Annotated in this window: 320 protein-coding genes, 6 tRNA genes and 43 pseudogenes (1 of these 369 running past the window's edge); 201 read left to right on the forward strand and 168 right to left on the reverse strand. The window is 36.4% G+C overall.

From position 1 onward, the window contains the following. Positions 1-36: the 5' portion of a YggS family pyridoxal phosphate-dependent enzyme gene (locus tag CICURV3402_RS01380; RefSeq protein ID WP_158379541.1), read on the reverse strand. Its footprint begins 684 nt before the window's first position; only the first 36 of its 720 coding nucleotides appear in the window; the start codon lies at positions 34-36; its stop codon lies beyond the left edge, outside the window. Between the two features lie 1,212 nt (positions 37-1,248). Here CICURV3402_RS01380 and epmA point away from each other — a divergent pair. Then, on the forward strand, positions 1,249-2,229 hold the full coding sequence (epmA, locus tag CICURV3402_RS01385) for an elongation factor P--(R)-beta-lysine ligase (protein ID WP_158379797.1): 981 nt from the start codon (positions 1,249-1,251) through the stop codon (positions 2,227-2,229). A 57-nt stretch (positions 2,230-2,286) separates the two neighbouring features. Here epmA and mscM read toward each other — a convergent pair whose 3' ends face one another. The 3 genes from mscM to rsgA all read right to left on the reverse strand — a co-directional run bounded on the left by mscM (position 2,287) and on the right by rsgA (position 7,831). Then, a complete protein-coding gene (mscM, locus tag CICURV3402_RS01390) occupies positions 2,287-5,616 on the reverse strand; it encodes a miniconductance mechanosensitive channel MscM (RefSeq protein ID WP_407079058.1) in 3,330 nt (1,109 codons plus the stop codon). Positions 5,617-5,907: 291 nt separating this feature from the next. Continuing rightward, a complete protein-coding gene (gene asd, locus CICURV3402_RS01395; RefSeq protein ID WP_158379542.1) occupies positions 5,908-6,774 on the reverse strand; it encodes an archaetidylserine decarboxylase in 867 nt (288 codons plus the stop codon). Positions 6,775-6,799: 25 nt separating this feature from the next. Next, positions 6,800-7,831 (reverse strand): small ribosomal subunit biogenesis GTPase RsgA, encoded by a 1,032-nt coding sequence (gene rsgA, locus CICURV3402_RS01400; RefSeq protein WP_158379543.1) that lies wholly within the window; start codon positions 7,829-7,831, stop codon positions 6,800-6,802. Between the two features lie 109 nt (positions 7,832-7,940). On the opposite strand from rsgA, the gene orn reads away from it, so the two are divergent. The 3 genes and pseudogenes from orn to CICURV3402_RS06320 all read left to right on the forward strand — a co-directional run bounded on the left by orn (position 7,941) and on the right by CICURV3402_RS06320 (position 10,175). Then, positions 7,941-8,498 (forward strand): oligoribonuclease, encoded by a 558-nt coding sequence (orn, locus tag CICURV3402_RS01405; protein WP_158379544.1) that lies wholly within the window; start codon positions 7,941-7,943, stop codon positions 8,496-8,498. 334 nt (positions 8,499-8,832) lie between these two features. Continuing rightward, positions 8,833-9,648, forward strand: a complete 816-nt coding sequence (gene murI, locus CICURV3402_RS01410) for a glutamate racemase (protein ID WP_158379799.1) — start codon at positions 8,833-8,835, stop codon at positions 9,646-9,648. A 97-nt stretch (positions 9,649-9,745) separates the two neighbouring features. Next, positions 9,746-10,175 (forward strand): annotated as a pseudogene (locus CICURV3402_RS06320) (universal stress protein). 523 nt (positions 10,176-10,698) lie between these two features. On the opposite strand, the gene CICURV3402_RS06325 reads toward CICURV3402_RS06320, so the two are convergent. After that, a complete protein-coding gene (locus CICURV3402_RS06325) occupies positions 10,699-10,980 on the reverse strand; it encodes an MFS transporter (protein ID WP_235667575.1) in 282 nt (93 codons plus the stop codon). A gap of 485 nt (positions 10,981-11,465) precedes the next feature. Here CICURV3402_RS06325 and CICURV3402_RS01420 point away from each other — a divergent pair, with 485 nt between their 5' ends. Further along, complete coding sequence (locus tag CICURV3402_RS01420; protein ID WP_158379545.1) at positions 11,466-11,768, forward strand: hypothetical protein; 303 nt, start codon at positions 11,466-11,468, stop codon at positions 11,766-11,768. Positions 11,769-13,872: 2,104 nt separating this feature from the next. Continuing rightward, on the forward strand, positions 13,873-14,271 hold the full coding sequence (folB, locus tag CICURV3402_RS01425; protein WP_158379546.1) for a dihydroneopterin aldolase: 399 nt from the start codon (positions 13,873-13,875) through the stop codon (positions 14,269-14,271). Here folB and rplY read toward each other — a convergent pair. Next, the gene (gene rplY, locus CICURV3402_RS01430) at positions 14,233-14,532 is read right to left on the reverse strand and encodes a 50S ribosomal protein L25 (RefSeq protein WP_158379547.1); all 300 of its coding nucleotides are present in this window, start codon (positions 14,530-14,532) and stop codon (positions 14,233-14,235) included. The genes folB and rplY overlap by 39 nt on opposite strands. A 135-nt stretch (positions 14,533-14,667) precedes the next feature. Beyond that, positions 14,668-15,108, reverse strand: coding sequence for an SRPBCC family protein (locus CICURV3402_RS01435; RefSeq protein WP_158379548.1), 441 nt, complete (start codon positions 15,106-15,108; stop codon positions 14,668-14,670). Between the two features lie 306 nt (positions 15,109-15,414). Between CICURV3402_RS01435 and infA the strand changes: the two genes are divergently transcribed. Then, on the forward strand, positions 15,415-15,633 hold the full coding sequence (infA, locus tag CICURV3402_RS01440) for a translation initiation factor IF-1 (protein WP_100096116.1): 219 nt from the start codon (positions 15,415-15,417) through the stop codon (positions 15,631-15,633). A gap of 152 nt (positions 15,634-15,785) precedes the next feature. Here the strand turns inward: infA and CICURV3402_RS01445 are convergent. From CICURV3402_RS01445 to mdh, 3 genes and pseudogenes are all read right to left on the reverse strand, one after another. Beyond that, positions 15,786-17,987, reverse strand: a pseudogene (locus CICURV3402_RS01445) (AAA family ATPase); the annotation flags it as partial. Positions 17,988-18,041: 54 nt separating this feature from the next. Then, a pseudogene (locus tag CICURV3402_RS06330) lies at positions 18,042-18,322 on the reverse strand (ATP-dependent Clp protease adaptor ClpS). Positions 18,323-18,421: 99 nt separating this feature from the next. Then, positions 18,422-19,360: a malate dehydrogenase gene (mdh, locus tag CICURV3402_RS01450; protein ID WP_158379549.1), complete on the reverse strand. Its 939-nt coding sequence runs from the start codon at positions 19,358-19,360 to the stop codon at positions 18,422-18,424. Between the two features lie 293 nt (positions 19,361-19,653). Between mdh and aroC the strand changes: the two are divergent. Beyond that, a pseudogene (gene aroC, locus CICURV3402_RS01455) lies at positions 19,654-20,677 on the forward strand (chorismate synthase). Positions 20,678-20,753: 76 nt separating this feature from the next. On the opposite strand, the gene tsaD reads toward aroC, so the two are convergent. Next, entirely contained in the window at positions 20,754-21,755 is a 1,002-nt protein-coding gene (gene tsaD / locus CICURV3402_RS01460) for a tRNA (adenosine(37)-N6)-threonylcarbamoyltransferase complex transferase subunit TsaD (RefSeq protein WP_158379800.1), read from the reverse strand. Positions 21,756-21,978: 223 nt separating this feature from the next. Here tsaD and CICURV3402_RS01465 point away from each other — a divergent pair, with 223 nt between their 5' ends. The 3 genes from CICURV3402_RS01465 (at position 21,979) to ung (ending at position 24,994) form a co-directional block, all read left to right on the forward strand. Then, a complete protein-coding gene (locus CICURV3402_RS01465) occupies positions 21,979-22,689 on the forward strand; it encodes a Bax inhibitor-1/YccA family protein (protein ID WP_158379550.1) in 711 nt (236 codons plus the stop codon). A 309-nt stretch (positions 22,690-22,998) separates the two neighbouring features. Next, positions 22,999-24,351, forward strand: coding sequence for an ATP-dependent RNA helicase SrmB (gene srmB, locus CICURV3402_RS01470; RefSeq protein ID WP_158379551.1), 1,353 nt, complete (start codon positions 22,999-23,001; stop codon positions 24,349-24,351). Beyond that, entirely contained in the window at positions 24,323-24,994 is a 672-nt protein-coding gene (gene ung, locus CICURV3402_RS01475; protein WP_158379552.1) for a uracil-DNA glycosylase, read from the forward strand. The genes srmB and ung overlap by 29 nt, the downstream gene beginning before the upstream one ends. Positions 24,995-25,219: 225 nt before the next feature. Here ung and CICURV3402_RS07455 read toward each other — a convergent pair. The 13 genes and pseudogenes from CICURV3402_RS07455 to rluC all read right to left on the reverse strand — a co-directional run bounded on the left by CICURV3402_RS07455 (position 25,220) and on the right by rluC (position 37,006). Further along, positions 25,220-26,534: pseudogene (locus CICURV3402_RS07455) on the reverse strand (PTS transporter subunit EIIC). A gap of 263 nt (positions 26,535-26,797) precedes the next feature. Next, positions 26,798-27,595 (reverse strand): YchF/TatD family DNA exonuclease, encoded by a 798-nt coding sequence (locus tag CICURV3402_RS01485; protein ID WP_158379553.1) that lies wholly within the window; start codon positions 27,593-27,595, stop codon positions 26,798-26,800. A gap of 29 nt (positions 27,596-27,624) precedes the next feature. Then, positions 27,625-28,608 carry a DNA polymerase III subunit delta' gene (holB, locus tag CICURV3402_RS01490; RefSeq protein ID WP_158379554.1) on the reverse strand — a complete coding sequence of 328 codons (984 nt, stop codon included), beginning with the start codon at positions 28,606-28,608 and terminating at the stop codon, positions 27,625-27,627. A 4-nt stretch (positions 28,609-28,612) separates the two neighbouring features. Further along, positions 28,613-29,245 (reverse strand): dTMP kinase, encoded by a 633-nt coding sequence (tmk, locus tag CICURV3402_RS01495; RefSeq protein WP_158379555.1) that lies wholly within the window; start codon positions 29,243-29,245, stop codon positions 28,613-28,615. Next, complete coding sequence (mltG, locus tag CICURV3402_RS01500; protein ID WP_158379556.1) at positions 29,235-30,257, reverse strand: endolytic transglycosylase MltG; 1,023 nt, start codon at positions 30,255-30,257, stop codon at positions 29,235-29,237. The genes tmk and mltG overlap by 11 nt, the downstream gene beginning before the upstream one ends. A gap of 205 nt (positions 30,258-30,462) precedes the next feature. Beyond that, positions 30,463-31,704 carry a beta-ketoacyl-ACP synthase II gene (gene fabF / locus CICURV3402_RS01505; protein WP_158379557.1) on the reverse strand — a complete coding sequence of 414 codons (1,242 nt, stop codon included), beginning with the start codon at positions 31,702-31,704 and terminating at the stop codon, positions 30,463-30,465. A 68-nt stretch (positions 31,705-31,772) separates the two neighbouring features. Further along, on the reverse strand, positions 31,773-32,018 hold the full coding sequence (gene acpP / locus CICURV3402_RS01510; RefSeq protein ID WP_158379558.1) for an acyl carrier protein: 246 nt from the start codon (positions 32,016-32,018) through the stop codon (positions 31,773-31,775). 366 nt (positions 32,019-32,384) lie between these two features. After that, positions 32,385-33,122 (reverse strand): 3-oxoacyl-ACP reductase FabG, encoded by a 738-nt coding sequence (gene fabG, locus CICURV3402_RS01515; RefSeq protein ID WP_158379559.1) that lies wholly within the window; start codon positions 33,120-33,122, stop codon positions 32,385-32,387. Beyond that, positions 33,112-34,086, reverse strand: coding sequence for an ACP S-malonyltransferase (gene fabD, locus CICURV3402_RS01520; protein ID WP_158379560.1), 975 nt, complete (start codon positions 34,084-34,086; stop codon positions 33,112-33,114). The genes fabG and fabD overlap by 11 nt, the downstream gene beginning before the upstream one ends. Positions 34,087-34,105: 19 nt before the next feature. Beyond that, positions 34,106-35,050 carry a beta-ketoacyl-ACP synthase III gene (locus CICURV3402_RS01525; RefSeq protein ID WP_158366722.1) on the reverse strand — a complete coding sequence of 315 codons (945 nt, stop codon included), beginning with the start codon at positions 35,048-35,050 and terminating at the stop codon, positions 34,106-34,108. A gap of 220 nt (positions 35,051-35,270) precedes the next feature. Continuing rightward, complete coding sequence (gene rpmF, locus CICURV3402_RS01530; RefSeq protein WP_158379561.1) at positions 35,271-35,441, reverse strand: 50S ribosomal protein L32; 171 nt, start codon at positions 35,439-35,441, stop codon at positions 35,271-35,273. A 12-nt stretch (positions 35,442-35,453) separates the two neighbouring features. Next, complete coding sequence (locus CICURV3402_RS01535; RefSeq protein ID WP_158379562.1) at positions 35,454-35,987, reverse strand: YceD family protein; 534 nt, start codon at positions 35,985-35,987, stop codon at positions 35,454-35,456. 68 nt (positions 35,988-36,055) lie between these two features. Continuing rightward, positions 36,056-37,006, reverse strand: a complete 951-nt coding sequence (rluC, locus tag CICURV3402_RS01540; RefSeq protein WP_187306891.1) for a 23S rRNA pseudouridine(955/2504/2580) synthase RluC — start codon at positions 37,004-37,006, stop codon at positions 36,056-36,058. A gap of 414 nt (positions 37,007-37,420) precedes the next feature. Between rluC and rne the strand changes: the two are divergent. The 3 genes and pseudogenes from rne to erpA form a co-directional block, all read left to right on the forward strand. Beyond that, positions 37,421-40,276 (forward strand): annotated as a pseudogene (gene rne / locus CICURV3402_RS01545) (ribonuclease E); the annotation flags it as partial. A 40-nt stretch (positions 40,277-40,316) separates the two neighbouring features. Continuing rightward, complete coding sequence (gene pyrC / locus CICURV3402_RS01550; RefSeq protein WP_158379803.1) at positions 40,317-41,363, forward strand: dihydroorotase; 1,047 nt, start codon at positions 40,317-40,319, stop codon at positions 41,361-41,363. Positions 41,364-41,420: 57 nt separating this feature from the next. Next, complete coding sequence (gene erpA / locus CICURV3402_RS01555) at positions 41,421-41,765, forward strand: iron-sulfur cluster insertion protein ErpA (protein WP_158379563.1); 345 nt, start codon at positions 41,421-41,423, stop codon at positions 41,763-41,765. A 37-nt stretch (positions 41,766-41,802) separates the two neighbouring features. Here erpA and cgtA read toward each other — a convergent pair whose 3' ends face one another. From cgtA to mutY, 4 genes and pseudogenes are all read right to left on the reverse strand, one after another. Continuing rightward, positions 41,803-42,885 carry an Obg family GTPase CgtA gene (gene cgtA / locus CICURV3402_RS01560; RefSeq protein ID WP_158379564.1) on the reverse strand — a complete coding sequence of 361 codons (1,083 nt, stop codon included), beginning with the start codon at positions 42,883-42,885 and terminating at the stop codon, positions 41,803-41,805. Positions 42,886-42,888: 3 nt separating this feature from the next. Then, positions 42,889-43,968 carry a membrane-bound lytic murein transglycosylase MltC gene (gene mltC, locus CICURV3402_RS01565; protein WP_158379565.1) on the reverse strand — a complete coding sequence of 360 codons (1,080 nt, stop codon included), beginning with the start codon at positions 43,966-43,968 and terminating at the stop codon, positions 42,889-42,891. Between the two features lie 29 nt (positions 43,969-43,997). After that, positions 43,998-44,318 carry an oxidative damage protection protein gene (locus CICURV3402_RS06345; RefSeq protein ID WP_320410059.1) on the reverse strand — a complete coding sequence of 107 codons (321 nt, stop codon included), beginning with the start codon at positions 44,316-44,318 and terminating at the stop codon, positions 43,998-44,000. A gap of 3 nt (positions 44,319-44,321) precedes the next feature. Beyond that, positions 44,322-45,356, reverse strand: a pseudogene (gene mutY, locus CICURV3402_RS01570) (A/G-specific adenine glycosylase); the annotation flags it as partial. Positions 45,357-45,480: 124 nt separating this feature from the next. Between mutY and trmB the strand changes: the two are divergent. Beyond that, positions 45,481-46,206, forward strand: a complete 726-nt coding sequence (gene trmB, locus CICURV3402_RS01575; protein WP_158379567.1) for a tRNA (guanosine(46)-N7)-methyltransferase TrmB — start codon at positions 45,481-45,483, stop codon at positions 46,204-46,206. A 6-nt stretch (positions 46,207-46,212) separates the two neighbouring features. On the opposite strand, the gene CICURV3402_RS01580 is transcribed toward trmB, so the two are convergent. After that, a tRNA-Asn gene (locus CICURV3402_RS01580) sits at positions 46,213-46,288 on the reverse strand. Positions 46,289-46,414: 126 nt separating this feature from the next. After that, positions 46,415-47,287 carry a 16S rRNA (cytidine(1402)-2'-O)-methyltransferase gene (gene rsmI, locus CICURV3402_RS01585; protein ID WP_158379568.1) on the reverse strand — a complete coding sequence of 291 codons (873 nt, stop codon included), beginning with the start codon at positions 47,285-47,287 and terminating at the stop codon, positions 46,415-46,417. Between the two features lie 243 nt (positions 47,288-47,530). Here rsmI and envC point away from each other — a divergent pair, with 243 nt between their 5' ends. The 6 genes from envC (at position 47,531) to CICURV3402_RS01610 (ending at position 50,991) form a co-directional block, all read left to right on the forward strand. Beyond that, a complete protein-coding gene (envC, locus tag CICURV3402_RS01590; RefSeq protein WP_235667577.1) occupies positions 47,531-48,745 on the forward strand; it encodes a murein hydrolase activator EnvC in 1,215 nt (404 codons plus the stop codon). Between the two features lie 104 nt (positions 48,746-48,849). Further along, positions 48,850-49,302 (forward strand): DUF441 domain-containing protein, encoded by a 453-nt coding sequence (locus CICURV3402_RS01595; protein ID WP_158379570.1) that lies wholly within the window; start codon positions 48,850-48,852, stop codon positions 49,300-49,302. A 273-nt stretch (positions 49,303-49,575) separates the two neighbouring features. After that, on the forward strand, positions 49,576-49,761 hold the full coding sequence (locus CICURV3402_RS07820; RefSeq protein ID WP_487249577.1) for a tRNA(Met) cytidine acetyltransferase TmcA domain-containing protein: 186 nt from the start codon (positions 49,576-49,578) through the stop codon (positions 49,759-49,761). Positions 49,762-50,161: 400 nt separating this feature from the next. Next, on the forward strand, positions 50,162-50,302 hold the full coding sequence (locus CICURV3402_RS01600) for a tRNA(Met) cytidine acetyltransferase TmcA (protein ID WP_235667608.1): 141 nt from the start codon (positions 50,162-50,164) through the stop codon (positions 50,300-50,302). Between the two features lie 18 nt (positions 50,303-50,320). Beyond that, positions 50,321-50,551 carry a hypothetical protein gene (locus CICURV3402_RS01605; RefSeq protein WP_158379572.1) on the forward strand — a complete coding sequence of 77 codons (231 nt, stop codon included), beginning with the start codon at positions 50,321-50,323 and terminating at the stop codon, positions 50,549-50,551. Positions 50,552-50,745: 194 nt separating this feature from the next. Then, entirely contained in the window at positions 50,746-50,991 is a 246-nt protein-coding gene (locus CICURV3402_RS01610) for a GNAT family N-acetyltransferase (RefSeq protein ID WP_158379573.1), read from the forward strand. A gap of 493 nt (positions 50,992-51,484) precedes the next feature. On the opposite strand, the gene gltX is transcribed toward CICURV3402_RS01610, so the two are convergent. Together gltX and fis are read right to left on the reverse strand one after the other, a co-directional pair. Further along, positions 51,485-52,888, reverse strand: a complete 1,404-nt coding sequence (gene gltX, locus CICURV3402_RS01615; protein WP_158379574.1) for a glutamate--tRNA ligase — start codon at positions 52,886-52,888, stop codon at positions 51,485-51,487. Between the two features lie 80 nt (positions 52,889-52,968). Next, positions 52,969-53,268, reverse strand: a complete 300-nt coding sequence (gene fis, locus CICURV3402_RS01620) for a DNA-binding transcriptional regulator Fis (RefSeq protein WP_158379575.1) — start codon at positions 53,266-53,268, stop codon at positions 52,969-52,971. A 202-nt stretch (positions 53,269-53,470) separates the two neighbouring features. Here fis and rpsT point away from each other — a divergent pair, with 202 nt between their 5' ends. Further along, a complete protein-coding gene (gene rpsT / locus CICURV3402_RS01625) occupies positions 53,471-53,734 on the forward strand; it encodes a 30S ribosomal protein S20 (protein ID WP_158379576.1) in 264 nt (87 codons plus the stop codon). A 209-nt stretch (positions 53,735-53,943) separates the two neighbouring features. Here rpsT and CICURV3402_RS07460 read toward each other — a convergent pair. The 5 genes and pseudogenes from CICURV3402_RS07460 to CICURV3402_RS07465 all read right to left on the reverse strand — a co-directional run. Further along, positions 53,944-55,031, reverse strand: a pseudogene (locus CICURV3402_RS07460) (Na+/H+ antiporter NhaA). Between the two features lie 76 nt (positions 55,032-55,107). Further along, positions 55,108-56,223 (reverse strand): molecular chaperone DnaJ, encoded by a 1,116-nt coding sequence (gene dnaJ / locus CICURV3402_RS01640; RefSeq protein ID WP_158379577.1) that lies wholly within the window; start codon positions 56,221-56,223, stop codon positions 55,108-55,110. A 124-nt stretch (positions 56,224-56,347) separates the two neighbouring features. Then, complete coding sequence (gene dnaK, locus CICURV3402_RS01645; protein ID WP_158379578.1) at positions 56,348-58,255, reverse strand: molecular chaperone DnaK; 1,908 nt, start codon at positions 58,253-58,255, stop codon at positions 56,348-56,350. 77 nt (positions 58,256-58,332) lie between these two features. Next, positions 58,333-58,893, reverse strand: coding sequence for an inorganic diphosphatase (gene ppa, locus CICURV3402_RS01650; protein WP_158379579.1), 561 nt, complete (start codon positions 58,891-58,893; stop codon positions 58,333-58,335). A 219-nt stretch (positions 58,894-59,112) separates the two neighbouring features. Further along, positions 59,113-59,664: pseudogene (locus CICURV3402_RS07465) on the reverse strand (FAD-dependent oxidoreductase); the annotation flags it as partial. A 741-nt stretch (positions 59,665-60,405) separates the two neighbouring features. Here CICURV3402_RS07465 and fabR point away from each other — a divergent pair. From fabR to CICURV3402_RS01685, 5 genes and pseudogenes are all read left to right on the forward strand, one after another. After that, positions 60,406-61,017, forward strand: coding sequence for an HTH-type transcriptional repressor FabR (gene fabR, locus CICURV3402_RS01665; protein ID WP_187306914.1), 612 nt, complete (start codon positions 60,406-60,408; stop codon positions 61,015-61,017). 497 nt (positions 61,018-61,514) lie between these two features. Beyond that, positions 61,515-62,258 (forward strand): glutamine ABC transporter substrate-binding protein GlnH, encoded by a 744-nt coding sequence (gene glnH, locus CICURV3402_RS01670; protein WP_158379581.1) that lies wholly within the window; start codon positions 61,515-61,517, stop codon positions 62,256-62,258. Between the two features lie 33 nt (positions 62,259-62,291). Further along, positions 62,292-62,948 carry a glutamine ABC transporter permease GlnP gene (glnP, locus tag CICURV3402_RS01675; protein ID WP_158379582.1) on the forward strand — a complete coding sequence of 219 codons (657 nt, stop codon included), beginning with the start codon at positions 62,292-62,294 and terminating at the stop codon, positions 62,946-62,948. After that, positions 62,945-63,670 (forward strand): glutamine ABC transporter ATP-binding protein GlnQ, encoded by a 726-nt coding sequence (gene glnQ / locus CICURV3402_RS01680; RefSeq protein WP_158379583.1) that lies wholly within the window; start codon positions 62,945-62,947, stop codon positions 63,668-63,670. The genes glnP and glnQ overlap by 4 nt, the downstream gene beginning before the upstream one ends. Before the next feature lie 921 nt (positions 63,671-64,591). Beyond that, positions 64,592-66,204, forward strand: a pseudogene (locus CICURV3402_RS01685) (phosphoenolpyruvate carboxykinase (ATP)). Between the two features lie 281 nt (positions 66,205-66,485). Here CICURV3402_RS01685 and rpmE read toward each other — a convergent pair. Further along, positions 66,486-66,707 (reverse strand): 50S ribosomal protein L31, encoded by a 222-nt coding sequence (rpmE, locus tag CICURV3402_RS01690; protein ID WP_158379584.1) that lies wholly within the window; start codon positions 66,705-66,707, stop codon positions 66,486-66,488. A gap of 495 nt (positions 66,708-67,202) precedes the next feature. Between rpmE and sirB1 the strand changes: the two genes are divergently transcribed. From sirB1 to CICURV3402_RS01725, 7 genes are all read left to right on the forward strand, one after another. After that, positions 67,203-68,012 carry an invasion regulator SirB1 gene (sirB1, locus tag CICURV3402_RS01695; protein WP_158379585.1) on the forward strand — a complete coding sequence of 270 codons (810 nt, stop codon included), beginning with the start codon at positions 67,203-67,205 and terminating at the stop codon, positions 68,010-68,012. A gap of 8 nt (positions 68,013-68,020) precedes the next feature. Continuing rightward, complete coding sequence (gene kdsA, locus CICURV3402_RS01700; RefSeq protein ID WP_158379586.1) at positions 68,021-68,854, forward strand: 3-deoxy-8-phosphooctulonate synthase; 834 nt, start codon at positions 68,021-68,023, stop codon at positions 68,852-68,854. Between the two features lie 277 nt (positions 68,855-69,131). Further along, positions 69,132-70,166: a methionine ABC transporter ATP-binding protein MetN gene (gene metN / locus CICURV3402_RS01705; protein WP_158379587.1), complete on the forward strand. Its 1,035-nt coding sequence runs from the start codon at positions 69,132-69,134 to the stop codon at positions 70,164-70,166. After that, positions 70,159-70,812 (forward strand): methionine ABC transporter permease MetI, encoded by a 654-nt coding sequence (locus CICURV3402_RS01710; protein ID WP_158379588.1) that lies wholly within the window; start codon positions 70,159-70,161, stop codon positions 70,810-70,812. The genes metN and CICURV3402_RS01710 overlap by 8 nt, the downstream gene beginning before the upstream one ends. A gap of 69 nt (positions 70,813-70,881) precedes the next feature. Next, on the forward strand, positions 70,882-71,706 hold the full coding sequence (gene metQ / locus CICURV3402_RS01715; RefSeq protein ID WP_158379589.1) for a methionine ABC transporter substrate-binding lipoprotein MetQ: 825 nt from the start codon (positions 70,882-70,884) through the stop codon (positions 71,704-71,706). Positions 71,707-71,842: 136 nt separating this feature from the next. Then, positions 71,843-73,573, forward strand: coding sequence for a proline--tRNA ligase (locus tag CICURV3402_RS01720; protein WP_158379590.1), 1,731 nt, complete (start codon positions 71,843-71,845; stop codon positions 73,571-73,573). Positions 73,574-74,158: 585 nt separating this feature from the next. Continuing rightward, entirely contained in the window at positions 74,159-74,470 is a 312-nt protein-coding gene (locus CICURV3402_RS01725; protein ID WP_158379591.1) for a hypothetical protein, read from the forward strand. A gap of 148 nt (positions 74,471-74,618) precedes the next feature. Here CICURV3402_RS01725 and relA read toward each other — a convergent pair. From relA to CICURV3402_RS07470, 3 genes and pseudogenes are all read right to left on the reverse strand, one after another. Beyond that, positions 74,619-76,744 (reverse strand): annotated as a pseudogene (relA, locus tag CICURV3402_RS01730) (GTP diphosphokinase). Positions 76,745-77,044: 300 nt separating this feature from the next. Beyond that, the gene (tadA, locus tag CICURV3402_RS01735) at positions 77,045-77,542 is read right to left on the reverse strand and encodes a tRNA adenosine(34) deaminase TadA (RefSeq protein WP_158379592.1); all 498 of its coding nucleotides are present in this window, start codon (positions 77,540-77,542) and stop codon (positions 77,045-77,047) included. A 2,256-nt stretch (positions 77,543-79,798) separates the two neighbouring features. Next, positions 79,799-79,939 (reverse strand): lysozyme inhibitor LprI family protein, encoded by a 141-nt coding sequence (locus CICURV3402_RS07470; protein WP_158379804.1) that lies wholly within the window; start codon positions 79,937-79,939, stop codon positions 79,799-79,801. A gap of 1,163 nt (positions 79,940-81,102) precedes the next feature. Between CICURV3402_RS07470 and CICURV3402_RS06365 the strand changes: the two are divergent. The 4 genes and pseudogenes from CICURV3402_RS06365 to CICURV3402_RS07060 all read left to right on the forward strand — a co-directional run bounded on the left by CICURV3402_RS06365 (position 81,103) and on the right by CICURV3402_RS07060 (position 81,909). Next, a pseudogene (locus tag CICURV3402_RS06365) lies at positions 81,103-81,269 on the forward strand (M10 family metallopeptidase C-terminal domain-containing protein). Between the two features lie 162 nt (positions 81,270-81,431). Further along, a complete protein-coding gene (locus CICURV3402_RS06370) occupies positions 81,432-81,704 on the forward strand; it encodes a calcium-binding protein (RefSeq protein ID WP_235667611.1) in 273 nt (90 codons plus the stop codon). A gap of 17 nt (positions 81,705-81,721) precedes the next feature. Then, the gene (locus tag CICURV3402_RS07055; RefSeq protein WP_268904291.1) at positions 81,722-81,778 is read left to right on the forward strand and encodes a hypothetical protein; all 57 of its coding nucleotides are present in this window, start codon (positions 81,722-81,724) and stop codon (positions 81,776-81,778) included. Between the two features lie 50 nt (positions 81,779-81,828). After that, positions 81,829-81,909, forward strand: coding sequence for a hypothetical protein (locus CICURV3402_RS07060; RefSeq protein ID WP_268904292.1), 81 nt, complete (start codon positions 81,829-81,831; stop codon positions 81,907-81,909). 146 nt (positions 81,910-82,055) lie between these two features. Here the strand turns inward: CICURV3402_RS07060 and proY are convergent, their stop codons facing one another. The 12 genes from proY to lpxK form a co-directional block, all read right to left on the reverse strand. Next, positions 82,056-83,411 carry a proline-specific permease ProY gene (proY, locus tag CICURV3402_RS01750; RefSeq protein WP_158379593.1) on the reverse strand — a complete coding sequence of 452 codons (1,356 nt, stop codon included), beginning with the start codon at positions 83,409-83,411 and terminating at the stop codon, positions 82,056-82,058. Positions 83,412-83,417: 6 nt separating this feature from the next. Continuing rightward, a complete protein-coding gene (gene folE / locus CICURV3402_RS01755; RefSeq protein ID WP_158379594.1) occupies positions 83,418-84,080 on the reverse strand; it encodes a GTP cyclohydrolase I FolE in 663 nt (220 codons plus the stop codon). Positions 84,081-84,159: 79 nt separating this feature from the next. Next, positions 84,160-85,752: an ABC-F family ATPase gene (locus CICURV3402_RS01760; protein ID WP_158379595.1), complete on the reverse strand. Its 1,593-nt coding sequence runs from the start codon at positions 85,750-85,752 to the stop codon at positions 84,160-84,162. Positions 85,753-88,394: 2,642 nt separating this feature from the next. Then, positions 88,395-88,556 carry a hypothetical protein gene (locus tag CICURV3402_RS06380; RefSeq protein WP_235667578.1) on the reverse strand — a complete coding sequence of 54 codons (162 nt, stop codon included), beginning with the start codon at positions 88,554-88,556 and terminating at the stop codon, positions 88,395-88,397. Between the two features lie 1,018 nt (positions 88,557-89,574). Beyond that, positions 89,575-89,859, reverse strand: coding sequence for a glycoside hydrolase family protein (locus CICURV3402_RS07475; RefSeq protein ID WP_407079059.1), 285 nt, complete (start codon positions 89,857-89,859; stop codon positions 89,575-89,577). A 99-nt stretch (positions 89,860-89,958) separates the two neighbouring features. Further along, on the reverse strand, positions 89,959-90,216 hold the full coding sequence (locus CICURV3402_RS01770) for a phage holin family protein (RefSeq protein ID WP_407079060.1): 258 nt from the start codon (positions 90,214-90,216) through the stop codon (positions 89,959-89,961). Between the two features lie 1,032 nt (positions 90,217-91,248). Next, positions 91,249-91,359: a hypothetical protein gene (locus tag CICURV3402_RS06385; RefSeq protein WP_320410060.1), complete on the reverse strand. Its 111-nt coding sequence runs from the start codon at positions 91,357-91,359 to the stop codon at positions 91,249-91,251. A gap of 453 nt (positions 91,360-91,812) precedes the next feature. Then, positions 91,813-92,079, reverse strand: coding sequence for a hypothetical protein (locus CICURV3402_RS01780; RefSeq protein ID WP_158379596.1), 267 nt, complete (start codon positions 92,077-92,079; stop codon positions 91,813-91,815). Then, complete coding sequence (locus CICURV3402_RS07480) at positions 92,057-92,137, reverse strand: hypothetical protein (protein WP_407079061.1); 81 nt, start codon at positions 92,135-92,137, stop codon at positions 92,057-92,059. The genes CICURV3402_RS01780 and CICURV3402_RS07480 overlap by 23 nt, the downstream gene beginning before the upstream one ends. A gap of 521 nt (positions 92,138-92,658) precedes the next feature. Continuing rightward, complete coding sequence (gene kdsB / locus CICURV3402_RS01790; RefSeq protein ID WP_158379597.1) at positions 92,659-93,405, reverse strand: 3-deoxy-manno-octulosonate cytidylyltransferase; 747 nt, start codon at positions 93,403-93,405, stop codon at positions 92,659-92,661. Then, positions 93,405-93,584: a Trm112 family protein gene (locus CICURV3402_RS01795; protein WP_158379598.1), complete on the reverse strand. Its 180-nt coding sequence runs from the start codon at positions 93,582-93,584 to the stop codon at positions 93,405-93,407. The genes kdsB and CICURV3402_RS01795 overlap by 1 nt, the downstream gene beginning before the upstream one ends. 953 nt (positions 93,585-94,537) lie before the next feature. Next, a complete protein-coding gene (gene lpxK, locus CICURV3402_RS01800; RefSeq protein ID WP_158379599.1) occupies positions 94,538-95,524 on the reverse strand; it encodes a tetraacyldisaccharide 4'-kinase in 987 nt (328 codons plus the stop codon). 344 nt (positions 95,525-95,868) lie between these two features. Between lpxK and paeA the strand changes: the two are divergent. Then, positions 95,869-97,124 (forward strand): annotated as a pseudogene (paeA, locus tag CICURV3402_RS01805) (polyamine export protein PaeA). A 1,063-nt stretch (positions 97,125-98,187) separates the two neighbouring features. Here paeA and CICURV3402_RS07485 read toward each other — a convergent pair. Next, positions 98,188-98,460, reverse strand: a complete 273-nt coding sequence (locus CICURV3402_RS07485) for a diacylglycerol kinase (RefSeq protein WP_158379600.1) — start codon at positions 98,458-98,460, stop codon at positions 98,188-98,190. Positions 98,461-98,847: 387 nt separating this feature from the next. On the opposite strand from CICURV3402_RS07485, the gene glmU reads away from it, so the two are divergent. Together glmU and glmS are read left to right on the forward strand one after the other, a co-directional pair. Continuing rightward, on the forward strand, positions 98,848-100,218 hold the full coding sequence (glmU, locus tag CICURV3402_RS01815; RefSeq protein WP_158379601.1) for a bifunctional UDP-N-acetylglucosamine diphosphorylase/glucosamine-1-phosphate N-acetyltransferase GlmU: 1,371 nt from the start codon (positions 98,848-98,850) through the stop codon (positions 100,216-100,218). 10 nt (positions 100,219-100,228) lie between these two features. Then, positions 100,229-102,058, forward strand: a complete 1,830-nt coding sequence (gene glmS, locus CICURV3402_RS01820; RefSeq protein WP_158379602.1) for a glutamine--fructose-6-phosphate transaminase (isomerizing) — start codon at positions 100,229-100,231, stop codon at positions 102,056-102,058. Between the two features lie 169 nt (positions 102,059-102,227). Here glmS and ompA read toward each other — a convergent pair whose 3' ends face one another. The 3 genes from ompA to lptF form a co-directional block, all read right to left on the reverse strand. Beyond that, positions 102,228-103,325, reverse strand: a complete 1,098-nt coding sequence (gene ompA / locus CICURV3402_RS01825) for a porin OmpA (RefSeq protein ID WP_158379603.1) — start codon at positions 103,323-103,325, stop codon at positions 102,228-102,230. Between the two features lie 256 nt (positions 103,326-103,581). Further along, a complete protein-coding gene (gene lptG / locus CICURV3402_RS01830) occupies positions 103,582-104,679 on the reverse strand; it encodes an LPS export ABC transporter permease LptG (RefSeq protein ID WP_158379604.1) in 1,098 nt (365 codons plus the stop codon). Next, complete coding sequence (lptF, locus tag CICURV3402_RS01835) at positions 104,679-105,773, reverse strand: LPS export ABC transporter permease LptF (protein ID WP_158379605.1); 1,095 nt, start codon at positions 105,771-105,773, stop codon at positions 104,679-104,681. Before lptF ends, lptG begins: the two co-directional genes overlap by 1 nt. A 177-nt stretch (positions 105,774-105,950) precedes the next feature. Here lptF and CICURV3402_RS01840 point away from each other — a divergent pair, with 177 nt between their 5' ends. The 8 genes and pseudogenes from CICURV3402_RS01840 (at position 105,951) to CICURV3402_RS01870 (ending at position 117,714) form a co-directional block, all read left to right on the forward strand. Next, positions 105,951-107,441, forward strand: a complete 1,491-nt coding sequence (locus CICURV3402_RS01840; protein WP_158379606.1) for a leucyl aminopeptidase — start codon at positions 105,951-105,953, stop codon at positions 107,439-107,441. Positions 107,442-107,480: 39 nt separating this feature from the next. Beyond that, on the forward strand, positions 107,481-107,933 hold the full coding sequence (locus CICURV3402_RS01845) for a DNA polymerase III subunit chi (protein WP_158379607.1): 453 nt from the start codon (positions 107,481-107,483) through the stop codon (positions 107,931-107,933). 7 nt (positions 107,934-107,940) lie between these two features. Next, positions 107,941-110,859 (forward strand): valine--tRNA ligase, encoded by a 2,919-nt coding sequence (locus tag CICURV3402_RS01850; RefSeq protein WP_158379608.1) that lies wholly within the window; start codon positions 107,941-107,943, stop codon positions 110,857-110,859. A gap of 77 nt (positions 110,860-110,936) precedes the next feature. Further along, positions 110,937-111,860, forward strand: a complete 924-nt coding sequence (locus tag CICURV3402_RS01855; RefSeq protein ID WP_158379609.1) for an SPFH domain-containing protein — start codon at positions 110,937-110,939, stop codon at positions 111,858-111,860. Positions 111,861-113,717: 1,857 nt separating this feature from the next. Beyond that, entirely contained in the window at positions 113,718-113,843 is a 126-nt protein-coding gene (locus CICURV3402_RS07065; RefSeq protein ID WP_268904278.1) for a hypothetical protein, read from the forward strand. A 121-nt stretch (positions 113,844-113,964) separates the two neighbouring features. Then, positions 113,965-114,276 (forward strand): annotated as a pseudogene (locus CICURV3402_RS06390) (DUF481 domain-containing protein); the annotation flags it as partial. A gap of 356 nt (positions 114,277-114,632) precedes the next feature. Then, on the forward strand, positions 114,633-115,997 hold the full coding sequence (gene tilS / locus CICURV3402_RS01865) for a tRNA lysidine(34) synthetase TilS (protein ID WP_158379610.1): 1,365 nt from the start codon (positions 114,633-114,635) through the stop codon (positions 115,995-115,997). Positions 115,998-116,097: 100 nt separating this feature from the next. Then, positions 116,098-117,714: an NAD+ synthase gene (locus tag CICURV3402_RS01870; RefSeq protein WP_158379611.1), complete on the forward strand. Its 1,617-nt coding sequence runs from the start codon at positions 116,098-116,100 to the stop codon at positions 117,712-117,714. Between the two features lie 1,070 nt (positions 117,715-118,784). Here the strand turns inward: CICURV3402_RS01870 and CICURV3402_RS01875 are convergent. Beyond that, complete coding sequence (locus CICURV3402_RS01875) at positions 118,785-118,925, reverse strand: hypothetical protein (protein WP_187306893.1); 141 nt, start codon at positions 118,923-118,925, stop codon at positions 118,785-118,787. Positions 118,926-119,241: 316 nt separating this feature from the next. Here CICURV3402_RS01875 and queE point away from each other — a divergent pair. The 15 genes and pseudogenes from queE (at position 119,242) to CICURV3402_RS01960 (ending at position 136,316) form a co-directional block, all read left to right on the forward strand. Further along, positions 119,242-119,873: pseudogene (gene queE / locus CICURV3402_RS01880) on the forward strand (7-carboxy-7-deazaguanine synthase QueE). Between the two features lie 31 nt (positions 119,874-119,904). After that, on the forward strand, positions 119,905-123,387 hold the full coding sequence (dnaE, locus tag CICURV3402_RS01885; protein WP_158379612.1) for a DNA polymerase III subunit alpha: 3,483 nt from the start codon (positions 119,905-119,907) through the stop codon (positions 123,385-123,387). 12 nt (positions 123,388-123,399) lie between these two features. Next, a complete protein-coding gene (gene accA / locus CICURV3402_RS01890; RefSeq protein ID WP_158379613.1) occupies positions 123,400-124,365 on the forward strand; it encodes an acetyl-CoA carboxylase carboxyl transferase subunit alpha in 966 nt (321 codons plus the stop codon). 184 nt (positions 124,366-124,549) lie between these two features. Next, positions 124,550-125,034 (forward strand): annotated as a pseudogene (locus CICURV3402_RS07070) (ferrochelatase). Between the two features lie 50 nt (positions 125,035-125,084). After that, the gene (locus CICURV3402_RS07075; protein ID WP_268904279.1) at positions 125,085-125,333 is read left to right on the forward strand and encodes a ferrochelatase; all 249 of its coding nucleotides are present in this window, start codon (positions 125,085-125,087) and stop codon (positions 125,331-125,333) included. A gap of 862 nt (positions 125,334-126,195) precedes the next feature. After that, on the forward strand, positions 126,196-126,429 hold the full coding sequence (locus tag CICURV3402_RS01900) for a hypothetical protein (RefSeq protein WP_158379614.1): 234 nt from the start codon (positions 126,196-126,198) through the stop codon (positions 126,427-126,429). 352 nt (positions 126,430-126,781) lie between these two features. After that, positions 126,782-127,039: a type II toxin-antitoxin system PemK/MazF family toxin gene (locus CICURV3402_RS01905; protein WP_320410061.1), complete on the forward strand. Its 258-nt coding sequence runs from the start codon at positions 126,782-126,784 to the stop codon at positions 127,037-127,039. 44 nt (positions 127,040-127,083) lie between these two features. Then, positions 127,084-127,778 (forward strand): annotated as a pseudogene (locus CICURV3402_RS07490) (sugar phosphate nucleotidyltransferase). Next, a pseudogene (rfbG, locus tag CICURV3402_RS06395) lies at positions 127,768-128,811 on the forward strand (CDP-glucose 4,6-dehydratase); the annotation flags it as partial. The pseudogenes CICURV3402_RS07490 and rfbG, both read left to right, overlap by 11 nt. Positions 128,812-128,899: 88 nt before the next feature. Then, positions 128,900-129,331 carry a dTDP-4-dehydrorhamnose 3,5-epimerase family protein gene (locus tag CICURV3402_RS01930; protein WP_235667581.1) on the forward strand — a complete coding sequence of 144 codons (432 nt, stop codon included), beginning with the start codon at positions 128,900-128,902 and terminating at the stop codon, positions 129,329-129,331. Between the two features lie 573 nt (positions 129,332-129,904). Then, complete coding sequence (locus CICURV3402_RS01935; protein WP_158379616.1) at positions 129,905-130,105, forward strand: hypothetical protein; 201 nt, start codon at positions 129,905-129,907, stop codon at positions 130,103-130,105. A 22-nt stretch (positions 130,106-130,127) separates the two neighbouring features. Further along, positions 130,128-130,289 carry a hypothetical protein gene (locus tag CICURV3402_RS01940; protein ID WP_187306894.1) on the forward strand — a complete coding sequence of 54 codons (162 nt, stop codon included), beginning with the start codon at positions 130,128-130,130 and terminating at the stop codon, positions 130,287-130,289. Positions 130,290-130,365: 76 nt separating this feature from the next. Beyond that, entirely contained in the window at positions 130,366-130,635 is a 270-nt protein-coding gene (locus CICURV3402_RS01945) for a hypothetical protein (RefSeq protein WP_158379617.1), read from the forward strand. A 3,732-nt stretch (positions 130,636-134,367) separates the two neighbouring features. Then, positions 134,368-134,708, forward strand: a pseudogene (locus CICURV3402_RS07315) (cupin domain-containing protein). A gap of 735 nt (positions 134,709-135,443) precedes the next feature. Beyond that, positions 135,444-136,316: pseudogene (locus CICURV3402_RS01960) on the forward strand (glycosyltransferase family 2 protein). A gap of 2,458 nt (positions 136,317-138,774) precedes the next feature. Here CICURV3402_RS01960 and CICURV3402_RS01965 read toward each other — a convergent pair. Continuing rightward, positions 138,775-138,948 carry a hypothetical protein gene (locus tag CICURV3402_RS01965; protein WP_187306897.1) on the reverse strand — a complete coding sequence of 58 codons (174 nt, stop codon included), beginning with the start codon at positions 138,946-138,948 and terminating at the stop codon, positions 138,775-138,777. 204 nt (positions 138,949-139,152) lie between these two features. On the opposite strand from CICURV3402_RS01965, the gene CICURV3402_RS07085 reads away from it, so the two are divergent. The 4 genes from CICURV3402_RS07085 to CICURV3402_RS07495 all read left to right on the forward strand — a co-directional run bounded on the left by CICURV3402_RS07085 (position 139,153) and on the right by CICURV3402_RS07495 (position 142,013). Beyond that, positions 139,153-139,338, forward strand: coding sequence for a DUF29 family protein (locus tag CICURV3402_RS07085; RefSeq protein ID WP_268904280.1), 186 nt, complete (start codon positions 139,153-139,155; stop codon positions 139,336-139,338). Between the two features lie 76 nt (positions 139,339-139,414). After that, positions 139,415-139,585, forward strand: a complete 171-nt coding sequence (locus CICURV3402_RS07090; RefSeq protein WP_268904281.1) for a DUF29 family protein — start codon at positions 139,415-139,417, stop codon at positions 139,583-139,585. Positions 139,586-140,043: 458 nt separating this feature from the next. Further along, positions 140,044-141,420 carry a phosphohexomutase domain-containing protein gene (locus CICURV3402_RS01975; protein ID WP_158379619.1) on the forward strand — a complete coding sequence of 459 codons (1,377 nt, stop codon included), beginning with the start codon at positions 140,044-140,046 and terminating at the stop codon, positions 141,418-141,420. A gap of 458 nt (positions 141,421-141,878) precedes the next feature. After that, entirely contained in the window at positions 141,879-142,013 is a 135-nt protein-coding gene (locus CICURV3402_RS07495; protein WP_158379620.1) for an antA/AntB antirepressor family protein, read from the forward strand. 1,723 nt (positions 142,014-143,736) lie between these two features. Here the strand turns inward: CICURV3402_RS07495 and CICURV3402_RS06405 are convergent. From CICURV3402_RS06405 to tolQ, 11 genes and pseudogenes are all read right to left on the reverse strand, one after another. Next, positions 143,737-143,925, reverse strand: coding sequence for a hypothetical protein (locus CICURV3402_RS06405; RefSeq protein ID WP_235667582.1), 189 nt, complete (start codon positions 143,923-143,925; stop codon positions 143,737-143,739). A gap of 425 nt (positions 143,926-144,350) precedes the next feature. Beyond that, entirely contained in the window at positions 144,351-144,488 is a 138-nt protein-coding gene (locus CICURV3402_RS06410) for a hypothetical protein (protein ID WP_235667583.1), read from the reverse strand. A 1,131-nt stretch (positions 144,489-145,619) separates the two neighbouring features. Further along, complete coding sequence (locus CICURV3402_RS06415) at positions 145,620-145,946, reverse strand: S-methyl thiohydantoin desulfurase domain-containing protein (protein WP_235667584.1); 327 nt, start codon at positions 145,944-145,946, stop codon at positions 145,620-145,622. A gap of 269 nt (positions 145,947-146,215) precedes the next feature. Continuing rightward, positions 146,216-147,514, reverse strand: a complete 1,299-nt coding sequence (locus CICURV3402_RS01995) for a cytosine permease (RefSeq protein WP_407079046.1) — start codon at positions 147,512-147,514, stop codon at positions 146,216-146,218. A gap of 1,746 nt (positions 147,515-149,260) precedes the next feature. Beyond that, positions 149,261-149,743, reverse strand: coding sequence for a tol-pal system protein YbgF (gene ybgF / locus CICURV3402_RS06420; protein WP_235667613.1), 483 nt, complete (start codon positions 149,741-149,743; stop codon positions 149,261-149,263). 72 nt (positions 149,744-149,815) lie between these two features. Then, positions 149,816-150,034: pseudogene (locus CICURV3402_RS06425) on the reverse strand (tol-pal system protein YbgF); the annotation flags it as partial. A gap of 17 nt (positions 150,035-150,051) precedes the next feature. After that, positions 150,052-150,573, reverse strand: coding sequence for a peptidoglycan-associated lipoprotein Pal (pal, locus tag CICURV3402_RS02005; protein WP_158379623.1), 522 nt, complete (start codon positions 150,571-150,573; stop codon positions 150,052-150,054). A 41-nt stretch (positions 150,574-150,614) separates the two neighbouring features. Then, positions 150,615-151,904, reverse strand: a complete 1,290-nt coding sequence (gene tolB / locus CICURV3402_RS02010) for a Tol-Pal system beta propeller repeat protein TolB (protein ID WP_158379624.1) — start codon at positions 151,902-151,904, stop codon at positions 150,615-150,617. A 70-nt stretch (positions 151,905-151,974) separates the two neighbouring features. After that, positions 151,975-152,919 (reverse strand): cell envelope integrity protein TolA, encoded by a 945-nt coding sequence (tolA, locus tag CICURV3402_RS02015; RefSeq protein WP_158379625.1) that lies wholly within the window; start codon positions 152,917-152,919, stop codon positions 151,975-151,977. A gap of 43 nt (positions 152,920-152,962) precedes the next feature. Further along, positions 152,963-153,385 (reverse strand): colicin uptake protein TolR, encoded by a 423-nt coding sequence (gene tolR / locus CICURV3402_RS02020; protein WP_158379626.1) that lies wholly within the window; start codon positions 153,383-153,385, stop codon positions 152,963-152,965. Positions 153,386-153,420: 35 nt separating this feature from the next. Beyond that, positions 153,421-154,143 (reverse strand): Tol-Pal system protein TolQ, encoded by a 723-nt coding sequence (tolQ, locus tag CICURV3402_RS02025; protein ID WP_158379627.1) that lies wholly within the window; start codon positions 154,141-154,143, stop codon positions 153,421-153,423. 624 nt (positions 154,144-154,767) lie between these two features. Here tolQ and glyA point away from each other — a divergent pair. From glyA to CICURV3402_RS02050, 5 genes are all read left to right on the forward strand, one after another. Beyond that, a complete protein-coding gene (gene glyA / locus CICURV3402_RS02030; protein WP_158379628.1) occupies positions 154,768-156,009 on the forward strand; it encodes a serine hydroxymethyltransferase in 1,242 nt (413 codons plus the stop codon). 373 nt (positions 156,010-156,382) lie between these two features. Continuing rightward, the gene (gene manX, locus CICURV3402_RS02035; protein ID WP_158379629.1) at positions 156,383-157,372 is read left to right on the forward strand and encodes a PTS mannose transporter subunit IIAB; all 990 of its coding nucleotides are present in this window, start codon (positions 156,383-156,385) and stop codon (positions 157,370-157,372) included. 64 nt (positions 157,373-157,436) lie between these two features. After that, positions 157,437-158,240 (forward strand): PTS mannose/fructose/sorbose transporter subunit IIC, encoded by an 804-nt coding sequence (locus CICURV3402_RS02040; protein ID WP_158379630.1) that lies wholly within the window; start codon positions 157,437-157,439, stop codon positions 158,238-158,240. 14 nt (positions 158,241-158,254) lie between these two features. Beyond that, the gene (locus CICURV3402_RS02045) at positions 158,255-159,148 is read left to right on the forward strand and encodes a PTS mannose transporter subunit IID (RefSeq protein ID WP_158379631.1); all 894 of its coding nucleotides are present in this window, start codon (positions 158,255-158,257) and stop codon (positions 159,146-159,148) included. 85 nt (positions 159,149-159,233) lie between these two features. After that, the gene (locus tag CICURV3402_RS02050) at positions 159,234-159,698 is read left to right on the forward strand and encodes a DUF986 family protein (protein WP_158379632.1); all 465 of its coding nucleotides are present in this window, start codon (positions 159,234-159,236) and stop codon (positions 159,696-159,698) included. A 159-nt stretch (positions 159,699-159,857) separates the two neighbouring features. Here CICURV3402_RS02050 and recJ read toward each other — a convergent pair. After that, positions 159,858-161,466: pseudogene (gene recJ, locus CICURV3402_RS02055) on the reverse strand (single-stranded-DNA-specific exonuclease RecJ); the annotation flags it as partial. Positions 161,467-162,848: 1,382 nt separating this feature from the next. On the opposite strand from recJ, the gene CICURV3402_RS07500 reads away from it, so the two are divergent. Then, positions 162,849-163,040 (forward strand): hypothetical protein, encoded by a 192-nt coding sequence (locus CICURV3402_RS07500; RefSeq protein WP_235667586.1) that lies wholly within the window; start codon positions 162,849-162,851, stop codon positions 163,038-163,040. A gap of 304 nt (positions 163,041-163,344) precedes the next feature. Here CICURV3402_RS07500 and CICURV3402_RS07505 read toward each other — a convergent pair whose 3' ends face one another. The 9 genes and pseudogenes from CICURV3402_RS07505 to CICURV3402_RS06440 form a co-directional block, all read right to left on the reverse strand. Then, positions 163,345-163,626, reverse strand: coding sequence for a pyrimidine/purine nucleotide monophosphate nucleosidase domain-containing protein (locus tag CICURV3402_RS07505; protein WP_407079047.1), 282 nt, complete (start codon positions 163,624-163,626; stop codon positions 163,345-163,347). Positions 163,627-163,675: 49 nt separating this feature from the next. Beyond that, complete coding sequence (locus tag CICURV3402_RS07510) at positions 163,676-163,843, reverse strand: hypothetical protein (RefSeq protein WP_407079048.1); 168 nt, start codon at positions 163,841-163,843, stop codon at positions 163,676-163,678. A 157-nt stretch (positions 163,844-164,000) separates the two neighbouring features. After that, entirely contained in the window at positions 164,001-164,189 is a 189-nt protein-coding gene (locus CICURV3402_RS07515; protein ID WP_407079049.1) for a hypothetical protein, read from the reverse strand. Between the two features lie 321 nt (positions 164,190-164,510). Next, complete coding sequence (locus CICURV3402_RS07520) at positions 164,511-164,600, reverse strand: pyrimidine/purine nucleosidase domain-containing protein (protein WP_407079062.1); 90 nt, start codon at positions 164,598-164,600, stop codon at positions 164,511-164,513. Positions 164,601-164,721: 121 nt separating this feature from the next. After that, positions 164,722-165,552 (reverse strand): 2,3,4,5-tetrahydropyridine-2,6-dicarboxylate N-succinyltransferase, encoded by an 831-nt coding sequence (gene dapD / locus CICURV3402_RS02070; RefSeq protein WP_158379633.1) that lies wholly within the window; start codon positions 165,550-165,552, stop codon positions 164,722-164,724. Between the two features lie 50 nt (positions 165,553-165,602). Beyond that, complete coding sequence (map, locus tag CICURV3402_RS02075) at positions 165,603-166,412, reverse strand: type I methionyl aminopeptidase (RefSeq protein ID WP_158379634.1); 810 nt, start codon at positions 166,410-166,412, stop codon at positions 165,603-165,605. A 152-nt stretch (positions 166,413-166,564) separates the two neighbouring features. Next, positions 166,565-167,188, reverse strand: a pseudogene (locus CICURV3402_RS02080) (two component system response regulator). 68 nt (positions 167,189-167,256) lie between these two features. Beyond that, on the reverse strand, positions 167,257-167,499 hold the full coding sequence (locus CICURV3402_RS06435; protein ID WP_235667587.1) for an Hpt domain-containing protein: 243 nt from the start codon (positions 167,497-167,499) through the stop codon (positions 167,257-167,259). A 278-nt stretch (positions 167,500-167,777) separates the two neighbouring features. Further along, positions 167,778-167,918, reverse strand: coding sequence for a hypothetical protein (locus tag CICURV3402_RS06440; RefSeq protein ID WP_235667588.1), 141 nt, complete (start codon positions 167,916-167,918; stop codon positions 167,778-167,780). A gap of 236 nt (positions 167,919-168,154) precedes the next feature. Here CICURV3402_RS06440 and CICURV3402_RS02090 point away from each other — a divergent pair. The 8 genes and pseudogenes from CICURV3402_RS02090 to CICURV3402_RS02135 form a co-directional block, all read left to right on the forward strand. Continuing rightward, a pseudogene (locus CICURV3402_RS02090) lies at positions 168,155-168,460 on the forward strand (helix-turn-helix domain-containing protein); the annotation flags it as partial. 718 nt (positions 168,461-169,178) lie between these two features. Next, positions 169,179-169,247 (forward strand): type III secretion system inner rod subunit SctI, encoded by a 69-nt coding sequence (gene sctI, locus CICURV3402_RS06450; RefSeq protein WP_235667615.1) that lies wholly within the window; start codon positions 169,179-169,181, stop codon positions 169,245-169,247. Between the two features lie 281 nt (positions 169,248-169,528). Further along, on the forward strand, positions 169,529-169,855 hold the full coding sequence (locus CICURV3402_RS06455) for a hypothetical protein (protein ID WP_235667590.1): 327 nt from the start codon (positions 169,529-169,531) through the stop codon (positions 169,853-169,855). A 1,716-nt stretch (positions 169,856-171,571) separates the two neighbouring features. After that, positions 171,572-171,814 carry a hypothetical protein gene (locus CICURV3402_RS06460; RefSeq protein WP_235667591.1) on the forward strand — a complete coding sequence of 81 codons (243 nt, stop codon included), beginning with the start codon at positions 171,572-171,574 and terminating at the stop codon, positions 171,812-171,814. A 422-nt stretch (positions 171,815-172,236) separates the two neighbouring features. Next, a pseudogene (locus tag CICURV3402_RS07825) lies at positions 172,237-172,623 on the forward strand (type III secretion system protein). A gap of 49 nt (positions 172,624-172,672) precedes the next feature. Then, positions 172,673-173,831 (forward strand): annotated as a pseudogene (locus CICURV3402_RS07325) (FHIPEP family type III secretion protein); the annotation flags it as partial. 6 nt (positions 173,832-173,837) lie between these two features. After that, on the forward strand, positions 173,838-174,002 hold the full coding sequence (locus tag CICURV3402_RS06480) for a hypothetical protein (protein WP_187306899.1): 165 nt from the start codon (positions 173,838-173,840) through the stop codon (positions 174,000-174,002). Further along, positions 173,983-174,177 carry a FliM/FliN family flagellar motor switch protein gene (locus tag CICURV3402_RS02135; RefSeq protein WP_187306900.1) on the forward strand — a complete coding sequence of 65 codons (195 nt, stop codon included), beginning with the start codon at positions 173,983-173,985 and terminating at the stop codon, positions 174,175-174,177. The genes CICURV3402_RS06480 and CICURV3402_RS02135 overlap by 20 nt, the downstream gene beginning before the upstream one ends. 164 nt (positions 174,178-174,341) lie before the next feature. Here CICURV3402_RS02135 and lolE read toward each other — a convergent pair whose 3' ends face one another. From lolE to lolC, 3 genes are read right to left on the reverse strand one after another with little or no spacing between them, the layout of a single operon-like run. Beyond that, the gene (gene lolE, locus CICURV3402_RS02140; protein WP_158379635.1) at positions 174,342-175,595 is read right to left on the reverse strand and encodes a lipoprotein-releasing ABC transporter permease subunit LolE; all 1,254 of its coding nucleotides are present in this window, start codon (positions 175,593-175,595) and stop codon (positions 174,342-174,344) included. Positions 175,596-175,615: 20 nt separating this feature from the next. Next, on the reverse strand, positions 175,616-176,308 hold the full coding sequence (lolD, locus tag CICURV3402_RS02145) for a lipoprotein-releasing ABC transporter ATP-binding protein LolD (RefSeq protein ID WP_158379636.1): 693 nt from the start codon (positions 176,306-176,308) through the stop codon (positions 175,616-175,618). Then, entirely contained in the window at positions 176,301-177,503 is a 1,203-nt protein-coding gene (lolC, locus tag CICURV3402_RS02150; protein WP_158379637.1) for a lipoprotein-releasing ABC transporter permease subunit LolC, read from the reverse strand. Before lolC ends, lolD begins: the two co-directional genes overlap by 8 nt. Positions 177,504-177,666: 163 nt before the next feature. On the opposite strand from lolC, the gene mfd reads away from it, so the two are divergent. After that, complete coding sequence (mfd, locus tag CICURV3402_RS02155; protein ID WP_158379808.1) at positions 177,667-181,119, forward strand: transcription-repair coupling factor; 3,453 nt, start codon at positions 177,667-177,669, stop codon at positions 181,117-181,119. Positions 181,120-181,504: 385 nt separating this feature from the next. After that, positions 181,505-181,690, forward strand: coding sequence for a thioredoxin domain-containing protein (locus tag CICURV3402_RS06485; RefSeq protein WP_235667593.1), 186 nt, complete (start codon positions 181,505-181,507; stop codon positions 181,688-181,690). Between the two features lie 1,103 nt (positions 181,691-182,793). Here the strand turns inward: CICURV3402_RS06485 and CICURV3402_RS02165 are convergent. Next, on the reverse strand, positions 182,794-183,816 hold the full coding sequence (locus CICURV3402_RS02165) for a TerC/Alx family metal homeostasis membrane protein (protein ID WP_158379809.1): 1,023 nt from the start codon (positions 183,814-183,816) through the stop codon (positions 182,794-182,796). Between the two features lie 88 nt (positions 183,817-183,904). Beyond that, a complete protein-coding gene (ribA, locus tag CICURV3402_RS02170; protein ID WP_158379638.1) occupies positions 183,905-184,495 on the reverse strand; it encodes a GTP cyclohydrolase II in 591 nt (196 codons plus the stop codon). 165 nt (positions 184,496-184,660) lie between these two features. Here ribA and pgpB point away from each other — a divergent pair, with 165 nt between their 5' ends. From pgpB to CICURV3402_RS02195, 5 genes are all read left to right on the forward strand, one after another. Beyond that, complete coding sequence (gene pgpB / locus CICURV3402_RS02175; RefSeq protein WP_235667594.1) at positions 184,661-185,389, forward strand: phosphatidylglycerophosphatase B; 729 nt, start codon at positions 184,661-184,663, stop codon at positions 185,387-185,389. 48 nt (positions 185,390-185,437) lie between these two features. Continuing rightward, the gene (locus CICURV3402_RS02180; protein WP_158379640.1) at positions 185,438-185,755 is read left to right on the forward strand and encodes a LapA family protein; all 318 of its coding nucleotides are present in this window, start codon (positions 185,438-185,440) and stop codon (positions 185,753-185,755) included. After that, the gene (lapB, locus tag CICURV3402_RS02185) at positions 185,756-186,934 is read left to right on the forward strand and encodes a lipopolysaccharide assembly protein LapB (RefSeq protein ID WP_158379641.1); all 1,179 of its coding nucleotides are present in this window, start codon (positions 185,756-185,758) and stop codon (positions 186,932-186,934) included. Between the two features lie 76 nt (positions 186,935-187,010). Then, positions 187,011-187,745 (forward strand): orotidine-5'-phosphate decarboxylase, encoded by a 735-nt coding sequence (gene pyrF / locus CICURV3402_RS02190; RefSeq protein WP_158379642.1) that lies wholly within the window; start codon positions 187,011-187,013, stop codon positions 187,743-187,745. A gap of 4 nt (positions 187,746-187,749) precedes the next feature. Then, positions 187,750-188,082, forward strand: a complete 333-nt coding sequence (locus CICURV3402_RS02195) for an SUI1 family translation initiation factor (RefSeq protein ID WP_158379643.1) — start codon at positions 187,750-187,752, stop codon at positions 188,080-188,082. Between the two features lie 1,362 nt (positions 188,083-189,444). Here the strand turns inward: CICURV3402_RS02195 and CICURV3402_RS07110 are convergent. The 4 genes from CICURV3402_RS07110 to CICURV3402_RS02215 all read right to left on the reverse strand — a co-directional run bounded on the left by CICURV3402_RS07110 (position 189,445) and on the right by CICURV3402_RS02215 (position 196,194). Further along, complete coding sequence (locus CICURV3402_RS07110; RefSeq protein ID WP_268904295.1) at positions 189,445-189,522, reverse strand: type II toxin-antitoxin system RelE/ParE family toxin; 78 nt, start codon at positions 189,520-189,522, stop codon at positions 189,445-189,447. Between the two features lie 653 nt (positions 189,523-190,175). Beyond that, on the reverse strand, positions 190,176-193,400 hold the full coding sequence (gene carB, locus CICURV3402_RS02205) for a carbamoyl-phosphate synthase large subunit (RefSeq protein ID WP_158379644.1): 3,225 nt from the start codon (positions 193,398-193,400) through the stop codon (positions 190,176-190,178). 15 nt (positions 193,401-193,415) lie between these two features. Next, positions 193,416-194,576 carry a glutamine-hydrolyzing carbamoyl-phosphate synthase small subunit gene (carA, locus tag CICURV3402_RS02210; protein WP_235667595.1) on the reverse strand — a complete coding sequence of 387 codons (1,161 nt, stop codon included), beginning with the start codon at positions 194,574-194,576 and terminating at the stop codon, positions 193,416-193,418. A gap of 1,477 nt (positions 194,577-196,053) precedes the next feature. Then, positions 196,054-196,194 carry a hypothetical protein gene (locus tag CICURV3402_RS02215; protein ID WP_187306893.1) on the reverse strand — a complete coding sequence of 47 codons (141 nt, stop codon included), beginning with the start codon at positions 196,192-196,194 and terminating at the stop codon, positions 196,054-196,056. A 352-nt stretch (positions 196,195-196,546) separates the two neighbouring features. Between CICURV3402_RS02215 and ribB the strand changes: the two genes are divergently transcribed. From ribB to hrpA, 3 genes and pseudogenes are all read left to right on the forward strand, one after another. Continuing rightward, the gene (gene ribB / locus CICURV3402_RS02220) at positions 196,547-197,212 is read left to right on the forward strand and encodes a 3,4-dihydroxy-2-butanone-4-phosphate synthase (protein ID WP_158379646.1); all 666 of its coding nucleotides are present in this window, start codon (positions 196,547-196,549) and stop codon (positions 197,210-197,212) included. A 103-nt stretch (positions 197,213-197,315) separates the two neighbouring features. Further along, positions 197,316-197,734 (forward strand): annotated as a pseudogene (gene bcp / locus CICURV3402_RS02225) (thioredoxin-dependent thiol peroxidase). Next, positions 197,731-201,447 (forward strand): ATP-dependent RNA helicase HrpA, encoded by a 3,717-nt coding sequence (gene hrpA, locus CICURV3402_RS02230; RefSeq protein WP_158379647.1) that lies wholly within the window; start codon positions 197,731-197,733, stop codon positions 201,445-201,447. The pseudogene bcp and the gene hrpA overlap by 4 nt, the downstream one beginning before the upstream one ends. A 2-nt stretch (positions 201,448-201,449) precedes the next feature. Here hrpA and lpoB read toward each other — a convergent pair whose 3' ends face one another. Beyond that, positions 201,450-202,046, reverse strand: coding sequence for a penicillin-binding protein activator LpoB (gene lpoB, locus CICURV3402_RS02235; RefSeq protein ID WP_158379648.1), 597 nt, complete (start codon positions 202,044-202,046; stop codon positions 201,450-201,452). A gap of 2 nt (positions 202,047-202,048) precedes the next feature. Beyond that, positions 202,049-202,405, reverse strand: a complete 357-nt coding sequence (locus CICURV3402_RS02240) for an HIT domain-containing protein (protein WP_158379649.1) — start codon at positions 202,403-202,405, stop codon at positions 202,049-202,051. Positions 202,406-202,750: 345 nt separating this feature from the next. On the opposite strand from CICURV3402_RS02240, the gene CICURV3402_RS02245 reads away from it, so the two are divergent. The 6 genes and pseudogenes from CICURV3402_RS02245 to fabB all read left to right on the forward strand — a co-directional run bounded on the left by CICURV3402_RS02245 (position 202,751) and on the right by fabB (position 209,008). Next, positions 202,751-203,941: an amino acid aminotransferase gene (locus tag CICURV3402_RS02245; RefSeq protein WP_158379650.1), complete on the forward strand. Its 1,191-nt coding sequence runs from the start codon at positions 202,751-202,753 to the stop codon at positions 203,939-203,941. Between the two features lie 699 nt (positions 203,942-204,640). After that, a complete protein-coding gene (gene yihA / locus CICURV3402_RS02250; protein WP_407079051.1) occupies positions 204,641-205,270 on the forward strand; it encodes a ribosome biogenesis GTP-binding protein YihA/YsxC in 630 nt (209 codons plus the stop codon). A gap of 551 nt (positions 205,271-205,821) precedes the next feature. After that, positions 205,822-206,165 (forward strand): annotated as a pseudogene (locus CICURV3402_RS02255) (ArsC family reductase). A gap of 7 nt (positions 206,166-206,172) precedes the next feature. Then, positions 206,173-207,315 (forward strand): succinyl-diaminopimelate desuccinylase, encoded by a 1,143-nt coding sequence (gene dapE / locus CICURV3402_RS02260; RefSeq protein WP_158379651.1) that lies wholly within the window; start codon positions 206,173-206,175, stop codon positions 207,313-207,315. A gap of 58 nt (positions 207,316-207,373) precedes the next feature. Further along, positions 207,374-207,646, forward strand: coding sequence for a GrxA family glutaredoxin (locus CICURV3402_RS02265; RefSeq protein ID WP_158379652.1), 273 nt, complete (start codon positions 207,374-207,376; stop codon positions 207,644-207,646). A 144-nt stretch (positions 207,647-207,790) separates the two neighbouring features. Further along, on the forward strand, positions 207,791-209,008 hold the full coding sequence (gene fabB / locus CICURV3402_RS02270; RefSeq protein ID WP_158379653.1) for a beta-ketoacyl-ACP synthase I: 1,218 nt from the start codon (positions 207,791-207,793) through the stop codon (positions 209,006-209,008). 106 nt (positions 209,009-209,114) lie between these two features. Here fabB and trxA read toward each other — a convergent pair whose 3' ends face one another. After that, positions 209,115-209,456 (reverse strand): thioredoxin TrxA, encoded by a 342-nt coding sequence (gene trxA, locus CICURV3402_RS02275; RefSeq protein ID WP_158379654.1) that lies wholly within the window; start codon positions 209,454-209,456, stop codon positions 209,115-209,117. Positions 209,457-209,568: 112 nt separating this feature from the next. Here trxA and rhlB point away from each other — a divergent pair, with 112 nt between their 5' ends. Next, on the forward strand, positions 209,569-210,837 hold the full coding sequence (rhlB, locus tag CICURV3402_RS02280; protein WP_158379655.1) for an ATP-dependent RNA helicase RhlB: 1,269 nt from the start codon (positions 209,569-209,571) through the stop codon (positions 210,835-210,837). On the opposite strand, the gene plsB is transcribed toward rhlB, so the two are convergent. From plsB to CICURV3402_RS02295, 3 genes and pseudogenes are all read right to left on the reverse strand, one after another. Further along, positions 210,838-213,288 carry a glycerol-3-phosphate 1-O-acyltransferase PlsB gene (plsB, locus tag CICURV3402_RS02285; RefSeq protein ID WP_158379656.1) on the reverse strand — a complete coding sequence of 817 codons (2,451 nt, stop codon included), beginning with the start codon at positions 213,286-213,288 and terminating at the stop codon, positions 210,838-210,840. 166 nt (positions 213,289-213,454) lie between these two features. Continuing rightward, positions 213,455-214,205 (reverse strand): annotated as a pseudogene (locus CICURV3402_RS02290) (MlaA family lipoprotein). 100 nt (positions 214,206-214,305) lie between these two features. Beyond that, the gene (locus CICURV3402_RS02295) at positions 214,306-214,929 is read right to left on the reverse strand and encodes a peroxiredoxin C (RefSeq protein ID WP_158379657.1); all 624 of its coding nucleotides are present in this window, start codon (positions 214,927-214,929) and stop codon (positions 214,306-214,308) included. Between the two features lie 371 nt (positions 214,930-215,300). On the opposite strand from CICURV3402_RS02295, the pseudogene queA reads away from it, so the two are divergent. The 5 genes and pseudogenes from queA to secF form a co-directional block, all read left to right on the forward strand. Then, positions 215,301-216,373, forward strand: a pseudogene (gene queA / locus CICURV3402_RS07330) (tRNA preQ1(34) S-adenosylmethionine ribosyltransferase-isomerase QueA); the annotation flags it as partial. Between the two features lie 61 nt (positions 216,374-216,434). After that, positions 216,435-217,503: pseudogene (gene tgt, locus CICURV3402_RS02305) on the forward strand (tRNA guanosine(34) transglycosylase Tgt). Between the two features lie 147 nt (positions 217,504-217,650). Then, positions 217,651-217,992: a preprotein translocase subunit YajC gene (gene yajC, locus CICURV3402_RS02310; protein WP_158379658.1), complete on the forward strand. Its 342-nt coding sequence runs from the start codon at positions 217,651-217,653 to the stop codon at positions 217,990-217,992. 138 nt (positions 217,993-218,130) lie between these two features. Beyond that, a complete protein-coding gene (gene secD, locus CICURV3402_RS02315; protein ID WP_158379659.1) occupies positions 218,131-219,984 on the forward strand; it encodes a protein translocase subunit SecD in 1,854 nt (617 codons plus the stop codon). A gap of 24 nt (positions 219,985-220,008) precedes the next feature. Next, entirely contained in the window at positions 220,009-220,977 is a 969-nt protein-coding gene (secF, locus tag CICURV3402_RS02320) for a protein translocase subunit SecF (protein WP_158379660.1), read from the forward strand. Here secF and trhO read toward each other — a convergent pair. The 4 genes from trhO to CICURV3402_RS02340 form a co-directional block, all read right to left on the reverse strand. Continuing rightward, positions 220,956-222,023: an oxygen-dependent tRNA uridine(34) hydroxylase TrhO gene (gene trhO, locus CICURV3402_RS02325; protein WP_158379661.1), complete on the reverse strand. Its 1,068-nt coding sequence runs from the start codon at positions 222,021-222,023 to the stop codon at positions 220,956-220,958. The genes secF and trhO overlap by 22 nt on opposite strands. A gap of 252 nt (positions 222,024-222,275) precedes the next feature. Beyond that, positions 222,276-222,470 carry a hypothetical protein gene (locus CICURV3402_RS02330; RefSeq protein ID WP_158379662.1) on the reverse strand — a complete coding sequence of 65 codons (195 nt, stop codon included), beginning with the start codon at positions 222,468-222,470 and terminating at the stop codon, positions 222,276-222,278. Positions 222,471-222,578: 108 nt separating this feature from the next. Beyond that, complete coding sequence (locus CICURV3402_RS02335) at positions 222,579-222,815, reverse strand: type 2 periplasmic-binding domain-containing protein (protein ID WP_158379663.1); 237 nt, start codon at positions 222,813-222,815, stop codon at positions 222,579-222,581. A gap of 891 nt (positions 222,816-223,706) precedes the next feature. Then, positions 223,707-223,991, reverse strand: coding sequence for a hypothetical protein (locus CICURV3402_RS02340; RefSeq protein ID WP_158379664.1), 285 nt, complete (start codon positions 223,989-223,991; stop codon positions 223,707-223,709). Positions 223,992-224,184: 193 nt separating this feature from the next. Here CICURV3402_RS02340 and fkpA point away from each other — a divergent pair, with 193 nt between their 5' ends. The 14 genes and pseudogenes from fkpA to cyoE all read left to right on the forward strand — a co-directional run bounded on the left by fkpA (position 224,185) and on the right by cyoE (position 235,756). Then, positions 224,185-224,943 carry an FKBP-type peptidyl-prolyl cis-trans isomerase gene (gene fkpA, locus CICURV3402_RS02345; protein WP_158379665.1) on the forward strand — a complete coding sequence of 253 codons (759 nt, stop codon included), beginning with the start codon at positions 224,185-224,187 and terminating at the stop codon, positions 224,941-224,943. 57 nt (positions 224,944-225,000) lie between these two features. Continuing rightward, positions 225,001-225,399 (forward strand): sulfurtransferase complex subunit TusD, encoded by a 399-nt coding sequence (tusD, locus tag CICURV3402_RS02350; protein ID WP_158379666.1) that lies wholly within the window; start codon positions 225,001-225,003, stop codon positions 225,397-225,399. A 13-nt stretch (positions 225,400-225,412) separates the two neighbouring features. Then, positions 225,413-225,784, forward strand: coding sequence for a sulfurtransferase complex subunit TusC (tusC, locus tag CICURV3402_RS02355; protein WP_158379667.1), 372 nt, complete (start codon positions 225,413-225,415; stop codon positions 225,782-225,784). A 4-nt stretch (positions 225,785-225,788) separates the two neighbouring features. After that, positions 225,789-226,079 carry a sulfurtransferase complex subunit TusB gene (tusB, locus tag CICURV3402_RS02360; RefSeq protein WP_235667596.1) on the forward strand — a complete coding sequence of 97 codons (291 nt, stop codon included), beginning with the start codon at positions 225,789-225,791 and terminating at the stop codon, positions 226,077-226,079. 995 nt (positions 226,080-227,074) lie between these two features. Continuing rightward, a complete protein-coding gene (locus CICURV3402_RS07525) occupies positions 227,075-227,242 on the forward strand; it encodes a hypothetical protein (RefSeq protein WP_407079063.1) in 168 nt (55 codons plus the stop codon). Positions 227,243-227,459: 217 nt separating this feature from the next. After that, positions 227,460-227,937: pseudogene (locus CICURV3402_RS02370) on the forward strand (type II 3-dehydroquinate dehydratase). A gap of 10 nt (positions 227,938-227,947) precedes the next feature. Continuing rightward, entirely contained in the window at positions 227,948-228,385 is a 438-nt protein-coding gene (accB, locus tag CICURV3402_RS02375; protein ID WP_158379669.1) for an acetyl-CoA carboxylase biotin carboxyl carrier protein, read from the forward strand. Positions 228,386-228,396: 11 nt separating this feature from the next. Next, a complete protein-coding gene (gene accC, locus CICURV3402_RS02380) occupies positions 228,397-229,740 on the forward strand; it encodes an acetyl-CoA carboxylase biotin carboxylase subunit (protein ID WP_158379670.1) in 1,344 nt (447 codons plus the stop codon). Positions 229,741-229,762: 22 nt separating this feature from the next. Next, positions 229,763-230,944 carry a 3-demethoxyubiquinol 3-hydroxylase gene (gene ubiF / locus CICURV3402_RS02385; protein ID WP_158379671.1) on the forward strand — a complete coding sequence of 394 codons (1,182 nt, stop codon included), beginning with the start codon at positions 229,763-229,765 and terminating at the stop codon, positions 230,942-230,944. Between the two features lie 146 nt (positions 230,945-231,090). Then, positions 231,091-232,011, forward strand: a complete 921-nt coding sequence (cyoA, locus tag CICURV3402_RS02390) for a ubiquinol oxidase subunit II (RefSeq protein ID WP_158379672.1) — start codon at positions 231,091-231,093, stop codon at positions 232,009-232,011. 36 nt (positions 232,012-232,047) lie between these two features. Next, positions 232,048-233,867 (forward strand): annotated as a pseudogene (locus tag CICURV3402_RS02395) (cbb3-type cytochrome c oxidase subunit I); the annotation flags it as partial. Further along, positions 233,857-234,489, forward strand: a complete 633-nt coding sequence (locus CICURV3402_RS02400) for a cytochrome o ubiquinol oxidase subunit III (RefSeq protein WP_158379673.1) — start codon at positions 233,857-233,859, stop codon at positions 234,487-234,489. The pseudogene CICURV3402_RS02395 and the gene CICURV3402_RS02400, both read left to right, overlap by 11 nt. Positions 234,490-234,555: 66 nt before the next feature. Then, on the forward strand, positions 234,556-234,888 hold the full coding sequence (locus tag CICURV3402_RS02405; RefSeq protein WP_407079064.1) for a cytochrome o ubiquinol oxidase subunit IV: 333 nt from the start codon (positions 234,556-234,558) through the stop codon (positions 234,886-234,888). 13 nt (positions 234,889-234,901) lie between these two features. Beyond that, positions 234,902-235,756 carry a heme o synthase gene (gene cyoE, locus CICURV3402_RS02410; RefSeq protein ID WP_158379675.1) on the forward strand — a complete coding sequence of 285 codons (855 nt, stop codon included), beginning with the start codon at positions 234,902-234,904 and terminating at the stop codon, positions 235,754-235,756. 13 nt (positions 235,757-235,769) lie between these two features. Here the strand turns inward: cyoE and sufE are convergent, their stop codons facing one another. The 6 genes from sufE to sufA form a co-directional block, all read right to left on the reverse strand. Further along, the gene (sufE, locus tag CICURV3402_RS02415; protein WP_158379811.1) at positions 235,770-236,198 is read right to left on the reverse strand and encodes a cysteine desulfuration protein SufE; all 429 of its coding nucleotides are present in this window, start codon (positions 236,196-236,198) and stop codon (positions 235,770-235,772) included. Between the two features lie 34 nt (positions 236,199-236,232). Then, the gene (gene sufS / locus CICURV3402_RS02420; protein WP_158379676.1) at positions 236,233-237,492 is read right to left on the reverse strand and encodes a cysteine desulfurase SufS; all 1,260 of its coding nucleotides are present in this window, start codon (positions 237,490-237,492) and stop codon (positions 236,233-236,235) included. Next, entirely contained in the window at positions 237,489-238,787 is a 1,299-nt protein-coding gene (gene sufD, locus CICURV3402_RS02425; RefSeq protein WP_158379677.1) for a Fe-S cluster assembly protein SufD, read from the reverse strand. The genes sufS and sufD overlap by 4 nt, the downstream gene beginning before the upstream one ends. Next, a complete protein-coding gene (sufC, locus tag CICURV3402_RS02430; RefSeq protein WP_158379678.1) occupies positions 238,768-239,508 on the reverse strand; it encodes a Fe-S cluster assembly ATPase SufC in 741 nt (246 codons plus the stop codon). The genes sufD and sufC overlap by 20 nt, the downstream gene beginning before the upstream one ends. Positions 239,509-239,609: 101 nt before the next feature. Then, positions 239,610-241,112 (reverse strand): Fe-S cluster assembly protein SufB, encoded by a 1,503-nt coding sequence (gene sufB / locus CICURV3402_RS02435; protein WP_158379812.1) that lies wholly within the window; start codon positions 241,110-241,112, stop codon positions 239,610-239,612. 48 nt (positions 241,113-241,160) lie between these two features. Continuing rightward, positions 241,161-241,532 (reverse strand): Fe-S cluster assembly scaffold SufA, encoded by a 372-nt coding sequence (gene sufA / locus CICURV3402_RS02440; RefSeq protein WP_158379679.1) that lies wholly within the window; start codon positions 241,530-241,532, stop codon positions 241,161-241,163. A gap of 187 nt (positions 241,533-241,719) precedes the next feature. Here sufA and rdgC point away from each other — a divergent pair. From rdgC to typA, 3 genes and pseudogenes are all read left to right on the forward strand, one after another. Next, a pseudogene (rdgC, locus tag CICURV3402_RS02445) lies at positions 241,720-242,334 on the forward strand (recombination-associated protein RdgC). Positions 242,335-242,372: 38 nt separating this feature from the next. Beyond that, positions 242,373-242,687, forward strand: a complete 315-nt coding sequence (locus CICURV3402_RS02450; protein WP_158379680.1) for a BolA/IbaG family iron-sulfur metabolism protein — start codon at positions 242,373-242,375, stop codon at positions 242,685-242,687. Positions 242,688-243,045: 358 nt separating this feature from the next. Further along, on the forward strand, positions 243,046-244,869 hold the full coding sequence (gene typA / locus CICURV3402_RS02455) for a translational GTPase TypA (RefSeq protein WP_158379681.1): 1,824 nt from the start codon (positions 243,046-243,048) through the stop codon (positions 244,867-244,869). 8 nt (positions 244,870-244,877) lie between these two features. Here typA and CICURV3402_RS02460 read toward each other — a convergent pair whose 3' ends face one another. Further along, positions 244,878-245,093 carry a SlyX family protein gene (locus tag CICURV3402_RS02460; RefSeq protein ID WP_235667597.1) on the reverse strand — a complete coding sequence of 72 codons (216 nt, stop codon included), beginning with the start codon at positions 245,091-245,093 and terminating at the stop codon, positions 244,878-244,880. 53 nt (positions 245,094-245,146) lie between these two features. Here CICURV3402_RS02460 and fpr point away from each other — a divergent pair, with 53 nt between their 5' ends. Then, positions 245,147-245,893 (forward strand): ferredoxin--NADP(+) reductase, encoded by a 747-nt coding sequence (gene fpr / locus CICURV3402_RS02465; RefSeq protein WP_158379683.1) that lies wholly within the window; start codon positions 245,147-245,149, stop codon positions 245,891-245,893. 77 nt (positions 245,894-245,970) lie between these two features. Further along, positions 245,971-246,738: a triose-phosphate isomerase gene (gene tpiA / locus CICURV3402_RS02470; RefSeq protein WP_158379813.1), complete on the forward strand. Its 768-nt coding sequence runs from the start codon at positions 245,971-245,973 to the stop codon at positions 246,736-246,738. A 32-nt stretch (positions 246,739-246,770) separates the two neighbouring features. Here the strand turns inward: tpiA and sodA are convergent, their stop codons facing one another. The 4 genes from sodA to rfaD all read right to left on the reverse strand — a co-directional run bounded on the left by sodA (position 246,771) and on the right by rfaD (position 252,509). Beyond that, positions 246,771-247,400 (reverse strand): superoxide dismutase [Mn], encoded by a 630-nt coding sequence (sodA, locus tag CICURV3402_RS02475; protein ID WP_158379684.1) that lies wholly within the window; start codon positions 247,398-247,400, stop codon positions 246,771-246,773. Positions 247,401-248,521: 1,121 nt separating this feature from the next. After that, entirely contained in the window at positions 248,522-249,763 is a 1,242-nt protein-coding gene (locus CICURV3402_RS02480) for an MFS transporter (protein WP_158379685.1), read from the reverse strand. Positions 249,764-249,902: 139 nt separating this feature from the next. Further along, a complete protein-coding gene (gene pgi, locus CICURV3402_RS02485; protein WP_158379686.1) occupies positions 249,903-251,549 on the reverse strand; it encodes a glucose-6-phosphate isomerase in 1,647 nt (548 codons plus the stop codon). Between the two features lie 30 nt (positions 251,550-251,579). Continuing rightward, the gene (gene rfaD / locus CICURV3402_RS02490; RefSeq protein WP_158379687.1) at positions 251,580-252,509 is read right to left on the reverse strand and encodes an ADP-glyceromanno-heptose 6-epimerase; all 930 of its coding nucleotides are present in this window, start codon (positions 252,507-252,509) and stop codon (positions 251,580-251,582) included. Between the two features lie 227 nt (positions 252,510-252,736). On the opposite strand from rfaD, the gene ybeY reads away from it, so the two are divergent. The 13 genes from ybeY to ribD all read left to right on the forward strand — a co-directional run bounded on the left by ybeY (position 252,737) and on the right by ribD (position 273,604). Beyond that, on the forward strand, positions 252,737-253,192 hold the full coding sequence (gene ybeY, locus CICURV3402_RS02495) for an rRNA maturation RNase YbeY (RefSeq protein WP_158379688.1): 456 nt from the start codon (positions 252,737-252,739) through the stop codon (positions 253,190-253,192). 72 nt (positions 253,193-253,264) lie between these two features. Beyond that, a complete protein-coding gene (gene corC, locus CICURV3402_RS02500; protein ID WP_158379689.1) occupies positions 253,265-254,146 on the forward strand; it encodes a CNNM family magnesium/cobalt transport protein CorC in 882 nt (293 codons plus the stop codon). An 84-nt stretch (positions 254,147-254,230) separates the two neighbouring features. Further along, entirely contained in the window at positions 254,231-255,820 is a 1,590-nt protein-coding gene (gene lnt / locus CICURV3402_RS02505; RefSeq protein ID WP_158379690.1) for an apolipoprotein N-acyltransferase, read from the forward strand. Continuing rightward, entirely contained in the window at positions 255,817-256,398 is a 582-nt protein-coding gene (dcd, locus tag CICURV3402_RS02510; RefSeq protein ID WP_158379691.1) for a dCTP deaminase, read from the forward strand. Before lnt ends, dcd begins: the two co-directional genes overlap by 4 nt. Positions 256,399-256,477: 79 nt before the next feature. Then, positions 256,478-258,307 carry an outer membrane assembly protein AsmA gene (gene asmA / locus CICURV3402_RS02515; RefSeq protein ID WP_158379692.1) on the forward strand — a complete coding sequence of 610 codons (1,830 nt, stop codon included), beginning with the start codon at positions 256,478-256,480 and terminating at the stop codon, positions 258,305-258,307. Between the two features lie 235 nt (positions 258,308-258,542). Next, positions 258,543-259,436 carry a UTP--glucose-1-phosphate uridylyltransferase GalU gene (gene galU, locus CICURV3402_RS02520; RefSeq protein WP_158379693.1) on the forward strand — a complete coding sequence of 298 codons (894 nt, stop codon included), beginning with the start codon at positions 258,543-258,545 and terminating at the stop codon, positions 259,434-259,436. Positions 259,437-259,494: 58 nt separating this feature from the next. Next, positions 259,495-260,907 carry an NADP-dependent phosphogluconate dehydrogenase gene (gene gndA, locus CICURV3402_RS02525; protein WP_158379694.1) on the forward strand — a complete coding sequence of 471 codons (1,413 nt, stop codon included), beginning with the start codon at positions 259,495-259,497 and terminating at the stop codon, positions 260,905-260,907. Between the two features lie 851 nt (positions 260,908-261,758). Next, positions 261,759-261,920: a hypothetical protein gene (locus tag CICURV3402_RS06495; protein ID WP_235667598.1), complete on the forward strand. Its 162-nt coding sequence runs from the start codon at positions 261,759-261,761 to the stop codon at positions 261,918-261,920. Between the two features lie 1,136 nt (positions 261,921-263,056). Continuing rightward, the gene (gene recC / locus CICURV3402_RS02535) at positions 263,057-266,404 is read left to right on the forward strand and encodes an exodeoxyribonuclease V subunit gamma (protein ID WP_158379695.1); all 3,348 of its coding nucleotides are present in this window, start codon (positions 263,057-263,059) and stop codon (positions 266,402-266,404) included. Next, positions 266,394-270,005: an exodeoxyribonuclease V subunit beta gene (gene recB / locus CICURV3402_RS02540; RefSeq protein ID WP_158379696.1), complete on the forward strand. Its 3,612-nt coding sequence runs from the start codon at positions 266,394-266,396 to the stop codon at positions 270,003-270,005. The genes recC and recB overlap by 11 nt, the downstream gene beginning before the upstream one ends. Before the next feature lie 17 nt (positions 270,006-270,022). After that, the gene (gene recD, locus CICURV3402_RS02545; RefSeq protein ID WP_158379814.1) at positions 270,023-271,909 is read left to right on the forward strand and encodes an exodeoxyribonuclease V subunit alpha; all 1,887 of its coding nucleotides are present in this window, start codon (positions 270,023-270,025) and stop codon (positions 271,907-271,909) included. Between the two features lie 30 nt (positions 271,910-271,939). Beyond that, on the forward strand, positions 271,940-272,413 hold the full coding sequence (nrdR, locus tag CICURV3402_RS02550; protein ID WP_158379697.1) for a transcriptional regulator NrdR: 474 nt from the start codon (positions 271,940-271,942) through the stop codon (positions 272,411-272,413). A gap of 12 nt (positions 272,414-272,425) precedes the next feature. After that, positions 272,426-273,604 carry a bifunctional diaminohydroxyphosphoribosylaminopyrimidine deaminase/5-amino-6-(5-phosphoribosylamino)uracil reductase RibD gene (gene ribD, locus CICURV3402_RS02555; protein WP_158379698.1) on the forward strand — a complete coding sequence of 393 codons (1,179 nt, stop codon included), beginning with the start codon at positions 272,426-272,428 and terminating at the stop codon, positions 273,602-273,604. 6 nt (positions 273,605-273,610) lie between these two features. Here ribD and CICURV3402_RS02560 read toward each other — a convergent pair whose 3' ends face one another. After that, positions 273,611-275,542: an exoribonuclease II gene (locus CICURV3402_RS02560; RefSeq protein ID WP_158379699.1), complete on the reverse strand. Its 1,932-nt coding sequence runs from the start codon at positions 275,540-275,542 to the stop codon at positions 273,611-273,613. Positions 275,543-275,686: 144 nt separating this feature from the next. Here CICURV3402_RS02560 and CICURV3402_RS02565 point away from each other — a divergent pair. The 3 genes and pseudogenes from CICURV3402_RS02565 to ubiH form a co-directional block, all read left to right on the forward strand. After that, a pseudogene (locus CICURV3402_RS02565) lies at positions 275,687-275,764 on the forward strand (IS6 family transposase); the annotation flags it as partial. A gap of 41 nt (positions 275,765-275,805) precedes the next feature. Further along, the gene (gene pepP / locus CICURV3402_RS02570) at positions 275,806-277,125 is read left to right on the forward strand and encodes a Xaa-Pro aminopeptidase (protein WP_187306901.1); all 1,320 of its coding nucleotides are present in this window, start codon (positions 275,806-275,808) and stop codon (positions 277,123-277,125) included. Further along, entirely contained in the window at positions 277,125-278,309 is a 1,185-nt protein-coding gene (gene ubiH / locus CICURV3402_RS02575) for a 2-octaprenyl-6-methoxyphenyl hydroxylase (protein WP_158379816.1), read from the forward strand. Before pepP ends, ubiH begins: the two co-directional genes overlap by 1 nt. A 5-nt stretch (positions 278,310-278,314) precedes the next feature. Here ubiH and aat read toward each other — a convergent pair. Next, a pseudogene (aat, locus tag CICURV3402_RS02580) lies at positions 278,315-278,911 on the reverse strand (leucyl/phenylalanyl-tRNA--protein transferase); the annotation flags it as partial. Positions 278,912-279,066: 155 nt separating this feature from the next. On the opposite strand from aat, the gene recA reads away from it, so the two are divergent. From recA to gap, 3 genes are all read left to right on the forward strand, one after another. Then, positions 279,067-280,122, forward strand: coding sequence for a recombinase RecA (gene recA / locus CICURV3402_RS02585; RefSeq protein WP_158379700.1), 1,056 nt, complete (start codon positions 279,067-279,069; stop codon positions 280,120-280,122). 67 nt (positions 280,123-280,189) lie between these two features. Continuing rightward, positions 280,190-281,254, forward strand: a complete 1,065-nt coding sequence (locus CICURV3402_RS02590) for an AI-2E family transporter (protein ID WP_158379701.1) — start codon at positions 280,190-280,192, stop codon at positions 281,252-281,254. Between the two features lie 223 nt (positions 281,255-281,477). Further along, complete coding sequence (gene gap / locus CICURV3402_RS02595; protein WP_158379702.1) at positions 281,478-282,473, forward strand: type I glyceraldehyde-3-phosphate dehydrogenase; 996 nt, start codon at positions 281,478-281,480, stop codon at positions 282,471-282,473. 199 nt (positions 282,474-282,672) lie between these two features. Here gap and minE read toward each other — a convergent pair whose 3' ends face one another. From minE to trxB, 4 genes are all read right to left on the reverse strand, one after another. Then, complete coding sequence (gene minE, locus CICURV3402_RS02600) at positions 282,673-282,957, reverse strand: cell division topological specificity factor MinE (RefSeq protein ID WP_158379703.1); 285 nt, start codon at positions 282,955-282,957, stop codon at positions 282,673-282,675. A gap of 3 nt (positions 282,958-282,960) precedes the next feature. Continuing rightward, positions 282,961-283,773: a septum site-determining protein MinD gene (gene minD / locus CICURV3402_RS02605; RefSeq protein ID WP_158379704.1), complete on the reverse strand. Its 813-nt coding sequence runs from the start codon at positions 283,771-283,773 to the stop codon at positions 282,961-282,963. 16 nt (positions 283,774-283,789) lie between these two features. Then, positions 283,790-284,482, reverse strand: a complete 693-nt coding sequence (gene minC / locus CICURV3402_RS02610; RefSeq protein ID WP_407079065.1) for a septum site-determining protein MinC — start codon at positions 284,480-284,482, stop codon at positions 283,790-283,792. 206 nt (positions 284,483-284,688) lie between these two features. Further along, positions 284,689-285,630, reverse strand: a complete 942-nt coding sequence (gene trxB / locus CICURV3402_RS02615) for a thioredoxin-disulfide reductase (protein ID WP_407079066.1) — start codon at positions 285,628-285,630, stop codon at positions 284,689-284,691. 279 nt (positions 285,631-285,909) lie between these two features. Between trxB and CICURV3402_RS02620 the strand changes: the two genes are divergently transcribed. Together CICURV3402_RS02620 and CICURV3402_RS02625 are read left to right on the forward strand one after the other, a co-directional pair. Beyond that, complete coding sequence (locus CICURV3402_RS02620; protein WP_158379707.1) at positions 285,910-286,515, forward strand: DNA translocase FtsK 4TM domain-containing protein; 606 nt, start codon at positions 285,910-285,912, stop codon at positions 286,513-286,515. A gap of 204 nt (positions 286,516-286,719) precedes the next feature. Then, positions 286,720-288,450: a potassium/proton antiporter gene (locus CICURV3402_RS02625; protein WP_158379708.1), complete on the forward strand. Its 1,731-nt coding sequence runs from the start codon at positions 286,720-286,722 to the stop codon at positions 288,448-288,450. A 121-nt stretch (positions 288,451-288,571) separates the two neighbouring features. On the opposite strand, the gene CICURV3402_RS02630 is transcribed toward CICURV3402_RS02625, so the two are convergent. From CICURV3402_RS02630 to alaS, 4 genes are all read right to left on the reverse strand, one after another. After that, positions 288,572-288,648: transfer RNA gene (locus CICURV3402_RS02630), tRNA-Arg, on the reverse strand. Positions 288,649-288,657: 9 nt separating this feature from the next. After that, a tRNA-Ser gene (locus CICURV3402_RS02635) sits at positions 288,658-288,750 on the reverse strand. 239 nt (positions 288,751-288,989) lie between these two features. After that, on the reverse strand, positions 288,990-289,217 hold the full coding sequence (gene csrA, locus CICURV3402_RS02640; protein WP_158379709.1) for a carbon storage regulator CsrA: 228 nt from the start codon (positions 289,215-289,217) through the stop codon (positions 288,990-288,992). A 177-nt stretch (positions 289,218-289,394) separates the two neighbouring features. After that, entirely contained in the window at positions 289,395-292,022 is a 2,628-nt protein-coding gene (gene alaS / locus CICURV3402_RS02645) for an alanine--tRNA ligase (protein WP_158379817.1), read from the reverse strand. Between the two features lie 275 nt (positions 292,023-292,297). Between alaS and prfB the strand changes: the two genes are divergently transcribed. The 6 genes and pseudogenes from prfB (at position 292,298) to CICURV3402_RS07540 (ending at position 298,169) form a co-directional block, all read left to right on the forward strand. Then, a protein-coding gene (prfB, locus tag CICURV3402_RS02650) for a peptide chain release factor 2 (protein ID WP_158379710.1) occupies positions 292,298-293,396 on the forward strand; the annotation gives its coding sequence in 2 pieces (ribosomal slippage) (positions 292,298-292,372 and positions 292,374-293,396; 1,098 coding nt in all). A gap of 9 nt (positions 293,397-293,405) precedes the next feature. Next, entirely contained in the window at positions 293,406-294,920 is a 1,515-nt protein-coding gene (gene lysS / locus CICURV3402_RS02655; protein ID WP_158379711.1) for a lysine--tRNA ligase, read from the forward strand. Between the two features lie 415 nt (positions 294,921-295,335). After that, positions 295,336-295,724: pseudogene (locus CICURV3402_RS06500) on the forward strand (winged helix-turn-helix domain-containing protein). A gap of 1,366 nt (positions 295,725-297,090) precedes the next feature. Next, complete coding sequence (locus CICURV3402_RS07530) at positions 297,091-297,264, forward strand: hypothetical protein (RefSeq protein ID WP_407079052.1); 174 nt, start codon at positions 297,091-297,093, stop codon at positions 297,262-297,264. Between the two features lie 261 nt (positions 297,265-297,525). Then, on the forward strand, positions 297,526-297,762 hold the full coding sequence (locus CICURV3402_RS07535) for a hypothetical protein (protein ID WP_407079067.1): 237 nt from the start codon (positions 297,526-297,528) through the stop codon (positions 297,760-297,762). A 239-nt stretch (positions 297,763-298,001) separates the two neighbouring features. Further along, positions 298,002-298,169, forward strand: a complete 168-nt coding sequence (locus CICURV3402_RS07540; RefSeq protein WP_407079053.1) for a hypothetical protein — start codon at positions 298,002-298,004, stop codon at positions 298,167-298,169. A 27-nt stretch (positions 298,170-298,196) separates the two neighbouring features. On the opposite strand, the gene CICURV3402_RS02665 is transcribed toward CICURV3402_RS07540, so the two are convergent. The 3 genes from CICURV3402_RS02665 to CICURV3402_RS02675 form a co-directional block, all read right to left on the reverse strand. Continuing rightward, complete coding sequence (locus tag CICURV3402_RS02665) at positions 298,197-298,880, reverse strand: amino acid ABC transporter permease (RefSeq protein ID WP_158379818.1); 684 nt, start codon at positions 298,878-298,880, stop codon at positions 298,197-298,199. Between the two features lies 1 nt (position 298,881). Then, the gene (locus CICURV3402_RS02670; protein WP_158379712.1) at positions 298,882-299,625 is read right to left on the reverse strand and encodes an amino acid ABC transporter permease; all 744 of its coding nucleotides are present in this window, start codon (positions 299,623-299,625) and stop codon (positions 298,882-298,884) included. Between the two features lie 135 nt (positions 299,626-299,760). Then, on the reverse strand, positions 299,761-300,594 hold the full coding sequence (locus CICURV3402_RS02675; protein WP_158379713.1) for an ABC transporter substrate-binding protein: 834 nt from the start codon (positions 300,592-300,594) through the stop codon (positions 299,761-299,763). 341 nt (positions 300,595-300,935) lie between these two features. On the opposite strand from CICURV3402_RS02675, the gene mioC reads away from it, so the two are divergent. From mioC to gshA, 14 genes are all read left to right on the forward strand, one after another. Next, positions 300,936-301,400, forward strand: coding sequence for an FMN-binding protein MioC (mioC, locus tag CICURV3402_RS02680; protein ID WP_158379714.1), 465 nt, complete (start codon positions 300,936-300,938; stop codon positions 301,398-301,400). A gap of 336 nt (positions 301,401-301,736) precedes the next feature. Continuing rightward, positions 301,737-303,626 (forward strand): tRNA uridine-5-carboxymethylaminomethyl(34) synthesis enzyme MnmG, encoded by a 1,890-nt coding sequence (gene mnmG / locus CICURV3402_RS02685; protein ID WP_158379715.1) that lies wholly within the window; start codon positions 301,737-301,739, stop codon positions 303,624-303,626. Positions 303,627-303,641: 15 nt separating this feature from the next. After that, the gene (gene rsmG / locus CICURV3402_RS02690; RefSeq protein ID WP_158379716.1) at positions 303,642-304,277 is read left to right on the forward strand and encodes a 16S rRNA (guanine(527)-N(7))-methyltransferase RsmG; all 636 of its coding nucleotides are present in this window, start codon (positions 303,642-303,644) and stop codon (positions 304,275-304,277) included. 166 nt (positions 304,278-304,443) lie between these two features. Then, positions 304,444-305,268, forward strand: coding sequence for a F0F1 ATP synthase subunit A (gene atpB, locus CICURV3402_RS02695; RefSeq protein WP_158379717.1), 825 nt, complete (start codon positions 304,444-304,446; stop codon positions 305,266-305,268). Positions 305,269-305,353: 85 nt separating this feature from the next. Next, a complete protein-coding gene (atpE, locus tag CICURV3402_RS02700; RefSeq protein WP_158379819.1) occupies positions 305,354-305,593 on the forward strand; it encodes a F0F1 ATP synthase subunit C in 240 nt (79 codons plus the stop codon). Positions 305,594-305,655: 62 nt separating this feature from the next. Further along, positions 305,656-306,126, forward strand: a complete 471-nt coding sequence (atpF, locus tag CICURV3402_RS02705; RefSeq protein WP_158379718.1) for a F0F1 ATP synthase subunit B — start codon at positions 305,656-305,658, stop codon at positions 306,124-306,126. A 14-nt stretch (positions 306,127-306,140) separates the two neighbouring features. Beyond that, entirely contained in the window at positions 306,141-306,671 is a 531-nt protein-coding gene (gene atpH, locus CICURV3402_RS02710; RefSeq protein WP_158379719.1) for a F0F1 ATP synthase subunit delta, read from the forward strand. Positions 306,672-306,738: 67 nt separating this feature from the next. Next, positions 306,739-308,280 (forward strand): F0F1 ATP synthase subunit alpha, encoded by a 1,542-nt coding sequence (atpA, locus tag CICURV3402_RS02715; RefSeq protein WP_158379720.1) that lies wholly within the window; start codon positions 306,739-306,741, stop codon positions 308,278-308,280. Positions 308,281-308,320: 40 nt separating this feature from the next. Further along, positions 308,321-309,190 (forward strand): F0F1 ATP synthase subunit gamma, encoded by an 870-nt coding sequence (atpG, locus tag CICURV3402_RS02720; RefSeq protein ID WP_158379721.1) that lies wholly within the window; start codon positions 308,321-308,323, stop codon positions 309,188-309,190. Positions 309,191-309,222: 32 nt separating this feature from the next. After that, positions 309,223-310,605 (forward strand): F0F1 ATP synthase subunit beta, encoded by a 1,383-nt coding sequence (gene atpD, locus CICURV3402_RS02725; protein WP_158379722.1) that lies wholly within the window; start codon positions 309,223-309,225, stop codon positions 310,603-310,605. 24 nt (positions 310,606-310,629) lie between these two features. Further along, entirely contained in the window at positions 310,630-311,049 is a 420-nt protein-coding gene (locus tag CICURV3402_RS02730; protein ID WP_187306917.1) for a F0F1 ATP synthase subunit epsilon, read from the forward strand. Positions 311,050-311,367: 318 nt separating this feature from the next. After that, entirely contained in the window at positions 311,368-311,679 is a 312-nt protein-coding gene (rplU, locus tag CICURV3402_RS02735) for a 50S ribosomal protein L21 (protein ID WP_158379724.1), read from the forward strand. Positions 311,680-311,699: 20 nt separating this feature from the next. Beyond that, a complete protein-coding gene (gene rpmA, locus CICURV3402_RS02740) occupies positions 311,700-311,957 on the forward strand; it encodes a 50S ribosomal protein L27 (protein WP_158379725.1) in 258 nt (85 codons plus the stop codon). 109 nt (positions 311,958-312,066) lie between these two features. Next, positions 312,067-313,629 carry a glutamate--cysteine ligase gene (gene gshA, locus CICURV3402_RS02745; protein ID WP_158379726.1) on the forward strand — a complete coding sequence of 521 codons (1,563 nt, stop codon included), beginning with the start codon at positions 312,067-312,069 and terminating at the stop codon, positions 313,627-313,629. Positions 313,630-313,891: 262 nt separating this feature from the next. Here gshA and CICURV3402_RS02750 read toward each other — a convergent pair whose 3' ends face one another. Then, entirely contained in the window at positions 313,892-314,089 is a 198-nt protein-coding gene (locus CICURV3402_RS02750) for a hypothetical protein (RefSeq protein ID WP_158379727.1), read from the reverse strand. Positions 314,090-314,225: 136 nt separating this feature from the next. Then, positions 314,226-315,485, reverse strand: a complete 1,260-nt coding sequence (locus tag CICURV3402_RS02755; protein WP_187306902.1) for a CNNM domain-containing protein — start codon at positions 315,483-315,485, stop codon at positions 314,226-314,228. Between the two features lie 886 nt (positions 315,486-316,371). Here CICURV3402_RS02755 and ffh point away from each other — a divergent pair. The 5 genes from ffh to rplS all read left to right on the forward strand — a co-directional run bounded on the left by ffh (position 316,372) and on the right by rplS (position 319,898). Continuing rightward, entirely contained in the window at positions 316,372-317,733 is a 1,362-nt protein-coding gene (ffh, locus tag CICURV3402_RS02760; RefSeq protein WP_158379729.1) for a signal recognition particle protein, read from the forward strand. A 141-nt stretch (positions 317,734-317,874) separates the two neighbouring features. Continuing rightward, positions 317,875-318,135: a 30S ribosomal protein S16 gene (gene rpsP / locus CICURV3402_RS02765; RefSeq protein ID WP_158379730.1), complete on the forward strand. Its 261-nt coding sequence runs from the start codon at positions 317,875-317,877 to the stop codon at positions 318,133-318,135. A 27-nt stretch (positions 318,136-318,162) separates the two neighbouring features. Beyond that, on the forward strand, positions 318,163-318,687 hold the full coding sequence (gene rimM, locus CICURV3402_RS02770; protein WP_158379731.1) for a ribosome maturation factor RimM: 525 nt from the start codon (positions 318,163-318,165) through the stop codon (positions 318,685-318,687). Beyond that, the gene (trmD, locus tag CICURV3402_RS02775; protein ID WP_158379732.1) at positions 318,687-319,487 is read left to right on the forward strand and encodes a tRNA (guanosine(37)-N1)-methyltransferase TrmD; all 801 of its coding nucleotides are present in this window, start codon (positions 318,687-318,689) and stop codon (positions 319,485-319,487) included. Before rimM ends, trmD begins: the two co-directional genes overlap by 1 nt. Before the next feature lie 63 nt (positions 319,488-319,550). Then, on the forward strand, positions 319,551-319,898 hold the full coding sequence (rplS, locus tag CICURV3402_RS02780) for a 50S ribosomal protein L19 (protein ID WP_158379733.1): 348 nt from the start codon (positions 319,551-319,553) through the stop codon (positions 319,896-319,898). 2,981 nt (positions 319,899-322,879) lie between these two features. On the opposite strand, the gene dut is transcribed toward rplS, so the two are convergent. From dut to rapA, 4 genes are all read right to left on the reverse strand, one after another. Beyond that, entirely contained in the window at positions 322,880-323,338 is a 459-nt protein-coding gene (gene dut / locus CICURV3402_RS02785) for a dUTP diphosphatase (RefSeq protein ID WP_187306903.1), read from the reverse strand. Between the two features lie 165 nt (positions 323,339-323,503). After that, positions 323,504-323,626: a phosphopantothenoylcysteine decarboxylase domain-containing protein gene (locus CICURV3402_RS07545; protein ID WP_407079054.1), complete on the reverse strand. Its 123-nt coding sequence runs from the start codon at positions 323,624-323,626 to the stop codon at positions 323,504-323,506. Positions 323,627-324,091: 465 nt separating this feature from the next. Continuing rightward, positions 324,092-324,232, reverse strand: coding sequence for a hypothetical protein (locus CICURV3402_RS07550; protein WP_407079055.1), 141 nt, complete (start codon positions 324,230-324,232; stop codon positions 324,092-324,094). Between the two features lie 116 nt (positions 324,233-324,348). Continuing rightward, positions 324,349-327,276, reverse strand: coding sequence for an RNA polymerase-associated protein RapA (gene rapA, locus CICURV3402_RS02795; protein ID WP_158379734.1), 2,928 nt, complete (start codon positions 327,274-327,276; stop codon positions 324,349-324,351). 3,666 nt (positions 327,277-330,942) lie between these two features. Between rapA and yigL the strand changes: the two genes are divergently transcribed. Further along, positions 330,943-331,776 (forward strand): sugar/pyridoxal phosphate phosphatase YigL, encoded by an 834-nt coding sequence (gene yigL, locus CICURV3402_RS02800; protein WP_158379735.1) that lies wholly within the window; start codon positions 330,943-330,945, stop codon positions 331,774-331,776. Here yigL and rsmD read toward each other — a convergent pair. Then, on the reverse strand, positions 331,735-332,337 hold the full coding sequence (rsmD, locus tag CICURV3402_RS02805) for a 16S rRNA (guanine(966)-N(2))-methyltransferase (protein ID WP_158379821.1): 603 nt from the start codon (positions 332,335-332,337) through the stop codon (positions 331,735-331,737). The two genes, yigL and rsmD, sit on opposite strands and share 42 nt — an antisense overlap. Positions 332,338-332,449: 112 nt before the next feature. Here rsmD and ftsY point away from each other — a divergent pair, with 112 nt between their 5' ends. From ftsY to ftsX, 3 genes are read left to right on the forward strand one after another with little or no spacing between them, the layout of a single operon-like run. Then, positions 332,450-333,580 (forward strand): signal recognition particle-docking protein FtsY, encoded by a 1,131-nt coding sequence (ftsY, locus tag CICURV3402_RS02810; protein ID WP_158379736.1) that lies wholly within the window; start codon positions 332,450-332,452, stop codon positions 333,578-333,580. After that, entirely contained in the window at positions 333,577-334,263 is a 687-nt protein-coding gene (gene ftsE / locus CICURV3402_RS02815) for a cell division ATP-binding protein FtsE (protein WP_158379737.1), read from the forward strand. The genes ftsY and ftsE overlap by 4 nt, the downstream gene beginning before the upstream one ends. After that, positions 334,238-335,191, forward strand: coding sequence for a permease-like cell division protein FtsX (gene ftsX / locus CICURV3402_RS02820; RefSeq protein ID WP_187306904.1), 954 nt, complete (start codon positions 334,238-334,240; stop codon positions 335,189-335,191). The genes ftsE and ftsX overlap by 26 nt, the downstream gene beginning before the upstream one ends. A gap of 345 nt (positions 335,192-335,536) precedes the next feature. Here the strand turns inward: ftsX and icd are convergent, their stop codons facing one another. The 5 genes from icd to CICURV3402_RS07125 all read right to left on the reverse strand — a co-directional run bounded on the left by icd (position 335,537) and on the right by CICURV3402_RS07125 (position 341,091). Beyond that, entirely contained in the window at positions 335,537-336,790 is a 1,254-nt protein-coding gene (gene icd, locus CICURV3402_RS02825) for an NADP-dependent isocitrate dehydrogenase (RefSeq protein WP_158379739.1), read from the reverse strand. Positions 336,791-337,519: 729 nt separating this feature from the next. Next, the gene (gene rsmC, locus CICURV3402_RS02830; RefSeq protein ID WP_158379822.1) at positions 337,520-338,530 is read right to left on the reverse strand and encodes a 16S rRNA (guanine(1207)-N(2))-methyltransferase RsmC; all 1,011 of its coding nucleotides are present in this window, start codon (positions 338,528-338,530) and stop codon (positions 337,520-337,522) included. Between the two features lie 29 nt (positions 338,531-338,559). Further along, a complete protein-coding gene (gene fabA / locus CICURV3402_RS02835) occupies positions 338,560-339,075 on the reverse strand; it encodes a bifunctional 3-hydroxydecanoyl-ACP dehydratase/trans-2-decenoyl-ACP isomerase (RefSeq protein ID WP_158367085.1) in 516 nt (171 codons plus the stop codon). 68 nt (positions 339,076-339,143) lie between these two features. Further along, the gene (locus CICURV3402_RS02840; protein WP_187306918.1) at positions 339,144-340,880 is read right to left on the reverse strand and encodes an AAA family ATPase; all 1,737 of its coding nucleotides are present in this window, start codon (positions 340,878-340,880) and stop codon (positions 339,144-339,146) included. 88 nt (positions 340,881-340,968) lie between these two features. Continuing rightward, entirely contained in the window at positions 340,969-341,091 is a 123-nt protein-coding gene (locus CICURV3402_RS07125; protein ID WP_268904286.1) for a hypothetical protein, read from the reverse strand. A gap of 904 nt (positions 341,092-341,995) precedes the next feature. On the opposite strand from CICURV3402_RS07125, the gene CICURV3402_RS02845 reads away from it, so the two are divergent. From CICURV3402_RS02845 to CICURV3402_RS02865, 5 genes are all read left to right on the forward strand, one after another. Further along, a complete protein-coding gene (locus CICURV3402_RS02845) occupies positions 341,996-342,388 on the forward strand; it encodes a hypothetical protein (protein ID WP_158379741.1) in 393 nt (130 codons plus the stop codon). Positions 342,389-343,187: 799 nt separating this feature from the next. Next, complete coding sequence (locus tag CICURV3402_RS02850; RefSeq protein WP_187306905.1) at positions 343,188-343,352, forward strand: hypothetical protein; 165 nt, start codon at positions 343,188-343,190, stop codon at positions 343,350-343,352. Between the two features lie 3,080 nt (positions 343,353-346,432). Further along, the gene (gene pdxJ / locus CICURV3402_RS02855) at positions 346,433-347,161 is read left to right on the forward strand and encodes a pyridoxine 5'-phosphate synthase (RefSeq protein ID WP_158379742.1); all 729 of its coding nucleotides are present in this window, start codon (positions 346,433-346,435) and stop codon (positions 347,159-347,161) included. Further along, the gene (acpS, locus tag CICURV3402_RS02860) at positions 347,161-347,541 is read left to right on the forward strand and encodes a holo-ACP synthase (RefSeq protein ID WP_158379743.1); all 381 of its coding nucleotides are present in this window, start codon (positions 347,161-347,163) and stop codon (positions 347,539-347,541) included. The genes pdxJ and acpS overlap by 1 nt, the downstream gene beginning before the upstream one ends. A gap of 135 nt (positions 347,542-347,676) precedes the next feature. After that, positions 347,677-347,766, forward strand: a tRNA-Ser gene (locus tag CICURV3402_RS02865). 592 nt (positions 347,767-348,358) lie between these two features. On the opposite strand, the gene CICURV3402_RS02870 is transcribed toward CICURV3402_RS02865, so the two are convergent. The 5 genes from CICURV3402_RS02870 to CICURV3402_RS02890 form a co-directional block, all read right to left on the reverse strand. Beyond that, a complete protein-coding gene (locus CICURV3402_RS02870; RefSeq protein WP_158379744.1) occupies positions 348,359-348,640 on the reverse strand; it encodes a hypothetical protein in 282 nt (93 codons plus the stop codon). 721 nt (positions 348,641-349,361) lie between these two features. Further along, the gene (fur, locus tag CICURV3402_RS02875) at positions 349,362-349,820 is read right to left on the reverse strand and encodes a ferric iron uptake transcriptional regulator (RefSeq protein WP_158379745.1); all 459 of its coding nucleotides are present in this window, start codon (positions 349,818-349,820) and stop codon (positions 349,362-349,364) included. Between the two features lie 89 nt (positions 349,821-349,909). Beyond that, the gene (gene fldA / locus CICURV3402_RS02880; RefSeq protein WP_158379746.1) at positions 349,910-350,446 is read right to left on the reverse strand and encodes a flavodoxin FldA; all 537 of its coding nucleotides are present in this window, start codon (positions 350,444-350,446) and stop codon (positions 349,910-349,912) included. 959 nt (positions 350,447-351,405) lie between these two features. Beyond that, on the reverse strand, positions 351,406-351,810 hold the full coding sequence (locus CICURV3402_RS06510; protein ID WP_235667599.1) for a hypothetical protein: 405 nt from the start codon (positions 351,808-351,810) through the stop codon (positions 351,406-351,408). A gap of 591 nt (positions 351,811-352,401) precedes the next feature. Next, positions 352,402-352,752 carry a phage integrase Arm DNA-binding domain-containing protein gene (locus CICURV3402_RS02890; RefSeq protein WP_235667600.1) on the reverse strand — a complete coding sequence of 117 codons (351 nt, stop codon included), beginning with the start codon at positions 352,750-352,752 and terminating at the stop codon, positions 352,402-352,404. Positions 352,753-353,160: 408 nt separating this feature from the next. Between CICURV3402_RS02890 and CICURV3402_RS07130 the strand changes: the two genes are divergently transcribed. Then, a complete protein-coding gene (locus CICURV3402_RS07130) occupies positions 353,161-353,292 on the forward strand; it encodes a hypothetical protein (protein WP_268904287.1) in 132 nt (43 codons plus the stop codon). A gap of 2,199 nt (positions 353,293-355,491) precedes the next feature. Here the strand turns inward: CICURV3402_RS07130 and CICURV3402_RS02895 are convergent. After that, on the reverse strand, positions 355,492-355,677 hold the full coding sequence (locus CICURV3402_RS02895) for a hypothetical protein (RefSeq protein WP_158379748.1): 186 nt from the start codon (positions 355,675-355,677) through the stop codon (positions 355,492-355,494). A 2,749-nt stretch (positions 355,678-358,426) separates the two neighbouring features. Between CICURV3402_RS02895 and CICURV3402_RS07135 the strand changes: the two genes are divergently transcribed. From CICURV3402_RS07135 to CICURV3402_RS02905, 3 genes are all read left to right on the forward strand, one after another. Then, complete coding sequence (locus CICURV3402_RS07135) at positions 358,427-358,600, forward strand: anthrax toxin-like adenylyl cyclase domain-containing protein (RefSeq protein ID WP_268904288.1); 174 nt, start codon at positions 358,427-358,429, stop codon at positions 358,598-358,600. A 1-nt stretch (position 358,601) separates the two neighbouring features. Next, positions 358,602-359,057, forward strand: a complete 456-nt coding sequence (locus CICURV3402_RS06515) for an anthrax toxin-like adenylyl cyclase domain-containing protein (protein ID WP_268904296.1) — start codon at positions 358,602-358,604, stop codon at positions 359,055-359,057. 828 nt (positions 359,058-359,885) lie between these two features. Continuing rightward, on the forward strand, positions 359,886-360,377 hold the full coding sequence (locus tag CICURV3402_RS02905; protein ID WP_158379749.1) for a YajQ family cyclic di-GMP-binding protein: 492 nt from the start codon (positions 359,886-359,888) through the stop codon (positions 360,375-360,377). Between the two features lie 15 nt (positions 360,378-360,392). Here CICURV3402_RS02905 and djlA read toward each other — a convergent pair whose 3' ends face one another. Further along, entirely contained in the window at positions 360,393-361,223 is an 831-nt protein-coding gene (djlA, locus tag CICURV3402_RS02910) for a co-chaperone DjlA (RefSeq protein ID WP_158379750.1), read from the reverse strand. A 412-nt stretch (positions 361,224-361,635) separates the two neighbouring features. On the opposite strand from djlA, the gene greA reads away from it, so the two are divergent. From greA to glmM, 5 genes are all read left to right on the forward strand, one after another. Further along, positions 361,636-362,112 carry a transcription elongation factor GreA gene (greA, locus tag CICURV3402_RS02915; protein WP_158379751.1) on the forward strand — a complete coding sequence of 159 codons (477 nt, stop codon included), beginning with the start codon at positions 361,636-361,638 and terminating at the stop codon, positions 362,110-362,112. Positions 362,113-362,262: 150 nt separating this feature from the next. After that, positions 362,263-362,889 (forward strand): 23S rRNA (uridine(2552)-2'-O)-methyltransferase RlmE, encoded by a 627-nt coding sequence (rlmE, locus tag CICURV3402_RS02920; protein WP_158379823.1) that lies wholly within the window; start codon positions 362,263-362,265, stop codon positions 362,887-362,889. A 50-nt stretch (positions 362,890-362,939) separates the two neighbouring features. Beyond that, the gene (gene ftsH, locus CICURV3402_RS02925) at positions 362,940-364,874 is read left to right on the forward strand and encodes an ATP-dependent zinc metalloprotease FtsH (RefSeq protein WP_187306906.1); all 1,935 of its coding nucleotides are present in this window, start codon (positions 362,940-362,942) and stop codon (positions 364,872-364,874) included. A 234-nt stretch (positions 364,875-365,108) separates the two neighbouring features. Continuing rightward, complete coding sequence (gene folP / locus CICURV3402_RS02930) at positions 365,109-365,951, forward strand: dihydropteroate synthase (RefSeq protein ID WP_158379752.1); 843 nt, start codon at positions 365,109-365,111, stop codon at positions 365,949-365,951. A gap of 5 nt (positions 365,952-365,956) precedes the next feature. Beyond that, positions 365,957-367,333 carry a phosphoglucosamine mutase gene (glmM, locus tag CICURV3402_RS02935; RefSeq protein ID WP_158379753.1) on the forward strand — a complete coding sequence of 459 codons (1,377 nt, stop codon included), beginning with the start codon at positions 365,957-365,959 and terminating at the stop codon, positions 367,331-367,333. A 103-nt stretch (positions 367,334-367,436) separates the two neighbouring features. Here glmM and CICURV3402_RS07140 read toward each other — a convergent pair whose 3' ends face one another. From CICURV3402_RS07140 to CICURV3402_RS02980, 9 genes are all read right to left on the reverse strand, one after another. Further along, entirely contained in the window at positions 367,437-367,568 is a 132-nt protein-coding gene (locus tag CICURV3402_RS07140; protein WP_268904289.1) for a hypothetical protein, read from the reverse strand. Between the two features lie 1,031 nt (positions 367,569-368,599). Then, complete coding sequence (locus tag CICURV3402_RS02945) at positions 368,600-368,758, reverse strand: hypothetical protein (protein ID WP_187306907.1); 159 nt, start codon at positions 368,756-368,758, stop codon at positions 368,600-368,602. A gap of 212 nt (positions 368,759-368,970) precedes the next feature. Next, on the reverse strand, positions 368,971-369,150 hold the full coding sequence (locus CICURV3402_RS02950) for a hypothetical protein (protein WP_187306908.1): 180 nt from the start codon (positions 369,148-369,150) through the stop codon (positions 368,971-368,973). Between the two features lie 17 nt (positions 369,151-369,167). Beyond that, the gene (locus tag CICURV3402_RS02955; protein WP_187306909.1) at positions 369,168-369,425 is read right to left on the reverse strand and encodes a hypothetical protein; all 258 of its coding nucleotides are present in this window, start codon (positions 369,423-369,425) and stop codon (positions 369,168-369,170) included. Between the two features lie 742 nt (positions 369,426-370,167). Then, entirely contained in the window at positions 370,168-371,607 is a 1,440-nt protein-coding gene (locus CICURV3402_RS02960) for a protelomerase family protein (protein WP_158379754.1), read from the reverse strand. 438 nt (positions 371,608-372,045) lie between these two features. Then, positions 372,046-372,291, reverse strand: coding sequence for a YqjK-like family protein (locus tag CICURV3402_RS02965; RefSeq protein ID WP_158379755.1), 246 nt, complete (start codon positions 372,289-372,291; stop codon positions 372,046-372,048). Beyond that, positions 372,288-372,530: a phage holin family protein gene (locus CICURV3402_RS07335; protein ID WP_320410057.1), complete on the reverse strand. Its 243-nt coding sequence runs from the start codon at positions 372,528-372,530 to the stop codon at positions 372,288-372,290. The genes CICURV3402_RS02965 and CICURV3402_RS07335 overlap by 4 nt, the downstream gene beginning before the upstream one ends. A gap of 159 nt (positions 372,531-372,689) precedes the next feature. Beyond that, complete coding sequence (locus CICURV3402_RS02975) at positions 372,690-372,992, reverse strand: ElaB/YgaM/YqjD family protein (protein ID WP_158379756.1); 303 nt, start codon at positions 372,990-372,992, stop codon at positions 372,690-372,692. 145 nt (positions 372,993-373,137) lie between these two features. After that, positions 373,138-373,809, reverse strand: a complete 672-nt coding sequence (locus tag CICURV3402_RS02980) for a DedA family protein (protein ID WP_158379757.1) — start codon at positions 373,807-373,809, stop codon at positions 373,138-373,140. 308 nt (positions 373,810-374,117) lie between these two features. Here CICURV3402_RS02980 and arnC point away from each other — a divergent pair, with 308 nt between their 5' ends. The 6 genes from arnC to arnF are packed head-to-tail and all read left to right on the forward strand — an operon-like array spanning position 374,118 to position 380,402. After that, positions 374,118-375,104: an undecaprenyl-phosphate 4-deoxy-4-formamido-L-arabinose transferase gene (gene arnC, locus CICURV3402_RS02985; protein WP_158379758.1), complete on the forward strand. Its 987-nt coding sequence runs from the start codon at positions 374,118-374,120 to the stop codon at positions 375,102-375,104. Continuing rightward, the gene (gene arnA, locus CICURV3402_RS02990; protein WP_158379759.1) at positions 375,104-377,116 is read left to right on the forward strand and encodes a bifunctional UDP-4-amino-4-deoxy-L-arabinose formyltransferase/UDP-glucuronic acid oxidase ArnA; all 2,013 of its coding nucleotides are present in this window, start codon (positions 375,104-375,106) and stop codon (positions 377,114-377,116) included. The genes arnC and arnA overlap by 1 nt, the downstream gene beginning before the upstream one ends. Further along, positions 377,113-378,012, forward strand: coding sequence for a 4-deoxy-4-formamido-L-arabinose-phosphoundecaprenol deformylase (gene arnD / locus CICURV3402_RS02995; RefSeq protein ID WP_158379760.1), 900 nt, complete (start codon positions 377,113-377,115; stop codon positions 378,010-378,012). Before arnA ends, arnD begins: the two co-directional genes overlap by 4 nt. 7 nt (positions 378,013-378,019) lie before the next feature. Further along, positions 378,020-379,678 carry a lipid IV(A) 4-amino-4-deoxy-L-arabinosyltransferase gene (arnT, locus tag CICURV3402_RS03000; protein ID WP_407079068.1) on the forward strand — a complete coding sequence of 553 codons (1,659 nt, stop codon included), beginning with the start codon at positions 378,020-378,022 and terminating at the stop codon, positions 379,676-379,678. Further along, positions 379,675-380,010 (forward strand): 4-amino-4-deoxy-L-arabinose-phosphoundecaprenol flippase subunit ArnE, encoded by a 336-nt coding sequence (gene arnE / locus CICURV3402_RS03005; RefSeq protein ID WP_158379762.1) that lies wholly within the window; start codon positions 379,675-379,677, stop codon positions 380,008-380,010. The genes arnT and arnE overlap by 4 nt, the downstream gene beginning before the upstream one ends. Then, positions 380,007-380,402 carry a 4-amino-4-deoxy-L-arabinose-phosphoundecaprenol flippase subunit ArnF gene (gene arnF / locus CICURV3402_RS03010; RefSeq protein ID WP_158379763.1) on the forward strand — a complete coding sequence of 132 codons (396 nt, stop codon included), beginning with the start codon at positions 380,007-380,009 and terminating at the stop codon, positions 380,400-380,402. Before arnE ends, arnF begins: the two co-directional genes overlap by 4 nt. A gap of 33 nt (positions 380,403-380,435) precedes the next feature. Here arnF and mrcB read toward each other — a convergent pair. The 3 genes and pseudogenes from mrcB to pssA all read right to left on the reverse strand — a co-directional run bounded on the left by mrcB (position 380,436) and on the right by pssA (position 388,707). Further along, positions 380,436-382,816: pseudogene (gene mrcB, locus CICURV3402_RS03015) on the reverse strand (bifunctional glycosyl transferase/transpeptidase). Positions 382,817-382,870: 54 nt separating this feature from the next. Next, positions 382,871-385,765: a DNA polymerase I gene (polA, locus tag CICURV3402_RS03020; RefSeq protein ID WP_235667601.1), complete on the reverse strand. Its 2,895-nt coding sequence runs from the start codon at positions 385,763-385,765 to the stop codon at positions 382,871-382,873. A gap of 1,577 nt (positions 385,766-387,342) precedes the next feature. Next, a complete protein-coding gene (pssA, locus tag CICURV3402_RS03025) occupies positions 387,343-388,707 on the reverse strand; it encodes a CDP-diacylglycerol--serine O-phosphatidyltransferase (RefSeq protein WP_158379765.1) in 1,365 nt (454 codons plus the stop codon). A gap of 303 nt (positions 388,708-389,010) precedes the next feature. On the opposite strand from pssA, the gene aspS reads away from it, so the two are divergent. From aspS to ruvC, 3 genes are read left to right on the forward strand one after another with little or no spacing between them, the layout of a single operon-like run. Then, entirely contained in the window at positions 389,011-390,795 is a 1,785-nt protein-coding gene (gene aspS / locus CICURV3402_RS03030) for an aspartate--tRNA ligase (protein ID WP_158379766.1), read from the forward strand. Positions 390,796-390,828: 33 nt separating this feature from the next. Next, complete coding sequence (locus tag CICURV3402_RS03035; RefSeq protein ID WP_158379767.1) at positions 390,829-391,593, forward strand: YebC/PmpR family DNA-binding transcriptional regulator; 765 nt, start codon at positions 390,829-390,831, stop codon at positions 391,591-391,593. A 5-nt stretch (positions 391,594-391,598) separates the two neighbouring features. Continuing rightward, complete coding sequence (ruvC, locus tag CICURV3402_RS03040) at positions 391,599-392,078, forward strand: crossover junction endodeoxyribonuclease RuvC (RefSeq protein WP_158379768.1); 480 nt, start codon at positions 391,599-391,601, stop codon at positions 392,076-392,078. Positions 392,079-392,214: 136 nt separating this feature from the next. On the opposite strand, the gene CICURV3402_RS03045 is transcribed toward ruvC, so the two are convergent. After that, positions 392,215-392,290, reverse strand: a tRNA-Phe gene (locus CICURV3402_RS03045). 850 nt (positions 392,291-393,140) lie between these two features. On the opposite strand from CICURV3402_RS03045, the pseudogene CICURV3402_RS03050 reads away from it, so the two are divergent. Next, positions 393,141-393,386 (forward strand): annotated as a pseudogene (locus CICURV3402_RS03050) (acyl-homoserine-lactone synthase); the annotation flags it as partial. 136 nt (positions 393,387-393,522) lie between these two features. On the opposite strand, the gene CICURV3402_RS03055 reads toward CICURV3402_RS03050, so the two are convergent. From CICURV3402_RS03055 to pepN, 3 genes are all read right to left on the reverse strand, one after another. After that, positions 393,523-394,245 (reverse strand): LuxR family transcriptional regulator, encoded by a 723-nt coding sequence (locus tag CICURV3402_RS03055; protein WP_158379770.1) that lies wholly within the window; start codon positions 394,243-394,245, stop codon positions 393,523-393,525. 66 nt (positions 394,246-394,311) lie between these two features. Further along, positions 394,312-398,214 carry a phosphoribosylformylglycinamidine synthase gene (gene purL, locus CICURV3402_RS03060; RefSeq protein ID WP_158379826.1) on the reverse strand — a complete coding sequence of 1,301 codons (3,903 nt, stop codon included), beginning with the start codon at positions 398,212-398,214 and terminating at the stop codon, positions 394,312-394,314. 141 nt (positions 398,215-398,355) lie between these two features. Continuing rightward, positions 398,356-400,971, reverse strand: coding sequence for an aminopeptidase N (gene pepN / locus CICURV3402_RS03065; protein ID WP_158379771.1), 2,616 nt, complete (start codon positions 400,969-400,971; stop codon positions 398,356-398,358). A gap of 171 nt (positions 400,972-401,142) precedes the next feature. Between pepN and asnS the strand changes: the two genes are divergently transcribed. From asnS to hemE, 3 genes and pseudogenes are all read left to right on the forward strand, one after another. Further along, the gene (gene asnS, locus CICURV3402_RS03070) at positions 401,143-402,543 is read left to right on the forward strand and encodes an asparagine--tRNA ligase (protein WP_158379772.1); all 1,401 of its coding nucleotides are present in this window, start codon (positions 401,143-401,145) and stop codon (positions 402,541-402,543) included. A gap of 2,397 nt (positions 402,544-404,940) precedes the next feature. After that, positions 404,941-406,050, forward strand: a complete 1,110-nt coding sequence (locus CICURV3402_RS03075; protein WP_158379773.1) for a porin — start codon at positions 404,941-404,943, stop codon at positions 406,048-406,050. Positions 406,051-406,240: 190 nt separating this feature from the next. After that, a pseudogene (hemE, locus tag CICURV3402_RS03080) lies at positions 406,241-407,278 on the forward strand (uroporphyrinogen decarboxylase). Positions 407,279-407,411: 133 nt separating this feature from the next. Here hemE and CICURV3402_RS06520 read toward each other — a convergent pair. The 5 genes and pseudogenes from CICURV3402_RS06520 to rnm form a co-directional block, all read right to left on the reverse strand. After that, on the reverse strand, positions 407,412-407,564 hold the full coding sequence (locus CICURV3402_RS06520; protein ID WP_235667602.1) for a hypothetical protein: 153 nt from the start codon (positions 407,562-407,564) through the stop codon (positions 407,412-407,414). Positions 407,565-407,901: 337 nt separating this feature from the next. After that, a complete protein-coding gene (locus tag CICURV3402_RS07555; RefSeq protein ID WP_407079056.1) occupies positions 407,902-408,039 on the reverse strand; it encodes a hypothetical protein in 138 nt (45 codons plus the stop codon). A gap of 197 nt (positions 408,040-408,236) precedes the next feature. Next, positions 408,237-408,868, reverse strand: a pseudogene (locus CICURV3402_RS07560) (pseudouridine synthase); the annotation flags it as partial. A gap of 101 nt (positions 408,869-408,969) precedes the next feature. Next, positions 408,970-409,535, reverse strand: a pseudogene (locus CICURV3402_RS03095) (L-threonylcarbamoyladenylate synthase). A 46-nt stretch (positions 409,536-409,581) separates the two neighbouring features. Next, positions 409,582-410,463, reverse strand: coding sequence for an RNase RNM (gene rnm / locus CICURV3402_RS03100; protein WP_158379774.1), 882 nt, complete (start codon positions 410,461-410,463; stop codon positions 409,582-409,584). Positions 410,464-410,758: 295 nt separating this feature from the next. On the opposite strand from rnm, the gene CICURV3402_RS03105 reads away from it, so the two are divergent. After that, positions 410,759-411,073, forward strand: coding sequence for a BON domain-containing protein (locus CICURV3402_RS03105; RefSeq protein ID WP_158379775.1), 315 nt, complete (start codon positions 410,759-410,761; stop codon positions 411,071-411,073). A 1,863-nt stretch (positions 411,074-412,936) separates the two neighbouring features. Here CICURV3402_RS03105 and CICURV3402_RS03110 read toward each other — a convergent pair. From CICURV3402_RS03110 to CICURV3402_RS03130, 5 genes and pseudogenes are all read right to left on the reverse strand, one after another. Continuing rightward, positions 412,937-413,368 (reverse strand): hypothetical protein, encoded by a 432-nt coding sequence (locus CICURV3402_RS03110; RefSeq protein ID WP_158379776.1) that lies wholly within the window; start codon positions 413,366-413,368, stop codon positions 412,937-412,939. 561 nt (positions 413,369-413,929) lie between these two features. Further along, positions 413,930-414,944, reverse strand: a pseudogene (locus CICURV3402_RS07565) (UDP-N-acetylglucosamine--undecaprenyl-phosphate N-acetylglucosaminephosphotransferase). Positions 414,945-415,009: 65 nt separating this feature from the next. Beyond that, positions 415,010-416,269 carry a transcription termination factor Rho gene (gene rho / locus CICURV3402_RS03120; RefSeq protein ID WP_158379778.1) on the reverse strand — a complete coding sequence of 420 codons (1,260 nt, stop codon included), beginning with the start codon at positions 416,267-416,269 and terminating at the stop codon, positions 415,010-415,012. Between the two features lie 383 nt (positions 416,270-416,652). Further along, a complete protein-coding gene (locus CICURV3402_RS03125) occupies positions 416,653-416,865 on the reverse strand; it encodes a hypothetical protein (RefSeq protein WP_320410058.1) in 213 nt (70 codons plus the stop codon). 57 nt (positions 416,866-416,922) lie between these two features. Beyond that, a tRNA-Trp gene (locus tag CICURV3402_RS03130) sits at positions 416,923-416,995 on the reverse strand. Between the last annotated feature and the right edge of the window lie 103 nt (positions 416,996-417,098).

Below are 417,098 nucleotides of genomic sequence, written 5' to 3' on the forward strand. Positions count from 1 at the left end.
TTTGATATTTTGTATATTTTGTTTGATAGCATTCATTGAGATTTGAGGACTAAGTTATAGATTTCGCAAAATGGATTGAACTTTGTATAAAAAAGCGGGCTTCTGATCTACACCTTTGTAGTGCTCATTACCCTCGGTTACGTATTGATGGTGAGTTGCAGATTTTAGAAGGATATTCCAGACTAGATGAGAAAGAAATCAAAATGTTGTCTCGAACACTATTGACAGAACAAAAATATCTAAAATTAGAAAAAAGGACAACTAGATTTCACTTGCACCCAAAATAAACAGCGGCTTAGAGAGTATTTTTTAAGCAATCATAGGGAATATCAGCGGTTTTTCGTTTCATTACAGAATATTATATTGCCCTGATTTTGATGTTTTAAATATACTAGTGATCGCTCAACAATTAATGCGACAATAAAATGGCTTAATTTTAATGACGAGAGCAGCGGGTAGTGGCAAATCAACCACTCTGAACGCGGGGATTTCAGCTATGAATCAGCGTTATGCCATCATATCATCATATTAGAGGATCCTAGTGAATATCTTCACAAAGACGGCTTAGGGTTGATTCAAGGAAGAGATTTAAGTTTACATACCTGTTTGGCAAATGCCGCTTCAAGTGCTGCATTAAGGTAGGATCCTGATATTATTTGATTAAGCGAATTACGTGATTTATAAAGCATTCGTCTTGTATTGACAGCGGCTGAAACAGAGTATTTAGTATTTGCAACGCTGCATACGCGTACTGTAGTTTAAGTGATTGATAGACTGATCGACGTTTTTCTACAGAAGACAAGTCATGTGTCAGAGGTCAATTGGCTTCGAATTTGATCGTGGTGCATGCTCAAAAATTAGTGCTTAAAGAGGGGGGGAACGTATTCCTTTATTTGAAGTACTGGTGCGCACCCCTGCTGTATCTCATTTAGTTCGAGAAGGTAAAATCCATCAATTATAAGGTGTCACGCACAGAAGAAGCCAATGGGGAATGCAAACTTTTACACAACATAAAGAACAGCTGCAACAAGATGGATCCTTAGCAAGGCACACGTAATATGTCTGGATTCGAAGAGAAAGCGGTTCAAAATAAATTTTATTTGATCAAATAAAACATCAAAAAATTGTTTAATTTCTTGAATGCATAAGGTGCATACTTGATTTTAATCCGTTTATTTGGCGGTTATTCTACGAGTAGGTGTATTACCCCCTCTAAATTATCTGGAGTGAAGTCTTATTATGAGTGCTATAAGCGAAGCGGCTAACTGGCAGCCAAGTGCTCCTATTTCCAATTTATTAAAACGCGCCAATATGATCCGAAAAATTCGGCAATTTTTTACTGACCGGGGTGTGTTAGAGGTTGATACGCCATGTATGAGCCAAGCGACGGTCACGGATGTACATTTGTCTACTTTTGAAACACGCTTTTTAGCTCCAACAATGGCTAAAAGCTTGTCCTTATATATGACGACCAGTCCTGAATATCATATGAAACGCCTTCTTTCTGCAGGGAGCGGCCCAATTTATCAGATGGGGCGATGTTTTCGAAATGAAGAAATGGGGCGTTATCACAATCCTGAGTTTACTTTATTAGAATGGTACCGACCTCATTATGATATGTATCATCTAATGGATGAAGTAGATGATTTACTGCAGCAAATATTAACCTGTCATTCTGCGGAGACACTTTCTTATCAGCAGGCATTTTTACGGTATTTGAATATAGATCCCCTGTCTGCTGATGGAACTCAGCTTAAAGAGGCTGCTGTGAGGCTGAATCTTGCCTCCATGACTGAGAACGAAAAAGAAGATCGTGATATTTTTTTGCAATGGCTTTTTATAGCTGGAGTCGAGCCTTATATTGGACGTGATAAACCTGTCTTTATTTATCATTTTCCTGCTTCTCAAGCCGCCATGGCAAGTATCAGTACTGAAGATTATCGCGTTGCAGAGCGTTTTGAGGTGTATTTTAAAGGGATTGAATTAGCGAATGGTTTTTATGAATTAACAGATAGTGGCGAGCAACAACAGCGTTTTGAGCAGGATAATCGTCAGCGTGCTGCTTTAGGCTTGCCTAAACGTTCAATTGATGAGCGTTTTATCGCTGCTCTCAAGCACGGATTACCGCCTTGCTCAGGCGTTGCATTAGGGATCGACCGTCTTGTTATGTTGTCAGTGAACGCAGAAAATTTAAGCGAGGTCATGGCTTTTCCTGTTGAAAGAGCTTGATAATAAAACAGATTTTTTGTGTTTATCTGAATTATCTGCAACAACATTAGTGTATCGTTATAAACTCCCTGTTTTTCTTATATGGTTTTTATTCAAAAAAACAGCATGCTCATCGTGTTTAAAAGTATCGATTTTTGCCTGAAAAGGCGGAAAGGGTAGATCAATACCATGTTGATGGTAGCCCTCTAAAATCAACTGATGTATTGCATGACGCAATGGCATCCGTTCCGTGATATCTGAAGCAAAAACCCGTAATTCGAAAATCTGTATGCCCTGCTCAAGATTGATCAAATAGGCCTCCGGTTCTGGATGAGTTAATGATAAAGGACAAAATTTACAGGCATTTAATAATATGGCTTTGATGAGTTGGCTATTCACCTTTGCGGGAGCAGGAATATTTAATACCACACGAGTAATGGTATCCGACAGAGACCAATTAACAAATTGTTCAGTCACAAACGCTTTGTTCGGCACAATGACTTCTTTTTTATTCCAATCAAAAATCGTTGTAGCTCGCGTATTAATTTTTGTCACAGTGCCGGTAAAATTACGTATGGTGACTGTATCGCCAATACGAATGGGTTTTTCAAATAAAATAATCAGACCAGAAATAAAATTAGCAAATATTTCCTGTAAACCAAATCCTAATCCTACAGTTAAAGCGGCAGCCATCCACTGCAATTTTCCCCATTCAATTCCCAAGAAAGAAAAGCCAATCATCCCCCCAGACAGCATGATTAAATATTTAGTAATGGTAGAAATAGCGTAACCGGTGCCCGGCGTCAAATCTAAATGCTGTAGTAACACCAGCTCTAATAGAGCAGGGAGATTACGTACCAGCTGAGTGGTTACAATAATAAAAAAAATACAGACTAGCAGCGAGCCCATAGTAATATTTTGTATATTATCTACACCATTAATGGTTGAAGCTACCTTCCAAAGGTGAATGTTTTCTAAAAAACAAAAAGCAGAATGGATATCGGACCAAATTGTAATGACTGAAATTAACGCGATCATAGTGAGAATAAATCTCACCAAACGTAGAGATTGTGCACTGATTAGATCTAGATTGATCACGGGTTCCTCTATTTCTATGGCACTTTCGGAACTATTATAAAGATTTTCCTCTTCCCCTCGCGCCCGTTGCGCTAAAATATCAGCCCGCCGCTGTTTAGCACGTTCAAAAGCAATACGCCGTCTTTGAATCAACATCCAGCGACGAATGATGTGATAAACGATCAGTAAAAAAAACCATATGGTAACAGAGGTTTCTAAACGTGAGAGCAAAGCTTGCGCTGTTGCCAGATAACCTAATGTAGAAGCAAATGCCGCGATTAAAGGGGCAAAAAACAACAATCGCCATAATGTGTGATTCAGTACATTGTCACAATGACCATTTTTATCTAAATAAAGAGGCACACCTGCCCGTTTTAGACTGGTTGTCACCAGACTAAGTGCAATACATAGCAAAATAAAACAAAGGCGGCCCAAAGTACTTAAAAATTCTCTGTCATTATAATTTTGAAAAGTAATGATAGTCATCATAAGCGGCACGATCAGCCAAATGAGCATACGATAAAAACGCATGGCTCTTTTAACTTGGTCGGGGTGCCAACGAAAATGAGAGATAAAAAGTCCATAAGGGCTGGCGAAAGTGGCGCTGATCATAAAAACCCATAACACAGGCACAGTTTCAGTCACAGCAGTACCAATACTAATCGCGATGGGATAAGACCAAGCATTTTGTAAACCATAACCCATGATTTTCCATAATATAGGTAAAGGGGATGCAATAAATATGGACCAAAATACTGTGCGGAGCGTTAAAGAAAATTGATCTTGATTGACTTTTCCGACATGATTTTGGGTCCGTTCAAGAAAAGCATAATAGTGTCGACGCGAACCTATACTGAAAGCAACAAGGAGTAATGCACCAATAGTCTGGAGAACGATTTGTTGGTTGTTTAACATTGTCATTAAAGCACCTGAAATTTGCGAGGCGGTATTTAATGATAATAATTGTATTAAATCTTTAACGGTTTGAATGGGGTAAGAAAAGGAAACTCGATTAATGTCTGGTACCCAAAAAAGATAACGGTGAACAGCTTCTTGTACTTCATTCAGTGCGTCGACTAGTTGATTACTTGCTAATCTTATTTTAGTCAATTCTAATATTTGTGAGTCATAACCTGAAATCAATAAATTGAGTAATTCAGATTTATGACGCATCTGAGCATCAAAAATACAGCGTTGCTGAGATGCTAAAGAGGGGCTACCTTCCTGTATTGAGAACATTTTTTTTCGTTGTTGTTCCAATAACTCTTCATAGTTCAATCGTTTAAGCCGTAAGTCAGCCATATCCTGATCCAATTTTTGTAATTTTGGTTTCTCAGGTAATTTTTCTACTTGTGTGATTAAGGTTTCTCCTAATTCAGGTGAAACAGAAAGCCATTGTACCTGCTCACGGATCGAATTTAAGGTTTGCTTGACTTTTAAAATTTCAGAATCAATTTGACGTTTTTGGTAAGAAATTGTATTCATACGTTTTGCCTGCTCGTTTAATGTGTCAGTGAGCATGCGATTGGTTTCCATGTTTTTACTGATCGATACAGGTAAATCAGCACATTCTTTTGCCATTAATTCGGTCAGTTTTAAGGGTTGCTCTGAATTTTTATATCGCTGATCATTTAAATTTTTTTGCAGTATTTCTAGCAATTTATCTTTGTGTTCATGGCGTTTTTGATACAGTTCGATACGCATACGTGATAACTCTTGCCGATTATTGGACGCAATCTGTGCTAGTTCGAGTTGATTGAGCTTTGCTCTATATGCTAACGCTTCTGCTGTCAATAAAGTCAATTGCGCTTGTTCAAGCGGCGTGAGGGGATTACTTTTTAACTGTAACTGTTGAGTAATGTGGCTTAAAATACGTCGTATTTCAGATTGTTCCGCCGGTATTTTGAGAATTAAATCAAAAATTTGGTGGAATTCTTCTTGTGCGTGTTGTATCTGTCGAGTGAGCGCTATCAGTTGACTGTTTGTTTTTATCACCTCTTGTTCGAGTTCTTGAACTGTTAGGTTGTCTTCTATTGAAAGAGGCTTCTCATTTTCTTTTTCTATTTGTTTCTGTAAATTTTTTGTAAGACTTTTAAAATTATCAATCACTATCTGATATTTCTTTGCTTCTTTTGCAGATATATCAGTGGCATCTAGCCACTCTATACTGACCTCAAGCGCTTGAATGATTTCTTTTTGATGAGGTAATTTATGATTTGATTTGACTTTTTTTAAAAAGCTTTCGATCTGAATTTTATTTAATCGGGGTAAATCGGGGAGTACTGTTAGCGAATACAGTAAGCCTATCAGTAATAAAATAAACGGTAATATAATACTTTTTATATATCCTAGTATGAATTGTAATTTTTCTGTTACATGATATTTCTCCTCTTCATCTATTCTCATGTTTTCCAGTAGCTGCACCGAAAACGTTTTCAATTCACCACGCTCTATAGGTTTCTTTAAGAGGTCTATTGAAAAAAAGCAGTTTTTCAAAGGATGCACTTATCTTCATTCGCTCCAATAGATGATTTTCTAAAAAATACTCAAATCGTTTAGTATAAAACTGACTTGGTTCAAAACTGTAAAAATAGATCAGCATTTTTATACAACTTTTAAAAATTAATGAATGTCTTCTCCTAATATTTCTCCTAATCGGGAGATTGAACCGTTTTGTAAATGAGAGGCTAATTTTATTTTATTTGATACAAATAAATTAATCACAGTAGAGCCTAATTTAAAAAGTCCCATTTCTTCACCTTTTTTCAAAATAATCGGGGCTTCACTACCTTCATCACAATAAACCCAGCGTTGAATAATGCCCTTTCTCTGTGAATCAACAGGCCCTGACCACATGGTTTCAATACTCCCCACAATCATTGCACCTATTAAAATCTGTGCCATAGTGCCAAAGGCTGTATTAAAAATACAAATCACGCGCTCGTTGCGGGCAAACAAATAAGGGACATTCTCTGCAAAAAAAGCATTCACTGAAAACAAAGAGCCTGGAACATAAATCATTTCACGCAGAACGCCATCACAAGGCATATGCACTCGATGGTAATCACCCGGTGCAAGATAGGTTGTCACAAATTGCCCATTTTCAAATTCTTTTGCAAGCAAAGACTGGCCCGCCAGTAGGGCCTCCAAAGAATAGTCATGGTATTTCGCTTGTAGAATTTTGTCCTTATTAATTCGGCCTAATTCACTGATTGTGCCATCTACTGGTTGCACGAGAATGCTATCTCCTGCTGCGATAGGGCGGACATCAGAACGTAAAGAACGAATAAAAAATTCATTAAAAGAAGAATATGCAGACAATTCAGTATATTGTGCTTCTTTCATGTTAACGCGGTAATAAAAAACAAATATTTTCATCACTTGCTGAGTAAACCAACCTGCTTTTTTATTAGCCGCCCAACCGGTGAGACGAGTCAAAGCGTATTGAGGTAATAGATATTGTAATTTAATTTTTAATTTTTTTAGCATAAATTCCATGAATATTTAATCTTAATTAAAAAAGTTTTTTGCCTTTCAAAGAAGTGATTTCCGACAAAATTTGATGATAGTTATCAAAACGCTCTTTAGCGATCTGGCTTTTTTGAACGGCATCGCGTAGAGCACAACCGGGATCATCGATGTGTTCACAATCTCTAAATTTACAATGCCCAACATAATCGCGAAATTCAATAAAACCCTGAATAATTTGCTCTTGGGTTAAATGCCAAAGACCAAATTCTCTGATCCCGGGTGAATCAATTAAATCTCCCCCTTCTTGGAAATGATACAAACGACTTGTTGTCGTAGTATGTTGACCTAGGGCGGATTTTTCTGAAAGGGCTTCAACCAATATGTGTTGTTCAGTCTGTGGCAACAAAGTGTTCAATAAACTCGATTTTCCTACACCAGATTGACCAGAAAAAATACTGATACGGTCTAATAAATTTGCTTGTAAATCAGCGATCCCTTCGCCTGTTTGAGCCGACACTTCAAGAACAGTGTAATGAATATTTCGATAAATATTCAGCCTAAGATTGATTTTTTTTCGTTCATTTGGTGTTAATAAATCAATTTTATTTAAAATGAGAAGCGGCTTTATATTTAAACTTTCAGAGATCACCAAATAACGATCAATCATATTAAGTGATAAAGCAGGGATCACTGCTGAGACTATGATCATCTGATCGACGTTCGCTGCTATCAGTTTAATGCCGTCATAAAAATCGGGGCGTGTCAAGACAGATTTGCGTTCATGAACGGCTTCTACGATACCTTTTACGTTTCGGTTTGCTTGCCTTGGTATACCAGGTCTCCAGAGCACTCTGTCACCTGTCACTAAAGAACGCACGTTCCTTCTGATATGACAGCGTTGTTGTTGACCCTGATGACCTTCTACATCTGCGTGTTGACCAAAACGGCTAATGACGACCCCTTGTTGTGGTTCACTAAATTGAGCATCGTCTAAAAGAGATATTGGATGGCGTCGATATTGATGATGAGCCTGAATACGGCGGTGTTGATTTTTTGAGCGTTTATTTTTTTTCACAATATCTTTATTTTAAAATTGAAATCGCCATTTGATTATAGGTTAAACTGTATCAGTCATAATACATGATTATTTTTTTAATACTAAAAGTAAGGTAGTTAATATCAATATGGTTAAAAAATCTATCAATCATCATCAAAATTTAATTTGGATTGATTTGGAAATGACAGGGTTAGATCCGGAGCGAGATAGCATTATTGAAATTGCCACTTTGGTGACCGATGCCGATCTAAATATTCTCGCAGAGGGGCCTGTGATACAAATTTATCAATCCGATCAACAGATAGCGTTAATGAACGATTGGAACATGTGTGTTCATACAAAAACAGGGTTAATTGAGCGTGTCAAAAACAGTCTCTTTTTGACAGCGGATGCAGAATCCGCCACGCTTGATTTTTTAAGAAAATGGGTGCCTGAAGGCCAATCACCGATTTGTGGTAATAGTGTGGCGCAAGATAGACGTTTTCTTTATCGTTATATGCCAAAATTGGAGGCATATTTTCATTACCGCTATCTTGATGTGAGTACTTTAAAAGAATTAGCTTCCCGTTGGAAACCTAAAATCTTGCCTGGATTTAAAAAGAAAAATACACATCAGGCTTTACAAGATATAAGGGAGTCTGTTTCTGAATTAGCCTACTATCGCGAACATTTTATTCAGAGATAAACGCTCATCAATGAAAATAGGCTCAGTGAATTTGATGAAAAATTCATTAATAGACTGATCTACATTTTATTGTTTGATTCATTGTAGATAAATTATTTTTCGCATTGTTATTTTATTGATTTATTTTTGAAAAAAATTGATTTTTTATTTTACAAGAGGGGATGTCTCAAAATAGCTTTATATTATCCACAAAAAAGTAAAAGTTGATTTTTATATTATTTATTCTCTTTACGAAAAGAAAAATTAAGAGTAATCAATATTTTTAATAAATTGGAACTGTATCACTAAAAAATCTGCCTTCCTTTTGAAGGCCAATATTTTTGTATAGATTATGATGACTTCTCAAATGAATTTTTATGATCGTGTCAGTGTTTTAATTCTTGATTCTGGGATAGGTGGTTTATCTGTATATCAAGAAATGCAAAAATTATTGCCTCACATTTATTATATTTATTGTTTTGATAATGAAGGTTTTCCGTATGGCGAAAAATCTGAAATTTTCGTTTCAGAACAAATAGTTAAAATCATGACTGCTATACAAAAAAAGCATCTTTTAAATTGCGTTATTATTGCCTGTAATACAGCGAGTACTACCGCTTTGCCTATTTTGCGAGCACATTTTTCTTGTCCTATTATAGGTGCGGTTCCTGCGATCAAACCTGCTGCACGTATCACCCGTAATGGTGTTTTAGGTTTACTAGCAACGCCGGAAACGATAAAACGCCCTTATACTTTAGATTTAATCAAACGATTTGCCAAAAATTGCCAAGTGGAACTATTAGGAACATCTGAACTCGTTTATTTAGCAGAAAAAAAAGTGCGTGGAATAAAAATTCCTATCAATACATTTAAAAAAATTTTACAGCCATGGCTGAATCTACAAAAAGTGCCAGATACTATTGTACTTGGTTGTACCCATTTTCCCTTTATCATAAATGAATTACAGCAAGTTTTTTTTAACGCGAGCATGGTCCATTCAGGAACAGCAATAGCCAAACGTGCTTTTTCTCTCATTGGATCACAGCAAAACACCTCTGCTCATTCATTTAAAAATAAGGCTTATTGCGTTAAAAAAAATTGTGAGACGGAGAGTTTATACCCTGCTTTAGAAAAATATGGGTTTTCAATTTTAGAAGAGTTGTCACTCTAGCATTATGCTATAAATTTATTTATTAAAATATCAATAAATTACAATATAAAAATCACAATTTAATATAAAAGAGCTTTTCATCATGACCTATTAACATATTTTGATTGCAGTTGATCTATCTGAGGAAAGTCAAATTTTGTTAGAAAAGTAGTTTCCGTGGTAAGACCCTATCATGCCACAATTTCTCTCATACACGTAGATATGAATTACACCGATCTTGATACAAGTCTAATAGATCCACCTTTTAGGAAGGTTCAAAAACATATTACTGAGGAAACAAAAAAATTAACTTAGTCATCGCAAAGTACCGATTATTTTATTACTAAAACCTTAATCGGCAATAGGGCATTCTCGGAAGTTTTGCGGCATGCCGTCAAAAAATATGAAGTAGATTTAGTGGTATGCGGACATTATTATGATTTCTGGAGTAAGTTCATGTCCTACACTCGTCAGCTGCTGAGTGTTGCCATGGCGATATGCTGATCGTACCTCTAAGAAAAGCAGACATCACTGAGAATCAAAATTAAAACTTAATTTTTAGTAGAGATAATCATATCTATTTTTATTTTCAATTACTGAATGAAGATGGCCGGCATAACCAGCCTCTCATCGCACAGGCGGTAAGAACAAGGCCCAACTGCTTACCACACCAGCCAGCCATAGCATCAGAGCTAACAATAAATAGTAAATCAGCCCGAATAACGCTCGCGCAGCGCCTGTCTGCTGAGCTTATTGGGAATCGCGATTCCATAAGCAACGTACCACCCTGACTACAGACACCAAAATCCACAGAAAGCTCTGTAAACCTCATGCAGCAATGCCGAATAATAGTGCCAAACTGCAAGCATGACGTATCAGTTGTTCCTTGTGTGTGTTTGAAGCTAACTCCTTGCGGTTTAGCAGGAGACTAAAAAGAGATGAGAACATCAGTACCAAGCTAGTCCAACTAAAAGCTCCGGCATCTCAACCGAACTGTTCAAAAAGAAATGGGGTAAGAATGTAATAACTAAATATCATTGTATTGAGCAATAAAATCAGCATAGCGTTTTACTAAAATGAGCTGTCTCGCGCCATACGTACAGCTAGATTGAGTTTAATGTATCCGATCGTATTTTCGGGCCGCGTTTGCGGCAGCGCAATAGCCGTCAGCACGAGCAGCAATATCGAGAACGATGAAAGAGCAATAAACACCCCCATATGCCCGTAATAACTCACCAGATAGCCTCCGCTCAACAACCCAAACGCTGGGCTCAGTGCTATCGCTACACCTATGATCGAAAATACGCGAGCCAATGCGGTTAACTGACAACTGTCGCTCAATATGGTTTGCACGAGGACCGAACCTGCAGGCACCCGAGGCCTGCCACTATACAAGCCAGTAGCAAAATGTTGAAATTGATAGCCACTATCGCGAGTACTTCCCCGAAAGAATAGAAGGTCAGATTAATCATCATGACGGTACGTCTACCTATGCAATCGCGCAACCATCCACATAATACGACTTTAATAACAAAGGAGACAAAGTAGACTCACAGTGTTTGAGCCGCTTGCTCACTGCTGACTCTGAACACAAAAATAATATTTGGTCAGGCCGTGCTGTAAATGGTTTGCACTAATTCTGAAAATATAATCAACAATATTAACAGCTACAATAGCAGTAGATTAATATTTTGCATGAAAAATCATTAATCGTAGTGAAAAGATAATTTAAAAACTGAATTTTTAATACTAGTTTGGAAGAAAAAAGTTTTCATTGCTTATGCTGGCAGAAAAAGCAGCACACAAAACAACAGATGCAAAAACTAAAGTAATGGCACTTGTTAATTCAAAAAAATCGCAGAATGGATAAAATGCAAGAAGGCAAGGTCTCCACATTTTCCTTTATTGTGGCAGTTATCGATAACAGAAAAGCCAGAGAATTTCAGGAAAGTTTCCCCCCAGCTGTTATAGGAAATGATTCAAGTCTTGGGCATTGCCATCTCCGACGACCAGCTGGTCCTCAAGTACGGCCTATCGAGAAGGACGGTATTAATGTGATTCAGGTAGGGGGTCAAACATCCTCTGATGTAACTCAGGCACGCCACAACTCGATACAACAGATGAGGCGCGTCATAATCTGATGTCTGTTAAATTATATTTGAGCTTTCACTGTTCTCTTAATCTTAGACACAGCAAATCTTGCAGACGTCACAGGTTCAGAGTCGACATATTTAAAGAAAAAACATGTAATTATATAAACGGATGTCTAATGATTAGTTTGCAGTAGTAGCCTAAGCCTAGTTTTGTAGATAGAAAACGGTTAACTTTAAGTTTTCTGATTCATTTTAAGCCCAAAAATAATTCACTATGATATACTCTATTTTCTTTCTTTAAAGTATTGTTCTGTATCATCCTATGAATCTACCCTGTGTTGTAATTCATTTAACTCATGCACATATGGCAAATTAATTTTGCCTCTTCTCTGACCGTCTGAAGAATCCAGATAGAGCTTTTTTAGGAATCCCCCAACCATCTCGTCTGCTAAAATACTCAGAGAAATTATAGTCGAAATGCAAAAATAAAATCTATCACCAGGGAGATCTATAAAAACTACTTTGATTTGACTTAACGGCATTATTAACTCAACGACTAGAGCTGATTTAAACAAGCTGTTCTTTGGTGCTCTTAATTTTAAACGCAACGATTCAGAATTTGAAGAAAAACTTTTATTAACCTATCTTTGTACAATTTCACTGCGTTTCCAACAAGCCTCTTATTTCTGTTTAAAAATAGATGTCATCTTATCTCTGTATTGATCTGCTGTTACCGGTGTACCATCTAACTCAATGATAAAGAAATGAGTTCTACTTAAGAGGCGAAATATGCAAGCCGAATCTATTACATTGATACGAGTCCTAGTGATGTTAAGATGGGCTAATGTTGAAAACAGCGTATCTATATTGTGAGGTAACTGAGTTAGATTGAAATTGTCATTCAATTGTAATGAAGCTATGTACTTAAACTTTTTTCAGTAAGAATGTAGGCAAATGTGTTAAATGGCACTCAGATAAATCGAGTGTATGGATTGGGAGGTGCACCTTATAAATTTTTAACAAAGCTGAATTGATTAAACTTTCAGCCGTCATACCTTTATAGTCCAGTTTTCCTATTCTGGCTAACTCGTTGAACTTATCTTCTCAAAATTTATTTTTATCAATCTTAACATTCCTTTTATATCCGTAATTATTTGCTTCTTTACATTGAGTATTTTTGGGTGTTGACGGTAAATTTAAAAGTGCCGCTGTTTCGTGTTGTTATTTTAAGTTTTTATATTTTTCTTTTGCTTGTTCTGTTTTTCCGGTGCCGCTAGCCGCTGGTGGGCTCTTTCCCCAAGGTTTGTTAGGTTTTAGGGACGATTTTAGCTTTTCTGGCAGCTTCGCTTGAGTGATGTTTGTGACGAAATTTCGGCTTTTTTAAAATGCTTGGGCTAGTTTATTTTTGTTGCAAGTCATTTAAATATAGCCTTTATTCTAGAAAATTGCTACTATTAGGATTGACACTAGTTGGAACTATAATATCTTCTCTTATATTTCATCTAAGTTAAATGAATAAAACTTACTCAAAATTGAGGATTAATATTGTATAGAGTACTACATATAGTATATTATTTAGATAATTTTCTTCAGAAGATATGAGGTTTGCGTAAGTCATAATGAAAATAAATTTTATAGGGAATATAATTTTTTAAAAAAATTAACTTTCAAAACAAGCGATTTTTGTTTATTTAATCACTTTCTTTGACTTGCTCTCATAAAATGCATTTTTTCACCTGAACAAGCACTATGAAGTCAGTTTTCCTAAGGTTTTTAGTCCTTAGGAGTATTAATGTCTTTGCGCTCAGCGCCCTATCTCGCTCTAGCACTATTAACAAAGTTAATTTTAAGATAATCTCTGTTTTTTGAAAATCATAAAAAATAAGAAACAGGCGTTATCCATCAAAGATATGTGGTTTTACAAAAGTGAGCGGGATATGATTAAGAATCATAAGAGAACATGCCTTTCCGTACGATATTTAAGCACCAAATACTAAACTAAAACAATCTCATTCAGACAATTAAGGTAATAACAACACTGATGTCAGGTTTCAATCCAGGCAATAACCATCCATTAAAATAAGGAATGCCTTAGCGTAGCTATTAATTTATTTTTCAAACGCTGACAGTTTTAGAAAATTAACAGGGGAAAATGGACATTTTATTTATCGAAGCCTTGCGTATATTCACCCTGATAGGAGTGCATGATTGGGAAAAAACCCTACGACAAGAGCTAATATTTGATATCAAAATGGGGTATGAGAACAGAAAGCCTGCCGGCAGCGATCAGGTCGAAGATTGCTTAAATTACGTGGATGTTTGTAATGCGGTGCAGCAACACGTCATCAAACAGCGTTTTGAATTAATTGAACGGGTGGCAGAAGAGGTCGCCGATCTTTTATTGCAGAGTTTTTCTTCCAGTTGGGTGTGGATCAAAGTCAGCAAGCCCCGTGCAGTCTCCAGCGCGGGCAATGTAGGGGTTATTATTGAGCGATCAAAACTGGCTACGTCATCAAATTTTATTCGCCCGTATGAAATCCATATGCGCTAATTTAGGCTTAAACGGATGTCTCTGAATAGCTTGAATCCTTACTTTCATTTTTTCTTCTCCAACCTCAAGTATCAGTATTTCATTATAAAACGCGGGATTATCTTCAAGGTTTTTCACGACATCATGATCTAGGACAATAGATACAGGAGGAAGACTACCTCCATAAACAGTGGCGGGGAATAGACCGGCTTTACGGAACCGACGACTAGCCGCCGTGCCTTTGCCTTCTTTTTGACGTAATTTAGCATGAATGACGATCATTTTTTTTCTCTTTTTGAAGCGCGTATCAACTTTGATGATACTGCGGAAATTTTTATAAAAAAGTGTCACATTCTAACGAATGCTTTACCAGGCAGCAAACTTATTTAAAAAGATCTCTTTTAAAAGGCGATTACTTCATCTCAAACCCCCGTAAACTACTTTGGCACGCTTAATGAAGGCCTCCGGCATATTTTCACCCAAATCTTTAAATAGTTCACCAAATGCTAATGCAAGTAATTTGTTAGTGAATTCAAAATTAAGATGAAAGTCAATTTGACAGGCCTGAGAGCTTAATGCTGTTAATTTCCAACTGCCTGTTAGTGCTCGGAAAGGACCTTCAATCAATTCAATATTGATACTACGATTAGTCATTAAAGTATTACGGGTGATAAAAGTTTTATGTATACCCGCTTTAGCAATTTTTACTGCGGCTATCATTTCATTATCAGTGACATTGATGATTTTACTACCTACACAGGCTGGTAAAAATTCAGGATAAGCACACACATCATTAATTAGTTTATACATCTTATCGGCACTAAAAGGGATCAATGCAGAGCGATGAATTCCTAGCATTATAATTTCCTAAAAGATAACGTATAATAAATCAAAAACGAATCATACTATTTTTCCTATTTCAATAAAAATCAAGCACACTTGATGTTCGGTTTTTTAGAGGACCGCAATGTCGTAATAGGCATTTCCGAAAATATTCAAAAACAATTTATAAATAAAAATAAAATAAATCAATTTATTATGCGTATATCACGGTTTTTTAGATGCGATTGCCCTGGAATAATTCCACGATCCTTTACAAAATGGGCATTTTTCGGCATTATCTGCCCGCATTTTAAAATGAAGGAATGATATTAAGAGGAGCCTATGGCTAAAGAAGAGAATATTGAAATGCAAGGAACAGTGCGAGATGCTCTGCCGAATGCGATGTTTAGAGTTGAATTAGAAAACGGCCATCATGTCACGGCGCACATTTCAGGGAAGATGCGTAAAAACTATATCCGTATATTGACTGGTGATAAAGTCACTTTAGAACTCACACCTTATGACCTCAGCAAAGCCCGCATTACTTTCCGTAGCCGGTAAAAAGTGTTTCGTATTTCGCTTTTCGAAATAGTTAACCGAGTAGGCTCTGTCTTTTTTATCCCACTATTCGTAGGTGATCTTTGGCTAATGCAGAACATTTTTCTTTTTGGTTTTAAGTTCATCGGTATTACAAAAGTGATAAAGCAGCTAGTTTTTTCTTTATCTAATACTACAATGACCGTTCCCCCTTCTACCAAGGCCCTAAATAAAAGTTCAATTACAAGAGGTTTTTAATGTACTCCTGAATAAGTTCTCGATACCGGCCTGTCTCCCAAGGATTTATCGTAACCCTTTTTAGCCAGCTAATCATGAGCGTCGTCGCTAACTTTTAGTCAGACGCCTTTTGCATAAAGTTGTGCCTGCAATTCAAGAATAAATTTATCTACTACTTGTTAGATTATGTTTATAGAAATACCATTAAACCAGATGATATTATCAAGTCGATTACGAAATTCAGAGGGCAAAAATTTTTATTGCCAACATAGCATCTGGGATGTGATCTGTCATCCTGCTCAGTAAACCTAATCGATTTTCGCTCTGTTTCTCTTACACCTGCATTGGTTGTTATTACAAGAATGATATTGCGAAAAATCCGCTTTTCGCCTATTGTTATCAGTTAACTTACTGTTATCGATCACTTGTAAAGCAGGATAAAATATCTGGGTGCGCTTTTTCAATTTCATCTAATAATAATACGGCATACGGCTGCTTGATAACAGCATCATGCATTAAGGCACCTTGTTCGTAATTCAAATAGCCTGTAGTCGCTTCAATTAAACGACTTACTGTCTGATGCTCAATATATTTTGACATGTCAAAACGTAATAATTTAATATCCAGCGCTTTAGATAGTTGTAAAGTGACTTCTATTTTCCTACCCCTGTAAGGCCAGAACATAAAAAAGCATCCACTGGATTGTTCTCATTGCCTAACCTTACCCTGCTCATTTTCATGGATTCTGTCAACATAGAAATGGCGTCATCTTGACCAAAGACCAATATCTTGAAACGATCATTTAAATGTTTTAATACTTCTTTGTCATTGATCGAAACCGATTATTACGATAAGCGCGCGATACGAGCAACTATTTGATATATTGATCTTTTTTTCGCTTACTCAGTGAAAGTAATAGGCTAGCAACTCTGCATCTATGACATCAATAGTTTTATCCGGTAAATGACGATCATTGATATATTTCGTAGATAGAATGACGTCCGCTCGTACTGCTTTTGAGGTATAACGGACATAGTGATGTGCTTCATATTTTGTTTTTAATTTATTAATAATCTGAATTGTTGCTTCTATTATGGGTTCAACAATATTAATTGTTTGGAAACGACGCGCTAAAGCCCTGTCTTTTTCAAAAATTTTACTAAATTCTTGATAAGTCGTTGAACCCATAACACGAATTTTTCCGTTAGAAAGAAATGATTTTAATAAATTAACGACATCTATTTGCCCCCTAAAGTTACACCTGCTTCAATAATGGTATGAATTTAATCAGAAATAAAATACGTTCTTCATCCTCTTTCTGGGTTTTTAATAAGGCTTTGAAACGCTTTTTAAAATCTACCCTATATTTGTGCTAGCTAATAAAGAGCTAATATCTAAAGAGTAAAGAACGCATTTTTAATAATCTCAGGTACATTTTCTTGTACAATTTCAACGCTAAGCCTTCTACAATCGCAGTTTTACTTACCCCAGATTCCCTTACCAGAAAAGGATTATTTTTTCGACGACGATACAATATCTTTGAAATGTATTTTCATTCTTTAGCTCGCCCAATTAAATGATTAACATAACCAGATTAAGCTAGATAATTTAAATTAATGAGCGCGCTTTTAATATTCTCGGTGGATGAAGAAGCGCTAGGATATTTAATCACGGAACTTTCTGTGGTTTGTTTGTTTTCTGAAAAATTTTTACGTATACCATGAGCAATAAAATTGACGACATCCAAACGAGTGACATCATATTTACTCAGTAAATATAATACTTATGATTTCTTTTCGCTGAAAAGAGCGACTAAAAGATTAGCACCTGATACTTCTCTGTGCCAAGAGGGCTTAACATGAAAAACGGCACGTTGCAATACGCGTTGCAAGCCCAAGGTAGGCTGGGCCTCACATTCTATATCACTTAAAGGATAATACAGGTGTGGTTTTTTCAATAAAAATTTCGAGTTCTTTGTGTAAAACCAATAAATTAACATAACAGGCTTCTAAAGTTTCTTTTACTAATGTATTCGTTAAAAGATCCTGTAATAAATGTGCTAGGGATATGTATTCATGTCTATTCCTGCGTGCCGTAGTAAAAGCAATATTCAAAGTCAGTTCAAGTTCTTGATGAAGCATATTCATTCATCTTAATAGATACGTGAATCAGGCTTTTCCGAGGGTGCAAAGAAATTAATGTTTGTTTTCTCTGGTATATTGATTTACAGATGCTACCTTCGTTTACGCCACCTCTGTCGTAAAAGTACCGCAAATCACCTTATCCCTGATAATGAACTGTATGTTGCCTGTTTAAGATTATAAGAAAAGAAGTTTTGGAGCACATCAACCATAAATTACATCGGAGTATAATCGTCATTATTCGATATCACTTTATACATATCAAGTGACTTGACAGCACTTATTTCATGCTTATTTAATAGATATGCAAAATTCCACAGGCTGTTTTTATTCATTTTTTACTCTTTAAATATTTTTTGATATTTTAATAAAATGTTATTTTTTATCTCTTACAAAACACAAAAAATTATTTAAATCTCTTTTTTAAAAAATTTTTATGAATTAAATTGTTCAGCGAGCTCTATGTCTTTGTTTAATGTATCCAATATTTTTTCTAAATGCCTTTGTTCGAAAGCGCTTAATACCCCGATGTCTTTATATTCGGCAATACCATTTTCATTTAAAAGAACAGGTTGTGCAAAAAAACGCGGATACTGTTTACGATCGCTTTCGACATAAGCGTATTCTACAATCCCTTTTTCACCATTTAATGCCCGAACTAATGAAAAACAAAATGAGGCAGCTGCATAAGCCATGGACAAAGTAGCAGACCCTCCCCCTTCTTTTGCTTTGACGATCTCTGTACCTGCATTCTGTATACTCTGAGTCAGAGTCTTTATTTCGCTTTCAGTCAAACTGATATCAGGTATTTGGGATAATAAAGGTAAAATAGTGACACCTGAGTGCCCACCAATCACAGGCACTTTAATATTTTCTGATACCTTATTTTTTAGTTTAGCAACGAAACTCCTTGCTCTAATAATATCTAATGTCGTGATACCAAATAATTTATTTATGTTATAAATACCGGCTTTTTTAAAAATTTCGGCCGCAATAACAACTGTGCTGTTTACTGGATTGGTGATAATCCCGACCAATGCTTTTGGACACGTATGTACAATATCTTCTGTTAATTTTTGAACAATACCTACATTTGTCTGAAATAAATCCGAACGCGCCATTCCTGGCTTACGTGTTATACCCGCTGCAATTAAAACAATATCTGCACCTAAAAGTGCAAGCATCGGATCGTTACCACTCAAACCACTCACCGCCACATCTGTTGGGATGTGGCTAAGATCAAGTGCGACCCCAGGGGTAATCGAATTAACATCATAAAGCGCAAGCTCTGAACCTACAGGAAGCTGGGCTTTTAGTAAAAGAGCAAGCCCTTGACCAATCCCTCCTGCTGCACCAAGAATAACTATCTTCATTTTACTGATTCCTCATTATTTAAAATAACATTAGACCTGTTTCAAAACTTATTGTAAACGTGCAACTGACTATCGGAATTCCTATCTTATTTTTAAGTGAAAATTAAGTGGATTCATGGTAAATTAAAAATAATTTAAATGCCTTTTGAGCGAAAAGATCAGGTGATTTATCAGACACAATTCATCTTCATAAAAATAAAAATGCATATCTTCCAGATTAAGTCTGAGCCACTAAAAATCAGCTTTTGAAAGGGAGCTGAACTGGCAGGCAAATAGTATAGGATAATTTTTTTGTGACTATATTTTGTGAATCTCCTGGTGTCGCTTTAGGTCATATTGTTGATGGTGTTTATCCAGGATGACGGATTTGCGAAAATGATTTACAAATAGATTTCAATCGCTGACGCACACGCATGTCACCCTATAGCAGTTCGCGTCTTGAATTCAATCAGATTCGTATTTTCAGGCATTTTCGAGGGGAACCCCACAGTTTATAGCATTAAATTGCTGATCGAAAATAAAGACGCTCATCCACAAGATTATTAATCGATAAAGGATCTGTTTCGAGCGGGTCACGTAGATTACACCTACCAAAAAAATATGGCACACGGGATTATCGTGTGCGAAGGGTTGGCCCCTTCTGAAACAGACATTGCTGTTTCAGAAGGGGCGATTTCAAAAAATATCTTTTTGAATATTTTAGTATTGAAATATAGGGGTATTTATCTCAGATAAGTACGATTTTTTGTGAATTTAAAAAAATAATGCATGGAAGCTAATCCTGTTCTTTGCCCCGATCCTTATACCGTGGGAAAAAGTGCCGAATTAATATGTGCTCTAAAAGAAAGAGGGGATTCCATCGTGGCTAACATTACAATACTGACTAAGAATTTACCTGTCGGTTTAGGTGAATCTCTGTTCGATCGCCTTAATTCAGATTTATCTCATGCACTCATGAGCATTAATATAATTAAAGGGATAGAAGTAGGTGAGGGGTTTTCTTTTTGAACAAATTTAGGAGTCAAGTCGTGATGAAATGACGTCTTCTAATTTTTTAACGAATTATTCAATAAGACATTTTGGGTTGGATCAGCAGCTGGCAACCTTTGCTAGTTCATCTGGCACTAAAACCCAATTCCAGCATTGGAATACCCGCTACAACGATTAATCAACAAGACGAAAAAGTTGGCATGACTCACTTCTAGCCGCCACGATCCCGGTGTGGGTATTAGAGAAGTGCCTATCGCTGAATCAATGCTCGCCATCGTATTGATGGATCATTTGTTACGTCATAGAGCTCAGTATAGTCATTTTTAATGACCTAATGTATTTCTATTTGAGTCTGATATCAACTCTAAAATTAACAATAAAAAATTACGTCCTCTTTTAGCGGCTACTGTGAAAGCGCCCATTTTGGATGTACAGAAATACTCAAATCACTTCGGCTGCCTTCTTGAATACGCCGCCACCCTGCATAAGCTATCATGGCTCCATTGTCCGTACAAAATTGAGGCCTTGCATAAAACACCTGTCCTTGTCGTGCGTGCATAATGACACTAAGTGTGCTTCGTAGTTTTTCGTTTGCACTCACCCCTCCTGCTAAAACTAATCTGGTTAAACCCGTTTTCTCTAATGCGAGTTCAGATTTAATCGCCAAAGTATCGATAACGGCTTTTTCAAAAGCGTAAGCGATATCACAGCGAGTTTGCTCGTCTTCGTGGTTCGCACGAATAGCAAGAGCTGCCGCAGTTTTTAAACCTGAAAAACTAAAATCAAGCCCGGGTCTATTGATCATCGGGCGTGGAAATATAAAGCGATTAGGATGTCCCTGCTGGGCTAAATGTGCCAACATTGCGCCTCCTGGATATTCCAAGCCTAGCAATTTCGCTGTTTTATCAAAGGCTTCTCCGACTGCATCATCTAAAGATTCCCCTAAAAGGGCATATTTTCCTATCTCATTCACTTGGACCAACTGGGTATGACCTCCAGAAACGAGCAATGCAATAAAAGGAAAATCTGGCACCTGATCCTCGAGCATTGGCGCCAATAAATGTGCCTCCATATGATGTACCGGCACTGCTGGAACATTCCAAGCGAAAGCCAATGCACGTCCAACACTTGCACCGACTAATAACGCGCCCATTAAACCCGGCCCTGCCGTATAAGATACGGCATCGATTTCTTGAGGAGAGACGCAAGCTTCCTTTAGCGTGGTTTGAATGAGAGGGACGATTTTACGAATATGATCTCGTGATGCCAATTCAGGTACAACCCCGCCGTATTGCACATGTAATTTTACTTGACTGTACAATTGATCGGCCAATAAGCCAGATTCTGAATCATAAATCGCAACGCCTGTTTCATCACAGGATGTTTCTATACCTAAAACACGCATCATTTTCCTATCTTATTTATTGAAAAAGAGGTTTAACATCCACATTATTTCACTTGAATAGGCAGAATATGATCTTTATTCATAGAGACTCCCTGCCTTAAATAAAGAATTTTGCCTTAGCTGTGAAATTTCTATGGTATTCTTAGCATAAAGGTGAGTTTTAATTATAAAATTCTCCTCTTACTTCAAATCTTATTTATTCACATCATTAAAGGTAACCATCATGAATCGCTATGCAAAGTCTAATGGTTCTATTATCGAGGGTCGTAGCACAGGTATACAGGCGTATATGTCTCAAGTATACGGTTGGATGACCTGCGGTTTATTGTTGACCGCATTCGTTGCTTGGTATGCGGCTCAAAACACAGCCATCTTAAATTTAATCTTTTCGAGCCAAATTATTTTTTTTGGTCTTATTATTATGCAGCTAGGATTAGTTTTTGTTATTTCAGGTATGATCCACAAGCTCAGTGGGGCTATGGCCACCAGCCTTTTTATGTTGTATTCCGCATTAACAGGCTTGACGATATCCAATATCTTTGTTGTTTACACACAATCGTCTATCGCTAGCACTTTTGTGATCACAGCCGGCATGTTTGGTGCGATGAGTTTTTATGGTTATATCACAAAGAGGGATCTTACTGGTTTAGGTAATATGTTATTTATGGGTGTTGTTGGTATTTTACTGGCTTCTATCGTTAACATCTGGCTTAAAAGCAGTGCACTGATGTGGGCTGTAACCTATATCGGCGTTGTGCTATTTGTCGGTTTAACGGCTTACGATACCCAAAAGTTAAAAAATATGGGTGAACAATTAGACAATAACGATAACGAAGGGTTTCGTAAATATTCTATCCTAGGGGCTTTAACACTTTATATTGATTTTATTAATTTATTCTTAATGTTGATACGGATTGTAGGTAATCGACGTTAATTCTTAACCCATCGTCCTGGGCTGATCTACAGCCCTATCAAGAGGGCTCTTTCAAATCAGAAAGATGAATATTCCATATACCAATTTCTACTTACCTTACGGAGGTGGTCATGACACTTACATAAAAATATAAAAAATTTGGCTAAAATCACACAGACGAACGTTTATGTTGATTGCCACGGATCTAGAAATTTCTATATGGATTTTAACAGGCTGATAAACAACTTTATCCTAATCTCAAAGGATTATATTCAATTTTAGATGCCATCAACTCTTTAAAAACTTAAAAACACCACTAGGTAAAAATCGATGATAAGACCGCCTTTTTGTGAGTTTGATTTAGATCCCTGTTTAGTGCGCGCCTTAGAAAATAAAGGTTACATTTCTGCCACAGCGATTCAATCAACAGTGATTCCAAAAGCAATGGAAGGACGAGATCTATTAGGATCAGCTCCAACAGGCACCGGTAAAACGATCGCTTTTTTAATTCCAGCACTGCAACATCTTATTGATTTTCCTAAAAAAAAACAAGGCCCCCCTCGCATTTTGATACTCGCCCCTACACGTGAATTAGCCGTTCAAGTAGCAGATCAAGCGACTGAATTGGCAAAATACACCTCATTAAAGGTCGCCAAAATCATAGGAGGAGTGGCATATATGAACCATATGGAAATTTTCAATACAAATCAGGACATTCTAGTGGCCACTACAGGGCGATTGCTGCAATACATCAAAGAGGAAAATTTTGATTGTAGAGCAGTGGAAATATTAATACTCGATGAAGCGGATCGCATGCTGGACATGGGTTTTTCTCAGGATATTGAAATTATTGCTGCTAAAACTCGTTGGCGTAAACAAACTTTACTTTTTTCTGCCACACTAGAGAGTGCTATGATTCGTGAATTTTCTGAGCGCTTGCTCAACGAGCCCATCTACTTAGAAGCAGCTCATTCAGTAGGAGAACGAAAAAAAATCCTTCAGAGTTATTATCGTGCAGATAATCTACCGCATAAGATCGCTTTACTCTGTTACTTATTGAAAACCCATTCTGTACAAAAATCCATCATTTTTGTACGTACTCGTGAAAAAGTACATGAACTTTTTAATTACCTTCAATCAGCAGGCATTCATAGTGGATATTTGGAAGGAGATATGGTGCAAACCAAACGTACTGAAGCTCTAGCTCGTTTCAATAGTGGTCGCATTCAAGTTTTAGTGGCAACCGATGTTGCATCTCGTGGCTTAGATATTGCAGATATCAGTCATGTCTTTAATTTTGATATGCCCTATACCGGAGATGTTTACTTACATCGAATTGGCCGAACAGCTCGTGCAGGTCGTAAAGGGACGGCTATTTCACTGATTGAAGCACATGATCATTCATTATTAAAAAAAGTAGAGCGATATCTTAAAAAAAAGATAACACCAAGAATAGTGGATGAATTACGGCCCATAACGAAAGCACCAAATAAAAAAAAAACAGGGAAACCTTCTAAAAAAGTGTTAGCAAAACGTGAAGAGCAAAAAAAAGCCAAAAAAGAAAAAACGAAAGTTAAAATACGTCATCATGACAAGAAAAACCACGGTAAGCGTCGAAAGCCTAAAAATTTAAAGAAAAATAAGGAAAATGGTGATGCCAGCTTCTCTGATAACCTGGCGTGATGTGATAGGCGTAGAAAAAAAAGAATTTTATTTTAAGGATATTTTGGCATCTGTAGCTGCCAAACGTCGTGCAAACAAAATAATTTATCCCTCTCCAGAAAATGTATTTAATGCCTTTCGTTTAACGGAATTTGGAGAGGTAAAAGTCGTGATTATTGGGCAAGATCCATATCACGGTCCTAATCAGGCACATGGTTTATCTTTTTCTGTTTTACCAGGTATCGTGTTGCCGCCTTCATTAGTGAATATCTATAAAGAGCTGCTTAATGACATTGTAGGTTTTATATATCCTAATCACGGTTGTTTAGAAAACTGGGCAAAACAAGGGGTTTTATTGCTAAATACTGTGCTGACAGTCGAAGCGGGGCTCGCGCACTCTCATGCGCATCTTGGGTGGGGTGTCTTTACTGATCGTGTGATTGCTGCTCTGAATCAACATATTCATCGGATTATTTTTTTACTCTGGGGCTCTCATGCACACAAAAAAGGAAAAATTATTGATACTCAGCGTCATTTTATTTTAAAAGCACCGCATCCATCGCCTCTATCTGCTCATAGAGGATTTTTTGGATGCAAGCATTTTTCAAAAACGAATCAGCTGTTAGAACAGCAGGGACTGGTACCTATCAGATGGCAACTATAATAGAAAAAGAATCTGGATTTTTGTTCCGAATCGGTTAGAGTTTATAAAACCATGACAATTAAACTTATAATATAAATTATCAATCATTTTTTTAAATCACATACTTAAATACAATTGATGCCTTTATAATAACTTCTAAATCCAAAAATTTTTAAATAATATTTCAATAACTAAATATTATTTAAAGAATTCATCAAAAATTTGAAATTAATTTAATTTTTTAAATTAATTATTACGAATATATTCATCCATATCCGTTTTTAAATTATCAGATTGCGTGCTAAAGATAGCCTGCATCCATGAGCCGGCGATCACTGTTACTGCAGCGCACAACTACCGGCTTAATCTACTTTTGAAACATCGGGCACACTAACACGTAAACGTGTAATACGAGCATTTAAATTGGTGATGTTCTTTTTTTCCTCTAAAGTTTTCAACTAAGTCCTCAGATATTTTCTTACCATTTTGAACACTTATTATTGTTGAAGTCAGTTCTCTGCCTGTTTTTAAATTCCATATCGTGATCAAAAAACGGAAGCTAACATAATATACTAAGGCATAATAAGCACCAACCAGAGGAAATAATACAGTTCGATGAACATTACCACACAAAAGAATAAAATCAATTAAACCTTGAGAAAAACCAGTACCACTGGTCATACAGAAGGGAATAAAAATAGAAAAAGCCAATCCTGATAAAATCACATAAATAACATATAAGACAGGGGCTAAAAACATAAATACAAACTCTATTAATTCAGTGATACCTGTCAAAAATGCAGTCAATGCCGCAGATCATAATACCACTGATCTTTATGCGATTTTCTGGCATTGCTGAATGCCACATTGCAATCGCAGCAGCAGAGAGACTATACGTTTTAAAAAGAAAAGCGACTGTCAGGTTATCCGCTGCTGGATCACCAGCTATCTAAGGAGGAATATCGCCGTGAAAATTTGTCCAGCAGAGTTCGTGTATTCTCACACCTGCATCTGAAAGGTACATTCTAAACATGATGCAGACCAAGGGGAATGATAGCGCGCTCAACAAATCCATATATACCAACGGCAATACTCGGATTTTGATATGCTGCCCATTCTGAAAAATCTGTATTTTCCTTCCAATCAGAGGCCCAATAAAAGCCAACAATACCCCGAGAAGAATAGCAAAAAATCCAGAAATAATAGGCAAAAAACCCTTATCTGAAAAACCAAGATATTCAGGTAATTTAATACGATAAAAATGATTAAACATATAGGCGGCAAGCCCAACTGCAATAATATCCTCCAAGACACCAGTGTTATTTAAATGATGCTAGTATATCTGATGAGATAAAATATTTAATAACAGAGATTCGAACACAGCGATTTTTTACTCCATAATCGAGTAAGCAATAACAGAAGTTAATGCCGCAATACCATTGTTATTAGTAAACCCTACTGCGATCCTAAAGGCGAAAATTAATGGTATATTAGCAAAAATAGCACCGCCAGTTTCTGGCATAACATTAGAAGCTACATCATGTAGCAAGCTGAAATAAATCGAGCCTAAACCTAGTAAAACACTTGTTTAAACATAATTTAAAGGCCCATGGTAATAAAAAATAAAATCAATTTTTATATATAAAAAATCTTTTTTAATTATTTTCAAATGAATCAAAATAATATTTGAATATGTGATATAAATCATATTTATTTCATCAATAAAACATATCATATTAAAATAACTTAATTAAATATGTTATTTTTATATTAAATTAATTAAAAATTGATAATATTATTTTATTGCAGCTTATACTAAAATATTTACATTATATTTAAAAACGTTGATTCTCTTAAATGAAATAATTTAATAAAATTACTTGTTGTCGTATCAGCTAATGTTTCTAAATTTACATTTTTTAATGCTGCAATATACTCAGCAATTTCTCTCACATAAGCGGGCTGATTTTCTTTTCCGCGATAAGGCTCAGGGGATAAATAAGGTGAATCAGTTTCAATTAAAATTTTATCTAAAGGAATATAACGAACAACATCACGTAATAATGACGCATTGCGAAATGTCACAATACCTGAGAAAGAAATGTAAAATCCTAAATCTAATAGTTTCTGCGCAGCCATTTTATCTTCAGTAAAGCAATGCAAAACGCCACCACAATCCCGTGCGTTTTCTTCTATTAAGATGTTTATAGTATCTTTAAAAGCATCACGGGTGTGAACAATGACAGGCTTGTTTAATTGACGCCCAACTATAATGTGCTCTCGAAATACTTTTTTCTGTAGCGCGATTTGATCTGATGAATAATGATAATCTAAACCTGTCTCCCCAAGTGCTATCACTTTTTTTAATTGACATAATTGTTTCAATTTTTTCATATCATAACGTTGATCAAGATGCAGAGGATGTACTCCACAAGAGAATGCGACATCATTTCGTTCGCCGATCATAGAAAAAAAATTCTTAAAACCCTCCAAAGTGGTCGCTACACAGAGCACAAATTTGACGTTACGTCCTCTTGCTTTTAGTAGTACGTCAGCAACGCTTTGATGTAATGTGTTATAATCTAAACTATCCAAATGGCAGTGTGAGTCTACTAATAACATGATATGAATCCTAGATATTGACTGGTAGATCAGAGCTCATTCAAGGCATTTTCAAAATTTAAAAGTTGCTCTGTAAGCAATAATTCTTTATTTATCCCCACTATCGATAATAGTTGGTGACGGCAATAAATCGATTGGCGGAGTATTTTAAATAATCCGCTAATAGAAAATAAAGTTGCTAACTTTTTAACTAAAGATTGTTGATCTTCATTAATCATAAAGAGCATTATTCCGTAGTGATATTTTAAAGCATCCAACAATAATGAAATCAACCAATGAAGAGTATCTCTAATATTCTCATGGTTTAGTTGAGGTAACAATGCCAAAAAATTTTGGTGAGACAAGACATCACTTAATGCGAGACAAAAAAAAACTCTTTCATTCCAACGATCTTTTTGCAGAAGAGATAAAGCGGATAATGGAGCACCAGAACTTAATTTCAATGCTGTTGATATAAGGATTGGATCTGCGCCTGTTTTTTCTGCTAACCATGTTAGCGTTAAATTTGTTGGTGGATTAAACAAACGCCAAAAAAAACAACGGCTTTTTAACGTTGGCATTAAAACCGAAGGGGTATGACAACCTAAAAGGAAATAGGTATTTTTTGGAGGTTCTTCTAATGTTTTTAATAACGCGTTCACTGCAGCAACAGTGAGATCGTGGACATTAGGGATAGAAATGACCCTCGCTCCTCCCTGTTGTGGATGGTGTGATAGTTTTTCGATCACCTCTCTGATGGAATCAATACCTAAATTTTTTTGGTTTGCTTTTATTTTAAATACGTGACAGTCTGGATGATGTCCGGCCAACATTAAATGACAGCTATGGCACTGACCGCAACTTTTTTTGCCTTGTCTTTTCTGGCAAAGCAACCAACGGCTTAAACCGTAAATAAGAGCGTTTTTACCATTTCCTTGTAATGCATGAATCATTAATGCATGATGCCCACGTCCTAAAATATGCTGCTCTACTAATTGATGATAATGAGCATTGAGCCACGGATACCAATTCATTCAATTATTTTTCTAATAAAGATAGCAAAGCATTTTGAATATCCGCTGTGACTTTTTTTATGGGTTTTGAAGCATCTATCATTTTAATACGATGATCATCGTATATCAGTTCGAGATAACGTGCCCGAATTTGTTCGAAAAAAACCAACGATTGCTGTTCAATACGATCAAGATGGCCTCTTTTACGAGCGCGTTTTAACCCTAATTCAGGAGGTAAATCTAAGTATAAGGTTAAGTCAGGGCGAAAAGAAGAGCCTAAAGTAAAATTAGCTAAAGATTTAATAAATTCAGATTTTATCCCTCGTCCGCCTCCTTGATACGCTTGAGATGAAAGATCATGACGGTCGCCTATTACCCAAGTTCCAGAAGATAAAGCTGGTTTGATGATATTTTCTAGCGATTGCACTCGAGCAGCATAAAAAAGCAATAATTCTGCTTTATCGCTTAAAATCTCTTTATTTTGGCTATTTTTTTTAATTAAATGACGTATTTCTTCACTTAATACGGTCCCGCCTGGCTCACGAGTACAGATCACATCCTGAATTTTAAAATGCCTTAAGAACTGTTTGACAGTATTGACGGCAGTGCTTTTTCCTGCCCCCTCTATACCTTCAATAACAATAAATTTACCTTTCATTTTTTTTTAATACCTCGCGATAAGCTCGTACAGCTCGATTATGACCTATCAAATTCGTGCTAAATGTATGCCCGCCTTCACCATTTGCTACAAAATAGAGATAATATGTTTCTTCAGGATGAGCCGCCGCGTTAAGTGATGATAAACCTGGCATGGTAATCGGAGCAGGGGGCAAGCCAGGTATAATATAAGTGTTATAAGAGGTTACTGTCAGCAAGTCTTTATGCGTAATGGCCTCTGTATAATTTTTACCTAAACCATACAGCACTGTAGGATCTGATTGTAAAGGCATCCCTAACATTAGGCGATTAATAAATACTGATGCAATTATTTTTCTCTCTGCATTAATAGAGGTTTCTTTTTCAATGATCGAAGCCATAATCACTAACTCATCGGGGCTTTTATAAGGAAGTGATTGATTTCTTTTCTCCCAAATTTGATTTACTGTTTCGTTCATTTTTTGATGGGCGCGTTTGAGTATCAATAAATCTGAGTTTCCGAAGGAATAAAAGTAAGTATCTGGATAAAAAGCGCCTTCTATATGTCTTTCACTTTGTAACTTAAATAGCTGAGCAACCTCTGCATTCGTTTTATTTTGCAATAAGTGTTTGATGTTGTCTTTTTTATCCATCTCATTCTTCCAAAGATGCCAATGAGTTCCTTCGATAAAACGAATAGCAAATTGTGCTTCTTTACCACTGGCAAATAATTCCAGCATCTCTTTGACGCTCATGCCAGAAAGCAGGTAATAAGTGCCTGCTTTAAATTCAGCTAATTGAGGCTCAACAATCAGTAAAAAACGCAATAACCAAGTTTTAACTAAAAGATGATTTTTTAATAAGATGGTTTCTAATGCTATTCTTCCCGTTCCTGAAGGAACCGTTAAGATAGTATCTTTTGTGATAGGTAATGGTGAATGAGAAAAATGTTGAATTTCATAGTAGACATACAGGCTTATTAATAAACAGATTAATATAAAAAATGTACATGCTCTAAAATAGATTGTTTTCATTTACATTCATTAAGCTTTTTAAAATTTTTGGCAGAGTAAACATATATTCTATAAGAACGCAGCCAATATGGCATATTATTGATTAGAGTTTTTTCAAAACTGTATCGAGATTCAAGTGAAATCGAACGGAGCAATCGAACGGAGCATCCCTGATCTTACACAGTCTCAGCAAGATAAGTATTTAGAACGAGTTTTGACTATAAAATCATATTTTTTTAAACACTACAGAGCCATTTGTACCACCAAAACCAAAGGAATTACAAAGAGTATATTCCATATTTTTTAATGAACGAGTTTTATTGGGAACAAAATCCAAGTCAAAGCCTTCATCTGGATTATCTAAATTAATAGTAGGGGGGACGACCTGATCATGTAAGGCTAGAATTGAAAAAATAGATTCTATTGCACCGGCCGCACCTAATAAATGGCCCGTCATAGATTTGGTCGAACTTATCATCACGTTTTGTGCATCTTCAGAAAAAACGGTTTTGATAGCTTCAACTTCTGCCTTGTCTCCTGCAATAGTAGAGGTGGCATGCGCATTAATATAGTTAATTTTTGAAGCCGACACGCCCGCATCCTTTAATGCATTTTTCATCGCCAATGCTGCTCCATAACCATTTTCTAGTGGATTAGTAATATGATGAGCATCACTGCTCATACCAAAACCGACCAGTTCGGCGTAAATTTTAGCATTACGTTTTTTAGCATGTTCGTATTCTTCTAAAACAAGAACGCCGGCGCCATCACCCAAAACAAAACCATCACGATCTTTATCCCAAGGACGACTTGCTGCCTGAGGATCATGGTTTCGTTTTGATAAAGCTCGAGCAGCAGCAAAACCCGCTACGCCCAATGGCGTAGTGCTTTTTTCCGCGCCTCCTGCCAACATAACATCAGCATCACCATAAACAATGATTCTAGCGGCATGCCCAATATTATGAACACCAGATGTACAGGCTGTAGAAATTGCAATGTTAGGTCCTTGTAGGCCATAAATAATACTAAGATGACCGGATATCATATTTATAATAGTAGCAGGCACAAAAAACGGGCTTATCTTTTTGGTCTCTTTATCAACTAAAAGAGAATAATTATCTTCAATCAGGCCTAATCCACCAATACCAGATCCGATGGCCGCGCCGATACGGGATTGCTTTTCTTCAGTGACGTCAAGCCCGGAATCAAGCATTGCTTGAACGCCAGCAGCGACACCATATTGTATAAAAAGATCCATTCTTCGAATATTTTTCAGTGGAATGTAATTCTTAGCCTCGAAATTTTTAACTAAACCAGCAAAACGCGTTTCATAAAAGCTGGTATCAAAATGATTTATTAAAAAGATACCACTCTGACCTAAAAGGACTGCTTCCCATGTAGATTTTACTGTATTACCGACAGGAGACAACATACCAAGTCCAGTGATTACCACTCGGCGTTTAGTCAAATTTTTCTCCTAATATAGAAACGATAACGATGGTGAAAATAAGGCGATCCTCGATCGCCTTATTTTATTTATTTTTTGCATGTTGATGATATATAAGCAATAGTTGCTTGAACAGTCGTAATTTTTTCTGCATCTTCGTCCGGAATTTCAGTATCAAATTCTTCTTCTAATGCCATAAGCAGTTCCACAGTGTCAAGAGAATCAGCACCAAGATCGTCTACAAAAGAAGCACTATTAGTAACCTCTTCTCTTTTGACGCCTAGTTGATCAGCGATGATTTTTTTTACACGTTCTTCAATATCATTAGTGCTCATATTGTTAAATTTCCTATCAAAATTCGCTTACGCGAGAGTATCGGTAGTTTTGAAATTGCTTTAAAAACGAGGATTTTCCTGTTTGGATTAAACGTTTACTCGCTTCAGTGGGTATGCTGCTTCATCAAATAGCCTAACTGCAGCGCTCCTCCAGCAGCGCCATACAGCATTATCGTCATTGAAATCACGGAGAAAGTGCTACTGGCGCGTCATTTTAACAAAGATATTCTGCAAAATCACGTCTTATATCCCTCATACTCAAGGAAGAATTTCTGTTAAAACAAACAAAACTGATTTTATAAAATCAGTATTTTATTTAATTTTATAGTGGTGGGCACACAGAACAAGAAAATACTTTTTCTTTTATTAAATCATATACATGCCTCCATTAATATGTAAGGTTTCACCGGTAATATAACTGCTTTGATCAGAGGCTAAAAAAGCCACTGCATTCGCAATGTCTTTAACATCACCCAATCGATTCATTGGAATTTTTTTTAAAATTTCATTGCGCCGAGTTTCTGTTAAAGCCTGTCGAGACATATCTGTTTCAATAAATCCAGGTGCGACCACATTAACCGTGATGCCTCTTTGAGCAACTTCTTGAGCAAGAGATTTACTAAAACCAATTAGACCGGCTTTAGTAGCAGCGTAATTAGTTTGCCCTACATTTCCCGCACTGCCTACTACGGATCCTATATTGATAATACGACCAAAGCGCTTTTTCATCATTGGGCGTAAAGCGGCTCTTGAAAGATAAAATATAGATGTTAAATTTGTACACAAAACCTCATTCCAACTGTTTGTTTTCATACGCATCAGCAAACCATCACGTGTAATAGCTGCATTATTGACTAAGATATCAGGGCCACAAAATTCCTCTTCGATACTCTTTATTAAAGTTTCAATCGATTCCTTGTCAATCACGTTTAAGGTGACACCTTTACTATAGTCACCCAAATCATCTCTGATTTTTTTTGCACCCTCTTCAGTGGTCGCCGTACCTATTACAAAAGCACCCTCTTCTGTTAATGATTGGGCTACAGCGCGACCAATCCCACGAGTTGCGCCAGTAATCAATGCAATTTTTCCTTTAAATCTCATATATATCCTCTTTTAAAATCTTGTTTACATATTTTCCTGACACATAATTAAGAGCATCAGCCAATGAATGAGCATCATTGACTGAAAAAGCAGGTGCTTTATTCACAATGCGTTTGTTCAGACCGGATAAAATGTTTCCCGCCCCCATCTCTAAAAAAGATCCCACACCTTTTTTAATCATAAATTGGATACTTTTAACCCAAGGTATTGGAGAATATAATTGACGTACTAATGCCGCTCGGATCTGTTCAGGTGAATTTTCTACTTTGACATCTGCATTGTTGAGCACCGGAAATTTTGACGTTTTAAACACCATTTTATTCAGCTCAACCAACAACTTATCCGCCGCTGGCTTCATCAAGGCGCAATGAGAAGGCACACTCACCGATAAGGGGAAGACCTTTTTTGCTCCTGCTGCGATACAGGCAATATTAGCTCGCTCTACTGCTTCTTTATGACCAGAGATCACGACTTGCCCTTGAGAATTAAAATTCGCGGGTGAAACAACCTGATTTTGTGCTGTTTGTTTACAAATTTTTACTATAGTTTCATCATCGAGTCCAATGATAGCAGACATGGATCCCTCGCCTGCAGCGGCTTGCATTAATTTTCCTCTTAATTCAACCAGCTTTACTGTTTCTGTCAAATTTAAGACACCGGCACACACTAAGGCGGAATATTCTCCTAAACTATGGCCTGCTACTATAAATGGAGCGGGGCCGCCTTCTGCTTGCCAAACCTCCCAGATTGCCATAGAAGCCGTGAGTAAAGCGGGTTGTGTTTTCCAGGTTTTATTTAATTCTGATACGGGCCCCTTTTGTGTGAGCGCCCAAAGATCGTAACCAAGAGCATCACTGGCTTGAGAAAAAGTTTTTATTATCACAGGAAATTTTTTCGCCATACTCGACAGCATCCCCAATGATTGAGAACCCTGACCTGGAAAAAGGATTGCAAATGTTATCATGACTTTTTTCCTTTAAAAGCTAAAAACGAACTAACGCAGATCCCCAGACAAAGCCACCCCCAAAGGCTTCTAAAAGAAGTAGTTGCCCTCGTTGGATACGGCCATCTCGTACCGCTTCATCTAATGCCGATGGCACTGATGCAGCAGAAGTATTACCGTGCCGATCTAAAGTAATCACCACTTTTTCCATACCTATATTCAACTTTTTAGCTGTGGCGTTAATAATACGGATATTAGCTTGATGGGGTATCAACCAATCTAGTTCTGAAGCATCCAATTTATTGGATTTTAAGGCTTCATGAACAACGCTTGCTAATTCAAGGACGGCCACTTTAAATACTTCATTTCCAGCCATTCTGATAAAAGGCGGATTTTTTTCTCTGGGATAGAATAGGGTGAGTAGTTTTCCATAGTGCCCATTTGCATGTAAATGAGTTGAAATAATACCCGGTTGATCTGAGGCACCTAAAACGACTGCCCCTGCCGCATCCCCAAATAAAATAACAGTACTGCGATCCTTAAGATCAAGAGATTGTGTCAGCAAATCAGAACCGATCACTAATGCATAGGATATTGCGCCAGTTTTAATATATTGATCAGCAACACTGAGAGCGTAAATAAAACCCGCACAGGCGGCGGCCAAGTCAAAAGAAACGCTGTCTTTAATACCTAACATCTCTTGTATTTGACAGGCTGAACTTGGAAAAGCATGACTTGAAGAAGTGGTAGCCACAATAATTAAACCAATGTCATTTTGGTCAATTTGAGCCATTTTCAAAGCTTCTGTTGCAGCATAAAACCCCATGCTGGCGACTGTTTCAGAAGAAGCGGCGATCCGTCTTTCTCGCATGCCTGTTCTAGTGAAAATCCATTCATCTGAAGTGTCTATCATTTTTTCTAAATCTGAATTGGTACGCACTGTTTCAGGTAGATAACTCCCTGTACCGAGTATGTTAGTCTGCATAATTACCTTCGATAAGACACTTTACTCTTTAGCATTAGCACTTTTTTCATTAGACTTTGTTTAAAATTATCGTGAGTCCTCACCCTACGTTTGTGCGCTAACCGTTTTGTATCAATCATTAAATAATTTTCTCGCTTCCCGTGATTTAAAAAAAACTCAAGAAAAAACCGCGCATACGCGGCTTTAACAAGGGGTTTTAAAATTGACGGATAAGCTGAGATCAGCGGTTGATCACTTTACGTCCACGATAATAACCATCGTTAGTGATGTGATGGCGTAAATGAGTTTCACCGGAGGTTTTATCTGCAGATAATAAAGCAGTTGTCAATGCATCATGTGAGCGACGCATACCTCGCTTGGAGCGAGTGGGTTTATTTTTTTGTACGGCCATAAATTGGATTCCTTAATTACTTTTTTTTAAACGGGATAACACTGAAAATGGATGAGATTTTTTTGCCTGCTCTTGTATAATACTCTCTCTCATTTTTGAGAAAAATAAATGACAATCGTTATCTTCATGAACCGGAAAAGCAGGAATTGAAAGAATTAATTCATCTTCAATCATAGAGACCAAATTTAATTCACCTTCTTCGTTCATTTCTATATAGTCATACAATCCTCTGTAGGTTTCACTCAGATCGTCATAAGTACCACTGGTGACAGGGATAAAACAATATTCTGTCTTCAGATGATACAAAAAGGTGCTGCAGCAGCGCTGGCAGGTTAATTTCAAATCGACATGCGCATGACCTTTTATAAAAACTCGCTGTTTTTCATCAATTTCAAATAAGAGAAAAACATTAATATCGCTCTCTATAGAGTCTACAGATTCTGCAATTCGCACAAATTGATCAGATGCACAAAAACCCATGTACTCTAGCCCTTTATTAGCAGCAAAAATCGGATCAATGGTTAATGGTAATTTTATTTTTCGCATAAAGCCCGCATATTAGCTTTGTCATCAAAAAGAGTCAAAAAAGAAAAAAGTCTTCCTTAAAGAAGAGGTTATTTTTGATGACGTAAAAATTGGAGGCAATACCGTAATGAATTGTCTAAAGGTGCTTTTATTTGTATAGTTTCTCCAGAATAGGGATGTATAAATTCGATGGATAATGCATGTAAAAATAAGCGATTTAAATGACATCCCTTTAATTTTTTCTCAAATTCAGGATCGCCATAACGATTATCAAAAACAATCGGATGCCCCGCATGTAATGCATGGACACGAATTTGATGGGTTCTTCCTGTTAATGGCCTTACTTTCATTAAAGTCGTATTGGTAAAACGTTCTTCAATTTCAAAATGGGTGTGTGATTCTTTGCCTTGATGGCTCACTTTCACGATTCTCGCACCGTTTTGCAAAATATTTTTTTGTAGCGGAGCTTGTATTAGTTTGCAGGATAAAGGCCAGTCACCAGAAACCAAAGCCAAGTATTCTTTTTTCATTGTTTTAAGAGACAATTGTTCATTTAGAGAACGTAATGCAAATGGTTTTTTAGCAACCATTAAGATCCCTGAAGTCTCGCGATCCAATCGATGCACTAAATGTAAAAAACGTTGGTCTGGACGTAGCGCACGAAGTGCTTCTATCACACCAAAGCTCAGACCGCTTCCGCCATGAACAGCAGTACCGGAAGGCTTATTTAAAATCAATATATCAGGATCTTCAAATAAAATAGACTGAGCTAAAGCAACAACTGTCTTGCATTGTATTGAAATTAGCTTCTTTTGAATGATTGCGGTTTTGATAGGGGGAATTCGGAGCATATCGCCGGTAAGAAGCTTATAGCAAGGCTTGATGCGTTTTTTGTTCACTCGTACTTCACCTTTTCTTAAAATACGGTAAAGCATACTTTTCGGAACTCCTTTTAAAAATCGAATTAAAAAGTTGTCAATTCTCTGACCTGCATTATCGTCAGAAATAGTAATGGATTGCACTGATGATGAAAATTCCAAAAGGGGTCTCTCTTAATGTTAATAATATTCTTAATATTAACATCATCCCTTAAGAGATATTAGAGTTATCGTACAACAAAAATGTCCACATAAAGAGTGGCTCAGCCCATAGTGGGTTGAAGACGGGTTATTGAGAGCAAGAGTATCTTATAAGGCTAGTATTCAAAAAAGAGGAGAAAGGATACAATACGTCTTAATGTTGAAATGACTCATCTTGAGCTTTGCCAAAAGCTTTGAAGGGATCAATGTAAAAAGATAAGGTGTTTTTAGATAACGATTTGAAAAACAGTATTTTGGAAACTGTTTTGTAATATCTAGCATAAATGGAGTAACAAACGCTGCAATGGCATAAGACGTTTGTTTCTATAAAAATAGATCTACACTACTAATCAAAAAATAATGAGTAAATGTCAAATGAAAAGAATGTTAATTAATGCCACTCAGCATGAGGAATTGAGAGTTGCACTCGTAGATGGACAAAAATTGTATGATTTAGATATTGAAAACTTGGGTTATGAACAAAAAAAGGCCAATATTTACAAAGGTAAAATTACTCGAATTGAGCCTAGCCTAGAAGCCGCTTTTGTTGATTATGGTTCTGCAAGACAAGGTTTCCTTCCATTAAAAGAAATTTCACCTGAATATTTTTTACCGAGTTATTTCAATCATAGCACTCGCCCTAATATAAAGGATATGTTATCTGAATCTCAAGAAGTGATTGTTCAAATAGATAAAGAAGAGCGCGGCACAAAAGGAGCGGCATTAACGACTTTTATTAGCCTAGCGGGAAGTTATCTGGTCTTGATGCCGAATAATCCTGGAGCCGGAGGGATTTCTCGACGTATTGCAGGTGATGATCGAGCGGAGTTAAAAAAGGCAATAGCCTCTTTAGAACTACCAGAAAGTATGGGTTTAATCGTCCGTACTGCGGGTTTAGGTAAATCCTCTGAAGCATTACAATGGGATTTGTCATTACGACTTAAACATTGGGATGCAATAAAAAAAATAGCAGAAAATCGCCATGCCCCTTTTTTGATTCATCAGGAAAGTAACGTGGTTGTGCGTGCTTTTCGTGATTATTTACGCCCTGATATCAGTGAAATTTTGATTGATAACCCCAAAGTACTTGAACTCGCAAAAGATCACATCACAGCGCTTGGACGGCCTGATTTCAGTAATAAAATCAAACTGTATACAGGTGAAGTCTCGCTATTTAGCCATTATCAAATTGAATCACAAATTGAATCTGCTTTTAAACGAGAAGTACGTTTGCTATCTGGCGGCTCTATCGTGATCGATACCAGTGAAGCTCTGATTGCAATTGATATCAATTCGGCCCGGGCGACCAGCGGTGGGGACATCGAAGAAACCGCGTTGAACACAAATTTAGAGGCCGCTGATGAAATAGCGCGCCAACTTCGTTTAAGGGATTTAGGTGGGCTGATTGTCATCGACTTTATCGATATGGGCCCTATTCGACATCAACGTGAGGTAGAAAATCGCTTACGTGAAGCCTTGCGTCAAGATAGAGCCCGTATTCAGATTAGCCGTATATCTCGATTTGGTTTACTTGAAATGTCTCGTCAGCGGCTGAGTCCCTCTTTAGGCGAATCGAGTCATCATGTCTGCCCACGTTGTAGTGGTACAGGTACTGTCCGAGATAATGAATCTTTAGCACTGTCAATTTTAAGGCTCATTGAAGAAGAAGCACTCAAAGAAAATACGTATGAAGTACATGCGATTGTTCCAGTAGAAGTGGCTTCATATCTGCTGAACGAAAAACGAGATGCTGTGAATGCAATTGAAAAACGCCAAGAGGGTGTCCGTGCTGTGATTGTGCCTAATGCTCAAATGCAAACTCCTCATTACACAGTATTGCGGGTTCGTAAAGGTGAGGAATCCCTGACCTTAAGTTATATGTTACCTCAACGTTATGCAACAGAAATGCCTCAAACGCAAGATGACCCATCAAATGGACGTAAGCACTGCGAAGAGCCGGCGCTTTCTAGCTTATCATTCTCAATTAAAAGTACTGATATATCGAATAAAAATAGCGCTCATGGGCTCAGCAATGCACAGCCAGAAAGAAGTTTCTTGCAAACGTTAATAACTGTGATTCAATATTTGCTGGGATGGATTAAGAAAAAAGAAACTCACAGTCTTGAATCTAAAAATACAGCAGCTCAATCTCGAGAGAACACCTATATACATCGGAAAACTGATACACGTAAGGAACGATCTCCACGAGGAACTCGTGAAGATCTCGGGCGCAATAAGCTTTCTGGTTCGCAAACCTCGACTAGAGACAAAATTAAAAATAAAAATAATAGAATGCAATTAGAAGAAAATGAGAATGTACAAGCGAATACAGCCCAAGCTGATGAACGGCCAGCACGTCGTCGTCAACAGGATAGACGTAAGAATACGCCTCATCCTCAAATAATAGAACAAGAAGCAAAAATAATAGAGCAAGAAGCGAAAAGTCTGATCGAGCCTCTTTTAACTCAAAAGGAAGAAGTGCCACATAAAGAAATACCGAAAAAAATTCCGCCACGTCGTTCGAAACGCGAATTAACTCAAAAAATACGTTTAAACCAGACATCTCATCTGACAAACGCGGTCGATATCACCATTCGAGATCAAACGCTATATGAAATACCTGTGATCATTGAAGAAAAGGAAAATGCACCGTCGATACTAAAAGAAGCCACTGATGAGACCATGGCAGAAGAAGTAGAAAAACACATGGCCCCTACCTCGGTCAATGAAAATAGTACATTCCCCAGACGCTCACGCCGTTCACCTCGTCATCTTCGTGTCAGTGCTCAAAAGCGCCGGCGCTATCGTGATGATCCTGATACTCTTCAATGTATAATGCCTTTAAAAAGTGCAGTGGACTCACCAGAATTCGCTTTTGGTAAAATTTGTCTGCGTACCTTTGCTGAGCAGATGATAAACCGAGATATTCTTTTTAATGATGATGTTCATCTAAAGGAACAAAAACAAAAGAGCCAGGAAGACAAACAGGAAAAATCAGCATCTATTGCATATGTAAAAAATTCGAAAATTGAGCAAATTACAGACACAGAATCTGAAAAAAAACAGGTTTTCGCTCCTGTAACAAAAGTCTTTGCAATCGATAAAGCATTGTCTTTTCCGATAAATTGGAGGCGGCAGCCTTCTTCTATTTCTGAAGACAGTACACTGGCAGGAACACAGAATGCCATTCATCATGCTATTGTTCCTGCCAGTAGAACAGAAGAAGTCAAGTAGAAAGGATACTTGACCTGCTTCACATTTGAAAATTGAGATAACTATAGTGTCGCAAATACTTAAAATTCGTCGCCCAGATGATTGGCATGTTCACTTGAGGGATGATGACATGCTTCAAGCAGTCCTTCCTCATACCAGTGCGATCTTTCGTCGTGCAATCATCATGCCAAATTTAATATCCCCCATTAAAACCGTGAAAGAAGCGGTTGAGTATAAAAACCGCATTCTAAATGCGTTGCCTTCTGGGCACTCTTTTCTCCCTTTGATGACTTGTTATCTGATGGATGACTTTCCTGTGAAAGAATTGACATCTGGTTTTGAACAAGGAATATTCATTGCAGCTAAATTATATCCTGCTCACGCTACGACAAATTCCTCAAAAGGGGTTTCTAACATTCCGGCCCTCTATCCCTTATTTGAACACATGCAAAAGCTAGGGATGCCATTGTTGGTGCATGGCGAAGTGACTTCTCAACAGGTAGACATTTTTGATCGAGAAGCTATTTTTATAGAACAGGTATTAGAGCCCCTTCGAAAACATTTTACAGCGCTTAAAATCGTTTTTGAGCATATAACAACAAAAGAAGCGGTGAATTATGTTAAGGAAGGGGGGCGCTTTTTAGGAGCAACCATCACGCCTCAGCATTTATTATTTCATCGTAATGATATGCTGGTAGACAAGATCCGCCCGCATTTATTTTGTTTGCCCATCTTAAAAAGAAGTGAGCACCAAAAAGCATTACGTGACGCAGTTTCTAGTGGACATCCTCGTTTTTTTCTTGGCACGGATTCGGCACCGCACACTCAAAAAAATAAAGAGTCCGCCTGTGGTTGCGCTGGTGTTTTTAATGCGGTTTCCGCTGTGCCTATTTATGCCTCTATTTTTGAAGAGATGAACGCATTAGAATATTTAGAAGCTTTTTGTTCTATTAATGGTGCTCATTTTTATGGATTATCAAAAAATCAAGATTTCATTGAATTAATCAAGGTTCCTTTTATTCAGCCAAAAGAAATTTTGATTGGAAAAGAGTCTCTCATTCCTTTTTTAGCGGGTGAGCAAATAAATTGGTCTATCAAAAAGTAAAACTCGCCGTATGAATAAATTAACTGCAAAACAACCGATCAAATTTGAGTACACAAAATGAATCATTTAACCCGATTACCTTTAGATTTTACAGAATCTGCGGCTCTTAAATTTAAAGAGTTGATTGCCAATGAACATAATTCCAATAAAAAGCTGCGGGTTTACGTTGAGGGGGGTGGCTGTAATGGTTTTAAATATATGTTTACTTTAGACGATAAAGTAAACGAAGGAGATCTGGCGATTAATAAACAGGGTTTTTCTCTTATCGTTGACCCCTTGAGTTTGGGGTACTTAATAGGGGGTATCGTAGATTATATTGAAAGCATAGAATATTCACGTTTTATTGTAAAAAATCTCAATGCTAAAACCACCTGTGGTTGTGGCTCTTCTTTTAGCGTTTAGTCCCGCATTTTTGATGCCATAAAGCTTTCCATCACTTTTAATGAGTCTCATGCTGATTATCCCAGATAAATTCAGATTTATCAGGTGCATTTTTTGAGTCAACTAATATTCGAGGGTGAGATTTTAATAAATTCATAATATCCTGGCATAAAGGATCAAGACCTATACTCTTTATGGCAGAAATGATGTAGTATTTTTCGTTCCATCCTAACGCTTTGACGATATTTTTAGCTGTTTCTTCTATTGCTTTTGAACATAAAACATCGGCTTTGTTAAACACAAGCCAACGGGGTTTCTCAGCAAGATTGCTATTATATTGCTCTAATTCGTTGACGATCATTTTTGCATTCTCAGCAGGATCTGCGCCATCAATAGGCGCGATATCCACTAAGTGTAATAATACTTGGCAGCGTTCTAGATGTTTTAGAAAATGGATCCCTAAACCGGCTCCTTGTGCAGCACCCTTGATGAGTCCTGGGATATCAGCAACTACAAAGCTTTCTGCTTGATCCACCCGAACAACCCCCAAACTCGGAATTAAGGTAGTAAAAGGATAATCTGCGACCTTAGGTTTTGCAGACGAGATAGATCGAACGAAAGTGGATTTCCCTGCATTTGGCAAACCTAACAAACCGACATCTGCCAGCAAAAGTAATTCTAAAGTGAGATCTCTTTTTTCACCGAGGCTGCCTAATGTTCTTTGACGCGGTGCTCTATTAATAGAAGACTTAAAGCGGGTATTTCCCAATCCGTGAAAACCTCCCTTTGCAACCATGACCCTTTGTTCTCGACGGACCATATCAGCCAAAATTTCACCAGTAGTACAATCCAGTATCCTCGTCCCCACGGGCACTTTAAGGGTAATGTCTTGACCTCTTTTGCCTGTACAATCATAACTTTTCCCGTTATGACCGCTTTCAGCACGAAATATTCGAATAAAACGATAATCAAGCAGAGTATTAATATTCTCATCCGTAATAAGATAAACATGCCCACCGTCGCCTCCATCACCACCATTAGGGCCACCATAAGGGATATACTTTTCTCTTCTAAAGCTGACACAACCATTACCACCATCCCCTGCTTCAACCTGAATACTGACTTCATCAACAAATTTCATCTTTTATTCCTTATATCGATATTTTTTTTGAAGACAATTCACTTTCAGCAAATAACGACGTGCCTCGCTGACTGGATGCCGAGTGCTCAGTATATAAAACACATCATCTGATTGCATTCGGTTAATGACCTCGATGGCTTTATTTTTATCTGTAGAAAATGCGCGCAATACACTACCTGCCCCCCCGTTATAACCCGAGATAATCGCATAACGACGAGAGATTGGGTTTTTAATTTCTCTTAAATAACTTTTTTTTAAAATAGACAAATAGGCTGTACCAATATCAATGTTATTTTTAGGATTAAACAAATAGCTTCGGCTTGGTTGTCCGCTTTTTCCTTTCATCTGGAAAACATCTTTCCCTGCGGTATATCTCATCACTTGCATTAAACCTAATGCATCACAAGAGCTTACAGCATAAGGATTAAAGCTTGATTCTGTCTGCATAATCGCCAAAATTAAGGAGGTTTCAATACCATATTTCGCCGACGCATGCTTGATGAAAGACCAATATTTTTTAGCTCTTTGATCAATATGATTTGGCACCATCTTTAACGTGATTGACCATATCCAGTCTATCCCAGAGCGTCTTTTCTGTATTTTTGTCTTTAACAGATAATCAGCAAAATGCCGTGCAGCCCATTGGGAACGAATGGGTTGATGATGGTTATCTAATACTTGGCCATATAAAAATGGATGTTGACTGATGGTGATGTCGTTGAGGTCTGAATACAGATCAACAGAAGTGGGATCATCTCCCATAAGTAAAGTTGCAATCATAGCGTTACCTAAATGACTTTTAGGATCTATGGTAGCTATGGTCTCAACTGTAATACTGCCCACTTTAAAATTAATATGACTGCGAGTTTGATATTGATCTGTATATTTGACGTAATCTTGAGGACCTGCCATTAATATTTCATTAAATCCCCAAATGTTTTCAATATTGTGTGCAAATTGCCCCATTAAAATATCAAAGCTATCTGTGTCTTTGATGTAATCTACATGATTATCTTGATTTTTTTTCTTTGCACAAGAAATCAATAGGAAGATCAGCAGAAATAAAATCGCTATTTTCTTCATGTTATGAACCAGATTTAAACAAAAAAAGTCTAGTCTTTAGGTGGAATGTATCCCGAGATATGTACATCCTGTCCTTCAAACAAAAATTTAATCATTTCACGCTCTAGTAATGCCCTATCTTCTTGATGAATCATGCTCAGCTTTTTTTCATTAATCAGCATAGTCTGTTTATTTAGCCAAAGTAACCAAGCTTCTTGAGATATGTCATCATAAATACGTCGACCTATATCCCCTGGATAAATTTGCAAATCTTGTCCAAGTGCCTTTTTTTTTAAAAAAGTACAAAAAATCGTTCTACTCATATCTGTTTTTCCTTTTTTTATTTTTATGCGAGCATTTTTATTGTTCATATTCAGTTGTAATAGCAAACGTTTCACCGGAGCCGCCAATCCTATTGATGGAGGTTCAGATAAGTGGTACCACAAACCTTTTTCCTTCTCCATACATCTGTTGTTTAAGCCTTTCGTTTTAAGTAAAAAAGGCAAAATATCTAAATGAAAATGTGTGAAAGTGTGACGAAAGCGCGCCAGAGTAGATAAATCTACTTCTTTTAGCCCACGAATATTCAACCACAGAGCAAGCTCTGAAGCTTTCTTAAACTCTGGGAAACAAAATAAACCACCCCATAAGCCGATAGGTGGGCGTTGTTCAAGCCAAATCTGTTCTCCATTTTGTATCAAAAGAAAATACGCGGTTTTTTCAGGGGGTATTTTTTTAGGTTTTGTAGTAGGATAATCAGCCCATCTGTGATTCGCAAAGGCCAAGCAACCAATCTGTAGCGGGCAAATCGTGCATTCAGGCGTAGAGTGAGTACATATCATCGCGCCAAGATCCATTATGGCTTGATTAAATGCCGCAGCATCAGAAAGCAACATCCTTTCTTCGCTGAGGTTCCATAATTTTTGCTCCACTTCTTTTTTATTTGGCCAACCCTCTATTGCATAACAGCGGGCCAATACTCTTTTTACATTTCCATCCAGAATAGGAAAAGATTCCCCCATCGACAACGACAAAATAGCACCGGCGGTCGATCGGCCAATCCCTGGTAATGCAACGATATCTGAAAAAGCCAAAGGAAATTGCCCTTGATATTGAGCAAAGATCGTTTGAGCGGCCTTATGCAAATTTCGCGCACGAGCATAATACCCAAGACCTGTCCATAGATGTAATACTTCATCTAAAGAGGCTTGAGCGAGGTCTTTGATATTTGGGAAGCGTGTCACAAAACGCTGAAAATAAGGGATCACGGTTGCGACCTTTGTTTGTTGCAACATGACTTCTGAAAGCCATACACGATAAGGGGTTTTATTTAATTGCCAGGGCAAAGTTTTCCGGCCATGTTGGTGATGCCAGTTAACTAACATTTCCGAAAATTTTTTTGCTTGCATCCTAAGTAGTATCCAACCAATAAACTCAATAAGTTCAAATCATACCGTTTTTTTCTGATATTGCAGCATAGAGTCTTGAAACTGTAAACTATCGCTTTTTTATTTCTCAAAGATAAAACACAATATGTTATCAATTTTAAAAGAAACAGAGGCGTTACGGCCCATCCGTAGTTTTGTACGTCGTCAGAGACGTTTAACAAAAGCGCAAAAATGGGCTTTAGATCAATACTGGCGACAAATGGGTGTGGACTACCAAAACAGCTTGCTTGACACGACTCAATTATTTAGGCGAAAAGCGCCACTTGTATTAGAAATCGGTTTTGGTATGGGAGATTCTCTGATCACTACAGCAATACTGAACCCAGAACAAGATTTTTTAGGGGTGGAAGTTCATATACCTGGCATAGGTACCTGTTTGAGATCAGCTCATGCCGCTCATGTGACGAATGTGAGAATTATTTGTCATGACGCTGTTGAGGTACTCAAACATATGATTGCAGATCATTCTCTAGAAAAAGTGCAATTATTCTTCCCTGATCCATGGCATAAAGCACGGCATCATAAAAGGCGTATTGTACAACGCCCTTTTTTAGAGTTGGTGAAAACTAAATTAAAAGTAGGGGGATGGTGTCATATGGCAACCGATTGGCAGCCTTATGCCGAACATATGCTCAAAGTTATTTCAATGATCGACGGTTATAAAAACCTTTCTGTTAGTGAGAACTATGTAGAACGACCTGAATCAAGACCTTTAACCAAATTTGAAACCAGAGGTAAAAAACTAGGTCATGGTGTTTGGGATTTGTTATTTGAAAAAATAACTAAAGCAAGCTTAAAAGAGGGGGGGTAAAAAATTTGGCTCCTCTGACTGGATTCGAACCAGTGACATACGGATTAACAGTCCGCCGTTCTACCAACTGAACTACAGAGGAATAGATTGAACGAGGTGCGCATGATATCCAGTTGCTTTTGTACTGTCAACGCTAAATTGTAGCAAGAAATTTAAATATAAATTGAGACTCAAGAGTTTAATGATGACAGATAAATTTTATTTTATCTTAATCTTGCCAGTTATTATCCAAGGCATAACGATAAAGCGCATTTTTTTTGACATGATGAATTTTAGAGGTTAAAGCAGCTGATTTTTTGATAGATAGCTCAGAATGTAATAAATGAAAAGTTTCTAATGCCGCATGAGGCAAAGAATTGTCGGATTTGATTCGATGGCCTTCCATGATAAGCACCATTTCCCCACGATGACGATTTTTATCGTCTTTTATCCAATTGAGTAATTTTTGAACAGGCGCCCCATAAATCGATTCCCAAGTTTTAGTGAGCTCCCGAGCAAGCACCACATAACGTTCTTCCCCAAATATTGAGGATATATCTTGTAAACTGTCGAGTACACGATGGGGTGATTCATAAAAAATCAGGGTTCTCTTTTCTTCAATTAATGCCTTGAGCGCGTTTTGACGCGATGGAGCTTTTGACGGTAAAAATCCTTCATAACAAAAACGATCTGAAGCAATTCCTGAAGCAGATAACGCCGCAATCGCAGCGCAAGCCCCAGGTAATGGCACAACACGAATGCCTTCCTTTCTGCAACTGCGAACTAAGTGATAACCCGGATCATTGATTAATGGCGTGCCCGCATCCGAAACCAGCGCAATACTCTGACCATTTTTTAATTTTTCAAGTAAGACACCTATTTTTCGATTTTCGTTATTGTCATGTAATGCAAATAGCCGAGTGGCCTTAATATTAAAATGCTGTAGTAAAAGACCTGTATGACGGGTGTCTTCTGCTGCAATCAGATCAACACGCTTTAGTACATCTAAAGCCCTATGTGTAATATCCCCTAAATTTCCGATGGGGGTGGCGATGACATAAAGCGTGGAAGCAAAAACGATTTGCTCATTATATTGATGCATTTTTTATCCAAAAAAATATATCGTAAAATAATTTTTATTATTAATAAATAAAATATTATTAATAATAAAAAAATTTTTTAAGATGATTCGATATCACATGTTTTTTGCCATAAAAAAAGCAAATTAATGAAAAAATCGAGCATGGTTTCAAAAATAAAAAACACCCTGAAATATATTTAGCTCAATTTCCAAAAGTCTCTAAGGAGATGCATGTTTTATAGAGCATATTTTAAATCGAAGCCGATGATTAAGGTCGTATACCCATTTTTTTTATTAGGAATTTCCCTGTTAGAGTCCTCTTTTTCGGGAGCCTCTGATCTATTACTCTATAAAAAAAACAGTGACAACAAAGTACAACTTGCAACACTTCAACAGGAAATTGCAAAAAAAGAAAAAACGGTTCTGGAGAAACAGAAAAAACAGCATCAATTATTGAGTCAATTTAAAAAAAAAGAAAAAGCGATTGAAAAACTGAAGCGAACATTAGCTCTTTCAAAAAACGCCGTAAATAAAATAAATGAAGAAATCGCTGAATTTTCAGAGTCTATTGATGCCTTAAAAAATACCCTAAACGCACAACAGTTGATGCTTGCTCAACAACTCGATTTTATTTTTAAGCAAGAAAAAACACACGGTGTACAATTTTTATTAAAAGGTGAAGAAAGCCACCTTTCTTGGCGGGTGCTTTCTTATATAGATTATTTGAATCAGGCTCGCGTTAACTCTGTTCAGGAGTTAAAAAATACTCAAATCAATTTAAGCGAAAAAAAAAGCATATTAATAAAGAAAAAAAATCAACAGAACACATTATTAGATCAGCAAAAAACACAACAGATACAATTTAAAAAAATACCGTGGGCACATGAAAAAATTTTATCATTATTAGAAGCCTCTATTAAAAAGGAAAAGAGCTCTCTTGACCATTTAAAATCATATGAAACACAATTAATAAATTCCATCCTCAAGGCACAACGAGCAGCTCACATGCGTTATGAATATGCAGACAAAAAAGGCAAGAAATCTCAACCTAATAATCGGAAGCATTTTTTCGTATCTCTCACCTTAGGAATAGGAGCACCCAAAGGGAAAATAAGCTGGCCAGTAAAAGGCACTCTGCTTCATCATTTTGGTGAATCACTACAGGGTGAACTACGTTGGAAAGGGATGGTCATTGACATAAATGAAGGTGAACCCATAAAAGCCATCGCTGATGGCTATGTTTTATTGGCTGATTGGCTACAGGGATATGGTCTAGTGGTAGTCATAGAGCATGGTAAAGGGGACATGAGTTTATATGGTTATAATAAAAAAATATTGGTTAAATTAAATACACAGGTAAAAGCAGGGCAACCCATCACGTTAGCTGGCAGCAGCCCTTTGGAAGGAAAACCTGCGCTTTATTTTGAAATACGTCGACAAGGTCAAGCTGTCAATCCACGGCTTTGGCTTAAAAAATAACAACGATTTATTATTCGTTTGATTATTTTATCGTCAATATTATTTGTTCACTTTTTTGATTACCTTATATTGTAATTTCAAATTATAATCATCAAGGATCTTAAATGATGTTTTTTAGCTCCACTTTCTTTGTTTTATTACTATTTGCAATACTGGGTCTAATCAGCAAAAACACGACGTTGAGCATCTCTGTAGTGTGCTTGTTTTTTCTGTCTTTTATTTATCCAAACTTGCTTTTTCCTTGGGTTGAAAAATATGCATTAAAAGCCGGGATCCTCATTTTAACTATCGCTGTGTTAGAGCCGATTGCCAGTGGAAAAATCAATGTGCGTGACATTTTTAATTCTTTCACTCACTGGCAATCCATCCTAGGCATTCTCATTGGTGTCTTCGTTTCTTGGTTAGGAGGACGAGGGGTTTCATTGATGAGTCATCAACCTTCAGTCGTAACAGGTTTGCTGGTGGGCACGATTTTAGGTGTGGCGTTTTTTAAAGGCGTGCCCGTGGGGCCTTTGATTGCAGCTGGGCTGCTTTCACTCGCACTTGGCAAGTTTTAATTTATTGAAAACGAAATGGGTCACGCATTAAACAAAAATAAGAACACAAGGTATCCGTCTTTTATTAATCATAAACGGCAATACGAGATAGTGCTTAGAAACCGCCAAAGCTTTTTACTAGTGGTTACAGGTCGATTAAATATGGGTGGGTGACACTCGTTTAAGCACAGATCCTCTGATTGGCGCTCAATGAGTGCAAAAGTTACTGGGCTAAGAACAATTATATGGCGTGTTTGAGATACCACAACAGGGTTAGATATCGATGCCTTGGCCGTGTTAGCAGGAGTTCTGAAAGCAACGAGTTGCTTGTTAATGTTGCTGCCACACTGGGATTCGTGGCACAATCTGCTAGATCGGGATAACCTTCGTTGGAGTGAATACAAACATTTTATTCCGACTCCTTATTGTATCTCTCATTTTCAAAAGATACTCTTATCTCCCCAAGAAGTTGCCTATTAGCGGCAAGGATCGTCACCTCATCTCCCACATAGGTATAAAACGGCTAAAATGGAGAGCGCCTATAGGGCATCCCACTTCAGAACAACAAACAATTTTGAATACATCGCTGAGCGTAAAAACGGGCACTTGGCTACTGACTGTAGCTCTAGGATGTGGGAAAGCCACTCTAGCGGGGATGTTTCTCTCACAATGTTTCGGTGTTTGTGGAGTAACAACACTGATAATCTGCGCTTCAAATTTTAAACAACCACTCTGGTAAAGAGATCATTTTTATAGCACCTGATACACTGTTGAATGACTGTCTTAAACATCAGGTAGACCACGTCAATTAGTTGGTGATTGTGATGAAGCAGCTTCTTTGCCTATTGCGCTCACATCAAAATTATTAGGCTATTTTCAGTTGATTTTTCTGAATACGACCATAGATGGCTATGAAGGCATAAGACATGCCTTTGTATTGAAATTATTTTCTCAGTTTCCAAAGGCACAATGGTTAACTTTAAACCAACCTATACGATGGGCAAAAAGTGATTCACGATAGCAGATGTGAACTGAAATAATGATTTTAAATAAAATCCCGAGTAAGCTCAAAAAGGGTCTACCCAAAAAAATCATCGCTTTTACGCAATCAGACGAGTTATCGCAACCTCGTTGTTTGCAAGCATTTTATAGGGTGCTCTCTGATGCCTATTATCGGACTTCAACAAAAGATTTACGTCGTCTTACAGATGCTCATGGGATGCATTTTTCGGCGATTTTATCCGGAGATTGTATTTTATCGGTTTTATAGTTAGTTGATGAAGAAGGTTTGGATGAGCGATTAGTGAGAAAGATTTGGGCTGGACATCGTCGTTCTCCCTGGAGTTTAGTTACCAAATCATTATTGACACACAGTGGGCAGTGGTAGGCACCTACATTATGCTCAAGACACATCAGTAGAATTACTATCATGGAAAATATCACCGACAAGGCATTTCTAAACAAATGATCTTATTGGAAATCACACGTGCAAAACAGGCAGGTTTGGATTTTATTTCTGTCAGTTTTGGTTATGAACGTAAATTAAGTGATTTTTGGAGGGCCTGTAGATTTACAGTGGTACGTATAGGATCTCACAATGACACCTGTACTGGTTGTTGCACGTTGATGGCCATATTCCAATTCAGCCCAGCAGGAAAGCTGCTTTATCAAGCTGCACAAAAACAAATGATTCGAGATGCCACTGATTAAAAGCAAACTTTCTATTTTTTTAGAAACGACAGAGGAGTCACAAGAACTAAATCAAGAAGATTGACGTGAGCTTGCAGGTTTTGTTTTTGCAAACCGCCCATTATCTGCAAGTTTAGAGTCATTATAACGTTTATTAAAACAACGATGCATCAAAAACGCTTGTTCCATTATTCATTTACATAAGTACTTAAAAAAACATATATCACAAAGTCACTCTATTAGATCCCTTGATTTCACTGGCCAAAAGTACTTATTGTCTATTTGCGAAATAAAGTCAATCACGCTGTATCTTGTTTAGATAAAGAGTAATTGACCGTCTCGGTGGAAAGCAAATAATTAATGTGGTTGATTATTTTCAAATTTTCTGTCTTGAACGGCCAATTCTCTTTACTAGATATAATACCGATGAGATACAAACAGACAATAGCTAAAAAAATCTCTTGATTACATCAAGAATTTATGTAGGGAAGTCAGAGATTGTCAAGGCGTAAACTTATCTAGCAGCAATCAGCGTCAGTGCTTTTTCAATACGAGCTAATGTTCTGGCTTGACCAATGGCGTGGATAGTCATATGTAAAGCAGGAGATTGAGCTTGGCCTGTAGCCGCAACCCGTAATGGCATCCCTATTTTTTCCATCCCTATTTCAAGTTCTTTTGCAGTACTTTCAATTGCATTGTGGATCTCTTCTTTTTCCCATTCAGAAAGAGTAGCTAATTTGATGCTCACCTGTGACAAAGGCTCATATGCCTGTGCTCGTAGGTATTTTTTCGCTGCATTTTCATTAAATTGATCGAACTCCTCATAAAAATAACGGCAAGATTCAGCCATTTCCTTCAAAGTTTTACAGCGATCGCCTAGTAATTTAACTATTGTGACCAATTCAGGGCCTTGAGCAGTATTGAATCCTGCTTTTTCAATATGCCACGCAAGATGTACCGCTACCTCTTCTATTGGCAAATGATTAATATAATATTGGTTTAACCAAAGTAATTTTGCTGTATTAAAACTGGCCGCGGATTTACTAACCGCCTCCAATGTAAAAAGCGTTTTCATCTCATCGACAGAAAAAATTTCTTGGTCACCATACGACCAGCCTAAACGAACCAAATAATTGAGTAGTGCTTGAGGTAGATAACCTTGATCACGATATTCCATGACACTAACAGCATTAAAACGTTTTGATAATTTTTGACCATTTTCTCCGAGAATCATAGAAACATGAGCATATTCTGGAATAGGTGCCTTCAACGCTTTTAAAATATTGATTTGCCTAGGCGTGTTATTAATATGATCTTCACCTCGAATCACATGAGTAATACCCATATCCCAGTCATCAATCACAACACAAAAGTTATATGTGGGTAAACTATCGCTACGACGAATAATAAGATCGTCCAATTCCTTATTGCTAAATTTAATTTCTCCGCGGATCTTATCTTTAAAAATAACAAAACCTTCTTCTGGATTACAAAAACGAATAACCGAAAGTGTTTTATCAGAGGGTGGATTTTGATAATGTCTACATCTCCTATCGTAACGAGGTTTTAAACCTTCCATCATCTGTTTTGTACGTAATTTTTCTAAACGTTCTTTACTACAATAACATTTGTACGCTGTTTTATTATTCAGCATGGATTCAATGACGCTATTGTAGCGATCCATTCGTTTCGTTTGGAAGTAGGGTCCTTCATCCCAGCTTATATTTAACCAATTCATGCCGTCCATAATCGCATCGATAGCTTCTTGAGTAGAACGTTCAAGATCAGTATCTTCAATACGAAGTACAAATTCACCATCCATATGATGCGCAAATAACCAAGAATAAAGCGCTGTGCGTACTCCACCTATATGAAGATCTCCTGTAGGGCTGGGAGCAAATCGGGTTTTTATTTTCATTAAGATTGATGCCTGTATTTCTTTATTTGAGCCGAATAGAAGAGATTTTGCTTGCTTTTAATAAAGTGATTCAAATGGATTCACTGATCCATGGCATATTTTTTTAATTTTTTACGTAGAGTGCCGCGGTTAATACCCATGATATTGGCAGCAATTGTCTGATTACCCTCAGTATATTCCATTACCATCTCGAGGAGAGGTTGTTCCACTTCATCTAATACCAAAGAATAAAGTTTGGTCACATTTTGACCGTTTAATTGAAAAAAATAATTTTTCAATGCCAGTCTTACTGAATCACGAAGAAGTGTTTGCATGGAATGATTTTCTATATTGGTGTTATTAGAAATGAATACGTCGTAATTTTTACGATATTCGAACATAACTCAGCTCTTTTGGATTGATATGAATTTTTTTAAAGGAACGACATAGTACGCATTTTCATCTAAAGAATAAAGAATCAGTTTTGAAAAAACGGCATTAAGTTTTCTTTATTGAGGATAAAATTTATTGACAAGCAAACAGTAAAAAGGCAAATTTCACGGATTTTAACTTATATTCAATCAATTTATTTGGGAGTTAGCTTTGGCCAATATCAAATCAGCGAAAAAACGTGCTATTCAATCTGAAAAACGTCGCAAACATAATGCCAGTCGTCGTTCCATGGTGCGTACTTTTATCAAAAAAGTATATGCCGCCATTTCTTCTAGTGATAAAAATGCAGCAGAGATAGCATTTCATCAAATGCAGCCCATTATTGATCGTCATGCTTGCAAAGGATTAATACACAAAAATAAGGCCGCGCGTCATAAATCAAACCTAATAGCGCAAATTAATGCAATGTTATGAGGATAAGCGTGTTGAAAAAGAGAAGAAGAGACGGTGGTGCATTCAATGTGCCTGAAAAGCCTATTTGAAATAATGACACACGAGGCCAGAACGAGGGAAAAGCGCAGTTAACGTAGACTAAATGCATACTTAAAGTGCGCTTTTGATGAAGGATAAGAAACAAACAAAAAGTTTCAAACAGGCACAGAGGTAATTTTTTTATTTTTAAGTCAAATGCTTAATGCCTTACCTTCCTGGCTTTTTAGTGTTTTTTGTTTTTTCGGTAAAAATACATTTAAAAGGCTATAACCTAAAACAGCAGATACCGTAGAGCCCAGTAAGATACCCAGTTTCTCATAGGTATTTAGTTTAAAATAGGAGCTGTCAAAAACCAATGATGCGATAAATATCGACATGGTAAATTCAATACTATAGAACACATAAACCGAAAAAATACATTTTAAATAAATTGAATTAGGTAATTTTGCAATCCCCGTCTTCACCGAAATCTAACTAAAAATGAAAATACCTAAAGGTTTACCTATTATTAATGCAGTAGAAGTGCCCAACGGTAGGAATGAAGTCAATCCTGAAAAAGAAACACTAGATAAAGAAACACCGGCGTTAGAAAAAGCGAACAAAGGTAAAATCAGATAAGCCACCTAAGGATGTAGCCGTGTTCTAATTTTTCTAAAGTTGAATATTTTGTGCGCAAAGAGATCATAAAACGAATCAGCAGTCCTGCTAAGATAGCTAGCAAAGCCATCGAAACAACGGAAATCTTAAACGTCAGCCAAGAAAGATTCTTCGTATAAAAAAGAGAATGATATTGATCACTATAAGATCATCACTAATACCAATAAAAATACTTTTAAACTATTAGAGAGACGATCTCTTAAAAGTGCCATCACGCCTAAAACAAACGCAATATATCTCTCTTTAGGAAGAGCCTATCCCTAATGAGTAAGCTCATCTGAACCTTAAACAACAAATAAATTATGACGGGTGCTAACAATTATCCTGGAAGCGGTAATTGCAGGGAATAGGGCTTTCTCGGGACCCACAAGAGAACCTTCTATTAATTCACGACTTCTAAGCCCACTAAAAAAGGGCTTATCAAACCATCATTAACCCAAATCAGTAAAGGTTTGCTGATATCTCATGTGGAAATTATGAATGTGATGGGGATATCAAGAAATGATTGATATAGATCTCGCAAAGGACTATTTGCCATCCTCATTGCAATGACGACCGCAATGATTAAAATCATTCCACCCGAGGATTTTAAGCTTAAAAATTGAAGAATGACATTCTTCATAAAACTCCTATTAATCAAAAAAATAAAAAGTGGCGATATTGACTGTTTTGACACAAACAGAATAAATCATGATTTATTAATGAGTTAAATCATCGAAAAATTTTTTCATACTTTCTAAAAACTTTTTAGTCTCAGGGGTATTTTTTTTAGAAGAAGTTTCACAAAAGCTTTGTTCTAGATCCCGTAGTAGCTGCTTTTGTTTTTCATTAAGATGAACAGGTGTTTCAATAAAGATCGTACAGAACAAATCACCTAGCGTCTTTTTTTCAGGTTTAATCCCTTTATTAGGGATACGAAAACACTGACCTGTTTGAGTTTCTGGAGGTATTTTTAATTTTATAGCGCCATCCAGAGTAGGGACTTCGATTTCTCCTCCTAGAGCAGCAGTCGTGAAATTAATAGGCACTTTACAGTATAGATTATTCTTTAAACGTTCAAAAATATGATGACGATCTACATGAATTTGAACATAAAGGTCACCACTGGGGGCGCCCATTTCTCCGACTTCGCCTTTACCGTTTAAACGGAGACAATCATTCGAGTCTATTCCCGCGGGGACTTTAACAGAAAATGTTTTTGGTTCTTCAACTTTGCCTTCTCCACGACATTGACGACAAGGATCTTTGATCATTTGACCTTGTCCATGACAACGAGGACAGGTTTGTTGTATTGTAAAAAACCCTTGTTGCATATGCACTTCTCCTACACCTCGGCAGGTCGTACAGGTCACTGGGCGAGTCCCTTGTTTAGCACCACTTCCTTTACAGGACTCACAGTGTACTAAAGTAGTGATATGAATTTCTTTGCTCGCCCCACGTACTGCTTCTTCTAATGTTAAATTGAGGGTGTACCTCAGATCTCTGCCACGTTGTGTTCTTTGCTGATGTCCTCCAAAAAAATCACTAAAGACATCATTAAAAACGTTGGAAAAATTTGAAGAATTGTGAAATCCACCGCGCATTCCACTCTGTTCAAAAGCCGCATGACCATGTTGGTCATAAGCCACTCGTTTTTGTTGATCAGAAAGAACTTCATACGCTTCTTTCATTTCTTTAAATTTTGTTTCTGCGTCTTTATCTTTATTACGATCGGGATGATATTTTTTAGCTAAGCGTTTATAGGCATCTTTAATGTCTTGCTCGTTTGCATTTTTAGTGATGCCTAAAATTTCATAATAATCTTTCTTACTCATTTTTTCCGCCTTGAGATAGCATACACGGGCGCAGAGTTTCCTCGACGCCCGTGATGGCTTTTAACGTAGCATTATTTAACGATTCGTAGGCATAAACACTCAGTGAACTTGACCTTAAGGGCAGTTATTTTTTATCTTTGACTTCTTCAAACTCAGCATCAACAGCATCTGCTTTTACATCGCTACTGTCGTTTTTTTCTGCATTATTAGAAGATGAATTTTGCTGCGATGCTTCCTCTAACTTGGCAGAAACCATCGTCAGTGCATTGGCTTTACTTTGTATGTCTTTTTTATCTTCACCTTTTATGGCGGTTTCTAATTCTTTTAATGCTTGTTCAATAGACGTTTTCTCTTCTGGAGACACTTTATCTCCTGCTTCCTTCAATTTTTTATTTGTACCATGTATTAAATGATCAGCATGATTACGGGCTTGAATTAATTCCTCAAATTTTCTGTCTGTTTCTGAATTAGATTCCGCATCCCGTACCATTTTTTTAATCTCATCTTCACTTAAACCAGAAGACGCCTTTATGGTGATCTTTTGTTCTCGGCCTGTGTTTTTATCTTTCGCTGACACATGCAAAATGCCATCTGCGTCAATATCAAAGGTAACTTCAATTTGTGAAGTACCACGAGGCGCAGGCTGAATGCCATCTAAATTAAATTGACCCAAGGATTTATTATCACTTGCTCGTTTACGTTCCCCTTGAAGAACATGGATGGTCACTGCAGATTGATTATCTTCAGCTGTTGAAAACACTTGGCTATGTTTCGTTGGAATTGTAGTATTTTTAGAGATTAAAGAGGTCATCACACCGCCCATGGTCTCAATACCGAGTGAAAGAGGCGTTACGTCTAATAATAATAAATCTTTCACTTCACCGGATAAAACACTTCCTTGAACAGCGGCTCCAATAGCAACAGCTTCATCAGGATTCACATCTTTACGAGGTTCTTTACCAAAGAAATTTGCCACTTTTTTCTGAACCATCGGCATACGTGTTTGACCCCCGACGAGTATGACATCATCAATATCAGAGACAGATAAACCGGCGTCTTGTAAAGCAACCTTCAACGGTTCAATAGAGCGTGACACCAAATCTTCCACCAGTGACTCTAGTTTTGCACGGGTTACTTTCATATTCATGTGCTTAGGGCCGGTCGAATCTGCTGTAATGTAAGGAAGATTCACGTCTGTTTGCTGAGTAGAAGATAATTCAACTTTTGCTTTTTCAGCCGCTTCTTTTAAACGCTGCATAGCCAAAGGATCTTTTCGTAAATCAAATCCTTGTTCTTTTTTAAATTCATCCACCAAATAATTGATTAAGCGATTATCAAAATCTTCACCGCCCAAATGGGTATCACCATTGGTTGCCAACACTTCAAAAGTTTTTTCGCCGTCTACATCATCTATTTCGATGATAGAAATATCAAAAGTTCCTCCTCCGAGATCATAAACAGCAATGGTGCTATTCCCTTTTCCCTTATCTAAACCGTAGGCAATTGCCGCCGCAGTGGGTTCATTAATAATGCGCTTGATTTCTAAACCAGCGATCCGGCCTGCATCTTTAGTGGCTTGACGTTGCGCATCATTAAAATAAGCAGGCACAGTAACCACGGCTTCTGTAACGCTCCCGCCCAAATAATCTTCTGCGGTTTTCTTCATTTTTTTCAATACTTCAGCCGAAATTTGAGGAGGCGCTGTTTTTTGCCCTTTCACGCTGAGCCATGCGTCGCCATTATTTGCTTCAATAATATCAAAGGGCATAATATCCTTATCGCGCTGTGTTTCTTCGTCTGAAAATTTTCGACCCACCAAACGTTTGATCGCAAAAAAAGTATTTTTTGCATTGGTCACCGCCTGACGCTTGGCAGGCTGACCAACAAGTGTTTCACCATCTTGTGTATAAGCAATAATAGAAGGCGTTGTACGATCACCTTCACTGTTTTCGAGTACACGAGGCTTACTACCGTCCATAATAGCAACACAAGAATTGGTGGTACCTAAATCAATTCCGATAATTTTAGTCATCTAACATCTCTCCAGTCAAAAGCATCATTTATAAATTTACTTACGAATATGTGGGCATGTTGTTTATTTTCAACTATCTATTTTAAATTAGGTGGTTTGTCTGCAGATACAGACGACTTAGTTCTTCTAAAAGAATCCATAATTTCTTTTTTAGCCGCCTCGGCATTTTCCCAACCTTTAATTTTGACCCATTTCCCTTTTTCTAAATCTTTATAATGCTCGAAAAAATGTTTAATCTGTGTCTTTAGCAATTCGGATACGTCATGTATATCTTGAACCGCTTCATATTCTTTGGTCAATTTACTATGCGGAACGGCAATGACCTTAGCATCTTGACCGGCATCGTCTGTCATCCTGAGCATGCCCACTGGCCGGCAACGTATAACTGATCCTGGACACAATGGATGAGGAGTAGGCACTAATACATCCACCGGATCACCATCCAAAGATAAGGTCTGGTTAATGTAACCATAATTACAGGGGTAAAACATGGCCGTGGACATAAAACGATTCACAAACAATGCCCCCGTTTTTTTATCCACCTCATATTTAATCGGATCAGCATGAGCGGGGATTTCAATCACAACATAAATATCTTTAGGCAAATTTTCACCCGCATCGACAAGATCTAAATTCATAATGACTTATTCCTTTTTTGTAAAAAATAAAAACTGGACCCTACTAGTTAGGCAATGCCTTTCAAATTACCTTCATACCCCTTATGCGAAAAATTCTCATGAGGAGCCCTATCAAAACAAACGATTTAAACAATTTAAATTATTTAATGCAGCACCGAATGGGCTTCTATTATCCTAGGATAATTAAAAGTTGGGCACTTTAAAATTAGTCAACTCCTACTGTGTTTTCCCTACAGAACTGATTTCAGGGATGGTATAAATCCCAGTTGAGATATTTTCTATCAAACGTACACTATTAATGTCTTGAGTAATCGCCTGTGATGCAATGCGCCCTTGATCGTAGGCGACTGAAGCCAAACTAGGATATCCAATTACATCTCCAACAGTATAAATATGAGACAGGGCGGTCTGATATAGACTACTGACTTACAAAAATCTTCGTTCATCTGTGCTTAAACTAATATTTTCAAGTAATAATTCCTTGGTGTTGCCCGTACGCCTATTAGCATAAAATAGACAAGCTGCCTTTACTTTCTTCCCTGATTTTAAATAAACAACGACGCCTTGATCCAAGCCTGCAATTAAATCAAACTCTTTATTATGCTTGATCACCACCCCGTTATTGCAAAAATGATAAGAGAGCGTATCTAAAATTTCTTGATTAAGAAAAGCCAACAAATGGTTTCAAGTATTAATAAAATCAATCTTCACGTCTAAATCTCTAAAAATAGAACCATACTCAGAATCTATCATCCCTGCTCCGTAAATAATAATATGCTTTGGCTGCTGTTCTTCTTTTAATTCCAAAATGGGGTCGCGGTCATAAATTCTGGGATATGTAAAATCAATACTTTCTAAATGATAAAAACGAGATCTTATCGCAATCAAAATATGATCAGAACTTATAGTATCTAAGTAATATCTGGTAGAATAACATTAAGTTTATATAGATTCATAAAACAGGCATGACCAAAAAACAGATAACCATGATTGCGCTGATAAACATTAAATCGCATGGAGACAGACTTACTTATAAATGACATGATTCGGATGTTCTAAAATATGATAAAAATAGGAATGAATGCTTTGAAGGTGAACACTGTAAAGCGGGTTAGTGATTAAATTAAATAATACGGCTGATAACATGACGCAAGGCTTTCGAATGGATTGTGCCAGAATGAGTGTAGCCTCCTCCGACATTTTTATAGCGTTCAATGACAGCGACAGACTACCATTTTTTTACAAGGCTCATGGCCGTGCCATCACCGCCAGGACCTGAGCTAATGACAACGATATCAAAATTAAAATGTGTTTTCATCATTTTAAAACCCTATGGTTCTTGCCAAAATAAATTCTTTAAATATTAAGATTATTTAGGATCATTTTTTCGATACCCAAATTAAAGACAGGCTTTATAATTATTTTAGTGTACTAAAGTGCATGAAGATAACGAAATACTGGTTTTTAAAAACAAGGTTTTTCAAAAAATTTATTGAATATTTGGTGAATATAATGGGCGTCAGAGCAGAACAAAAAGAAAGGACACGTCGTTCTCTTATTGAAACGGCTTTCAACCAACTTAGTTCTCAGCACAGTTTTTCTAACCTCAGCCTCAGGGAAATATCTAGGGAAGCCGGTATTGCCCCAACCTCTTTTTATTATCATTTTCGAGATGTGAACGAACTAGGTTTAACAATGGTTGATGAAAGTGGATTGATGCTAAGACAATTAATGCACCAAGTACGTCAGCGTATCGATAAAGGAGGCAGTGTAATCCGTACTTCAGTTTCAACTTTTATGGAATTTATTGGTAATAATCCTAATGCATTTCGTTTATTGTTACGCGAACGCTCAGGTACATCCGCCGCCTTTCGGGCCGCCGTTACACGAGAAATTCAGCATTTTATTGCTGAATTGGCTGATTATTTAGAATTTGAAAACAATATGTCTCGTCGTTTTATAGAAGCAAAGGCAGAAGCCATGGTGAGCATTGTATTTAGTGCAGGGGCTGAGCTGCTGTATTTGGAAACTGAACAAAAACATAAATTAAAAAAACGGTTGATCTTACAGCTGAGCATGATCGCTAAAGGCGCTGATCATTTGTATAAACCTGAAAAATCTTAAATGAGAGGTAATTTTTAAAATGTTTTTGTTAAAAATTTTTTAAAAATTATAAATTCTATCATTATTAATGATATCCCATTTTTGGATTTTAAGTATGTGATAAATTATTTTTAACTTAAATTGATTTAATATAAATATTTTTAAATATAAATTTATTAAAATTTTATATGGATTAGAAAATCAATGAATTGAGTAATAGTAATCAATAACAACTTTTAATTAATATATTAAACTCATGATTTTTTCTTTTTTCATAAAAGAGTGTAAACTCCTTCTTGGTATTATTATTAGAAGCAAAATATTTTTAAATTTAAAACAAGAGAGAATTCACATTGTTGTGAACAATATAATAAGTCATTTGCAATATCAACTTGGATAAGTTGATATTCATCAAATCATTATTGATTTATTATTCTATTAAATTTTATCAATCATCTTACTATCCTGTGATTGTAAAAGAGGTGTAATATTCTTATCATAAAAAGGAACTATCACATATGACATCATTAATAAAAATCATATTAATTACATTTTCTTTTCTATTTACATTAAACGTTTCAAGTGCTGAAAAATCACTGATTGTAGCGATAGATACGGCTTTTGTTCCGTTTGAATTTAAGCAGGGCGATAAATATGTCGGTTTTGATATTGACATTTGGGATGCTATCGCCAAAGCGCTTAAGTTAAATTATACTCTCAAGCCGATGGATTTCAGTGGTATTATTCCTGCTTTACAAACCAAAAATGTTGATCTGGCTCTTGCAGGAATCACTATTACGGAACAGAGGAAAAAAGCAATAGATTTTTCTGATAGCTATTACAAGAGCGGCTTATTGGTCATGGTGAAAAGCAATAACGATAAAATCAAGAATGCCGAAGATTTAAACGATAAAATCGTTGCAGTTAAAAGTGGCACAGGATCTGTCGATTACGCAAAAGCGAACATTAAAACGAAAGATTTGCGTCAGTTTCCTAATATTGATAACGCCTATCTGGAACTAGGCACGGGGAGAGCAGATGCTGTTTTATATGATGCGCCGAATATTTTATTCTTTATTAAAACTGCAGGTGATAAAAAATTTAAAGCAGTGGGTGAAATACTCGAATCACTACAGTACGGCATTGCTTTTCCCAAAGGCAGTATACTTCGTGCAGAAGTGAATGTGGCTTTAAACACGATCCATAATAATGGAACTTACCGCGCCATTTATAAAAAATGGTTTAATACAGAACCCAATTGATTAATTTCTCAATTCTTTATCAGGAGAATTCCGATGCAGTTTGAATGGAGTGTTATTTGGCCCGCTATGCCAATCTTGCTTCAAGGTGCCAAGTTAACGCTTTGGATTTCTATTCTCGGCTTACTTGGCGGCCTTATTATCGGAGTAATTGCTGGCTTTACTCGCGCTTATGGAGGAAAGATCAGCAGTAACGTCGCTTTAATATTTATAGAGCTAATTCGTGGAACCCCTATTGTTGTTCAAGTGATGTTTATATATTTTTCCCTTCCTATGATGATCCCAATACGCATCGATCCTTTTACCGCGGCTGTTGTAACTATCATGATTAATTCTGGGGCTTACATTGCAGAGATTACGCGTGGTGCCGTGCTGTCTATTCATAAAGGTTTTCGAGAGGCCGGTCTAGCTTTAGGTTTATCGAGGCGAGATACACTCAGATATGTCGTTGCTCCGTTAGCACTGCGTAGAATGCTACCTCCTTTAGGGAATCAATGGATTGTTAGTATTAAGGATACTTCTTTATTTATCGTGATTGGTGTTGCTGAGTTGACACGTCAAGGACAAGAAATCATTGCGGGCAACTTTCGTGCTATGGAAATATGGAGTGCAGTCGCGGTGATGTATTTGATTATCACCTTAACACTAGGTTTTGTCCTACGTAGACTGGAAAGAAAACTGAAAATAATATGATAAATTTTAAAAACGTTTGTAAACACTTTGGCCAAACTGAGGTTCTTCACAATATCAATTTAAATATCAAAATTGGGGAAGTGGTCGTCATTATTGGCCCATCAGGTTCAGGGAAATCCACTTTACTACGTTGCATCAACAAATTAGAAGTCATTACTTCAGGTCAATTGATTGTAGATGATTTAGATGTCAACGATCCTAAAGTAGATGAGCGCCTTATTCGTCAGGAAGCAGGCATGGTTTTTCAGCAATTTTATTTATTCCCTCATCTCACCGCTCTTGAAAATGTCGCTTTTGGGCCAACCCATATCCGAGGGGCCACTAAAAAAGAGGCAAAAAAGCTGGCACATGAACTTTTAAAAAAAGTCGGTTTATCAGAACGTTCTCATCACTACCCATCAGAGATTTCAGGCGGCCAACAGCAACGTGTAGCAATTGCTCGGGCTTTAGCTGTGAAACCTAAATTAATGCTTTTTGATGAGCCTACCTCCGCATTGGATCCTCAATTGCGTCACGAAGTACTAACGGTTATAAAAGATTTAGCCGAAGAGGGCATGACCATGGTCATAGTCACTCATGAAGTTAACTTTGCGCACAAAGTAGCCTCTCGCCTTATTTTTATTGATAAAGGCCGCATCGCTCAAGATGGAAATCCGAATACTCTTATATCTAATCCTCCTAGTGAGAGATTACGTGAATTTTTACAGCATCATGTCACCTAATCATATTACAGAATCATTTTACTCAGCATGAATACCTTGAGTGCATAAATTTTTTTATTATGTGAAAAGTCAGCTTCATTGCTCAAGTCTATCAATAAATGGAGTAGACGGGTAAAACCTTTAGAGATGCTGCTCCTCATGAGTTAGAAAAATATCATTTAAACAAAGCCCTGTTTGAAGAAGTAAAGACGTATTTATCAGAATGTGGGCTATTTATCAAACGGCGGAGTATTGTCGATGACACGATAATTCAGCACCCAGTTCAACTCAAAATCAAAAAAATAACTGCGAGCATGAAATAAAAAAGCCACTCATAAAGGCAATGAGTGTTATGTTGGTATGAAAGCGCCTATGGGTAGGGATGCCGAGAGTGATTTGGTGCACATTCGCTGCTCGTGATCAGAACCTCGGTTTATGTGGCCGAGCTCACCCAGGCTTACCATATTTATTTTTCACGAAGCGGAAGAGTTTATCCACTGAGATACCGGTAATAAAGGGGTAATGGGCTGCAGAACACAAACACTATCCCCGGGGTCACTTGGCATGTCAATCGCCGCAGTGATACTGGCCTCCAAAGAAGGCAGCAACAGGTAGATAAAAACACCATTACTATCAAAGTATTATTGCAAAAATACGGGCAAGGTTGAACATCCCTTTCGGATATTAAAATGGCTATAATTGGCTCTGAATACTAAAAAAGAGGTAGGTTGATACTATCGCAAAAAACGCATTGCCCTTTTTTTTATCAGATTGTTTTTAGAAGTGATACTATTCGCGCCCAATATCAAATTTATTTCTCAGATCTTCTGAGTTTCCATATAACACTATTAATAAATTTGTTTAATTCATTAAAATAAATAATTTGTAAAAAATTAATGAAAAATTATAAAAATATTCAAATAGAATAAGGAGTTATCAAAAATGCATAATATGCACCATCTTTTGAATACATTAACTGATTATGGCATTCATAATACCACCAGTAATATTTTTATAACCCCAGCTATTCCATATTATTGCAAGAGGAAACACGAGACACTTAGTGGGTTTCAAACGTGGAACCATGACTAAATTAGGTGCCGTGGCTGTGAATACGGGCATTTTCACCGGGCGTTCTCCTAAAGATAAATATATCGTCCGTGACGATCTCACTAGAGATACTTTTTGGTGGCAAATCAAGGCAAAAATAAAAGTGATAATTACCCCATCATTCAAGCCATTTGAAATAAACTCAAGACCTGTTTCACTCAGTAACTTTCAAAAAACCTGTATTTTTGGTAGATGTCTTTTGTGGCGCTCATTCCAACATTCGTTTGCAAGTACAATTTATTAATAAAGTCGCTTGACAGGCTTTTGTTAAAATATACTTATTCACACTGCAACAGAAAGAATCACTTATTTGCATCCTGATTTCATGATTATGCATAGCGTTAAATGTACTAACCCAAATTAGAAAGAACAAGGTTTATACTCCAAAAATTTTTGGTCGGTTAATTTAACTGAATAAATTCAATTAATTGGGGGCACTTAGTACGGAGATGCAATGAAAAAGATTGTTTTTAATGATGAATTATTTTTGCCATTAAAAAGAATTGCTGACATGCAGTGCTCTGAAAATATGGGCGTTACAGGAGATGTTTCTGTTTTCTTTTGTTTATCCGGCACTGGAAAAACCACTTTATTTTCCAATCCTAAAAGACAAGTCATCGGTGATAACGCACATGGTTGGGATGACGAAGGTGTTTTTAATTTTGAAGGAGGTTGTTATGCAAAAACAATTGAATTGTTTAAGTCAGATGACCCTGATATTTATCACGCAATCAAAAGAGATGCTTTACTGGAAAAAATTGGTGGTTTTGACAGATGCCCCGTCGATTTTAAGGATAGTTCAAAAATCAAAATACCAGGGTATTTTATCCTCCTGATTACATCCAAAATACTGTGAAACCGGTATCACAAGCAGGCCCTGAAAAAAATTATTTTTAACAGCAGATGCTATGCCGTTGGCATTTTACCTCATTTGGTTCATTTAACTCTAGAATAAACTCAATATCATTTTTATAGAGTTTCACATCAAAACTAGCAGGAACAGAGAACGGGATTACCAGCCTATTTCCCATTTTTCAGCTTGCTTTTGAGAGTGGTTTCTTTTACTTCATTATACTCAATATGCTAAAATGCTTTTACAAAGGATGTAAGTAGTGCCGGCAAAAGCGTATTTAGTTAATACAGGCTGGAATGGTATGGGTCATGGTATTTTTATTAAAAATACTTGAGCCCTCATCGACTTTTCTCTACATGAAAAGATTGATCACGCGCCCACCTTTAATGTGCCAATTTTTAACCTCAGTGTTCCAGCTAAAATCGCGTGGCTAAACTCAAAAATTTTAGACCCTCGCTCTAGCTATTCTGAATTAAAAGAACAGAAACACAAAGCAGAAAACTTGGCGCGGCGGTTTATCGAAAATTTTGAACAATACAGAGCTGCCCCATATAGGGGCGTTGTTTCTGAACTCATTCCTAGAGTTATATAAAATTTCTGCATTCCGAAAAAGTTTTGGTTCAATTTTTATTTATTTTTTATGATGCTGCCTAATTTAAGAAAAATCGATCATATGCACGATGGCTCTAGTACATTATGGTAGCTCATTCAAGTAATGAGGAGATTTTTGCAGGAGCATTTATCTTCCCACGTGATAATGTAAAAAAAGAAAAAATTTGAGAAGTAGCGGCGTGGCCTCTAGCAAAAAATAGTTTGAAAGAGGCGATAAAATTAGATCAACTAATTTCTCAGGATCAAAAAATTAGGATTGGATCACTCTGCCTTTGATGATTCTAAGAAAGAAAAACGTTTTTTAAATCGATCAACACGCCCACCTGTTTCCACTGCACGCTTTTTGTTTGTATAGGCAGGGTGACATTTAGAACAAACATCAAGATTTATATTACAACCTAGAGTTGAATTTACTTCAATCACATTTCCACAAGAACAGGATGCTATTACTAACTTATAATCTGGATGGATATTTTTTTTCATGAAACACCTCTTATTTTTTCAAAATAGCACCACTGTCTCACGTCGTTACAAAGTACTGGTGATTTTATTTTTTAAATTGTTCGGCATCATACAGATGCTATCTGATCAAGGCAATAGGCGATTTTTTTAAAAAATCCTTTTAAAATAAACAACAAGTTAAATTTGAATTTATAAGGATAGCATCAAGATAATTCACCGTCTATTCAATGCAATAGAAGCTTATCAGGGGGTCTGCAGTGCAGTGAAAATGAAGGTTTTGCATAAAAATAACAGGGATAAAAGATTTATTTTTATGACAGAAAATATCAAAAAAATAGGGTAAATAAAACAAAAATTATTTGATATTCATCAATAAAATGGTGACTGAATTTTGACTTGTTATAGCTACTATGTTTTAATTATTTGATTTTTATGAAAAATAAAACATTCATTTTCTCGTCTTATACTAAAAAATAAACATCTATTTATCTTATTTTTTCTGACAATGGAATATTCATGAGAACCATCTCTAATTTTAAATTTAATACAGCCACTTTAAGTGAAGGTGTGTTTAAAATCACCAGAAAAATTCGTCAAGATTTTTCTATCTCAAGAGTTCGAAAAAAATTAATGAATCTAGTGGAAGATGCTCGAGTCGCCATTCCAGAACACCTTAATCAAGATCAAAAGTTAGAACTGCTTATAGATCTTTTTTATCATCAATGGAAATTTGAGGCTGCAGATGGGATTTACCGCACCTCTGATGTCATATGGTTGGATAATGTTTTAAAAATACGTCAAGGAACGGCGACTTCATTAGGAGTGATTTTTTTACATATCGCACATCAGCTGGATATCCCTTTAATGCCGGTGTTATTCCCAATTCAACTTATTTTTCGGGCGGATTGGCTAGCTGAAGAAATATCGCTGATTAATCCCATCAATGGTGACACCTTGAACAAACATATCCTCGAATTATGGGTTAAAGCTCATTTTAATCAGAATATCAGGCTGGAAGATAGCGATCTTTGTGAATCAGACAATACTTCATTGATTAGGCAAATGCTCGATGAATTAAAATCTGCGTTAATAGAAGAAAAACAGATGGAGCTGGCTCTACGTACAAGCGATATGTCGCTGTTTTTTGATCCTAAAGATCCTTACGAGATACGTGATAGAGGTTTGATTTATGCAGAACTCGGTTGTACTCAAGTCGCAATTTCTGATTTAAATTATTTTATTGAACAGTGCCCTGAAGACCCTCTCTCTGAAGTGATAAAAATACAATTACATGCCATTGAAAAACAGCCATTTATTCTGCATTGAGATAAAAAATGAACAATAAAATGATTCATTTTCAACATATTAAAATTGCCAATCATCTTCCATTTGTATTATTTGGTGGTATGAATGTACTTGAATCACGTGATCTGGCGATGAGAATTTGTGAACATTATGTTCGAATCACCAATCAATTAAATATTCCTTACGTTTTTAAAGCGTCTTTTGATAAAGCAAATCGTTCTACTGTTCATTCTTATCGTGGGCCTGGTTTAGAAGAAGGCATGAAAATATTTGAAGAATTAAAACACTCTTTTGGCGTAGCCATCATCACAGATGTACACGAAGTAAGCCAAGCCAAAATAGTTTCTGAAGTAGTTGATGTTATTCAATTACCCGCGTTTTTAGCGCGTCAAACCGATCTCGTGGTGGCCATGGCTGAAACAAAAGCGGTGATTAATGTCAAAAAACCTCAATTTATGAGCCCCATGCAAGTAGGCCACATTGTCGAAAAATTTAAACAGGCAGGAAATGAAAAAATTATTCTTTGTGAGCGAGGAAATATTTTTGGTTACGATAACTTAGTGGTGGATATGTTAGGGATCACACTCATGGCGAAATCTACAGGAGGGCATCCTGTCATACTCGATGTCACCCATGCCCTGCAATGCAGGGACCCTTTTAGCTCTGTTTCTGGCGGGCGCAGAGCTCAGGCAGCAGAACTGGCAAGGGCAGGAATGGCCGTGGGATTAGCGGGCTTATTTTTAGAAGCACATCCCAACCCTCAGAATGCAAAATGCGATGGCCCTTGCGCTTTACCACTACATCAGCTGCTGACTTTTTTAACACAGATGCAAGCCATTGATAATTTGATTAAAAATTTTTAAATCCAAATTTAAAACAAAAAATGTCGCTAGAACATGTTCAAATGATTGACACTAAGAAGCATCAGCGCGAATCAATTTTTACTGTAGATTTCTAGAATTCATATCTCATTTTGCTTTCATGTAATTTGCTAGATTATATTTGCTCCGAACACTATGATCCCGGTCTTTTAAAGACGGTTGACTTGGATGTCTAGACGCCTTAATATTTTGATTATTAAATTTCCTTAACGCCTGATTTTTAAAAATCTCTCCTAGTTTACTCTACAACAAGAATAATATGATTAGATTTTCTCACGTCAGCAAAATATTTGAACAAAAAAAACAAAAGGTCAGCGCACTTTTAGACATCAATTTACATGTGCTGGCCGGCCAAATTTATGGGGTCATAGGGGCTTCTGGTGCGGGTAAAAGTACCCTAATTCGCTGCTCGAATTTATTAGAGCGCCCTACTGATGGGCATATTTTTATAGATGGAGAAGAGCTCACTCAATTACCAGAAAATAAACTCAGTCTTGCTCGCCGACAGATAGGTATGATTTTTCAACATTTTAATTTACTTTCTTCGCGTACTGTTTTTGATAACGTCGCGCTTCCACTTGAATTAGCTGGCCTGCCAAAAACTGAAATAAAAAAAACAGTCCTTAAACTCCTTGAATTAGTGGGTTTAACAGATAAAAAAAAAGTGTATCCGGTACATTTATCCGGCGGACAAAAACAGCGTGTCGCCATAGCGCGTGCACTGGCAAATGGCCCTAAAGTTTTGCTGTGTGATGAGGCCACTAGCGCATTAGATCCTGGAACCACTCGCTCTATTTTAAAACTACTTAAAGATATTAATCGACGATTGGGATTGACAATTTTATTGATTACGCATGAAATGGATGTCGTCAAGTATATTTGTGATCAGGTAGGGGTGATAAGCCACGGTCAATTGATCGAAAAAGATAGTGTGAGCAAAATTTTTTCACATCCAAAAACGCTTTTAGCACAGCAATTTATTCACTCTACTTTACATATCGATATTCCTGAAGATTACGCGCAGAGGCTAAACCAAAATCCGACAGATCTCGCCGTTTCCCCTTTGTTAAAACTCGATTTTACAGGTCAATCTGTCGATGCTCCTTTAATATCTCAGGCGATTCGCAGATTTAATATCGATATTGGAATTCTCAGCGCTCAAATGGATTATGCCGGAGGAGTGAAATTTGGTACGATGCTCGCTGAATTAGAGGGTGAAAAACAGGATATCACTGCCGCCATGCAGTTTTTAAAAGATCATCATGTTCAAACCAAGGTACTAGGCTATGTCTGAAGAAATGATGGTTTTAATCCTCAAAGGCGTTTGGGAAACTGTTATGATGACCTTTGTCTCTGGTTTTTTTGGTCTGATTTTTGGCTTGCCGATAGGAATATTATTGTATCTGCATCGTCCAGGGCACATGTTTTCTTATCCTATTCTACATCAATCACTTTCTGCCCTGGTGAATATTTTTCGGGCAATTCCTTTTATTATTTTATTAGTTTGGATGATCCCATTTACCCGTTTTATCGTAGGAAGCTCTATTGGCTTAGAGGCAGCCATAGTACCCTTAACCGTTTGTGCTATTCCCTTTATTGCTCGAATGATTGAAAATGCTTTACTCGAAATTCCTTTTGGTTTAATTGAGGCGGCTCGTGCTATGGGAGCAACTCCCTTGCAAATTATTTATAAAGTTTTACTGCCAGAGGCAGTACCTGCTTTAGTGAATTCAGTGACCATCACATTGATTACTTTAGTCGGATATTCTGCGATGGGAGGCGCAGTAGGAGCAGGAGGTTTAGGACAAATTGGTTATCAATATGGCTATATTGGCTATAAAGCAACTGTGATGAATTTTGTGTTAGTTTTGTTGGTTTTTTTGGTGTGTTTTATCCAAATCCTGGGGAATTATGTGATGAAAATGGTGACCCATAAGTAATTATCTATTTTCATGAATTACCATGAGACTTTTTGAGTTTTTACTGATTATCAGTTAAGGATAAAAAATATGCTTTTAAAATTAAAGTCGATCAAAATAGCAGCCATATTGGCTGTATTGGCAAGTTGTTTCATTGCGACGGGCTGTGACAAACAAGATGAAAAAGATTCAAATCACATTAAAGTAGGGGTCATCAGTGGACCGGAGCAGATGCTTGCACAGGTGGCTCAAAAAGTAGCAAAAGACCAATATGGTTTAGATGTGGAGCTCATCACCTTTAATGATTATGTATTACCGAATGAGGCCTTAAATAAAGGAGATATTGATGTGAACGTATTTCAACATCAACCTTATCTCGATCAACAAATACAAAATTGCGGCTACGAACTGGTGGCAATTGGAAATGCCTTCATGTATCCGATAGCAGGTTATTCAAAAGAAATCACCTCTCTGAATGAATTGACGCTGGGATACCAAATCACGATGCCAAATGATCCCGCTAATTTAGGCCGTGCCTTGTTATTACTACAAAAACAGGGGCTCATCAAATTAAAACCTGATGTTGGGTTAATGCCTACTGTCTTGGATGTGATTGAAAATACAAACGATTTAACACTTGTTCAATTAGACGCTCCTCAGTTACTGAGGTCAGTGGATGATAAAGAAAATGTAGCTATCATTAATACAACTTATTCAAGCCAGATTGGCTTAAGTCACACAAAAGATAGATTATTTGTTGAAGATAAAAGTTCACCTTATGTGAATTTGATTGTGACTCGTGAAGATAATAAAGATGATGAGAAAGCAAAAAATTTTGTGAAGGCATATCAATCTCCTCTAGTAGAAAAAGAAGCAGAAAAAATATTTCAAGGAGGCGCTGTGAAAGGCTGGTAATTTTTCAGTCTACATAGATGCCGTAATACATAAATATATTAAATCAGTTTCCATAATAAAAAATAAAAGTGCTCCTGGCAAAATACCCACGACCATTTTTTTATATCAGGAATACAACGGAAAAAGCAAAAATTATATGCGTACCACTAAATATCTTCTAAGTACTTTAAAAGAACTACCAGCGGATACTGAAATCATTAGCCACCAACTGATGCTGAGAGCTGGTATGATCCGTAAACTAGCGTCCGGGCTTTATACCTGGCTCCCTACGGGGACACGTGTTTTAAAAAAAATAGAAAATATTGTACGTGAAGAAATGAATAAGGCGGGTGCCATCGAAGTGATGATGCCTATAGTTCAACCTGCCTCTCTATGGCAGGAAAGCAAGCGATGGGATCATTATGGTCCCGAACTGTTACGTTTGTCCGATCGCAGTGAACGCCCTTTTGTGCTCGGCCCGACTCACGAAGAAGTAATCACCGATTTAGTTCGTAATGAAATTACTTCATACAAGCAGTTACCGCTCAATTTTTTTCAAATGCAAACTAAATTTCGTGATGAAATTCGTCCTCGTTTTGGTATTATGCGTGCCCGCGAATTTTTAATGAAGGACGCCTATTCCTTTCATAATACATTCGAATCACTGAAAGACACCTATCAAAAGATGTATCACGCCTACACAAAAATATTCGAGCGTATGCAGCTGAATTTTCGCGCTGTACAGGCAGATACGGGATCAATAGGGGGAAGCCGCTCTCATGAATTTCAGGTATTGGCAGGCAGTGGGGAGGATGAGATTGTTTTCTCAACAGCCTCAGATTTTGCGGCGAATATTGAGTTTGCAGAAGCGCTATCCCCTCGCGAAAAACACGCATCACCTTGTGAAACGCTCCGTATTATTAATACCCCTAATGTAAACACCATCGATCAACTAGTAGGGCAATTCTCAATCCCGATTGAAAAAACTCTCAAAACTCTGATCGCTTATGCTCATAAAGACAGCGGCCATAAATTGCTGGCACTATTGGTTCGAGGTGATCACTTTATCAATAAGATGAAAGCAGAAAAATTACCTCAGGTAGCGAAACCCCTCACCTTTGCTTCTGAAGAAGATATTCGTGCTCATATAGGCGCAAGCCCTGGCTCTTTAGGCCCGCTTCACCTAAAGATGCCGATTATTGCCGATCGTGCGGTGGCGGTGATGAGTGATTTCAGCGCCGGCTCAAATAAAGAAGGCCAACACTATTTTGGCATTAATTGGGAACGTGATTTACCTATGCCCATCATAGAGGATTTGCGTAATGTAGTTGAAGGGGATCCCAGTCCTGATGGAAAAGGCACTTTGTTAATCAAGCGGGGTATTGAAGTCGGCCACATTTTTCAATTGGGGACAAAATATTCTCAAGAGATGGGAGCAAAAATACAGGACGAAAATGGGCGCCAACAGATAATGATAATGGGTTGCTATGGTATTGGGATATCTCGTCTGGTCGCTGCCTCAATTGAACAACACCATGATCAACATGGGATTCTATGGCCTGAGGCGATTGCGCCTTTTCAAGTTGCTATTTTACCGATTCACCTTAAAAAATCTGACGCTGTTCGGCAAGAATCAGAAAGACTCTACGCTGAATTATCTTCTTTTGGAATGAACGTCATTTTTGATGATCGCCAAGAGCGGCCAGGCGTCATGTTTGCTGATATGGAGCTAATTGGTATACCACATACGCTGATTATCGGTGATCGGGATTTAGAAAATAACGAATTAGAGTATCGATATCGTGGAATAGATGATCACAAAAAACAGCAGCTTAAAATAAGCGACGTGCTCTCTTTTCTTTTAGAAAAGATAAATTCACATTATTAATCCAAAATAAAAATCGATATGAATTCCATTAATTTGAGCGTGATTATTCCCGTTTTTAACACTGAAAATAATTTAATGGACTATTTGAATTATTAAAAAATCAAAACAATCTTTTTTATGAAGTCATTGCAATTCATGTTGGTTCAACAGATCAAAGCTAAATCATATTAGAAAAAATCGCACAGATTGATAAAAGATGGGTGTTGATATCTCAGCCCCACCAAGGTGTTTCGGTTGCACGCAACCAAGGAATCTCCCGGGTTAGAGGCCATTAGATTACTTTTACGGATTCGAATGATTGGTTAGCGCCTAAAGCCTTCGAAACTTGGGTACAAAAAGCCAAAAAAAGTGATCTAGATTGTTTGGTTGGAAATGAGTTTCGTTTAAAGCTTGATCCTAAAAAACCAACAGAAACGCTTTTATATCATCAACCTCAGGGGGGATTTTAACAGCTAGAGAATGGGTTATTCAAAGTGTTCATAAAAATGAGTGGCCTCATTATGTTTTTTTACAATGAGTTAAACGAGCATTTCTTATCAAGAATCAATTACGGTTTATTCCTAATATGCTCCATGAAGATATTTTATGGACAACCGAATTGACAGAAATAGCTCAAGAATATGTTTTTGCACTGAGCCTCTTTATGGTTATCGGATTAACCAAGAAACTATCACTCAGTTAACTTCTATCGTACGATTAGATCACAGAGCTATAAGCTATTTCAATAGAATTGAGCACTTATTAAATAAAACCAGTTCTGCGAGACAAGATAAAGTGTTTTGTAAAGCCTTATTGAAGGAAGCTTATCGTGAAAATCGATACTTTTTAGGATTAATGCGAAAAAGTTACCGCCTTCTCAAATACGAACTCAATTGGCAAAAAAATTTACAGCATTAGTATTAAGACAAGCAGTATTTAAGGGGATCTATCATCCTAATGAATTTTGGCATGCACTTAGAATTAACTTTTTTATGGCATATGATGTGCAGCGGCATTAACCGCTTTTCTAGATAAATATCAAGAAAACAGTGTGATCTTCACCCGACTAGATGCCTGAAGCTACATATCTTCCTCGCAAACACACAGCGTGAATCACATCAAGTAACTGATTGAGTTTAGTTAAAACACGTGGCAACGTTTGCAAATTATGCATTTCAATATTCACCTGTATGCTTGCCTGTTATTTTTTATGTCACGCCGCCTCTTAATGGCTAACACATTCACTTTGTCATTCGCCAAAATAACCATAATATCGCGTAATAGACTACTTCGGTCTTTTGCAAGGACCTCCTTAAGGAATAAGCGATCGCATAACTTTCGTCCCACACCGCCTCCACAATACGTTCAGAAAAATGCAATGGTAACTCAACTAACTGGGCACAATCTAATTTATAAATTGAAATCCCTTGCCAAGAAATGACAAAATATATAATCTTATCCTTTAAAATCGGATGGCAGAGACGTACAATGTGATGCATCATATGTCCAACCCTGTCCACCATGATGTGTCCATTTTTTATTGCGCGCCGAAAGCATATGTTGCTTATTAAGATTTTTCAGCGCTTTTTGATCCACTTCTTCGCCTGTAAGATGATTAAAATGCCCTTGCAAAAATAGATCATCGGATTGATGCGAATATCACCTAATCCAATCCCAGTGAAGATTTCTTCAATAGAATTAAGGTTGTAACGTAGAAAAAGTGGTTTTTCTACTTTTTTAGGCTGATGTTCAAATATCCTAATTCATTTTCAAGTATTTGGCGTTCTACTAACATATTTTTATCTTTTGCTTGTTAACAAAACCAGTTATGAATTTTCGAACGGCGGCGGCTACTCTGAATATATCCCAAATGAGGATTTAACCATTCTCTACTGGGATTAGGGTGTTTTAGGGTGATCATCTCAACCTGATCATCCATTTGCCACTGATATCTAAATAAAACAATTCACCCTACGATTTTGTCCCCAATACAACGGTGCTAGACATTGCTGTGAATATAATAGGTGAAATCAATGGGAGTCGAGCATGTAGGCAGATCCATGACATCCCCTTTGGGGATACTATATACACGGTCATCGAAAACCTGGCTACGTACTTCATCAAGTATCTCTCCTAAATAAGAGCTCTCTTTTTGCCACGCAATCAACTATTTCATCCAAATGATTCGGTTTTCATATCCCGAACGTACTGAATAGGTAGCGCCTGCTTTATATTTCCAAGGCGCTGCAATGCCCAGCTCTAAATCTTCATGCATCTATTGTATGTGAATTTGAATTTCCAGGGCTTTACTCTTGGGGCCTAATACAACAGTGTGAATAGACTGATATACATTATGTTTTGGATTGGCCACATCATCCCACCAAATTCATTCGGTAGGTGACAAAAATGCGTATGGACAACCCCAAAATTTTGAATACGCTCAACTAAAACACACACGTCTCGAACATCAAAAAGCGCATCGAACTCCAAAAAATTCCTCTGCATTTTACGCCAAATACTGTAAATATGTTTTAGTCACTAATCCATTTCAGCTTTTATCCTTTCATCCTTCATGACTTTTTTAAAAAATCTGACACAGTCGTCAGTAAACTGCTTATGATCAACGCAGCGTTCATGAAGTAAGTAAGCTATTTTTTATATTGTTGAGGATATAGATATCGAAAACAGAAATCTTCCGGCTCCCATTTAATTACCCAATACCAAGACAATCGGATAAAGACGCGTAAATATTCGAGCAGGCTTTCGCAGCTAATACTCTTTCATCTTCATGGGCTTCTTCCATTTTTCTAAGATAAACCATCTCTTTCTGTCAGGTTAGTCATAACACAGCGAAAATCTTCTACCGCTGACTTGACCGAATTCTCTTGCAGCGTTTTAAAATAACGCATGACATCCATCTCACGCACACCGCGGATCAAAATAGTCATCGCGTCACCAAAATACGTACTCAGTTCGATTACATTCATTATTTCATCTTCTACAAATAGAAAAAGAAGCGCTGCCTATAAACTGTCATCATCTATATTCAAAGTCGACAGGATCGCGACTATTTTGATTCCATATTCCATTAAGGCTGAAGCATCAGAATGAAGGTGGATTTTTTGAAGGAAGTAACACTAAGTTTTTAAAACATACTAAAGAGGAAAGAAGTGTAAGCCCTAAATCTTTCATTCATTGATGAACAGCGAATTTATCTGTGATATTTAAACCGGCATTTTTCATAGAGACCATAATTTTCCCTATTGTAGATTAAGTAGGCTAATTGAAGATTTTAGTTTAGGGAGGCTGGATCAGCTTGATGAAAGGTGATTGTAAACCGCTATTTTCACGCTAAAAATACAAAAAAAGAGAAATTGCAATGTCATCACCATTTTTACAATGATGATATTGCTATTTATGAGATAAATTCACTCTAAAAATAAGAGATAGCCTGAATAGTAAGGAATACGTAGGGCACCTTTCATTTATTTTTTAAGACCTGAGCTTTTTCTCTCTTCTCCTCTGTTGAAAAAAATCTACTAGCATTTTAGAACAGGTTTGAGACAATACATTTGTTTTAATATCAATCCGTTTGACTCGAATATTCATCATGCGCATTAAAAATGCGACCCCCCCTTTTTTAGGATCTGAGGCACCATAAACCAATCGTCGAATCCGGCTATGCATAATAGCTCCGACACACATCATACAGGGCTCTAAAGTGACATATAAAGTGGCATTGACCAAACGATAATTTTTTTGATGTTGTCCTGCTTGCCTCAGTGCTATGATTTCGGCATGAGCCGTCGGATCATGACACATCATCGATTGATTCCATCCTTCGCTTATCGATTGATTCTTCACTACTACCACCGCACCGATAGGCACTTCTCCCGAGGCTTGTGCTTTTTCTGCAAGTGAAAGTGCGTGGTGCATCCAATAGTGATCATCACACTCTGAGTCAGGTGCAGGGAGGCTTTTGATATTCATAAGGCCATTTTTTTGAATTGTTACTTTGAATAAAGTCTTTTAAAAGCATCCCGAAGAGCTAGAATTTTGAGCTGTCGTCATCTCATTTTATCCTATTTTTATAGCATTTTATAAGTTCATTGATCTGTCCTTTAGAGACAGAATCTAACAGATTTTTCATCTGCTGTAGACGTATTAAATCTTCATCCGCATTTTCAGTAGAATCCCCCCTTGTGTAAAAACCATAAACACTTAATCGACGCCAATGCCCTATTAATGCTCTCTAGATTGAGTGCACCCGTAATTTTTAATTTCCCTGAATCGCAATCAATAATAATATTACAGTGACTTACTAAGTATGATATGCTGCCATATTTTTCATCTTTTTCAATGCTCCATTTTTTCCAGAATTGATAATCTTTTCGTAGCAAGTTATCTGGCCACAGATCCAATCTCTCGAAGGGTATTACTCAAAAATTCGCTAATACTCTCGTCTTTAAAGGTTTTATCTCTATAGCAATCTTCCAAAGATTACAGTGTATCTACGCCGAAATCATTATCGAAAGGGCTGGAGTCATCACAGGCATCATAATAAAAATCTTCTTCAGCAAAACTCACACAACAGAGGTGAGAAGTATCCCTATGTACTCCTTCCTCTAGATCATCCTAATAGTAAAGTTGTGTTGACATATTTAATTTGTTTTCCTTTTAGGGTTTAATCATATTAATAACGATGAATAAATAAAAAATCAATTATCTGTTTTTAGTTAGTAACCTAAAGCAGGTTTTTTAGAGGTAAATCTTTTCTTTCGAAAAGATACTATCTTTATATGTATCAATCTTTTAAAAACAAATTAAGCAGCATTTTATTGTAAAATTTATTTAACAAAAATATTGAATAAGTATAAAAAAGAAGCATCTTCTATTGTATGGGTTTATCTACAAATAAAAAGAAAAACGATATGAATAGAGTTAATCATCTCTCGATACATCCATCATATGAGAATACAGCATCAACGCAATCTACACTCTCCTCCCTATCGAGGGAATTATCATTAGTCAAAAATATTAATTATAGTCAATCGATGTACCATATATCTAGATTGCAAAATCTGCTTATTTTTTGTTCTAAAGAAAACAACAAAAAACGCATTCTTAGAGAAAGAGAGGGACAATTCATGGCGAATAATTCTTACAAATGAGATCCCTACTGATACAAAAAAAAAGCGAATAAAATCGTTTTGAATTTCGTTAATGGCTATCAGATTGATTATAACTATTTGAAAAGTAACATGAGTCAGAAGAATAGAAAAAATCTTATATTTTGATAATACAGTGCTAATTATTGATACTAAGTCCCAAAAATATCCTGTATGGCGGCTAGTGTTTTATTAGAATTGACTAATACGGCAACGCTTAACATGCCGCATACTTCTATATCTCCTCTGAACTGAAGAAATTATGGGAACTCTTCAGTGATTTTAAGAGTAAAATTAAACAACTAGGAAAAGAGTAACCAGATATTTTTGTAAATAAAATCATCAACCTTTTTGTTAATGTAAAGACTATGTGAAGTACAAATGTTGAGCTTAATCTAAGTAGGAACAGGGTCACGATCGGTGAAGACGAGGTCGCTATTCTGACACCATACCAAAAAGATAATCAGATAGAAGACCACCTAAGAATGTATCTGAAAGAGAAAATTGATCATGTCAGAGTACTTAGTTCTAATAAAAATATCGAATATCGAGGGCTAAAAAATATTTTTCGCCAGGTTTCTGTATAGAAAGATCAGTTTCTGTGCAATCGGAATTAACATGAAAAATGCATTTAAAGATGGTGCTACATGTGATAATTATTCCCTAAATATCAGGCATTGAAATAACACTCATATAATTAAGCTTTTACATGTAAAATTAGCCCGTTCATGGCGTGATTAGCTCTGAAGATACAATAATGTTGGCAACCGAAGTAGAAAAGCACAACAAAAGAGGAATTGATTGTACTGCTGGTACAGCTCGCACTGTGGTTCTGGCAGCCACAGTCTCAGTGAAGCAACAAAAAAATCACATCAGTCTTTAGGATCTCATCCTTCATCTTCTTAAAAACCGTGCTGCCAATATAGTTAAAACCAAAGACCAGCACTGTTGGCTGAAAGATCCCATATTTTAAATATTTCTATTTTACATTAGTAGAACCTGATAATTCATTAACTGTTGGAATTAACAAACAGGCAATACTGATTGCCTTCAGAGAAGATTAGCAAGTTTTTTAATTCTAACTAGCGCTGATAGTTTTTTCTGCCAGAGAACTTTCATAAATTATGGGATATGCTGACCCGCCTTGACTTCTAGAAGTGAAAAAACGACATGCCGAATCCCAGTACTTTTTCCAGGCATCCTGATATTTTTCACTAATATTTTTAGTTCACTTTGCATAGCTTTAAAACTTTTGGATATGTTTCATTTAACATTTTTTGGCTGACTGATATTCATTTGATGAGTCTTAGGTCATACCCACTTGCGTTATGAGAATAGCAGAACGTTTGGCCATTAATGGGAATATTGTCGCCAGGCTAAATAAAGTTACTGTTTTTTAAAACATTAAAATTTCCTATTATTAAATACTGAAAAAGATTAAGTTTCAGTGAGTAAACCACACCCTTTGTTCTTCATGAAATTGAATCAAATAATGCATCAAGAAACCAGGTTTTCTATAAAAACAAACCACTTATATGGGATAGTACCTATTTTATCTTTTATCATCCTCAAAAAAACAAATCTTCTGTTAACCTTGACTTTGTCAATAGTTCATATTTCAGCATGCCTTAAAATTTAAGATTATTTCTAATTTTAAAAATATGACCTTTAAATTTATTAAAGAAATAAAAATTATGATTACACACGCTCAAAATTGATTCATAAACAAATTAAATCTTAAAATTTAAATAAAATTCAAGAAAATGAAATCAAAAATACATTAAGGGCTACGTACAATTGGAATGGAGAAAAAATATGGATAAAGTGGCTTTTAAAATTTTTCATTTGAAATTGAAAAACCATTCAAAAAGATTAGATAAAAAAGTATTTGGAAAAGTGATATTATTTACTAAAAATCAAATTCAAAAAAGCAAAATTAATTTTGCAATTTTATTCTAATGTCGCCAATATTTATTTTACTGAACACAAAGAATAAGATATTAATAAAAAATCATCTTATTTTTAATGATATTAAAATCACCCCCGTAAGTAGATTGAAAAGAGGAGCTACTTATCTTCCTAGTAAGGATGGTAAAAGCTCTATTTAGATTAATGCAGAGCTATAAGATAACTTAAATCCAAATCCAAAAAATTTTGGGAATTTTACTTTAAATCATGAAATCGGCTATGCTTTGAGACTGAGACATTCACATATCAGTAAATCTTATACTCATTAAATCAGTGTGATGCGTTACTATAAATAGCTTCAATACAATAGCTAGTATCCATTAGCTTCAATACAATAGCTAGTATCCATCTGGCCCTTAAATATATGACATCGCATTCGTTCAGTACCTTTATGGAGCTAATCTTGAAACACATATGTGTAATACAATTTATGGTTTCAATTCTAATTTTGGCTGGCCTTATCTTAGTGTGGAAAATGCAGATGATCCCATGATTTTTGTGTTTGGGCCGCGGGTGGTATCGATAATTTCTATTTTTCTGGTTATCTTCAAAATCAAAGAAGCAATTTAGAATCGAGCTAATTTTCTGATGTCGGTGGATTTAAAAAATGTTTCTATTGCATACAGGGTTAGCATTGAAAATGCGATCAGCGGCTCTTGAGATGACGAAATTATAGGGAATGAAGTAGATCATGTTTTACGAAAAGGAAACAACCGTTTATACGTTGTGGAAGGGGCTGATAAATTACTTGTGGAAGGAGCTCCGATCAACTTTGGGGAGAAAAAGATACCGACTATCTGTTTGGTGGAGAAGACCTAGACTTTTTATTTGAAAGCCAAGGAAACGATTGTCTGGTAGGAGGAAGAAGAAGAGATCAACTTTGGAGAGAAAAAGGAGCAGATACTTTACTGGGAGAGATGGGGGATGATTATCTTTTAGGCGGAATAGAGTCAGATAAACTCACAGGAGGCCAGGAAAGTAATATATTTTTTATCAACCTTGTAATGACTCTGTGACATTATCTACTGATACCATGTATGATTTTGAAGTGGGCATTGACAAAATAGACCTATCTCGTATCAGGAATTAGATCAAAAAATTCAATTTACAGATCTATTTTACTTTAAAGGCCAAACAGAAATTCAACAACGTCATCATAGTGTTCTTAACATTACTTATCTCATGATTCATTTTTCTGATTCTATTGAAAAAATGCATTGAATAATAACGATATGATGATTAATTTCACTGGAAATAAAAAACTTACTGTACCGATTTTATTTTTCTCGCTTTCTAATAAATATCAGATAGGATTTATAAGTGACTTCACTCATGGTAAAATTTTAATGCGTGAAGATTTTATATTTTTAAATTTTTCTAATAAAATTTTTTAAAAAGTAACTCAATATTAATAATATTAACCAGACACATCCCATAAAAAGGGAAATACGTGTGCTGGGAAAGCAGCCAATTAATATCATAATAAAAATAAGAAATACGATTCCAATAGCTGAGGTAATCACCCCTCCTAATAGTGGAAATTCCAATTTTTTCTTTTCTTCTTTCGTTAAAGAGCAACGAAAAGAAATTTGAGAAAGTAAGATCATAATCCATACGAATACAGTCGCAAAAGTCGCCAAGGAGGCAATCACCAAAAATACTTTATCGGGCATGATGTAATTGAGATACACCGCAATCAACATCGCCATCATCATAAAAAGCACGCTCACCCAAGGTGCACCGCGTTTAGAAATTTTATTCAATATTTTAGGAGAATGCCCTTGCTCTGCCATGCCATTTAACATTCGGCCAACACCAAAAACATCGCTATTAATTGCAGAGACAGAGGCTGTTATCACAACAAAATTTAAAATGCTAGCAGCGACTGTGATGCCAATATGTTGAAAGGTTAATACGAAGGGGCTACCTATCGTACTGATTTGATTCCAAGGAAAGATAGACATAATCACGAACAAGGTCCCCACGTAAAAAATAAGAATACGTAATGGCACGGAATTAATAGCTTTAGGAATAGATTTTTTAGGATCTTTCGCTTCACCAGCATTGATCCCTATAATTTCAATGCCGCCATAAGCAAACATCACCACCTGAAGTGATAAAATCATCCCCCAAATACCATGGCTAAAAAAGCCCCCGTTAACCCATAAATTTTGGATACCCGTCGGTTTACCACCGTTACCAATCCCCCCAACGATCACACCAACGCCGACCAGTATCATTAAAATGATGGTGGCCACTTTAAAAAATGAAAACCAGAATTCTAATTCGCCAAATACATGGACACTCATCAAATTAATGCTACCGATAATCAGCACTATGCTTAATACCCAAATCCAATGAGGTACTTCTGGGAACCAGACTCCCATATAAACACCAAAGGCCGTTACGTCGGCAATGGCCACAATCAAAATTTCAAAACAGTATGTCCAGCCTATAACATAACCGGCCATAGGGCCTAAATATTTCTCTGCATACAGAGAAAAAGAGCTTGATTTTGGGTTATTTACCGCCATTTCACCCAAGGCTCGCATAATGATGAAGGCAGCGAGGCCACCCATCATATAAGCCACTAAAACACTAGGGCCTGCCATTTTAATCGCATCGGCTGAACCATAAAATAAACCCGTTCCAATCGCTGATCCCAATGCCATAAAACGGATATGGCGGGCATTTAATCTGCGTTTTAGCGTATTTTTAGCCATGGTTTCCTAACAGATATGCAAAAATTCCTGCCTGGTATTTTGACTGGATTTAAATAATCCTCTTAAAGAGGTCGTTCTCGTCACGCTGCTTCTATCACAAATTCCACGGGCCTTGACACAATAATGAGTCGCATCAATTGACACCGCCACATTTTCAGTCGATAACAATGTTTGTAATGCCAAAATAATTTGTTGGGTTAATCTTTCCTGAACTTGCGGCCGCTGAGAAAAAAATTGCACCACCCGATTTATCTTCGATAAACCAATAATATAATCTTTAGGAATGTAAGCTATAGTAGCTTTACCATCAATACTCGCAAAATGATGTTCACAAGTACTACTCAGACTGATGTCATGTACTGTAATCATTTCATCTACCTGCATTTTATTTTGAATAAGAGTAATTTCAGGAAAATAAGCATAATCCAATCCTAAAAAAATTTCATCGAGATACATTGATGCAATGCGCGAAGGCGTTTTAGAGAGACTGTCATCTTTTAAATCAAGATTTAATAGTTCCATGATCTGGGTGATATTCTTTGCAATATGAGATCTACGAGTTGCAGAATCTAATAATCCGTTTTTAGGATCCATATTGAAAGGATTCTCGAGCCCATGTTTGACAAGCGCTTCATGAACTTGACGAGCTTCTTTACTGAATGATGACATTTTTTCTCCAATCAACTGAGGGCCTTTTAAAAAATAATTGCATCGCCGAAAATATATGTGAGATGTTATTGCACCGTCATTAAGGTTGAATCCCTTGGCTCAGTAAATATTCTTCATAATTTCCTCTGAAATTCTTCACTGTGTCAGGCATGATTTCAATAATTCGGGTGGCCAGTGAATTCACAAATTCACGATCATGAGAGACGAATATCAGCGTGCCTTCATATTTTTCTAAGGCAAGATTAAGCGATTCAATAGATTCCATATCTAAATGGTTGGTGGGCTCGTCCATAATGAGAATATTTGAGCACTGCATCATCAGCTTACCGAAGAGCATTCTTCCTTTTTCTCCTCCAGATAACACTTTCACTGATTTTTTGATGTCGTCTTGATTAAACAATAAACGGCCTAATATGCTCCTTACAGCTTGTTCATCGTCTTTTTCCTTCTTCCATTGCGTCATCCAGTCTAATACCGTCATTTCAATTTCAAAGTCATGAGAATGATCCTGAGCGTAATAACCGATATTGCTATTTTCTGACCATTTTACATGGCCTGCATCTGGGGGTAACGCACCAATTAAAATTTTCAGTAATGTAGTTTTACCAATTCCATTAGCGCCTAATACCGCCACCTTTTCGCCGACTTCAATCATTAGGTTGAGCCCTTTAAAAAGAGTGCTATTAAACCCTTTCGCTAATTTATTTACTTCTAGTGCATTTCTGAATAATTTTTTCTCTTGCTCAAAACGAATAAATGGATTTTGACGACTTGTGGCCTTAACTTCATTAAATTGAATTTTTTCAATTTGTCGAGCGCGCGAAGTCGCTTGTTTCGACTTAGATGCATTCGCACTAAAACGATTGACAAAAGATTGTAATTCAGAAATTTGTGCCTTTTTCTTGGCATTTTCTGCGAGTAAATGCTCACGAGATTGGGTCGCGGCGTACATATATTGGTCGTAATTTCCGGGATAAATGCGCAACTCGCCGTAATCTAGATCCGCCATATGGGTGCACACCATGTTAAGAAAATGACGATCGTGGGAAATTATGATCATTGTACTGCTACGTTGGTTTAGTGTTTGCTCCAACCAGCGGATCGTATCAATATCTAAATTATTGGTGGGTTCATCCAGCAGCAGTATGTCAGGATCGGAAAACAACGCTTGGGCTAACAACACCCTCAACTTCCAACCAGGCGCAATATCGCTCATGGGGCCATTATGTTTTTTAGTAGGTATACCAACACCCAATAATAACTCACCGGCGCGAGATTCTGCACTATAACCATCCATCTCCCCATAAGCTACTTCCAGATCTGCGACTCTATAGCCGTCTTCTTCTGTCATTTCAGGCAACGCATAAATGCGATCACGCTCTTCCTTTAATTTCCATAGTTCGTTATGTCCCATCACCACGGTATCTAAAACACTGTATTTTTCGAAAGCAAATTGATCTTGGAGAAGTTTCCCGATCCGTTCGTTCACATCAAGTGAAACTTGCCCGTTTGTTGCGGTGAGATCTTTACCTAAAATCTTCATAAAGGTGGATTTACCACATCCATTAGCACCAATTAAACCGTAGCGATTTCCTTTACCAAATTTTACGGAAATGTTTTCGAATAGAGGCTGACTGCCAAACTGCATAGTAATATTGTGAGTATTTAACACTGAATCGATCTCTATTTATGAAAAGGGGATATTGAATAATATATAATGAAGATTATAAATAATGACACCCAAAATTGATAGCGGACCCAAAAGAGCAGATTTTTTAAAAGGAGTGAAGCTGCTTTATCTTCCAATTGACTCCCCTGATTTTAACCCGATAAAAATGGCACTTTCTCAGTTAAAATATTGACTTAGGAAAGCGGCTACAAGAACCGTTAAATATTTATGGAATGAAATAGCTCAAGCTATCGATCTAATTTCCTGGAACGACTATTACAACTCCTTCTTTGCTAGGGGATATAAAACAGAATAGATGAAAACTGCTCTAGCTTAGTCTAATACAATTTAATGATCACCTTCTATTATCATTTTTATTTTTTAAAATAAATGATATACTATCAGCATTATTAAAAATAATATTCACTTTAAATTTTACTATTTTTTGCAAATTCTCTATAAAACTATAGATATCAAATTTATCCATAACAGAAGTATTATAATGACTCAGTAGCAAATCGTCATATATTATCATAATCTTTGTAATTCTAATAAAATTTGCATATGAAGGAGAATTTGATAATGATTGAGTGATATTTCTGTGAAATATATTGGCAAGAAAAAAGTCATTAGCAATATTTTTGCTATCAGAATTTCCGCTAATATAGTATTGTATGAATTTGCCTGGTTAGCCTTTACTTTAGTCAACTTTAATCCATTGTAATAATGGACACCTAAATAATATTTACCTTATGAGTTTTTTGTGTAATAAAACATTTTATATTTCTTGCATATAAATCATATTTTTGCATGTATAGGGATGACATCCATTAAAATTTTTCTAACCGTTTTATTACTTATTTAATTCGTAATACTGTAAATATAATTTTGTAATTTTATCAGTGACCGTAAAATGATTTTAGTATTATTGTAATAGGTGATTTCTGTGAAATATTTTATTATAAACATAATTTTTTAATTATTTTATGTATTTAAAATATGGCGGTAAATTTACTATTAATTTCGCTTATTTGTGCTTCACATTTAAGTTGCTCCAACTATTTTATAGTATTTAAACGCAATATTTTATTATTTTAAGTATATCATTACCTTTATTGTAAATAAAAATCAATAAAATAGTTAATAAAATTATTTTTGAAATCTGTATATTTCTCTCATCAACAAACATATTGGGATATTGTATGAAATCATAAAAACTAAAATTCAGATTTAAATTTTTATTTTGAAAATAAAACTCTTTATCATAAAGTATTTTACTAATAATGAATATTCTCTCATTAATTTTATTCATATTGTTTTTATTAAAAAATCAACATTAATATTAAAAACTTGAGAAAAAATATTTTCAATTAAAATAATTACGATTAATATTAATAGTCAAATAATCTTGAACAGAATAACTTCTGTCTTTTAAATATTCATTAGCTAAATCTATATTTCTAAAATTCAATAATTCATCTTGAATACATTCTAAAGAATCAACTACCGAAAGAAATAACGCTTTCATCCGTATAATACAGATAAAAACCATCTTCATCTGTAAGTAAAAAATTAAATAAATAAGACATTATGAAAATCTAATAAAGATACTATCTTCATAATAATAATAGCATTAATTATTATTTAATCTGTTAATAAATTACTATGTTGCGTAATAAAACCGATTACTTTTACAAAAAATGTATTTCACATAATATTAGCAGAAAGAATAATAAATTTCTACAAAATCTGTTTAAAAATATTTATTTAATTTTCTTTTTCTTTTTTAAAATTGTAAATTATAAAAATAACTAAAATAAAAGTTATCTTAAAGTTTTATTAAACGCTCAAAAATTTTGGATGGTGTTTTCAAATATCCTGGTCGATTAGTTTTATATAAAAAGCTAACTCATCAACAGTAATATCATAAATACAAAAAATTAATTCAATACCTATATTTGTAATAACATAAGAAAAGTTTTTATTATAACAATATTTATCTGTAATCAATTGATAAATATTAATGACGTGTTAATCGAAACTATTTAATGAACTTTGATTGATGAGCTTATCTCTTGCTTCATTAAAATCATAATGCAAATTATGAGATATTTTAGTAATCCTGTAATGCATTTTTCTTTTTGCAGAAAAATCTACGTGAATAAAGTTCAATAACAAATAGACTGCAGTTTAGTCAGTATTTTACTTTTAAATTAATTAAAATTAATTTCTTTAATATTATCATTATTAATGACCTGAGTGACTAATTGATTAAATTCATTAGAATATTAATAATGTAAAAAATCATTTTCCAAAGTAGATTTAAATTCTTTTAAATCTATTTTTATCGTTTCTTTGACTGCCATTTTTATCACACTTTAAAAAGAAAATATTCTATTAATAAAATTAAATATTTAACGTCTTTATTATTATTTTTAATCACTTCATCATAATAATACAGTGATATAGAAAGCGCATCACATGTCAGTTTTAAAATAAATTTTATTTAAGAATATCATCTAGTTTCAAATGAGTATTTTGATTTTTTAGTGTTCGGGTGTGTTGGGCGTCTAATTGTGAAATCGTTTTAATATGCTAGCTCATCTTTTCAAATACTTTTTAATATAAACGATGTCCAAAACCGCTTATTGCCGAGCTTTTTCGGCCTGTTGATATGATAGCGATAATACAAAACAGAACTCGGCAACGAAAGCAGTAGGGCGGCTATAATCCCTGGTATTTTCCAATGCATCAGGCAAGTAGGGGCGCTGTTCTTTTATCAGAGATGGGCAATGATATTGCTCCAATATCTGCATCAGTCTGGTTCGGCGATATTTAAAATCTCATCCCATGCGGAGGAATACCGTGTTGGCTCTCTGTAACTTCGTGATGTAATAAATTTGCTCTGGTATTCGGTAATCGAGAAGAGACTCTTTGTGACTCATATTGTGATAAACGCGGAATTGGGCGGCAGTTATCCCCACCGCAATATGTTTGATGAGATCGTCATTCACTTATAAAGTAATAAGGAGCAAGATATTGACCTTGCACTCTATGTGTCTGTTCGATGGCCTACGTCATTGGTTTTTATTCTTTTCGGGTCACGTTACACGACTTTTCCTTATTTTGGCGGCACGCATATGAAAAAATTCAATCACTAAGCGTTTTTTAAACGCCAGAACGATTGGATTATTGCGCATGTAGGTGCTAAGCACTGTAGTTTTCTGTTCATGTAGTAAAGTGACTTCTTTCTTTTGTGTCCCCCCCCTTTAGTCTGAAAGGGTCGTATTTCAAATTCTACCCTGGCCAATTCTTTTAAATCTGATTGATATTTTTCAGCAGTTGAATAACGGGTTTGTATTCTTTTTTTACGACGAAGGCAATAGCAGAAGAGTTTCTGACTAAATCAAATTTTTTATTTTCAACTAATGGCATAGTGTTTCCTTACACAAAGAGACTTTCATCACATAAACCGCCTCTGAATACATTCAATCATAGGTGTTTTTTGAGGTCGATTTTGTGAAGAAATCTCATTCGGTGAAGGCGCCTTTGGCGCTTAGAAAAAATCCTCAGACGAGGCTGATGCTCAATAGCAATAATTTTTTGGAGATTTGAATACAGCTATGATTTTAGTAAAGAGGTTAAAATCCTCCTACGTTTGCATTAAGGTCTTCCCATAGCAAAAACGGCCTGAATAAAGCGGTCATAATGTCAGATTCCATTAAAGCGAGTTCAGATTTAACGAGAAAATTTTCCCTTTAGGTTTTCATTGCTTTCAGTTCAGATTCAAACAGCACTTTTCGTTTTATCTCCGTGCGACGAGTCCTAGTAATGGCATTTTTTTACCTTGAACTGTGCCATGCAATATTTTGGGAACTCTTCGGCTGCGCCTGAGTTTATTTTTTTAAGCAACGTTGAGACGGCAAAGGCTCTAGAGTCGATCTTAAAAATCATAGAAACTAAGCAATAAAACTGATTTTGGGTCACGCGCACTTGTATCAATTGATTGAGGTAAGCTGTGATGATTAGGATATCATCACGGATGACGTCCCCTGACTGAACCCCGGAGGTATGACCATAGCCAATATGCTTGATTGGATGGAGCTCCAGGTGTAGGCACGGAGTTTCTGACCTTTAAACGCCTTGCTCTGAGACCTCCCGTTAGAGCTGATATTCATCTTATTCCCCATTTTTTCTCTGAGTCCAAGATTAGATACAGGCCAGAATATAATCTGTACCGAGATACCCTATATAAATCGCTAACACCTCATTGGTAGAGGCAGGTAGAGACACATCAAACGCGCTGTCTACGATCGACAACAGAAGCTGTGTAAACAACGCTAACGTACCGCAGAAAAAGACATCGAGTAATCGCCGGCTCCAGTAATATTTTCTCCACGTATTACATAATAAGGCAAACAAGGAGGTTAAACTGCCGTAGCTAATATCGATTTGATAGCTGTGAATCCAAGCTAGAAAGGCAACCTAAAATCCAGGCTCTTTCTCAAGCAAGCTCATAGGGGTGAGGGAGCAGATAATCATGAAATAAAGCAACACTTTTTGATTGATTTCGTCAATGAAGAGAGAGACGACAAAAAGCTCTAGCTGGAATGGGGCATTTTGTTTTTTGTGCGCTTATCGTAGAATAAGTTAGTTATCTTAGCTAAATTTTCTACAGGCAATTACTTTTTTCGCTTTTCTAAATTTTATTCCCAACTAAAAACTCCGATCATCTTCATGAAAATACGAGAGTCAATTGATTTCACTGACTGGTTGTTTATGTAGATTTATAAGGAAAAAATCTTTATGCCAACTGTTGGTTTGAACTGACTAAATGTGTTTTGTAAATTCTATCAGAAGAGAGAAGCAGCTACATTATCAAAGTTTTATTGCGAAAATTCTAGCTAAGATTCAACATCCTTTTGGATGTGAAAATGCTTATAATTAGCCATTGATTTTAAAAAAGGAGGCCGGTTGACACTATCTAAAAAAAGTCTTGACCTCGTCATAAATGAAGGTTGCACTCCATTTTTTGCCGCATTACCATCCCAATTTTTTCTATTGAAACAATGAAATTGTACCTTTAAATTGAATGGGTATGGAGGCAATCTTAGACATTGGAGATCAATGTTTATATTGAATTTACATAAAATGATGCAGGAGATTGCGTTTTATAAAACGGGTAGTTTGAGTTACTAACCGTGTAGTAAGATTAAATCTCGTTAAATGTAATATGACTTAAGCAGGTATTAATATTGATTACACCAGGTCTATTTTTGCAAAAAAATCACCTATAAAATCGTAATATTTATCAACATATTTATCAATATGTAATTGAGATTTTTTTGATATATCTGATAGATTGCATAGTTGCTGATTGACTATTTTTAGTCAGAAAGATTCATTGTAAAAACTTTTATAGAAGGAACTTTAATAGATAGATCGAACTTATCCAGGAAAGGACTAGAAAGTTTTAAAAGATATCGTAAAATTGTAGGGTTATTCGATGATGAATATTTTATAATACCTACTTGGACTTGGGTGCATGACCGAAATTAACTGTACCCTTACAGGAAAACGAATCTTAGCAATGGCGCGAGAAATGACAATCTCCCCAGATTCTAGTGGTCCTCTTAATGAATATAATACCCTACGTTCAAATTCTGGTCATTCATCTAAAAATAATACTCTATTATGAGCTAAAGATATTTTAGCCCGGACGAAGTAAAGACCCACCGCCCACTCAACTAAGCCCTATGGTAGGGGATCGAAAAGGACGTTTACGCCATTGAGTCAGATATTTTCAATATTTAATAAACTGTTTATAGTAGCGGTTTCTCATGCTTCCTAGTTTGTTAATGCAGGTGATATATCAATCAGTCTGCTAGAAAGCATCGTTTTACTAGTACCAGGTGGGCTAATTAGTAATAAAATTACCCACAGATACAGCTACCTAGAGAGCTAGTTTTCACTGCTGTTGATCAATCAAATCTTTTAGATCATCATACGTATCTGTTAGATCAGTTTTATTATTTACGATAGAAAGTAAATTTTTTCTCTACTTTAAAAACCATACACCTCTAGCAAGTGTTTGGCAATCATAACCTCCCATTCAGGGATTAACGTCATTTCTATAGAATTAGATGCAGGTAATATCAGTTTCTGATTTTCTTTAGTGCATGCAAGAGCTGCTGGAATTGTGCTATTAATAAGTCGTAATGCACCATATAAAGCTAATTCACCTAAAATTAATAATAAACTGATTTGTGAACACTCACTTGTTCTGAGGCTATTAATATGGCTAACGCTATAAATAAATCGTAATGCCACCTTCTTTTGGTAGATCTGCAGGTCCTATACTCACCGTAATACACTTAGCTGGAAACATAAAACCACTCTTCAAAATCGCACTCCGTGAACGATCTCTTGCTTCTTTTACCGCGATTTAAGATAAGCCTACCAAGGTAAAATAAGGCAATCTATTACTGATATGCGCTTCAACCGCAACTACGGGAGACTGTACCACCAGAGATTTGCTCGCGTGTTGATTACTGATAGTGCCATATGTCTCTTCTTTTATGTGTGTGTACTATATGATAGGCATTTTTTCTAAATACTCATAAATTCAAAATCTGAGATAAAGATCACAAAATATTTATTTTTGAGTAAATGAGTTTAATTAGTTAATAAATTACGTTTTCTAGTAAAAGAAAATCAGGGTTTTGATTTAGGAGTGATCAAACTGAAATGATACATGAAAGAGTATCTCTTAAGAGATAAACATTTATACAAAACCCTATATAATATTGTTAATAAAGTTATTTTATTTAACTTATTAAAATAAAAGTTATTTTTATGAAACGATGGGGGTATTTTATATTGCCATAGATAGATAATAGAACGATACCGTTAATAATCAGGAATAGTTTTGCGGATTTTTTCTAAATCTTCCGGGGTGTCTATACCTAGAAGGGGAATCTTTTTGACTATATCAACGTGGATCTTTTCACCATGCCATAAAACACGTAATTGCTCCAATTTCTCTATTTCCTCTAATGGACTTTTTCCCCAATTAATATAACGGCGAACAAAATCAACTCGATAAGCATATATACCAATATGGCGAAACGCCGTCCTGTGTTTTCCCTCAGTCATACACCCATCACGTTTCCATGGAATCGGTGCTCGAGAAAAATATAAAGCATGACCCGAGGCATTCACCACTACTTTCACAATATTAGGATTCATGAAATCTACTTTATTCGTAATAGGCGTAGCTAAAGTGGCCATACCTAAGCAGGTGTTAGCGAGGTTTTTTGCAACCTGATCAATAATAATCGGGGGAATCATAGGCTCATCGCCCTGTACATTAACAATAATGTCATTATCACTGAATCTATATTTTTCAATGACTTCAGCTAAACGTTCTGTTCCTGATGAATGCTCAGAGCTTGTGAAGCAAGCTTCTCCACCTGCGGATTTAATGACTTGTAAAATTTCTATATGATCAGTCGCCACAATCACACGATCAGCTCCTGCCTCTCTTGCTCGCTCCATCACATGGAGCACCATGGGTTTACCCTGAATATCAATTAAAGGTTTTCTAAGCAAACGGGTTGATCCATAGCGCGCAGGAATAACAATCACAAAAGACATTATTTTTTCTCAAGTAACGATAAATCTCGAGCATGGCGTTCTAATAAAACGGGGACCCCATTACGTATGGGGTAAGCAAGTTCATCTGTCTGACAGATCAGTTCAATATTTTTTTTATCAAAATGCAATTTACCATTGCAAATAGGGCAAGCAATAATTTCGAGTAAATGATGATCCACCTATATATCCTCAAAAAATTTAATATTTATTTCATCTAAAAATGGAGCATAAAATAGCACAATTCATTCAATAAAATTGTCATTTTATCGTAAAAAAATAAAAAAGAGAGACTAGATTTATATAGAGGCGCATTTTTTAAATCACTTAATAAAGTTTTAAAAGGTGTTTAAAACTATTTTTAATTTTTACTGATATTGTAGAAAATTTTTCTAAAAATATCATGTTGTAGTTTTATTTTCTTATTTTTTTAAGTGGATCCCTCATAAAAATTTTAAAAAGCAATAACATCTTCTGCAGAAGATGCATGAAAACTAACACGATAAGAGCACTCTACATCTTTTCTCGCAGTCAACGATTTATCTTTGATTTTCGCAATGGCGGCTTTATGAACATAAATATCCGATCTACCACCTTTCGGTTAAATAAAACCATAACCTGCTATTTTATCAAATCATTTTACCTTGCCTTTTTAAAATCATAATAAAAACTTTCTTTTTACTGGGCATCTTTACTGGGCATCTCACAAATAATTTTTATGCATTGCTTCGATGCACAATAGATCAAAATGTTCCGATGAAATTTATTGAAGCCTATCAAATAGGCCATAAAAGTATGCTCTGCAATATTCATTTTTATTTACAGAATAACACTCTGCTAGTTATGTTTTGTTACTCTCTTTTTATATTTTTAATATCAAATTTAAAATATAAAGTTATTAAACAAGTTTCAAAAAATACGATGTGAAAATGCATTAATAAAAATCGGCTGCATTTAGAAAAGAAAGAGGTTATTGAATATTTATTTTTATAGCGGCATGTAATGATAACTGCTTTAAAAAACTGCTCTGATTTTTTCTTTTCTTAAAAGCAAAAGAAATAAAATAACTCACGCAACAGAGTAATCGGCATTTACTCATAAAACACAATTTTTCAACTGATTTTTATTATCTTTCCTAACAAATTCGATGACATAACTCCTCAATCGAAGCCAGTAACTTTTGAGATTGCACGAATGGAAAATCTGCACTGATAGGAAGATACCACCAATTAGTCTGAGCAAAAGCCTTACATTTGACGGCATCCTTCTCTGTCATGCATAAAGATTGTGATTTTTTAGCTAAAGGCAAAAGTATTGATAGGGTGTAATGTTGATGATCGGAAAATATTTGTGTTTTTATAATATTGACACCTAATTGAGCCAGCATTATAAAAAATCGGTCTGGATGTCCAATCCCGGCCATAGCAATCACTGAAATCAGTTCTTCAACAGGTTTTTTTTCTCCAGTCACGAGGTTAACCGCTTTGCTTGCTCTTAATTGCATTAAGATCTCTTCTTTTTTAGCCTCGCCTCCATTGATAATAATGGCGTCTACTGAATGTAATCTTGTTATCTTTTCTCTCATAGGACCCGCCGGCAACAAACAAGCATTCCCAAAACGGCGAATTCCATCAATAACCACTAACTCAAAATCACGTTTAAGCGCAAAGTGCTGCAAACCATCATCTGCTATCAATAAATCTAATGGATATTTTTTGAGTAAAGCCTTGATAGCCTCTTTACGTTTCGGAGCAACTGCAACAGGCACCCCTGTACGTTGAAAAATAACTACTGGTTCGTCACCCGCTTCCTCAGGTTTAGTATAATGAGAAAGTATTAATGGATACTTACCTGATTTTCCATAATATCCTCGCGAAACAACACCGACCTGAAACCCCCTCATTTTGAGTTGTTCGACCAGCCAAATCACGATAGGTGTTTTGCCGTTTCCGCCTACAGTTAAATTTCCTACTACTACGATAGGAATAGGTGAACGCCAAGCTGCACGTAAACCAGAACGATAGCTGAAGCGAATTAACCAGGTGATCAAACCATATAACCAAGAGAAAGGGAGTAACAATAAATAAAGCCGAGAATGCCCAAACCAAATGCGGTCAATCACGATCTTTCTCCAAACTGCAAAAGACTAAGTTTAATATAACCGCGTTATTGAACCAATAGAGCTTACTATACTTTATCATAAAGCTAGATTGAATTAAGAGAATTCCAAAAGGTTAAGTGTGAGCTACTAAAAGTCAATAAATTTAAAATCCTAAAACAGAATACCGCCCTGATTTTAATTTTTTGACAAAATTTAAAAAAATTCACCCCAGTGGATAACTATATTAAAAATAACGGAGATGATATATAATAGTCGATACAGGATTACTAATCAGTTTTTAACAAGTTACTGGTATGTTATAAAAAATTCATCTATTCATGCGATTTTTTGAAAACAGGTTTATTCTGTTCAATAGCTTATTAATCATAATATTTTTGATTGCTATCAGTGCTTTTTTTCTTTATCCGCAATTTTTCTCGCCGCTTCCCGTAAAATAAAATTAAAAGTCATGTCCGATGAAAGCGATAAAAGAGCTTTACGTGTTTTAAAATTACACAAAACACCTGGGGTTTTGTACTGTGATTGAAATCGGTCTAAATGCTGTGGATATTCTCAGGGCTATTTTAGAGGATGCTGCTTTTCTCCCTTTCTAAAAACATCTTCATTCTTTTTATGAGATCAAAATGGGCTGATACATTGAATTTTATTTACTCATTTTCATTTTTCACCAGGCTTTTTATTTTATTCGCTTATCTTACGCCAAAACGTATTGTACTGGTGTCCCTGAAAAAGTGGCTTTGCGGGTTATACCTCTGACGTGGTTTTTAAAATCCTATTTTGTCCATTAATTTGGTTTTTTAATAGTATAGCTAATATTCTTTTTAAGTTTTTAAAATTAACTACGGTGCGTAATGATGACATCACATCTGACGACATTTACGCGGGGATCGAAGCCGGTGCTGTAGCAGGTCTATTGCTTAAAGAAGAACATCAATTGATTGAAAATATCTTTCAATTGGAAGAATGCACCGTGTCTTCTTCTATAACTACCCGTAAAATATTATTTATTTTGATTTACACGAAAATGAGCAGAGCATGAAAGAAAAAAATTTGGGGTATCCTCACTCTAAGTTTTTGGTCTGTGATAGCAATATCGATCAGGTCGTAAGATATGTGTTTTCTAAAGACTTACTTAATTGTGTACTAGGGAATCAAACGTTATTATTCAATGGAGCTATACAAATTCTTTTGGTGTCTATGTTGCCTAATAGACAGATGCTTTTTGAAACTCTTGATCTTTTTAAATCGGCCGGTGAAGATTTTGAGACCATTGTGAATAAATATGCGTTGATGGTCGGCATGATTACCCTAAACGATGTGATAACTACTTTAATGGATGGATTAGTAGGTCATGCTAAAGAAGAAAAAATTGTAAAACGCAATTAAAATTCTTGGTTAATTGAAGGAAGCACCCCGATTGAAGATGTCATGCGGGTTCTTGATATCGAAGAATTTCCTGAATCTATCCACTACGAAACCGTGGGGGTTTATGATGTATATGTTGCGAAAAATTCCTAAACAAACGAATTTTATGCAATACACAGGCTATAAATTTGAGGTGGTGGATATTAACAATGAAATAATGGATCATTTTTTGTAACCAAAAAATGAGAACAAAATAACAGATCGTAAATATAAAAATGGAAATCTGTTCTGATTAAAGAAGCGGAAACGTAATATATTGAATTTTCTCGTAAACTTTTTCTATTTTTTATACTGGGATTTCATGTATCCAGGATCTGAAAGTAAATCTTTTATATCCACAATTTTGGGGCTCAACAACCTCATTGAAGTTTGATTTTTACATACTGTATTAGATAAAAATGATAATTCTCAAAAATTTTTTCTGTTTTTATACCTATGCATTCGGAAAATACACTTAAAAAACTAAAAGCAGATCGGTAAGCAGTTATTTCTGTTCTTTTAGTCGCATCGAAAGAAATAATAAACATCGGCACTTCAAAGTTGTGTTTATATTTATTGCTATGATGAAGTTGAGAATACAAATTATTTTGCGTTTTCAGCGCTAATCTATGATTAGAAAAATACATCAACGATACTGTGTTCATTAAAGACATGTGTATGATGGATACCGTACAAATATTTTTCTTAAAAAGATCTAGTTAGCGTGATCCAAAAAATCGTATTTTTAATTTTAAAACCATAGGTATGCATAAAATCTTTTCTAACGCTTTCACCAATCACAATAATTTTGAATTATGAAGATTTGAAAACACTTTTCTCCAGGTATATTTATTAAGAGCAGAAATGATTTTTAATGTGATTTCGTAAATTTTTTAATACTTCGATAAAAGTAAATCATGAATTTCATTGTTAGTAATCCTTTTTTATATAAATCGAAACTTTCGCTTGAAAACGTTCTTTTAATTTGATAACTAAAGTAAGTGAGTATAGCAAAAATAAACAAGCTATTTTTGCTTTTAAAAGAAATATAATGTCTTTTTATTAAAAAAAGACCAGATAAAATTAATATCAGCAAACTTAATAAAATAATAAAAATAGAAATAGAGAATAAAATTATTTTTCTTCTAAGTAATTTGTAGAAAAACATATAAAACTGTATGATAAGAAGGAGCTCCAAAATTGGACCAATAGAAAAAATAAAGTGGGCATAATACAGAAAGAAATACAATAAAGAGACTTTAAATATATTTAAGAATATCTTGTAATAAAATAAGAATACTCAATAAGGATAAAGCATCAATTATTTTGAATATGTACTCGAAAGAGTAATTGACCATAATACAAAACAAAAATAAAACATGCAAATAATATAGAAACAAAAACTGCAGACGCAGAGATATATGTCTACTCACCAAACAATATATTTTCTCAGTCCCTATATAATCAACCACCTTTTCGATAGCAGTGTTAATAATTTCAATAATTAAAATAAAAACAATCGATCTTATCATTAATATTTTTTCTACTTTACTGACATTAATAAAACGTGATTAAAATAGATAAAAATAAAATATAATACTCCTCACGAAAAGCAACTTCGTTTTTGTAAACAATTTTTAAACCATTCAGAGCAAATGGAGTTGACTTAAAAAATTTATACTAAATTTTTTTCAAAAATTTTTCCACAATTAATTTGGTATCTATTTAAATATCATCAAAAAAGGAACTAAAAATAACTTTTTAAAAAAAACGATTAAATACAAACTTAAGAAATAAGTTTTTAATTTTTTTAAATTAATTTTTTATTTTTTAGTGATATCATTGTTTTTATTAAATAAGATCACTATGACGTTTTGTAAAAAGTTAATTCACTATTAATCAGATGTAAATAGGCTTTTATGTCAAAAAAAGTAATAAGTGTCGTTATATTGGCAGCAGGGAAAGGCACACGTATGTCCTCAGACCTTCCTAAGGTATTGCATCTTTTGGCAGGAAAACCCATGGTCCAACATGTGATAAATACAGCTCATCAATTAGATTGCACCCGAATTCATCTTGTTTATGGACATGGGGGCACTTTACTCAAAGAAAAACTCAATAATGAAAAATTAAATTGGATTTTACAAGAAGAACAGTGGGGTACAGGGCATGCCTTACAAAAAGCGCTTCCCTATTTTTCAGAGGATGAAAATATCCTCGTGCTTTATGGTGATGTGCCTTTGATAAAATTTGACACCTTAAACCGATTGTTATTAGCAAAACCTCATGGAGGAATCAGTTTGTTGACCGCCACGGTGGATACTCCCACAGGTTATGGTCGAATTATCAGAAAAGACGATGATATCTCTGAGATCGTTGAATGCAAAGAGACCACTGAAATTCAAAAAAAAATTAACGAAATTAATACAGGCATCATGGCAATTAACTCGTCTGATCTGAAAAAATGGCTGGTACAATTAAAAAATGATAACCGTCAAAACGAATTTTATCTGACCGACATCATCAAGATAGCTTATCAAGAAAATAAAAAAATCATTGGTATTCAGCCTGCAAATTTAAATGAAATTGCAGGCATTAATGACGGCATTCAACTTGCCAAGCTTGAACGACTATTTCAAAAACAACAGGCAGAAAAACTTCTTTTATCAGGCGTGAGGATACTAGATCCTGCTCGTTTTGATTTGCGGGGCCAATTAATTTGTGGCAGTGATGTGGTAATTGATACTAATGTCATTATCGAAGGTGACGTCACACTCGGTAATCGAGTACAAATTAAAACAGGCTGTTTATTAAAAAATTGCCGGATTGACGATGATTCTCAGATCAACGCTTATACGGTAATAGAAGGGTCTTCTTTAGATAAAAATTGCGTGGTAGGGCCATTTGCCCGCTTGCGGCCAGGGAGTGAACTATCGGCAAAAGTCCATGTGGGCAATTTTGTAGAAATAAAAAAATCGTCTTTAGGTCAAGGTTCAAAAGCGGGTCATTTGTCTTATTTAGGAGATGCTGCAATTGGATCTGAGGTTAATATTGGGGCTGGCACGATCACCTGTAATTATGATGGTGTGAATAAGCATAAAACTCAGATTGGTGATTATGTTTTTGTAGGATCTCATACGCAATTTATCGCGCCTGTGACCGTTGGGGATAATGCCACCATTGGGGCGGGTACAACGGTCACCTTGAATGTGCCTGCAAATGAACTGGGGCTCAGTCGAGTCAAACAAAAAAATGTTCAGGGTTGGAAACGCCCTAAAAAACTTAAATAGGAATTTTAGAATGTGTGGAATCGTAGGTGCAGTCGCACAGCGTGATATAGCTAAAATACTCATAGAAGGCTTAAGACGCCTAGAATATCGGGGTTATGACTCAGCAGGTTTAGTGGTTCTAGATGTAGATGGGAAAATGACCTGTTTGCGTGAAGTAGGTAAAGTTAAAGCCCTATCTGATGTAGCTGAAAAAAAAATATTACAGGGGCAAACAGGCATTGCTCATACGCGTTGGGCGACTCATGGTGAACCTTCAAAAATCAATGCCCATCCTCAGATTTCTGAAAACATCTGTGTTGTTCATAACGGTATTATTGAAAATTATCACCCGTTGCGTGAGTTATTAATCCGAAAAGGGTATTTATTTTCCTCTGAAACCGATACAGAAGTGATCGCGCATTCGGTTCATTTGGAACAGCAACAGGGCGGATCTTTACTACAGGTCGTTCAACGAGTCATTCCCTACCTGATGGGATCCTATGGCGCAGTGATCATGGACAGTCATGATTTGAATATTTTGGTAGCGGTTCGTTCAGGTAGCCCTATGGTGATTGGTTTAGGTGAAAATGAAAATTTTGTGGCTTCTGACCAATTGGCGCTATTGCCTGTGACTCGTCGTTTTATTTTTTTAGAAGAAGGAGATATTGCCAAAATAAGGCGTTCTAATATAGAGATTTTTAATCAAAAGGGAGAAAAAATGCAACGCCCGATTTGGGTGTCTGAATCAAAATATGATGCCGGAAATAAAGGCATCTATCGACATTATATGCAAAAAGAAATTTATGAGCAACCAATGGTAATCAAAAATACCTTACAAGGGCGCTTACTTCATGGACGGATTGATTTATCTCAATTATCTACCAGAGCCAAAGGAATTTTGGCTCAAGTAGAACACATTCAAATTATTGGCTGTGGCACTTCTTATCATTCAGGTCTGGTGGCTCGTTATTGGTTTGAATCCTTGGCAGGGATTGCTTGTGATGTCGAAATTGCCTCAGAGTTTCGTTATCGTAGATCGGTAGTTCGTTCAAATAGTTTATTAATTAGCCTCTCTCAGTCAGGTGAAACGGCAGACACCTTGGCGGCATTACGTTTATGTCAATCGTTAGGTTACTTAGGTTCTTTAGCGATCTGCAATGTAGAAGGATCATCTTTAGTCAGAGAATCTGATTTTGTGTTAATTACAAAGGCAGGGACTGAAATCGGTGTGGCTTCAACCAAAGCCTTTACGACTCAACTTACGGTATTGTTAATGTTACTCGCTTACATTAGACGTTTAAAAAACAAGCCTGAAGAATTAGAACATCAGATTGTAAAAGCACTACAGACGTTACCGGCTCGCATTGAGCAAATATTTTCATTGACTAAAGAGATTGAAACTTTAGCGGGCGATTTTGCTGATAAAAATCATGCTTTATATCTTGGTCGAGGAGATTTGTATCCTATTGCTATGGAAGGCGCATTAAAGCTTAAAGAAATTTCATATATTCATGCCGAAGCGCATGCGGCAGGAGAATTAAAACATGGTGCACTGGCGTTGATTGATTCAGAGATACCCGTTGTTATCTTGGCGCCCAGTAATGGATTGTTAGAAAAATTAAAATCAAACATTGAAGAAGTGCGAGCGAGAGGAGGAAAGCTGTATGTCTTTTGTGACAGACAGAGTGGGTTTGTTGAAAATCAAAGTATGAAATTGATTGTTTTTCCTAAAATAGAAGAGATCATAGCACCGATTGTTTACAGCGTACCTCTACAAATATTATCGTATTATGTAGCTTTAATAAAAGGAAGAAATATTGATCAACCTAGAAATTTAGCAAAATCAGTGACAGTGGAATAAATTCAGACGGATTATTTCATTTGATATAACCTGTGATATCAGGGTTTTACCACTTTCAACATGTTAAGAAATAGTAGATTGTGAAAATAAATAGCATATAGCATTAAATTGAGTCAAAAAACCCTACAAATGTCTTGTAGGGTTCCTCTTTTAATATCACATATTTATTTCAATAATTAAAAACGCTTTCGGCTGGTTGTGTAATAACGACCTTATTACCTGTTATTTTTACATTTACACGGCGATCAGAAGCTAAACAATTGATTAACTCTGCACGTTTTTTAACTTTATCGCATTTAGAACCCGTTACAGGGTTAGATTTTCCTAAACCGTTTATAACAAAAGGTGTATCTGAAGAAATACCTTTAGAAATCAAATAATCAGCGACCGATTGCGCGCGTTTTTGAGACAGTGTTTGATTGTATTTATCATTACCAATTCTGTCAGTAAAGCCTAATATAGTCACTAAACCTTTTTGAGGATTGATATTAGCTAATTTAGAATAAAGTTTATTTAACTCTTCCTCCCCTCCTTTTTTGAAGGTCGATTTATTAAAATCGAATAATACGTTAGACTTCAATTCAAAATATTGGGTTTGAGCAACAGGCTCCACATCGATTTTTGTTACTGTTTCCGTAAGTATTTCTAGGGGATTTTCTTGATTGAAGCGATAAGAAACGCCTATACTGAGCATGCCATTATTTGGGGCAGCACCAATACTATCAAAATTCCCAATTTTTTTTGTCCATTGATAATCAAAACGGGTTACCCAGCTTTTAGTGAATGCATATTCGAGGCCCACAGCGGCAAACGGGGAAACGCTTGTATCATTTTTACTGAAATGTTTCTCTTCCGGAGAAGTATACGCTTTAGTCTGTGCTTTCCATACCACGCCGCCGAGACGTGTATATATATCTAAATCTTTCACAATAGGATAGTTCAATTTAGCCCCAATTTGTACACCATAAGCCTTGAATGTGTTATTTTTAGTATCTCCCTCGTAAGACATATGACCAAACCAGTCTGCGCCTAATTCAAATCCTAAATATTGATTAGCTTGGTAGCCTAAAAAAGCACCTGCTCCTATCTGTTTTTTATAAGTAGGGTCATCACCGATACCGCTATAATCATTTTTCATACCTGTACTCGCATAACGAGACCAACCTAATTTGCTCCCTAAATACCAAGTATCATCTTGAGGAGCCGCTTGTACTAATGTAGTGAAGCCTGAGAATGCTACTGCCACTGCTATAGTTGTTTTTTTCATTTTTTACGCCTCATTATCAGCAACAAACCAAATAAACTTTAAAATCTATTGAAGCTTTTGGTCAACTTCTCTGATTTTCTTTTTAAGGTGTGACTTTGCACCCTCGGTTAAGTTTTCACTTAATGTAACATTTTAAGCTCAAAAATAACCTGAGTTTATTCAAGTTTACAACTTGAAAAAAAACTTACAAGCCTGATCTGTTTGTTGTTTAGTCACTTTAAAAGTAAAAATTAAAACGGCGGGCGTTCGATCATATTTAGGGATTAAAATGAAAGAGAGTTATATTCGGTTTTAATAGTAAATACAGGCTGATAGAGAAGAAAAGAACACTCGGTAACGCGGCCCCCAGTATCGGGGAAAATTGATAGAGAAGACTCAGAGACCCAAAAATTTTATCCAAAAGATAAAAAACAAAACCAAAACAAATACCTGTCACGATACGCAGGCCAGTTGCTTTGCTACGGAGCGGGCCAAAAATGAAAGATAAAGACAGTAGCATCATAACAGTGACAGAAAAAGGTGAAAAAATTTTTTGCCACATTTTTAATTCGCAACGATCCGAGTCCTGGCCTGCTTGTTTTAAATATTTAACATAATCATGTAGTCCCATGATCGACAATGAATCGGGATCCATGGCAACGATCCCCAATTTATACGGTGTTAAGCTTTTTTCCCATTTTTCGCTCAATGTTTGTGATCCTTGAATTTTTTTTGTATTACTGAGATTGGATTCATCTATCTGAGAAAGTTGCCACGCGCCTTTTTCAAAAATTGCCGTCGCCGCATAGCGTATTGATATAAGACGATCATACGCGTCAAAATGATAAATATGCACCCCTGATAATTCATGATGGTTGATGACTTGATTAATATAAATAAAATCTGATTTATCTTTAACCCATATCCCCGATTGAGTGGAAATAACAGATCCACCATAGATCATTTTTTTTCGGTAATAACTCGCTGTTTGCTCCGCTAAAGGAGAAAGCCACTCACCGATGATGATGCTGAGTAAAAAGAAAATAACCGCTGTTTTCATTACAGATAAAACGATTTGCATATGACTAAAACCAGAGGCCTGTACCACCACTAATTCGCTGCGAGTTGCTAAAGAACCCAATCCTAAAATACCTCCTATTAAAGCTGCCATCGGAAAAAATATCATCATATCGTTGGGAACAGACAGTAACGTGTAAATCGCGGCGGCAAATACAGAATAATTGCCCTCGCCCACTTTTCTTAGCTGTTCAATAAATTTTATGATACCTGACAAAGATACCAGCATAAATAAAGTCATTATGATCGTATTTAAAATACTTCGTCCAATATAACGATCTAATCTACCGAAAAACATCAGAGAGTCTTCCTTAATTTTGTATACAGTCTACGTAAAGTTGAGCTGTCCCATATATTCAATATGATGGCCAATATTGTGTAAATACCATTGACAAACCATAACCAAATTAAAGGATCTAATCTGTTATTACCGGCATTAGAGCGTAACGTGCTTTGTAATAAGAAAAAGATCAAATACAACAACATAGCTGGTAAAATACTCAATACTTGCCCTTGACGAGGATGCACTTGACTAAGAGGAACCGCCATAAAAGCCATTATCACAACAGAAACAATTAATGTGAGCCGCCAGTGAAGCTCTGCTCGGGTATCTGGATCGTTGGCTTCCCAAAGTGGGCCGATTGACATTTGTTGAGCAGTATTGCTGTTTTTTGTGACTGATTTATGGCTTATTACCGCCTGGTAATGATTAAAATAAGTAATTCTAAAATCACCCAAAGGTGGAATCCCCTCGTAATTCATTCCATTATTGAGTGTCAGTAATTGAATACCTGATGCTGGCGCCGATATATAACCACTATTAGCAACGACAACAGTGGGTCTTTGAATTTGATTAGATTCGCGTTGTGCGAGAAATATTTTATGAAATTTTTTATTCTGAATATCCTTGATAAATAAAACGATTTTTCCATCCGGTGATGATTGAAATTGTCCCTTCACTAAGGCGGATAAACTTGGATTGACACGTTCTTCATTGATAAGTTGTTTTTCATGTTTTACAGACCAAGGAGAAAAGTAAAAAACGTTGATGGTAGCAAAAAAGGACGTTAGAGCAGCCAAAAACAGAGCCACTTTAATTAATCGTGTTTTACTCACGCCACAGGCATACATAGCGATAATTTCGCTTTGGTTGTGAAGCTTACCGTAAGTCATCAATAAGGCAAAAAACAGACTTAATGGCAATATCAATTCAACCATTTTAGCGCAACCTAACCATAATAATGAGACAATCAAATGGGCAGGAATATCATGATTTATTATATCGTCTAATATGGTAACCAATTTTTGGCTAAAAAAAATGAAGGATAAAATGAATGAAATCGCCACTTGGGTTTTGAGAATTTCTTTGATGAGATATTTAGTGATGACCACGTTTCTGCACCTGTGAAAATTTATTTTTTACAAAGAAAGTCGTTATTTTCTTTATAAATCTGCGTTTTTGCTTTAATTTACCCCCCTATGGTAACGCTATTTAGAAACTAAAATGTGCTTTTTGTGAAAAAAAGCACAAAAACGAATGAATAAAATTTCAATCATTAAGGATAATATATGGAGTTCAAAGTCAACATTGAATATTCAGAAAAAAAAACATCTGATTGTATCGTCATCGGCGTTTTTGAATCCCTGGGTTTTTCTCCCTCTACAGAAAAAGTGAATACAATCAGCCGTGGCTATCTTAAAGATTTGTCACAAAATGCGGATTTCCAAGGGAAAGCAGAACAAGCGTTATTATTGCATCATGTTCCTCATGTCGCATCAGAGCGTGTTCTGTTAATCGGTTGTGGTAAAAAAGAAGAACTCGACGAACACCGTTATAAAAAGTTAATAAAAAAAATGGTCAATACGTTAAAAGAGACAGGGGCTAAAAATGTATTCTGTTATCTAACAGAATTAAAAGTAAAAAAGAAAGACATTGATTGGAAAATTCGCTCTGCCATAGAAATCATTCAAGATGCCCTGTACTGTTTCGATCATTATAAAAGTACAAAAACACTTCATGTATTAAATCAAATCACATTCATTATCACACCTACTCAAACCAAAGCTGCTCAAACGGCCATTCAAGAAGGTATTGCGTTAACCGTCGGTATCAACGAGGCCAAAAATTTGGCTAATACGCCGCCTAATATTTGCAATCCTACCTATTTAAATGTCTCAGCGAGGAAATGGGCGAAAAAATTTAAAAACGTCCGTGTTTCTATGGTCAATGAAGATGAGATGAAAAATCTGGGGATGAATGCTTACCTTGCCGTGGGCCAAGGTTCAAAAAACGATTCTTTGATGTCCATCATGGAATATAAAAGCGATAAAATTCCTGCTAGCACGAAACCTATCGTGCTGGTGGGGAAAGGCATGACGTTTGATTCAGGCGGAATTTCAATTAAGCCCTCTCAGAACATGGATGAAATGAAATACGACATGTGTGGCGCAGCCACTGTATTCGGGGTGATGAATGTCGTGGCTGAACTGAATTTGCCTCTTTATGTGATAGGTGTTTTGGCAGGGGCTGAAAACATGCCAGGGAGAAATGCCTATCGCCCAGGAGATATATTAACCACATTGTCAGGCCAAACCGTTGAAGTACTCAATACTGATGCAGAAGGCCGCTTGGTGTTGTGTGATGCCTTAACCTATGTTGAACGTTTTGATCCAGAACTGGTGATTGACATTGCCACCTTAACCGGAGCCTGTGTGGTGGCCTTAGGGCATCATATGAGCGGTTTGATGTCTAACCATGCGCCCTTAGCTGAAGATCTGCTGCACGCGTCTGAACAATCCGGCGATCTGGTGTGGCGCTTACCTTTAGATGAAGAATATCAAGAACAGCTCGATTCCAACTTTGCAGATATGGCTAATATCGGTGGTCGAACTGCCGGCGCCATTACTGCCGGTTGCTTCTTATCTCGTTTTACTCATCAATATCATTGGGCCCATCTTGATATCGCAGGCACCGCCTGGCGTACAGGTAAAGAAAAGGGGGCAACAGGTCGCCCTGTGGCTTTATTGTCTCACTTTTTATTAAAGAAAGCTTTAGCTTAAAAAAGAGCTTAAAACTGGCTGAAAGATGATGTCATGTACATGAAACGCGCCACTTTTTACCTGATAGAGCACGGTGCTCAGATCTATGGATTGTCTCCAGAAGAAATCTTAACCTGTGAATTTTCTGCCCAACATTGGAGGGTAGGCAAAAAAATACAAATTCTCTGTGAAGAAAAAGCCCAAGCGGCACGATTAGATGACGCCTTGTGGCTTTATCCTTCTTATACTTTTATTCCCCATCATCTTTCAGGAGAAGGCCCGAAGCAGGGCGCAACTGTGGAAATGATTTGGCCCGACTGCCTATCTCATCATTCTGCTGATCTGTTGATCAATCTGCTATCAGAATGTATCGATTTTGTAGACCGCTTTACTGAAATCATTGATTTTGTACCCTATAAAACGACCTTAAAACAATTGGCAAGAGCGCGATACGCTTATTATCGCCAACTCGGTTTTAATTTAATCACCACTAGCCATCCATTGAGTAAATAAAAATATCATGAAAAATCGCACCTGCTCTCTTGATAAAACCTATGATCCTGAATCGATTGAACAGCCGCTTTATGAGTACTGGGAAAAAAAAGGCTATTTTAAACCTAGCAATAGAACTGATCAGGAGCAATTTTGCATCATGATCCCGCCTCCAAATGTGACAGGCAGCCTGCATATGGGACATGCTTTTCAACAAACTATCATGGATATTTTAATTCGTTATCAACGGATGAAAGGCAAAAATACCCTATGGCAGGTCGGTACAGATCACGCTGGCATCGCAACTCAAATGGTGGTGGAGCGTAAAATAGCCTCAGAAGAAGGGAAAACCCGTCACGATTATGGCAGAGAAGCGTTCATTCAAAAAATTTGGGATTGGAAAGCCGAATCAGGATGCAAGATCACCCGTCAAATGCGCCGTTTAGGTAATTCTGTTGATTGGGAAAGAGAGCGTTTCACCATGGACGAAGATCTCTCGCTCGCAGTGAAAGAAGCCTTTGTGCGTTTATATCAAGAAGATCTGATTTATCGGGGTAAACGCTTAGTGAATTGGGACCCAAAACTTCGCACGGCCATTTCTGATTTAGAGGTAGAAAACCGCGAATCTCAAGGATCTATGTGGTATTTGCGTTATCCGTTAGCGGATGGCATGACCACAAAAGAAGGAAAAAATTATCTGGTGGTAGCCACTACCCGTCCGGAAACAATGCTAGGGGATACAGGCGTTGCCGTTAACCATAAAGATCCCCGTTACAAAGACCTGATTGGAAAAAAAGTAATTTTACCGCTAGTAGAACGCGCTATTCCAATTGTCGGCGATTCACATGCAGATCAAGAGAAAGGAACAGGCTGTGTCAAAATCACTCCGGCACATGATTTTAATGATTACAAGGTGGGGAAACGCCATGGATTACCTATGATCAACATTTTGACCCTTGAAGGCTATATTCGTCATCAACCTGACATTTTTGACAGTCAGGGTGAACCTATGGCTATGGATTCAGCCGTCATTCCTGAGTCCTTTCAAGGGCTAGAGCGTTTTGCCGCACGTAAAGCGGTGATTGCTGATTTTAAAAAATCAGGGTTACTGGAAGACATCAAACCACATGATCTCACCGTGCCTTACGGAGATCGCAGTCAGGTGGTGATCGAGCCCATGCTGACCGATCAATGGTATGTGCGAGCTGCTCCTTTAGCCAAGAAGGCGATTGAAGCCGTCGAAAAAGGCGAGATTGAATTTGTACCAAAACAGTACAAAAACATGTATTATTCCTGGATGCGAAACATTCAGGATTGGTGTATTTCTCGTCAGCTTTGGTGGGGGCATCGTATTCCAGCCTGGTATGATGAACAAGGGAAACTGTACGTCGGACGTGATGAAGCAGAAGTCAGGCGTGAGTATCATTTTCCTGATGAGCTGCTGCTACGCCAAGATGAAGATGTGCTAGATACCTGGTTTTCTTCTGGATTATGGACTTTTTCAACCCTGGGTTGGCCAAACAATACGCAAGCACTTTACACTTTTCATCCAACTAGCGTAATCGTTAGCGGATTTGATATTATTTTTTTCTGGATTGCACGCATGATCATGCTGACGATGCATTTTGTGAAAGATAAAAATCATCAGCCTGAAATACCTTTCAAAACAGTTTATATGACGGGTCTCATCCGAGATGAAGAAGGACAGAAAATGTCAAAATCAAAAGGGAATGTGATCGATCCCTTGGATATGATCGACGGAATTTCTTTGACGGACCTGATAAAAAAACGCACAGATAACATGATGCAGCCCCAGCTTGCAGAAAAAATTCGTCAACGGACTGCAAAACAGTTTCCCAACGGGATCCCACCCCACGGAACAGATGCATTACGTTTTACCTTAACGGCTTTAGCATCGACGGGACGTGATATTCATTGGGATATGAAGCGTTTAACGGGCTATCGAAACTTTTGTAATAAACTATGGAATTCCAGCCGTTTTGTCTTGATGAATACACAGGGTCAAGACAGTGGTCAAAATGGGGGCGCTCAGAGTCTGTCATTGCCTGACAAATGGATTCTGTCTACCTTTCAGAACAGCATTCAATCTTATCGTGATGTTTTAGATCAATATCGTTTTGATTTAGCCGCGCATATTTTGTATGAATTTACTTGGAACCAATTTTGCGATTGGTACCTGGAGCTCAGTAAACCGATTCTCAATCAAACGCCGGATACCCCAGAGAAAGAAGCGCAATCAAGGGGTACGCGTCATACGCTTATCACTATTCTCGAAGCATTGTTGCGCTTAGCGCATCCTATCATTCCCTATATCACTGAGACACTTTGGCAAGAAATTAAAATACTTCAAACGCCATCTGAAGCGGATCAGGCTAAAACCATTATGCTTGAGAGTTTTCCGGAATATGACGACTCTCAAATAGATGAAAATGCTTTCTCTGAGTTAGAGTGGATTAAAAAAATGACGATCGCGATACGCAATGTGCGAGCAGAAATCAACCTACCTTTGAATAAAAAAATCGATATAGAGCTATTCACAACATCTAACACTATTAAAAACACGCTGTTTAAAAACCTGGATCTGATTCAATCGATTGCTCATCTTTCTTCGATCAGGGTTTTTGATAAATCAGAAAAAGCCCCTTATTTTGTGATTACCAGGTTGATAGAAGACGCTGAGATCAGAATCACTCTTCCAGAATCGTTTGATAAAGCAGCAGAACAAATGCGTTTAAAAAATGACCTGATAAAAATTGAAAAACAAATTGCTCTACTTCAAGAAAAACTGGAGAAAGTTCATTTTACAGAGCGGGCGCCGCAATGGATTGTAGGTAAAGAAAAGGACAAGTTAGCTCAATTAATGGCAGAAAGGCAAAAACTGTTGGAAAGATCTCAGTTGTATAAGATTAAAACTGAGTCAAACTGATTTTTTAAGTATTGTTTAAACGATTAGAGTATATTCCTCATACCAATTTATTTTTTATTTATCATCAGGAAATACATATGTTGATTTTAATTCCCATTCTTATTCTTCTTGCGTTAGTGATTGTTTCCTCATCGGTCAAAATTGTCCCTCAAGGCTTTCAATGGACGGTAGAACGTTTTGGGCGCTATACTCGCACGCTGATGCCTGGCTTAAATATCATCATTCCCTTTGTGGATCGAATAGGCCGCAAAATTAATATGATGGAACAGGTGATTGATATCCCTTCGCAAGAAGTCATTTCACGGGATAACGCGAATGTGGCGATCGATGCCGTGTGCTTTATTCAAGTAATGGATCCGGTCAAAGCCGCGTATGAAGTGAGTAACCTCGAACTGGCGATCGTGAATTTAACCATGACCAATTTTCGTACTGTCTTGGGCTCTATGGAGCTCGATGAAATTCTTTCTCAACGCGATAATATCAACAGCAGTTTATTGCACATCGTCGATGAGGCAACGAATCCTTGGGGTGTTAAGATCACGCGTATTGAAATTCGGGATGTGCGTCCTCCTGCTGAATTGGTCTCCGCGATGAATGCTCAGATGAAAGCAGAAAGAACCAAGCGGGCAGATATTCTAGAAGCTGAAGGGGTAAGACAAGCCGCGATTTTACGTGCAGAGGGTGAAAAACAATCCCAAATTTTGAAAGCAGAAGGGGAGCGGCAATCTGCTTTTTTACAAGCAGAAGCGAGAGAAAGAGCGGCAGAAGCGGAAGCACAAGCCACTAAAATGGTGTCTGAAGCCATCGCTGCCGGAGACATCCAGGCGATTAATTATTTTGTCGCACAAAAGTATACGGATGCACTACAAAATATCGGCGCCGCTAATAACAGTAAGGTGATTATGATGCCTTTAGAGGCCAGTAATATAATGGGCGCAATTGGGGGAATCAGCGAACTGATTGCCCAAAGCAAACAGGATAGGGAGAAAAAATCACGGTAATAGAAAAAATAGCAACGAATCCCCCAAAGTTTCGGTGATCGGCGGGGTTCTTTGAGTCCAGAGAATAAAACGTGTTTTTATCCCTATTCTCTACAATGAGCGTTTTTTGAAAGTTTTTCTTTTGTAATTCTTTACATTCCTGCTATAACCTTTTAACTCATTATTGAATAAGTTTTATTATAAAGTTAACAAGAGAAGATAAAAATATCATGAAAATAAGTATATTACGTAATGTTTTAAACCAGGAATGAGCGAGGAAAAGATTAAATAAGTACTCCAGTAAACTCCAGAGTAATCTCACAGAGGTGAATAATAACCTAGACAAAGTGAAACAAAAAGCAGCACGGCTTGGTGAAGAAGTTAAATATATAATCAAGCAGTGGTCAGAAAAACACAAAGCGGCTAAAAACAAACTCTAGAAAAAATTAATAAAACTGAAAAGAGATCAGGGATGTTGGAAAGAAAATATGAGAAAATATAAAAAACCAAAAGTAACGCGGTATCTAAGATAGAAGAACTACAGAATTAGTCTCAATTTATTGAGACCAAAAATTCTAGTTTAGAACCGAAGACTGGTACATCAGATAATGATGTTTCTAGCAGAAACTGTCGCCGAGATAAATGAAAGTTCATGAGGAAATACAATAGAGACAACACAAGAAATGCGGGTCTGAGAAGTAAGAGATATAAAAATATCAAAGCAGTATTAGAGGGTGAAAATCCTACTCATGAGGACATATATCATGTGTAATTATCTATAACAAAGAAGAACGATAAATTTACAGGTGTAAATGCCAGGTCAATTAATAAATTCAATTCATTAAGAGCTGAAATTAGCGAATACTAAAAATGCTCTCGGAGAGAATAATTTCATCTAATTTCATGAGAAATTAACTTCTGTTAAAAAAAGAATTTAATAACTAAAATAACTGAATTAAAATCGAAAAACCCGGTTCTGAAAAATCGTTGAAATCAATGTAATTATTAGAAAATAGACCAAATATCTATCAGAACAATAAAATTTAAAAAACCATGGAGATTCAAAAGATTTGAACAAGGTTCGAAACATGCTTTAAAAGCAAATACATAAAATCCAGTTAAACAATCAACACTCTTACTATGGTTTCTAAGAAAAATATTGATAATAATAACGAATTCAATTCGGCTTCTCAATAATCATTTCTTTTTGATAAACAAAAAGAAGACTTAAAAAGAACGTCAGTAAATTTAAAACAGAATCTTCATGACGTAAGCCATAAACTTAAACAGGATATACCATAAAATTTGCCAAAGTAATCCGGCTCCCGGTGACTTATAGGTCGGTTTTTTAAAACAGGCTTAATAAGACGAACAATAAGCCATACAAAATCAAACATCGCACTCAGACACACCCCATCATTCCTCCTGATGCCAAAAATCATATTACACGAAAGTCAATCTACCTCAAAATACATATTAATGCCTTCTTCTTACCAGATGACAAACATACCTTTGCACACATGACCCGAAACACCATAAAACGAATGCACTGAAACCAAGTTCATTTTGGTGAAAATAAATAGACTGTATATCAAAACAGCGGCAAAAAAATCATAAAAAATGGCAGGATATCATTTTTTGACTATCATTATTTTTGATAAAATGCCGCAGTTACTTAAATTTTATTCATACATTTTTCAAACAATACGGAAAGAATCAAATAGCAGTCGCTGTTTGTGTTTTTAAATTTCATTATTTATTCATTACTAACGTATTAGGTATATTAATGAAAAAATTTAAAAAACTCTCTGAACTGATTCTTATTTTAATACGCTCTTTTTATCTTAGACCGCATTTGCGGATGGCATTTTTACCTCTATGGATGATCCTGCAACTGCAAAAAAACCTTTTGAAGCGACCGCTTCAGCGGATTTTTTAGCTCAAACGGGTCATCACAAAAATTCTTCGCTCTCAGTAGCAGCCAATATAACTTGGTTCAAATAGTCTATGTCATACAGATTTTTTGGGTAGCGCGGCCAATCATTCTTCTTAAGATCAACGCTCCTCAGAAGAAACTTATCTAATGAAAGCATGTGCTCGTTACAATTGAACGCCTGAACATTATTTATGTAGTCAGACGATCTGGTTAAATGATCGATTTAATTTGTATAAATGTCGCTCAATTTTTACCTTAGGTTATGGTCAGCAAATTTTGAGGGGTCCTATTCATCCGTTGCGAGCAGAAATCGGTCCTACCGTTCTTTATGATCCATATTCTGCAGGACGGAATAAAAAGAATTTGAGGCTCTATGGTGGTTTAGGATATCCATGGCAAATAACACAAACGAGTCAATGCATTCAAGCTCTGTCTATCTTTCTGGGTGAGAATACGACGATCACCTCCAAAACTAGTTTGCAATTGGCGATCAACGAATAATTATCATTAAAACTATCTTATAACGTCAATTGGAATAACCATACATTCCTCTGATCCTAAAAAATAGACACTAAAACCTCTATTTTGCTTTATTATAGCCTATAGTCACGTGCGTAGCTCCCGGGCGATCAACTGATCTGCTGGTTTAACTTTTATAGTGTCTACAGAGGATGATAAAACGTAATCTCATCGCAGCCCCTCTCTTTCTATTTTTTTAGAAGCTTACGTTGTATATAATCACACTGTCACCTGTGAGGTTAAATAGACGAATTTTCACAGGTTTCATCAATATATTTTTGCCCAGAATTAGTACAAAATTGCTATATTATGACACTATATTTTCAAATTTATAAAAAATGGCTTCTTTTTCTTTAACTATCTTGCTGCAAAATCTTGAAAAACACCATAAATTTTTAGTGGCTTTTAGTGGCGGACTTGATTCCACCGTCTTATTGCATGGCCTGCTGAGTTTGCGTGATCAAAATCATCTTAAATTGAACATCAGAGCCATTCATACCCACGAAAAATTAATTCATCGCCAAGAAAATTGGGCTAAAGATGCCGATCAGCGATTAAGCCATTGCCAGAGTCAATGCGAGCAATGGAAGGTGCCCTTAGAAGTAGTCAAAATGGAGGTAGATCCGAGAGGAAAAGGGATTGAAGCCGCTGCCAGAACAGTACGTTATCAGATTTTTTTAAACGCATTAAAAAAAGATGAAGTCTTGTTGACCGGACATCATCAAAATGATCAGTGTGAGACCGTCTTGCTCGCCTTAAAACGAGGCAGCGGTCCCGCTGGTTTATCTGGGATGCCCCTCGCCATGCCTTTAGGTCAAAGCCAATTGTTACGACCCCAACTTTCATTTTCAAGACATAGTTTACAACTTTACGCCATAGAAAAAGGCATTTTATGGATGGAAGACAAGGACAATCAAAATGATCGCTTTGATCGTAATTTTTTGCGTCGGCACATTTTACCTTTATTAACCGGGCGTTGGCCTTATTTTCTTGAATGCACCTCCAGAAGCGCAGCCCTATGTGCAGAGCAGGAAACATTACTCGACGAATTACTTTCTGAACAACTATGTCAATTACAATCTCAAGCAGGAACGCTTTCCATTACGGGATTGGCTGCCTGTTCTGAAGTGAAACGCAACGCTTTATTACGCCGTTGGTTAGATACTAAAAAAGTTCTTATGCCTTCACGAGATCAATTAACCCGGCTCTGGAAAGAAGTGGCTTTGGCAAAATCGGATGCTCAGCCTTATTTGCAATGCGGGGAATATCAAATTCGACGATTCCGCGAGCATCTTTATTTATTAAAATCAAACAATCAATCTCAATCATGCCCCTCGATTTTTTCTATGAAATGGCCTTTCACGCCTGAGAGCGAGAACACACTCGTATTACCAGATCATTTAGGAGAACTAAAATGCACTCCTTATAGAAGCGAAGGTCAAGTAATACGAGTACCTAAAAAAAATGAAGTGATCAGCATTCGTTTTCGATTAACCGGAAACATCAAAATACTAGGCCGAGACAGATCACGACATAGCAAAAAATTATGGCAAGAACTTGGGATACCACCATGGGAAAGAAAACGGATCCCTTTGTTGTACTTCAACGAAACACTGATCGCTGCCGCCGAAGTTTTCGTAACTCAAAAAGGAGAAGCAAAACAAGGAGAGCCCCACTGTTATTTAGAGTGGGTAAAATCATGAGGGCGATTAACTATCTTTATTCTCATGCGCCCCGAATTTTATAAACCATGATCGTGCTATTCACTCAACACGAATTATTTTAAAGAGCCATACAACTGATATGAGTAAATCAATTTCCATCGCTTTAGCACAGCTCAATTTTTGCGTGGGCGACATCAAAGGCAACACGGAGCTTATATTAAATGTCTTGCAAGAACAAAAAAATCAAGCAGATTTAGTGCTATTTAGCGAGCTCGCCTTGTCAGGGTACCCCCCGGAAGATTGGTTATTCCGTGATGATTTTTACCATTCCTGTGAAACTCAATTATTGCGTTTGCAAAAAGCATCACACGAGGTATCATTTTTGTTAGGGCATCCTTTTCGAGAAAAAGGTCGACTGCATAATGCGTTGTCTGTTTTTTCTGAGGGGAAACTCTTAGCGCGCTATTATAAACAATACCTTCCAAATCACGGTGTATTTGATGAAGCACGTTATTTTAGCGCAGGAAAAACAACTCAGATACTGGCATTTAAAGGCTACCGTCTAGGCCTGCTAATTTGTGAAGATCTTTGGCATGCAGGCCCTGTGGATTCTGCTAAAGCAGCTGGGGCGGAAATATTGTTATCTATTAATGCCTCTCCCTATGATCAAAAAAAATATCAAAAACGTCAAAATATGCTATCACAACATTGTCTTCGTACTGATTTGCCATTGATCTATCTCAATCAGGTAGGGGGGCAAGACGAACTGATTTTTGATGGGCGTTCTCAAGTATTGAATAAAACAGGCGAAACAGTGCTTGAATTGCCCGCTTTTTCTGAAAAAACATTTTTATGCGAATGGAAAGCAAATCAGATAAAAACAAAATCACTAAAGATCAATCCGCATGAGCCTTTTTCTGAAGAATATCAAGCCTTAGTGATGGCGCTGCGCGATTATGTGAAAAAAAATGGGTTTCAAGGTGTTTTGATGGGTTTATCTGGTGGCATAGACTCCGCACTGACATTGGCTATCGCTGTAGACGCCTTAGGGAAAAGCAAGGTACGAGTCTATATGATGCCGTCACGTTATACTCTAAGAGACAGTGTGATATATGCTCAAACTCAAGCCAAAAATTTAGGCGTCACATTTGAAATATTGTCTATCGAACCGATTTTTGAGGCGTTTTTATCAAGCCTCAAAGGACTTCTTAAAGAAGATCTCAAAGACATCACGCAAGAAAACTTACAGGCACGTTGCAGGGGTATGTTGCTGATGGGTTTATCCAATCAGCTCGGTGAGCTTGTGCTCACCACAAGCAATAAAAGTGAAACGGCAGTCGGTTATTCGACACTTTATGGAGATATGGCAGGGGGCTTTAATGTGCTGAAAGACGTCCCGAAAACCTGGGTATTTTCTTTAGCAAAATACCGCAATACCCTGTCTGAGGTGATTCCAAAAAAAGTGATCTTAAGACCTCCTTCTGCGGAGCTTAAAGCCAATCAGCTTGATACGGACAGCTTAACGCCCTACGCCATACTTGATGCGATTCTGGAAGGCTATGTTGAGCAAGATCGATCCGTCGTATCTCTGATAGAAGAAGGATTTGAAGAAGAGGTAGTTCGGCATGTGATTTCATTAGTGGATCGCAACGAATATAAAAGACGTCAATCTCCTGTGGGCCCACGAATCACCGCTCGAAATTTCTCCAAAGATAGGCGTTATCCTATTACCTCTGGTTTTTCACATAATAAATAAGCGCGTTCTTTAAAATCAACTTACTGCTAGCTGATGAATACGAACACGCATTATCTGTCTTCAGGATGAGGCTCTAACCAGCATCCCTAAATAGGTAAGCTCTCTAAATATATTTTAAATTATTCAATGAAAAATAAAAATGATATAAATATCGTATTAGCGTATTAGCGTATTAGCGTATTAGCGTATTAGAAAGGTAAAATTAATCATCACTTACATCCTTGTTCAAAAGATTTGAGAGAAATAAAAATTTCATATCAAAAAATAACGCATCTACAAGCACAAGAAATAATACGAAGTATTATAAGACTCAAATAACTTGCCGGTAAGTTTTATCAATTAATTTATTAAAAAATGATTGATAAATTGATTACAGTAAAACAAAATAAAAAATTATATGAAGGAGTTGCTAAAAAATGAAATGAAATCCTTCACTATTGAAAAAGAAATTGATTCTGTACAGAAAATAACATTCCTGCATCTTAGAGAAGATGGATTATTGAAAATAGCAAAAAAATAAAAATAGTGTAGACCCAAATTCAGAATTTATACACATTTTTAAAAAATAGAAACAAAGTCTCCTTCAAAAGAAGGAGATCTCATCAATAAAGACGGTACTGTAAAAAATCTCTCTTTATTCTAATTTATTTATAACCAAAAAATATTAAGATATTAAAGGTTTTTTTTCAAAAAAGTAAAAATTTTACGATAGAAAAATTTTACCATCATAATGATTTAATTGAAAATATTCAAGAAATTAAAAATAAATTAAACTATTTTAACACATCGCAATTTAATTTAAGAGAAATTAAATCAATATTTTCGAAAATTAATTTAACAGGAATTAATCAATAAAATTTTGACAATAAAAAACATTTTAAGCGATTAGTTTTTGGTGAACAATAACCTAAACTATTATATTACAGGGCCAACTCTTATTGTTTATTTTTAGGATATGTTTCCGAATGTTATAGATGCACTATTTGATGATACAAAAAATATGGTTGAAGAACATAAGGAAGAATTTTTAAAAAATACAAAAAATTTATGATAAAGCATAGTAAACCCCTTTAAAAATTGGCTTGAAACGCATTCAAATGAAGGATTTCACGCTTTTTTATAACCAACACCAACAAAAAAGGATGCTGAAGACTCATCTGATGAAGTAACTGCACCGTCTGAAGATGTGTTAAAGCCTGAAGTTGATTCATCGTTTCCACAGGGGCTAACTCGCATCAAAATGAGGCTGGGCTGTTAAAACAGGGGATGAGTCAATTTCTATCCAATAATGGAACTCATTTTACGAAAAATCCTACTTTGCACTCTGACATCATGCTCACTGTGTTCAGTAACGCTTCCTGAAAATACTTTTAATACGCTTATCAGAAGGTGTTTTTTGAGTACCGTCGGATCTTTCAAAGATTCTCTTATTGAAGTATGATCATCAAAATCGTGTCTCCCTCATTAAAATTTCTTTTCCAGAATTCAATCCTGCAAATTATTTAGCCATACTAAATAAAAGCTCTGATGTCAAATGATCTTATAAGTTCTAATGACGAGAGAAATTCATGCTTTACCCTATGTCAGACGTTCCAAGGAGAAGGGCATTTTACGGACACTCCCGCCATTTTTATTCGTTTGCAAGGTTGCCATGTGGGTCGTAGTGGGGAGACACTAAACACACTTGAGAGAAAAAACGAGCAGCAACAGAAGCTATTAGCCGTCATTCGTATACAAGGATATCAAACTTCTCAAGTTGTGATCACAAGAGGTGAACCCTATCTCTATGATTTAAAACCTTTAACACAACTGTTAGAACAAAAAGGCTATTTTCCAAATTGAAACTAGCGGCACTCATCTCGTATACTGCACCCCTCTTGCTGAGTGAAGGTTTCCTTGAAAATCAATATACGAGGAAGATTTAAAATACAGCATCAGGCTTTGTAGAGAGCGGTTGAATTAAAGCATGTGGTTTCTCGAAAGCGTGACATTGAAACATTGGATGCTTTAATCGTCAATTTAAAAGATCGTAAAAAAAGAATCATCAGTTTACAACCGGTTAGCCAAAAAAGTCAGCGACTCAACTTTGTATTGACACCTGTATCGAGCGTAATTGGCGCTTATCCCTACAAATGCATAAATATTTAGGTATTAAATAGACCTTTTTAATTTTATTGAGATCAAGTTGAGATGACCGATCCTCGTTTTATACATTTGAGTGTGCACAGCGATTACTCCATGATAGATGGATTAACTAAGATTAATCCTTTGGTGCAAAAAGCAGCAACGTTCGGTATGCCTGCACTTGCCCTCACCGATTTTAGTAATTTTTGTGGTTTGATTAAATTTTATGGGGCTGCCCATAAAATAGGTATTAAACCTATTATTGGCGCGGATTTTTATGTTCAAAGCTCTGCCATGGAGAATACTTTTACTCATCTCACCCTATTGGCTCGCAATAAAAAGGGTTATCACAATATCACGCTGTTAATATCTGCGGCCTATCAACGAGGATATGGCTCTCTCGGGCCGATGATTGACCGCCATTGGCTTATCAAACACAAAGAAGGGCTAATTCTGCTTTCAGGAGCAAAAATGGGCGATCTTGGGCAATTCATTCTCAGAAAAAATCAAAGTCAGATAGATCAATGCCTCCATTTTTATCAAACACATTTTCCTGATAACTATTATATTGAGCTAACTCGTACCGGGCGCACAGACGAAGAATCTTATCTGCATTCTGCAATCAACATTGCAGAAAAACATGCCATACCTCTTGTCGCTACGAATCATGTTCGTTTTATGGATCCCTCTGATTTTGATGCACATGAAATTCGAGTGGCTATTAATGCGGGCTTTAGTTTAGATGATCCTAAACGCCTGCAAAATTATAGCCCACAACAATTTATGCGCTCTGAACAAGACATGTGTGAACTCTTTTCAGATATCCCAGAAGCTTTAACAAACAGTGTTGAAATCGCAAAACGCTGTAATCTTAATCTTCGTTTAGGGGAATATTTCTTCCCAAAATACCCAACAGGAAAGATAAGCACAGAGGATTTTTTGATCTCGCGATCTCAAGAAGGACTGGAAAAACGCTTATATTTTCTTTTCTCTGATCCTGAAATACGCAAACAAAAACGCGGTGCCTACGATCAGCGTTTAGCGTTGGAACTTCAAGTCATCAATGAAATGGGCTTCCCCGGGTATTTTTTGATTGTGATGGAATTTATTCAATGGGCAAAAAACAATCACATTCCTGTTGGCCCAGGCCGAGGCTCTGGAGCTGGCTCTTTAGTTGCCTATGCGCTGCAAATTACAGATATTGATCCCATTGAATTCGATTTGATTTTTGAACGTTTTTTAAATCCTGAACGTATTTCTTTGCCTGATTTTGATGTGGATTTTTGCATGGAAAAACGGGATGCGGTGATAGAACATGTCACGGACATGTACGGACGAGAATCCGTTTCACAGATTATCACTTTTGGTACCATGGCTGCCAAAGCGGCAATACGTGATGTGGGGAGAGTGCTCGGCCATCCATACAGTTTCGTTGACAGGATCGCAAAACTAATCCCTTTAGATCTCGGGATGACGTTAGAAAAAGCGTTTATAGCAGAGCCTGAATTAACAAAAGCATATGAAGCGGATGAAGAAGTTCGAAGTTTGCTAGATATGGCGCGTAAGCTAGAAGGTGTCACTCGTAATGCGGGTAAACACGCAGGAGGTGTAGTGATCGCGCCGACAAAAATGACTGATTTTACCCCTTTATATTTCGATTCTCAAGGCCAAAATCCGGTGACGCAATTTGATAAAAATGACATCGAATATGTGGGATTGGTGAAGTTCGATTTTCTCGGTTTACGTACTTTGACTGTGATCCACAAAGCCGTTGAGATGATTAATCAACACAGCACCATTCAAGGCGCACAGCCTATTGAGATCTCTTTGATTCCACTCAACGATCCAAAAAGCTTTGAGGTGCTACAGCGATCTGAAACGACCGCCATCTTTCAGCTTGAATCCAAAGGCATGAAAGATTTAATAAAACGCTTAAAGCCTGACTGTTTTGAGGACATCATCGCGCTAGTCGCTTTATTTCGTCCAGGCCCATTACAATCGGGCATGGTAGATAATTTTATTGATCGCAAACAGAGGCGTGAAGCTATTTCTTATCCTGATATTGAGCGGCAACATCCTTGCTTACAGCCCGTCTTAGAACCCACGTACGGCATTATTTTATATCAAGAGCAAGTCATGCAAATTGCTCAGGTGCTTTCAGGTTATTCTCTAGGGGAAGCGGATATACTCAGGCGTGCCATGGGCAAAAAAGACCCTGTTGAGATGGCAAAACAGCGATCTATTTTTGAAAATGGGGCTAAAGAAAAGGGGATTGATGGCCAATTGGCTATGAAAATTTTTGATTTGGTTGAAAAATTTGCCGGCTATGGGTTTAACAAATCACATTCTGCTGCTTATGCTTTATTGTCATATCAAACACTGTGGCTTAAAACACATTATCCCGCTGAATTTATGGCAGCTGTGATGACAGCAGATATGGATAATACGGATAAAATCGTCGTGCTGGCGGATGAATGCGCCCGCATGGGGCTTAAAATGTTACCGCCAGATATTAACAGTGGATTTTATCACTTTCATGTGAACGCCCAGGGGGAAATTATCTACGGGATGGGCGCCATTAAAGGGGTCGGAGAAGGTGCAATAGCAGGTATCTTAGAAACACGTGATAAAGGAGGAGAGTTTAAAGATTTATTTGATTTCTGCGCGCGGACAGCCACTAAAAAATTAAATCGTCGGGTATTGGAAAAATTAATTTTCTCGGGGGCTCTGGATAGATTAGGCCCGCATAGAGCGGCATTAATGCACGCTTTACAAAACGCAATCAAAGCCGCAGAACAACATGCTAAAGCCGAATTGATTGGGCAATCAGATATGTTTGGTGTGCTTACCCAAGATCCAAAAAAAATAGAGCAATCCTACGCACAAGTACCGCCATGGCAACAGCAAATGGTTCTGGATAGAGAACGTGAAACCTTAGGGCTCTACTTAACGGGGCATCCTATTACTCAGTATTTAAAAGAAATTCGTTACTATGTAGGATTAAATCGTTTACAAGATCTTTCCCCAACTCCAAAGGGTAAAAATATCACTGTGGCAGGATTTGTGGTCTCAGCAAAGGTGATGACTACAAAACGAGGTGCGCGAATTGGTATATGTAAGCTTGATGATCGTTCGGCACATTTGGATATCATGTTGTTTAATGATGCATTCGAAAAATATCAGCATTTATTACAAAAAGACCTTATTCTAATTGCTAAAGGCCAGATCAGTTTTGATGATTTTAATAATGGACTAAAAATGATCGCCCACAAACTGATGGACATCAGTGAAGCCCGTGAAAAACACGTACGGGCGCTTGCGATTTCAGTTAACCATACACAGGTAAATAAAGTATTTTTTGATAAACTTCGTGACATTTTAGAACCTTTTCGTTCAGGAAATGTCAAAATACATTTTTATTATCAAGGAAAAAATGCCTCTGCTAAATTACGTTTTGGTACTAATTGGCATATCATACCGACCAACCGCTTATTGATTGATTTACGTAATTTAATCGGTCATCAGCAGGTACAACTAGAATTTGACTAAAACGAGAATATAATGAGTTTAAATTTAAATTTTCTTGATTTTGAGCAGCCTATTGTAGAGCTAGAAGCAAAAATCGATTCTTTAACCGTCATCAACCGTCAAGAAAAACCCATCAATATTGATCTAGATGAAGAGATTCAAAAATTGCGTGATAAAAGTATTCAGCTCACGCATAAAATTTTTTCTCATCTTTCTGCTTGGCAAATTGCTCAATTGGCTCGTCATCCGAATCGCCCTTATACGCTTGATTATATTGAGCATATTTTTACGGATTTTGAAGAATTAGCGGGAGATCGTCATTATGGTGATGATAAAGCGATTGTGGGCGGCATTGCGCGCCTGAATCAAAAGCCCGTCATGGTGATAGGTCATCAGAAAGGGAGAGAAACCAAAGAAAAAATTCGACGTAATTTTGGGATGCCTTCTCCTGAAGGATATCGCAAAGCGTTGCGCTTGATGCAAATGGCCGAGCGTTTTAGATTGCCACTGTTGACCTTTATCGATACGCCTGGAGCGTACCCAGGTGTTGGTGCCGAACAAAGGGGCCAGTCTGAAGCCATCGCGCGAAATTTACGTGAAATGTCACGTTTGAAAACGCCTATTATTTGCACGATTATTGGTGAAGGAGGATCTGGCGGTGCTTTGGCAATTGCTGTTGGTGATGTCGTGAACATGTTGCAGTACAGTACTTATTCTGTGATTTCGCCTGAAGGCTGTGCGTCTATTTTATGGAAAAGCGCCGATAAAGCCTCAGTTGCAGCAGAAAGGATGGGGATCACCGCGCGGCGCCTCAAAGAATTAAAAATGATTGATACCGTGCTCCCTGAACCTTTGGGAAGTGCACACCGCGATCCTAAAGCAATGTCGGAGTCACTTAAAGAGAGATTGATCAAAGATCTGGAATATTTGAAGAGGTTTGATTCTTTGAAATTGCTTAATAGAAGATATAAAAAATTAATGAGTTACGGGTATTGCTAAAAACCTATCTCTCAGCTAAAAGATAACTTCTTTAGCTAGCTGACCTCGTGCATAGCCCCCCGTCTTTTTTGATCACTATTGTTGCAATCACGTATGACGATAGATGGTATGCCCATGAAATGTAGGCAACTAGTTCATATCATGAGGAAAATAGGTGGTAAAAAGTAAACTGGGCGTACTTTTAGTGAATTTAGGCACTCTAGATACCCCTACTATTCCTGCTATTAGATGCTATCTTAAACAATTTTTTAGTGATCGAAGGGTAATAAATACTTTCCCTATTTTATGGTCTCCATTTTTCAGCCCAGCGTTTTACCCTTTCGTTCTAGACAAGTCGTTAAACTATATCAATCCATATGGACGACTGAAGGTTCTTCATTATTGGTTTATAGCTGTCGCCAGCAAAAAGCATTGGCAACACGCTTACCAGATACCCCCCTAGAATTAGTGATGAGCTATGGCTCTCCTTCTTTAGATGACGGGATTAACCAATTCATCACTCAATGGATTACAAAACTAGTGGTATTGCCGCTTTATCTACAATATTTCACGACTACCTGTGATTCTGTTTTGAATGCGGTGTCTGGCATTTTAAAAAATATCGATATTCACCCTCAAGTTACTTTATTCATAATTATGCTTACCACTCTCCTAATATTAATGCACTAAAACAAAGTATCGCACGTTATTCTGAAAAATATAGCCAACCAGATAAATGATTGCTTTCTTTTCATGGTATTCATCAATGTTATGTCCGCTTAACGGATGATTATCTAAAGCGCTATGAAGACACATATCGTGCACTCAGCACAGCTTTAGCGTTCCACAACAACAAAATTATGATGACCTATCAGTCCCGTTTTATCTGGGAGTTATGGTTAACGCCCTACACTGATAAAGCATTAAAAATGCTTACCAGCTCAGAGCATCAAACATATTCACGTACTCTGCCATGGGTTTTCCTGTGATTGTTTATAAACATTAACAGTTACACCCTCGCTACATTGGTCAATTATAGCTAAGGGCAGTAGCGTATTTAAAGAGATCTAATGAAACCTGAGTCTTTTAAAATCTATTAATACCACCGTTTTCTGAAGAGGGTTGGTAAGATTATCGGGCTTAACAAAACACATCATCATATCATAGCGGCTATTATCGGTTTAAATGCACAGCGTGATGCTTTTTTTATTTCGCCTTTGTATCAAGGAGAATTTTTGTTATCGCTGATAACGATGATTTGTATTGCCTACTTTTATAACTATCATCACGTTTTATTCTTGTCTTATAGTATGGGTGTCATAGAGACGTTTTTATACCTCTTAAGCAGAGCATGGCGTTTTGTCCTCCTGCTCAGCAACCCTTTTCATCTATGGTTCTCCAATCACTGGTGTTAGAACCTGGTCTACTTGTTTTACAAGGCACATAATATTTTTATACTTTCACTGATCAGTTATTTGTTTCATTTTTAACGGTCGGCATGGACTAAGCTTCATTTTATGCGACGATCATCACCGATTTACTCCCTAGTCTGATCGGATCAGACAATACTTTTATCACTCTGATCGCCGAGCAATCAGACAAAAAAGAACGAGTCAAAAAATAGATGATTTGTTATCGCTGGTTACTTACTTATGTTTTGGCAACGCTATTAATTATAGTGGCGGGAAAAACCATGGTGAGAGCTCTATTAGAGCGGGGATTATTTACGGTTGCAGAAACTTAAAGTATTTCGATTGCTTTAATGGCTTATAGTGGTGTAATTTTACCTGTTTTTCTTAACAAACCATTCGCTCAAGTTTTTCCAGTAGAACGTGAAATTCTCTTAATGTTATGGCGCACGCTGTTAAGCCTTATTACCAATGTGATTCTGAAGAGTATTTTTCTTTTCATCTTTCATGGGGGATGATTGGCATTTCGCTTTCTATCTCGATCAGTTACTGGGTTATGGTGCTTGCGAGCTTACAGGGATTAAGGGAAATAGGGTATGAATTCGATCTTCTACGTACTCTTAAGTGGTCCATCTGGCTGCTATTATTTTTAGCGTTCGCTTATTTTGGGTATTAATCGATACCTAAATATTTTACTCACGCTATTTTTGTATTAATCACCTGTGCTTTATTGATTAGCATAGTATTGGTTTTAGCGGGTTTGATGTATAGAGGGACGGAAAAAATATTCATAAAAGCTTGCATAAAAAGAAGCTTGTTTATCCTCATGTTATGAATAATTCATTTGATGATGGTTAGAAGAGATAGCCGCTGATGTCTTACGAGAGGCAGACGCAATAGAATAGTGTAATAGGTTAAACAGAGATATCGATGAAGCGCGCGGTGATATTTAGTGGGTTGAATTTGAGCCTGCTGCGTGAGCAAGGACTCCGCAAATCGTCATTTATCGCGTGTGTTAGTAGTGCCAGATTACCAGCAATGTAGATCGAATTTACCCAAGAGAAACCATAATACAAATGTCTGAAAAAGAAAGTAAAACTATGACTAATCAAATTATGGCAGCCGATAAATCAAGACTCAAAAATTTACTTGGCTCATTATCTAAAAAAGACATGTTGGCTGTTGAAATGCCATTAAGACACGCCTTGCTCTCCCGTTATAGAAAACCTCTATTTTATCTCTACCCCGTATCTTCTTCTATATATTTCCACAACCTGGTAACGTAATATAAATAATCCTTTAAAAATTGACTAATTAACCAGAGATGAAAATGAAAGAAGTAATTCTGTCGGGTGAATTAGAAACGCGCCTCAGTGAAGAGGCGGGCATAAAGCCTAACCCGATTGTAGAAATAGGCACTACGCCTATGCTCTAGCATATTATGAAACCGTATTCTTATGATGCATTCATAATTTTATTATCTGTTGTGGTTATAAAGACTATCTCATTAAAGAATATTTTGAGAATTACTTTCTCCATATGTCTGATATCAGCTTCTCAATGAGTGAGAACAGGGTAGATGCCGTAGAAAATACCATGACGTGGAAGGGGATTCTTATGGTGATGGTCTTACGAGATTAATATCAAAGCATTAATTCATTTCCATAAAAATTATCATCAACAAGCGACATTGACGGCCACTTTTACACCCAGACGTTTTGGAGAATTAGATATTAGAGAAGAAAAAATCTATCGCTTTTAAGAAAAACTGAAAGGAGATGGGGCGATGATCAATAGGGGATATTTTGTTCTCTCTCCCAAAATTTTCGATCTCATTCAAAGTGACTCATCAATTTATGAACAGAATCCTCTATGACTCTCTCCTCAAACGGCGCATTAATGGCCTATGAACATACTAACTTTTAGCAATCCATGGATACCTTGCGTGATAAAACCTATCTGCAATGGCTTTGGAAGAGCGAGAAAGAGCCCTGGACAGTATGGAAATATACAAATAACCGATAAAAAATTTTGGAATGTAAAACGGATTTTTATTACTGGAAATACTAGATTTACAGGAGGTTGGTTAAGCCTTTTGCTGCACAATATGGGTGTAGAGGAGGTCAATGGTTATACTTTGGCCGCCCCTGCTGAGTCAGCTTTATTTCATATCGCAGATATAGTAGAAAAGATGACCTCTGAACTCGGTAATATTCGTGACTATTAAAAAATATCACCCTCACTTCTTCAATTTAACCCTAATATTGTTTTTTATCTCCCTGCTCAACCTTTAGTAAGTCACTCTTATCCTGAATCCTATTGCCACTTAAGAAACGAATGTCATGGGTATGCTTTATCTTCTAGAAGCGGTTCGACAGTTGGATAGCATCAAAGCAGTGATCAATATTATCAGTGACAAATGTTATGAAAAAAGAATTGGTATGGGGCCTATCACGAAAATGAGCCGATTGGCGGTCTTGATCATTATTCAAACAGAAAAGGATGTTTAGAGTTGGTGACGGCTGCTTATCGTCACTCTTTTTTTAATTCCAAGAAAGGCATCTTAGCAATCGTGACAGCGCGCGCAGGGAATGTGATTGGGGGTGGTTATTAGGCGCAGGATCGTATCGTACCGGAGATTTTTCTCGCGTTTTCTAGTGATAAACTTCTCATAATCCGTCATCCTCATGCCATTCGCCATTGGCAGCATGTGCTCGAGCTTTTGTTAGGCTACCTTTAGTGGCTGAAAAACTCTATCAAGAAGGAGAAAAATATGCTCAAACGTGGAATTTTGGTCCGCTTGAATCTGATGCCATGACCGTAAAAAATGGAATCGCTCTGGGCTGGTAAGGCGCGTTGACAAATAGATAATAGCGAGCACCCTCACGAAGCGCACTACCTTAAACTTAATTTTTAGAAAGTAAAAATGTAATTGGGTTGGCAACCAGGTTGGAACCTTGATACGACATTAAATCGTATCGTAAAATGGTATCAAGCATGGCTAAAAAGAAAAGATATGTGGGATAAAACGATCAATGAAATTGATGATTATATAAATTATAAATTATCCATAATTAAATGGGGAATATCTGATGATATTGTGAATCAATTTAACGCATATTTTATGCGTAACATATTAAATATCTATGAATATAACTGAATTAAAAATTAAAGGCTGCTATTTAATTGAATCTGTTCCGTTTCAAGATAAGAGAGGACACTTCATAAAAACCTATCATGAAGAGAATTTTAATCATGCAGGCCTAACTTTGTCTACTGCTGCAGAGTTTCATACTGTCTCAAAAAAAGATATTATTCGTGGAATGTATTTTCAGGTTTATCCTGCATCACATGATAAATTAGTTTATTCTCCTATGGGAGAAGTGTTAAACGTTTTACTGGATCTTAGGGAAGCTTCAAAAAACTATGGTCATTTTATGAGTTTTATATTAAATCCCAGCAGTGGAAAAAGTCTTCATGTAGAGAAAAGTATCGATCACGGGTATCTTTGCCTAAAAGATAATAGTGTCATGAAATATAAAACGACTTCTTTTTATTCACCTGCTCATGATACATGAGATTAAATAGGATTTATTTTGTTTTAAATGACCAGTAGATAATCTGATTCTTTCTGAAAGAGATCAACAGCTCAGTCATTTTAATTCCTTCAAACCTATTTTTAGAAAATATCTTTAATATAAAAATATTAATGACTAGTATTACAGGGTATATAGATCGAATTTTGCTAATTATCTTTCTATTTCTCAAGATCTCTCTATTTATAATCTTTTTCTCTCTGACATAGTGGATCTAGATATTCAGTTTCTACTCTCTTCAGCAATTTTATTTTCGTTACATGAACAATCCTTATCTGACATCATAAAACTGGTAACCCCCGATATTGTGATATATTTAGCATTATGTTTTTTATCGTATCATCAATTTCAGGATATCGATAAACTAATAAACAGTTAACGGGAGTGAAAAAATAATTAATGAGGGCACTTTGCTGCATCTTGTCACTCGGAATCATTTAACCCTATTAATCTTTATGCAGTAAACAAACAGGCATTCAAAGACATTCTGAAATGTTATGTTAAAGCTGAAAATGTTTCTACTATTAACATGATACGTTTGATACCTACGGTACAGTGAATAAACGTAATCAATTAATTTCATTATTGAATAAAGCTGCAAAAAGTAAGACATTATTAGATTTGTCGCCTGGTGATCAGATAATCGATCTTGTTTATATTGATGATGTTTACGGGGCATTTCAGCTTTCTTTAAGTGAAATCCAAAAAATTAATTCTGGTGAGATAGAAAATTATTCGGTGATAAACAATAAATAAAGAGTTACTTTAAAAAAGTTAATTGAAATACCAAAAGAGCAATAATATAAAACTTAATATTAATTGGGGAGCAAAAGATTATAGAAAACGTGAAGTGATGAAACCTTTCTCTCATATGCCTCCTGTTCCCGGTTATCAAACCAAATTTGATTTACGAACGGGTTTAAAGATGTCTCTTATTTAGATAATAACCTCTTATATACAATGAGATTATAACTACCACCTTCCTTATTTCTAAAAAATCAAGAAAAAATAAAAGAATGATTAATATTGAAGGTTTTCGTTTTGATCATGCGGTTCACCTCAGTTTTTCTACCGAAACTAAAGTCAGGATAATTTTTGATAAAACTCCCTATATTAAACATCTTCCTCATGCACTCAATTTTAAACACGATAGATGGCTTAAGCATTTAGTACAAAAAACCTTTATCTTTAAAAGCTCAAGAGACAGTCTGTTTAATAGAATCTTTTTAAAACGCTATAATTTTGCAGAACCTGATAATTATGCATCTTGGTTAATTCATCAATAGTGAGTTGAAATATCCACCTCTACCAAATTCGTTATACGCGTAAATATTGGGCAATATGAGGTGAATTATCAACAAGTTTGATTCATACACGTATTCGCCCTGCAAATTTATCAGAAATATTATATGGCGCTTTCACTTTGCAAACACCCAATACTGATTATACAAAGTAAATGCGATACCCCAAAAATGGGCTATCATTCTTTTATTCAACCTTTACTTGATGATTCTGATATTCATTTAAATCACAAAGCTACTACTATAAAATTAGAAAAAAGAAATTATTTTTGCTAATGGTGTGGCGGTCAACTATCAGTACACTTTCTCTTTCAATGTTAATTTAAATATTTGGGAAATCAGTGATAAATGCTGTAAAATTGGCGGCAACTAAACTTGAAACAACTTCAATTGATCTCATCTCGGTAGGATTTAATAAATCACTCATTAAAATTTTATGAGTTTATATTTATGATGACGATATCTATGCTAGTTGTGCCTATTCACCTTCAATCAAATATCCTGATAATGTGCCAATACATTGTAGTTCATTATAATTTAATATTTATAATCCTAGCGGTGGCAATAAATATTGCCAGGAACAATTAAAAAGAAATGTTTTATGCCACATACACATCTGCCATGAGGAAATGTCATTTTTAAACGAGGTATAAAGTCATCTCAAGCAGTAATAAGAGAGTTTATTAATCAACATAATATAAAGAGTGCATGGCGTCTCGGTGAATGGGATTATCTTGAGAGTAATCAAAGTTTTATGCGTGACCCTAATATGATAAATCATAGAAATTAAATAATTATGCAATCTACATTAATAACTAAAAATGATAATACTGAAAATAATATTATGAACAGAGATTTTTTATTAATCATTAAAAAATTCGTACATTTATTATTTAATAATTTTTATTAACTACCTTTGAGTCTGTAAATCTGAAGTATTTGTATTCCTAGTTTTAATAGAGTGAATGGTTTGTTAGAATTTCTCTATATGTAAACAATAACCACATGATCTAAAGTTCGAAGTCTGTATATATAATAATATTCCATTGAGGATTATTCAAGCGTTGAAAACGATATAGAAGAAACCAAACTTAAATATAGTAATATTACTTACATTGTACAAAAATAGAATATCAGTAGATGAAAACTATTTTTATAAAAAATTACTAAAGCATAATATATTTATATGTATGAGAAAATGATCAATTTTATCTTAATAGTTTCTATAAAATTTCTATATTATGAAAAATAATAATCCTGATTTAATAAAATTGCATAACATAAGAATTCATGTAACTAGAAAATATTTATGTTCTAGTCATAATTCATGGGGAATAAAGTATAAAAATAATAAGATGCATATTTAGCATTATGAGATAAAAACTCATGTGGTAACATCTTAATGAGAACTTCACTTTTATCGGATCATTATTTTTAACCTATTATATGACAATGAATATGCAAATACTTGTTTCTCGTTAAATATAATAAATAATAAAAAAATTAATTTTTTATCATTATTCAGATTTTTCATACGTAAAATCAAGAAAAATCAAAAGGAATAGATTCGTTTGAAAATATATTATCCTAGTCTTATTAAAGATCATGATCTTTTTTATAAAAATGTAAAACCAAAATATTTAATTGATATTATAAAATATAAATATATAAATTTTATTTATAGTATTCCTTTTATAGTATATGTGTTTTTCATAGTGCTAAATTTTATGAAATAAAAATCCTTAAAATATACTTATTTTAATACTATAAAATATATCGCAAAATTTTTTATCATTATATATCACAATATTAATGAAATATGTTTTTAAAAATTTCCATGCTCGACAATAAATTAAACAGGTTATTATGACATAACCTGATACAAGGTTAGGTGTTAATAAACTTTTATTAAATCTCATTTACTATTTTATATATTTATATTTAGTAGTTTATAGGATGAATTTTAAATCATTTAATCAATGGATAAAAAGAAATTTAAATAAATTTATTATAGGAACTAATTTTAAAAAATTAGAATTTAAAAAGATGACTCTAAAAACAATACTTGTATTTATTTTATTTTCAGTGTTTCCTTATGGATTATTTTTATTTCTTATACACAGGAAAACTTACTGGTGATTTCAATCACATAACTTTTGAATTAAATAATTATACTATTTTATATGACATTAATTTAGTAGTTTATAATTTTTATTTCTTTTTCATTATTTAAAATTTTAGATTTTTTAATCATTAAATTATTTTATTTTAAAATTTAGGCAAATCACTTATCTATTGTTTTATGATTACTTTATTAGATATGAGTTTTTCTTTTTTACTGGTGTATGCAAAGTTAATCATCCAAAGACTCATACGTTCAAAATTTTTTTGTTTATTAATACAAAAAATATATTTATTATTTATTAGCAATCTAAAAATATTTTATTTTTAAACATTATTTAATGTATACTATTAACATTCAGCAAAGGTTGGAGTGGTTTTATTTTAATAATATTTTTTCTTGAATTTTACTTTTAAAAAATTAATATCTGTATTATTTAGTATAATGCTGTATTTATTTTTTTAAATTTTGGATCTGTTTTATATAAATACGTGTTACCTTTGAAAAATTCTATTAGAACTAATAATGAAATTAACTCAATAAGTTATACAAATGCAATGTTGCTTCTAGTTAGAAGACCAAATACTTCTTATCCCATTTTATTAAGAATTGATACAAAACTAAAAGATACCATCCTTATAATAAAACAAAAAAATTTATTGAAATCATTGATGAGGGAATTATAACTTCTCTGCAAAGTCACAGTGGTATTAGCGTTTCTTTTAAAGAATTAACCTATCGGTTATCTAAAAACAATTTTGCATGGTATTCATATGTTAGTAATAAATACCCTAAATTTTTTTAAAATGTTGACATAACGCCTAGATACTTTGAATACTATCGTGATTCTTTAATAAATAAAGAAGTTATGAAAACGCATGCTGTTTTTTATTCATCCTATTATCATATTCCTACTTTAAAAATATCAACTGGTACTAGATTACAAGATTTCACTTACTAGGATTTAAGAAGGGCACTGCAAAATGGGGACGTAGTTGGCAAAAATATAGGACCATCCGTAATAGTGATTTAGTGACCTATATTTCTAAAAATATGGTCAATGATATTACTGAAATATGGTTCTATTTCTAAAAATAAAATAAGAGTTATTTATAATGGAGTATCTAATGATTATGATCCATTAAATTATCATGTTGCATATACTAATAAAGTCATTTTTGTTGGTAGTGTACTATTATCAAAAAAGAGCAGGCATTGCTCAATCATTATCTGCCGAAACGTTATTGTTGGCTAGCACTTCATACCCTTTTTATAACAAAAATTCTGCTAAATAAAAGTCATCTTGACGCGTAACCCGTGACTAATGCTTTTACATGCATCAATAAACACCATATTTTTTAAAAAATAATTTCTTAAATGAGAAACAAGTATTCCTGTCATGCCGGTAATAAAAGCTTTATTCATTTTTATTCTATGTTAACAATTGAGTGTTGATCGAAACGTAAGATGCGGTACTGATAACACATAAAGATCAGGTGCAAAAGGTTAATCAGATCGTGCCTCAGCTTAAAGCTAATAAACGAAGTGAATATTTAAAACATAAAGAAATCTATCGCCCTTGGGGATCTAATGATGTGATAGCCGCAAGGAAAAATTATCGTGTCAAAAAAGTGATCGTGAAACCTAAAAGCGTATCGCCAGGCAGATTCATTACCATCGAGCGGAACATGCGGTGGTTTTTTTAGGTACTGCTAGAGTATTCTACGCTGAGAAAACGTACTTGATAGGAGAAAATAAATCCACTGACATTCCTATAGGGGTAGCTGATGCGATTGAAAACACGTGTCAAATAAACCCGCTGGAACTTATTGAAGTTCATATAGGGGCTATCCTTGATGAACGAGATATAAAACGGATTAATTCTATTAACGATAAAAATAATAATAAAAATAATGATTATTACGGCTACCTATAATAGTAAAATGACGATTCTGGATACGCTGACATCCATGAATCAGCAGACTTATCGTGATATTGAACACATGATAGTGCATAGTGATTAGACCGATCACACCTTAGCATTGATAAAACAATATGGACAACGTGTCTCTCAGGTGATATCAGAAAAAGATCAAAATACTTACAATGCGTTAAAGAAAGACATTTCATTAGCTATAGGAGATATTATTGGCCTACTCTACTCTATGCCTATGATTTCTTTTCTTATGATAAGGCATTAGCGGATCTTACCCATACTTTTAAAATACATGATCCTGATGCTATTTATGGTGATTGAGCCTATATCCCGCGCTTTGAAAAAGCGTGATTAGTTCGCACCTGGCTCCGTGTGGAATACACAGAAAAATTTTATCAAGGGGGATGCTCCCGAATCTCCCCTTTTATATGAAAAGATCATGTTACCAATCATTAGGTGACTATGATCTCAGCTTAAAAATTACTGAATCTTATAATGCTATTGTGCGGTATATGTTAATAAAAAAGTAAAGGTGATTTATATGCCTAAAATATTGCTCTATATGAAAATAAGGGAATCGGCACAAATCTTTCAGATAAATATACCTCGTTTAAAGAGGAGGTGATAGCCATACAGCGTTAGCAGTTAGGCGGATTTATCACTTTTATAAAGAAAAAATTATATCAATTGTCTCAATTTTTTAATAAAAATTTTTTTCAGAATGACAGAGTAAAAATAAAAATCTCTTTGATTGTGCCTGTATTTAATGAACAAGATGCTCTCCCTGTTTTTTATCACACGGTTAGTGATTTTTAGTCTCTCTCTCAGTATGAAATTGCAATCATATTTATCAACGATAGTAGTCGAGATAAAACCTCGCATATCACGGGCACGTTATCACGGGCAGATCCTCTTAGTACTTTGATTAATTTTTTAAGAAACTTTAGAAAAGAAGCGACTCTTTTTGCAGGGTTGGTTCATGCTACTAGTGAGTTGATGATCTAGATAGATGTTAATTAACAGGATCCTATTAATGTTATTCCTATGATGATTAAAAATGGGAAAGAGGGGCTGATGTTATTCTGTCTAAAAGGACAGAACGCCCTTAAGATAGCTACTTAAAGCGCATTAGTGCATCGATGTTTTATAAAGTACATAACAAAATATCTTTGCAAAAAATAGAAGAGAACGTAGGGGATTTCCGTTTGCTTTCTCATCAAGTTGTCGATGAGATTACAGTACTACTAGAACGAAATTTATTTATAAAAGGCATACTCAGTTTAGTAGGCTTTAAAACAAAAATTGTCGAATATACTCGAGCGGAACGTATTACCGGTGTCAGTAAATTTAATGATTGGAAATTATGAAATATTGCTTTGGAAGGTATCACTTCATTTTCGACTGTCCCGTTAAGTATTTAATCATATCTCTGGTTCGTAGTTTCTTTCTCTGATTTTATTTATGCGGCATGGATGATTTTTAATAAGCTGATATAGATAAATCCTCTTCCTATCTATCGTTGATGACAGCCATTTTTTCCTGAAGGCGATCGATGTAATTGGTGAGTATATAAGCAGAATGTATATAGAAAGTAAAAAGAGGCCATGATATATCATAGAAAATATTACAAGGAGTAAAGAATAAAATAATTCAAACTTAATAAGCTATTTACTTTAATTCTTGCTTTTATAATTATATTAATTTCATCATTGCATATACCTATGCATTCTGATGATTATTCATATTATTTGATTGGTTTTTCTCCATCCGCTAACTTGGGACATTATTTAGAATGCAGTGGACGATTCGTTACAGACTATAGTTAGTAGTATTTTATTAAATTTTAATCATACAGTTTACTCGACAATACATAACTTAGCTTTTTTCTCATAATATATTTTATCTTTTTAATTCCTGTAAAAATCTTTAATAATAAAAATCCGTTTTCAGTAATGTCATGTTTTCTTATTTTTTACTTTATTTGATCGACAATCTAAATCTTTCTTAAACATCTTTCTGGATTATCGGATCAACAAGTTACATGTAGACGAATATGTTTCTTGCTGCTTTTTATGTTTTTTTATTTTCTTCAATCACATCTCAAATAAATAAAAGTATAAAATTAGTATTAATCTTTATTATTGGTTTATTTGCCAGTTGTTTAAATGAAATACCAGTATTATAGTTGTTATCATCAGTGATTTTATTTTTTTGAAAAACCACAAAAAATTATTTTTTTAGTTTTATAAGAAATATTATAAGTGCATTAAAATTGCTATTTAGCTCAGACTATATAGTAAGAGCAATGATTTCTACCTTTGATGATTGGTGCAAAATAAATTTTATTCATAGATTTTATCAACATTTTGAAAAAATTTCCAGCCGCTCAATTAGAATAATGGAAAATATATGTTATGAAAAAATTTTTATTTCTGCAAAGTTTAGTAGATCTCTTAATAAAAGAGCGGATGTCTATGTTAGGATAATTGTTATCGCTAGTATATTATCGAATTCAGAATTAGCTGCTTCTTCTACTGTATATGGAAGCGTCCTGAATGGTAGACTTTACTTTTTGCTATTGTCAGCTTACGTCATTATATATTCAGTATGTATAAATATAAAGAACGATTTTCTATCAAAATTATCCTGATTTACATCAAGTATATTTTTCTTTAGATATTTCATTCCATCTTATTTATGGTTTACTGCAGCAGTTACAGAAACCTTTTAACAAGTAAAAATCAAAGCAAAAATTTTTTTGATAGAAAAAGAAATAAAATATTAAAATTCCTGGCTTTTTCACTCATCTTGCTAAAGATGGCGATAAATTTAATCTTTTTCATAGTGGTACCGTAGGCTCCCTACTATGGCATTAAATCTATTAAACCATTTTATGTGGTATTTTATTACTCGCAGTTCAATAAATCAAAAAATACTGATGTCAATATTAATTTTAGAAAAAATTTTGTTAAAAAATCTATTTTAGAGTAAAGTTTTTAACTCAAAATATATAATTTTTTAGAATTCACAGGCTCTATTAATAAAAATGTTAGTCAATCTTAAAGAATTTTTATGCATTTATTTTGAAAATATTAAAACAATTTTATTAATTGTAATATTGATAAATCTACAATTTTAATTGATAAAAACGTTTTATTTATAGAGATGCAGACTCAGTAAATATTAATAATATAGATAAAATTAAAATAGGTTTTTGATATTAATACAAGAATAAAAACTGTTGATATAACAATTTCTATTAATTGATATAATTTTTAACAAATAATTTTTATATTTTAGCTGAGACCTATAAATATTAGGAGATAATTAATACAAAAAATTAAATTACATGCATTTTTTAAAATACAGTAGTGATTTAGATTCAATCTCTGTTAAAATAGTGTTATGATATAAAATCATTTTACTCATATTAATATTTTTAATATGTTATAATAAATAAAGGTTAAAAATTGAAAACATCAAAAAATTCGCCATTTTAGGCAGATTCGGTTCTATTAGCACTCGTTTATGTTAGCGTTTAGTAGAGACGAATGATGATTTTTTATTTTAGATAAAAATAAAAGCGACGACTTTACTGAAAAATGACAATTTACTGATGTGGCTCATTCATCCAGCTGAGATAAAGCTTTGTTAGGCATAAATATGATTATAAGTCTTTCTGCTGAGCATCAAGATAACGTAAAATCTAATAGGTTATAGTACAGTGTCAATGCATCAAGATGCAACGAATCTGTGTGATGGACGAAAAGCGTTTAAATATTCAACATATGATTTTTACTTCTTCGGGAGCCGTGTATGGTTTTTTAAAAATAAAACGGGCGAAGACGGGTGTTATTATCCTTTGAATGATTAGGGCTAATCAAAATTAGCCACGGAGCAAATTTATGATAAATTGGTAGGTAAAGATCTCAATCGAACCTCGGTTGCGGTCAGGCTAACCGTAGTGTTTGGCGAAAATATTCGAGGAAATGTCTATAATTTTTTATGTTCGGGAGAGGCAAGAATTAAAAATAGATAACTTATGTAAAAAATGTGTCAGCATTTTTTATAATATGCGATCACTTCGCCGCTCAAGCGACGCTTCGTCTTTAATTATGTCGATAAGCTCGCTTTTTCTATGAAAGTAAAAATCATTTTCTCTTGCCTTATAGCCTGGTTTGTTGGCAGATTCTTGCTTCGATTTATTCGCTAAAATAATAGAATAAAAATATCCCATCATCCGTATTCGAATTGAGAAATTCTATGCTCAAACCCAATTTAAATTGGTGAGATCAAACAATATGATTTGCAACCCTCTTTTTTTCTAAAATAAGAGATTATTAGAACAGCGCGTGAAGAATTTTGAATAAATCGGATTGATATCGATGATCAATGTAAACTGTGTACACATGCCGTTGATGCCTCATAAAAAATAGAGGAAGTGATGACTACATTTTATGACGATGATTTTTATGGCTGTAGCCAAAAACAGGCAAATTTGCTCCGTACAAAACGTTTTCATGAGTTAGATCCCGAAAATTTGTTGGAGGAAATAGAGGCAATGAATAGAAATAAATGCAGGGAGCTAGAATCTAGACTTGAAAAGCTACTGTCTCATCTCCTGAAATAGCAATAACAACCCAACAGAAGAGGAAACAGCTGGCTACTTATGATTAAAAGAACAACGTAGAAAATTTATCGATTGCTTGAATGAAACTTCTAGTCTGAGAAATAAAAAAGAAAAGCGTCTTATAATCGTATACCAGTACGCAAGGCTTTCTGGTGAAAAAGAAACAAACCTCTCAGAAAGAATTTTTACTAATCAATTCCCTTGGACGTTTGATCAAATTATAGATAATGAATTTTTCCTAGCATAATAGTTATGATTGTTTTAAGACATAAAAAATCTTCATAAAATAAAAAATTTTAATGACAGATAAAAACATGAAAAGTACCTCCTATATTTTAGCATTTTTTTATTTTCTTTTGAATATGTATGCATAACTTCCTTTTCAGGCATGGTTTTCAGATCATCTTTTTTAAACAGAGAACACTCATCGAGTAACCATCTTTGTTCCCGCTCTTCCTATACGTTAAAGTAAGAAATCAATGATAGAATAAAAGTTAACAAATGAGTTGTGATCATAACTATTCTTTATCTTCAATAATGAAGAGAAATCTTTTGTGGAATTGATATAATTTACTTTGAGTGAAAAATCAATATTTGCAAATCTTGATCACATATGTTTGATATTACCCATCGCGACGATAATATGGAACTCAACTGATACTGTGCGCCGATGGATCATTCATTTTATAACTTTAAAGCGCAATTATGCCTAAATTATCTTGTTTTAAAACTTATGATATCCGTGGACGCTTAGGTGAAGAAATCAATGAAGAAATCGCCTATCGCATCGGTCGAGCTTATGCGAAATTAACTAAAGCCAAAACCGTCGTCTTGGGTGCTGATGTGCGTTTAAGCAGCGAAAGCCTGAAGTTTGCCCTCTCTCGCGGTTTACAAGAAGGCGGTGTAGATGTGCTGGATATCGGTGTCGCAGGTACAGAAGAAGTCTATTTTGCCACCTTGCATCTTGGTTTGGACGGAGGTATTGAAGTCACTGCCAGTCACAATCCCATCGATTATAATGGGATGAAGCTTGTGCAAAAAGGGGCTCGCCCTATCAGTGGCGAGACAGGGCTTAAAAAGATCCAAAAATTGGCTGAATTAAATTTGTTCTCGCCTCGCGAATACCGTTCTCGAGGCAGTTATAAAAAGCTCTCGACCATAACAACCTATATCGATTATTTAATGGGTTATATCACTCCTGCCTATTTCACTATACCCTTAAAATTAGTGGTGAATAGTGGCAATGGCACCGCAGGCCCTGTAATTGACATGCTAGAAAATCGATTTAATGCGCTCAAAATGCCTGTGACACTGATCAAGATACATCATCAAGCAGATGGCACTTTTCCTAATGGAATCCCAAACCCGCTGTTGACAGAACGCCGTCAAGCGACTTCAGATGCGGTGTTGGCAGAAGGTGCTGATATGGGTATCGCCTTTGATGGTGATTTCGATCGCTGTTTTTTCTTTGATCATCGAGGCCAATTTATTGAAGGGTATTATATGGTCGGCTTGCTGGCAGAAGTTTTTTTACAAAAAGAACAGGGTGCCCGAATTATTCATGATCCCCGTTTAAGCTGGAACACTATCGATATAGTGAAGGCGTATGGGGGTAAAGCGGTTATGTCGAGAACAGGCCATACCTTTCTTAAAGAGCGTATGCGTTTAGAAGATGCAATTTATGGCGGCGAGATAAGTGCCCATCATTATTTTCGCGATTTTGCTTACTGTGACTCTGGGATGATCCCTTGGATGTTGATTGCCGAGCTCCTGTGTGTCAAAAACCAAAAACTACAACAATTGGTGGAAGAACGCATAGCGGCTTATCCTGTATCTGGGGAAATTAATTGCCAGTTGGAGAATCCGATTCAGGCGATTAAGCGTGTTCAGGACGCATATCAACCAAATGCTTTGTCTGTAGATGAAACTGATGGTATTAGTATGGAATTTAAAGATTGGCGTTTTAATCTTCGCTCTTCGAATACCGAACCTGTGGTTCGGCTTAATGTAGAATCACGTGCCAATAAACCGCTGTTAGACGAAAAAACAGACGAAATATTAACGTTATTAAATGCTCAATAATATGGCACTTTTAACAAAGTTGAGTCATCGATTCGTAATGTTTTTATAAAAACTACACAGTTCTTTACGGTGAATATAAAATAAAATAATCTTCTTTTTATGCTTGGTATTAAATAAACTCGTTCAAATTATTTTTTCAGTAAAAAGGGCCAAATTGCTCATTTTTAAAAAAACTCATTTTTTAATTATTTAAAATAATATTTATTTCAATTAGTTAAACAACATAACTTTGTTAAAAGCGCCATATCTCATTTTATCGGGCGTATTTTTCGCTATAAATATTATATTCAATTAGAAGAATGCAACTATATCTCAAACACATCCCATGATGGCCATTAAAACGTATTCAATTAATAAAAACTTTTCTGACGGTCAATGATGCTGATCCTTACCATTCTTTGAGCATGTGCATCAGGTTTTTAACCTGGATGAAATAATATTAAACACTACACAGTAGTGTGGGAAATACAGATTATCTCATTTTTAGCCATGCTGGACTTCATGCCGGCTGCCCGTTTAAAAACTATGTTCTCACCCTAAAGAAAGCGAAAGAGATTTCAATGCTGGAGCGATCCGACTATTGCACCCATTGAGAGTCACTAGACCCAAAGTTATACTCTATTTTCACTTTTAGATGCTTAACTGAGAGGTTTAAACTAGCCTTATTTTCTGTTATCGATTGTTCATTTTTGTCCGAAAGCTGTATTTTATATTGCTACGAGCCTTAGAAACAATGCTGGAGAAAATTTTTTTCTAGAACTATATAGACATTATTTACGCCAGTTATAAACCCTACTATTAAATTTTTGTTAAGTTATTAGAGCACCCCAATGTTGAACTATTCACTATTGTTATTACTAGTTTTTTAAAAGTTCATTTTTATTTAACTAAAATAAAGTCTATCAAACTATCAGGTAAAAACTGATTTTATGAAATAAAGCACGCGTTTTTATATTTTTTAGGACACTTCAATAAACTTGATTTCAGCTGCTTATTTGTTATTTCTTTTCTTAACATTTTTCAATTACTCTTTTATAGCACTGTTAACAAAAAATAACTTATATTTTTTAAAAGTGATGTCCGTGTTCTCATGTACCCATCTATCACCATACCTTGAAGGTGATTGATAGCTTGATTTCACTGAAAATCATATCAAACACCATTGCAAAGCAAAAAACTTATGTTGGTAGTTTTTTTATGATTAAAAATTTAGTTTTAGAGGACATACAATAGTATATTTACCTTTTTTAAAGCAAACTCTACTAATACAAACGAAAGGAAGTTCCCTAGATTCCTCAATTGCTATAAAATTCGTGAGGAGAATGAGGAGAATACGGATGATATCGAAGCTCTTTAAACTGAAGCTCTTTAAACTATAGAGGCTGTCATAACGCTTTATATAGAACTGCAATCTAAAAACCAGGGTGCATTAATGTGAACAAGTCTAAAAAATAAAGAATTATCTTCCTGATACGACCCAAAATTCTGATATTTTGCCGACACAGTTCGTGATGTTATGTGAAAATTTACAGGAGCCTTTTGGAGTCAAGGATATTGATCCAAAATATATTTATGCTAATCGCACATATATTACCGTCTTCCTAATATTAATGCCGCAACATTCTATATTATCAATCACTTTGATAATGAATTACCTTCATCCATAGCAAATTTCGACTTTCACTTTCAATAGCATGATCGCCAGACAATGCAACGGCAGGATCGTCTTTACTCGATTGAAATACACCGATACGAACCTGATCAATTGATGCGACCTTATTATTTTAACAAGTATCCACTCTATTAAGCCCATAGCCGACTGTGTATTAATACCATTTTCACGCTAGAAAAGTTGAGGAAATTTTACTCAAAAAAGATTTTTACAGGATGTTCAACCCGGTCATGTTTTATTTTTCTTTTCGGTAAACATCTTTACCGAAAAGAAACTCAATGTTATTTTTTGTATTGCAAAATATGAGTAGCAAGCTCATTGACTTTCATCTGGGGTTATCTCACCGTACGGTGGAAAATAAACTACAGGTAATGTACGAAAAAGCAGGAACTCACTCTTTGTCTCAATTCAACGATTACTGCAGAGATAAAGTTTATCATTGTTACTTTTCACAAAAACTTATAATTTCTGCCAGTACGCTATTGGATATGAGTCTGTAGAGGTACTGTGCTCTCAATTTAAAAATTTCTAACAAAAAACAGGGATCGTTAGTCCTGATCTGGCGAGAGACAAGTACTGAGTGTGCCTGCCGCTTTAGCCCTTATTCTAACTAAATTTCCGGGCATATAGACAAGTGGCAGAGATTACAGCTCGATAATTCTGACCGTATCAGGTATTGCTCCGACTTCCATTGCCGCTTTTCGTGCCTTTTCCCGCCTGCAACAAACAAGCTTCCATCGTCTCAGTATTGGTAGAAAAATAGTGTCCACACTACCCCTGACCTTAGCAAGGGAGACAGCTGCGGCATTCGCTACTGAGGCATACGCAGACATTATCAACTTTGCAGCTCCTCGTAATCCGATAGGTGACAAGTAAGCTCTATCAGTCACAAAAATGACCGGCATATCACTAAAAGATGTATTTATTCGTTCCAGGGCTTCTACTATTGCCACGTAGGGAACCGCTGGCCACCGAGATATCGGTCACGGTCAAAGTGTCACCACCAAACAGAAGCGCATGCTACTTCAACTGATAACCTACACTTTTCGCTCCCACATGAATCGTACCATCAGAGTTGAAAGTCACTAAAAAGACACCTCCTATACCAATCTAGGTAATATCCAGCATGCAAAAACTGCTACGTAGTCTACCAATTTCTGCTGCTAGCGAAGATTGACGAGAGAACTCGTTTTTTTAATACACCCATATCAGTAGTAGTGCCACTAATATCTACCACCAGTCCATCCTCAAGATCCGTTCACATTGCAGTGACACAGATGCTATTAGTTGAACTAGAAGCAATCGTCAAAATGGAGAGGCGTCGTGCCTGTTTGACTGGCATTAAGTTACCATCTTTTTGACCAAAATAAAGCGGAGCACTGCTGTTGTTCTGCAACAGCGTTTCCTTAAATCCGTTAGTCAAACTTTGAGCCACACTTCAGAGAGCTGCATTCAATATCACCGCATTTTCTCTCTCGAGTAAACTCATAGAGCCGATTATCTGATGCTAAGAGATCATAATATCATGCCTCAAAATCTCCTAAACTATTTCTGCTACCAGACGTTCTTGAGTATCTCTCAGCAGGAAAAATACACCACAAACCGAAACTGCGCTGACCAGCTCTTTTACCGAGTAAAGCTAGCTTCGGATTATTTTTTCACCGAGTGCTGCCACTGCCAATAGCTGGCTATCATAGTGAGATGATTCTGAAACGGTAAACAGATATACCAATAACTTTTTATGAAAATTTACCGGTATATTAACCAACGAAAGCACTGCTAGAGTTTGCAGGCAGTGCCTAGACGAAAGTGTGCTACAGGTTCAAGATTTTTTCGTGCAACTATAGCGTTGGTACAGTAGTAGGTTGCACCCAGCGTCGCCCAATTAATTTGGGCTGGATTAATTGACGACTGGTCAAGGATGACTTCAATTGCGTGGCCAATGTTTTACATTACATCAGCAATGATGGGCTGTGTAGTAAAGACCACTATTCATGATGAAAGTTTAGTACTACCGCATCAGTATAAGTGCCCCACAGATCAATCTCAGCGGATAATTCATTAGACCGCTCCTTATACGTGCCATCGCTAGCATCTCAATAGGTTTATAATCATCAGGGTAGTTACAATAAACTGGACCACATGCTTTGATACCTCGCGAAGTGCGCTATTTATCGTAAGATGGGCCCGCATCACCACCACATGCATACCATAACTCAGCCTTTCAGCAAGAGCCGGAAAGCACTTATCCTCCTAAAGTAGGATAATTAAATTAGGGGTGATATATAGTGGTATTTCTTCCTGTTTTGCTAGAAAGTATGCATTTTGAAACAGCACTTCAAAACGACTGCTGACATTCTCTTCTACACCTGTAAAAATTGATATCCTGCAAGTAAACCTATCTTCGCTGCGCTAATACTTACGCGTATTGCCTTGCCACGAAATAAAACATGGCCTCTGCGTATCCACTAAATTATCTCTGGCTGCGCGAGCCTTGCATATCCTTTTACCGATATGTCGCATAAAACTAATTGTGTCTTTTATACCTGAGTTTCTTTCCTGTGTAGATGCAATAGGTGAAGCGGCAAAAATCGGAGGCACCTCCCTTTTTCACTGTCACTACCCTAGCAAATTCCTCAGCCTGATGTCTGTCCATAGCGTCGACCAACACGGTGTTCAATTTTTTATCTGCTATGATAAAAGTTAAGGCGTTAATCCTATCGAGATAAAATGTGGTCATCTGCAATTCTAGAAAAGCACGGCCCATGCCATCAACGTCGACCACAGGTAATCCCAAACGATAAGCGGTTTCTAGTGGAATCACCACCTGTTTCAAGAGGATAAATGCTAGCAATGGTACGGCCCAAGTGCTTTTTCATATACTGGCAGGCGACAATAGACTCTTTCCTGTTATGGGATTTTTCTACCATAACAGTCAGGGGGCCTATCATGACAGAGAGAAAAGCAGCTCGTGCGGTTGGAACACCTCTGAGTCAAGAAACCAAATCATCCCATGCTATTGAATTGCTTACTGTGCCATAATTTTACCGATATAGGGATCCGCCGCCTCTGGCGAAAAAAGAAGCACCATAATATGTTCTATCTCTTTCAAATCTAGCCAAGTCATTTGGCAGCTTTTTTAAAGGGATAACTGTTAAGCAGTGCGTAAACCGTTATCGACACCAACAGTGAATTCAAAGAAGGAATACCCATCTGAATTATCAGTCCAGTTAAGATCCCAGCCAAACAAGCAATAACTCCGTTCCAACCCACGGCTGGAAGGATTTTTGGGTCAGGCAGCTGTTGCTGCCGAAGACTTTCATCAAGTTTCACCCGATGAGTTTTCAATAGCCAATAATCGCACAACATCACACCGGCGACAGGAGGAAACATGACCCCCAGCAGCAGTAAAAAATCGGTAAATTTTTCAAAAATACCTGCCACCGTCAGCAATGTGCCAAGTGTACCAAGCGCGAGTGTCAATCCGACATAGGATAACCTGCGACCACTTATAACTTCTACCGCACTGAGCACAGCTAGAGAAGAGGAATAAAGATTGGAATCATTGATTTTTAGCGCCGAGAGTATGACGGCTAACAGGCCAATCCAGCCAGCTGTCTGTGTCAGAATAGTCAGTACGTCGGAGGTATTAAGAGCGTGGGCGATAAGTATCGCGATACTGTTTACCACGAATTCGCCGGCGATGATAGACAAAGTAATCATCCAGAAAACATGACGACCATTTTGACAATAGCGCCCAATATCGGCTGTGGAGAGAGCGGCGACTATATAGCCTCCTCCAACAGCAGTCGCTGCCATGCCTAATGTCATTGGCTCTCCTGTAGGCGGGGTGGTTATCAAGTCAATGACGTGATGTCCCGCCAGCAGTTCACGGACAATGCAGCCTACGACTAGCATAAACAAGGGCACTGTAAGTATAGCTATCCACCCCATAGCGCGCAATCCGAATGTCATAAATGCAGTTAACCCCAGTCCTGACAATAGGGCACAAATGACAAATCCAGGCTTATTATTCATGGCATAGTTCAGCCCATTTGCTAAAATAGCATTCTGTACACCAAACCAGCCTATCAAACTGAAAGCGATGAGTATGCTGACTAAAGATGAGCCATAAAAGCCGAATCCGCACCATCGTGCTAATTGACTAGTAGAAAACCCTTCACGTGCACCGGCAATACCAAGTCCTAAACTCACGCATTCCAACAGCATACTGCCAAGAAAAGTTGCCAGCAAAGCATCATAAAAAGACATAGTATGGCCCAGCAGGGCACCCATCATAAATTGTCCAAGGGCCGTCATAATGCCAATACGCACCACGACCATGGTAAAAAGACTGGAGCGGCAATCCGCTGGTGCACGCATAAAACAAAAATCATGGGTATTAGGTAATTTATTTTTCATAATTTCCACCAATGGTTATGTACTGTGTAGATAAATCACATTCGTTTAATTTGAAGAGGTAACTGAGACATATCCTATAAAAAATAAAAAATTCTTTTCAAAAGTTTATGTCAAAAAAATTTTTATACTGATTCCCTGAAAATACCAATACCATTTATTGATAAGCAAGGTTAACTGTGTGATAAAATCGTTATCATCTATGAATTTTATAAGCATATATTCATTAATCGTCGTGTTATGCGCCATGATATTCCATGGGTTAGCATAATTCCATGGAAGTGATTCACCGTTAAGAAAATAACGATCGCCGATGTGTAATATACGTAGACCCACTAAACGGCATAATAAAATATCCTGCTACTATATTGATTGCACTTGTGATGATGGATAAACCTGAGCCGCGGGAGACCTAGGTAAATCGTAAGATGATTGAGACATCTTCTGATCAAACCAGGTTTTGAGACTATCTCGCTGCTGTAGTAAAAATTGGTTTATTATGTTTTGAATGGCGGTAATATCTTGAGGTAGAATTTCTGTAGGGTCATCACACATAAGTAAATCAGGAGAGGGGTAATACTCAATTCCTCTATAATTTTTTCTGAAAAAGATTCAGTCCAGTTCCTTATCATACGAAGGCTGTTGTCTTTCCATAAATTCATACAGTAACTCGCAGCAATTTCTGACGAAATTACTTCATGGGAAAAATCCTTAGGGATATACGAAACATCACCAGAGACCAGCTCTTTGTTAATAATCGATGTAAAAAAATTCTTTTGATCGTAGCGCAAGAGAGATGATAATAAATTCCATATACGCTATCGGATACGCCGTATACCTTGAATAATAAACACGTCAGATGTTTTAGCATATAGGCCTAGCCACCCCGGGTACTGAAAAGACACCGTTAAATCTTCTTTTTACCAATTAGGAAAAGTACGAAACAAATACGTAAATTCTTCAGCAGGTCTATGCTAATGATTAATTGCCTGAACCTTTCGTGACCAGTTATGCCGACCTAACGATGTATATCAATTGAAAATATTATGCACTACTTGACATTTTCCATTAACCTTATGAGCTAGCTCTCGAGTGCTTTTTCTATCACCATTTTAGCTAGCTCACCAGGTGAAACTGGGTTAATAAAATCAACAATAGCTTACTTTAATAATACAGAATGCTTTTGCCCGTAATGTTGTAAAAAATCCTGCAAGTTTATTATCAGATACATCTTACATGCTTTCCCCCTATTTATAGTTATGAAAATTAATAAAAATCAATAATATAAAGATTAAGTTATTGTTAGAAACATTCATGAACGTTTTGTCAGTAATTTTAGCCTGCGATTGATGGGTGTAGCATAGACTTTAGACGTTGTTCTCATAATACGAGGCCACAATTTACAGTCAAAACGTAGCGACTCTTTGATGAACAAAGATGAGGTTTTTTTACAGATTTATTATTCTTGCGGTCAAGAAATGTAGATGAATTTTTAGATTACTTCATTAATCGAATGACTATATATCATATATAACAGTTATATATATACTATTGTAAAGGATTGTACCTATACAAAAAAGCCATCTCATTTATCGGGAATCAATATACCTGGCTAACGACATTTAGCTAGTTAATGCACTGCAATAGAAAAAGTTTAAATGAAAAGTTTATTTGCAGTAGCTTGAAGCTAAGCTGCTAGAGACAAAGGCATAACGGTAAGTTTCTCAGAAAGGTAAAAATGGGAAATAGTTAATTTTTTTTAGCCGCATGCAGTTTTTTCTGAGCTTCTTTTTTAGCAGCACTTAGAGGATATTCCTCAATAAGTCTTTGATAAATTTGCTGTGCTTTGTCAGTTTTACCTGATTCCTGCATGATCATACCCACTTTTAACATGGCATCTGGCCTTTTAGGCGATTTATGATATTTTTTAACAAGAACAGCATAATAATAAGAGGCTTTATTTTTCATTCCTTTATTATAAAAAAGCTGCCCTAGCCAATAATATGCGTTAGGTCGATAGATGGATTCCGAATACTCCTCTACAAAATGTAGTAAATTGAGGATTGCTTGATTATTATCTTTTTTTTCAAAAATAAAAAAAAGTGCAGCATCATAATCCTTTTTTTCATTATTTTTACTTTTAAGGGTAACTACTTTTATTGCTCCGTTTTGATTATCTGTATTTTTTAGAGTTATGGCTTTTATCTCAGTTTTATCATTTTTTAAAGACATATCACCCTGTTCATTTCTGTGTTTCTTTTTTATTTGCTCAATCTCATACTGATTTTCTTGAATCTGCCCCCGTAAATCATTTACATCCTGCTGTAAATCGCCAAATTTTTGTTCATATTCTGTTAGTAACTGACCACGACCACTAGAAATACGCTCGAGCTGCGTAATACGATATTCCAGAGATTCTGAGTTTAGTTGACTGACGGGCGCCTTAGCTATCGTGGTGAATGGAATTGTTAATGCGCCAATCAGTAACGACAAACTATATCGCTGTTTGAAGTTACTGTTCATTTCATTTGCTCACTTTATTAATAAATCAACACAGCTCTACGATTTTGAGAATAATCTTCTTTGTTATTACCCCGATAAACTAGCTTTTCTTTACCATAAGATACAATTGACATCTGTTCAGCAAAAACACCTTTGCCTTGGAGGTATATCTTTACAGCGTTAGCCCGACGTTCCCCTAAAGCCATATTATATTCTGATGTACCACTTTGATCTGTATGTCCCTCTATATAGACTTTAAAAGAGGGATTATTAAGTAAGAAATTAGCATGGGCATTAAGAATCTCAGCAAAATTAGGCTTAATGTTGTATTTATCAAAATCAAAATATACCACACTGGTTTTTTGCAATTCTTCTATTTGTACTTGAGCCACTTGATCAGCAGAAGACATACCTGAATTACTATTCATATCCGTACTAATATCCGTTGTTTCAGCGCCCATTTCAGAATGATTTATATTTTTATGAGAGGTACACGCTATTACAGAAAAAATAAATAGAGCCAAAGCGAGGTGTGTAAGTATTTTATGATTGAATTTCATTATTTTAAACCTTTTTAGTTAATAGAGAGGCGGTGGCTTTATCAAAAAGAAGGTGACCATGCTGGAAATTTTACCTGTCCGTCCACTGCTGGCAATAGGGCTTTAAAGCCCCCATCTGTTGAAACTAGATGTAGTACTGAATTCGCGTTCTGAGTAGAACTATAGATTACCATCGTCGTATTAGGCGCGACGCTAGGCGTTTCGTCTAAAAATGTGTCTGTTAATATTTGAACATCTCCGGTTTTTAAATTCTGCTTGGCAATATGCTGCTGCCCATCTTTTGAATTCACCAAAATTAAAAATGTCCCGTCTGGGCTGACAGCTGAATTTTGATTTTGCTTTGCATTCCAAGTGATTCTTTGTGACACACCATGACCGCTGATATCAATTTTATAAACTTGAGGCAGACCCGCTTGATCAGAGGTATAAGCTAAGTACTGACTATTTGGAAACCAACTAGGCTCTGTATTATTGCTTCGACTATCTGTGATTTGAGTGATGCTTCCAGAAGCAAGATCCATCATATAAATATTAAGACTCCCAGTTTTAGATAAAGCAAAAGCTAATTTGGCCCCATCTGGAGAAAATGCCGGGGCGCCATTATGGCCTTGAAAATTAGCTATTTTTTGAATACTACCACTCGCTAAATTTTGTATGACTAAAGCTGATCTGCCACTTTCAAAATTTACGTAGGCCAATTTTTGGCCATCAGGAGACCAAGCAGGCGACATCAATGGTTGGGATGAACGATATACAACAAATGGATTATAACCGTCATAATCAGAAATTTTTAGTTCATACGAGAGATGCCGAGTATTTTTTTGTACAACATAAGCAATTCTAGTAGAAAAAGCACCTTTAATCCTTGTTAATTTTTGAAAAATTTCATCACTAGCACTATGCGCCGCATAACGTAACCATTGTTGAGTCACTTTATATTGATTTTGTGTTAGAACTGTCCCTGATGAAATCTCTACTAGCTGATAAGAAATTAAATAGTGATTATTATCTACGGGTTGAATTTGACCGACTACAACATCATCTACACCTAAACCATACCAAGAAGACGTGATCAATTCAGAGGCAGTAAAAGGTTTTTCTGGCATTAGAGAAGGATTAATCGGATTAAATTTGCCGCTATTTCGTAAATCTGAACTAATAATGTCCGCTATTTTTTCTGGCGACTCCACAGTGCCGAGCCACTTAAATGGTACAACAGCAATAGGTCTGGCTGAATCAACCCCTTGAGTTATTTGAATACGTACTTGTGCATGTAATAAAGAAGTCCATAATATTAACAGACTGAATAGTATTTTAAATACAGGCTTCATTTTATTTCCTTTGTTCTCTCAAATCATTCTAACAACTTTATAGAAAATAAAAACGAGATTTTATAGATGATTATGGTGTAAAAACCAGAGAAGCGTTTTTAAATACTTGATAAACATCTTTATTAGGCGGCTTAGGAATATGTGCTTGCTTTGCTGCTGCTACCGCCGACTGACAAAGATCAGTATCTCCGCTTTCCTCTCTAATACTGATTAATTTTCCATCAGGGGCTAATTTAATACGTAAATGACATCTTTTTCCATTGTAAAGACTGGCATCATAAAATTTACTTTGAATCGCGTGTATAATTTGATCTAAATAGCTTTTTATTTCAGTATGCGATCCCTTTTTTCCTCTTTCAGTTATCTGAATGTTAGGTGTGTTTTGAGGCGATGCCAAATCATCAAATAATTGAGCAACATTTTTTATTGTGTTTTCAGACTTTTTTTTGGCTACAGCTACTGATTTTTTTCTTTTTTGTTCAGCCTGTACTTTTTTTTCTATTTCAGACCTGATTCGCTTGGCCTCTATTTTTGCGTTGTCGGCAGCTAATTTAACTTGTTTTTGCTCTTCTTGTGCTTTTTTAATCGCAGAGTTGATCTGTTTTTGTTGATCGACTAAACGTTGATGCTGTTCTTCTATCTGTCGCTTTCTTTTTATAATTTCTTGTTTTTTATTTTCTTGTGCTTGTAATCGTTCCTCTTCTGAAATTTTCAAACGCTGTTGTTCTTCATTGTGTTTTTCCGCTTGCTGTTGTGCTTCTTTTGTTTGCCTTTCTAATACCAGTTTTGGTTTTGCTTCTTGATTTTGATGAGGTTGGTATTGTTCTGTCATTCTAGATCGGTCTACTATAATCGCATCTATGACGTTATCTTTATCACCCTGATCACCCTGACTTCCTTTATTTAGTTTGAACCTGGAGGAATTGATAATCATAAAAATGATGAAAATCAAATGCAAAAAGCCCGAAAGAATAAGAGCATAATTTAATTTATTCTCTTTAGTAAACTTTTCCAAAGTTATTTTCCAAATAAATTATCAAATTGAATAAATTTAAAATTTATATCGTCTGTGTCATCAGGCCGACAGAAGTAACCCCGGTCTGATGTAATATATTGAGCACTTTCATGATTTTATCGTAAGCAACTTCTTTAGCGCCCCCTATCAAAAAAACCGGTTCTAAATTGTTTTTTAGCTGCATTTTTGCTGCAGAGATTAATTGTTTCTCTGAGAGTTCTTCCATTCTTTTATGATCAATAATCATAGCGTAGTGACCTGTCCCAGACACTTCAATAATTACAGGGGAATGATTTTCATCTACCATTTTAGAGTGGCTTGTTTCAGGTAGGTTAACTTCAACACTTTGAGTAATAATAGGCGCCGTTGCCATAAAAATAAGCAAAACTACTAATAACACATCGAGCAATGGAACTATATTAATTTCTGGCTTCAGCCCACGACGATGACAAACACGTATTCGCATTAAATAACCTTCTATAATCAAAGTGATCTAGGTGTTTATTGTTGGACTGATTTTTTATTTATTATAATAGAGTTTTTATCCGTCTCAGAAGTCACAACTTTACGATGCAAAATCGCAATAAATTCCTCTACAAAGTTATCATAATTTTGCTCAATTTTATTAATATTTTGATTAAATCGATTATAAGCCATAACAGCTGGGATAGCAGAAAATAAGCCAATCTCGGTGGCAATTAAAGCTTCTGCAATGCCAGGCGTTACCATTTGCAAGGTCGCTTGTTTTGCGGCACCTAATGCTATAAAAGAATGCATAATACCCCACACTGTACCAAAAAGTCCGATATATGGACTAATAGATCCGATGGTACCAAGAAATGGAATATGCGTTTCTAAAGCTTCTAGCTCACGATTCATCGAAATACGCATGGCTCGAGCTGCCCCTTTAACAGCGGCTTCACAAACATGATGATGTGCACGATGCAAACGCACAAATTCTTTAAACCCAGAATAAAAGATTTGCTCTGAACCGGAAAGCTTATCGCGTCGATCATCACTTTGTTGGTACAAATGCGACAGCTCAATACCAGACCAGAATCTATTTTTAAAAGTATCAGCTGTCTTTGTAGCTGTTCTTAAAATGCTTGTTTTTTTAAAAATAATCGCCCATGAAAAAATAGAAAAACAGATTAATATTGAAATAATACCTTTAACTAAGAAACTTGCCTTCAAAAACAAATCTAAAATACTCATTTCAGCCACAAAAACTCCACGACTATCATTAAAGTTAATATTTTATTAAAGTAAATCTTTATGATTCTGCTTATTTTATATACATATACTTTTTTACACCAGTCTTATGGGTGAAACCCAGGCCAAGTATCACTTCGATTTAACGGCTAAAGCCAAAAATCCTAATAATAGCAAAAAAAGAGGCCAAATAAGTATTTAAAGTATAAAAGCGAGAAAACATAATATTTTGTGAAAAATAAATTTTTAGTGCCATTAATAGCGTTTTAGTCAGTATGACACGGGGTTTTACGACAACTCACAAATAGTGCAGGTGCGATAATTAAAATACAAAAAAATGCAATAAAAGTTATTTTTAAAACTTAAAAAGTTTCTACTAAATCACATAAAGTAATACAAAAATCAAGATTTTTTATCATTTATAAATAAATAAACCTACTTGAATAGTAAACCCATAAGGGATGTTACCGGGCAAAACATTCAGAAAACATTGCAGAAGCCGGACAACCCAAATTATATCGCCGCCTTCTTGTAGAACATGAAAAATCTGATGTAAACTTTAAACTAGTTTGCTTTAGGACAGGTATGTCGGATTTGACGTGGCCATACTAAAAACTAAATCATTAGGAGATTTTTATGTCAAAAAATATTGCAGAGTATGATGCTGATCTATGGCGCGCCATGAAGCAAGAAATAATACGTCAGGAAGAACACATTGAATTAATCGCATCTGAAAACTATACCAGTCATCTTGTAATGGAGGCTCAAGGTTCACAGCTGACTAATAAATATGCGGAGGGATATCCGAGAAAACGCTATTACGGTGGATGTGAATATGTTGATATTGTTGAAGAACTCGCAATAGAACGAGCTAAAAAATTATTTGATGCTGATTACGCAAATGTGCAACCGCATTCAGGTTCACAAGCGAATACTGCGGTTTATATGGCATTACTCAATCCTGGTGATACGGTATTAGGGATGGATTTAAATCATGGCGGCCATTTAACACATGGATCTGCGGCCAATTTTTCAGGAAAGCTGTATAATATCGTTCCTTATTGTGTTGATCAAAAAGGAAAAATTGACTATAACACTTTAGAAAAATTGGCAACAAACCACAAACCAAAAATGATTATTGGAGGATTTTCTGCATATTCAGGTATCGTTGATTGGAGAAAAATGCGCACTATTGCAGATAGCATCGGGGCTTATTTATTAGTTGACATGGCTCATGTAGCAGGTTTAGTGGCAGCGGGCGTTTACCCAACGCCGCTGCCTCATGCGCATGTGGTCACTACCACCACTCACAAAACCTTAGCTGGCCCTCGGGGTGGTTTAATTCTTGCAAAAGGTGGCAATGAATCATTATATAAAAAACTCAATTCGGCGATTTTCCCGGGAATTCAAGGGGGGCCATTAATGCACGTAATTGCAGCAAAAGCCGTAGCATTCAAAGAAGCCTTGGAACCTCAATTTAAAATTTATCAGCAGCAAGTGGTTAAAAATGCCAAAGCGATGGTCAAGCTGTTTTTAAAGCGGGGTTATGAAATTGTTTCAGGTGGAACAGAAAATCACTTATTTTTACTGAATTTAGTAGATAAAGGCTTAATTGGAAAGGAGATAGATGAATTACTGGGGCGTGCTAACATTACGGTGAATAAAAACACTGTGCCCAATGATCCCAAAAGTCCTCTGATCACATCGGGTATACGGATTGGGACTCCATCAATTACAAAGCGAGGGTTTAAAGAGGAAGAAGCACGTGAAGTATCGTCTTGGATATGTGACTTATTAGATCATACTAAAGATGAAAAATTGATACACAATGTTAAGGAAAAAGTGCTGTCTATTTGCGAGCGATTTCCTGTTTATTGATTGTTTTGAAAAATCTTATTAAAGAAATATTGATGCATCAATATAAAACAATATTTCTTTTTTATTGATATTAAAAACAAATTTCAATTAACCTACTCTTCAATGAATACGGTCATTTTTTACTCATATCTTTTCTTAGGTGAATATTAGTTTTAATTCTGACTCATCAAAGTATAATATTAAAAAATATTCTTACTATAAAGTCATTTATTAAGCGAAATATTCAAGTGATATACAAAACAATACCGTCTCAGGTGTAAGATAACTAGAACAACGGACGTTTCAGATTGTATAGACAGGGAAAATGTGTTGGATAAATTTTTAAATTCAAAAACATCTATTTTTATTAAATGTAATATTAAGGAATCAGCAAGTGAATATTGCTATTATCATTAGCACACATGGAAACTGTGCAAAATACCTTTTAGAAACAACAGAAATGCTGATAGGTCAACAAAAAAACGTAGCTTATGTTAATTTTTTAGCAGGGGAAAACACGGAAACATTAGTACACAAATATCATGAGATATTAGCAACTTTGCAGGCCCAAGATGGGGTGTTGTTTTTATTAGATACTTGGGGTGGAAGCCCTTTTAATGCAGCAAATAGAATAATTGCTTATAAAGAAAATTATGAAGCGATTTCTGGTGTTAACGTGCCGATGCTGATTGAAGTTTTGATGGCACGAGATGATGATATTTCTTTATCTAAATTAGTTTCTATCGCATTGGAAACAGGGAATGCTGGAATTAAAGCGTCTAAAATGAGTAACGAACTTGCTCTAAAAAAATCGAATCTCCCCTCTTTTAATATTCATCCTGAATCTCAACGCTTCAATTTAACATCTGTGAATCATCCACAGAATCAGGGCTATATGAAGATTCAATTAGTTCGTATTGATGATCGTTTAATTCATGGGCAAGTAGTCACTCGATGGGTCAAAGAAACCGATGTAAATCGCATTATCGTGGTCAGTGATGAAGTCGCATCAGATCAAATGCGAATCAGTTTATTAAAACAGGTTGCCCCGCCTGGCGTCAGTGGTCATGTTATCAATATTAACAAGGCGATTCGTGTTTATCACAATCCTAAATATGCAAATGATCGAGTCATGCTGCTCTTTACTCATCCTTCTGATGTAGTACGGTTGATTAAAGGGGGGGTAAATATTTTATCAGTAAATGTAGGGGGTCTGGCTTATACTCAAGGTAAAATCAAAATAAACAATGCTATCTCAGTTTTCGAGAAAGATATTGATGCATTTACGGCATTATCTCAACTAGGAATAAAATTGGATGTTCGTCAAGTTCCTTCAGATATCTCCTATAATATCATGGATTTAATCAGTAAGATAAAAAATTAATTTATTGTGCATAAATTAATTTTTTATTGTTTTTCAGGTTTTTATTAACAGCAGGAAAAGTTCAATGGAGATAACGACTCTTCAAATTTTACTTATATTTTTTATTGCATGCATTGTTGGCATGGACTCTGTTTTAGATGAATTTCAATTTCATCGTCCATTGGTTGCCTGTACTTTAATTGGCTTAGTTTTAGGGGATCTTAAAACAGGGATCATCATAGGGGGAACCCTTGAAATGATTGCCCTAGGCTGGATGAATATTGGTGCTGCAATGGCTCCTGATGTGGCTTTGGCTTCTATTATTTCTAGTATTTTAGTGATCGTGGGAGGACAACATATCGGCGTCGGGATCGCGTTAGCAATGCCTCTGGCAGCAACAGGGCAGGTTTTAACGATCCTTGTTCGCAGTATCACTGTTGCTTTTCAACATGCTGCTGACAGAGCTGCGGAGAAAGGCAATCTCAGAGCCATCAGCTTTTTACACATTTCTGCTTTATTTTTGCAAGCAATGCGTATTGCTATCCCTGTCTTGGTCGTTGTTTTATCGGTTAGCACCAGCGAAGTACGATCCGCACTGAGTTCTATTCCTGAAGTGGTCACAGGAGGATTAAATATTGCAGGAGGTATTATCGTAGTAGTCGGCTATGCTATGGTCATCAATATGATGGGAGCTCGATACCTGATGCCATTTTTTTATTTAGGATTTGTCACTGCCGCATTTATTCAATTCAACCTTGTCGCTTTGGGTGTCATCGGAATAGTCATGGCTATTTTGTATATCCAATTAAATCCGAAATATCATAAATCAGCGTATGAGCCATCAGATGCAAAAAAACTTTATAATGATCTTGATAACGAATTAGATTAATGCAGAGAAAAATTATGATTAATACGACTGAAACATCTCAAAAAGCAACCAAAACAATCGCAGATGAAAATGTAGCATCCAGTAAAAAAAAATTAACGGCAGGTGATATGCGTGCGGCATTTATCCGTTCTCATCTTTTTCAAGGTTCTTGGAATTTTGAACGTATGCAGGCATTAGGGTTTTGTTTTTCGATGATCCCTGCAATCCGCCGTTTGTATCCAGAAAATAATACTGAACGTCAACAAGCAATTAAACGCCATTTAGAATTTTTTAATACTCATCCTTACGTTATGGCGCCTGTCATAGGTGTCACGATGGCAATGGAAGAAAAACGAGCCAATGGTGCACGCATTGATGATGCAGCCATTAACGGAATTAAGGTCGGTTTAATGGGTCCTCTTGCCGGCGTGGGTGATCCTATTTTTTGGGGAACGTTACGTCCTGTTTTTGCTGCTCTCGGAGCAGGGCTTGCCATGAGTGGCAGCCTACTGGGACCTTTATTGTTTTTTATACTATTTAATTTTGTGCGTTTATTATCTCTCTATTACGGCATAACTTATGGTTACTTAAAAGGGATTAATATGGTGAATGACATGCAGGGAGGGGTCTTGCAAAAATTAACAGAAGGCGCTTCTATTCTTGGGTTATTTGTGATGGGTGCCTTAGTGAATAAATGGACACATATTAATATCCCTGTCGTTGTCTCTAAAATCACAGATCAAACAGGTCATATCACTGTCACGACATTACAAACGATTTTTGATCAACTTATGCCTGGTTTAGTACCATTACTATTGACCTTTGCATGTATGTGGATATTACGGCGAAATGTTAATGCGCTATGGATTATTTTAAGTTTCTTTACCATCGGCATCTTTGGTTATTGGCTTGGCTTTCTTTCTCCTTAATTCTTGAATACTCGTTTTAATTTCTGAACATAGATATTAAACAATAAAAATAGGAAAAAGTTAAGAAATTTTAGGAACTCACCTTATGTCAAAGGTCGATCATACTTTAATTATTTTCATCATTTCCTTGTTAATTTATGCCGTTTATAATGAATTTATTTTAAATTTCATCAAAGGAAAAACCCTTTTAAAGGTTAATTTAGAACGTAAAAATAAAGTTGATGCCACTATTTTAATAGGATTAACAATAATCTTCATATATAAAAATATGATAAATTTATCATCGTCTTTAACGATATATTTATTATTCTGTTTATTATTGTTAATAATTTATATATTTTATATTCGGTATCCAAAATTAATCTTTAAAAAAGATGGATTTTTTTATTATAATATTCTTATTAATTATAAACATATAAAAAATATAAAATTATCTGAAGACGGAATTTTAGCCATTTATTTAAAAAAACGATCAATATTTATCAAAGTGGTGTATTTTGAAGATTTAAAAAAAATGTTTCATGTCTTGCTTGAAAAGACCACATTTTGAGATATTTAAAAAGACGAGCGTTTAAAAGACAAATTAAGATGTTTTATATTACCTGATGAAATAAGGGTTTCACTATCCATTGTCTTCCCAAATACCCTAGATCATAAGTTGCAGTTGTGGCTGCTGAAGAAATACATTGACATCCAACTTATAGGCTCAAGTCACTTGTTTGAACAGGGGATACGGCCACGATTTTAGATCAACATTAAACGCAATCGCATCTAAAGGTATACCACCTTCAATCGGTTCCACTTGTAATTTAAGATGACAACCACAAAGTAGACGTTGTTGTAAAATGCGAAATTTTCCATCAAAAACGGGTTCCGGAAATCCTTGCCCCCCAAGGCCCTGCATCACGAATTAATTGTGCTGTTTCCAAAGAAATCTTATCAAGAGAGAGCTTACCATCTGACTAAATACTATTTTCAAGCTCTACGTTCTTTAAAGAGACCGCCACTCGTTCGTCAAAACATTGACGAAAGAAATCAAATTTATTCTGCTCCATCAATACACCAGCAGCCATGGCATGGCCGCCAAATTTATCAGTCCAGGATAGGCCCGGTCAAGCTGCTCTAAGAGATTTTACATATGTATATTCGCTACAGAACGACCAGAGCCCTTAAGCTGCCTGTTTTCTGTCGCTGCAAAAGCAATGGCTGACCGATCAAAACGATCTTTGATACGCGACGCTAAAATGCCGACTACACCTTGATGCCATCTAAGATGATAAAGAGCAAGACCCTGTGGGAGGATTTGATCATGATATTCAATTTTATGACATAGTTCTAATGCCTCTTTTGAATACTTTATTCAATTTCTTGTCTTGCTTTATTGAAAGCATCGAGATCTTTGGCCAACTCTCTGGCTTCAGACAGATCTTGCGTCAATAACAGAAAACCCCTACCGACATATTGTCTAAACGACCTGCCGCATTTAAGAGAGGAGCAAGAGCAAAGCCAAGGTTAGTGGCCGTTAAGCTTCGCGCGCCTCGCGAAGCCACTTCGAGTAAGGCAACGATACCAGGGCGACTATTGCCCGAACGAATGCGATTTAAGCCCTGATGTACTAAAATACGGTTATTTGTATCAAGTGGGACGACATCTGCCACTGTGCCTAAAGCTACTAAATCTAAAAATTCCGCCAAATTCGACTCCTGGATATTTTTATGAAATCGTCCCTCTTTTCTCAAATGCGCTCTTAATCCAAGCATCAGATAAAAAGTAACCCCGACACCTGCTATAGATTTAGGAGGAAAAGGACAATTAAGTTGATTGGGATTAATAATGGCATCTGCGTTAGGCAAGCGCTCAGTCGGAAGATGATGATCTGTAATCAGTACCTGCATGCCTTTGTGATGTGTCAAATCGACACCTTCATGTAAAGAAATGCCATTATCTGCAGTGATGATCAGATCTGCACCACGAAGAGATACCTGTTCCACTATCTTTGGAGTTAATCCGTAGCCTTCTTCAAAACGATTGGGTATCAAAAAACGCACATTTTGGGCTCCCATTGCTTCCAGTGCCATCATCGCCAATGCTGTACTGGTCGCGCCATCTACATCGAAAGCCCGCACAATCATTATCCGCTTTTGCAATAAGAAGACCTCTTTTAAAATCTGAATCGCGGCTTCTATACCTGCCAATGCTTGCCAATTGCATAAACTTTTTGTCCCTAGTGCCAGTTGTTGATCTGTTCTTATCCCTCGACTGGCATATAACTGGCGAATCACTTGAGGGTATGTTTCTGAGAGCGCATGATGGTGCATTTCCCTGCGGCGTAATTGTTTTTTGATATTTACGATGATTTCCGTTTTATAGAGGCATCTTGCAGTGGAGGTAAACCTCCATGGGTTTTTAACTGGATAGAGACTTTATTTTTCGTTCACATTAAATTTGAATAAGAGGTTAAGTGTATTAAATAAAAGAAGCAATTCTAAAACTGATCACCCACGATTTTTATCGGTAATAGTGCTGATAAGGAGATTAAATGATTTTACTAATTTAGGGGCATTTTAGGGTAATAAGCTAGAGCGTTTTTTAAAAGTTTTTAAAAATTAAAGTTAAGCTCTTTTCTGAAATGTATTTGTATTTAACTTAAGTAACACTTAATACAAGATATTTTTTGATTTTTGTGTGCCCTTTTGTAAGATTCAAACAAATTTTGTTTTAACATACTAAGCAGGCTCACGCAATTTATTTGCGTCACAAACAGCACTATCTCTCTACTAAAATTCAATACAAATAGCAGAGGTTTAAAAAACGGATTCAGTAGATTAAAAGATGCATCGACACAGACACCGACGCAAATACAGGCACAAGTACCGCTACAGAAAAAACAAGCGCCACCGCCAAATTCAGGAGGTGACACTTTTCAGAATAGATAAAAACGAGAAAAAAGCTATAACTAGTAACGAAAAAAATCGAATTCGGTGAATGAACGTTCTTCTTGGATAAAAGAGGATTTATGAAAGCCTGGTTAGGCTCTAAGTTATAGTTATACTGAGAAATTGCAGGTGCAGAATCATAAGCCAACAAATTCTACAGAAAAGCCTCAAACTACACTAGCAGAGAGAGAGACATATCCACCGACATCTCTAATGAAAAAGGACATGGAATAGCCAAAGAAAGAAACACAAGCACTAAAAAAATCTAAATTGCCATTAAAGCCAAATTTACTAGATAGATAGAAAACTCCGGTATCACCGCCGAGCGGGATGAAATCAGATTTATTACAAAATATTAACAAAGGTATTTTCAATCTAAAAAAAGTAGAAAAAATACCGAAAAACCGAGCGCTCTAACTGATTGGCAGTCTATGGTCAATCGCCCAATGATAATTTAACAATCTTACTCCGTGTACTGTTTCTTAAAGCAATTAGAATAGTTAATTGAATAAACTTCAAAATCCTCCTCTCTCAGAGGATTTATTTTTAATTGTTGATGAGGTTTGCTTTGTCTGTAGGTAAAGCGGCGTTGTATTAGCGGAATTTGTGTGTTTTTATGAGATATCATATGAATACACACTTTTCTCACGCTTATCAACAGCGTTTTAGCGGTATCAAGCGATTATATAGTTATAGCGCCCTCATCTTATTTTTACAGGAACATATTTGCGGGATAGGATAGAAGGCGTTGGAATCAAATATCCGTGATCATCATAGGAGCGGCAAAATGTCAAGGAGATCCTTGTTCTATTGCAGTCGCAGATTTAAAAAAACTATTCAAAATTCTTTCGCAAGCAAATGGAAAAAAATTAAAAGACCATTTTAATATTGTAAAAAATCGCAAAGGCAAATTAAAAACAGACTGTGTTTTTTCAAGAGAAACGTTGCTGTATTGACAACCAGATGGTTCTGTCTGCGCTTGATGTCCCTCTGCTTCAGGGAAAGGTATCAAGAGAATAGATTATGCATCGTGTTTTGGTTCTGTCACCATAATGACGGCCATTTTTGGATTGATTGCCGTCTCTCATGCTTTCAAAAAAACTGCTCAAAAAAGCAGTCCTTAAGCCTAATCACGCTGTACGATGCTTGATGCTTCGCACTTTTCGCACTAAAAATTTTAACCCATCAACTGATGGAAAGCATGAAATCACACGATCAGATCGTAAGAGGTGATTTAATAATCAAAATGATAAAGAGCAATCACAGCTGATTGACAAAAGTGGATAAGATGTCAATTTCATAACAGGGTTGATAAGTCGTTCCGGTTAATTTCATTCGTTCTTGATGAATAAAATTTTCTAATAATTGATCCAATTGTTGCAACATGTTTGGATCTCCTTTAAGTTTAAAGAGGCCTTGAGTTTTTACAGCTTGTATGGTTTTGTCTTTGATATTAACGGCTACAATGCCTAAGAAAGCACAACGTAAGTCCGCCGCAAGCGCCTCTGTCGATTGATAGCATATTAGATTGAGATCTGCCATATTTTGATGCGTTAGATTAAACAGATGCTATTGTTTTATTTAAAATAAATCAACCAGTTGAAACTACAGGCATCTTTTGTGTAGCAACGATTTTCTTTAATTTTTCATCATTTTTTGTTTGTTGTCCGACTTCTTGCTCATGACTAATCATAATTTGATAAAAACAACCGGTTTGAGGGCCCAATGTTTCGATAACAAACGTATTAAGTGCATTCAAATATTCCGCACTTTTTCTGGGCCAGTGAGAATCAGTGGTAAAATCTGATGCCTGTTTTTAACATCTATCAAAATACTTAAAAGATAGAGAAATTCTTCTACTGTGCTGACACCACCATGGAAAATAATAATGTCGTACGCCATGAGTAAAAAAGATTCTAAGCGTTTTTATCTGGCATAATAATCAGCTCGTTAACCACGGGGTTGGTTAGCTCCGAGACAATAATAGAAGGTTCCGTAATACTAATAAAACGCCTTTTTTTATATAGTTGCTGAGCGTGAGCAATCACCGCACCTTTCATTGGCGCTTCGATGACACCTGGTTCGCATCCTGTGCAGATATTCAATTCTCTCAAACCCAACGGATGCCCAACCTGATGAGTATATAAATACTCTTGTGTGTTAATAGAATGGCCTCCCCGACAAATGATAAGATTAGGTTCTTAGTGAGTATAAAACACTCGCGCATGACGGAGTATAAAAAACTTGATTTGCTAAATAAACAGAAGCCGTTGAATCTTGCAGAAATAGAATTTCTGACATTTTACTGTATAAAAATAAAATATCGCATAATACAAAAAAGAGATTCGCTTGTAATAGTTTAATTGTTTTTAATCAATAAGAACTGCAGTAGAGGGATTGATCAGCTCCAGTTCAATACCGCATTCTTAGCGTAATATATTGATCCGAAAATCTTCATAACGTGATAATAATTCTTTGCTATCGTCCGTTTCGCTACCTAAACTGAGTACAGCCAGCGCCTCATGACGAAAAAGATCATATAAACAGGTATTTTATATTTATTTGAGCCTCTCTACTTCTAGATGAACAGATCTATAGAACCAAGTGAATTGATATTTAGTATCAAAATGATTCCTTTTATAGGCATGCATCGTAACGCAGCAATTGATTCAGAGAGATTTTTTCTTTTGTTTTAGCATCTACTTTTTTCACAATAATGGCAGCATATAGGCTGTGGCTTCCATCTTTAGCAGGGAGGCTGCCTGGAACAACGACGGCGCCGGCAGGAACACGACCATAATACATCGTTTGAGTTTCACGATCATAAATACGTGTACTTTGGCTGATAAACACACCCATAGAAATCACAGCGTTTTCTTCCACCACCACGCCTTCAACGATTTCTGAACGAGCACCAATAAAACAGTTGTCTTCGATAATAGTCGGATTGGTTTGTAGAGGTTCCAAAACACCTCCAATACCCACACCGCCTGATAGGTGAACGTTTTTACCAATTTGGGCGCAAGAGCCCACTGTAGCCCAAGTATCGATCATTGTGCCCTCATCAATAAAAGCGCCGACGTTAACATAAGATGGCATTAAAACCGTATTTTTCGCGATAAATGCGCCTTTTCGTACTGTTGCTTGGGGAACCACACGTAAGCGTTCACGTGAAAATCTGTCACTTTGATAAGCTGAAAATTTCAAAGGTATTTTATCGTAATACGCTGTTTCTAATCCTTTTATCATCTGGTTTTCATGAATATAAAAAAAGAGTAGGATTGTTTTTTTTAGCCATTCATATGTTACCCAATGTCCATTGATTTTTTCGGCAACTCTTCTTTCGCCTCTGTCTAATTGCTCAATAATCTCATTAATGGTCTTCCTCAGCGAGGGGGCTACATTCTTTGCTGTAATACTGGCGCGATTTTCATAGGCATTCTCAATTATCTTTTGTGCGTCTGACATGTTCATATTTTCTCAATATAAGTAAATGTTTTGATGTATCTCAAAAAGATTTATCTGCAAGAGGATGAGTCCTGATGCTGAATCAGCTTAGAAATAGGTTCATCTGGACGCCAAGTTAAAATTTCGCATCCATCATGAGTGACTGCAACAGTGTGTTCATATTGTGCGGATAAGCTGCGGTCTTTGGTTTTGACTGTCCATTTGTCTTTCATGACTCGAATATGCGCTTTGCCTGCATTCACCATAGGTTCAATCGTAAAAGTCATACCTGCTTTCAAAATAAGACCATGATCTTCATCATCATAATGTAATACTTGAGGATCTTCATGAAATATTCGGCCTATACCATGTCCACAATATTCCCGTACAACAGAAAAATGATGTGATTCAACAAAAACTTGTATGGCTTTTCCTAATGAGCGCAGACGAATACCAGGCTTCACCATTTTAATTCCTAAATAAAGCGTTTCTAAGGTGATACGACACAGACGTTCAGCGATAATCGTCGGTTTTCCGACCATAAACATCTTGGAAGTATCGCCGTGAAAGCCATCTTTGAAGACAGTCACATCGATATTGAGAATGTCTCCTCTTTTTAAAATTTTTTCATGAGATGGAATACCATGACAAATTACATCATTAAGCGAAATACAAACTGATTTTGGAAAACCCCGATAGCCTAAACAAGCAGGAATAGCTTTTTGCTGATTTGTAATATAATCATGGCAAATACTATCTAGTTCACCGGTTGACCTCCCTTCTTGCACATGAGGTTCAATCATTTCTAACACTTCGGCTGCTAAACGACCAGCGACTCGCATTTTTTCGATTTCTTCAGATGTTTTTATAAAAATAGACATAAAAGCACTTGCTACTCCTCACTGCCGTTTTGAAAATGTTCGTGTGAATATTTTAATTTATCTTTTCAATAAAAATGATTGATTCTACATGGAAAGTACGCACTTATCTCTTCATGGAATTTGTATACAGAAGTCCTAGGTGTAGTTTTTATCTAAACATTAATACCTAAACGTTGCGACCACTGAATCAATTGAGCTACTTTATGGACATCAAGTTTTTTATCATATTAAGACGATGTGTTTCTACCGTTTTTTCACTATATAAAGTCTATCTGCAATGATTTGATTGGAAACCCCTTCTGTAATCAGTTGGAGAATTTGTCGTTCACGGGAGGTTAATATATAAGAAGAATGCTCCGATTCTTTGATGAATTTCAGTACACTATCAACATTTAAAGTAGGGTCTATATATTTTTTCCCTATAAGTACGGTTTGCACCGCCCCATTAAAATTTGTTGGGGGCTTTTAAATCACATAACCCAGAGCCCCTATTTTTAATATTTGACTCGCATACTGCTCTTCTTCTCGAGCAGTTAAGAATAAAATATTCAGTTATGGCCATCGGCGATGTAATTGCAAAATCACTTCTTGACCATTCATTTCAGGTAATTCTAAATCCAGGATGACCATATCAGGTTCTGTTTGAACATATAAATTATAAATATCTAATCCATTCTCTGTTTTCCCTATTGATAACGTTTATAATGCAACAACATATTATTAATACCATAAACAATGAGGTCATGATCATCCACGATCAATATTTTTACGTTCATACTTTTTTCATCTTTCTCTTAGCTTTCAAAAAAAATTTTTTAATTAATTACTTATATTATTTTTTTAATTAAATTTTTAATTCTTTAATATCTTTTTCTGTTATTTGATTCTTTTCATGAATATTTTCTAACTCTACCACTTTTTCTTGCAATTCAATGAATCCTACTTGTCCTACACACCCTTTCAATTTATGTAAATGATCGGATAGATAGATTGGATCCGGATTGTGAATAGATTCGGCTATCTCTTTATCTAACTTTGATATGGATAAATATATTTTTGATATTAGTTTTTTGTTTTTTGTATCCAAAACGGGTCTTAGCGTGAATACCTGCGCGACTAAAGAGATATCTCGCTTTATCTGAAATTGAGCTGATAGGTCAAGAATACCGGAGAGATCTGCTATAGTTACGGGCTTACATAAATAATCATTTATGCCTGCTTTATAAACTCCTTGTTTTTCTGAAGGACTCGTGTTAACGGTTAAAGCAACAATCAGGCATTCTTTATCCCTATTTTTAGATCTGTTCTCTACAATTTAGTCGTTTGTAAACCATTGAGCTTTGGCATACGAATGTCCATCAACACTCAATCAAAGCATTGATCATGGACTAGTTCAGGCGCTTCATCACCACTATGAGCCAATTCCACGTCATGACCCAATTCAGACAACATCATGCCTATAATTTTAAAATTTATTTCTGAATCATCTATTAATAAAACGCTCATTTTCCGAGGTTAGACGGATAATTTTGATGTAGCGCGATGTTCTTGTTCAAAAAGTATTTTATTACATTTGAATAAAGCTTGCCTGGCAGATAAAGCAGATCTTTACCCAAAAGTTTTGGTTGACTTCATTATTTGACAGATACACTAATCCCCCAAGCAGTCAGTTTAGGGATTAATGAAGAGGGAACAGATAAACCTCCTACTGAAAATAGTAGGAGGCGTATATTTTTCATTAAAATGAGTTGTTAGAATTTTTTAAAAAATAGTCTCGATGCATGGAATTTTTCACGCTATGCCGAAAAACTAGGCGTATCATCACACAAATTAAATTTCTTATTTTATCAAAAGTTTAGAAAGTCCATAAAGCGTTGGCGCTTAGATAAGCGTTTAAAAAAAGATTAGAATTGCTCAAATCGACTCGACTACGTGTTTCTGATATAGCAATGGAGTGTAATTTTAGTAATCATGCTCATTTTTCAGATAGTTTTCGTCGTCGCTATCAGCATTCGCCTGCGCAATTGCGTACTTTAATCCACAATTAAGAGAAAACCATAAATATTGAATCTTTCATAAATATGCTGTCAGATAAAATGTCAAAAATTTCTCAAGATTTAAAAGCAAAAATATCCTCTACTGGCCTCAATAATCCTGGCCAAATGGTAAAAAAAATGCGGTATAGCATACAGCAGTATAGTAATTTAGTTAATACTCAGAGTTCATGAGTCAAAGTATTTCAAGATCTTTTAGTTCGCTTATTTCAAAAATATAACGAGACTTTCAAAGTCTTGTCGGCAACTGATCGTTGAAGCCGCTATTGCTAGCCTCAACCACAATTTTGTAAAGAAAGTCGTGCAATCATAAAATCTCTGCCTTTTTTAGTGCCTAATATTAACGTCCGTTTAACTTGTCATCCTTATTACTGCATGGTCTTAGTGAAACTCAAAAGGCAATCAATTTACTTAAAGACAGTTCATTAGAAGAAGCTATATTGCTGCGAGAAATATTTTTAAATTTTGAAATATAAAAAATAAAAAATTAATATCCAGATAAAACATTATTTTGGCGAGATGACTATGACCACTTAGTAACCTATTATTGCGTTAACTGAGCATCTGCAAAACGTTCAAAAAGATAAAAAACGCAAGAAACTCCTGAAAAAATTAATCATTTTTTGATCTAATTTATAATAACAAGCCTGTAATAGCTACCCCTCAAGATGCACTTGGTATTCAATATGGTGTCGCCCACACAATAATAAAAATTGATTTAGATGCTAAAATTGCGGGCGTTTTGTGGCAAGGAATTGATAAATTAGTGAATATGCCATGAGGTCTGTAAGACGTATGTTTTATATATTTTTAATAAAACTCTCTTTAAACAATTGTAACGTATAACTTTATGCTTGATTAGCTCAGTCTGAAGCCAATCAAATTTTAGAGTTTCTAATGCTTCACCATATCAATGCTGAAAAACAGCAAAACAACGATAGCAGCGTGACTGTACATATTGACCGTAAGCATTTTATCGATGCAGTTGAGCTATTGCGATAAAATGGCTTCCCTCGCAGCAATTATGTCACTGTGGATAAAATATTTCCTTCAAATAAACTGGTGACTTCTCCTATGCAAGAAAAGGATAAGATAGTTTACATTAAAGAGCAGCACTTAGAAAGCATGCTCATCCATATGGAAGAAGTGATTCGTGTTGATGTCAACATTGCTTTTGCCGCACCTTCAAACGATAAAAGCATCAACCCTAGTTCTGTCTCAATATTTATCAAATATTTTCCTGAAATCAATTTAGAAATTTATCAATCTCAAATTAAAAATTTGATTTACGATGCTATATCCGGGATTGATTACTCACAAATACGTATATTAATGCAGCCTAACAATTTTCAATTTACTCCTAAAAACATAGCAGAAGCAGACAACTAATAAAAACAGGAACAATCACATGCTACTTTAGAATGGGTATTAGGGCCCATTAAAGTAATATAGATAGTTTTGGCTAATGTGCAGGAATGATAGCCATATTGTCAGTAGTGGTTTGGATCAGGTATTTACGAAAATGAAAGACTAAAATGAACCTATTTATCCCAATTTAGAACAAAAGTGTAACGGTATTAAGACAATTTCCAGTCAGCTCTTACATTTACACCAACTGGTTTGGCAACCCGCTCGTTTTGCTGATCCTGTGTACTTAACTAAAGCAGGTTTAAAATCGTAAATCTACTGTTACGGGAATTCTCCTGCTCTTGATGCAGCTTTGAACCGTTATCTCATTCATGTGCGCAACTTTCCACTCAAACCTCTTCTCGCTGTTTTAACAGATTAACAAAAGTCAGATTTACTCTTAGAATCTCGTTTCAAGAAACTCTCTATGGCATTAGGTCTTATAAGCTTTAAATGCGTAGAATATATAAGAATAGTGCATGATCGTTAGGCGTTTCATCCCACTCTTCATGAAATAGATATGCGCCAACTTTTAGGAATTGGCTGTCCATCTTAAAGTGCTATCAGCTTAACTCCCGATTTATTACTAAAGATTGCCAGACAGTTGGGTCATAGCATTTTTCATTCGATAGAATCAGGTAATTTAATTTGGCGTGCATTCTCTATTTTTTACCTTTACCTAGAGCTATCCATTTTCCTTAAGCATATCTTTGGCTCAGACGTTTGAAGCGCCTTTTATGAGCAAGCCTGTCATATGCGGATCAAATAATACAATAGTTCACCACCAATCGGGCCTTACATCCCCCTCAAAATTTTTTAAAAATTGCCTGGAAAAAAACAATAGAAGAACGAGCTCACAAAAAAAGTCAGGGCGATCTTACAGCATGCAGAGGAAGAAAAAATAGCCATATTGAGGGAAGCTCAACTAGAGGCAGAAAAAATAAAACAAAAGCAACAGGATAAATTAGAAGCTTGCCTCCTTAAACGACATGTAAAATGGTTATTAGAGAATAAAAAATCGAGGCATTTTAGTAGAAAGTGTTCGCCAAAATATTATACAAGCTATCACCATAGTCATCAGAAATTGGGCCGGCCAGCAATCTATTGATGAAATCTTGGTTACCCGTTTGGTCGATAAAGTGGAGAAGTTAGCAAACAAGGCAGCTTAACTTTAAGGGTACATCCAAATCGCTTATCCTCTCTATTACATGAAACATTCGCTCATCGTTTACTTTTATCCGAAGATGAGACTTTAGATATCAATCAGGCCATTTTGGCTTATCCATTACTGTCAGTATATGTTTGCCTGGATCGTCATTTATTAGAATTAATCATCTGGATAGAATCCGCATCAGAGCGGATAGAATCATGAGTACAATCAACAACCATCATTCACTCTTGATTAATGATATTTATAATTGTCAGTCAGCTGAAAGTGAAAAAAACCACGCATGCTCACCAAAGATCCCTTGTTAGCTCTGTTATGGAAATTATCTTCGCACAACATATACAATTAAGCAGTCAAACTGAAACGATAGAAATGATGGGACTTAAGATAGGAGAATATTACAAACAGCTGCAAAATACGCGCTCTGAAAAAAGTAAAAACTTTCTACTTCAATTCATTGAGAACCAAGAAAAAAACGGTTTGAATGATTTACTAAAAAATTATCTCATCATGCCAATTCGGATTTACTGTTGGCTCAACAAATATTAAAAACTGGTTTTTTATTAACACAGCAGGGGCATAACCTTTTGCGGCGGCGCCAATTATCAAATCAACTCGCAGATTTAATAGAGCAAGAAGGTTGGAAAATTTCCTTATTTAGTCTATTAGAATTTAATAACATGCCCGCTGCAAATTTTTCTCGCCTAAGACGCCTTTTTCAACAGGTGATAGATGATGAAGAATATTCCGTGATAAATTATTTTGAAAAATAAAGAATGGAAAGATCCTAAGCGTAAGATTAGAGTCCTTTTGCTTGCCATAGCATTTGCATTGAATTCACAAACAGCTCCAGAGAAAGGGCGGAGGCTAAAAATAATGATCGATCGATTAAAACGCTTTCTTCTTTTCCTTAGTCTAGATGAGCCTTGTGAAGTGATGACATCTTCTTATGGATGCGGAGGTGACATCTTACGATCCGAAGTATTACAAATAACAGCTCAATCTTGAGGCTTCAAAGATTAGCTAGAAGAGCGTTTAGATGATGCTTTCAATTTAGATAATCTATAAAAACACCAATTTATTTTTGATTTAACCGAGCTTTTCAAAAGTATGCCTGATGGCCGTTTTACAGACGATGATCATCGTGAACAAATTTTAGAAGTCTTTTCTTCTTTTGAATGTTTAACTTTAAAAAGTGGATATCAATCTCGTCGTCACTCGTAACTTGCAACTGTTTGTTCGATTAGCTCAACTGCCTTGTGAATTGATTAAATCCTGTATGGAATGGAGAATCAGGCAACAGGCCGTTTTTTTAGAGGTTCATCAACAAAGAGTATTATGAATAACAGGATGTTTACAGGAATATGCGAACAATATTCAATTGTTTGATTTGCAAAAGCGTTGGTGTCTCGAACGTTTTCAAGGTATACTGAAAAGTATCTACTTATTAAATGCAGGTGTTATAATCATATGTTGTTTTGATGGCTCATCCATAGCCGAGCTCTGGTATCAAATTTATTTACAGCAATATGCATTATTGCAATCTCTGCCAGGCACATGGTCACGATACGAGATGAAATAAAAAAGCTCTCAGTTTACTGTTAGAGAGCAAAGCTATTTCCTTGGCGGTGATGTTGCTTGTCGCTATATTTATGATAATCCTACCATTACCCACAGCATTGATCGATGTCTTGATTGCAGTTAATCTGGGGCTTTCTACTATTTTACTGATGATTTCTATTTACATTTAGGATCCACTTAAATTTTCAGTATTCCCTTCTTTATTGCTGATCACGACTTTATATCGACTTACCTTAACCATCAGTCGTTTAATGTTACTACAGCATGATGCCGGTGAAATTATTGAAGCCTTTAGACAATTTGGGGCGGTAATCTGACAGTATGTCTGATTATCTTTAGCATTATTACTGTTATTCAATTTATCGTCATTACAAAGGGTTCAGAACGGGTTTCTAAAGTAAGCGCACGATTTTCTTTGTATGGAATGCCCGGTAAACAAATAAGTATTGATGGTAATTTACGATCAGGATCTATCGATTCAGCTGAAGTGAGGAGATAAAGAGAACGAATTCAAAAAGAAAGTCACTTATTTGGTGCGATGGATGGTGCGATAAAATTCATTAAAGAAAACGAAATTGCAAGTATAAATTTGATTTTGTTAAATATTATTGGTAGTATTTTAGTTAGGTTTTTTAATACCAGATGTCTGTAACCGAGGCATTACAAACTTATGCGGTTCTTTCTATCGGAGATGGTTTAGCCTCTCAAATCCCTTCCCTCCTGATTTCAATCACTGCGGAGATTATAGTAACACTAGTACCAGGAAAAGAAAGAAAAAGAAAAAGTCATTGCAAATGAATTAACTAATCAAGTGGGCAAACAACCTGAAGCTTTATGGATGTCCGGCAGTACTTTGCTCGTATTTTCATTAATCCCAGGTTTTCCTTTTTTCGTTTTTGCTTTGTTGGCTTCTCTTGTTGCCAGACACGCTTTTCTTGTTTATCAGAAAAAAGAAGCTCAGCTAATCTAAATCTATGGATTTCAATTCCGACTGGAAACCTCAAAGTAAAATGAAGTCAGGGGCAATGCCTTTAGCGCTTTATTGTGCGCCCAATTTAAACCGATCTAATCTCAAAATGGCAATTGATTCACTACGTTTACGTCTTTTGAACACCTTGGCCTACTAGGCCATGAAGTCGTTGTGCGTATCAAGCACGAATTATAAAAAATGTTTTATCCATCAGCGTTTATCAGGATAAGAGTATTAAAAGTGGTATGAGTAGAAAATGCATTGCTGATCGAACGGCCTTTAAAGCACCTTCATCAGAAGGCTCTCCGGATGCATCATCACCTGATGTTCTTCCTGAATTTGAAGAAGAGCCAAAAAATCTCTTTAAATTAATTCACACAGACTTTGGTGATGGAAATTGGTCTCATTAACATATCAATCCAGGATCTGAACCAACTTTTTATTGGCAAAACATTAAATTGTAAACCGAGCTTTTATGAAGAAGTGGCGATTCACTTAAATGCCAGGAAGATAGGATCTGGTAACTTATTGAGCTGTGACGGAGAATGGATTGTGCGTATTGAGCAGTGGTTATTGAATAAATAGGGTGGGCAGTTCGTCAATTCATCTGTCTTAGTCTTAATAGCATTCATGCAAAATTCCTTTTAAAAATCAATCATCCCAAAAATATCGTGTTATCCTGAACTAAATCCCGAATTTATTATTCGTATATCAATTCAGTTTGATTTCAATTAAATGATCGATACTATTTAATTTGTACCGCTCAATACTTTAGCAGGATCTAATTTGTTGGCTCGACGTGCTGGATACCAACTAGCTATTAAACTAAGTAATAATGAAGTCATAAATACGTAAAATACGTCAAACCAATGCAGCTCAACGGGGAAAAAATTGATAAAATAAATATCCCCAGACAAAAATGAATAACCCATCCATTTTTCCAGTAAGTGCATGATTTCAGTTAATTTTAGTGACAGTAGAACACCAAGAAATACGCCACTGATACTACCAATTAAACCTGTCCATAAACCATAAAAAATAAAAATAGTTTGTATGAGTTTATCTTGAGCTCCTAATGTACGTAATATAGCAATATCATTTTTTTTATCTTTTACCACCATGATGAGAGTCGAAACGATATTAAAACTGGCCACACTCATCACTAATACCATCGCGATATACATGATGCTTCGAATCATTTGAATATCATGATACATATAACCATAGGTAGAGATCCAACTACTAAAATTGACAGCGCTTTTTATAGATTGAGCTGCTTTATGAGTGATATGCTCTGCATTAAAAATATCCTTTATTTTTATTTTAATGCCACTTATTTTATCACCCATTTCTAAATATTGTTGTGCATCTAACAAGGGAATGATAGCCAGATTATAGTCTAATTGACCACTGAGCTGAAATACGCCTATCACTTGTAGATGTATCCGCTTTGGTTTTAATAATCTGATTTGAGGATTTATGTTAGGGATCAGGATGGTTAGCCATGACCCCACTTTAACACCGAGAATGTTTGCTAAGCCTTGACCCAAAATAATTTGTTTCTGGTTGGCTTTAAATTTTTGCCAAGCATCATTAAGAATGAAATCGGGTAAAATACTAATGCTGTGTTCCCTTTTTAGGGAAACGCCATTGATCTGCACAGCTCGAATTTTTGTTTCATTTTCTATTAAGCCCGTAAAATCAATGTAGGGAGCCGCTGAAATAATACCTTTTATTTTTTCTAGACGATTTAAAATAAGAGGCCAATCATAAACAGACAAATTAAGAAAATGAATTTGTCCATGTGGTACCACTGCAAGCACCCTGTTTTTTAATTCTCTTTCAAAACCATTCATGGTACTAAGACTAATAATGAGCACTGCAACCCCTAGCGCAATCGAAAAAATCGAAATTAAAGATAGCAGAGATACCATCCCTCCTTTTCGCCGATCATAATTGAAACGCCAAGCGATTAACCATGCTCTTGCAAATAGCAATGTCATTCTTACCGTGCCTCGGATAACTATAAAATTGGATGCAAATGGCCATCAGTCATTTCCAATTGTTGATTTATGCGTTTTGCATATTTTAAATCATGGGTTACGACCAGAAAGGTCGTGCCTTGATTTATGTTTATTTGACTTAATAGATTAAAGACGGCTTCTGCATTTTTTTGATCTAGATTACCGGTTGGTTCATCCGCAAGTACTAAAGAAGGTGTATTAACTAACGCACGAGCAACAGCGACTCTCTGGCGTTCCCCACCAGACAGTTGGGAAGGACGATGTTGATGACGATTATCTAGGCCGACTAATTCAAGAATAGTCAATGCTTTTTGTTTGGCTGTTCGTGCTTTTTCTCCAGCAATCAATAAAGGCATGGAAACATTTTCTAGAGCAGTAAAATCTGGAAGAAGGTGGTGGAATTGATAAATAAACCCTAAATGATGATTACGTAACTTTGCTTTTTTTGAAGCAGAAAGGTGATGTATCATGTCACCTTTAAAAAAAATTGCACCAGAACTTGGTGAATCAAGCCCTCCCAATAAATGTAACAATGTACTTTTTCCAGAACCAGAGCTTCCGACAATGACCATCATTTGGCCGGATTGAAGCGTAAATGTAATATTTTTTAACACATTTTCATGCAATTTTCCTTCTCTATAAGTTTTACAAAGTTTTTCACAATGCAACAATGGAGGAGCATTTTTATTCATAGCGTAATGCCTCGGCAGGTTGAAAGTTAGCTGCACGCCAAGAAGGATAGAGAGTAGCTAAGAGCGCCATGAATATAGCAGACAGACTAATAATAAACACCTGCATAGGATCAATGCTAACAGGCAAGGATTCCCCTGCTATTAATAGCCCTAAAATAGGAAGTAATTCTTCTAATTGACCTGTTAATATTATTCCTAATAATACCCCTAAAACACTGCCAATAATTCCAGATGTTGAGCCTTGCACTATAAATATGGCCATAATTTGGTGCTGAGTAAAACCTTGAGTTTGTAAAATAGCGACTTCCCGTTGTTTATCTATTACTAGCAAGCCTAATGAAGTCATAATATTAAAGGCTGCCACAATGATGATAAGACTTAATAATAGCCCCATCATATTTTTTTCCATTTGCATTGCTTGAAAAAGTGCGCCTTTGCGTTCACGCCAATCTTTCCATACTGTGCCCTCTGGTAGTTTTTGCTTGCTTAATGAGACGACCTTAAGAGGTTGAGTCAAAAATAAACGCCAACCTGTAATATCCCCTAAGGGATAACGCATTAATCGAGAAGCATCTTGCTGGTTCACAAAAAATTGATCAGCATCAACTTCACTATTTGCAGAAAAAACGCCAACTAGGGTGAATAAGCGTTGACTTAGCATACCTCCCATAGGAGTAAGCTGACGGACGCTAGGCACAATTAAACGAACGGTATCACCGGATTGAATCCCGAGTTGCTGAGCTAATTTAGCTCCCATGATGATGCGGTATTGGCCTTTTTGAAGTATATTTTGATGAACATTAATAAAATATTTTGAAAGAGGTTCATATTGTTCTGGATTAATCCCCACCATGACACCGGCACTGATATTTTGTGAACTCTGTATCACAACATCACTAGTAGTGATAGGTTCAATATGTTTGATGCCTTTTAAATTCTGTAATTTAGAGACAGATATTTTTTGAGGATCAATCACATTTTCAAGAGTTGTAATTAATGCCTCAGGCATAAGCTCTAAAACATTATTTTGCAAATCTCGTTCAAATCCATTCATCACAGATGAAACTACAATCATTGACATGACTCCAAGCATAATTCCGATACTAGAGAGCGATGAAACTAAACAACCGAAACGGTCAGAACGTCTTCCATAAATATAACGTAAACCAATAAAAATCGTGACAGGCTGATACATGCAAATTAAGATCCTGTTTCTAAAGTAAAGTCTTCAAGGATAATAAAGGCTCCAACCATTTTATGGAACTACTCGTATTTATATTTGCGAGTTTTATCGCATAATTTATAATCAGGTTTTCTTTTACTAATTTTTATGTTTATCCATTATGTTAAATAAAATAATCTCTCAAAAAGACCGTTATAAATTGCCAACTGCACCTTCTGACGTACGACAATTAGGTCAATTAACAGGTTCTGCATACATTTTGGAGTGTGCTGAAATCATTGAACGTCATCTGGGGCTTGCCATCCTAATAACCCCGGATAGGAAAACTGGGCTGCAGTTAGAATATGAACTTCAAGCATTTACCTCTCATCCCATTTCCATTTTGCCTGATTGGGAAACTTTACCCTACGATCATTTTTCTCCTAATCAATCGATTATTTCTGATCGGTTAGCTTGTTTATATCAGCTGCCAAGTCGAAATCGTGGCGCATTTATTGTTCCCATAAACACTTTTATGCAGCGAATTTGTCCTTATTCTTTTTTGCATCGTCACGCCATTTTTTTTAAAAAAAACCAACGTTTGTCCGTTGATCTATTGCGTCTTCAACTCGATAAGGCAGGTTATCGTTCTGTACATCAGGTCATGGAGCATGGTGAATTTGCTATTCGTGGCAGCTTGCTTGATTTATATCCTATGGGGAGTGAAGAACCCTATCGAATTGATTTTTTTGATAATAAAATAAAGAGTTTGAGAGTGTTCAACGTCGATACACAGCGCACTTTATCTGAAATTGAACAAATTAATTTGTTACCTGCTCATGAGTTTCCTATTGATAACACAGCCATTGAATCGTTTCGTAGTAAGTGGCGCGCACAATTTGAGATACATCGTGATCCAGAACATATCTACCAACAAGTCAGCAAAAATATTTTTCCTGCAGGCATTGAATATTGGCAGCCGCTTTTTTTTAATGAGCCATTGGATACTTTATTTGATTATTTATCTTCTGATGTTTTGTTGATGAATATAGGTGATATACAGGCCGCAGCGGCAGGTTTTTGGAAAGATATTTATCAACGTTATGAGCATCGACGCATTGATCCCAGGCGCCCGTTATTGGCGCCTGATAAATTATGGTTAAATGTACCAGAGTTTTTTAGCAGACTAAAAGCTTGGCCTCGTATTCAGTTAAGAACTGAGACGCTACCTAATAAATCTGCAAATACAAATTTGCCTTACGAGCCATTACCAGAGCTAGCTGTACAACGATCTCAAAAAAATCCTTTGATGCATTTATATGATTTTATAAAACGCTTTAAGGGCATTGTAGTGTTTTCAGTAGAAACTAAAGGTCGTCAAGAAGCACTCCGGGATCTCTTAAAGTCGATTGAAATCGATCCAATTTTGATTTTTTCATTAGATGAAGCCATGCAACATGGGTATTATTTGATGTTAGGAGCCATGGAACGTGGTTTTATTGATACTCAGCGGCTTCTGGCTTTTATTTGTGAAAGTGATTTTTTGGGTGAGCAAGTTAATTGTAGTCGACAAGACAATCAACGGATCATTAATACGGATGCTTTAATACGTAACTTGATGGAGCTTCGCCCTGGCCAGCCTATTGTACATCTCGAACACGGAGTGGGTCGTTATCTTGGCCTAATAAACTTAGAAACAGGTGGTATTCAAGCCGAATATTTAATTTTAGGTTATGCAAATGAAGATAAACTTTATGTTCCGGTTTCTTCTTTAAATGTCATTACGCGTTATTCAGGTTCTTCAGACGAAGATGCGCCTTTACATAAATTAGGAGGGGATGCTTGGACAAAAACATGTAACAAAACACTCAAAAAAGTACGGGATGTGGCCGCAGAACTGTTAGGTATTTATTCTCAGCGAGCCGCAAAACCCGGGTTTTCATTTAAGAATGACTATGAACAATATCAGTTGTTTTGCGAAAGCTTTCCTTTTGAGACCACCCCAGATCAAGAAAAGGCTATTCATGCTGTATTAAATGATATGTCTCGGCCATTAGCGATGGATAGACTTGTTTGTGGAGATGTCGGTTTTGGAAAAACGGAAGTGGCGATGAGAGCCGCTTTTTTAGCAGTCATTAATCATAAACAAGTGGCTGTTTTAGTGCCAACTACTTTACTTGCTCAGCAGCATTTTGCTAATTTTCGCGATCGTTTTGCTCATTGGCCGATTCAAATCGAAATGCTTTCACGGTTTCGAACCGCCACAGAACAACAAAAGATCTTACAAGAACTGGCGGAAGGAAAGTTAAATATCCTTATAGGAACGCATAAATTATTGCAAAATGATTTGTGTTGGAAAGATCTGGGTTTGTTAATCGTAGATGAGGAGCATCGTTTTGGTGTACGTCACAAAGAGCGCATAAAAGCAATCCGAACGGATGTTGATATCTTGACCCTAACGGCAACGCCGATTCCTCGTACACTGAATATAGCAATGAGTGGCATACGAGATTTATCTATTATTGCTACCCCTCCTGCTCGGCGTCTTTCCGTAAAAACATTTGTAAGAGAATATGACTCGCGTCTAATCAAGGAAGCGATATTGCGTGAAATTTTAAGAGGTGGTCAAATTTATTATCTTTATAATGAGGTTAAAACCATTGAAAAAACTTATAAAACCTTAAAAGAATTGGTGCCTGAAGCACGAATTACCTTGGCTCACGGACAAATGCGAGAACGGGATCTAGAACGTGTGATGAACGATTTTTATCATCAGCGCTTCAATTTATTGATTTGTACCACGATTATTGAGACCGGTATCGATATTGCAAATGCGAATACCATTATTATTGAAAAAGCCAATTATTTTGGTCTTGCACAACTTCATCAATTACGTGGTCGCGTTGGACGTTCCCATCATCAGGCTTATGCCTATTTACTGACGCCTCCCGCACAGGCCATAATAAATGATGCAAAAAAACGTTTGGAGGTCATTGCCTCATTGGAAGATTTAGGTTCTGGATTTGCTTTGGCCACTCACGATCTTGAAATTCGTGGTGCTGGAGAATTATTGGGAGAAAACCAAAGTGGTCAAATCAATGCAGTGGGGTTTTCTCTTTATATGGCAATGTTAGAAAATGCAGTAGAGGCTTTTAAAAAAGGCAAGGATCCTTCATTGGAATCATTTATTCGTCCTCAATCTGAAATTGAAATGCACCTTCCAACGCTCCTTCCTGAAAATTTTATTCCTGATGTTAATATTCGTTTGTCTTTTTATAAAAGAATTGCAAATGCGAATAATCATATTGAATTGAATGAGCTTAAGATTGAATTAATTGATCGTTTTGGTTTACTGCCAGATGAGGTGCAGTATCTCTTAAAAACAGCTTATTTCCGACAGCAATCAGAAAAATTAGGCATTAAGCGAATTGAAAGTCATGAAAAAGGAGGATTTTTAACTTTTAGAGACGATCATCAAATCAATCCCGCTTATTTAATTGGTTTATTACAAAAAAACTCAACAATTTATCGTTTAGAAGGCTCCAAACGATTGAAATTTATTCTCAACTTACAGAATAAAAACGAGCGTCTTAAATTTATTGAAAATCTTTTATCATCTTTAGAAGATCATAGATTGATAATAGCTTGAATTAATTCAAGAGATAAATAGATTATCGTTTAAAAAATTTTATGATGAAAATGCGAAATTTTTCGCAGCTTTATATTTTTCTGCTATCAAATATCAATTTTTGACTGAAACAGCATGATAAAGAAAAGTATATTTTTACCTCTCTATTTAAAATTCCAGAAAGAGCTGGCTATTCAAAGTCCTAGAGTGTCATGTTAAAAAACTATCAAGACAGAAATCACGGTTTCAAATCGGTTTTAAAGAGGTTTGTAAGGAGATTAAAAATGACACAAACAGTATTATTTCAGGGCAAAGCAACCAGAGTTTCAGGAAAATTTATTGAATCAGGTAATAAGGCCCCCTTCTTTCACACTGGTTGGAAAAGATTTATCAGAACATTCACTCAGTGATTATTGCAGAAAAACATAAAATTCTGAATATTTTCTCAAGCATTGATACTTGTGTGTGTGCCGCTTCAGTACGTCGATTTAATAAATCAGCAACTGAACTCGATAATACTAGTGAGCTGGTGAGAGACATGACTACTGAGCCTAATGACGAAGCTGCTTTCGAAGCGTTAAAAAAACTCTAATATTGCTGCCGTTCTCGGCAGTAGAAAATTTCAAATATCGGCAAAAATAGCAGATAAACAGACAAAAGAGATTATTCTAGTGAATGAGGGCTCTTGTGCATCAAAATTGAAAAGATCCCATCATTTTTAGCTATGATCTAGTTATCTGCTCTGTCTGTGAAGAGATTAAGAAAAGAAAAACATCAAGTGTGCTCTGAGATTCAACGTTTTTTTGGCAGGATAAAAATATCAAAGACTGTCTTTACATTTTTTCATTAACCGGATCTGACTTTTTTCGTTTCTCAGTGGCTGATTTTAAAGTATTTTTATTTATTTTCATGTGTGAAAATTTTAGTTGTAAAGCAAAACAAAACTATCCTATTCTTTATGTGGAGTAATTTTAGTCTCTTTAAAATGAGGAACCAATCGAGTATGCATCCTTACGATAATTAGATGCCTCAGAAAAATTATTTTTTACTTTCATACAATCTGAAAAGACATTCGTTACTTTTTTAAAAGTTACTTTAGTCTCTAGAGAGATTAACATTCAAATCTCCTGTCGATACTTTATGTCGAGTTTTATAAGGTTAATAAGCTCAATGAACAAACCCATTAACATATTTGATAAAATTAGTGCTGGATATTCTTTATGGTCACTTTTGCTAAAACCACCATTTGTAGCGTACTGACAATATGTACTTTCGGTATCGAAGAATGCAGATATGTTTTCTAATACATTTTATTTGAACTTGTTTCGCCGTTTCTACTTACATGAAGTGTGGGTGATATATTTTAGAGTATGTATTTGTTACCTCTTTAAAGGTTTCAGTGAGATTTTCTTATTATAAAGTATTTTGGCGCTATAAGAGTTATTTGTGGCATGTCAGTTGTCTTAGAGTAGTTTATTGATGTTAGAGGCACATAATTTCTTCTTATGACTAAAATTTACCGTCATTTTTTATGAAAATGGGTGAAAATGTAAATAAATTATTATATAAAATATTAAATAAGTATAAATATTTCAATTGAGTATTGATATCACGCTACGTTAATTGATTGAATAAGTTATTTACCATTGTTAATGGTGCCATATAAATATAATATGTGAGTCATATTTCAAAAATTCACTTTGAGTTTTTAGGAAATAAAAAGCTGGCTGTAATTCCAAGCATCAATACGACCATCACGACCAATAAGCTGGTTGGCCCCGAAATATGATAGCCATGATGAAAAATATGCTCTGAAGCATTTAACGCTAGTTTGATGGCAATAAAAAATAATAACGCAATCACAGATTTTTCTAGATGGATTAAACACTGCTTCATTGCTTCTAGTACAAAATACAAGGTTCTTAAACCGAGTATGGCAAAGACCATGGCACTATAAATAATGATAGGATCACGACTGACAGCGATCACAGCGGGTACAGAATCAAATGCAAATATCACATCAGAGAGTTCAATAACGGCCAAACACAACATTAATGGAGTGGCATAAAACGCACTGTTTCTAAATTGGTCAATCTTAATATTACTATTTTCTGGTTTTTTTGATTCTTTCTTGACTTCATTTCCTGTTAATAAAAAAGCAGAACCCTTAAGTCTAGGCCATATAGGGAAAACCCGCTTCACCAGCCGATGAGCAAAATGCTGAGAGTAATCTTCAATCTGCTGTTGATTTTTTTTATCTTTAAGCATCATGATCGCTGTCCAACCAACAATACCGGCAAATACACATTCTATCCAAGGCCCAAAGGATAACAAACTGGTTCCTATAGCAACAAAAATCGCCCTAAAAATAATGGCTCCAACTACCCCCCAATACAAAACACGTAGCTTATCGTTATCAGGGACTGCAAACCAAGAAAAAATAGCCATGATCACAAATAAATTATCGATAGATAATACTTTTTCTAAAGTGTATCCAGTGATAAATAAAGTCGCCAATTCTTGGCCATGGGATAAATATAGAAAGACCGCAAAAATAAAGGCAATTACAACCCAGAAAAGCGACCAAAAACAAGCACTTGCAAGTGAAATGGGCTTATTATTTCTATGCATAAATAAATCTATAAAAATAGCCAGTACAGATAATGTGACAAATACGATGAGCGTTTTTGGAGGAAAACCAATAGTCAAAGGTTCCATATTTTTTCTCAATCAGGTTGATGTTAACTTCAAAGCGATATTATAAAATGATGATTCAGAAAGTATGGTCAAATTAAAAATAGTAAAATTATTTTTTAAAAAAATGCCCCATTTTATTCTTTTTTGTTAATAAATAGTCTTGATTGTTTGGATTACTCTCTACAATTAACGATACTCGCTGAACAACATTGATGCCTTCTTTTTTCAAAATCTTGATTTTTTCAGGATTATTCGTCAGCAAACGTATCGTTTTGACATCTAAAGTTTTATAAATGTTAGCACAGACGGTGAAGTCACGTTCATCGGTGGAAAAACCAAGTTGATGGTTTGCTTCAACCGTATCAGCTCCTTGATCTTGAAGTGCATAAGCGCGAATTTTATTTAACAGTCCGATATTCCTTCCCTCTTGACGATGATAAATGAGTAGACCTCGTTTTTCTTCACAAATCTGCTTAAATGCGGCTTTCAGTTGAAAGCCACAGTCACAACGTAAGCTAAACAAGGCGTCTCCTGTTAAACATTCAGAGTGGATCCTAGATAATACGGGGGCGTCCGTTGAAATATCACCTAAAACTAATGCAAGATGATCTTGTTTTTTGTCTAATTCTTTAAATCCGATCATTAAAAAATCACCCCAAGGGGTCGGTAATTTTGCTTCCGATATACGTTTTAGATTCATGTCGATGAGTCATACTCTTAAAAATTTTTTAGTGTAATTTAGTCATAAGATAAAAGCGATATATTACCTGTTTTTTCTTATCTTATCTTTCTTTTATTCGGCAAGATATAAAGCAGATGATATGAATGCTTCAAATAAATCAAAGGAGGTGAAATGAAAAGTGTGATGAAACAAATTATTTTCAGCAGTATGCTTTTATTGACAATTCCCTCTAGCGCTTGGATGTTTGGGTGGCAATGGCAGATTACTCATGCTGATTCTAATTTATTAAGGGGACTATTTGAGGTAACACAAACGGCAAGTTATTCTTTGGGAATTCTGCCCTGTATTTTATTATCGGCTTGTTTTCTTCGATGTTTGCGCTTTCGTTTAAAGGTTGCCCTGCAATTTTTAGTGCTCTTGTTGATACTAATGGTCATTGGGCAGGCGGTGAAAATTGTCATGAAAAATCAAATAAAAGAACTTAGACCTTTTTTAGTATACTTGGAAACAAAATATCATATTAAAAATAAAAATTTCTATTCTTTAAATATTGAATCTCGAACGGTTTTATTAAAACGATTATTAACATCGGAAACGAATGCGCCCACCTGGTTGAAAAAATATTGGCAGGCCGAAACAGGATTCTCTTTCCCATCAGGGCACAGTATTTTTGCTACGAGTTGGGCTCTACTAGCGGTCGGTTTACTATGGTCTCTTCGTTATTATAAAACAGTGATTTTTTTGATGTTGTGGTCATCCGGAGTGATGATCAGCCGTTTGCTATTAGGCATGCACTGGCCGATCGACATTTTTATCTCAATATTAATTAGTAGTTTATTGAGCATATTATCATGCTGGGTTGTTTATCGCTGGATTGATCCAATCCTATTGAATAAAAAAGAAAAGTTCTAACGCTCATTGATTAACGTTTTATTACTTTTTCCTAAGGTAGGCATATCTATGAAATTTGTTATCATTTTTTTATTAGTCTGCATACTGTCCGTGATTTTAATCATATTTGAGGCGAATAATAAGGAAGAGGTTGTTTTTAATTATTTATTGGCTCAAAACTCATATCGTTTATCAAGCTTGATAGTCAATTTTTTTTTAACTGGTTTATTTTTGGGTTGGATCATCATGGGTATATTTTATATAAAAGTACGAATAGCGCTGATGAAAGCAAAACGCAAAATAAAAAAATTAACATTGAATCAAGATCAACGGATTAAAAATGGCGCTAATTTAAAGATCATTGACGATAAAAAGAGATTTTTTTAAATGCTCGAACTTCTATTTTTATTATTACCCGTAGCCGCAGGCTACGGGTGGTATATGGGATCAAGAGGTTTTAAAAACAATCAACAACAAAATGAGAATCGATTCTCACGGAATTATATCAATGGTCTTGATTTTTTACTTTCAAATCAACAAGACAAAGCTTTTGATCTTTTTCTTGAGATGTTTAAACAAGAAGGCTCTGCTTTTGAAGCGCATTTAACGTTAGGAAATTTATTTCGCTCTCGAGGCGAAACAGATCGTGCCATCAGGATCCATCAATCTTTAATGGAAAGTGCTTCTCTAAATTTTGATCAACGTTTATTAGCTATTCAACAATTAGGGCGAGATTATATGGCCGCGGGATTATATGATCGTGCTGAAAAAATGTTTAATGAACTTATTGAAGAAAAAAATTTTCGAGTGACTTCATTAGAACAGCTTTTGACGATTTATCAGGCCATGAGCGAATGGGTTAATGCCATTAAAGTCGCCCAAAAATTAATCAAAGCAAGCAAAGAACATCAACATTTACAAAAAAAGGTGGCACATTTTTATTGTGAGTTAGCTTTAAAGGCGATTGCTATCGATGATATTTTTAATGCCATTAGTTTACTAAAAACCGCCATTTCGGTAAATAAGCATTGTGCGAGAGCATCCATTATGCTCGGAAAACTTTATATTGATTCTAATGATTTTTCTAAAACAGTGGCAGTGCTTCACAAAGTATTGGATCAAGATAAAGAAGTCATTAGCGATGCATTATTCATGCTTGATAAATGTTATAAAAATTTACCAAAATCCACATCGGATTGGATAATTTTTTTAAACCGTTGCGTAAATGAGGGGGCAGGGGTAGTCGCTGAGCTAATGATGTCAGATTTAATTGAACAGAAAGAGGGATTAGAAGCCGCACAAATTTATGTTAACCGGCAATTACAACGTCATCCCAATATCCATCTTTTTCATCGATTAATGCATTATCATTTATTGGATGCAGAGGAGGGTCGAGCAAAAGAAAGTTTATTATTATTAATAAACATTGTTGCCGAACAGATTCGCACAAAACCTTCTTATTATTGTCGTCAATGTGGTTTTAAATCACATTCTTTTTACTGGCGTTGCCCATCTTGTCGCTCTTGGGATTCAGTCAAATCTATTAAGGGTTTTGATGGTCAGTAAATACGCATCGAGATAACTGAAGAGATGCATCTTTTATAAAAACTGCTCTTTAATATAAAATGGAAAATGACAAAAAATGATATTTTACAAGCCTGAAAAAAATTCATCACACTTTCTTTCACCTATTATTGTTGCACTCGATTACAGGGATAAAAATAAAGCGTTGGCTTTTGTTGATAAAATTAACCCTCAGTATTGTCAATTAAAAGTAGGGAATGAAATGTTCACGCTCTATGGACCTGAATGGATTAAAGAGTTGCAAAAACGGGGATTCCAGGTTTTTCTTGATCTTAAGTTTCATGACATTCCGAATACAACGGCTCGATCGGTGGCTTCCGCTGCTGAGTTAGGCGTCTGGATGGTCAATGTACATGCAAGCGGAGGCGGCCATATGATGGAATCGGCCAAAAAAGCACTTTTGTCATATGGTAAAGAAGCTCCCCTATTGATTGCAGTAACTCTGCTCACGAGTATGACAACTCAAGATTTACAGCCCATAGGCATTTATGGTAAACAGCACGAACAAGTGACACGTTTAGCAGAATTAAGTCAAGATTCTGGAATGGACGGTGTCGTTTGTTCCGCTCAAGAAGCTCAAATATTAAGACAGCGCTGTGGATCAAGTTTTCAGCTGGTGACACCGGGTATTCGCCCATTAAACAGTGTTAATTTTGATCAATCACGCACTATGGATCCAAAAGAAGCCTTAAAAGCCGGTGCGAATTATTTGGTCATAGGTCGTCCTATAACAGGATCTGAACATCCAGTTCAAAGTTTAAAAAATTTATATACTTTATTGATGCACTCATAAAAATATGATGCACGATCCCAACAGTCATTTAATTTATTCGACAGATAAGAATGCTTTTCCTAAATTAGAAAAGCGAGAACCTTTACCTATTCAAAAAGATACTCTGATACGATTAGAGTACCAAACACATAGACGAAAAGGTAAAGGAATCAGCCTTGTGATCGGTTTAAAAGGAGGGGGTAAGGCAATTGCCTCATTGGCGGTAAAATTAAAAAAGCAATGTGGTTGTGTGGGCACGGTGAAACAAGGAATCATTGAAATTCAAGGAGATAAAATTGCATTTTTAAAAAAACGACTTGATGCGAAAGGTCTTAAAGTAAAACTGGTTATAGGGTAAAATAGGTTCGAAATTTTATGAAAAACAGGATTGAATTTCGCTTGAAAAAGATCACGAATTAAGTAAATTTATTTTATTTGAATGTTCCTTACTGCACGTTTTCTAACGAACCGATGAATGGACGTTCTTCCTTTATTTTGCCGAAGTCTGTCAGAATAGGTAAACTGAGGGCGTTTAATGAAAATTAATACTTAATTACTGGTTCAATGTCTATTAAAAATAACAGATTAAAGGCGTATGGTATTCCGTTGATTCGAAACCACCGAGTTAATGTATTAATGCTTCGATTATAGGCATTTTTATCCGCAATAATGAAATTCTTATTAGAATGCTATTGACACGATTTATTTTTGGACTGTTATTTTAATCACTGTGTTATTTTCGACCCCACTCTACACGATTTTAGTCCATTTTCGCGTGTCGATTAATACAGGAGGCGTATTTTTAGTGAATTCTTTTTAACGCTATGACACAAAATGTGAATTAAGGAAGATGGGAAAGCAGCCCCTGCTCTTGAAAGGAGATCCAAAAGTGCTTTATACGCTGGATTATATACAGCCATCGATTTTAAAAAATCAAGTTTACTAAAATCTAGTAGGCTAGTTATTGGTGCATCTTCTAATTTCAAGTAACTTGCTTTCACTCTGATAAAATGTAAATTTTTCTGAAACCAACAAACGGTTCTTCTTTTCATAATTATTAAGCGTGTTTTTAATTTATTCAATCAAACTTGTTATATTTAAATATTTATTTTCATCTAAATTAATTCCATCTTTCACGCAATTATAAATCTAATTTATATTAAACTTATCAATTATGATTCTGTGCGGTAATACAGATAATGATTGGAAGCAGTTGAAAGTTTGTCCTGATAAATTATCAGGAGTTAAAGTAGAATCATTTTATTCATATTTGTTGGTACTTATATCAGCATGTTTTTCCATAGTTTAGTTTGTTTTGTTTATTTCATTTTTATCATTTATATCTTTAGTCTTCAAACTATAATTTGAATTTTTAATGTTAATAGGATTACCAAATTTATTTGGTTTTACTCTGATTTTTGAAAATAAATAGATTTAAATTCGAAACAAAATTTTTGCGCACTTTTATATTTATAACTTTTCACCAATAAAAGTTAGCATTTATAATGACAAACTTTTTGAGCTCATGCTTTCAAAAAAAATACTTAATTAGTTAGATTTTGTATGCATAAATATGATATTGAATCGGCATTAAAAAGTGATGGATTTTTACGAACTCAAAAAAATGGTCTGCCCTGGTTATCAAGATAAATTTAGAGCCTTTTTTTTAAAAAAGCACGCTCCACGATAAAATCTCGGACGTACAATTATTCATGATATTTTAATAATGATAAGGGCATGAGACTATTTTGAGAGTTGTGTTATTTATTCCGTGTATCAGCCTGCGTTCATCGGTAATGCGTCTAGACTAAAACCCGGTAAATTATGCTTCAGAGATTCTGTCTTTCCATTTCTAAAGAAAAGGGGGATTAGATATCGCGTACCAATTCATTAATACGTTTTAACGTCTTTTGCTGACCTGTTGTTAATAAAGATTGGTCTCCCACGATTAACTATAAAAGACGATTTGCACTCTATCAATTCTCTTTCTTGACCTTTCATGATTGATCATCTTCGATGAACTCTATCAGTTTTCAGGCATTTTTAGACAAACAGAGTAAATGCCCTGTTTCTTACAGTAATTGATATTCATACGAAGACATTAAAACGCACGGTATCCATTTCTGTCTGTGGATTAATATGGGAGTTCTATCTTCGTTTTAGTCATCAGTGAGGCAAAATTTTATCTATCTTCGCTATAATGAACGGTTTGTATTCGGTTATTCCCTTTTAAATTGCTCATTTTTTATAAGATAAAAGTACAATTATTTGTACTGTTATTATTCATAAAGAGCATATGGTATAAAAATAGTCTATTTTATTACTTGCTATGGCTAAGTTATTGCATTGTTATTCATGGATATATTTTCAAACAAAGACTCAATCTCACGGTGCAGTTCTCTTCTTTTATTTTATATCTTCACTAAATTTAAATCGTTTAGGCATCTCACCTTAATTTTTAAAACGGGCATGCAATTCTTGAAGGGAAATCACCTTTTCAATAGGATTTTCCATCAGAGACATCACGGTCGCTAGCCCACCGTTGAGAGTCGTATCATAATGCACTTTGTATTGTAATGCGGCTCTACGAATTAATTTAGAATCCTCAATTGCTTGGCGCCCTGAGGTAGGGTTGACGATATAAATGTACTCTCCATTTTTAATGCGGTCTTGAATATGAGGGCGACCTTCATGCACTTTATGAACCCTTCTGGCAGGCAGCCCTGCTTTTTCTAAAACATCTGCGGTCCCTTGAGTTGCATCTAACTCAAAACCTTGTTGTAAAAATTGTTTTGCTAAATCAACTACTCGTGGTTTGTCGCCATCTCGAACAGAAAGCAAGACGCGCCCTGTTTTTTTCATTGATGAATGACTCCCCAACATTGCTTTTGCGAATGCTTCTGCGAAAGTATGTCCAACCCCCATCACTTCACCTGTAGAATGCATTTCTGGCCCCAAGATGGGATCCACACCAGGAAATTTATTAAATGGCAAGACCACTTTTTTAACAGAATAGTAAGGAGGAATGATTTCATTTAACATGTTTTGCTGAACTAATGACTGCCCTGCCATGACTTTCGCCGCTATTTTTGCTAAGGGGATGCCAGTCGCCTTGGAGACAAAAGGCACCGTGCGGGCAGCACGCGGATTGACTTCAATCAGATACAGCTGTTCTTTTTTGACAGCAAATTGGACGTTCATTAACCCTTTAACACCGAGTTCAAACGCTAGTTTTGTCGCCTGCTCCCGCATACATTTTTGAATAGACTCGTTTAAGGTATAAGCCGGCAGTGAGCAGGCCGAATCACCAGAATGTACCCCTGCTTCTTCGATGTGTTCCATAATACCACCGATAAAAACATGCTCACCATCACAGATGGTATCAACGTCGACTTCAACTGCATCATCTAAAAAACGATCCAATAATACAGGTGAATTATTAGAAACCTGAACTGCATTTTGAAAATAACGCTGCAAGTCAACCCTATTGTAAATGATTTCCATCGCACGCCCCCCGAGGACATAAGAGGGGCGAACCACCAGCGGATAACCTAAAATGTCAGCTTTTAAAAAAGCTTCTTCAAGTGTTTGGGCCGTCTCATTCTCAGGCTGTTTTAAGCCTAAGCGATGAACGGCTTTCTGAAAACGTTCGCGATCTTCTGCCCTATCAATCGCATCAGGGCTCGTTCCTAAAATAATGACGCCTGCCGCTTCAAGCTCTCTAGCCAATCGTAGAGGCGTTTGTCCACCATATTGAACAATAACCCCTTGTGGTTGTTCAATCCGCACTATTTCAAGGACATCCTCCAGCGTAACAGATTCAAAATACAGGCGATCAGAAATGTCATAATCCGTCGAAACGGTTTCTGGATTGCAATTGACCATAATAGTCTGATATCCCGCCTCATGAAGCGCTAAAGATGCGTGTACACAGCAATAATCAAATTCAATTCCTTGGCCAATCCGATTAGGTCCTCCTCCTAATATCATGATTTTTTTCTGTTCGTGATTGGGTCTAGCTTCACATTCTTCTTCATAGGTAGAGTATAAATAGGCCGTATCTGTCTTAAATTCCGCAGCACAGGTATCCACTCTTTTATAAACAGGATGTAAATTCGATTGGTGGCGTCGGTCTCGTATTTCTTTTTCGGGTACAGCCAGTAATTTAGCCAAACGTGCATCCGAAAATCCTTTTCGTTTAAGATGCCTTAAAAAAAACGTGTCTAAGGATTGAATACCAGTTTGAGTCAGCTGTGCTTCGAGCTGGACGAGTTCCTGAATCTGCATCAAAAACCAAGGATCAATTTGGGTGAGATTAAAGACTACATCTAATGAGAGCCCCGCACGAAAAGCATCTGCGATATACCAGATGCGTTCCCCTCCGGCATCTTTGAGCTCACGACGAATAGAGGTAATAGCCTCTGGATCATTCAAAGACACTTTAGGATCGAGCCCTTTGGCCCCAACTTCTAGCCCTCTGAGCGCTTTTTGCAACGATTCTTGAAAAGTTCGCCCTATGGCCATCACTTCTCCGACAGATTTCATCTGAGTCGTCAAGCGATCGTTTGCTCCTACAAACTTCTCGAAGTTAAAGCGGGGCATTTTGGTGACTACATAATCTAAAGAAGGCTCAAAAGACGCCGGCAGTCGGCCACTTGTAATATCGTTTTTTAATTCATCTAAGGTGTAACCAACAGCTAGCTTTGCCGCAATTTTTGCGATAGGAAACCCGGTGGCCTTTGATGCCAGTGCTGAAGAACGAGAAACACGGGGGTTCATTTCAATGACAACCAGGCGTCCACTTTTTGGGTCGACGGCAAATTGAACGTTCGAGCCACCTGTTTCGACACCGATTTCACGTAATACTAACATCGAAGCATGTCGCATTCTTTGATATTCTTTATCCGTTAAAGTTTGAGCAGGTGCGACGGTGATAGAATCCCCAGTGTGAATACCCATGGCATCCATATTTTCTATCGAGCACACAACAATGAAATTGTCATTTTTATCACGGATGACTTCCATTTCATATTCTTTCCACCCGATCAGGGATTCATCGATCAACAATTCATGCGTGGGTGATAAATCAAACCCTCGTTCGCAAATTTCTTCAAATTCTTCGCAATTATAGGCAATCCCCCCGCCGCTACCACCCATAGTAAAGGAGGGGCGGATAATGCAAGGGAAACCTATCTCATAAAAAAAGGAAAAAGCCTCTTCCATGTTATGGACAATGCCAGAACGCGGGGTATTCAGACCTATTTTTTTCATCGCTTTATCAAAAAGCTTTCGGTCTTCAGCCTTATCAATCGCTTCTCCTGTAGCACCTATCATGGTCACGCCATAATCTGATAAAACCCCTTTTTTCTCTAACTCGAGTGCACAATTAAGTGCCGTTTGTCCACCCATGGTCGGCAATAAAGCATCAGGATGTTCTTTAGCGATTATCTTGCGAACTACTTCCCAATAAATCGGCTCAATATAGGTGGCATCGGCTATCTCAGGATCTGTCATAATGGTTGCAGGATTAGAATTAATTAAAATTACCCGATAGCCTTCTGCTCTCAAGGCTTTACACGCCTGAACACCAGAGTAATCAAATTCACAGGCTTGACCGATGACAATAGGGCCGGCACCCAAAATTAAAATGCTGTTGATATCTGTACGTTTTGGCATAATGTGAATTCCTGATTACAGATGATAAAGAGATTTTTTATAATGCATTTGCATCAAATCGATAAAATGATCAAAAAGAGGCGCCATATCATGGGGGCCAGGACTGGCTTCAGGGTGTCCCTGAAAACTAAAAGCCGCTTTATAAGCGTGATGTATGCCTTGTAATGATCCGTCAAACAAAGAGCGATGAGTTGCACGTAAGCAAGAAGGCAAGGTCGATTCATCAACAGAAAAGCTGTGATTTTGTGTGCTGATCATCACAAGACCGCTCTCTAACTCTTTCACAGGATGATTTGCACCATGGTGGCCAAATTTCATTTTGATCGTTTTTGCGCCGCTCGCCAGAGCTAGCAGTTGATGGCCGAGGCAAATGCCAAAAAGGGGGATATTCGCTTGCAGTAAATCTTGAATCGCGGTAATTGCATATTCACAGGGTGCGGGATCGCCTGGACCGTTCGATAAAAGCACACCATCAGGTTTTAGTGAAATCACCGATTGGGCTGAAGTGTGCGCGGGAACGACCGTCAGGCGACAACCTCGATCCACCAACATACGAAGCATATTGCGCTTAATGCCATAATCGTACACGACCACATGAAAAGGAGATGCGTCTCGTTTTTGGATATTTGGCGTACCATCACTGAGCCATCCTCCTGTCCCTTCAACCCAATCATAAGGGGTTTTGACAGAAACTGTTTTTACTAAATCTATGCCTTTTAAACCCGGAAAATTATGAATTTCTTCTAAAGCCAACACCGGATCTAAAGTTTTTGACGCGATAATGCAGCCTTTTTGAGCACCTTTTTCTGACAAAAGACGTGTAAGCTTTCGAGTATCAATATCGGCAATGGCCACGATATGATGTCGTTTTAGATAATCAGATAGAGTTTCTTCACTACGATAATTACTAGCCACCAGTGATAAATCTCGGATGACTAGGCCCTTTACATAGACGTTATCGGATTCTACGTCAGAAAGATTAGTGCCTACATTCCCGATATGAGGGCATGTCAGCGTCACGATTTGTCTTGAATAAGAAGGATCAGTCAAAATTTCTTGATAACCTGTCATTGAAGTATTGAAAACCACTTCTCCGACGACCAACCCTATCGATCCAACCGATCGACCGTAAAATTGGGTTCCATCTTCAAGAACCAATAGTGCTGACGTCATCAAAATATCCTCCAAGAAAATCAAAATTGCTGATACACAGCTTATTGAGGTCAAAGTCAGTCATCTCTAAAACGCCTATTTTCAGGCAAATTGCGAGAAATTCTAATGATGTGTCGTATCTATGTCTAGCACGAATGACATCTTTTTAACGATATATCTCGTGAAGATGACATCTTTTTGCTAAGTTCATTCGCAAGTAAATGTAGACTGACGTAAGATTGATACAATGCGTTCCCTTGGATGGACATGAATCCACTTGAAAAGTACGTTCAAAAAAGTGGCATAAAAAGTGCTCAACAATTTTTATTTGAGAGGGAATTAGCCGATGATGCTTTGAGGATCTTAATTACTTTTAAAATTAGAGTGATTTTTTGATATTCATGATAGCTACATTTGACACGCTCTATTTTTCACCTTGTTCTTCATGCAATATTGCCAATGTGTCTATAATTTAACATTTCAGACAAACCCCGTTCGCAATAAATCTTTTTCGTTTTCGGTTCATATTCCTCAAGGCACTATTTTTTCTTTAAATATGTTAGGAATAGGCCTTTCACTAAAATTAACAAGACAAACGAAAAATAAAAATTTACTGAAAATTGCGAGGATAAAAATGTTAAAGCGATAAGCGTTAAAACAATTAACAAAAATATAAAGAAGAAAATATAACTTCGCTAACAGACAAAGAATTTCAAATTTTAGCAAATTCTGACTTTTGTAGATCTAGCAAACCATATCTTCAAAAAATAATTAAGATTAATGTTAATAATAATCTCATGTTCAGTATGAATGTTTTTCAGACAAAGAAAAGATATCTGGTCTGGCTCAAAATGAGATTACAGAAGCATTAACAAATAATTTAACTATCTTTAATGATAGCATTTGATTTTAGAAAAAATAATAAGTCACCTTTTGGAAATCATGAAAATACGCCGTATTTTACATTGCATTTTTTAAAAATGAAAAAATTTTTTTATTATATGATGTCTCAGGAGATTAAATGTCTCAAGAGATGAAGTTGATAGGGTATGCACCCAATAATAATATCTATATCTATCTTGGTGATCGCACTCAGGAGGAACTCAATAGGACTATAAGACACGAATTTATTCACCTGTTGATCAATTACAGTAGGGTAGAAGAATTCATTAATTCTTTTTTTTAATAGAAGGCATACCTACGTATGTTGCTAGATTATAAAAAGGTGAAACCCGACTCATTTTCTCAGTGATTTTAAAAACCATTTTGATAAAAAACTTTAATAAAATTTTGACAATAAAAAACATTTTAAGCGATTAGTTTTTGGTGAACAATAACCTAAACTATTATATTACAGGGCCAACTCTTATTGTTTATTTTTAGGATATGTTTCCGAATGTTATAGATGCACTATTTGATGATACAAAAAATATGGTTGAAGAACATAAGGAAGAATTTTTAAAAAATACAAAAAATTTATGATAAAGCATAGTAAACCCCTTTAAAAATTGGCTTGAAACGCATTCAAATGAAGGATTTCACGCTTTTTTATAACCAACACCAACAAAAAAGGATGCTGAAGACTCATCTGATGAAGTAACTGCACCGTCTGAAGATGTGTTAAAGCCTGAAGTTGATTCATCGTTTCCACAGGGGCTAACTCGCATCAAAATGAGGCTGGGCTGTTAAAACAGGGGATGAGTCAATTTCTATCCAATAATGGAACTCATTTTACGAAAAATCCTACTTTGCACTCTGACATCATGCTCACTGTGTTCAGTAACGCTTCCTGAAAATACTTTTAATACGCTTATCAGAATTAAAACAAACAAAAACCGCTTTATGGCTAAACAATTTTATTCTAATGACAAATAGATTTGATCATATTTAAAATTATATCAATAATTTATTGTTATTGATTATCATCATTTTTAAGTATTTAGCTAAAGATTCTCCTAATGATGGTTTGTTCGTCTTTCACAGAAGGATTTTTCATGAATCAGATCTGTCTTAAATATTTCGGAAATTCTATAGCCCGAGTCAAAAAGGCACTGGAGAATTTAAAAAACGGTCATGGTGTTATGGTGCTGGATGATGAAAATCGCGAAAATGAAGGCGATTTTGTGTTTTCGGCAGAAACCATGACGGTCGAACAAATGGCCATGACGATTCGTCATGGCAGTGGTATTGTTTGTCTTTGTTTAACTGAAGAACGTTGCCAACAGATTGCACTGCCGATGATGGTTGAAAAAAATTCCAGTACTTTTCAAACCCCTTTTACAGTCAGTATTGAAGCAGCAAAAGGGGTTACCACAGGAGTCTCAGCCTCAGATCGGATCACCACCATTAAAACGGCGATATCAGAGACAGCAAAGCCTACTGATCTTCATCGTCCAGGCCATGTTTTCCCTTTAAAAGGGCATCCCAAAGGCGTTCTGGGTCGTTCTGGGCATACAGAAGCGGCGATTGATTTAGCAAGGTTAGCGGGTTTAAAACCCGCGGGCGTGTTATGTGAACTCACTAATGATGATGGCACCATGGCACGTGCCAATGAAGTCATTGCGTTTGCAAAAAAACATCAAATGACGGTTTTAAGTATTCAGGATCTGATTAAATATCGTCAAACTCATATGGAGATAAATGTTTATAGACTGATTTAAAAAATTTATTCAAAAATGATATTTGGAAAGTAACTCTATGTCCCCTTTAAAAGCAGGTAATATTGCACCAAAATTTGCTTTAGTAGCTTAAGATGCCGAAGTAATTCATTTGAGTAATTTTTTTCAAAAATAGTGTTGATTTATTTTTATCCCAAAGCGATAACATACAGGCTGTACCGTTCAATCTTGTGCACTACGAGATAATATGGATAAATTGAAAGCATTCGGTGTTGAAATATTAGGCATCAGCATCGATTCTCCACAAAAAATATTTCAATTTCATGAAAAGAATTGTTAAATTTTACTTTTCTTTCTGATGCTAATCATCAGGTTTTAAAGCAATTTGTGGTTTGAGGTGAAAAAAATTTTATGCCTAAAAAATATGAGGGAATCCATCGCGTCAGTTTTCTCATTGATCTCACAGGTAAAATAGAAAAAGTGTTTGCTGATTTTAAAAACAGCGACCACGATACAATCGTCATTGATTATCTAAAAGAATTTAATAGACCGATTACTAAATGAACGATCCTCTCTTTGAATACCCAGAAAATTTACCGATTACACAACAAAAACAAAGAATTTGCGAAATTATCAAACGTCATCAGGTCGTGATTATCTCGGGTGAAACAGGATCTGGAAAAACAACACAGCTGCCTAAGATATGTTTGGAATTAGGGCGCGGCGGTGTTACAGGCATGATAGGTCATACACAACCACGCCGTTTAGCCGCTTATCACGTTGCTCAGCGGATTGCCGATGAACTCAAAACGACTCTTGGTGAGAGAGTGGGTTATCAAATGCGTTTTCATCAAAAAATTAATAAAAACAATGCAATAAAATTGATGACCGATGGTATTTTACTGGCTGAAATTCAACATGATCGCCTTTTGATGAGATATGACACCATTATTATTGATGAAGCCCACGAACGCAGCCTGAATATTGATTTTATTTTGGGATATCTACGGCAACTCCTTCCTAAAAGGCCGGATTTAAAAATCATCATTACCTCAGCCACTCTGGACTCACAGCGATTTTCTGAGCATTTTAATCAAGCACCGATGATTGCAGTGTCTGGTCGGAGTTATCCCGTTGAAGTTCGTTATCGTCCTCCTCAAAAAACGAATGAAAGCGAAGGAGAAGGGTTTCAAGCGATTATAGATGCTGTGCATGAGCTATATCGAGAATCCACACAGGGCGATATTTTAATTTTTATGAGTGGAGAACGAGAAATCCGTGCAGCAATAGAAGTGCTGCGCCAAGAAAATATATCTCACACTGAGATATTATCTTTATATTCACGTTTATCTTATGCTGAGCAAAAAAAAATTTTTAAAGCACATGTAGGTAGACGTATTATTTTGGCGACGAATATTGCGGAAACCTCTCTCACGGTGCCTAGTATTAAATATGTGATAGATACGGGAACCGCTCGAATCAGCCGTTATAGTTTTCGTACTAAAATTCAGAAATTATCCTTAGAGCCGATATCTCAGGCTGCTGCCAATCAACGCAAAGGGCGTTGTGGACGAATTTCCAGCGGTATTTGCATTCGACTCTATGAAGAACAGGATTTTTTATCACGCCCTGTTTTTACCGATCCAGAAATTTTAAGAACGAATCTTTCATCTGTAATATTACAAATGATGGCTTTTCATTTAGGGGATATTACTTCTTTTCCTTTTATTGATCTTCCTGATCAACGACGGATTCAAGATGGCATTGCGTTATTGTCAGAACTTGGGGCAATAGAGCATACCCCAAAACCCCATCTGACCAAAATAGGTCTGCAATTGTCACGATTACCCATTGACCCGAGATTGGGTCGAATGATTTTAGCAGCTCAATCACGATCCTGCGTTCAGGAAGTCATGATTATTACGGCGGCACTTTCTATCCAAGATCCACGCGAAAGGCCTCGAGATAAAAAAAAAGCGGCCGATGAAGAACATCATCGTTTTTCGGATAAAGACTCCGATTTTGTCGCTTTTATTCATCTATGGAATTATATCGAAAAACAGCAGAACGCTTTATCTGTCAATCAATTTCGTCAATTATGTCATCGAGAGTTTCTGCATTATATGAGAGTACGAGAATGGCAGGATATTTACTCTCAACTCAAAAAAAGTGCGCAAAAATTAGATCTATTGACATTATCCATCAATCATGTTGAGCCCCATTATTTTCATATTCATACGGCTCTTTTAACGGGTTTGTTATCTCATATTGGACAAAAAGACATGAAAAGCCATGAATTTACAGGCCCCCGTAACATACGCTTCGCGATTTTTCCGCACTCTTGTTTGTTTAAAAATCCACCTAAGTGGATTATGGTCTCTGAATTACTTGAAACTCGTCGACTATGGGGGCATATCTCTGCACGAATTAAACCTGAATGGCTAGAACCCCTAGCAGGACATTTGCTCAAACGTCATTATAGTGCACCTCATTGGGAAAAAAATAAAGGGGCAGTGATTGCCCATGAAAAAGTCACCTTGTTTGGGCTTCCGATTATTTATGATCGAAAAATCAATTATGGCGTGATTAATCCAAAATTATGTAGAGACTTATTTATTCGACAAGCATTGGTCGAGGGGGAGTGGGAAACAACTCATACTTTTTTTCACCAAAATTTAAAGCTGTTGTCAGAAGCCGAAGAGTTAGAAAATAAATCCCGACGAAGGGATATTGTGGTCGATGACCACACCTTATTTGAATTTTATGATCAAAGGATTGGCCAAGAAGTGGTCTCTTCACGCCATTTTAATCATTGGTGGAAAAAAGTGTTTCAAACTGACCCTGATCTACTGAATTTTAATAAATCAATGCTGATTACAGAAAATGCACAGGAGATCAATGAAGAAGATTTTCCTAATTTTTGGAGCCAAGAAGCATTTAAATTAGACTTATCCTATCAATTTGAGCCAGGCAATAAAACCGATGGGGTCACCGTTCATATTCCACTCGTGATATTTAATCAAATACAAGCTCAAGATTTTGATTGGCAAGTGCCGGGCATGCGTTTTGAACTCATCACGGCCTTGCTGAAATCTCTGCCTAAAAAACTAAGACGATATTTTGTTCCTGTGCCAAATTATGCACAGGCCATTTTAGAGAGTATCCGGCCTTTATCAGGTTCATTTTTAAGTGCCATTGAGAAAAAATTATGGCAGATGAGCGGCGTCAAAATAACAAGAGAAGATTGGCGGTGGCATCAAGTACCTGAGCATCTTAAAATCACTTTTCGTATTTTGGATAACCAAAATCAAATAATAAAAGAAGGAAAAGATCTTGAAGTTTTACGGAAAGCACTGACAAGACAGTTTAAAAAAACGCACAATACATTGATAGAAAAGTGCACTTTCGAAAAACAAGATCTCAAAGAATGGAATTTTGGTACCGTTCCTCTTTACTATGAAAGCACAAAAGAAAATTTTTCTATTAAACATTATCCCGCGTTGGTGGATGAAACCCATTCTGTTGCACTGCGTTTATTTGAAACAAGGCAACAGCAAAAAATAATGATGTGGAAGGGACTCCGACGTCTGCTTTTGCTAAATATGGCTTCTCCTGCTCAGGATTTACGTCAAAAATGGTTTAATAAATCAAAATTAGGGCTTTATTTTAATCCGTATGAAAATATACTAACATTGCTAGAGGATTGTGTCGCCTGCTCGGTAGATAAGCTGATGGCTGAATATGGAGGCCTTGTGTGGACACAATCTGAATTCTTGATTTTAAAAGAAAAGATACAGCCCAAGGTATATGAAGTTTCAGAAAAAATAATAAGAGAAGTTCAACAAATATTGGATAAGGCTTTTTCTATTCACAAAAAATTACAAGCATGTTGTAATCTCTCACAAGTTTCCGCCTTTACTGATATGAAACAGCAATTAGAAGGGTTGGTTTGTCCTTATTTTATTAGTGATAATAGCTTAAAGCCTTTGGCTGATATTTTGCGTTATTTGAAAGCGATCGAAAGACGGTTGGAAAAATTACCCTCTCACTTGCAAACAGATCGATCGAATATGGAGAAAATACACACACTGAACGATTTGTGGATAAAATGGAAAAATCAATTGACAGAATGGAGAAAAAAGGAACAAGAGATAAAAGAAGTACGTTGGATGCTGGAAGAGTTGCGTGTCAGTTTATTCGCACAGCAACTCGGTACTGCATACCCTATTTCAGAAAAACGCGTATTAAATGCGATGAATAAACAAATAAACGGATAAGGCTAAGGTGAAAATGTCATTGCTGTGTTATCCGACCAAATAATTTCACCTGTTTTCACTAGCATCAATTCCATATTGATCACAGGAGATTGAATGTCATCACTAACATCCGTATAAAGCACATACTCCGCTTTCAGATATCGCGCTAAAGCAATCGCCTTACTACGTGAGCCGAGGTTATCTTGCTTTGAGATCCCGAGTGCTATTTTGGCCTTTGCCAATTGATTGGCTGAAATTAAAAAAAAAGTATTATTGGAGGATAAAATATACTGCAAGCTCTCAGTGGCTTTTTCTATCTGTAATAACCCATTTGTATTATTTTTGACGCTATCTACCAATAAAGCGCTGCCATTAGGCAGATCTTTCGTTTGACTCATATTCTCAATGAGGGGCTGCATAGAAGCTGACCAATTAAATAATTTAATCTGAGGGGCTAAAGGCACGATACCTATTTCTGCTGACTCTGAGAAGATACCCTCAGGTGAATCGGTAGAAATAGTGGATGGTTCGCTTTTCAATAGTCTCCCTATTTTTGCGGGCGGCTGAGCACAACTGGCTAACAGCAAAACGATAGAAGTACTCAGAAGATATTTCTTCATAACTATTTTTGTCCTTTAAATAACGGCCCTAATGGGCAGCCGCCTAATAGATGCATATGAATATGATAAATTTCTTGTCCCGCGTGATCATTGCAATTAATAACGAGGCGATAGCCATCTGCTGAAATCCCTTTTTCGTGTGCAATTTTAGCAGCGGCCGTGATCATCCTACCCAAAGCCGGCTCATGTTGCTTTTGCACATCATTCAAGGTTGGGATAAAAACGTTAGGAACAATTAAAATATGTACCGGTGTTTGAGGAGATATATCACTAAAAGCGGTCACCAGTTCATCCTGATAGAGAATGTGAGCCTGAATTTCTCTTCTAATAATTTGACTAAAAATGGTCTCTTTACTCATCTAATAAAGCCTTTTTCATAAAGTATGATAAAAAATGGTATTTCTTAGAATGATATCTAAATTTTTTATAACATAGAAAAGGTAAAGTTAAGAGGTAACAACCTAAAGTCTCTCATAAACAGCAAGCACTTAAAACAACCCATGCTCACTCTACCTTCTAAATCACATGTCAATCGTATTTGATCATTCCCTAAAATAGTGCTTATTTAAAATCTGCTTTGTTAAAGTTGCCATATATTAGCTATTCAAAATTGATGTTAATACGACCGGAGGATTGGCAAAATAATGAATTAAAGGTAATCTCTCAGCTTAATATAGCAAATCCCCAAATCATGGAAATTGAACATGTTTGAAAAAATCACAAACGCTCCGCCCGATCCTATTTTAGGATTGGCAGATAGTTTTAATGCAGACCCTCGAGATTGTAAAATTAATTTAGGAATTGGGATTTACATGGATGAAACAGGGCATACCCCCATATTAAATACGGTAAAAAAAGCAGAACAACATTTACTTGACCATGAAAATACCAAAAATTATTTAGGGATTGATGGATTAAAAAAATTCGGGGCTTGTACACAGAATCTCTTATTCGGAAGAGATCACCCTATTTTGATAGATAAAAGAGCCCGTACAGCACAAACCCCAGGCGGAACAGGTGCGCTTCGTATTGCCGCTGATTTTGTCACCAAAAAAGCAGGCGTCAAACGAGTTTGGCTAAGCCGACCCACTTGGCCAAATCACAATCAAATCTTTTCTTCGGTAGGACTTCAAATCGTTGATTATGATTATTCTGATGCAGAACATCACCGTTTAAATTTTCCAGCAATGTTACATTCTCTAGAAAAAATCCAGCCTGGAGATTTGATTTTATTTCATGGATGCTGTCATAACCCAACGGGGATTGACCCAACAAAAGAACAATGGGAAGTACTGGCGGAATTCATAAAAAATAAAGGCGGATTACCCATATTTGATTTTGCTTATCAGGGTTTTGGGCGAGGTTTAGAAGAGGATGCAGAAGGTCTGAGGATTTTTTCTCAAAAACATGCTGAATTTATGGTTTGTAGCTCTTATTCGAAAAATTTTGGTCTATATAACGAGCGGGTTGGTGCCTGCACCATTGTGGCAGGTGATGATAAAACCGCCGAAGCGGCATTGAGTCAGCTCAAAACCATCATACGCGCAACCTATTCAAATCCCCCCGCCCATGGGGGCGCGATAGTAGAAACAATTTTAATTGACGATATATTACGCAATGCTTGGGAAAAAGAATTAACAGATATGCGTCAGCGTATTCAGAGGATGCGTCAATTATTTGTGCAAACTTTAAAAGAAAAAGGTGCGAATCAAGATTTCAGTTTTATTATCGATCAAAAAGGCATGTTTTCGTTTAGTGGTTTAAAAACGAAGCAGGTGTTACGTTTGCGTGAAAAATTTGGGGTATATGCCGTCAACTCTGGGCGAGTGAACGTAGCCGCGATGACGGTCAATAATATGGTGCCTTTATGTGAAGCCATCACGGCAGTTATTTGAAAAATTAGTTTAATAATGACATAAAATAAGCGAATTAATCACTTAAAAATCGCAAAATGCCAAACCTGTTTTTTACGAACGGATCTAATATTAATCTCTCATTTAAAAAACCTACGGTGCTTTAGCAGTAACTAAAGCAATCAAGTTTCTTATAAAGAAGGTAAGTTTTAGACAAGGTAACCAAAAAGATCTCGCCCCTATTTGAAGCTTAATTTGAGAAGGCTCATTCCTTTAATAAAGCATTCCATGCATTTTAATCATATCTTTATTGATCTATTTTTTCTTCTTTCATCTTTTTTGTGTTCGCCTGGATTCATTCTAAAAAATTGATCTCTATATCACTTCCTTGGCTGCATCTCTTTCCTAAATTTTAAAACAGTATTTTTACTACTTATATTTCATCTGATGACATTAGTGTCTTTGAATGAAACTTATTTAACATTTTTATTGCTCATAAAAATGTTCAGGCTCCGTCGACTTATTTTATTTATTTACTCAATATAGTTATTGATAATTAAATTTAAAATAATTGTTTGTTTTGTAAAATAAAAAATACTTTTTTAAAAAAATAAGATATAACTGCACTTTAGAATAGTCAATACCTTACAAAGGTTAGAGCATTTTTACCTATTTGATTGAGCTGAGATTAAAAATAAATCTATTTTTAAATGAAATATAATTATCAAAAATGATTGCTCAATGAGAAAAATTTTGAAAAAAACAAATAATAACTATCATTCATCTCGTTTTGTGATGAGTGCTCCGAATATTCATCATCTTCCTCCCGATCAAGGAATGGAGGTTGCTTTCTCTGGCCCTTCCAATGCGGGAAAATCCAGCGCGCTGAATACACTCACTCAGCAAAAAAAATTAGCGAAAATCAGTAAAATACCAGGCCGAACACAACTCATTAATTTATTTGAAGTGTCCGAAGGAATACGATTAGTGGATTTACCAGGTTATGGCTACGCGTCTGTACCATTAGAAATAAAAATCAAATGGCAAAAAGCATTAAATGAGTACTTAAACAAACGTGATTGTTTAAGAGGATTAGTAATACTGATGGATATTCGCCATCCTCTTAACAATCTTGATCAGCAAATGATTGCTTGGGCAATAAACAAGCGTATCCCCATTTATTTACTCTTGACTAAAGTGGATAAACTGTCCAAGTCAGCCAGTAAAATACAACTTAATATGGTAAAAGAAGCCATTTTACCTTTTATGGGCGATATTGAAGTAGATGTATTTTCATCTTTGAAAAAGATTGGGATTGATAAATTACAAAATAAATTGAATGCTTGGTTCAGTGGCTCTATCAATGAATGAGGTGTCAGAAAAACATTTTATTTTCATCCATCATAGTTTGATTGACTCAAGTGTATGGGCTGCAAAGCTGTCACAATTTTTCTGTTATGCGTTTCACTAAGTCGGTGGTAAATCATTTTAATTATGCTGCCGAAGTCGTTTCGTCAATTTTTTGACCTGCAATCAGGGGCATGATACATGCGTTCTATTAAATAGGCATTTAATTAAAGCAGTTTATAAAGCATTTAAGCTAAATTTTGAAGATACTGTGTAGTGATGTTTTTATCAATCTGACTTATAACGACATTAAATCGATTTTACGGCACGTATGAAAGCAGAAAAAAGGACCAATAGAATTTGGGCGCGATTCCTTTTGTTTTGTGAGTAGTATGGCATTTCTCAAAATTATTTTTCTTGCTCAACATTTTTAATCGACAACTGTTTTTCATATTTGTAAGCGGAGATATCTTCCATATAATACAAACGTTGATTAATCAGTAAAAAAAATTCATTGATTCCAATTAAAGAGATTTTGATGAATACATTTTACGTTAAACAGCAAAATAAAAAGAATGTATACACATTACGGTATTAAAAACTGCGATACCATCAAAAAACCCGCTCTTGGCTCAGCAAGCACAATGTCATTTATCGCTTGCATGATTATCAAGTTAATGAGTTAACCCTCTGTGTACTGCAAAATTTTATAGCGTGTTTAGGTTGGATGCCATTATTAAATACACGCAGAACGACTTGGCGTCATCTTAGTGAAACAGAACGTGCAGAGATCAGAGATGCTGCAAGCGCGCATAGTTTAATGTTACAAAAACCCGCCATAATTAAGAGACCTGTTTTGGAATCGTCTAATGGCACACTTTTATTTGGATTCAGTATTAAACAAAATCGACTTTTTTAAAACACTCATGAATCATAAAATCTGTCCTGTCCTGATGTTGGCACAACAATTAATTGAACGCCGTTCAATCAGTCCAGAGGATGCTGGTTGCCAAGACATCATCGCTCAACACTTAAATTATTTCGGTTTTACTATTGTACCCATGCATTTTGGTGACACAAAAAATCTCTGGGCCTGGAGAGGCTCTGGAGAAAAAACCTTGGTTTTTGTGGCTCATACCGATGTAGTACCTGCGGGTGATGAAAGATTATGGACGACACCTCCTTTTACGCCATCCATACGTGATGGAAGTCTTTATGGAAGAGGTGCCGCAGATATGAAAGGGTCTTTGGCGGCTATGATTATCGCCGCTGAACGTTTTGTCGAAGCGCATCCAAACCATTGCCAGAAATTAGCCTTTATTATTACCTCAGACGAAGAGGCATCAGGCGAAAATGGAACTTCTAAGGTCATTCAAGCTTTAATGGCTCGCAATGAAAAAGTGGATTATGGCTTAGTAGGGGAACCCTCAAGTACCGAACGGATAGGAGATGTCATTAAAAATGGCAGGCGCGGCTCTTTAACGGCGCAATTATGTATTCAGGGTGTACAAGGGCACGTGGCTTATCCTCATTTAGCTCAAAATCCGATACATCAAGCATTAGGAGCTTTAAAAGAATTGTCGATGATTGAGTGGGATCAAGGTAACGCGTTTTTTCCTCCCACAAGCCTGCAGATAACGGGTATAAAAGCAGGGGATTGGGTGAGTAATCTGATTCCTGATCAATTGCATGTTCAATTTAACTTTCGCTTCAATACTGAATCGACCTATAGAATGATAAGAAATCAGGTTGAAAATTTGTTAGAGCGTTATGCGTTGAATTACCAAATAACCTGGATACTTTCCAGCGAACCTTTCTTGACACCCAAAGGTGAATTGCTTGATGCAGTTCTGAATACAATTCAACATTACTGTGATAGCCCACCTGACATTTTAACCACTGGGGGCACTTCTGATGGGCGTTTTATCGCATTAATGGGAGCACAGGTGGTGGAATTAGGACCTATTAATCAAAGTATCCACAAAGTCAATGAATCGGTTTCGATAGCTGATCTTCAACTATTGACTAAAATGTATCAACGAATTATGGAACAATTACTCCTAACCTGATTCATCCTGTTTTATTTTAATAATTTTTAAAAATCTATTTTATTTTTAGGAGATTTTTATGTTTATTGTTATTTTTGGGCGTCCAAAATGTCCTTATTGCACCCGTGCAATAGAGTTGGCACAACAACTGAAATCAGAATTAAAAGATAAGAATATTAATTTTGATTATATCGACATGCATGTTAAAAAGATCACAAAAGCGGATCTAGACAAAACGGTGGGTAAACCGGTGGAAACCGTGCCGCAAATTTTTATTGATAAGAAACATATTGGCGGCTATACCGAATTTGCAGCCTATGTTAATAGGAATTTTCATGATCTAAAATTTTAATCGTGCTAAGGCAAAAAATAAAATTGAGCAAGAGCCCATTTAAAATGGGCTTTTATAATTAGAGAGACTTGTTGAGCTTACAACTGTACGTTAAAGTGCGCTACGCAGTCTGAAGCTTATGATAAAGTCTACACGAGGTATTGAATGAAACGTGCAGTGGTTACTGGCTTGGGTATTATTTCCAGTATAGGTAACGATAAAAAGGAGGTCCTGTCGTCTTTATACGCTGGACGTTCCGGGATAACTTTCTCTGAAGAATTTAAAAATTCAGGCATGAAAAGCCATGTCTGGGGTAATGTGAAACTCGATAGCACGGGTATGATTGATCGAAAAATTTCGCGTTTTATGAGTGATGCTTCAATTTATGCCTATCTCGCTATGCAACAAAGTATTGAGGATGCCGATTTAAATAATTTTGATATTTCCTCAAACGAGCGGATAGGATTGGTCGTGGGTTCAGGGGGAGGTTCGCCTAAAAATCAGGTGGCGGGATCCGATAAAATGCGCATGAATGGTTTAAGAGGAGTCGGCCCTTATATGGTGACTAAAGCCATGGCATCCGGTGTTTCCGCATGTTTGGCGACTCCTTTTAAAATTAAAGGAGTAAATTATTCGATTAGCTCAGCCTGTGCTACGTCTGCTCATTGTGTGGGTCATGCATTAGAACTTATTCAATTAGGAAAACAAGACATTGTTTTTGCTGGTGGAGCAGAAGAATTATGTTGGGAAATGGCCTGTGAATTTGACGCTATGGGGGCACTTTCTACTCAATATAATGCAACACCAGAAAAAGCGTCTCGATCGTATGATAAAAACCGTGATGGTTTTGTGATTGCGGGAGGCGGCGGTATGGTGGTGGTCGAAGAGCTTGAACATGCGCTCTCTCGCCAGGCGCCTATTTATGGAGAGATAGTGGGTTATGGCGCCACGTCGGATGGCGATAATATGGTCGCCCCGTCTGGTGAAGGTGCCGCTCGTTGTATGAAAATGGCTAAGAAAGGCCTTAAATTGACCATCGATTATATTAACGTACATGGTACCTCTACCCCGATTGGCGATATCAAAGAGCTAGAAGCGATTAGAAGTGTTTTCGGTCATCCCGCTCCGTTTTTTTCCTCGACAAAATCCATGACAGGTCACTCCTTGGGAGCAGCAGGGGTGCATGAAATTATTTACAGTTTACTGATGTCAAAACATAATTTTATTGCCCCCAGTATTAACATCGAGACTCTTGTTCCAGAAGCAGTGGGTATGAATGTCGTGACTGAAATGAAAGAATTAGAAATCAATACAGTGATGTCGAATAGTTTCGGTTTTGGGGGCACTAATGCGACTTTAATTTTTTCTAAATATCCGCTATAAATATAGGTCCTCTCAAAAATAGAGGGTTTTATTTCATTGGAAATCTAAAGTTGAGTTATAGGTTATCTAAATCCTATGACAATGAAAGTATATACAGCTTAATTGATTAATTAATACAATTTACAATATGCTTGTCTAAAAAAATTTTTAATTGATGTTTAGACACAGCGCCTACTTTCGTGTCAATCAGTTTTCCTTCTTTAAAAAGTAATAACGTCGGAATGCTACGGATACCATATTTTTGTGTGGTATTTGGATTAGTATCAATTTCTAATTTTGTGATCGTAATTTTATTCACATATTCGTTAAAAATTTCCTCTAAAATAGAGGCAATTATTTTGCAAGGCCCGCACCACTGTGCCCAAAAATCAACTAAAATAAATCCATCACCCTTAAGTACATCTTGATCGAAACTTTTGTCACTTAGCTGTATAATTTCCTTACTCATGTATTCTCCCAAAACTATCATTAGTTATTTTATAAATTTATTCGCTTAATCATCCTAAATTACACAGGATTAACCTCATTAAAGCAATATGCAACTGATACTTTATCATATTATGAATAAGACACATTTGACAGATCAGAAATTTTCAGACTTTACCCTTCATCCTTTAGTTATAAAAGCTATTGAAAATCAAGGCTTTTATCATTGTACTCCCATTCAAACTTTATCATTGCCTATTACTCTTGCTGGGCGTGATGTTGCTGTTCAAGCACAAGAAGGGACAGGAAAGATACTGGCTTTTTTAGCCTCTGTTTTTAATTATTTACTAACAAACGCCTCCGATGAAACAAGGCGGTGCGAACAGCCCCGCGCGCTCATCATGGTACCTACCCGTGAGCTGGCAATACAAATTTATACTGATGCAGAGACTTTATCTCAGTTTACATCTCTCAAAATGGGTTTAGCTTATGGAGGAGATGGCTATGATAAACAACTGAAAATATTAGAAAGTGGCGTAGATATTTTGATAGGGACCCCAGTTCGTATCATTGATTATGCAAAACAAAATTTTATTCATTTGAACGCCCTCCAGGTAATAGTGCTAGATGAAGCTGATCGTATGTATGATTTAGGATTTATAAAAGATATACGTTGGTTATTTCGCCGTATGCCTCCTGCAGAAAAACGGTTAAATATGTTGTTTTCTGAGACTCTTTCTTATCGAGTAAGAGAATTATCTTATGAACAGATGAATCATCCGGAATATATTGAAGTAGAACCATCACAAAAAAGCGGATCTCAAATTCAAGAAGAGCTTTTTTATCCTTCTAATGAAGATAAAATGCCATTATTACAGACTTTAATTGAAGAAGAATGGCCTGATCGTTGTATTATTTTTGCTAATACGAAACAACGCTGTGAAGATATTTGGGGCCATTTGGTGGCAGATGGTCATAGAGTTGGGCTTTTAACGGGGGATGTGGCACAGAGAAAGCGTATTAAAATTTTAGATGATTTTTCAAAAGGGTATTTAGATATTTTAGTTGCCACCGATATAGCTGCACGAGGTCTACATATTCCGAAAGTGAGTCACGTTTTTAATTATGATCTGCCAGAAGATGTCGAAGATTATATTCACCGTATTAATCTTACTGGCAGGTCTGGGGAAAAATGCTATGCAATCAGTCTGTCTTGTGAGGCGTTTGCATCGCATTTATCTGCTATCGAAGCCTGCACTGGTCACCGTATTCCAAAAAGTGAGTATAATAAGGAAGCCTTACTAACAAACTTGCCTCATCCAAAACGTTTGCAACGTCATCATAGACGTTATACGGGCGCGCGTAATCAGGAGGCTTCTCGGAATACTCGCTCACCACGATGACTAATCGGTTATTTTATTTTTATAAGTGACCCATTCCTTTTTAAGGCGCAAATTTTCTTGCATTACAGAGAGCATTTGAGAAGAGATGAGACCCTTTAATATATTAAAAATTTCTTCGATGTTTTTCTGAGCAGAGTAGTCGTTAGAGACTATTTTTCCTCTTTTTTCAAATAGGAGAGTCAGTAGGCCTGAAAAAATAGAAGAATTAAAAAATTCTGCCAATGGCATGTTTTCTAATATACAGAGATGTTTTGCCATCGCCCTGCTTTCTTTTTCTAATGATTTTCTGTCAATATCAGGGTAAACAGTGAGAAGAAAAAAAATAATGCTGTAATGTTGTAATATTTCTTTAATTCCAGATGCAAGTATTTTTAATGACTTCATGTCTGATGATAAGTTTACAACGAAGTGATGGTTTTTGTTTTCAAAGCATTTTTGACGAATTAATTCGTCCATCAATAAATTTAATTCCTCTAGCAACTGTTTCTCGCTGTAATAAAGAAACCAACGAATTTTAAAAATAGGATATAACAGAGTAATTTGTCTTATAATTTCTTGACGGCTGATATTATGATGACAAAGCACCGTCGTTGCGATCAAAGAAGGCAAGATCAAGAGATGTTGAATGTTATTACGATAATATCTCATCAAAGGTACCTGTTCTTTAGGCAAGCAGATCCTCTCATGAGGATAATTTTTTTGAACGACAAATTTATTCATATGAAGTGCATGATCTAGTAACTCTTCCGGCATTTGCTCTAGCACAGAGCTGTATTGATTGTGCGGAGAATGGCGAATAAGTTGTAAATAACAATTCAACTGTTCAATTAGCTCTGGACGTGTCAATGTCTGGTTCTCTGACGCTAGTAAAGCGGTTGAACAAAGATTAATAGCGTTAATGGCCGCTGCATGATTAATGTTGATCATGATTTGATAGGCTAAATCTTTGACGGTATAGGCCAACCAATGAGGTCGTGTTGCTTCAATTTTATCAATCGGTCTAATAGATTCGCGCCAATTAGGAACATTTTTATCGAGATAAATTTTCAATTGAATAGGCTCACCAAAATTAACATACCCTTGACCCAGATGACGCAATTGACGTAGTCCCCCTATCATTTGCAAAAAATTTTCCTTTTTTTTACGCTCTCCCCTTAATTCTTTGGTATAGCTCAATACTTCTATGACATGTTCATAGCCAATATAAACAGGAATCAATGTAATTGAGGGAGAGATGTCCCTTAACATGGCTTGAATGGTCATGGATAAGCTGCCTGTTTTAGGTTCAAGGAGCAGGCCAGTACGAGAACGTCCACCTTCAATAAAATATTCTACAGGATAGGAGCCTGTAAAAAGTTCATCTAAATATGCACGAAATATCGTTGAATACAGTTTGTTTCCTTTAAAATTACGTCGAATAAAAAAAGCGCCTAAGCGACGAAAAATAGCTCCCGCGGGCCAAAAATTCAGATTGATGCCCGCCGCAATATGGGGGGTAGCCAATCCCTCATAATAGAGAACATAAGAAAGCAATAAGTAATCCATATGACTACGATGGCAAGGAACATAAACAATACTGTGTCCTTTGTACGCCAGCTGACGTACGCAAGCCGCGTTGTGCACATGAATGCCTTGATAAAAACGATTCCACATCCACCCCAATACACGATCAGAAAGGCGTATGGTTTCATAAGATACCTGAGACGCAATTTCTTTCATCAACCTCAGCGCATTATCATGCGCTTTTTGATGCGATATTTTTTTTGAACGTGCTTCGTCTAAAAGTGCTTTTTCGATGGTTTCAGAAGAAAATAATTTTTTAAAAAGATCAGAATGAGAAGGTAAAGCCCGACCCACACTCGATAAATATTGACGAAAAAAATGTATTCGAGCTACTCGGGCCAATTTATAGATGATGCGGAGATCTTTGCTATGAGCGTTGATAATTCGCGATAATGAGATGGGATTGGAAAAATGTACAAAGCTATCTCGGCCTAACCAGAAGACGGTAAAAAATTTTTTGAGCAAGTTTGTTTTTCGGTTTTGAAAAATGGAAATAGGACGTCTTCCGATCATGACTGACACTGGCAATATCGTGATATCTAGTGTTAAATTTTTGGAATACAAACCAAGATAATGGGAAAAAAGTGTTTCGACAGATGATGTAGTATGACCGTGGGGTTCATTGATATCATCAATGAAAAGATATCTAGGAATCTGTATCTCATCTATCTTTAATGGTGTCAATGGATCGGGTAACCCCTGTTTTAAGGATTCTTCTCTTAAAATGATCAAATCTATTTTAGAACGGGAAGATAAGATATAAAAGATAGGAGATGAAGAATCAAGGCCTGAATCAGGCACAAAATTTTTAGGGATTAATTTACTTTTAATAAAAATTTTTACAAAAAAATATAGGGATTGATAATATATTTTACACCGATCTGACATGGGAACCTAAAAACCTTTTTGGTCATTTACTTTTTAATAAAATCAGTAGTAGACCTTCTATGAAGGTCTACTACTGACTATGATTTTACATCGTATTTTTATGAATCCTTTTATAAACCAGTCTGGTAGATATTTGCGCTACACTTATTTAAGGCGAATTAATATTTTACAAATCATCTGCAATTGCTTTCGCATTCGGATTTATCTCTGGTTTTAATATTCCTCCGTGCGCCAAAAAATCATAACTCTAAAAATATGCTTTCTCTATCATAGAATAAGGATCTGATGAATTCATCAATAAACCGTCGGAATTGAGTAATCTAGCACGGGTTGCTATCCATTGGAGCACACATTTTCCAGCTAATGTCCAGTGCGTTACATAACGAAGCAAAGGATACGGGGTGCCTACCTATTGCCATGTATCTTCACGAAAAGTAAAAATGCCATAAACTGGAAAAATAAAATAAGGACCGTAACCGGCATGGTAATGGCCTCATACAGAACGAAGACGATAATGAAATTCTTTTGCCAGTTGCGGATGCGCTATACTGGCAATATCAATTAAACTGCATATTCCTAAAAATGTGTTTAAAAAATCGACTAAAATATTGCATGGCTTTATATGGATTAGCTACTAAAAGCACATTAACCATACTAACAGGTTCTTCGAGATTACTTAAGCTATTACGTGCAGATTGTGGAACATAATTCTTCCAAAAAACAGCCGAAGGCTGAGTCAAATGAGAATTCAAAATTCGATAATTCAAATCAAACATTGATCTATTAAACTTTTCTACACCACTTAATAATTGAGGTTTCCCAGAACTTTTCGGATGTCTTTAAGTTGAAGAATAAGAATGGTTACAACCTGCTAATAATAAACTAGTACAAATCCACCCGATCAGTCGCAGCTTCATATTCGTTTATCTCCTAAAAATAGGTTAATAGAGGGGTTAGTCTTCTGAAGAGACTGAAAGATTGTTTTTGCCAAAAAACACAAATGATAACCACTGCATTTTATAATTTTGTTGATGATCTTTTGAGATCAGAAAAATGTTCAGACAGATATTTTGCGACGCCATCACTGGAAGCTTGCATTCCTGATTTCCCTGCTTCCCACTGCGCGGGGCAAACCTCTCCATGAGTTTGATGAAATGCAAGGGCATCAATCATGCGCAGCATCTCATCGACATTACGCCCTAGAGGAAGATCATTGACAACCTGATGTCGTATCACTCGATTTTCGTCAATCAAAAACGAAGCACGGAGAGCAACACCAGCTTCTGGATGCTCAATGCCATACCCTTTTTGAATCTCTCTTTTTATGTCAGCTACCAAAGGATAAGATACCTTTCCGATCCCGCCTTTCTCGATAGGGGTGTTTCGCCACTGCTTGTGAACAAAATGAGAATCTAAAGAGACCCCGACCAGTTTAGTATTGCGATTTTTAAATGCTTCAATACGTTCATGAAAAGCAATGAGTTCTGAAGGACATACAAACGTGAAATCCATTGGCCAAAAAAATAAAACACACGGTTTATCTTTGATATAAGACCAAAAGTTAAAATTTTCGGTCACTTCTCCGTTTTCTAATACGGCGGGTGCTGTAAAATCGGGAGCAATATAAGTTACTAAAGTCATATTAAAATTCCTGATGATAATCTATCGACTTTTTTCAGAACCAAATGAAGACAAGGGTTCTTTAGTCAAAGACGTTTAGTGAATGAAAATAAAATAAAAAAGAGTTTTTTGCGATCGATATTCGCATTTTATGTAAATGGTTCTATCTAATTCATCTTTTCTTTCGGCTTAAGCCGGCTAGCTTTAGACTTATTAACCCTATTTTAAGCGAAAATATTTAAAAAGAGCGAATAATCCAATTTTTTAAAAAATTATTTTGTATCAAAAATAAAAATAAGTCTTTCAAAAAAGTTTATGAATTTATTGTGATATTTTTAAATTAAACTCATTGTTATTTAACACTGAAATTTAAAAATATGTTTATCTGATTTTTTAACTTACCTGAATCGTTAGTAGCACAGTATCTCTTATAAAAACGTAGTGGCTCCCACTTGCTTTGTTTAAATGGAGAAAAAAGAACCATGATAGCAGGGTTTTTACGGACTTGCTCTACCAACTCGAACAGGACGCTTTTGGGTCCTTCATAATACCCGCGTGATTCCCGTACAGGTGTTTGACTTTAATCACAGCGTTAAAAATTAGAAATCTAGAAAGAATATTGAGCCCTAATCGCGTTTTGGTTCATCTTAAATCTTCTTAAAAACCAAAATTAGGTGCTTAGTTTTTATTAGGCAATACAGCGAACATTCCGGTAACTTTAATAACTTGGTCATGCTTCTTTTTTTGAATTGCGTTTTAACGTTCGGAAAGACGTCTTAATGCTTTTACAAAGCATAGCTCATATTCCTTTACCTCCTTATATTTCTCGAGTTGATGAACCAAAAGATCACGAATTATATCAAAACCGTTTATGATCAACATTTAGGTGCCGTGACTGCGCCTACGGCGGATCTTCATTTTGATAACCCACTTTTAAACACGCTAAAATCCTGTGGAATTGAAACCGCTTTTGTGACCTTATATGTTTGTGGCGTAGGGACTTTTCAACCCGTGAAAACAGATAATATTACTGAGCATATCATGCATTCAGAATATGCAGAAGTTAGTCAAAAAGTCGTCAATGCGGTATTAGCCTGCAAACCCAGAGGAAAAAGAGTAGTAGCGGTAGGAACTAGTTCCGTTCGTTTGCTAGAAACCGCTGATTAAAAAACGAAAAATTTCTTTTTAACGCCTTTTCAGGAGAAACCTTCATTTTTATATACTCTGGCTATTAGTATAAAATTATGGATACCTTGATCACAAATTTTCATTTGCCAAAATCGACTCGAATTATGTTAGTTTGTGCCTTTGCGAGCAATCAAAATACACCTACGGGCTTATCAAAAAGCTATTGATTAAAAACATTGTTTTCAGCTATGGAGACGCCATATTCATTACTCATAATACGAAGGCTGCTCAAGAAAATAGAGTGAAAAATAGATTAGACCTAAAATCTAAAAACTAACACAGGATAACATGTAAAATATTAACTCCAAAAAACTGATGGACACACCCGTCTTGGAAAACTGATCCTTTGCACGAGGTCTGGTTAGACACTACTGACTTTATTCCTGTAGGCACTGATGATTCTGTTAAATTGGTGACTCCAGATGCAATCACAGAAACCGGTGCCCATATTATCTTGGCAATACCTTTCATCTTTGGTTACGCCCAGAACAAAACGTGCTCAAATTACATAGTAATTTACATAATCTTATACAGTGGTACGGACCCACCCTCACCGATTAAGGATGATTTCAAGTTTTTAGTTTAAATTCCATGCGTAAAATTGAAGAGAGAAGAAAAGGGGTCTCATTTCGGCATCCTTTAAACGGGAGTTAGATATTCCTAAGCCCAGAAAATATATGGAAATTCAATTGAATTTAGGCTCAGACATTGTGATGGTGTTTGATGAATACCATTCTTATCTTTCCGACCTAAGCTACATGAAAAGTTCGATAGAGATATCATTAAGATGGGCAAATCGCAGCCATTAACACTTTAACAATCTGAACAATAAAAATATGCTGTTTGGCATTATTCAAGTGGGCTTGTCGCTTGAATTGCGTGAAACCTCTTTACAAGGCGTGTTATAAATCGGGTTTGATAACTATGCTATAGTGGCCTTACCGTAAGAGAGCCTAAAGAAGAAATCTATCGTGTTCTCGATTTTTTGTGTCCACGGATCCATGACAATAAACCTCGATATCTAATGGGCGTTAGAAAACTAGAAAATTTAGTCGAAGGGATTAGGCGGGGCATCGATATGTTTAATTATGTAATGCCTACTAACATGCCCTCAATGGATATCTTTTTATTACACATGGAGTAATAACAATTCGCAATACTCGATACAATATAGACATATCGCCTCTTGATCCCAGCTGTGATTGTTACACCTGCCGCCACTATAGTCGCACTTATCTACATCATCTTGCTCTCTGTAATAAAATACTCGGTGCCCGTCTTAATAGCATACATAATGTACGCTACTACCAACGTTTAATGGCCGACTGACGTCATGCCATTTATGAAGCAAGACTGAAGTGCGTAGTTGAAAAATTTTACAAAAAAATCGGCATTTCTATTTCATAAGTGAGATAAATGGTGAATATTAGTTTTAATTCTAATTGACCAAAGTATAATAAGGAATAACAGTTTGAATACTGTAGGATCCTTGTTTTTAAACAGCAAGAGAAGCGAGGAATATTGCAATATTAATTTTATCATCAGGATATTTGTATGAATATTTTTTCACAAGCTTTTGCTTCTACATCAGAAGCGCCTCAAGGAAATCCCTATTCTTTGATTATTATGCTCCTTATATTTGGTTTTATTTTTTATTTTATAATTTGGCGCCCACAGCAAAAAAGGACCAAAGATCATAAAAAACTGATGGCTTCCATCAGCAAGGGAGATGAAGTTTTAACAACAGGGGGTTTAGTAGGTCATGTCAATAAAGTCACAGAAACAGGTTACATTGTGATGTCTCTGAATGATATAACTGAAGTGATTATTAAACGTGATTTTGTGGCTGCTGTTTTACCTAAAGGCACGATGAAAAACTTATCCAGTTCATCATAAAATTTTATTTTCGATGCCAGTAAAGCGTGTTTTGTCGAATAACATGCGTTTTTTGTTAAAACGGCAAACAAATTTAGATTTTTAAAACCCCTATACAGAGCTATAAAATCTAATCCTTTATTTTTTTAGGGAGTTGCCGTGTTAAATTGCTATCCGTTGTGGAAGTACTTGATGTTAATTTTTGTCATCTTGCTTTCTTTTCTATATGCATTACCTAATTTCTACGGTGAAGATCCTGCAGTTCAGATTACAGGCGTTAGAGGGAATGCCGCAAGTGAATTAATATTAAATCAAGTAGATGATATTTTAAAAAAAAATCATCTTACCAGCCAATCCATGGAATTAAAAAATGGCACTATTCTGGTACGTTTTAAAGATCCGAATATTCAGTTAGCCGCACGTGATATATTGATTTCAATCTTGGGCGATAGCTACGTGGTAGCTCTTAATTTAGCACCAGCAACACCAACTTGGCTGAGAGCTTTAGGCGCAGATCCAATGAAGTTGGGGCTGGATCTCCGTGGAGGCGTTCATTTTTTAATGGAAGTCGATATGGATGCAATCATAACTAAACTGCAAATACAAAATATGGATAGCTTGCGCAAGGAACTTCAAGAAAAAAATATCACTTATACACAGATAACGAAGCAAAATAGCACCCATAATTATGGGATCGCAATTGACTTTTCTGACACTAAATCACGTGATGCAGCGGTGTCTTATCTTTCTTCCAGACACAAGCATATGCTAATCAATGCTGATAGAGGTAACAAATTAAAAGCGTTGATGACAGTGGATCGTTTACGTGAAGTACGTGAATATGCTGTTCAACAAAACATGACTATTTTACGTAATAGAGTAAATCAAATCGGAGTCGCAGAGTCTCTAGTTCAAAGACAAGGAGATCGGATTGTAGTTGAATTACCTGGTATTCAAGATACTGCTCGGGCTAAAGAAATATTAGGCGCAACAGCCAGTCTAGAATTCCACCTAGTCAATACCAAAGTGACTCCTGAAGCTGTAGAAATCGGAAGAGTACCTGCAGATACTGAAATTAAAAAAGATAAAGATGGGCGTCTTGTTGCTTTATATAAAAAAGTGATTATGACTGGAGATCATATTACAGATGCTTTTTTTGGCATTGATGAATATAACCACCCTCAGGTCAATATTTCTCTTGACAGTTTAGGAAGTGCCGTTATGGCCAACTTTACGAAAGATAACATTGGCAAATTGATGGCAAGTTTATATGTAGAGTACAAAGACAGTGGTAATAAAGATATCAATGGAAGACCTATTTTGGTTAAACAGGAAGAAGTTATTAATACCGCTAATATCAGCTCACGTTTTGGAGGACGTTTTCAGATCACAGGCATTGGGACACCGTTAGAAGCTCGCCAATTGGCTTTACTCTTGCGTGCAGGTGCTTTGATTGCTCCTATTCAAATAGTAAAAGAGCGCACTATTGGCCCAACTTTAGGGGCACAAAATATTTCACAAGGCCTAGATGCCTGTTTAGCCGGTTTGGTCGCTTCTATTTTATTTATGGTAGTTTACTACCGCAAATTTGGTGTGATTGCAAGCACTGCCTTGCTTGTTAATTTAGTATTGATTGTAGGTGTGATGTCTTTACTACCTGGTGTTACACTTACAATGCCGGGTATAGCTGGGATTGTTTTAACATTAGCCGTTTCGGTAGATGCCAACGTACTCATTAATGAAAGAATCAAAGAAGATCTGAGAAATGCACGTTCGATTCAACAAGCCATACATCAAGGTTACAAAGGCGCTTTTTCCAGTATTATTGATGCCAATATTACTACTCTGATCACGGCTGTTATTCTCTATGCTGTAGGAACGGGATCAATTAAAGGATTTGCGATTACGACAATCATTGGCGTGCTCACATCCATGTTTACGGCAATATTGGGAACTCGCGCCATCGTCAACATGCTTTATGGTGGTAAGCGTATAGATAAATTGTCTATCTGACTGATTTACATGAAGGAATATCAAGTGTCACAAAATTATACTGTTGAGCAACTTAATTATGCTCGCAAAGTCTACAATTTTATGCGTTGGGACAATGTGGCCTTTGGAATTTCCTTTGTATTAATGACTGCTGCCGTTCTGATTATCTCCATCAGAGATTTTAACTGGGGTTTAGATTTTACCGGAGGGACGGTTATCGAAATCACTATGGAACAAACTGTGCCGCTCGATCAAATACGGGATGCATTGAAAATAGCTGGCCTGGTAAAGCCTGTTGTGCAAAATTTTGGTACTACTCGAGACCTGATGATACGCATGTCGGCAAAACAAAATACTACAATACAAGAGCTCGGACAAAAGATTATTAATATTATTGATCAATTAACGAATCAAAAAACGACCCTAAAACGAGTAGAATGTATCGGCCCCAGTGTAGGATCAGAATTGGCGCAAACAGGAAGTATGGCATTATTGGTCGCTTTATTATCTATTCTCATTTATGTGGGCCTGCGTTTTGAGTGGCGTCTTGCATTAGGAACCGTACTTGCTTTAGGTCATGATGTAATCATTACGTTAGGTATATTATCTTTGTTTAAAATCGAAATTGATTTAACCATTCTTGCATCATTGATGTCTGTGATCGGCTATTCCTTAAATGATAGCATTGTAGTTTCTGATCGAATTCGAGAAAATTTTCGTCAAATTCGTCGAGGAACATCCTATGAAATTATCAATGTTTCCCTTACACAAACATTAAGCCGTACCATTATGACCTCAGCCATCACCTTGATAGTGGTATTCATGTTGTATCTGTTTGGGGGTGCCATGTTACACGGATTTTCTCTTACTATGCTGATAGGCATCTCTATTGGAACTCTTTCTTCTATTTATGTCGCATCAGCCTTAGCTCTCAGGCTGGGGATGAAACGAGAACATCTGATCCAGAAAAAAGTAAAAAAAGAAGGCGAGGATCAGCATTCTTTGTTACCCTGATGTATTATTGACTTATTCATAATAGTTTCTAAAACATCTTTTGATTTATTAAATATTTTTATATGATTACCCCGAGCAGAACGACGCAAACGCTGTTCTTCTGGCAAGAACTCTAATTTTTCTTGGCAGCTTGTACTGCAACAACCCGAAAATTTTTCACTGCAAATAGCACACTGAATAAATAACAAGTGGCAAACCGAATTGTGACAATTCACATGTGTATCGCAAAACTGCTCGCATTGATGACAGTGAGAAATAACCTCTTCAGAAACACGTTCTCCCATTCTTTCATCAAAGACAAAATTTTTACCGACAAAATGTAAAGGTAAGTCTTTTTTTTTTGCTATTCGAACGTATTCGATGATTCCGCCCTCAATGTGATACACATTTTTAAAACCATGATGTAATAAATAAGCACTGGCTTTTTCGCAACGAATTCCGCCCGTACAATAAAGTACTATTTTTTTTTCCTTATCCTCTTTTAGCATATCAACTGCCATGGGGAGCTGTTCCCTAAAGGTGTCAGAAGGCACTTTGATAGCATTTTTAAAATGGCCTACTTCATATTCATAATGATTTCTCATATCCACAAAAATGGCATCTGGATCTTTTATCATTTCATTGACTTCGTGTGCCTTGAGGTACTGACCTGTATGAGCAGGATTAAACGTCTCATCTTCTATGCCGTCGGCAACAATACGTTGTCGGACTTTCATTCGTAATACCCAAAAAGACATTCCGTTATCTTCTAAAGCGGTGTTGAGGCGTATTTGCTCTAATGCAGGATGCGCATTAAAAAGGGATACCTTAAAATCATCATAATGATCAATAGGTACACTAATTTGAGCATTGATACCTTCTTTAGCAATATAAACGCGACCAAAAACACTGAGTTGGTTCCATTGACTATACAGTTTATCACGGAACATATTGGGATTATCCAAAGCAAAATATTTATAAAAAGAAAGGGTTTGACGTTCTTGGGTTTCAGCCAGCATTTTTTCTTTCAGTTTTTGATTGGAAATTCGATTGTGTAATACGGGCACGCTGTAATTTTTCCTTTATGTAGTAAGAGAGTGCAATCTATTGAAAATAGATAAAATGAGTAAGATTATCTAATAATCTGGAAAGAGGATCAAGTGATTTATTTTCGCTTTCCTCTTTTATTTTTAATAAGTATCAAAATAGCGCGATTTATCTCTTCTATATTTTTAAGAATAGTTTTCAATGAAGGATAGCCCGCTGACAAGGGATATGCAAAAGAGGATCAAGGAAATTTAGTCAAATCCATTTTTTGTTCAAAAAACATTCCAAACTTGATTACGATTGATGATATATTCATCACGATCTACGACATAAACAGGCATAGAAATACTATTCAATAAGGTTTCGAGAAGGGTGAGTTGTTCTTGTAATTTCAGTGAAATGGTGTGTCGTCTCAAAATTTCTCGCTGTAAATAATACATCCACATCAGTGAGGTAAGAACTAACACACTAAATAGCCCCGCTAACAAATAAAATTCAGTGCTATACAAGTTCTAGCTATATAGCTTTATCAGGAGCGTCTTAGCAATTTGTTTACAAATAAGTGAAATATCTCTCTAACTGATATAGATCAAAGCCTCATGCAGAATACTATTAAGTTCCGTATTATCAGGGTTAACACCAAAAGAAATCACAGACAATAATTCGCTTACACACTTCGTTATTTTTAATTTACCGCGCACATAATAGTCCATCATATAATTTGCGCCTATTAAATTATATAAAACACCATCCACTTTATTTTTTTTAAGCCTTTCTAAGGCTAAGGTGGTATTTTCTATTGGAATTAACATAATTTTTAGTTAATTTACTCTTAACCATTCAATAACATATATGCCAGATGTCACCGCCACTTTGATAGTGTTTAATAAAAAATTTTCGCTGATTAGAGTATCTCTAGTGATTAACATAGTTAGCGAAGACAAATAAGGTCGGGTCAGCAGAATTTTTTATTGCGTGAATGACTATAACTAATAACAGAAATGATATTCCCTTTCCCTTTTGTAACAAATTTATTATTTCAGTGTCAAAATTAACCTTTGCTAGTAAAAATCCCCCCGTTCGTAAAAATAAATTAATTCCACAATATCGGCGGAAATACCGTGAAATTTTGATGATTCATCAAAAAAAGTAAATAGACTATATAGGATAGGGGATTCACTAATACTTTCTACTGTCTATATTGACTCCATCTATTCTTTTTCTGTCAATAATAAAGAGAATTGACGATATCTGTTATCAAATCTTGGCTCCACTGACAAAAAATACTCTGACATTGCATTGTAAAAATGGATTGCAAAACCGTATTAACCCCTTTCAATAAAAAATTAACGGAAGCTAGATTACCAAGAAAATAATCGTTATCACCAAAAGCAACAGAAGAAGTAGCGTCATAAACGGATGTATAACGTGAAATGCTGGCGTTGGAAAATTGATTTTAAGCCAATTTTGATCTACATAATTTTGTGATAACGCTAAACATATGGAAGTTTTATTTTTCTATAGGTTAGGATCGGTCATTTTTCGAGATACCAACGCCAGATGCTTCGGTATAAAATCTGCACTGTGACTGAAATGTTCATTTTTATCCAATTCACCTGCATCACTAATCACCATATCTAATGAACTTTCAGACAGTGCATCTCACGCTTCCTGACGGCTTGGGTAGAGTAGAATTTTAGGCTTTAATAAAGATAATGTATGATTAAAAACATATAATCTGCTGAAATACCTTCAAATTTTTTACATTCAAACATAATACTAAAGGGGGGATTTTGCGGGAGATAAATGGCGACTCGTATTTCTTTTTTATTTTTGCGATTTTCTTGAATATCATCGTCTAATTGTAATTGAAGAACAGGCATTTTTTGACAGCTAATAGTATTTGCTTCTATAGGAATAATGGCGAATGCACTATTAGAAGAAACAAAAAATAATATCAAAGAAATTAATATAATAAACTTTTTCATAAAAAGATAATATCTATTAAAATAAATAATTTATATTTCTTAAGAATAGACTTAATTTCAAAATTTAGCTCTATTGTTTTATCTCCCTCATCGAGGCTATATTAATGTGTTTGTTATCGGGTGAGAAGCCTCTTCTTTAAACAAAGAAATAGAAGATGTAAAATATTCATTTAGCCATTTTATGGAGACAAGCATGCAATCACTGTTTAAAATTCTTTTATTTACCACTACTACAGCATTGACCTTTAATATAACACAGGCCTTCGCAACTGAGATTTCCAAAGCACCAGTGGTGAATCATAAAAATCAAGATGCTTATGCATTGGGTGCTTCTTTTGGCCGATACTTGAAGGAACAAGAAAAATTAGGGATTAATCTGGATAAAAAGGAGTTAATGCAAGGTCTAGAAGACGTATTCTCTAATACAAATAAATTAACGACTGCAGAAACAGAAAAAATTTTAACCCTCTTTCAAGAAAAAGTAAAAACAGCGATCGAGGCAAAAATAGAAAAAGATTTTGAAAAAAATGTATCAAAGGGCGGTGAATATAGTGAGCAATTCTCTAAAGAAACAGGCACAAAAAAAACACAGAGCGGTCTTTTATACAAAATTGAGAAGATAGGTAATGGTAAAGCGCCTAAAAATACTGATACTGTCGTTGTTCATTACATAGGATCTTTGATAGATGGCACTGAGTTTGATAATTCTATAAAGCGTAGGGAGCCTCTTGCTATTCCTTTAAATAATCTTATCGTGGGTTGGAAAGAAGGTCTGCAGAAAATCGGCAAGGGGGGGAAAATTAAATTAGTGATACCTCAACAGCTTGCTTATGGTAAACATCCAATTTCTACCATTCCTGCAGGTTCTACTTTGGTCTTTGATGTTGAATTACTTGATATCAAACCAGCTTCTGAAACTAAAGTAGACCCATCTGAAGGCACAAAGCAATAAATTAGATAAAATAGGCGGCTCAAAAACTGACTGTGATAAACAGTTAGTTTAAAATCAATGAAAAAATTAAGCTATTGTTTACTGGTAACAGGCCCTCCATATGGTACAGAACAAGCAAGTAGTGCATATCAATTTGCAAAAGCGTTATTAGATACAAAACATAGATTAATCAGTATATTCTTTTACCAAGACGGTGTCTTTAACGCAAATCGGTTTGTAGCACCTGCTAGTGACGAGTTTAATTTAGTGCTAGCGTGGCATCAACTAGCACTGGATCATCATATTATGCTTAACGTTTGTATTTCAGCCGCATCACGTCGAGGTGTCGGGTGTCTGCAACAAGAACAAATTCAATCGTATTCATCCTCTTACAATTTACAAAATGGGTTTACTCTAAGCGGTTTAACAGCTTTTGTAGAAGATATGTTAACCTGTGATAGAGTGATCCAATTTTAAATTTAAAGAAAACATGAAATCTATTGCTTTTATTTTTACTCAAGCTCCGCATGGGTCATCAAATGGTAGAGAAGGGCTTGATGCTCTTCTCGCCACTTCTGGATTAATTCAAAATCCAGAAAATACCATAGGAGTATTCTTTATTTCAGATGGTGTTTTACAACTTTTACCCCATCAGAGACCAGAAATGATTTTAGCAAGAAATTATATTGATACCTTTGGTGTTTTAACACTGTATGATGTCAAAAAATGCTATATCTGTTTGCGCTCACTAAAAGAGCGAGGATTAAAAGAATTTAGACATTGGGTTCTCGATGTAGAGGTTTTATCTACTGCTTGTTTGCGTAAAAAATTAGCGAATTATGATATTTGTTTAACATTTTAATGGTATGAAAATCGTGTTATATACTATAAGCCGTTCGCCTTATAGAGCTGATTGCTTCGCCTTTTCTCGTTTTCTTTCAAAGGAGGATGATCTGCTTTTTATGCAGGATGGGGTAATTGCTTTGTTAAATAAAAGTTATTTTTTAAAATGTCATGAATTAACAAATGTATTTATTTTAGAAGAAGATCTGATGGCTCGTGGATTACAATTTTTCATGCCAAAAGAGGCCAAGAGAATTAATTATCAAGATTTTGTTCAGCTTACGATCAAGCATAAACAACATATTGCTTGGTAAACTCGAGAAAAATCACATCTTATTTAATAATTCAATTTTGACAGTAATTGTGCTTATCTCTCGTGTCGATTATCAAGAAATACGTTCAATAACAGCAAACGTACAGTTAGCTCGAAAACCGTGATTGATATCCGTGGCTTCAAGACCGAGGGTTGACTGCACACAGAATAATAATCATAGAATACTGAGAATAAAAATTCTTAGAGAATCATCATCTGTCAACAGACAGACTAAGAAACGGCCTATTAACAGCCGTATTTCACAGAAAGAGTTAAAAAAAACTACCTATTTCAGATGCAATAGCAAGCTAAGTGATCGGCGGTCGGAGACGTATAGAAAGAATGCTTGAAGGTAGAGATCCAGGTTTATTTGTCATTATAGGCCCCTGATCTATTCACTATTCTAATGCTGTTATTGAATACGCGATACGAATGAAGAGATTAAGCGAGCAGTATTAAAATCAATTAGAAATAGTCATTCGGACCTATTTTAAAAAGCCTCGTACTACAAAGGTCGGCAAGGTATGATTTCTGATTCATTGCTATATAGCTCCTATCAGGTGCATCTTAGTGTTGAAATATCCAGCAAAGTGCTTTTAGATGTTAACCGTTTGGATTTACCTATCTCCACTGCATTCTTAGATATTATCATGGGGCAGTATCTTACTGACTTGATTAGTGAGAGAGCTATAAGAGCGAGCACGTACGACTGAAAGTCAGATCCATCGCCAGATAGCTTCTGCTCTATCTTGCCCTATCGGTTTTTAAAATGGCACGGATGGCAATATTTCTATTGCTATTGACGATGTTTGTGTGTCCAGTGCAGGCCATATTTTTTCTCCCCTCATAAAAAGAGGAGATTGACCATTTATCAAACTTTAGGTAATCCTTATGGCTATGTCCTAATCGGAGTGGGTAAAAAACCCAATTACAGAGCAAAAGATATTGCTCTAGCATGTCATAAGTTACGTGACTTTGATTTTAGCAGAGTATGTTGTGATCGATCCTAGCCATGGGAATTGTCAAAAAAGGTATCGCCATCAGTGCAGCATTTCTCACAGGATAGCCGAGTTAATTCGTTCTGCTTCTAAAGCAATCTTAGGGGTTATCATAGAAAGCTTTCGGATAGCAGGTTTTAACAAATCGTTCCTGAAAGAGCATTGATCTACAGGCAATCTATCACAGATTCTTGTTTAAGCTAGCCAGATAGTGAAGATCTTTCATACAAATGATCGGAGGCAGTAAAGGCGCGTTTTTAATTTATTTTTATGAAGCTTCAAAAAAGCATTTATTGCTTAACGCTCTCTGGAATTTGATAGTAAAAATATTAGCATCGGCGATTTTAAAGACACTTTTTTTGATCATAGGAGATTTTGTCTGCATGCCAACTTCATTCAATAGATATCATATATTGCTATTAAATGGCCAAAATCTCAATTTGTTGGGATTAAGCGAACCAAAACAATATGGAAGCTTCTGTTTAAATAAAATGATCAAGCTACTATCAGCAAAAACTAAAACAATCGGGTGGCAATTATCTGATTTACAATCAAATGCAGAGCATGTGGTAATAGAAAAAATTCATACGTATCAATATAAAGTTGATTTTATTCTCATTAACCCTGCAGCATTCACACATACAAGTATGGCCTTGCGCGATGCCTTGCTCGCTGTCAAAATTCCGTTTATTAAGATTCATCTGTCTAATGTGTAGCCCATGAGCATTTTCACCATCATTCTTATTTTCAGATATTACGGTTGATGTCATTTATGGTCTAGTCGTAGACGGTTATTATGGTGCGTTACAGGCCGTAGTGAATCATTTATCTACATCTTTTGCGTCCATCAACAGAGTATAAAATAATATTTATGGATATTCGAAAAATTAAAAAATTGATTGAATTGGTTGAAGAACACGACATTTCGGAGTTAGCCATTTCTCAGGGCGAAGAGTCAATACGTATTAATCGGTCATTAGCGACTTCTAAAGTAGCAATGCTACCCGCGCAGTATTCCACAAATTCTAGTGTCATTTCTGAACCAGAGACGAAAGAAACTGCTGTCTCTCTTGAAGGTCATATGATTCGTTCCCCTATGGTCGGCACTTTTTATCGGACCCCCAGCCCAGATGCCAGCCCCTTCGTTGAAGTCGGCCAAATAGTTTCAATCGGCGATACCCTTTGTATAGTAGAAGCTATGAAAATGATGAATCAAATTCAGGCGGATCAATCGGGAGTCATTAAAGCCATTTTAATAGAAAATGCGCATCCTGTTCAATTTGACCAACCTCTTTTCATTATGGAATAACAAGACCCTTTATGTTTGATAAAATTGTGATTGCTAATCGTGGCGAGATTGCTCTACGAATTTTACGCGCTTGTAAAGAATTAGGTATTAAAACAGTGGCCGCTCATTCTACTGTTGATTGTGATCTCAAGCATGTTCTTTTGGCAGATGAAAGTGTCTGTATCGGCGAAGCACCAGCCACTAAAAGTTATTTAAATATTCCGGCGCTGATCTCTGCCGCGGAAATCACAGGAGCTGATGCCATTCATCCTGGATATGGTTTTTTAGCCGAAAACGCAGATTTTGCAGAGCAGATAGAATGCTCAGGTTTTATTTTTATAGGACCTAAAGCCGAGACTATTCGTTTAATGGGAGATAAGGTTTCTGCCATCAATGTAATGAAAAAAGCAGGTGTGCCGTGTGTTCCAGGCTCCGATGGCCCATTGGGAGAAGATAATATTCAAAATAGTCGTTTTGCAGAGCGTATTGGATATCCTGTGATCATTAAGGCCTCTGGAGGCGGCGGTGGGCGGGGTATGAGGGTAGTACATACCAATAAAAATTTGGCACAGGCCATTAGTATGACGCGTGCAGAGGCAAAAGCCGCCTTTAATAATGACATGGTTTATATGGAAAAATATCTTGAAAACCCACGCCATATAGAAATTCAAGTTCTAGCCGATAAACATGGCAATGCTATTTATTTAGCTGAGCGTGACTGTTCGATGCAGCGTCGTCATCAAAAAGTCCTTGAAGAGGCCCCTGCTCCTAGGATTACTCACAGTATGAGACGGCAAATTGGTGAACGCTGTGTACAAGCCTGTCAAGATATTGGTTATCACGGTGCTGGCACTTTCGAATTCCTGTATGAAACTGGAAAGTTTTATTTTATTGAAATGAATACCCGTATTCAGGTTGAGCACCCAGTCACTGAAATGATCACTGGCATTGATTTAGTGAAAGAACAGCTTCGTGTTGCTGTAGGGCATCAGCTTTCTTTTCAACAAAATGATATCGTGCTGCAAGGCCATTCTCTCGAGTGTCGTATTAATGCCGAAGATCCAAACACATTTTTACCCAGCCCTGGAAAAATCATGCGTCTTCATGTTCCTGGGGGATTTGGTATTCGTTGGGATTCACATATTTATGCAGGTTATACTGTTCCTCCTCATTATGATTCCATGATAGGAAAGCTCATTACTTACGGAGAAACTCGTGAAGTGGCGATTGCACGTATGAAAAATGCCCTTTCAGAAGTTATTATTGAAGGAATAAAGACAAATATTACATTACAAGAGCGAATCGTTAATGATGAGCATTTTCAAAGAGGGGGGTGTAATATTCATTACTTAGAAAAAAAATTAGGATCAGAATAACACTAATAAAGGTTTTACTAATATGAGGGATTACCCACAACATTACGATGTTATTGTAGTAGGTGGAGGGATGGTAGGAGCTGCAGTTGCACTAGGATTAGCTAAAAATGGTTGGTCTGTTGCTGTATTAGAACCTATTGCTCCAAAGTCTTTTGATCCTGAAAGACTACCCGATCTGCGTATATCTGCTATAAGTGTCCGATCTGTTGATTTATTAAAAAAATTAAATGTATGGGGGCGAGTCATAGCCATGCGCTACGCGCCTTATCGACGTTTGGAAACATGGGAGTGGAAACAAGCCCATGTATCTTTTGAAGCCGGTTCTATCTCACGACCAGAATTAGGGTTTATGATCGAAAACTCCTTGTTAAAGTGGATTTTATGGAAAGAAATAGAGAGATACGCTAATGTGAGAATTTTTTGTCCATCTCGGCTTGAAAGCATGCAAAAAATAGAGAAAACTTGGCAGTTAACTTTAAATACAAAAGAAAAGCTAAAAACGCCTTTAGTGATTGGCGCAGATGGGTTACATTCCAAAGTGCGACTGTGGTCGGGGATAGGAAGCACTGGATGGCAATATCGCCAATTCTGTCTGTTAATGATAGTAAAAACAAACCAACCACAGCAGGATGTCACTTGGCAGCAATTTTTTCCTGATGGCCCTAGAGCCTTTTTGCCTTTATGGGATGATTGGGCTTCTTTAGTCTACTATCATCATCCAAAGCATATACAACGATTACAGAGAATGTCGCTTTCTGACCTTCATCATCATATTCATCAAGATTTTTCAAAAAAATTGGGTAAAGTTAGCATTTTTACGACAGGATCCTTTCCTTTAATACGTCATCATGCACATAGTTATACCCAATCTGGGCTGGCGCTATTGGGAGACTCTGCTCATACTATTCATCCTTTAGCTGGGCAAGGTGTAAATTTGGGCTACAGGGATGTGAGCGCCTTGTTGGAGGTACTTAATGAAGCACGTAGTAAAGGAGAATGCTGGTATAGCCATCAGGTGTTACTGCGTTATCAGTATCAACGTCAGTTAGATAATTTCCTTATGCAAAATACAATAGACCTATTTTATAATACTTTTAGCAGCACTTTATTGCCTATGAAGCTCGCCCGTAATCTCGCTTTATTTGCGGCTGATCGTGCTGGCACATTAAAAAGAAAGGTACTGGAATACGCGTTGGGTTATTAAATATTCATTGAGTGGTGCAACGAAACACTAACCCAAATCCTGATTTGGGTGCAAATTCCAATAAATTATTTAAAATTGCGATGAAATGGTTATGATATACACACAGATGGAATTCTGATGAACCCGTTTGTCATTGAGGTTGTCAAATGATAATAAAGAAATTGATAAAATTTTTGAGTCTGTTGTCTATTTTTATTGGGTCCATCATATTAAGCGGCTGCGATGTTGCTTTGATGAATCCTCAAGGAGCCATAGGGATTGAACAAAAAAAAATAATATTGACCTCTGTGGGGTTGATGTTAATTGTTGTGATTCCTGTGATTTTGATGGTGTTCATTTTTGCTTGGAAATACCGTGAATCGAATAAAAAGGCGACATATTCGCCAAACTGGTCTCATTCAAACATAATTGAATCTGTAGTTTGGATTATCCCTATTATTATTATTGCCATTCTTGGCTGTATCACTTGGAAAAGTGCTCACGAACTAGATCCCTATAAACCTATTAGAAACAACAAGCTCCCTATGACGATTGAAGTCATTTCTCTTGATTGGAAGTGGTTGTTCATTTATCCCAAAGAAGGGATTGCCACAGTGAATCAATTGGCCTTTCCGATGAATATGCCAATTCATTTCAAAATCACCTCTGATTCTGTAATCAATTCCTTTTTTATCCCTCAATTAGGCAGCCAAATTTATGCCATGCCTGGTATGCAGGCACAAGTGTACTTAATTGCTAACAAACCCGGTCAATATGAAGGCATCTCAAGTAGCTATAGTGGCCGAGGATTTTCGGGGATGAAATTTACGGCCATCGCCACAAAAGATGAATCAGATTTTCAACACTGGGTGTCAGAAGTCAAGAAATCCCCTCATACTTTAAATACGTTTCATGATTTCAATCGATTGGCTCAGCCTAGTGACCATCATCCTATGACCTACTTTTCTGTTGTAAAACCTTTTCTTTTCCAGGACATCATTAAAAAATTTATGGGCGATATGAATATGCATCAGAATATCGACATGCATCAAACACATCAGGCTCTGCACTCTATAGTGGAGGAATAAAAAATGCTTGGAACACTCACCGTTGAGGCGATCCCTATGTATATTATCGTCACCATGCTCATGTTGTTACGTGGATTCACCGATACCATTCTGATACCTATCCAACAGGCACTTTCTTCCACTGGAAAACCCGGTTTTTTGCCAGACCATTATTATGCTCATATTTTTACGGAGCACGGTCTGATCATGATTTTTTGTAGCAATACCTTTAGTGATGGGCTGAATGAATTTGGTAATGCCATTATAGATTAGTGCTAGAGATATGGATTTCACTTTTTCAATTCCCTGACTTTTTGGCAGTTTATCGCGGGCGTCGTTTTAATTAATATGTATTTAGGTGTAGGCGAATTTATCCAAACAGCTTGGTGGGCTCATCCACCGTTATTTAGTAAAGAATATAGCCCTGACGTAGAGTTAGATTATTGGATGTTGAGCTTACAGATTTCAGAATTTAGCACTCTATTTGCCGGGATTAATCTTTTCATCGCCATATTAAAAATGCGCGGCTCTGGGATTTTCCTAATAAAAATGCCTGTCTTTACCTGGACTTAATTTTGCTTAAATATCTTGATTATTATTGCCTGCCCTATTTTGACCGTCACCATTGCCTTACTGACACTAGATCGTTACATGGGCACCCATTTTTTGACGAAAGATATAGGCAGCAATATGATGCTATCCATCAATTTAATATGGGCTCGGGGTCACCCCGAGGTCTATATCCTGGTTCTACCTGTGTTTAGTGTCTTTTCTGAAGTCACGGCCACCTTTTCAAGGAAACTGTTATTCGGGTATAGCTCCTTAGTGCGGGCAACCATTGCCATTACTTTTTTAGCCTTTATTGTTTATCTCCACCATTTTTTTACCATGAGCTCTACTCTAGGGCGAATGTCAACGCCTTCTTCGGGATTACGACCATGATTATTTCTATCCCTACCAGGGTGAAAATTTTCAATTGGCTGTTTAATATATACCAAGGCCATATTCATTTTAACTCAGCGATATTATGGACACCGAGTTTTGTCGTCACTTTTTCTGTGGGGGGCATTACTGGGGTATTACTGGCGATGTCAGCCGCGAATTTTGTTTTGCAAAATAGCCTCTTTTTGATTGCACACTTGCATAATGTGATTATTGTAGGTGTGGTATTTTGTTGTTTTGCCGGCCTCACGTATTGGTTTCTGAAAGCGTTTGGATGTACCTTAAATGCAAAATGGGGAATTAGGGGATTTTGGTTGTGGCTAATCTGTTTCTTAGTCGTCTTTATACCCCTATACGTGTTTGGCTTGATGGGGATGACACGTCGTCTGGGCCAAAATATTAATCCACAATTTCATCCTCTGTTGATGGTAGAAGCAGGAGGTGCTGTTCTGATTGTCTTTGGTATGCTCTGCCAGTTGATCCAAATTATTATCAGTATCCGTGATCGTGAAAAAAATCGGGATTTAACAGGGGATCAGTGGAGAAGGCGTACCCTGAACTGGGCAACCTCCTTGCCTGCGGCTTTTTACAATTTTTTAGTGGTGCCAGAAATCCAAAGTCGTGATGCATGTTTTCATATGAAAGAGAAGGGAGAAGCTTATCAACGTCCAGAACAATATGCAGAAATACATATGCCTAAAAATAGTCCAGCGGGGATCATTATTGCCGATTTTAGTGTTATTTTTGGTTTTGCCATGATTTGGTATATCTGGTGGCTGGCAATAGTGGTGGTAATAGGAGGGATGACCGCCACTTGGATCGCAAAAAGTTTCGACCAAGATGCAGATTATTACGTGCCCGTTTCAGACATGGAAGGCATTGATAACGAACATTATGTACATCTGAGCAAAACGGGGTTCAATCATGTCAACTAAATCTCTTATTACCAACAACGTCACCCAAAAACCTATCAGCGTTCACAAGCACGATAAACATCATGAAACTGGATCTACAAAAATCTTTGGATTTTGGATCTATTTAATGAGTGATTGTATCTTATTTTCTGCCCTGTTTGCTACCTATGCCGTACTGGTCAATAGCACCGCGGTCGGGCCGGAGGGAAAAGATATTTTTAATTTACCATTTGTTTTAGTCGAAACTTTCCTTTTATTATTCAGTAGTATGACTTACGGTTTTGCCATATTGGCTATGAATCAGGGTCAGAAAAAACCAGTCAATATTTGGTTGTCATTAACCTTTTTATTGGGACTCAGTTTTGTGAGCATGGAAATTTTTGAATTTCATGAGTTAATAAGGGAAGGGTCTGGCCCTGATCGCAGTGCTTTTTTATCCAGTTTCTTTGCATTAGTAGGAACACACGGTCTTCACGTGGCTTTAGGGTTGATCTGGATTATCGTGATGATAGTTCAGATCTCACAACGAGGTTTAAATTCGATAAATCAGACTCGATTAATGTGTCTGAGCCTTTTCTGGCATTTTTTAGATGTAATCTGGATTTGTGTATTTACGATCGTATATCTATTAGGAGCTATGTAAATGAATCATTTTAAAAATATTCCTAATCAAAATCACGCTCATGCAATAGAGAAACTTGAAAAAACGATTGATCATCTTTCTGCGGATAGTAGAGTGGCCCATCAGGATGGTCTAAAATTATATGTTGTCGGTTTTATTTTATCAGTTATGTTGACTGTGATTCCGTTTATGATGGTGATTAATCAGTCTGCTTCTCGTACCGTTATATTAACCACAGTGATTGCAACGGCAGTAATACAAATTATTGTACATCTAGTTTATTTTTTGCACATAAATGGCGCTTCAGAAGAACGTTGGAATCTTGTCGCCTTTATATTTACTGTTATTATTATCGCTATTATCCTCGTTGGGTCACTATGGATTATGCATCACCTTAATATAAACATGATGATCCAATAAAGAGCTTGATTTAATGATAAAGCCATATATTAACATCACTAAGCCAGGCATTATTTTTGGGAATCTCATTTCTTTCATTGGGGGATTTTTTGTCGCGGCAAAATGGGCCATCAATTGGCCTCTTTTTTTAGGCAGTCTTTTTGGGGTTTCCTGTGTCATTGCCTCTGGTTGTGTCTTCAATAATTATATTGATCGTGACATCGATAAAATTATGGAGAGAACCAAAAATCGCGTTTTAGTGAAAGGGCTGATGTCTCCTGAAATAAGTCTGATTTATGCATCAGTGCTCGGTTTATTAGGTTTTTTTTTACTTTACATGACCACTAATAGGTTAACAGTGTTATTGGCCGCGATAGGCTTTGTAATCTATGTGTTTGTTTATAGTCTTTACATGAAGCGGCATAGCGTTTATGGCACTCTGATAGGCAGTTTATCGGGCGCAGCGCCTCCTGTCATCGGTTATTGTACTGTGACGGGCCAATTTGATATGGGGTCTTTTATCTTGCTATTGCTCTTTTCTTTATGGCAAATGCCGCATTCTTACGCGATAGGTATCTTTCGTTTTAAGGATTATCAGGCGGCCAATATTCCTATATTACCCATTGTGAAGGGAATTTTTATTACAAAAAATCATATCATTTTCTATATTTTTGCCTTTATGATAGCTACCCTCATGCTGACATTAATGGGTTATACAGGCTATTTATTTATGCTGACCTCCATCTCCCTAAACAGCATGTGGCTTATCATGGCATTCAAGGGTTATAAAGCCAGCAATGACAGTCAATGGGCAAAAATCATTTTTATTTTTTCAATCGTTATCATCATCTCGCTGAGTATGATGATGTCTCTTGATTTTTTAATATAAAAATCATCGGAGACTAAACTCTGATCGTGCTTATCAGAGCTGCTTTTGCTCGAATGGCTTCCACCATGGCGGATAATCCTTCAGAACGTGAAGGGGTTAAATGCTGAGTCAACGCAAGATCAGTAAAAAAAGAATGCGCATCTAATTTGATCATCTCATCTAGAGACATGTTGTGACATAAAATAAACACCATTGCGATCAAACCTTTCACAATAGCAGCATCGCTATCCCCAAAAAATAAAACCTTACCCTCACTGTCTTGTTGCATCACAATCCAAACTTGACTTTGACAACCTGTGATTAAATTTTTGGGTTGGCGCTGCTCTTCGGTTAAAGGTGTTAGCATCGCACCTAACTCCATCATATAAAGATACTTTTCTTCCCAGTTTTGGCAACGAGAAAAATTTTTAATCAATTTTTGTTGATTGGGGAAAATATCCATCACAATCTTTCCTACGGATTAAAAAAGCGATTACTCAGCTGCTGAGCATATTTTCAATATGCTGTAATTTTTCGATAAAAAAAATAATTTCTTCCAGAGTATTGTACATCGCTAACGAAATACGACACATACTAGGCACTTGATAAAACGACATCAAAGGCATCGCGCAATGATGTCCTGTTCGGATAGCAATCCCATATTGATCTAAAAAACACCCAACATCATAAGCGTGATGTTTTCCTAGATTAAAAGCTATCACTCCTGTTCGTGTTTTTTGAGAGCCGTATAGTTTCACTGTTTTACATGTCGATAATGCAGCTAGGCTGTATTTCATCAAGGATTTTTCGTATTTTGCAATTTCTGTTAATCCTAAATGGGTCACATATTCAATCGCGGCTCCCAAGCCAATGATGCCCGCCGTATTTGGGGAACCTGCTTCAAAACGCCAAGGGGAGTTTGTGAAGGTCGTATCTTCTGTCAAACTGACTTTTTCGATCATAGATCCTCCCCCTTCCCAAGGGGGCATCACATCCAATAGCGCTTTTTTTGCATATAAAACGCCTATTCCAGAAGGCCCATATAATTTATGCCCTGAAAATGCATAAAAATCACAATTAAGATCCTGTACGTTCACAGATTGATGCATCACCGCCTGTGCACCATCTACGAGAACTAATAGTCCACTTTCTTTAGCCCTCGACACAATTTTTTTGATGGGGTTGACGGTCCCTAATACATTAGAAACCTGTGTGATAGCCAATAAACGGGTTTTGTTGTCTATTAATTCTGATAATTGATCGATATCCAGTTCGCCATCATAGGTTAATTTCCATACTTTTATCTTGAGACCTCGCTCTCGTGCCAGCATCTGCCAAGGGACAATATTGGCATGATGTTCCATCTCAGTGAGGATGATATTCTCGCCTTGGTGAAAAAAATGCCGACCATAACTGTTTGCGACCAGATTGATGGCTTCTGTAGTGCCTTTGACAAACACAATTTCTTTTGGAGATTGGGCGTGAATAAAATCAGCGACTTTCACCCGAATTTTCTCCATATCTTGCGTTGCCTGAGCACTTAGAGTGTGCACCCCTCTGTGCACCGCAGCATACCTTTTAGAATAAAACTTCAATTCGCTATCGATAACCGATTGTGGTTTTTGAGCGCTTGATGCGCTGTCAAGATAAATGAGAGGTTTTTCATGAATTTTTTCAGCTAATATAGGAAAATCTTTGCGCACTTTTTTAATAGAAAAACAAGGAAAAATAGTCAGAGAAGATTCGAAAAAATTCATGACAACTCCTCTGATAAACGCTCTGCAAACCGTGATAAAACCGATTCACGCACTAGGTCAAGTTTGATCTCTTCTGTCAGTTCAGATGCAAAAGCAAATAAGATCATTTGTCGTGCCTGAGAATGAGTGATCCCCCTAGATTGTAAATAAAACATTTGCTGATTATCGATACAACCCACGGTAGCCCCATGACTACATTTGACATCATCTGCATTAATTTTAAGTTGAGGCCTTGTATTGACTTGAGCAGATACATGAAGTAACAGATTGTTGTTGATCATATGCGCATCGGTTTGTATCGCTTTAGGTGCCACCTGAATCATGCCATTAAAAACCGCTGTACTCTGCTTTGATACCATGGTTTTGTGTAACTGTCTGCTTTGGCAGCCTATCTGATTATGCTCAACATGAGTTCGGCTATCGCATAATTCCATCTCCTTCGGGAGAAGCAAGCTGTTAATGGAGGCACTAGCACCCTCTCCATTAAGCTGAACACTAGTATGATGACGAGTGAGGGCAGCACCTAACAAAAAGTGGGCACTCTGCACGCTCGCGCGAGAAGCCAATACAAAGTCATTATGAGCAAAATGATCACTTTGATTGTTTTCAAACGCGAGTTTATAATGATGCAGTCTCGCCTCTTCTCCTATTGAGGCCGTCAAACGAGCCCCTGTAAAGTGTCTCTGAGTATTTAAACTCACAAAATGTTCAACCACTTCTGCCTCTGATCCGGGCTCCAGTAAAAGATGATGACGATAATGTGCCATCTTTAATTGGCTTGTCTCTTGACCAGAACTAATATGCAATAAATAAAGCGGTTTTTTGCTTTTTTGACCCGCTGCTAAACGAATCACGAGGTTTTCTACTGACAAACTTTCTGTGAGATGTAAAAAAAATTCAGGCTTAATAGGAGCAGGGAAGGCCTGTTTTATTTTTAAGAGTTCATATGGGAGCTCATCTATCTCACTTAGAGAAGTGATAAAATGACCATCAATAAAAACCAATTTATAAGATTGCCCCATCATAAAAAGTGCCAAATCGCTACATTTTTCAGGAGTAACCGTCGATTTTTTTTCTAAGGTAAAGATGTGATCTAGTAGGCGACTCAGAGAGGTATATCTCCAATCTTCGTGTGTAGCATGAGGAAACCCGAGTTTTAATAATGCCTGCCAATGAGCTTCTTTATGATGTGAAGGTGCCGTTTTTTTTTGCTCAAATAATTGGGAAAACGGATTTTTGGACATATCCGATTTTTCTACCAGTTCCCTCTTCACCCTAGTCGGTAAGCCAGCCATAACCTCGTTCCTCCAATTCTTTTACCAAGGTGAAATCATCAGACTTAATCATATGCCCTGCATATAGTACGTGAACGAAATCAGGCTTGATATATTCCAGAATGCGCTGATAGTGCGTCACAATAATAAACGCACGTTTTTCACTACGCAGTGAATTTACTCCTTGAGCCACAATTTTTAAGGCATCAATATCCAATCCAGAGTCCGTTTCATCCAAAATACAAAGCGCTGGCTCTAATGCCGCCATTTGTAAAATATCATTGCGTTTTTTTTCACCACCAGAGAATCCCACATTCACAGAACGAGTTAATAAATCTGCTGGCATTTTTAGTAATGCCATTTTTTCTTCAATAAAATCTGTAAAATCAAAACGATCTAAAGGTGCCTGTTGCCGATATTTTCTTACTGCGTTCACTGCGGTTTGTAAAAAAAATCGATTACTCACACCAGGAATTTCGACTGGATATTGAAAAGCAAGAAACACTCCTTCGCCCGCGCGTTCAGAGGGATCTAATTTCAATAAATTCTTGCCTTTAAACAATATCTCACCTTGAGTCACTTGATACTCTTCTCTTCCTGCTAAAGTGGAAGACAATGTGCTTTTGCCTGATCCATTCGGACCCATGATAGCGTGGACTTCCCCTGATTTGATAGTTAAATCAAGACCTTTGAGAATAGGTGTTTCTTCCACACTGACGTTGAGATTCTTGATACTTAACATATCTTTTCCTTTGTAACAGGAACCATATTAGACTTATTACAAAATCTACGGTAGGATTAACACTCTGCGTTAAGGTGATTTAAAAATCTCTCGATAAAAATTTAACCCACGCTATGTTCTAAGTTAATAGCCAACAATTTTTGTGCTTCTACGGAAAATTCCAACGGTAATTCTGAAAACACATCTTTGCAAAACCCATTGACCATCATAGAAATCGCATCGTCTTGTGAGATCCCTCTTTGTAGGCAATAAAACAATTGATCGTCACCAATCTTGGAGGTGGTCGCTTCATGTTCTAATTGAGCTGAGTTGTTTTTAACGTCTACGTAGGGGAAAGTATTGGCTGCTGAATTAGATCCTATCAGCATAGAATCACATTGAGTAAAATTACGGGCATTATGTGCGCCTGGTAATATTTTGACCAGGCCACGATACGTGTTTTGACTGTACCCTGCAGAAATCCCTTTGGAAATAATAGTTGATTTTGTGTTTTTCCCAATGTGGATCATTTTAGTGCCTGTATCAGCCTGTTGTTTGTTATTAGTTAACGCCACCGAAAAAAACTCTCCAATAGAATGATCTCCTTGCAAAATCACACTGGGATATTTCCAAGTAATCGCTGACCCTGTTTCTGATTGGGTCCAAGACATTTTTGAACCCGCTCCTTTACAAAGAGCTCTTTTTGTCACGAAATTTAAAATACCTCCTGTCGTTTCTGAGCCTGCAAACCAATTTTGCACGGTAGAATATTTGACCTCGGCATTTTTATGCAAAATAACTTCTACCACTGCAGCATGTAATTGGTATATCTCTCTTACAGGTGCGGAACATCCTTCAATATAGCTCACATAGCTGTCTTCATCGGCAATAATAATGGTCCGTTCAAACTGACCTGTTTTAGCCGCATTAATCCGAAAATAAGTCGATAATTCCATGGAACAACGTACGCCTTTCGGCACATATACAAAAGTGCCATCTGATGCAACAGCGGCGTTTAATGCGGCAAAAAAATTGTCTTTTGCCGGCACCACCGACCCCAGATATTGACGAACCAATTGAGGATATTCTTGAATCGCTTCACCTAAAGAGCAAAAAATAATACCTTGTTTCGCGAGCTTTTCACGATAGGTCGTCGCGACAGAGACAGAATCAAAAATGGCATCGACCGCCACTTCTGCTCCTTCTCTTACTGGAACGCCTAATTGAGCAAAAGCAGATTCTACTTCTGAAGTAAGATAAGCATTTTTGCCAATATGGCTAGGGTGATTCGTTGAAAAGGGTGAATGAGAATGAGATTCAGCATCATCACAGCCCGGACACGATGGCGCAGAATAATAACTGTAATCCTGATAATCAAGAGGATCATAATCTCCTTTAAGCCAATGAGGTTCAGACATTTTCAGCCATCCATCATAAGCATCTAATCTAAAATCCAACATCCACTGTGGTTCGCGACGTTTGGCCGCAATCGCTCGGATCACATCCTCATTCAACCCCTTTTCCAGCTCGTCTGTTTTTAGCTGAGTAAAAAAACCTTCTTTATATCGACTCTTATTGTCCCAAATAGGCGGCGCCTCTTTAGTATCTATTTTCTTTTTATCCATCATCTTTTTATATCGCATCAATTACATACGTCATCGCATCTACAGAATTTAAACACCAAAACTCTCACCACACCCGCAAGCATGCTGTGCTCTTGGATTATTAAATTTAAACATGTGATTTAATCCTTCACTGACGTAATCCATTTCAGTGCCATCAACAAAAGGCATAGCCTTTAAAGGCACATAAAGTTTGGCTTCTTTTTGTTCAAACAACAGATCGTCGTTTGTAGTAGACTCAATCATATTCATGACATAAGAAAAACCTGCGCAACCAGAGGGTTTGATGCTTAATTTTAAGCCTTTAATTTTTTCATTTGTTTTCATTAATTTGATAATTTGTGCCGCAGCTCTAGCCGTCATGGTTACGCCACTCCATTCATGATGAGCAGTTTCAAATATGTCTGATTTATTTTGTTGCATACAATTTACCTTTTCTATTTTTAACAGACCTTTTGAGGCCTTTCCCTCTTACCTTGTTTCCTCTCTTTAAAGAACTGTATTTTAAATCTTATATAAAGATTGTACAGGCTATTTGAAGTAGAGTTCGTTATTATCGCGCTTTTTATTTGCTCTGCCATTAATACACTCGTTGCCTCAAGGCAATCATATGCTTTGGTTTAAAAATTTAATGATATATTAGCTACAATCTCCGTTAGAAAAAGATTCATCTGAGTTAGCTAAAAAATTAGCAAATTTTGCATTTATTCCTGGCTGGACTCAAGCAAAGGTCAGAGTAGGCTGGATCCCCCTATGGGTTCTCACAAAGACACGCGCAGCTATCAAGGAAATAGATAAATTCTGCTCTATGCCCATAATTACATCAAAGCCTTGGGTCTTTAGCAGTTGTGTCATGCACCTTTAAACATCCTGTTACATTCATATTGACTGAATAGATCCATTCAGACAACCTCCGCTCTGGATTTGCTCTTATGGAAGAAGCGGAATTTAAATCAACTTTAACTGAAGGCGCCATCATTCGTTGCAAGACTCAAAATTTGTATAGTGATGAAATTGCCCTTTATATTAAGTTTTGCAAAAAAGTGCCCCAATTAGCGCTTGAATGGCAAGAAAATATTCATGTGATATTAAAGTAAGATCTTTCTTTAAAACGTGTTAAATTTTTAGAATTATTACGTGAAAAAACTCACACATTAATAAAAAAGAGGTTGCTCAGTGTTTTGAGGCTAATTTTGTTTTAATGACTTACGAATTAACAGAATGAATTAAAAATATGATGAGCGCTTTCAGTAGGTATTTAGAATGATTCAAGATCACATTAAACAAAAACTTGATAAGGAATTTAAGCCAGTTTATCTCGATGTTATTAATGAAAGTCATCTCCATCGTGCGCCGGTGGGTTCTGAGAGTCATTTCAAAATTCTGATGGTCAGCAATCAATTTTCTGGGCTCAAAGCATTAGAGCGGCATCGTATGGTTTACGATATATTAGAGGAAGAATTTAATCATAGTGGTGTCCATGCTCTTGCATTACATCTTTATACACTAAAAGAATGGGAAGAGGCCTTACAGGTTGAGCTGATCTCTCCTCCTTGTGTGAGTAGAAAGGATAAGTAAACTCTGAAGGAGATTCTTATGTTTTCATTAACTGCTCTAGGTAAGAAAATCAGAAAGATGATCATTAAATTTAATCATAGTAAGCTCTTGTTTGATCTGATTCGTGGCAAAATCCTGCCAGACAAGAAAGATAAGACGCGGTTTTCTTTCTTGATTGTGTTAAAATTATTCAGATAATAGCGTGTGAGGGGGCATAATCGCTGTCTTTCAGTAGCGTAAAAACGCCTCATATTTTCTATCTGAACGCGCAAAATCTTCGTTAATGAAGGCGTGGAGGATATCAAAGCCATCATAAGATTGCATTAATCGCTATCTTTTAGTACAGATTTAAATCTCATATAAAGGTAATCTATTTTACATGTCTTCAAATAAAAAGAACCTACGCAATATAGCGATTATTGCCCACGTCGACCATGGTAAAACAACCTTGGTTGATAAGTTATTAGAACAATCTGGCTCCTTCGGAGAACGTGCTGAAACAACAGAACGTATCATGGATTCTAATGATTTAGAAAAAGAACGCGGCATTACTATACTCGCAAAAAATACCGCCATAAAATGGAATGAATATCGTATTAATATCGTAGATACACCAGGTCATGCGGATTTTGGGGGGGAGGTAGAACGTGTGCTTTCCATGGTGGATTCTGTTCTGTTAGTCGTTGATGCCCAAGATGGACCAATGCCTCAAACCCGATTTGTTACTAAAAAAGCTTTCACTCATGGCTTACAGCCAATTGTCGTGATTAATAAAATTGATCGTCCTAGTGCTCGTCCTGATTGGGTGGTCGATCAGGTTTTTGACCTTTTTGTTAATCTAAATGCGACAGATGAACAGCTTGATTTCCCCGTTATTTATACCTCTGCATTATTGGGTACAGCAGGAACCGATTACAATAATATGGCCAAAGATATGACCCCGTTATATCAAGGGATTATCGATCATGTGCCGGCACCAGAAGTGGCGCTCGATGGCCCATTTCAAATGCAAATTTCTCAATTAGACTACAATAATTATGTGGGCGTCATCGGAATTGGTCGTATTAAACGGGGTACAGTAAAACCCAATCAATCGATTGTGATCATCGACAGCAATAATAAAACGCGAAATGCGAAAGTCAGTAAAGTATTTAGCCACATGGGATTAGAGCGGATTGAAATTTCACTAACAGAAGCAGGCGATATCATCGCGATTACCGGTTTGGGTGAGCTCAATATTTCAGACACCCTATGTGACATCAATCACATTGAGGCTCTACCTGCGCTTTCTGTGGATGAACCTACAGTGAGCATGCATTTCTGTGTCAACACCTCCCCTTTCTGTGGTAAAGAAGGCACATATGTCACTTCTCGTCAAATTCTTGAGCGTCTTAAAAAAGAATTAATCCATAACGTAGCTTTACGTGTTGAAGAAACGGAAGATTCCGATGCCTTCCGCGTTTCAGGGCGAGGCGAGCTACATTTATCTGTGTTAATTGAAAACATGCGCCGAGAAGGATTTGAATTTGCAGTTTCTCGTCCTAAAGTCATTAATCGAAAAGTGAATGACCAAGATCAAGAACCTTTCGAAAACGTTACTCTCGATATTGAAGAACAACATCAAGGTTCTGTGATGCAGGCGATGGGGGAACGCAAAGGGGATGTTAAAGATATGATCCCTGATGGAAAAGGCCGAATTCGTCTGGATTACCTCATTCCGAGCCGGGGCTTAATTGGCTTTCGAACAGAGTTTATGTCCCTGACCTCAGGGACGGGTTTACTGTATTCTACATTTAGCCATTACGATCTCGTGCGTTCTGGTGACATTGGTCAGCGTCAAAACGGTGTACTGATTTCGAATGGACAAGGTAAAGCAGTCGCTTTCGCGTTATTCAGTTTGCAAAATCGTGGAAAATTATTTTTGGGCCACGGGGCTGAAGTGTATGAAGGGCAAATCATTGGCATTCACACCCGTTCAAACGATCTCACTGTCAATTGTTTGGCGGGTAAAAAATTAACCAATATGCGGGCTTCAGGAACAGATGAAGCGACCACTTTAGTTCCCCCTATCAAAATGTCTCTAGAACAAGCCCTAGAGTTTATTGATGATGATGAGTTAGTTGAAATTACTCCCCAATCGATTCGCATCCGTAAACGTTATCTCACTGAAAATGATCGTAAACGCGCGAATCGAACAAAATAAAACCTCATTCAATAATGAGGCGGTGGGTCTTCTTCGGATAAGGGTGCCAGATGAGATAAAAGAGCCAATGTCAGTTTTGCGTTGAGTACCCTAATTGTTTCTTGTAAGTGAATAATTTTAATTTTATGTTCCACCATCGCCTTGTTGAGATCTTCAATAGCAACTTCTTGAAAAGATAAACAACTTTCTAATATTTCAAGGCGTTGTGTAAGCTCATCAGTCATAGTCATTCTTTTTTCATATATACAAACAATTATTAATACTAGTAGGGAAAATAATGGCTCAATGGGTTAATGGTAAAATTATAGATATCAAACCTTGGACGGACAGTTTATTTAGCATTCAAATTGCGGCGCCCATTGATCCCTTTATTGCAGGTCAGTATACGAAATTAGCATTAGAGATCAATGGAACACGAGTTCAAAGAGCCTACTCTTACGTGAATGCGCCAACTGATCATCGGATAGAAATTTATTTGGTTGCTGTACCTGGAGGAAAACTCAGCATCCCTTTACACCGGCTCTGTATTGACGAAGATATTATAGTAGCTTCAAAAGCTCAGGGTTTTTTTATTTTATCAGAAGTGCCAGTCTGCAAAACGTTATGGATGCTTGCGACAGGGACTGGCATAGGGCCTTATCTGTCTATACTGCAAGAGGGGAAAGATTTAGAACGTTTTGAGCGTATAATATTGGTCCATGCGGTCAGATTTGCGTCTGACCTGAGTTACTTGCCTTTAATGAAAAAATTAGAAAATCGTTATCAAGGCCGATTATCTATCCAAACCGTGGTGAGCAGAGAAAAAACATCACATTCATTGATGGGTCGAATTCCTGATTTAATTGAAAAAGGTACGCTTGAAGCCTCAGTAAACCAAAAAATTGAAGCTAAAAGAAGTCATGTGATGTTATGCGGTAATCCACAAATGGTCAAAGATACCTGTAAAACCTTAGAAGAACATCGCCAAATGCGGAAACATTTCAGAAAAAAACCAGGGCATATGAGTAGTGAACAATATTGGTAATTTTTATGCTATTTATTTTTGATCAGTCATGAAAGAGTTTTATCTTATTCATTGATTTTTATGTAATGGAGAAAAATATGCGTCGTTCTTTAATTATAGGAAATTGGAAATTAAACGGCAGCCTTTCTATGTTGGCTGAATTCATCACAAGCTTAAGCGATCAAATCGACGGGTTAAAAATGTGTGACATTGCGATTGCGCCACCTGCGGTTTACTTACATGAAGCCAAAAAACAGCTTAAGAATGATCGTATTTCTTTGACCGCTCAAAATGTCGATTTTAATACCGAAGGCGCTTTCACTGGTGAACTTTCTCCTCAGATGCTCAAAGAGGTCGGGGCAAAATACGTCATCATTGGGCATTCCGAACGCCGGAGTTACCATCAAGAAACGAATGAAGTGATCGCAAAAAAATTCGCCTTATTGAAAGAAACGGGCCTGATACCGGTGCTCTGTATTGGCGAATCTGAAACTGAAAATGCACGGGGATTGACCAAAACAATCTGCGCAAATCAGCTTAATGACATATTAACAAAATGTGGGCCAGACGCCTTTAAAAACTCAGTAATTGCTTATGAACCTATTTGGGCAATAGGCACAGGAAAAGCAGCCACAGCATCTGAGGCCCAAAAAGTTCATGCCTTTATTCGCCAGCATGTCTCCAAAGGAAAAGATGAGATCGCCGAAACAGTGATTATTCAATATGGGGGTTCCGTAAACGCCTCTAACGCCGATGTCTTTTTTGCTGAAAAAGATATCGATGGAGCATTAGTGGGTGGTGCGTCATTAAAAGTGAATAATTTGATTAAAATTGCTCAATCTGCCGTAGCTGCAAAAACGTATTGATTTCTGGTTTAGAGCCTATAAAATTTTTATATTTATGCCTTAGAAATCTTTATAAAGCGTTTTTCTGCTTCATCCCAATTGACCACCTGCCAAAACGCTTTGATATAATCCGGGCGACGGTTTTGGTATTTTAAATAATAGGCGTGTTCCCAGATATCCAAACCAATGATCGGAATACCTGAGGCACCGCAAACCGTATCGCCCATTAAAGGATTATCCTGATTTGCAGTGGACACCACCGCTAGCTTGCCTGTGTTTTTTAAAACCAACCAAGCCCAGCCTGAACCAAAACGGGTGGCGGCGACCCGTTCAAACTGCGTTTTGAACGCATCAATACTCACAAAATCTTTTTCTATGGCTATTTTGAGTTTTTCTTGTAATACCGTCCCTATCTTTAAACCTGTCCAAAAAAAACTATGATTCGCATGCCCACCTGCATTATTACGCATAAAAACCCGTTTTTCAGAAGGAACGCAATTTAAATCCTGAATCAATGATTCCACACTCAATCCTGTCAGCTCAGGATAGCTTGATAAAACACTATTGGCATTGGTTACATACGCTTGATGATGTTTAGTATGGTGAATCTCCATTGTTTTTGCATCAAAATGCGGTTCAAGCGCATCATACGCGTAAGGTAAAGAGGGTAATAAATAACTCATGATGAGTTCTCCGATATTAACTAATACAATCCAGATATGAAATTAAAAAGACCTATATATTTCCAAAAAGAAAGAATTTGAGACAATTCTATCCCAAGAAAAAACATCAGTATATCGATCATGGTAATCACCGCAAAAACCTTTCCTTGTTGCATCAATCAACACAAAAGCATACAGACTTAAACCGGTACCATTTATAGATAGGCGTGAAAAAAATAAACTGTCGAGATAAAAGAGATGAATAACCCAGCCATAATGGGTGCAGCTGCCATTCGAATTAATGTGGGTAACTTTTTACCGCTTAAACTTACTATGGTGATATTGCCTGCAATTAAGGCGCCAAAAATAAAAATCTACAATAAACTACTCTCAAAAGTAGAGAGTTTTTATGTGCTCATCAGGATAACAGGAGATTGAGAGATCCAGCTCCGTATAGGCAAATTAGCAAGAGCGCATTCTAAAGCGCCACATAGAAAGCGAACATTAGAAAACACAGTTTTATAATCGAATTCCACCACAGCAAAGAACAATTTTTTTCCTTTAAAACCGCGGTTTCTGAGATAGTTTTCTATCACCTAATCAAAGAAAAAACTCTTACTATAGGAACAAACACAAACATCATTTTCCAGGCGCGACTTGAATTGAAGATACGAAAGGCCCAAGAAAGAGCGTAATTAAGCACACATTTGCCGTCAGTGCCGTCATTTTACGGACCTGGCTTCTTTCAAAGGCTTCCTGGATCGTTGTATTGCATAACCCACATCGCCAATAAAATACATCCCTATACATTTCAGAAAATACATTAACATAAATGGTTCAATGTTAGTAGCCCATAAAATCGCCAATAGGCTGTCGCCATCGGCGATCTAATACAGGACTTATCAATAATTCAAATATTATTCTCGCAACAAGATAAGAGCACCTACTCTAAATTAGCTTGCAAAGCTGACCATTAACATCCTGGCTTGGATCATATCGTTCTAAATATAAACAGATAACTCAAACAAGACAAAAGAAATTAAAAATAAAAGTGTTCTTCGGTCTAGAGTGATTTTTAGTGTTAATGAATTTTCATAAATTAAGCGCTTTTACGCATGACGTTTAGGGATATCATATCGATATTAAATGTTGGAAATATCTTTTTGAGTCTCAACAGGTTTGGTACGAAAGAAAATCCATACTAGCAGAAACCAAGACAATCCACATAGCAAATTAAATACATTAAAAAAACCGCCACCTCCCCGTAGATAAAGAATTTGAGCAAATTCAATTCCTATAGAAAACATCAGCATATTGATCATACCAACCACCGCAGATACCGCCCCTTTGCTGACCTTGCTAGAAAACAAGGTTAAACGCATTAAAGCAGCATTACCTAAACCGAGACCAAAAGCATAAATACTTAAGCCAGTAACCATCCACAAGTAGGCGTAAGAGGAATATAAAGTAAACGCCGCCGCTAAAAGTAAACCCATGATTATTGGCCCTGCGCCTAATTGAATTAATTGTGGTAGTTTTTTTTTAGAGGTTAAACTTGCGAGGGTAATGTTACCGGAAATCAAGGCAGCAAAAATAGGGATTTGCAATAAACCATAATCGAAAATAGACAGTTTTTCTGCCGTAATTAACATCACAGGAGACTGAGCTATCCAGGTAAGTAAAGGCAGGCTTGCAAAGCCTAATCCGAAGGCACCACAGAGAAAACGAGTATTAGAGAACACGTTTTTGTAATCGGCTTTAAACACTGCAAAGGACAATTTTTCTCCCTTTAAAGTCGCGGTTTCTGGCATAGCTCGCCATAAACCAACAAAAGATATCGTACCTAATATAGCAAAAAAGACAAACATCACTTCCCAAGGCGCTACGTGAATTAAAGCCGCTCCTGCCAAAGGGCCAAGTAAAGGCGCAACTAAAGCGACATTCGCCATTAGTGCAATGATTTTGACGCACATACTTTCTTCAAATGCTTCTTGAATAGTAGCATAGCCTACCGCACCGATAAAACACAATCCAATGCCTTGTAAAAACCGCATGACAATAAATTGCTCGATATTGCTTGCCCATAAAATGGCTAAACAGGTGACCACAAAAAATCCGATTCCAAATAACATAACAGGGCGCCTTCCCCAGTGGTCTGATAAAGGGCCTATTAATAATTGAAATAATACAGCGCCTGCCAAATAAGCTGTCATAGAAGTGGGCACCCACTCGACCCCGACTTTAAAATCAGCGACGACCATTAACATTCCAGGTTGGATCATATCGTTGGCAATATAAGTGGCAAATTCGAATAAGACTAACGAGAGCGGAAATAACAAGGATCTTGAACTTAAGGTTGTTTTGATAGCAAATAAATTTTTCATATAGGTAATGGCTCACTTAAATTAAATACGTTAATGAAATAGACTTTTTCAAAAGCGTAATAAGGGTTGTCATTTAAGATGCCAGCTAACGCATAATTCAGTCATAGTCCGCGCAGTGGGTTTGCAAAAGGTGTCACATTTAATGCCATTTTTTAAAACAATTAATTAAAGAATTCGTTGAACCGTCATGGCAAGACACTTTTTCAGGCCCCTCTAGCTCAGATAAAATTCTAGAAGCTAATTTTTTACCCAGCTCTACACCCCATTGATCAAAAGAAAAAATATTTAAAATCACACCCTGCGTAAAAATTTTGTGTTCATATAACGCAATTAAAGCACCTAAACTCAAAGGCGTGATTTGTTTTAATAAAATAGAGTTCGTCGGGCGATTACCAGAAAACGCTTTAAAAGGTGCTAAATATGTCGCTTTTCTTGAACAAACCCCTTCAGCTATTAATTCCTCCTGAACTTCTTGCTCTGTTTTACCGAATGCCAGCGCTTGCGTTTGAGCAAAAAAATTTGCTAATAATTTATAATGATGATCGCCTATTGCATTATGGCTGATGACAGGCGCAATAAAATCACAGGGAATAATCTTTGTGCCCTGATGAATAAGTTGATAAAACGCGTGTTGACCATTGGTACCCGGCTCTCCCCAAAGAATCGACCCTGTTTGATAGTCCACTGGTTTTCCATTACGATCCACCCATTTTCCATTCGATTCCATACTGGCTTGCTGAAGATAGGCAGGAAACCGATGCAAATACTGATCATAGGGTAGAACCGCTTCAGTTTCAGCGCCAAAAAAATGGCTATACCAAATGCCAATTAGCGCTAATATCACAGGAATATTGTGAGTGAAATCCGTTTTCAAAAAATGCTGATCCATCTCATAAGCACCTTCTAGTAGTTTTTCAAAATTATCAAAACCAATAGACAGAGCAATAGGTACGCCAATCGCCGACCAAAGAGAATAGCGCCCTCCTACCCAGTCCCAAAACTCAAAACTATTTTCAGGATCGATACCAAAATCACTCACTTCTTTAAGATTGGTGGACAAGGCCAAAAAATGTCGCGCCACATGGGCTGCATCACCCGCTGTTTTTAAAAACCAAGCACGAGCAGTCTGGGCGTTCGTCATGGTTTCTTGAGTGGTGAAGGTTTTTGAAGCTACGATAAAGAGCGTTCTATCAGGGTTAAGCACTTTTAATGTTTCAACGATATCTGTGCCATCCACATTGGAAACAAAATACATCTTCAAATGATTTTTATAGGGTTTTAATGCTTCTGTAGCCATATAAGGGCCTAAATCTGATCCGCCGATCCCAATATTCACGACATCTGTAATGGTTTGACCGCTATAACCCTTCCAATCACCTTTAATCACTTGATGACAAAACCGCTTCATTTTTTCTAGCACGGCATTAACCAAAGGCATTACATCTTGACCGTCAACCAAAATTGGCTGATTCCCGCGGTTACGCAGAGCGATATGTAGCACTGGTCTTTCTTCCGTTTCATTGATTTTTTCCCCAGCAAACATCGCGCAAATCGCAAGGGCTAAGTCTGTTTCGTGCGCTAAAGCTTGAAGATTTTCAATTGTCTGGGCAGTCAGCCGATTTTTAGAAAAATCCACCCGTATGAGATCGTTAAAAGTGAGAGAAAAGTTTTCAGAACGTTTAGGATCGGCATGAAACAGATGTCGAATATGAAGGGGCGCTATTTCTTTAAAGTGCTGCTTTAAAGCAGCCCAAGCAGATGTCTGAGTAGGATTTATTTTTTTCATCGAGATGCTGATACCTCCCTTAAAAGCAGTTTATTGATGATTTAACCAATAAAGATAATGGGTTACCCCTTCATCAAGGGCTTTAAAAGGTTTGTCGTAACCTATGGTGCGTAATTTTGTGATGTTTGCCTGTGTAAAAGTTTGATAGCAACCTTTTAGGTTTTCTGGAAAATCTACATATTGCACAGGTTTGCTATTATGATAGGCTGATACGGTATCTGCTAAAGTTTGAAATGATGCCGCATGTCCTGTACCGCAATTAAAAATACCAGAAATCTGATTTTGCCAACACCATAGGTTTATCTGTGCGACGTCATCAACAAAAATAAAATCGCGTTTAAATTGTTCACTACCCAAAAATAATTGAGGCGGTTCGCCGGCTTTTATTTGTTTATTTAGATTAAAAACGACACTCGCCATACTGCCTTTATGAGTTTCACGAGGGCCATACACATTAAAATAACGAAGCCCACAGATCGGTGCTCTAGCTTTAAGGCATATTTTTCGCACATATTGATCAAATAAAAATTTAGAATAGCCATAGATATTTAAAGGTTTTTCATATTGAGGCTCTTCTATAAAACAATCTGTTCTTACACCGTAAACCGCCGCGGAAGAGGCATATACAAAAGGAATGCAGGCTTTTAAACAAAAATGCAACAATGTTTTTGAATATTCATAGTTATTTTTCATCATAAATTGGCCATCCCATTCCATCGTAGATGAGCAGGCCCCTAAATGAAAAATAGCCTCAATATTTCCTAAAACCTCTTTTGCCATTACAGAAGCAATAAAATCATCTTTATCTCTGTAATCAGCGATTTTTAAATCAACCAAATTAACAAATTTAGCACCATTTTCGAGATTATCCACAACAAGGATATCCTGATACCCTATTTTATTGAGTGCGTGAACAATATTGCTCCCGATAAACCCTGCACCACCTGTGATAATAATCATGCTATTTTCCCCCTTCGTTTATTTTTCAATATTAACTAGGATCATAACATTTTACTTTTTATTTTATGAAAGATTACAAATGTCTTTATTTTATTGCCTTCCATTGTAACTCATTCATTAATATAATGAATCGAACATATTGTTATGAGGGGCAACACCTTGTTACATTTTAAACTTAATGCCTTAGTTATAGTATCTAATTCTTTGATCCTCTCCTCGAGAAACTTGTGAGCCAGATTATTCTTGATTTACAAATTGCTTGCGTTGACAACCAAGGATTACCTAATGAAAATGATTTTCAGCTTTGGTTATCCTCTACTATTTCTCCTTTTAAAAAAAAGGCCGAAGTTACTATTCGGCTGGTAGATGAAATAGAAAGTAGACAATTAAATTTTCAATATCGCCAGATAGATAAACCGACCAATGTCTTGTCTTTTCCATTTATCTCTCCCGTACAGGTATCACTACCCCTTCTCGGAGACCTTATTGTTTGCCGTCAAATCGTTGAAAAAGAAGCGTTATTGCAAAAAAAAGCGTTATGGGTTCATTGGACTCATATGGTTGTCCATGGTGCGCTTCATCTGCTAGGGTATAATCACATTTTGCATACTGATGCAAAAAAAATGGAATCGATAGAAACTGAAATCATGATGTATTTGGGATATCCAAACCCTTATGATTAAAATATGTTTATAATATCAGCATAAGATTCAATCTTATTTCTTTCATTCAGGAATCAAATTAATTAAAACGCTATGAGCGATGCTAATTTAGAAAACGATGCTAACAACCCTTCGAAAAAAGGATTTTTTACTTCTTTATTGAGTCAACTATTTCATGATGAACCTAAAAATAAAGATGATTTAGTCGAATTAATCAGAGATTCTGAACAAAACGATCTGATTGATCCTGACACACGCAACATGTTGGAAGGCGTGATGGATATTTCTGAACAACGTGTCCGTGACATTATGATCCCCCGTTCTCAAATGGTGACATTAAAGCGTAACCAGACGCTTGATCAATGTCTTGATGTCATCATTGAATCAGCCCATTCTCGTTTTCCTGTTATCAGCGAAGATAAAGATCATATTGAAGGCATATTAATGGCAAAGGATCTCCTTCCATTTATGTTAGAAGACTCTCAGCCTTTTGCTATTGATCTTGTATTACGTAATGCAGTGGTTGTGCCTGAAGGCAAGCCTGTTGATAAAATGCTCAAAGAGTTTCAACTACGCCGCTATCATATCGCCATTGTCATTGATGAATTTGGCTCTATTTCTGGCTTGGTGACCATAGAGGATATTTTAGAGCTGATTGTTGGGAAAATTGAAGATGAATATGATGATACTGAAGATTCTGATATACGCCAGTTAAGTCAGCATACTTACACGTTAAGAGCGTTAACTGAAATAAAAGATTTTAATGCTGTATTTGGTACTCATTTTAATGACGATGAAGTGGACACCATGGGTGGATTGATCATGCAGGCATTTGGTCATCTACCTTCTCGAGGTGAAACTATAATAATAGAAGGCTATTTATTTAAAGTTGTTAAAGCAGATAACAGACGTATTATTCAATTAAATGTTAAAATTTCGGATAATGTTCAAAAACCAAATTTGGCTGCACTTTAACGTGATTTTTAATTTAAAAATCAAGGCGTGATAAAAATCATTCACCTAATTATGGTTAAGCGAGTGTCAGAGAAACCCCATTTTATGTCTCAAGTTCGATCTTTTTTTTTTACGAAATTATTAACATCTTGCTGGGCGAGCGGGTTTTTTGCTTTACTCTTTGGGATCGCTGGCACCTTCTCTTTTTCTCCTTTTCATTTTTGGCCAGCGGCAATTCTCTCTTTGTTTGGCTTACTAAGCTTGACACTCAATTGCTCAATCAAACAGTCGGGACTCATTGGTTTTTGTTGGGGGCTTGGTCTTTTTGGGAGTGGAATTAGTTGGGTTTATGTCAGTATTTTTGAATTTAGCGGTATGTCTGCCACCATCAGCTTGTTTATTGTTTTGTTACTGGTGGCTTATTTGTCTCTTTATGTTCTTTTATTTTCATGCCTACTCGTAGCTTTATGTCCTCAAACCACGTGGTGGCGTTTAACTCTGGCAGCTCCAGTCCTCTGGCACATCACCGAATATCTACGACGATCGGTCTTTACCGGCTTTCCCTGGCTACAATTTGGTTACACTCAAATTCAAGGCCCACTTCAAGGCATTGCTCCGATCTTAGGTGTAGAAGGCATCACTTTCATCCTTATGATCGTCACTGGCTTGTTGATCTATGCTTGGCATGAAAGATTGAAAAGCGCCTTGCTACTTGCGTTGGCTTTCTTATTTCTGCCCTGGCCTTTGCGTTATCTCGATTGGTTTACACCAGAGCCTAAAAAAGCAGTCCAGATTGCTTTAGTACAAGGAAATATTGATCAATCCATTAAAATGGACATCAATTCAATCAACGATATTTTACAAATATATAAAAATGAAACCTTACCTGACATCGATAAAGCGTCCATTATTATTTGGCCTGAATCTGCCATTCCCGACATCGAAAAAAATCAAAAAAAATTCTTAAAAGAAATGGATAAGTTATTTAGAGAGCATGATTCCAGTTTGATTACGGGTATATTGGGGGAAAAAAAATCTTCGGCTGCTCCTATTCATGATCTCCTTTTTAATAAAGTGATTGTTATTGGACAGAAAAACCCCTATGCATATCCAGCAATGAACAGCTATGAAAAACATCATCTCGTTCCCTTTGGGGAATCTATTCCATTCGAAAATATGTTGAATCGCTTGACTCCTTTTTTTAATCGACCGATGTCTTCTTTTAGTTCAGGTCGCTATGAGCAAGCGCCTTTAAACGTCAAAGGACTCAATGTTATTACTGCAATTTGTTATGAAATTATCTTAGGACAACAAATAAGAGATAATTTTAAACCAAATACTGATTTTTTATTAACAATTTCGAATGATGCTTGGTTTGGTCACTCGATTGGACCTTGGCAACACTTTCAGATGGCCAGAATGAGGGCATTAGAATTGGGTCGTCCTCTGCTGCGTGTCACTAACACGGGTGTTACCGCCCTTATTGGGCCCAGGGGTGATATATTGGCACAGTTACCTCAATTTACTCGTCAAGTGTTGAGTGCAACACTAATACCCACGTATGGAATCACCCCTTATGCCCGTTTTGGAATTTGGCCGTTATGTAGCGTGACCATGATTATGGGGGGTATCGCATTGTATTGCAGTTTACATACGAGTTTTTGGCTCAATCAAAAAGGAAAACGCGAACATTGAGACTTTGTGATCGTGATATAGAACGTTGGTTAAATGAAAAAAAATTATCGATTACACCTCTTCCTCCCGCAAAACATATCAACGGGGCAACCGTTGATATACGTCTAGGGCACGAATTTCGGGTGTTTGTGGGACACAAGGCACCTTTCATCGATCTCAGTGCCCCAAAAGAGGAGATTAATCATGCACTAGATCAAATCATGAGCGACAAAATTGTTCTCAAAGAAAAGGAATGTTTTTTTCTACATCCAGGGGAGCTGGCTCTTGCTGTTACTCTAGAATCCGTTACCATACCGGACGATTTAGTAGGCTGGCTAGATGGTCGTTCTTCTTTAGCCCGTCTGGGTTTGATGGTTCATGTCACCGCTCATCGGATTGATCCAGGATGGCGTGGGCAAATTGTGTTGGAATTTTATAATTCAGGAAAATTACCACTGGGGCTTCGCCCGGGGATGCTCATTGGAGCTCTGAGTTTTGAACTGCTTTCTGGTCAAGCAAAACGACCTTATCATCAACGTCAAAACGCAAAATATCACAACCAAAAAGGCGCAGTAGCCAGTCGGATTGACAAAGATTGACGAAACTTAAAGCAAGAAAATAGAGTACAAAACATTTATATTTTCAATAACGCTTTTTTATCGACATTAAGAGAATTTTATGAAAAAACTAATGACGGTATTTATTATTGTTTTGGTACTCCTGGCAAGCGGAATGACAGCATTAGTCGTATTATTGAATCCAAATGATTTTCGTAGTTATCTGGCTCAGCAAATTGAAAAAAGAAGTGGATATCAACTGGCACTCGAAGGGGATCTTAGATGGCATGTTTGGCCTCAATTGAGCGTGATAGCAGGTCAAATGTCACTGACTGTACCAGGCGCAAAAAAATCGATTATCAGCGCACAAAATATGCGTTTAGATGTGGAAATTTGGCCACTTTTATCTCATCAATTAAAAGTAAAACAGGTCAGCTTGAAAGGAGCCAAAATCAACTTAATCCCTGAGAGTCAACCTAAAACACCTAAAAATTTGCCTACGGTCTCAAAGGAAGAGGTTAATTCTGATCACGCTTCTGCCTCTCACTGGAAGCTGGGCATTGATAAAGTTCAATTGATGGACAGTCTACTGATTTGGCAAAAAGAGGATGAAGCTCAAATTAATGTACGAAACCTGAACCTTAACTTGGTACAAAATAACACTAAACAAATAAAAATATCGCTTTTAAGCCAGATCAATAGAGATCAACGAGACTTAACCGTTTCTTTAAAAGCCGCAGTTAATCTGCATCAATATCCTCAAAAATGGGATGTTGATATCCAGAAATTAAGTTATCAGTTACAAGGGGCAGATCTTCCTTTCAATGGCATAAAAGGAACCATAACTTTACAAGCACAGTATGATAAGCCGTCCGAAAAATTAACATTCAATCAGCTAAATTTGAGTGCAAATAACAACCGCTTTATCGGAAATGTAGAAGTAATTTTATCTTCAATGCCCACTTATCTGATTCGTCTTAGAGCCATAAATATTAATTTAGATGAAATCTTAGGCTGGACGCCTTTTAAAAAAGACAACAAAAACAATCAAAATACGCCTGATGTTACAGTGCCTTCCCCCGTCATTGCTACAACTACAAATAATAATAAGGGTTTATCACAAAATTTACAGCTATTACGTGATTTTAATACCAATTTTTTATTAAACATAGATCAAATCTCCTATCAAGGAATAAAAGTAAAAAACATCAAATTAGCCTTAAAAAATCATCAAGGTCGATTATCATTAAACCCATTATCAGGTGAACTATTTGAAGGAAATTTTTTGCTGAATGCAACAGCAGATCTGACTAAGAAAAAAATGCAGATAACTCTCAATCCCACTGTAAAAAATATTAATTTACAATCTTTATTACAGGGATTGTCTTTATCACCTATAATATCGGGTAAAACTTCTTTAAAAGGAATATTTTCTGGTCATTGCTTAAATCTACAAACCTTTATTACCCAATGTAAAGGAGATGCAAAAATCATCATGCAGCCTGTTCAATTCAATGGGGTGAATATACATCAATTAATTGAACAAACGGTCGCTAAAAACATACATGTTGCCGATGTCGAAAAAATTTATAAGCCTTACACCGAATTTCAAAAATTAGAAAGTGATCTCAAATTAAACGAAGGCAAATTAGAAATAAACCATTTGAAAGCGTATTCTCATTTCGTTTCTATTAATGGTAAAGGAAGATTTAATTTGCCTAAACAACAATCTAACATCAATTTGAATGTACGGTTATTACAAGGTTTCCAAGGACAAGCAGACTGGATAAAAACGTTACAGGACATTGATGTGCCCTTACACATTTATGGCCCGTGGGCTCACTTACAATACCGAATAGCTGTCCAATCTTTATTGGATAAAAATCTGAAAGGACAATTTCAGAAAAAATTAAACCATTGGTTTAAAAAACGGTTGAATGAAAGCAGATAAAAATAATACCTTCTGTAAAAATTACTGCGGGCAGAAACTTTTGCGTTGTCAGCGCCTTGATAACTAGGGATGCTCATCATCCTCATTTCATTCTACTGGCCATTCCGTGGCTGAATTTTGTACATCTTGAATCCGCTGCCCTCGCTATCGTTTTGCAAAAGATGTCATCTCAATAAGCCCTAAATAAAAAATACGTTAAGATCATTTCATTTTCTTTGAATCACAAGGTTGTAATATGCCTCAAAAATTAAAAGCGATTATCCCTGTTGCAGGATTAGGGACCCGCATGCTACCTGCGACCAAGGCGATTCCTAAAGAAATGTTACCTATGGTGGATAAGCCTCTTATTCAATATATTGTGAATGAATCTGTATTAGCAGGGGTCAAAGAAATTGTGCTGGTTACCCATTCATCAAAAAATGCGATAGAAAATCATTTTGATACTTCTTTTGAACTCGAAGCAGTTTTAGAGGCTCGAGTAAAACGGCAATTATTACAAGAAGTACAAAATATCTGCCCATCCGATGTCACCATCATGCACATACGACAGGGACAGGCTAAAGGACTAGGACATGCCATACTCTGTTCTCGACCCATCATAGGGGACGCCCCTTTTGTCATCCTACTACCAGATGTACTCTTGGAGACACCTTCTGTGGATTGCTTAAAAGAAAATCTCACCTGTATGATTGAACGCTTTTCAGAGACAGCGCGCAGTCAAATTATGGTCGCACCTATTCCTCTAGAAGATGTTTGTAAATACGGTATAGCTGATTGTGGGAACGTCCTTGTTTTTCCAGGTCAGGCAGCTTTGATAAAAGCGATGGTAGAAAAACCTTCACTAAAAGACACCCCCTCCCATTTGGCCGTGGTAGGCCGTTATGTTTTATCCTCAGACATTTGGCCTCTACTGGAAAAAACCTCTCCCGGGACGGGGGGAGAAATTCAACTTACCGATGCTATCGATATGTTAATAGAAACACAACCTGTGGAAGCTTTTCATATGACTGGGAAATGGCATGACTGCGGCGACAAACTAGGTTATATGAAAGCTTTTGTAGAGTACGCTCTGCGTCATGAAACAGAAGGCGCCGCATTTTTAAATTGGTTAAAAAATCAAAATTTTTAAAACAGTCACTCTTCTTCTTTTGATTTAATAAAAAACACTTTTTTACATAGGAATTCATATGCGCAAGCAACAGATAGGTGTCATAGGTATGGCCGTCATGGGCCGTAACATAGCACTTAATATTGAAAACCAAGGTTATTCTGTCTCCATCTTTAATCGTTCTCATAAAAAAACAGACCAAGTTATCGAAGAAAATCCAGAAAAAAATCTGTTCCCTTGTTACAGTTTAAAAGAGTTTGCGGAATCACTGGTAACACCTCGCCGGATCCTAATGATGGTCCAATCAGGATCTGCAACAGACGACACCATTCGCGCACTAACGCTATATTTAAATCCAGGAGATACTTTAATTGATGGAGGAAACAGTCACTATCAGGACACCATTCGAAGAAGTAAAGAATTAATAAACAAAGGCTTTTATTTCATGGGTGTTGGCATCTCAGGAGGTGAAAAAGGCGCATTAAAAGGCCCCTCGATTATGCCAGGGGGGCAAAAAGAAGCTTATGAATTAATAGCTCCTATGTTCAAAAAAATCGCCGCAAAAGCCGAAGGAGAACCTTGCGTCAAGTACATTGGACCAAATGGTGCAGGTCACTATGTAAAAATGGTGCATAACGGCATAGAATACGGGGATATGCAACTAATTTCTGAAGCTTATTCTTTGTTAAAGCAGGGCTTAAACCTAAAAAATTCTGAGCTATCAGATGTTTTTAAACAATGGAATAAAGGTGAACTTAGTAGTTATCTTATTGAAATAACAGCAGATATTTTTTGCAAAAAAGATAAGCATGGTCATGATCTCATTGACTGCATCCTAGATGAGGCCGCCAACAAAGGTACAGGCAAATGGACCAGTCAAAGTGCTTTAGATCTCGGCATTCCTTTGAGTCTCATAACAGAAGCCGTATTTTCCCGTTATTTATCTTCTTTAAAAACACAAAGAATCGCGGCGGCTACAGTACTAACAGGGCCAAAAATTCAGCCATTTCAGGGACAAAAAACAGAATTTATTGAAAAAATACGATCTGCTCTGTATTTAGGAAAAATTGTTTCTTATGCGCAGGGATTTCAACAATTACAAACAGCCGCTGAAAAAAATAACTGGAATTTAAATTATGGCGACATTGCGAGTATTTTTCGTGCTGGCTGCATTATTCGCGCGCGATTGTTACAAAAAATAACAGAAGCGTATCATCAAAAACCAAATATTTCCAATCTGTTACTTGCAGAATATTTCAAAAAAATTGCGGATCATTATCAGCAGGCATTGCGTGATATCATCTCTTATGCGGTACAAAATGGTATTCCCGTTCCCGCTTTTTCTGCGGCTATCACTTACTACGACAGTTATCGCTCGGCACTATTACCGACTAATTTAATTCAGGCTCAAAGAGATTATTTTGGGGCACACACTTATAAACGTAATGACAGTGGTCAAGCCGTCTTTCATACAAATTGGATAACTGATTAACTCAAAAACCATCAGCTGATGGAATAAGCATTTGATATAAAATACAAAGTAGATCACATCTTGTGGTTATGAATGAAAATACAGAAAATTTCTGTGCACTAGATCTAAAATTTGCTGATCCACGCTAGAAATCAAATCCCATGGTAATATGCTGGCTTTATGAAACATGTTTTATAAAAAAGCAAAACATCATCAGCTTGACTGAACTCTTATGTGCGATTTTTTTAATTTCAATCATAACACATTGAAGTGTACGAAGTTAGTACAGCCACCAGCAAAAGAATGCTTACTGATCACGGCTCATTCGTTGCTTATTTTTTAAATTAACTTCAGGTAAATGCCTATTGGTATAATAGAACTGATTTTTATAAGTTTATTATTATGCTAGCACTTAGTGTATTGACACTGGAAACATAGAATTAAATGCGTGTGAAAAATCAATAAATTCGATTTATAAGCCCAATTACAAGGATATGTCTTTGTCTCCTTTCCCACTCAAACACATGACTTTTTATAGAAGACGTAATACCGCACAAGCAGGCGATTTTACTCTGACAAATGCAGAGGGTGCATTCGAGTCATTATTTCAAAACAGAGCAGAATAAGACTATGTAGTCAAAATAAAAAATAGCGGATCTTCCATTATGTCGTTAAGAAGAAAAGTGGTGCCATGAAATGAAAAACAAATAAATACAAAAGGGGTTACCCTGTTCGAACTGATGCTGTCGCTCAGCTTTGGAAGCTTCATTACACTAAGCAGTGAAAAAATTATCCACACTTCAGATATCAAACAAAATTTTTACAATAATTTTGTTGCCTTAATCAAGCAATGATGGCACTCATGTTTTCGATTGAAACAGATCTCAGAAGAGCAGGGTTTTGTAATGGCAAATGCCTATGGATTATCCTGCGTATTACTTAATATCCTAGTGAATAGAAAACTAGAAGAAGAACAGCATCATGAGTCTGAATATTTTGGTTATCGTTTACGTAAGGGTGTTTTAGAAATCTAAAGAGGGCAATTATATTTTTTGTGTCATGGTTAGGAAAAATATCTGATCCGCAAAAAATAAAAATAACGCATTTTAATATTACTCAGCTTCCCAAATCGAGATTAGGTACATTATTTAAAACAGATTTCTTTGCCAAGAATCACACAAAGAAACCGCCCGCCCATTCAGAGTTAGATTAACAATAAAAATTTATGAAACGGCCTTATCAAAAAGGAACTAGCACCTTAATATATGTGATCATTATTTTCACCATGGGCCTATTATTATTGACGGCTTTACAAAGAGCATTAGAAGTTGCTTTCAACATCAGCGGCTAAGAGCGCTTTTATTTAAAAGCATACAATCAGGCGGCCTCATTGCTTAGTTAGGGAGTAATAAAACAGGGATGTTAAGATCATTTTCACAGAGAACATATAGACGCCATCAAGGGTGGCATTGTGAAAAAGAACAAATCAATTAATTAAAATCCTGCATTAAGCCAATGTTAGAGATCGGTATTTTTTAATACAAGGGGAAAATATATTATGGAACAGAACATAAAAAATTATCCTTTATGAAAGTGCTAAAACACACGAAATACCTAACACCACAGAGTAAAAATTAGTCCCTATCACAGGAGGATTGCTCAATTTTTTCCCTGTAACAAACGAAAAAATTTTGTCTAGATTAAGCTGATCAAAAACTGCAGATAACAATCATTAAAAAGAGAGAATGAAAATAATAAAAAATTATTATTTAATTTAGTAACTTCTCAAAAAGGTTTTAGTGTGTTTGAGGCATTGATTACAGCTCTGCTGTTTTCTATCTCTACACTTGGATGATTAAAATATCAATAAAAATTACTACAAGAATTTCAACGTAAATGGCAAATGAAACAAGCAAGTGCGCTTATTCAAAAAAACATCGTAATTTTTTCAGAAACTCACCACCCTATTTTCAAAATTAACAAACCCAACATCAGGTTGGAAATTTAAAAAAATTTAAAGAAGAGTTGATGCAAATGGCATTAACTTTCATGTTGAAGCAACATAGCCACAGAATCAAAAATTTTCTTTAAATCGCTGCTTTTGTGAAGTATATGAAAAATTCAATCCTTTACCTGAAGAGCAAATAAAAATGTTCTCAATGGAGAAAAAATGTTTATCACTTATCATTCCAATCAAATGGATTTATTAAAAACATTAACAAGCACATTGATAGAACAAGAACCTCTAAAAAATCTTTTTCAAAAAGAAATCATATTGGTACAAAGCCCAGGGATGGCTCAGTGGTTACAAATTCAACTCGCGCAATCTTTAGGCATTTCAGCAAATATTCAATTTCCTCTGCCTGCGACCTTTATTTGGGATATGTTCACCAAAGTTCTAAAAAACATTCCAAAAGAAAGCCCTTTTAACAAAGATGCCATGACATGGAAACTGATGTGTTTACTGCCTGAGTTATTACAAAATCCTATATTTGCATCCATAAAACATTATTTACAAAACGACGAAGATAAACAAAAAATTCATCAATTGGCGATACGGATTGCCGATCTGTTTGATCAATATTTGGTTTATCGCTCAGAATGGTTAGACGGGTGGGAAAACGGCAAAAAAATTGATAACCTCGATAAAAACCAAGATTGGCAGGCCGCTTTATGGGTCTCATTAATCCGCTATTCTCGACAACTTAAACAACCAGAATGGCATCGTGCTCGTTTATATCAAAGATTTATCCAAGCCCTAAATAAAAATAATGTTGACTCTGATCTTTTACCAAAAAGGGTATTTATTTTCGGTATCTCTACCTTACCCCCCATTTACTTAAAAGGTTTAGAAGCATTAAGTAGACACATTGATATTCATTGCATGTTTCAAAACCCTTGTCGTTATTTTTGGGGCGATATTCAAAACTATGATATTCTGGCTAAATTAAACATCAAAAATACCAGTAGTGATTTACGCAATATTGAGGAAGAACAAATCAACCCCTTACTGGCATCTTGGGGGCGACTAGGAAGAGACCATCTCTATTTATTATCTCAAATAGAAGGACTCCAAGAAATTCACGCTTTTGTTGACATTGAGCCAGATAACTTACTTCATGCGCTACAACATGACATGTTAGAATTCAAAAATGAGGCGACCCGTCACTTTTCTAAATCAAACTTTCATCACAACAAAAAACGTTTACTGGATATCAACGATCGCTCTATCAGTGTTCATTCTTGTCACAGTCAACAAAGAGAAGTGGAAATCTTACAGGATCAACTGTTGAATTTATTTTCTCAGGATCCTACTTTGACTCCCCGAGATGTCATAGTGATGGTCTCAGACATCGATAATTATGCGCCCTATATACAAGCCGTATTTAGCAATGCTTCTTTAGAACGATATCTACCTTTTTCTATTTCAGACAGAAAAATGACACAGGTGCATTCTGTCTTACAAACTTTTATAAAATTGCTTGATCTACCACAAAGTCGATTCAATACTGAACAAGTATTTGGATTATTAGAAATTGCTGCGCTATCTCAAAAATTTGAGATCCAAGAAAAAGAGTTATCCCTATTACGTAAATGGGTAGAAGGATCTGGTATACGTTGGGGGCTGGATAATGAAAACGTACAGGACCTCTTTTTGCCAATCACAGGTCAACATACTTGGCAATTTGGTTTACAACGTATGTTCTTAGGTTATGCCATGGACAGCCAAGCAGGCAATTGGGAAGGGGTATTACCCTACGATGAATCCACCGGGTTGGCGGCAGAATTAATAGGGAAGTTGGCTCAACTTTTAATGATGCTACGCATATGGCGCAAAAAATTAAAAACCTCACGCTTATTATCAGAATGGCTTCCTCTCTGTAGAGATTTATTTTACGCATTTTTTGAATCTAATGCTGAAACAGAATCCATCTTCATTCTGATAGATCAACAGTGGCAAAACATTATTCAGTACGGGCTCTCATCTCAGTACGACAATATAGTGCCTGTAAGCTTAATACGGCATGACTTATTGATTCGTTTCGAAAATCAACGGATCAGCCAGCGTTTTTTAGCGGGCCCCATCAATTTTTGCACTCTGATGCCGATGCGTTCGATTCCTTTTAAAGTCGTCTGTTTACTAGGAATGAATGAAGGGATTTATCCAAGAATATTGCCTCCTCTGAGTTTCGATATGATGGCAAAAAAAAGACAAAAAGGAGATCGTAGCCGTAGAGATGACGATCGATATCTTTTTCTGGAAGCATTATTGTCAGCTCAAAAATATCTGTATATCAGCTACATTGGGCGTTCTATGCAAGATAATAGTCAACGTTACCCTTCGGTATTAGTCAGTGAATTGCTTGAATATATTGGAAACAGTTATATTTTACCTGGAGATGAGAATTGCAACTCTGACGAAAGTATGCAACAGGTAATTCAACACCTTATTTTTTATCATACACGAATGCCTTTTTCTGCCAAAAATTTTTTTCAAGGAAAAGAACAACAGAGTTATGCAGTCGAATGGCTTGAGGCTGCAAAAAAACACTCCCGAAAACAAAAACAGCCTGAAGATGATTTTATTAAACCCCTAGTCTTAGAGCCTTTCTCAGAAATCACTCTCGATGAATTAATCAATTTTTACCGACATCCCATCAAAGCCTTCTTTCAACTACGCCTAGGCGTACAGTTTAGGATAGAGCAAACAGAGTTATCAAATGAAGAACCTTTTATCCTTGATCCTTTAGCACGTTATCAAGTTAATACAGAGATTTTAAATGCGTTAATAGCAAATAAAAATATTGATCAGCTGTATACAAGAATGCAAGCGTCGGGGCGTTTACCTTTTGGTCATTTTGGTGAAATTTATTGGCAACAGCAAAAAAACGAAATGGGGTTGATAGCGAAAAAAATTCAGAGAGAAACCGAGCAGACAGAATTTTATCGCTTAGAAGTCAATACAACTTTGGGTGAGAGAACCTTGTCTGGCTGGATAGCATATGCTCAAACAGATGGATTAATACGTTGGCGTCCTCGTACATTGACCATAGTTGATGGCTTATTACTCTGGATTGAACATTTAGCTTACTGTTTATCAGGAGGTAAAGGTGAAAGCCGTATTTATGGAAAAAAAGAGTCCGTTTGGCGATTTTCTGCTTTATCAAAATCCGAAGCAGGGCAACATCTCAGCCTATTCATTGAGGGATATCAAAAAGGAATGATTCAACCTCTACTATTAGTAAATCACAGTGGATGGGCATGGTTAATAAAATGTTACGATTTTAAAAATCGGCATATTTTATGGGATGAAAAAACGCAAGCAAAAGCAAAAGATCATTTATTAACCGTATTTCAAGGTAATCCTAAAACAGGGGTCAGAGGAGAAGGAGACGACCCTTACATACAACGTCTCTTCAGATCAATCAATGACACTCATGTAGACCGTATTTTACAGGAAGCAAAAAACTATTTATTGCCAATAGCATATCATAACATCATTAAAAATGGGGTTTAAAATGAAAAAAATTCAATCACTTGACCCGATGATTTTACCACTTTTTGGGGAACGTTTGATTGAAGCTTCTGCAGGCACGGGAAAAACCTTCACTATTGGCATACTCTATTTGCGCTTACTGCTGGGTTTAGGCGGTCATAATGCTTACATACGTCGTTTAACAGTCGAGGAGATTTTGGTAGTCACATTTACCCAGTCGGCAACAGAAGAACTCAGGGACAGAATTCGCTCTGAGATCTATAACTTAAGAATGGCTTGTCTTAATGCAGGGACTCAAAATGCTTTTTACCAAAAATTATTAGCAGAGATCACAGATCTTAATGCGGCGGCCTCAATACTATTGTTTGCAGAACGCAATATGGATCAAGCTGCTATTTATACAATTCATGCATTTTGCCAAAAAACTTTACTGAACAATGCATTTGAATCTGGTGTTCTTTTTAAACAAACATTGATTCAAAATGAAGACAAGCTTATTCGCCAAACTTGCGCTGATTTTTGGCGGCGCTCCTGTTATTTATTATCATTTGAAGAAGCGGTAGCAATCAGCCAAGAATGGGCTACCCCTCAAGCATTACTTAAAGACATTTCCCCTTACTTAGAAGGAGAAGCACCAAAATTACGTAACGCGCCTTCTAAAGACGAAAGCATTCAAAGTCGTCATCAAAAAATCATAAAACAAATCACCGAACTTAAGCTCGAATGGCAAAGTACAGTTCCAAATTTAAAAATATTAATCGACAAATCAGGGGTAGATAAACGCACTTATAACAGCAGATATCTCCCGATTTGGTTAAAAAAAATTACTCAATGGGCCTATGAAGAAAGTAGGTCCTATTTTTTACCAAATGAGTTAAACAGGTTTCGTCAATCTATTCTTTTTAAAAAAACTCAAAAAGGACATCCTCCTCAACATCCTCTTTTTTCGTTCATTGACTTTATTTTTTTTCAAGACCTGACATTACGAGATGTCCTGCTTACAAAAGCGATTAAAGAAATTCGCCTTTCTCTTGAAAAAGAAAAACGAAGGCGAGGAGAATTAAGCTTTGATGACTTACTCAAAAATCTGGATACAGCACTCAAACAAAAAGGAGGAAACTTACTATCAGAAAACATTAGAAAACAATATCCTATTGTAATCATTGATGAATTTCAGGACACCGACCCTCAACAATATCGTATTTTTCACTCTATCTATGCTAAAAAAAAGGATTGTGGCTTATTACTGATAGGCGATCCCAAACAAGCTATTTACGCTTTTCGTGGCGCCGATATTTTCACTTATATTCGTGCACGCTCTCAAATAGCGTATCAGTACACATTAGAAACCAACTGGCGTTCTTCTCTGGGGATCGTCAAAGCAGTCAACCGACTTTTTACTCAAATTGAGACCCCTTTTTTATTTTCACAGATCCCTTTTGTTGAAGCAACTGCTTCAGATAAAAACAGAACGTACCAATTAAAAATAGATAAAAAAATACAACCTGCATTACATTTTTGGTTACAGCAAGGAGAAGGGATCACTGTTAATCAATACAAAAAATGTATGGCTAATCAATGCGCGATTGAAATACGAGATTGGTTAACAGCAGGCCAAGAAGAGCGAGCACAGCTGATAAGTAATCAGGGGGTACGCTCAGTGAAAGCACCTGATATTGCCGTTTTAGTTAGAACCCGCACTGAAGCGGCTTTAGTAAAAAAAGCGTTAAACAGGTTGTCTATTCCTTCGGTTTATATGTCTAACAGAGATAGTGTCTTCGATACGCTAGAAGCAAAAGATCTACTATGGATTTTGCAGGCGGTGTTAGCACCTGAAATCGAAAAATTTTTACGGTGTGCTATGGCAACTAGTTTGGTAGGGTTGAATACAAATGCCTTACAGGCCCTACAGTCGGATGGGCAAGCATGGGATGCTTTGGTCGATGAATTTCATGATTATCGTGAACATTGGCAAAAAAAAGGGGTCTTACCCATGCTGAGAAAACTAATTTTTCAGCGTCGGTTAGCAGAAACCCTATTGAAAACCCAAGAAGGTGAGCGTCGTTTAACCGATTTACTACATCTCAGTGAACTACTACAGAAAATTTCAGAGGAACTAAAAAGTGAACAGGCATTAGTCAGGTGGTTTGCTCAAAAGATCACAGAATTCAATGCTGAATCAGAAGATCAGAAACTGAGGCTAGAAACAGATTGTGATTTAGTTCAAATTGTGACTGTTCATCAAGCTAAGGGATTACAATATTCATTGGTTTGGCTCCCCTTTATAGCTTATTTTCAACATCAACCACATGATGAACACGCACAAAAAGAAGTTTTTTATCATGAACCTGAACACTGTATGGCGGTTTTAGACTTTAAAGCTACTCCTGAAAACAGGGCTTTAGCTGCAAAAGAAAGACTCTCAGAAGACCTACGTTTACTGTATGTTGCATTAACACGTTCTGTTTATCATTGCTCTATCGGTATTGCCCCTTTCATTAAAGGGGGAAGAAAAAAACAACGAGAAAGTGACATACATATGAGTGCTTTGGGATATCTGATTCAAAAAGGCATGGCGGGAGATGCTCAATACTTATCTAAAAAATTAAAGGAACTAGAAGGCGAACATATTGCTGTTTCATTGGCAAATCCCTCCGATTTTAGCCTTTGGCAACCAACAAAAGAACAATTACCAGAATTAACGGCTAAGCACTTTACAAGAAAAATGCAAGATCATTGGCAGGTCACCAGTTATTCGAAATTACAAGACTCTTCGAGCTTAACCCATTCAACGGTTAAACAACTCAAAACTGATCATATTTTAATGCGAGAATTGTTACCTTCTTTAGACACTGAAGTCATCACAGACGTCATGAACGACCCATTTTTTTTATCAGAAAACAGCTTAAGCCCTCATACCTTCCCACGTGGCGTGATACCTGGAACATTTCTTCATGATCTATTAGAACAATTAGATTTTAGTCAATCAATTGAGATCGAATGGTTAAAAATGCAATTACTTCAAAAAGGATTTGATGAAAAATGGCTATCAATGTTGCATGATTGGTTAACAGAGATCCTAGATACCCCGCTCAATGAAAAAAGAAATCTGAGTTTATCAAAATTAACAGAAACAAATAAACAAGTTGAATTGCAATTTCATTTGCCTATCGATGCAATATTAGAATCCTCCAAGCTAGATGTGTTGATTAAAAAACACGATCCTCTTTCAGCACTGTGCTCAACATTATCTTTTCCAAAGGTGCAAGGAATATTAACGGGGTTTATTGATTTGGTTTTCTTCTGGCAAGATAAATTTTATCTTTTGGATTACAAATCTAACTGGTTAGGAACAAGCGCTAAAGCGTATCATCGTCAGTCTATAGAACAGTCGATGGCCGAACATAGATATGATTTACAGTATCAATTATATACGTTAGCTTTACATCGTTATCTACGCCATCGGATGCCGAATTATCAGTATGAACGCCATTTTGGTGGTATTATCTATTTATTTTTACGTGGGGTTAATAGCCAAACTTTGGGACAAGGGATTTTTCATTGTTGCCCATCATTTCAGCTTATTGAAGGACTGGATCAGCTTTTTAAAGGGGAAACATGATGGGCGACAGAATGTCCATGATGGGCTTATTAAATCAAGCCTTAGATAAAAAATTATTGCGTTTTCTTGATGTGCAATTTGCACAAATCATTGCTGCTCATCATTCACCTTTATTGCAACTTGCTTGTGCGATATTGAGCTCAGATGCCGGTGCAGGACATGTTTGTTTACCCTTAGCTCGCTTATCCCCTGAATATTTTTTTGATGGCCGTCACCCTGAATTGGCTAAAGATGTATGGCAAGCCGCCGGAAACCCAAATAAAAATGCATGGTTGAACGCATTTCAATCCTCCTCTCTCGTCGGTATAGGCACTTCACCAACCCCTTTGATCTTGGAAAAAGAACGGCTTTATTTGCAAAGAATGTGGAAAAATGAAGGTCAAGTGATTCAATTTATTTCAGATTATTCTTTAGAAAAAATGACATACCATAAAAAAGATGAATATCGTCTCAAGCAGATCCTTGATAAACTATTCACTTCGCATGAATCTGATATTAACTTTCAAAAAGTGGCGGCTGCGGTGGCGATTACCAGTAAAGTCGCTATTATTTCAGGAGGACCGGGGACAGGAAAAACCACCACAGTAGCGAAATTACTCACCGCCTTGATACGGCTGTCAGGAGAACGGACTTTACGTATTGAACTTGCTGCGCCTACAGGAAAAGCCGCCGTACGTTTAACACAATCACTAGGAAACGCTTATCGTGCATTATCACTGAGCGAGAGAGAATCGCGGCGATTACCAGAAAAAGCTTGTACTTTGCACCGTTTACTGGGGGATTACTCTAAAGGACATCAATCTCGTTATCATAAAAATAATCCATTAGATCTGGATGTTTTAGTCGTGGATGAAGCTTCTATGGTGGACTTGCCGATGTTGGCCCGCTTAATTGATGCTTTACCTAACTTAGCCCAAGTCATCTTCCTTGGTGACAGGGATCAACTGGCTTCAGTAGAAGCGGGATCTGTATTAGGAGAAATTGGACACTTTTTATCTCTTGGTTACAGCACATCACGAGCGGAAGAATTAAATAGGCTGACAGGATATGATTTAAAAGGGCATCCAATAGAACATTTTCCAAATCTGTGTGTTGCTCATGTCTGTGATCACCTTTGTTTACTCAATAAAAATTATCGTTTTGATAAAAAATCAGGGATCGGTGAACTGGCGAAAGCCGTTAACTCAGGTGAGCATCATAAAGCGTACGCTATTTTAAGCGATGTCAATAAAAAATATGTTGATATCATACAACATGCACTGAGTGATGCTAAAGATTACCAAAAATTACTGAAAGACTGCGTTTCGGCTTATCAGCCCTATCTTGAACTGATTCAATATGGAAAAGATCCTGAAACCATATTACATGCTTTCAATCGTTACCAACTGTTATGTGCACTGCGCACGGGTTTATTTGGTCTAGAGGGTTTAAATGCACAGATTGAAAAAACTTTATGTCATAGTGGTTTATTAAGCCTATCCCAAAAATCTTTCAATAATTTATGGTATTCCGGGCGACCTATCATGATAGAGTGCAATGATAGTTCCTTAGGATTATCTAATGGTGATCTCGGCATGACTCTTTATAATCACTCAGGGGTCTTAAAAGTGTATTTTCAATTTTCAGATGGCTACATAAAATCCGTGCAACCAAATCGTTTACCCGCGCACAGTACGGCATACGCGATGACCGTTCATAAATCACAAGGATCTGAATTTGAACACACTGCATTGGTGTTGCCTGATCATTTTACCCCTATCGTCACCCGAGAACTGTTCTATACAGCTATCACTCGAGCTCGTCAAAAATTCACGTTATATTCCACTGATAAAGTATTGAATTATGCAATTCTCAATCCTACGCAAAGACGAAGTGGTTTAGTTGCACGATTAAAAGCTTTTTAAAAATCGAAGGAAGTTCTACTAAGGAGTTTTATGTATTGTCCTTTTTGTAATACCGTTGATACAAAAGTAATAGATTCTCGTTTGGTGTCTGAAGGGTCTAAAATTAAACGTCGACGCCAGTGTGCCATTTGTCATGAGCGCTTTACCACCTTTGAGCACGCAGAGTTGGTGATGCCACGTGTTATAAAAAACAATAATCTCCTAGAGCCCTTTAACGAACAAAAATTACGCAGCGGGATGAGAAAAGCGCTGGGAAAGCGCCCTGTCAGTACAGATGCCCTTGAAACAGCTATTCATCAAATCAAATCTCAGCTTCTTTCAACCGGAGAACCTGAAATTCTCAGCAAAATGCTCGGGCAATTTGTGATGGAAGCCTTAAAAAAATTAGATAAAATTGCCTATATTCGTTTTGCTTCTGTTTATCGCAGTTTTGAAGATATCCGTGAATTTGGCGAAGAAATTGCTAAGCTTCAAGACAATCCCTCCCTCCATCGAAAGGATTAAAGAAGGGCTATTATGAAAAAAATACATTCTGCTAAATCTATGAAATGTCAGGATGAATTTTATATGTCTTATGCACTGAGATTGGCAAGTTTAGGTCGTTTTACGACCACACCTAATCCGAATGTGGGATGTGTTCTCGTGCGTCATGGACACGTGGTAGGTGAAGGTTATCATTTGCGTTTGGGTGAGCCCCACGCAGAAATTCACGCCCTTCAAAAAGCGGGCCGTTTAGCAAAAGGCAGTGTGGCTTACATTACTTTGGAACCTTGCTGTCATTATGGAAAAACGCCTCCTTGTGTTGACGCCTTAATTAAAGCCGGCGTCAGGCGTGTAGTGATTGCAATCGAAGATCCTAATCCAGACATTGCTGGTAGAAGTTTGTATCAACTCAAGCAGGCTGGTATTGAAGTGACATCAGGAATTTTAAGCGCTGAGGCTCAAGATCTGAATCCCGGATTTTTAAAACGCATGCGAACAGGCTTTCCTTATATACAACTCAAAATAGCTTGTTCTCTGGATGGTCGTACTGCTATGGCATCGGGAGAAAGCCAATGGATAACCTCAGAGCAATCCCGTCAGGATGTACAGTTTTTCAGAGCGCAAAGCTCGGCCATTTTAAGTACAGGTGTCACAGTGTCAGCAGACAATCCTGTCTTAACAGTACGCTGGGAATCACTACCGAAAAAAACTCAAGTTGTTTATCCTAGAGAGCGTTTACGTCAACCCGTTAAAATTATTTTAGACAGTCATCATAAAGTAACTCCTCAACATCAGGTCGTTCAACAACCAGGAACTTGCTGGCTCATTAGAACAAAAAAAGATTATCAAGATTGGCCAAATCAGGTAGAACAATGGATCTTTTCTAGTATTCAATGGCCCGATAAAAAAAATGCGATTGATTTAGCGTCATTAATGACGGCATTAGCAAAACGAGAAATAAATTTGATTTGGGTCGAAGCCGGTGCTGAGCTGGCAGGAGGATTATTAGAAGCGGGCTTAGTGGATGAATTGATTCTTTATATGGGACCCAAACTGCTGGGAAATACTGCTCGTGGATTATGCCAATTACCTGGATTACATAAATTGGAGAAGGCTCCCGAGTTTGTTTTAAAAGAGGCGAGACAAATTGGACCAGACTTAAGACTACGCTTAAAACCTGATCCTGCTTTCTCAATATCAATTGGAAAATAAAAACATTCAGATGGGTCTTGCAATCAGATTTCGGGTATCTAACCGCACTTGCGCTAATTGAACTTCAATCATGTCCCCCTGGCGATAAATAATATCTTCATTCTTGTAAACTGTCCCCATTTCAGAATTGAATGCAATCTCACTACGGACAGAGTGAATCAAAGAAGCTGGAATAAAAGCCATGGCTCCGTTCTCCAACAAACGAACTCGAATGCCACCGCGAGTCATTTCCATAATTTTCGCGGAAAAAATTTTCTCACTGCCTGCTATAGGATTGAGATAACGAGCATAGAGCCAGTCGTTAATATCTCGCTCTGCCATTCGATTGGCACGGCGACGCTCTGCAATTAATTGGGATATATTTTCATCGAGCTTTTGCGCAGATCGATTAGCAATTACCATCTTTAACAATCGGTGATTAACCATATCACTGTATTTACGAATCGGAGAAGTCCAAGTCGCATACAGAGGTAAACCCAAACCAAAATGTGGGCCTGGCTCAACACTCAATTCAGAAAATGCATGTAAACGCCGCAGGCGACTTTCAAGCGCTTCATTGCCTAACGCATCCAACTGACGGCGTAATTGACAGAAACCTTCTAATGTCAGTAAATCAGCAGGGAGAAATTCAATACCATGGATTTTGAGTATTTGTACGGCTTGTTTTACCAAAGCAGGATCAAAGCCCCTATGTACGTTATAAAAACCAAAACCTAAACAATCTCGTAAAATCACCGCGGCACAAATATTAGCCGCAATCATACATTCTTCAACTATACCATGAGCAATACGCCTTTCGTGCATAATGACATCAAGTACATTCCCGTTTTCATTGATCACAAAACGATATTCTGAACGATTTTTAAAGACCAAAGCATGTTGCTGACGCCAATGATGTCTTACATCATATATATGTTTAAGCCATTGAATTTGTTTATAAATGTCAATATTAGGCGGCGCCGAATCCCCTTTATTTTCTAGCCAATCAGATACTTTGTTATAAGCCAGCTTTGCTTTTGAGGTGATCCAAGCGCTAGAAAAACGAATATCCTCACCTAAAGCGCCCTCAGGCGTAATGGTGACACGACAAACTAATGCAGGACGGCGTTGATCAGGGCGAAGTGAACAGATATCATCTGCAACTTCGCGTGGCAACATTGGGATATCAAATCCGGGCAAATAAGTTGTAAAAGCCCTCTGACGAGCCGCCGTATCTAATAAGCTATTTTCATCAATATAGGCAGTTGGGTCTGCGATAGCCACTATCAGCATGAAGGAGCCATTGCCAAGATCAGACACACAAAGTGCATCGTCCATATCTTCAGTGGAGGCGTTATCAATAGTAATAAAATGTAAATCCGTTAAATCTTCACGTTCGGATTCGGTTTCATTGAGCGTCAATGGGCACATATCAGGCGGAGTACGTTCAAGATTATAATGAGTTAAGGTCACCCACCAAGGCGCGAAATTATCTTCGCCATGAGCAATAAAAGCAGTAATCTCTGCTTTAAAATCTCGATCACCCTTCAGAGGATGCTCCCGCATTTCGGCAACGGCCCAATCTCCCTCTTCAAAAGAGTGTGCGATATCAGCAGATACATAACATAAAATAGCTTCTTTTAATAAAGGATGATCTGGTCTGATCAGAAAAAATGTCCCTCTTTTTTGTACACGACCTACAAAACGGGAGAGAAAAGGTTCTAACAGCGTTTCCGGTTGCACCATTTCACGATCTCTATCGTTATATAGGCTGCCCTGTACACGATCGCCATGCATGACCTTTTTCATTTTTGAAGGAGGAATGAAATAACTTTTTTGCGCATCGATTTCAAGAAATCCAAAACCTTTTTCGGTTCCTTTAACGATACCTTCAATTTTGGGTGCTGAAACATGAAGTTGTTTTTTTAGCTTTTCAAGTAGAGGATTATTTTTAAACATACTTGTCCAATGAGTTATATTATTTTGTAGTGTAATTTGGGTTGACAGTTTTACCTGAATGAAAAGCATACAGCAAGTGAGTCTTGTCATTTAAGACGGGCCTATGTAAGGTTGCGTCGTGTTAAATGATTGGGAGAGTTCTATCTAAGACAAATCAAATATCTCAATAATCTGGTTAAGCAGGATCATCGAAACGTGAAAAGATGCATACGATTGATACTATAGGCTTCACTTCTGCGTTAATTTATTCAAAGATATAATTTATGATTACTTTAAAAGAATACCAAAAACGACGTCAAAAACTACTGGAAAAGATGTTACCTGAGAGTGTAGCGCTAATTTTTTCTGCTCCTCAGGTCTTTAGAAGCGCAGATTCCGAATATCTTTATCGTCAAAACAGTTATTTCAATTATCTTTTAGGTTTTCATGAGCCAGCATCATTATTGGTGTTAGTCAAAAATAGTCAAAAAGAAACGCAGTCCATTTTATTGAATCGCGCTCGAGATCCCATTGCTGAAACTTGGTCTGGTGCTCGCTTAGGTCAAGAATTGGCTCCCAAAAAATTGGGGATTGATCAGGCTTTGCCGTTTGATGAAATAGAAAAACATCTTTATTTATTTTTAAAAAATCAAGAGGTTGTGTATCACGCACAAGGCCAATATGCGTATGCGGATGAAATATTTTTTTCAGCCTGCAAAAAACTACGATCAAAATCACGCCAAAGTTCTAGTGTGCCACACGTGCTGATGGATTGGCGATCTTGTCTTGATGAAATGCGGTTATTAAAATCAAAAGAAGAGATCAATGTATTGCGCAAAGCTTGTGAAATCAGCGCTCAGGCTCATATTCGTGCTATGAAAAAATGTCGTCCAGGCCTCTACGAATATCACCTAGAAAGCGAAATTCAGTACGAATTGAGTCAACGTGGCGCTCGTTCTCTAGCTTATAACAGTATTGTGGCGGCGGGTGAAAACGCTTGTATTCTGCATTACACTGAGAATAAATCCAAACTCAATGCAGGGAATTTGGTGTTAATTGATGCGGGCTGCGAATACCAAGGCTATGCGGGTGATATTACAAGGACCTTACCTGTTAGCGGTCGATTTACCGCTCCACAGAAAGCGTTATATGACATTGTTTTAGCCGCCCAAAATAAAGCATTAGAGTTATACAAACCAGGTATCAGTATTCATGAGGTCACCCAAGAAGTTACGCGTATCATGACAGCAGGTTTAATTAACCTCAGAATATTAAAAGGGAGTTTAAAAAAATTGCATGCTCAAAAAGCCTATAAGCCTTTTTTCATGCATGGGTTAAGTCATTGGTTGGGGATGGACGTACATGATGTCGGAGATTATGGCTCTGACAAAAAAAATCGCCCTTTAAAAGAGGGAATGGTATTAACGGTGGAGCCTGGATTATATATTTTTTCGGACACGAAAGTGGCTGAGCAGTATAGAGGGATCGGCATTCGTATAGAAGACGATATTTTAATCACAAAAACAGGCAATGAAAATTTAACCGACGCTGTTCCGAAAGATCCCGAACTCATTGAATCTTTGATGTCATCTCATCAGGCATGATGGGCGTTATTATTGTCGGCGGGGGCATGGTAGGCTCTACCTTAGCTTTGGCTGTGGCATACCTGACGCGTGGTCAGATTCCCATCAGACTGATAGAAGCTTTTGTGCCAGATCAAAATACGTCTTCTTCTGATGATAACAGAGCGATTGTGTTAGCACATGGTACTTGCCAAGAGATTGAAAGATTAGGCATTTGGAAACTACTATCACATGACGCAACGCCTATCAAAAACATTCACGTCAGCGATCAAGGTCAGTGTGGTTTTGTTCATCTCAGGGCTCAAGATCATCACATTCCTTTTTTAGGCCAAGTGTTGTCATTAAAGACGGCGCAAAATAAGTTATTTTCTTTATTAAAAAGCACGCCTAGTATTCAGCTTTATTGCCCTGCCCAGGTTTTACAAATATCTCGTACCCAAAAAATGGTGCGTGTTACATTAAATCATGGTGAAACCTTAGAAGCACCATTATTGATTGCGGCGGATGGCTCGCATTCTTCGCTTGCTCAAGCCTGCCATATTCAATATCAAAAAAAAGATTACCAGCAATTTGCTGTAACCACTCACATCCGCACAGAAAAAGCGCTAGGAAGTTGTGCTTTTGAACGCTTTACTTCTGAAGGGCCTCTGGCATTGTTACCGATTTCTCAGGAAGAAAGTGCTCTGATTTGGTGTCATTCTCAGGCTAACCGTTTTTTAGTAGAAGCTTGGAACGAAGCTAATTTCCTGCAGCAATTACAAAATACTTTTGGCTGGCGTCTTGGAAAGATACTGCAAATAGGGCCACGTTATAGCACGTCACTGTATTTGACGTGTGCCTCCAGGCATATCAGCCATCGCTTGGCATTAGTAGGGAATGCGGCCCAAACTTTGCATCCTGTTGCGGGTCAAGGGTTTAATCTGGGCTTAAGAGATACGATGACTTTAGCTCAAATTTTAGCCAAAGCCGCGGCTAAAGGCGATGATTTAGGAGAATATTCCCTATTAAATCAATATCAAAGGCAACGACAAAAAGATCAACAAAATATGATCACCCTGACTGAAGGATTGGTGCATTTATTTTCGAATGCCTTGAAACCATTGGTAGTGGCTCGTCATTTAGGGTTGATGACAATGGAAGAAGGGCCTTTTTTTGCGCATCTGTTGTCCCGCTTAACTTTAGGCTGGTCTCACCCGAGAGATTGAGGCGACTAAACCCCTTTATGGAGTGAAACGCGTTGTGCCTGATCTAATAGCGATAAAAAATCGTTTCTAAGGATCTGTTCTGTTCCAAGAGAAGCGGTGTACGAATTTAATACTTAGCAGTCAATTTATTTTCCTCCTTTTTGCTTCAAATAATGCTAAAAATAATTTGAGCACTTTTAAAAGCATTATCTGTGATACTGAACATGGCTTTACCGAAAAACATCGCCCCTACCGATATGCCATATAATCCTCCCACTAATTTATCCTTCATCTAAACCTCTATAGAATGAGCGTTACCCAATCGGTATAGTTGAAAATAGGCTTTATAATATCAGAGCTGATCCATGTGCATCTCGAGCGTTTTATAGCATAGGCAGCAATCACATCAGGAAAAACACAATTCAGGCTAAAGTGATAAGAACAACGTCCAGGTCAAATAAAACGTTTCATACTGCGGCTCATATGGCATTTTAAAAGTACGGCACGAGGATCAGGGGACCACCATAAAATAGGCTCACCTTCATTGAACCAGTGGAAATACTGTTTTGATATGCGACTAATAATCTTTTAGGGCGGAGATCTCCACTTGCAGCCAACAACCCATAGAAAAAAAGAAATACTATTATTATCAATCGCATCATGAAATTAAACATGACATAAGATTTCAGATTCCAAATAGATATATAAAGTTTCTTTATCAAGGTAAAATAACCATCAATTATAAAAATCAATTTTAACTTATTCAAAAGGAATACAAATGATCCAAGATGAGAACAAACAAAAAGCATTGACCGATGCACTTTCTCAAATTGAAAAACAATTTGGCAAAGGATCTATTATGCGCTTGGGTGAAGACCGTTCAATGGATGTAGAAACGATTTCTACTGGCTCACTTTCGCTTGATATTGCATTGGGGGCAGGCGGGCTTCCTATGGGGCGTATTGTTGAAATTTATGGTCCTGAATCATCAGGAAAAACGACGCTCACTTTACAAGTCATTGCTGCGGCTCAACGTGAAGGAAAAGTATGTGCATTCATAGATGCAGAACATGCGCTGGATCCTATTTATGCAAAAAAATTAGGGGTCGATATCGATAATTTACTTTGTTCTCAGCCAGACACGGGGGAACAGGCGTTAGAGATTTGTGATTCGCTCACTCGATCTGGGGCTGTCGATGTGATCATCGTTGATTCTGTGGCAGCCCTAGTGCCTAAAGCTGAAATTGAAGGTGAAATTGGTGATTCTCATATGGGGCTTGCCGCACGCATGATGAGCCAAGCCATGCGTAAATTGGCCGGCAACCTAAAAAATGCTAATACCCTGCTGATTTTTATTAATCAAATTCGGATGAAAATAGGGGTTATGTTTGGCAACCCTGAAACCACGACAGGTGGAAACGCTCTTAAATTTTACGCTTCAGTACGTTTAGATATTCGCCGAGTTGGAGCTATTAAAGAGGGTGAAATAATCATTGGGAATGACACTCGAGTTAAGGTCGTTAAAAATAAAATTGCTGCCCCTTTTAAGCAGGCAGACTTTCAAATTCTTTATGGTGAAGGCATTAATACCCATGGTGAATTGATTGAGTTAAGCGTAAAACACCAATTAGTTGAAAAATCGGGTTCTTGGTATAGCTACAATGGTACTAAAATTGGCCAGGGTAAATCGAATGTCACTGAATATCTAAAAACCAATCCATCCATTGCAGCTGAGCTGGATAAAATATTACGTAATAGATTATTAAACCCAGGGTGTGAAAAAGATACAACAACTTTGGATAAAAGCTATCATGAAAATAGTACTACATTTTAACAAAATACAGGACATCTTAAAACTTTAATCAGTTTTTGAAGATGTCTACTAAACGGAGCTTTCCTTGATGTTGGACATGTTCTTTAAATGGTATCGCCGTCATTTTACTGATCCTCAAGTGGTTGCCTTATTAATTATATTAGTCGGAGGCTTTTGTATTCTTTATTTTTTAAGCGGTATTTTAGCGCCCCTTTTAGTCGCTATTGTATTAGCTTACCTTCTTGAATGGCCAACCTCAAAATTACAGGTTCTAGGATGTTCCCGTTTGTGTGCGGTGAGTATTATACAAGCATTATTTGTAGGGGTTGGTTTGTTAGCCGTCTTTGTGGTCGTCCCAAATGTTTGGCAACAAGGCATGAATTTAACTTCAGATATGCCGAAAATGCTCAATCAGTTCAATAATTTTTCCAGCACCTTGACGAAACGTTACCCCGCGTTGGTTGATGCAGGCATTGTTGACATGCTAGCGGACAATCTACGTAATAGACTGGCAGGAGTCGGCGATTCAGTTGTAAAAATCTCTCTTGCTTCACTCATGGGCTTATTGACCCTTGCGATTTATCTGATTGTTGTACCTTTAATGGTTTTCTTTTTATTGAAAGATAAGAAACAAATGCTCAATAACTTTCAGAAAATATTGCCTCGTGATCGCAGCTTGGCTGGAAAAGTTTGGAGAGAGATGAATCAACAAATTACGAACTATATTCGCGGTAAAGTGCTTGAAATGGTGATTGTTGCTGTTGCAACTTATTTAGTTTTTTGGATCCTTGATATGCGTTATTCGCTTTTATTAGCAGTGTTAGTCGGTTTTTCCGTACTGATACCCTATATAGGTGCTGTGATTGTCACCATTCCTGTAGTACTGGTGGCTATATTTCAATGGGGGATAGACGCACATTTTTGGACATTATTGATTGCTTATCTTGTTATACAGGCCTTAGACAGCAATCTGTTAGTTCCTGTTTTATTTTCAGAGGCAGTTAATTTACATCCATTGATGATAATTTTATCGGTCATCATCTTTAGCAGCCTTTGGGGTTTTTGGGGGGTTTTCTTTTCTATTCCTTTGGCTAGCTTAGTAAAAGCAGTGATTCAGGCTTGGCCAAACAAGTTAGCACCCAAACTGAAATAGAGAGTGCGCTACATTTAGTGACGTCCCTAATAATTCGTTAATTTAAAGAAAAAGTAATATGTTTCTATAAAAATATTATAATTCAATTACTTAATTGCTTTTGATTAAAGCATTTATGATGATTTGTTAACAACAATATGAATAAAAAAAGGATTCATTGTATAATATTCATGCAAAATCCTAAAAGGTAATAATTTAATTTTTCATCAATTGGATAAAACATATGAGTATAAAAGTAGGTATTAATGGTTTTGGTCGTATCGGTCGTATTGTATTTCGCGCCGCTCAAGAACGAACTGATATTGAAGTCGTTGCTATTAATGATTTGTTGAAAGCAGAGTATATGGCTTATATGCTAAAATACGACTCAACTCACGGTCGTTTTAAAGGAACCCTCGATGTTGATGGAAATAATCTTGTCGTAAATAATAAAAAAGTCAGGGTTACTTCAGAACAAAAACCAGAAACCATTAATTGGAGTACATTAGGAATAGATGTGGTGATAGAAGCCACGGGCTGCTTCTTAACAAAAGAAGAGGCAAGTAAGCATCTTAATGCGGGTGCAAAAAAAGTACTTATTAGTGCGCCCCCAAAAGACGACACTCCAATGTTTGTGATGGGCGTTAACCATAATCAATACGCGGGACAAAAAATTGTTTCAAATGCCTCTTGCACAACCAACTGTTTAGCACCTTTGGCAAAGGTTGTTCATGATAAATTTGGTATTCTTGAAGGCTTAATGACGACGGTGCATGCAACAACATCGACACAAAGAACAGTTGATGGCCCTTCTGCTAAAGATTGGCGTGGAGGTCGTGGGGCAGCGCAAAATATCATTCCTTCTTCCACTGGTGCTGCAAAAGCGGTCGGCAAGGTCATCCCTTCTTTAAACGGAAAACTCACAGGAATGGCTTTTCGTGTGCCGACCCCTAATGTATCGGTGGTAGATCTCACTGTTCGTTTAGAAAAGTCTGCTTCTTATGCAGAGATCTGTGATGCAATCAAATCAGCTTCAGAAGGTGAATTAAAAGGGATCCTAGGATATGTGGATGAAGAAGTCGTCTCTACTGATTTCAATGGTGAAAAACTAACCTCAATCTTTGATAAGAAGGCTGGTATAGAACTGAACAATCATTTTGTGAAATTAGTGTCTTGGTATGACAATGAAACAGGGTACTCTAATAAACTGTTAGATTTAGTCGCTCATATAAATGTATGACACATAATAATTTCCTTCATACAATTCGCTTAAACACTCCCATTTTTTGCAAGATTCTTATTGCTACATAAGAAACCACCATCAGGTGGTTTTCGCTCCTATCACGTTAGCTACTTAAATGGCAATACGACAGACAATAAGGCCGCATCACACAAGACCCTTGCACCGTCAACCCTCGCCCAATTCGAGCAAAAATCAGTCATGGCTTAGCACAATCACCTGTACTACTGATTTCCGGTAAGATGACATTCAGCTCCAAAACAGAAACATCATCTTCTTTTTGCTCAAATTGAACATGAAGCGCGTTTGGATCCACCTGAACATATTTACAAATCACCGCCAAGATATCGCGTTTCATATCAGATAAATAATGAGGATCTCTGTCACAACAACGACGCTCCCTCACGATAATTTGCAAACGATCTTTCGCAATATTTGCAGCACTGTTTTTTTTATTGGGTGAAAAGAAATTAAAAAAAACCATAGGTTATCCCCAAAAAATGCGTTTTAAAAAACTCTTTTTTTCTTCCTCAACAAATCGAAAATCACGATCTTCTCCTAATAATCGATCCACGGTATCCGAGTATGCTTTAGCTGCATCTGAAGTGAGATCTAAAATAACCGGTTCTCCCTGATTTGAAGCACGTAATACCGATTGATCTTCTGGAATAACCCCAATTAATGGGATTCGCAGTATGTCCAAGACATCTTCCATACTTAGCATATCACCTAGAGCCACACGATTAGGATTATAACGAGTCAGCAAAAGATGCTCCTTCACGGGTGCTTCGCCTTTTTCACTACGACTCGATTTTGATGCAAGAATACCTAATATACGATCTGAATCACGAACTGAAGAAACTTCAGGGTTAGTAGTAATGATGGCTTCATCCGAAAAATACAACGCCATCAAAGCGCCCGTTTCAATCCCAGCAGGGGAATCACAAATAATAAAATCAAAATTCATTTTATTGAGCTGTTCAAAAACGGCTTCTACACCTTTTTGTGTGAGTGCATTTTTATCACGAGTTTGTGATGCCGGTAAAATATATAAATTTTCTACACGTTTGTCTTTTATTAATGCCTGATTTAATGTGGCATCATTTTGAATTACATTAATAAAATCATATACAACCCTTCGTTCGCATCCCATGATTAAATCAAGATTACGCAGGCCAATATCAAAGTCAATCACAACAGTTTTTTTTCCCTTACTAGCTAACCCCGTTGCGATAGCCGCACTTGATGTAGTTTTACCAACCCCTCCTTTTCCAGAGGTCACAACAATAACTCGTGCCATAAAATCACTTCCTTAATTAAAAGATTGAATCAAATCGCTTGAAAATTAAAGTTTTATTTAATAAACGCAAGTGAACAGATTGGCCGAGATATTTAGGAGAAATGTGATCATGCGATACATATTCCCCCGCTATTGCTATTAATTCTGCCGCGCAATGTGTCAAAAAAATCTGGGATTCAATATTACCTGAAGCTCCTGCTAATGCCCGTCCACCCATAATGCCGTAAACATGGATATTACCATCAGCAAGCAATTCAGCACCCGCGCTCACATTGTTGATGACCACTAAATCACTGTTACGAGCATAAATTTGCTGCCCAGAACGTACCAGTGAATGAATAATCTGAGTTTTAGAAAAATCTTTCTTAGGTGCAGGTTCTTTTTTTGAAATCCATTGTTGAGTTTTACCTTCATTCATAAAGGGCAACCCTAAAGCAACTAGTGCCTGTTTTTTATTGTCATCTTTACAACCGCTGATACCAACAAGTTTTAAACCTGTTGAAATCACTGCTTTATGAATTTCATGCCAATTCGCTTCTTTAGATATGGCAGAAATATTGATGACAACAGGGGCACTTTCAAGAAAATCAGGTGCCTGTTCTATTTTTTTCTGTAAAGCATGACGAATAAGATCAGGCCGTGAATGCAGCAAATGAATCACTGTTAAAGTAAAGCTACAACCTTTTAGTTCAATAGCGGATTCTAATATTTTAATAAGCGGCTTTGACATCTGTCTTAACCCAGTTGATTGTTAAAAAATACCACTCAATATATCTTCATTTTTTATTTTTTATAAAAACATTCGACAGAAATTGATACAAAAGATTGATGAATCAATATAATATTTAAATTTAAATTAATTTAATTTTTATAAAAAACATACATTTTTATGTTTTAATTAGATTAATTTAAAGTTTATTTAAATTTGTTATCTATTATATCGAGATAACGCTCTGCATCTAAAGCCGCCATGCAACCACTCCCTGCAGAAGTGATAGCTTGTCGATAAATAGGATCCATGACATCTCCCGCTGCAAAAACACCCTCAATAGAAGTTTGAGTGGCATTCCCTGTTAGTCCACCCTTTACTTTAATGTATCCTTTTTCTAATTCCAGTTGACCTTTAAAGAGCTCCGTGTTGGGGATATGCCCGATCGCAATAAAAACACCTGTCACATCTAATATTTTAAAGACACTCCTATGCTTAGTGTGAGAAGGCTTTAAACGTACTGCTGTGACGCCCGATAAATCCCCTAAAATTTCATCTAGAATGCTATCTGTATGCAAAATAATATGTCCAGAAGCTACTTTTTTCATTAATCGATCTCGCAGGATTTTTTCAGAGCGAAATTCTTGTCGGCGATGAATTAAATGAACTTCATGAGCGATGTTGGCTAAATAAAGCGCTTCTTCTAGTGCTGTATTACCTCCTCCAACCACAGCCACTTTTTGATTATGATAAAAAAAACCGTCACAGGTAGCACAAGTAGAAACCCCTTTTCCTTTAAAATATTTTTCGGATTCGAGACCAAGATAACGAGCCGATGCTCCTGTTGCAATAATCAAAGCATCACATCTGTATTCTTGATCGTTACCAAACAGATAAAAGGGACGTCGTTGTAGATCCACTTTATTAATATGATCAAACAGAATTTCTGTATTAAATTTTTCTGCATGTTTATGCATCCGCTCCATTAACGCAGGCCCGGTTAAAGATTCAGGGGAACCAGGCCAGTTTTCAATGTCTGTTGTTGTAGTTAATTGCCCTCCCTTTTCTATTCCTGTAATTAATATGTGCTTTATATTAGCACGCGCCGCATAAATAGCTGCCGTATAACCTGCAGGCCCGGATCCCATAATAATACATTGATGATGTCTTGAAATATTCACGTTGCCCTCTTCTGATTTAAATCGTTTTTTTACTAAATGTCAGCTACATCATATCCGGAATTTTTATATTGTGTTATGGACCCATTCGAGAAAACACTTTATATTCCTTAACAAAAAAATTTAATCAGATAAAAAAGTGTTCATTTTAAATAGGCCTAGCCTTTTCGAGGCTAAATCTACCTTTGAAATTTATTTCAAAGTAAATAAGAGGTCACGAGACTGTTTTATTAAAATTAAGAGGTTTTTTTGGATCAAGAAAAAAATAACATAAAAGAAAATATCCTTTTTATTAAAAATAAAGGACTTAAAAGTGTATTGGCTGTCTTATGTATTTTTTCCACTTATTTGATGCTGGTATTGTTCAGTTTCGATCCATCGGATCCGAGTTGGTTGCAAACAGCCTGGCATGATTCTGTTCACAATCTAGGAGGTCATATCGGAGCATATATAGCAGGACTCTTGTTTTTTATTTTTGGACTTTGTGCTTATGCTTTATCCCCTGTTATTTTTTTATTTTGTGGCACGATCTTTTATGAAAACAAAAATAAAAAACCAAAAAATTATTTCCGTCTTTCATTACGCGTGATGGGGAGCATATTATTGATATTTTCCTCTTGCTCTCTCATAACCCCTTGTTTTAACGATTTTTATTATTTTCTATCAGGAGGGTTACTGGGGTATATAGTGAATCATGAGATGATGTTTTATTTTAATCATTTAACTATCACTATGCTGTTCTTGTTGATCTGGGCACTAGGTGCCACCCTGTTAACAGGGTATTCCTGGTTGCTTCTTTCCGAGAAAATAGGTATTTATACAATCCGTTTGGTCTTTTTTATTCGCACGCTTTAGTTAAACAACTGAAAGATAAAAGATTATTGTCCCACCAGTCCACAGTGCTAATCGTGAAGTATTAGTTCCTTCTAATTTGTAAAGCCAATGTAAATTTCAAGTGAAATCGAGTTTTATCTGTATAATGCTCATACTATTTTTTAAATTAAAATTTATTTTTTGATAAAAATAAATATCAATATAAATAATAAGGAGAAGATAATCTTGAATGCCATCACTATTAATAATCTTTTTTTGATTGGCTCCATATTGGTGGGAACAAGTATTTTATTAAGTTCCTTATCCTCTCGTTTGGGCATCCCTATTCTGGTTATTTTTCTTGCTATTGGCATGCTGGCAGGAGGAGAAGGTCTGGGAGGGATTGCTTTTGATAATTATCCCATCGCTTATCTGATCAGCAACTTGGCATTGGCAGTTATTTTACTCGATGGAGGTATGCGAACACGCGCCTCTTCATTTCATGTAGCACTTTGGCCTGCTTTATCACTTGCCACTGTAGGCGTCATGATCACTACAAGTTTAACGGGTGTTATGGCTGCTTGGCTGTTTCATTTAGATATTATTCAGGGTTTGTTAATAGGAGCTATTATCGGATCTACCGATGCAGCGGCCGTATTTTCATTATTAGGGGGCAAAGGCCTCAATGAACGTGTGAGTGCCACTCTTGAAATTGAATCCGGCAGCAATGATCCGATGGCGGTTTTTTTGACGATAACTTTAATATCTATGATCTCCAATGGGAAAACTCATTTAGATTGGATGTTTTTAATTGATTTATTACAACAATTTGGTCTTGGGATCCTGATAGGCTTAGGGGGAGGAAGATTATTATTGCTCCTTATTAACCGAATGAACCTTGCTAATGGGCTTTATCCTTTATTAGCACTAGCAGGAGGACTGGTAACTTTTTCTTTAACAACGTCTATGAATGGCAGCGGAATTTTATCTGTTTATCTTTGTGGTCTGGTATTGGGGAATCACCCTGTTCGTAACCGTTTCGGTATACTCCATACTTTAGACGGACTGGCATGGTTAAGCCAAATCGGTATGTTTTTAGTATTAGGTTTATTAATCAATCCAACAGATTTAATCACAATTGCGATTCCAGCGTTGCTGTTGTCTCTGTGGATGATTTTGTTTGCCAGACCGCTTTCTGTTTTTATTGGATTACTTCCTTTTCATAGTTTTAATTTTCGGGAGCGTATTTTTATTTCTTGGGTAGGATTAAGGGGTGCTTTGCCCATTATTCTCGCTGTTTTCCCCATGATGGCAGGGTTGGCAAATGCACATTTATTTTTTAATGTTGCCTTTTTCATTGTGTTAATCTCCTTGTTGGTACAAGGTAGCACTCTTTCGTTTGCTGCACGTAAAACTAAATTAGTAGTACCTCCTCGATTGGCGCCAATTTCCCGTGTTGGATTAGATATCGATATTAACAATGAATGGGAACAATTTACGTATCAGCTCAGTTCAGACCAATGGTGCGTCGATGCTGCTTTACGTGATTTAGAGATGCCTGAAGGTACCAGAATTTCAGGGCTTTTTCGTGATAAAAATCTGCTTCATCCTACAGGGAGCACCCGTTTGAAGGACGGAGATATTTTATGTGTGATAGGACATGAACGTGATCTCCCTGCTCTGGGTAAGCTTTTCAGCCATACCCCTCGTGTTCAGATTAATGAAAGGTTCTTTGGTGATTTTATTCTTGATGCTGATGCAAAATTAGAAGAAATTTCTCGTATTTATGGATTAAATTTAGAAAAAGGCACAGATCAAAAAAAGAGTTTAGGCGAATTTATGATCTATTTACTTGAAAAGGAGCCGGTGATAGGGGATCAAATAAATTGGGACGGATTAACATGGACTATTGCTGAAATGGAATATCAACGAGTGAGTAAAGTAGGCATAAAAATAACGACAGACAAAAAAAGATAAAAAATTTCAGATGAATACACCAAACCAATAAATTAATTTATCATCTGTCATCACTGACAAAAAGAGCAGCTTCCAAACACAAATCCCAGATTTTTTATCGAACAAATTGATAAAAAAACTTTGGTGCACCCGGGAGGATTCGAACCTCCGACCGCCCGGTTCGTAGCCGGGTACTCTATCCAGCTGAGCTACGGGTGCTAAATAAACTGGCGATGAGGGAGGGATTCGAACCCTCGATACAGCTTTTAACTATATACTCCCTTAGCAGGGGAGCGCCTTCAGCCTCTCGGCCACCTCACCAGCACTTTATAAAAAGTATCGATCTTAATTAATCGAAAACTTACACAACTTACACTAAAAAATAGCTTTTCTTAAAATGAGAAGGCTACACATATTACTTTTTCAAGCTTATAAGTCAAACGGTTTTTCCTGGTTAAACGAGATTTTAATGATAAAGAAATCTTCACGATGATTAAAAATATCTCTGATCAAAATTCATCACATTAAAAATGTGACTTAATTCCAATTTATTCATTTTCTTACTTATCACAAGCGTTTTCGTTTGGATACTTTTTTTCATATTTATCATATTTATCATCTCTTTTATCTGCTTGAATACGGTTGTAAATTTCTTCACGATGGACAGAGACCTCTTTGGGAGCATTGATACCAATTCGTACTTGGTTACCTTTTACACCTAATACTGTTACTGTAATATTATCTTCAATAATCAGCGTCTCACCAACTCGACGAGTCAGAATAAGCATGTTTTTCTCCTTAAAAATTTTAAAAAAATGATCTCTTAGTTTCTCGGCTCAATCTATAGTCTACCGTAAAAAATATCTGATATAGTCACATAAAATATAAGCAACCCATTCATATTTCTAACCTTGAAATAAAAATTCAGTTGCAACTAAGAGCTTTGCTTTTTATATATTAAAAATTTATGAATGTGAGACTATCCATTTTTCTGCTTCTGATAATACAGTCGACAAAGAGTTGATATTTGTTCCGCCAGCTTGGGCCATATCGGCTCGACCACCCCCATTCCCTCCAATTTTGGGTGCAATATAGTGTATTAAATCATCTGCTTTTATTTGTTGAGTTAAATTTTTTGTAACACCGGCAATAAATGAAATTTTATTTTTTGTCACATTTGCTAATAAAATCACCGCAGAGCCTAATTGATTTTTTAAATCATCTATAATTCTTCGCAGAAGAATGGGCTCTACGTCATCTAACTGAGCTATCAAAATTTTTATTTCCTTTATTTGTTTTACATTTTTTAATAGCAATGAGGTTTTCTGCAGTATTTCTTGATCTTTAAAGTGTTGTAATTCTTTTTCCAAGACTTGATTGCGGTCTATGATTATCTGAATCCTTTCAATCAACCCCTTTTCATCGCTCTTTACCAAACGAGCGAGATTTTGTAATACATTCCCTTGTTGAAATAAGCGTGAATTTGCCTCTTCACCTGTTATGGCTTCAATACGTCTGATACCAGCAGCTGTACTTGATTCTGATATGATATGAAATAAACCAATGTCACCAGTACGTAGAGCATGGGTCCCACCACAAAGCTCAATAGAAAAATCACCCATGCTTAATACTCTGACCTGATCCTCATATTTTTCACTAAATAGAGCCATGGCGCCTTTCTTATTAGCGTCCTCAAATGACATAATATGAGTTTCAATAAGATGATTTTGACGAATCTGTTGATTAACTAACGCTTCAACATTTTTAATTTCATCAGGGGTCATGCTTCTAAAATGAGAAAAATCAAAACGACAATATTTTTCATTGACCAGAGACCCTTTTTGAACAACAAGTTTCCCTAAAACTTGCCGTAGTGCTGCATGAAGTAAATGTATCGCAGAATGATTTGATCTAATACGGTCGCGAACTTTATGATTCACAGAAGCCTGAATATGATCATAAATTCGTAAAGAGCCGCTAGAAAGCCTACCTAAGTGGCCGATGGCCCGACCATATTTTTGTGTATCAGACACCATAAAATCTGCCGTTGTACTTTTCAGATAGCCTCTATCCCCGACCTGTCCACCTGATTCTGCGTAAAAAGGTGTCTTTTCTAATATGACTAAAGCCTCTTGACCGGCATGAATTTCATTAATAGCTTCTCCGTGAAAAAAAAGAGCTTTGACAACAGTTGCTTGCTGCAACTGTGCATAACCGCAAAACTCAGTGTGATGAGATACCCGAATCAATTTATTATAATCTGTCGAGAATGTGCTGGCATGACGCGCCCTAGAGCGTTGTTCAGACATTTTTTTATGAAATGTCACTTCATCTATTTTTAAATTTCGTTCACGACAGACATCGGCTGTTAAATCGAGTGGAAATCCGTAAGTATCATATAAAAGAAAAACCGTCTCGCCCTCTAAAGTGTCTCCTTTGAGGTGATCTAGTTTTTTATCTAATAGAGATAAACCCCTCTCTAAAGTATGAGAGAATAAATCTTCTTCTGTTTTCAATACCTCTTCAATAATCACTTGATGATGATTGAGTTGATCGGCAGTTGGTTTCATAACTTCAATCAGAGACGTTAATAACTGATAAAAAAAAGGCTTTTTAACACCTAATTTATTTCCATGTCGAATGGCACGACGAATAATGCGCCTTAAAACATAACCTCTACCTTCGTTTGAAGGCCTGACCCCATCAAAAATCAAAAAAGCACAAGCACGAATATGATCAGCGATGACCCTTAAAGACGGACTTGAGTCGTCCGTAGTACCAGTCACTTTTTTAACCTCTGAAATAAGATCACGAAACAGGTCAATCTCATAGTTAGAAGACACATTCTGTAATACAGCTGAGATCCGTTCTAACCCCATACCCGTATCGACAGAAGGCTTGGGTAAAGATAACATCGTACCATCTGCAAGACGGTTAAACTGCATAAATACAATGTTCCAAATTTCAATATAGCGGTCACCCTCTTCCTCAGAGCTCCCTGGTAGTCCACCCCAAAGATGATCGCCATGATCGTAAAAAATTTCGCTACAAGGGCCACATGGACCTGTTTCACCCATTTGCCAAAAATTATCAGAACAAAATACAGCACCTTTATTATCACCAACCCGAATAATACGTTCACTTGGAATACCAATTTCATCTGCCCATATGTTATAGGCCTCATCGTCTGTTAAATAAACGGTGACATAAAGCCGCTCTTTAGGTAAATGAAACCATTCGGATCCTGTCAAAAGTTCCCAAGCAAAATGAATAGCTTGTTGTTTAAAATAATCACCAAAACTAAAGTTACCCAGCATCTCAAAAAAAGTGTTATGACGAGCAGTATAGCCCACATTCTCGAGATCATTATGTTTTCCACCTGCCCGTAAACAACGCTGTGAGCTGGTTACACGAGAACAATCCGGCTCTTGTATCCCTAAAAAAATATTTTTAAAAGGATTCATTCCTGCGTTGGTAAGCAACAGTGTAGGATCATAATGAGGAATCAAGGAACTACTTGATACCACCTGGTGTCCTTTGCTCTTAAAAAAATCAAGAAATTTTTGACGTATATCAGCAGTACTATTGTGAATCATATTTATATTGTCACTTCTTTGAGGATAGTATGGTTTTTTTAAAAATTTTAGACACAAAGCTTAAGTGTGTACCATGCCATCATAGACTGCAAGGGAGTTTTACTACTCAATATTACTTTATCTTAGATCTAGAAAATGATTTTTTTAATCGTGTGTTCTATTTGATAGTACAGCCCTGTTTCTGATAAGTGAGACTATTCAGCATCATTTCAATCCATTATAATTTTTGATTAAATGCCATATCAATTTGCAAAAAACCTAAGGCACCCAATATGTTTGAAATAAATTTAATAAAAAATCAGATACAAAATTTTTCAGATAGAGCTGAAGCTCTACGGGGGTATCTTTAACTACGATAAAAAAAAAGAAAGATTAGAAGAAATTAATGTAGAATTAGAAGAACCTAATATTTGGAAACAGCTTGAGTGGGCACAAAAATTAGGAAAAGAACGAGCCATTTTACAGCAAATTATTGAAACCTTGAGTCAATTAGAAAAAGAATTAAAGGATGTATCGACTTTACTAGATTTGGCCATTGAAGCTCAGGATCAGGAGATTTTTAACGAGACTGTTTTTGAACTAGAAGCTATAGAGAAAAAATTGAATCGCTTAGAATTTCGTCGAATGTTTTCTGGTAAAAATGATTTTGCTGATTGTTATCTAGATTTACAATCAGGTTCTGGTGGTACAGAAGCACAAGACTGGGCAAACATGTTGCTTCGAATGTATTTACGCTGGGCATACTCCAAAGGTTTTAAAACAGAAATTATTGAAATTTTGAATGGTGAAGTTGCAGGGATAAAATCTGCAACTCTTAAAATCACAGGAGATCATGCTTTTGGCTGGTTACGGACTGAAACTGGCGTTCATCGCTTAGTGAGAAAAAGCCCATTTGATTCAGGCACCAGGCGCCATACTTCTTTTGCGTCCGCTTTTGTTTATCCTGAATTAGAGGAAAACATTGATATAGAAATCAATTCTGCTGATTTACGTATTGATGTTTATCGTGCTTCTGGCGCAGGGGGGCAACATATTAACAAAACTGAATCTGCTGTACGCATTACTCATCTACCCACTAATATAGTCACTCAATGTCAAAGTGATCGCTCTCAACATAAAAATAAAGAGCAGGCCTTCAAACAGTTAAAAGCCAAGCTATACGAATTTGAAATTCAAAAGAAAAATGTAGATAAAAAAATAATGGAAGACAATAAATCAGACATTGGATGGGGGAGCCAAATTCGTTCTTATATATTAGATGATTCTCGTATCAAGGATTTACGCACAGGTTTAGAAACACGCAATACTCAAGCGGTTCTTGATGGTTATCTTGATAAATTTATTGAAGCCAGTTTAAAAGCAGGATTATAAGGATCTAGTATGTCTGAAGAAAAAATATCTATTACAGAGCGAAAAGAACTTAATCATGAGTTAAAAACTCGTCGAGAAAAATTGGCGTTATTACGAAAAAAAAGTATTGCTTTCCCAAATGACTTTCGTCAGAAACATTTCTCTGGTGATTTGCATACTGAATATGATCATAAAGAAAACAAAGAACTTATCACTTTAAATAAGGAAGTAATTCTTGCTGGGCGTATGATGACAAGACGTATCATGGGTAAAGCCTCTTTTTTTACTCTTCAGGATAAAAAAGGCCGAATTCAACTTTACGTTTCTCGCGATGATTTACCAGAAGGTATTTATAACTCAGATTTCAAAAAATGGGATTTAGGCGATATTTTAGGGGCTCGAGGTCGATTGTTTAAAACAAAAACAGGAGAGCTTTCTGTTCATTGCAGTGAATTGCGTTTACTCACGAAAGCATTGCGCCCACTGCCAGATAAATTTCACGGGCTTATAGATCAAGAGACACGATACCGTCAACGTTATTTAGATTTGATCGTCAACGAAAAATCTCGAAAAAACTTTATCTTACGTGCAAAAATAATTTCAATGCTACGCCAGTTTATGATGAACAAAGGGTTTATGGAAGTGGAAACCCCTATGATGCAATCTATCCCAGGAGGAGCTGCAGCTCGCCCATTTTTAACGCACCATAATGCGCTGAATATCGATATGTACTTGAGAATATCGCCTGAATTGTATTTAAAACGTTTGGTGGTCGGGGGATTTGATCGCATATTTGAAATAAATCGTAATTTTCGTAACGAAGGTATTTCATTACACCACAATCCTGAATTTACCATGATGGAACTTTACATGGCGTATGCGGATTATCAGGATTTGATTGAGTTAACAGAGGAACTGTTTCGTGAGTTAACCCTAAATGTATTAGGAACGCATGTAGTAAAATATGGCGAACATATTTTTGATTTTAGTCAACCGTTTCAAAAATGGACAATGAAAGAAGCCATTCAAAAATATCGACCTGAAATTAATATTAAAGATTTAGAAGATAAAAATAAGGCGATACTGATTGCAGAATCTCTAGATGTTCGTGTAGAAAAATTTTGGGGATTAGGGCGAATTCAATGTGAAATTTTTGAAGAAACGGCAGAAAAACATCTTATTCAACCTGCTTTTATTACTGAATATCCAATAGAAGTTTCACCATTAGCGCGTCGAAATGACCATAATTCTTTTATTTCGGATCGATTTGAATTTTTTATTGCAGGTAAAGAAATTGGTAATGGTTTTTCTGAATTGAATGATGCTGAAGATCAAGCTCAACGTTTTAGCGAACAATTAAACTCAAAAGAAAAAGGCGATCATGAAGTGATGTCTTATGATCAAGATTATATAATTGCACTAGAACATGGATTACCTCCGACCGCAGGTTTAGGAATAGGTATTGATCGTATGATTATGCTATTGACTAATAGTATAAATATCCGTGATGTTATTTTATTTCCAATAATGCGCCCATTAAAATAAATTGCGTTTTCTAATTAAAAATAGACTGTTAATATAGAAGCCTACTTTTTTTACTTTACATTAAAATGTTCTATTCATACTTTTGAAGTATGAATTTAAAGTTATATGAACTCTTGATTTGTTGTTTTTAATAATAGTATTAAGCTAATTTAAGAAATAGATATCAAATAACATTTAAATATTATTTGATTATAAAAATCATATATATAAATTATATAAAATAATATATTAATAATTTATTATTTTTAATAAAAACATAAAATGTAGTATTTATTATTTTTTGATAATATATTAATATAATTAAATTTGATTTTTACTAAAATAAATAATAATGTATATAGCAGTTAAATTTTTTTAAATTTACTTTTTTATAAGAACAAATTTAACTTTGTTAATCTCATTAAAAAGGTATAACATCTATACCGATAGCGTGTCTGTAGTAACAGAAAGTAAGTTCATCGATATTGATAGTAAATCTATTCTTGATTAAAAATTAAAAATATTATTATATTATTGTATAAATAAAGTTCATTTTCATAATAAAAAGATAAGTATTAATATAAAGGAAAGACAAAAAATTAATGATGTATCTTTTTAATGAAATTAATAGAAAAAGATATTATTAAAGTAGTATAGTATGAAAATCATAAAGGTATATCAGATAATAATTATCATCAACTGATACATAAATTTAGAGTTTTATTAAAATAATTTAATATTCCTATAGAAATTTTAAAAACTATCAATAGATATAGATTAAGGTTAGATAATAGTTTATTGTCTTCTTCTGTAAAATATTCTTAGTCTTAACCTTTTTAATGATGACAATGAAAAAATCTTTTAAAAAATACAAGAGTTCTATTTATAAAATAGGACTCTTGATTTTAAAGAAAATCATAATTTAAAAATTCTCTTTTTATTCCAAAAACGCGTATGATTAAGCAAGGAAGAGGAGAAATAAAAATCAGAAATAAAGAATCAGAATTATTTTTCACTTTATAAAAATATCATTATCAGATTTTAAAAGAAAAAATAGAAAAACAAATTTGGTCACAAAATTATGTGACAGATAAGATACTCACTCAAACAATCAGTAATTCAAGAAATGAATTAAATTATCAAACACAAAATTATTATTACCATACCAAAAAAAGTTATTTCATAGATATCTAATCTAAATTTATAGATACCGAAAAAATAAAAATAGAAAACATAAGCAGTTACTTTAAAATATCACATTAAAAATATTCCCATTTTTAAAAATGGATCTTCTTCTACAGATGTATTAAGTGGATTTTTTCTTTCTTTTCTATTAATTTTTTGTTTTCACATTAGATAGAATAAAAATAATACACATTAAAGAAAAAATACGGATTACAGTTAATTGAGATTAAGAAAAAAGAATTTTTAGAGAAATATAAAAACACAGCGTTTATTTTTTGAAAAAATAGACGGTATAACTTACATAGCATGTAAAACTTATAAAGAAGGCTTAACATATATAAAAATAATTTATTACTACATTTTAATCATATTGTTTAGGATCCTAACAAGAGGCGTCTGCAGTTTTATCTATGCTTACTACCGTCCAATGCATGAAATCAGTAGTTATTGGAAAACTAATTATTTTTAGTACACCTATATGCTTTTATCATATTAATAGACATGTTTATGTTAATATCCGCACAATAACATTGTCTAGTAATCTGTATAATGAGAAATAAAACTTTAAAATTAACCAAAAGTCCGTTTATACTATTATTGATATCAGAGATAGGGTTTTTAATGAGCAAAACGCATGCTTTATAACGAATAAAGTGCAAAATGACGAAACTCTTAATAGTTTATTTAAAACCCTTTTTCTATTAGTCCCCCACATTTTATTTTTTAAATGAAATACAGTGCTAGGCGATGAGTCACAAGAACTGATAATATTAAGTGCACTTTTATGGCAACGTAGCCGCTATCTTTCTTTCGCAAAGTTAAACAGCCACGCTCCTGTTAATTAAATCTTGACTGATAAAAGCATTTGATGTCTCTTTTTAAATGATGCTTCCCCCATAGAAAAAACGATCAATTCCTTTTTATATTAAAAAAATTTAAGACCCCTCTGTAGATTTATCATTCTGATACTCTCATAGAAAAATAAAAATTATCGCTTTTTGATGCAATGCGTTTTGCTCAAAAGACGTATTTAAATATTCATATTTTGAACTTAATGCCTGAACAGCATGTTAAAATCGATGCGGTTTTATTGAGAGAAATAGAAAAAGCCTTAAAAGCAAATTTTATTTTTGGAGAAGCCTCTTCCGATATTATTTTCACAACCAATCATCTTATATAAGATGGCCTTAAAAAAAGTGATTCAACTAAATATTCCCCTTAACTCAGACCCCATTCATATCCTGTGGCAAATAGGTCAAGCAATATCATGACATCTAGTATGAATAAAAATTAATCATGGCTTTGGTCATGGATACCATAAAAACTAATACAGGAGGAGAAAACAGCAAGCAGGGTATTAGCTTGAAGATTTACTTAAAGCTTTAGAAAAATCGTGCAATATCAATTCAAACTCATCAGATTCCATATGCATATTGGTTCTATGGTTAATTATCAACACCTAAAGAAAGGATGTGATACTATGGTTGAGAAAGTCATAAAATTGAACCAAAATATTAGTGCTATTTCAGCGGGAAGGGGGTTTATCTGTTGCTTATCAAAAGGAGAAAATGAGGTTGACACAGAGCACTATTACAATTTATGGCACCTGGCCCGAAAAAAATTTCCAAACACTTTGGTCATCCTACCAATCTTGAAATTGAACAGAGACGCTTTTTAGTTGCAGAATCATGAGTGCTCATTGCACAAATTCGGGCCATTAAAAATATGGGCAATCAACACTGTATCGTAGTAGATGCCGGCTTTAATGATTTCATGGAGCTGTAATCTAATGTATGGCAGCTATCATCGGATTTCATTGATACCTGCAGATGGGTGCAGATTTTAAAATAAAAAATATTAAAATCGTGGTTGCGGAGCCATTATGTAAATCCGGAGATATATTTACTCAAAATCAAAATGCTTACTTGGAAACTCGTTACCTTCCCCTCCGATCTGGAAGATTACTTAATCTTTCATAATACAGGGGGTTATGGCACTTCAATGTCATTGAATTACAACAGCCGTCCTTTAATACCAGAGGTTTTATTAAAAAATAGAGAAACACAATTGATTAGACGTCGATAAACCATAGAATAGCTTATTTTAGTAGAATTATTTTAATACGTCTCTTTTTTTAAGAAAAAAATTAACAGAAAAATCTAATATGCAACATAAAATAAAATAAATAAGCCCCACAAATAAAAAGATTTCCATGGAATAGACCATGGTTCTGTTATTGACCTGTGTCGCTAAAAACGTTAATTCATTAACCCCGACAATATAAGATAATGATGTGTCTTTTATGAGTGATATCCATTGATTGACAAACGAAGGATACATCACGCGCAACACCTGAGGTAATATAATGAATCTTAATATTTGCCAACTATTTAAACCTAATGATAAACCTGCAGACCACTGTCCCTGACCGACAGCAACGATTCCTGACTTAACTGCATGCGCTAAGTATGCCGACGTAATCAAAGAAAGCCCACAAACAACAGTCGTGATTTTGGGAATCTCCCATCCAAAAGCAATAGGCAATAAAAAGTAAATCCAAAAAATTAACATAATAACAGGGATAGCACGAAAAAATCCTAATACAGCAGACAAAATCCCATAGCATATACCTCTGCTTAGAACTAAGCAGATACCCCATACCACACCAAAAACAGAAGAAGCTATGCCCGCCAGGATGCTGATCCATAGGGTTAGGGCTGCTCCTCCTAATGGCCCATCGGGATAACCTCCATAAAGCAGGTAACGCCAATTTTCTGCAATAACCGAAAAATCCATTTCAATGCCACTTTCGAGGAACACGTTGATGATACCAGGTATTCCAGGCTTCAATTAAAGAAATAAGTAAAATATATAAAAATGTAGCCACACCAAATGCCTGGAAGGTACGCAAAGTTTCTGTTTCAACCTGGCGTGAAGCATAAGAAAGCTCAGCGACGCCAATAGCCATTGTCAAGGAAGAATTTTTAATAATATACATGTATTGACCCAGCAAGGGCGGTAAAGCAATCCTCAATGCCTGAGGCAAAATAACATACTGCATGGATTGCCAATGGGTTAAACCCAGCGCTTGAGCTGCGTTTTTTTGACCTAATCCTACCACAGCAATACCGGCACGAAACTCTTCTGCGATAAATGCAGATGAATAAAGCGTTAAGCCTATGAGACCGGATAAAAACTCAAAAGATGGCCAATGAAAAGTAAAGTAAAAAATCACTAATTCATGAGGGCTATTTAACCATTGCATCCAAGATGAAGGTAAAATTTGACCCGAGCCAAAATACCAAAAAAAAAGCTGAATTAATAATGGAGTATTGCGAAATAACATGCAGTAAAAGGTGACCATAACCCTTTGAGCTTTGAAATCACTGTCTCTGGAGGCCGCTAAAAAAATTCCTAATAAAGTGGAAAAAATAATACTACAAACAGAGATACACAGTGTAATAAGAAAACCATTCCACAACCAAATAATATATGTCGTGTCTAAAAATTCATCAATCAAATAACTGAATGAAAAATTCATATCATGGTATCCAAAAATATTTTTAATAACCTAATTAGTAATATCAAAATTTACTTAATATTTTAATAAAAAACAAATCCTACACCAAAACAATATAGGACATATTAAATTTTTAAATCAACAAGAATCCGCTTTTTAGCGGTTACTCTCTACTAAAGAGGTAAATTTAAAATCACCACGAGGTTCTGCTATTTTAGTATCATGACCAAACCAACGATTATAAATTTTTACTGCTTCGCCCTCTGTTTCCATCTTTACTAAAATAGTATTAATCGCATTAATTAAATTTTTTTCTCCTTTAGCAATTGCAATCCCTTGATATTCTTTAGTAATACTAAATGGCGAAATTTTAAAATTCGCTTTCATCTCTTCTTTTAAATTTCCCATTAAACCCACTAATTTAGCGTCATCTTGAGTAATCGCTTGAACATTGCCATTAATTAAAGCCATGAATGCTTGCGGGGTATCATCATAAGAAATAACAATGGCTGATGGATAATTTTCGCGCAATGTGATTTCCTGTACGGTGCCTTTATCTGCACCAATCCGCAGTGATTTGAGGTCGTCAGGTTTTTTTAATACCCCTTTTTTTGCAATAAATTTCTGACCTGTTGAAAAATAGGGCAGGCTAAAATCCACTTCTTTTGCCCTTTCAGGTGTAATAGTAAAATTAGCCGCGATTAAATCCACCTTTTTAGATTTCAATAATGGAATACGATTAGCAGGATTTGTTTCAACAAATTCGATATTGACCCCAAAAGCTTTACCAATAGCATGAGCAATATCGACATCATATCCTGTCAGTTTTTTTATTGTTGGATCGTAATAACCAAAAGGAGGATTATTATCAAAAACAGCAACACGGATTTTCCCCGCTTTTTTTATATCATTTAGTTTATCTGCTTTTACCATTACAGAAAAAGGAATAAGAAGGGTCAATAACGTTAACATTAATGCACCGTAATTCATAAAAAAACTCCTAATAATTAAATTTTTAAAAACTTCCATCAGTTGATTAAAAATTAATTTTACATCGATATGGTCCTAACAAAACAGATAATCTCTACAAAATTATAAGGATAAACAATTTAAAGAAATATATTTATAATTATTTTAAAAGAAATTTCTTTTATTTTTATTTAAAAATAAAAGAAGGGTTTTTTAAAAAAATTTTACACGACAATATGTCATATTTTTTTCATACAAACCAAACAAAAAACAATTATTCATATTTTATCCACAGCTAGATCAGAATAAAATCGCAGAGTAGACTATTAATCTTTTCTTTTTAATTTAATTGGTTTCTTTCTATGACTTCTATTACTTTTATCACAGGCAGTACATTAGGTAATTCTGAATATGTTGCAGAACATTTGTCGGAAAAATTAACAGAAATGGGCTTTGTCACAAAAATTTTTCATGGGCCTCAATTAAGCGAGCTTAATCTCAGTGGTTTATGGTGCGTGATCACTTCCACTCATGGAGCAGGAGAGCTCCCAGATAATATTAAACCCCTGTTTAAACAAATTATTGAGGAGCAACCAGACTTATCAAAAATCCGTTTAGGATCTATAGGTCTTGGTAGCTCAGATTACGATACTTTTTGTCATGGGATAAAAAAATTAGATCAAGAGTTAACTTTAAAAGGCGCCCAAAGAATTGGAGAAATATTAAAAATAGATGTACTTAAACACGAAAATCCAGAGGATCCTGCAGAAGAATGGATAAAAAATTGGATTAATTTAAATAAAAATTTTTTCATAAGCTGTGGGTAACCATGTTGAAAAGCTGTGAATAAACTGTGTATATCTATGGGATAACTATTGTCAAAAAATACTCTGTAGATAAAAGCCATTTTTATCCACACTTTATACACAAGATAATCACAGTTAATCCACAGGAATTGATCTTCTGAAAAGCCAGGATCTATATGGTAAAAAACTACTTATCCACAGAAAAGAGTGATCCTAATAATAAAAATAATAAAAGATCTTTAAATAAAAAGATCTTATTAAAATAACAATCGAATCGCCTAATTGCACTCTTGATTAAAATTTAAGTAACATAGATCTATAAAGATGGAAAAATTTTTTCGCCCAAGGTAAAGTGACATGTTTTATCCAGATCAATTTGACGTTATTGTGATAGGTGGAGGCCATTCAGGAACTGAGGCCGCTATGGCCTCAGCTCGTATGGGTTGCAAAACTTTATTGCTAACACATAATATCGATACCTTAGGTCAATTATCTTGTAATCCAGCGATTGGAGGAATAGGAAAAGGACAACTTGTCAAAGAAATCGATGCACTTGGTGGACTGATGGGAATAGCTGCCGATAAAGCTAGTATTCAATCTAGGATACTCAACGCCAGTAAAGGCCCTGCCGTAAAATCGACCCGAGTTCAACTCGATCGCACTGTTTATCGTACAGTTATTCGATCCACATTAGAAAAGCAGACCAATTTATCGATTTTTCAACAACCTGTTGATGGCTTGATCTTCAAAAACGATTTGGCTGTCGGTGCCGTAACTAAAATGGGGTTAAAATTTCATGCTAAATCAATCATATTAACAACAGGGACTTTTTTAGACGGAAAAATACACCTAGGTTTAGAAAATTACAGCGCTGGCCGTGCTGGAGATGCCGCTTGCATCTCATTAGCCTCACAATTAAGAAAACTTCCTCTACGAATAGGTCGCTTAAAAACTGGCACCCCTCCGAGGATAGACGCCAGAAGTATTAACTTTAAAAACTTAAAAATTCAGCTAGGCGATACTCCATTACCCTTATTTTCTTTTCTTGGAAGACAACATCCCCCTCTCACACAGAAACCTTGTCATATTACCTATACCAATGAAAAAACGCATGAAATTATTCAAAAAAATTTAGAAAAAAGTCCTATGTATACGGGAATCATCGACGGCATAGGCCCAAGATATTGCCCCTCTATTGAAGATAAAATCATACGTTTTTCTGATCGGAGCGCTCATCAAATTTTTTTAGAGCCAGAAGGGCTGAGTAGTAACGAAATCTACCCTAACGGTATTTCAACCAGTCTCCCTTTCGATGTACAACTGAAAATAGTTCGTTCAATTCAAGGAATGAAAAATGCTTTTATAGTTCGCCCTGGTTATGCAATTGAATATGATTACTTTGATCCACGTGATTTAAAACCCACTTTAGAAAGTAAACATATTCATGGCCTGTTTTTTGCGGGCCAAATTAATGGAACAACAGGCTATGAAGAGGCGGCAGCTCAAGGATTATTAGCAGGATTAAATGCAGCGTGCCTTGCTCGAGGGGAAGAGGGATGGTTTCCACTCCGTAATCAAGCTTATATCGGTGTGTTAGTTGATGATTTAACAACTCTAGGAACTCAAGAACCTTATCGTATGTTTACCTCACGTGCTGAGTATCGATTATTTCTTCGAGAGGATAATGCAGATTTACGTCTGACAGAAATAGGTTATAAATTAGGACTCGTCGATGAAAACAGATGGTGTCGTTTCAATAAAAAAGTAGAATTGATAGAGCAGGAAAAACAAAGGCTGCGCGGCATATGGATAAAACCAAATTCAGATAATCAGATAGACCAAATTATTAAATCGCCATTATCTCGTGAAACAAATGGTGAAGATCTTTTGCGCAGGCCAGAGGTCAATTACTCTGTACTGACTTCTTTAAAACCGTTTCTCCCTTCACTAGAAAACAACGAAGCAGGTATGCAAGTTGAAATTCAAATAAAATACGAAGGCTATATTGCTCGTCAAAAAAAAGAAATTGCAAAGCAATTGCGCAACGAAAATACTTTGTTACCTTTAAGTTTTGATTATTCGCTCATTTCTGGCTTATCAAATGAAGTGGTCTCTAAACTAAACGATCACCAACCAATCTCATTAGGACAAGCATCACGTATTTCTGGCATCACGCCTGCCGCGATATCTATTCTTCTAGTTTGGTTAAAAAAACAAGGCTTATTACAGCGTAACGCTTTATTTTAAATAAAAGGGGTTATTGTGTTGAACGAATTAGATGTTTTGCTTTCAATCGCAAAAATACACTTATCCGAAGAAAAAAAACAAAAAATAATAAGTTATATCGAACTTTTGTGTCAGTGGAATAAAACTTATAATTTCACTTCCATTCATGATCCAAAAGAGATGTTGATAAAGCATGTTTTAGACAGCATTATTGTTGCCCCGTATTTAACAGGTCGAAAATTTATTGATGTGGGTACAGGGCCAGGTCTACCTGGCCTCCTGCTTGCGATTGTTCTCCCTGATTCTCACTTCACCCTACTAGATAGTCTTCGAAAGCGTATTTGCTTTTTGCGCCAAGTCCAGCAATCTCTTAGATTAACTAATATTCAACCCATACAAAGCAGGGCAGAATCTTTTTTTCCACACAAACGTTTTGATGGCGTCATCAGCAGAGCGTTTGCCTCACTAAAAAATATGCTATCTTGTTGTGAGCATTTGCTTGATAAAACAACAGGGTGTTTTTATGCTTTGAAAGGAGTAAAGCCTGACCATGAATTAGCTGATTTGCCCTCTCACATTGCTTTGAAATCTATTTTTAAGCTAAAAATCCCCAAATTAGAGGCAGAACGTCATTTAATTGTTTTAAAAGTAAATGCATTGTTGGTTACATAAAATGGTTTCTCCTTCTGAGAACAGAAAAATTGTGTCAGTATTGCTCTCAAATAAGAGAATGAAAGAAAATTTCTTGTTTATGCAATTGAAGACTTTTGTTATCCTCAGTTTCGTTTTGTTTTCTATCAATTTTGTATTGCATTAATTTAAAAGGGTAAAAGACATCATGTCTGGATCAGGAGCAAGTCGTAGTTCAAAGGATTATATAGGCCACCATCTGGATCACTTGCAGTTAAATTTACTTAATTTTAAATGGGTTGATCCAAACTCAATGGATCCCACTCCATTTTGGACAATCAACTTTGACTCTTTGTTTTTCTCTTTCACTTTAGGTCTTCTTTTTTTACTATTATTTCGTAAGGTTGCCGTTAGTATAACTAGTGGGACACCCGGAAAATTACAAATTATGGTGGAATTAGTGATCGGTTTTATCGACAAAAACGTTCAGGACATGTACCAAGGAAAAAGTAAAGTCATAGCGCCTTTAGCGTTAACCGTCTTTGTCTGGATATTATTAATGAACTTTATGGATTTACTCCCTGTTGATTTACTCCCTTACTTAAGCGAACAGTTGCTAGGATTACCCTCATTAAGAGCAGTTCCGACTGCTGATGTAAGCACAACGCTGTCAATAGCTTTGGGTGTATTCATTCTTATATTGTTTTATAGCATAAAAATAAAAGGGGTCTCCGGTTTCATAAAAGAACTGACCTTAAGACCCTTTAATCACCCGGTATTTATTCCTATCAACGTTCTTTTAGAAATGGTCACCTTGATTTCAAAACCCATTTCATTGAGCTTAAGGCTCTTCGGTAACATATATGCAGGAGAACTCATTTTTATCTTGATCGCGGGTTTAATGCCCTGGTGGTTTCAGTGGATATTGAGTGTCCCTTGGGCGATCTTCCATATTCTGATAATTACATTACAAGCTTTTATATTTATGGTTTTGACAATTGTTTATCTCTCGATGGCTTCTTCAAAGCATTAATTTAATATCTTTGTAACAACATCAGAATTCAAAAAATATATTTTTTACTATCGCTTTATCAACAAAAACAAAATTGGAGACTATGATGGAAAACATAAATATGGACCTATTATACTTAGCTGCGGCCATTATGATGGGGCTGGCAGCTATCGGCGCTGCAATTGGTATCGGCATATTAGGAGGGAAATTTTTAGAAGGGGCAGCACGCCAACCTGAGCTCATTCCTGTATTACGTACTCAATTTTTCATCGTGATGGGCTTAGTAGATGCGATTCCTATGATTGCTGTTGGTTTAGGTCTTTATATTATGTTTGCTGCGGCATAAAATGATTATATTTTCACTTTTTAATTACATGAAATCATCCACTTTTAAAGAGGTATTCTGTTGTGAATCTTAACGCAACAATCCTCGGACAGGCTATTGCGTTTGTCCTTTTTGTTCTTTTTTGTATGAAATATGTATGGCCTCCCATTATTAATGCCATTGAAAAACGTCAGAAAGAAATAGCTGATGGTCTTGCGTTTGCAGAAAATGCCAAAAAAGATTTGGAGTTGGCGCATGTTAATTCAACCGAACAAATCAATAAGGCTAAACTGCAGGCCCAAGTCATTATTGAACAAGCAAATAAACGCAAGTCTCACATTCTTGAAGAAGCGAAAGCCGAGGCGGAACAACAGCGTTCTCAAATTTTGGCACAAACAGAGATAGAAATTGAGGCAAAACATCAGCGATCTTATGAAGAATTGCGTAAAAAAATTGCTGTGTTAGCAGTCATGGGAGCTCAAAAAATTATCGAACAGTCTATAGATGAAAAAGTGAATAGTGACATCATCAATAAATTAGTCGCTGAACTATAAGGAGAAAGCGACTTATGTCTATGGCTACCATCGCTCGTCCCTACGCTAAAGCTATTTTTGACTTTGCTGTTGAACATCATTCAATTGAATATTGGCAGAATATGTTGACTTTTTCTGCACAAGTCTCGGCTCATAAGCAAGTTACTCAATGGCTTTCTGGCGTAATGCATTCCGAAAAGACAGCACAGATATTTATTAGTCTTTGTTCTGATCACATCAATGAATTTTCTAAAAATTTCATTAAAATTATGGCTCAAAATAGTCGTTTATCGCTTCTGCCTGAAGTACTGAGGCAATTTATGGCATTGCAGGCAATGCTCAATTATGTGATTGAGATTGAAGTGTTTTCTGCCATCCCATTGAATGAAGATCAGAAAAAAAAAATTATTTTTGCCATGGAAAAACGTTTACAGCTTAAGGTGACATTAAATTGCAAAATAGATAAATCTATTTTGGCGGGCGTGATTATCCGTCATGGAGACAGGGTCATAGATGGCAGTGTCAGCAATCGTCTTAAAAGATTTAAAAATTTTTTATTGTCTTGAATACAATAAATATTTTAATGTCATTTAGAGCATATTTTAAAACAGATTCTTAAGGAAACTGGAGCACATGCAACTGAATTCCACCGAAATAAGCAAACTGATAAAAGAACGTATTACCCAGTTTAACATCGTGAGTGAGGCTCACAGTGAAGGCACTGTTATTTCAGTCAGTGATGGCGTGATTCGTATTCATGGTTTAACTGACGTGATGCAGGGAGAAATGATCGTCTTACCTGGTGATCGCTATGCAATAGCGCTTAACCTTGAGAGAGATTCTGTCGGAGCTGTTGTGATGGGATCTTATACCGATTTAATAGAAGGTATGAAAGTACAATGTACAGGTCGTATATTAAGTGTACCGGTGGGTCATGGTTTATTAGGCCGAATTGTCAATACATTAGGAAACCCGATTGATGGCAAAGGAACCCTAAACAATCAGAGTTTTTCTCCCGTTGAAACCATTGCGCCTAGTGTCATTGAAAGAGAATCTGTCGATCAACCTCTTCAAACGGGTTATAAATCCGTTGATTCAATGATCCCTATCGGGCGTGGTCAACGCGAACTAATTATCGGCGATAGACAAACAGGAAAAACCGCTTTAGCGATTGATACCATCATTAACCAACGCGATTCAGAAATAAAATGTGTTTACGTCGCGATAGGCCAAAAAGCCTCTACTATTGTAAATGTGGTTCGTAAACTTGAAGAGCATGGCGCCTTATCAAACACAATTGTGGTTGTCGCTACTGCTTCTGAATCCGCCGCTTTGCAATATTTAGCGCCTTATTCTGGCTGTGCCATAGGAGAATATTTCAGAGATAGAGGCGAAGATGCCTTAATTGTTTATGATGATCTTTCTAAACAAGCCGTGGCTTATCGACAAATATCTTTACTATTACGTCGTCCACCAGGTCGAGAAGCGTATCCTGGCGATGTGTTCTATTTACATTCTCGTTTACTTGAAAGGGCAGCACGGGTTAATGTCGAGTACGTTGAAACTTTTACGCAAAATAAAGTAAAAGGCAAAACTGGCTCTTTAACTGCTTTACCTATTATAGAAACGCAAGCGGGGGATGTTTCTGCCTTTGTTCCTACTAACGTTATTTCGATTACAGATGGCCAAATTTTTCTTGAATCTGGCTTATTTAATGCAGGTATTCGTCCTGCAGTCAACCCTGGTATTTCTGTTTCTCGTGTCGGCGGGGCGGCTCAAACCAAAGTTATGAAAAAGCTCTCAGGGGGTATTCGCACTGCTTTGGCTCAATATCGTGAGTTAGCGGCTTTTTCTCAATTTTCATCTGATTTAGATGATTCAACCCGTAAACAACTCAATCATGGTCAAAAAGTCACCGAATTACTCAAACAAAAACAATATGCACCTCTATCTGTTGGGCAACAATCGTTACTCCTATTTGCTGCAGAAAAAGGATATCTAGAAGACGTTAATCTCACATCGTTAGCAGGTTTTGAAACAGCATTATTGTCTTTTGCAGAGCGCGAAAATGCTGATATTTTAAACCAACTCAATCAAAACGGCGATTACAATAATGAGATTGAAAAGAAGATAATAGATCTTATTGACTACTTTAAATCGAGCCAGGCTTGGTAGAATGAGCTTTAAAAACAAGCTGTGATTGAGGCAAATAAAAATGATTAGTGCAAAAGAGATACGCTCTAAAATAGAAAGTGTTAAAAGCACGCAGAAAATTACCAAAGCAATGGAAATGGTCGCTGCCTCTAAAATGCGTAAATCGCAGGAAAGTATGTCTGCGACTCGTCCGTATGCAGAAATGATACGGAAGGTAATAGGCCATCTTGCTCTCGGTAACTTGGAATATAAACATCCTTACTTGCAAGAACGCAAAGTGAAACGAGTCGGTTATCTGATCGTTTCTACAGACAGAGGGCTTTGTGGGGGTCTGAACGTGAATCTTTTTAAAAAGATATTGACTGATATGCATGATCAGTTTGAAAAAAATGTGGCATTTGAATTATCTTTGATCGGATCAAAAGGCGTCTCTTTTTTCAACTCGATAGGGGCTAAAATAGTGGCTCAAGTGACCAACATCGCTGATAAGCCTTCATTACCAGATATCATTGGCCCTGTACAAGCGATGTTAAAGGCCTACGACAAAGGTCGTTTAGATAAATTATACATCGCGAACAATAAATTTATTAATACCATGTCTCAACAACCCCAAATCATGCAACTTTTGCCGCTTCTTCCTATGGATGAAGGCCACATAGGTGTCACAAAAAAATCTTGGGATTACCTGTATGAGCCTGAGCCTAAAGTCTTACTCGATACACTTTTACAGCGATACATAGAATCTCAGGTGTATCAGGGTGTGATTGAAAATATTGCCAGTGAACAAGCTGCAAGAATGGTCTCCATGAAAGCGGCTACTGATAATGGGGGCAACCTCATCGATGAATGGCAGTTGATTTACAACAAGGCTCGTCAAGCGAGCATTACTCAAGAATTGACAGAGATTATAGGGGGCGCTTCAGCGCTTTAGAATAGATTATTAAATTAAGTAGAGGATTTGAAATGTTAACTGGAAAAATTATCCAGATAATTGGTGCTGTAGTGGATGTTGAATTTCCTCAAGAGTCTGTACCTAAGGTATACAACGCACTTGAAGTTAAAAATGATGCCATCAAATTAGTCATGGAAGTACAACAACAATTAGGGGGGGGAGTGGTTCGGTGCATTGCCATGGGATCTTCTGATGGCCTTCAGCGCTGGCTTACTGTCACTGATTTAGGTCATCCTATTAAAGTTCCTGTTGGTAAAGAAACCCTGGGGCGGATCATGAATGTGTTAGGTGACCCAATTGATATGAAGGGACCCATAGGAGAGCAAGAAAGATGGTCTATTCATCGTCAACCTCCTTCTTACGAGGAGCTTGCCAATTCACAAGAACTATTAGAAACCGGCATCAAGGTGATGGATTTAATTTGTCCTTTTGCGAAAGGCGGAAAAGTGGGACTATTTGGGGGTGCCGGCGTTGGGAAAACCGTCAATATGATGGAGCTCATCCGTAACATTGCGATAGAACATTTGGGATATTCTGTGTTTGCCGGGGTGGGTGAACGTACTCGTGAAGGAAACGATTTTTATCATGAAATGACAGAATCTGGCGTTTTGGACAAAGTGTCTCTTGTATATGGCCAGATGAATGAGCCTCCAGGAAATCGTCTACGTGTGGCGTTCACCGGCTTGACTATGGCTGAAAAATTTCGGGATGAAGGCCGAGATGTTTTATTATTTATCGATAATATCTATCGATATACCTTGGCGGGTACTGAAGTATCAGCGCTTTTGGGGAGAATGCCTTCTGCGGTCGGTTATCAGCCGACTCTAGCGGAGGAAATGGGTGTCTTGCAAGAACGTATTACTTCCACCAAAAAAGGTTCGATTACTTCTGTTCAAGCCGTCTATGTTCCTGCAGATGATTTAACTGATCCTTCACCTGCAACGACATTTGCTCATTTAGATGCAACTGTGGTTTTAAGTCGTCAAATTGCATCTCTGGGGATTTACCCCGCCGTAGATCCATTAGATTCAACGAGCCGACAGCTTGATCCCTTAGTTGTGGGTCAAGAGCATTACGATGCTGCTCGAGGTGTACAATCAATTCTTCAACGTTATCAAGAGCTCAAAGATATCATCGCGATTTTAGGGATGGATGAATTATCAGAAGAGGATAAACTGGCGGTTTCTCGGGCGCGTAAAATTCAGCGTTTTCTCTCTCAACCTTTCTTTGTCGCGGAAGTCTTTACGGGGGCGACAGGAAAATTTGTCTCGCTTAAAGACACTATTTTTGGGTTTAAAGGAATAATAAACGGTGACTATGATCATTTACCGGAGCAGGCGTTCTATATGGTTGGCACCATTGAAGAAGCCTTAGAAAAAGCGAAAAAATTATAACGCACCAGATTGGAGATAAATATGATGACACCCACTTACCTTTTAAATGTTGTCAGCGTCGAAAAAAACATGTTTTCTGGTGTTGTGCAAAAAATCCGTGTCACAGGAAGCGAGGGCGAATTAGGTATTTTCTCTGGACACACTCCTTTATTGACTGCCTTGAAGCCAGGGATGGTGTGTATAATAAATGAGCATGGCGAAGAAGAATTCACTTATTTATCAGGAGGGATCCTTGAAGTTCAGCCAAAGCTAGTCACTATCTTGGCGGACACGGCCATTCGAGGGGAAGATTTAGATGAAGAGAGGGTGTTAAAATCAAAATACGATGCAGAGGCGAATCTCAACAAACCGCACACTGATATTGATCACACTAAAGCTTCAATTGAATTATCTAAAGCACTTGCAAAGTTGCAAATTATAGAACTGATAAAGTTAAAAAAATAATTATTTTTTAACTTTAAAGTTAATATATGTCACTGTTAATAAAGTCTATTGATTTATGCAGTTTGTTGCGGTCTGGAGACAGGGCTCTGGGAGTTTAGAAAAATACGGTAGGGGGATTGCATTTATATACGTTCTTTAAAAAAGAGGTAGTGCTACTTACTGCATTTTTATTTACATTTCTAAGAGTTTTATAGGGCGACAGCTATGTCTTCTTTCGACTCTGTTCTTGTTATCTGTTTTATATTTGCGTAAAATACCCGGATTATTATTAATCTATAGGGCTTTTTATTTTTTTCGCTCAGAAATCAGGGCTTTAATATGTACGCAGTTTTTCAAAGTGGTGGTAAACAACATCGTGTAACTGAAGGAGAGACTGTTCGTTTGGAGAAGCTGAGCAATGTAACCGGTGAAAAAATTAATTTTAATCAAGTCTTGATGATCTCAGATGGTGAAACGATCAAAGTCGGTGCGCCTTTAATTAATGGAGGCCTAGTTCAAGCGGAAGTGATTGCACACGGTCGTGCTGATAAAATTAAAATCATTAAATTTCGTCGTCGTAAGCATTATCGCAAGCAGCAGGGACATCGCCAATGGTTTACGGATGTAAAAATTATTGGAATAATAAGTTAATTCTTCAAGAGGAGTGATGTATGGCACATAAAAAAGCGGGTGGATCAACTCGTAACGGTCGCGACTCCGAAGGCAAACGTCTGGGCATAAAGCGTTTTGGAGGAGAAAAAGTTCTGGCAGGTACTATTATTGTTCGTCAGCGCGGCACTAAATTTCACCCCGGGATTAATGTAGGTTGCGGAAAAGATCATACATTGTTTGCTTTATCTCATGGCAAAGTAAAATTTGAAGTTAAAGGTACTAAGAACCGCAGTTTTATCAGTATTGAAAGGGAATAAAATTTTGAACCCTGCTTCAATAATGCTATAAAAAAGCCTCAAAAATTTTGAGGCTTTTTTATTAATGTGTTATCCAATCATATTTGTTTTTTCAAAAAGGTAGATCAATGTGATCCCAGACGTATCACAAGCGCTTTCTTGGTTGGAAGCACATCCAAAGATATTAAAAGGCATCCGTCGAGGTATTGAAAGAGAAACACTAAGAGTGACACCTAATGCTCACTTAGCAATGACAATTCACCCTAAAGTGTTAGGGTCTCCTCTTACTCATCCATGGATTACCACTGATTTTTCTGAATCCCTATTGGAATTTATTACTCCTGCTGATCAGAATATTCAAACATCGTTAATGTTTTTGCGTGATCTTCATCGTTATACCGCGCGTCAGTTAAAGAATGAACTTTTCTGGCCTTTAAGCATGCCATGTTTTATTAAAACTGCAGAAGATATTCCGTTAGCTCAATATGGTTCTTCTAACCTAGGGCGGTTTAAAACGCTTTATCGCGAAGGCTTAAAAAATCGCTATGGGGCATTAATGCAAATCATTTGTGGTGTTCACTATAATTTTTCTTTGCCATTGGCATTTTGGCAAACCAAAGAAGGCATAGAAGACGAAAAAAAAGGGAAAAATGTCATTTCCGACGGCTATCTTCGCTTAGTGCGTAACTATTACCGTTTTGGCTGGGTGATTCCTTATTTATTTGGTGGATCCCCTACAGTGTGCTCTTCATTTTTAAGAGAAAAAAAATCTTCTTTAGCGTTTAAAACATTTGGAAAAAATACGTTATATCTGCCGTATGCCACCTCTTTACGTTTAAGTGGTTTAGGTTATACCAGTATCGCTCAAAGTAATTTAAAAATGAATTTTAATGATCTGCATATGTATGTGAATGATTTAAAAAGAGCCACTCGAATTCCTTCTAAAGAATATGCAAGAATCGGTTTAAAAAATAAAAATCGTTATTTGCAGTTAAATACTAATTTATTGCAAATAGAAAATGAATTATATGCTCCTATTCGACCTAAGAGGAGTACTAAGATAGGTGAGCTTCCTTCAGATGCCTTACTGAAAGGAGGGATCGAATATCTTGAAATCCGTTCTTTAGACATCAACCCATTTTCACCTATAGGGATAAATGAAACGCAAATTCGTTTTTTAGATCTTTTTTTAATTTGGTGTATATTGGCTCCCTCGAATAAGATGAGCGACGACGAATTACTTTATACTCAGAACAATTGGAAAAGAGTGATATTGGAAGGGCGTAAACCAGATCAAGTGCTGAATATCGGCACCAAAAGAAACGCTCAGTCTATCAAAAGAATAGGAAAAACTTTATTTCAAGGTTTCACACGAATAGCAGAAATCATTGATGAAAAAGATAAGAGATATCAAAAAGCGTGCGATGAATTGCTGATGTATTTTGAAGATCCTAATTTAACTTTTTCTTCGCGTTTTCTTAAAGAAATACAAGAAAACCAAGGAGAGAGTATTGGGCTTGAGCGTGCCAAAGAATATTTTGAACAGCTTCAAAAAGAGCCCCTTGAGCTACTAACAGAAGCTCAATTATGTGATGAATTTAGTTCATCATGGCAACGCCAAGCCGAACTCGAGCGGGTGGATACTATGAGTTTTGAGGAATATCTGCGACTTCACTCTTGTCGTTATTGTTAATTCAGGAAGATGGCCCATATTCCTCAGGTAGGCAACTTATTTTTCACACGCATTGCTAACTGTCTTCTTTGGTATTTCTGAGTGTCTTCTTTGGGTTCTTTATGATACAGCTAGCCCGAAGATCAAGATATTCCATTCTTTTTCGATTTTTTATCTTTTACTGTCAGCTTCATTTAGATAAAAAGTAACATTAATAGATTCTATCTCTTCTTTGAATCTGGCCATCTGATTTGTTACATTTTCAAGATTAGCACTTAATATTTTAGGATATATCATATCTTTTTTCTAATATTTTTACCTCAAGTTTCCTATCTGCTATCATAAGATCATAAGTTATTTTAGGTCTTCCTGATGGCACTGGCTCTGTATGTTTTTGTTCCATAACTTTATTTTCTTTTTTTAGACAAGGAAAAAACCACTTTCCGATTTCTGTAAAGAAATTTTTACAGTCATAAGACATTTCATTATTGAGTTTAGTTTTTTTCTGATGAAGTTACCTGAATCGTAATCACTTGATCAGCAATACTAGTATTGATTCGGTTTGTCATAATATCTCCTGTTTAGAGCGTAAAAAAATTTTCGATAGGTTTTTATTTTTAAGATAAGGCTTTGATTCTGACTTGTCTGATTCTGTTTTTCTGTACCTCTATCACGGCAATTTGGTAAGAACCAATACATAACTCAGTATTCACAGGCGGAATTTCACCTAACTCTTCTAACAACAGGCCGTTTATTGTGCGCGATCCCATTGGTAATGACCAATTAAATGCTTTGTTTACATCACGGACACTAGCACTGCCATCAATTAATACAGAACCATCACTTTGAAGATTCACCTCTTCCGTTAAATTGGGAGACATCGAGGTCGTAAAATCTCCCACAATTTCTTCAAGAATATCTTCTACTGTGACTAGCCCTTGAATATCACCATATTCATCAACAATAATACCCACTTTTTCTTTATTACGTTGAAATTTAATCAGTTGTATATTTAAAGGGGTTCCTTCAGGAATAAAGTAAATTTCGTCGGCCGCACGTAATAAATTTTCTTTATTAAATTCTTTTTTTTCTGTCATAAGGCGGTAAGCTTCCCTGACTCTCAGCATACCAATTGCATCATCTAAAGATTGACGATAAAGCAGAATGCGGCCATGTGGTGAATGCGTGAGCTGACGCATAATAGATTTCCAATCACTATTCACATCAATACCTACTATTTCATTTCTAGGAACCATAATGTCGTTGACGGACACTTTTTCTAAATCAAGCACTGAAATCAACATGTTTTGATGACGTTGTGAAATCTGTGAATGGGATTCATTAACAATACTACGCAGTTCTTCTTTACTGAGCTGATCAATATGATGAATAGATTCCTTAATTCCAAATAATCGCATGAGTAAATACGTGGTGCCGCTTAAAAAGCATAGCATCGGCATCATGATTTTTTGCAATGGAATTAGCAGGAAGCTGCTTAAAAAGGCCGTTTTTTCGGGATATAAAGCCGCAATCGTTTTTGGCATCACCTCAGAAAAAACTAATATCAAAAAGGTTAACAACCCAGTGGCTATGGCAACGCCAACGTCACCATACAAACGCATCCCAAGAATTGTCGCCAAAGAGGAGGCAAGAATGTTTACCAGATTATTGCCGACCAGTACTAGGCTGATCAGGCGAGCAGGTCGTTGCAATAATTTTTCTACTCGACGTGCCCCGCGATTTCCTTGCTTAGCAAGATGGCGTAAACGATAGCGATTCAGAGTCATCATACCTGTTTCAGAGGCAGAAAAATAAGCAGAAATGATGATCATAACGATTAAAATAAAAATAATAGTACCAGTTGACACTTGCTCCAACAGAGGTTCCTTCTGTATATAGGTTAATAGTAGAAATCAATGTTTTTAAAAAATTGAAGTTAAACGATGACCAGAATAAGCCGATCTAAGCAAAAATGCTCTCATAAAACTTAACTACAATGCAGGCCGCTCTCGTCAACCTGAACAATAATGAGACTAAAGTAACACGATATAAACACACCAATCTATTATTTAAAAGATACCTTTTTCTATATTTACTCTGTCAAACAAATTATCTTTGTAAAAAAGACCGCTGAGCAAAGTGAGTGTCAGTAAAGTAGCGCATAGAATACAATCATCAGAGTAGAGTATGCAAAAAAGCGAGCCCAAGGTGAAAAACAATGTGGTATTAAGCAATAAATAAATGATAAATTCACTAGGAATAAAATTTGAAAAAATAATATTCACCATGTCAAAAATATACATAATCAGTAAAAAACCTAATCGCGACCAGGGAAAGCAGTGAGCGTCATCATAAAAAACAAGGATACTAATGATAGAATAAATGTTCATTAAACTCAGGTTTTATTGCCCCCTATGAACATTAAAAATTTGATATTTAAGTGCCACTAAATGACACAATAAAGCGTTAATGGCAAAGACAAAAGCGCATCTTCGACAGTGTCTGTTGCGCCTTAATAATCGTGTCATCATCAAACTTGGGTTCAATGAATACCCCATCAGGGCTACAATCGAAAAAATAGACACGGCACATTCAATCAATACCGGATAAATTAATGAAAAGAGTTGTAAAGTATAGCTTTACCTAAGTTTCCCTCCAACTTTTATATCAAGTTAAATCAAAGATGATTTATACTATTCTTTCCCTTTTTTTATTTTCAATACAATTCTCACAGGGCGAATTGATTTATTTGAGCAAAAACATATGTTTAATAATTTAACTGAAAGATTATCACGCACGCTACGTAATATCAGTGGTCTTGGCCGACTAACAGAAGAAAATGTGAAAACCAGTCTGCGCGAAGTACGTGTTGCTTTGTTAGACGCAGATGTCGCTTTATCCGTGGTACGCGATTTTATTCAGCGGGTGAAAAAAAAAGCAATGGGCCACGAAATTAATAAAACTTTAACACCTGGCCAAGAATTTATAAAAATTGTGAAAAATGAGATGACCTCCGCAATGGGCCAGTTTAATATCGAACTTAATTTAGCGACGCAACCGCCTGCGGTGATATTAATAGCTGGTTTGCAAGGGGCAGGGAAAACAACTAGTGTCGTTAAATTGGGCAATTTTATTACTGAAAAACAAAAGAAAAAAGTTTTGGTAGTCTCGGTGGACGTTTATCGGCCTGCGGCCATCAAGCAATTAGAAACCCTTGCACAATCAGTAGGTATTGAATTTTTTTCTTCTCACTTTGAAGAAAATCCCGTTGATATTGTCACTCAAGCTTTAAAATACGCCAAACTTAAATTTTATGATGTCTTGATTGTGGATACAGCAGGGCGTTTTCATGTTGACGAAAATATGATGAATGAAATCAAACAACTGCATTTGTCTCTCAATCCTATTGAAACGCTTTTTGTGGTAGATGCAATGACAGGTCAGGACGCCGCAAATATCGCTAAAGCCTTTAACAAAGCACTTCCACTGACAGGTGTCATCTTAACTAAAGTGGATGGAGATGCTCGAGGTGGTGCCGCATTATCTATTCGACATGTTACGGGAAAACCCATTAAATTTCTTGGAGTCGGTGAAAAAATAGAGGCACTAGAACCTTTTTATCCTGAACGAATTGCTTCTCGCATTTTGGGAATGGGGGATATCTTATCTCTTATTGAAGATATTGAAACTAAAATGGATAATGCTCAGTCTCAAAAGCTGGCAGAAAAACTGAAAAAAAGTACCCAATTTAATTTAAACGATTTTTTAGAGCAACTGAAACAAATACATAATATGGGAGGGATGAGCAGTATGTTGAGCAAATTGCCTCAAATGAGTCAATTACCCGATCAAGTCAAATCCATGATGGACGATAATTTAACGACTCGCATGGAAGTTATCATTTGTTCTATGACCAAAAAAGAACGCATTAAACCCGATATCATTAAAGGTTCTCGAAAGCGACGTATTGCAGCGGGATCGGGTACAAAAATACAGGATATAAACCGTTTGTTGAAACAATTTTATGAAATGCAAGGCATGATGAAAAAAATGAAAAATGGAGGATTATCTAAAATGATGAGAGGAATGAAAGGGATGATGCCATTCAACCTTTTTAGGGGTTAAATTTAAGAATAGAAGATTTAAATCATTTCAGAGAGTAACGAATATTGCTTTTTGTTATTAAATAAGCCAAAATTCTTGGCTTTTTACTAGGAGTTTAAGTCGATTAGGTTTGAGAGCATATTCTTTATATGAGAGGGTGGTATGGTAAAAATTCGCTTGGCTCGCCATGGTTCTAAAAAACGTCCTTTTTATCAAATTGTTGTCTCTGACAGTCGCAATGCACGTGATGGGCGTTTTCTTGAAAAAGTGGGGTTTTTTAATCCTATTGCATCAGGCAAAGCAGAAAAATTACGATTAAATATAGATCGCATTGAACATTGGAAAAATGTTGGGGTAGAGTTTTCTGAACGTGTTCAGGCTCTTATCAAAGCCGAGAAAAAAAATCTTCAGACGGCTTCTTAAGCTAGAGATACATTTTAGGCGCTACTAATGACAACCCACTTAAAGCAACCTATTATTGTCGGAAAAATAGGTGCAACCTATAGTGTTCGGGGTTGGCTTAAAATGTTTTCATTCACTGAAAAGACAGACAGTATTTTTGATTATCAACCTTGGTTTATTCAACATAAAAATCATTGGCAATTTATCGAAATTGAAGATTGGAGGTGTCATCAGCAAGATTTTTTATTAAAAATTAAAAATGTTAATCAAAAAGAAAAAGCCCAGCATTTTGTGAATACTGAGATTACCATCGACGCTTCGCAATTACCTGTGCTAGAAGAAGGTGACTATTACTGGAAAGATATTATTGGATGTCAAGTCATTCATATTTCTGGTGACGTTATCGGAACAGTCGTTTCCATGATAGAAACAGGTGCGAATGATGTCATGGTAGTCCAAACACAGATACAAGATCACAAATCCTGTTTAGTTCCTTTTCTTTTTGATCAAGTTGTAAAAAAAGTCGACAAGGTCATGCAGCAAATTCAAGTAAATTGGGATCTCGATTTTTAATGATTTCAACCAAATTTCAAAGCGTCAGCGAAAATAAATTATGGATAGGGGTGATCAGCCTTTTTCCCGAAATGTTTCGCGCAATAACTGACTATGGTGTTACTGGTCGTGCTATTAAAAAGGGGATTATTCATATTCAATGTTGGAACCCTCGTCACTTTGCTCACAATTTCAATGCTAGTGTTGATGATCGTCCTTATGGTGGTGGACCAGGCATGTTGCTGATGATGCAGCCTTTAAGGGATACCATTCATTCAGCAAAAAAAGAAGCGATTCATACAGGCAAAAAAAAAGTGATTTATCTTTCTCCTCAAGGGAAAAAGCTGGATCAACAGTCTGTTCGTCAACTGGCGCTTTACAAAAATATGATTTTAGTCTGTGGGCGCTATGAAGGTATAGATGAACGTTTAATCGACACTGAAATTGATGAGGAATGGTCTGTAGGTGATTATGTTCTTAGCGGGGGGGAATTACCAGCTATGACCTTAATTGATGCAGTCTCTCGTTGTATTATAGGCGTTTTAGGTCATGAAGCTTCTGCTAATGAAGATTCTTTTTCTGACGGTTTGCTTGACTGCCCTCATTATACACGACCTGAAAATGTTGATGGCATGACGGTCCCAAACGTATTGCTTTTAGGAAACCATGCTAAGATTCGCCGTTGGCGTTTAAAACAATCTTTGGGGCGAACATGGCTTAGAAGGCCGGAATTATTGGCAAAACTCACTCTAACTGATGAGCAAATTTTATTATTAAAAGAGTTCCAAAAAGAACAAAGACAGAATGATTACCATCGATAAATAATATTAATTTAACCCCTCTTTTTTAAAATATCAGTTTATCTAGAAATGAAGAGAGACATTATGAGTGATATAATTAAACAAATTGAAGAAGAACAAATGAAGAAAGATGTTCCCGCCTTTCGCCCTGGGGACACATTAGAAGTAAAAGTATGGGTAATTGAAGGCACAAAAAAACGTCTTCAAGCTTTTGAAGGTTTTGTGATAGCCATTCGCAAGCGTGGATTAAATTCTGCCTTTACCGTGCGTAAGATTTCTAATAGTGAAGGTGTTGAAAGAGTTTTTCAAACTCATTCGCCTATTATTGACAGTATTACTGTCAAGCGCCGTGGTGCTGTTCGTAAAGCAAAATTATATTATTTGCGTGAACTTACTGGTAAAGCCGCTCGTATTAAAGAAAGAATCAATTGATTTTTTATATAAAACAGTGATAAAATACGTCACCATTTTTATTTTTTTTGTACTCGATTTTTTAAATATATTTATCGAGCGTAATTTCAATAATGTTTATTTCCTATTTCTATTTTAAATTTTCGATAAAATGGTAAATAATAATCAACAGCTTTATTTATTTCTGTTTGATATAATTTATAATTTTTAGGTAAAGGATCTATAATAGAAATAATTCTCATTGCATCACTTAAATGGTAATAATATTTAATTTATTCTTTTAATACATCATTGAAGAACTGGGGCCCACTTTATGAAATATTTTTTCATATAATATTTTATTAAATATTTATTAGTGTCATTTTCGTTATTATTCTCTTTAAAAGAAGGCCATTCCTCAGATATACAATATCTCGTTTTCAGAATAACGTTTCTCCATTTCTTTAATAATTTTTTTAAGAACAGTATTACGAGGGAGACTGTCAAAATTACTTATATTACACCCTCTAAATTAGTCGAATAAGGTTCTACCTGTAACTTTAAGAAAATTTCTTCCGGTCCTGCAATGAAAATAATTTCACTTATATCATCAGGAATTATATCGTCGGTGTTGAGATAAATACAATTATATTCGTCTATGATCTAGTAACGAAGCATCATTAGATGCTGTTGTATAATTTTTATGTGGTTCTTTAAGAAAATCTTGGGATTGTTTTCTAGATAATGTTTTTAAAATTGATTAAAAAAATTCGTTTTTAATATTGATCACACGCAAATTTAAAATACTCTATAACTAATTTTTAATATTATAAAATACACTGGAAAGAGAAGTAGAAATATGTACGATAGATTGATAATGACTGGTATTACAAGTATTATGTGTCATATTTTTATTCATTCTGAAAGAATGTTTTTATCTCCTAATCATATATAATAAATTTTTTAGGAATAGGTTATGGCTGATAAATTAATACTTGGAAGCTCTGCTAATAAAACTGTGTTTAAGTGAATATTAAAAGAATTTTCTGACACAATAGGTTTTTCATTAAAAAATAAATTGCTTTCGATGTTTAATCAGTTTTAAATATTTTTGTTTTATCCTTTAAGTGACCTGATTTTCTTTTATACGGGCTTATATTTTGTGTTTTATATTTTATTTTAGTTAATGCCAGACCTCCTTATTTTAAGGCCGATTTTACCTATTCTCCATTTTTATTAAGAATCACAAATTGGCTTGTTTTGAATTTTTTATCTGTATTGATTTTATATAATTGATAATGTTTATTTTGTCCTGTATTTATTAAAATAAAAAGATGATCATCTATATGATATATACTTCATGTTAGTCAAATATTAAAGGGTTTATTTAAAACTAAAGTCAGTGTTTGTTTTTAGGAGGGCCAGAAGGGGCAGCAATATGATCAATTGGTAATTCTTTTGTAACTCGGTTTCTAATAATTCTGATGTTTGAGAAAATGCTTAAAAATAGAATATTCACAGCGACATTAATAGCACTAGATAGTGCTTGATTAAAATCTTCTTTTCTTTCTTCAAAAGAATCTGCATTAAAACTTTTTCAAGATGAATTCCTATTTTACTTAATCAAAGGCTGCTGTTGGAGATGAGATAACACTCAGTTTGAATGAGCTGTACGGGTAATCAGTACGGTATTCAATGCAGAAATATTCAAAAGAGCTATATCCCATCTGATTGCAGCAGGTGATTTGGAGTATCGGCATCTTTCTCCACTTGCATTTTTATTTGTTTTTTAAAAAACGAAAGGCGTCCTTCTCTCTAAGATTTGAATGAACATATTTTATGTGTTGATCATCACAGATATCTTTTTCTATGATTTCAGTCACATGTTTTTGAAACAGTTTTTTCTGTTGATCATTAAAAATGAGATAGTAATTTATTTTTTATTTTCATTAAAATACTGTATCTCTATCCAAGTTTTAATGTGTTATAGATTTTTAAATTAAAAAATACGTTTTTGTAGTTTTTTTACTTTTTTTGCAATTCAATTATATTATTTAGAATATAAATAATATATTTTGTTTTATTTTTATTAATGACGACAAGTATATCGGTAAATATATAATATTTTATTTTAAAATGGAAACTATCAGATTTATGATTTGAAAATTATCATATATAAAATCACTAATGGATAAAGATAAAAAATAATCAGTATTTTGTTGATATTTATAAGCAAGATTATTTAATAATTTTTATGATACATTATACCTTTCTTTAGATAAATCGTTTGTACTTTATTATTTTACTAATCGTGCAATAAAATTTGCTTTTGCAACTATTTGATATTGATTTTCAGATTTTATCTAATAATCAGTCATGGTGTTTTCATATGTTTTTGAAAAATTGATGTCCTATAATCAGTTAATTAGTTAAGATAGTCTTATTCTGGCTTCATTTCTATGATTATAACATTGGGCACCGGCGCCTTCTTTGTAAGCACCGACATGATCATCTCAAAAATCAGGAGATTCACGATTAAAAGCACTAAAATTTATCAGTACAGTTTGAGTTAAAGTATATGATTTTATTAGGTTTTTACAGTATTCTTATCCAGTAATAGTATCATGGTTATTGGAAGAATTTTAAAATCTATTTAAATAAGTTTTATTAAGATTAATATTGATATTAAATTTTTATATGTTCTTATTAAAATAAGAAAAATCCATTTTAATGATATTAGACATATTTAATACAACCTCGTATGTCATTTTTGACATGTATGTATTTATAATAAATAATTTTCATTAAAATGAATAGCAAATTAAATGCTTGTGGGCATATTAATATCTATTTTTTCGCAAAAGACTTTGATATAAATAATAAAATACTTGTGTAATACCATATACATTATTGATCACTACGAAGTATTCTATATGATATATCTGACACTATTTTTAATTTTAAATATGCACAAAAACATAAAAATAAATAAAGCTTTCATATTGATTTATTTTCAGATTCCATTACTGCCGACCAGAGTGGCCAAAACCTCCAGATCCACGTTGACTAGATGTAAATTCAGACACGATATTTAATTCAACCTGTACAACAGGAACAAACACCATTTGAGCAATTCTATCACCAGGATTGATCAAAAAATCGATTGGACTTCTATTCCATACAGATAACATCAATTCACCTTGGTAGTCAGAGTCAATGAGCCCCACCAAATTTCCTAAAACGATCCCGTTTTTATGCCCCAACCCGGAACGCGGTAAAATCACAGCGGCTAAATGAGGATCAGCGATATAAACTGCCAGTCCTGTCGGTAGAATCCGGGTTTCTCCTGGAGATAAATGTTGAGGCGCTTGTGTACAAACCCGCAGATCTAAACCAGCAGATCCGCTAGTTGCATAAGTTGGTAAGGGAAAAACATCACCAATCCGTTTATCAAGAATTTTAATATCAATTTTTTTCATCATAACGAGTCAAAACCTCTTTAATTAAAAGCTGTACAAGAATATTTGTATCTTACAGTGGCAACGTTTTTTCTCCGTTTTACTAAAAAAGATGTAAAGCATTTCTATTAGCATTAAACCCTTGATTTGAAAGCGAGACATCATTTACACAGATGAGATCTGGATTTTTTAAATTAATTGTTGTCGAACAGATTTTTGCATATCATGAGTTTCGGCAGCGAAGCCAACGACAAAAAGACAATTTTTTGTGATATGAGCGACCTCAAAAACAATGTCTGTATTTTTAACCATTTTCAGCCTGATTTTGTCTTTTGCAAATTCTATTTGTTCAAAGCTTTTATTACTGATAAAAGCACGGGATCAAAAGCTTCTCGAGTGTGCCATGCCGTGAGCATAATGCGAAACCCGTAACCATCTTTTTGGGTGAAAAATAATTTTTTACCAAAGCCACAATATCAGGAGGTTACATCATACGACCTGGTCCATTATCGCCATAAGCCTGATCGCCATTGTGCGGTCCTCATAATAAAATGCCACTTTCAGATAGAATTTTTAAATTAGTTTTAGTGGCTTTCGCTTGGTATATTTGTTGATTCATCTAGGTAAGGACGACGACATGACGGAAGCACTTAAACAGAGTCTGGTTAATAAATCATCGGCCGTGAAGACGGAAACACGTGCCAAAAAATCGGCAGTGGTGGGCGCTATAATCAATAAATCAGCCTATTTTAACAATTTAATATGCCCCATGGCTACTTACTCAGCATCTGGATCAAATAAGTGATCAGAGATGAGGTGTCCATAAACGGATTGTAAAGTCAAAATAGTAATAAAATATTTGTCTGCCTCTATCATAACAACACGAACTTTTTTACCATTTTCATGCAAACGGTGCACGATATCTGGAGATTTGTAAGAAGCAATACCGCCACTTCATCTAAGTAAAATTTGCTTTCCAGAAAGCAGTGTTATTTAATCCTTCCATATTTTTTAACGACAATGTGATTGTACCTTTATTCATGTACGACTACAATTAAACGAATGGCATCAAGTCGAAAGACAGCTTGACCAATATGGTTGAGAGTGTGATCACGGCTTTTTTTCAGAGACGCTATTTCATCGTCCCGAATATTAGGGTTCATTGTTTTTAATGTTTTTAATCGGTTTAATTCACTACTTAATTCATTATCAGCTTCTTTTTTTGCTGACTCAATTAAGGCATTTGCCTCTTTCGTGATGATGGATTTTGATAATTCTAATATATCCTGTACTTCTTTTTGCACAGCTTTAATACATTGATGAGCGGTATGACGATCAACTTTATTGAGCATGGCATTTATTTTTTCGAACGCTACCTGAGTCGATAAATTATTTCCTTTTTTATCTAGTAACATGCGTATCGGTGTGGGAGGTAAAAAACGCGTCAGTTGCAAAGATTTTTTCGCTTGCACCTCGATGACATAAATCAACTCTATCAGTAGAGTACCTACAGGTAAGGTTTTATTTTTTAAAAAAGCAACAGAACAACTGCCCATCTCACTAGATAAAATCAAATCGATTCCATTTCGAATGATGGGATGCTCCCAGCTGAGAAACTGAGCATCTTCTCTTACCAAAGCGGTCTCGCGATCAAACGTGATTAAATTTCCCTCCGGTGATAAACCAGGAAAATCCGAGAAAAGCATATGATCAGAGGGGATCAATAGCATCATATGCTCGCTCTGATTCTCTTGATGAATACCAATAATATCAAACAAATTCATAGCAAATTCGATTAAATCAACATCATTATTCTGTTTTAGAATCGCTTGCGCGTATTTTTTCCCGCTTTCTCCTCCACTGGAATTCAACTCAAGCAAACGATCGCGCCCTTGCTCTAATTCTAATGTGATGGCTTTTGCTTGTTTTTGACATTCCTCGATTAATTGATCGAAATCTTCTGATGCATCTGGTGTATTTAAATATTTTTTTAATCTTTGCTCAAAACTAGTATAGAGTTTATGTCCAACGCAGCAGCTTTTTTCTAAGGCATGCAACCCTTCGTGATACCAACGCAGCAAAATGCTTTGGGCACTGTTTTCGAGATAAGGCACAAAAATATTAATGTCATTTTTTTGACCAATTCTATCAAGGCGCCCTATTCTTTGTTCCAATAAATCTGGATGAAGAGGCAGATCAAAGAGCACTAGGTTATGTGAAAATTGAAAATTTCGGCCCTCTGATCCTATTTCTGAGCACAGAAGAACTTGGGCTCCTTTTTCAATTAAAGAAAAATAAGCCGCTGAGCGATCCCGTTCAATCAATGATAAACCTTCATGAAAAACAGCCGAACGAATCCCTTGGGCTGTTCTTAATATATACTCCAGCTCTAATGCTGTACGCGCATGAGTACATATGACCAGTACTTTTTTATCGCGATATTCAAGTAAAAAATCTATTAGCCATGTTACTCGCGGGTCAAAGTGGAACCAATCTTCTTTATGTGTCCTCTTTTGATATGTTCTTTCTAGATATAGACTATCTTCAATAGAAGTCGCAGTATTCAGTGTTTTAATACAGGTTTGATACTGAGAGGGAAAAGGCAGCTTAATGTCATGCAATTTTCTTTTTTTAAAGCCCTTAATGCTATTTCGGGTATTCCGAAATAAAACACGGCTTGTTCCATGGCAATCTATCATAAAGTCAATAAATTTTTGGGTGCGAGCCTCCTCTTTAAGACGGTCTATTTTCTTGCTTTTTTGAAAATTTTCTCCAAGCTCATGGATAAGTTTTAACCAAGGCCCGAGATCTGTTGGATGAACAGTTTGAGTCAAAAAATCGTTTAATTGCTGTATTTTTTCTAGCACTAGAGGTTTTTTTTCCAGAATAAGCGTCACTACCTCTGCAATCAGACGATAATTTTTTTGCTCATTAACAAATGTGGCGTAATCATAAAAACGATTTTTATCTAGTAAACGTAATCGAGCGAAATGACTCTCCTCACCAAGTTGTTCTGGGGTCGCCGTTAAAAACAGTATGCCCGGTACATGGTCCGTCAGCTGTTCAATAGCCTGATATTCTGGGCTGATATTTTTTTCACTCCAAGACAAATGATGGGCTTCATCCACAATCAAAAGGTCCCAATCTGCATTGATAAGATCTTTGAGTAGCATTTTATTTGATTGAATTAAATTTAATGAACAAATTACCCATTGCTCTGTTTCAAATGGATTTATTCTGTCATATTTGGATTCAGAATATCGGCTTTTGTCAAAAAGAGAAAAATGTAGATTGAAACGGCGCAACATTTCTACCAGCCATTGGTGTTGCAGATTTTCAGGCACGACAATTAATACTCGTTCGACTCGACCTGACAACAGCTGTTGATACAGGATCATGCCCGCTTCTATTGTTTTGCCCAGACCGACTTCATCGGCTAAAAGCACGCGTGGCGCGTGGCGCTGTCCTATTTCATGCGCAATATGTAATTGATGGGGGATCAGATTGGCACGAACGCCTCGTAAACTCTGAGACAAAAACCGAAGCTGTTTGCTCTGATGTATGCGTGCACGAAAACGCAAAGCAAAATATGTAAAATTATCTATTGTACCTGAAAAAAGACGATTTTTTGGATGACGGAAAGTCAGTTTGTTATTTAAAAATTTTTCACGGATCACCGTTGTATTTTTTTCTTTATCTGTTCTTGTGCCGATATAGCTGATCAAATTGTTTTCTTCAACCACATTATTTATTTGCAGTGACCAACCTTCTTGATGTTGAATCAGATCACCCGGATGAAATAAAACCCGTGTAATAGGTGAACCCTGCTTCGCATAACGCCTTTTCTCGCCCGTTGCAGGAAAAGATATAGTCACCATACGTAGATCAATGTCAATAATAGTACCTAAACCCAGTTCCGTTTCTGTATCGCTTAGCCAGCGTTGGCCCAAAGCAACAATCATAAATGACCTATTTGCTTATTTTTGTAATGTAAGAGATGATATTTTTAATAAGCAGTATATTAATTAAAATATTCATGATCGTCATTTTTAAAAATTGCGATCTTTTTGTTTGTACGCTCTGTATGCTTTTAATTTATAGTATTTGTTAAAGTTTAAAAAGAGGTGCACTAAAGACAGATGTGAATTTTTTGAGTTCATACGCATAGAATGTTGTCACAAAAATAGACTCAATAATTATGTTCCAAAAAATTTGTGGGGATAAGGAGTAGAATTTTTTGTTAATTCGGAGTGTTTCTCTAATGGGTGTCTGTAAAATTCATTTGGTCAACAGTATTCTAAATAAAAATTTTATTGCAGATAAGAAAATGAGCGTTGGGAGATAAGTCGCTTTACCTGAGTCTCTTCTTAGTTACCTTCAATAAAAAACCGAAATAAAAAGATAAGTAGTTATATTTAGTCAGTTGACTAATGCAGGGCAATTAAGGTTTAGTAGCCGAAATACGCAATTGGACTACCGATTAATGCGATTTTTATGTTAGTTATAAACCACAGTTACGTCTGCATTATGATGTGGAGTAGCGGATAAACCGGAAAAGTTCACGGTTTTTTCGTTCCGGTCTATTGACCTTGCTACGTCTCAGCACCTTGTTTAGTAGCTGTTTGGTGAAATTTTCAAATCAACGAAAAAGGCTAAAAGTATAGCTACCATTAAACTCCGCTTTAAATCTATCAATTTATACTTGATTATCCCCAAAATTTTAATCAGCTTGTGCAAGCATAGCTGAGACGCTTTATACTTCAAGATAATATCTATATCCTTTCCTTTTTATGTATAGAAAACATCTCGACTCCTCATGGAGGAGCGTCATGAAAATCTTTGATCCTCATAATTATCTTGAGTTACGTGATATTTTTCCTGAATTAACGCCTGTCCAGTTTTAGTATTCGTTGTTATATGCTTTTGGCCTGTCTCAAAAAGAAATATAGACGGTTCGTGATGTGTCATATAAGGTAGTTAAAGCATAAATATCAGAGGCTAAATCTCAGTTTGAATTAAAATCCCTGATAGGAGTATTGACGGTGATATACGTGAGATTAGTGCTTTTGCTTTTTATCCGGTGCCAGAGACACAGGAGCATAACGGTGAGTTAAAAATAAAAATGTCTATTTGTCTTAAAGGCATCTATATTTTTGAGAAGAGTTGATACTGACAATTCAAAGTCGTTTGATCTCTTTTTAAGATAAAACCGATGAGTTTAGTATGAGTTTCAATCTAAAAGACATTTTCAATCAGATGATTTATCTATTGAAGAATCATTCTCACTCCTGCCACATCCGTAATAAAACCTCTCATTATCTTTATATAAATCCCGCAATGCGGGAATTATTGAATTTACCCAAAGGAGTTCCTATTGAAGAGAAAGGCTTATCTACAATCAAACTGGATAGGGCGAATTTTTGAAGGTATCTCTCAGAAAGAAAGGGGGTCATACAAAAAGAAACTTCTGTCTCTTTACTGATAAGCGCGCATTGTGGAAAAGACCATAGAATTGAACCCTATATTTTTGATATTTCTCCCTTCTTTAATCAATTATGCCAACTTATCTGGACAATGATAGAAGTCAGACAACGCCAATTTTTTCATTATAGGAATATATCCAAGGTAAATTACTAAAACATTAATAACGCAACTATCCGACTACCTAATACGATATTTAGTCAACGCGAACTTGAGCTCATTTTTATTTTTATCATAATTTAAGTTAAAGAGAAGTAGCTGAAGTTTTAAATCTCTCTCATAGAACGCTTGGCAATAAATTGCTGAGGATTGATGAAAAATAGGCGTTCTTAACTAAGAAAAATTCAAAAAATATCTTGAAGCAAGAGGAGTTAATAAGGTTATTGCCGATCATTTGTTAACAGCGAGTATTAAGCTGATTGATTGACTACATATAATCATAAGCTGTTTATTAAAAATATGACCTGACCTTTAATTTGATTACTATGTACTGAGAGTTGATCAAAAACAAGTTTTATTTAAAATGTCTGCTCAATGCTTTTATATAAGTTCAGTATTGTATTTAACGTTTTTTGGTAAATAATTAAACAAATACCGCCGATCTTTTTGGGTTATAAAAAAGAGTACATGCTATACGATGCAATATTAGATAATCTTCAACATCATGAACGACCTATATACCGTTTTTATTTTTCGTGCATTTAAGTCTATTTTCTTTACATACTTTTCTAAGTTCAATAATAAATTTTTGTTCTATCCAAAAAGAGTTACTGTGTTTCTTTTTAAAAAAAGAAATATTTTTCAAAAAATATTGACTAATCCTGCATCGATAAGTTTATTTCTAGTCACTTGGTTAGTTAATGCATCATTAAGAATAGTTTTTCCTTCTTCCAAGTTTAATTTTTACTCATTTTTGATGAGTCCATTTTTAACAAAGCATGCATTATTTACTGTAGCCCTCACAGAATCGTTTTTATTAAATTTACTAAGTTTTGGATTTTTAAAAAAATTTACTGGATTATGCTGATTGGTCATTTTGAATTTTAAAATTCATTAAAACTTCTATTTGTTTTGATTACATCAGAATTAAAAAAATTGACAATATTCAAATATTTTTAATATTGTCAATTTTTGTTACCTCTCTACATAATTAGGGGGATTTAAATATTCTCATTTAAATCTTGAGTGTTAATCGAACTATTATGCTCCTCACCTGTTGAATTTTTCATCGTCTCATTAAGAGATATTTTAATTTTTCTAAATCTTTTTTTGCTTAGAAAGTTTTGTGTGTTTTGCGTCATAAGTTTTTAATTTGTTTAATTTAGTATCAATTTTTTAACTATCTATTCGGTTTTTTAAACTAATTTATTTTATTTTTATCTGTCTCCAAAATATTATAATTGATTCTCTTGCCAAATATACTAGTTAATATATGCATATTAATTCTGCATGTCCTATTTTATATTTTATTAAGTTAAATAGAAAGTTAAATTTTAGAAATAATTTTAAATTTAGTTAAAATCCGCTTTTAAAAGACGATTAAATGATACTATTAACAAAATTAAATTTATTGAAATAAAATGGTTTGCTTATTTAAGGTTGAATCTTTAAATCTCCGGTTATTATTCAAATTTGCCTATTGGTTCGGTCCCGGATAATGATCTATACCGATAACCATCACTTTTATATCGATGCAGGTGTTCCAGGTTTTGTATCTCTGTTTTTTCTTGAGAGTCAGACTTTGCCAAAACGGCTCTAGCAACTGCATTGCGGTTTTTATCCTTATTTAAAGCGGACTGCACTCGGTGGCGTAGGCCGATCTCTAAAAGCATTCGAGCATAAACAACGTTTCTCGATGCGACCAATTTCACATAATAATTTTGCTAGGCCATTCTATTTAAAATAGCAGACTACTCAGTAACTTTTCTAGTCGTACAAAGAAATGTGTCATGATAAGCTGGCGGTGTATAGTGGTTAGAAGAGCGTAATGACGTAAATATTTCTAATACGCGAAACATGAAGTTTTATTTGAATAACATCGATTACGATCCTAAGCTTTCAATCTGACATTCCATTTTTCACAGTATTAAGCTTCGTTGTCCTCCCATCTTTTTTTAAACGAATTTAATTAAAGGTAAAATATAGATATGTATCATATTGTTGCTTCTGATTTAGATGGCACCCTGTTGCTACCTAACCATACTTTATCGACTTATACCAAAAAAGTACTCAAATCCTTAGCTGAACGTGATATTCACTTCGTTTTTTCAACGGGGCGTCATCATATCGATGTTTCACAGATTAGGGATAATTTAGGGATAAAAGCCTTTATGATTACCTCTAATGGAGCACGGGTTCATGATCCTGGAGATGAATTGATTTATACAGGTAATCTTGATGATGATATTGCTCGTGATCTTTATGAGATAGAATACACAAATCCTGACATTATCACGAACGTTTACCGAAATGATGGTTGGCACGTCAGTCGTGAAAGCCCTGAACAGGCTGATTTTTTTCGTGAATCCTTATTCCATTATCAGCTTTTTTCACCGGATACGCTAAAGACAGAGGGTGTCTGTAAGGTGTATTTTGTTTGTTATGATCATCAAAAATTGCTGTTACTCGAAAAAGCAATGAATCTGCGTTGGGGTGATCGTGTTAATGTCAGTTTTTCAGTGCCTCATTGTTTAGAAGTGATGGGTGGGGGTGTATCCAAAGGTCATGCATTAAAACAGGTGGCTAAAATCCTCGGATATTCTCTTGAAGAATGCATCGCTTTTGGTGATGGCATGAATGATTTAGAAATGTTATCGATGGTAAAAAAAGGATGCATGATGAGTAACTCGTATCCACGTTTGAAACATTTATTACCTAAAATGGAAGTCATCGGATCTAATATGGATAATGCGGTTGCAAATTATTTGCAAAAGCTTTTTTTAAAAACGCCTTTGATGACAAAACAACTCACGAATAAATAATCGATAAACCACTTGTCCCATTATTTTTTCTTTTTGTAATCTCCAATGCGAAGGAATCCTCTCCAAGTTATAACTCGATTCAGATTCGATATAAATCCACGCTTCATCAGACAACCAGCTTTGTTGCTCTAATAACGGGATAGTATATGACAGAAGCCCTTGATGAAATGGAGGATCAAGAAAGATCAGATCGAAGGGCTTCTCGCAGGGGCGATTCAACCAGTTCAATGTATTGGTCTCTATCACTTGTGCATTTTTTGCTTTTAATACGGCTAAATGTAAAAGTAATTGTTTTGCAACACGGTGATTGTACTCTAATAGCACGGCTTCTGCTGCATAGCGAGACAGTGCTTCAAGCCCCAGGGCCCCACTTCCAGAAAAACAATCAAGACAACGGGCATTTTGGATCATAGGTGCCAGCCAATTAAATAAAGTTTCTCTCATACGAGAGCTGGTGGGCCTTAATCCAATACTGTCATAGATAGCCAATTTTCTTCCTCGCCATTGACCGCCGATAATTCGAATCTGCCCTTGACGTTGAGATTGTGATGGTTTTGCCATAAAAAATAAAGAAAACCTTGTCATGCTTAAGAAAAGAAAATGATAGACTTGATCTTTCATGCCATAGTAGATTTAATTAAATAAAAATGTCATCACAGGAGTATACTAACAAATGGCAAAAGAAAAAAAATCTCGTGTTTTTTCCTGGCTTAGCCGTGGTCGCCAAAATAAAAAAGAAAATGACCTTATCGATCAAACACACCAAAGTGATTCCATCGATCTTTGCGATGAAAAGACTGCCGATGCGCCTTTTATTGAAAAACCCCTCTCATCTTCTCAAAAAAATAATGTTGATACTCAAAAGTCACCCGAAAAAGCAGGATTTGTTACTCGATTAAAACATAGTTTAAAAAAAACCAAACAATATTTGGGAACAGGTTTTATTGAATTGTTTAAAGGCAAACAAATAGATGATGATCTATTTGAAGAACTAGAAGAGCAATTATTAATCGCAGATGTGGGCGTGGAAACGACTCAAAAAATTATTGATTCGTTAACAGCACATTCAAATAAAAAGCAGTTGAAAGAGGCGAGTGAGCTGTATGTAAAATTGAAAGAAGAAATGTTATCCATTCTTTCAAAGGTTGATCAGCCATTAAAAGTAGGCAATAAAAGCCCTTATGTGATTTTAATGGTCGGGGTCAATGGCGTAGGAAAAACAACCACGATTGGAAAATTAGCCCACCAATTACGTCAACAAGGTCTGTCTGTTTTATTAGCGTCCGGTGATACCTTCAGAGCAGCAGCAACGGAGCAGCTAAAAATATGGGGCGAACGCAACCAAATTCCGGTCGTCGCACAACATGATGGCGCAGATTCCGCTTCAGTTATTTTTGATGCGATTCAATCGGCTAAAGCGCGTGGCATTGATGTTGTCTTGGCTGACACTGCAGGGCGTTTGCAAAATAAAACGCATTTAATGGAAGAGCTTAAAAAAATTGTGCGAGTGATGAAAAAATGGGGAGAGGACTTTCCTCATGAAGTCATGCTCGTACTCGATGCTAGTACGGGGCAAAATGCCATTAATCAAATAAAACTATTTCATGAAACGGTCCCGTTGACTGGACTTGTATTGACTAAACTTGACGGTAGTGCTAAAGGCGGCATTATTTTTGCGATTACTGACCAATTTGGTATTCCGATTCGCTATATTGGTGTTGGAGAAAAAATAGCAGATCTAAGGCCTTTTAATGCAGGCGATTTTATTGAAGCGCTTTTTGTTAAAGAGGATGAATCAGTATGATTCATTTTATTGAGGTCAGTAAAGTGTATTTAGGGGGAAGACAAGCTTTACAAAATGTAAGCTTTCATCTTACAAAAGGACAAATAGCCTTTTTAATGGGACATTCTGGTGCCGGGAAAAGTACTGTACTGAAACTAATTTGTGGCCTCGAACACACGAATGCAGGTCATATTTTATTTGCAGGCCACGATATTACTCGTTTACAAAATGCTCAATTGCCATTTTTAAGACGACAGATTGGGATGATTTTTCAAGAGCATCATTTATTATTTGATCGTACCGTCTATGACAATGTGTCGATGCCATTGATCATTACAGGTAAGTCGACTGAAAATATACGTCGTCGTGTTTCTGCAGCCCTAGACAAAGTGCATTTGCTTGATAAAGCAAAAAAATTTCCTATTCAGCTCTCAGCAGGAGAACAACAGCGTGTCGGTATCGCTCGTGCTATTGTAAATAAACCCATGGTTTTGCTCGCAGATGAACCTACAGGTAATCTGGACCACAGCTTATCTCAAACTATTATGCAACTGTTTGAAGAATTTAATCGTGTAGGTGTGACTGTGTTGATCGCAACCCATAATATAAAGCTGGTTAATCATTCGCAACATTTACTGTTAACCTTAAACCAAGGGCGAATGTCAGTATCGACAAGTGATGAAAAAGAAAAAAATAATATTTAAAACTTTCAAAGTTGACTGTTTTGAGCAATGGAGATATTCATGGCGACAGACTTTATTATGTCTGCGGCGTCATCCACTATCAACTTTTTTGACAATAATGGTCATCGCCTTCTCTCTTACTTTACCCAGCCTTTGTTATATTTTTTATAAAAATGTTTATCATGCAGCAACCTTATGGCATCTCAAACCGCAGTTAACCGCTTTTTTAGATAAAACCTTGGATGAAGCAGCCTCAAAAGACCTGGTCGCTATTTTAAAGCAGGAACATGGGGTAGATAAAGTACAGTATTTATCTCGAGAAGAGACTTTAGCTGAATTTCGAGAGGCATCTGGTTTTTCAGATGCTTTGAAAATGTTGGAGGAAAACCCCTTGCCTGCAGTGGCAATCATCACGCCTCAGGCACAGTTTCAAACTACAGACGCATTAAATAAGTTAAAAATCAAAATCAATAAAGTGATGGGTGTCTCTGAAGTTCGTATGGACGATAGCTGGTTTATTCGTTTAGTAGCCCTGACAGGATTAATCAAAAAAACAGCTTTAGTCATCGGTTTATTAATGTTGACCTCTGTTTTTTTAATCATAGGTCATAGCATCCGCTCCAGTGTTTTTAGTCAAAGAGAAGCGATGAATGTCATGAAACTGATTGGCGCCACGAAGAGTTTTATTTTACAACCTTTTTTAAAGATAGGCGTTTTACTCGGCTTTAGTGGCGCACTGCTTGCTTTTATTTTATCTCACGCGTTGATTTGGAAATTAGATGTGTGGGTCACTCAATCCGCCCAATCTTTCGACCCGATTTTTGTTTTGCGTGGTTTAAATTGGAATGAAGGTCTGTTATTGCTTTTGAGTACGACCATGATGGGTTGGGTATCTGCTTGGCTTGCAACAGTACAATACTTGCGTCAATTTACAGTTCAGTTGAAGTGAGCGATCGTTTTTCATAGACCTGTAAACCTCTATGAGGTTCTTCTAATTGAAAACACAATGAAAACAGACCCCTGGTTTTTAAAGGGTTCTTAGTGGTAATCTTGCTTTAAAGCAATATAAGAAATAGTAAAAAATTCGGTCTTTTACACATATAAACCGTTTTTTTCGATGTAGACCCTCGGACATCATTTATAGCGCAATCCTAACCTAGCAGCACAAATCATGAAAATTAGGGTACGGACGCTCAAAACGACCCCTTATATTGACCCCCGATCAAGATAAAAATTAGCAGTTATATATAAATTTAAACTACCCTAAATACCATGAGTTCAGAGGGGCATACTCTTACATATTTTTAATCATGTTTTGAGCAAATTCACTGCACTTATTTAATATGCCACCTTCCATCAAACGATGGAAATCGTATGTCACGGTTTTAGCAGAAAGAGTTCTTTCCATTGATTTTATTATTAAATCTGCGGCTTGCATCCATCCCATATGCCTCAACATCATCTCAGCTGATAAAATTAGTGAGCCCGGGTTGACTTTATCTTGACCAGCATATTTCGGCGCCGTGCCATGTGTAGCTTCAAATAATGCACATTGTTCGTTGAGATTCGCCCCAGGCGCAATCCCAATTCCGCCTACCTGTGCTGCTAACGCATCAGAAATATAATCGCCATTGAGATTCATACAGGCGATCACATCATATTCTTTGGGGCGTAGTAATATTTGCTGCAAAAAGGCATCGGCAATGACATCTTTAACAATAAGGCTTTTTCCATTTTTAGGGTTCTTGATTTCCAGCCAAGGGCCGCCATTAAATAATTTTCCGTTAAATTCCTCACGTGCCAATTCATAGCCCCACTCTTTAAATGCCCCTTCCGTAAATTTCATGATATTGCCTTTATGCACTAGAGTGACGGATTTACGATCGTTGTCAATGGAATATTGAATAGCTGCTCTGATCAGTCGTTCACTCCCCTGCTTTGAACAAGGCTTAATGCCAATGCCGCAATTTTTGGTGAATCGAATTTTTTGGATGCCCATTTGTTTTTGCAAAAATTCAATCAGTTTTTTTGCCTCTGCTGAACCGGCCTTCCATTCAATCCCTGCATAAATATCTTCCGTGTTTTCACGAAAAATCACCATGTCCGTTAATTTAGGTTGCTTAAGTGGGCTAGGTGTGCCCCTGTAATAACGAACTGGACGTAAACAGACATAAAGATCGAGCTGTTGCCGTAATGCGACGTTTAAAGAACTCATGCCACCTCCTATTGGCGTTGTCAGTGGTCCTTTAATTGCAACATGATATTGACGAATCAAATCCAGGGTTTCATCGGGTAACCAAACGTCTTTTCCATAAATTTGAGTCGATTTTTCACCGGCATAAATTTCCATCCAAGTGATTTTTTTTTGGTTTTTATAAGCCAGTTCAACCGCTGCATTGACCACGTTGATCATAGCTGGCGTGATATCAACGCCAATTCCATCTCCTTCAATAAAGGGAATAACAGGATGATCTGGAACGATTAACTTGCCATCAAAACAAATCTTTTGGGCTTTATTTTTAGGTGGAAAAATGACCTTGCTGTTCATAAATGTTTCCTACTGAATGTTAAATATGTCAATATATGAATCATTCTTTTTAGGTTTCAAAGCCTATGAGTTCATCATCATATCGCCGCTTTTTTCTTCATTTTTTTGGATGGCAGAAATGGAAATATGTAATTAAACGCCGAACGTAAAGTAAAGCGGTTATCTTGCGCTTAATGATTAATTACAGAAATTTTTTTCTTTGAAGGTATAGGCTGTTCTCCCTCTTTAAATTCATGATAAGTGACTTTGTTACGGTTGGGAGGTATGTAATAAGTAGAAAAAATTTCTTTTACCACGGGCTGGTCATCGGTGTTTTCATAATAGCTGTAATTCGTGTTATCAACACTGATTAAAAATTCATTATAGATATTTAGAAAGTATGTCTTTTGGTACTTTTTTCAAATAGACCTTTTCTATAACAGATGACAATCTGTCCTTCTTCTAAAAATACTTTTTCTAATTATATAATTTTTTACCTCTGAAACCCTTGTTATAAATAATTTCACTCAAAACTTTAAGTTGATTTTTTAAAATCACCTCTTCCAAAGTAATCTGCTTATTTTCTAAAATAGCTTCTTTTGATGAGAAAATAAGGGCAATTCTGGAGAATATGATTAAATATAGATATAGTATCTTCTTCCTTTAATAAAAATAAATAAATTAATATTTAATGACTAAATCACTTTGATTATAGACATTTTTATTTTTTAAGTTGAGCACAGCAAAGAATTAAAGCGTGGCTTGATATATTTTAAAGCGAGCGCTTTGAGTCAATACTTCATAATGACCAAAAGTACGATTCAATAATTGCGGATAAGGTAAAAAAGCATTGGCGACGAGCCTGAATTTTCCGTTTTTATAAAGATGTCTAGGGGTTTCCTCAATACATTTTGCTATCATTTTAAGGTCTGTTTGTAGGCCTTTATGAAAAGGAAGATTAGATAAAATGAGATTAAATCGTTCTGGAAGATTTGAATATAGATCGCTGGGAACCACCCTTGCCTTGATATGATTCCAGGCCAAATTGGCCCTGCTCGATTCAAGAGCAGCTGCATTCACATCGCTGAGTGTCAGTTTAATGTGAGGAGATTGACGAGCCAAAATTATGCCTAATACACCAGCACCACAGGCCAGATCTAGCACCTTACCGCTCAAGGGAATATCAAACGAAGATAGCAATAATTGACTGCCTTCATCTAATTGATTGGCACTAAATACGCCCGGGAGCGTTTTTATTTGTACATCTTGCACCTGATATTGGCGCCATTGACTTTCCATATTGAAAACTGATTTTTGTTTTAAATAACCATAATATAGTCTGCAATGACGCGCGGTATCTATTTTATGCAAAATGATATTTTCAGCCAAAAGGTCTTTAGCACTGCCTATACCACTTCGATTCTCACCGACAATAAATATATTGGTTTGGCTGGGGAGTAAGGAACATAAATGTTCTAATTGAAATTGCGCTTGGGTTTTATTTTTAGGCCAATAAAAAATGACCGTATCTGTCTTATAGACAAGATCTGCAGACGGTAATACACCAAATTGAATATTATTTTTCAATACAGGGCTCAATAATCGCCACTGATGATATTCTTGAGTATGCACCCTGATTTGTTTGGCGTTGAACTGAGCGGGAAGAAGATCTTGTAGATCACCTGCGAAAATCACAGATCGCTCAGAAAATTCACGAGTATGGCGCAACAGTATTTCACTCGGCGGAGTTAAATCCGACATTCGTTGTTGATTCTCTTCTATCATCTTTACTAAAACGAAGTATTTTTAAATAATCCCACTTTGAGATCATCGGCGGTGTAAATTTGCTGTCCGTCTGACAACACTTTACCGTCTGCTATCCCCATAATTAATTTACTCGTGATCACTTTTTTAAAATCAATACAATAAGTAATTTTTTTTGAATCAGGTAAAACCTGGCCCTTAAACTTGACTTCTCCGACCCCTAATGCACGTCCTTTACCTTCATTCTCTAACCAACCAAGATAAAATCCGACTAATTGCCACATGGCATCCAAGCCCAGACAACCTGGCATAACAGGGTCATCAATAAAATGGCAACCAAAAAACCACAAATTCGGATGAACGTCTAATTCCGCTTCCACGTAACCTTTACCATACATACCCCCATCCTTAGTCATGGTAATGACACGATCAATCATTAGCATGTTGCTGGCGGGCAGACGAGGCCCTTTTGAACCAAATAACTCCCCACGTGCTGAAGCTTCCAGATCTTTTTTGGAATAGGTGCCATATTCATTCATCATATTTTTTAATTAGCCTTATATTAATTTTAAACACTGAAATCAGACTTTGGCCATTGTTGAGATTGACCTTAATATCTCTGAAACCATTCTAAACATCGGCCCAAAAATCCTCGACGATCATGATGATTGACTTGTGCTATACGTTGCCGAATTTTGCGTAATAAATGAGGTTTATCTAAGTCAAAATAAGGCATACCTGTCAATAAGGACAACGCATCCGCGACTTTATCTACCGCCCAAAGATGAAAATACCCCTGTTTGACTGCCTCAACAACAGCGTCATTTAAACAGAGATGGCGAACATTTTTACTAGGTAAAATGACTCCTTGGGATCCTGTCAAGCCTCGGCGCTCGCAAACCTGAAAAAATCCTTCGATTTTTTCGTTAATCCTTCCAATAGGCTGGACACGACCAAATTGATCGATAGAACCTGTCACAGCACGCGCCTGATAAATTGGCTGCTGTGCCAAAGCACTCACGAGAGCGCATAATTGCGCTAATGAAGCACTATCACCATCTACTTCAGCATAGGATTGTTCAAAAACAAGAGAGGCTGAAAAAGGTTGTGCATGATCCAGCGCCAACTCAGAAATTAAGAAGGACTGTATAATCATCATGCCTTTAGCGTGAATATTCCCCCCTAATTCTGATTTTCGTTCTACATCGACCAGTTCGCCATCCCCAAAATGCACCACGCAACTGATGCGAGTCGGTTCTCCTAACGCCTGAGGATGCCCAGGATATTCAATGACAGCTAATCCATTCACCTGGCCAATCACATCGCCTGTGGTTTCGATAAAAATTTGATCTTCTTCAATATCGTTTTGTATACATTCACAAAGATAATTTTGCCGCCACTGACGAGCGCTGATTGCATCATTTAGAGAATCAACTGTTATCTTTCCTTGCTTTTCGTACAGAGAAACTTCAGATAAACACTTTTTTATCCACACAGGACAAAGAGGCAAACGCTTTTTGTCGCCTGTTTCACGTACAGCTTCTCGGATGAATATGGGCCACGCATCAGATACCAAAGGCATATCTGTCAAACTATGAATGTAATGACACCAGAGGTTTATTGCGTCAGGATGCTTTAAAGAAAGCTCCGTTTCAAATTCAGCATAAAATGCAAATAAATTGAGTTCAGATTCAATTTGAACAAAATCTTCTAACCGACATGCATCCCCTACTAATACTACTTTCACATCTAAAGGCATGGGTGGGACCGTCACTGAAAGAGGACGCTTCTCGTCTGGTGAAAGCCATTCGAAACGCTTTTGAATGATCATTTGTTTTAATCGCCACCACATCAGGGGTTGGGCCAATAAAGTGCTGATAGAAATGACCAATATTCCTCCACCATTGACACGATGGATAAGACCAGGTTGTAGATTAATCTTATTGCGATGAAATTTAACGGCACCAAACATTTGTTCTGGTTCAATCCAATTTTGAAAAAGGCAAACGGATTGAGATGCGAAGGCATCTTGATCTCGACAGGTCGAAACCCAATGAATTTCATTGTCTTCAATAACATAACGACCGTTAGAGCATTTTAAAGGCTCAGTATATTTCTTTTTAACAGCTTGGCTAATAAGAGATAAATACTGATCATGTTCCTGTGCTTTAATGAGCATAAATCGCTCTTGGGATTGAGGATGGCAAAATAGAGCCAACGCATTGCTTAATCTTGGCTGTACATCTTCAAAAGAGATAGGCGCCAAATTAGAAACTCGAAGAAATAACGCCTCGTAAGGAAGCATATTTGGCAGTAAAGACTGCCATTTAAGATGTTGATGAGTCAAAATAGTCGATACTTTCATGTGTTAGGTGAAAAAAATAAAGCACGATTATACAAGATTACAAGAAACGACAACAGAGAATAGCAAAGGCTTATTGAACATTCTCAATGCTTCTACTATGCTCCAAATAAAGAGCAATACCGAGTAATAAAATAAACAAAGCCTGTTTTAGTAGTTCTCTATTTTTTAAGGATGAAAAATAACCTTGCCTCAAGATCAATTCCCCTCACATTATTTTATCACTCATGATCAATCTGAGAGTCATATTAGTCGTATTCAACGAAATAAAAATGAACTAGTACCCTTTGTACCCCTTAAATAATGGAAGGTTCAACCTGTCATAACAAGGGTGCTACTATCTGGTGGTTTGACTTGATATGCGAGACAACTCATTATTCAGATACAAGATGATGATACTGTACTTAAATCTGCCGCAAATCTCACTGAAAACACTCAAGCTCAGTTTTAGTTCCACTAGATAAACGAAATAATTATCGTGTATTACATAGCTCTCTAAATACTCTTCAAGGCAAATTGTGTTGGCAAGTCGTGAGAGCACCCAGGTAGTAGACCACCTGGCGCTCTCTCTCGCTCTATTAACCCACTCTCTAGTATGAATTCTATTAATTTAGACAGACTTTTAAAAAAATTTTAACCAAAAATTTAATGACGCCAAATCGCATCAGTTTAGTGGGATGCCAAGTGCTGAGTCACAACCCTAAAATTTTGCCACGCAATTCGCCAGGGAGATAAAAACTAGGGTATTCAGGCGGCAATATCGGCAAGCACACAAACACTCTATGTTTCTGGTATTGGTGAAAGTTTACCTATGATACGAGATTACATGGGGCGACTCAGACGGCAGGTGACAGACCCTATTAGGTTGGCATAAAATGGAGAGCTGGTACAAAGGAAGCATAGCTGTTCTTTTTGTTTGTGATGTCCTATATTAGATGATTTGCGACCCAAGAATTTTACTGATCCCAAAATAAAAGTGAAAAATTCACATGTCTTCTTTATGTTTCTTCAATTCAAGATTAAATTTTTCGCACAGGCATTTTTCAAGAAAAAATATTAAAAATACATTTAAGCAATCTTATTTTATTTCAGCTAATATCATGTTACATAACAGCATCAGAGGTTATTCGGTAGGATTGATATTACAGGTCCCCAACCAAAATATTTTAGCTGCTGCACAACACGAAGCAATTGTTAAACCTAATTTAGACAATTTAGTCAAGCAATCTGCTGACCAGCGTCCCCTCATACAAACAAATTTTCTGCAAAACATCAAAGAGTTGACTAGTGGCAAGACAACATTACCTCTCACAGATAACACCACTCTCTCTGAATTAAAACGCAAAGGTCTGCTATCGAATCAATTATTTTCTTATCCACAACGAGTTGTCACTCCGGATACTATTATCAATATAACCTTTTTACGAAATAAAGTACTGATCACTAGGCGACCAGATGTCAATATTTTTCCCGATTATCCTGTAACAGCATAAATTAAAATTACAGGCCTATTTTTGATAGATCATGATGCTTCCACAAATAAAAATGGGGCTCAACAGGGCCTCATACTCAGAGACTCTTTTATCGAAAAATATTAATATATTACGTGAATCGGCTGGAAACGTTGCCCAAGAATTAGGGATTCCATGAAAGGTCATCAACATCTCTCATCACACTAATGATAATATTGGTCATCAAAGATGATATGACAAAAAAGAATTGAAAAATTCGTTATATCTTTCAGAGACTAGACTTAATAAAAAAGATCCCAGATCTTCTTGAAAGGAGAAGTTAAAATAAGTTGAAGTCTTAGTTAATGATATCTCTTCCGACAAGTAGACCTCATTTAATAAAATGGTCTCAAACTATTAATGGATTCTTTTCACTCTCCCTTGGGAGAATGCGACTGGGAAAAATTTTACCAGACATCATCTGATCTCCTACTTTATTCTTAATTTATGAGTCAAGTGCAAAGTTTGAGGCAATTAAGTGAAACTTATGATCAATTCATTCGCTCAACAAAACAGACCGCCTTACTGGCGCCGGCATTATTCTGAAAAATCAACTGAATTTTAACAGCAGGAACTGTACTTCGAATTTAAATTGGTCATGTTAGGTCTTTTGTACGATGTGTAAAGTACACTTTTAGAATTCGGTTTTAGAAAACTGGGATCACACTTTGTAAAAAATCTCTCTTATCAATCTGTTTAAATATCTTCTTCTAGAACGAAGTGTTTATAGTATGCAGCGGGACTTAAACTTGCCAAATACGGAGGATCTATTTTAAATACTTTGCGGGTATTTTTTGATATTTATCAAGTCAATATAGCAGCTACTAAACTTAAAACGGAGACTGATCCTGATATTCAAAAATATTTAAAGGGGAATATTGCTATTTCTTATTTAGAGGCTGAGATCGGTATCGGAAGCATACTGGCATTATTAGCTCTAACCTAAACAATGGTATTAGTAGCCGGAGAGACGGGGATAACTTTAGGAATTTTGACCTTTGTATAGCAGGGGCTTTATTACGCCGCTCGTGAGGTTGAAAAAGTTGAGTGGTACACTACGTTGACGGGGTTAAAAAATTACGCACGGCTGGTTAAGTTTTTTGGGTGTATAAGTTGACGCAGCAGTTGTCAATCTGGTTACGAAAGTAGAGGCAAAAAAAAGCTAAAAAAATGTTAACAAACAGGTAAAAACAAATTTTCAAGCATTATTAAACTCAGATGATCAAATAGAGATAGTACTATTATAGTACAGGCCCCGTCATTTTGGAGAAATGACACTATAAAAAATAATAAAAACAAGCTGATTGTCGAAAATGAGTGTTCAACATACGTTGAATCTGAAATATCTAGGTCAATAAACCATAAGAAATAAAATATTGCCCTCTAAAGCTCTGAGCATATTATCAGACTATAAAAATCATGACAGAAGAAAAGCGAGGGACCGAACTATTTATGCTGATCTAACTTTAGAAAATAGTGAATATAAATTTTATACCATCAAAAGACTCTTACCTACTGATGACAAGATTGTTATTAATACCGATCCCGAGCCAGCTACCGGTAGTGATTCAAATGGTACTTTTTATAAAACACTGAGAGAATCTTCAAGGCGGTTATCTTAATCTGTTTTTGTGATAGAAACAGATTTCCTGGATCCAATAAAATCCCCAAGATTTATTTTGTTTGGCTGGAAAATAATGAAGTGGTTGAATATAGTGAAAAATATTGTTGACACCGGTGACGGTATCAAAAATTGAGGGGATATCAATCTGATACTTTTATCTTTACTGGCACGGTTTTACCCGATAAATCCAGCGTATTAGATGGCGTGAAGGGTTTGGATTTTTTGATATTGAGCAAAAAGCTATCCTAAGAAAACGGGGGATACTATATCAATCTATAGGAAAATTTTTTTCACCGATTCGTTTTAAAAAGTAGCCACATTAAAAAATATTCATCATATAGAGACCTGCTCAGAAACAGATAATATTATTTTTGGCAAAGATCAATTAAACACCATGAATACACATGGAGGCTATGATAAATTGATGGGGTTTAATGGCAATGATACTGATACTTTAGTGGCGCAGGCCGACGGGCTGAATAGGAAGGAGCAGGTAAAGATTTTTATCATATTTTACAAAATACACGTTCCAATGACGTGATATTAACCATAAAAGAAGAAAATAATCCAGAAGAATTTAGCCCTTTTTATAGATTATACGGTGAATCAGATTATCATTATTAAAAGAGTCAAATAGGATGTATTTTAGGATGTATTTATTGAATTCCGCAATAAAAATAGCAGTAGAACCACGCTAACATTATTTGATCTCTATATTGTCTCAACTCAAGAGCAAAAAAGAACTTTAACCACCCAATATATTTTTATACCCAAGATGGTATGATTTTTATGGGTCTACTTTCTGAAATCACGTTCAATTTCGATAACGAAGAACCGGAATCTCTCACCCTAATAGCAAAATATATTCCAAATTTTGATAGAAAATATCTTTCTAAAACTGACAGTGAAGAAACGTTGTTAATTATTTAAAAAATTCCTATCAGCACAAGCCCGGAGTGATCGATCTCAAAGACGAAAAAATCTTGCCGGATTTTTTAAAATTAGTCCAGAAAAAAAGTTGGTTTGAGAATCACTTACAAGGAGATGATCTCAGCAATATTTTACTGAGTACAACAGGTCAATAGAGATTACAAAAAAAGGGGGAAGAGATATTTACGTCGTCTCAGATAGACCGACAGAAAAAGCGGTAAGCATTGATAATTATGATGCCCATGAAACGGGAAACCTGGAGTAAGATATTTTGCTTTTGCCTTTTTCACCAAAAGAGATTGCAATAAAATAAGAAAATGACGATGTGATAGTGATGCATATGCAGAAGATGTTATGCTATATCTGATAAATTTTATGCTAGATAAAACCTATAGGCATCTGTCCATTATGGATAAAGCAGGAGGTGTGAACACAGTGAGCATCAACTCTCTGAATGAATCAGATCTCATTTCAGATCAACTGTTTCACAACCTCAGATTGAAGAACGAGGTTAGCACCTAAATCAATTAAGGCAACTCATTTCTAGATTTTCAGAGATAGAGGAAGTATTTTATATCCCTAGAGATAAAGTTTTGCAGACAGTGATACCAGTTATTTCATCTTCAACTATCTGCTTCACCTTGAAGGCCTAACCCTCTAAGGTGATGACAATATAAAAAAGAGGATAACAAAAATATCCTCTTTGCCTTGATCATTGAGAGTTCTGTGTATTTTTATCAATCAACTTAGTTCAACTGATCTCAAAATTGTTTATCAAGTGTACGCGTAAATTCTTCACGTATATTTTTGCCGCATCTCTAAAAGCTCTTGATTGTGTTTTTTGTTATTAATATCTTTTTCTAATTCCTTTATTTTTTATCAAGATTTTTTTGAGTACCAGAAATTCTTTCCTGTAATCCTGAAATCTTTATAGACTTTTCCTGATCACTTTTACTGAAAAATACTTTTTTTGGAATATTTTCCATCTAACTTATTCTTTTAAACACCTAACTTCTTCTGTAAACCTCCTGCATTCTTCAAGTTTTCTTCAAGAGTATTTGAGTGATACTATTACTCACGGACTTAATTTGTGATTTAAAAGATTTTTTTGTTTTTTCCAATTCATAGAATTCCTTTTCTAAAACATTTGTTCTTGCAGTTAAAGTTTTTGTACTGTTTGATGATCTAAATATGGTCATGATTTTTTATCTATTTTTTAATTTGATTGAAATTAACTTGTTTTTCATCGCTGTATTCAAAAGAATTTATTACTTAGTTAGTAAAGATTATTAATAAAAAGAAATATAAACTATATAAAAATAAAAAATATCAAATAAAGTTTATTTTATAAGGATCAGTGGTTTTAACTGAGATGGACATTCGCGAGATGGCTTCAAGGAGTGATATTAAAGTGATGGTAACGTTAAAATACCACCTTATTTATGCTTTTATTTTTAATCAGAGAAACATCAATGAAAGATATCCTATTAGGTGTCAACATAGATCATGTCGCCACGCTGAGAAATGCCAGAATGGCCCTGTATCCCGATCCCGTTCAAGCGGCTTTTATTGCAGAACAAGCAGGTGCCGATAGCATTACTGTACATTTGCGAGAAGATAGACGGCATATCACAGAACGCGATCTTCACCTTTTATCTCAAACGATTCAGACACGTTTAAATTTAGAAATGGCGGTTACAAATGAAATGCGAGAGATGGCTTCTGCTATCAAACCATATTCCTGTTGCCTGGTACCCGAAAAACGAGAAGAAATTACAACAGAAGGTGGTTTGGATATGACGGTAAAAACCGATAATATTTTTGAAATGATCGCGGTGTTATCAAAAATAGGGATCGTGATATCTGTTTTTATTGATCCTGATAAGCAGCAGATTGATTTAGCTGTACAAGCGAAAGCACAATATATTGAACTTCATACTGGCACTTATGCCAATACATCCGGTAATCAAAAAAACAGTGAGCTCCAACGCATCGTGGATGCGGCGGCTTATGCATCTCAAAAAAAACTGAAAGTCAATGCAGGGCACGGCCTGAATTACCATAATGTGAAAGCGATTGCCGCCATATTAGATATAGAAGAACTCAATATTGGCCACGCGATCATTAGCCGCACACTGATCTCTGGTTTAGCATCCGCGGTCAGCGAGATGAAAAAACTCATAAAAGAAGCGCGACAATAATGGCCATCTTAGGCATGGGCACAGATATTGTTGAAATCGCTCGCGTTCAGGCTATTATTGCCCGCAGCGGCGACAAACTTGCCCATCGCATTTTAACCCCCCTCGAATTATCTGAATATCGACAACAACAACAACCTATTCGGTTTATTGCAAGGCGTTTTTCGGCTAAAGAGGCCGCAGCGAAGGCACTAGGAACGGGCTTTCGCAATGGCTTGGAATTGAGGCATTTTCAAGTGATTCATGACCCACTAGGAAAACCACGTTTACTGGTATTAGATAAAGCTGATGAGATTGCAGTCAGGCTCAGCGTTAAATCTTGGCATCTTTCGATATCAGATGAAAGGCACTATGTAATAGCACTGGTGATCGTTGAAGGGTGAAACTCAAATTTAGACAATCAAAGAAACAGAAAAACGTAACAGACCGAGGTTTTAAGTCACACTGAACAAATAACTATTGACCCTAATAAAGAGGATCCCTATATTACGCCGGTATTGGATAAAGTGTCATTGAACGGTGAGGTGTCTGAGTGGCTGAAGGAGCACGCCTGGAAAGCGCGTATATGCGAGAGCGTATCGAGGGTTCGAATCCCTCTCTCACCGCCAAATCATAAAACAGTACTCACATGTACCGCCCTGGAAAATCAATGCACATAACGTTTCCAAACCTCAAATTATAATTCGCCTCTGACACATCTATCAGACGTAGTTCATTTTTTGGCTTGATTTGCCTTAGAAACATCCATGTTTCGTAGAAAAAACAATATCATATATAAAGTTTAATTTAACTATGGCTTGTAGTCAGCATATCAGTTGACTTGTCATGAAGTGGTTTTTGCTGCTGCTTCTACATCTGCCTTTTTACTAAAAATTGCTTCTAAAGTATTTTTGTGAAGAATTTTTGAAATCATTTAAGGTCAATCTTTAGATTGTTGCGCAAATAAATTTAAGTTTTTAGATTTACATTTAATAAGATTTGGAATACATCTTGTGAAAGATGTTACATTAAATTTGCGATTCGCATTACTGAATGCTTTTTTGAAAAATTTGCTTAACGTTTTAATTATCATCAATAATTCGTTTAGATACTTGAAGAAGTTGATTATTTTATAGAGCGATTCTACTATTTTCTGATGAGTTATTTTATCATTAGAGAGTATTTTTTGAATCTCTTCATATTTTAAATGGGTGACACTTTTCAAAATTTTTTTAAAAAACCAATTGCCGTGTCTTGATTGTAGATTTTATCAATATAAACTTTCTTGCCAGAATTAATTTTTTGTAAGCTTATTAAGGTGTAAAAATAACCTGATTCCCTAAATAATCCGTTGATTAGTTTATCCAGTTTTTTTGATAATTCTTCCAGAATTTGTTTACTCACGGGTTTAGCTACAGTAATTTTGATTTTTGAAATTGTTGTCGCATCATTACGTTTGATTTTGGTGCATGAAAAAACTCCAAAATAAAAAAGAAAATACATCTTTTATATCCTGTCATTATCGGGATAATTTATTTTTTTGTGATGGCAGTGTCCCTGGACGCTCTTTGTATTGTATTGGTTCGGTTACCTATGCTGAAGATGCCTCGGTGAATTGTGTGAATAATGATACTACTGGTTTTTTTGAATTAGTCTTGGTTTTCTTAATTTGAACTTTTTTGGTATCTTAACATCTGCAGCTGAGGCAATTTGATTATTGTTGGAAGCATTAGCAGTTGATGATGAGCTTACACCAGTGGATTAAAACTTATGGACGTGAGACTTATACAACAACGCTTGTGTTGTATTTTTTGAATTCAATATTTTTTCTCCTTCTCTTTTTATTAATTTTGAAGATGCTTCTATGCTTTGACGAGACTCCGGATTCTTTGGTGTATTTTTTACAGCTGTAAACAAATTAAGTCCAGAGTCGTCATTGGAGTTTGGAATATCATTAAGATTTTCACATCGCTTACTGCGATGTAAATTACTTGTTTTACTGAGGTGACCAGATGAGCCGCTTACCTTAAGATGATTCTAATTTATTGATATATTTTTCAGATTAAAATTATTAATTCATCACTTACGAAAAATTCGGGTTGCAATATTTTATTATTGGTTGATCAAAAATATTTTGATAAAAATGACTATTGAGTGCAATGTCCGATTAAATTAATTGTAAAAATATAGACACACTACTATAAATTGCAAAAAAATTTTAATTTTATCTTTTACACATCACTGTTTTTTCTTTTAAATCTTCCTCCTTAGAACATTCGTCTCTTTCGCAATGCCCATATAAACATAAACTGCGGTTGGTTAATTTGATACCATGTTTTTTAGAAATTTCCCGTTGACGACCTTCAATGCATTTATCAAGAAACTCAATCACTTTTCCACAATCTAAGCAAATTAAGTGATTGTGATGCTGCTGTTTTATTTCAAACACACATTTCCCACCTTCAAAATGATGTCGTGTAACAATCCCCGCATCATCAAACTGATTGAGAACCCGATACACAGTTGCTAAACCGATTTTTTCATTCATATCTATCAGTTTTTTGTAGAGATCTTCCGCGCTGACATGATGACAGACTGGATCTTGTAAGATCTCCAGTATTTTGAGACGTGGGAGGGTGATTTTAAGGCCCGCTTTTTTTAAAGCTATATTATTGTCTTTCATCTCGGTTCAATCCTATACATACTGTGCTTAACTCGGGCGCTTTAGTATAACTGTATATTTCTATCTGCTCTGTGTCCTCAAAACTTATTTTACGCCGTTTTATCCGTCTTTAATATTTCGAGCCCCAACTCTAAAGCAACCTGTTTGAGCCAGTTATCCACGCGATCTTGTGTGAGCTCACCTTGTCTATCTTCATCGATGGCTAAACCAATAAAGTGATCATCATCTCTCAGCCCTTTCGAGGCTTCAAAATAATACCCTTCGGTTGGCCAATGTCCGACAATCTTCGCCCCACGAGGCTCGACAATATCGCGTATCATCCCCATTGCATCACAAAAATATTCAGCATAATCTTCCTGATCACCGCAACCAAATATGGCCACCGATTTATTTTTGAAATTGATCTCTTCCAAGGTTGAGAAAAAATCATCCCAATCACATTGGGCTTCCCCGTAATACCAAGTCGGAATACCTAAAAAAAGAATGTCAAAGTTTTCTAAATCTTTTTGATGACTTTTAGCGATGTCATAAACCTTCGCCTGCTTACCAAATTGTTTTTGAATTAATTTGGCAATGTTTTCAGTGTTTCCTGTGTCACTGCCAAAAAAAATACCGATATTAGACATAGTACTTATTACACCTTAATGGAATCAGTTGAGTGATTTTTTAATCAATAAATTAACAAAAAATATGATATCAAAACCTCAGAATTTCGTTTATAAAATGGATCGTATGTTTGAGTTGTGTACGAATAGATGCTTTTTAAATTACCAAATTCAAATATAAATTTTTGATAATCTCTTTTGAATGAAGATATTTTTATTTATTCAATTCTTTAATGCAGTCTAATTTATTAATACCAATCAGTGAATTTTATCATTTAGGAGGCGAAGTTTATGGTAATTGATAAGCATCCTCTAAATGCTAAAAAATGATCGATGTTTATAGTACCTATTTAATTGTGTTTATGAAAAATCGCTTTTTCTGATATGGGATAAAGAAGTTCGCTTTTTATAAATATTCAGGAATTAATTTTTGACTAAATAGTAATAGCTCCTCGCCCATTTTCATAAATAATAACTTAATAAAAAATTGGGGTTTGAAAGAAACAAGGTAGATTAAAAACTGTTGTCAGATTTTTTGCCAACTGCTTTTGTGTCACGACTTCAAGGCAAATTATATTGCTTAAGCCTGAAATTGATTGAGTTTTAATGATAAGCCGTATTGCTCTGACTAAATTCTCAATGTGAATCCAACTGATTTACTATTATCCGCATACCCAGGATGTTGCCAAATCCAAGTTAATAAGGTATTTTTAATTTTTTCAGCATTCCATGTTTTTTTAAGACGACCCCAAACCGCATAATGGTATAGTTAATTTTGTTTTTTAATTTTTTCTGGACCGTAGATTTCCATATACGAACAACTTGTTGTGAAAAACAATGTTCCTAAAGTGTTATCGGTGTGTTTTCTGCATTTTTTATTGTATTTAAACTATAAATACCGGCAGCGCTATTATTAAGGAATCGCAATAATTGTGGTGCGATTGAATTTACGGCCCAGCTAGCTAGCTGGGCCGTAAATTCTACACAGCTTTGTAAAATTTTTGTTTTTGCTCGCTTGTCCAACGTTTATCAGCAATATTTTCACCACAAAGATTAATGACGATTTGATAATTCATTACTGATTCTGCTTTCACTCCCTTCCAGTCGACGGCATAATGTTGAGGAAAACGTCTTTTTAGGTGCTCCATATCTCGACCTAATACGGCGATCTCAAACTTATTCGAAAATGATGATACTAAAATGCTTCTAATAAAATCGGTGGCACCGGAAATCAATATTTTCATGATAGCTCTCTCTTCTTTTTCCTGTTTCAGATGGACGTTTTTATTTATTCTCGAATAAAACTCGTGCTTGCATATTTCAATTAATATGGCGATGTTAATAAAGTCATTTAAATTGCGATATTTAATTTTGTAACATGGCATATTTTATTTAATATAAAAATCAATAATTTAAAACAGAAAAGTCACCATAAATCACAATTTAGTCATAATGTTATTATTTATATATCTGTCTTTTTTAGAATTTAAATCACAATTCCTCTGCGGTTTCGGTAGTAGTCTATATATTCCCCGATGGGTGACCCGATAATTTTCACGCAAAATCTTTATTTTTCATCACTGTGTAGCCTGGCCGATTAGATTCTGATCGCATGCAATGGAGGCGGTGTTCTTCCTTTCCATTTTAAATCGAAATTTTTTCTTCATGCTTTAAATCCGACCGATCAGCGAGCATATTTTGGGTTGTTCCCTCCCTCATATCTGTTATCGACATGGATTGAGAATACCTTCAAATGTTTCTTCAATCGTCTCTAAATTGAATGTGCATGGTATCGCTAACATTATCCTGATTTTGCCTTTCTGAAGGCATCACTTCTCATCATGAATATCTTTCCTTGCATGCGTTAGATATCTCTGAGTCTTTAACCTTGTCAGTAAGGCTAAATTCATTCTTAATTTGATACAAGTTGAACGTGGCAGTCATTTTTTTGTAAATTCTTCAATCCATTCTGTCATCTAGAGTGCCTTCAATGCCTTAATTCTATTGTTGAGGCTTACAGCGGCGTCAAAAATCTGCGGATTAGCCGAAATGGCTTTGTTGATGGTCATCAGATTTTCCTTTCCTAATGTATATTCTTTCCCCGTCTGCGGGGATCGGTAACAGTAGTAGCCGTGATTACGAACATGCAGATGAGGAGGGAGATCCCGATTAGCCGATTTTTTATTTGTGCCCTGTATTTTCTCCATTAAGGTTTTTGATGCATGAATAAGATCGATGCTAAGGTATTGTTGGGTTGATGTGCCGCCGCTTTTAATAAAGTGTTCATTGCAGAGCAAACTAAATGGCGTGACGTCATGAGTCGTCAAAATGAAATCCGTGACCCACCTCCAAAACGAATAGAGCCAGGTTATTGAGGTCGTTTCCATTGAACACTTCTGGGGAGTAGGGCTGTTATTGCGAAACTCCGACTTCTTTATCGAAAATATTCAAAAACCATTTTCTAAATTCTTTAGCGGCAGGCGTGTTAGCAAACGTCGCTATCAAATGTGCCCCGCGAAGAGAGAAAATTCTTACTATTTTTCACGTAAAATGTTGTTTATTCTGTTGAATATAAAATTGACGGTCTCGGTCATACAGGATGTAAACTTATTTTTATTACGGTCATAAATTCGTGTCATAAAATCTGCTCGTACGTATTGCAATGCGTTAGTAATTTCGGCAGATCCTTGTACGAGGACAGCCATTTTGGTTTCTGTCTCATCTACTCGGCCCGCATGGCTTCAAATAAAATAGGGATACTTCACGGGATTGAGCATGCTCTCGCACCAGGTCATGGTGCAGGCTCATGGCGTCTTCCCTTGAATCCGATTGAATTTCCTCCATTACCATGGTGGGAGGCATTGTGACTCTGGCAGGGTCCACAGTCTATTTTTATCCTCCTGGACTTTTTTTCGAAACCAAGCAAACGCGGGTCTCGACTGTCGACTGGGTCGACGATACATCCAGGTATCACCATTGTTGCCCATTTCCGCGATAATCTACATCTCTCCCAGATACAGCTAAGATAGAATTATACCATACCAGTATTTTGGGTTTAAACGAGCCATTAGGGTTTAATCGAAAACTAAATCTGCGAGCGCTTTTTTGGCGTGATTTCCATAAGGCTGGCCGATTTCTAGCGTGTCTATTTTTCTGCCATTCGAATTTTAATCTGCTGTTGTTCAGAGGTAAGAGAATGAGCGTATCCCCATCATGAACGCTGACCACGCATCCTTTGATATTAGCACTCCATGAAAACGCGCTTAGCCAACTCCTGATGAGCAGAATCAATATTTTTTCATAGGAGATTTCCTGTTGGGTAAATGAGGTGACATAGAGAAACTGTCTATTTTTTCAGCTTGACATTTGCAGGTCGTACTTGACATGTCATTTTAGCCGCTTTTCCCTTGATAGAGTGAATGTCTAATTCTATTTCATTGAGAAATAGCCGCGCGGCCTGTTCAATTTGTTGTGCTAGAGACAGGTCAACATGAACCCAGGTTTAAAAGTAGGTGCACTCTGATGGCAGCGAGTGTAATAGCTGAAAAAATCACAACACGCTCTTGCCGTACACATCATGATCAAAAGAAGGAAAAATGCATTGTCTTTTATCTTTGTCTTTAAGAGACGCCAATTGGTTATCGACATCATGAGACGTTTGCCCGTCGAGTTTTTCTTTCAGAGTTTAACGGGCCCGCACGAAAAAAGGTAGCTTAATGTACAGGTGTTCAGTCTCTTTGCCATCCGTTTTGGTTTTCAGGGGTTTTAGTAAGCAAAAAAACCACTCAATCAAAGAATAAGGAGGGGGATTTTTTTGCTGACCAGGTCAATGTGGGTGTTTTGTCATCAAAAACGCTTAAAATAAAAGGCATGCATCTGAAAACCGACATTATTTTCACTGAAATCGGTTTATGATAAAGTTAAGCAATCAAACCGTTTAAAGGATCCAGAATAGTATGGATGGCTTATTAAGCTCACCGTTAGGAGGAGCGCACCATCATGAATTATTTGGCATTTGATGCTTTGAAAATGCTTGAAGATTTGGAAGAGGCTGGTATTTAAAAAAACAGGCCGAAGTTATTTCTCAGGTCATACGTCCATTACATGAAGCAGCAGATGTGGCTAACAAAAATGACCTTAAGGAAGCCAAAAGAGAATTGTCTTCTGCAATAAAAACTTGATCAAAAACTCTCTTTTGAGATCGCTAAGCTGAAGCGGGATATCATCGATATCCGTAAAGATATAGAGACTCGATTTAAGAAAGTAGACGCGCGATGCGCCGATATGCATAAAGATTTTGCGATTTTTTGGAATAAGATGCTCCAAGAATTCACTGTGATTCTGATTTAGACGATTGAAGTGTCTGCGACTATTGTGAGTCTAGTCGTGAAATTCGTATAAATTCTGCCTCAGTTCCGAGGCAACAGCACTTTGTGGAGCAGCCGATTATCTGGGATTGTGGGTGTGGAATGATCTAAAAGCATTGTAGGTGTGCTTGAACAGGCATCCTTTTTCTCTCTTCCCTTAACTGTCTTTCCAATCTTTGCCTTTCTTCTCGACGACGCACAATTCGTCTGAGTTTGCATTAAAATATAAAGTATTTGTAATGATTTTTAAAAACATGAAGTTTTAAAATAGCCTAAAAAACTATTAATTTTTATGATGTTGCTTTTTTAAAATCAAAAATTTTAAATAAAAACTAATGTGATAAAATGGAGAAAATAATGACTCTTTATTTTCAATTTTAGGAGAGCTAAATAATTTGTGTTTGGCATCGGGTCAAAGAATGTGTTTATAACGAATACACAATTCCTGCACAGAAGATTAAAGACTATCGTCTGAAATCACGAAAAAGAAAAACAGTAACCTCAATACGTTCACCAAATTCAGACAAATCAAACAAAGAAACTCTTTTTCATCAACAAATAATAAGCCAGGCCTGTTACTGGATAAAAATCGATAAACGGAAATCATATCCACCACCAGGTCGCTTATCACTGCTTTAACCGCTGTATCCATAATTACTATGGGTACCAACCGGAGCTTTTTTGCAACCACTGTTACGATCAAGAATATAAGGAAGCATGCCAGGTAGAAACCGACTTTCCTTCAGGAAGATTCACGATATCTTTTGTTTCCTCCTTTTTATGCCAAACACGTACTTCATTAGATGAATCAAAAGGAAAAATAAAAGAGGAAATACTTTCTCCTTCTATGTCCCCTACACGCCGCGCAAGCCAATCAGGATTCACTTTTAACGCATAAGCAATGGTTACAATTTTTGTATAACCTTTTGAGGTGCCTTTAGTTAATTTTAAAATAGTAGGCGAGAAACTCTTGATGCCTTAGTGAGGGCATCCGGCACCCTTGAAGTTTCTATATTTCATGTCAAAATTTAGACGCTGGACAAGCGTGCTTTTTATGAAAAATAATTCATAGCGAAGAGTATTACCCGTTACATTTTTTTTGCTATTGTATATAATAATACTAACTATTAGTGTGAGTCGCCATTTAATCCTATTAAGATAATACTGATAAAAAAAGCTATTAAAAAGCAATAAAATTACTGGGCGTCAAAAACACTTGCAAATTGCGAGTGAGTCAAACAACTCATAGTATGGTGATAGCTTCATAGTGGAGGAATAATTTTTCGTTATCTGCAGTCGATTATTGCAACTCGTGCTGGAGAAATAAAACCCCCATGAATTGAATAAAGATTTCGATAATTTAATAAATTATCTATTTATTAACATAATTTTTTCACAATTCAGAGAAAAAATAACTAAAAGATATATTGATGATGACGGGGAAATGGGAATTAATTAATCAAATGCTGAAACAGATTCAATGAGGAAAATAGATGGCTGCCGCTTATTTAGGGATGAATGCGACAAAATTTCATAACCGCCTCTATGAACATAAGGTCTTAGTATTTTTTAATATCGATGAGTCGAATGCCTTTCAAACCGTCAGTAAAGCTCAATGCCTATATTTAAACTCTCTCTCATTATATTAGCTCTTTAAGACAGCTATTCAGATTATTATCTGATACTTTCATAGCCATGATTTCGCTGAAATAAAGCACCAGCGATTTCGATATCTATCTGTATAACGGGAAGATAAAATTACATAACAACGAACTATATTAAAATCAAAATACACGAATAATACCTGTAACAACTGAATATAAAAAAACACTTAGTGGCTTAAGTTTATTAATAAGTTTTTTAAAATAATTTTAGAAAAATAAAAAATGGTTTGAAAAATAAAATACAGGAAGTAATACAAACTTTGGGAGAAGTTAAAACACGGGAGAAAGCATCTCAGAAGATGTGAGATGCTCAAAGAAATGCAGAACAAAAACATGACACAGAAATGCAGAAAAGGCAAATCGAATGAGAGATTGAATCCCAACAAAACCTTTTGGTATTTTTCAAGATCATCACATAAGAAGGCTATAATTTCAGGAAACGAAAATTCAGCAGGATTTTCAGACGCAACAAGAAAAAATAGAGAGCACGAAATATCATAAAAACAGGAGCAGGAAGGAAAAATAATTGAGTCAAGAATAGTGTGCAATGCCATTCAAAATGAGCAGCAGTCTCATAAAGATAAGTTAGCCTTAGAGCAGACTTTTAGAAAGCGATTAGAATATGCGCAGAAATTAAATGGCAGGGACAAAAATCACCCTGCATTAAAAGATTTTAACAGAAATACGTCAAGTTCACAGGATAAATCTGACAATAACAGCCTATTAAATGGCGCTCACGGAAATCGCTGAGACGGGTCTAGGTCAAGTGAAGCGACGCCTTATGGAAGGTACTTAAATGGTGCTCTAAATTATTCAGCATTAAAAGTACACATCAGCCTAGAGGCATTTTCATCTAATGAGATTAGGAATTTAGTGCAGCAGGTTAATATGACTAAGAGAAAAATAATACTCTGCATCTTCAACTAGATGTTAAAATACATAATGAAAACAATGATACGAATAATAATGCCATTTTGAGTCTTGATGTGCCTATGGAACAGACAAAGACCGTTTTCATAAGGATAACATCCGGCATACGATTGAGTCTACAGCGACTCAAACACAGGCCGGTACATCAGCAACGCTTGTAGGTTTGTATATAAGCGCTCGTGCTGTTGGAATACATATAAAAATCTCTCTGGAGAAATTAAGTCAGCCTTGCCTCCCGGTTCGTTCGATAAGTTGAAGCTTCAAAACCATAATTATGGTGAGACACCGTTTATTAGTCTAGGAAGTTTTCCTAATAAATTAGCCTATAAATCTATAAAAATTGATTGAACACTGTTTTCCGGTAATGTCTGTTTGAACTTTCCTAGAAATCAGTTTATCTCAATTCGGCTGACAGGTCGTCAACTATATATAAAGAACCTACTATAGCAGCCTTTCTAACACTTGAAATATTCGAAAAACACTAGCTATCTTGTTACTCTGGCAAGGAGCATAAAGTGAAAGATAAAAAGAAGAAATTAAAAGGAAAGAATACGAGGTCCTATTTTAAAAAATCTCAAGTCATAATAAAAATTAAGTCATTGTTAAATTACACTTAAAATATCGTGTTTTTCAGTTTTAGTATTTTTATTGCCTATTTTTCACATAAAAATCAATTACAAAAAATTGCACAAATAAACCTTATTGGACGTTTATTTTAATGCAAATGAATAAAATATTCTGAATTCAAAATAATCTAAGGTAAAAATTATGGTAATAGCTAAAACTAATAATATATTGGAGATTATTATAATAAAAATTCACTTGAATCTGATAAAATTCAATTAAATTTAAGCCTACACAAACTTATCTCGGTATAAAAATCGCCTAAAAATTTGTCAAAAAATGTACTAAATAGTGAATTCAATGTTTCATTAAATAATGAAGCTCACATAGATGATGACAAAAATTGAATTTTGATAAAATCACAAAATTATGCCAGGCACAAGAGATCGGCATCTCTGTCAGCACATCTCATAAAATTGCAAATTTTTGCGCAAAAGAAAAATTGTATTATCTCAATTCGTCCTGTTAATTTGATGGCAATAGATCTGATAAGGGATGGTCATCTGACTAAAGAATTCAAGTGTAAAAGGGAAAAGCGTAAATTAGAGGCCACAAACAGCTTTTATTTGTGTCAATTAAGCATTAAGTAAGCTGTCAGATCAGCCACAAAAGACGCTTAATAAATTTCATACGGAGGTACAAGAGTGTTTGGAACAAAAAAATGCTAAGGAAGTAAATTTAAAGATAAGGAAAAATCAGATTGAATTACTTGAAAAAGAAGGCATTATCTATGAAGTAGAAAAAATAATTCGGGGTATTACTAAATTAAAAGTCATAATATCAGAAAACATAGAGCATGAATTTACACTAAACCATTGCGATGAAGGATTTGCATTATACTTGGTCAATTATAATGTAGCATCGGTGAAACTATTGAGTTCATCGAGGAACTGTAAAAAACCAATGACAGCCGATTATGATATTTTGATGATTGCCACTTCAATAGAGGATTTCGGTTTTAAAGATAATTTAGCTGGGCCGGATGTTGCAAGAACAATGGCTGATCACGACATGGAGACTTATAATAATAAAAAACAAACAACATAGATACTTCTTTACGAGAGAAGTATTTAGATTCAATTAATGCAATAAAAATAAAAATGTCATCCGGATGAGATTAAAAAAATTTCAATGATACAATTAATACATTATTTAGCAAGCTTAAGGCGGATTTAAATAGCTTCCATGCAAGAGAAGATAATGACATTAGTAATGCTACGCCACGTATGAGTGAGATAATCGATGAAATTAATATATGTCTGGTTTGTGCAGGAGGCAAGAAGGTTCCGCAGTATAGCTGCGATACAGGTAACCCTGTAACTGATATAACAGTAAATTTCTATGCTATATTTGCACATACTAAAAGTATGTGGAGGTTTGATAGAATCTGTATTCTAAAAGATCAGAATGATTTTAAAATACGGTACAGATGTTAAAAGATGAGAGATACTATATGTGCCATTAAATTTACTCTAGGAAGAAAATATAACAAAAATACGTACTTTATATTTTACATCCGATAAAAAATTCTTTTATCTAATTAAAGAAAACATACAAAAAGAATATAGAGTTGGATCACGTAAAATGACTATAATCAATAAAATTTTTGATTAAATTTAAATTTAATTAAAATAAAATTATTTATCCATATCTTGGAGGAGACGGGCTAAGTTCATTATTAAATGCTCTCAAATGCCATTTTCATCCCATCAATGAGAACCTGTTTTCCTTTATTACCTGACGACTCTATCTGAAGTGGCCGTAAATATTAAACCATTAAATTCTTTATAAAAGATAGAAATTTGAATTTCATAGTCATATCATTTTAATAACATTGATGTTTTAACGCCACTATAAATTCAGGAAAATAATCACATGCCTTCTTTTGATATTGTGTATAAAATTGATACACAAGAAGTGCGTAATGCGGTTGAAAACGCTACCCGTGATCTATCCACTCGTTGGGATTTTCGTCATGTCACCGCTCGTTTTGAATTTGATGAAAAAGAAAAAAGCATCAAAATAACCAGTGAATCTAATTTTCAAGTAAAACAGATGCTTGAAATCATTTCTGCAAAACTCGCAAACAGAGGAATTGAAAGCGGGGCTTTAGATATTTCCGCAGAGATTTTACACAGTGGAAAAACCTATAGCCTATATGCTAAATTGAAACAAGGGATTGAGTCTTTACAAGCCAAAAAATTAGTGAAACTGATTACAGACAGTAAATTAAAAGTGCAAGCTCAAATTCAGGGCAAACAGGTAAGGGTGACAGGTAAATCGCGCAACGATCTACAAGCGGTCATGGCTTTAATTCGCACTGGATATCTGGGGCAACCTTTTCAATTTAATAATTTTAAAGATTAAGCCTTGTGATAAGTTTCACTTAAAGCCTTTTTCACGTTTAATAAAATTATAGGCAGCTTGAATTTTTTGCGTTTTTTCTTTTGCTATTTCCATCATCTCAGGAGGTAGTCCTTTTGCTATCAGTTTATCAGGATGATTTTCACTCATTAGTTTTCGGTATGCACGTTTAATAGTAGCACTGTTGTCATTGACGTTCACACCAAACACTTTACAAGCATCGGATAATGTCGGTGCTTGCGCGTTTTGTGAGTTTCGCCCAGAAGAAGAATAGGTTGTATGCTGATACCAGTTTTGGTGCCCAAATTGGCTGCCACTTTCCATCATATTAAGAAATTGATTAAACTGTCTTTGAGAAATGCCTAGCTCCTCGGAAATAACATACAGCACTTGACGCTCATTAGGGTGGAGAATGCCATCAGAAAAAGCGGCTTGAAATTGAATTTCCAAAAACATTTTAATTAAATCGACCCGCCCTGAGCATATACCCCGTAATTGCTGTAATTTTTCCCTTAAAGGAAAATCATTTTCTTTGCCTTCACGAAATGAAGCCTGAGCGGCGGCCCGTGCTGTACCATGTAATTGCATTCTATCCATCAATGTTGTCGCGAGCTGAATATCGGTTTCAGTGACACGTCCTTTAGATTTTGTGATATGCCCCATGACTTGGAAAGTCGTGCAAAAAAATAGAGATTGTCGATTTTTTTGATCATAAAAAAAATGTTGATTTCTTGTTCTTAACCTGAGATCTACAATATTTCCAATAAAAAAACCTAATAATATACCCCAGAAACCAAGGCCAGATAAAAATCCCAACAAAGCCCCAAACCATTTTCCCCAATACAGCATATGCTCCTCAATTCATTTTTCTCTTATTCAAAACACACTATTGTATTAGTCAAAAAGATGACTCATAAACTCAAAGAAAGGGGTGATCCTAATAATAACGTTTAATAGAAAAAAATAAGCAGTAATATTTTTATATGTGGAATATAAGGCTTTTAAAGCGCGTTGCAGCCTATCATAAATTCAAATGAGTACCAAATAGAGCAAGATAGAAATAAAAAGTAAACGATGATCCTAAAATAACTTTGAGTTAAAATCAGTGATAGATAAAAGAACGCAATCGCTTCAAAATTTTTGGAGATTTTTAAATATAATCGTACTGTGAGCGGCACAAAACATAAAAGGAGCGTCTGTTTTACAGTGCATATAAATTAGAATAATGACTCTTTAAAAAAACAATATGAGGTATTGATGAATGACACAGATCCCTATGACGCTACGTGGCGCAGAGAAATTGCGCGAAGAACTGCAGTATCTAAAGGGTGTTCTTCGCCCTCAGATAATCGCAGCTATTGTAGAGGCTCGTGAGCATGGTGATTTAAAAGAGAATGCGGAATACCATGCAGCTCGTGAGCAACAAGGATTTTGTGAGGGTCGTATTCAGGAAATTGAATCAAAATTATCTCACGCTCAAATTATTGATGTTACTACAATAGCCAACAAAGGTATTGTTATATTCGGCGCAACTGTGACCGTATTGAATACTCATTCAGAAGAAAAAAAAATCTATCAAATTGTGGGTGATGATGAAGCAAATTTCAAAAAAGATCTTATTTCTGTTAACTCCCCCATCGCTAGAGGTTTAATTGCTAAAAAAATCAGTGATGTTGCGGTGATTCACACCCCCGGCGGTGAGGTCGAATATGAAATTATTGATGTTAAATATTGTTAGTATGCATGCATTAACGATTTTAAAACCCTCAAATCCCCTTTTTGATAAATAGCATCAATAGAGCAGAGTCCATGAATATTTTTATATTAGTATTTTGATTCATGGAATCATTGATAATCGATTTAAATGAAATGAATGTTTAGAGAAAAAATGTCCAGTAAAAAGCGTTCATCCAGTTCCCGCCGCTGGTTACAAGAACATTTTAGTGATAAATATGTGATTGAGGCTCAGAAAAAAAAATTACGATCTCGCGCTTGGTTTAAACTTGATGAAATTGACAATACCGATAAAATTTTCGAAACAGGTATGTTTGTTCTCGATTTAGGCGCTGCACCTGGAGGCTGGTCAAAATATGTGGTCAATAAAGTGGGTCTTAAAGGAAAAGTGATCGCTATTGATTTACTCCACATGGATTCAATCTTGGGAGTAGAGTTTTTGCAGGGTGATTTTAGAGAGAAATCTATATTAAAACGCCTTTTAAATTGTATTGGAGATAAAAAAATTGATGTTGTTATCTCTGATATGTCCCCCAATATGGCAGGAATATCCTCAGTAGATATACCAAAATCGATGCATCTCGCCGAGTTAGCCTTCGACATATCTCGTGATATACTCATACCCGGCGGGAGTTTTTTGGTTAAAGTGTTTCAGGGAGAGGGGTTTGAACAATATTTAAGGGAAATGCGTTCTCTCTTCAAAAAAGTTAAAGTACGTAAACCAGATGCTTCACGAACAAGATCACGTGAAGTGTATATTGTAGCGACAGGTCTAAAATGATCATAACCTAGCGCTTTTTGTTGATAGATTGTAAATATGAGGTTAATTCCTTGAGTGATATGGCAAAAAATTTGGTTCTTTGGTTAGTGATTGCAGTTATTTTAATGTCAATATTCCAAAGTTTTGGTTCCAGTGAATCAAAACTTTCAACAGTTGATTATTCCACTTTTATATCTGATCTGACTCATGATCAGGTTCTTGGTGTCTGTATTAATGGTCGAGAAATCGACGTTAATAAAAAAGATAACACAAAATATATTACTTTTATCCCCATTAATGATCCTAAACTTTTAGATACTTTACTGACTAAAAATGTCAAAGTCATTGCCCAACCGCCCGAAGAAACCAGTTTACTAACTTCTATTTTTATTTCTTGGTTTCCCATGTTATTGCTGATTGGTGTGTGGATATTTTTCATGCGCCAAATGCAGGGCGGTGGTGGAAAAGGAGCCATGTCTTTTGGTAAAAGTAAAGCTAGGATGCTCAGTGAGGATCAGGTTAAGACTTCTTTTTCAGATGTAGCAGGTTGTGATGAAGCCAAAGAAGAAGTCAGCGAATTGGTTCAATACTTACGTGAGCCTGGGCGTTTTCAAAAATTGGGTGGAAAAATTCCAACTGGTATTTTGTTGGTAGGCCCTCCGGGAACAGGTAAAACCTTGCTGGCCAAAGCCATCGCAGGAGAAGCTAATGTTCCATTTTTCAGTATTTCAGGATCTGATTTCGTCGAAATGTTTGTAGGTGTTGGGGCGTCTCGTGTTCGTGACATGTTTGAAAAAGCGAAGAAAGCATCACCCTGTATCATTTTTATTGATGAAATTGATGCTGTGGGTCGTCAGCGTGGTGCCGGTTTAGGTGGTGGGCATGATGAACGTGAACAAACCTTAAATCAAATGTTAGTTGAAATGGATGGTTTCGAAGGCAACGAAGGCGTCATCGTGATTGCTGCAACCAATAGGCCAGATGTGCTTGATCCTGCTTTGTTACGCCCAGGTCGTTTTGATAGACAGGTGGTGGTTGGTTTACCAGATGTGCGTGGACGCGAGCAAATTTTAAAAGTTCATATGCGGCGTGTCCCTCTCGATATTGATGTGAATGCTTCTGTTATTGCGCGTGGAACACCTGGTTTTTCTGGCGCGGACTTAGCCAATCTTGTGAATGAAGCGGCCCTATTTGCGGCCCGTTTTAAAAAACGGGTCGTTTGTATGAGCGAGTTTGAAAAAGCCAAAGACAAAATTATGATGGGCGCTGAGCGTCGTTCTATGGTCATGACAGAAAAACAAAAAGAAGCGACAGCTTATCATGAAGCGGGACATGCAATCATAGGCCGCTTGGTTCCAGAGCATGATCCGGTTCATAAAGTTACCATTATTCCTCGGGGTAGAGCATTAGGCGTGACATTTTTTCTTCCAGAAGGCGATACCATCAGTGCAAGTCGTCAGAAACTGGAAAGTCAAATTTCTACCCTTTACGGCGGCCGTCTCGCTGAAGAAATTATCTATGGTACAGAAAAGGTATCCACCGGGGCTTCTAATGACATTAAAGTTGCCACCTCTATTGCACGGAACATGGTTACTCAGTGGGGTTTTTCGGAAAAGTTAGGACCTTTACTATATTCAGAAGAAGATGGAGAAGTATTCATTGGGCGCTCCGTAGGAAAAAGCAAGCATATTTCCGATAAAACGGCCTGTATTATTGACGAAGAAATCAAATTACTCATTGAGCGCAACTATAATCGTGCTCGTGAATTATTGATGGCAAATCTCGATATATTGCTTTCTATGAAAGATGCTTTGATGAAATATGAAACCATTGATGCTCCACAAATTGACGATCTTATGAATCGTACGACGGTACGTATACCTGCAGGTTGGGACGATAATATAGACACCTCTTCTGAAAATGACGATACTTTAAAATCTGAAGAAAAACAAAATCCCTCTCTCTTTTCAGATAAAAAGAATACAGACGGGCCCAATGTGAGCTAAAACAAAGAAATTTTCTACGAAATCTGTCATGATCTTAAACATTCAATTCATCTTTATTTTATATCCCATGTTGTCGTAAAAACTCGTGATTTAATGGACGAGTATCATTTTTATCCGAAGCCTCTTGCAATCTGGGAGATGACACTTTGCTTTGAGATAACTAAAATAGCTTTGTATTTCGTCGTTATTCCTTTTTGCTGATCAAATGACATATTCATTTAAAGGTTTTAAAATATGGATTTTTCTATTGGAAAACACAGATTGGATCTTTTATGCCCAAAAGTGATGGGTATTTTAAATATTACGCCTGATTCATTTTCGGATGGTGGATCTTATTGTAATTTTGGAAAAGCATTACAACATGCGGAAAAAATGATATCTGCAGGGGCAGATATCATTGATATAGGAGGAGAGTCAACTCGACCTGGGGCGATTCCAGTGACTGAACAGGAAGAAATTGATAGAGTCATACCTGTTTTAGAATCTTTAGCAAAGCGCTTTGAGATTTTTATCTCAATAGATACATCAAAACCCGCTGTGATGCTTGAAGCCAAAAAAGCAGGGGCTCATATGATCAACGATGTTTTTGCACTCAGACAGCCAGGTGCTTTAGAAGCTGCAGCAAAAACAAATTTACCGATTTGTCTCATGCATATGCAAGCTCATCCCGAAAATATGCAACAATCTCCTCGTTATCAGGATGTGCTATCCGAGGTTAATGCTTTTTTTGAAGAGAATATTGAACGCTGTCTTTCAGCAGGTATCCCAAAAAATAAATTATTGATCGACCCAGGTTTTGGCTTTGGTAAAATTTTACATCATAATTATCAATTACTTGCAAATTTAAAAAAATTGCAACATTTTCATTTACCAATTATAGTTGGAATGTCAAGAAAATCCATGATTGATTGGCGGCCTGGTATGCTTCCAAAAGAAAAGATGATCGGCAGTATTGCTTGTGCCGTCATTGCAGCGATGAAAGGAGCGAATATCATTAGGGTACATGATGTGAAAGAAACAGTTGAAGCCTTACATATTGTGAATCGAACGAAAACTCAAATAATACAAAATGAGTAAAAATAATGCATCATCGTAAATATTTTGGTACGGATGGCATTCGTGGAAAAGTAGGAAATATGCCGATCACCCCTGATTTTTTTTTAAAATTAGGTTGGGCGGCAGGGAAAATTTTAGCTCGTCAAGATTCACGTAAAATTATCATCGGCAAAGACACCCGCATTTCTGGTTACATGTTGGAATCTGCTTTAGAAGCAGGCTTAGCCGCTGCGGGTTTTTCTGCTTTATTAACAGGCCCTATGCCCACACCTGCCATAGCTTATTTAACTCGCACTTTTCGAGCGGAGGCAGGTATTGTCATTTCAGCATCTCATAATCCTTTCTATGATAATGGTATTAAATTTTTTGATATTAATGGCACAAAGCTCCCTGATAGTCTAGAAGAAGCTATTGAAGTACAATTAGCAAAGCCTATAACCTGTGTTGAATCTGCTCAATTAGGTAAAGCTAGCCGAATTGTTGACGCAGCGGGCCGCTACATTGAATTTTGTAAAGGTACTTTTTCAAGTGAATTAAATTTAAAAAATTTTAAAATAGTGGTCGATTGTGCAAATGGGGCTACTTATCATATTGCTCCGAGTGTGCTTAGAGAGCTAGGTGCAACGGTGATTTCTATTGCTTGTAAACCAAATGGATTAAATATTAACAAAGAATGTGGTGCTGCCAATATCGGCATGTTACAAAAAAGCGTTTTAGCAGAACAGGCTGATCTAGGAATAGCACTAGATGGAGATGGTGATCGGCTGATCATGGTAGATCACCTAGGTAACAAAGTGGATGGTGATCAGATAGTTTATCTTATTGCTAAAGAAGCCTGTCGTCAGCAGCAATTAAAAGGGGGTGTTGTTGGAACGCTCATGAGTAACCTGGGGTTAGAAGTTGCTCTTCAAAGATTGAAAATTCCTTTTATCAGAGCCAACGTCGGTGATCGCTACGTTTTAGAAAAAATGCAAAAACATGGTTATCGGATTGGAGCTGAAAATTCTGGCCATGTCATTTTATTGGATAAAACCTCCACAGGAGACGGTATGATAGCGGCTTTGCAGGTATTTAAAGTAATTATTCAAAATCAAATGACCCTACATGAGCTTTGTAGTGAAATAAAATTATTGCCACAAGTATTAGTTAATTTTTCTTTTTCTGGTAATCAAAATAATTTGCAATCTGATGCAGTGGTATCTTTAGTCAAAAAAGTGGAATCTAAACTCGCAGGAAGAGGCCGAATCTTACTGCGTACATCCGGCACGGAGCCTTTGATCCGTGTGATGATTGAAGCTTCTCAAGAAGAACCGTTAATCAAAAAATTAGCTGACGAAGTTGCTGAAAAACTCAAAAAGAGTTTAAATTCAATGGAAAAAAATGAAAAGTTTGTGCCACATTAAGTGATGCTAAAATAGAGATTTTTAAAGAGTGTATTATCTGTTAAAAAATTTAAGATTGATGATACTGCGTTAAACTTATTGGTTCTGAGAAGACATTGTTGAGCTATTTCTTAAAGGGTAATACAAGATAGGACATAATCTCATGTTTTCCTGTCACCACCATGGTGGCATTAACCGTAATGCCAGGTTTTAACCAATTCATATCTTCTTTTTTCACATTTAAACTAATAATCACTTTGTAATACCTTTGTACACCGATATTCGTATTTTCCTCGAGAACATTTTCTTCTTCTATTTGTTGCTCAAAAATTTTAACGGCATGCTTATTAAATTCAGTTCTTTTTGATATTTTGACAGTTGATGAGACCAGGAAAGCCGTGGTTCTTTATCGAGCGCCCGAATTTCATTTTTTTACTAAATAGCTTTCATGGTTTTTTTAAAACGAGCTGATTTTCAGTTTCCTTCATTTCTAATTTTAATTTAATAAATGCCTGCTTTTTGTTGAGATAATTTATATAAGAAGTGATCCCTTTCTTTACCAAAGGTTGCAAAATATTGACCTCTTCACTTAGAAAGGAATTGATAATTCTATTGAAAGTGAATATCAGCTAAAGTATAATAAATAAGACTTAACTACTAGCGAGTATACCGTCACAGCAAATGTGGCTTTTTGTTTTTTCAATGAGGGAAAATAGAGATTAAATAGTGTTAAGACAGTTATACTCTGATAATCATTGATTCATTCACAATAACATGGCTAGAATACGTCTAGATCATCCTCTTATGTGAAGATACGTAACGCGGACTCAGAATAGGTGTTTTGTAAAATATGATAACAATTTGTGTCATTTCTTCCATGCAGCCCCCTGGCCTGAGCGACTCAAATATCATTGCACCAAATCTCTTCAGAGTATCCCGACTTCCCTGTTCATTGAGGATATTTGATTGAACACTTGTAAAAATTACATCATCTGTGTCTGAGCAAGTCTCGATATGATGAATATTTTTAACGTCGCTATTTTTGCGTGCTCTTAATAAAAAAAGAGTCACCATGTATATTAACACTACATCTTATTTTGATGCATTTTTTTTGCTAGTAGTGTATTAAAACCGCTAGCTCCATCAAACAGGCTGGGTTGAAAAAGAAGAGCCGTGCATCTAAAAATAAAAGTGTCGGATTGAGCGCCCCCTTTTGGAATGTTTGAATCCGTTGCTGATGTCAAAAATATAGTTTTTTCTGGGTGACCGACCATTTCATCTTTTCTATCACCCCAAAAAATAGATTTTATCGTGTGTTGTAGCAGTCGCTGCAACCTCTTTCATCACATAAGCAGAAAGTGATGAGGCACCTGGCATCCAATTTTGTCTTTTTACAAATAAAACATCTTCTAAATGAATCTCATTATTTACAGATGATTTGATCATCAGTGTATGAAAACTCTCCCATGTCGTAAAACTTGTATTCGCTTTTTTCTGTCGAAAGATGGGTATAAACAGGGGGTTCCCGTTTTTTTAGCTTTATACGTTGATAATGCCCTGTCCCCGTTTCAAAGGAGAGTATTTTATCTTCTATGTCTATTTTGAATAAAGACGGGCTTCCTCATACAGGTTGATTAAACTCTACCGATCTTTTTCTGTTAATTTTTATATCGACGTTCTTCTAAAATTATTTTCCCTGTGCTGTAGTATACCGCCTTTATTGCATCATCTAACTCTAATAATATTTTAAAAAAATTTTTTAAAATGCCGATCAAAATGGTTTTTATTCTTTTTTCTGCCTGTCTTTTTTCGAGCTGATTGAGGACCTTATAGTTCATTTCTAATCACAAAAAATTCATCCCAATCTCGCCAGCGACCAGTCCGATGGCGCAGGCTGAAGTAAAAATAATGACAGGCCACTTGAGATCCCGATCGCTACGCTTAAATAAAAAAGAATAATACTGACTTTTAAATCTTGTCTGACATCTAGATCAACCTCCGTTTTAAGTGCAGTGATATCTCTATGAACTTGATCAATATCGAAACTAGCACCTAAAATACTTAAAACGGGAACACGATATCGAACTAGATTGGCTCCGGCTACGTATTGCAAACGCTATATTTTAAAATCCATCACCACAGCAGACGGAAAAGAAAATATTTGAGTAATATGCGCTCACAGTGTTCTAAAACCAACTGTTAAAAGCTCACTCCCCATATCATACACAAGACCTGTCATAGCAATTTGAGTTGCGAAGTCTAATGCCTGTTTTTGAAACTGACTTAGGTGATCGTAAGAACAATGCCGTCAGTAATGAGATAGGCATGTGACAGTTCGAATCCAGGAAAACCTTTGATTTGCTTGGCACAAAGTACCGTTGACGCTTGATACCTTTAAAATTCGGGAGCTAATGCTATTTTTCTGAGGTTTTGCAGGCTGAAATGGAGATAGAGACTATAGCGAACCATCATCCGTATTGCTGATAAATTTTGTTTATTTTTTAATAGAAGGGGATTAAAAATGTGAAAAAATTTAATTGATCAACATTAACGACAAATAATTTATCTTTCTGAGGTAAATACATTAAGCGCTTACAATAATCATCAAGCATGAATCTCATGGTGATACTGGTTTTTTGAAAATGATGACTCCTCGTGATTTTCGTCCTTAAAAAATCGAAAAGTACCGATTGAGTAATATAAAAAATTCATATCATAAATCATTATTTGTAACTTACATGAGTCACTGACATAAATTATCAAACCATTCTGATAGCGTTGTTTGGTTTCTCATTTTAGGAAGGGTAGTACCTATCCGTAGGTTTTAATAGATTTAAATCGCTGAGTTATGTTGGTCAGTATTGAGCTAATTGAATAAATTCATTAAGGTACTTTTTAATGGTATTGAAATTTAACTGCTTACCCTCAAAGAGGCAATGTCGTCGAATGTATGATGGCGTCATTTTCTCCAACTGTAAGCCTTTCATCACTTCTGATTTTAGCCATTCGTGTATCACTGCCATTTTTGGGGCTCTCGAATAACTCACCACAGCAATATCTGCTTTCTCTAAATATACACCCAAGGATTTTTGCAGGTCGGCGATTTTTGCATGATTATTATTTTCAATAAGCTCAATACTCTGAACGGAATTGTTTAAGCGGAATGCTTCATAGTGCAACTGGGTTTCAATGAGTGAGTGGCCAAGAACCCGGTGACGATACGCTGATGGGGCTTCACCTTTTTTAAGATGGTCTTCATAGGTCACTTCTGTATAAAGAGCTCTGCAGTCTTTAAGGCTAAATTGACCATTTTGAAAAAGTGCTCGTACAGCCCTATTCATTGTGCTTTCATATTTTTTATGCACCGCCCTGTTATGGTCGTAGTCTTTAATACCGGCGTCTTTCACTTCACTTTTTACCATTTTCCCAAAGACATTATGATATTTTAGCGTGTTATTTTGTGTTTTTTGTCTGAGTTTATCTAATGCTTTAACTACTATTTCGGCCTCAATCATAGAAGGGATTTGATATCGAGATATTTTTTTAAATAAGTAGCGATTTTTTGTTTTAAGCTGACCACTAAACAATAGTGTTTTATCATCGACCACTTTTAAAGAGGCTGTTTTCATTATTTCTGTGAGACGTCGCCCAGAAGCTAATGCAATTCCTATACACAAATCACTGGTAGATGGCTCATTTTTAGTCAATAGATTACATACCAGAGTTTTAACCCATTTAGGGTTTACAAGTATTTGAGTGTGTAATTTTTTATTCAGTTGTTTCTGATCATCATCACGAATCCAATCTTTAATGGCACTTTTGGGCTCAAACATATAATAAGCATGGTGCTCAATTCGGAGACGAAGCAAATCACGACGAAAGTCTGATCCTGTGACTGTATTAGTACGAAGAAGAATGATATTCTCTCTTAATTTTTCTATAGGTAGGTGTGGATCTAGTTTTTTATGAAGACCTTCTTTTGTGTTACTATACTTACGTAAAAAAGTATTGATATGGCGTTTTATGGCATGATGCTTAAATCCTAGCGCTTTGATCCCATTGCGGTAATTTTGCATTAACTGAGAGTAATAACGGTATGAGCAAACAGGTTTACTGAGTAATTGACCAGTGCGGTTATCGACAATGACATTAAGGCGCTCATGTTCTCTTTGAGATATTTTGTTACATCGGTCAGTGAAATATTTCGCGGATTCTTTCTCTTTTTTTTCAGCTTCTTCTTGTATATGTTTCACCTTGATGAGAATTTCTTTAACTCTATTTAATGAACGAGCCATCGTGATTTCCTCTGAAAAAACTCATTGTACCCGTGAAGATATATAAAATAATCTAGATAATCAATTGTACCCGCCTCTATTTTTTATTTTGTGGTCGCTGCAATTTAATCTAACAGACACATTTCATTTTGGGGTGTATAGCCACACTGTTTTACCCGTGATTTATGCTAATAAAGTTTACCTGATTTAGGTCCGAAGTCGTCATGATGATAAGCGGCTAAATTATAAACATGCTCATTTAGCCTTGAATTAATCTATTCCTTGAAGGAGTTGATTAGAGGCGGGTCAGTTTTATTTCAGTAAAGTGGGGCAGAATTCAGTTGGTATTGACATTTAAAAAAGATTTTCATGTGTCGGATATTTTTTAAATACACAGGGTGTTATTTAATTTTTATAGAGTGACGTTTAAAAAAAACTTCGTATTAAACGCATAAAACTCTAGGTTTGTAGAATCCGCCTAGAAACCCTGAATACACGAACAGGATGGCGAATAATATAAAAAGCTAAAACGCCTGATGCTAAAATAAAATATTTATTTGTACTGGTGATTTTCATCCATCCACGATCATAAGGTGCCATGATTTTGGAGTAAGTCTCAAAATCATCAACAATACTTAAACGCTGCTGAGCGATTTTAGAAAGCATTGATTTTATTTTCTGATTCTGCTCGTGATTTTGTTTCACTTGTCACCTTCCAAAAAAATTTTATCAATTTCAAGTTGATTTTGAGTGTGGATCAATAACGTAGATTGAGGTTTTTTTATAATCCACAAGATACCTAAAATCGATAATCCCAAAAAGACTATGGTGATCATCCCAAGTATGAAAAGCCGGTAAACAGGATTAATGCTCCATATCAGCAGTATTAATAAAGTGATTAATCCAAAAAAAGCACAGAGCAAAGTCATGCCTGCAATGAGCAATAATTGAATTAACCTGTTTTTTCTTCTTCGAGTTCAATTACTACTAGCCCAAGACGCGTCTCTATTATACTGACAATTGTGCTAGTAATGCGTCGAATAACATCGACGAGCTTTTTGTTGGGGCTTTTTTTACCAATTTTTTTGCATATTATTAACTTATTAACGATGCGATAATAAAATGCCCAACACAAGACCAGCTGCAACACCAATTGCTACACCTGTCCATGGATTATCATGTATATAAGTGTCGGCTTTATCTTTTAATTCTTTGGTTTTATCCATCATTTTCTTACCCGTCTCACTGAGCTGATCACGAGTCGATTTCAATATATTCTCTGCCTTAGAACGTATCTTTTTTAGCTTTACTTTCGGTTTATCGGATGAAGATAATACTTCTTCGAGAGTATTTGCCATCGTATTGAGCTCCTTACGTAAGTTTTCAGTAGTGTCATTTTTTGACATAAAATTATTCTCCAAGTATGAGGTAATTATTCAAAAATTTTTTTGGGTAAAAGAGGTATCGTTGATTAAAATTAAGCATAGTCATAAATATCAATACTGACACTAATTTATACTACATTTGATATAGATGATTTTTTCATCATTTCTACTTACTTTTGTTTTTGCGTGCCAGCTTTTTTTGCCAAAAAAAATACATAGAGCTGATAAGACCGAGTACCAGTAATACAACTGGTAATAGTATCAATAACAGCATTAATTGATCTTGATATTTTAAAAAAATATTCGTTTTTCCTAATGTGAACCCGAGAGACGTGAGTATTAAAACCCAAAGTAATGCACTAAGAATATTAAATAACTGAAAACGTGAATTATTAAGACCAGAAATGCCTGCTAAAGTGGGTAAAAGAGTTCGAACAAATGCTAAAAAACGTCCAATTAATAGCGCAGATAAACCGTGACGATGAAATAGTTGATGAGCACGTTCATGATAATTCCCAGGCAGATGTGAAAGCCACCCTTGTATCATTTGAGTGTTCCCCAACCACCTCCCTTGAAGATAACCCACCCAGGATCCTAAGCTAGAAGCTATCGTCAAAACAATTAGAGTCACGGGAAAATTCATCGCTTCTCTTGCAATTAAAACACCGACTAAAATTAAGAGACTGTCTCCTGGCAAAAAGGCTGCAGGTAATACCCCATTTTCTAAAAAAAGAATGAGAAATAATAAAATATAAATCGCCCGAGCCAGGGAAGGATCAGCCAGTGTTGCGTAATCTTGTTCCCATAAGGCATTTAATAGTTCTCTAATGATATCCATGCGATGCCCTATTAAAATAGTTTCAAATGTATTGTCTGGGAGTAAAAATTTTAAAATTTAATTGATATAAAAATATTGGAGATTTTATCAAACTTAAAGAATCTGAAACAGAGAAATGTGAATGCCACTCCCTATTTTTTAATAATGGATATGGTAACAATAGTACAATTGAAACGTTTGACTGCAATAAGTGCTCGCCGTAAAGTGTGTGCCGAGATCTATACCTGAAATTTCCTCGGTTGCTGCCTCATATGAAAAGCCATGATGTCGATATGACGAATGAGTGCCTTACAACCTATTTATAGGTGATGCCTGTGCTAGAAATTAAACCCATTAAAAAAGTGTCGGTGGTTATTCCTGTTTATAATGAGCAAGCGAGTCTGCCTGCTTTGATTGAACGAACATCCGATGCTTGTAAAACTTTGAGTCAATCCTATGAAATTATTCTTGTTGATGATGGTAGTAGTGATGATTCATCATCCATTTTAACTACTGTAGCTGAAAAAGAAGATCTTTATGTTACTGCCATATTGTTAAACAGAAATTATGGTCAACATTCAGCGATTATGGCCGGTTTTAATCATGCCCGTGGTGATCTGATTATTACGTTAGATGCTGATTTACAAAACCCACCTGAAGAAATCCCTCGTTTAGTACAAACGGCAGAAGAAGGCTACGACGTGGTCGGTACGATAAGATCAAATCGGCAAGACTCGTTTTTCCGAAAAACGGCTTCTAAATTAATAAACTTCATGATCCAACGCACGACTGGAAAAAAAATGAAGGATTACGGGTGCATGCTAAGGGCTTATCGTCGGCATATTATAGACGCTATATTAAACTGTCATGAGCGAAGCACTTTTATCCCTGTTTTAGCCAATATCTTTGCGCGTCGTACTCACGAAATTCTAGTTCAGCATGCAGAGCGTGCTTTTGGTGAGTCAAAATATGGCCTAATCCAACTGATTAATCTGATGTACGATCTCATAACTTGCCTGACGACAACACCTCTGAGACTATTGAGCCTGATAGGCAGTGTCATTGCTTTATCTGGATTTGCTTTGGCTGTTTTGTTAGTAGTTTTACGATTAATCTTTGGCTCCATTTGGGCAGGCGGTGGCGTATTTACACTGTTTGCCGTGCTGTTTATGTTTATTGGAGCCCAATTTATAGGTATGGGATTATTAGGTGAATATATCGGCCGTATTTACCATGATGTTCGTGCTCGTCCTCGGTATTTTATCTATAAAGTAATCAGCGCGCAGTCTATTAAAAGTATGCAGGAAGAAAAATAATGAAAGCTATTGTATTTGCCTATCACGATATTGGCTGTGTTGGTCTACGCGCATTAATAGATACTGGCTATAATATTCAAGCGATTTTTACTCATACGGATGATCCTCTGGAAAATTGTTACTTTTCTTCTGTTGCTCATTTGGCAACAGAGATGGGATTAACGGTATTTGCTCCTGAAGAAGTGAATCATCCTTTATGGGTGGATCGTATTCGAGTGTTTGAGCCTGATATTATTTTTTCTTTTTATTATCGACATTTATTAAAACAAGATATTTTATCCATTGCACCTCAAGGTGCTTTTAACTTACATGGTTCTTTATTGCCACGATATCGTGGTCTTGCCCCAGTGAATTGGGTATTAGTAAATGGAGAGACCGAAACCGGCATCACTCTTCATCAAATGACAGAAAAACCCGATGCAGGTCCCATACTGGGGCAATTAAAAGTGCCGATTCATGTGATGGATACGGCTCTGATTTTACATAAAAAAATGCGCCAAGCGGCTCAAACTTTATTGATGGATTTGCTGCCTGCTTTAAAGAAAAGCCCACTACCCTTACAACCGCAATCTGAATCAGAAGCCAGCTATTTTGGACGTCGTACTTCGGCGGATGGAGAAATTTACTGGGAAAAATCTGCAAATGAGATCAATAATTTAGTTCGCGCTGTAACTGAGCCTTACCCAGGTGCTTTTACTTATCTGGATCAACGTAAATTCATCATATGGCGTTCTCGTCCTGTCGATAATCTTCAAAATCATCCAAAACAACTGGCTGGTACTGTATTAACCATTAATCCTTTTGTGATCTCTTGTGGCGAAGGATCCCTAGAAATCATTACTTCTCAAAGTGAGTCTGGCTTATATTTACAAGGGCATCAGTTGGCAGAAGAAATGAGCATTGTTCCCGATGTCAGATTGGGAAGAAAGCACTCTTTTTCTTTAAAAAGACGCACTCGAGTTTTGATATTAGGGGTGAATGGTTTTATTGGTAACCATCTTACAGAACGTTTATTACAAAGCGATCAACACGAAGTATATGGCCTGGATATCGACTCTGAGGCGATCAGTCGCCTTATGTCTAATCCTCGTTTCCACTTTGTGGAAGGAGACATGAGTATTCACTCTGAATGGATTGAATATCATATTAAAAAATGCGATGTGATCCTACCTTTGGTGGCGATTGCCACGCCTATTGAATATACCAGAAATCCATTACGTGTTTTTGAACTTGATTTTGAAGAAAATTTAAGGATCGTTCGATATTGCGTTAAATATAATAAACGTATTGTGTTTCCTTCGACTTCAGAAGTATACGGCATGTGTCATGATAAAGAATTTAATGAAGATAATTCCCCTTTAATTGTGGGCCCTATTAATAAACAGCGATGGATTTATTCTGCCTCTAAGCAATTACTAGATCGTGTAATATGGGCCTATGGCGAAAAAGAAGGCCTAAAGTTTACGCTTTTTAGACCCTTTAACTGGATGGGGCCACGTTTAGATAATTTGCATTCAGCCCGGATTGGCAGTTCCAGAGCCATTACACAACTTATCCTAAATCTGGTTGAAGGCACTCCGATTAAATTAATCGATGGAGGTGAGCAAAAACGCTGTTTCACCGATATTAATGATGGTGTCGAAGCGTTATTTCGTATTATTGAAAACAGGAAAAGTTGCAATGGAAAAATTATTAACATTGGCAACCCGCATAACGAAGCCAGTATTCGTAAATTAGGACGAATGCTTTTAGAGAGCTTTGAAAAACATGAATTACGACACCACTTCCCTCCTTTCGCTGGATTTAAAACTATTGAAAGCCGTGCTTATTATGGCAAAGGATATCAAGATGTTGAACACCGTACTCCCAGTATTCATAACGCCCGTCGTTTGCTCAATTGGGCGCCTCGTATTTCGATCGAAGAAACAATAGAAAAAACGTTGGATTTTTTCTTACGCAGTGCTGTACAAGAACAAAAGAAATCACAGGTAAAAGGCAAAAAAAATCAATGAAAAAAGTGGGGTTAAGAATTGATGTTGATACTTACCGTGGCACCCAAAAAGGGGTGCCAATACTGCTGAATTTAATTGAAAAACACGATATTTTAGCCAGCTTTTTTTTCACTGTGGGACCGGATAACATGGGGCGGCATCTATGGCGTTTACTGCGGCCGCATTTTTTTTGTAAAATACTACGTTCTAATGCAGCGTCTTTATACGGTTGGGATATTCTATTGGCTGGAACCGCCTGGCCTGGGAAACAAATAGCTCAACACTTAGGTTTCTTAATGAAAAAAACAGCCAAAAAAGGACATGAAGTTGGTCTTCATGCCTGGGATCATCATGCTTGGCAAACGAAATCGACACGCTGGTCTGCTGAGCAACTAAATGAACAAATAAAAAAAGGCCTCCAGATTTTAGAAGCGGTGATAGAAAAAAAAATCATCTGCTCAGCTGCACCAGGATGGAGAGCGGATTTAAGCGTGCTGGCGGTGAAAAAACATTTTGCTTTTACTTACAATAGCGACTGCAGAGGAACCCATCCGTTTCGGCCACAGCTGGCAAATGGAGGTATTGGCCAAGTGCAGATCCCTGTGACTTTGCCCACCTATGATGAGGTGATTGGCAGTCAGGTACAAGAGAAAAATTTTAATGATTATATTTTGAATGCTATTTTAAAAGCGCACACAATACCCGTGTATACAATTCATGCAGAAGTCGAAGGCATTAGTAAATCTTCTATGTTTGAAGAATTTTTATTAAAAGCAAAAAAAGCTGGCATTGCGTTTTGCCCTCTTATCGATTTGTTACCAGATAATAAAAATGATTTGCCATTAGGAAAAGTGGTTCGCTCTGCGTTCCCGGGGAGAGAAGGTTGGCTCGGATGTCAAACTGAACTAAACGAATAAAAATATGCTGAAATTATTTAAAAGTCATACAGTGATTTTAGTTACTATTTTTTCTTTACTGTATTTAATTCCTGTTGATCAGCGATTACTTTGGCAACCTGATGAAACGCGTTACGCTGAAATCAGTCGGGAAATGCTAGAAAGAGGCAACTGGGTTGTCCCTTATTTCCTAAACATCCGTTATTTTGAAAAACCGATTGCAGGTTATTGGATCAATAACATTGGTCACTGGTTATTTGGGCATAATAATTTTGCGGTGCGTTTTGGCTCTATATTCAGTACGGCTCTCACGGCTTGCCTGATTTTCTGTCTGTCAATTCGTCTATTTAATAACCGTACGATGGCCACCATCGCAACGTTTATCTACCTGACTTTTTTTTTGGTATTAAGTGTAGGCTCTTATGCCGTACTAGACCCCATGTTGTCTCTTTGGCTTGTTGCAGCGATGGTAAGTTTTTATAGCACTCTCGATGCAAAAAGTACCCAGCAAAAATTTATCGCCTATGTGCTACTTGGAATAGCTTGTGGCATGGGATTTATGACAAAAGGATTTGCAGCTTTAGCCATCCCTGTGATTTCTGTTTTACCTATTATGGTTCAACAAAAGCGCCTCAAAGAACTTTTTTGCTTTGGGCCTATTGCATTTTTATCCGCTTTTTTATTGTCTCTTCCTTGGGTCTTGGCGATTGCGCATCACGAGCCTGATTTTTGGCATTATTTTTTTTGGGTGGAACATGTTCAACGTTTTGCAGAAGACAACGCTCAGCATAAAGCGCCATTTTGGTATTATCTTCCGATATTTTGTATTGCAAGTTTGCCTTGGCTGGGGCTGATACCTAGCGCCCTTCTCAAGGGTTTTCGGGAGAGAAAAACTCGCCCTCACTTGTTTTTGTTACTCAGTTGGATATTGATGCCTTTCTTGTTTTTCAGCCTTGCTAAAGGAAAGCTACTAACTTACATTTTACCTTGTATGGCTCCGCTTTCTATATTGCTTGCGGCCTATACAAAAGATTGTGCGCCTCAAACAAGAATGAAAGCGTTCAAAATCAATGGTGTGATCAACATTGTTTTCGGTGTTTTTTTTATCCTTGTTTTTCTGGTGGGCGTGAAATGGATGCCGACATTTTTTCTGTATCACTCACAAGAAACCCCAAAAATCATTTTAGGTGCTGTCTGTGCGCTTGCTTGGGCGACCTTAGGTGCATGGAGCCTTAAAAATAATGCACAAAACTGGAAATATGCTGCAGCTTGTCCGGTATTATTCGCTTTATTGGCAGGTTACCTCATCCCTCAGAAACTGATTGATACAGAACAACCTCAGAATTTCATCCAGAATAATAAAGCTCTATTAAGTGGAAGCCGTTACATTTTAGTTAATAGCGTCGGGGTGGGCGCAGGAGTAGCATGGGAGATAAATCGTAGTAATATCATAATGTTTCATCAAAAAGGAGAATTGAGTTATGGGCTGAGTTATCCTGACAGCAAGAATAAATATGTCAGTACAGCTGATTTTCCTCAATGGTTAGCACAGGCACGTCGGAAGGGGGATGTTTCTCTGATGTTGCTTTTATCTGAAGGTGAAGACACTCTAACACATTTGCCGAAGCCGGATAAAATAGAATCAAGTTATCGCTTAATTCTATTATGGTATAAAAAAACCTCATGAATCATTATTTATTATTGTTATTTGTGATTTTTTTAACCTGCGCAGGTCAATTATCACAAAAGCAGGCGACTCATTCCTGGAAAGAAAATGCCAAAAGACAAACGTTGATTTGGCTGGGCCTGTCTTTGATTTTCCTGGCGGGTGGAATGTTACTATGGTTGAAGCTATTACAATATCTGCCTTTAAGCCAGGCTTATCCATTTTTAAGTATTAATTTAATTTTGACGACCCTTTCAGGCTACTTTTTCTTTAAAGAGAAAGTCACCCTTCAGCATTGGATAGGTATCGGTATCATGATGGTCGGTATTTTACTATTGGGGAAGGGTATATGAAAAGTTATCTTTATGGATTGATCAGTGTCCTGCTGGCCAGTTTTGCTCAGTTATTGCTGAAATGGGGTATGATGGACTTTCCAAAGACAGAGAAGATTAAGATTAATCTCTTTTTTGTGATTAATCATACGCATTCGTTGATGGCTATTGTTCTTGGTATGCTGTCCTATGTGACTGCCATGTTATTTTGGTTTTTTACCTTGCGTTATTTACCGATGCATCAAGCTTACCCGCTTCTTAGTATGAGTTACGCGCTGGTCTACTTAGCCGCCGTCTCTTTGTCTTGCTTCAATGAAACAGCCACCATACTTAAAACACTGGGCGTCAGCCTGATTGTACTAGGAATTTGGATCGTGGTTTTTCCAATCAGGCACAAAAAAATAACTTATTGATACTGGCTGTTTTAAAGACTTTGATAGTCAGTTTTAAAATATATTTCTAATTGAATCGAGCACTAATTTTTTCTTTAATGCGCTCTGGGGCGTCGTTCTTCAGATGTCTTGCACAGCACATCTGGATCTTCTGTCCATACAGGGATCGTGCTTATCTGATTATGAGGCTCTGTGTCACATATAAAATGACCTGTAGTACTATCAATATTCATATCAACGATACCTACTGGTTTTCTTAAAATCAGCGGTAAAGGGGGCTTTGTTTCAAGATATCTACGATATAAACTCAGTGCGCCAGTCGAGCCTGTGAATTGAGTAGGACCATTATTATCACGCCCTAGCCAAATAATTGTGACCTCTTTACCGTCAATGCCAGCAAACCAGCTATCACGTAAATCATTCGTTGTTCCTGTTTTCCCCGCTAAATGAAATGTTGAAAATTCAGAAGATAAAGATCGTGCTGTGCCTCTTTTAACGGCTTCTTGCATTCCATATAAAACAAGATAACTCGCCTGTGCGGACAGGCTACGTTCAGATTGTGGAAAACTTTGATACAGCATGGAGCCATCTACTGCGATAACGGCACGTAAAGCAGACAAAGTAGCTTTATTCCCACCACTGGCGATGGTTTGATATTCTTGTGCAACCTCTAATGGAGTTAAATTAATAGCCCCCAGTAGCATGGAGGGCATAAGAGGGCCGGTAGAGGCAGGTGCTCCTAGCTGCTTGATTACTTGACTTATTTGATCTAAACCAATAGACATCCCCAGATTCACAGTGGGAACATTTAATGAATCAACTAATCCATCTAATAACATAACCTGGCCACGAAATTTTCGTGAATAATTTTTCGGTTCCCATACCGCTCTATTAGGGAGCTCTAATGACAAAGGTTGATCGAATAACCAGGTATTGAAGCGGTATTGCTGCGGTTGATTTAAAGCTGACAAATAGATAGCTGGCTTAGCTAACGATCCAATAGAGCGCCGAGCTTGCAGAGCTCGATTAAATCCAGAAAATTGAGGTTGAGAGCCGCCTACAATAGCCAAAATTTCACCGCTAAAACGATCGATGACAACCATAGCGCCTTCTAGATCACTTAAATGATGCTCCGAACCTTTTAAAGCGGGAATACCTGATTCAATGGCTTTTTCTGCGGCATCCTGAGAAACAGGATCCATCGTAGTAAAAATTTTAGCGCCTGAGAGATGCTGAACTTTATCCCCTAACTTTTGTTTTAATTCTTGCCGCACTATTTCAATGAAGGCAGGTTGTGGAATAATAACCCCACCTTTAGGTTGGACATCCAACGGACGGGTGCTGAGGGTATGATAAAGCTTCTTATCAATGTTGCCTTGATTTTGAAGTAATTTCAGAACTAAATTTCGTCTTTCTAGGGTGAATTTAATATTTCGCCAAGGATTATATAAAGACGCTCCTTTGACCATCCCCACCAACATGGCTTGTTGATCTAAACTCAGCTCATCGACGGGGCGGCCAAAGTAATATAGGCTGGCTAACGGAAACCCTCTAATTTGATCGTTGCCGTTTTGACCTAAATATACTTCATTGAGATACAGTTCTAAGATTGTATTTTTACTGTAATGATGATCAATCAATATTGACATATAGGCTTCATTCACTTTTCTCCAAAAAGACCGTTGATTGTTTAAAAATAAATTTTTGACTAATTGCTGAGTTAAGGTGCTTCCTCCTTGTACTGTTCTGCCTGCCAGTATATTTGCCAACAACGCTCTGCCTGTCGAATAAAAATCAATACCATCATGTTGATAAAAATGACGATCTTCTATCGCGAGTAATGTGTTGATCAAGCTTTCTGGAAAGCCGGATCGAGGTAGAAATAAACGCTGTTCCCCACTAGGGGTTTGTAACATGGTGATTAATCTGGGATCTAATCGAAAAAAACCAAAAAAACGCTGATTATCCAAATTTTCAATCTGAACTAATCGGTCATTATGAAAAATCAGACGTGCATGAACCTGATCTTCTTTAGCGTCTGGAAAGTTAAATGGACGGCGCAGCATATCAATACTGTTATCTTGTACGGTAAATTCGCCAACTCGAAGCAAATTCTGCACTTTCCTATATTGCGTCGCTATCAATAAATTGATCATCTGCTTTTTACTGTAAGCCATTCCAGGCTCTAGGTTAAGCATACGACCATACACTGCGGCTGGTAGTACCCACACTTGTCCATCAATCCGCTGCCGGATTTTTTCATTGAGATAAAAGCCATAAAGTATGACTACTAATCCAATATTTAAAAACAAAATGAACAGAAAGAGCAGGAAAATCCATTTTTTTTTGGAATGCTTTGGTTGAATAGAAGGATGAAGTTTAATGTAGATTTTTTTATTTTTTTGGCCAATCGGCTCATGGCCATGATGTGACATTTTTTTTGTTCTCCTAGTCAGGATAAGTGTGTTTTATATGACTTTAGAAAAAGTCTAGTGAGCCTGATCCCAATTGTTGCCAAACTTGATATCGACTTTAAGTAATAAATTTTGCGTACTTTTTTCCATTAACTCACGAATTTTATCTGTAGCACTTTTTAAAACAGTGTCATGAACCTCAAATACCAATTCGTCATGAACTTGTATAATTAAATTCACCCGGGATTTTTGTGTTTGGGCTAACTTTTTTTCCTCTTGTCTCAACCAAAAATCGATATGAATCATAGCTCTCTTAATAATGTCGGCGGCGGTGCCTTGCATGGGCGCATTAATCGCTTCGCGTTCAGCGGCCTTACGTCTCGTGGTATTTTTCGAGTGAATATCGGCTACGTATAAACGACGCCCTTCTAAAGTAGTCACGTAGCCATTTTTTGCCGCTTCTTCTTTTGTGCGCTGTATGTAATCCCAAACTTTGGGATAATGCGTAAAATACAGGTTCATATATCTTTCAGCTTCAAATCTGGAAACATTTAATTGACGCGCTAATCCAAACGCACTCATGCCATAAATCAGGCCAAAATTAATCGCTTTTGCACTACGACGTTGCTGCGCTGAAACTTGTGAAATAAGTAAACCAAATACCTCTGCCGCCGTGATCAGATGAATATCTTGACCTTGTAAAAAGGCATTCAACAAACCTTGATCTTGTGAGAGGTGCGCCAGAATCCGCAATTCTATCTGAGAATAATCTGCGGCGACAATCTGGTAACCCTTGGGGGCAATAAAAGCCTGACGAATACGCCGACCTTCCTCATTGCGCACGGGAATATTTTGTAAATTAGGATCACGAGAGGATAAACGACCAGTGGAAGTCACAGCTTGATGGTAAGAGGTATGCACCCGGCCAGATAAAGGATGGATCATGAGAGGGAGCTTATCTGTATAAGTGGTTTTTAATTTTGTTAGGCTGCGGTGATTAAGAATAATTTTTGGTAAAGGATAGTCTAACGCTAATTCTGCTAGAACTACTTCATTGGTCGAAGGCGCGCCTTTTGGGGTTTTTTTTAATACCGGTAGTCTTTGCTTCTCATATAAAATCGTCTGTAATTGCTGAGTCGAATTTAAATTAAACGTCTCGCCTGCAATGTCATGGGCTTTTTTTTCAAGCTCCGTTAATCTGAGCTGTAATTCTTTAGAATGATTGAGTAATATATCAGGATCGATCATGACACCAGTCTGCTCCATACGTGACAACACTAATAACAGAGGCATTTCAATTTCTTGTAATACTTTCATCAAATCTGGATTTTCTTTGAGCTTTGGCCATAGTGCCAAATGCAATCTTAAGGTGACATCAGCATCTTCTGCAGCATAAATGGCGGCTTGTTCTAATGAGATCTGATTAAAAGTGAGTTGATTTTTTCCCTTTCCAGCGATATCGTCAAAAGACAAGGTTTTATGATTCAGATGGCGTTCAGACAAGCTTTTCATGTCATGCCGACCGGCCACACTATTGAATATGTAGGATTCGAGCATCGTATCAAAAGCAATACCTTGAAGCCTTATCCCATAATTCTCTAAAAGACTTTGATCAAATTTAAGATTTTGCCCAACTTTCAGTGCATAGGGATCTTCTAATAATGGCTTAAAAAGTGCGAGCACTTTATCCATATTCAACTGAGCAGGCGCCTCTGGATAATCGTGACCGAGTGGCAGGTAAGCTGCTTTCCCAGGCGCCACAGCAAAAGATATCCCAATTAAATGTGCCGTTTTTGCATCCAGCCCATCAGTTTCTGCATGAATTGCAAAAAGAGAGGCTTTTTTAAGCCGCTCAAGCCAAATAAGCCATCGTTCTTCATGCAGAATGGTTTCATAATCATCCGTCGAAAAAATCGCTTTTAATGGATCCGTAGATGAAGATATTAGGTTATTTTTTGAGCTTTTAGAGTTTAAATGGGTTACTGGCCATTTCCCGGCTTCAATATCTGCTAAATACGTTTTAAATTCATAGTGAGAAAATAATTTTTTTAATTTATCTATCTGAGGGGGGCAAACCTGTAATTCATTACAACTTATATCTAATGAAACGTCTGTTTTGATGGTCGCCAATTGGCGGGATAAATATGCCTTTTCTTGATGTTTTATCAGCTTTTCAGCCAAAGTCTTGGCCCCGTGAAACGATAAATTAGCGATTTTATCTAAATGATCAAATAACTTATCCAGCCCTCCCATACCTCGTAACAATGCCCGGGCCGTTTTTTCGCCAATCCCCGGGACACCCGGGATATTGTCAGCGCTGTCACCCATTAATGAGAGTAAATCCACTATTAAATCGGGCGGGACGCCAAATTTTTCACACACCCCATTGGGATCAAGGGTTTTATTATTCATCGTGTTAATTAAGGTGATATTAGGACTCACTAGCTGAGACATATCTTTATCACCCGTGCTTATCACTACCTCATAACCTGATTTTTCTGCGTCTTTAGCCAAAGTGCCTATCACATCATCGGCTTCTACACCCTCGACAACCAATAAAGGCAACCCCATGGCAGACAAAATGTGATGTAAAGGGGATATTTGTGCACGCAGATCATCCGGCATAGAAGGGCGATGTGCTTTATATTCTGGAAAAATAGTGCTACGAAAGTTCTCACCAGGGGCATCAAAAACAATAGTCATATTTTGGGGTGAATATTGTAAAAAAAGGCGGCGTAACATATTTAGCACGCCATAAATTGCGCCTGTGGGTTCGCCCTTTGAATTTCTTAAAGGAGGGAACGCATGAAAGGCGCGGTACAAATAAGAAGAACCGTCTACCAACAGAAAAAGTTGATGAGAGCAATTTTTTACTAACTTAGTAACAGCGGCTTGATTATGATTGATGGTAGAAATAGGGAGCTCAGGCTGTAACTTATTTTTTGTTTTCCTGGATATCATTTTCTTCATTTCTAATGTGAATAAACAAGGTTTCTCAAAATTTTAATCTAGTTTAACTCAATTCCATATGGCATTGTTAACCAAGTCACTTAAAGAGTTTAAGATAAGCAATCGAGAAGAAAGAAAAGAAGGTGACATCGAGTTTATCGAAGCTTAAAGCGAGTCTTTTGTTTTCTTGTATCTTGCCAAAGAAATGTTTAATAGCAATGTGGGTTTGAATATCTTTCTTTATTAATGTCATAAGTTTGCCAAAAGTGCGTTTGGAAATTGACTTAATGAACGAGAATTTAAGCATCATGAACAAAAAATAAAGCTCGTATGTGGTAGCTAATCTAATTATAATATACTCGAGTAAACGTTGATTTTTAGTAATGTATTTCTTTCTAATTTTGTGAGTTGTTTTAATGTCGATATATATTCAGGTTTGTCTATAATTTTTCCTCTTTCTTAAGTTATCATCTTAAGATGATAATGCAGTCCTCCGTATATTAAGATTTTTTATGATTTAGAGTAATGACGAGGTGGCCATTGAGATCTTGGTCATTCATTTTTTCAACTCTAATCAGCGTGCTTTAATGTAAGATGTGAATTATTGATTTAACACTTATTCTATTGAATTAATTTTTTGTATTCATTTTCAATTTATAAAATATATATAGCGTAGTATTGGTGTTACTGATAGGTCTGGCTGTGTTTTTAAAAATCTAAATTATGATGATGATCTAAACTTTTGCTGATTTTAATATCAAATATTTTCTTTAACTTCACTGCAAATAAATTAATAATTTGGTAAAGACCATGGTTTTTTAGTCATTAAACCGAGAGAAATATAACTTTCCAAGTTGTCAAAATCTCGCTTTAAAAGCGCCTGTTTTAGAGGCTCAGCTCTAAACTCGCCAACAGTTGCACGTCGGTTAGATAACTTTAGCTCTCTGTCATTAAACTGGGCAACGAAACAATTATTTCCACGACCTGCTTCCGACGGAAGTCATTGAATTCGTGTGTAACCTTTAAAGTGTATATCCCCTGAAAATAATCTGTATTTTTCTCGATATTGCGCTAGTCAGACTTTAAAATGTCATCATTGCAGATGACGAATGAAAACTAATATGAAGAGCTGTAGTCATTGTGTATTAATATTTTAAAGTCTTTTTAGTATCCTTCATTGGCTGGACATACTATTTACCCATATAATTTATAATTATTTCACATTTTTATCCGTTACGAAAAAAGCGATCAAATAATCTGTCGATGAGACCCATAAATTGAGCTTCTTTTAACGTATCAGATTTTAAGATTCGGTTTAGTTGTTTATGACTTAATACATAAGTAAAACATGTGTTTTGACTAAACACTGTCTTGGAAATAGTATACAAAATTCGATTTGAATAAATCTTATTTATTTATGTTGAATGTAATTTCAATCAAAAATTGATATTTTAGAGAAAAAATATTTTATAAAATACCAAGAATCTCTTATTTCTTACATTTCATCACAGTAAACACCATAAAACATCAGGTGATAACCTGAATATGAGATAAAATTTTTAATAAGCTGGGTACAGGATTAATATTTTATTTCAATTTTATAAAATACGGTTAATTAAATGATCGATACGTATTCTACACAAACGGCGAATCAGGGTTCGTACTTCGAGGGGGTATTGTTGAATATTGTCGAGTTCTAAGTAGTTTTGGATCACTTGAGTATGCTTTTGAATACATTTTAATTCTTTGACTTTTTGATGTCTTAGCTCCTGTTTCGGATCCCGGATTAAAAGAGCATTTTCTAAATCAAAATGCCAAGCTCTAAGATTCAGGTTACTACCAGTCAGCAATTGCCACTCATCATCAATCCAAATCCCTTTGATATGAAAACTGTGAGCTTCGTGTTTCCATAATCTAACGATCAGATTACCCTTATCGAGATAAGGCTGCATTCGTTTTAAAAATCGCTTTAAATTGATTTCATACAGGTAAGGTAAAATGGAAATCATTTTAAAGGGTTGTTCGGGAAGAGTATAAAAATCATTCGCTGTTTTATCCCCTACTATAATTTGTACTGTCTTGCCTGCTTTAAGAAGATACGTGATATTTCGTTTTATTGAGGAAGGTAAATTAAAATAAGGGGTGGAAATACTGAGTTGTGTTTGAGTTGAAGAGATAAGGTATTCAATGGTTTTGTTCAGCATATTTTTTTTGCCTAATCCGACTAAAGGAGTCACTGATAATTCATCTTGATTGGCATAACACAAATTTTCTGTAACAGAATAATTGGCTTGTCTTAATGAAAAACGTAAGCGTTGCACGTGATATTTCATCTCACAAATTTTATGTCTTGTTTTGCTATTCAAGGGTTGTACAGCATTTGAGCTCAAAATATGTATTTTGAGATAATTGATCATGAGAAAGGCTAATTTAGCATTTTTTATCAATTGATAACGATCGTAACGATATTTGCTCCCTTGATGAAAATAAACATTATTAATGCTGGCACCACTGTAAATCACCGTATCATCAATCATGATTCCTTTAAGATGCATGACTCCAAGGGCTTCTCTTGTATTCACGGGAATGCCGTAAACGGGCAAAAATATCTCTGAATTTTTTTTTGCCATTTCATAATACCAATCCGCATTATTGTATTCTGCCATGACACCAATACGACCACGTTGGGCACGATGCCAATCTACCAGCACACAAATATCTAACTCTGGGCGTTTTTTTTTTGCTTGATACAGAGCAGACAATACATCGTATCCTGCTTTATCTTTTTCCAAATAAAGTACGACCATATAGATACGTTGAGTGGCTTGAGCGATCATCTTTAGCAGCGTGGTTCGAAAAACGCTTGGGCAATACAGCGTTTTAATGTGAACAACTGATTGGGAAAGTTTTGGTATTTGTGCAAGTTGTTGTGTGTGTTTTTTGCGCTTAAATTTTGACAACATGAGCGTGCATGTCTTTCCTTTTAGTTAGACCTCTTTCAAAAAACTAAAAAACTGTTGAGAGAGGGCTGTGAATTCAAGATGCTCTGAGCATATGATATCCCGGAGTGTACACAAAGTAGATTAGGATGGCGAGCATCCTATCTTTTCAAATCGTCCGTTTTAAAAAAATGAAATTACACGATTGGCATGATTTAAAAATGAGGCTTCCTGTGCACTGATGTGAAATTCCTTTATAATTTCTGCTTTTTTGAGATCCTCATATTATGGATCTGCTTGACATCAAACGAAATAAAAGGATCTGTTATGCGTACTCATTGTTGTGGGGAATTAAGTCTCTCTATCCTAAATAAAACGGTTTGTTTATGTGGCTGGGTCGATCGACGACGTGATTTAGGAGGCCTGATTTTCATTGATATGAGGGATTTTTCTGGCATTGTGCAAGTTTTTTTTGATCCTGAACAACAAGCGCTGTTTGAACAGGCTTCCTGTTTAAGAAATGAATTTTGCATTCAAATCACAGGAAAAGTGCAGGCTCGTCCTCATCATCAAATTAATCAAAAAATGTTGACAGGGGCGGTAGAAGTTTTTTCAGAGAATTTGACGATCATTAACTGTTCTGAGCCATCGCCTCTTGATCGAAACCAAAATAATACTGAAGAACAAAGACTTAGATATCGCTATTTGGATTTAAGACGTCCAGAGATGTTAGCACGTTTAAAAACCCGTTCACAAATCACCTCTCTTGTGAGGCAGTTTTTAGATAAAGAAGGATTTTTGGATGTTGAAACCCCGACTCTGACCAAAGCAACACCAGAAGGCGCTCGAGATTATTTAGTGCCGAGTCGGGTTCAGAAAGGAAAATTTTATGCTTTGTCTCAATCCCCACAGCTGTTTAAACAGCTATTAATGGTGTCTGGCGTTGATCGCTACTATCAAATCGTCAAATGTTTTCGTGATGAAGATCTTAGAGCGGATCGTCAGCCTGAGTTTACCCAAATTGATATTGAAACTTCTTTTATGACAGCTCAACAGGTACGAACCGTGACAGAAAAATTGATACGTCAATTGTGGTTACAGATTAAAAATATTGATTTAGGTGCCTTCCCGGTGATGACTTTTGATGAAGCGATTCGACGCTTTGGCTCCGATAAACCCGATTTGAGGAATCCATTAGAGCTGGTGGATCTTGATGATGTGCTCAAAAATATAGATTTTGAGGTATTTTCTGAGCCCGCCAATGATGCTCATAGCCGAGTTGTCGGCATACGAGTGCCTAAGGGAGAAGATATCAGTCGTACACAAATAGATAAATATACCGCCTTTATGCATATTTATGCTGCGCGAGGATTGGCTTGGTTAAAAATAAAACAGGCGGATGCAGGGCTTGCAGGCATCCAAAGCCCGATAGCAAAATTTTTGAGCCCTGAAATATTGGAGCGCATTTTAAAGCGGATGCAAGCAAAAGATGGCGATCTCCTCTTTTTTGGGGCAGATAAAAAGAAAATTGTGACTGAAGCGATGGCGGCTTTACGCTTAAAACTGGGGCTTGATCGCCAATTGACGCAACTTGATCGATGGGCACCATTATGGGTCATCGATTTTCCCATGTTTTCAAACGACACTGAGACGGGTTTAACGGCGATGCACCATCCCTTTACGTCGCCTAAAAATACGAATTTATCTGAACTTGCTGCAAACCCAGAAACGGCGATGGCGAATGCCTATGACATGGTCATTAATGGTTATGAGGTCGGTGGCGGCTCTGTGCGTATTCATCACTCTGATCTGCAAAAACAGGTATTTTCATTGATTGGAATTGAAGCGAACCGGCAAAAACAACAGTTTGGTTTTTTACTGGAAGCATTAAAATATGGGGTGCCTCCTCATGCTGGAATCGCTTTTGGTTTAGATCGCCTAGCCATGTTGTTGACAGGAACCGATAATATACGAGATGTTATCGCTTTCCCTAAAACGACTGCAGCAGCTTGCCTTATGACGGATGCTCCGAGCTTTGCATCAGATTCCTCATTGCAAGAATTATTTATCGATGTGGTCAAAAAGAAAAATAATAAACCCAAAAATTTATAGATACTTATACTTTTTAAAAATAAAGGGCGTTTTATGGCAGGTCATAGTAAATGGGCCAACACCAAGCATCGAAAAGCGGCTCAAGATGCGAAAAAAGGAAAGATTTTTACTAAAATTATTCGTGAATTATTCACCTCCGCTAGATTAGGGGGAGGAGATTCAGCCTCGAATCCTCGATTACGCACGGCCATTGACAAAGCATTATCTCATAACATGACGAGAGATACATTGAACAGAGCGATTGCGCGTGGTATTGGGGGAGGTGAAGACACTCATATGGAAAATATTTTGTATGAAGGATATGGTCCTGCGGGTACAGCGATAATGGTTTCTTGTTTAAGCGACAATCGTAATCGTACTGTGTCTGAAGTTCGTCATGCATTTACAAAAACAGGCGGCAATTTGGGCACCAGTGGTTCTGTTTCTTATTTGTTTACCAAAAAAGGTATTTTTTCTTATGAGCAAGGTTTAAACGAGGATCAGGTGATGGAGCTGGCTTTAGAATCAGGCGCAGATGACATTATAGTTTACGACGATGGGGTAATAGATATTTTCAGCTCACCAGAGTTTTTTGAAACGATTAAAAAGACGTTAGAAACCGCAGGTTTGATGCCTTCCACAGCTGAGATCTCGATGATACCTTCAACAAAAATAGATTTAGACCTAGAAAATGCACAAAGATTACTTCGTTTGATCGATATGCTTGAAGATTCCGATGACGTACAAGAGGTCTATCACAATGGAGATTTTTCTAACGAGATTGCTGCCGCTTTGTTTTTTAAAAACATAAATCCATAGAAATCATGCCCATCATTTTAGGGATCGACCCCGGTTCTCGTATCACCGGCTATGGGGTGATCTCTGATAAAAAAAATAAACTGCTTTACCTGGGTAGTGGCTGCATCTGCACTTTAGATAACGGATTACCCCATAAATTACAGCTGATTTATGCGGGGGTGACAGAAATTATTTCTCAATTCAGACCTGATTTTTTTTGTATAGAACAGGTTTTTATATCAAAAAACGCGGACTCGGCGTTAAAATTAGGCCAAGCGCGAGGGGTGGCTATAGTCGCAGCAGCCAATCAGAATTTGCCTGTATTTGAATATGCCGCCAGGAAAGTAAAACAAACCGTCGTTGGCAACGGTGCTGCGGATAAAAAACAAGTTCAACACATGGTTCGTTATCTATTAAAACTCCCCTCTGCGCCAAACACAGACGCAGCCGACGCCTTGGCAATAGCGATTACGCATTCTCACCTTTACGCATTTCACGCATATTAACTTTGTGAGAATTCTATAGCTTAAAGCACAATTAGAACTGAATGATAGACAGGTTGAGGAGATGAGGCCGGCGTCAGATGTGGTGATAATTAATATAATTTGAGAAAAATAGATTGATACGATCGGCTATAACGTATGGTGCCCAGACTCGGAATCGAACCAAGGACACGAGGATCTTCAATCCACTGCTCTACCAACTGAGCTATCTGGGCAATCGCGCGCATTAAACCGTATTGTCTCTGTGTCGTCAACGAATTTTTCTGAAATCATACAAAAACCTAGAAGTTAGGCCTGATAAAAATTACAAAACGTGAATTTTTTAAGATTACAGATCAGCAAATGCAATTTTCATAAATAAATGTGATGTATTTTAAAAAAATTTTCAAAAAGTATCATTTACTTTTATTTTTCTATTTTGACATATTGTTTTGATGTGAGCTACATACTGACACCCCTTTTTTAGGTTACGCTTGCATAGGGGTTTTTTATGTCTTTCAAGCAAAAACTAATATGCAAGAAAAATTCATATAGTGAATCAGTAATAGATATATTAAAATTATGAATGCTTTAACTTTCTGTAGTGTCGAAGTTATTTTTGAAAAATGTTGAGAGGTTTTATTCTGTTTGAGGTTAGTTTTTAAAGTGGATTAGCTGATAATGTTTTGTTAAATTTATTTTTATTTTAAATATATCGTAAATAAATATTTTAACATATTCGTATATAATATTCTGTAATTTTTAAAAGATATTTTTAATTGAATTTAATTGGCACAGTGATAAAAAATAAAAACAAATTTTGTTATTTTAAATAAAAGATTAATATCTTAATACAATTGAATAAAAATTGACAGAGATAAAATTTTTTAAAAAATAGCAATCAATTATTTCCTAGTGATATTTTTAATAATAATGATTTATGATACCGTATCGTTTTTAAATGGAGATAAAAACGATAAAACATTTTATATAAATTACAGTCTACTATCTGAAAACATCAAATGAGTTTTTTGTATTAGGAAACAGATATTTAAAGATCGGCTCTATTAATCTGTTACTTGTAATAATAATATGGAATATGATGAATATAATAATAAAAATCCCACTTATATTTTGCGGATGTATTCAGATCAAGTAATATCTGGACTCAGATTTATTGATATGAAAAATAATAATATGATCACAAACTCTGTGTTTGAGTTCTTTTTTAAAAAAGATGTGATTAAAGAAAATCACCTTGATGCCAGTCTATTCGTTATTGATAAAGAAATTTTAATTTTTTTAAAATACTTAGTATTTCAGAAAAAATAGAAGGTCTATTTGATCCGTATATCTGTATATAAAAAATAAAAAAATTTTAATTGATTATTTCAGTCTAATGAATATAAAAAGAATACCCCTAAAAGAATATCTCTAATATTACCGATCTTTATAATGGGCCATTATTTTATATCTGGAAAATAGGTTTAATTAGTTTTAATTCCACTCCAAGTCTGATGGCATGTTTTCCATTTATAACCCCTAGCTTTTTTACCACATTGCCCATATGAAATTTTACGGTACCTAATTTAATACCAAGAATCATTGCAATTTCTTCGTATGTTTTTCCTACACTAGACCAATACAGAATTTCATTCTCTCGTGTAGAGAACATTTCTTTATCTTCTGTTTTCTGGTGTTTAATATCCATCTCTTTATAAAGAAAAAGCATTTTATCATGTACAGTAATCAGTAACGTTTGAAGTTTATCTTTATTAGATATTATTAATTCATTAAATGCTTCTATATAATCTTGATATGCCATCATGGATAATAATGCAAGGTTATTTTTATGATCATGAACAATAAATGTATACCCATGAGTAATATTATAGGATTTTGACATTTTGAAGATTTTAGAAAGCTTAAGATTTAAGTTAATCATAATATTTTCGTCCCAAAAAAAGGAGGTAATCCTGTTCAGTGACATAATAATGATGGGGTCAATACTGTGATATTTATTTTGAATATAACATTCAAACCAAATCGGGTGACTGGTAATAATGGATATCTCTGTGATATTTTTTTTATTTAAAAAAACATAAGCATATTTTATGTTTCCATATTGCTTTAATTCGTTATCTAAGTAATTTTTAATTGTATTATTAATAGTTCTATTGTTAAAAAACATTCTTCTCCCTCTCTAATGTAACCTTAATTTGATATTACATGACTCATTTTATTGCATTAAATCAAATTACGCTAATTCCTTACGGGCATTACGAAAAATTCGCATCCAAGGGCTGTCTTCTCCCCACGCTTTAGGATGCCAAGAGTGCGTAACCGTTCTAAAAACCCGATCTGGATGTGGCATCATAGCGGTAAACCTGCCATCTTTGCTTGTGATACCGGTAATGCCACCTATCGAACCATTAGGATTAGCGGGATATTGGTGCGTCGTTTTCCCAAAATGATCAATAAAGCGTAACGTCACCAGATGCTCGTTTTCTAAGGTTTCTAAATGTGCCTGATCTTTGATTTGAACCTGTCCTTCACCATGCGAAACGGCGATCGGCATATGTGAGCCCTCCATGTCTTTCATCCATAAAGACGCGCTTTTTTCTACTCTGACTAAACTTAAACGCGCCTCAAAACGTTCCGATACATTATTTACAAAATTTGGCCACTGTTCTGCTCCCGGGATTAGCGCTTTTAAATGTGAAAGCATTTGGCATCCATTACAGATCCCTAACGCCATCGTCTGTGAGCGATGAAAAAAATCAAAAAATTCGGCCTTTATTTTTGGATGAAATAAAATAGATTTGGCCCATCCCCCTCCAGCGCCTAATACATCACCATAAGAAAAACCACCACAGACGCCCATAGCCTGGAAAGCGCTTAAATTTTGCTCTCCAGAAATCAGGGAGCTCATCGTCACGTCAACAGCCTCAAAACCTGCACGATGAAAAGCCGCGGCCATCTCAACTTGGGAATTCACGCCTTGCTCTCTTAATACCGCCACTTTAGGTTTTATTTTTAATCCAATATAAGGTGAAGTGATATCTTCACTAGGATCAAAACTCAGTTTTGCGTTTAAACCCGGATCCGCTTCATTTTGTTTAGCTTGATGCTCCTGATCTGCGCAATCTGGATTATCTCGTAAACGCTGCATTTGCCAGGTCGTCTCAGCCCACCATCTGCGTAAAGTACCGCGTTTTTCACTGTATATCGTTTTTTGACCTTGACAAATCACAAACGCTTCTCCTATGATTGCGCGCCCTAGGTCATGCACGAGATCTGCCAAACCATATTCTGAAAAAATCCGCTTGACTGCCGATCGATGCGGGGCTGCAGTTTGAATGACCGCCCCCAGTTCTTCATTAAATAAAGCTGCTAAGGTATCCTCGCCAAGTGATCGAATGTCTATCTCTAGGCCACAATGACCCGCAAAGGCCATTTCTGCCAAAGTCACGAATAAACCTCCATCGGAACGATCGTGATACGCCAAGAGCATTTGTGCTTGTACTAACTTTTGGATCGCGTTAAAAAACGCAGCTAATTGGGATGCGTTACGTACATCTGCGGTATGATCTCCCAGTTGCCGATAGACCTGAGCCAGCGCCGTGGCTCCGAGCGCGTTTTTTCCTGCACCGAGATCAATCAAAAATAACGCATTGTCGTTTTTTTCATTCAGATGTAGCTGAGGTGTGACTGTACGTCTCACATTTTGAACAGGCGCAAAAGCAGTGATCACCAGCGATAAGGGAGATGCCATTTCACGACATTGCGCCCCTTCTTTCCAGGCCGTTTTCATTGACATGGAATCCTTGCCTACAGGAATGGTAAGCCCTAATTCTGGACAGAGACCTTCTCCGATGGCTCGAACTGCATCATATAAACCCACGTCTTCCCCGGGGTGACCAGCCGCTGACATCCAATTGGCAGAAAGCTTAATACGTTTGAGTTCACCGATCTGAGTTGCGGCGATGTTGGTCAGCGCTTCTCCTACTGCCAAACGTGCCGAGGCAGAAAAATCGATTAGCGCGACAGGCGCGCGTTCCCCAATAGACATGGCTTCACCATGATAGCCGTCAAAACTTGCTATAGTAACAGCGCAATCGGCCACCGGCACTTGCCAAGGCCCCACCATTTGATCTCGACTGACCATTCCTGTCACTGTACGATCGCCGATAGTGACTAAAAAGGTTTTCTCTGCAACGGCCGGTAAATGCAGTACTCTTTGCACGGCTTCTTGAATAGAGATATCGCTTGTGTTGAATTCGTGATTAGGAGGAGACAAACGCACGACATCTCTTTTCATTTTGGGCATATTGCCTAGCAATAATCGCAAGGGGAGATCAATCGGTGCATCATTAAAATCACCGTCTTTGAGTAAGAGGTGTTTTTCTTGAGTCGCCTTACCTATCACGGCATAAGGCGCTCGCTCACGACGGCAAATCGCCTCAAATTCTGCCATGTTTTCTGGCGAAACCGCCAAAACATACCGCTCTTGAGATTCGTTGCACCAAATTTGCAATGGGCTCATCCCCTGCTCATCGATTGGAATGTCTTGTAATTCAAAAATCCCCCCTCGATCTCCATCGTTGATTAATTCAGGCATAGCATTAGACAACCCACCTGCCCCCACATCATGAATAAATAAAATGGGATTGTTCATGCCTCGCTGCCAACAACGATCAATCACTTCCTGACAACGGCGTTCCATTTCTGGGTTGTCTCTTTGTACCGAGGCATAATCCAAATTATTATCAGATTCCCCTGATACCATAGAAGAAGCAGCGCCTCCGCCTAATCCAATATTCATGGCAGCTCCACCTAGCACAATTAATTGCGCCCCCACGGGAATATCAGCTTTTTTAACCTGCTCTGCCGCGATCTGCCCTATGCCTCCGGCCAACATAATCGGCTTGTGATACCCCCTCAACTCAGTGCCATTATGGCTGCATACCTGTTCTTCATAGGTCCGAAAATATCCCAAAATGTTTGGGTGCCCGAATTCATTATTAAAAGCTGCTGCACCTAATGGGCCTTCGATCATAATGTTGAGCGCACTCGCAATGTGAGCGGGTTTTCCAAAATTTTCTTCCCATGGCTGCTCAAAGTGAGGAATACGTAGATTAGACACTGAAAATCCGACCAGCCCCGCTTTGGGTTTTCCTCCTCTGCCTGTGGCACCTTCATCACGAATCTCACCGCTTGCTCCCGTGGCAGCACCAGGCCAAGGGGAAATCGCCGTCGGGTGATTATGGGTTTCGACTTTCATTAGAATATGCATTTCTTTTTGGTGATAGGCATAGGTCGCGTTTTCAGGGGAGGGGAAAAAAGCGCCCACCTTAAAACCCTGCATCACAGCGGCATTATCTTTATAGGCAGAAAGAAGATATTCCGGTGTTTTCAAAAACGTGTTTTTGATCATGTCAAACAATGAACGATCTTCAGCGACACCGTCGATCACCCAATCCGCATTAAAAATTTTATGGCGGCAATGTTCTGAATTGGCTTGAGCGAACATATAAAGTTCAACATCTGTTGGATTACGGCCCAATGTCATAAATGTTTCAAAAAGATAATCAATTTCAGCAGGCGCCAGCGCCAAACCTAATGCCATATTCACTTTTTCTAATGCGTGACGCCCTTGCTCCAATGTCCGTATATGTTTTAAAACCGAAGGGGGATGTACATCAAAAAGCGCCTGAGCTTGTTTCAGATCTGTCAAGACTTGCTCCGTCATCTGATCGTATAAAAGCGAAATAAGCGATGCCCACTCTGAATCCGTCATCGCTCGGGCTTGCACATAAAAAGCCACGCCTCGCTCTAAACGTGCAACCTTTGATAAACCGCAATGATGCGCGATATCTGTGGCTTTGGAAGACCAAGACGAAATGGTACCCAATCTAGGCGTGATCAATAATAATCTCCCTGTATGGTGATCGGTTTGATGATGCATAGGGCCGTATCGAAGCAAAGCTTTTAATACCGCAGTTTCGTGCTCATCAAGGGTTGCATGGATGTGTGCAAAGTGTACATATTGTGTGTGGATACTTTTAATCGCATTACTCGAACATTGATTTTGAAAGCTATCTAATAGTTTTTTAATTCGAAAAGTAGATAAAGCGCTCGCACCGCGCAGGATTTCCATCATGAAAAATTCTCTTTATTTTTAAAGCAAAGTGAGGCATGTGTCATGCCTCGAATCAACAGTCTTGACTACCGTTTTGCAGACCTGCTCTTTACGTGTTTTTTGTATTGCTCATTACCTTAACAAAGAAAGGGAATCATATTAATCCTCTAACGCTTTGAGAATTTTTTCATTCAGATCCTTTGATAAATTGTTTAAGGATTTAAGTTTTTTTAATACCTGTTTCATCCATTTTTGGCGAACTAAATCATAACGTTTAAAACGAATAAGGGGTTCTATTAAGCCTGCTGCAACCTGAGGGTTTTGAGTATTGAGCGTTGTCAAAATTTCAAGAAAAAGCGTATAACCTGCGCCGTCTTTTGCATGGAATACAACAGGATTAGACGAAGAAAAAGCCCCTAATAAAGCGCGCACTCGGTTAGGATTCATTAAACTAAACGAAGGATGTTTTAATAAAGCGCGTATTTTATTGACGACTTCCTTTTCAGGGCTGGTGGCTTGTAAGAAAAACCATTTATCCATGACCAACTTATCTGAATGCCAACGGTTTTCAAAATGCGATAATAAAAAATCACGACAGGGTAATTTGGCTGCGACCGCCGCTGTTAAAGCCGCAAAGGTGTCCGTCATATTGTTGGATGTTTGATATTGGGTTTTCACCCGCTGATCGGCAATATCTATTTGCCCAAACGCAAGATATTGCAAGCAGATATTTTTAAGAGCTCGTTTTGCGATATAGGTATAAGTGACATTATAAATGGGGGTGTGATGCTTTTGATATTGCTTCCAAAGTGTCTCTGATAAAGACGCTGAAAAAAATCGAAGCCATTTTTGGCGAACAAAATGAATGGCATCAGGATCAATGAAATAGGCAAGCTCAGCAATTTCATTTTCTGAAGGTATCGTCAATATTTCAGCAATTAATGCGGGAGAGAGATTATCATTGAGTAAAACATGTCGGAATACTTCTATCAAATGCAATGGTAAAGTTAAAGGCTCTTTTTCATGAAATTCAGCGATATTTTTTTTGATATAACTATTCAAAAGACGTTGACTCGCATCCCAAAGAGAAAAATCATTACGCGCGTTTTGCATTAAAGATATAAGCTGTTGATCGGTATAAGGGTAATCGAGCTTGACTGGAGCTGAAAAGTCACGCAACAGAGAAGGAACAGGCTCAGAAGGCACAGAATCAAAAATAAAAGTGTATTCTGCTTTTTTCACATTCAGAACAGAGTCGATAGGCTTCCCCTGTTTTTGCAGAGGAATGACCTCTCCTTCTTTTGTATATAATTCAATATCAAGCGGAATATGCAACGGAGATTTTTCTTTTTGATCGGCCGTGGGCGGCGTGTCTTGAGCGATGTGCAAATGATATTGCTGTTTTTGAGCATCATAATGATCGCGAATGATCAATTCGGGTGTCCCTGATTGACTATACCAACGCCGAAATAAGGTCAGGTCTAACCCTGCGGCATCTTCCATCGCTTTAACAAAATCATCACATGTGACCGCGCAACCATCATGGCGTTTTATATACAGCGTTATTCCAGCCTGAAATAGATCTTCCCTCAACAAGGTGTGCAGCATGCGAATCACTTCCGCCCCTTTTTCATACACGGTTAAGGTATAAAAATTATTCATTTCCATAACTTTATCGGGGCGAATAGGATGCGCCATAGGGCTGGCATCTTCAGCAAATTGTGCTGAGCGCATTAGACGTACATTTTCAATGCGGCGAACAGCTCTGCATCCTAAATCTGAGCTAAATTCCTGATCACGAAATACGGTGAGACCTTCTTTAAGGCTCAGTTGAAACCAGTCTCGGCAAGTCACGCGATTACCGGTCCAATTATGAAAATATTCATGGGCTATTATGGCTTCAATATGAAGATAATCTTTATCGGTGGCGGTTTCTGTTGTGGCGAGTACATATTTAGAATTAAAAACATTCAATCCCTTGTTTTCCATAGCACTCATATTAAAGAAATCGACGGCGACAATCATATAAATATCGAGATCGTATTCTAAACCAAAGCGATTTTCATCCCATTTCATGGCTTTTTTGAGTGCACTCATCGCCCAATTAGCGCGATCTAAATGCCCTCTGTCAACAAAGAGTTCTAATGCAACAGAGCGGCCTGATTGAGTGGTGAACTGATCTCTTAAAATATCAAAATCCCCGGCCACAAGCGCAAATAGATAAGAGGGCTTTGGAAAGGGATCTGCCCATTCAACCCAATGACGACCATTTTTGAGTTCTCCTTGTTTGATTTTATTCCCATTAGATAGCAAATAGGGGTAACGTTTTTTATCGGCTAGAATTCGCGTTGTAAAACATGTTAATACATCAGGCCTATCTAAAAAAAAAGTAATATATCGAAACCCTTTGGATTCACATTGCGTACATAAAGTATGCCCGGAGAGGTATAATCCTTCTAAAGCCGTGTTTTTATCTGGATGAATTTCATTAACGATCGTCAAGCTAAAAGCCTTCGGTAATTGCGTAATAATGAGGTGAGGGTCTTTTTGAGAATAATGAGGCCAGATCTGGTCATTAACGCGCACGCTGATTAAAATGAGGTTTTTACCATTGAGTATTAAAGGCGTATCTTCTGATGTTTGGCGCTGTATCTGGCTAGTGGCTGTCACCCTCGTTTTTTTTTCATTGAGATTAAAATTAAGGTGGATATCAGAAATAAGATGACTGGGAGGACGATAATCCTGTCGGTATTTTATTTGAGGCTGGTTTGTCATAAAAACCCTTTTGTGAGATGAGGCCCGTTTTAAAACCTATGACCGGCTTTAATTCCTACGTTGACTTTTTTATAACAGGTCTATTAATGAATATAATCAATTTTCACGCATGATAATAAAGAAACAAGGCTATTTTGACTATCTTCCATACCCTAATATAAGAGAAATTTTATGAAAAAAGTCCCCCTAGTGGATGTACTACAAGGACATGTTGACCTTGGCCACACAATCATTGTGCGTGGTTGGGTACGCACCCGCCGGGATTCTAAATCCGGGATTTCCTTTGTTGCACTTTATGATGGCTCCTGTTTTGACACAATTCAAATCGTGATGAAAGATTCGCTCGAAAATTATCACAATGATATTCTGCATTTAACTACTGGTTGCTCAATAGAAGTAATCGGCACAGTGGTTGCTTCTCAAGGTAAGGGGCAAAAATTTGAAATTAAGGCAACTCACTTAAAGGTCATAGGTTGGGTAGAAGATCCAGAAACTTATCCTATGAGCCCTAAACGTCATAGCGTTGAATATTTACGCGAAGTGGCGCATTTGCGCTCTCGTACGAATTTGATAGGCGCTGTCACACGAATACGTCATCATTTAGCGCAAGCTATTCATCGTTTTTTTCATGAAAAAGGTTATTTTTGGATCGCGACACCCATCATCACTACCTCAGACACAGAAGGAGCGTGCGAAATGTTTCGGGTGTCTACCTTAGATTTAGCTAATATCTTAAAAACAGCCAATCAGAAAATAGATTTTAGTGAAGATTTTTTTGGTAAAGAGGCTTTTTTAACTGTTTCAGGTCAGCTCAATGCAGAAACCTATGCCTGTGCTTTATCAAAGGTATACACCTTCGGCCCGACTTTCCGGGCAGAAAATTCTCATACTAGCCGCCATTTAGCCGAATTTTGGATGGTAGAGCCTGAAGTCGCGTTTGCAACTTTAGAGGATGTTGCGCTTTTGGCGGAAAAAATGTTAAAATATACTTTTTCAGCCATTTTAAAAGAAAGAGAAGACGATCTGAATTTTTTTACAGAGCATGTGGATAAAAAAGTCAAAAAACGTTTAGAGGAGTTTATTGCTTCAGATTTCGCTCGTATTGATTATGCTGAAGCGATAGAAATTTTGCTGCACTGTAAGTATTCTTTTGTGCATCCCGTGTCTTGGGGGATTGATCTCTCGTCTGAACATGAACGTTATTTGGCAGAGACACATTTTAAAGCGCCGGTGATCGTTAAAAATTATCCAAAGGACATTAAAGCGTTTTATATGCGTCTGAATGAAGATGGAAAAACCGTAGCCGCCATGGATGTGCTGGCACCCGGAATAGGTGAAATCATAGGGGGCTCACAGCGTGAAGAACGTCTTGATCACCTAGATCAGCGTTTAATAGAAATGGGGCTTAATAGAGCAGATTATGCTTGGTATCGTGATTTGCGCCGATATGGAAGCGTGCCCCATGCCGGTTTTGGCTTAGGTTTTGAACGTTTAGTCGCCTACGTCACCGGTGTAGAAAATGTTCGTGAAACGATTGCTTTTCCTCGCACGCATAAAAATGCGTCTTGCTGATTTTTTCAAAATAAAGTGCTTCGATAAAATTTTAAATGAGCAGGGCGATGGCTACTGGTATGACCTTCAAAAAACCAAAGACTATTGCATCGCCCTCCCTCGCCCGGCTTAAAGCTAGCTAAATAGATCGGCTTCGAGTGCCGAAGGGGTAGTATTAAGGGTAGTATTAAGGGTAGTATTAAGGGTAGTATTAAGGGTAGTATTAAGAGTATTTTTATTTGTTTGGCCCGATCGCTTATTTAGCAATTTTGTAAAATAACTGCTAACTTATCATTTTAGGGTTAATCATACTTCCTCAGAAGAAAAACATCGCTTAAACAGTTCGTCCATTTCTCTTTTATTTGCAGGTATCCATGGGTAGAATTTTTGTGGGGTCTGTGAAACAACTGGTCACTTTGTTTATTTGAATAGCGATACCAACAGATCTCTCTTTTGAGTCATTGTAAACTTTATCGTCTTTTTTAAGTAATGGCCGATTTAAAGTAGATAGATTAAGATGCATATAAAAACGCCTGAGATTTAGAAAGACCTCATACTGAGGTACTTTAAATAACTACATGATTTTTATCATGAGTCGGATATACAATAAATATCAAATGATTTTTTATTAACCTCCCTTTATTTGATAGGTCAAATAAATTTGTTAATAGTACCATGGTTTAGCTAACTTACCTTTTTTTATAAATAAATGGACCTAACTCTTAAGTGCAGTTTATATATGTGCTCTTTTATTTATTACTTGCTTTTTAACTTACATTAAATATCTATTTAATTTTAAATGAATTATTTTTTGTTTTGTTGTTCAGGTGAGTCCACATGTTAAGACATTTGATTGCCAGCAATTTGTCTTGCAGAAAGCACATCGTCAAAATTTTGCGGATTCAGCGGCAGATCTGTTACAGCGATCTTAAATAGGAGGTCACTTATGGGCTTTGGCTATAATGAGTGAAGGCGCTCTAGATGACAGAATGGATTGAAGAATTTACAAAAAAATGACTGCCACGTTCAACTTGTATCAAATTAAGAATGAATTTAGCCTTACTGACAAGGTTAAAGACTCAGAGATATCTAACGCATGCAGGGAAAGATATTCATGATGAGAAGTGATGCCTTCAGAAAGGCAAAATCAGGATAATGTTAGCGATACCATGCACATTCAATTTAGAGACGATTGAAGAAACATTTGAAGGTATTCTCAATCCATGTCGATAACAGATATGAGGGAGGGAACAACCCAAAATATGCTCGCTGATCGGTCGGATTTAAAGCATGAAGAAAAAATTTCGATTTAAAATGGAAAGGAAGAACACCGCCTCCATTGTATGCGATCAGAATCTAATCGGCCAGGCTACACAGTGATGAAAAATAAAGATTTTGCGTGAAAATTATCGGGTCACCCATCGGGGAATATATAGACTACTACCGAAACCGCAGAGGAATTGTGATTTAAATTCTAAAAAAGACAGATATATAAATAATAACATTATGACTAAATTGTGATTTATGGTGACTTTTCTGTTTTAAATTATTGATTTTATATTAAATAAACTACTATTATATATCGATAGATGAAATTTTTCTATTTAATAAAAAAGTTAATCGTTATATTTATATTTATATAACTGTCAGAACGGAGTTATGACAGTGAATAATCTCCTCTTAAATCCTTGAAAAAAGAGAGACCGATTTACAATCCGTCACCGTGTCCGCTGTTAAAGGCACTCTGACTGGCATTCTTTGTGCATCGAAAATCAAGTTTAACGTACTTTTTACGTCCATTCTATCGTTACCGCCCCCTTTTTTGTACCATGGAGATGAACTTTATATGCCTCGCATCCATCATTAAACACTTACTATGTCTTTTAAAATCAGCTCTGAAAGAATCGATATTTATATACCGCTGTCTTTCTAACAGCAAAAACGGCTGTGCGTACTTTTCCAGTCCCTGTAATCCGGCGATCCTTCCCCTTACGGAGCGCTGATTCTGTATATCCAGAATACGGCATTAATAAATAAGCGATCTTTGCTATCCCGCCTTACTAGCCTTTTCTACCTGGCAGCAAAAGCTCTATGGCTTTCCAAAGCACTATACGTCATCTCATACCGGCAATGCCATAATAAAATTAATTTGTTTATTTTAATAATTAATTACTGTTTTAATATCTTGCTATTTTAGCCCCTAAAAAAGTTCCCTAAAATTAATATTTTTTTATACTTTTACTCGTTTTTGAGATAGAATGATTTTTAATTAGTCTCGTTTTAAAACTAAATTAAAGCGGCGGCAGATGTATTCTTAAAGCGTCAATGACGCCAGTGCCTAATTTTCAACAATCATTTGATAAAAATAATTGTGCGCAATGGCAAGTATTAAAATAAAACTAAATGAGGTAATCAAAAATGAAACATCATCTTCTTGCAGTTATGATTCCGGTTTTATTAGCGTCCGGTACTGTAAATGCGGTAGAAATTTACAATAAAGAGGGAAGTAAGTTCGATTTATACGGTAAGATCGATGCTCGTCATCAATTTTCTTCATATGATGGAGAAGATGGAGATCAATCATACACTCAGTTCGGCCTTAAAGGTGAAACTCAGATTAATCATGACATTAAGGCTTATGGGCAATGGGAATACAAAATGACGGCTAGAGATGCTGAATCTCAAGGCGGAAAACGGAATAAAACACGTTTGGCTTTTGTTGGTATCGAGACTGCATATGGATCCATTGATTACGGCCGTAATTATGGTGTTTTATACGACATTGCTTCATATACAGACGTACTCGTCGGTTGTGGCGATTTCGCGATCACAGATAATTATATGAATCAACGGTCAACCGGTTTGCTGACTTATCGTAACAAGGACTTTTTTGGCTTGGTAGATGGATTGAGTTTCGCCATGCAGTATCAAGGTAAAAATGAAAATGGCAGAAAATCAGATGTTTCTAATGAGGCAACTAAGGAAATTTTTTTACAAAATGGTGATGGCTGGGCGGTTTCCTCTACTTATGATGTAGGCTATGGTATTGATTTTGGTGCGGGATATTCTATTTCTAATCGCACCAATCAACAAAGGAATTTGAATCCAGGCAGACAGGCTCAAGCTTGGGATATTGGTGCTAAGTACGACTTAAACAATATATATTTGGCGGCGGTGTACTCAGAAACCAAAAATATGACCCCTTATGGTAATGATAGTGATTTGAAAATCGCTAAAAAAGCACAAAATATTGAATTAGCTGCTCAATATCAATTTGATTTTGGTTTGCGTCCTTCTTTGGCCTATGTTCAATCCAACGGTAAAGATTTAATTGTTTCAGACGAAAAAACCAAAAATAAAGATTTATTGAAATATATTTCAATTGCTTCTTACTACAATTTCAATAAAAATTTCTACACTTATGTCGATTATAAGATCAATCTGTTAAAGAAGGATGCTGATTTTAATAAGCAAAATAAGATTAATACCAAAGATGTGATTGGTGCCGGTATAGTTTATCAATTCTAACTGCGGCAGAAACAGGCTAAGGTGATTTAGGCTTTATCCTCAACACTTACATCATACTATAAGGCAGAGTTTTAGCTCTGCCTTTATCTTACTGATATCTCTCTCTTACTTGATTTTTTTAAAATCTTACATCTTTGTAACAGAAAAATTTAAGGATTTTTGATAAAAATTATTAAAAAATGCCGCTTATATTCGGGCATTTTTGCGAATATCCATTGATATAACCCCTGTTTGGATGATGCGTCAATCTTGGCAGCTATTTATCTGAATATAAAAATATGAGCACAAGCAGGTGATTTTATGTTTTTGTGTAAAAACACACAATTGCCTAATGAAGTTATTCTTCATCCTTTGCGTTGATACCCATTAGATGCGATTATTTTATTTTCTGATATTTTGACGATTCCCGATATCATGGGATTGGGACTTTATTTTACAATAGGCGAATGAGCAAGGTGTCATTCTCCTATTTGCATGAAAGCAGACATAGAAAAACTCACTATTCCTCATACAGAATAAGAATTGCGATATGTGATGGATTTCGTGCGAACTGTTCGAAAAGAATTAGCAGGCACGGTGTCGTTGATTATATTTGCAGGCAGCCATTGGAAAATAGAGACCTATATGGTTGAAGGTGTGGGCAGCAAAATCTTCAGTCGATTGAAGGATATGCTGTATACCTAACCCGCCACCTTGCATTTATTGTTGAATAAACTAACTTAGACTGTAATCCTCTATCTGAATTTACAAATTCCAGCAGGCGTTCAATTTATTATGATACTCGATACATGTAGCGGGGTATTAATCGGATAAAATTATCGTATTTTTCATTAAACTACATGCATCAGATTATTGAGGGCCTAACGCAGGAAAATGAAGGTTGAAAAATACTGGTGACCTTATTTAATAAAGGCAGAGGACAATGGTTAGCAGCCATCACAGATGGCGGGTTGTGATGCGATAGAACTCGATTAGACAACCGACATTAGAGAGCTACGGCACCGTCGAGAAGACAATGTTGCATTACAAGGAAATATGGATCCCGCTATTTTGTGTATGCCACAGCACCTCTTATTAAAAAATAAGTTACCTCTATTTTAGGGGATTTAGAAAAGAAACAGGGCATCTTTGAATTTGGGCCACGGCGTTCATCAAGATACCTCTACCAGAGCACGTGCGTATATTTGTAGATGCGGTACATCGTTTATCAAAAAACGACGCTCGTTAGGGTATGATTTTCTTCAAATGTTCTGATGAATTTATTGTTTCCGGGCTGTAAAATTTTTTAACCACTGTTATACGTTCATAATTTTTACAATTTACTGTTCTTGTATTTGTCTAAAAATGATTTTTGGATGACGTTATTGAACCATTTGAAGACTGACTAAGGTCAGTGCCAGATAGTTCATATAATTATCTCCATCTAACGCTAAATTTTTCTCGTTTTTCTTTGTAAATTCCGCCCATTCTGTCTTCTTATGGTAAGAGACCCAACGCACTGTGTGAATATTCACCACATCATAAACTGTATAAACATGCTATTCGTTTTTTAAATGCAAAACGACAACGTCAAATTGCAGTGCTTCTCAGCACCTAGAATACAATTATTATTTGCAAGAGGCCGAAAAATTTGTACGGCTCCTTCTTCTGAGATAGATTAAGCCTTTTAAAAGCTGTTTGTGTTTAAGAGTCTCACTGAGACAAATGTGACGAAATAATGCAGGCGCAAAATGAGGAATACCTGTAAATTTTAGCGTGTCACCTTGCGTAAAGATATCGCCAATTTAAATGGAGACGTGGTTATGTAACCTAATAATATCACCAGGAAAAGAGTCTTCAGCCTGTGTGCGATCACCTGCCATAAAAGTGAGTGAATCCGAGACTATGAGCTCTTGTTGAGTACGCACTTGAAATATATTTCATATTCTTTTTATAAGAACCAGAAACGAGACGCATAAAAGAGATGCGATCTCGATGTTTCAGATCCATATTGACCTGTATTTTAAAGATAAATCCCGTTAATTTTTCTTCTTCTACAAACACATTAGGTTGTTCAGCTTCGTGCTCTGTCGGCGATGGATACCATGTTACTAAAGCATTCAGTACATAATCTACCCTAAAATTGCCCAGTGAAGTACCAAAAAACAGGCGTCAATTGACTAGATAAAAAAGCGTTTAGATCAAATTTTTGGCAATTTTATATCACCGTATCGTATTCGAATCAGACTGCTGACTTGTACACCAATCGATTCCCATAGCCTACGTACTTCACAATTTCGGCTTGCAGTCAGAATGACGTTGTACCAATGATTTAATCCTTCATCTCCTATAAAGGTAACGTAGACTACCATCTTCTAGTTGAATAACTTTGGTGAGTTTGTTTGATACTTGGCTCATTGTCTAAAAATGTCTCAGGTATATTCATGCTCTATTTCTTGGATAGGATGGCATCAAATGATGCGCTAACTCTCCAGCCGTAGTGCACAATAGTAAACCAGACGTATTGATATCTAACCGCCCAATTACTATCCAACGTGAATCATATAATTTGGGAAAACGATCGAAAATATTTGGCCAGCTTTTAGGATCTTTTCTTGTGCAAATCTCACCCTAAATTTTATAATAAACTAAAACATGACAGGGGATTTTTTGTGGTTCTGTAATAGGAAGTATTAGCCCATTCAAGCGAATTTGGATGAAAGGCATAACAGAAACGCGATCACCGAGAGAGGATATTTTACCATTAACACTCATAAGCCCCCGCTGTATTTTTTTCTTTGATTTCTCGTCGTGAACTATATTCACTCCACGCTAAAATTTTTTGCGGTGTTCACTCATAAAAAACTTCTGTGTCGCCTTCACAGGTGTCGTGATAAAAAAGAAGATAGACTTAAATTGGTATAGAGTATAATAAAGTGCTTATATCCCCTCCTCCTCTGCTCGAACTAATACAGGATTTCCATCTGTAAGATCGATAATCGTAGTCGGTTGCTCAGTGATACAACCTCTATCAATAATGAGATCAACTGTTTTCCTAACTTTTGTTTGATCTTTTCTGAATCAAATTATGCAAAATCATCACTAGGTAAAATAAGCGTCGTTGACATCACCGGTTCGTTTAATACAGCTAGCAATGCTAAGGACATATCATTACAAAGCACTCGTAAACCAGTGGTTACCGTTTTTCATGCATTAAACAACGGGCGACTTATTTCGTTGCTTCTAATATAAAAGTATAGCGCCCAGGCGTATTATTTTGAATTAATTTAAAAGCGCTGTCATCAAGGTAAGCATAAACTGCAATCTCAGATAAATCACGATAAACTAGAGTAAAGTGATGGTCGCTTGTTCTTTTTCGAATTTAAAAATACGCTCTATCGTGGATTTTTTTCTAGAAGACAGCTTAAGGCGTAGGTAGCATTGGTGAGATGAACCATCACACTTCCTTTTTTTAGAAGACTAATGTTTTGATTGATTAAGCGTATTTAAAAATTTTTAGGATGCAGGTGAAAAAATTAACTCATGATCTACCTATATCATCTTTGAAGGTTGACTTACTGTGATATTCCAGTGATTCCATATCGGCTTAGATCCTGTAGTCAACCATAAATGACGGCCTAATTCTATCCAGGGGGATGGGTGATGAAAATCTGATCCCTGAGAGGCTAATAACTGATATTCGTTAGCATATTGCGCTAATAATGTACGCTCATGTGGTGCCTGCTGACATTGTGCGACTTCTATGGCATCCCCGCCTTGATCCGAAAAATATGCTAGAAGCACTTTTAATAATCGATTTGAAAAACCATAACGCGTAGGATGCGCTAAAACAGCATATCCTTCGGCTTTTTTAATGATTTCTATCGCTTCTTTTATGCTGCCCCATTCAGGAAAGACATATCCTGGTTTGCCTTCTATTAAATATTTTTTAAAAATTTGCTTGATATTAGAGCCTTTACCTAAATTCAGTAAATAGCGAGCAAAATGGGCTCGAGTCACCAGCCCTGTGCCTGCTAAATCCTTAACTCCTTTCCAAACATTGGGAATCTTTATTTCTTCGAGCGCTGCACTGATCTTTTGAGCTCTTTCATAACGCCGTTTTGATTGCTTGTCTAAAAATGCTTTTATAACAGGATGATTTATATCAATACCTAGCCCCACAATATGTATTTCATATTTTCTCCATAAAGTGGAAATTTCCACACCATCAATTAATTGAATTGGGAGTTTCTGTTCTTGGATTGTTTTTTTTGCTGCCATTAAACCTGAAGTTGTATCATGATCCGTGATAGCTAGAATATGAACCCCCATTGTAACGGCTCGATGCACTAATTGCATGGGTGTTAATAAACCATCAGATACACTGGTATGGCTATGAAGATCATAAATAATACTTGTCTTTTTTTCTATCATGATGCAAACCCAATGAATTTTAAAAAATAATAATTATATTCTTAAAATGAATGAATTTTTTTAAAATAGATCTTTATTTTTAAAAATCAAAAATAATGCATATAGAGAAATAATTTTATTATTGTTCTTGATTCAAAATCATATTAAAAAATGAGTGTTTTGTTTATAATCATATATTAAATGATTAATAATAATTTGAATAATATTAATTTTTAATTAATACTTAATATTCCTTTTAGTTATTAGATATAAAAATATTTTTTGGTTGATGAAAAATAAAATATCGGAGCTTTTTATGAAACTGATTAAAACTTTAACTGTGTTATTAAGCGTTATTTTATTAACTTTTGCGGTTTCTTCGTGTGTGCCTACTAAAAAATCAGAAGGAACGGGGGGGTATTTGGACGACACTGTTATTACCACTAAAGTCAAAGCAGCTTTGTTAGCAGAAAAAAATTTGCAATCAACAGAAATTAATGTCGAAACTTTTAAAGGAAAAGTGCAATTAAGTGGTTTTGTCAGCAGTCGTATAGCAGTTCAACAGGCAATAAAGGTGACTCGTGGTGTTTCAGGTGTCCAGTCAGTTTCTAATAAAATGCAAGTGAAATAATAAAGATAGAAAGTGTAATGATATAATGGCTGTTAGTCAGCCTGGCCCTGTCTGCAAAAGAATGAGAAATATGGTATAACAAATTCAAATCATTTAATGATATAAATAACGACTCTGGTCGAAATTTAGTTGTCAATTCTGTTGATCCCGTTCTTTATCCTCCCATGCAGACAGCGCTCCTCTTAACCTATCCATGCAGCGAGCGCCTGCAACGAAGACAAGACATAATGATATCAATCATGGTCTCAGTCAGAACCAGATTATTAACCACGTCAATCTCACTCCCAACTGATCTATTGCATCAATCTTTCCAATACAAAGCATAACCAAAGAAAGCACGAGAAAAAGAAAGTTAAAAAACAAATCGATCAGACATGAATCAAAAAATCCTGCAAGTCACATAAAAAGAACAAATGCCATCATTTTTTATTGATATAACAGAACTAAAATCATATTTTTTAGAAAAAGTCTGAATATAAAAATAACACTATGTATCATCAATCACGGAGTACGTATAATCCAAATTATCCTATCACAGCTGTAAATCACAAGAATAATATTTCTTTGAAATATATGAAAAACAATCAATTCTTCCAATAAAACGCTTGAAGAAAGACAAAATAAATATATAAAAAGTAATATGGGAACATATATAGTAATATCAAGCTTAATTTACAATGCCTTTCTTCTTTTAAATTGATTGCAGATATCCTTAATTGTAAAAATGATACCGGTCACGTTATCAAGCGCATAATAGAGCCAATGGCTGGATCAACCATCTATTCTAATTAGATAAAAGTATTAGGATTTAAAGGAAAGATCATAATAAATGATATTAATTATTTTTGACATTAACTCAAAAATCGATTATTAATTATCCCAATGAGGTATTAAAAATATTGAAGTTATTAAAAACGATATATTAAATATACCACAAAACATGGATTAAACTTTAATAGAGAATTGTTTATTGAATTAAATTCTTAAAATATAAACAAAATCATAAAAAAATTTTCGTGAGAATATAGTATCTTACTTCTAAGAGAGTTTGATTATGTTAACTTATTTCGTAAGCGATAATGGTAGACTGAGTTTGGATTACCTTATGATCCAATTCTAGCGAAATATTTCAATGCCTATGCATCGGCATCATATCATATTGCACAAAATTCATTTCATTTGAAAGGTGATTCTAGCATTGATGTAGAGATTAATACATAGATACATATGTGTTGAATCTTTTGATTTCATTTTTTGTTGAACAAAAAAATAAAACACGCATATTACCATCGATAATTAATCATCAATAAATAAAGTTTATTAATCACATTCATAAAAATACAAATCAAGAAGCAGCATTTTTAATAAAGATGGCTGGGCGTTATTAAAAAGCAAAATATCGGTGCTAGTGATTTAATCATATTAAGAAATTATTTCAATAACAAATATACAAATGAAAATGAATTTTATCAAAAAATTAAATATGATGTAATTCCGGCTATTAAAAAGACGCTCAATACTCATGTTCAATAAATTTAAAAAAGAAATAAAGAATTTTTAAAACAACAGGGATTTCGTGTTGAGAAAAATGAAAATACAAGTCATCCTAGCATGTTGAGAAATTATTTTTATGCAAAATAATTTATTATTTTAATACGTGTTTTTGATTTATCTCTATAATTAATACTTTCATTTATATATCTGGCGGTATAATCAATTGCAATAATTTTAATTTTTTACGTTTTTCGCTGCTTCCACTAATTTAAGAAATATATATTAACCTGATCGTTCGGTATTATGTCCGAGGTCTAATATTTTTAAATATTCCTTTAATTGCTTAGGCATCTTGACACTATTAAAATATTAATCGAGATACTCTTGATGTAAATCAAAAAATAAATGTTCAAGATATAATACTGTCACTCCTTTACTCGCTAAAATTTTCATATTATCAATCAATAATTTTTTGCTAGTTAATAAAGATAAATAAAACTCACCTCTTCCTTTAATACTTTTTTCTTTAAAATAAAGCTTATCTTCTTTTTGTAATCGTGTGCTTTTTTTAAAAAGCACTTCCATAGCTGAATTTAAATCAAAATATAAATATTGAGTGTTAAACGATTCCCCATTGACACGATCAAGCTTTAAACTTTTCTTTTCAATTAAACCTAGATTTTCTATGTTGGTTATTTTGTATTGGTTAAGATTATTACCTATTTCTGAAGATTTGGAATTAGATGATGTCATCTGCTGATTTGCTTCTCTTGTGTGTCTTTCTGAAATAGAATTACTCATAATTTTTTACTCTTTTACTTTGTTTGATTATTTTGTGCGTATTATTTACTGCTAAAGATAGGGAATTTTTACGACGTATAGTATAAAAATTTAAATTTTTAAGGATTTTTAGAAAATTCACTTTTTAAAGCACTGGGTTTCAAGACAATTGGAATTGTGTTGTATTCATGAAAGAAATGGTCATTGTAATAAATAGTATGTAGCTAGTTTTATCAAATCGGAAAGACTTTAAGATAAAATCACAGGGATTTTTCTCTCAACTAGCTTCTGGTTTTTTAAAGCAATGAGTTGGACGAAAATAAGAGATTTGAGTGCAAACTCAAAATTGATAGACTTAATCCATGATAAAAACTCCCTAATGCAACAGATCCAACGAATTTTACGCTTCATCAGTTTGAATAATTTGTCTTGCCGTACATGAGTATTTCCAAAAAAAATAAAGACGATTTTGATAAGCTGATTAAAATAACTACAAAAAATGAAATGCAAAAATTTCTTAATAATATAAAGACGTAAATTGGATTCTGAAAATCAAACCCATAAGATCATAGGGGTTTTCGTCTATTTTTTTATTTTAGATGCTTGCTTGATGCGTTTGATAAGACGAGATAATCGCCAAGCATTTTTGGCACTATAACCATATACAAAAAACATGCATAAAATAATGCAAACATCATTAATTCAGATATAAAAAACTCATCTATGATCTCAATTAGTGCGCATAGAGCATCAAAAAATGATTCTTATTAAGGTTTGTTGAGAGGTAAAAGCAGAGAGAATTATCAAATCTATTAAAAGAAAACGGCAGTGATCTATAATATCGTGACAAGACGAATTAGATACTTGCTCCCCTGAGTCGTCTATAAAAACAACCATATTGTAGGAAATCCAATCAAGGATACTTCCAGTATCCTCCATAAAAATTTTGTATTTTTCACCCAGTAACCCTAAATTGAATAAAACATAATGGGAGATAGCCACAATTATGGAAAATACCATAGTGCTAATGCTATTTCACTTTTTTGATACAGCAAAAATCCCATTTCTAAAAAAGAAATACAGGATCATCCATTTACCACCTAAGAAACCATGTATTCCATCTATTATATTAAAAGCGTTGATCACAGCACATACAGAAATCAAGGTAATGATATAACTAAAGGGACCTAAGCCTAATTCTCTAAAACAGAAGATCAATCCCAAGTTATTTAAATGAAGCCCCTGGAAAACATACGATAAAAACGCTGACTAAAAATTGTATGAAAAATCTTATTTTTACACTAATATTAAAGCGATCGTCTAATACCCAAACAAATATTAGAAAACCAGCGTAAGCTACATAAACTTCCGCATGAGGGATAAATTGATCGGCAATAAGTAAGGAAAAACAAATACTAGCATAAACGGAGATTTCCCCTACTCATGGGATCAGGCATTGATGATGTTTACGATGATCCGGATATATCCATGAGCTCGATATATTTGGCTACTTTTCGAGCAGATAACAGGCAAACCAAAGAAAAAAGAAGATGCCGAGAAGATGTGCACTGAACACAAATAAATTTAATTTTGCCACTCTCTATAAGATATCAGATGATTTTTTACTTTGTGACTTTAATGAATTTTTGAAAAATTTAAATATTATGAGCGTCTCATCATGTCGAAAAATTCGTCATTAGTTTTTGTCATCGCCAGCTTATTAATAAGAAACTCCATGGCATCTATCTCACCCATAGGATGGATAATTTTACGTAAAATCCACATTTTTTGTAGTTCTTCAGAAGTTGTTAGAAGCTCTTCTTTTCGCGTACCAGATCGGTTGTAATCAATCGCAGGGAAGACCCGTTTTTCAGAAATTTTACGAGAAAGATGTAGTTCCATATTTCCGGTACCTTTAAATTCTTCATAAATCACTTCATCCATCTTAGAACCGGTCTCAACTAATGCCGTAGCAATAATGGTAAGACTACCCCCTTCTTCTACATTCCGAGCTGCCCCAAAGAATCGTTTTGGACGATGTAAAGCGTTGGCATCCACACCCCCTGTTAATACCTTTCCAGAAGAAGGTACGACTGTGTTATATGCACGAGCCAAACGCGTAATCGAGTCAAGTAAAATGATCACGTCTTTTTTATGTTCAACCAAACGTTTTGCTTTTTCTATCATCATTTCAGCAACTTGCACATGACGCGCTGCAGGTTCGTCAAAAGTAGAGGCGATGACCTCCCCTTTGACCAAGCGTTGCATTTCTGTCACCTCTTCTGGGCGTTCATCAATCAATAGCACCATCAACACACAATCAGGATGATTATACGCAATACTGCTTGCAATATTTTGAAGCAACATAGTTTTTCCCGCTTTTGGAGGGGCAACAATGAGACCTCGTTGACCACAGCCAATAGGAGCGGCGAGATCCAAAACTCGAGCAGTTAAGTCTTCTGTTGAACCGTTACCTCTCCCCATAAGTAAACGAGCATTTGCGTGTAGAGGCGTTAGGTTCTCAAATAAAATTTTATTTCTGGCATTTTCAGGTTTGTCGTAATTGACTTTATTTACTTTCAATAAAGCAAAATAACGCTCCCCTTCTTTAGGGGGGCGAATTTTCCCTGAAACGGTATCCCCAGTTCGCAAATTAAAACGGCGTATTTGGCTTGGCGAAACATAGATGTCATCAGGGCCTGCAAGATAAGAACTATCGGAAGAACGGAGAAAACCAAAGCCGTCTTGTAATATTTCTAAGACCCCATCTCCAAAAATATCTTCCCCACTTTTTGCGTGTTGCTTCAAAATGGAAAAAATCATATCTTGCTTACGAATACGAGCTAAGTTTTCTAGTCCCATATTTTCGCCTAGCGTGATCAGCTCAGAAACGGGTATATTCTTTAATTCAGTAAGATTCATAGTGATGGGTTCTTAAATAGCGTGAAGTCATTTTTAAAGTCTGTTCATGAATGGTATAGCAGTGTGAACCGCCTGTTCGAAATGTGATATGTAACAAACGAGTCACATTTTAGTCACTAGACTTGCTTTTAAAAACCAATATACTGAACATGATTCTTCAGTCACGAAAATGAATGGAGAAAGTCGGAGGCATCAAATCTAAAGCATTTGAATTTTACACTGATTCTTTGATAGAAAGCAACGGTGACAGGGATTTTCTAAGGTCTGTGAAACGCGCGATTCATGATTATTGAAATATCATGGTCGATAGCTTTTATAGCTGCCTCGATAGGGGTCTTCCGGAGAAAAGAACAAATTTGATTCAGCCAAAATTCTTGGATCTTTTAAAGATCTGTATTGACCCTGATAGGGCGGGTCTCTTTTTGCGCGTGTTGCATCCCGTTATAATCGATGGGATTGCGGCTGTCAGTGACTTCAATACAACCGTCGATACCAAGAGAAAAGATGGTAAAATAGATTTCTTCTGTACCAGAAATACCAATATCGCGGTCGAGTACATTGCTCTGCTTTCCTGTCAAGCGCCACAGAGGGCGCACTTCTGGCTTTCCCCGCTTAAACGTACATCATCCTCCTACGATGACGGTTAATGATAGCAGTGATGGGGAGATTCGAACTCCCAACTCCCGGTTTTGGAGACCGGTACTCTACCAATTGAACTACACCCCTAAAATATCTTTTCGGTAAGTATATCCTCAACAGAAGGGCTTGCATCTAAACATTTTAGATGCTTATATAAGGAGCCTGGCGGTGTCCTAGTCTCACATGGGGA

Origin of the sequence: Candidatus Williamhamiltonella defendens (assembly GCF_900699045.1) — a bacterium.
Lineage (GTDB): Bacteria > Pseudomonadota > Gammaproteobacteria > Enterobacterales > Enterobacteriaceae > Hamiltonella > Hamiltonella defensa_A.

Coding starts and splice junctions, on each gene's coding strand:
- greA (WP_158379751.1), top strand. CDS start 361,636: ATGACACAGATCCCTATGACGCTACGTGGCGCAGAGAAATTGCGCGAA.
- lapB (WP_158379641.1), top strand. CDS start 185,756: ATGCTCGAACTTCTATTTTTATTATTACCCGTAGCCGCAGGCTACGGG.
- accB (WP_158379669.1), top strand. CDS start 227,948: ATGGATATTCGAAAAATTAAAAAATTGATTGAATTGGTTGAAGAACAC.
- CICURV3402_RS02165 (WP_158379809.1), bottom strand. CDS start 183,816: ATGGAACCTTTGACTATTGGTTTTCCTCCAAAAACGCTCATCGTATTT.
- fkpA (WP_158379665.1), top strand. CDS start 224,185: ATGCAATCACTGTTTAAAATTCTTTTATTTACCACTACTACAGCATTG.
- minD (WP_158379704.1), bottom strand. CDS start 283,773: ATGGCACGAGTTATTGTTGTGACCTCTGGAAAAGGAGGGGTTGGTAAA.
- rsmD (WP_158379821.1), bottom strand. CDS start 332,337: ATGGCAAAACCATCACAATCTCAACGTCAAGGGCAGATTCGAATTATC.
- rpmE (WP_158379584.1), bottom strand. CDS start 66,707: ATGAAAAAAAATATCCATCCAGATTATAAGTTAGTAATAGCATCCTGT.
- CICURV3402_RS02960 (WP_158379754.1), bottom strand. CDS start 371,607: ATGGCTCGTTCATTAAATAGAGTTAAAGAAATTCTCATCAAGGTGAAA.
- minE (WP_158379703.1), bottom strand. CDS start 282,957: ATGGTTTTTTTTAATTTCTTTTCACCCAATAAAAAAAACAGTGCTGCA.
- CICURV3402_RS01465 (WP_158379550.1), top strand. CDS start 21,979: ATGAATCGCTATGCAAAGTCTAATGGTTCTATTATCGAGGGTCGTAGC.
- CICURV3402_RS01610 (WP_158379573.1), top strand. CDS start 50,746: ATGATCTTATTGGAAATCACACGTGCAAAACAGGCAGGTTTGGATTTT.
- CICURV3402_RS07130 (WP_268904287.1), top strand. CDS start 353,161: ATGGCTTCAAATAAAATAGGGATACTTCACGGGATTGAGCATGCTCTC.
- CICURV3402_RS01845 (WP_158379607.1), top strand. CDS start 107,481: ATGAAACGCGCCACTTTTTACCTGATAGAGCACGGTGCTCAGATCTAT.
- CICURV3402_RS07530 (WP_407079052.1), top strand. CDS start 297,091: ATGCGTTTTGCTCAAAAGACGTATTTAAATATTCATATTTTGAACTTA.
- CICURV3402_RS01710 (WP_158379588.1), top strand. CDS start 70,159: ATGTCTGAAGAAATGATGGTTTTAATCCTCAAAGGCGTTTGGGAAACT.
- pdxJ (WP_158379742.1), top strand. CDS start 346,433: ATGAAAGATATCCTATTAGGTGTCAACATAGATCATGTCGCCACGCTG.
- yihA (WP_407079051.1), top strand. CDS start 204,641: ATGAGAAAAATTTTGAAAAAAACAAATAATAACTATCATTCATCTCGT.
- CICURV3402_RS02750 (WP_158379727.1), bottom strand. CDS start 314,089: ATGTCTTATGACTGTAAAAATTTCTTTACAGAAATCGGAAAGTGGTTT.
- CICURV3402_RS01525 (WP_158366722.1), bottom strand. CDS start 35,050: ATGCAGACTAACATACTCGGTACAGGGAGTTATCTACCTGAAACAGTG.
- plsB (WP_158379656.1), bottom strand. CDS start 213,288: ATGTCAGATCGGTGTAAAATATATTATCAATCCCTATATTTTTTTGTA.
- CICURV3402_RS02460 (WP_235667597.1), bottom strand. CDS start 245,093: ATGACTGATGAGCTTACACAACGCCTTGAAATATTAGAAAGTTGTTTA.
- fabD (WP_158379560.1), bottom strand. CDS start 34,086: ATGATAACATTTGCAATCCTTTTTCCAGGTCAGGGTTCTCAATCATTG.
- fabB (WP_158379653.1), top strand. CDS start 207,791: ATGAAACGTGCAGTGGTTACTGGCTTGGGTATTATTTCCAGTATAGGT.
- glmS (WP_158379602.1), top strand. CDS start 100,229: ATGTGTGGAATCGTAGGTGCAGTCGCACAGCGTGATATAGCTAAAATA.
- dnaK (WP_158379578.1), bottom strand. CDS start 58,255: ATGACTAAAATTATCGGAATTGATTTAGGTACCACCAATTCTTGTGTT.
- sufE (WP_158379811.1), bottom strand. CDS start 236,198: ATGGATATTTTCCCCAATCAACAAAAATTGATTAAAAATTTTTCTCGT.
- tadA (WP_158379592.1), bottom strand. CDS start 77,542: ATGAATATCAAAAGCCTCCCTGCACCTGACTCAGAGTGTGATGATCAC.
- ftsY (WP_158379736.1), top strand. CDS start 332,450: ATGGCAAAAGAAAAAAAATCTCGTGTTTTTTCCTGGCTTAGCCGTGGT.
- sufA (WP_158379679.1), bottom strand. CDS start 241,532: ATGCAACAAAATAAATCAGACATATTTGAAACTGCTCATCATGAATGG.
- ompA (WP_158379603.1), bottom strand. CDS start 103,325: ATGAAAAAAACAACTATAGCAGTGGCAGTAGCATTCTCAGGCTTCACT.
- dnaE (WP_158379612.1), top strand. CDS start 119,905: ATGACCGATCCTCGTTTTATACATTTGAGTGTGCACAGCGATTACTCC.
- CICURV3402_RS01965 (WP_187306897.1), bottom strand. CDS start 138,948: ATGATGGGATATTTTTATTCTATTATTTTAGCGAATAAATCGAAGCAA.
- rpmA (WP_158379725.1), top strand. CDS start 311,700: ATGGCACATAAAAAAGCGGGTGGATCAACTCGTAACGGTCGCGACTCC.
- CICURV3402_RS02665 (WP_158379818.1), bottom strand. CDS start 298,880: ATGGATTTTTCGGTTATTGCAGAAAATTGGCGTTACCTGCTTTATGGA.
- CICURV3402_RS03105 (WP_158379775.1), top strand. CDS start 410,759: ATGAAACTGATTAAAACTTTAACTGTGTTATTAAGCGTTATTTTATTA.
- rfaD (WP_158379687.1), bottom strand. CDS start 252,509: ATGATTATTATCACAGGTGGTGCAGGGTTTATCGGGAGCAATATTGTT.
- dut (WP_187306903.1), bottom strand. CDS start 323,338: ATGATGAAAAAAATTGATATTAAAATTCTTGATAAACGGATTGGTGAT.
- fabR (WP_187306914.1), top strand. CDS start 60,406: ATGGGCGTCAGAGCAGAACAAAAAGAAAGGACACGTCGTTCTCTTATT.
- metQ (WP_158379589.1), top strand. CDS start 70,882: ATGCTTTTAAAATTAAAGTCGATCAAAATAGCAGCCATATTGGCTGTA.
- glmM (WP_158379753.1), top strand. CDS start 365,957: ATGCATCATCGTAAATATTTTGGTACGGATGGCATTCGTGGAAAAGTA.
- rsmC (WP_158379822.1), bottom strand. CDS start 338,530: ATGTCGGATTTAACTCCGCCGAGTGAAATACTGTTGCGCCATACTCGT.
- arnA (WP_158379759.1), top strand. CDS start 375,104: ATGAAAGCTATTGTATTTGCCTATCACGATATTGGCTGTGTTGGTCTA.
- lolE (WP_158379635.1), bottom strand. CDS start 175,595: ATGACATTGCTATTTGCAAGAGCATGGTTAATCGCTTGGCGTTTCAAT.
- ubiF (WP_158379671.1), top strand. CDS start 229,763: ATGAGGGATTACCCACAACATTACGATGTTATTGTAGTAGGTGGAGGG.
- CICURV3402_RS02135 (WP_187306900.1), top strand. CDS start 173,983: ATGGAAATTGGTCTCATTAACATATCAATCCAGGATCTGAACCAACTT.
- pepP (WP_187306901.1), top strand. CDS start 275,806: ATGATTACTTTAAAAGAATACCAAAAACGACGTCAAAAACTACTGGAA.
- CICURV3402_RS02730 (WP_187306917.1), top strand. CDS start 310,630: ATGACACCCACTTACCTTTTAAATGTTGTCAGCGTCGAAAAAAACATG.
- metN (WP_158379587.1), top strand. CDS start 69,132: ATGATTAGATTTTCTCACGTCAGCAAAATATTTGAACAAAAAAAACAA.
- typA (WP_158379681.1), top strand. CDS start 243,046: ATGTCTTCAAATAAAAAGAACCTACGCAATATAGCGATTATTGCCCAC.
- djlA (WP_158379750.1), bottom strand. CDS start 361,223: ATGCTGTATTGGGGAAAATGGTTTGGGGCTTTGTTGGGATTTTTATCT.
- csrA (WP_158379709.1), bottom strand. CDS start 289,217: ATGCTTATTCTGACTCGTCGAGTTGGTGAGACGCTGATTATTGAAGAT.
- glnQ (WP_158379583.1), top strand. CDS start 62,945: ATGATAAATTTTAAAAACGTTTGTAAACACTTTGGCCAAACTGAGGTT.
- CICURV3402_RS06480 (WP_187306899.1), top strand. CDS start 173,838: ATGAGTAGAAAATGCATTGCTGATCGAACGGCCTTTAAAGCACCTTCA.
- rpmF (WP_158379561.1), bottom strand. CDS start 35,441: ATGGCCGTACAAAAAAATAAACCCACTCGCTCCAAGCGAGGTATGCGT.
- CICURV3402_RS02335 (WP_158379663.1), bottom strand. CDS start 222,815: ATGTTAATTCCAATAGAAAATACCACCTTAGCCTTAGAAAGGCTTAAA.
- ubiH (WP_158379816.1), top strand. CDS start 277,125: ATGGGCGTTATTATTGTCGGCGGGGGCATGGTAGGCTCTACCTTAGCT.
- mnmG (WP_158379715.1), top strand. CDS start 301,737: ATGTTTTATCCAGATCAATTTGACGTTATTGTGATAGGTGGAGGCCAT.
- CICURV3402_RS02905 (WP_158379749.1), top strand. CDS start 359,886: ATGCCTTCTTTTGATATTGTGTATAAAATTGATACACAAGAAGTGCGT.
- CICURV3402_RS02295 (WP_158379657.1), bottom strand. CDS start 214,929: ATGACTTTAGTAACTTATATTGCTCCCGATTTTACAGCACCCGCCGTA.
- CICURV3402_RS03075 (WP_158379773.1), top strand. CDS start 404,941: ATGAAACATCATCTTCTTGCAGTTATGATTCCGGTTTTATTAGCGTCC.
- CICURV3402_RS01595 (WP_158379570.1), top strand. CDS start 48,850: ATGATGTTTTTTAGCTCCACTTTCTTTGTTTTATTACTATTTGCAATA.
- CICURV3402_RS07505 (WP_407079047.1), bottom strand. CDS start 163,626: ATGGCAGATCTCAATCTAATATGCTATCAATCGACAGAGGCGCTTGCG.
- CICURV3402_RS01435 (WP_158379548.1), bottom strand. CDS start 15,108: ATGCTAGGAATTCATCGCTCTGCATTGATCCCTTTTAGTGCCGATAAG.
- rlmE (WP_158379823.1), top strand. CDS start 362,263: ATGTCCAGTAAAAAGCGTTCATCCAGTTCCCGCCGCTGGTTACAAGAA.
- sufC (WP_158379678.1), bottom strand. CDS start 239,508: ATGTTAAGTATCAAGAATCTCAACGTCAGTGTGGAAGAAACACCTATT.
- CICURV3402_RS02340 (WP_158379664.1), bottom strand. CDS start 223,991: ATGAAAAAGTTTATTATATTAATTTCTTTGATATTATTTTTTGTTTCT.
- CICURV3402_RS02195 (WP_158379643.1), top strand. CDS start 187,750: ATGATGCACGATCCCAACAGTCATTTAATTTATTCGACAGATAAGAAT.
- pal (WP_158379623.1), bottom strand. CDS start 150,573: ATGAAATTCAATCATAAAATACTTACACACCTCGCTTTGGCTCTATTT.
- holB (WP_158379554.1), bottom strand. CDS start 28,608: ATGAATTGGTATCCGTGGCTCAATGCTCATTATCATCAATTAGTAGAG.
- CICURV3402_RS01975 (WP_158379619.1), top strand. CDS start 140,044: ATGCCTAAATTATCTTGTTTTAAAACTTATGATATCCGTGGACGCTTA.
- orn (WP_158379544.1), top strand. CDS start 7,941: ATGGTTAAAAAATCTATCAATCATCATCAAAATTTAATTTGGATTGAT.
- CICURV3402_RS06405 (WP_235667582.1), bottom strand. CDS start 143,925: ATGTCTGCGTATGCCTCAGTAGCGAATGCCGCAGCTGTCTCCCTTGCT.
- map (WP_158379634.1), bottom strand. CDS start 166,412: ATGTCTATTTTTATAAAAACATCTGAAGAAATCGAAAAAATGCGAGTC.
- CICURV3402_RS02980 (WP_158379757.1), bottom strand. CDS start 373,809: ATGGATATCATTAGAGAACTATTAAATGCCTTATGGGAACAAGATTAC.
- atpG (WP_158379721.1), top strand. CDS start 308,321: ATGATTAGTGCAAAAGAGATACGCTCTAAAATAGAAAGTGTTAAAAGC.
- cyoA (WP_158379672.1), top strand. CDS start 231,091: ATGATAATAAAGAAATTGATAAAATTTTTGAGTCTGTTGTCTATTTTT.
- lpoB (WP_158379648.1), bottom strand. CDS start 202,046: ATGAAGAAATATCTTCTGAGTACTTCTATCGTTTTGCTGTTAGCCAGT.
- asnS (WP_158379772.1), top strand. CDS start 401,143: ATGAAAAAAGTCCCCCTAGTGGATGTACTACAAGGACATGTTGACCTT.
- ppa (WP_158379579.1), bottom strand. CDS start 58,893: ATGAATTTAGATCTTGTCGATGCGGGTGAAAATTTGCCTAAAGATATT.
- tolB (WP_158379624.1), bottom strand. CDS start 151,904: ATGAAGCCTGTATTTAAAATACTATTCAGTCTGTTAATATTATGGACT.
- arnE (WP_158379762.1), top strand. CDS start 379,675: ATGAATCATTATTTATTATTGTTATTTGTGATTTTTTTAACCTGCGCA.
- ybgF (WP_235667613.1), bottom strand. CDS start 149,743: ATGTCTTTAAAAAATGATAAAACTGAGATAAAAGCCATAACTCTAAAA.
- gltX (WP_158379574.1), bottom strand. CDS start 52,888: ATGAAAATAAAAACCCGATTTGCTCCCAGCCCTACAGGAGATCTTCAT.
- rplS (WP_158379733.1), top strand. CDS start 319,551: ATGAGTGATATAATTAAACAAATTGAAGAAGAACAAATGAAGAAAGAT.
- CICURV3402_RS03035 (WP_158379767.1), top strand. CDS start 390,829: ATGGCAGGTCATAGTAAATGGGCCAACACCAAGCATCGAAAAGCGGCT.
- recC (WP_158379695.1), top strand. CDS start 263,057: ATGTTTATCACTTATCATTCCAATCAAATGGATTTATTAAAAACATTA.
- tusC (WP_158379667.1), top strand. CDS start 225,413: ATGAAATCTATTGCTTTTATTTTTACTCAAGCTCCGCATGGGTCATCA.
- mioC (WP_158379714.1), top strand. CDS start 300,936: ATGACTTCTATTACTTTTATCACAGGCAGTACATTAGGTAATTCTGAA.
- CICURV3402_RS01945 (WP_158379617.1), top strand. CDS start 130,366: ATGATTAATATTGAAGGTTTTCGTTTTGATCATGCGGTTCACCTCAGT.
- tilS (WP_158379610.1), top strand. CDS start 114,633: ATGGCTTCTTTTTCTTTAACTATCTTGCTGCAAAATCTTGAAAAACAC.
- tsaD (WP_158379800.1), bottom strand. CDS start 21,755: ATGCGTGTTTTAGGTATAGAAACATCCTGTGATGAAACAGGCGTTGCG.
- gndA (WP_158379694.1), top strand. CDS start 259,495: ATGCGCAAGCAACAGATAGGTGTCATAGGTATGGCCGTCATGGGCCGT.
- glnP (WP_158379582.1), top strand. CDS start 62,292: ATGCAGTTTGAATGGAGTGTTATTTGGCCCGCTATGCCAATCTTGCTT.
- CICURV3402_RS02180 (WP_158379640.1), top strand. CDS start 185,438: ATGAAATTTGTTATCATTTTTTTATTAGTCTGCATACTGTCCGTGATT.
- atpB (WP_158379717.1), top strand. CDS start 304,444: ATGTCTGGATCAGGAGCAAGTCGTAGTTCAAAGGATTATATAGGCCAC.
- CICURV3402_RS02945 (WP_187306907.1), bottom strand. CDS start 368,758: ATGATCAAATCATCTGTAAATAATGAGATTCATTTAGAAGATGTTTTA.
- CICURV3402_RS01900 (WP_158379614.1), top strand. CDS start 126,196: ATGGCGCACGCTGTTAAGCCTTATTACCAATGTGATTCTGAAGAGTAT.
- sirB1 (WP_158379585.1), top strand. CDS start 67,203: ATGAGAACCATCTCTAATTTTAAATTTAATACAGCCACTTTAAGTGAA.
- CICURV3402_RS02670 (WP_158379712.1), bottom strand. CDS start 299,625: ATGAATTTTTCATTCAGTTATTTGATTGATGAATTTTTAGACACGACA.
- gap (WP_158379702.1), top strand. CDS start 281,478: ATGAGTATAAAAGTAGGTATTAATGGTTTTGGTCGTATCGGTCGTATT.
- mltG (WP_158379556.1), bottom strand. CDS start 30,257: ATGAAAACAATCTATTTTAGAGCATGTACATTTTTTATATTAATCTGT.
- icd (WP_158379739.1), bottom strand. CDS start 336,790: ATGAACAGCAAGGTCATTTTTCCACCTAAAAATAAAGCCCAAAAGATT.
- srmB (WP_158379551.1), top strand. CDS start 22,999: ATGATAAGACCGCCTTTTTGTGAGTTTGATTTAGATCCCTGTTTAGTG.
- accC (WP_158379670.1), top strand. CDS start 228,397: ATGTTTGATAAAATTGTGATTGCTAATCGTGGCGAGATTGCTCTACGA.
- tmk (WP_158379555.1), bottom strand. CDS start 29,245: ATGAAAGGTAAATTTATTGTTATTGAAGGTATAGAGGGGGCAGGAAAA.
- CICURV3402_RS02450 (WP_158379680.1), top strand. CDS start 242,373: ATGATTCAAGATCACATTAAACAAAAACTTGATAAGGAATTTAAGCCA.
- ftsE (WP_158379737.1), top strand. CDS start 333,577: ATGATTCATTTTATTGAGGTCAGTAAAGTGTATTTAGGGGGAAGACAA.
- murI (WP_158379799.1), top strand. CDS start 8,833: ATGACTTCTCAAATGAATTTTTATGATCGTGTCAGTGTTTTAATTCTT.
- ftsX (WP_187306904.1), top strand. CDS start 334,238: ATGAAAAAGAAAAAAATAATATTTAAAACTTTCAAAGTTGACTGTTTT.
- fabA (WP_158367085.1), bottom strand. CDS start 339,075: ATGATGAATGAATATGGCACCTATTCCAAAAAAGATCTGGAAGCTTCA.
- CICURV3402_RS01870 (WP_158379611.1), top strand. CDS start 116,098: ATGAGTAAATCAATTTCCATCGCTTTAGCACAGCTCAATTTTTGCGTG.
- lnt (WP_158379690.1), top strand. CDS start 254,231: ATGTCTCAAGTTCGATCTTTTTTTTTTACGAAATTATTAACATCTTGC.
- ffh (WP_158379729.1), top strand. CDS start 316,372: ATGTTTAATAATTTAACTGAAAGATTATCACGCACGCTACGTAATATC.
- atpE (WP_158379819.1), top strand. CDS start 305,354: ATGGAAAACATAAATATGGACCTATTATACTTAGCTGCGGCCATTATG.
- folB (WP_158379546.1), top strand. CDS start 13,873: ATGGACATTTTATTTATCGAAGCCTTGCGTATATTCACCCTGATAGGA.
- lptG (WP_158379604.1), bottom strand. CDS start 104,679: ATGTTTTTCGGTAGATTAGATCGTTATATTGGACGAAGTATTTTAAAT.
- accA (WP_158379613.1), top strand. CDS start 123,400: ATGAGTTTAAATTTAAATTTTCTTGATTTTGAGCAGCCTATTGTAGAG.
- asd (WP_158379542.1), bottom strand. CDS start 6,774: ATGCTAAAAAAATTAAAAATTAAATTACAATATCTATTACCTCAATAC.
- rpsP (WP_158379730.1), top strand. CDS start 317,875: ATGGTAAAAATTCGCTTGGCTCGCCATGGTTCTAAAAAACGTCCTTTT.
- acpP (WP_158379558.1), bottom strand. CDS start 32,018: ATGAGCACTAATGATATTGAAGAACGTGTAAAAAAAATCATCGCTGAT.
- infA (WP_100096116.1), top strand. CDS start 15,415: ATGGCTAAAGAAGAGAATATTGAAATGCAAGGAACAGTGCGAGATGCT.
- rplU (WP_158379724.1), top strand. CDS start 311,368: ATGTACGCAGTTTTTCAAAGTGGTGGTAAACAACATCGTGTAACTGAA.
- erpA (WP_158379563.1), top strand. CDS start 41,421: ATGAATCATTTAACCCGATTACCTTTAGATTTTACAGAATCTGCGGCT.
- fpr (WP_158379683.1), top strand. CDS start 245,147: ATGGCTCAATGGGTTAATGGTAAAATTATAGATATCAAACCTTGGACG.
- kdsB (WP_158379597.1), bottom strand. CDS start 93,405: ATGTCTTTTGTGATTGTTATTCCTGCGCGCTATGGATCAACCCGTTTG.
- glnH (WP_158379581.1), top strand. CDS start 61,515: ATGACATCATTAATAAAAATCATATTAATTACATTTTCTTTTCTATTT.
- CICURV3402_RS02590 (WP_158379701.1), top strand. CDS start 280,190: ATGTTGGACATGTTCTTTAAATGGTATCGCCGTCATTTTACTGATCCT.
- CICURV3402_RS07545 (WP_407079054.1), bottom strand. CDS start 323,626: ATGGTTAAAAATACAGACATTGTTTTTGAGGTCGCTCATATCACAAAA.
- trxB (WP_407079066.1), bottom strand. CDS start 285,630: ATGGGATCCGGGCCTGCAGGTTATACGGCAGCTATTTATGCGGCGCGT.
- trmD (WP_158379732.1), top strand. CDS start 318,687: ATGATTTCAACCAAATTTCAAAGCGTCAGCGAAAATAAATTATGGATA.
- yajC (WP_158379658.1), top strand. CDS start 217,651: ATGAATATTTTTTCACAAGCTTTTGCTTCTACATCAGAAGCGCCTCAA.
- CICURV3402_RS01485 (WP_158379553.1), bottom strand. CDS start 27,595: ATGTTATTAGTAGACTCACACTGCCATTTGGATAGTTTAGATTATAAC.
- proY (WP_158379593.1), bottom strand. CDS start 83,411: ATGGCTAAAAATACGCTAAAACGCAGATTAAATGCCCGCCATATCCGT.
- recA (WP_158379700.1), top strand. CDS start 279,067: ATGATCCAAGATGAGAACAAACAAAAAGCATTGACCGATGCACTTTCT.
- CICURV3402_RS02040 (WP_158379630.1), top strand. CDS start 157,437: ATGGAGATAACGACTCTTCAAATTTTACTTATATTTTTTATTGCATGC.
- CICURV3402_RS01875 (WP_187306893.1), bottom strand. CDS start 118,925: ATGAATCAACTTCAGGCTTTAACACATCTTCAGACGGTGCAGTTACTT.
- CICURV3402_RS02240 (WP_158379649.1), bottom strand. CDS start 202,405: ATGAGTAAAGAGACCATTTTTAGTCAAATTATTAGAAGAGAAATTCAG.
- CICURV3402_RS06510 (WP_235667599.1), bottom strand. CDS start 351,810: ATGCCATGTTACAAAATTAAATATCGCAATTTAAATGACTTTATTAAC.
- CICURV3402_RS01840 (WP_158379606.1), top strand. CDS start 105,951: ATGGAGTTCAAAGTCAACATTGAATATTCAGAAAAAAAAACATCTGAT.
- envC (WP_235667577.1), top strand. CDS start 47,531: ATGATTAAGGTCGTATACCCATTTTTTTTATTAGGAATTTCCCTGTTA.
- rnm (WP_158379774.1), bottom strand. CDS start 410,463: ATGATAGAAAAAAAGACAAGTATTATTTATGATCTTCATAGCCATACC.
- recD (WP_158379814.1), top strand. CDS start 270,023: ATGATGGGCTTATTAAATCAAGCCTTAGATAAAAAATTATTGCGTTTT.
- mdh (WP_158379549.1), bottom strand. CDS start 19,360: ATGAAGATAGTTATTCTTGGTGCAGCAGGAGGGATTGGTCAAGGGCTT.
- acpS (WP_158379743.1), top strand. CDS start 347,161: ATGGCCATCTTAGGCATGGGCACAGATATTGTTGAAATCGCTCGCGTT.
- CICURV3402_RS01535 (WP_158379562.1), bottom strand. CDS start 35,987: ATGCGAAAAATAAAATTACCATTAACCATTGATCCGATTTTTGCTGCT.
- dapE (WP_158379651.1), top strand. CDS start 206,173: ATGAATCATAAAATCTGTCCTGTCCTGATGTTGGCACAACAATTAATT.
- CICURV3402_RS06345 (WP_320410059.1), bottom strand. CDS start 44,318: ATGAACAATAAAAATGCTCGCATAAAAATAAAAAAAGGAAAAACAGAT.
- folE (WP_158379594.1), bottom strand. CDS start 84,080: ATGTCATCATTCAGTAAAGAAGCTCGTCAAGTTCATGAAGCGCTTGTC.
- corC (WP_158379689.1), top strand. CDS start 253,265: ATGAGCGATGCTAATTTAGAAAACGATGCTAACAACCCTTCGAAAAAA.
- atpH (WP_158379719.1), top strand. CDS start 306,141: ATGTCTATGGCTACCATCGCTCGTCCCTACGCTAAAGCTATTTTTGAC.
- galU (WP_158379693.1), top strand. CDS start 258,543: ATGCCTCAAAAATTAAAAGCGATTATCCCTGTTGCAGGATTAGGGACC.
- folP (WP_158379752.1), top strand. CDS start 365,109: ATGGATTTTTCTATTGGAAAACACAGATTGGATCTTTTATGCCCAAAA.
- hrpA (WP_158379647.1), top strand. CDS start 197,731: ATGAACGATCCTCTCTTTGAATACCCAGAAAATTTACCGATTACACAA.
- trxA (WP_158379654.1), bottom strand. CDS start 209,456: ATGAGTAAGGAAATTATACAGCTAAGTGACAAAAGTTTCGATCAAGAT.
- sufD (WP_158379677.1), bottom strand. CDS start 238,787: ATGGCTGGCTTACCGACTAGGGTGAAGAGGGAACTGGTAGAAAAATCG.
- rapA (WP_158379734.1), bottom strand. CDS start 327,276: ATGATTGTTGCTTTGGGCCAACGCTGGCTAAGCGATACAGAAACGGAA.
- rplY (WP_158379547.1), bottom strand. CDS start 14,532: ATGATCGTCATTCATGCTAAATTACGTCAAAAAGAAGGCAAAGGCACG.
- rho (WP_158379778.1), bottom strand. CDS start 416,269: ATGAATCTTACTGAATTAAAGAATATACCCGTTTCTGAGCTGATCACG.
- arnC (WP_158379758.1), top strand. CDS start 374,118: ATGCCTGTGCTAGAAATTAAACCCATTAAAAAAGTGTCGGTGGTTATT.
- trmB (WP_158379567.1), top strand. CDS start 45,481: ATGTTATCAATTTTAAAAGAAACAGAGGCGTTACGGCCCATCCGTAGT.
- pyrF (WP_158379642.1), top strand. CDS start 187,011: ATGATATTTTACAAGCCTGAAAAAAATTCATCACACTTTCTTTCACCT.
- polA (WP_235667601.1), bottom strand. CDS start 385,765: ATGAAGAAAATGATATCCAGGAAAACAAAAAATAAGTTACAGCCTGAG.
- sufS (WP_158379676.1), bottom strand. CDS start 237,492: ATGAATTTTTTCGAATCTTCTCTGACTATTTTTCCTTGTTTTTCTATT.
- arnF (WP_158379763.1), top strand. CDS start 380,007: ATGAAAAGTTATCTTTATGGATTGATCAGTGTCCTGCTGGCCAGTTTT.
- ruvC (WP_158379768.1), top strand. CDS start 391,599: ATGCCCATCATTTTAGGGATCGACCCCGGTTCTCGTATCACCGGCTAT.
- mltC (WP_158379565.1), bottom strand. CDS start 43,968: ATGAAGAAAATAGCGATTTTATTTCTGCTGATCTTCCTATTGATTTCT.
- CICURV3402_RS02400 (WP_158379673.1), top strand. CDS start 233,857: ATGTCAACTAAATCTCTTATTACCAACAACGTCACCCAAAAACCTATC.
- CICURV3402_RS02215 (WP_187306893.1), bottom strand. CDS start 196,194: ATGAATCAACTTCAGGCTTTAACACATCTTCAGACGGTGCAGTTACTT.
- CICURV3402_RS02045 (WP_158379631.1), top strand. CDS start 158,255: ATGATTAATACGACTGAAACATCTCAAAAAGCAACCAAAACAATCGCA.
- pgi (WP_158379686.1), bottom strand. CDS start 251,549: ATGAAAAAAATAAATCCTACTCAGACATCTGCTTGGGCTGCTTTAAAG.
- dnaJ (WP_158379577.1), bottom strand. CDS start 56,223: ATGAGTAAGAAAGATTATTATGAAATTTTAGGCATCACTAAAAATGCA.
- CICURV3402_RS02975 (WP_158379756.1), bottom strand. CDS start 372,992: ATGTCAAAAAATGACACTACTGAAAACTTACGTAAGGAGCTCAATACG.
- carB (WP_158379644.1), bottom strand. CDS start 193,400: ATGCCAAAACGTACAGATATCAACAGCATTTTAATTTTGGGTGCCGGC.
- CICURV3402_RS07485 (WP_158379600.1), bottom strand. CDS start 98,460: ATGATAAGATCGATTGTTTTTATTTTAATTATTGAAATTATTAACACT.
- ribA (WP_158379638.1), bottom strand. CDS start 184,495: ATGAATCTAAAACGTATATCGGAAGCAAAATTACCGACCCCTTGGGGT.
- tolR (WP_158379626.1), bottom strand. CDS start 153,385: ATGCGAATACGTGTTTGTCATCGTCGTGGGCTGAAGCCAGAAATTAAT.
- CICURV3402_RS02245 (WP_158379650.1), top strand. CDS start 202,751: ATGTTTGAAAAAATCACAAACGCTCCGCCCGATCCTATTTTAGGATTG.
- ribB (WP_158379646.1), top strand. CDS start 196,547: ATGAATCAGATCTGTCTTAAATATTTCGGAAATTCTATAGCCCGAGTC.
- fabG (WP_158379559.1), bottom strand. CDS start 33,122: ATGAGATTTAAAGGAAAAATTGCATTGATTACTGGCGCAACTCGTGGG.
- CICURV3402_RS02050 (WP_158379632.1), top strand. CDS start 159,234: ATGTCAAAGGTCGATCATACTTTAATTATTTTCATCATTTCCTTGTTA.
- lolC (WP_158379637.1), bottom strand. CDS start 177,503: ATGTATCAGCCTGTCACGATTTTTATTGGTTTACGTTATATTTATGGA.
- tpiA (WP_158379813.1), top strand. CDS start 245,971: ATGCGTCGTTCTTTAATTATAGGAAATTGGAAATTAAACGGCAGCCTT.
- CICURV3402_RS02675 (WP_158379713.1), bottom strand. CDS start 300,594: ATGAATTACGGTGCATTAATGTTAACGTTATTGACCCTTCTTATTCCT.
- atpA (WP_158379720.1), top strand. CDS start 306,739: ATGCAACTGAATTCCACCGAAATAAGCAAACTGATAAAAGAACGTATT.
- sodA (WP_158379684.1), bottom strand. CDS start 247,400: ATGAGTTATTTATTACCCTCTTTACCTTACGCGTATGATGCGCTTGAA.
- glmU (WP_158379601.1), top strand. CDS start 98,848: ATGTCAAAAAAAGTAATAAGTGTCGTTATATTGGCAGCAGGGAAAGGC.
- CICURV3402_RS01605 (WP_158379572.1), top strand. CDS start 50,321: ATGATTTTAAATAAAATCCCGAGTAAGCTCAAAAAGGGTCTACCCAAA.
- CICURV3402_RS01720 (WP_158379590.1), top strand. CDS start 71,843: ATGCGTACCACTAAATATCTTCTAAGTACTTTAAAAGAACTACCAGCG.
- fldA (WP_158379746.1), bottom strand. CDS start 350,446: ATGTCTAATATCGGTATTTTTTTTGGCAGTGACACAGGAAACACTGAA.
- CICURV3402_RS07085 (WP_268904280.1), top strand. CDS start 139,153: ATGACTACATTTTATGACGATGATTTTTATGGCTGTAGCCAAAAACAG.
- pgpB (WP_235667594.1), top strand. CDS start 184,661: ATGAAACAAATTATTTTCAGCAGTATGCTTTTATTGACAATTCCCTCT.
- CICURV3402_RS07540 (WP_407079053.1), top strand. CDS start 298,002: ATGCTTACTTGGAAACTCGTTACCTTCCCCTCCGATCTGGAAGATTAC.
- tusD (WP_158379666.1), top strand. CDS start 225,001: ATGAAAAAATTAAGCTATTGTTTACTGGTAACAGGCCCTCCATATGGT.
- CICURV3402_RS02870 (WP_158379744.1), bottom strand. CDS start 348,640: ATGTATTTTCTTTTTTATTTTGGAGTTTTTTCATGCACCAAAATCAAA.
- kdsA (WP_158379586.1), top strand. CDS start 68,021: ATGAACAATAAAATGATTCATTTTCAACATATTAAAATTGCCAATCAT.
- CICURV3402_RS01725 (WP_158379591.1), top strand. CDS start 74,159: ATGGACAACCGAATTGACAGAAATAGCTCAAGAATATGTTTTTGCACT.
- CICURV3402_RS07480 (WP_407079061.1), bottom strand. CDS start 92,137: ATGTTTCCAGCTAAGTGTATTACGGTGAGTATAGGACCTGCAGATCTA.
- yigL (WP_158379735.1), top strand. CDS start 330,943: ATGTATCATATTGTTGCTTCTGATTTAGATGGCACCCTGTTGCTACCT.
- lysS (WP_158379711.1), top strand. CDS start 293,406: ATGTCTGAAGAAAAAATATCTATTACAGAGCGAAAAGAACTTAATCAT.
- CICURV3402_RS07555 (WP_407079056.1), bottom strand. CDS start 408,039: ATGGATCTGAAACATCGAGATCGCATCTCTTTTATGCGTCTCGTTTCT.
- arnD (WP_158379760.1), top strand. CDS start 377,113: ATGAAAAAAGTGGGGTTAAGAATTGATGTTGATACTTACCGTGGCACC.
- CICURV3402_RS01850 (WP_158379608.1), top strand. CDS start 107,941: ATGAAAAATCGCACCTGCTCTCTTGATAAAACCTATGATCCTGAATCG.
- CICURV3402_RS03055 (WP_158379770.1), bottom strand. CDS start 394,245: ATGTTTTTTAACAATAGAACTATTAATAATACAATTAAAAATTACTTA.
- CICURV3402_RS07065 (WP_268904278.1), top strand. CDS start 113,718: ATGGATGATCCTGCAACTGCAAAAAAACCTTTTGAAGCGACCGCTTCA.
- CICURV3402_RS02480 (WP_158379685.1), bottom strand. CDS start 249,763: ATGAAAAATTTATTTGCTATCAAAACAACCTTAAGTTCAAGATCCTTG.
- cgtA (WP_158379564.1), bottom strand. CDS start 42,885: ATGAAATTTGTTGATGAAGTCAGTATTCAGGTTGAAGCAGGGGATGGT.
- CICURV3402_RS01855 (WP_158379609.1), top strand. CDS start 110,937: ATGTTGATTTTAATTCCCATTCTTATTCTTCTTGCGTTAGTGATTGTT.
- atpD (WP_158379722.1), top strand. CDS start 309,223: ATGTTAACTGGAAAAATTATCCAGATAATTGGTGCTGTAGTGGATGTT.
- rhlB (WP_158379655.1), top strand. CDS start 209,569: ATGAATAAGACACATTTGACAGATCAGAAATTTTCAGACTTTACCCTT.
- rimM (WP_158379731.1), top strand. CDS start 318,163: ATGACAACCCACTTAAAGCAACCTATTATTGTCGGAAAAATAGGTGCA.
- sufB (WP_158379812.1), bottom strand. CDS start 241,112: ATGGATAAAAAGAAAATAGATACTAAAGAGGCGCCGCCTATTTGGGAC.
- cyoE (WP_158379675.1), top strand. CDS start 234,902: ATGATAAAGCCATATATTAACATCACTAAGCCAGGCATTATTTTTGGG.
- rsmI (WP_158379568.1), bottom strand. CDS start 47,287: ATGCATCAATATAATGAGCAAATCGTTTTTGCTTCCACGCTTTATGTC.
- CICURV3402_RS02560 (WP_158379699.1), bottom strand. CDS start 275,542: ATGTTTAAAAATAATCCTCTACTTGAAAAGCTAAAAAAACAACTTCAT.
- CICURV3402_RS03110 (WP_158379776.1), bottom strand. CDS start 413,368: ATGAGTAATTCTATTTCAGAAAGACACACAAGAGAAGCAAATCAGCAG.
- glyA (WP_158379628.1), top strand. CDS start 154,768: ATGTCAAAAAATATTGCAGAGTATGATGCTGATCTATGGCGCGCCATG.
- CICURV3402_RS02265 (WP_158379652.1), top strand. CDS start 207,374: ATGTTTATTGTTATTTTTGGGCGTCCAAAATGTCCTTATTGCACCCGT.
- pepN (WP_158379771.1), bottom strand. CDS start 400,971: ATGACAAACCAGCCTCAAATAAAATACCGACAGGATTATCGTCCTCCC.
- fis (WP_158379575.1), bottom strand. CDS start 53,268: ATGTTCGAATATCGTAAAAATTACGACGTATTCATTTCTAATAACACC.
- dapD (WP_158379633.1), bottom strand. CDS start 165,552: ATGTCAGACGCACAAAAGATAATTGAGAATGCCTATGAAAATCGCGCC.
- aspS (WP_158379766.1), top strand. CDS start 389,011: ATGCGTACTCATTGTTGTGGGGAATTAAGTCTCTCTATCCTAAATAAA.
- CICURV3402_RS02950 (WP_187306908.1), bottom strand. CDS start 369,150: ATGAACTATAAGGTCCTCAATCAGCTCGAAAAAAGACAGGCAGAAAAA.
- CICURV3402_RS07535 (WP_407079067.1), top strand. CDS start 297,526: ATGGTTAATTATCAACACCTAAAGAAAGGATGTGATACTATGGTTGAG.
- fur (WP_158379745.1), bottom strand. CDS start 349,820: ATGAAAGACAATAATATAGCTTTAAAAAAAGCGGGCCTTAAAATCACC.
- CICURV3402_RS06440 (WP_235667588.1), bottom strand. CDS start 167,918: ATGAGCGTTTTATTAATAGATGATTCAGAAATAAATTTTAAAATTATA.
- asmA (WP_158379692.1), top strand. CDS start 256,478: ATGAAAAAACTAATGACGGTATTTATTATTGTTTTGGTACTCCTGGCA.
- recB (WP_158379696.1), top strand. CDS start 266,394: ATGGGGTTTAAAATGAAAAAAATTCAATCACTTGACCCGATGATTTTA.
- CICURV3402_RS01930 (WP_235667581.1), top strand. CDS start 128,900: ATGAATATAACTGAATTAAAAATTAAAGGCTGCTATTTAATTGAATCT.
- tusB (WP_235667596.1), top strand. CDS start 225,789: ATGAAAATCGTGTTATATACTATAAGCCGTTCGCCTTATAGAGCTGAT.
- CICURV3402_RS02845 (WP_158379741.1), top strand. CDS start 341,996: ATGTTACATAACAGCATCAGAGGTTATTCGGTAGGATTGATATTACAG.
- CICURV3402_RS01995 (WP_407079046.1), bottom strand. CDS start 147,514: ATGAAAAATAAATTACCTAATACCCATGATTTTTGTTTTATGCGTGCA.
- pssA (WP_158379765.1), bottom strand. CDS start 388,707: ATGTTGTCAAAATTTAAGCGCAAAAAACACACACAACAACTTGCACAA.
- purL (WP_158379826.1), bottom strand. CDS start 398,214: ATGGAAATCCTGCGCGGTGCGAGCGCTTTATCTACTTTTCGAATTAAA.
- ung (WP_158379552.1), top strand. CDS start 24,323: ATGCCAGCTTCTCTGATAACCTGGCGTGATGTGATAGGCGTAGAAAAA.
- ribD (WP_158379698.1), top strand. CDS start 272,426: ATGAAAAAAATACATTCTGCTAAATCTATGAAATGTCAGGATGAATTT.
- nrdR (WP_158379697.1), top strand. CDS start 271,940: ATGTATTGTCCTTTTTGTAATACCGTTGATACAAAAGTAATAGATTCT.
- lolD (WP_158379636.1), bottom strand. CDS start 176,308: ATGAATAAAAATGCTCCTCCATTGTTGCATTGTGAAAAACTTTGTAAA.